The sequence below is a fragment of the Rhizobium sp. 01L410 genome (assembly GCF_056400165.1).
In genome coordinates, this window is the sequence record NZ_JBFTST010000001.1 from 574,288 (window position 1) to 1,009,465 (window position 435,178).

The 435,178-nt window shown below is 61.5% G+C and carries 396 protein-coding genes, 1 rRNA gene and 1 pseudogene (1 of these 398 cut by a window edge); 173 read left to right on the forward strand and 225 right to left on the reverse strand.

Features of this window, described 5'->3' with window-relative positions:
* Both AC1DV9_RS02550 and AC1DV9_RS02555 read left to right on the forward strand, forming a co-directional pair.
* A protein-coding gene (locus AC1DV9_RS02550) for a glycerate kinase type-2 family protein (protein ID WP_477945996.1) crosses the window boundary here: on the forward strand, positions 1-115 show its 3' portion. It extends 1,154 nt beyond the left edge of the window; only the last 115 of its 1,269 coding nucleotides appear in the window; its start codon lies off the left edge, out of view; its stop codon occupies positions 113-115.
* A 12-nt stretch (positions 116-127) separates the two neighbouring features.
* Entirely contained in the window at positions 128-1,216 is a 1,089-nt protein-coding gene (locus tag AC1DV9_RS02555) for a lactonase family protein (RefSeq protein ID WP_112514460.1), read from the forward strand.
* A 9-nt stretch (positions 1,217-1,225) separates the two neighbouring features.
* Here AC1DV9_RS02555 and AC1DV9_RS02560 read toward each other — a convergent pair whose 3' ends face one another.
* The 9 genes from AC1DV9_RS02560 to AC1DV9_RS02600 form a co-directional block, all read right to left on the reverse strand.
* Positions 1,226-1,969, reverse strand: a complete 744-nt coding sequence (locus AC1DV9_RS02560) for an amino acid ABC transporter ATP-binding protein (protein ID WP_112514459.1) — start codon at positions 1,967-1,969, stop codon at positions 1,226-1,228.
* The gene (locus tag AC1DV9_RS02565; RefSeq protein ID WP_442208463.1) at positions 1,966-2,940 is read right to left on the reverse strand and encodes an amino acid ABC transporter permease; all 975 of its coding nucleotides are present in this window, start codon (positions 2,938-2,940) and stop codon (positions 1,966-1,968) included. Before AC1DV9_RS02565 ends, AC1DV9_RS02560 begins: the two co-directional genes overlap by 4 nt.
* Before the next feature lie 61 nt (positions 2,941-3,001).
* Positions 3,002-3,835: a transporter substrate-binding domain-containing protein gene (locus AC1DV9_RS02570; protein ID WP_477945999.1), complete on the reverse strand. Its 834-nt coding sequence runs from the start codon at positions 3,833-3,835 to the stop codon at positions 3,002-3,004.
* A gap of 145 nt (positions 3,836-3,980) precedes the next feature.
* Positions 3,981-4,370, reverse strand: coding sequence for a carboxymuconolactone decarboxylase family protein (locus tag AC1DV9_RS02575; RefSeq protein ID WP_477946001.1), 390 nt, complete (start codon positions 4,368-4,370; stop codon positions 3,981-3,983).
* Positions 4,363-5,172, reverse strand: a complete 810-nt coding sequence (locus AC1DV9_RS02580; protein ID WP_477946003.1) for an alpha/beta fold hydrolase — start codon at positions 5,170-5,172, stop codon at positions 4,363-4,365. Before AC1DV9_RS02580 ends, AC1DV9_RS02575 begins: the two co-directional genes overlap by 8 nt.
* A 2-nt stretch (positions 5,173-5,174) precedes the next feature.
* Complete coding sequence (locus tag AC1DV9_RS02585) at positions 5,175-6,251, reverse strand: LLM class flavin-dependent oxidoreductase (protein ID WP_477946005.1); 1,077 nt, start codon at positions 6,249-6,251, stop codon at positions 5,175-5,177.
* Positions 6,252-6,291: 40 nt separating this feature from the next.
* Positions 6,292-7,806, reverse strand: coding sequence for an aldehyde dehydrogenase (locus AC1DV9_RS02590; protein WP_477946007.1), 1,515 nt, complete (start codon positions 7,804-7,806; stop codon positions 6,292-6,294).
* A gap of 1 nt (position 7,807) precedes the next feature.
* On the reverse strand, positions 7,808-8,800 hold the full coding sequence (locus AC1DV9_RS02595) for a flavin reductase (RefSeq protein WP_477946009.1): 993 nt from the start codon (positions 8,798-8,800) through the stop codon (positions 7,808-7,810).
* 165 nt (positions 8,801-8,965) lie between these two features.
* Positions 8,966-10,768, reverse strand: coding sequence for a helix-turn-helix domain-containing protein (locus tag AC1DV9_RS02600; protein ID WP_112515206.1), 1,803 nt, complete (start codon positions 10,766-10,768; stop codon positions 8,966-8,968).
* 168 nt (positions 10,769-10,936) lie between these two features.
* On the opposite strand from AC1DV9_RS02600, the gene AC1DV9_RS02605 reads away from it, so the two are divergent.
* Positions 10,937-11,530: an amino acid synthesis family protein gene (locus tag AC1DV9_RS02605; protein WP_112388756.1), complete on the forward strand. Its 594-nt coding sequence runs from the start codon at positions 10,937-10,939 to the stop codon at positions 11,528-11,530.
* A gap of 6 nt (positions 11,531-11,536) precedes the next feature.
* Here AC1DV9_RS02605 and AC1DV9_RS02610 read toward each other — a convergent pair whose 3' ends face one another.
* From AC1DV9_RS02610 to AC1DV9_RS02625, 4 genes and pseudogenes are all read right to left on the reverse strand, one after another.
* Positions 11,537-12,454, reverse strand: a complete 918-nt coding sequence (locus AC1DV9_RS02610) for a glycoside hydrolase family 25 protein (protein WP_477946012.1) — start codon at positions 12,452-12,454, stop codon at positions 11,537-11,539.
* A gap of 260 nt (positions 12,455-12,714) precedes the next feature.
* A complete protein-coding gene (locus AC1DV9_RS02615) occupies positions 12,715-13,557 on the reverse strand; it encodes an alpha/beta fold hydrolase (protein WP_477946363.1) in 843 nt (280 codons plus the stop codon).
* 86 nt (positions 13,558-13,643) lie between these two features.
* On the reverse strand, positions 13,644-15,374 hold the full coding sequence (locus tag AC1DV9_RS02620) for a methyl-accepting chemotaxis protein (protein ID WP_112388758.1): 1,731 nt from the start codon (positions 15,372-15,374) through the stop codon (positions 13,644-13,646).
* A 217-nt stretch (positions 15,375-15,591) separates the two neighbouring features.
* Positions 15,592-16,251: pseudogene (locus tag AC1DV9_RS02625) on the reverse strand (amino acid ABC transporter ATP-binding protein); the annotation flags it as partial.
* A 218-nt stretch (positions 16,252-16,469) separates the two neighbouring features.
* Here AC1DV9_RS02625 and AC1DV9_RS02630 point away from each other — a divergent pair.
* Both AC1DV9_RS02630 and AC1DV9_RS02635 read left to right on the forward strand, forming a co-directional pair.
* Entirely contained in the window at positions 16,470-17,465 is a 996-nt protein-coding gene (locus AC1DV9_RS02630) for a type I glyceraldehyde-3-phosphate dehydrogenase (protein WP_477946014.1), read from the forward strand.
* Between the two features lie 243 nt (positions 17,466-17,708).
* Positions 17,709-17,999 carry a hypothetical protein gene (locus AC1DV9_RS02635; RefSeq protein ID WP_477946016.1) on the forward strand — a complete coding sequence of 97 codons (291 nt, stop codon included), beginning with the start codon at positions 17,709-17,711 and terminating at the stop codon, positions 17,997-17,999.
* A gap of 67 nt (positions 18,000-18,066) precedes the next feature.
* Here the strand turns inward: AC1DV9_RS02635 and AC1DV9_RS02640 are convergent, their stop codons facing one another.
* The 3 genes from AC1DV9_RS02640 to AC1DV9_RS02650 are packed head-to-tail and all read right to left on the reverse strand — an operon-like array spanning position 18,067 to position 21,439.
* A complete protein-coding gene (locus AC1DV9_RS02640) occupies positions 18,067-19,215 on the reverse strand; it encodes a M20 aminoacylase family protein (protein WP_477946018.1) in 1,149 nt (382 codons plus the stop codon).
* Positions 19,216-19,264: 49 nt separating this feature from the next.
* Positions 19,265-20,365: a branched-chain amino acid ABC transporter substrate-binding protein gene (locus AC1DV9_RS02645; protein ID WP_112388761.1), complete on the reverse strand. Its 1,101-nt coding sequence runs from the start codon at positions 20,363-20,365 to the stop codon at positions 19,265-19,267.
* Between the two features lie 12 nt (positions 20,366-20,377).
* Positions 20,378-21,439: a pyridoxal-phosphate dependent enzyme gene (locus AC1DV9_RS02650; RefSeq protein ID WP_477946019.1), complete on the reverse strand. Its 1,062-nt coding sequence runs from the start codon at positions 21,437-21,439 to the stop codon at positions 20,378-20,380.
* Between the two features lie 84 nt (positions 21,440-21,523).
* On the opposite strand from AC1DV9_RS02650, the gene AC1DV9_RS02655 reads away from it, so the two are divergent.
* The 3 genes from AC1DV9_RS02655 to AC1DV9_RS02665 all read left to right on the forward strand — a co-directional run bounded on the left by AC1DV9_RS02655 (position 21,524) and on the right by AC1DV9_RS02665 (position 23,901).
* Positions 21,524-22,012 carry an Lrp/AsnC family transcriptional regulator gene (locus AC1DV9_RS02655; RefSeq protein WP_477946020.1) on the forward strand — a complete coding sequence of 163 codons (489 nt, stop codon included), beginning with the start codon at positions 21,524-21,526 and terminating at the stop codon, positions 22,010-22,012.
* A 124-nt stretch (positions 22,013-22,136) separates the two neighbouring features.
* Positions 22,137-22,562 carry a type 1 glutamine amidotransferase family protein gene (locus AC1DV9_RS02660; protein ID WP_477946022.1) on the forward strand — a complete coding sequence of 142 codons (426 nt, stop codon included), beginning with the start codon at positions 22,137-22,139 and terminating at the stop codon, positions 22,560-22,562.
* 136 nt (positions 22,563-22,698) lie between these two features.
* Positions 22,699-23,901: an ROK family transcriptional regulator gene (locus AC1DV9_RS02665; RefSeq protein ID WP_477946024.1), complete on the forward strand. Its 1,203-nt coding sequence runs from the start codon at positions 22,699-22,701 to the stop codon at positions 23,899-23,901.
* A gap of 5 nt (positions 23,902-23,906) precedes the next feature.
* Here AC1DV9_RS02665 and AC1DV9_RS02670 read toward each other — a convergent pair whose 3' ends face one another.
* Genes AC1DV9_RS02670 through AC1DV9_RS02700 form a run of 7 tightly spaced genes read right to left on the reverse strand, consistent with a single transcriptional unit; the run spans position 23,907 to position 31,766 of the window.
* Positions 23,907-25,928, reverse strand: a complete 2,022-nt coding sequence (locus AC1DV9_RS02670; protein WP_477946027.1) for a beta-N-acetylhexosaminidase — start codon at positions 25,926-25,928, stop codon at positions 23,907-23,909.
* A gap of 16 nt (positions 25,929-25,944) precedes the next feature.
* Positions 25,945-26,421, reverse strand: coding sequence for a GNAT family N-acetyltransferase (locus tag AC1DV9_RS02675; RefSeq protein WP_477946029.1), 477 nt, complete (start codon positions 26,419-26,421; stop codon positions 25,945-25,947).
* 12 nt (positions 26,422-26,433) lie between these two features.
* Positions 26,434-27,366 (reverse strand): ABC transporter ATP-binding protein, encoded by a 933-nt coding sequence (locus AC1DV9_RS02680; protein ID WP_112514444.1) that lies wholly within the window; start codon positions 27,364-27,366, stop codon positions 26,434-26,436.
* The gene (locus AC1DV9_RS02685; RefSeq protein WP_112514443.1) at positions 27,363-28,178 is read right to left on the reverse strand and encodes an ABC transporter ATP-binding protein; all 816 of its coding nucleotides are present in this window, start codon (positions 28,176-28,178) and stop codon (positions 27,363-27,365) included. Before AC1DV9_RS02685 ends, AC1DV9_RS02680 begins: the two co-directional genes overlap by 4 nt.
* Positions 28,175-29,077 carry an ABC transporter permease gene (locus AC1DV9_RS02690; RefSeq protein ID WP_112514442.1) on the reverse strand — a complete coding sequence of 301 codons (903 nt, stop codon included), beginning with the start codon at positions 29,075-29,077 and terminating at the stop codon, positions 28,175-28,177. The genes AC1DV9_RS02685 and AC1DV9_RS02690 overlap by 4 nt, the downstream gene beginning before the upstream one ends.
* Positions 29,077-30,057, reverse strand: coding sequence for an ABC transporter permease (locus AC1DV9_RS02695; protein WP_112388770.1), 981 nt, complete (start codon positions 30,055-30,057; stop codon positions 29,077-29,079). The genes AC1DV9_RS02690 and AC1DV9_RS02695 overlap by 1 nt, the downstream gene beginning before the upstream one ends.
* Before the next feature lie 20 nt (positions 30,058-30,077).
* A complete protein-coding gene (locus AC1DV9_RS02700) occupies positions 30,078-31,766 on the reverse strand; it encodes an ABC transporter substrate-binding protein (protein WP_477946032.1) in 1,689 nt (562 codons plus the stop codon).
* A gap of 370 nt (positions 31,767-32,136) precedes the next feature.
* Between AC1DV9_RS02700 and AC1DV9_RS02705 the strand changes: the two genes are divergently transcribed.
* Positions 32,137-32,967 carry an inositol monophosphatase family protein gene (locus AC1DV9_RS02705; RefSeq protein WP_477946034.1) on the forward strand — a complete coding sequence of 277 codons (831 nt, stop codon included), beginning with the start codon at positions 32,137-32,139 and terminating at the stop codon, positions 32,965-32,967.
* Here the strand turns inward: AC1DV9_RS02705 and AC1DV9_RS02710 are convergent.
* From AC1DV9_RS02710 to AC1DV9_RS02730, 5 genes are read right to left on the reverse strand one after another with little or no spacing between them, the layout of a single operon-like run.
* Positions 32,964-33,812 carry a glycerophosphodiester phosphodiesterase gene (locus tag AC1DV9_RS02710; RefSeq protein ID WP_477946036.1) on the reverse strand — a complete coding sequence of 283 codons (849 nt, stop codon included), beginning with the start codon at positions 33,810-33,812 and terminating at the stop codon, positions 32,964-32,966. The genes AC1DV9_RS02705 and AC1DV9_RS02710 overlap by 4 nt on opposite strands.
* The gene (locus tag AC1DV9_RS02715; RefSeq protein WP_477946038.1) at positions 33,805-34,881 is read right to left on the reverse strand and encodes an ABC transporter ATP-binding protein; all 1,077 of its coding nucleotides are present in this window, start codon (positions 34,879-34,881) and stop codon (positions 33,805-33,807) included. The genes AC1DV9_RS02710 and AC1DV9_RS02715 overlap by 8 nt, the downstream gene beginning before the upstream one ends.
* A 33-nt stretch (positions 34,882-34,914) precedes the next feature.
* Complete coding sequence (locus tag AC1DV9_RS02720; RefSeq protein ID WP_112514436.1) at positions 34,915-35,745, reverse strand: ABC transporter permease subunit; 831 nt, start codon at positions 35,743-35,745, stop codon at positions 34,915-34,917.
* The gene (locus AC1DV9_RS02725) at positions 35,742-36,632 is read right to left on the reverse strand and encodes an ABC transporter permease (protein WP_477946040.1); all 891 of its coding nucleotides are present in this window, start codon (positions 36,630-36,632) and stop codon (positions 35,742-35,744) included. The genes AC1DV9_RS02720 and AC1DV9_RS02725 overlap by 4 nt, the downstream gene beginning before the upstream one ends.
* Positions 36,632-37,777: an extracellular solute-binding protein gene (locus AC1DV9_RS02730; protein WP_477946041.1), complete on the reverse strand. Its 1,146-nt coding sequence runs from the start codon at positions 37,775-37,777 to the stop codon at positions 36,632-36,634. Before AC1DV9_RS02730 ends, AC1DV9_RS02725 begins: the two co-directional genes overlap by 1 nt.
* Positions 37,778-38,122: 345 nt before the next feature.
* On the opposite strand from AC1DV9_RS02730, the gene AC1DV9_RS02735 reads away from it, so the two are divergent.
* The 4 genes from AC1DV9_RS02735 (at position 38,123) to AC1DV9_RS02750 (ending at position 41,266) form a co-directional block, all read left to right on the forward strand.
* Positions 38,123-39,163, forward strand: a complete 1,041-nt coding sequence (locus AC1DV9_RS02735) for an aldo/keto reductase (protein WP_112388778.1) — start codon at positions 38,123-38,125, stop codon at positions 39,161-39,163.
* 1 nt (position 39,164) lies between these two features.
* A complete protein-coding gene (locus AC1DV9_RS02740) occupies positions 39,165-40,166 on the forward strand; it encodes a hypothetical protein (RefSeq protein ID WP_477946043.1) in 1,002 nt (333 codons plus the stop codon).
* Positions 40,167-40,333: 167 nt separating this feature from the next.
* Positions 40,334-40,795 (forward strand): helix-turn-helix domain-containing protein, encoded by a 462-nt coding sequence (locus AC1DV9_RS02745; protein ID WP_112388780.1) that lies wholly within the window; start codon positions 40,334-40,336, stop codon positions 40,793-40,795.
* A gap of 228 nt (positions 40,796-41,023) precedes the next feature.
* Positions 41,024-41,266, forward strand: a complete 243-nt coding sequence (locus AC1DV9_RS02750; protein WP_112514430.1) for a hypothetical protein — start codon at positions 41,024-41,026, stop codon at positions 41,264-41,266.
* Positions 41,267-41,467: 201 nt separating this feature from the next.
* Here AC1DV9_RS02750 and AC1DV9_RS02755 read toward each other — a convergent pair whose 3' ends face one another.
* Both AC1DV9_RS02755 and AC1DV9_RS02760 read right to left on the reverse strand, forming a co-directional pair.
* On the reverse strand, positions 41,468-42,421 hold the full coding sequence (locus AC1DV9_RS02755) for a sulfonate ABC transporter substrate-binding protein (protein WP_112514429.1): 954 nt from the start codon (positions 42,419-42,421) through the stop codon (positions 41,468-41,470).
* 209 nt (positions 42,422-42,630) lie between these two features.
* Positions 42,631-43,674, reverse strand: coding sequence for a LacI family DNA-binding transcriptional regulator (locus AC1DV9_RS02760; RefSeq protein ID WP_477946044.1), 1,044 nt, complete (start codon positions 43,672-43,674; stop codon positions 42,631-42,633).
* A 161-nt stretch (positions 43,675-43,835) separates the two neighbouring features.
* On the opposite strand from AC1DV9_RS02760, the gene AC1DV9_RS02765 reads away from it, so the two are divergent.
* Positions 43,836-45,104 carry an ABC transporter substrate-binding protein gene (locus AC1DV9_RS02765; RefSeq protein WP_477946045.1) on the forward strand — a complete coding sequence of 423 codons (1,269 nt, stop codon included), beginning with the start codon at positions 43,836-43,838 and terminating at the stop codon, positions 45,102-45,104.
* A gap of 19 nt (positions 45,105-45,123) precedes the next feature.
* The gene (locus tag AC1DV9_RS02770) at positions 45,124-46,776 is read left to right on the forward strand and encodes an acyltransferase (protein WP_477946365.1); all 1,653 of its coding nucleotides are present in this window, start codon (positions 45,124-45,126) and stop codon (positions 46,774-46,776) included.
* A 95-nt stretch (positions 46,777-46,871) separates the two neighbouring features.
* On the opposite strand, the gene AC1DV9_RS02775 is transcribed toward AC1DV9_RS02770, so the two are convergent.
* Entirely contained in the window at positions 46,872-49,214 is a 2,343-nt protein-coding gene (locus tag AC1DV9_RS02775; RefSeq protein ID WP_477946046.1) for a methyl-accepting chemotaxis protein, read from the reverse strand.
* A 326-nt stretch (positions 49,215-49,540) separates the two neighbouring features.
* Here AC1DV9_RS02775 and AC1DV9_RS02780 point away from each other — a divergent pair, with 326 nt between their 5' ends.
* Together AC1DV9_RS02780 and AC1DV9_RS02785 are read left to right on the forward strand one after the other, a co-directional pair.
* Positions 49,541-49,744, forward strand: coding sequence for a cold-shock protein (locus AC1DV9_RS02780; RefSeq protein WP_112388787.1), 204 nt, complete (start codon positions 49,541-49,543; stop codon positions 49,742-49,744).
* A gap of 140 nt (positions 49,745-49,884) precedes the next feature.
* Positions 49,885-50,319 carry a ProQ/FINO family protein gene (locus AC1DV9_RS02785; RefSeq protein WP_112388788.1) on the forward strand — a complete coding sequence of 145 codons (435 nt, stop codon included), beginning with the start codon at positions 49,885-49,887 and terminating at the stop codon, positions 50,317-50,319.
* 9 nt (positions 50,320-50,328) lie between these two features.
* Here AC1DV9_RS02785 and AC1DV9_RS02790 read toward each other — a convergent pair whose 3' ends face one another.
* Positions 50,329-50,958, reverse strand: coding sequence for a TetR/AcrR family transcriptional regulator (locus AC1DV9_RS02790; RefSeq protein ID WP_112388789.1), 630 nt, complete (start codon positions 50,956-50,958; stop codon positions 50,329-50,331).
* Between the two features lie 145 nt (positions 50,959-51,103).
* Between AC1DV9_RS02790 and AC1DV9_RS02795 the strand changes: the two genes are divergently transcribed.
* The 4 genes from AC1DV9_RS02795 (at position 51,104) to repC (ending at position 57,360) form a co-directional block, all read left to right on the forward strand.
* Positions 51,104-53,140, forward strand: coding sequence for an oxidoreductase (locus tag AC1DV9_RS02795; protein ID WP_477946047.1), 2,037 nt, complete (start codon positions 51,104-51,106; stop codon positions 53,138-53,140).
* 487 nt (positions 53,141-53,627) lie between these two features.
* On the forward strand, positions 53,628-54,842 hold the full coding sequence (gene repA / locus AC1DV9_RS02800) for a plasmid partitioning protein RepA (RefSeq protein WP_477946048.1): 1,215 nt from the start codon (positions 53,628-53,630) through the stop codon (positions 54,840-54,842).
* A 51-nt stretch (positions 54,843-54,893) separates the two neighbouring features.
* Positions 54,894-55,940 (forward strand): plasmid partitioning protein RepB, encoded by a 1,047-nt coding sequence (gene repB / locus AC1DV9_RS02805; RefSeq protein ID WP_112388792.1) that lies wholly within the window; start codon positions 54,894-54,896, stop codon positions 55,938-55,940.
* Between the two features lie 151 nt (positions 55,941-56,091).
* Positions 56,092-57,360: a plasmid replication protein RepC gene (gene repC / locus AC1DV9_RS02810; protein ID WP_477946367.1), complete on the forward strand. Its 1,269-nt coding sequence runs from the start codon at positions 56,092-56,094 to the stop codon at positions 57,358-57,360.
* Positions 57,361-57,489: 129 nt separating this feature from the next.
* On the opposite strand, the gene AC1DV9_RS02815 is transcribed toward repC, so the two are convergent.
* From AC1DV9_RS02815 to AC1DV9_RS02840, 6 genes are all read right to left on the reverse strand, one after another.
* Positions 57,490-58,686: an MFS transporter gene (locus AC1DV9_RS02815; RefSeq protein ID WP_477946050.1), complete on the reverse strand. Its 1,197-nt coding sequence runs from the start codon at positions 58,684-58,686 to the stop codon at positions 57,490-57,492.
* Between the two features lie 78 nt (positions 58,687-58,764).
* Positions 58,765-60,201 carry a M81 family metallopeptidase gene (locus AC1DV9_RS02820; RefSeq protein ID WP_477946052.1) on the reverse strand — a complete coding sequence of 479 codons (1,437 nt, stop codon included), beginning with the start codon at positions 60,199-60,201 and terminating at the stop codon, positions 58,765-58,767.
* Between the two features lie 10 nt (positions 60,202-60,211).
* The gene (locus tag AC1DV9_RS02825; RefSeq protein WP_477946053.1) at positions 60,212-62,128 is read right to left on the reverse strand and encodes a beta-N-acetylhexosaminidase; all 1,917 of its coding nucleotides are present in this window, start codon (positions 62,126-62,128) and stop codon (positions 60,212-60,214) included.
* A 31-nt stretch (positions 62,129-62,159) separates the two neighbouring features.
* Entirely contained in the window at positions 62,160-62,936 is a 777-nt protein-coding gene (locus AC1DV9_RS02830; protein WP_477946055.1) for an SDR family oxidoreductase, read from the reverse strand.
* A 22-nt stretch (positions 62,937-62,958) separates the two neighbouring features.
* Positions 62,959-63,825: a MurR/RpiR family transcriptional regulator gene (locus AC1DV9_RS02835; RefSeq protein ID WP_112514419.1), complete on the reverse strand. Its 867-nt coding sequence runs from the start codon at positions 63,823-63,825 to the stop codon at positions 62,959-62,961.
* Positions 63,826-63,850: 25 nt separating this feature from the next.
* Positions 63,851-64,237, reverse strand: a complete 387-nt coding sequence (locus tag AC1DV9_RS02840) for a RidA family protein (RefSeq protein WP_112388797.1) — start codon at positions 64,235-64,237, stop codon at positions 63,851-63,853.
* A gap of 111 nt (positions 64,238-64,348) precedes the next feature.
* Here AC1DV9_RS02840 and AC1DV9_RS02845 point away from each other — a divergent pair, with 111 nt between their 5' ends.
* The 4 genes from AC1DV9_RS02845 to AC1DV9_RS02860 all read left to right on the forward strand — a co-directional run bounded on the left by AC1DV9_RS02845 (position 64,349) and on the right by AC1DV9_RS02860 (position 67,725).
* Positions 64,349-64,834 (forward strand): hypothetical protein, encoded by a 486-nt coding sequence (locus AC1DV9_RS02845; protein WP_112514418.1) that lies wholly within the window; start codon positions 64,349-64,351, stop codon positions 64,832-64,834.
* 30 nt (positions 64,835-64,864) lie between these two features.
* Positions 64,865-66,340: a M81 family metallopeptidase gene (locus AC1DV9_RS02850; protein WP_477946057.1), complete on the forward strand. Its 1,476-nt coding sequence runs from the start codon at positions 64,865-64,867 to the stop codon at positions 66,338-66,340.
* A gap of 1 nt (position 66,341) precedes the next feature.
* The gene (locus AC1DV9_RS02855; RefSeq protein ID WP_477946059.1) at positions 66,342-67,442 is read left to right on the forward strand and encodes a D-TA family PLP-dependent enzyme; all 1,101 of its coding nucleotides are present in this window, start codon (positions 66,342-66,344) and stop codon (positions 67,440-67,442) included.
* A gap of 73 nt (positions 67,443-67,515) precedes the next feature.
* Positions 67,516-67,725 carry a hypothetical protein gene (locus tag AC1DV9_RS02860; RefSeq protein ID WP_112388800.1) on the forward strand — a complete coding sequence of 70 codons (210 nt, stop codon included), beginning with the start codon at positions 67,516-67,518 and terminating at the stop codon, positions 67,723-67,725.
* A gap of 37 nt (positions 67,726-67,762) precedes the next feature.
* On the opposite strand, the gene AC1DV9_RS02865 is transcribed toward AC1DV9_RS02860, so the two are convergent.
* The 10 genes from AC1DV9_RS02865 to AC1DV9_RS02910 form a co-directional block, all read right to left on the reverse strand.
* Positions 67,763-68,896 (reverse strand): ABC transporter ATP-binding protein, encoded by a 1,134-nt coding sequence (locus AC1DV9_RS02865; RefSeq protein ID WP_477946061.1) that lies wholly within the window; start codon positions 68,894-68,896, stop codon positions 67,763-67,765.
* An 85-nt stretch (positions 68,897-68,981) separates the two neighbouring features.
* Positions 68,982-70,184 (reverse strand): ABC transporter substrate-binding protein, encoded by a 1,203-nt coding sequence (locus tag AC1DV9_RS02870; RefSeq protein WP_477831183.1) that lies wholly within the window; start codon positions 70,182-70,184, stop codon positions 68,982-68,984.
* A 66-nt stretch (positions 70,185-70,250) separates the two neighbouring features.
* Positions 70,251-71,111 carry a carbohydrate ABC transporter permease gene (locus AC1DV9_RS02875; protein ID WP_112597407.1) on the reverse strand — a complete coding sequence of 287 codons (861 nt, stop codon included), beginning with the start codon at positions 71,109-71,111 and terminating at the stop codon, positions 70,251-70,253.
* Positions 71,108-71,992, reverse strand: coding sequence for a carbohydrate ABC transporter permease (locus AC1DV9_RS02880; protein WP_442208402.1), 885 nt, complete (start codon positions 71,990-71,992; stop codon positions 71,108-71,110). Before AC1DV9_RS02880 ends, AC1DV9_RS02875 begins: the two co-directional genes overlap by 4 nt.
* A 12-nt stretch (positions 71,993-72,004) precedes the next feature.
* Entirely contained in the window at positions 72,005-73,162 is a 1,158-nt protein-coding gene (locus AC1DV9_RS02885; protein WP_477946063.1) for a Gfo/Idh/MocA family protein, read from the reverse strand.
* 356 nt (positions 73,163-73,518) lie between these two features.
* Complete coding sequence (locus AC1DV9_RS02890) at positions 73,519-74,154, reverse strand: hypothetical protein (protein ID WP_477946065.1); 636 nt, start codon at positions 74,152-74,154, stop codon at positions 73,519-73,521.
* Positions 74,155-75,877: 1,723 nt separating this feature from the next.
* Positions 75,878-76,564, reverse strand: a complete 687-nt coding sequence (locus AC1DV9_RS02895; protein WP_477946067.1) for an ABC transporter permease subunit — start codon at positions 76,562-76,564, stop codon at positions 75,878-75,880.
* Positions 76,561-77,265, reverse strand: a complete 705-nt coding sequence (locus AC1DV9_RS02900) for an ABC transporter permease subunit (RefSeq protein WP_112538262.1) — start codon at positions 77,263-77,265, stop codon at positions 76,561-76,563. The genes AC1DV9_RS02895 and AC1DV9_RS02900 overlap by 4 nt, the downstream gene beginning before the upstream one ends.
* 36 nt (positions 77,266-77,301) lie before the next feature.
* Positions 77,302-78,075 (reverse strand): lysine/arginine/ornithine ABC transporter substrate-binding protein, encoded by a 774-nt coding sequence (locus tag AC1DV9_RS02905; protein ID WP_477946069.1) that lies wholly within the window; start codon positions 78,073-78,075, stop codon positions 77,302-77,304.
* Between the two features lie 80 nt (positions 78,076-78,155).
* Positions 78,156-78,818: a helix-turn-helix transcriptional regulator gene (locus AC1DV9_RS02910; protein WP_112388810.1), complete on the reverse strand. Its 663-nt coding sequence runs from the start codon at positions 78,816-78,818 to the stop codon at positions 78,156-78,158.
* A gap of 270 nt (positions 78,819-79,088) precedes the next feature.
* Here AC1DV9_RS02910 and AC1DV9_RS02915 point away from each other — a divergent pair, with 270 nt between their 5' ends.
* Genes AC1DV9_RS02915 through AC1DV9_RS02945 form a run of 7 tightly spaced genes read left to right on the forward strand, consistent with a single transcriptional unit; the run spans position 79,089 to position 86,212 of the window.
* A complete protein-coding gene (locus tag AC1DV9_RS02915; protein ID WP_112389049.1) occupies positions 79,089-80,039 on the forward strand; it encodes a threonine/serine dehydratase in 951 nt (316 codons plus the stop codon).
* Positions 80,036-80,989, forward strand: coding sequence for a Rossmann-fold NAD(P)-binding domain-containing protein (locus AC1DV9_RS02920; RefSeq protein ID WP_162702646.1), 954 nt, complete (start codon positions 80,036-80,038; stop codon positions 80,987-80,989). Before AC1DV9_RS02915 ends, AC1DV9_RS02920 begins: the two co-directional genes overlap by 4 nt.
* Before the next feature lie 46 nt (positions 80,990-81,035).
* Complete coding sequence (locus AC1DV9_RS02925) at positions 81,036-82,193, forward strand: M20 metallopeptidase family protein (RefSeq protein WP_477946071.1); 1,158 nt, start codon at positions 81,036-81,038, stop codon at positions 82,191-82,193.
* Positions 82,194-82,232: 39 nt separating this feature from the next.
* On the forward strand, positions 82,233-83,357 hold the full coding sequence (locus AC1DV9_RS02930; RefSeq protein WP_477946072.1) for a DUF2817 domain-containing protein: 1,125 nt from the start codon (positions 82,233-82,235) through the stop codon (positions 83,355-83,357).
* Complete coding sequence (locus tag AC1DV9_RS02935; protein WP_112597426.1) at positions 83,354-84,343, forward strand: ornithine cyclodeaminase family protein; 990 nt, start codon at positions 83,354-83,356, stop codon at positions 84,341-84,343. The genes AC1DV9_RS02930 and AC1DV9_RS02935 overlap by 4 nt, the downstream gene beginning before the upstream one ends.
* A gap of 20 nt (positions 84,344-84,363) precedes the next feature.
* Entirely contained in the window at positions 84,364-85,311 is a 948-nt protein-coding gene (locus AC1DV9_RS02940; protein WP_477944711.1) for a threonine ammonia-lyase, read from the forward strand.
* A 22-nt stretch (positions 85,312-85,333) separates the two neighbouring features.
* Entirely contained in the window at positions 85,334-86,212 is an 879-nt protein-coding gene (locus AC1DV9_RS02945; protein WP_112597430.1) for an alanyl-tRNA editing protein, read from the forward strand.
* 32 nt (positions 86,213-86,244) lie between these two features.
* Here the strand turns inward: AC1DV9_RS02945 and AC1DV9_RS02950 are convergent, their stop codons facing one another.
* Both AC1DV9_RS02950 and AC1DV9_RS02955 read right to left on the reverse strand, forming a co-directional pair.
* A complete protein-coding gene (locus AC1DV9_RS02950) occupies positions 86,245-87,402 on the reverse strand; it encodes a metallophosphoesterase (RefSeq protein WP_112597533.1) in 1,158 nt (385 codons plus the stop codon).
* A 157-nt stretch (positions 87,403-87,559) separates the two neighbouring features.
* The gene (locus AC1DV9_RS02955; protein WP_477946075.1) at positions 87,560-88,279 is read right to left on the reverse strand and encodes an SDR family oxidoreductase; all 720 of its coding nucleotides are present in this window, start codon (positions 88,277-88,279) and stop codon (positions 87,560-87,562) included.
* 148 nt (positions 88,280-88,427) lie between these two features.
* Between AC1DV9_RS02955 and AC1DV9_RS02960 the strand changes: the two genes are divergently transcribed.
* Positions 88,428-89,003, forward strand: a complete 576-nt coding sequence (locus tag AC1DV9_RS02960; protein ID WP_477946077.1) for a TetR/AcrR family transcriptional regulator — start codon at positions 88,428-88,430, stop codon at positions 89,001-89,003.
* 45 nt (positions 89,004-89,048) lie between these two features.
* On the opposite strand, the gene AC1DV9_RS02965 is transcribed toward AC1DV9_RS02960, so the two are convergent.
* The 7 genes from AC1DV9_RS02965 to ugpB all read right to left on the reverse strand — a co-directional run bounded on the left by AC1DV9_RS02965 (position 89,049) and on the right by ugpB (position 96,617).
* Entirely contained in the window at positions 89,049-90,626 is a 1,578-nt protein-coding gene (locus tag AC1DV9_RS02965; protein ID WP_477946079.1) for a DHA2 family efflux MFS transporter permease subunit, read from the reverse strand.
* A gap of 13 nt (positions 90,627-90,639) precedes the next feature.
* Complete coding sequence (locus tag AC1DV9_RS02970) at positions 90,640-91,728, reverse strand: HlyD family secretion protein (RefSeq protein WP_477946081.1); 1,089 nt, start codon at positions 91,726-91,728, stop codon at positions 90,640-90,642.
* 15 nt (positions 91,729-91,743) lie between these two features.
* Complete coding sequence (locus AC1DV9_RS02975; RefSeq protein WP_477946083.1) at positions 91,744-92,277, reverse strand: winged helix-turn-helix transcriptional regulator; 534 nt, start codon at positions 92,275-92,277, stop codon at positions 91,744-91,746.
* 179 nt (positions 92,278-92,456) lie between these two features.
* A complete protein-coding gene (locus AC1DV9_RS02980; RefSeq protein WP_477946084.1) occupies positions 92,457-93,503 on the reverse strand; it encodes a sn-glycerol-3-phosphate import ATP-binding protein UgpC in 1,047 nt (348 codons plus the stop codon).
* Positions 93,503-94,351, reverse strand: coding sequence for a sn-glycerol-3-phosphate ABC transporter permease UgpE (gene ugpE, locus AC1DV9_RS02985; protein WP_477946085.1), 849 nt, complete (start codon positions 94,349-94,351; stop codon positions 93,503-93,505). The genes AC1DV9_RS02980 and ugpE overlap by 1 nt, the downstream gene beginning before the upstream one ends.
* A gap of 9 nt (positions 94,352-94,360) precedes the next feature.
* Positions 94,361-95,242: a sn-glycerol-3-phosphate ABC transporter permease UgpA gene (gene ugpA / locus AC1DV9_RS02990; protein ID WP_112388824.1), complete on the reverse strand. Its 882-nt coding sequence runs from the start codon at positions 95,240-95,242 to the stop codon at positions 94,361-94,363.
* Between the two features lie 64 nt (positions 95,243-95,306).
* Positions 95,307-96,617, reverse strand: a complete 1,311-nt coding sequence (ugpB, locus tag AC1DV9_RS02995; protein WP_112388825.1) for a sn-glycerol-3-phosphate ABC transporter substrate-binding protein UgpB — start codon at positions 96,615-96,617, stop codon at positions 95,307-95,309.
* A 248-nt stretch (positions 96,618-96,865) separates the two neighbouring features.
* Here ugpB and AC1DV9_RS03000 point away from each other — a divergent pair, with 248 nt between their 5' ends.
* The 4 genes from AC1DV9_RS03000 to AC1DV9_RS03015 all read left to right on the forward strand — a co-directional run bounded on the left by AC1DV9_RS03000 (position 96,866) and on the right by AC1DV9_RS03015 (position 100,594).
* Entirely contained in the window at positions 96,866-98,116 is a 1,251-nt protein-coding gene (locus tag AC1DV9_RS03000) for an aconitase X (protein WP_477946087.1), read from the forward strand.
* Positions 98,113-98,541 (forward strand): aconitase X swivel domain-containing protein, encoded by a 429-nt coding sequence (locus AC1DV9_RS03005; protein ID WP_477946089.1) that lies wholly within the window; start codon positions 98,113-98,115, stop codon positions 98,539-98,541. Before AC1DV9_RS03000 ends, AC1DV9_RS03005 begins: the two co-directional genes overlap by 4 nt.
* Before the next feature lie 22 nt (positions 98,542-98,563).
* Positions 98,564-99,595 carry a hydroxyacid dehydrogenase gene (locus tag AC1DV9_RS03010; protein ID WP_477946368.1) on the forward strand — a complete coding sequence of 344 codons (1,032 nt, stop codon included), beginning with the start codon at positions 98,564-98,566 and terminating at the stop codon, positions 99,593-99,595.
* Positions 99,596-99,688: 93 nt separating this feature from the next.
* The gene (locus AC1DV9_RS03015; RefSeq protein WP_477946091.1) at positions 99,689-100,594 is read left to right on the forward strand and encodes a DMT family transporter; all 906 of its coding nucleotides are present in this window, start codon (positions 99,689-99,691) and stop codon (positions 100,592-100,594) included.
* Here AC1DV9_RS03015 and AC1DV9_RS03020 read toward each other — a convergent pair.
* Positions 100,591-101,955, reverse strand: coding sequence for a Xaa-Pro aminopeptidase (locus AC1DV9_RS03020; protein WP_477946093.1), 1,365 nt, complete (start codon positions 101,953-101,955; stop codon positions 100,591-100,593). The two genes, AC1DV9_RS03015 and AC1DV9_RS03020, sit on opposite strands and share 4 nt — an antisense overlap.
* A gap of 260 nt (positions 101,956-102,215) precedes the next feature.
* Between AC1DV9_RS03020 and AC1DV9_RS03025 the strand changes: the two genes are divergently transcribed.
* The 8 genes from AC1DV9_RS03025 to AC1DV9_RS03060 all read left to right on the forward strand — a co-directional run bounded on the left by AC1DV9_RS03025 (position 102,216) and on the right by AC1DV9_RS03060 (position 113,121).
* A complete protein-coding gene (locus AC1DV9_RS03025; RefSeq protein ID WP_477946095.1) occupies positions 102,216-105,686 on the forward strand; it encodes an indolepyruvate ferredoxin oxidoreductase family protein in 3,471 nt (1,156 codons plus the stop codon).
* Positions 105,687-105,769: 83 nt separating this feature from the next.
* The gene (locus tag AC1DV9_RS03030) at positions 105,770-106,933 is read left to right on the forward strand and encodes an isovaleryl-CoA dehydrogenase (protein ID WP_477946097.1); all 1,164 of its coding nucleotides are present in this window, start codon (positions 105,770-105,772) and stop codon (positions 106,931-106,933) included.
* A complete protein-coding gene (locus AC1DV9_RS03035) occupies positions 106,930-108,537 on the forward strand; it encodes a carboxyl transferase domain-containing protein (RefSeq protein WP_477946098.1) in 1,608 nt (535 codons plus the stop codon). The genes AC1DV9_RS03030 and AC1DV9_RS03035 overlap by 4 nt, the downstream gene beginning before the upstream one ends.
* Before the next feature lie 7 nt (positions 108,538-108,544).
* Entirely contained in the window at positions 108,545-110,524 is a 1,980-nt protein-coding gene (locus AC1DV9_RS03040; RefSeq protein ID WP_477946100.1) for an acetyl/propionyl/methylcrotonyl-CoA carboxylase subunit alpha, read from the forward strand.
* Positions 110,521-111,378, forward strand: coding sequence for a hydroxymethylglutaryl-CoA lyase (locus AC1DV9_RS03045; RefSeq protein ID WP_477946102.1), 858 nt, complete (start codon positions 110,521-110,523; stop codon positions 111,376-111,378). The genes AC1DV9_RS03040 and AC1DV9_RS03045 overlap by 4 nt, the downstream gene beginning before the upstream one ends.
* 2 nt (positions 111,379-111,380) lie before the next feature.
* Positions 111,381-112,160, forward strand: coding sequence for a crotonase/enoyl-CoA hydratase family protein (locus AC1DV9_RS03050; protein WP_477946370.1), 780 nt, complete (start codon positions 111,381-111,383; stop codon positions 112,158-112,160).
* A 78-nt stretch (positions 112,161-112,238) separates the two neighbouring features.
* Positions 112,239-112,610, forward strand: a complete 372-nt coding sequence (locus AC1DV9_RS03055) for an antitoxin Xre-like helix-turn-helix domain-containing protein (protein ID WP_477946372.1) — start codon at positions 112,239-112,241, stop codon at positions 112,608-112,610.
* On the forward strand, positions 112,603-113,121 hold the full coding sequence (locus tag AC1DV9_RS03060; RefSeq protein WP_477946374.1) for an RES family NAD+ phosphorylase: 519 nt from the start codon (positions 112,603-112,605) through the stop codon (positions 113,119-113,121). Before AC1DV9_RS03055 ends, AC1DV9_RS03060 begins: the two co-directional genes overlap by 8 nt.
* A gap of 140 nt (positions 113,122-113,261) precedes the next feature.
* Here AC1DV9_RS03060 and AC1DV9_RS03065 read toward each other — a convergent pair whose 3' ends face one another.
* The 29 genes from AC1DV9_RS03065 to AC1DV9_RS03205 form a co-directional block, all read right to left on the reverse strand.
* Complete coding sequence (locus AC1DV9_RS03065; RefSeq protein WP_477946103.1) at positions 113,262-114,455, reverse strand: glycosyltransferase family 4 protein; 1,194 nt, start codon at positions 114,453-114,455, stop codon at positions 113,262-113,264.
* Entirely contained in the window at positions 114,452-116,089 is a 1,638-nt protein-coding gene (locus AC1DV9_RS03070) for a heparinase II/III family protein (protein WP_477946104.1), read from the reverse strand. The genes AC1DV9_RS03065 and AC1DV9_RS03070 overlap by 4 nt, the downstream gene beginning before the upstream one ends.
* A gap of 65 nt (positions 116,090-116,154) precedes the next feature.
* Complete coding sequence (locus AC1DV9_RS03075) at positions 116,155-118,293, reverse strand: bi-domain-containing oxidoreductase (RefSeq protein ID WP_477946106.1); 2,139 nt, start codon at positions 118,291-118,293, stop codon at positions 116,155-116,157.
* A 15-nt stretch (positions 118,294-118,308) separates the two neighbouring features.
* Complete coding sequence (locus AC1DV9_RS03080; RefSeq protein WP_477946108.1) at positions 118,309-119,061, reverse strand: AglZ/HisF2 family acetamidino modification protein; 753 nt, start codon at positions 119,059-119,061, stop codon at positions 118,309-118,311.
* Between the two features lie 2 nt (positions 119,062-119,063).
* Positions 119,064-119,678, reverse strand: coding sequence for an imidazole glycerol phosphate synthase subunit HisH (hisH, locus tag AC1DV9_RS03085; protein WP_477946109.1), 615 nt, complete (start codon positions 119,676-119,678; stop codon positions 119,064-119,066).
* Positions 119,675-120,811 (reverse strand): N-acetyl sugar amidotransferase, encoded by a 1,137-nt coding sequence (locus AC1DV9_RS03090; RefSeq protein ID WP_477946111.1) that lies wholly within the window; start codon positions 120,809-120,811, stop codon positions 119,675-119,677. The genes hisH (AC1DV9_RS03085) and AC1DV9_RS03090 overlap by 4 nt, the downstream gene beginning before the upstream one ends.
* A gap of 40 nt (positions 120,812-120,851) precedes the next feature.
* Positions 120,852-122,069 carry a UDP-N-acetyl-D-mannosamine dehydrogenase gene (gene wecC / locus AC1DV9_RS03095; protein WP_477946113.1) on the reverse strand — a complete coding sequence of 406 codons (1,218 nt, stop codon included), beginning with the start codon at positions 122,067-122,069 and terminating at the stop codon, positions 120,852-120,854.
* Positions 122,066-123,208 carry a non-hydrolyzing UDP-N-acetylglucosamine 2-epimerase gene (gene wecB / locus AC1DV9_RS03100; RefSeq protein WP_477946114.1) on the reverse strand — a complete coding sequence of 381 codons (1,143 nt, stop codon included), beginning with the start codon at positions 123,206-123,208 and terminating at the stop codon, positions 122,066-122,068. The genes wecC and wecB overlap by 4 nt, the downstream gene beginning before the upstream one ends.
* Positions 123,209-123,214: 6 nt before the next feature.
* A complete protein-coding gene (locus AC1DV9_RS03105; protein ID WP_477946116.1) occupies positions 123,215-124,360 on the reverse strand; it encodes a glycosyltransferase family 4 protein in 1,146 nt (381 codons plus the stop codon).
* Complete coding sequence (locus AC1DV9_RS03110; protein ID WP_477946118.1) at positions 124,357-124,971, reverse strand: CatB-related O-acetyltransferase; 615 nt, start codon at positions 124,969-124,971, stop codon at positions 124,357-124,359. Before AC1DV9_RS03110 ends, AC1DV9_RS03105 begins: the two co-directional genes overlap by 4 nt.
* Positions 124,972-124,984: 13 nt before the next feature.
* Positions 124,985-126,352, reverse strand: a complete 1,368-nt coding sequence (locus AC1DV9_RS03115; protein ID WP_477946120.1) for a lipopolysaccharide biosynthesis protein — start codon at positions 126,350-126,352, stop codon at positions 124,985-124,987.
* Positions 126,349-127,704 carry a hypothetical protein gene (locus tag AC1DV9_RS03120; protein ID WP_477946122.1) on the reverse strand — a complete coding sequence of 452 codons (1,356 nt, stop codon included), beginning with the start codon at positions 127,702-127,704 and terminating at the stop codon, positions 126,349-126,351. Before AC1DV9_RS03120 ends, AC1DV9_RS03115 begins: the two co-directional genes overlap by 4 nt.
* 155 nt (positions 127,705-127,859) lie before the next feature.
* Positions 127,860-128,711, reverse strand: coding sequence for a hypothetical protein (locus AC1DV9_RS03125; RefSeq protein ID WP_477946124.1), 852 nt, complete (start codon positions 128,709-128,711; stop codon positions 127,860-127,862).
* A gap of 45 nt (positions 128,712-128,756) precedes the next feature.
* Positions 128,757-130,604, reverse strand: coding sequence for an asparagine synthase (glutamine-hydrolyzing) (gene asnB / locus AC1DV9_RS03130; protein ID WP_477946125.1), 1,848 nt, complete (start codon positions 130,602-130,604; stop codon positions 128,757-128,759).
* Between the two features lies 1 nt (position 130,605).
* Positions 130,606-131,367: an AglZ/HisF2 family acetamidino modification protein gene (locus tag AC1DV9_RS03135; RefSeq protein WP_477946127.1), complete on the reverse strand. Its 762-nt coding sequence runs from the start codon at positions 131,365-131,367 to the stop codon at positions 130,606-130,608.
* Complete coding sequence (hisH, locus tag AC1DV9_RS03140) at positions 131,360-131,977, reverse strand: imidazole glycerol phosphate synthase subunit HisH (RefSeq protein ID WP_477946128.1); 618 nt, start codon at positions 131,975-131,977, stop codon at positions 131,360-131,362. The genes AC1DV9_RS03135 and hisH (AC1DV9_RS03140) overlap by 8 nt, the downstream gene beginning before the upstream one ends.
* 30 nt (positions 131,978-132,007) lie before the next feature.
* On the reverse strand, positions 132,008-133,144 hold the full coding sequence (locus AC1DV9_RS03145; RefSeq protein ID WP_477946130.1) for an N-acetyl sugar amidotransferase: 1,137 nt from the start codon (positions 133,142-133,144) through the stop codon (positions 132,008-132,010).
* A gap of 30 nt (positions 133,145-133,174) precedes the next feature.
* Positions 133,175-134,296 carry a hypothetical protein gene (locus AC1DV9_RS03150; protein ID WP_477946132.1) on the reverse strand — a complete coding sequence of 374 codons (1,122 nt, stop codon included), beginning with the start codon at positions 134,294-134,296 and terminating at the stop codon, positions 133,175-133,177.
* Positions 134,274-135,551: a lipopolysaccharide biosynthesis protein gene (locus tag AC1DV9_RS03155; RefSeq protein WP_477946133.1), complete on the reverse strand. Its 1,278-nt coding sequence runs from the start codon at positions 135,549-135,551 to the stop codon at positions 134,274-134,276. The genes AC1DV9_RS03150 and AC1DV9_RS03155 overlap by 23 nt, the downstream gene beginning before the upstream one ends.
* A gap of 16 nt (positions 135,552-135,567) precedes the next feature.
* Positions 135,568-136,398, reverse strand: coding sequence for a hypothetical protein (locus tag AC1DV9_RS03160; RefSeq protein ID WP_477946134.1), 831 nt, complete (start codon positions 136,396-136,398; stop codon positions 135,568-135,570).
* Complete coding sequence (locus AC1DV9_RS03165; RefSeq protein ID WP_477946135.1) at positions 136,395-136,883, reverse strand: hypothetical protein; 489 nt, start codon at positions 136,881-136,883, stop codon at positions 136,395-136,397. Before AC1DV9_RS03165 ends, AC1DV9_RS03160 begins: the two co-directional genes overlap by 4 nt.
* A gap of 42 nt (positions 136,884-136,925) precedes the next feature.
* Positions 136,926-137,714: a phosphocholine cytidylyltransferase family protein gene (locus AC1DV9_RS03170; protein ID WP_477946136.1), complete on the reverse strand. Its 789-nt coding sequence runs from the start codon at positions 137,712-137,714 to the stop codon at positions 136,926-136,928.
* Positions 137,711-138,598 carry a class I SAM-dependent methyltransferase gene (locus AC1DV9_RS03175; protein WP_477946138.1) on the reverse strand — a complete coding sequence of 296 codons (888 nt, stop codon included), beginning with the start codon at positions 138,596-138,598 and terminating at the stop codon, positions 137,711-137,713. The genes AC1DV9_RS03170 and AC1DV9_RS03175 overlap by 4 nt, the downstream gene beginning before the upstream one ends.
* The gene (locus AC1DV9_RS03180) at positions 138,595-139,263 is read right to left on the reverse strand and encodes a gamma-glutamyl-gamma-aminobutyrate hydrolase family protein (RefSeq protein ID WP_477946140.1); all 669 of its coding nucleotides are present in this window, start codon (positions 139,261-139,263) and stop codon (positions 138,595-138,597) included. Before AC1DV9_RS03180 ends, AC1DV9_RS03175 begins: the two co-directional genes overlap by 4 nt.
* A 3-nt stretch (positions 139,264-139,266) precedes the next feature.
* Complete coding sequence (locus tag AC1DV9_RS03185; RefSeq protein WP_477946142.1) at positions 139,267-142,200, reverse strand: PEP/pyruvate-binding domain-containing protein; 2,934 nt, start codon at positions 142,198-142,200, stop codon at positions 139,267-139,269.
* 174 nt (positions 142,201-142,374) lie between these two features.
* A complete protein-coding gene (locus tag AC1DV9_RS03190) occupies positions 142,375-143,457 on the reverse strand; it encodes a DegT/DnrJ/EryC1/StrS family aminotransferase (protein WP_310290473.1) in 1,083 nt (360 codons plus the stop codon).
* A 21-nt stretch (positions 143,458-143,478) separates the two neighbouring features.
* The gene (locus AC1DV9_RS03195) at positions 143,479-144,057 is read right to left on the reverse strand and encodes an acyltransferase (protein WP_310290471.1); all 579 of its coding nucleotides are present in this window, start codon (positions 144,055-144,057) and stop codon (positions 143,479-143,481) included.
* Position 144,058: 1 nt separating this feature from the next.
* A complete protein-coding gene (locus tag AC1DV9_RS03200; RefSeq protein WP_310290468.1) occupies positions 144,059-145,114 on the reverse strand; it encodes a Gfo/Idh/MocA family protein in 1,056 nt (351 codons plus the stop codon).
* 24 nt (positions 145,115-145,138) lie between these two features.
* Positions 145,139-146,428: a nucleotide sugar dehydrogenase gene (locus tag AC1DV9_RS03205; protein WP_477946144.1), complete on the reverse strand. Its 1,290-nt coding sequence runs from the start codon at positions 146,426-146,428 to the stop codon at positions 145,139-145,141.
* A gap of 728 nt (positions 146,429-147,156) precedes the next feature.
* On the opposite strand from AC1DV9_RS03205, the gene AC1DV9_RS03210 reads away from it, so the two are divergent.
* From AC1DV9_RS03210 to AC1DV9_RS03225, 4 genes are all read left to right on the forward strand, one after another.
* Positions 147,157-149,070, forward strand: a complete 1,914-nt coding sequence (locus AC1DV9_RS03210) for a polysaccharide biosynthesis protein (protein ID WP_477946146.1) — start codon at positions 147,157-147,159, stop codon at positions 149,068-149,070.
* 46 nt (positions 149,071-149,116) lie between these two features.
* A complete protein-coding gene (locus AC1DV9_RS03215; protein WP_477946148.1) occupies positions 149,117-150,052 on the forward strand; it encodes an NAD-dependent epimerase/dehydratase family protein in 936 nt (311 codons plus the stop codon).
* 1 nt (position 150,053) lies between these two features.
* Positions 150,054-150,632 (forward strand): sugar transferase, encoded by a 579-nt coding sequence (locus AC1DV9_RS03220; protein WP_477946150.1) that lies wholly within the window; start codon positions 150,054-150,056, stop codon positions 150,630-150,632.
* A gap of 273 nt (positions 150,633-150,905) precedes the next feature.
* Positions 150,906-151,907 (forward strand): LacI family DNA-binding transcriptional regulator, encoded by a 1,002-nt coding sequence (locus AC1DV9_RS03225; RefSeq protein ID WP_112389053.1) that lies wholly within the window; start codon positions 150,906-150,908, stop codon positions 151,905-151,907.
* A gap of 34 nt (positions 151,908-151,941) precedes the next feature.
* Here the strand turns inward: AC1DV9_RS03225 and AC1DV9_RS03230 are convergent, their stop codons facing one another.
* From AC1DV9_RS03230 to AC1DV9_RS03310, 17 genes are all read right to left on the reverse strand, one after another.
* Complete coding sequence (locus tag AC1DV9_RS03230) at positions 151,942-152,733, reverse strand: transporter substrate-binding domain-containing protein (RefSeq protein ID WP_112516428.1); 792 nt, start codon at positions 152,731-152,733, stop codon at positions 151,942-151,944.
* A gap of 22 nt (positions 152,734-152,755) precedes the next feature.
* A complete protein-coding gene (locus AC1DV9_RS03235) occupies positions 152,756-153,673 on the reverse strand; it encodes a glycosylasparaginase (protein ID WP_477946152.1) in 918 nt (305 codons plus the stop codon).
* A 9-nt stretch (positions 153,674-153,682) separates the two neighbouring features.
* Entirely contained in the window at positions 153,683-154,417 is a 735-nt protein-coding gene (locus tag AC1DV9_RS03240; RefSeq protein ID WP_477946154.1) for an amino acid ABC transporter ATP-binding protein, read from the reverse strand.
* Position 154,418: 1 nt separating this feature from the next.
* The gene (locus AC1DV9_RS03245) at positions 154,419-155,090 is read right to left on the reverse strand and encodes an amino acid ABC transporter permease (RefSeq protein ID WP_477946156.1); all 672 of its coding nucleotides are present in this window, start codon (positions 155,088-155,090) and stop codon (positions 154,419-154,421) included.
* Positions 155,090-155,761 (reverse strand): amino acid ABC transporter permease, encoded by a 672-nt coding sequence (locus AC1DV9_RS03250; protein ID WP_477946158.1) that lies wholly within the window; start codon positions 155,759-155,761, stop codon positions 155,090-155,092. Before AC1DV9_RS03250 ends, AC1DV9_RS03245 begins: the two co-directional genes overlap by 1 nt.
* A 149-nt stretch (positions 155,762-155,910) precedes the next feature.
* Complete coding sequence (locus tag AC1DV9_RS03255; RefSeq protein ID WP_477946160.1) at positions 155,911-157,407, reverse strand: DegQ family serine endoprotease; 1,497 nt, start codon at positions 157,405-157,407, stop codon at positions 155,911-155,913.
* A 276-nt stretch (positions 157,408-157,683) separates the two neighbouring features.
* Positions 157,684-159,504: an ABC transporter ATP-binding protein gene (locus AC1DV9_RS03260; RefSeq protein ID WP_477946162.1), complete on the reverse strand. Its 1,821-nt coding sequence runs from the start codon at positions 159,502-159,504 to the stop codon at positions 157,684-157,686.
* A 27-nt stretch (positions 159,505-159,531) separates the two neighbouring features.
* Positions 159,532-160,287 carry a DUF1028 domain-containing protein gene (locus AC1DV9_RS03265; protein ID WP_477946164.1) on the reverse strand — a complete coding sequence of 252 codons (756 nt, stop codon included), beginning with the start codon at positions 160,285-160,287 and terminating at the stop codon, positions 159,532-159,534.
* Between the two features lie 3 nt (positions 160,288-160,290).
* Entirely contained in the window at positions 160,291-162,075 is a 1,785-nt protein-coding gene (locus AC1DV9_RS03270) for a gamma-glutamyltransferase family protein (RefSeq protein ID WP_477946166.1), read from the reverse strand.
* A gap of 21 nt (positions 162,076-162,096) precedes the next feature.
* Entirely contained in the window at positions 162,097-162,969 is an 873-nt protein-coding gene (locus tag AC1DV9_RS03275) for an ABC transporter permease (RefSeq protein WP_112538753.1), read from the reverse strand.
* The gene (locus tag AC1DV9_RS03280) at positions 162,966-163,913 is read right to left on the reverse strand and encodes an ABC transporter permease (protein ID WP_112388847.1); all 948 of its coding nucleotides are present in this window, start codon (positions 163,911-163,913) and stop codon (positions 162,966-162,968) included. The genes AC1DV9_RS03275 and AC1DV9_RS03280 overlap by 4 nt, the downstream gene beginning before the upstream one ends.
* Before the next feature lie 60 nt (positions 163,914-163,973).
* Positions 163,974-165,482, reverse strand: coding sequence for an ABC transporter substrate-binding protein (locus AC1DV9_RS03285; RefSeq protein ID WP_477946168.1), 1,509 nt, complete (start codon positions 165,480-165,482; stop codon positions 163,974-163,976).
* Positions 165,483-165,528: 46 nt separating this feature from the next.
* Entirely contained in the window at positions 165,529-166,254 is a 726-nt protein-coding gene (locus AC1DV9_RS03290) for a FadR/GntR family transcriptional regulator (RefSeq protein ID WP_477946170.1), read from the reverse strand.
* A gap of 178 nt (positions 166,255-166,432) precedes the next feature.
* A complete protein-coding gene (locus AC1DV9_RS03295; RefSeq protein WP_477946172.1) occupies positions 166,433-167,233 on the reverse strand; it encodes an inositol monophosphatase family protein in 801 nt (266 codons plus the stop codon).
* Positions 167,234-167,262: 29 nt separating this feature from the next.
* On the reverse strand, positions 167,263-168,324 hold the full coding sequence (locus AC1DV9_RS03300; protein ID WP_477946173.1) for an ABC transporter ATP-binding protein: 1,062 nt from the start codon (positions 168,322-168,324) through the stop codon (positions 167,263-167,265).
* A complete protein-coding gene (locus AC1DV9_RS03305; RefSeq protein ID WP_477946175.1) occupies positions 168,321-170,561 on the reverse strand; it encodes an ABC transporter permease in 2,241 nt (746 codons plus the stop codon). Before AC1DV9_RS03305 ends, AC1DV9_RS03300 begins: the two co-directional genes overlap by 4 nt.
* A 78-nt stretch (positions 170,562-170,639) precedes the next feature.
* Positions 170,640-171,668 carry an ABC transporter substrate-binding protein gene (locus tag AC1DV9_RS03310; RefSeq protein ID WP_477946176.1) on the reverse strand — a complete coding sequence of 343 codons (1,029 nt, stop codon included), beginning with the start codon at positions 171,666-171,668 and terminating at the stop codon, positions 170,640-170,642.
* Between the two features lie 180 nt (positions 171,669-171,848).
* Here AC1DV9_RS03310 and AC1DV9_RS03315 point away from each other — a divergent pair, with 180 nt between their 5' ends.
* From AC1DV9_RS03315 to AC1DV9_RS03355, 9 genes are all read left to right on the forward strand, one after another.
* Positions 171,849-172,862: a LacI family DNA-binding transcriptional regulator gene (locus tag AC1DV9_RS03315; protein ID WP_477946178.1), complete on the forward strand. Its 1,014-nt coding sequence runs from the start codon at positions 171,849-171,851 to the stop codon at positions 172,860-172,862.
* Positions 172,863-173,099: 237 nt separating this feature from the next.
* On the forward strand, positions 173,100-175,013 hold the full coding sequence (locus AC1DV9_RS03320; protein ID WP_477946180.1) for a DUF5054 domain-containing protein: 1,914 nt from the start codon (positions 173,100-173,102) through the stop codon (positions 175,011-175,013).
* Between the two features lie 196 nt (positions 175,014-175,209).
* Entirely contained in the window at positions 175,210-175,980 is a 771-nt protein-coding gene (locus AC1DV9_RS03325) for a GntR family transcriptional regulator (protein WP_112598023.1), read from the forward strand.
* Positions 175,977-176,813 (forward strand): 5-dehydro-4-deoxy-D-glucuronate isomerase, encoded by an 837-nt coding sequence (gene kduI / locus AC1DV9_RS03330; protein ID WP_477946183.1) that lies wholly within the window; start codon positions 175,977-175,979, stop codon positions 176,811-176,813. The genes AC1DV9_RS03325 and kduI overlap by 4 nt, the downstream gene beginning before the upstream one ends.
* Before the next feature lie 4 nt (positions 176,814-176,817).
* Positions 176,818-177,573, forward strand: a complete 756-nt coding sequence (kduD, locus tag AC1DV9_RS03335; RefSeq protein WP_477946185.1) for a 2-dehydro-3-deoxy-D-gluconate 5-dehydrogenase KduD — start codon at positions 176,818-176,820, stop codon at positions 177,571-177,573.
* 48 nt (positions 177,574-177,621) lie between these two features.
* Entirely contained in the window at positions 177,622-178,305 is a 684-nt protein-coding gene (locus tag AC1DV9_RS03340; protein WP_112516446.1) for an amino acid ABC transporter permease, read from the forward strand.
* A 7-nt stretch (positions 178,306-178,312) separates the two neighbouring features.
* Positions 178,313-178,966 carry an amino acid ABC transporter permease gene (locus tag AC1DV9_RS03345; RefSeq protein WP_112388859.1) on the forward strand — a complete coding sequence of 218 codons (654 nt, stop codon included), beginning with the start codon at positions 178,313-178,315 and terminating at the stop codon, positions 178,964-178,966.
* On the forward strand, positions 178,950-179,678 hold the full coding sequence (locus tag AC1DV9_RS03350) for an amino acid ABC transporter ATP-binding protein (RefSeq protein WP_112538745.1): 729 nt from the start codon (positions 178,950-178,952) through the stop codon (positions 179,676-179,678). The genes AC1DV9_RS03345 and AC1DV9_RS03350 overlap by 17 nt, the downstream gene beginning before the upstream one ends.
* 62 nt (positions 179,679-179,740) lie before the next feature.
* Complete coding sequence (locus AC1DV9_RS03355; RefSeq protein WP_310290404.1) at positions 179,741-180,538, forward strand: transporter substrate-binding domain-containing protein; 798 nt, start codon at positions 179,741-179,743, stop codon at positions 180,536-180,538.
* Positions 180,539-180,581: 43 nt separating this feature from the next.
* On the opposite strand, the gene AC1DV9_RS03360 is transcribed toward AC1DV9_RS03355, so the two are convergent.
* The 8 genes from AC1DV9_RS03360 to AC1DV9_RS03395 all read right to left on the reverse strand — a co-directional run bounded on the left by AC1DV9_RS03360 (position 180,582) and on the right by AC1DV9_RS03395 (position 189,175).
* Positions 180,582-182,270: an ABC transporter ATP-binding protein gene (locus AC1DV9_RS03360; RefSeq protein WP_477946187.1), complete on the reverse strand. Its 1,689-nt coding sequence runs from the start codon at positions 182,268-182,270 to the stop codon at positions 180,582-180,584.
* Positions 182,267-183,211: an acetamidase/formamidase family protein gene (locus tag AC1DV9_RS03365; protein ID WP_112388863.1), complete on the reverse strand. Its 945-nt coding sequence runs from the start codon at positions 183,209-183,211 to the stop codon at positions 182,267-182,269. Before AC1DV9_RS03365 ends, AC1DV9_RS03360 begins: the two co-directional genes overlap by 4 nt.
* A gap of 69 nt (positions 183,212-183,280) precedes the next feature.
* Positions 183,281-184,900: an ABC transporter substrate-binding protein gene (locus tag AC1DV9_RS03370; RefSeq protein ID WP_112388864.1), complete on the reverse strand. Its 1,620-nt coding sequence runs from the start codon at positions 184,898-184,900 to the stop codon at positions 183,281-183,283.
* Positions 184,901-184,925: 25 nt separating this feature from the next.
* Positions 184,926-185,846, reverse strand: a complete 921-nt coding sequence (locus tag AC1DV9_RS03375) for an ABC transporter permease (protein WP_477946376.1) — start codon at positions 185,844-185,846, stop codon at positions 184,926-184,928.
* Positions 185,843-186,691 carry an ABC transporter permease gene (locus AC1DV9_RS03380; RefSeq protein WP_112388866.1) on the reverse strand — a complete coding sequence of 283 codons (849 nt, stop codon included), beginning with the start codon at positions 186,689-186,691 and terminating at the stop codon, positions 185,843-185,845. Before AC1DV9_RS03380 ends, AC1DV9_RS03375 begins: the two co-directional genes overlap by 4 nt.
* Positions 186,691-187,272: an ANTAR domain-containing response regulator gene (locus AC1DV9_RS03385; RefSeq protein ID WP_477946188.1), complete on the reverse strand. Its 582-nt coding sequence runs from the start codon at positions 187,270-187,272 to the stop codon at positions 186,691-186,693. Before AC1DV9_RS03385 ends, AC1DV9_RS03380 begins: the two co-directional genes overlap by 1 nt.
* Complete coding sequence (locus tag AC1DV9_RS03390; protein WP_477946190.1) at positions 187,269-188,402, reverse strand: transporter substrate-binding protein; 1,134 nt, start codon at positions 188,400-188,402, stop codon at positions 187,269-187,271. The genes AC1DV9_RS03385 and AC1DV9_RS03390 overlap by 4 nt, the downstream gene beginning before the upstream one ends.
* 215 nt (positions 188,403-188,617) lie before the next feature.
* The gene (locus AC1DV9_RS03395) at positions 188,618-189,175 is read right to left on the reverse strand and encodes a winged helix DNA-binding protein (protein WP_405049554.1); all 558 of its coding nucleotides are present in this window, start codon (positions 189,173-189,175) and stop codon (positions 188,618-188,620) included.
* A 90-nt stretch (positions 189,176-189,265) separates the two neighbouring features.
* On the opposite strand from AC1DV9_RS03395, the gene AC1DV9_RS03400 reads away from it, so the two are divergent.
* Positions 189,266-192,886, forward strand: a complete 3,621-nt coding sequence (locus tag AC1DV9_RS03400) for a hydantoinase B/oxoprolinase family protein (RefSeq protein ID WP_477946192.1) — start codon at positions 189,266-189,268, stop codon at positions 192,884-192,886.
* A gap of 15 nt (positions 192,887-192,901) precedes the next feature.
* On the opposite strand, the gene AC1DV9_RS03405 is transcribed toward AC1DV9_RS03400, so the two are convergent.
* Positions 192,902-193,231 carry a hypothetical protein gene (locus AC1DV9_RS03405; RefSeq protein ID WP_310290391.1) on the reverse strand — a complete coding sequence of 110 codons (330 nt, stop codon included), beginning with the start codon at positions 193,229-193,231 and terminating at the stop codon, positions 192,902-192,904.
* 311 nt (positions 193,232-193,542) lie between these two features.
* On the opposite strand from AC1DV9_RS03405, the gene AC1DV9_RS03410 reads away from it, so the two are divergent.
* Together AC1DV9_RS03410 and AC1DV9_RS03415 are read left to right on the forward strand one after the other, a co-directional pair.
* Positions 193,543-194,277: an SDR family oxidoreductase gene (locus AC1DV9_RS03410; RefSeq protein WP_477946194.1), complete on the forward strand. Its 735-nt coding sequence runs from the start codon at positions 193,543-193,545 to the stop codon at positions 194,275-194,277.
* A 14-nt stretch (positions 194,278-194,291) separates the two neighbouring features.
* Positions 194,292-195,569 (forward strand): L-fuconate dehydratase, encoded by a 1,278-nt coding sequence (locus tag AC1DV9_RS03415; RefSeq protein ID WP_112516457.1) that lies wholly within the window; start codon positions 194,292-194,294, stop codon positions 195,567-195,569.
* 19 nt (positions 195,570-195,588) lie between these two features.
* On the opposite strand, the gene AC1DV9_RS03420 is transcribed toward AC1DV9_RS03415, so the two are convergent.
* Together AC1DV9_RS03420 and AC1DV9_RS03425 are read right to left on the reverse strand one after the other, a co-directional pair.
* Entirely contained in the window at positions 195,589-196,596 is a 1,008-nt protein-coding gene (locus AC1DV9_RS03420) for a Tim44 domain-containing protein (protein ID WP_477946197.1), read from the reverse strand.
* 81 nt (positions 196,597-196,677) lie between these two features.
* Positions 196,678-197,136, reverse strand: a complete 459-nt coding sequence (locus tag AC1DV9_RS03425) for a YbaK/EbsC family protein (RefSeq protein WP_477946199.1) — start codon at positions 197,134-197,136, stop codon at positions 196,678-196,680.
* A 151-nt stretch (positions 197,137-197,287) separates the two neighbouring features.
* Between AC1DV9_RS03425 and AC1DV9_RS03430 the strand changes: the two genes are divergently transcribed.
* The 6 genes from AC1DV9_RS03430 to AC1DV9_RS03455 all read left to right on the forward strand — a co-directional run bounded on the left by AC1DV9_RS03430 (position 197,288) and on the right by AC1DV9_RS03455 (position 205,272).
* Positions 197,288-198,172 (forward strand): helix-turn-helix domain-containing protein, encoded by an 885-nt coding sequence (locus AC1DV9_RS03430; RefSeq protein ID WP_477946201.1) that lies wholly within the window; start codon positions 197,288-197,290, stop codon positions 198,170-198,172.
* 171 nt (positions 198,173-198,343) lie between these two features.
* Positions 198,344-200,518, forward strand: coding sequence for a TonB-dependent siderophore receptor (locus AC1DV9_RS03435; protein ID WP_477946203.1), 2,175 nt, complete (start codon positions 198,344-198,346; stop codon positions 200,516-200,518).
* Positions 200,519-200,602: 84 nt separating this feature from the next.
* Positions 200,603-201,382, forward strand: a complete 780-nt coding sequence (locus AC1DV9_RS03440; protein ID WP_477946205.1) for an ABC transporter ATP-binding protein — start codon at positions 200,603-200,605, stop codon at positions 201,380-201,382.
* 5 nt (positions 201,383-201,387) lie between these two features.
* On the forward strand, positions 201,388-202,260 hold the full coding sequence (locus AC1DV9_RS03445; protein ID WP_477946207.1) for an ABC transporter substrate-binding protein: 873 nt from the start codon (positions 201,388-201,390) through the stop codon (positions 202,258-202,260).
* Positions 202,253-204,232, forward strand: a complete 1,980-nt coding sequence (fhuB, locus tag AC1DV9_RS03450; protein WP_477946378.1) for a Fe(3+)-hydroxamate ABC transporter permease FhuB — start codon at positions 202,253-202,255, stop codon at positions 204,230-204,232. The genes AC1DV9_RS03445 and fhuB overlap by 8 nt, the downstream gene beginning before the upstream one ends.
* Positions 204,229-205,272, forward strand: coding sequence for a DUF2218 domain-containing protein (locus AC1DV9_RS03455; RefSeq protein ID WP_477946209.1), 1,044 nt, complete (start codon positions 204,229-204,231; stop codon positions 205,270-205,272). Before fhuB ends, AC1DV9_RS03455 begins: the two co-directional genes overlap by 4 nt.
* 53 nt (positions 205,273-205,325) lie before the next feature.
* On the opposite strand, the gene AC1DV9_RS03460 is transcribed toward AC1DV9_RS03455, so the two are convergent.
* The 9 genes from AC1DV9_RS03460 to AC1DV9_RS03500 form a co-directional block, all read right to left on the reverse strand.
* Positions 205,326-205,943, reverse strand: coding sequence for a TerC family protein (locus AC1DV9_RS03460; RefSeq protein ID WP_112597985.1), 618 nt, complete (start codon positions 205,941-205,943; stop codon positions 205,326-205,328).
* 140 nt (positions 205,944-206,083) lie between these two features.
* On the reverse strand, positions 206,084-206,386 hold the full coding sequence (locus tag AC1DV9_RS03465; protein ID WP_112389057.1) for a hypothetical protein: 303 nt from the start codon (positions 206,384-206,386) through the stop codon (positions 206,084-206,086).
* A 119-nt stretch (positions 206,387-206,505) separates the two neighbouring features.
* Entirely contained in the window at positions 206,506-206,616 is a 111-nt protein-coding gene (cydX, locus tag AC1DV9_RS03470) for a cytochrome bd-I oxidase subunit CydX (RefSeq protein ID WP_112388881.1), read from the reverse strand.
* 12 nt (positions 206,617-206,628) lie between these two features.
* Positions 206,629-207,780, reverse strand: a complete 1,152-nt coding sequence (gene cydB / locus AC1DV9_RS03475) for a cytochrome d ubiquinol oxidase subunit II (protein ID WP_477946211.1) — start codon at positions 207,778-207,780, stop codon at positions 206,629-206,631.
* Between the two features lie 5 nt (positions 207,781-207,785).
* Positions 207,786-209,366, reverse strand: a complete 1,581-nt coding sequence (locus AC1DV9_RS03480) for a cytochrome ubiquinol oxidase subunit I (RefSeq protein WP_477946213.1) — start codon at positions 209,364-209,366, stop codon at positions 207,786-207,788.
* A 72-nt stretch (positions 209,367-209,438) separates the two neighbouring features.
* Positions 209,439-211,130 carry an amino acid ABC transporter ATP-binding/permease protein gene (locus AC1DV9_RS03485; RefSeq protein WP_477946215.1) on the reverse strand — a complete coding sequence of 564 codons (1,692 nt, stop codon included), beginning with the start codon at positions 211,128-211,130 and terminating at the stop codon, positions 209,439-209,441.
* Positions 211,127-212,830, reverse strand: a complete 1,704-nt coding sequence (gene cydD, locus AC1DV9_RS03490) for a thiol reductant ABC exporter subunit CydD (protein WP_477946217.1) — start codon at positions 212,828-212,830, stop codon at positions 211,127-211,129. Before cydD ends, AC1DV9_RS03485 begins: the two co-directional genes overlap by 4 nt.
* Before the next feature lie 4 nt (positions 212,831-212,834).
* Positions 212,835-213,407, reverse strand: coding sequence for a GbsR/MarR family transcriptional regulator (locus tag AC1DV9_RS03495; protein ID WP_112388886.1), 573 nt, complete (start codon positions 213,405-213,407; stop codon positions 212,835-212,837).
* 131 nt (positions 213,408-213,538) lie between these two features.
* Entirely contained in the window at positions 213,539-214,465 is a 927-nt protein-coding gene (locus tag AC1DV9_RS03500) for a dihydrodipicolinate synthase family protein (protein ID WP_477946219.1), read from the reverse strand.
* Positions 214,466-214,618: 153 nt separating this feature from the next.
* Between AC1DV9_RS03500 and AC1DV9_RS03505 the strand changes: the two genes are divergently transcribed.
* The 6 genes from AC1DV9_RS03505 to AC1DV9_RS03530 are packed head-to-tail and all read left to right on the forward strand — an operon-like array spanning position 214,619 to position 219,395.
* Complete coding sequence (locus tag AC1DV9_RS03505; RefSeq protein ID WP_477946221.1) at positions 214,619-215,098, forward strand: DUF2938 domain-containing protein; 480 nt, start codon at positions 214,619-214,621, stop codon at positions 215,096-215,098.
* A 14-nt stretch (positions 215,099-215,112) separates the two neighbouring features.
* Positions 215,113-215,871: a precorrin-6A synthase (deacetylating) gene (cobF, locus tag AC1DV9_RS03510; RefSeq protein WP_477946223.1), complete on the forward strand. Its 759-nt coding sequence runs from the start codon at positions 215,113-215,115 to the stop codon at positions 215,869-215,871.
* 56 nt (positions 215,872-215,927) lie between these two features.
* Positions 215,928-217,271 (forward strand): precorrin-3B synthase, encoded by a 1,344-nt coding sequence (cobG, locus tag AC1DV9_RS03515; protein WP_477946225.1) that lies wholly within the window; start codon positions 215,928-215,930, stop codon positions 217,269-217,271.
* 2 nt (positions 217,272-217,273) lie between these two features.
* Positions 217,274-217,906: a precorrin-8X methylmutase gene (locus tag AC1DV9_RS03520; protein WP_112388891.1), complete on the forward strand. Its 633-nt coding sequence runs from the start codon at positions 217,274-217,276 to the stop codon at positions 217,904-217,906.
* The gene (locus AC1DV9_RS03525; protein WP_477946227.1) at positions 217,903-218,634 is read left to right on the forward strand and encodes a precorrin-2 C(20)-methyltransferase; all 732 of its coding nucleotides are present in this window, start codon (positions 217,903-217,905) and stop codon (positions 218,632-218,634) included. Before AC1DV9_RS03520 ends, AC1DV9_RS03525 begins: the two co-directional genes overlap by 4 nt.
* Complete coding sequence (locus tag AC1DV9_RS03530; RefSeq protein WP_477946229.1) at positions 218,631-219,395, forward strand: precorrin-3B C(17)-methyltransferase; 765 nt, start codon at positions 218,631-218,633, stop codon at positions 219,393-219,395. The genes AC1DV9_RS03525 and AC1DV9_RS03530 overlap by 4 nt, the downstream gene beginning before the upstream one ends.
* Here the strand turns inward: AC1DV9_RS03530 and AC1DV9_RS03535 are convergent.
* Positions 219,359-220,129, reverse strand: a complete 771-nt coding sequence (locus AC1DV9_RS03535; RefSeq protein WP_477946231.1) for a cobalt-precorrin-6A reductase — start codon at positions 220,127-220,129, stop codon at positions 219,359-219,361. The two genes, AC1DV9_RS03530 and AC1DV9_RS03535, sit on opposite strands and share 37 nt — an antisense overlap.
* On the opposite strand from AC1DV9_RS03535, the gene cbiE reads away from it, so the two are divergent.
* Positions 220,128-221,366, forward strand: a complete 1,239-nt coding sequence (cbiE, locus tag AC1DV9_RS03540; RefSeq protein WP_477946233.1) for a precorrin-6y C5,15-methyltransferase (decarboxylating) subunit CbiE — start codon at positions 220,128-220,130, stop codon at positions 221,364-221,366. The genes AC1DV9_RS03535 and cbiE overlap by 2 nt on opposite strands.
* The gene (gene cobM, locus AC1DV9_RS03545; RefSeq protein ID WP_477946234.1) at positions 221,363-222,127 is read left to right on the forward strand and encodes a precorrin-4 C(11)-methyltransferase; all 765 of its coding nucleotides are present in this window, start codon (positions 221,363-221,365) and stop codon (positions 222,125-222,127) included. Before cbiE ends, cobM begins: the two co-directional genes overlap by 4 nt.
* On the opposite strand, the gene AC1DV9_RS03550 is transcribed toward cobM, so the two are convergent.
* Positions 222,124-222,936, reverse strand: coding sequence for a TIM barrel protein (locus AC1DV9_RS03550; protein WP_477946236.1), 813 nt, complete (start codon positions 222,934-222,936; stop codon positions 222,124-222,126). The two genes, cobM and AC1DV9_RS03550, sit on opposite strands and share 4 nt — an antisense overlap.
* A gap of 156 nt (positions 222,937-223,092) precedes the next feature.
* Positions 223,093-224,121 carry a LacI family DNA-binding transcriptional regulator gene (locus tag AC1DV9_RS03555; protein WP_477946238.1) on the reverse strand — a complete coding sequence of 343 codons (1,029 nt, stop codon included), beginning with the start codon at positions 224,119-224,121 and terminating at the stop codon, positions 223,093-223,095.
* 135 nt (positions 224,122-224,256) lie between these two features.
* Between AC1DV9_RS03555 and AC1DV9_RS03560 the strand changes: the two genes are divergently transcribed.
* The 4 genes from AC1DV9_RS03560 to AC1DV9_RS03575 are packed head-to-tail and all read left to right on the forward strand — an operon-like array spanning position 224,257 to position 227,739.
* The gene (locus AC1DV9_RS03560) at positions 224,257-225,342 is read left to right on the forward strand and encodes a fatty acid desaturase family protein (protein WP_477946240.1); all 1,086 of its coding nucleotides are present in this window, start codon (positions 224,257-224,259) and stop codon (positions 225,340-225,342) included.
* 24 nt (positions 225,343-225,366) lie between these two features.
* On the forward strand, positions 225,367-225,681 hold the full coding sequence (locus AC1DV9_RS03565; RefSeq protein ID WP_477946242.1) for a MocE family 2Fe-2S type ferredoxin: 315 nt from the start codon (positions 225,367-225,369) through the stop codon (positions 225,679-225,681).
* Between the two features lie 9 nt (positions 225,682-225,690).
* The gene (locus tag AC1DV9_RS03570) at positions 225,691-226,914 is read left to right on the forward strand and encodes an NAD(P)/FAD-dependent oxidoreductase (RefSeq protein WP_477946244.1); all 1,224 of its coding nucleotides are present in this window, start codon (positions 225,691-225,693) and stop codon (positions 226,912-226,914) included.
* Positions 226,915-226,926: 12 nt separating this feature from the next.
* A complete protein-coding gene (locus tag AC1DV9_RS03575) occupies positions 226,927-227,739 on the forward strand; it encodes a 3-methyl-2-oxobutanoate hydroxymethyltransferase (RefSeq protein WP_477946246.1) in 813 nt (270 codons plus the stop codon).
* 30 nt (positions 227,740-227,769) lie between these two features.
* Here the strand turns inward: AC1DV9_RS03575 and AC1DV9_RS03580 are convergent, their stop codons facing one another.
* Positions 227,770-228,354, reverse strand: a complete 585-nt coding sequence (locus AC1DV9_RS03580; protein WP_477946248.1) for a HutD/Ves family protein — start codon at positions 228,352-228,354, stop codon at positions 227,770-227,772.
* Positions 228,355-228,428: 74 nt separating this feature from the next.
* On the opposite strand from AC1DV9_RS03580, the gene AC1DV9_RS03585 reads away from it, so the two are divergent.
* Both AC1DV9_RS03585 and AC1DV9_RS03590 read left to right on the forward strand, forming a co-directional pair.
* Positions 228,429-228,692, forward strand: a complete 264-nt coding sequence (locus AC1DV9_RS03585) for a type II toxin-antitoxin system Phd/YefM family antitoxin (RefSeq protein ID WP_112516477.1) — start codon at positions 228,429-228,431, stop codon at positions 228,690-228,692.
* On the forward strand, positions 228,689-229,078 hold the full coding sequence (locus AC1DV9_RS03590; protein WP_477946251.1) for a type II toxin-antitoxin system VapC family toxin: 390 nt from the start codon (positions 228,689-228,691) through the stop codon (positions 229,076-229,078). Before AC1DV9_RS03585 ends, AC1DV9_RS03590 begins: the two co-directional genes overlap by 4 nt.
* A 2-nt stretch (positions 229,079-229,080) precedes the next feature.
* On the opposite strand, the gene hutU is transcribed toward AC1DV9_RS03590, so the two are convergent.
* Genes hutU through hutI form a run of 3 tightly spaced genes read right to left on the reverse strand, consistent with a single transcriptional unit; the run spans position 229,081 to position 233,550 of the window.
* Positions 229,081-230,766 carry a urocanate hydratase gene (gene hutU / locus AC1DV9_RS03595; protein WP_477946253.1) on the reverse strand — a complete coding sequence of 562 codons (1,686 nt, stop codon included), beginning with the start codon at positions 230,764-230,766 and terminating at the stop codon, positions 229,081-229,083.
* 1 nt (position 230,767) lies between these two features.
* The gene (hutH, locus tag AC1DV9_RS03600; RefSeq protein ID WP_477946255.1) at positions 230,768-232,303 is read right to left on the reverse strand and encodes a histidine ammonia-lyase; all 1,536 of its coding nucleotides are present in this window, start codon (positions 232,301-232,303) and stop codon (positions 230,768-230,770) included.
* A complete protein-coding gene (hutI, locus tag AC1DV9_RS03605; RefSeq protein ID WP_477946257.1) occupies positions 232,300-233,550 on the reverse strand; it encodes an imidazolonepropionase in 1,251 nt (416 codons plus the stop codon). The genes hutH and hutI overlap by 4 nt, the downstream gene beginning before the upstream one ends.
* 116 nt (positions 233,551-233,666) lie before the next feature.
* Between hutI and AC1DV9_RS03610 the strand changes: the two genes are divergently transcribed.
* The 3 genes from AC1DV9_RS03610 (at position 233,667) to AC1DV9_RS03620 (ending at position 236,983) form a co-directional block, all read left to right on the forward strand.
* Entirely contained in the window at positions 233,667-235,013 is a 1,347-nt protein-coding gene (locus AC1DV9_RS03610; RefSeq protein WP_477946259.1) for a formimidoylglutamate deiminase, read from the forward strand.
* A 58-nt stretch (positions 235,014-235,071) separates the two neighbouring features.
* The gene (gene hutC / locus AC1DV9_RS03615; protein ID WP_477946261.1) at positions 235,072-235,791 is read left to right on the forward strand and encodes a histidine utilization repressor; all 720 of its coding nucleotides are present in this window, start codon (positions 235,072-235,074) and stop codon (positions 235,789-235,791) included.
* Positions 235,792-235,867: 76 nt separating this feature from the next.
* Entirely contained in the window at positions 235,868-236,983 is a 1,116-nt protein-coding gene (locus tag AC1DV9_RS03620; protein ID WP_477946263.1) for an RHE_PE00001 family protein, read from the forward strand.
* A gap of 128 nt (positions 236,984-237,111) precedes the next feature.
* On the opposite strand, the gene AC1DV9_RS03625 is transcribed toward AC1DV9_RS03620, so the two are convergent.
* Genes AC1DV9_RS03625 through AC1DV9_RS03635 form a run of 3 tightly spaced genes read right to left on the reverse strand, consistent with a single transcriptional unit; the run spans position 237,112 to position 239,145 of the window.
* A complete protein-coding gene (locus AC1DV9_RS03625; protein ID WP_112388911.1) occupies positions 237,112-237,828 on the reverse strand; it encodes a Bax inhibitor-1/YccA family protein in 717 nt (238 codons plus the stop codon).
* 20 nt (positions 237,829-237,848) lie between these two features.
* Entirely contained in the window at positions 237,849-238,619 is a 771-nt protein-coding gene (locus AC1DV9_RS03630; protein WP_477946265.1) for an anti-sigma factor family protein, read from the reverse strand.
* Positions 238,606-239,145, reverse strand: coding sequence for a sigma-70 family RNA polymerase sigma factor (locus AC1DV9_RS03635; protein WP_112388913.1), 540 nt, complete (start codon positions 239,143-239,145; stop codon positions 238,606-238,608). Before AC1DV9_RS03635 ends, AC1DV9_RS03630 begins: the two co-directional genes overlap by 14 nt.
* Positions 239,146-239,265: 120 nt before the next feature.
* On the opposite strand from AC1DV9_RS03635, the gene relB reads away from it, so the two are divergent.
* Both relB and AC1DV9_RS03645 read left to right on the forward strand, forming a co-directional pair.
* A complete protein-coding gene (gene relB, locus AC1DV9_RS03640; protein ID WP_310290280.1) occupies positions 239,266-239,490 on the forward strand; it encodes a type II toxin-antitoxin system RelB family antitoxin in 225 nt (74 codons plus the stop codon).
* Positions 239,474-239,746 (forward strand): type II toxin-antitoxin system RelE family toxin, encoded by a 273-nt coding sequence (locus AC1DV9_RS03645; protein WP_112388915.1) that lies wholly within the window; start codon positions 239,474-239,476, stop codon positions 239,744-239,746. Before relB ends, AC1DV9_RS03645 begins: the two co-directional genes overlap by 17 nt.
* 2 nt (positions 239,747-239,748) lie before the next feature.
* On the opposite strand, the gene cueR is transcribed toward AC1DV9_RS03645, so the two are convergent.
* The 6 genes from cueR to AC1DV9_RS03675 all read right to left on the reverse strand — a co-directional run bounded on the left by cueR (position 239,749) and on the right by AC1DV9_RS03675 (position 253,535).
* Positions 239,749-240,144 (reverse strand): Cu(I)-responsive transcriptional regulator, encoded by a 396-nt coding sequence (cueR, locus tag AC1DV9_RS03650; protein ID WP_112388916.1) that lies wholly within the window; start codon positions 240,142-240,144, stop codon positions 239,749-239,751.
* Between the two features lie 9 nt (positions 240,145-240,153).
* The gene (locus tag AC1DV9_RS03655) at positions 240,154-242,673 is read right to left on the reverse strand and encodes a heavy metal translocating P-type ATPase (RefSeq protein ID WP_477946268.1); all 2,520 of its coding nucleotides are present in this window, start codon (positions 242,671-242,673) and stop codon (positions 240,154-240,156) included.
* Positions 242,674-242,768: 95 nt separating this feature from the next.
* Positions 242,769-245,207, reverse strand: coding sequence for a malto-oligosyltrehalose synthase (gene treY, locus AC1DV9_RS03660; protein ID WP_477946270.1), 2,439 nt, complete (start codon positions 245,205-245,207; stop codon positions 242,769-242,771).
* Between the two features lie 129 nt (positions 245,208-245,336).
* Complete coding sequence (locus AC1DV9_RS03665) at positions 245,337-245,900, reverse strand: dihydrofolate reductase family protein (RefSeq protein WP_112516488.1); 564 nt, start codon at positions 245,898-245,900, stop codon at positions 245,337-245,339.
* A 79-nt stretch (positions 245,901-245,979) separates the two neighbouring features.
* Positions 245,980-248,061 (reverse strand): penicillin-binding protein 1C, encoded by a 2,082-nt coding sequence (pbpC, locus tag AC1DV9_RS03670; protein ID WP_477946273.1) that lies wholly within the window; start codon positions 248,059-248,061, stop codon positions 245,980-245,982.
* A complete protein-coding gene (locus AC1DV9_RS03675) occupies positions 248,061-253,535 on the reverse strand; it encodes an MG2 domain-containing protein (RefSeq protein WP_477946275.1) in 5,475 nt (1,824 codons plus the stop codon). The genes pbpC and AC1DV9_RS03675 overlap by 1 nt, the downstream gene beginning before the upstream one ends.
* Positions 253,536-254,174: 639 nt before the next feature.
* Here AC1DV9_RS03675 and AC1DV9_RS03680 point away from each other — a divergent pair.
* Positions 254,175-254,615 (forward strand): response regulator, encoded by a 441-nt coding sequence (locus AC1DV9_RS03680; RefSeq protein ID WP_112388921.1) that lies wholly within the window; start codon positions 254,175-254,177, stop codon positions 254,613-254,615.
* Between the two features lie 2 nt (positions 254,616-254,617).
* Here the strand turns inward: AC1DV9_RS03680 and AC1DV9_RS03685 are convergent, their stop codons facing one another.
* Entirely contained in the window at positions 254,618-255,349 is a 732-nt protein-coding gene (locus AC1DV9_RS03685) for a TetR/AcrR family transcriptional regulator (protein WP_477942354.1), read from the reverse strand.
* A gap of 176 nt (positions 255,350-255,525) precedes the next feature.
* On the opposite strand from AC1DV9_RS03685, the gene AC1DV9_RS03690 reads away from it, so the two are divergent.
* Both AC1DV9_RS03690 and AC1DV9_RS03695 read left to right on the forward strand, forming a co-directional pair.
* Entirely contained in the window at positions 255,526-256,725 is a 1,200-nt protein-coding gene (locus tag AC1DV9_RS03690; protein WP_477942353.1) for a multidrug effflux MFS transporter, read from the forward strand.
* A 115-nt stretch (positions 256,726-256,840) separates the two neighbouring features.
* Entirely contained in the window at positions 256,841-258,139 is a 1,299-nt protein-coding gene (locus AC1DV9_RS03695) for an MFS transporter (RefSeq protein WP_477942350.1), read from the forward strand.
* Here the strand turns inward: AC1DV9_RS03695 and AC1DV9_RS03700 are convergent.
* From AC1DV9_RS03700 to AC1DV9_RS03735, 8 genes are all read right to left on the reverse strand, one after another.
* Positions 258,129-259,166, reverse strand: a complete 1,038-nt coding sequence (locus tag AC1DV9_RS03700; protein WP_112388925.1) for a substrate-binding domain-containing protein — start codon at positions 259,164-259,166, stop codon at positions 258,129-258,131. The genes AC1DV9_RS03695 and AC1DV9_RS03700 overlap by 11 nt on opposite strands.
* An 83-nt stretch (positions 259,167-259,249) precedes the next feature.
* Complete coding sequence (locus AC1DV9_RS03705) at positions 259,250-260,005, reverse strand: phosphodiesterase (protein ID WP_477942348.1); 756 nt, start codon at positions 260,003-260,005, stop codon at positions 259,250-259,252.
* A complete protein-coding gene (locus AC1DV9_RS03710) occupies positions 260,002-260,823 on the reverse strand; it encodes an inositol monophosphatase family protein (protein WP_477946277.1) in 822 nt (273 codons plus the stop codon). Before AC1DV9_RS03710 ends, AC1DV9_RS03705 begins: the two co-directional genes overlap by 4 nt.
* Before the next feature lie 15 nt (positions 260,824-260,838).
* Positions 260,839-261,882, reverse strand: a complete 1,044-nt coding sequence (locus tag AC1DV9_RS03715; protein WP_477942345.1) for a LacI family DNA-binding transcriptional regulator — start codon at positions 261,880-261,882, stop codon at positions 260,839-260,841.
* Between the two features lie 9 nt (positions 261,883-261,891).
* Complete coding sequence (locus AC1DV9_RS03720) at positions 261,892-262,740, reverse strand: ABC transporter permease (RefSeq protein WP_477942343.1); 849 nt, start codon at positions 262,738-262,740, stop codon at positions 261,892-261,894.
* Entirely contained in the window at positions 262,737-263,561 is an 825-nt protein-coding gene (locus tag AC1DV9_RS03725) for an ABC transporter permease (RefSeq protein WP_477946279.1), read from the reverse strand. Before AC1DV9_RS03725 ends, AC1DV9_RS03720 begins: the two co-directional genes overlap by 4 nt.
* A 178-nt stretch (positions 263,562-263,739) precedes the next feature.
* Entirely contained in the window at positions 263,740-264,873 is a 1,134-nt protein-coding gene (locus AC1DV9_RS03730; RefSeq protein ID WP_477946281.1) for an ABC transporter substrate-binding protein, read from the reverse strand.
* A 32-nt stretch (positions 264,874-264,905) separates the two neighbouring features.
* A complete protein-coding gene (locus AC1DV9_RS03735) occupies positions 264,906-266,036 on the reverse strand; it encodes an ABC transporter ATP-binding protein (protein ID WP_477942515.1) in 1,131 nt (376 codons plus the stop codon).
* A gap of 262 nt (positions 266,037-266,298) precedes the next feature.
* Between AC1DV9_RS03735 and AC1DV9_RS03740 the strand changes: the two genes are divergently transcribed.
* From AC1DV9_RS03740 to AC1DV9_RS03765, 6 genes are all read left to right on the forward strand, one after another.
* Positions 266,299-267,333 (forward strand): Gfo/Idh/MocA family protein, encoded by a 1,035-nt coding sequence (locus AC1DV9_RS03740; protein ID WP_477942339.1) that lies wholly within the window; start codon positions 266,299-266,301, stop codon positions 267,331-267,333.
* Positions 267,334-267,344: 11 nt separating this feature from the next.
* Entirely contained in the window at positions 267,345-268,247 is a 903-nt protein-coding gene (locus AC1DV9_RS03745) for a sugar phosphate isomerase/epimerase family protein (protein ID WP_477942338.1), read from the forward strand.
* 94 nt (positions 268,248-268,341) lie between these two features.
* Positions 268,342-269,601 carry an ABC transporter substrate-binding protein gene (locus tag AC1DV9_RS03750; protein WP_477942337.1) on the forward strand — a complete coding sequence of 420 codons (1,260 nt, stop codon included), beginning with the start codon at positions 268,342-268,344 and terminating at the stop codon, positions 269,599-269,601.
* Positions 269,602-269,665: 64 nt separating this feature from the next.
* Positions 269,666-270,574, forward strand: a complete 909-nt coding sequence (locus tag AC1DV9_RS03755; protein ID WP_477942336.1) for a carbohydrate ABC transporter permease — start codon at positions 269,666-269,668, stop codon at positions 270,572-270,574.
* Positions 270,571-271,458 (forward strand): carbohydrate ABC transporter permease, encoded by an 888-nt coding sequence (locus AC1DV9_RS03760; protein ID WP_477831177.1) that lies wholly within the window; start codon positions 270,571-270,573, stop codon positions 271,456-271,458. Before AC1DV9_RS03755 ends, AC1DV9_RS03760 begins: the two co-directional genes overlap by 4 nt.
* A gap of 46 nt (positions 271,459-271,504) precedes the next feature.
* Positions 271,505-272,581 carry an ABC transporter ATP-binding protein gene (locus AC1DV9_RS03765; RefSeq protein WP_477942335.1) on the forward strand — a complete coding sequence of 359 codons (1,077 nt, stop codon included), beginning with the start codon at positions 271,505-271,507 and terminating at the stop codon, positions 272,579-272,581.
* 15 nt (positions 272,582-272,596) lie between these two features.
* Here AC1DV9_RS03765 and AC1DV9_RS03770 read toward each other — a convergent pair whose 3' ends face one another.
* A complete protein-coding gene (locus AC1DV9_RS03770; protein ID WP_477942333.1) occupies positions 272,597-273,628 on the reverse strand; it encodes an aldo/keto reductase in 1,032 nt (343 codons plus the stop codon).
* Between the two features lie 96 nt (positions 273,629-273,724).
* Positions 273,725-274,870: an alpha-hydroxy acid oxidase gene (locus AC1DV9_RS03775; RefSeq protein WP_477946284.1), complete on the reverse strand. Its 1,146-nt coding sequence runs from the start codon at positions 274,868-274,870 to the stop codon at positions 273,725-273,727.
* Between AC1DV9_RS03775 and AC1DV9_RS03780 the strand changes: the two genes are divergently transcribed.
* From AC1DV9_RS03780 to AC1DV9_RS03795, 4 genes are all read left to right on the forward strand, one after another.
* Positions 274,850-275,098 carry a hypothetical protein gene (locus AC1DV9_RS03780; protein ID WP_477942330.1) on the forward strand — a complete coding sequence of 83 codons (249 nt, stop codon included), beginning with the start codon at positions 274,850-274,852 and terminating at the stop codon, positions 275,096-275,098. The two genes, AC1DV9_RS03775 and AC1DV9_RS03780, sit on opposite strands and share 21 nt — an antisense overlap.
* A gap of 151 nt (positions 275,099-275,249) precedes the next feature.
* Positions 275,250-275,750: a MaoC family dehydratase gene (locus tag AC1DV9_RS03785; protein WP_112598618.1), complete on the forward strand. Its 501-nt coding sequence runs from the start codon at positions 275,250-275,252 to the stop codon at positions 275,748-275,750.
* Between the two features lie 6 nt (positions 275,751-275,756).
* Positions 275,757-276,917, forward strand: coding sequence for a CaiB/BaiF CoA transferase family protein (locus AC1DV9_RS03790; protein WP_477942329.1), 1,161 nt, complete (start codon positions 275,757-275,759; stop codon positions 276,915-276,917).
* 20 nt (positions 276,918-276,937) lie between these two features.
* Positions 276,938-278,044, forward strand: a complete 1,107-nt coding sequence (locus AC1DV9_RS03795) for an extracellular solute-binding protein (protein ID WP_477942513.1) — start codon at positions 276,938-276,940, stop codon at positions 278,042-278,044.
* Positions 278,045-278,101: 57 nt separating this feature from the next.
* Here the strand turns inward: AC1DV9_RS03795 and AC1DV9_RS03800 are convergent, their stop codons facing one another.
* A complete protein-coding gene (locus AC1DV9_RS03800) occupies positions 278,102-278,938 on the reverse strand; it encodes an amidohydrolase family protein (protein WP_477942327.1) in 837 nt (278 codons plus the stop codon).
* A 35-nt stretch (positions 278,939-278,973) separates the two neighbouring features.
* The gene (locus AC1DV9_RS03805; RefSeq protein ID WP_477942325.1) at positions 278,974-279,759 is read right to left on the reverse strand and encodes an IclR family transcriptional regulator; all 786 of its coding nucleotides are present in this window, start codon (positions 279,757-279,759) and stop codon (positions 278,974-278,976) included.
* Between the two features lie 166 nt (positions 279,760-279,925).
* On the opposite strand from AC1DV9_RS03805, the gene AC1DV9_RS03810 reads away from it, so the two are divergent.
* The 10 genes from AC1DV9_RS03810 to AC1DV9_RS03855 all read left to right on the forward strand — a co-directional run bounded on the left by AC1DV9_RS03810 (position 279,926) and on the right by AC1DV9_RS03855 (position 288,840).
* Entirely contained in the window at positions 279,926-281,236 is a 1,311-nt protein-coding gene (locus AC1DV9_RS03810; RefSeq protein ID WP_477946286.1) for an extracellular solute-binding protein, read from the forward strand.
* Positions 281,237-281,358: 122 nt separating this feature from the next.
* A complete protein-coding gene (locus AC1DV9_RS03815) occupies positions 281,359-282,252 on the forward strand; it encodes a carbohydrate ABC transporter permease (protein WP_112516510.1) in 894 nt (297 codons plus the stop codon).
* 2 nt (positions 282,253-282,254) lie between these two features.
* Complete coding sequence (locus AC1DV9_RS03820) at positions 282,255-283,121, forward strand: carbohydrate ABC transporter permease (RefSeq protein ID WP_477946288.1); 867 nt, start codon at positions 282,255-282,257, stop codon at positions 283,119-283,121.
* 6 nt (positions 283,122-283,127) lie between these two features.
* A complete protein-coding gene (locus AC1DV9_RS03825; RefSeq protein ID WP_477942319.1) occupies positions 283,128-284,225 on the forward strand; it encodes an ABC transporter ATP-binding protein in 1,098 nt (365 codons plus the stop codon).
* A gap of 14 nt (positions 284,226-284,239) precedes the next feature.
* Complete coding sequence (locus tag AC1DV9_RS03830) at positions 284,240-285,352, forward strand: mandelate racemase/muconate lactonizing enzyme family protein (RefSeq protein WP_477942317.1); 1,113 nt, start codon at positions 284,240-284,242, stop codon at positions 285,350-285,352.
* A gap of 11 nt (positions 285,353-285,363) precedes the next feature.
* Positions 285,364-285,693, forward strand: a complete 330-nt coding sequence (locus AC1DV9_RS03835) for an L-rhamnose mutarotase (RefSeq protein WP_477942315.1) — start codon at positions 285,364-285,366, stop codon at positions 285,691-285,693.
* Positions 285,686-286,765 carry a Gfo/Idh/MocA family protein gene (locus tag AC1DV9_RS03840; protein WP_477942314.1) on the forward strand — a complete coding sequence of 360 codons (1,080 nt, stop codon included), beginning with the start codon at positions 285,686-285,688 and terminating at the stop codon, positions 286,763-286,765. Before AC1DV9_RS03835 ends, AC1DV9_RS03840 begins: the two co-directional genes overlap by 8 nt.
* Before the next feature lie 4 nt (positions 286,766-286,769).
* Positions 286,770-287,225, forward strand: coding sequence for a MaoC family dehydratase (locus AC1DV9_RS03845; RefSeq protein ID WP_442209148.1), 456 nt, complete (start codon positions 286,770-286,772; stop codon positions 287,223-287,225).
* A gap of 4 nt (positions 287,226-287,229) precedes the next feature.
* On the forward strand, positions 287,230-287,964 hold the full coding sequence (locus AC1DV9_RS03850; protein ID WP_477942313.1) for an SDR family oxidoreductase: 735 nt from the start codon (positions 287,230-287,232) through the stop codon (positions 287,962-287,964).
* Between the two features lie 30 nt (positions 287,965-287,994).
* Positions 287,995-288,840, forward strand: a complete 846-nt coding sequence (locus AC1DV9_RS03855) for a fumarylacetoacetate hydrolase family protein (protein ID WP_477942311.1) — start codon at positions 287,995-287,997, stop codon at positions 288,838-288,840.
* A gap of 53 nt (positions 288,841-288,893) precedes the next feature.
* Here AC1DV9_RS03855 and AC1DV9_RS03860 read toward each other — a convergent pair whose 3' ends face one another.
* On the reverse strand, positions 288,894-290,792 hold the full coding sequence (locus AC1DV9_RS03860) for an ABC transporter ATP-binding protein (protein WP_477942511.1): 1,899 nt from the start codon (positions 290,790-290,792) through the stop codon (positions 288,894-288,896).
* A gap of 239 nt (positions 290,793-291,031) precedes the next feature.
* Complete coding sequence (locus tag AC1DV9_RS03865; RefSeq protein ID WP_477946290.1) at positions 291,032-292,885, reverse strand: ABC transporter ATP-binding protein; 1,854 nt, start codon at positions 292,883-292,885, stop codon at positions 291,032-291,034.
* A gap of 231 nt (positions 292,886-293,116) precedes the next feature.
* On the opposite strand from AC1DV9_RS03865, the gene AC1DV9_RS03870 reads away from it, so the two are divergent.
* Positions 293,117-293,734: a flavodoxin family protein gene (locus AC1DV9_RS03870; RefSeq protein WP_477942307.1), complete on the forward strand. Its 618-nt coding sequence runs from the start codon at positions 293,117-293,119 to the stop codon at positions 293,732-293,734.
* Between the two features lie 264 nt (positions 293,735-293,998).
* Complete coding sequence (locus tag AC1DV9_RS03875) at positions 293,999-295,405, forward strand: FAD/NAD(P)-binding protein (protein ID WP_477946292.1); 1,407 nt, start codon at positions 293,999-294,001, stop codon at positions 295,403-295,405.
* A gap of 12 nt (positions 295,406-295,417) precedes the next feature.
* On the opposite strand, the gene AC1DV9_RS03880 is transcribed toward AC1DV9_RS03875, so the two are convergent.
* Genes AC1DV9_RS03880 through cyoA form a run of 5 tightly spaced genes read right to left on the reverse strand, consistent with a single transcriptional unit; the run spans position 295,418 to position 300,467 of the window.
* Complete coding sequence (locus AC1DV9_RS03880; RefSeq protein ID WP_477942304.1) at positions 295,418-296,158, reverse strand: SURF1 family protein; 741 nt, start codon at positions 296,156-296,158, stop codon at positions 295,418-295,420.
* Between the two features lie 42 nt (positions 296,159-296,200).
* Positions 296,201-296,608 carry a cytochrome o ubiquinol oxidase subunit IV gene (gene cyoD / locus AC1DV9_RS03885; protein ID WP_477942302.1) on the reverse strand — a complete coding sequence of 136 codons (408 nt, stop codon included), beginning with the start codon at positions 296,606-296,608 and terminating at the stop codon, positions 296,201-296,203.
* The gene (gene cyoC, locus AC1DV9_RS03890) at positions 296,605-297,225 is read right to left on the reverse strand and encodes a cytochrome o ubiquinol oxidase subunit III (RefSeq protein WP_112386745.1); all 621 of its coding nucleotides are present in this window, start codon (positions 297,223-297,225) and stop codon (positions 296,605-296,607) included. The genes cyoD and cyoC overlap by 4 nt, the downstream gene beginning before the upstream one ends.
* A gap of 5 nt (positions 297,226-297,230) precedes the next feature.
* On the reverse strand, positions 297,231-299,234 hold the full coding sequence (cyoB, locus tag AC1DV9_RS03895; RefSeq protein ID WP_477942300.1) for a cytochrome o ubiquinol oxidase subunit I: 2,004 nt from the start codon (positions 299,232-299,234) through the stop codon (positions 297,231-297,233).
* Between the two features lie 45 nt (positions 299,235-299,279).
* The gene (gene cyoA, locus AC1DV9_RS03900; protein ID WP_477942299.1) at positions 299,280-300,467 is read right to left on the reverse strand and encodes a ubiquinol oxidase subunit II; all 1,188 of its coding nucleotides are present in this window, start codon (positions 300,465-300,467) and stop codon (positions 299,280-299,282) included.
* Between the two features lie 377 nt (positions 300,468-300,844).
* Here cyoA and AC1DV9_RS03905 point away from each other — a divergent pair, with 377 nt between their 5' ends.
* From AC1DV9_RS03905 to AC1DV9_RS03915, 3 genes are all read left to right on the forward strand, one after another.
* Positions 300,845-302,173 carry an MFS transporter gene (locus AC1DV9_RS03905; RefSeq protein ID WP_477942298.1) on the forward strand — a complete coding sequence of 443 codons (1,329 nt, stop codon included), beginning with the start codon at positions 300,845-300,847 and terminating at the stop codon, positions 302,171-302,173.
* A gap of 114 nt (positions 302,174-302,287) precedes the next feature.
* A complete protein-coding gene (locus AC1DV9_RS03910) occupies positions 302,288-302,746 on the forward strand; it encodes a hypothetical protein (RefSeq protein ID WP_477942296.1) in 459 nt (152 codons plus the stop codon).
* Positions 302,743-303,030 carry a type II toxin-antitoxin system RelE/ParE family toxin gene (locus AC1DV9_RS03915; RefSeq protein ID WP_477942294.1) on the forward strand — a complete coding sequence of 96 codons (288 nt, stop codon included), beginning with the start codon at positions 302,743-302,745 and terminating at the stop codon, positions 303,028-303,030. Before AC1DV9_RS03910 ends, AC1DV9_RS03915 begins: the two co-directional genes overlap by 4 nt.
* Positions 303,031-303,036: 6 nt before the next feature.
* Here AC1DV9_RS03915 and AC1DV9_RS03920 read toward each other — a convergent pair whose 3' ends face one another.
* From AC1DV9_RS03920 to AC1DV9_RS03965, 10 genes are all read right to left on the reverse strand, one after another.
* Positions 303,037-303,504, reverse strand: a complete 468-nt coding sequence (locus tag AC1DV9_RS03920; RefSeq protein WP_112386639.1) for a cyclic nucleotide-binding domain-containing protein — start codon at positions 303,502-303,504, stop codon at positions 303,037-303,039.
* Between the two features lie 108 nt (positions 303,505-303,612).
* A complete protein-coding gene (locus tag AC1DV9_RS03925) occupies positions 303,613-306,327 on the reverse strand; it encodes an ABC transporter transmembrane domain-containing protein (RefSeq protein WP_477942292.1) in 2,715 nt (904 codons plus the stop codon).
* Positions 306,328-306,509: 182 nt separating this feature from the next.
* Positions 306,510-307,643: a glycosyltransferase family protein gene (locus AC1DV9_RS03930; protein WP_477946295.1), complete on the reverse strand. Its 1,134-nt coding sequence runs from the start codon at positions 307,641-307,643 to the stop codon at positions 306,510-306,512.
* Positions 307,640-308,887: a glycosyltransferase family 4 protein gene (locus tag AC1DV9_RS03935; RefSeq protein ID WP_477942288.1), complete on the reverse strand. Its 1,248-nt coding sequence runs from the start codon at positions 308,885-308,887 to the stop codon at positions 307,640-307,642. Before AC1DV9_RS03935 ends, AC1DV9_RS03930 begins: the two co-directional genes overlap by 4 nt.
* Positions 308,888-308,898: 11 nt before the next feature.
* Positions 308,899-310,107, reverse strand: a complete 1,209-nt coding sequence (locus AC1DV9_RS03940; RefSeq protein ID WP_477942287.1) for a glycosyltransferase family protein — start codon at positions 310,105-310,107, stop codon at positions 308,899-308,901.
* An 88-nt stretch (positions 310,108-310,195) separates the two neighbouring features.
* Positions 310,196-311,368 carry an ABC transporter permease gene (locus AC1DV9_RS03945; RefSeq protein ID WP_162708505.1) on the reverse strand — a complete coding sequence of 391 codons (1,173 nt, stop codon included), beginning with the start codon at positions 311,366-311,368 and terminating at the stop codon, positions 310,196-310,198.
* Positions 311,368-312,366 (reverse strand): ABC transporter permease, encoded by a 999-nt coding sequence (locus AC1DV9_RS03950; protein ID WP_477946297.1) that lies wholly within the window; start codon positions 312,364-312,366, stop codon positions 311,368-311,370. The genes AC1DV9_RS03945 and AC1DV9_RS03950 overlap by 1 nt, the downstream gene beginning before the upstream one ends.
* Before the next feature lies 1 nt (position 312,367).
* Entirely contained in the window at positions 312,368-314,281 is a 1,914-nt protein-coding gene (locus AC1DV9_RS03955) for an ABC transporter substrate-binding protein (RefSeq protein WP_477942283.1), read from the reverse strand.
* Positions 314,275-316,173: an ABC transporter ATP-binding protein gene (locus AC1DV9_RS03960; protein ID WP_477942282.1), complete on the reverse strand. Its 1,899-nt coding sequence runs from the start codon at positions 316,171-316,173 to the stop codon at positions 314,275-314,277. Before AC1DV9_RS03960 ends, AC1DV9_RS03955 begins: the two co-directional genes overlap by 7 nt.
* Positions 316,174-316,317: 144 nt before the next feature.
* The gene (locus AC1DV9_RS03965; protein ID WP_477946299.1) at positions 316,318-317,661 is read right to left on the reverse strand and encodes an adenylate/guanylate cyclase domain-containing protein; all 1,344 of its coding nucleotides are present in this window, start codon (positions 317,659-317,661) and stop codon (positions 316,318-316,320) included.
* Positions 317,662-318,076: 415 nt separating this feature from the next.
* On the opposite strand from AC1DV9_RS03965, the gene AC1DV9_RS03970 reads away from it, so the two are divergent.
* Together AC1DV9_RS03970 and AC1DV9_RS03975 are read left to right on the forward strand one after the other, a co-directional pair.
* Positions 318,077-319,447, forward strand: coding sequence for a nucleotide sugar dehydrogenase (locus AC1DV9_RS03970; protein WP_477942280.1), 1,371 nt, complete (start codon positions 318,077-318,079; stop codon positions 319,445-319,447).
* A 354-nt stretch (positions 319,448-319,801) separates the two neighbouring features.
* Complete coding sequence (locus AC1DV9_RS03975; RefSeq protein ID WP_112598448.1) at positions 319,802-320,632, forward strand: MBL fold metallo-hydrolase; 831 nt, start codon at positions 319,802-319,804, stop codon at positions 320,630-320,632.
* On the opposite strand, the gene AC1DV9_RS03980 is transcribed toward AC1DV9_RS03975, so the two are convergent.
* The gene (locus AC1DV9_RS03980; protein ID WP_477942279.1) at positions 320,629-321,381 is read right to left on the reverse strand and encodes a polysaccharide deacetylase family protein; all 753 of its coding nucleotides are present in this window, start codon (positions 321,379-321,381) and stop codon (positions 320,629-320,631) included. The two genes, AC1DV9_RS03975 and AC1DV9_RS03980, sit on opposite strands and share 4 nt — an antisense overlap.
* Positions 321,378-322,466: a glycosyltransferase family 4 protein gene (locus AC1DV9_RS03985; protein ID WP_477942509.1), complete on the reverse strand. Its 1,089-nt coding sequence runs from the start codon at positions 322,464-322,466 to the stop codon at positions 321,378-321,380. Before AC1DV9_RS03985 ends, AC1DV9_RS03980 begins: the two co-directional genes overlap by 4 nt.
* Before the next feature lie 193 nt (positions 322,467-322,659).
* On the opposite strand from AC1DV9_RS03985, the gene AC1DV9_RS03990 reads away from it, so the two are divergent.
* Both AC1DV9_RS03990 and AC1DV9_RS03995 read left to right on the forward strand, forming a co-directional pair.
* On the forward strand, positions 322,660-324,378 hold the full coding sequence (locus tag AC1DV9_RS03990; RefSeq protein ID WP_112386653.1) for an adenylate/guanylate cyclase domain-containing protein: 1,719 nt from the start codon (positions 322,660-322,662) through the stop codon (positions 324,376-324,378).
* Positions 324,378-325,256: an FkbM family methyltransferase gene (locus AC1DV9_RS03995; RefSeq protein WP_477942278.1), complete on the forward strand. Its 879-nt coding sequence runs from the start codon at positions 324,378-324,380 to the stop codon at positions 325,254-325,256. The genes AC1DV9_RS03990 and AC1DV9_RS03995 overlap by 1 nt, the downstream gene beginning before the upstream one ends.
* Here the strand turns inward: AC1DV9_RS03995 and AC1DV9_RS04000 are convergent.
* A complete protein-coding gene (locus tag AC1DV9_RS04000; RefSeq protein WP_477942276.1) occupies positions 325,253-326,158 on the reverse strand; it encodes an NAD(P)/FAD-dependent oxidoreductase in 906 nt (301 codons plus the stop codon). The genes AC1DV9_RS03995 and AC1DV9_RS04000 overlap by 4 nt on opposite strands.
* 127 nt (positions 326,159-326,285) lie before the next feature.
* On the opposite strand from AC1DV9_RS04000, the gene AC1DV9_RS04005 reads away from it, so the two are divergent.
* Complete coding sequence (locus AC1DV9_RS04005) at positions 326,286-326,750, forward strand: Rrf2 family transcriptional regulator (RefSeq protein ID WP_477942275.1); 465 nt, start codon at positions 326,286-326,288, stop codon at positions 326,748-326,750.
* Between the two features lie 3 nt (positions 326,751-326,753).
* Here the strand turns inward: AC1DV9_RS04005 and AC1DV9_RS04010 are convergent, their stop codons facing one another.
* The gene (locus tag AC1DV9_RS04010) at positions 326,754-327,233 is read right to left on the reverse strand and encodes a class I SAM-dependent methyltransferase (protein WP_477942273.1); all 480 of its coding nucleotides are present in this window, start codon (positions 327,231-327,233) and stop codon (positions 326,754-326,756) included.
* 125 nt (positions 327,234-327,358) lie between these two features.
* On the opposite strand from AC1DV9_RS04010, the gene AC1DV9_RS04015 reads away from it, so the two are divergent.
* The 4 genes from AC1DV9_RS04015 (at position 327,359) to AC1DV9_RS04030 (ending at position 332,415) form a co-directional block, all read left to right on the forward strand.
* A complete protein-coding gene (locus AC1DV9_RS04015; RefSeq protein ID WP_477946301.1) occupies positions 327,359-328,537 on the forward strand; it encodes a DUF3095 domain-containing protein in 1,179 nt (392 codons plus the stop codon).
* A gap of 125 nt (positions 328,538-328,662) precedes the next feature.
* Positions 328,663-329,772 (forward strand): ABC transporter ATP-binding protein, encoded by a 1,110-nt coding sequence (locus AC1DV9_RS04020; protein ID WP_477946303.1) that lies wholly within the window; start codon positions 328,663-328,665, stop codon positions 329,770-329,772.
* The gene (locus AC1DV9_RS04025; protein WP_477942270.1) at positions 329,765-330,724 is read left to right on the forward strand and encodes an ABC transporter substrate-binding protein; all 960 of its coding nucleotides are present in this window, start codon (positions 329,765-329,767) and stop codon (positions 330,722-330,724) included. Before AC1DV9_RS04020 ends, AC1DV9_RS04025 begins: the two co-directional genes overlap by 8 nt.
* Before the next feature lie 11 nt (positions 330,725-330,735).
* Positions 330,736-332,415: an ABC transporter permease gene (locus AC1DV9_RS04030; RefSeq protein WP_477946304.1), complete on the forward strand. Its 1,680-nt coding sequence runs from the start codon at positions 330,736-330,738 to the stop codon at positions 332,413-332,415.
* Here AC1DV9_RS04030 and AC1DV9_RS04035 read toward each other — a convergent pair.
* Entirely contained in the window at positions 332,412-333,179 is a 768-nt protein-coding gene (locus AC1DV9_RS04035; RefSeq protein WP_477946306.1) for an SDR family oxidoreductase, read from the reverse strand. The genes AC1DV9_RS04030 and AC1DV9_RS04035 overlap by 4 nt on opposite strands.
* A 116-nt stretch (positions 333,180-333,295) precedes the next feature.
* Between AC1DV9_RS04035 and AC1DV9_RS04040 the strand changes: the two genes are divergently transcribed.
* Entirely contained in the window at positions 333,296-333,793 is a 498-nt protein-coding gene (locus AC1DV9_RS04040) for a GNAT family N-acetyltransferase (protein WP_477942265.1), read from the forward strand.
* 3 nt (positions 333,794-333,796) lie between these two features.
* On the opposite strand, the gene AC1DV9_RS04045 is transcribed toward AC1DV9_RS04040, so the two are convergent.
* The 11 genes from AC1DV9_RS04045 to pcaD all read right to left on the reverse strand — a co-directional run bounded on the left by AC1DV9_RS04045 (position 333,797) and on the right by pcaD (position 343,736).
* Positions 333,797-334,513, reverse strand: coding sequence for an ABC transporter ATP-binding protein (locus AC1DV9_RS04045; RefSeq protein WP_477942263.1), 717 nt, complete (start codon positions 334,511-334,513; stop codon positions 333,797-333,799).
* The gene (locus AC1DV9_RS04050; protein WP_477942261.1) at positions 334,494-335,258 is read right to left on the reverse strand and encodes an ABC transporter ATP-binding protein; all 765 of its coding nucleotides are present in this window, start codon (positions 335,256-335,258) and stop codon (positions 334,494-334,496) included. The genes AC1DV9_RS04045 and AC1DV9_RS04050 overlap by 20 nt, the downstream gene beginning before the upstream one ends.
* Positions 335,255-336,256, reverse strand: coding sequence for a branched-chain amino acid ABC transporter permease (locus tag AC1DV9_RS04055; protein ID WP_477942259.1), 1,002 nt, complete (start codon positions 336,254-336,256; stop codon positions 335,255-335,257). Before AC1DV9_RS04055 ends, AC1DV9_RS04050 begins: the two co-directional genes overlap by 4 nt.
* A 1-nt stretch (position 336,257) precedes the next feature.
* Entirely contained in the window at positions 336,258-337,121 is an 864-nt protein-coding gene (locus tag AC1DV9_RS04060) for a branched-chain amino acid ABC transporter permease (protein WP_477942257.1), read from the reverse strand.
* Between the two features lie 231 nt (positions 337,122-337,352).
* Positions 337,353-338,525, reverse strand: a complete 1,173-nt coding sequence (locus AC1DV9_RS04065; protein WP_477942256.1) for an ABC transporter substrate-binding protein — start codon at positions 338,523-338,525, stop codon at positions 337,353-337,355.
* A 128-nt stretch (positions 338,526-338,653) separates the two neighbouring features.
* On the reverse strand, positions 338,654-339,703 hold the full coding sequence (locus AC1DV9_RS04070) for a 3-carboxy-cis,cis-muconate cycloisomerase (protein ID WP_477942254.1): 1,050 nt from the start codon (positions 339,701-339,703) through the stop codon (positions 338,654-338,656).
* Positions 339,704-339,795: 92 nt separating this feature from the next.
* Complete coding sequence (locus tag AC1DV9_RS04075) at positions 339,796-340,965, reverse strand: acyltransferase family protein (RefSeq protein WP_477942253.1); 1,170 nt, start codon at positions 340,963-340,965, stop codon at positions 339,796-339,798.
* A 187-nt stretch (positions 340,966-341,152) separates the two neighbouring features.
* Positions 341,153-341,767 carry a protocatechuate 3,4-dioxygenase subunit alpha gene (pcaG, locus tag AC1DV9_RS04080; RefSeq protein WP_477946308.1) on the reverse strand — a complete coding sequence of 205 codons (615 nt, stop codon included), beginning with the start codon at positions 341,765-341,767 and terminating at the stop codon, positions 341,153-341,155.
* Complete coding sequence (gene pcaH / locus AC1DV9_RS04085) at positions 341,767-342,516, reverse strand: protocatechuate 3,4-dioxygenase subunit beta (RefSeq protein WP_477942250.1); 750 nt, start codon at positions 342,514-342,516, stop codon at positions 341,767-341,769. Before pcaH ends, pcaG begins: the two co-directional genes overlap by 1 nt.
* Before the next feature lie 9 nt (positions 342,517-342,525).
* Positions 342,526-342,930, reverse strand: coding sequence for a 4-carboxymuconolactone decarboxylase (gene pcaC / locus AC1DV9_RS04090; RefSeq protein ID WP_112386671.1), 405 nt, complete (start codon positions 342,928-342,930; stop codon positions 342,526-342,528).
* Positions 342,927-343,736 (reverse strand): 3-oxoadipate enol-lactonase, encoded by an 810-nt coding sequence (pcaD, locus tag AC1DV9_RS04095; protein WP_477942248.1) that lies wholly within the window; start codon positions 343,734-343,736, stop codon positions 342,927-342,929. Before pcaD ends, pcaC begins: the two co-directional genes overlap by 4 nt.
* A gap of 93 nt (positions 343,737-343,829) precedes the next feature.
* On the opposite strand from pcaD, the gene pcaQ reads away from it, so the two are divergent.
* Positions 343,830-344,756: a pca operon transcription factor PcaQ gene (gene pcaQ / locus AC1DV9_RS04100; protein ID WP_477942246.1), complete on the forward strand. Its 927-nt coding sequence runs from the start codon at positions 343,830-343,832 to the stop codon at positions 344,754-344,756.
* A gap of 3 nt (positions 344,757-344,759) precedes the next feature.
* Here pcaQ and AC1DV9_RS04105 read toward each other — a convergent pair whose 3' ends face one another.
* Both AC1DV9_RS04105 and AC1DV9_RS04110 read right to left on the reverse strand, forming a co-directional pair.
* A complete protein-coding gene (locus AC1DV9_RS04105; RefSeq protein WP_112386674.1) occupies positions 344,760-345,407 on the reverse strand; it encodes an NrsF family protein in 648 nt (215 codons plus the stop codon).
* A complete protein-coding gene (locus tag AC1DV9_RS04110; RefSeq protein WP_477942242.1) occupies positions 345,404-345,985 on the reverse strand; it encodes a sigma-70 family RNA polymerase sigma factor in 582 nt (193 codons plus the stop codon). The genes AC1DV9_RS04105 and AC1DV9_RS04110 overlap by 4 nt, the downstream gene beginning before the upstream one ends.
* Before the next feature lie 156 nt (positions 345,986-346,141).
* On the opposite strand from AC1DV9_RS04110, the gene AC1DV9_RS04115 reads away from it, so the two are divergent.
* From AC1DV9_RS04115 to AC1DV9_RS04125, 3 genes are all read left to right on the forward strand, one after another.
* Positions 346,142-346,924, forward strand: a complete 783-nt coding sequence (locus tag AC1DV9_RS04115) for an alpha/beta fold hydrolase (protein ID WP_112386676.1) — start codon at positions 346,142-346,144, stop codon at positions 346,922-346,924.
* 239 nt (positions 346,925-347,163) lie between these two features.
* On the forward strand, positions 347,164-349,092 hold the full coding sequence (locus AC1DV9_RS04120) for a hypothetical protein (RefSeq protein ID WP_477942239.1): 1,929 nt from the start codon (positions 347,164-347,166) through the stop codon (positions 349,090-349,092).
* A 28-nt stretch (positions 349,093-349,120) separates the two neighbouring features.
* The gene (locus tag AC1DV9_RS04125) at positions 349,121-349,339 is read left to right on the forward strand and encodes a hypothetical protein (protein WP_112386678.1); all 219 of its coding nucleotides are present in this window, start codon (positions 349,121-349,123) and stop codon (positions 349,337-349,339) included.
* A 136-nt stretch (positions 349,340-349,475) separates the two neighbouring features.
* Here AC1DV9_RS04125 and AC1DV9_RS04130 read toward each other — a convergent pair whose 3' ends face one another.
* Entirely contained in the window at positions 349,476-349,922 is a 447-nt protein-coding gene (locus tag AC1DV9_RS04130) for a GNAT family N-acetyltransferase (RefSeq protein ID WP_442209072.1), read from the reverse strand.
* A gap of 225 nt (positions 349,923-350,147) precedes the next feature.
* Here AC1DV9_RS04130 and AC1DV9_RS04135 point away from each other — a divergent pair, with 225 nt between their 5' ends.
* Entirely contained in the window at positions 350,148-351,023 is an 876-nt protein-coding gene (locus AC1DV9_RS04135; protein ID WP_477942238.1) for an NAD(P)-dependent oxidoreductase, read from the forward strand.
* Here AC1DV9_RS04135 and AC1DV9_RS04140 read toward each other — a convergent pair.
* Together AC1DV9_RS04140 and pobA are read right to left on the reverse strand one after the other, a co-directional pair.
* Positions 351,020-352,543, reverse strand: coding sequence for an adenylate/guanylate cyclase domain-containing protein (locus AC1DV9_RS04140; RefSeq protein WP_477946380.1), 1,524 nt, complete (start codon positions 352,541-352,543; stop codon positions 351,020-351,022). The two genes, AC1DV9_RS04135 and AC1DV9_RS04140, sit on opposite strands and share 4 nt — an antisense overlap.
* A gap of 192 nt (positions 352,544-352,735) precedes the next feature.
* Positions 352,736-353,908 (reverse strand): 4-hydroxybenzoate 3-monooxygenase, encoded by a 1,173-nt coding sequence (pobA, locus tag AC1DV9_RS04145; RefSeq protein ID WP_477946309.1) that lies wholly within the window; start codon positions 353,906-353,908, stop codon positions 352,736-352,738.
* 110 nt (positions 353,909-354,018) lie between these two features.
* On the opposite strand from pobA, the gene AC1DV9_RS04150 reads away from it, so the two are divergent.
* Positions 354,019-354,900, forward strand: a complete 882-nt coding sequence (locus AC1DV9_RS04150) for a helix-turn-helix domain-containing protein (protein ID WP_112386682.1) — start codon at positions 354,019-354,021, stop codon at positions 354,898-354,900.
* On the opposite strand, the gene AC1DV9_RS04155 is transcribed toward AC1DV9_RS04150, so the two are convergent.
* Positions 354,901-355,656: an IclR family transcriptional regulator gene (locus AC1DV9_RS04155; protein WP_112386683.1), complete on the reverse strand. Its 756-nt coding sequence runs from the start codon at positions 355,654-355,656 to the stop codon at positions 354,901-354,903. It lies immediately after the preceding gene.
* A gap of 89 nt (positions 355,657-355,745) precedes the next feature.
* Positions 355,746-356,996: a sensor domain-containing diguanylate cyclase gene (locus tag AC1DV9_RS04160; RefSeq protein WP_112444353.1), complete on the reverse strand. Its 1,251-nt coding sequence runs from the start codon at positions 356,994-356,996 to the stop codon at positions 355,746-355,748.
* A 207-nt stretch (positions 356,997-357,203) separates the two neighbouring features.
* Between AC1DV9_RS04160 and AC1DV9_RS04165 the strand changes: the two genes are divergently transcribed.
* The 10 genes from AC1DV9_RS04165 to ligD all read left to right on the forward strand — a co-directional run bounded on the left by AC1DV9_RS04165 (position 357,204) and on the right by ligD (position 368,389).
* Positions 357,204-357,911, forward strand: a complete 708-nt coding sequence (locus tag AC1DV9_RS04165) for a 3-oxoacid CoA-transferase subunit A (protein ID WP_477942234.1) — start codon at positions 357,204-357,206, stop codon at positions 357,909-357,911.
* Entirely contained in the window at positions 357,908-358,612 is a 705-nt protein-coding gene (locus AC1DV9_RS04170; RefSeq protein WP_112386686.1) for a CoA transferase subunit B, read from the forward strand. Before AC1DV9_RS04165 ends, AC1DV9_RS04170 begins: the two co-directional genes overlap by 4 nt.
* Positions 358,613-358,622: 10 nt before the next feature.
* Positions 358,623-359,828, forward strand: coding sequence for a 3-oxoadipyl-CoA thiolase (gene pcaF / locus AC1DV9_RS04175; protein WP_477946311.1), 1,206 nt, complete (start codon positions 358,623-358,625; stop codon positions 359,826-359,828).
* Between the two features lie 114 nt (positions 359,829-359,942).
* The gene (locus tag AC1DV9_RS04180; RefSeq protein WP_112386688.1) at positions 359,943-360,737 is read left to right on the forward strand and encodes an SDR family NAD(P)-dependent oxidoreductase; all 795 of its coding nucleotides are present in this window, start codon (positions 359,943-359,945) and stop codon (positions 360,735-360,737) included.
* Between the two features lie 272 nt (positions 360,738-361,009).
* The gene (gene glgX, locus AC1DV9_RS04185; protein ID WP_112386752.1) at positions 361,010-363,163 is read left to right on the forward strand and encodes a glycogen debranching protein GlgX; all 2,154 of its coding nucleotides are present in this window, start codon (positions 361,010-361,012) and stop codon (positions 363,161-363,163) included.
* Between the two features lie 18 nt (positions 363,164-363,181).
* Positions 363,182-364,213: a DNA topoisomerase IB gene (locus AC1DV9_RS04190; protein ID WP_112386689.1), complete on the forward strand. Its 1,032-nt coding sequence runs from the start codon at positions 363,182-363,184 to the stop codon at positions 364,211-364,213.
* A gap of 288 nt (positions 364,214-364,501) precedes the next feature.
* Positions 364,502-364,771 (forward strand): hypothetical protein, encoded by a 270-nt coding sequence (locus tag AC1DV9_RS04195; protein ID WP_112386690.1) that lies wholly within the window; start codon positions 364,502-364,504, stop codon positions 364,769-364,771.
* Positions 364,772-364,788: 17 nt separating this feature from the next.
* Positions 364,789-365,019 (forward strand): DUF2188 domain-containing protein, encoded by a 231-nt coding sequence (locus AC1DV9_RS04200; RefSeq protein WP_112386691.1) that lies wholly within the window; start codon positions 364,789-364,791, stop codon positions 365,017-365,019.
* Positions 365,020-365,042: 23 nt separating this feature from the next.
* Positions 365,043-365,879 (forward strand): non-homologous end joining protein Ku, encoded by an 837-nt coding sequence (gene ku, locus AC1DV9_RS04205; RefSeq protein ID WP_112386692.1) that lies wholly within the window; start codon positions 365,043-365,045, stop codon positions 365,877-365,879.
* Positions 365,880-365,881: 2 nt separating this feature from the next.
* On the forward strand, positions 365,882-368,389 hold the full coding sequence (gene ligD / locus AC1DV9_RS04210) for a DNA ligase D (RefSeq protein WP_477946313.1): 2,508 nt from the start codon (positions 365,882-365,884) through the stop codon (positions 368,387-368,389).
* A 24-nt stretch (positions 368,390-368,413) separates the two neighbouring features.
* On the opposite strand, the gene AC1DV9_RS04215 is transcribed toward ligD, so the two are convergent.
* The 5 genes from AC1DV9_RS04215 to AC1DV9_RS04235 all read right to left on the reverse strand — a co-directional run bounded on the left by AC1DV9_RS04215 (position 368,414) and on the right by AC1DV9_RS04235 (position 373,166).
* The gene (locus AC1DV9_RS04215) at positions 368,414-369,646 is read right to left on the reverse strand and encodes an MFS transporter (RefSeq protein WP_477946314.1); all 1,233 of its coding nucleotides are present in this window, start codon (positions 369,644-369,646) and stop codon (positions 368,414-368,416) included.
* A 258-nt stretch (positions 369,647-369,904) separates the two neighbouring features.
* Entirely contained in the window at positions 369,905-371,095 is a 1,191-nt protein-coding gene (gene fdhA / locus AC1DV9_RS04220; protein ID WP_112386696.1) for a formaldehyde dehydrogenase, glutathione-independent, read from the reverse strand.
* A gap of 129 nt (positions 371,096-371,224) precedes the next feature.
* Positions 371,225-372,031, reverse strand: coding sequence for a non-homologous end joining protein Ku (ku, locus tag AC1DV9_RS04225; RefSeq protein WP_112386697.1), 807 nt, complete (start codon positions 372,029-372,031; stop codon positions 371,225-371,227).
* A gap of 11 nt (positions 372,032-372,042) precedes the next feature.
* Positions 372,043-372,768, reverse strand: a complete 726-nt coding sequence (locus AC1DV9_RS04230) for a glutathione S-transferase (RefSeq protein WP_112386698.1) — start codon at positions 372,766-372,768, stop codon at positions 372,043-372,045.
* 83 nt (positions 372,769-372,851) lie between these two features.
* Positions 372,852-373,166 carry a plasmid stabilization protein gene (locus tag AC1DV9_RS04235; protein WP_112386753.1) on the reverse strand — a complete coding sequence of 105 codons (315 nt, stop codon included), beginning with the start codon at positions 373,164-373,166 and terminating at the stop codon, positions 372,852-372,854.
* A 167-nt stretch (positions 373,167-373,333) separates the two neighbouring features.
* Between AC1DV9_RS04235 and AC1DV9_RS04240 the strand changes: the two genes are divergently transcribed.
* Positions 373,334-373,690 carry a hypothetical protein gene (locus AC1DV9_RS04240; RefSeq protein WP_112386699.1) on the forward strand — a complete coding sequence of 119 codons (357 nt, stop codon included), beginning with the start codon at positions 373,334-373,336 and terminating at the stop codon, positions 373,688-373,690.
* Here the strand turns inward: AC1DV9_RS04240 and AC1DV9_RS04245 are convergent.
* The 3 genes from AC1DV9_RS04245 to AC1DV9_RS04255 all read right to left on the reverse strand — a co-directional run bounded on the left by AC1DV9_RS04245 (position 373,687) and on the right by AC1DV9_RS04255 (position 377,324).
* On the reverse strand, positions 373,687-376,410 hold the full coding sequence (locus AC1DV9_RS04245; RefSeq protein WP_112386700.1) for a hybrid sensor histidine kinase/response regulator: 2,724 nt from the start codon (positions 376,408-376,410) through the stop codon (positions 373,687-373,689). The two genes, AC1DV9_RS04240 and AC1DV9_RS04245, sit on opposite strands and share 4 nt — an antisense overlap.
* Positions 376,411-376,567: 157 nt before the next feature.
* Complete coding sequence (locus AC1DV9_RS04250) at positions 376,568-376,738, reverse strand: hypothetical protein (protein WP_162698734.1); 171 nt, start codon at positions 376,736-376,738, stop codon at positions 376,568-376,570.
* A gap of 325 nt (positions 376,739-377,063) precedes the next feature.
* Entirely contained in the window at positions 377,064-377,324 is a 261-nt protein-coding gene (locus AC1DV9_RS04255; protein ID WP_112386702.1) for a DUF2934 domain-containing protein, read from the reverse strand.
* Between the two features lie 283 nt (positions 377,325-377,607).
* Between AC1DV9_RS04255 and treZ the strand changes: the two genes are divergently transcribed.
* The 3 genes from treZ (at position 377,608) to AC1DV9_RS04270 (ending at position 381,850) form a co-directional block, all read left to right on the forward strand.
* Positions 377,608-379,380, forward strand: coding sequence for a malto-oligosyltrehalose trehalohydrolase (gene treZ / locus AC1DV9_RS04260; RefSeq protein ID WP_477942227.1), 1,773 nt, complete (start codon positions 377,608-377,610; stop codon positions 379,378-379,380).
* A gap of 88 nt (positions 379,381-379,468) precedes the next feature.
* On the forward strand, positions 379,469-380,932 hold the full coding sequence (locus AC1DV9_RS04265; RefSeq protein ID WP_112386704.1) for a phospholipase D-like domain-containing protein: 1,464 nt from the start codon (positions 379,469-379,471) through the stop codon (positions 380,930-380,932).
* Between the two features lie 90 nt (positions 380,933-381,022).
* A complete protein-coding gene (locus AC1DV9_RS04270; RefSeq protein WP_112386705.1) occupies positions 381,023-381,850 on the forward strand; it encodes an endonuclease/exonuclease/phosphatase family protein in 828 nt (275 codons plus the stop codon).
* Between the two features lie 22 nt (positions 381,851-381,872).
* Here the strand turns inward: AC1DV9_RS04270 and AC1DV9_RS04275 are convergent, their stop codons facing one another.
* Both AC1DV9_RS04275 and AC1DV9_RS04280 read right to left on the reverse strand, forming a co-directional pair.
* A complete protein-coding gene (locus tag AC1DV9_RS04275; protein WP_477946316.1) occupies positions 381,873-382,505 on the reverse strand; it encodes a Rossmann-fold NAD(P)-binding domain-containing protein in 633 nt (210 codons plus the stop codon).
* 99 nt (positions 382,506-382,604) lie between these two features.
* Positions 382,605-383,489, reverse strand: a complete 885-nt coding sequence (locus tag AC1DV9_RS04280) for an SDR family NAD(P)-dependent oxidoreductase (RefSeq protein ID WP_477942505.1) — start codon at positions 383,487-383,489, stop codon at positions 382,605-382,607.
* Positions 383,490-383,536: 47 nt separating this feature from the next.
* On the opposite strand from AC1DV9_RS04280, the gene AC1DV9_RS04285 reads away from it, so the two are divergent.
* Positions 383,537-384,142, forward strand: coding sequence for a TetR/AcrR family transcriptional regulator (locus tag AC1DV9_RS04285; protein ID WP_112386707.1), 606 nt, complete (start codon positions 383,537-383,539; stop codon positions 384,140-384,142).
* A 73-nt stretch (positions 384,143-384,215) separates the two neighbouring features.
* On the opposite strand, the gene AC1DV9_RS04290 is transcribed toward AC1DV9_RS04285, so the two are convergent.
* Positions 384,216-385,541 (reverse strand): dicarboxylate/amino acid:cation symporter, encoded by a 1,326-nt coding sequence (locus AC1DV9_RS04290; RefSeq protein WP_405049552.1) that lies wholly within the window; start codon positions 385,539-385,541, stop codon positions 384,216-384,218.
* 222 nt (positions 385,542-385,763) lie between these two features.
* Here AC1DV9_RS04290 and AC1DV9_RS04295 point away from each other — a divergent pair, with 222 nt between their 5' ends.
* A complete protein-coding gene (locus tag AC1DV9_RS04295) occupies positions 385,764-387,617 on the forward strand; it encodes a sensor histidine kinase (RefSeq protein ID WP_310290109.1) in 1,854 nt (617 codons plus the stop codon).
* Positions 387,614-388,969, forward strand: a complete 1,356-nt coding sequence (locus AC1DV9_RS04300; protein WP_112386709.1) for a sigma-54-dependent transcriptional regulator — start codon at positions 387,614-387,616, stop codon at positions 388,967-388,969. The genes AC1DV9_RS04295 and AC1DV9_RS04300 overlap by 4 nt, the downstream gene beginning before the upstream one ends.
* A 32-nt stretch (positions 388,970-389,001) precedes the next feature.
* Here the strand turns inward: AC1DV9_RS04300 and hutC (AC1DV9_RS04305) are convergent, their stop codons facing one another.
* Entirely contained in the window at positions 389,002-389,754 is a 753-nt protein-coding gene (hutC, locus tag AC1DV9_RS04305) for a histidine utilization repressor (protein ID WP_112386710.1), read from the reverse strand.
* 179 nt (positions 389,755-389,933) lie between these two features.
* Between hutC (AC1DV9_RS04305) and AC1DV9_RS04310 the strand changes: the two genes are divergently transcribed.
* From AC1DV9_RS04310 to AC1DV9_RS04340, 7 genes are all read left to right on the forward strand, one after another.
* On the forward strand, positions 389,934-390,773 hold the full coding sequence (locus tag AC1DV9_RS04310) for a transporter substrate-binding domain-containing protein (RefSeq protein WP_112386756.1): 840 nt from the start codon (positions 389,934-389,936) through the stop codon (positions 390,771-390,773).
* A 99-nt stretch (positions 390,774-390,872) separates the two neighbouring features.
* Positions 390,873-391,598, forward strand: coding sequence for an ABC transporter permease (locus AC1DV9_RS04315; protein WP_112386711.1), 726 nt, complete (start codon positions 390,873-390,875; stop codon positions 391,596-391,598).
* Positions 391,598-392,302, forward strand: a complete 705-nt coding sequence (locus AC1DV9_RS04320; protein ID WP_112386712.1) for an ABC transporter permease — start codon at positions 391,598-391,600, stop codon at positions 392,300-392,302. The genes AC1DV9_RS04315 and AC1DV9_RS04320 overlap by 1 nt, the downstream gene beginning before the upstream one ends.
* A gap of 12 nt (positions 392,303-392,314) precedes the next feature.
* The gene (locus tag AC1DV9_RS04325) at positions 392,315-393,091 is read left to right on the forward strand and encodes an ABC transporter ATP-binding protein (protein ID WP_112386713.1); all 777 of its coding nucleotides are present in this window, start codon (positions 392,315-392,317) and stop codon (positions 393,089-393,091) included.
* Positions 393,088-394,575, forward strand: a complete 1,488-nt coding sequence (locus tag AC1DV9_RS04330) for an HAL/PAL/TAL family ammonia-lyase (RefSeq protein ID WP_477942224.1) — start codon at positions 393,088-393,090, stop codon at positions 394,573-394,575. Before AC1DV9_RS04325 ends, AC1DV9_RS04330 begins: the two co-directional genes overlap by 4 nt.
* A gap of 10 nt (positions 394,576-394,585) precedes the next feature.
* On the forward strand, positions 394,586-395,728 hold the full coding sequence (gene solA / locus AC1DV9_RS04335; RefSeq protein WP_112386715.1) for an N-methyl-L-tryptophan oxidase: 1,143 nt from the start codon (positions 394,586-394,588) through the stop codon (positions 395,726-395,728).
* An 8-nt stretch (positions 395,729-395,736) separates the two neighbouring features.
* Complete coding sequence (locus tag AC1DV9_RS04340) at positions 395,737-396,555, forward strand: phosphate/phosphite/phosphonate ABC transporter substrate-binding protein (protein ID WP_477946318.1); 819 nt, start codon at positions 395,737-395,739, stop codon at positions 396,553-396,555.
* Between the two features lie 27 nt (positions 396,556-396,582).
* Here AC1DV9_RS04340 and AC1DV9_RS04345 read toward each other — a convergent pair whose 3' ends face one another.
* The 6 genes from AC1DV9_RS04345 to AC1DV9_RS04370 all read right to left on the reverse strand — a co-directional run bounded on the left by AC1DV9_RS04345 (position 396,583) and on the right by AC1DV9_RS04370 (position 403,884).
* Entirely contained in the window at positions 396,583-397,641 is a 1,059-nt protein-coding gene (locus AC1DV9_RS04345; RefSeq protein WP_112386717.1) for an ABC transporter ATP-binding protein, read from the reverse strand.
* A 10-nt stretch (positions 397,642-397,651) separates the two neighbouring features.
* Positions 397,652-399,742 (reverse strand): ADP-ribosylglycohydrolase family protein, encoded by a 2,091-nt coding sequence (locus tag AC1DV9_RS04350; RefSeq protein ID WP_477946320.1) that lies wholly within the window; start codon positions 399,740-399,742, stop codon positions 397,652-397,654.
* A 13-nt stretch (positions 399,743-399,755) separates the two neighbouring features.
* Positions 399,756-400,589, reverse strand: coding sequence for a carbohydrate ABC transporter permease (locus AC1DV9_RS04355; protein ID WP_112386719.1), 834 nt, complete (start codon positions 400,587-400,589; stop codon positions 399,756-399,758).
* Positions 400,586-401,431, reverse strand: coding sequence for a carbohydrate ABC transporter permease (locus tag AC1DV9_RS04360; protein WP_477946322.1), 846 nt, complete (start codon positions 401,429-401,431; stop codon positions 400,586-400,588). Before AC1DV9_RS04360 ends, AC1DV9_RS04355 begins: the two co-directional genes overlap by 4 nt.
* 93 nt (positions 401,432-401,524) lie before the next feature.
* Positions 401,525-402,829, reverse strand: a complete 1,305-nt coding sequence (locus tag AC1DV9_RS04365) for an ABC transporter substrate-binding protein (protein ID WP_477946324.1) — start codon at positions 402,827-402,829, stop codon at positions 401,525-401,527.
* Entirely contained in the window at positions 402,826-403,884 is a 1,059-nt protein-coding gene (locus AC1DV9_RS04370; protein WP_112386722.1) for a LacI family DNA-binding transcriptional regulator, read from the reverse strand. Before AC1DV9_RS04370 ends, AC1DV9_RS04365 begins: the two co-directional genes overlap by 4 nt.
* A 262-nt stretch (positions 403,885-404,146) precedes the next feature.
* On the opposite strand from AC1DV9_RS04370, the gene AC1DV9_RS04375 reads away from it, so the two are divergent.
* Complete coding sequence (locus AC1DV9_RS04375) at positions 404,147-404,872, forward strand: SDR family oxidoreductase (RefSeq protein WP_112386723.1); 726 nt, start codon at positions 404,147-404,149, stop codon at positions 404,870-404,872.
* On the opposite strand, the gene AC1DV9_RS04380 is transcribed toward AC1DV9_RS04375, so the two are convergent.
* The 4 genes from AC1DV9_RS04380 to AC1DV9_RS04395 form a co-directional block, all read right to left on the reverse strand.
* Positions 404,869-405,852 carry an ABC transporter permease gene (locus AC1DV9_RS04380; RefSeq protein ID WP_112386724.1) on the reverse strand — a complete coding sequence of 328 codons (984 nt, stop codon included), beginning with the start codon at positions 405,850-405,852 and terminating at the stop codon, positions 404,869-404,871. The two genes, AC1DV9_RS04375 and AC1DV9_RS04380, sit on opposite strands and share 4 nt — an antisense overlap.
* Positions 405,853-405,862: 10 nt before the next feature.
* Positions 405,863-406,828 (reverse strand): ABC transporter permease, encoded by a 966-nt coding sequence (locus tag AC1DV9_RS04385; protein ID WP_405049562.1) that lies wholly within the window; start codon positions 406,826-406,828, stop codon positions 405,863-405,865.
* Positions 406,829-406,865: 37 nt separating this feature from the next.
* Positions 406,866-408,359: a sugar ABC transporter ATP-binding protein gene (locus tag AC1DV9_RS04390; protein WP_477942220.1), complete on the reverse strand. Its 1,494-nt coding sequence runs from the start codon at positions 408,357-408,359 to the stop codon at positions 406,866-406,868.
* Positions 408,360-408,441: 82 nt separating this feature from the next.
* On the reverse strand, positions 408,442-409,425 hold the full coding sequence (locus AC1DV9_RS04395) for an ABC transporter substrate-binding protein (protein ID WP_112386726.1): 984 nt from the start codon (positions 409,423-409,425) through the stop codon (positions 408,442-408,444).
* A 169-nt stretch (positions 409,426-409,594) separates the two neighbouring features.
* On the opposite strand from AC1DV9_RS04395, the gene AC1DV9_RS04400 reads away from it, so the two are divergent.
* Entirely contained in the window at positions 409,595-410,674 is a 1,080-nt protein-coding gene (locus AC1DV9_RS04400; protein ID WP_477946326.1) for a LacI family DNA-binding transcriptional regulator, read from the forward strand.
* On the opposite strand, the gene AC1DV9_RS04405 is transcribed toward AC1DV9_RS04400, so the two are convergent.
* Complete coding sequence (locus AC1DV9_RS04405) at positions 410,675-411,235, reverse strand: LysE family transporter (protein ID WP_112386727.1); 561 nt, start codon at positions 411,233-411,235, stop codon at positions 410,675-410,677. It lies immediately after the preceding gene.
* Positions 411,236-411,321: 86 nt separating this feature from the next.
* Positions 411,322-411,672 carry a hypothetical protein gene (locus tag AC1DV9_RS04410; protein ID WP_112386728.1) on the reverse strand — a complete coding sequence of 117 codons (351 nt, stop codon included), beginning with the start codon at positions 411,670-411,672 and terminating at the stop codon, positions 411,322-411,324.
* A gap of 169 nt (positions 411,673-411,841) precedes the next feature.
* Between AC1DV9_RS04410 and hemN the strand changes: the two genes are divergently transcribed.
* The 4 genes from hemN to AC1DV9_RS04430 all read left to right on the forward strand — a co-directional run bounded on the left by hemN (position 411,842) and on the right by AC1DV9_RS04430 (position 414,882).
* Positions 411,842-413,194, forward strand: coding sequence for an oxygen-independent coproporphyrinogen III oxidase (hemN, locus tag AC1DV9_RS04415; RefSeq protein WP_477942218.1), 1,353 nt, complete (start codon positions 411,842-411,844; stop codon positions 413,192-413,194).
* Between the two features lie 233 nt (positions 413,195-413,427).
* Complete coding sequence (locus AC1DV9_RS04420) at positions 413,428-413,937, forward strand: NUDIX hydrolase (protein WP_112386761.1); 510 nt, start codon at positions 413,428-413,430, stop codon at positions 413,935-413,937.
* A gap of 127 nt (positions 413,938-414,064) precedes the next feature.
* Positions 414,065-414,553, forward strand: a complete 489-nt coding sequence (locus tag AC1DV9_RS04425; RefSeq protein ID WP_112386729.1) for a hypothetical protein — start codon at positions 414,065-414,067, stop codon at positions 414,551-414,553.
* A gap of 65 nt (positions 414,554-414,618) precedes the next feature.
* Positions 414,619-414,882, forward strand: coding sequence for a BON domain-containing protein (locus AC1DV9_RS04430; RefSeq protein ID WP_112386730.1), 264 nt, complete (start codon positions 414,619-414,621; stop codon positions 414,880-414,882).
* 17 nt (positions 414,883-414,899) lie between these two features.
* On the opposite strand, the gene AC1DV9_RS04435 is transcribed toward AC1DV9_RS04430, so the two are convergent.
* Positions 414,900-415,829: a LysR family transcriptional regulator gene (locus tag AC1DV9_RS04435; RefSeq protein WP_477942216.1), complete on the reverse strand. Its 930-nt coding sequence runs from the start codon at positions 415,827-415,829 to the stop codon at positions 414,900-414,902.
* A gap of 103 nt (positions 415,830-415,932) precedes the next feature.
* Here AC1DV9_RS04435 and AC1DV9_RS04440 point away from each other — a divergent pair, with 103 nt between their 5' ends.
* The gene (locus tag AC1DV9_RS04440) at positions 415,933-417,732 is read left to right on the forward strand and encodes an IlvD/Edd family dehydratase (protein ID WP_112386731.1); all 1,800 of its coding nucleotides are present in this window, start codon (positions 415,933-415,935) and stop codon (positions 417,730-417,732) included.
* Positions 417,733-418,136: 404 nt separating this feature from the next.
* Here AC1DV9_RS04440 and AC1DV9_RS04445 read toward each other — a convergent pair whose 3' ends face one another.
* The 7 genes from AC1DV9_RS04445 to AC1DV9_RS04475 form a co-directional block, all read right to left on the reverse strand.
* Complete coding sequence (locus AC1DV9_RS04445) at positions 418,137-418,490, reverse strand: hypothetical protein (RefSeq protein WP_112386732.1); 354 nt, start codon at positions 418,488-418,490, stop codon at positions 418,137-418,139.
* Between the two features lie 10 nt (positions 418,491-418,500).
* The gene (locus tag AC1DV9_RS04450) at positions 418,501-419,334 is read right to left on the reverse strand and encodes a hypothetical protein (protein ID WP_112386733.1); all 834 of its coding nucleotides are present in this window, start codon (positions 419,332-419,334) and stop codon (positions 418,501-418,503) included.
* 3 nt (positions 419,335-419,337) lie between these two features.
* The gene (locus tag AC1DV9_RS04455; protein ID WP_112386734.1) at positions 419,338-420,441 is read right to left on the reverse strand and encodes a fused MFS/spermidine synthase; all 1,104 of its coding nucleotides are present in this window, start codon (positions 420,439-420,441) and stop codon (positions 419,338-419,340) included.
* Complete coding sequence (gene speD / locus AC1DV9_RS04460; protein ID WP_310289838.1) at positions 420,441-420,878, reverse strand: adenosylmethionine decarboxylase; 438 nt, start codon at positions 420,876-420,878, stop codon at positions 420,441-420,443. The genes AC1DV9_RS04455 and speD overlap by 1 nt, the downstream gene beginning before the upstream one ends.
* Before the next feature lie 158 nt (positions 420,879-421,036).
* Positions 421,037-421,483 (reverse strand): pseudoazurin, encoded by a 447-nt coding sequence (locus AC1DV9_RS04465; protein WP_112386735.1) that lies wholly within the window; start codon positions 421,481-421,483, stop codon positions 421,037-421,039.
* Positions 421,484-421,597: 114 nt separating this feature from the next.
* Complete coding sequence (locus AC1DV9_RS04470) at positions 421,598-423,520, reverse strand: PAS domain S-box protein (RefSeq protein WP_112386737.1); 1,923 nt, start codon at positions 423,518-423,520, stop codon at positions 421,598-421,600.
* A gap of 18 nt (positions 423,521-423,538) precedes the next feature.
* Positions 423,539-424,270 (reverse strand): Crp/Fnr family transcriptional regulator, encoded by a 732-nt coding sequence (locus AC1DV9_RS04475; RefSeq protein ID WP_112386738.1) that lies wholly within the window; start codon positions 424,268-424,270, stop codon positions 423,539-423,541.
* Between the two features lie 240 nt (positions 424,271-424,510).
* Here AC1DV9_RS04475 and ccoN point away from each other — a divergent pair, with 240 nt between their 5' ends.
* The 12 genes from ccoN to AC1DV9_RS04535 all read left to right on the forward strand — a co-directional run.
* Positions 424,511-426,133, forward strand: a complete 1,623-nt coding sequence (ccoN, locus tag AC1DV9_RS04480; protein ID WP_477946329.1) for a cytochrome-c oxidase, cbb3-type subunit I — start codon at positions 424,511-424,513, stop codon at positions 426,131-426,133.
* An 8-nt stretch (positions 426,134-426,141) separates the two neighbouring features.
* Positions 426,142-426,876 (forward strand): cytochrome-c oxidase, cbb3-type subunit II, encoded by a 735-nt coding sequence (gene ccoO / locus AC1DV9_RS04485; RefSeq protein WP_477946331.1) that lies wholly within the window; start codon positions 426,142-426,144, stop codon positions 426,874-426,876.
* A 9-nt stretch (positions 426,877-426,885) separates the two neighbouring features.
* Positions 426,886-427,038, forward strand: a complete 153-nt coding sequence (locus AC1DV9_RS04490) for a cbb3-type cytochrome c oxidase subunit 3 (RefSeq protein WP_112389764.1) — start codon at positions 426,886-426,888, stop codon at positions 427,036-427,038.
* A 1-nt stretch (position 427,039) separates the two neighbouring features.
* Positions 427,040-427,903: a cytochrome-c oxidase, cbb3-type subunit III gene (gene ccoP / locus AC1DV9_RS04495; RefSeq protein ID WP_112389763.1), complete on the forward strand. Its 864-nt coding sequence runs from the start codon at positions 427,040-427,042 to the stop codon at positions 427,901-427,903.
* Positions 427,904-427,914: 11 nt separating this feature from the next.
* Positions 427,915-428,100 (forward strand): hypothetical protein, encoded by a 186-nt coding sequence (locus AC1DV9_RS04500; RefSeq protein ID WP_112444340.1) that lies wholly within the window; start codon positions 427,915-427,917, stop codon positions 428,098-428,100.
* A gap of 181 nt (positions 428,101-428,281) precedes the next feature.
* The gene (ccoG, locus tag AC1DV9_RS04505; RefSeq protein WP_112389762.1) at positions 428,282-429,850 is read left to right on the forward strand and encodes a cytochrome c oxidase accessory protein CcoG; all 1,569 of its coding nucleotides are present in this window, start codon (positions 428,282-428,284) and stop codon (positions 429,848-429,850) included.
* Positions 429,847-430,332: a FixH family protein gene (locus AC1DV9_RS04510; RefSeq protein WP_477946333.1), complete on the forward strand. Its 486-nt coding sequence runs from the start codon at positions 429,847-429,849 to the stop codon at positions 430,330-430,332. Before ccoG ends, AC1DV9_RS04510 begins: the two co-directional genes overlap by 4 nt.
* Positions 430,329-432,617 carry a cation-translocating P-type ATPase gene (locus AC1DV9_RS04515; RefSeq protein WP_477946335.1) on the forward strand — a complete coding sequence of 763 codons (2,289 nt, stop codon included), beginning with the start codon at positions 430,329-430,331 and terminating at the stop codon, positions 432,615-432,617. The genes AC1DV9_RS04510 and AC1DV9_RS04515 overlap by 4 nt, the downstream gene beginning before the upstream one ends.
* Positions 432,614-432,772, forward strand: coding sequence for a cbb3-type cytochrome oxidase assembly protein CcoS (gene ccoS / locus AC1DV9_RS04520; protein ID WP_112389759.1), 159 nt, complete (start codon positions 432,614-432,616; stop codon positions 432,770-432,772). Before AC1DV9_RS04515 ends, ccoS begins: the two co-directional genes overlap by 4 nt.
* A gap of 124 nt (positions 432,773-432,896) precedes the next feature.
* On the forward strand, positions 432,897-433,613 hold the full coding sequence (locus AC1DV9_RS04525; protein WP_112389758.1) for a response regulator: 717 nt from the start codon (positions 432,897-432,899) through the stop codon (positions 433,611-433,613).
* A 114-nt stretch (positions 433,614-433,727) separates the two neighbouring features.
* On the forward strand, positions 433,728-434,417 hold the full coding sequence (locus AC1DV9_RS04530) for a CBS domain-containing protein (protein WP_112389757.1): 690 nt from the start codon (positions 433,728-433,730) through the stop codon (positions 434,415-434,417).
* A gap of 682 nt (positions 434,418-435,099) precedes the next feature.
* A 16S ribosomal RNA gene (locus AC1DV9_RS04535) occupies positions 435,100-435,178 on the forward strand; the annotation flags it as partial.

Below are 435,178 nucleotides of genomic sequence, written 5' to 3' on the forward strand. Positions count from 1 at the left end.
CCGCGTTCTCGATGCCAATGACAGCTATACCGGCTTCAAGGCGATCGGCGACCTCTTCGAAACAGGCCCCACCGGCACCAATGTCAACGATTTCAGGGCAATCCTGATCCTCTAGCCGGAACCGATCATGCAACACCTGCTCTTCATCGGCACGCTCAACCAGCCGACCTCCTATTTTGAAGGTGCCAATGGCGATGGACTTTCGGTTCATCTCTTCGACGACGAGACGCTGAGTGCCGAGCGGTTGGCAACGGCGCCGCAGATCGTCAATCCGACCTTCCTCACGCCATCAGCAGACGGCAGCCTCGTCTATGCGAATTCGGAGATCGAAGGCTGGTACGAGGGCCTCGTCACCGCCCTTTCGTTCGACAGGCAGGCCGGGCGCCTCCGCCATCTGAACATGCAGCCGTCGCTGGGGGCGACGACCGCGCATAACGCCATCTCGCATGACGGCAGGCACCTCTTCGCCGTCAACTATGCGATGGGAGAAGGTGGCCCGGATCAGGCGCTTGTCGCCTTCGAGCGCCGGACCGACGGCTCGCTGGCGCCGGGCAAGATCAGCGTGGCGCAATCCGGAACCGGCCCGAACCCCGCCCGCCAGGAACGTAGCCATCCGCACAGCGTCACCGAGATAGCCCCGAACCTGATCTTGGTTACCGATCTCGGCACCGATCGGTTGACGATCTACGCTCTCGAAGAGCACCGGTTCGAGAAGGTGAGCGAGACACCGGCAAGGCCTGGTGCAGGACCGCGCCACGGTGCGCTCCACCCCTCCGGCCGCTTCGTCTTCGTCATCAACGAGCTTGATTCCACGGTGGCGAGCTATCGCTTCGATGCGGCCCGCCGGACGCTGCATGAGATCGAGGCCCACTCGACACTCCCGCCGCAGACGACCGGCACGAATTACGCATCGGACCTGCAGATATCTCCCGACGGGCGGTTTCTCTACGGCGCTAATCGCGGCCACGACAGCGTCGCGGTCTTCGAGGTCGACGCAGAGACCGGCAGGCTTTCACCGAAGGGTCAGATGCCCTGCGGCGGCCGCACGCCGCGCAACCTGGCAATCGCCCCGCAGGGCGGTCACCTTCTTTGCGCCAATCAGGACAGCGACGTCGTGACCATTTTCACCCGTAACCGGGAGACCGGAACGCTCCGCGACAGCGGCAAGACGATCCGCATCGGCACGCCGATGTGCCTGCGCTTCGCCAAGGCCTGATGCCAGCGCTCAGTGCTTGAGGATCTGGCTAAGGAACAGCTTGGTCCGCTCATGCTGCGGGTTGGTGAAGAAGTCGTGAGGCTTGCCCTCCTCGACGATCTGGCCCGAATTCATGAAGATCACCCGGTCGGCAACGGCCCGGGCGAAGCCCATTTCATGGGTGACGCAGACCATCGTCATGCCGTCCTTGGCAAGACCCGTCATCGTTTCCAGGACTTCCGAGACCATCTCCGGATCGAGCGCCGAAGTCGGCTCGTCGAAGAGCATCACGGCTGGCTCCATGCAGAGCGAGCGGGCAATCGCGACGCGCTGCTGCTGGCCGCCGGAGAGCTGGATCGGGTATTTGTTGGCCTGTTCCGGAATGCGTACGCGCTCGAGAAAACGCAGCGCCGTCTTCTTCGCTTCCGCCGCCGGCACGCCCTTGATCCACATCGGCCCAACCATGCAGTTCATCAGCACCGTCATGTGCGGGAAAAGATTGAAGTGCTGGAACACCATGCCGACATTCTTGCGGACGTCGCCGACGTTTCGCATCTTGTTGTGCAGAGTGATGCCGTTGACCGTAATATCCCCTTCCTGATGCGCTTCTAGCCGGTTGAAGCAGCGGATCAGCGTCGATTTTCCCGATCCCGAAGGACCGCAGACGACGATGCGCTCGCCCTTGGTGACCGTCAGGTTGATATCCTTCAGCACCTGGAAGGCGCCGTACCACTTGGACACATTCTTCGCTTCGATGATCTTGTCGCCGTTCATCGGACTTTGCTCCTGGCGTAGTGACGCTCGATGCGGGATTGGATGAGCTCCAGGCAGATCGACATGATCCAGTAGAGCATGGCGGCGGAGATCAGCATCTCCATGTGCTGGAAGGTCTTCTGCCCCAGCGTGCGGGCAAGAAACATCAGTTCCCAGACGCCGATCACCGAGACCAGCGAGCTATCCTTCAGCATCGAGATGAACTGGTTTCCGGTCGGCGGAATGATCACAGGCAGGGCCTGCGGCAGGATGATCTTGCGCATCGTGACGCCGAAACCGAAGCCGATCGAGCGCGAGGCTTCCCATTGGCCGCGATCGATGCTCTGGATGCCCGACCGGAAGATTTCCGTCATATAGGCGCCGTAGCAGAGCGACAGCGCGAGGATACCGGCCGGCACCGCATCGATGACGAAGCCGAGCTGCGGCAGGCCAAGATAGATCAGATAGACCTGCATCAAGAGCGGCAGGCCGCGGAAGAACGAGGTGTAGAAGCTGGCGATCGCATAGGCAAAGCCGTTGGTCGACAGCTTGGCGACGGCACCCAGAATGGCGATTGCCGACGCGATGATGATCGAGATCGCCGACACATAGATCGTCGTCACAAGGCCCTGCGTGATCATGAAGGGCAGTTTCTCGGCAATGAATGGCAGGCTGAGATGAAAGGTGGCAAAGAAGGCCAGGAACAGACCGAGGAGTTCCAGCCAGACGATGGCGATCTGCACCCTCAGCGGCGCAAAACCGATGAGCACGACATTGAGCACGAACATGACGGCGATAACGAAGGCGATCGCAAAACGTCCGTAGATGCCGCTGGATGCGGGATCGCCGATGACTGGGCGCATCAATTCGCCCATCGCCGTGCCGCTCATGTTGAACATCAGGAAGAACGCCAACACGGCGGCAAACAGTGTCGCCACGAACCACGGCTTATGGACGAGTACTTCAGACTCGACTGTATCGGGATAAAGCATCTCTTGTCCCTTGCGGCAAATCGACGGTCCGGAGGTCCGGACCGTCTGGTTCTGGCGGCGGTTACTTTACGACCGTATAATCCACGCCGTACCACTTTACCGAAAGCTTGCTCAGCGTACCGTCGGCCTGCATGCCCTTCACGGCTTCAGCGATCTTGTCATTGAATTCCTTGTCGCCATGCTCGATGGCAATGGCGAGCGGCTCGTAGAATACCGGGTCGCCGATCTGCTTGATCGGATAGCCGGCCTTGACCGCGTCGAGAATGCTTGGCAGCGAGGAAACGACGGCATCGAGACGCGTGCCATCACCAAGACGCAGGTCGTCGAAAGCGGTGGTCGAGTTGGCGTAGGACTTCACGTCCTTCGGCTTGAACTCGTATTTGAACGGAGGCGCGCCGGCGGCGTCGAGCGTCAGGTCGCCCTTGGCATAGGCCTCAAAAGTCGAGGTCGCCGTAGTGCCGACCACCTTGCCGTCGAGATCGGCAAGCTTGGTCGCCTTGCTGTCCTTGTGAACGGCAACGGCGGCAGGGGTGTAATAATAGACTGCCGGGAAATCGAAGATTTCGGCGCGCTTCTTGGTCGGCGTCATGGAGCCCACATGCATGTCCCAGCGGCCCGCCCAGTTGCCCGCGGTGATGATATCCCAGCCCGGCGTGACGAATTCGACCTTCACGCCAAGACGCTTGCCGATATCCTTGGCAACGTCGATGTCGAAGCCATCGAGTTCGTTCTTCTCGTTCATGAAGGATTGCGGCGCCCAGTTGGCGTCGGTCGCAACCTTCAGGTCCTTGGCCGCCAGCACCCGGTCGAGCACGGCACCGGCATTGGCCGGCACGGCAGCCAGCGCGACGGCGAGCGACGCGGCAGCGGCGGTCATCTTGGTCAGTCTGTTCATGCGATGGTTCCCTTTATTGTCATTCTTGGTTTTTGGCCCGGGCTCATTCCCGTACCGTCATACGATCTTGAAGTCGAAGAGACCTTTTCGTCTTCCGGCGATCTGAAGCAGCCGCAGGCCGGTCGCTTCCTTGAATCGATGGAAGTCAGAGCTCTCCTTTCTGGCGCATCTCGTCGCGGATGGAACGTGCGACCCGGAAGGCTTCGACGCCGGCCGGAATGCCGCAATAAACCGCGATCTGCGTGAGTGCCGCCCTGAGCTCGTCATCGGTCAGCCCATTGCGGATGGCGCCGCGGAAATGGATGCCGAATTCATGCATGCGATTGAGCGCCGCCAGCATGCCGAGGTTCAAAAGGCTGCGCTGCTTGAGATCGAGACCGTCATCGGTCCAGGCCGTGCCCCAGCAATATTCGTTGAGCACATCCTGGAACGGGGCCGAGAAGCTGTCGGCGCTGTTGATGGCGCGATCGACGTATTCGTCGCCCAGCACCTTGCGTCTGACGGCCTCGCCACTTTTTCTGAGGGCTTCATCCATGGTCCGTCTCCTTGCCGGTCAGAAAGCCACGCATCAGGTCGGCAACCGTCTGCGGCGCCTCGATCAGAATCGAATGACGGAGGCCCGGCAGGATCGCGAGCTTCGAGCCCGGAATGCGCTCGTGCATGTAACGAGCCATGCGCGGGTTCGACCCGGCATCGTCCTCGCCGGTCGCAATCAGCGTCGGGCAGCGGATCTGATCGAGAAAGCCGCCAAAGTCGGTTTCCGCCAGCACGCGGTAGGCCGCCGCATAACATTCCGGATCGTTCTCGGCATCGCGCTGTTTGAGCGTCGCGATCACCTCCGGATTGTTCTCCTGGAATGCTTCGGTCAGCCACCGGGACAGCGATGCATTGTGATGGTCGGCAGGCGTGCCGGCGCGCAGCGCCGACAGCCGTTCGAGAACCCGCGTCCGCTCCTCCGGCGTGCGGCCGGCAACGGTCGACAGCAGCACCAGCTTGCGCAAGCGGTCGAGATGGGTCAGCGCCAGGCGTTGTGCAATCAATCCGCCGAGCGAGAAGCCAGCGAGATGGAAGGTCGAGAAGCCTGCCTTGTCGGCCAGCGCCAGCGCTTCATTGACGAAATCGTCGATCTCATAGCGCCCCTTGACCCGGCTCGATTGGCCGTGTCCGCGCAAATCGAATGTCAGGATCGTGAACCTGTCCTTCAGACGCTCGACCACGCCCGACCATGCCTCCAGATAGGAGCCGACGCCGTGGATGCAGACCAGCGGATCGCCGCTGCCGTCGATCCGGTAGTTGAGCGTCACGTCTCCGACGGTATGGCGCTGTGCCTCTGCCATGATCAGCCCGCCGCAGCCTTGCGCTGCTGTTCCTTTTCGCGTGCCGCGAAGAAGGGCATGATTTCCTTGACGAACAGCTCGATCGTGCGCTTCTGCAGCTCGAAGGGCAGGTTGAAGGTGAGCCCGAGACAATACTGATCGACACCGCCTGCCTCATAGACCAGCAGCTTTTCGATCGCCTCATCCGGCGTGCCGAACATCAGGTTCTTGCGGATGTTGTCGGGGTTATAGTTGTCCTTGCCCTTGACCGCCTCATAGGGAACCGCTTCCGGAAACCCTTCGCGCACATTGCCGATATTCTGCATCAGGTTCTCGAAGGCGCGGCCGTAATCCATACTGTGCTGGACCGCGTTTTCCCAGCCGTCCGGCTTGTCGTAGACGCAGGTGCGGCGCTGCATCATGAAGCGCGGGCGCGGGACTTCCGGATGGTCGGCAACGGCCTTGTTGAACTTGTCGGCCAGAACCTGGATTTCGGCGGCAGGCTGGGAGAGCGGTGTGGAGAGGATACTGGCGCCGTTGGCGATCGCCCAGTCGAACGAGCCCGGATCGCGGGCCGCGACCCAGATCGGCGGATGCGGCTGTTGCAGCGGCTTTGGCACCGAAGTCGCCGTCGGGAACTTCCAGTAGTGGCCGTCATGGGCATAATCGCCGGCCCACAGCTTCTTCACCGCCGGGACGATCTCCTTCATGTAGGCGACGCCTTCCTGCTGGGGCATGCCACCCGCCATCCGGTCGAACTCGTACTGATAGGAGCCGCGGGCGATGCCGAATTCCAGGCGGCCGTTCGTCAGGTGGTCGCAGAGCGCGGATTCGCCGGCAAGACGGATCGGGCTCCAGTAGGGAGCGACGAGTGTCGAGGTGCCCAGGCGGATCTGCTGCGTATGCTGCGCCAGCCAGACGAGTGTCTGGAACGGATTGGGAGAGATCGTGCATTCGATCGTGTGATGTTCGGCCGTCCACAGCGCCTCGAAGCCACCTTCGTCGGCCATGCGGGCCAGATGAAGAAGGTTGTTCCTGGCCGTCGACATCGAAACATCGGGCGAGAAGCGCTCCATGGTCAGCGATACTGCGAATTTCATCTGCTAGCCTCCCTCTCGGGCTGTATTGTCTTCTGTGCCGTCACTTCAGACGGATGACGAAGGGGTCCTGCATCGCCCCTGAGTAATCGATGATGACGTTCTTCAACCGCGAGAATTCGTGCATCACCTCAAAGCCGCCGCGGCGGCCGTAGCCGCTTTCCTTGAAGCCGCCATTGGCGGACATGAAGGAGGCGGAACGGTAGGTATTGACCCAGACCGTTCCAGCCTCGATCTGATTGGCGAAGCGAAGTGCCCGGTCGATATCCTTGGTCCAGATGCCGGAGGCGAGGCCGTAATGGCTGTCATTGGCGAGCGCGATCATCTCCGCCTCGTCGCGGAACGGCATGACGCCGACGACCGGGCCGAAGATCTCGTCGCGCATGAAGCCCATGTCGTTCTGAGCATCGACCATGACCGTCGGCTCGAAATACCAGCCGCCGCTCGATAGGCCGTCCTTCTGGGGACGGCGGCCACCGGCTGCAATCTTCGCGCCTTCCTTGACGCCGGATGCCACATAGCCCTCGACCTTGGTGAGCTGATCGGCGAGCGCCAGCGGACCGATATCCGTATCCTCGACCGTCGGCAGGCCGACGCGGATGCGGGCGGTGCGGGCAACCAGCGCATCGATGAACTTGTCGTAGATGCTGGCCTCGACGAAGCAGCGCGAACCGGCAACGCAGGTCTGGCCCGCCGCGGCAAAGACGCCGGAGACGACACCATTGACGGCATGCTCGATCTCGACATCGCCGAACACGACATGCGGAGACTTGCCGCCGAGCTCCATCGAGCAGGGCACGAGGTTCTGCGCCGCATTGCCGGCGATGCGGCGGCCGGTCGCGGTGCTGCCGGTGAAGACATACTTCGAGACACCCGGATGGCGTGTCAGCGCCTCGCCCGCACTCTTACCGGTACCAGTGACGACATTGACGACGCCTGCGGGAAAGCCCGCTTCATGGATCAGCTCGGCCAGCGCCAGCGTCGAGGCACTTGCATGTTCGGAGGGCTTGATGACGACGGTGTTGCCGATCGCCAGGCACGGCGCCAGCGTGCCGGTGAGCAGCATAAGCGGCGAATTCCAGGGCGTGATCATGCCGACGACGCCGAGCGGTTCGCGCAGATTGAGGTTCAGCGTATCGACCCGGTTGATCGGGATGGTGTCGCCCTGCAGCTTGTCCGCCATGCCGGCGAAATAGTGATAGCTATCCGGCATCGAGCGCATCTGCGCCCGGGTTTCCTTGAGCAGCTTGCCATTGTCGCGCGTCTCGATTTCAGCAAGCGTGTCGGCATTGGCCCGGACAAGCTCGGCAAGCCGGCGCACCAGCGCGCCGCGATCGGTCTGCGTCATGCGGCGCCAGGCGGGATTGCGGAAGGCAGCATTTGCTGCGTCAACGGCAGCCGCGACATCGTCGGCATCGGCCTCCGCCAGATCGTACCAGCGCTCGCCGGTCGTCGGATCATAGCTTGCGATATAGTTGCCGTTCTTCGGCGCCACGAATTCGCCGTTGATGAACAGGCCCTGACGCGAACCTTCGATGGAGCTGACTGTCGTCTTCATGTCACTGTCCTTGGTCTTGGGAGGCTTGGATCCAGGCACGGGCTTCGCCGTCGATCATCGCGACGCGGCCGCCATCGTCGGAATCCATGTAGATGCCGAACCGGCCTGCCTGCCGCTCGCGCACATAGCGGCGCAGCATCGAACGCAGTTCGTGGGTGGCGATCGTCTCGTAGGGAAGATCGTCGATCGCAAAGAAACGGAGATCGGCGGGCAGATTGACGCCCTCCCCCTCGCCCGCCAGCCGCGCACGATAGACGAGATAGCCTGGATCGCTGTCGGCAACATCGAAGACCGAGTAGAGGAAGGTCTCGTCAGGCATCAGCCGCAGCGCATCGCCGCCTTCGACGACGAGCTGGCTGTCTGCCTTGCGGCGGCGCGCCGAAGGAAGCACCCAGCTGCCCTTTCCGTCCGCGCGCAGCAGCAACCCATCCCCGGCTTCGATCAGGTAGCCGATGATCATACCATGCGAGGCGAGCCAGCCAGCGGGCAACGGATCCTTGACGCTGGCATAGTGGCCGCGGCAGAAGCCGAGCGGCGCGGTCGGGCTGGTGCCGAAAGCCCTGACCTGGCCGATCAGAACCGTATGATCGCCGGCATCAACGGAACTGAAGGTCGTGCAGTCGAACCAGGTAAGGCTATCCGTCAGGACAGGCGCACCGGTATGGATGCGATCATGGGTGACGGACTGGAACTTGTCCGGCGACTTCGAGGCGAAGGTACCGGATACATCGACCTGGCCCTCATGGAGAATATTGACCGCAAAGCAACCGGCATAGGTGAAAGCCTGATAGCTCGAAGCGGACTTGGCGATGCAGACCAGAAGCAGCGGCGGATCGAGCGAGACCGAGGTGAAGGAATTCGCGGTCATGCCGCGTGGCGTGCCGTCTTCATCGCGGGTGGTGATGACGGTAACGCCCGTCACGAAGGTTCCGAAGGCCCGGCGCAGTGCGATCGGATCGATCGGCGCATCCGCCCTTGCCGCTATCTCCGCCATGCTTTCGTGCCTCCTCCGTTTGTTAAAGAGGAGGCTATCGCTGCCCGTCCGGTGGTTCTTCCGCGCCTTCAAAGGAAAGGCCGGAAAACTTCTGCTGCGATCCATAGGAGAGGGAAAGTGGCCGCGCGAAAGCACTGCAAGCGAGGATAACGAGGCTGTGGGAGATTACTTTCCGGCCGTTGCGCGGTTGTCGATGACGCCATGCAGGCGGATCGCCAGCTCGACCGCAAAGCGCTTCTCAGGTGTCTCGACATCAACGCCGAAGAGCTCCTGGATACGCGACAGACGATAGCGCAGCGTCGTCACATGCAGGCCCATCGTATCGGCGCAGGCCTGGCTGCGGCAGCCCTCTTGGAGATAGGTGGAGAGCGTCTCCAGATACGGCGTGCCGTTCTCTCGGTCGTGCTCGGCAATGGCGCCGACGCTTTCCTGCACGAAGCTGCGCACGTCGCCCGCTTCGGACGCCGCAACCAGCATCGGCAGCGGCCCGAAATCCTGGGCGGAAACGGCGCCTGTCAGCCCGAAGGAGCGGCCGATGCGGATCATCCGGCTGCAGCGTTCCCAGGCGGCGGGATAATCGGAAAGCGCGGCACAGCGGTTACCCGCGACGACCACGGGCGGCTCGTCGAAATAGCGGCCGAGCTCCTCGGCAATCCGCCGTGTCAGCTTGGCCGTGCGTTCCTGCCGCTTGCTCGGATCATGCGGAACCAGGCACACGACGCCGCCATCAATCGCGATCAGGCTCGCCTGCAGCGATGCCTGCTGCATGATGCGGGCAAGCGTGTGCTCTACATCGACGGAAGCCCCGCCAAACGCCTTCGTCTTGTCCGGGAAATCGATGACGATCATCTGCTGCGGCGTCGCGAAATTGAGCCCCAGCCTTTGGGCGCGCTGGGCGACATCCCCGGCATTGCGCCATCTGGCCTCGACGATCTCGAAGAACAGCTCGGTCTGTGTGCGGGTCTCAAACCGGAAGCGGATGAAACTGCGCATCATCTGGACGCTGAGCGCGAACTTGGCGCTGTCGAGCATCAGGAGATCGAGATCGCTGAACTCGCGCGAGGTGGGGAAAATGATCAAGGCCCCCACCAGCTGATTGTCGACCATCAGCGCCTCGATGCGGGCCGAGATCTTGAAGCGCTGCGTGCCATCATCGAGAAACAGGCTCGCGGCATCGGTCGTGCCGCGATCGATCGCTTCGCGCGCCGCCTTCATCAGCGGCCGCGCAAAGACGGTGGACGCGGCTTCCTGCCAGGAGGCCTCGTCATAAAGCGCATTTGGCGGCCGCCCTGCGATGACCTGATTGGCGGTAAAATCCACCACCACAGTCGGGTTCGGCAGCATCATCCCGACCATCGCCGAGAGCGGCGCAACCGCGCCGTCGCTCAAGACATGTTCGAGCAGCGAGGTATGCGCCTGCAACGCCCGCTCCAGCCGCTGCGCCGCGCGCTTCTCGGCCTCCAGCCGGTGCTCGCGCTCAACGGCGATGGCGCCCATGTGAATGATGGTGCCGAGAAAGGCGAGGTCGTCTTCGGTGACATCGGTGATCTGCCGGGAGATGACGCTCAGCACCATCGGCCGGCCCTCGGCATCCCGGCAGTTCATCGGCATCACGACGACCGTGCGGTAGTCGCGCTCGAAGGCTTCCTTGCGATAACCCGGAAACTCGGCCGTCTCGCGCGCGTCGCGGATATAGACGGGCTCGTTGCGCTGCAGGGCAATCAGCGACGGGCTTGTCGCCAGTTCCCATCGGTCCGGCAGCTGGCGTTCGATCAGCGTCGGATCGTAGCGGACGATGACATAGGCATAGCCGTGCGCCGCATCGATGCCCATGATCGAACCAAGCGACCAATGGGCGTGACGGCAGGCGGCCGCGATCAGGTGCTGCAGCACGGTCTGAAGGTCGCCGCCGCTGTTGATCTGGCTCGCCACGTCGCGGAGCGCCAATATCTGAGACTTCTGATCCAACCTGCCTCGCTCCCCCCGGCTGGCGCGTATCATGCGCGCGGCCTCAATAGAAATCTACTCCGTTTCGATGGAAGCTGAAGCCATCCGCTTCCGCCGATCAAAGGAAGACGTTCGCCGTTTAGCCGCTAGGCTTCTAGCCAGTTTCAACATTTCGTATCGGCGCAAGGCATGACACTCGGCATCAGAAAGATTTCCACCTTCCTCGAAGAAACGCATGTCGAAGGCGGCAAGGCAGCGCCTCGGCCGGTGACCATGGTCGTGGTGGCAGCAGTGATCCAGAACCCCTGGGCCGGGCGCGGCTTCGTCGAGAACCTGCGGCCGGAGATCATCCGAATTGCCGGCGAACTCAGCCACGAGATGACCAGCCGCCTGTTGCGGCAGATGGATGCCGAGAAGATCGAGGCCTGCGGCAAGGCGGCAGCGGTCGGCATCAACGGCGAGATCGAACATGCCTCGGCGATGATCCATACGCTGCGCTTTGGCAACCCGTTCCGCGAGGCGATCGGCGGCACCAACTATCTGGAATTCGCCAATACCCGCAACGGCCCCGGCGCCCTGCTATCGCTGCCGATGATGCACAAGAGCGAGAGCGGCAAGCGCTCACACTTCCTGACCGCCAACTTCATGATTGCCGATGCCCCGGGCGCTGATGAAATCATCGTCGCGATCGGCGCGGCCGACGGCGGCCGGCCGCATGCGCGCATCGCCGACCGGTTCCAAGATATTGCCGAGATGGAAGCCGAAAAGGCAGCCAAGGGCTGACGCGGGTTACCGGCCCCCGTCGCCGGGAATTGCCGCGGTGATGATCGTGTCGGCCGCAATCGAGCGGTCGAACACGCCGGGGAGTTCGATCTTTGCCAGGATCAGCGGCGGATCGGGATCTTCGGGCGGCAGCAGGCGGCCCTGCGGCCAGATGGCTTTCAGCTGCTCTCTATTTACGGAGGCCAGGTTGACGTCGATATCCGTCAGCGTTCCCGGCACGCGGTAGGGGCAGCGTCTCTTCGAGCAGTTCGACGCCGAAGAGAATTGCCAGAGGAAATATTGCTGCCAGTTCCCCATCGGAAACGTGCCGCCGACATCGGGCTTGTAGCGCGCATACCAGATCGGCAGCCGTGCCAGCACCGGATAGATCTGCCGGTAGGCGGCGATATAGCGGGCGGTCGCGTGGTTGACGTAGAGGATCGGATAACGGCCGGTGCGGGTGCGGATATGCCCGGCAAAGATCTGCGCATCAGACAGCGACATGAACTGATCGGTGTCGAGCCCCTCGAGATCGAGGACCATCAGGTCGTCGGGGCCGGGCTCTGCGTAGTCCAGAAAGTGGTTGGCCTGATCAACCGGGTTGCCGGGTCTGGCGACATGATAGGCGCCCCATAGCAGCCCGCTCTGCTTGGCAATGAATTTCCGGGTCTGATAGAGCTCGCGGCTGACCGCATATTTGCGCCACATCGTCTTGCAATGCGCGACGGTATCGCCGCGATGCTCGCCGCTGCAATCAAACACTTCCGGAAGCCCGTCCGAGGCCTTGGAAATCATCCCGGCGATCCGCTTGTCGGTGAGCAAAGCATCCCAGTCGATCGCGTTCATCTCATAGGCATCGACGATAAGCGCCGCATCCTGGCGGTTCCAGGGGGCCGCGTCGCGCGCGCCAGCGGAAGGACCGGCCAGTGAGAGACTGGCCGCCATGAGGTATGCAAACACCCATCTAAGGGATCGCCGCATCGACCGCCCTCTGTTCGTGCCGGGCAATTATATTAGATCATGCTTGCGCGAAACTGCGCCGGAGCGGCAGGGGGTAAACGGTGCTACGCCTTTCGGACGAATTGCCGAAGCGGCAGCCGTCTCCCATATCCATTTGGCTATGGTGAAAAGGACAGATGACCGACACCAATGCGGGGCCCGCTGAACCGGAATTCGGCGGGCCTCCTTTTCTTCAGGCAGAATCCCTACTTCCCGGCAATCGCATTGCGGATCATCGCGTCGTAGCCTTCCGGATCCTGCAGCATCGCAAAATGGCTGGCATCCTTGAGGATCACCAGTTTGGCGCCCGGAATTTCCTTTGCCATCATCTCAGTATGATCAAGTTTGACGGCCTCGTCGTGGTCGCCGATCGCCAGCGTCACCGGCACGGCGATCTTGGCGAGATTCGCAGCAGTCCAGGCCGGCTGGCTCGCCCACATCGCCGAGATCTGGTTGACGAACGCGTCATATTCGTTCGGCGTCGGCGACAGCTTGTTGTAGGATTCGCCCGCGGCATTGATATAGTCGCTGAAGGTCTTGTTGGTCATCACGTCGGCCTTGACGCCATCGGTCGTGACATTCGCCGCCTGGGCAATGACCCGCGTCAGCTTCTCCGGATGCGTCATCGCCATGTCGATGCCAATAATGCCGCCGTCGGACCAGCCGACGAGCGTGACCTTGTCCAGCTTCAGATAGTCGAGCAGTGCCACGTAGTCGGACGTCATCAGGTCGTAGCCGAAGGGCTGGGCGCTGCGCGTCGAGCGGCCGTGGCCGCGGCTGTCGGCAACGATCACCCGATGATCGCGGGCAAAATCCGCGACCTGATTGCCCCAGACATCGGCGCTGCCGAGGCCGCCGTGAATGAAGAGGATAGGGGCGCCCTCCCCATACTCAGCGTAGTACATCTTGATATCGTTGACCGGTGCCATGCCGCTGGCCTTGGCGGGCGGCATCGGTGGAAAACTGGGTAGCGTTTCCCAGCGCTCGGCGGCTTTTGCCGCCGTGGTCAGGGCGAGTGCGGTCAATAGGGCAATGGCAGCAGCTTTGATTGCAGACACAGCTGATCTCCGAGCGAAACACGCCGCGGAGATTAGGCCTATCCAGCCAGCTGGCAAGTCATCCAATCGAAGGCGGGTCAGGCGGCCGAACGGCTGGTCTGCGGGTTCCGGGGCCCCTGATAGTTCGATTTGACCGAAGAGCCGTCGTCGCGCATCACCGCACGGCGGTTCAGCTTGAAGAGGCTGACCAGCTGCGACAGCGCATCGGCGCCGAGCGCCAAGGTGCTGCTGATCGCCGTCGTGCGCGCACTCATCGCCGCATTTTCGCGCGTCATCTGGTCGAGCCGCTCGACTGCCTTGCTGATATCGCCAAGCCCCGCCGTCTGCTCGTCGGCCGCATGGGCAATTCTGTCGACATTGCCGTCGATCCGTTTGACGAGCACGTCGATCTGCTTCAGTGCCTCGCCGGTCTCACCGACCAGCCGGACGCCTTCGAGCACCTCGGTGCCGGAATTGTTGATCAGTGCCTTGATTTCCTTCGCCGCATTCGCCGAGCGCTGGGCAAGCTCGCGCACTTCTTGAGCAACGACGGCAAAGCCCTTGCCGGCCTCGCCGGCGCGCGCCGCTTCTACACCGGCGTTCAGCGCCAGAAGGTTCGTCTGGAAGGCGATCTCGTCAATCACGCCGATGATCTGGCTGATCTCACGGGAGGCCGCCTCGATGCGCTGCATCGCGTTGACGGTCTGCTCCACAACTTTGGTCGAGGCTGCGGTCGAAGCCCGTGCACTTTGAACAAGCTGCCGGGTCTCCTTGGTGTTTTCCGATGACGAGCGGACGGTGGCAGTGATCTCGCCGAGTGCCGCCGTCGTCTCCTCAAGGGCTGCTGCCTGCTCACGGGAGCGTTCGGCAAGATGCTCGGAAGCCTCGCGCACCTCCTGGCTGCTCTTGCTGAGATCACCGGTCTGGCCGAGAACATTGACCAGCGTCTTCTGGAACTCGCCGATCGACTTGTTGAAGTCGCGGCGCAGCCGTTCGAATTCACCAACGAAGGGCTTGTCGAGCGTAACGCGGATATTGCACTGCGACAGCCGTTCGAGCGCCGCGCCAAGCTCTTCCACCGCATCCATCCGGTCAGTCACGTCGATCGCAAACTTGACGACCTTGAAGACCTCGCCCTTGTGGTCGATGATCGGATTGTAGGACGCCTGAATGAAGACGCGCTTGCCATCCTTGCCAAGCCGCATGAACTGCCCGGTGGAGAATTTACCCGAGCGCAGTTCGGCCCAGAAATCCCGGTATTCCTGCGATTGGGCGTAGCCCGCCTCACAGAACATCGCATGATGCTTGCCGATGATCTCGGACGCCTCGTAGCCAAGCGCGCCGAGGAAATTCTCGTTGGCCTTCAGGATCGTGCCATCGGGTGTGAACTCGATGACGGCCTGCGCACGCGACAGCGCCGCCAGCTTTCCTTCGTCTTCGGCGCTCTTGCGCTTGATCGCGGTGATATCGGTGGCGATCTTCACCACCTTGTAGGGCTTGCCGCGGCGGAAGACCGGATTGTAGGAGGCTTCGATCCAGATTTCCTGGCCATTCTTCGCCAGACGCCGGTACTGGCCCTGATCATACTCTCCGCGCGCCAGCTTTGCCCAGAACGCCTTGTATTCCGTCGATGCTGCCTCATCGCGCAGCACGAACATGCTGTGATGGCGGCCGACGATCTCGGAGCGCGGGTAACCGACAGCTTTGCAAAAATTCTCGTTGGCAGTCAGGATGTTGCCAGAAAGATCGAACTCGATGATGGCTTGCGAGCGGCTCAGCGCCTCAAGCACGGACGACGCATCAAAACCGAGTTTCGGAAAGCTGGACATGTTTCAGTGACCCCACGATTACCGGCATCGGGACGATCCTGAACCGCCCGCCTTGCGCCCTCGCGAAACACTATCCGGACACCGTTAATTAGATATTAAGCATATCTGAAGTGGTGATTTTTACGGGCGGCTATCCCGCGCCGGGCGCCGATCCGCGTCAGGGTTGCGGAGCCGGTGTGCCCGATGACCTCATACGTGACCTGCGCCGCACACTCGTCTAATGCAGGATCTGGCTGAGGAACAGCTTGGTACGCTCGTGTTGCGGATTGTCGAAGAACTCAGCCGGCGAATTCTGTTCGACGATCTGGCCCTGGTCCATGAAGATGACGCGGTTGGCGACCTGGCGGGCGAAGCCCATTTCGTGGGTTACGCAGAGCATGGTCATGCCTTCTTCGGCCTGACTGACCATCGTAGCCAACACTTCCTTGACCATCTCAGGATCGAGCGCCGAGGTCGGCTCGCCGAACAGCATGATCTTCGGATTCATGCAGAGCGAACGGGCGATCGCCACGCGCTGCTGCTGGCCGCCGGAGAGCTGGCCCGGATATTTGTTGGCCTGTTCCGGAATCTTGACGCGCTTCAGGAAGTGCATGGCGACTTCTTCCGCCTGCTTCTTCGGCATCTTGCGCACCCAGATCGGCGCCAGCGTGCAGTTTTCCAGGATCGTCAGATGCGGGAAGAGGTTAAAGTGCTGGAACACCATGCCGACTTCGCGGCGCACTTCGTCGATCTTCTTCAGGTCGTTGGTAAGCTCGGTGCCATCGACGACGATCTGACCCTTCTGGTGCTCTTCCAGACGGTTGATGCAACGGATCATCGTCGACTTGCCGGAGCCAGACGGGCCGGCGATGACGATGCGCTCGCCACGCATAACCCTGTATAGCAAGTGTTTTTTGTCGATAAAAAACCAGAAACATCTTAAGCTTATGCGATCGTTACGAAAAATAGGATCTGCCTGTGATCGGTCAGGCGGCGGCTCCTCAGCAGTCCAAGCGATCGCCGCGGCGCTTGGAAGCAGTAGCAGCGACCGCCTTGATATTGCGCATCGCTCACGGTTGTCATAGGCCTCATCACATAATCGCAGGAGCCCAGCGCGTGACGAAACAGAAGCCGAAAATTGCTATCAATGGCTTTGGCCGCATCGGCCGCTCTGTTCTTCGCATCCTGCTGAAAGAGCGCCGCGATATCGAGGTCGTCCTCGTCAACGACATCGCTCCGCTGGAAAGCTGCGCCTACCTGTTCCAGTATGACAGCGTCTTCGGCCCATGGCCGGAGGACGTGGTGGCCGAGGCTCGCGCGTTGCGGATCGGCGAGCGTTCGATACCTTTCCACAACGAGCGGGATATTCGCGCCCTCGATCTATCGCACGTCGATATTTTCCTCGAATGCACCGGCCAGCCTTATACCCGCGATTACGTCTCCCGGGCGCTAGAGGCCGGCGCAAAGCGTGTCCTGATTTCGGGTCCGGCGGAATCTGCCGACGCGACGGTGGTGCTTGGCGCCAACGAAGAGATGATTGCCGGCCACAAGATCATATCCAATGCATCATGCACCACGAACGCGCTGGCACCCCTGCTGAAGACTGTCGATGACCTCTTCGGCATCACTGGCGGGCAGATGACGACGGTTCATTGCTATACCGGAAGCCAGCCGACCGTCGACCAGCCGCGGGACGATTTTGCACGCAGCCGCGCGGCAGCCCTCTCTATGGTGCCGACGAGCACCAGCGCCCACAAGCTGGTTGGCAAAGTCCTGCCATCCCTCGCCGGAAAGATCGAAGCCCGGGCCATCCGCGTTCCGACCGCAAGCGTCTCGGCGATCGACCTGACGGTGTCGCTGGAGAAGGCGCCGAGCCTAGCCGAAGCCCGCGAACGCTTCAAGGGCGCAATCGCCACGTCGCCCGTCATCGGCTGGATCGAAAAGCCGCTCGTATCCGTCGATCTGCGCGCCCGGCCGGAATCGCTGGTCGTCTCAGGACCGGAACTCTCGGTTTCCGCTGGCGGCCTTCTGCGGGTTTTCGGCTGGTACGACAATGAATGGGGCTTTGCCAACCGGATGCTCGACGTTGCGGCCCTAATGGCACGGTCGTAGCGCGGCGAAATGGGAGAGACGATAGCAATGCCGTATCCGAGGTCATTCAGGGCCATATCCGCAGTGGCCGCGACCCTGTCCCTGTTGTGGGCACCAGCGCTGTTGGCGCAGGAGGCATCGTCCGGTTCGAACTGGTCCAAGGACCCGACCAGCCGCTGCGAATTCATTTCCCCCATCTCTCTGACTGCAGGTCCCACCTACTGGACAGGACTATGCACCGCGAACAAGGCATCCGGACTTGGCATGCTGCGACGGCGCGACGGCGATCGCGCCGGTCCTGCCTTCTATGGCGAAATGAAAGCAGGCGTGCCTGTCATCGGTGTGATCGATCATGATGGTTATCGCGTTGGCCGCTTCAACGATGGCGATATCGGTGGCGATGCCAATCTCGAACCGCAGGTTCGGATCGATGCGTTCCGGGCGGCGGCAAAGGCAGCGCGAGCGGTCGGCTCGCAATATGCCAAGCAGGGCAACGCCGCCTCATCCCGCCACTATGAAAACATTGCCCAGCAACTCGATATGCAGGTGGAATGACCATTCGTTTCGGCGCCGGCATCGACCCTGTCGATGAGAACGCGATTTGCGGCAAGAATTGTGAGCGTTATCGCAGCCGTTGTCTCGCGACGGCAACGAAATATTCAGCCCCTTGCCCAAGCACATTGTCGTTGAAGTCATAGCTGGGATTATGCAGGGGAGCTGACGTCTCTCCATTGCCGATGAAGGCGAAGTTACCGGGAACTTTCTCCAGGAGCCTGGCGAAATCTTCGGAGGCGGCGATAGGCGCAATATCGTCTTCCACCGCCCCAGGTCCGAAAACGGAGGCGGCAGCCTCCAGTGCGACGCGCGTTTGCTCAGGTGTGTTGACGAGTGGAACGAACTCGCGGCGGTAGTCGATCGATGCCGAACAACCATAGGCCGAAGCTGTCCCATCAACGATCTGGCGCATGCGGCGCTCAATCTCCGCGCTGACCTCAGGCCGCATGCTACGCGCGTCGCCGAGTATGGTTGCGGTACCCGGGAGAGCGTTACGTGTACCGTCGGCAATAAGTTCAGTGACCGATACAACCGCCATATCTGCGGGGTCGAGCCGTCGAGAAACGATCGTCTGCAGGTTCACAACGAGCGCACAGGCTGCAACCAGCACTTCATTGGTATGGTGCGGTCGCGCCGCGTGGCCGCCTGTTCCGTCCAGCCTTATCTCGAATATGTCCTCGGCGGCCATGATTGAGCCAATTCGCGTCGCGAACCGGCCCACCGGCATACCCGGCATGTTGTGGATGCCGTAGACTTCGGAAAAAGGGAACCGGGCCATGAGGCCGTCGTCCAGCATTGAAAGAGCGCCCCTGCCCCATTCCTCAGCCGGCTGAAAGACGAAGCGAACCGTGCCGTCGAAGCCACCCTCTTCTGCCAGGATACGGGCAGCACCAAGTAGCATTGCGACATGTCCGTCATGGCCACAGGCGTGCATCGTGCCTAAGGCTTGCGACCGGTAGGGAAGGTCGCTCCTCTCGCTGATCCGAAGCGCATCCATGTCGGCACGAAGCGCGATGGCGCGCTTTCCGGTTCCCAGCGTCAAACTGCCGACAACGCCGGTTTTTCCAACGCCTTCTATGACCTGGATGCCCCATGAACGAAGTTTCTCGGCGACGAACGCTGCCGTGTTGATTTCTTCAAAGCCGAATTCGGGATTGCGGTGCAGGTGATGCCGCCATTCGATCATCTCCCTCTCGATTGTCTCGAACCTGTTCATAATCCACTCCCGAGCAAGAGGGCGCCGCTGGAGCGGCGCCCGGACAAGATCATTCGGCATTCTTTTGCTCGAACTTGCCACCCTTCAGTTCGTAGAAGACGAAGTCCAGCCGCGTGATATCGCCCTTCTCGTTGTAGGAGAGAGGGCCTATGACGGTATCGACTTTCAGCCCGCCGTGCAGCTTGTCTGCGACAATCTGTGGATCGGCGCTTCCGGCTTCCTTGATGCCGGCTGCAATGACCTGCATCGCCACGTAGCCATAGAGCGTGAAGCCTTCCGGATCGATCTTCTTCCCGGCAAAGCGCTTCACAACCTCCGCAGCCGCGGGGTTTTGACGTGCATCGGGGCCGAAGGTAATCAATGTGCCGTCGGCTTCCGGCCCGGCGATAGCCGCGAATTCACCCGAGAACATCGCGTCTCCGCCGATCATCGGGGTCTTGACCCCTTGATCACGCAATTGACGAAGAATGAGACCTCCCTCGGTGTAGACGCCGCCGAAATAGACGACATCAGCCTTGGTCTCTTTGATCTTGGCGATCAGGGCCGAGAAATCCTTGTCGCCGACAGTGATACCCTCGTAGCCAGTCTCGGTCAGGCCGCCGGCATTGATCGATTTCTTTACCTCTTCGGCAAGACCCTGACCGTAGGGCGTCTTGTCGTGAACGATGAAGACATTCTTGCCGGTGAAATTCTTGATCAGATAGTTCCCTGCGACGGTCCCTTGCTGGTCGTCACGCCCACAGGTGCGAAAGGTGTTCCAGAGCCCGCGTTCCGTGAGCTTGGGATTTGTGGATGCCGGAGTGATCTGGAACATGCCGTTCTCGGCATAGACATCCGAGGCAGGGATTGAGGCACCGGAATTCTGATGCCCGATGACGAATTTTATGCCGGATGCCGCAAGCCGATTGGCGACCGAGACGGCCTGCTTGGGATCGCCACCGTCATCTTCCGTCTGCAGCAAGATCTTTTCGCCGAGAATTCCACCCGCGGCATTGATATCCTCGATCGCCTGCTTGACGCCATTGAGGTTCTGTTCGCCAACAGCGGCGCTGCCGCCTGTGACCGGGCCGGCCCAGCCGATCGTCATATCCGCCAAAGCCGGCGTGGCCAGCACGCCCGCAATCGTCGCGGCAATTATTATGCTTTTCATGTCATTCCCCTTTTAGGTTTCTTCGTTGAGAGGTCCTTCGGTCACGAACAACAGCACGCGGCTCGAAGCGTCGAGTTCAAGGCGGACTGCCATTTCGGGATTTGCAATGGCTCGGCGAAGCCCGGCGAGACCGGCTGCGCCCGACGGCGTGGTCGCGGGACCGCCAGCGCCTTCCAGCAAGAGTGGTTCGCTCAGAAGACGATCCTCCTCGACGGTTACGACGTCCACAAGCCCGGCCATCAGTTTCAACGCCGGCCGGCTTGCCTCGCCGCAGGCAAGCATCGTTGCGGACGTTGTCAGATCGCCAGGCACCCGCTCGACCTTGACTGTGCGGATTGCCACATCGACACATGCCGCTGTCGCGGGTTCTACGACGACAATCCTTGCCGGTTGCGCGAGCCAGTCCTTGAGGCCTGTCGCCATTGCCGCCGCGAGACCGCCGACACCGGCCTGGATAAAAAGATGCGTCGGACGCGGCCCTTCCCCGATCTGCTCTTTGATTTCCTGCGGGATCACGCCGTAGCCTGCGATCACGTCGCTCACGATCGGGTCATCGGGATCGGCGGAGGTGTCGGCCACCAGAATGCCGGCACCGTCTTTGGCCGCCTTCTTTGCCGCGTCGACAGCGTCGTCATAGGTTCCATCGATGTCGACGATCTCCGCACCCATCTCAACGATGCGATCACGGCGGGCGCGAGAGACGTCGGGGTAGAGGAAGATGCGGGCGCGGCTGCCAGCAAAACGAGCGGCGGCGGCAACGGCCAGGCCATGGTTTCCAGCACTCGCAGTCAACAGCTGAGGCAGGCGGCCGGCCGGCACTTTGCCCGAAGCAATCGCGGCGAAATCCTCACCGGTAGCCCGCGACAGCGCCCGCAATGCCGCATAGGTTCCTCCAAGTGATTTGAAGCTGCCGAGTGTTCTAGCTCCCTCGTCCTTGAGGAAGACCGCACCCAGCCCATGGGCAGCTGCGAGCTCCGGCGAGGCAATCAGCGGTGTCGCGGCATATCCCGGCGCAAGGGCATGCAGGCGGGTCTGGATAATGTGAGCGTCTTCGATCGGCAGGTTCTTTGTCATGCGGAAATACTACTGCGTTATGCGCGCTGAGTTTCGCCGAAATTCCTTGCACCTTACCGGTTTCAGGCGATATTCTCCCCATTCATGACGGAAACCGCTACCCTCGATTCATTCGGTCTCTCTTTGCTGAAGCTGGTGCAGGTCAACAACCTGATGCCGGCCCGCATGCTCGCCGAAAAAGTTGGCCTTTCCGAAAGCGCGGTGTTGCGCAGGCTTCGCCAGATGCGGGCGAATGGGACGATTGCCGCCGATGTCGCGATCGTACGGCCGGCGTCGATGGGATTTCCACTGACAATTCACGTTCTCGTTTCGCTGGAGCGCGAGGCCGGTAGCGAACTCGAGGCGTTCATCAGGAAGATCAAAAAGCGGCCGGAGGTTCGGCAGGCCAACTACGTGACCGGTGAGGCTGATTTCATTCTGATGCTGCAGCTTTCCGGCATGGAGCAATACGACGTCTTCACGCGTGAAGTGTTCCACGACGACGGCAACGTGAAATCGTTCACGACGCTGGTTACGATCCGCGATGTCGTCAACCCTATGGATGCGGTCCTTGCTCGAGGCATCGACCGATAAATCAAGGCGCCGCTCACACCGCGGTGCCCCCTCGAAGTATAACTCCGCGGACCACTGCCACTCACCTGCTCGCCAAAAGGCGGATCTAGAGGCGGTTTCGGCGGTGTAGTGATACGCGGCCAATATGCACGATAAGAACCTCGGCAAGATCCTGGTGAGCTTCGATGAGACCGGCCGCCCGACCGGCATCATCTGCCACGGCCCGATCGTTTTGCTTTCGGCACTCCCGAATCCAGACGCCTTCATCGCCTCGATGATCGCCGGTGACGGCAAGGCGAGCTCGCTCACCACCAGCTGGCCTTATGCCGGTTATCGCGCGACGATCTTCTCGACTGGCGAAGAGCAGGCGCTCGAAGGCCCGAACGGCCTCGGTGGCAACGTTCAGTTCTACCTGGTCAATGCCCTGGCCGAAGCCGGCGCACGCGTGGAACCGATCGCCAACTGGCATAGCAACGTCGTCGTCGATCGCGAACTGATCACCGGCCAGCAGCCGATGTCGGCGCCAGAATTCGGCGACGCTCTCGTCGCAAAGCTGAATGACAAGCAGTAGTCACGTCGAAAGCGGACCGCCGGGTCAATTCGGCGGTCCCAAACCCATACTTTAAGTCGCGTCCAAGCTCAAAAAAGCGCTTTCCCCGGGGCTTGTCTCATGGGAAAGGTAACGCTGCATTTGCGACGAAAGATCCATGAAAACAATATCGGGCACCAACCTTGAGCAAGCGAAATTCCATAACCGCCGGGTTGTGATCGAAGCGATCCGCAGCAGTGGACCGCTCTCCCGGGCGGCGATCGCGCGGATGACCGCGCTGACCACGCAAACGGTGTCCAATATTGTCGAGGAACTGGCGCGCTCTCACCTTTTGATTTCCGGCGAGCCGCAGAAGACAGCCCGCGGACAGCCGATCATTCCCTACTCAATCAATCCGCAGGGAGCCTATTCGATCGGCCTTGAGCTCGGAAGCCAGCGCGCCAGCGGCATTCTGACCGATCTCTCCGGCGCCATCTGCGCCCGCGTCGAGCACAATATCGATCACGCCGATCCGGAGAAGGCGATTCCTGTTCTTGAGGGCGTCGTCGCCGAGCTTCAGGGCGCATTCGCGTTTGACCGCCGCCGCCTTCTCGGGATCGGCATGGCACTTCCCGGGCGCTATGCCGACGGAGGGGTGACCACGCTCAGCCCCCAGAATTTGCCGGGATGGCAGCGCTTTCCTGTGGGACGCGAGCTCGAAGACCGCCTGGGCTTGCCGGTGCTCATCGAAAACGATGCGGCAGCGGCAGCGATCGGCGAGCGCCTTCACGGCGTTGCCCGTGGTTTCAACAGTTTCGTCTATCTTTATCTTGCCCGCGACGGCGGCATCGGTGCCGGCATGTTTCTCGACGGCCATCTCTACAAGGGCAGCCGCTACAATGCAGGCGAAATCGGCCACATCGTCGTCGAGCGCAACGGCAGGCCCTGTCCCTGCGGCAAACGTGGTTGCCTCGACCGCTATGTCTCGCCATCAGTCGCCTATGAATTCATGGGCATCGGCAATGCAGGCGAGCTTTCGACCGACGAACTCGACGAACGGGTGAGAGCCGGCGGCAAAGGTCTTGAGGACTGGCTGGCGCTGGCGGTCGAGCCCTTGCGGCAGACGATCGACTTCCTCGAGCTTGCCTTCGACCCGCAGACGATCGTTCTCGGCGGCAGCATATCGACGCTGATGATGCAGAGGCTGGCAGACTGCCTGGCACCGCTCCCCGTGCCGATCGACCCGGATGAGATCAGGACCGTGCCGCGCGTCACCATCGGCACGACCGGGAAGGATACGGCCATTCTCGGCGCCGCAGCCCTCCCGATCTTTTCCGAAACGAACCCCCGTTTCGACGTTCTGCAGAAGCCGGTGGGCTAGCGGCCTCAGGCCTGCTGGATGCCGTAGAGAAGCGGCATCAGTCCCACGAGCGCCCGGAACCGCTCCCAGGATTTCGCCTCCGGTCTCGTCCAGCCGTTTTCAGCGAGGGCCGAAAGCCTTGGAAAGACCAGGCGATCGAAGACCGCCCGGTCGGTCATCGGTTCGGACCAGATGCAGGCCTGAATTCCGCGAAGCATCTTCCTCTGCGCATCCGTCCACCCTTCGACCGGATCGAACTGGTACAGCTTTTCAGCATCGGATGTCCCCGCCCAGTTGGCGCCCGGCTCGTCCCAATCCGGCCTCAGTGCCATATCGAGATAGTAGACCTGGCCGGGGCAAACCACGATTTCGTAGCCTTGCGCGGCGAGTTCGGCCGCCACTTCGACATTTCTCCAGCTGCAGAGATAGCTGCGCGATTTGTCGATGACGTCTCCATGAGCTGCTTCCTCCCAGCCGCCGGTCGTGCATCCGTTTGCGGCCAGGAAGCGCTGCACGCGCTGCAGGAATTCGGCCTGCAGCACCGCGGTACCCGACCCGGAAATATCGTCGGCGCCATGGTCGTTGGTAATGACGTTTAGCCGTTCTGCATGCCTGTCGGCGATCGCGTCACCGGCGAGTGAACGCAATCTTGCCAGTGCCTGCGGAGAACCGGACCAGGCGCCGAGCGGGACTTCGTCGGCACCGATGTGGATGATCTTCGAAGGGAACAGGTCGATGAGTTCGGAGAGAATGGTCTCGACGATCTCGTAGGTCTCTTCCCTTGCCGGATTGAGGCAATTGTCCGGAAAGCCCTGGACGGAATAGTAGCTGCCCATCTCGTCCGGATCGCGCAGTTCCGGAATGGCAAGCTGCATCGCATAGCAATGGCCCGGCATGTCGATTTCCGGAACGACGGTTATGCCGAACGAAGAGGCGAGCGAAACGATCTCTCGTACCGCCGCCTTTGTATAGAACCCGCCCGTTCGAGCCGGGCTGGAGCCGAGGAGCGGCGGAATTGCCAGCCCGTGGCCGCGCCAGGCGCCAATCTTCGTCAGAGCCGGATAGGCGTCGATCTCGACGCGCCATGCCTCATCATCCGACAAATGCCAGTGGAAATGGTTGAGCTTGTTCCACGCCAGCACCGCGAGCAGCTTTTTGATTTCTGCAGCGCCGTAGAATTGTCTCGCAACATCGAGATGCAGGCCGCGCCAGGCCATTTGCGGCTCGTCGGCGATTTCCCCGGAGCCCGGAAATTGGAAGACCTGCGGATGCAGCCTTGCTCCCCGCCAGATCTGACCAAGCGTGATGAGGCCGTAGAGAAAACCGGTCCGGCCGGCTGCCTCGACCTCGACGCTGCTGCCCCGAAAGCGGATACGGTAGCTTTCCGGCCCCGGGAGGTCTGCTGCGGTCAGTAACACAGGCATGCCGCCCTCGGCAGCTGGCCGCACCATCCCCTCGACGGCAAACAGCCGCTCCACCAGCGCCGTGAAATTTTCTGCTGCGGCTTCTGCTTCGGCATTGGAAGCCTGCAGGGCAAAGCCTGCAGGCAACGGCATGCGGGCGCCAACCGAGACTTTGCTGGGCCACGGAATAATGGAAACGGGAACGGGGACCTGAGCTGGCACCGGAAAGATCTCTGCGCCACGCTTGAGCGGCGCGTTGCTGGCCGACGACCGTGTCGGTTCGCATTCAAGCGTGATGATGCGCCCGTCATCAAGAGCCAGATAGGCATTGGTGGCGCCATCCGTCCAGTGCTGGAATTGCCAGCTCAACGCAAAGACCGAGATCGACCATGTGTCTCCCTGGGCAAGCACGAAGCCTTCAGGCGGACGGAACTCTGTAAAATTCGACAGGCGTTTGGAAACAACCGCACCTTCGACCCGGCCAGCCGGATCGACACGTCCCGGCCCGCTGACACAGAGGGCGAAATTGGTCAGCGGCTCGCCTCCCATGTGCTTCAGGCGAAGTGCATAGGAGAACTCTGCGTTGCCGGATGGTGGATTCCATATGGTCTCCAGCCGCAGGGCGGAGCGTTGAGGTGCGGACATGGCTATTCCTTTGGGTTCAGTGGTCAGTTTTGAGCATGCCGGCATAAATGCCGGGCTCGGAATTCGGGATCGGCGTTGCCGCAACGGCCTTCTCGTAAAACGCGGACGGCCCGACGTCGCCGATGATCGCATAGGCATATCCCAGCGACTTAAGGTCGTTCAGGCTGGCAAACAGGAGAGCACGGCCGATGCCGAGGCCGCGCGCATTTTCATCAACGCCGGTTGGGCCGAAGAAGCCGCGCGCCGTGGCTTCGTGGCAAGAAAAGCCGATCAGCGCGCCGTCGCGCGTCGCAATAAAGCAGGTGGGCGGCTGGCGAGTCATGGCAACCGCTGCTTCGCTCGCCCAGCCCGCTCCAAAATTGTCCTCGATCCAGCCTGTGATCAGCTTGAGCTCAGGCGGCAGGGCGCGCCTGATTGTCACCCGCGCCTCCGTCATAGCGGTTTGTGACGTGTTGTCGGCAGGCAAGGCCGACAGGTTGACGAGATAATCCATTCTAGTTTGGCCTTATTGAGCTGTGTTGCCGGGCATTCGGACGAAGTGGTTCGCGCCCACCTGATCGATCGCCGCCGACGCCGGGCGGCTGAGGCTGCGGACCTTTTCCGCCTGTTCAAGGAAGCGGGCACTTCCGCCGGTCACGAACGGCCTGCCGCCGTCGGGCACGGCAGAAAGCAGCAGCCGGGTATAGGGGTGATGCGGCTGGCCCAGCACGGCAGACGTATCGCCCCATTCGACCATCTGTCCGGCAAACATCACGACGATTACCTCGGCAACGCTGGCCGCGGTGGCGATATCGTGGGTGATGTAAAGCAGGGCCAGATCATTTTGCTTTTTGACGCGCGCCAGGAGGTCGAGAATGTCCTTGCGAATGGAGACGTCGAGCATCGACGTCGGTTCATCGGCAACGAGCACGCTCGGCTGAACCGCAAGCGCCCGGGCAATGTTGACCCGCTGGCGCTGACCGCCCGAGAGCTCGTGCGGAAACTTCCGGCGCGAGACTGCCGGGTCGAGCCCGACGCTTTCAAGCAGCGCCCCGATACGCTCATCCAGCACCTGCTTTGAAAGACCGTGCTGGTGAAGTTCGAGCGGCCGCGACAGATGATGGTTCACGCCGAAGGCGGGATTCAGGGAGGAAAACGGATCCTGAAACACCATCTGGACATCCTTACGGTAGCGCCGCTCCTCCTTCGGAGTGCCGCGAAGCGTCAGATCCTGCCCCCGGAAGAGCAGCTTGCCGCCAGAGGGTCTGTCCAGGCGGGCGATGATCCGCGCACAGGTCGTCTTGCCGCATCCGGATTCGCCGACAAGCGCCAGAGCCCGTCCCGGATAGAGCGAGAAACTGATGTCCCTCAAAGCCTGGACCGGGCCGAAATGCCTGTTGATGCTTTCAAGCCGGATATGCGGCAAAGCTGCGGTGGATATGCTCGGCTCGGCTCTCATGCTGTAACTCCGGAAGACAGGTCATGGACGGGAAGCTGCGGGATCGCGTTCCATAGCTTGCGCGTGTATTCGTGCTTCGGCGCCGTGCTGACCTGATGGACATCGCCAACCTCGACCAGCTCGCCTTTCAGCATCACTCCGATGCGCTGACACAGCTGCGCCATCAAATGCAGGTCGTGGGTGATGAACAGCACCGAGAAACCATGCGTTCTCTGCAGATCGACGACCTGCTCGAGGATCTCGCGCTGGACGACGACGTCGAGTGCTGTCGTCGGCTCGTCCATGATGATCAGTTCGGGCTGGAGGGCCAGACATATGGCGATGACGATACGCTGACGCATGCCGCCTGAAAACTGATGCGGATAGTCGGCAATGCGATGGGGCGGTATGCCCACCAGCCGGAACATCTCCTCGCCGCGTGCCCTCGACTGGTCGCGCGAACATCCGGTATGCCTGAAGAGCGCGTCATGAAACTGCGCTTCGACCCGCATCAGAGGGTTGAGCGAGTTCATCGCACTCTGGAACACCATGCCGACGCGCTTCCAGCGGATCTTCTGGAGCTCGCGCTCGGTCAGGCGCAGCAGATCTTCTCCGCCCAATTTGATGCTGCCGCTTGCGATCCAGGCCGGCGCCTTGGAGAGCCGGGTGATCGCATAGGCAATCGTGCTCTTGCCGCATCCAGACTCGCCAGCAAGCCCAAAGATCTCTCCCTTGCCGATGTTGAAGGAGACGTCGTTGACGGCGCGGAACTCGCCTTTGTCGACGAGATAGTCGATGTTGAGATGCTCGATTTCCAGCAGATTGTCGCTCATCGGCGTCCCTCCAGCTCGCGATTGCGGGCACGATTGAGGCGGAACCAGCGAGCAAGGGCGGGGCCTGAGCGCAGTTGCGGATTTGCGATCTCATCGAATGTGAAGTTGAGAAGCGCCAGTCCGAGACCGGTCAGCGCAATCCCGGCCGCCGGAACGCCGACGTCCCACCACGCGCCCACCATGATCGCCGAGGCGTTCTGTGCGTTGTAGAGCATCGTGCCCCAGGAGACCTTCAGCGGATCGCCGAAACCCAGATATTCCAGCGTCGTCTGTGCGACGACAGCATAGATGATGCTCCCGACCAGATTGATACCGATGAGGGGCGCCAGATTGGGCAGGATCTCGACGAAGATGATCCGCCATGCCGGCTCGCCGATCATTTTCGACGCCGTCACGAAATCACGGTTTCTGATCGACATGGTCTGCGACCGCGTCATTCTTGCACCCCATGGCCACGATGTCAGAGCGATGATCATCATGATCGTCATCGGACCGACCGTTCCCGCGAATGAGGCAAGCAGGATCAGCAACGGCATGTTCGGGACGACGAGAACGGCATTGGTTGCAAGATCGAGGGCGGCGTCGGTTTTTCCGCCGGCATATCCGGCAACAAGACCGATACCGGTGCCGATGACGGTGATCGCGATGCCGGTGGCAAACCCGACCGAAAGCGAGCTTCGCGCACCCCAGACAAACTGGCGATAGACATCGCGCCCCATCTTCGTGGTGCCAAGAACGTGTTCCATCGACGGGGGCTGATGGGAGCGGCCGACACGCGCGCCGGGTTCGCCCGGCGCAATAAGCGGAGCAAGCAGCGCGATCGCCCAGATGGCCGCGACGATAATCAATCCGGCAACGGCCTTGCGCTGGCGAAGGATGGCCCCAAGGGTGAAGCTCATTAGTTTGCCTCCCGCAGTCGTGGGTCGATCGATCCATAGAGAATGTCGACGAGAAAATTGGCGCCGAGAGTGGCAAGCGTCATCAGGAGCAGCTGGCCCTGAATGACCGGATAGTCACGCGCGATACTCGCGGTGTAGAGGGTCAATCCGAGCCCCGGGTAGTTGAAGACGATCTCAGTGACGATCGATCCACCGAAGACCGCGCCGATCATCAGTGCCAGATTGGTAAGAACGGGAAGCATCGCGTTGCGGGCGCCGTATCCGAACATCACGGCACGGTGGCTGAGGCCCTTGGCACGCCCCATCGTGACGTAGTCTTCGCCAAGCACCGAGATCATCGCCGAACGCATCGTCGTCTGAAATTCACCGATGAGAAACGGCGACAGCGTCAGTACCGGCAAAATTGCGTGAACGAGCACGCTGCCGGCAAAGGTGAAGTCGAAACCCGGGTCCAGGTTCGGATCATAGGCATAGCCAACCGGAAACCAGCGAAGGGAAACACCAAAGATGAAAAGCGTGGTCAATGCGATGATGACGGGAGGGACGGATATCATCACGACCGACAGCGGCGACACGATCGTGTCAAACCGGCCGCCGCGCCGCCATGCGGCGACAGCGCCGAGAACCACCCCCACACACAGGGAAAAGAGGATGGCGGTGACGACCAGAAAGATTGTCCAGATGGTAGCTCTGCCCAAAACCTGAACAACCGTTTGCGGATAGTATTTGACCGACACGCCAAGATCCAGCGTGGCCAACCCCTTCAGATAGTCGGCGAACTGGCTCATCATCGGGGCATCGACCGCGCCAAAGCGAGCCTTGATCGCTGCCACGGCTGCCGGCGTGGCGCGTGGCCCTAGCTGGGCCACCATGGCATCGACGGGGCTCCCCGGCATAAGCCGGGGAAGGATGAAGTTCATCAACACAGCGAACGCCAGAGCGACCGCATAGACGCCGAGGCGCCGGCTCGAAATGCGCATATCCTCTATCCCTGGCCGGCTTATTGAACCGGCTTGAGGCGCAGGAGATGCATCAGACGCATCCGGTTGTTGTCATGATCTTCCGGGTTCATGACCGGATCCTTGTCCGTCACCCAGCCGGTAAAGCGCTTGCTGGAGAACTGATACCATGTTGGCCCGTTGAACACGGGCACGACCGGGAAGTCATCGGCGACCAGGAGCTGGATGTCGTTGAAAATCTTCTTGTGGTCATCATCGGTCGTGGCCTTCAGATACTGACTGAAGAGCGCGTCCAGTTTCGGATTCGAATAGCGGGAAGGCGCACCGGTGATGCGCCCGGCATAGGCTGTCGAGAGGCTTTGATAATAGCCGCGGAACGGCGTCGCCCCGTCGGCACGCGAGTTCATGACCACCTCGAAACTTCCGTCAAGGATCTGCTTGCGCCACTGCTCGTATTCGGGCGTGGCGACGGACGCATTGATGCCGATGGCGCGAAGCCCCTCGACGGCAATCTGGACCGCGTCGATCCAATCGGTCCAGCCGTTTGGAACGATGACCGGAAACGCGATCGGCTTGCCTGTTGGCGTCGTCCGGAAGCCATCGGCGCCCTTCTTGAAGCCCGCGTCATCGAGAACCTTATTGGCCTTCTCCGTGTCGAAGCCCATGAAGGCGTCCTTGTCGCCTTCCGCGGTCTTGTTGCGCCAGCTTTCGAAGCGCGGCGGCAGGCCGCTGGCATGAAGGTTTACCACCGGGTAGCCGAACCCGGCGATATCCACCATCGACGGCCGATCCATGGCGAGGCTAAATGCGTGACGGAAATTGATGTCCTTGTAGGCCTCGAGATTGCCCTCGTTGGCGCTCTTGAAGTTCATCTGGAAGGCGACCGTCTCGGCCGGCGGCTGCCAATAGCCGTTATGATCCGGATCGAGTGCTACGAAGGTTTTCTTGATTTCCGGAATGAACGATCCAATCCAGTCCATATTGCCTTCCGGCAGGATCGCCAGCATCTGATCGTTGCCGGAGATCTGCGGTAGCCGGATGCAATCCACATGAAGGGACGCCGCATCCCAGTAATTCGGATTGCGGCATTGCTCGTAAACCTGCGGCGTGAACCGGCGCAGCTCGGTGAGAGGCCCGGATCCGATTGGCTTTTCATTCTTGAATGCGACCGGGTCGGAAACATCCTTCCAGACATGCTCAGGAACGACGGCCAGATCTGCCAGCGACTCAGGGAAATCGGAGTTGACGTCCTTCAGATTGATGCGGACTTCGGTCGGTGATGGCGCCTCAACGGATGCGACAGTCTCGCCGACACCGACCGTATCGAGAGCCGCGTTCTTCAGCATCAGATCGATCGTATACTTGACATCAGACGAGGTCAGCGGCTGACCGTCCGACCATTTCAGCCCAGGACGCAGTTCATAGGTGATAGACTTGAGGTCATCTGAGAATTTGAAGCTCGTCGCCAGCCGCCATACCGGCTTGCCACCGTCCTCGGCGTTGAAAATGACAAGTGGCTCATAGATGAAATCCATCGTGCTCTGCCGGCGCCCGGCGAGGTCGAACGGATTGAAATTCTGCACCCAGCTCGTCTGCTCTTCAATGTGCATTGTCAGGACCGCCTCGGCGCTGAATGCACTCGAGGCGCCGAACAAGGCGATATAGGCAGCCGTCGTCGCCCAGCCCGCCTTCGCGATAAAATTGCGATACCCAATTCCAGTGATGTTCATGAAGGTTCCCTCTTTTTTATTTGCACTCAATCAAATTGATTTAATAATGGATATCGATCTTGGCGATGCCGGTCAATCGGTGAAAATCAGAAATTTGGGTTTGAAAATGCACCTGCCGGAAAGCCTTCATTTCTTTCACGAAACGGCATAAAGGCGGAGGTGTTGGGCTCCCCCAACGCCGGTATCGTCTACAGACGGAATGTGGATCGCGAAGGCAATCTCCGCGTCATTGCCGATCGTCCATCTGAACCGAACAGTTCAAGGTCGCCACGTTTCTTCATGGGCGACATGGCAGGCGTTTCGTCATAAAAGCGTAATGTGCCTTTGCGATGCCTCAGGTCACCAAATGTGAATCATTCTCCAGGTTTCCATGACAATTCCCGACGTTGCCGACCGACTCCATCCCGCGGCATCGAGCCGTCTCAGGCTTCTGGCGGAAGCCGTTCTCAAGGCCGGCACGCTCGCCCGTTCCTCCCTGAAACGCCGCCGTGTCAACGAGATGCTGGCGAAGGCTCCCAGAGACTATCAGACGGAGATCGACGTCGCGGTTGAGCGGATCATTGTCGACGAGATGGTCAGGGCATTTCCGGATTACGCCATCCAGGGCGAAGAAGCCGTCGGCAATCGCGATGCCGGCCCGGATACGCCAGTGATCTACATCGATCCGATCGATGGCACGACGAACTATGCGTGGGGAATACCGCATTTCGGCATGACGATTTCAATCGTCGAGCATGGCAGGATCACCCTGGGCGTCGTCTATGACGCAATGCTTGACGAGCTGTTCAGCGCCGAGGCCGGGCGCGGTGCCTATCTCAACGGCGAGAAGATCAGCTGCATAGACAATGGCGACATCGAGAATGTCCTGATCGGCGCCGGCCTTCCGGTTCCTGGTCAGGTGAAAGCAGTCAGGAAAGAAACCTATCTCTCGGCATTGCAGCGGCTGATGGATGAGACGGCCGGCGTGCGGCGGCTCGGCTCGGCGGCACTCTCGATCGCCTATGTGGCCTGCGGCCGCCTCGATGGCTTTTTCGAGGATGGCCTATCGCTGCACGACTATGGCGCCTCGGCATTGCTGGTCGAAGAGGCAGGCGGCAATGTCTCCGCCTTCTCCGGCGGCCCGGTAACGGCGAATGGCGATATCCTTGCGGCCAACACCGCCGTCCATTCGTGGCTGATTGAAGGCTTTCGCGAAGGCTAGTGGCCGGAGGCGATCAGCGTCTCAAGGCCAACCGGGTCATCGGTGGTGATCTGGTCGGCCTTCAGCGCCAACAGGCGGCGAACATCGGGCAAGACATCGGGGATGGCGCGATTGATCGTATAGGCGTCGATCGTCCGGCCCGCCTGATGAAAGGCGCCGATCATGTCGAAACCCGCCGCATCGGCAAACAGCACCAGCTTGTGATGCAGATAGATCATCGTGGCCTTCGGCGAGGCTTCAAGCGCGCCAGCGACGAAGCCCGCAAAATCGCGGTTTTCCATCAGCCGCTCGATTGCGCCGTCATGGCATGGGTCGTAGCCGACAGGCATATCGGGGACCGCGCGCGACAGGCGCTCCACGGCCACGGCGTCGCCGCCTGAGAGAATGACGGATTTCGCCACCGGCGCGATCGCCTTTGCGAAGACGGCGACATCGGCTTCACTGATGCGGACGGAATATTCCTTCAGATCCAGCTGCAGGACCGCATCCGGATGGCAATCGATCTCCTGCAACAGACGGCCGAGATCATCGATCAGCATGACCGGATTACCGGTCGGCTGGCCCTCGTGGTCGCGGAGATAGAGGCTGCGGAGATAGTCGGCCGAGGCATCGGCGACAGCGCCCTCGCCCGTCGTTGCCGGATGCAGCACGTCGTCGTGCAGGACAGCAAAGCCATCACCCGCGAAACAGACGAGATCGATCTCGACGCTTGCACCGAGCGCCATGCCCTCGGCAATCCGCTGGCGCGTGAAGGAAATGTCGCCGGCATATCGGTGGCCGCGATGCCATTTCAGCCAGGTGAGATGGTCATCAGCCTTGATTGCTACGCCCGTTGTATCAGACATGACCGAATACCTGCCTCTGTCCCTGATGGCCGGCTTGCGGCGATTGATAGACGAGGCCGTTATCGCGGAATGCGAAGTAGGCTGCAACCTTGGGCTCGACCAGACTGCCCTTCGCCCAGTTGGCATCCGGCGCGGTCATCGATTTCAGCCGGCTACCGTCGATGAGATCGATATCGACAAGCTTATGCGTCCCGAAATCGATGGTGCGGTGAACCGACGCTGCTTTCTTCTCTGAGAGAGAAAGCGAAAGCGCCTCGGGCCGGAAGGCGATCTCCACCTCGCCATCGCCGACCGGTACGGCGAGCGGAAAGGCCGGGTGCTCGCTGACGCCGTTCTTGACAGTCGTGCGGACGAAATTCATCGAGCCGATGAAACCGGCGACGAAGGCCGTCTGCGGCTCGCGATAGATGACGTCTGGCGGTGCGATCTGCTCGGTGCCGCCGTCTCGCATGACGACGATGCGGTCGGCAAGCGCTAGCGCCTCGTCCTGACCGTGGGTGACGAACAGCGTGGTGATGCCGAGACGCTGCTGGATGTCCTTGACCTCTTCACGCAGACGCTCGCGCAGATGCTGGTCGAGGCTGGCGAAGGGTTCGTCGAGCAGCAGGATCTTCGGCTCCAGCACCAGCGAACGGGCCAGCGCGACACGCTGCTGCTGGCCGCCGGAAAGCTGCGTGGTCTGGCGCTTGCCGTAGTTGGACAGGCCGACAAGCTGAAGGGCGCCTTCGACGCGGTCGCGGATCTCCGCCTTCTGCAGATGCCGCAGCTTCAGGCCGAAAGCGATGTTGTTGAAGACATCCATATGCGTCCACAAGGCGTGGCTCTGAAACACCATGCCGGTCGGCCGCTTCTCCGGCGGCAGGCCGGTCACGTCCTTGGCGTCGATCAGGATCGAACCGCCCGTCGGGCGCTCGAAGCCGCCGATCATGCGAAGCAGCGTCGACTTGCCGGAGCCGGAGGGGCCGAGAAGGCAGACCAGCTCGCCATCTTCGACATCGAGCGAGAAATCGCGTACGGCGAAGGACGTGCCGAAGCTCTTCGAAACGCCGTTGATCGTCAAACGAGCCATTGAAAGCCTCTCTTCGGGCGGAACCCGATCATATTATGCACCGAAGCCCCGGGCGAATGCACCCGTGCCGATGACGCGGCGGGCAAACATCAAGGCAATGAAGGACGGCACCCACAGCATCACCGAAAGCACAGCGCCGTACTGAACGACGATCTGGTTGTTGATGAAGGTGATCATCAGCACCGGCATGGTGCGGATTTCAGGCGCACCGATCAGCCAGGCGCCTTCGGTTTCGTAGAAGGTGCCGACGAAGGTCAAAAGCAGGGCGGCGGCGATCGTCGGCCCGGCCTGCGGCAGGGTGATCGACCAGAAGACGCGCAGTGGTGCCGCACCTGCGTCCCGCGCCGCCTCTTCCATGCGGCGATCGACATTCTGAAAGGCCGCGACCGGAATCCAGATCATCAGCATCAGTGTGCCGACGAGCTGGATCAGCACGACACCCCAGAAGGTGCTGATTAGCCCCAACTGCAGGAAGATGCCGGCGATCGCCACCAGCAGGCCAAATTTCGGAAAGGCATGCGATGCGAGGAAGGACAGGAAGAGGATGTTGCGGCCCGGAAATTTCATCCGCGCAAAGGCATAGGCCGCCGGAAGGCAGATGATCGCCGAAAGGATGGTGACGGTTGCTGTCAGCCGCAGGCTCAGCGTCAGCGCATCCCAGACATCCGCACGCGACAGCGTCTGATGCCAGAAGCGCAGGCCGAACTGCTGCGGAATGACGGAGGGATAGCGCCAGACCTCGGTAAAGGCCCAGGTGCCGACAACGACCAGCGGCAATGCGATGAACAGCGTCAGAAGGACTGCGAAGCAGATCCCGGTCCAATCGATCCTGGCGCGTGAAGCGGTGTTTTCAACCGGCGTCATCGGCGGCCCTCCCGGTTTCTGGCGATCGAGCGCACGTAGAAAATGCCGAAGACCAGGCAGAAGGCGAAGGAGATAACCGCCTGCGTCAACGCGTTCAGCGGATCGTTCATGTCGGAGAAGGTGCGCTGCATGAACGGCCCCATCATCTCGGGCGAAGCGGGACCGAGAACATAGGGCAGCGTGAAGGACGAGAAGATGCCGAGAACGGCGAAAGATGCGGTCACCAGCAGGGAGTTGCCCATGCGCGGCATGATGATCGAGATGAAGACGCGCAAGGGCTTGGCGCCGACATCACGCGCGGCCTCGATCGAGCTTTTCGAGATGCTGCTGAGCCCGGCCGTCAACATCAGCACGGTCAGCGGCAGGTTGTCCCAGACGAGGCCGATCACCGGCCCCCAGGGTGTCAGATAGGGCGATGGCAGCTTCGGCAGACCGACGGCGTTGAGCAGGATATCGACGGTACCATTCGGGCCGATGGTGCGGATCAGCGCGTAGGAGAGAATGATCGACGGCACGAACATCGGGAAGATCGCAAGACCCTGCACATAGCCGGCAAGGCGGCCCTGGGAGAAGCGAAGATAAAGCGCAATCGGCAATCCGATGACGACAAGCAGCACGCCGCAGACGAAGGTCGTCCAGAGCGTTACCCAGAGATTGGCAAGGCTGTAGCTGTCGGTGAAGAAGAACTGGTAGGAAGCCAGCGAAAACTGCGAACTTCCATCCGCCTGGCGCACGAAGATCGTGCCCATGACGGCCGAGATGATCGGATAGACGATGAGCCAGCCGAGCAGAAGAATCGGTAGGGCGACCAGAAGCAGCCCCGCCGAGGCACTCTTGGCCGGCGCGCGCTCACGCGCTGGCGAATTTACCGGTATCCGTCTGCGCATCAGGTACGGCTGATGTTCGGCGCTACGTTACGGTACCAGCCGTCATTGATGTTGGTTTCCCAATCACCGCTGGGGAAAGTCGGGATGGTCGTAGGGATGACGTCGGCGTATTTTTTGCGGAGGTCATCGGAGATGTGGTCCCAGGATACGCCCGGGAAGCCGCCGATCTCGGTGATGATGGATTCCTGGATTTCCTTGCTGAGCAGGAACGAGGCGAGCTTGAGAGCGGCATCCTTGTGGGCGCCGTTCGAGAAGACCGTCATGCGCGAGAAACCACCGCAGAGCGCGAGATCGCTTAGCTGGACGAGGCCGGTCGTCTCGGGCAGCACGCCCTGCGAGATTGCCTGCAGAATCTGATCCGACCAGACAGGCGTCATGGTGACGACGCCCTGTGCGAGCAGCTGGATCGACTGCGTGTTGCCGGCGGTGTAGGCGCCCTTTTCGTAGAGCGAGGGAGCGAGATCAGTGAGAAGCTTCCAGGCCGGAGTCAGCGTCTGGTTGGCGTAGTCGGCGGTGAAGTTGTCGACGGTGAACTTGCTGGGGTCGCGGCCATTGGCTTCATGAATGGCGCGGCGGACGAAGTTACCGCCAGAACCGCCCTTGTCGGGACGGTTGTAGATGAACTGGCCGGGGTTGGCCTTGATCCAGGCCGTCAGCTGTTCCCAGGTCTTCGGCGCGTTCTTCGGGTCGAGCTTGGTGGTGTCATAGGCCAGCAGAACCTGCGAGCCGCGATAGGGAAGCGAGTATTCGCTATCGACGCTCAGCGGGTTGACGTGGTCGAAGCCTTCGATGTTCTCGGCCGAGAACTTCACCCAGAGACCGGCGTCGATGCCGCCTGCCGGAAGGCGTGGGTCGAAATGTTCGAAAATGTCTGCCTGCGGATCGGTCTTGGTCTTCAGCGCGGCGAGACCGCGATCGGCGATAGCGCGCAGACCGGTGTTGTCGCCGGCGTCGGTGACCTTGATGGCCAGCTCCGGATGGGCCTTCGAAAACGCCGGAACGACGATGTTGCTCCAGAAATCGAGAATGTTGGCGTCAGAGCCACTGTAGAGATCAATCGTCTCTCCAGCTGCAAACGCAAAGCGCGGCATCGCCAGAAGGCCCACCACCGCCGACGAAGTGACTAGAAATTCGCGTCTGTTCATGACCTTCTCCTCTTCCTGGGCCTCATTCCAAGAGGCCTTCGAAAGCCTAGCTATCCGTGGTGGATGACACCCCAATGACAAAAACCCAATTTTTGCACGCCTGTGCATCAATTGGCTTGAGGGATTTGGATTGCGGCTCAGTCACCGATAATATCGCGACATCACCATCATGACCGGCAAACCAGGCGTCGCCGCGCTATCCCAATTCACCCGCAAGATTTCATTCGTCCGGTTACATTGTTGTACGACAAATTATATGCCAGTATGTGATGGCGAGGTAACGCAGGAAGGCGCGAAGCCCCGCATCACATCAGACGATCGAGCGAAGAAGTGTCAGGAAAATAAATGCCAAAACTGGAGAAGAGAAGCGTCAACGCGAATGGGCCTGAGGTTACCGTCATGGGCCTGGGCGGAACCGGCCTAGGCAACATGTACCGCGCGACTGACCCGAAAGTGGCGCATGACACCGTTCACGCTGCTTTCGAGAAGGGCTTGCGCTATTTCGATACGGCGCCGGTCTATGGCTTTGGCCTGGCGGAGACCCGGCTTGGCGAAGCGATCCGCACGCTGCTGCGGAGCGAAATCGTCATCTCGTCCAAAGTCGGCTACGATCTGGTGCCGATCCCCGACAGCGAGGTCAAACCTGTTCTCTGGGACGAGGCGCCGCCTTTTCGCGCCGATTTCGACTATTCACGCGATGCCGTCTTCCGGTCGATCGAGGGCTCACTGAAGCGCCTCGGCACTGATTATATCGACATGCTGGCGATCCACGATCCGGACGAGGCGATCCACTTCGCCAAGGGTGAGGATCCGCGCGCCCGCAGCCGCTTCAGGGAAGCGATGGACGGCGCCTATCCGGCACTCGACGAGCTCAGATCGCAGGGTGTCATCAAGGCGATCGGCGTCGGCATCAACCAGTGGCAGATGCTGTCCGATTTCGTCGAGGCGGGTCAGTTCGACTACTTCCTGCTGGCCGGCCGCTACACGCTTCTGGAACAGGAGCCGCTTGCCACACTGTTTCCCGCCTGCGAGCGCAAGGGCACGAAGCTCGTCATCGGCGGCCCCTACAATTCGGGAATTCTGGCAACCGGCGCCGTCAACGGCGCGACCTTCAATACGCGCAATGCGCCGCAGGAGGTGCTGGATCGCGTTGCCCGGCTGAGCTCCGTCTGCGAAAGCCACAAAGTGCCGCTGGCCGCTGCCGCTCTCCAGTTTCCGCTGGCCCACAAGCTTGTCGTCAGCGTCATACCCGGCGCCCGTTCGGTCGCAGAACTCGAACAGAATCTCGACTATCTCGCGTGGCCGATCCCGGCGGGCCTATGGTCGGATTTGCGCGATCAGGGGCTGATCGATCCGGCAGCGCCGCTACCCGGCGACACGCAGTGACATGATGCCTCCGCGGCCGGCGATTGCACCCATCGGCGAATTGGAGACGATCCTGACGGCGGCTGCTGGCTTTCCCGAATTAGAGATATCCGGCCGCCGGATCAGGCTGTTCTTCGTGCGCGAGGCGCAGGCGGCGATCACCGACTGGCCGGCGCTCAAGGCGAAAGCGCGGCGCGTTGCCACCGCGCTTGCGCGGGTGGATGCGACGCCCGTTCTGGTCACCACGCTTGCCGCATCTCCGCTTGCCGCGGTATTACAGGATGCGGGATGGGCCATCCTGCGTGAAGGCAGCAACGAGATTGTACCGGGCGGCCCTCCAGCGGACATGGCAGACCGGAAAATTCAGGGTTTCGGAAGCCGGAAGCTCACCCTTCTCTGCGCCCTTTGGCATCTGCGAAACGAAAGCTTCGAAGCGTCGCAACTCGGCGCTGCCGCCGGCGTTTCGGCGACCGCGGCGCGCAGCGCCATTTCCGATGCCGTGCAGCTGGGCTGGCTCGTTCCGCAGGCCCGTGGCCGCAGCCACCGCTACGCCGTCGATAATTCGCAGGCGATCATCGATACGGTGAAAACAACGGCGGCGGCGGCAAGCCCGCGCTGGCAGCACTACGCCGTTCCCGCCGATGCCCTCACATCTCTGCCGCAGCGGCTCGATGGATTCTGCCGGACGCATGATATCGGCTATGCGATTACCGGGCGCTACGCTGCGAGCTACTATCTCGGCAGGCGCGGCGATGTGCCGGAGTTGCAGATCAGGCTTTCGCCCTCGGTCGACATCGCCGACCTGCTCGCCCATCTCAGGGCCGCGCCGGTCAAAGCGCCCGGCAATCTCGCGATCGTGATTTCGGCGGATGCCGCCAGCTGGCTCCACGCCAGGCGCGCCCACGGGCTCGATCTTGCCAATCCACTGATCGTCCTCTGTGATCTCTTGAGCCTTGGAAGCCCTGCTGCCGAAGCGATCGAGGCCTGGCTCAGAGGCAGCGAATGCGCTTCAGACGGGGGCTAGTGCCACCCATTGGTACTATATACACAAGCGCGTAGCGGCGAATGGTCCATCCCCAGAAGTAGCGATTGAATTTTTCACTCTGCTCATACACTATCTATTCGCGCCCCCCTATTGATCGGTCCTCCGCAAGGACGCCAATCGACCCTCGCGGTAAACGGAAAAAAGAAATGAACGCCAAGGCCCCGAATGCAATCGACGTCTATGTCGGCTCCCGAGTAAGAATGCGCCGGCTCCTTCTCGGCCTTAGCCAGGAAAGGTTGGCCGATCAGATCGGCGTGACGTTCCAGCAGGTCCAGAAGTATGAAAAAGGCATGAACCGCATCGGCGCCAGCCGCCTGCAGAAGATCGCCGAAGTGCTGTCTGCACAGCCGAGCTATTTCTTCCAGCAGGACGACAACCAGCCGCTGACGCTCGAGGGCCTGGAGATGCCGCAGAAGGCTGATCCGGTTTCAGAATTCCTCCGCTCCAAAGAGGGCCTCGCTCTCAACCGCGCCTTTCTGAAGATCAACGATCCGCAGATCCGCGAAAAGATCGTTTCACTCGTCAAGGCGATGGCACAGGCCGAAGGCCACCGCGAGGTTGCCGCCGACACGGTCGCTTCGGATTCCAGCGTCCCGCTGAACGGCTGACCGCTGATCCAGCAAAACGATGACATCGAGGCGCGGCCATCCGGACCGCGCCTTTTGATTTCCGCAGCCTATGACCCGCATGGTTGCATCCGGATTCCCGGTTGAATTCCGAAGCGCATTCCGACGCCTAGACGTGTGTCACGCTTGTGTCACGCGCGTCCTGCGGGAAGTTCAACTAGCCTCGTCATGTGGCCGTTTGCAGCGGCAACGATCTCATGGGGTGTATCAATGGAAGATGCGGTCATCGACATCAGGAACGCGAAGAGCGAAGAGCAGCTGAAGGAGCTGGCCTCCCTTGCGAGACTGATTGCCTTCGCGCGTGAGAATGCCAGGGAGCTCAATGCAGAATTCCCGGCCCATTGCCTGGATATGGCGCTGAATGCCCTGCTTCAGGATCTGCAGGGCAGCGCAGCGCCCGCGATCGCCGAGGAAGGGCAGCGGCTCGAAGCGGCTTTCGCGGTTCGCCACTGACTGAGCCATTTTCTTGCTCCGGAAAAGCCGGGGCAAGATGATAGCTCGCATGCTTGCTTCAACTGCTTAAACGTTACAGCAAACTGCGCGCAGCCTGCCGGTAGCCATGTTCGCGGTGATAATCGCGATAGTCCGATCTGCCTTCAGCCGATGATGCTGGAGAACTCCACCGGCTGAGGCCACACATGCTTTCATGAGCCGTCAGGCTTTGCCGCCGCGCACCGCGTCGGCGATCGTGACCTTCTTCGGAATGAGCTTGAGCTCGTAGAAGGTGTCGGCGATCGCCTGCTGCTGAGCGACGACAGAAGCATCCAGGCTCTTCACGCCATAGGACTGACGTTCCAGCGCGCGGACGAGGACCGGTTCCGGAATACCCACGGACGGCGACAGTTCGGCAGCTGCTGCCGCAACGCCGGATTTGGTCCAGTCGTCGATTTCGGAAATCGCTTCGATGACCACATCGATCGCCGCGCTGTGGCCATCGACCAGAGTTTTGGTCCCGAGATAGAACTGATGGTTCGGGACGATACCCTCGCCGTTTCTGAGCTCTCGCGCTTCGATCGCGATCTCTGCCGCCGCCTGGAAGGGATCCCAGATAACCCAGGCATCGACGGCGCCCTTTTCGAAAGCGGCGCGGCCATCGGCCGGAGCGAGGAAGGACGGCTCGACGTCGGCATAGGTCAGGCCCGCTTCTTCGAGCGCCTTAACGAGCAGATAGTGAACATTCGAGCCCTTGTTGAAGGCGACCTTCTTGCCCTTCAGATCGGCAACCGACTTGATCGGGCTATCCTTGGGAACGAGGATCGCTTCGCCGCGCGGGGCCGGCGGCTCGTGTGCGATATAGACGAGCGGCGCATTGGCCGCCTGTGCGAAGATCGGCGGCGTCTCGCCGGTCGAGCCGAAATCGACGGCTCCGGCGTTCAGCGCCTCGAGAAGCTGCGGGCCACCTGGGAATTCAGTCCATTCGACCGAATAGCCGATCGTCTCGAACTTCTTCTCCAGGATACCCTTGCCCTTGAGCAGCACCAGGGTGCCGTATTTCTGGTAGCCGATGCGAACGACCTTGTCGGCTGCAATAGCGGTCCGAACCCCGACCAGGGGAGCGGCGATTGCGCCGGCCATGGCCACGGTAAATGCGCGTCTCGAGATTTTCATAGTGAGCCCCTCCGTTGAATTGGTTGGGCCAAAATTAAATTATGTCTACAGCTTTACTAGACTAATCGTGCTGTTTTCGGAGCAGTCCAAGGATTCCATTTTTGATTTTTGCGTCATTCGCAAAATGGGTGCTCGAAAGAGCGTTCAACCGCCTGGTATCCAAGTGATACGGGCGCATTTTCATCGCCAGACGGCGACCCGCGCAGCGTCTATTGCGCACGAAGATAGTGGCGCGGCGGGCCAACGGTTCCCCGTTCGATCAGCCGGACCGACATGCCGACGCGGCGCACCCGCGCCTCGGCATTCAGCGCTCTCTCCTTCAGCATATCCCAGCCGACGCGGCCGAGCTCTTCGCGCTCGATGCGAAGCGTCGTCAGTGCCGGGGTGCTGTGCTGCGCGATCGAGATATCGTCCATGCCCATCACCGAATAATCACGCGGGAGGATGTTGCCGCGGGCGCGCAAGGCATCGATGACGCCGAGCGCCATGATGTCGTTGCTGCAGACGAATGCCGTCGCCTTGGCGAACCGGCCCTTCTGCATCGCGTCTATCAGGGCATTCGAGAGATCAGGCTCGAGGATCCCCGCAGCCGTCAGGTCAAACAGGTGCCTGTCGGGGTCAATGGCAATTCCGGCCTCCTGCATGGCATCGCGAAAGCCATCGAAGCGTTCCTTGAGCGACGTCCGGAACAGCCGGCTTACATGCACGATTTCAGTATGGCCTTCCGACAGCAGCCTTGTGGTCGCCAGCCAGCCGGCGGATCTGTTGTCGGGCAGCACGCAGGAAAGCCGCATCGTCCGGTCGATGCCGTTGACGATCACCGCCGGCGCATGACTTCTGGCCACCTGCTCGATCAGGACAGGATGGTCGAGACCGACGAGAAGCAGACAGGCGCCGTCTGCACCGAGCAGATTTTCGACGTTGACGCTGCCGGTTTCGATATCCGGCGTGAGCAGATGGACCTTGGCATCGACGCCGCCCTCCCTTGCGGCATCGAGCGCACCCTGAATGACGCCCTCATAGAATTTCGAATTCAGATAAAGTGCCGCTGTGGTCACAACCGCCAGACCGGATGGAAAGGCTTCCGTTAACTCCGTCGTCTTGTGGCGATAATCGAGACGCGCAGCCGCCTCCAGGATCCGCTCCCGGCTCTCGATCCCGACCCCTGACCGGTTGTTCAGCGCCTTCGACACCGAGGCAATTGAAACGCCTGCGGCTTCGGCAATATCAGAGATACGTGATCTGCGTGTCATCCAGGGATTCTCCTCGGACCTTGATTAGCACGGCCGGTTGAACCTCGCCACTGTTCGAGAAATTTTCTCCATCAACGAAATTTTTCTTTCCCGATCTATTTTTTCGTTTATCGTTGCACAGTCGCCGCATCAAGCGGGCGGCATTGACCTGGGAGGGGAAGATGCTGAGACGTCGAGAATTCATCGCAAGTGCAATTGCCGCCGCCATGATCGACATTCCCGCGGCACTCGCCGCGGACGAATCGCTGAGAGTGTTCTGGTGGGGCAACCCGGACCGGGCAAAACGGACTGGCGAGGTCATCAAGCAGTTCGAAGCCGCCGCGCCTGGCGCAAAATTTACCGGGCAGGTCGCCACATCCGACTATTGGGTGAAACTGAGCACCATGGTCGCGGGCCGCAATGTGCCCGATGTCTTCGCACTCGAGCCAGTCACCTTTGCCGACTATTCCCGCCGCGGCGCGACGCTGGATCTCACGCCGTTTCGCGACAGCATCATCAAATCGACGGATTTCGCCTCCGGCGCACTGGATCTCGGCACGGTCGATGGAAAATTGACCGGCATTCCGACATCGCTCAACGCCGCGGCCCTGATCGTCGACAAGGCAGCGCTGGAGAAAGCCGGAGTTCCGGTGCCGGCGGCGTCCACGACCTGGGAGCAGTTCAAGACGATCTGCACCGACTTCAAGAAGGCCGCTGGTTCCGCAAGCCTCTTTGCCGTCGGCAACGGCGCGAGATACAGCTTCGTCTTCGAAGTCTGGCTGCGCCAGCGCGGCAAGACACTGTTCACGCAGGACGGACAGCTGGGCTTCCAGGAAGCCGACGCGATCGAGTGGTTCGATTACTGGGATCAGCTGGCGAAGGCTGGCGGTTGCGTGACCGCCGATATTCAGGCCCTCGACAAGGGCAATATCGAAACCAACCCGATCGCCAGCGGCAATGCCGTGATGGCATTTGCCTATTCCAATCAGCTTGCCGGTTACGGTGCATTGGCAAAATCGGAAATGTCGATCGGCTCGCTGCCGGTGCAGGAGGCGTCCGGTCCCTCGGGGTTGTTTTACCGGCCCTCGACGCTATGGTCGATATCGCCCTGGTCGAAGTCGCCGGAGACGGCTGCGAAGTTCATCAACTTCTTCGTCAACGACACCAATGCCGGGCATGCTCTTGGAACCGAACGCGGCGTTCCCGTGAATGCGAAGATCCAGGGCGACGTCGCTGCCACCGGCGACAAGGTTTCGAAGCAGACGATCGATTACATCGTCTCGTTGAAGGATAGGGTCGGCCCCTATCCGCCTGCAATCCCGATCGGCGCTGCCGAGTTCTCGCAGCAGGTTTTGACTGCGACTGCCGACAGCGTCGCCTTCGAGCAGATAACGCCATCCGACGCTGGCAAGCAACTCATGTCGGAAGGCAAGCGCATATTCGGCGGATGAGCAGCACCGGGGAAGCATGATGGATCAGCGCAATAGTCCGCAGCAGCCGTTGGACGAGCACAAGGAAGCGCGCAGACTGCAGTTCCTGCCGTGGGAGCGTGCCGCTGCCGACCTCGACCATCTTGACCATATCGAACGAAAGACTGCGCTGCAGGAGTCCTGCGGCGCGGAATTCGCCGATACGTCCTACATCGCCGAGCACGCGGCGGTCTTCACTGAAAGCCTGAAGATGGGCGAGCGGTCATGGATCGCGGGGCATGCGCTGGTCCGCGGTGCAGTCGTGCTTGGCGATGACTGCACCATCAACCCCTTCGCCTGCGTCTCCGGAAAGGTGACCTGCGGCAATGGCGTGCGGATCGCATCGCATGCGTCGATCGTCGGCTTTAATCACGGTTTCGACGATCCCGGCGTGCCGATCCACCGGCAGAAGGTGACCACGACTGGCATCACCATCGGAGACGACGTCTGGATCGGCGCCAATGCCGTCGTGCTTGACGGCGCCGTCATCGGCAGCGGGGCGGTCATTGCGGCGGGTGCTGTCGTTTCCGGCGAAATTCCGCCGATGGCGATCGCCGGCGGCGTACCGGCGCGAGTCATCCGCATGAGAGGCCAGCCGCCCCGGTCATGCCGGCCCGGTAGCATCGAGGGCAATCTTCAGGCGCTTGGACAGAAGGCGCGGGATCAGTGGCCGGAGATCCTTCAGCGCTGGAAAACTGCCGATGCCTATCTGTCACTTGAAGCTGATGGCGTCGCCCGCCCGGCTGCCCGCCACCTCTGCGATGCGATCGAGATTGCTGCAGGCTTCGGCGAACTGCCGCCCGGACTGAATGTGGCGGAGACCATCGAGCGGCTCCGGAGCCTTCAGGACCGTGAGACCGGTCTTTTCCCGGAAGCTGGAACACACTTCACCGGCACCGCACTGCGGCGGGATCCGAAAGCGCTCTATAATGTGCTCTCCGCAGGCTACGCACTCGAAGTCCTGGGCTCCCATCCGCAGCAGGCAATCCAGGCCGTGCAGATCGATCTCGCCGAACTAGATCGCTGGCTCCTGGGATTGCCCTGGACAACCGCAGCCTGGAGCGCGGGCAGCGTCATCGATGCGATCGGCACCGCCATGTATTTCAACGCGAGATATTTCAACGTGGACCAGCCACGCCAGGCGCTGTTCGAATGGCTGACGCGGCATGTCAACGTGGCGACAGGTGTATGGGGCGAACCGACGGCGGCGGAAGGCTGGCTGCAGCCTGTCAACGGCTTCTACCGCCTGACGCGTGGAACCTATGCACAATTCGGCGTGCCCCTACCGAAGCCGCATGAAGCGTTTGAAACGGTGCTGCTGAACTACCGCAACCATCAGGGCTTCACCGGCTCCAAATACACCGCGTGCAATCTTCTCGATACGATCCACCCTCTCCTGCTCATCGCGCGCCAGAGTGACTACCGGCGTGGCGACGCCGAAGACATCGCCAGGAAGATCATCGCCAGAGCGGTGGACCGCTGGCAGGACGGCGAAGGTTTCGCCTTTGCCGATGGCAGCCCGGCCAGCCTGCAGGGAACCGAAATGTGGCTTTCGGTCGTTCATCTGGCAGCCCAGTATCTTGGCCTGGCGAACGCATTCTCCTTTTTGCCAAAGGGCGTGCATCGCACGGCCGCCGTCGGTCTCGGTTTATAGCGAGAACTCCGACCGCGCCCGCAGAACGGAAAAGGCCGCAACGAAATCCATCGCTGCGGCCCTTCCGTCACTCTCGCTGCCGCCGCAGCCGAGCGTTAGAACTCTTTCCAGTCGTTGCTGGCCGAATGCGTCGTCCCGCCCGATCCGCCGAAGGCAACGGCGAGCTTTGTCGAGAGCGTGCGTGCCGGCGAGGCGACCGCGTGAAGCCTGCTGCCGTTTGCCGTTCTATGGGTATTGCCCGAGACGTCGTAAGGCCGGTTTCCGTTAGCGCCGTCGTCCAGCTTGAACTGCGCAAGACGTTCCGCCAGCGCCGCGACTTCGGTCGCCAGTGTGTGGCAGGCGGCATTGGATTCTTCGACCATGGCGGCATTCTTTTGCGTTGCCTGGTCCATCTGGTTCACCGCGGTATTGATCTCCTGAAGGCCCGTCGACTGCTCCCTCGCGGACTTGACGATCGCGTCGACATTCTGGTCGATCTGCTGCACCTGACCGACGATGGCCGATAGCGCGTTGCCGGTCTCGGTGACCAAATCAACGCCAGTCTTGACCTGCGATCCCGAGGAGACGATCAGCGTCTTGATTTCTTTGGCGGCACCAGCCGAGCGCTGGGCAAGCTCGCGAACCTCCTGCGCGACGACCGCGAAGCCCTTGCCGGCCTCCCCTGCCCTCGCCGCTTCGACGCCGGCGTTGAGAGCCAGCAGATTGGTCTGGAAGGCGATGTCGTCGATGACGCCGATGATATTGGAGATCGACCGCGACGATTGCTCGATCGCATGCATGGCATCGACAGCGCGCCGGACGATCTCGCCCGAGCGCTCGGCATCGCCCTTGGTGCGAGCGACCATCGATCCGGCCTCCTCGGCACGGACGGTCGAATCCTTGACGGAAGTGGTGATCTGTTCGAGCGCTGCTGCGGTTTCCTCGACGGACGCTGCCTGCTGCTCCGTGCGCCGCGCCAGATCATCGGCGGCGGAGCGAACCTCGCCGGCGCCGCTCTGGATCACATTGGCATTCTGCGAGAAGGAGACCATCGCCGAGCGAAGCTTGACGATCGAGTCGTTGAAATTGACGCGGGTCTCATCGAGAGCAGCCGTGAAGGGCTGCTCGAGCACCGTCGTCATGTCGCCTTCCGCAAGCCTGGAAAGTCCGCGCGCCAGCTCGCCGACAGCGAATTTGACGTCGGCTTCCTGCGCCGTGCTCAGCCGTGCGCGCTCTGCCCGCTCCTTCTCCTGCTGCGCATGCGTGGCAGCGGCCTGATTTTCAAGATCGGACTTCTGTCGATTGCTCTCCAGCAGCCGGCTCAGCGAGCGGGAGAGATCGCCGATCTCATCCTTCGAACCGGCGTCCTTGATCTGCACGTCGAGCTTGCCGGCGGCGATCTCGGCCGTCTCGGAAATCACATTGGAGATCCGGCCGATAAAACGGCGTGCGATCAGCCAGCCGGCGAGGCCGAGCATCAAGGCGGCAACGCCGGTCGAGATCAGCGCATCGCGGATCATTGCATTCAGCTCGGCAAAAAGCGTTGCCTTCGGTACGGATATCACCGCATACCAGTCCGGCCCCTCGCCGAGCTTGACGGGAACGGCGACCGCCAGAGAAGCAGTGCCATCGCTCGCCATCAGCTGCTGCTCGGCACCGGGTTTGGCAATCAGGCCGTCCCATCCCGCCGTCTCATCGCCTGCCTGGCTGAGGCTCTTTCCGATCAATGCAATATTCGGATGGCTGACAATCTTACCGCCGCCGCTGACGAGCCCGATAAAGCCTGTCCCCATTGGCTGGATCTGTGACAGCGCCTTGCTGGTATCCTGAAGCGAAAGATCGAGCCCTGCGACGCCCGCCGGCTTTCCGTCGATGATGATCGGTTTGGTGACCGAGGTCATCAGCACTTCCTTGCCATCGATCGTGTAGGGATAGGGCTCGACGACGGTCGTCTTGCGCGTCGTGAATGGAACCTGATAATAATCGCCCGGACCCGGCGTCGCATAGTCGGTCAATGCGGTATGGGTGATCTGCGTGCCGCTGCGAACCCAGTACGGCACATAGCGGCCGGTCTGGTCATAACCTTCCTTGTTGGCGAAATCCTTGTCCTTGCCGTCGAAGGCATCCGGCTCCCAGCCGGTCCAGGTCGCCAGGATTGCCGGATTGGCCTGCAGCATGTTCAAGAGAATCTTGTCGGCCTTGGTGCGATCGGCATCGCCGGTCTGCTTCAAAGTCTGCAAAACGGCATCCAGGCTATCGACGATATGGACGGTACCGCCAATATCGCGCTCGACAGCAATCGCCTCGGACCGGGCGATCTGGCGCATCTGATCCATGCTTTCTGTGCGTATTTCCGTGTAGGATCTGAAGAAAAGGACGCCGGATGCGGCAATAACGGCAACGACGCCGCAAGCGCCAATCGAGAATAGATTACGACCTGTCGTTGTTTTGAAGAGCATATTAATAACTCGTTCCCGTCATGATTGTTTTACGTTGAACCCGCCGCCGATATTCTTGGCTTTAGACTTACAATTTTAGCTATTCATGATTAAGGAATGTTTGATTGACAGATATCTTGGAAAGCAATCAGACGGGCGTCACGAGGCGCCTTTGGCGTCAAAATTGCTTTTGCGATGCCGATCGCAAAACGATTGCTGGACCAAACGCCGTTCTTCTGCGAAAGAACTACACCCTGTAAAAAGGCGTAAACCGTTGATAAGCCGGCGCGCGAGCGATAGGCTCCGGCGGCGATTGAAAACGGCTAAGAGAAGTAAAAGGAACTCTGATGGCTACTGGTACTGTAAAATTCTTCAACGATGACAAGGGCTTTGGCTTCATTACCCCGGAAAGCGGTGGCGCTGACGTATTCGTGCACGTGTCTGCTCTGCAGCGCGGCGGCTCGCTTCGCGAAGGCGACAAGGTGAGCTTCGAAGTCGGACAGGACCGCAAGACCGGCAAGTCCAAGGCCGAAAACGTCGCAGTTCTCTAATATTTTGCAAGGCCCAGCCGCACGCCTGTGCCGGCTGGGCCTTCATTCGATGCTGATGATCAGGTCTCCGTCACGGGAACATCAGCGGATGTCGCGGTTTTTTCACAATGGCAACGTATGGAAGCCATGTGGAGTAAATCATGCGCAAAGCCTGGACTGTCAGCCGCGGACCGATTGCGGCAACCGAAGCGGATGTCGAGAAAGCCCGGGCGATCAACGCCATGCTGACCCGTTCGATCGGAATTCTGCCCGAAAATCCCGGTGACCCCATCCTGCCCTTCGCGGTCGGCCTCTTCAACGAGATCAAGGCGCTGCTGAAGCCGGAGCATGGCGTGAGCAGCCTGCGCCGGGCGACGGCGTTCCACATTTTCTCCAAGCGCTATTATTTCGCCAGCGCCCAGCCCGATTCGATGCGCCACGACATCGACGGCAGACCGGTCGAACCGCTCAGCGCTGCAGACCGCCTTGCGGCGCAGAAAAGCTTTCTCGACGTGAAGCGGCAACTGATGCGCACGAGCATCGAAAGACAGCAGGCCAACAAGGCACACATCGATGAAGCGCGCGCCGGACACTAGCGGGCCCTTTCAGCCCGGCACGTAGCCGTGGCGTGAATAGAATCTGTCGAGTTCGCGGTTTTCCGGCGACCGGCCAGTGAAGATTTCCACGTATTCCGGGATGCGCTTCATGCGTACCGCAAGATCTTCCTGCGACTGCATGGAGATATAACCGATCTGCACCAGATAAACGGTGCGGGCCCGGACATCGGCCCTGGCTTCGTCTTCACCGAAGCGGTGCAGCATTTTCGTCAGGGCGGAAATCCGAAGCTGATCGGCTTCCTGCACTTCCGCAAGCGTTTCCGCCGATTGCAGCGCCCAGCTTCGGATGGCGAACTCGAATTTGGCGTCGAACAGTGCAGGATCGATCCAGCAGTCGAAAACGTTCAGCATCGCCTCGGCCACCGTTTCCGCATAGGCTTCCGAACGCCTGACCAGATTTCCGGTATTCTTGTCCCGCCATCTGGCGACCAGCGCGCCGAGCAACTCCTCGCGATCCTTGAAGAACCAGTAGAAGCTGGTGCGCGACAGCGTGAGCTTCTTCGCGAGCGGCAGGATACGCACGCTATCGACGCCCGATTCCAGCAGCGAGGCATAGGCCGCCTCAAGCCACACATCCGGCGAGCCCCGCCAGCCGCTATCATTCTGTAATCGCTCCATGGCGCAGAGGTACCAAACTCCCATCGCGGCAACAACGGGTTTGTGCATCGCTGTCTGTCAGCAAAACAGCAATGCCTTCTAAATTGACATAGGTGTACATTTCTGGATAACCTTCGATCCCAGTCATGAACACTGGAGCACCGCGATGTCGAACGATCCCCTCCTGCAACCCTGCAAGCTCAAGCACCTGACGCTTCGCAACCGGATCATCGTCACCTCCCACGAGCCTGCCTATCCCGACGACGGCATGCCGAAGGAGCGGTACCGCGCCTACACAGTCGAGCGGGCCAAAGGTGGTGTGGCAATGACGATGACCGCGGGCTCGGCCGCAGTCTCACGCGACAGTCCTCCCGTCTTCAACAACCTGCTTGCCTACAAGGACGAGATCGTCCCGTGGATCCGCGACATGACCGATGCCGTCCACGAACAGGGTGCCGCGATCATGATCCAGCTGACCCATCTTGGACGGCGCACCCGCTGGGACAAGGGCGACTGGCTGCCGGTTCTTGCACCCTCGCACCAGCGCGAGGCCGCGCACCGGGCTTTTCCGAAGAAACTTGAAGACTGGGATATCGAGCGCATCATCAAGGATTTCGCGGATGCCGCGGAGCGGATGAAGGCGGGCGGCATGGATGGCGTCGAGCTGGAAGCCTATGGCCACCTGATCGATCAGTTCGCCTCACCGCTGACCAATGAACTCGACGGCCCCTATGGCGGTTCGCTGGAAAACCGCATGCGCTTCTGTTTCGACGTGTTCAGGGCGATGCGAGAAAGAGTGGGCGACGATTTCATCCTCGGCGTCCGCTATACCGCCGACGAGTGTCTTCCCGGCGGTACCGATCGCAATGACGGCATCGAGATTTCGAAACGGCTGCGCGACAGCGGGCTGATCGACTATCTCAACGTCATCCGCGGGCATATCGACACCGATCCGGGCCTGACCGACGTCATCCCCATTCAGGGCATGGCGAACTCGCCGCATCTGGATTTCGCCGGCGAAATCCGCGCCGCGACCAATTTTCCGACCTTCCATGCCGCGAAGATCCCCGACGTCGCAACCGCCCGCCACGCCATCGCCTCCGGCAAGGTCGATATGGTCGGCATGACTCGGGCGCACATGACCGATCCACACATCGTTCGAAAGATCATCGAGAAGCGGGAGGAGGATATCCGCCCCTGCGTCGGCGCCAATTACTGTCTCGACCGGATCTACCAGGGCGGCATGGCCTTCTGCATTCACAACGCCGCCACCGGCCGCGAAGAGACGATGCCGCATGTGGTGGAAAAGGCGGATGCCCGCCGGAAGATCGTCATTGTCGGTGCCGGCCCGGCCGGGCTCGAGGCGGCGCGCGTCGCCGCCGAGCGCGGCCACGAGGTCGTCGTCTTCGAGGCCGCCAACAATCCCGGCGGGCAGATCCGCCTGACGGCACAAAGCGAACGCCGCAAGGAAATGATCAGCGTCATCGACTGGCGCATGAGCCAGTGCGAGAAACGGGGTGTGACCTTCCATTTCAACAGCTGGGCCGAGGCTGACACTATCGCCGCCGAAAACCCTGATGTTGTGATCATCGCCACCGGTGGCCTACCGCATACCGATGTCCTGTCGAAGGGCAACGAGCTCGTTGTCTCCGCCTGGGATATCATCTCGGGCGACGTGAAGCCCGGCACCAATGTGCTGATCTATGACGATGCCGGCGACCATGCCGGTCTGCAGGCGGCGGAGATTATCGCCAGGACAGGCGCGAAGGTCGAGATCATGACGCCGGATCGGTCCTTTGCGCCCGAGGTCATGGCGATGAACCTCGTTCCCTATATGCGCACGCTGCAAAAGCTCGACGTCATCTTCACCGTCACCTTCCGTCTGGACCAGGCAGAGAGAACAGGCAATCAACTGCTGGCGCATGTTGGCAGCGATTACGGCGGCGTTTCCAAGCAGCGAATCGTCGACCAGATCGTCGTCAATCACGGCACAATCCCGTTTGATGACCTCTATTTCGAACTGAAGCCGCTCTCCAGCAATCTCGGAGAGCTATCGCACGATCAGCTGCTGGCCGGGGAGCCGCAGACCGTCACCCGCAATGCCGATGGCAAATTCCAGCTGTTCCGGATCGGAGATGCAGTGGCGGCGCGAAACACCCATGCCGCCATCTATGACGGCTTGCGGATCGCAAGCCGCCTTTGATCCCGGCGCGGGAATGCAGCCGCGTCGTCCCCGAGTCGCAGCAGGGACAGGCGGCACCCGGCCTGAGGCAAGGCCGGGCGTTTGTCGCAACCAGCGCTTTTGCGGCTCATATCGGTCGGATTGTTCACAGCAGATCGGTCCGTAAACCGTTGATCGGCGAGCCGAAATGGGCTCAAGATAGGCAGTGGCAAACGAATTGCGATTCGATTCGCGGCCTCCGAGACCCAAAACCGACAGTGGCTAATGCCGTGATATGGTTAATGTTCTCCCCTGAACGGAAGTAGAAACGCTGTTCGCTTCCGCTGCCTATACATAGGCTTATCCGGCGCGGAAAACCGCTCTTTTCAGCCGCCAATCTGTTCAAGGCTTCTCGAAGAAATCCGGTTAACTCCCTGTTAATCCTAATTGCCTTGCAAGAAAAGGAGAATCGGAGCTAAATGCGCTTTCAAGGCCCGCAGGGTGTTTAAATCGCATTTTCGAGATTTCCATGAATATGGCACCGACAATTGATAAGGCAATTTCTGACGTCGATCAGTTGATCATCGCTCAGGCACAGGAACTGTCCGAGAAGCTGAAGCAGCACCGGCTGGAAATGTTTCCGCCGCGGGCCATGAAAGATCTGCGCGAGTTCCAGCTGGCGGAGGCTGCGCACTTTCTCGGCGTCACCAGCGGCTATCTCAGGAACCTGTCGCTGGAGGGCAAAGGCCCCCTCCCCCAGGTCACCTCGTCCGGGCGCCGTTCCTACACCGCCGTTCAGATGAACGAGATGCGCCAGTTTCTCGACCAGAACGCCCGTGGCGGCACGCGCTACGTTCCGCATCGCAAAGGCAACGAGCATCTTCAAGTCGTCGCCGTCGTCAACTTCAAGGGCGGCAGCGGCAAGACCACGAGCGCAGCCCATCTTGCCCAGCACCTGGCCCTCACCGGCCACCGGGTCCTGGCTGTCGATCTCGACCCTCAGGCCTCACTGTCCGCCATCCATGGCTTCCAGCCGGAATTCGACGTCGATGAAAACGAGACGCTTTACGCGGCGATCCGCTACGACGACGAGCGCCGGCCGCTGAAGGAAATCATCCGCAAGACCAATTTCCCCAACCTCGACCTCGTCCCCGGCAATCTCGAGCTCATGGAATTCGAGCACGACACGCCGCGCATTCTCGCTCAGGGCAAGACCAGCGATTACGGCCGGATCTTCTTTGCCCGTCTCGACGAGGCGCTGTCTTCGGTATCAGATGATTACGACGTCGTCGTCATCGACTGCCCTCCCCAGCTCGGCTTCCTGACGATGAGCGCGATCTGCAGCGCGACCGCGGTGCTGATCACCGTTCATCCGCAGATGCTCGACGTCATGTCGATGTGCCAGTTCCTGCAGATGCTCGGCGAGGTGCTGAACACCCTGAAGGGCGCCGGCGGCAACATGAACCTCGACTGGCTGCGCTATCTGGTGACCCGCTACGACCCGCAGGACGGGCCGCAGACGCAGATGGTCGCCTTCATGCGCTCGATGTTCCGCAATCACGTTCTGACAAATCCGATGCTGCGAAGCGTCGCTATATCGGATGCGGCCATGACCAACCAGACGCTTTACGAGGTCGAGCGCAGCGCCTTTACGCGCGCCACCTATGACCGCGCAATGGAAGCGATGGATTCAGTCAACGGCGAGATCGCCGATCTCATCCACAAAGCCTGGGGCCGCAAATGATAACTCACGGCTTCGCCACGGGAAACCGATCGACCGTCCGGAGGGAGACATATGGCACGTAAGAATATCCTCTCCGGCCTGATGGACGATTCCAAGAAGTTTACCGCGGTAAATATCGAAGGCGATTCCGGTGCCGAAAAGCAGCAGATTGCCTTCAAGGGAATCGGGGCGCTTGGCGCCGTCACCCGCAGCATCGACGCGCTGGCGGCGAGGGCGGATGCGGCGCGCGATATCGAAGAAAAGCTCGCTCATGGCGAAACGGTTATCGATCTCGATACCGCTCTCATCGAGGAGTCCTTCGTCAGCGATCGTCTGGTTCAAACCGACGAGCAGTTTCAGGAATTGCTGGAAGCGATCCGCTCGCGCGGTCAGGACTCCCCTATTCTGGTGCGTCCGCATCCGCAAAAGGATGGCAAGTATCAAATCGCCTTCGGTCATCGCCGTGCGCGCGTTGCTAAGGAGCTCGGCCGTCCGGTTCGCGCCGTGGTCAAGAAGCTCGACGACCGTGACCACGTCATCGCCCAGGGTCAGGAAAACTCGGCGCGTGCCGACCTCTCCTTCATCGAGCGCACGATGTTTGCCGACAAGCTCGATACGCTCGGTTTCGACCGCGAGACCATCATGTCGGCGCTGAGTGCCGATAAGACGACGGTCTCCAAGATGCTGTCGGTCACCCGCCGCATCCCGGCCGAGGTTCTCTCGGCAATCGGCGCTGCGCGCGCCACCGGCCGCGACCGCTGGCACGATCTTTCAGTCAAGTTCGAAGAAGAAAATTCCGCCGAGCGGGCAACTCTCTTCGTTGAGACGCCCGATTTCGTTGCTGCCGAACCGGACGTGCGTTTCGATATGCTTGTGCAGTTTCTGAACGGCAAACCGGTTTCCACCGCTCAAAACCAGGCGCAGCCGGCATCCATCAGCCAATGGCAGCGACGCGACGGTTCGGTCAAGGCGAAGATCAAGGATAACGGCAAACAGTTCACGATCGCGCTGAAGGCAGCCAAGGGATCGGCCTTCGGCGCCTATATCGCAGACAATCTGGATCGTCTCTACGAGGCGTTCGAGAAGGACATGATTTCATCGAAGAATGGAGATCAATAAGCAAAAGAAAAGGCCCCCAAAACGTTGCCGTAGTGGAAGCCCTCTCTGATCTAGACACCCAGAGAATCACATTTCCACTCCACATAGTCAAGAGTCCCCGGCACCTATTTTTGGTGAGCTGACATCTTTTGCCTTGAAGAAGGCGAAGAAAATGGATGGTGGAAGTGTGACGACGCCCTTTGGGCGGCGGCCGATGACGCTTGGCATGCTTGCAAGCCAGGTCAGGGCCCAAAAGATCGAGAGCAGTGCCTCGGTCGACAAGTGGAAAATTTATCGCGCGCTCTGCGAAGCCAAACCTCTGCTCGATATTTCCGACCGGGCGCTCGCGGTGCTGAATGCGCTTCTGAGCTTCTATCCACATGGCGAACTCTCTGCCGAGCGCAGCCTTGTCGTGTTCCCATCTAACAACCAGCTTTCAATCCGATGCCACGGCATGGCCGAGCAGACGGTGCGGCGGCATATGGCATCTCTCATCGCCTCCGGCCTGGTGCTCCGCAAGGACAGTCCGAATGGTAAGCGTTATGCGCGCAAGGACCGTCAGGGCGAAATCCGGGATGCCTATGGTTTCTCGTTAGCGCCGCTGCTTGCCCGCGCAGACGAAATCGAACGCCTCGCAGCCAAGGTCGCTGCCGAGAAATTGCATCTGCAGACCATCAAGGAACAGCTCACCCTTTGCAGGCGCGATATCTCGAAGCTGATCACAGCTGCGATCGCCGAGTCGGCCGATGGCGACTGGCGGGCGATTGATGATGCGTTTCATTCCATCCTCAACAAGCTGCCACGCGTTGCAACCCCGCATCTGATCGCTTCCGTTCTGGCCGAGCTCGAGGAATTTCGCGCCGAAATCGTCAAGCAACTGGAAACACAGATTAAAACCGAAAATCCGAGCGCCAATGCCTTACAGAATGAGCGGCACATACAGATATCAGAATCTGAATCTATTTCTGAATCTGAACATCCGGTTGCGAATGCCGGGGATGGGTTGACCGCAGTAAACTCCGCTGATCTCGGCGACAACGCTTTAGAACGACAGAAGCTGCTACCCGGGAAGGCGTCGATTACCTACCCGATCACCACAGTGACCGAAACCTGCCCCGATATCGCTCTTTACGGACCGGGAGGAAGTGTTCGAACGTGGAGCGATCTGATCAGCGCCAGCACCATCGTCAGCACTATGCTGCAAATCGATCCATCCGCCTATCATCAGGCCGTCAACAGGATGGGCGTGCAGAATACGGCTGTCGCGATCGCCTGCATATTCCAGAAGGGTAGTACGATTGCGTCTCCAGGCGGCTATTTGCGGACATTATCGCGCCGCGCCGGGGAGGGGCGGTTCAACACATGGCCAATGCTTGCCGCTTTGCGACGAGCGAACATATCGGAGCCTGCGGCAGGCCCTCCAACGCCTGTTACCCAATGATGGAAGCAAACTATTCATTGAGTTCCGTTGCGCCAAGAAAACATCGGATAAACAACGATTGGAACGCGGAGAAATCAGGCCATGAGAGCGCCATATGGACTGAAATCCAAGCGAATCCAGTCGTTTAGCCTAACGTCGGCGTCCATCGAGAAACAGCAGCAGACCGAGCCCGGCCACCCCCGAGATCGCACCGACGAATGCCGTGCCGGAATAGGTTGTCAGGGCCGTCCCAGCGGCAAAGAGCAAGGCGCTCAATCCGGCGCTGAGGAATATGTTGACCGAGATCAACGCGCTGCCGAGGCCCGGACGCTCGGCAATCAGATCCTGTAGATAGGTGATCGGAACGCTGATCAGGGCGGCTGCGCCAATCCCGCTGATAAGGGTGAGGGCGTAGACCTGCCAGGGCGCGGAGGCGAGGGCGAGCAGCACGAGATAGACGGCGTAGATGATCGTTCCCGCGGCCAGAGCCGTCAGCTGGCTGATCACCCGCAGCAGCCGCGACCAGAGAATGATGAAGATGACCTCGAGGAAGGCAACGATGCCGACGAGGACACCGACATCGGCAACGGTCCCATGCGCAGCACCGGTGACCACCAGCGGCAGGATGGCGCCATTGACGTGAAGCGTGCTGCTGATCAAGGCTATAGCCATCACCCGGCTCAGGATCTTCGGTGAGACGACTTGCCCCAGCGCAGCGAGATAGGACAGATGATGGGTGGCCGCATGGTCGGTACCGCTCTGCCGTGGCAGAAACAGCCCGATCAACGCCAGACAGACGACACAGGAAATACAGGCAAAGAGATAGGCGGGCAGCATGGTCGGCGAACCGGAGAGCAGAATGCCGGTCAGACCCGGGACGAGAACCCAGGAGAGGGAGATCATCGCGCGCACACCCGAATTGACAGTCGCGACATCACTTCTGTTCATGTCTCCGGTCGCCGCTCTGACATTGGCGAACAACAGCGAGCTCAGCGAACTATAGACGGGCAGGATGAGAAGAGCGCTCAACACGAAGACCTGTTCGGTCGGAATGAGATAGATGGCGCCGTAACCGGCAACGCCGAAGATCGCGGCGATCAGCATCATCGTCCGGTATTCGCCCAGCCGGTCGGCAAGATTGCCCAGCAGGATGCTGACGACGACATTGACGGTTGCGGCTGCGAAGATCAGTGCGGAATAAAGCGCGTTCGAAAGACCCAGCTCTCGAATGCCGACGACGGACTGGTAGGGCGAGGTCGTCGCGCCGGCAAAGCCGAAGGTGAAAATCGCAAGCATGCTCACCCGGATGACCGGGTTGCGGAAGACGTCGGGGATAAGGCGTTTCATGTTCTTCATCGAAGACTGGCGAATACAGGCCGGGCGGAGATGAAGCCACCCGATATGGACAGTCGCCGTATGTTGTTGTCAAACTTTCCAGGAAGCGGAAAGACGCGCTCCCAGCCTATAGGCGAAATCGCGATCGAATGGAAAGGCTGGACGCTGCCGGCGCAGGCTGACGAGGTTTTCGATATCCTGCCCAACCACGCCATCCGTCAAAGCCATCAGGTTCGGATTAGCGATCGGCGCCAGCTCCGGCGAGAGATAGCCGGATTTGACGACGAGAAGTCGTACGGATTTGGGATCAAGGCCGAGGCGGGTGAAATCCGAGATATTGTGGTAGGGGCGCCGGCGCGCGGCAAGAACGACAGTCACGCCGCCGATCCTCACAACAACCTGCCGGTCGGCATGAATGCCGGGGTCGTCAAGGGTCAGGATTTCCGCTTCCACATCGACCGATTGGCTCGACGGATCGAGACTGCCGCCGATCGATAGCGTTACCCTTGCAGAGTTTACTGCAGTAAAACATGCGTCAACGGCCGGGCGATCCGTGATACCGGCGAAGAGAACGCCGGTCAGATTGCGGCTCAGAACGGCTCGCAGCACATCCGCACGGTCGCCGACGCCGCCACCGGTCGGATTGTCCGCAGAATCGGCAAGGATAACCGGACGTGACGATGAATTCTGAGCGATATCAAGGACTTCGCCCAATGGACCGGTGACCGGGCCGAAACGAAACTCGGCGCGTGCATCCCAATAGGAGAGAGCAATCTCCTCTGCCGCCTTTATAACCGCAGCCTTGTCTTTGCCTGTCACAACGGCGCAGGCCGTCGCGCGTGGCTCGTCGGCCCAGACATAGCCGACCATCATGTTGGCATCGAGAATTCCGTCGCGGGCGTCGAATCCGGGCAGCCTGGCATAGAGACTTTTCGCCGGTTCGTCCTCAGTCGAGGTGCGCTCGCCGGGCCAGAGAACCGGGACAGGCGCCCAGGCGACACCCGGCCGCTCGCCGGTCTTCAACGCATCAACGAGCATTGTCCAGGCACGGACCATCGTCTGGCGTACATCGATATGCGGCGCTGTGCGGTAGGCGGCAAAGATATCCAGCTGGTCGACGATCGTCTGGCTGACATTGCCATGCAGGTCGTAGCTCGCCGCGACGATGCAGGCATCGCCGGCGACGGCGCGTGCTGCCGAAATCCAGTCGCCCTCGGCATCGTCCATGCCCTCGACATTCACCGCGCCGTGCATGGCGAGGTAGAGGCCGTCGAGCGGCAGCGCCGCTTTCAGCCTCTCGATAAACTCGGACTTGAAGGCTTCGTAAGCGACGCGCGACACCGGGCCTCCGGGCACGGCGCGGGCGTGAAGCAGCGCCAGCAGGTCAACACCGCTCTCGTGAACGAAGTCGAAATAGGCCGCGCCGAGGAGCTCTTCCCCCCGCAGCACCTTAAAATCATCCACGGTCATCAGCACCGGCGAGTAGGTGCTGCATTCTGTGTGAATTCCACCGATCGCAATCCGCATCGCTGTCATCCTAGAGCATCGGGCTCAGCGGAACGATGGCAGCGAAGCGATGCCAGTCCTTCGCCGCCTTCGGCGTCCATGCCGCCTCCGCGATAGCAGGCAGGCGCGGGAAGACGAGACGGTTGAAATAGCCGCGCGACAGAAAATGCTCAGACCAGATACAGGCCTGAACACCTTTCAGCCGGTCCTTCAGCTCTTCCGGGAATTCGCCTGCCGCTTCATAGGCGTAGGTATGGGCCGGTGGCACCGTTCCGGCCCAGCTGGCGCCCGGTTCCTGAAAAGCCGTCGCCTGAACCATGTCGAGATAATAGGCCTGGCCCGGCGTCATCACGACGTCGTAACCTTCCCTGGCGAGCTCGATGCCGACCTGCGGATTTTCCCAGGCCATCAGCAGGCTGTCCTTTGCCGCAACGCCGCCGCCATGGGCCACCTCGTTCCAGCCGGCGAGCTTGCGGCCACGCTTGTCGAGCATCGCCTTCACCTGCTTCAGGAAATAGGACTGCAGCCCGAACGTGCCTGAGATGCCTTCCTTCTCCATCAGCTTCTTGGCAAGCGGCGAGGCAAGCCACGAGCCGTTTGCCACTTCGTCACCGCCGATATGGATGTAGGAGGAGGGGAAAAGCTCGACCATCTCGTCGAAAACTTTCTCCAGGAATTCATAGGTCATCGGTATGGCGGGGTTCAGCGCATTGTTGGGATAGCCCTGAACGGAATGATAGCTGTCGGGCGCCTCTTGGCCGTCGGTGAGTTCGGGCAATGCAACGAGCGTTGCCGCATTGTGACCGGGAATGTCGATCTCGGGAATAACCTCGACACTCAGCGAACTGGCATGGGCGACGATCTCGCGGATGTCGTCCTGCGAATAAAAGCCGCCGGTGGGCTCGGCACCATTGCCGAGTTGTGGAAGCAGCGGTTCGTCGGGCCCGCGCAGAACGCCCGCCGCCGTCAGCTGCGGGTAGGCCTTGATCTCCAGACGCCAGGCCTCGTCATCGGTCAGGTGCCAATGGAAGATGTTGAGCTTGAACCAAGCGAGAATATCGATCAGCCGCTTGACGTCGGCAACCGGATAGAACTGGCGCGAGACGTCGAGATGGCAGCCGCGCCAGCCGTACCGCGGTTTGTCCGATATCGTCCCTGAAATGGGGAAGCGGAATTTGTCTTTGGTGACGCGAGCGCCGTTCAGCAATTGGGCGAGCGAAGTCAGGCCATATTGGCGTCCGGCAGCACCGGAATAGCTGAGCGTCACGCTGCCGGATGCGAAATCCAAGCGATAGGCTTCTGCCTCAAGGGCGGCATCCGTCTTGAAGATCAGCGGGCGGCCCTGCGGCGAGGCGGCAAGATTGAAGACCGAGTGATCGCTTTCGAACAGGCGCCGCGTCAGCGAGATCACCGTCGAGATGGCAGCGAGTTCCTCGACGCTTGCGTCCTGCGGAAAGAGCACGACCGGGAAGCCGTCGCCCGGTGTGGCAGTGATCTCGGCCGGCCATGGCTGAAGCGCAAAGGGGAGATCGAGGCGGCCTTCCGGCAGAAGCTCCGGCGGCGGCTCGCTGGTGCGGCCTTCCAGCAAGAGGTCCGACACGGCGACCGGCGCATGCTTGCCCGAGGAGAGAGTCAGGTAGGCGGACTTGGCGCCGTCGGTGCAGTGCTGCGCCTTGCGGTGCAGGCCGGCGACGTTGAAACTCCAGCTTTCGCCGGGTGCGAGCGTGAGACCGGCGGGCGGACCGAACTCATGGAAATTGGCGTTGCGGCGCAGGAAGGTGGCGTTGCCGCAAGCTGCCGCATCGATGACGCGGGTGAGCGAGGTATAGACGAGCTTGAAACCGGAAAGCGGCTCGCCGGACAGATTGAAGAGCGTGAAGGTGAATGCACCGTTCGGGCCGCCATCCGGGTTCCAGCTGTTTTCCAGGCGGTAGTAAACCGGTTTCATTTCTGTTCCTCTCGTTTTCTCTTATGATTTTTCAATAGTGCTCGGATTGGGAGAAGGTGCGGGCGAGCTCTGCCTGACCGGCCGTCAGGCCGCAATCGACAGGCAGGCAGACGCCGGTGATCGCCGCCGCCAGCGGTCCGGCGAGAAAGCCGACGGCATTGGCGACATCCTTCGGATCGACGACACGCTGCAGCGGATACCAGCGGCGGGCATCCTCGAAGACATTGGGATTGGCCGCGGCGCGGACTTCCCAGGCCTGGGTCTTGACCGTACCCGGAGCCACCGCATTCGAGCGGATACCGAACTTGCCGTATTCGACGGCCACCAGCCGGGTGAAATGCAGAAGCCCCGCCTTGGCGGCACTGTAGGCCGGATGCCCGAAAACATTCATGCCGTTGACCGAAGCGATGTTGACGACCGAGCCTTTGCTCGCCTTCAGCTGATCCTCGACGGCGCGGAAGGTCAGGAAGGCCGCTTCGAGATTGAGCGCATTGTCCGCCCGCCAGATCTCCGGCGTCGTGTCATGCAGGCTGACGGCGCGGGCGGCGCCTGCATTGTTGACCAGCGTGCGGACCGTTCCGATCTCCGCTGCGCGCCTGGCGAGCGCTGCAACGCTGCTCTCGCTGGTGACGTCGCATTCGACCGGGATGAAACGATCGGCGCTGCCGAGTTTCGCCGCGGTTGCTGCCGCAGCTTTCGGATCGATATCGGCCAGCAGAACAATGTCGTGATCGTCGGCCAGTCTCGCGGCGATCGCCGCGCCGATGTCGCCTGCTGCTCCCGTCACGATGGCCGCCGATTGCGTCATTGCTGCTGTCCTCTCATGTCAATCAGTCTCCAAGCAGCTGCCGGTCGTCGGTGCCGTCACGGTGGGCGACGAGTTGCTGCTTGATGCGGCGGAGCGTCGTCGTTGCCTTCGGCTGGATGGCATAGGCCACGAGGCTCGCAAGAATATCGACCGTCGCGATATAGGCGATGCGGGTCGATGTCGGCCGGTAGATATTGGTGCCTTCGGGCAGGTCGATCGGAACGACGATCTCGGCGGCTTTGGCGACGGGGCTGCCGGTCTGCGTCAGCGCGATGGTCTTCACCTTGGCCTCGCGTGCCAGAGCAAAGGAGCGGACCAGCTCGGCATTGCGGCCGGAGAAGGAGGAGCCGATGATCACGTCGCCGGATTTGGCCGCTGCCGCCATCATCATCTGCATGCTGTGGTCGGAGCTGGCGGTAATCCGCAGGCCAAGACGGAAGAGACGGTTCTGCAGCTCGTCGGCGATCATCGAGGAATTGCCGCCGGAGCCGAAGGCGTAGATCATTTCAGCCTTGGAGATCAGCCCGACGGCCGCCTCGATCGCCGTCAGATCCAGCGAGCGGTGCAGCAGGAACAGCGCGTTCTGCGCCTTGGTAATGATATCCTGCGCCACGTCGGCCGGATCGCTGCTTTTCGATTCCGGCTTGAGATAGCGCACGCCGATATGGGCGGTGCGGGCAAGCTGCACCTTGAAGTCGGAGAAGCTTTCGCAGCCAAGCCGCCGGCAGAAACGGGTGACGGTCGGCGGGGAAACCTGGGCCCGCTCGGCGAGCTCGATGATCGACGCGTTCACTGCAAACTCGAAATCATTGACGATGATCTCGGCGATGCGACCCTCGGAGGCTGAGAGCCGGCTCTTGTCTTCCTGCAATGTGGAAAAGATATCCAAGCCGGTCCCCCCGTAATCGCCGCTCTCAGTCTTTTTTCTTATAAGCGACGCAATCGATCTCGACCTTGCAATCCACCATCATGGACGATTGGACGCAGGCGCGGGCCGGAGGGTGCTCGCCGAAATATTCCTGATAGATCTTGTTGAAGGTCCAGAAATCGCGCGGGTCATCAAGCCAGACGCCGACGCGAACGATGTCCTCGACGCCGTAATCGGCTTCCTTGAGAATGGCGAGCACATTGGCGATCGTCTTGTGGGTCTGGGCAATGATATTGCCGTCGATGATCTCGCCATTTTCCATCGCCACCTGGCCGGAAACATAGAGCCAGCCGTCGGCTTCCACAGCGCGTGCGAACGGCAGCGCCTTACCACCGGCGCCGGTTTGAACAGTGCCATAGCGTTTGATGGACATGCCCGGTTCCTTGCAAATTATTTTCTTGATAAGTTGACAAGTGACCATAGAAAGCAGAATTTGACCAGCGAAAAACGCCATTTATGAAAACTATTTAAATCGAGGGCGGCCATGCGTGATCCTTTCCAGAATCCTTTCCCGTCCTCGGATACCGCCAGGCACAGCATCTGGGAGATGCTTGTTCCCCGCGATATCGACGCTTTTCTGGCCGCCGACTGGTCCGCGGTCGAGCATGATTTCGTCGAGGAAGGCTTCATCGGCATCGATGGCCGCAAGGAAGTCAGCCCTGATAAATGGCGCCTCGCTTTTCCGACGCTGAAAGCCTATCGCGACGAGTGGCTGAAGCAGGCGAAAGACTTCGCCACGCAAAGCTTTGCCGAGGATACCCGCACCGCAATCTTCACCACCACGACGCTCGAACACATCGAGATCGAGGGCGACATGGCGCTTGTCCGCAAGAAGTTCGACGGCGGCCTGACGAAGAGCGATGGCAGCCGCGACATCATGCAGTGGCAGACACTCTATTATTGCAGGCTCCACGAAGGACGGTGGAAGATCTGCGGTTTCACCGGCTACCTGCCGAACCCGATGGGTTGACGCAGGGCCGACATTAAAAGGCCTAATCACTTGCGCATTTTCACGGCAGCACTGGCGACCGAGACCAATACCTTTTCACCGATCTGCGTGGACCGCCGCGCTTTCGAGGCTTCGCTTTATGCGCCGCCCGGCCAGCATCCCGAAACGCCGACGCTCTGCACCGCCCCGATCACGGTCGGCCGCCGTGTCGCCGCCGAAAAAGGCTGGGAGCTGATCGAGGGCACCGCCACCTGGGCAGACCCGGCCGGTCTCGTCAATCGCAACACCTATGAGGAACTGCGCGACGAAATCCTCGGCCAGCTGAAGGCAGCGCTGCCGGTCGATGCCATCGTCATGGGCTTGCACGGTGCGATGGTCGCTGCCGGCTACGAAGATACCGAAGGCGATCTGCTTTCCCGCATGCGTGAAATGGTCGGGCCTGACGTGCTGATCTGTGCCGAGCTCGATCCGCACAGCCACCTCACCAGGAAGCGCATCGAAGCCCTGAATTTCGCCGTCTATTTCAAGGAATTCCCGCATACCGATTTCGTCGATCGCGCCGAAGACCTGTGGCGGATCGCCGTCGATGCGCTGGAGGGACGGGTGAAGCCCGTCAATTCGGTGTTCGATTGCCGGATGATCGACGTCTTCCCGACCTCGCGCGATCCGATGCGTTCCTTCGTCGACAAGATCATGAAGATCGAAAAGGACGACCCGGATGTCTTGTCGATCTCAGTCGTCCATGGTTTCATGGTCGGCGACGTGCCCGAGATGGGCACCAAGCTTCTGGTCGTGACCGACAACAAGCCGGAAAAGGGCGCCGCCTTGGCGCGCGAACTCGGCATGGAGCTGTTTTCCAAGCGCGGCACCTTCATGGTTCCGCAGATCGACGAGAAGGAAGCGGTGTCCCGCGCGCTGGCCTCAACCGCCTGGCCCGTCGTCATCGCCGATGTCTGGGATAATCCGGGCGGCGGTACGGCTGGAGATGCGACGGTCATTCTCGAAGAGTTGATCGCCCGTGGCGTCAAGAGTGCTGCCATCGGCACGATCTGGGATCCGGTCGCCGTGCAGATCTGTTTTGCGGCAGGCGAGGGGGCCGAGATCCCGCTCCGGTTCGGCGCCAAATCCGCACCCGGCACCGGCAATCCTGTCGATGGCACCGTCAAGATCGTCAAGCTGGTGAAGAATGCCGAGATGCAGTTCGGCGAGAGCCTGGCGCCCTTCGGCGATTCCGCTCATATCGTGCTCGATGGCATCGATATCATCCTGAATTCGACGCGGGCGCAGAGCTTCGACCCCAGCCTGTTCTCGGTGATGGGCATTGATCCCGCGAAGCAGAAGATCCTGGTGATCAAATCCACCAACCACTTCTTCGCGTCCTTCTCGAAGATCGCGGCCGAGATCCTTTACTGCTCCGCGGGAACGCCCTATCCCAATAATCCGGCAACGACGGCCTATCGCCGGGCGCCGAAGAACATCTGGCCGGTCGTGGCCGATCCACATGGAACCGAACGCGGAGCCGCCTGAGATGCGTGACAACCAGTTTGCCGTCGTCGCCAAGGCTGGTGACAGGATCGCGGATCTCTCGACCCCCCGCCCTGTTATCGACGAAGACAAGCTGGCCGCCAACATCCACCGTGTCCAATCCTATATGGATCAGCACGGGCTGAACTTTCGCCCGCATATCAAAACCCACAAGATCCCGGCACTCGCCGTCGCCCAGGTCGCGGCCGGCGCCAAGGGCATCAATTGCCAGAAAGTCACCGAGGCAGAGGTCTTTGCCGCGGCCGGCTTCGAGGACATCCTGATCACCTTCAATGTCCTCGGGTCGCAGAAGCTCGAGCGGCTGAGTGCTCTCAACGAGCGGATCTCCGGCCTGAAGGTGGTTGCCGATAGCGAAGTGACGATCGACGGGTTGGCAGCCCATTTCTCCGGCCACCGGCCGCTCACCGTGCTGGTCGAGTGCGATACGGGCGCGGGCCGCTGCGGTGTCCAGACGCCGGAGGAGGCGGCATCGCTTGCCAAGCGGATAGCTGCGGCCGATGGACTGACCTTCGGCGGCATTCTCACTTATCCGAAACCGCAATCGGCCGATGCCGTCGAGGCTTTCATCCAGTCGACCCTTTCGCTCCTCTCGGCGCAAGGCATCGCCTGCCCGATCGTCAGCAATGGCGGTACGCCGAGCCTGTTCGACGCACATTTGGTAAAGTCGGCGACGGAGCATCGCGCCGGAACCTATATCTATAACGACCGGCAGATGATCCGCATGGGTCATTGCAGCGAAGACGATTGCGCCATGTATATCGTCGCGACCGTGGTCTCGCGTCCGAATGCCGATCGCGCCGTCATCGATGCCGGTTCCAAGGCGCTGACCTCAGATCTCCAGGGTTTCAGCGACTTCGGCCTTGTCGTCGGCTATCCGGAAGCCAGGATTACAAGCCTCTCCGAAGAGCATGGCGTCATCGACCTCTCGGCTTGCACGGGGCCGCGGCCGCAGATCGGCGAGAAGATCTTCATCATCCCCAATCACACCTGTGTGGTCTCGAACCTCTTCGACACGATGGTCTTCCACCGCAATGGCGTCGTCACCCGTGTCGAGGAAGTCGCTGCGCGCGGCCTCGTCTGGTAACTGATCGGTCAATTGCTGCTTGCGCACGCTGCCGCATTCGCTAGATGAGGTTCATCGAGCGAAGGAGAGTGGCGTGGAAGAGCAAGTCCAGATTGGAAATCGCGGTGATTTCGGCCAGTGGGCAATTGAGGTCGCCAAACTAATCGTCAGCGACCAGGGTTTCGAGCTCGCCAAGGCTGCCCGTGAAGGCAGCGAGGATGATGTCCGGGCGGCCGGTGCTGCACTCGGGCAGGCGATCACCGACGCCTTGATGGAAGTCTATGACGGCCTGATCGAGGAATAGACGAGATCGGACGGCTGTTGCGGTCCGATTGCGATCCTCAGACTGTCGCCGGAGACAGCAGGTTCATATCGATTTCGGTGAGTTCCACCCGGCGTTCGAAGGCGATACCGTCTTCGTCGAACAGATGGCAGTCCACGGCATTGATGCCGACAGTCACCGGGATATCGGCGCGGATGCCGACGCTGCCGGGCAGCATGGCGCAGAAATTTTCCGTTTCGCTGCCGAGCGCGGCATAGGCAACCGTATTGGCGCCCAGCCGCTCGATGACGCTCGGCGTCACCGTCAGCGAGATGTCGCCATTGGCAAGCTGCACATGCTCCGGGCGGATGCCGAGCGTCAGCGTTTTCCCTGCCATCCCGTCGCGCGGGGCGACCGGCAATGTCGCCGTCTGGCCCCGGTAATCGACCGTTACGCCGGCATCGCCGACGGATGTGCAGGTCACCTGCAGGAAATTCATTTTCGGATTGCCGATAAAGCCAGCCACAAACTGGTTTGCCGGCTTGTGATAGAGCTCCAGCGGCGCGCCCGTCTGCGAGATATTGCCGGAATCGAGCACGACGATGCGGTCGGCCATGGTCATGGCCTCCACCTGGTCGTGGGTAACATAGATCATCGTCGCCTTCAGCTGCCGGTGCAGCTTGGCAAGCTCGATGCGCATGTCGGCGCGCAATGCGGCGTCGAGGTTGGATAGCGGCTCGTCGAACAGGAAGATCTTCGGTTCGCGAACGATCGCACGGCCGATGGCGACGCGCTGGCGCTGGCCGCCCGAGAGCATGCCGGGCTTCTGCTGCAGGCGGGTTTCGAGGTGGAGGATGCGGGCAGCGTTTTCGACGCGCGCCTTGAGCTTTTCCTCCTCCATCTTCTCGACACGCAGCGGAAAGGCGATGTTTTCAAACACCGTCATATGCGGATAGAGCGCGTAGGACTGGAACACCATGGCGATGCCGCGCTTGACGGGCGGCAGCTCGTTGACACGGACGCCATCGATGACGATGTCGCCCTTGGTGGTCGCATCGAGACCGGCAATCATCCGCAATAGCGTAGACTTGCCGCAGCCTGACGGTCCGACAAAGACAACGAACTCGCCGTTCTTCACGTCGAGTTCGACGCCTTTCAGAACTTCGTAATCGCCATAGAATTTTTGAACTTTATTGAGCTGAAGCTGTCCCAAAAATCTGTCTCCGGTCCCGGCCTGAACGCGCATGAGGTTGGTCGGTGGGGATCGCGGCCGAGTGACCGCGATCCCCTGATACGGCTTACTTGAAGGCTTCGATTTCGCCGGCAGCCTTCTTCAGAGCGGCTTCCGGTTCGGCCTTGCCCGTCACGACGGACTGAACCATCTCGATGATCGAGTTCTGGAAGCCCTTGTAGTCGGTGAAGAGCGGCTCAGGACCACCGAAGGCGATACCGTCGATGAACGGCTTCCACGACGGATCGGCCTTGACGAATTCGTCAACCTTTGCCGACGGACGCAGCGGGGTGAGGCCTGCGCCGCCCTGCAGCTCGTATTCGCCCTGCGGGCCCGGCGAGGTGATGTATTTGGCGAATTCGGCGGCCTTTTCTTCGACGCCCGTGCCCTTGAAAACGGCCAGGCTGTCGGTGATCAGCAGCGTGCCTTCACCCTTGGCCGAAGGGCCGAGCGGCAGCGGAGCGACGCCCCAGTTGATCTTGGTGTCCTTCAGGCGGGCGGCAGCACCCGAACCTGCCTGGATCATGCCGACCTTGCCATCGAGGAAGATGGCGCGGATTTCGTTCTGTTCGTAGGCGGTTGCGCCTTCGACGGAATAGGGCGTGATGTCCTTGTAGGCCTGAAGAGCTGCGAGAACTTCCGGGCTGTCGATGACGATCTTGTCGCCGTCGATGACCTTGCCGTTGTTGGTGTAAACCCAATGCATGAACTGGTGCATCGTGTTGTCGAAGGTCTTGGCAGGCAGACCGTAGCCGGCAATGCCGGTCTTTTCCTTGATGGCCTTGGCGTCGGCGATTTCCTCAGCCCAGGTCTTCGGCGGGGTTTCCGGGTCGAGACCGGCCTGCTTGAAGAGGTCCTTGTTCCAGTAGAGAGCCTTGGTCGAGAAAGCGACCGGCACGCCCCACTGGTTGCCGTCGAAGGTGACGGTGTCAACGATGTTCGGGTAGTAGCTCTTCTTCTCTTCGTCGGTCATCGGAACCGGAACGATGAGATCGTTCTGCGCGAATTCCTTCAGCGTGCGGGAGCCGACATAAGCCATGCCGACCGGCGTGCCGGCCGCAGCCAACGTCGTTGCCTTGTCCTGGCACTGTTCCCAGCCGACGACTTCAGGCTTGACGGTCCAGCCGGGGTTCTTGCCTTCCCATTCCTTGATGTATTTTTCATGGATGGGGTCGATCTTGTCGCCGCAATAGATCCAGCTGATTTCCTGGTCAGCTGCATGGGCGGTCATGGTACCAAGCGCGGTGGAGCCGAGCAGGGCAAGGGCCATGAGGCCGGTCTTGAATTGAATCGTCACTTTTTAGCTCCCATTTTTCTCTGGTGGTTTAGTTTTGTCTTACTGTTTCACCGCGCCCGCGGTCAGACCGCTGACGAGATACCGTTGAAGGAAGAAAATCACGATCATCGCCGGCGCGATGCCGACGAAACTTGCCGCCATCAACTCGTTCCAGACGACTTCCTGGCGGCCGAAATAGGCAAACAGGCCGACCGGCAGAGGGGCGTATTCCGTCTTGGAGTTGAAGGTCAGGGCGTAGATGAATTGCTGGGCGTAGGAGCCGATGAAGGTGGTGATGGCAACGACGGTGATGCCCGGCATGGCGATCGGCAGGATGACCCGGCGCAGCGTATAGAAGTGGCTGGCGCCATCGACGAAGGCCGCTTCATCGAGCTCTCGCGGGATGCGCATCATATAGGTGCGTAGCAGCCAGATCGCCGATGGGATCAGGAAGGCGATGCCGGGAACCATGATGGCGAAATAGGTGTTCAGCAGCCCGAACGAGCGCATCAGCCGGAAGAGCGGGATGAGAAGAACGGCGCCCGAAAACATGTTGACCGCCAGGAACGCGCCGAGCAGCAGCCCGGCGCCGCGGAATTCGAAGCGCGCGAAGGCATAGGAGGCCGGGACGACGAGGATCAGCACCACCGTCGTGACGATCGTCGAGATGAAGAAGGAGTTGAAGATGTAGCGCGCAAAGCCCGGTACGCTCACCCACATGGTCCGATAGGCTTCGAACGAGCCGTTTTCGGGAATGAACCGATAGGGGGACGAAAACAGCTGGCTGAGCGGCTTCAGCGAGACGAGGAAACCCTCGACGAAGGGAGCGAGAACGAAGGTGAGGAACACCAGGATACCGGCATAGATGCCGACGATCTCGTACCATTTGTAGCGGTTGATCAGCAGATGCGGCGTTCTCATCGCTTGTCTCCGGAAGAAAGACGGCTGGTGATGCGGAAGTAGCAGACGCAGAAGATCGACAGGAAGATGCAGATCAGCACGGCGCGGGCAGCGCCCTCGCCATATTTGTTGGAGCCGATCGCCGTCTTGTAGGTGTCGATGATCATCGTCGTGGTCTCGCCGCTCGGGCCACCGCGCGTCAGGATCCAGATGATGTCGAAGGAATTGAAGGTCGAGATCAGCGACAGCATCGACATGGTGATCATCGACGGCACGATCAGCGGCAGGGTGATGCGGCGGAAGCGATAGAAACGTCCGGCGCCGTCGGTCCAGGCCGCTTCGTAAAGATCCTGCGGGATCGCCTGCATGGCCGCCAGCATGTAGAGCGTCACCATCGGCACGCCGATCCAGACGTCGGTGATGATGGTCGCCCAGAAGGCCGTCGATCCCTCGGCAAGGAAGGCGACGGGACCCGACGCCAGGCCGAAGCGCTGCAGCATGCCGGAGATCATGCCGAACTGGCCGTTATACATCCAGCCCCACATGAAGATGCCGATCGCCATCGGAACGATCCAAGGCGGCATGGTCAGCACGCGAAACAGCGCCCGGCCGGGCACGGCGGAATTCAACATCGTGGCGCCGAAGACGCCGATGATCATCTTGATCGACACGGAGAAGAACGTCCAGATGAAGGTCCGGATGATGACCTCGGCAAAGGTCGAGTTGAAAATTTTGCCGTAATTGACCCAGCCCACCCAGTTGGTGGTCTTCTTCAGCGACGCGTCGGTGAATGACAGGATGAACGTGTCAAGCAGCGGATAGGCGACAATGACTGTCACATAAAGGACGGCCGGAAAGAGAAGGAGCCAGGCGAAGATGATTGTGCTGCGTTGAACACCCATCTCCAGCCCTCCTCAAGCCGCTCTTGCGTGAAGGGCTTCGTCGAAGCGGTCCCAGATGGGACGCAAGTCGACGATCGTCTTTTTCATTCGCGCCTCATCCATGGCAAGCGCCAGAATGCCGGCTTCCAATGCATTCAATGTCGAGACAGGCAACTCGAGGCCAGTGCGGACGCTCTCAAGGATATCGGCGGCCATCTGTTCGTCAGCGCCGTAATGCTGCGAGAGTTCGGTTTCTGCATATTTGGTCTCGAAGACCTTCTTGCCGGTCAGCTGCTCGTGGACATCGAGATAGCCGCGCACGAAATCGCCTTCCGCCATACCGCGCGATCCCATGATCGCGAAACGGCGGAACTGGTCGGGAACGTTCAGGTTGGTGTGGAAATTCATGCCGACGCCATTGGCATATTCGACGATCGCCACCTGGTAATCGATGATATCGCCGTCGCTGTCGAACACCTTGTCGGATCCCATCCAGCCGCTCGGCTTGCGATGGAAGAGTTCGAGGTCGTTGATGCCCTCGCGGGCCGGATCGTTGGCGGGCGTGAAGCTCTTGCGGCCGCCGAAGCTGGCAACGCGCTCCGGCCGGGCGCCGACGACACCATTATAGAGGTCGAGATCGTGGCAGCATTTTTCCAGCATGAAGCTGCCGGAATAGCGTTCGTAACGGCGCCAGTCGCGCATGAAGAAGGCGCCGTGATAGGGCTCGATATGCTCGGAGGCCTCGATGGAAACGATGTGACCGAGCTTGCCTTCCGCCTGAACAGCGCGCAGGTCCTTGTAGAGCGGCGAGTATCGCAGAACGAGACCGACCATCAGCCGCTCATGACCAAACTTGGCCATCAGGTGAGCGAGCTCGATGCTCTCGGCGATCGTCGTGACGATCGGCTTTTCGCAGAAAACCTTGAGGCCGGATTCAAGGCCGAGGCGGATGTGATCGAGATGCATGTGATTGGGAGAGCCGATCATCAAGAGATCGAGCTTTTCGGAAGTAAGCAGTTCCTGCGGCGTGCCATAGGCCTTGCCGACGGAGATGCCCTTTTCCTGCAACCCCGGAAGGCCCGCGGGCTCCGGATCGACATAGCCGACGATTTCGAAGCTGCTGTCGATTGCCGTGAAGACATGGCCGAGGTAGCCGAGCCGGAATCCCAGCCCTATGATTCCCACTTTCATCCCGATGACGTTCCCAATTTAGTAATTTATTTTCTTCAAGTTGGGACAAAAATCAGAGGCCGTCAACCGAAAACGGGCCTGAAAGCGCATTGATGAAATTTATTTTCATCATATACGATCTAGGCGCAGTTTTCGCGGTTCAAACGCAAACGCGACTTGCGGCCGGTGGGGCGGCCGCTGCGCGATAAGTGAAACTGGTTTCTATTTCCGGCACCAGTTGCGCCCGAAAACAGTTTTCAGGGAAATGCCCGTTCAGTTCAGACTACGCCCGGGGTTGGCGTTCGGCAAGTCATGCCAGATCGCGGCGCCTCGGAAACGCTGCGATGGCGTGCTGCAGGGCTCAGAGGTGGCTGCGATCACTCTCCGGCCGAACGTCCGGTCGCGAGTTCCAGCTTGCGCAGGCAGTCGTCATTGCCGGCGAAACGGAAGATGCCATAGACGGCAAGACCGAGATCCTCGCTACCCGATATCGTCAGGCTGGCAGATTCCGCGTTGCCGAAACGCAGAGACAGATCGTTCCACTGGTCGAAGATCTGTCTGTCTTCGTTGATGATCGCGGCCTCGAACTGACTGTTGTCGCGCAGCTCGCCGTCTTCGGCATGGTCGACGGTCTCGTCGGGTTTTCCGAGCTGGCGGCTCATCAACTGGTAGGCCTTGGCGAACAAGGCGCGCGTCTTGCGGCCATCTTCGTCGCCGGCGATATAAGGCGAGACCGCCGAAATGTTGCAGATCCCGGTGCCCTTCACATAGGCGAGAATATACTCGTTGAAGAGACTGCTGGCTTCCGGGGCCCCCCTGCAGACATATTGCCCGGTCGCATCCGCGCTGCTGCTGCCGCCATCGATCGCCTCGCAGCCAAGCGCCGAAGGACGCATATCCTGGGCGATACCGAAGGGCAGCATCGGTGGAGACGTGTCCTGCGGCGCGGCCGATGGGGTGACGATTGCCGCCGCAAGCGCAATCGGAAGCATGCCGAAATCGAAAGCCATCATGTCCTCGTCAGCGATTCCGTTTCAGTCAATCGCATGACAAGCGCGCGATTGCCACCGTCAGCCAAACGCAGCTGTGGACAAGCACGTTCCTTCACGATCTTGCAACGGCATGTAACGCGGGGTGGTTCGCCTTGCTGGGACCAGATTGAAGGAGGGCCCTTACTGCCCGATCCGGCCTAAATCCGGCGATAAATCTACACACCAAAAAGCACCACGTAGCCTTTTCCAAGATGTGGAACGTGGAGTTTAGCGCGGTGTGGGTCAAAAGGCTTCGGCCAGATCGATCTTGTCGATCGACCGAAAAAGGCTCGCCGTGCAAATCGATCCGGCGAGCCTTCCGCAATTGCCGAGTCAAGCGACGGCACAGAAGTCCGACAATAACAGCCGGACCTCGATAGCACCTACGAAAGCAGGGGTGAGAAAGTTTCGCGAGGTCAATTGCCCATCGAACGGGTTGATCTGAGTGCCCGGCATTGATCAGGGGGAGGGGGCCATATGTCTCGTTGTGCCAATGAAGCTCGGTAAAATTGTAGGCACTGTTGATACCGCAATTTAGCGTGCCAAAGCTATGTTGGTAAAAACTCGGGAGGCGAGCCATGCTGTCAGAGGTCGAGGTCACATATTTCCGTAGCCGTATTGACGACGTCCTTGGAGAAAGACGGATGTCTGATGGCAGCGTGACTTCCTCCAGGACATGCGGCGGAAGATCGAACGCAATGGCACAAAGACGCGCTTCAGCGAGAAGCAGCTGGCGACTTTAAAGCGATTGACAATGATCAAAGGTGACGCCGACTTGCGTTTGGTGACGAGCAATTTCGCACCTCGTAAGCCGCATTGGAACATACTCTGGGGCCTCAGCTACCGCGAGCAGAGGCTACTCTTCATCGCCGCAATATTGGTCGTCATCATGCTAGCGGCGTTAGGCCGTCAGGTTGCCGATAACTTTAGCGCCCAAGTGCTCACAGGCATCACCTCATCATCGCTATCGCGGAGCTTTTCCGTCACCGACGGCGACACCATCAAGATGGATGACGGCACTCGGGTCAGACTTGTCGGGTTCAATACGCCTGAAAAATTCGAACCGAGATGTGAGAATGAGCGTGTGCTTGGCATCAGAGCAAGCAAACGCCTGGTTGAGATTGTCTCTTCAGGAAAGCCGGCCGTCACGAAAGTTGCCTGCTCATGCAAGCCGGGGACCGAAGGGACAGACAGGTGTAACTACGGCCGGAGCTGTGGAATTCTGGAGGTTGATGGCCGAGATGTGGGCCAAACATTGATTGCGGAAGGTCTGGCTGTCCCATTTACATGTGTGCCGTCCGGCTGCCCTCCTACTCCAAGACCATGGTGCGGTTGATCAGCCGTCTGCATAGCCCCTCGCCAAGGCTTGAACCCCTCACCAGGACTTCAAGAAGTCAAGGAACGGCTCCAACCCGGTCAGTTCCGTGCGTGGGCCCAGCCAACCTGCCCAATAGTTTCCCTAGAGAAAACTCGATTGCTGTTCGTGCGCTGTACGGAGACGGATTTTTCGCACGCGGTCCCAGCCAGCGTGAGGGCGAGCCCAACTATCTCATAGTTGTCGTCAAAGTGGACCACCGCCAAGACATCGAAGCCATCGAGATCGGAGATTGCAGAGATCTAGCGAGATAAATTTCTTCCATAGACGTTTCCCGTCATGATTTGAGCACTGTCTCGGGATGGCTGCAATCGGGATGGCTGGGAGCGTTCAGCGAGCGCCCTTAAGGCGGAAGCGGGCTTCGAGGTGGTTCCAGCTGCGTCTCAGAATCTCGACGATGATGATGTAAACGATCGCCGCGGCGATATAGAGGTGGAAGTCGTAGGTGCGCTGAAAGGCGAAACGCGTGGCCCCGAGTAGGTCGTAGACGGTGACGACGCTCGCCACTGCGCTGCCTTTGAGGACGAGTACGACTTCGTTGCCGAAACCGCGCAAGCCATGACGCGCCGCCTGCGGCGCGACGATCATCAGCATCGCCAGCCACGGTTTCAGGGCAAGAGCCTTGGCGGCTTCCATCTGTCCCCGCGGAACGGCAAGCACCGCACCGCGGAAGATCTCGGATTGATAGGCCGCGGTGTTGAGACTGAAGGTCAGAAGCACGCAGAATTGCGGCTCGCGGAACAGTGGCCAAAGGCCGAGCGCCTGCAGTTCCGGCCGGAATTGTCCGGAGCCGTAATAGACCAGGAAGACCTGGGCGAGCAGCGGCGTGCCGCGCACGGCATAGGAATAGGCATATGCTGCAGCCCTCACCACCTTGGGACCAGACAAGCGCGCCCAGGTGAGGAGTGCGGCGAGGATCGCCCCGAGCGCAATGGAGATGACAGTCAGCTCGATGGTGATGAGCAGGCCCGAGAACAGCCGCCCGCCATATTGCTGGAAAACATCGAGATCGATCATCGGGCGTCTCCCCAACCGCGATTGGCGTAGCGCTCGAGTGCCGAGAGCACGGTGCTGGAAATCATCGTCAGCAGCAGGTAGATGCCGCAGGCGGCGGCGTAAAACAGAAAAGGCTGCTTGGTCTGGCCGGATGCCAGGTAGGCTTGGCGCAGGATGTCGTCGAGGGCGATGACCGAAACCAGCGATGTTTCCTTGAGAAGCGCCAGCCAGCAATTGCCGAGCCCGGGCAGGGCAGGGCGCAGAAGCTGCGGAAAGATCACCTTCAGGAACAGCGGAAAGGGCTTGAGACCCAGGCTCAGCCCGGCTTCGATCTGGCCGCGGTCGATGCCGCGCAACGCGCCGAGCAGGATTTCGCTGGAATAGGCGGCGAAAACGGCGCCGAGCGCAATGACGCCGGCGATGAACGGGCTGAGTTCAAGATTGACGCTGTAGCCCATCCATTCGCCGATCGTCCGGATGGCGATGGAGGAGCCGTAATAGATCAGGAGAAGCGTCAGCAATTCCGGCAGGCCGCGGAAAGCGGTGGTGAATGCTTCGCCAAATGCCCGCAGCGCTTTGCTGCGGGCATTCTTCATCAAGGCGAGTGCGAGCCCCAGCGCGAAGCCGAAGGGCAGGGTCGTCAGCGCCAGCTCTACCGTCAGCAGAGTACCGGCGAGTAGCTGACCGCCCCAGCCATTCGCGCCAAATCCGAGAGTTTCCATATGCCTCTTCGTCTCCAGGGTCTCGGCAGAGCGGGCTTAGTAGATCGAGAAGGGGAAATACTTCGCGTTGATCGTCTTGTAGGTGCCGTCGGCGACGATCGCGGCCAGAGCCTTGTTCAGCTTTTCCTGCAGCGCCGGTTCGGCCTGGCGGATGCCGATGCCGACGCCGTCACCCAGGTAGTGCGAGTCCTTGATGTCGTTGCCGGTCAGCTGGCAGCAATCGTTGCCCGACTTCTTGAACCACTCGGTCAGCGTGATCTTGTCGGCCATGACGGCATCGACGCGGCCGGCGACGAGATCGAGAAGAGCTTCGTCAACGGTGCCATACTGGCGGACTTCGGCGTCCTTGTACTTGTCTTCGATCAGCGTCGAGAAGGTCGAGGAGGACTGAACACCGAGCGTCTTGCCCTTCAGGTCGTCAGGCGTGTTGCCCGGCAGCGGCGCCGACTTCAGAACCGCCATCGCACCAGCCGTGTGGTAGTAGGGGTTGGTGAAAGCGATCTTCTTCTTGCGCTCGTCGGTGATCGACATCGAAGCGACGATCGCATCGTAGTGGTGGGCGAGAAGGCCAGGAATGATGCCGTCCCAATCCTGCGCCACGATCTTGCAGTCGGCCTTCATGTTGTCGCAGAGCGCCTTGGCGATATCGACGTCGAAACCGGCCAGCGTGCCGTCTGCCTGCTTGAAGTTGAAGGGAGGATAGGCGCCTTCGGTGGCGATGGTCAGCGTGTCCTGGGCACTGGCGGTGGTCGCCGAAAGCCCGAGAAGGCCGAATGCCGTCAGTGCTGCAGCTGCAATAGTCCTGTTCATCTCAGTTCCCTTTATCATTATGGTGGTTGCTTGCCGGAAGCCGCCCTTGGAATGCTGATGCCGTTCCGCGCCGGGCGGCCTTAAATTTCCTCCAAGGATCCGTAGTTCTCGGAAGAATTGCTGCCGCTCTTTTTCTGCCTCAGGTCTTTCAGGTGCTTGTAGAGCGTCGCGCGCGACATCTTCAGCACCTCGGCGATGTAAGGCGTCGCGTTGCGGATCGAGAAAATGCCCTGGCGATCGAGAATGCCGACCAGTTCGCTCAAATCGTCCTTGCTGAGACCTGCCTCGGTCAGCCGCTTCTCGCGCAGATAGGCGTCGATCGTGGCGCTGACCACCTCTTTCCAGTCACTCTTGAAGAGCGCTGCCGGCGGGTCGGACGGCGGCGAGAACTGAATGAGGTTGCGGATGAATTCGACGGCACCTTCGAAGGCGGAGATATCGAGGTTGACGCAGAGAAGTCCGACCGGCCGCTCGGCGTGATCGCGCAGCACCGCGGTAACGGAGCGAAGCTGGCGCCGATCCCAGTTGGTCTTGCGGTACGGCCCGATCACCGAGGAGTCGATCGAGATCGCCACATCGAGATCGGTCATCGACGAGTCGCCCGGCCGGCGCTTCGAAAAGGCGTTGGCGATATAGGCGATGTTGCCGGTTGCGAGGTCATGCAGAACCACTTCGGCATGCGGCTGCAGAAGCGTTGCGATCGCCTGGCAAACGGGGACGTAGGGCTTCAGAACTTCCTTCATGAGCAACAGTTACGGCTGATGAGACATTTTGTCAATTCAGACATATTGTCTCAAACGAGATCCGGGTATAGGAGATTGGAAGGGAGGAAATGGAGTGCGTGACAGAGGCATGGACCAGCATTTCAGCGCTGGTTTTATCGCTTCTCGTTCGCCGCCGAATTTCTCAAGCCGAGGTTGTGGATGCAGACGCAGTGTCTCCCGATGGATTTTCTGTCTAATTTTCTATCCGCCGAGACGATCCTGCGCCGGCCTTCAAGAATGGAGTTTTACATGAGCATTTCCGAGACCATCGAAGCGGCAGAGCGCCGTATCCGGCCATACGCACGGGAAACCCTGCTGGAGCCGTCGCCGGTGTTTTCAAGCCGGGTGGGCCAGGAGGTTCTCCTCAAGCTTGAAAACCTGCAGCATACCGGATCCTTCAAGCTGCGCGGCGCGCTGAACAAGATCCTGGCGATGGGCGGCGAGGCGACGAAGACCAAGGTGGTCACCGCTTCATCCGGAAATCACGGCGCTGCCGTTGCCTATGCTTTGCGCGTCATCGGCGGCAAGGGTCTGGTTTTCGTCCCCGAGGGTGCATCGCCCTCGAAGGTCGCCAATATCCGGAACCTCGGCGCCGAGGTTGAATTCTTCGGTGACGACAGCATCGATACCGAAATCCACGCACGCGCCTATGCTGCAGAGCATGGCTGCCTCTATGTTCCGCCTTACAACGACTATGAGGTCATGCGCGGCCAGGGCACCATCGGCGTCGAGCTGATGCGTCAGAGCCAGCCGATCGACAACCTCTTCATCTCCGTCGGCGGCGGCGGCCTGATCGGCGGTATTGCTGCTTATATCAAGGCCGTCTCGCCGAACACCCGTATCATCGGCTGCTCGCCTGCGGCATCCTGCGTGATGGCGCGCTCGGTCGAGGCCGGTTCGGTTCTCGATCTTCCGTCTGACGATACGCTTTCCGATGGCACGGCCGGCGGCCTCGAATCCGATACGATTACCTTCCCCTTCTGCCGCGATCTCGTCGATCACTGGATCGACGTTTCAGAAGAAGAGATCGCCGAGGCGATGCGTACCTTCATCGACGGCCACCACATGCTGCTCGAAGGTGCGGCCGGTGTCGCACTCGCGGGCCTTTGCAAGGCCGGTGCCGAATGGACCCGCGGCCGCTCGGTCGCCGTCATCTGTGGCGCGAATATCAGCCGCGATGTTCTGAGGAGCGTGATTTGAGCGCGCCACGGCTGTTTTCTCCGGAGGAAATCAGAAAGCGCCTCGAGACGGTGGATCCCGTCCTTTGCGTGGAAGAGGCATTTCGCTCCTTCTCGCGCGGCGAAGCCATCGTCCCGCCGCCGGGCGAATTGATCTTCGACAACCCGCCGGGTGACGTGCATATCAAGTATGGCTATATCGGCGGCGGCGCGTTCTATGTCGTCAAGATCGCCTCCGGCTTCTACGAGAACCCGCGCCATGGTCTGCCGAGCAGCAACGGCGTGATGCTGGCCTTCGATCGCCAGACGGGCGCGCTTGCGGCCATTCTCGACGATCGCGGCCATCTGACGGATATCCGCACCGCTGCGGCAGGCGCCGTCGCGGCCAAGTACCTGGCCCCCGAAAACGTCGAGACGATCGGTGTCATCGGGACTGGTCTGCAGGCCGAGCTCCAGGTGAAATTCCTGCAATTCGTCAGGCCCTGCAAGAACATCCTCGTCTGGGGCCGCCGGGCGGAAGCTGCCGAAAGCTATGCCGAGCGGATGCGCAAGGACGGTTACACGGTCGCAGTCGCATCGAGCGTCGAGGATGTGGCGGAACGCTGCCGGATCATCGTCACCACCACTGCAAGCCACGAGCCGCATCTCCATGGCGCCATGATCCGCCCGGGAACGCATGTGACCGCGATGGGCGCGGATACGCCCGACAAGCGCGAACTGCATGCCGATATTTTCGCCGCTGCCGATCTGGTTGCCGTCGATAGCCGCGTCCAGGGCGCGCTGCGCGGTGACCTGAAGGGTGCGCTGGATGCCCGGACTGTCGAACTCGAGCGCGTCAGCGAACTGGGTCAGATCATCGCCGGCACGGCGAAGGGGCGGTCCAGCGCCGGTCAGGTGACCGTTGCAGCACTCACCGGTCTGGCCGTGCAGGACGTGGCGATCGCATCGGCGGTTATCGCCGGAGATATCTGATGCCTGCCGCGCCGCGTGCGGTGTCCGTGTTCAACGAGGTGAGGTCATGTTTCAGACGATAGTGGATGCCTTCCCCCAGCTGCGGGACATGCGCCGCACCATGCATGCGCATCCGGAGCTGTCGCTCGAGGAGGCGTGGACCGCAGCCTATGTCGCCGAGCGTCTGCGCGAGCTCGGGATCGAGGTTCATACCGGGATCGGTGGCCACGGTGTTGTCGGCGTCATTCACGGATCGGCCCCTGGGCCAGCCATTGCCCTGCGCGCCGATATGGATGCGCTGGCGATCGAGGAACAGAGCGGCCGTCCCTACGCGTCGGAGATCCCGGGCAAGATGCATGCCTGCGGCCATGACGGACATGTGGCGATCCTGATCGGCGCGGCGACGCACCTTGCCCGCACGCGGCGTTTCCGCGGAACGGTCTATCTGTTCTTCCAGCCGGCCGAGGAGCGCTATGGCGGCGCCCAGCACATGATCGATGATGGGCTTCTCGCCCGTTTCCCAGCAGAGCGGGTGTTCGGCCTGCACAACTGGCCGGGCCTCCGGGCCGGCGCCATCGTCGTCCACGATGGTCCCGTCATGGCCGGAACCGGCGAATTCGAGGTCACGTTCACGGCCGCCGGCGCGCATGCGGCCATGCCGCATCTGACCGGTGATCCGATCCTGGCCGGGTCGCATTTCGTCACCGGTGTCCAGCAGATTGCCGCGCGCGCCATCGATCCGCTCAGCGCCTCGGTCGTCACCATCGGTTCGTTTCAGGGTGGACATGCGCAGAATATCATTTCCAAGAAGTCGGTCCTCACGGGGACCTTCCGCGCCTTCGGCCTCGACGTGCTGCAGCTGATCCAGCGCCGCCTCGAAGAGATCGTCCGCTCTGCCGCGGCAATTGCCGGAACGGAGGGTGCGATCCGTTTCGACGATGGTCTGTGTCCGCCAGTGGTCAATACGCGGGCGGAAGCCAGGCTGATGCGCGATGCGGCCACCGAGCTTTTCGGCGAAAGCGAGGTCGAAACCCTGCCGCCGACGATGGCGGGCGACGATTTCGGCGTGTTCCTGCAGCATCTGCCCGGCGCCTATATCTGGATCGGCAACGGCACCGCCGATGAAAGTGCCGGGCTGCATCTGCCGAACTACGACTTCAACGACGACATTCTCGTGCGTGGCGCAAGCCTGCTTGCCGCGACGGCGGAACGGGCGCTGGCGTGATGTCCGCTATGTCTGTGACGATATCAGGGAAATGCAGCCATGTATGATCGCAGCTTTCTGGAGGATTTTTCGGCGACCTTTCCCGCGGCGCGCCAGAAATTTCTTGATGCGTGCCGGGACGCGGCAATTCTCGAAACCTTTCCGCATCCGCTCAAAGGTCCAGACGGCGAAGAGCTTGCAACCGATACCGCCTATTTCGGCCGCATCGATGCGCCATACCTGATCGTCTCGGTCTCAGGCACCCATGGTGTCGAGGGCTGGGCGGGTTCTGCCTGCCAGACGGGCTGGGCGCGCCGCGACCTGGCGCTGCCCGATGATGTCGCGATGCTGCATATCCATGCCATCAATCCCTGGGGCATGGCCTGGGACCGGCGTCAGCAGGAAGACAATGTTGACCTCAACCGTCACTATGTCGACTTCGCCTGCGTTCCGGCCAATCCCGATTATGCGAAACTCTACGAGCACGTGATGTGCCCTGAGGACGATACCAACCGGCGCAACGCGGCCGATGCGGCGCTCGCCGCCTATCGCGAGAAGCATGGCCGTCTGACCTCCGGCATGACCCTGCAGGGCGGCCAGTATTCTTTCCCGGATGCGCCATCCTATGGCGGGTCGGCACCAGTCTGGAGCCGCCGGATTGTCGATGAGATCTTCGACCGCTATTGCGGCAAGGCCAAGCGCATCGCCGTCGTCGATATCCACACGGGCTACGGCCCCTATGGCTACGGCATTCCACTCTGGCACATGCCCGGCGGACCGCAGCTTGAGAAGGCGCGTACCCTTTTCGGCCCGACCATCGAGGCGCCGCTGGCCGGCGATCGTGCCCATGAGGAATTCATCCAGCACGGCCATTTCTACGGCTATTGCGAACGCCAAATCGCCAAGGCCGATGTCATCGCCATGTGCCTGGAATTCGGCGGCGAATGGCTGGCGGACGGACAGAGGGCGCGGCTGGAACGCAACGATGCGCTGCTGTGGCGTGATGGCGACCGTCTCTCGGCCGAAGCGCGCGCCGCGCGCCGCCGCTGGCGCGATCTGCATTGCCCCGACAGCGACGACTGGCGCGAGATGGTCTGGTTCCGCGGCCGCCAGGTCTTCCGTGAAATGGTCGAGCGCATCCGGCTCGATGACGAAACCTCTATGCCCGAAATGAACCAAGCATGACATTACGCATTATCGATCAACCCGTTGTTCGCCAGCTCCTCACCATGCCCGTCTGCATCGATCTGATGGCGCAAGCGATGCAGCAGACCGCCCAGGGTGAAACGCTGCAGCCGCCGCGCTGGATCATGGGTCTGCCGGGAGACCGCGGCCGGGGCTTCGGGCTGATGCCGGGGGCGATGAAGGAACCGGCGGGCTTCGGCGCCAAGCTGACGGCCGTCTATCCCGAGAACGGCGCCAAGGGCCTGCAGTCGCATCGCGGTATCATCGCGCTTTTCGACACGGAGACCGGTGCGCCGGTGGCAATCGTCCATGGCGGCGAGGTCACCGCCATCAGAACGGCAGCCGCCAGCGCGCTCGCAACGCGCCTGTTGGCACGCCCCGACGCCAGTGATCTGGCGATCCTCGGCTATGGCGAACAGGCGCTTCAGCATCTGAAGGCGATGGCGGCTGTCCGCACGCTCAACCGTGTCCGTGTCTGGGGCCGTTCGCAGGAACGCGCCGAACATTTTGCCCGCGAGGGCCGGGCGCTCGTCGATTGCACCATCGAAGTTTCCCCATCGGTGGAAGCAGCCGTTGCCGGTGCAAGCCTGATCTGCACGGTGACGGGTGCGGCCGAACCTATTCTTGCCGGCCGGATGATCAGCCCGGGTGCGCATCTCAACGTGGTCGGCTCAAGCGTTGCCGCGGCCCGCGAGATCGACGTCGATGCCGTCGCGCGCTCGCGCTTCTTCGTCGATTACAAACCCTCGACGCTGCTGCAGGGCGGAGAGTTTCTGGCCGCGAAACGCGAGGGCCGCGTGAGCGACGATCACATCGTCGGCGAGATCGGCGAGATCCTGATCGGCCGCAAGACCGGGCGCCAGACGGCCGATGAGATTACCATCTACAAGTCGCTTGGGATTCCCGCCGAGGATCTCGTCTGCGCGCATTTTCTCTACACGGCTGCCACCGAGTACGGGCTCGGCGCCAGCGTCGATTTTTCATGAAACGGACGGAGATGGATCATATGAGCCTGCTTGACGACATCGAACGCGCCCGGGCCGCCGTCCAGCCGCATATCCATCGCACGCCGCTTTGGCACTCTTCGACGCTTTCCAAGCTTGTCGGGGAAGACGTTTATCTGAAGGCGGAGCTCTTCCAGAAAACCGGCTCCTACAAGCCGCGCGGCATGATCTGGGCGCTGATGTCGCTCTCCGATGCTGAGCGGGCGGCCGGCGCCATCACCTTTTCGGCCGGCAACGCGGCGCAGGGGCTTGCCTACGCGGGAACGGCGCTCGGCGTGAAGACCGTCGTCGTCATGGCCGCGACCGCCAACCCGACCAAGGTGCAGGCGACCAAGGATTACGGCGCAGAGGTGATCCTGCACGGCACGCCGCAGGAAGCGGCCCAGTTCTGCCTCGATACAGCGCGGGAACGTGGCCTCACCTATATCTCCTCCTATGACGACGATGCGCTGATGACCGGCCATGCCTCGCTCGGCTGCGAGATCTTCGAGGATCTTCCTGACGTCGCGACGATCTTCCTCGGCATGGGCGGCGGCGGCATGGCAGGTGGGCTTGCCAAGGCGGCGATCGCCCATAGCCATTCCGTCTCGCTGTTCGGCATCGAGCCCGAAGGGGCGCCGGCGATGTATGAGAGCCTGAAGACGGGAAGCGCTGTGCGACTGCCTGTCGTCAAGACGATCGCCGATGGTCTGGCCGCGCCAAGTGCCGGCGTCAAGTGCTTCGAGCTTGTCCGCCAGCGGTTCGAGGACGTGTTGCTTGTTGACGACGAAGCGATCGTCGGCGCAATGAAGCTTCTGATGCAGCGTTGCAAGCTCACCCCCGAGCCCGCAGGTGCCGCCGCGCTGGCGGGTCTCCTTGCCAATCGCGAGCGGGTGCGCGGCAAGGGACCGGTCGTCTGCGTCGTTTCCGGCGGCAATATCGATCTCGCGCTGCTCAAGCAGTGGCTTTGACCAATTTACCAAGGATAGCATTATGCGTTTTCAAACAGATGTCAGGGACAGCACACGGATCGGCTTTGCCAGCGGCGATGTGAGCGGCAGCGGCAAGGTGCTGTTTGCGGCTGCAGGGCCCGACGGCAACGCGCTTGTCATATGCGACGAGACGCCGGTTCATCCGGTGAGCTTCCGCTGGCCGGACCAGCCCGCCGATGGCGGCGTCATGATCACGGCCGGCGGACAGCGTCTGGAGATCACCGATGCCTGGACCGGCATGGCCAATGCCGAAACCGGCGAGCTCGTTTTCGGCGAAGACGCCCGGGCGCTCGGCCGCACCGGCGACGAATGGAAGAGCGTCGTCATCCATGTGATCACAGGTGATGCGCCTGCTGCCGGCGAGACCGTCACCATCGAGGTCGATGCCGATCGCCGGCGCAAGCTCAGCCTGGCTCACACGGCAGCTCACCTCTCGGCCTTTGCGCTCAACCGCGCCGCCAAGAGCTATTGGACCAAGGAGGGCGCCGCGCTCGATACGCTCGGAAATCCCGATTTCGACAAGGAAGCGATCGTCAGCGCGCTGCTGTCGGAGCAGGCGTCGGTCGATACCTATCGCGTTGGCAAGACGCTGCGAAAAAAGGGCTTCGAACTCGACCGCTTGGTCGCCGACCTGCCGGCCGTCATCGAGGCGATCAACGAGACGCTGCGCGGCTGGCTTTCTCAGCCCACAGCCATCTCGCTGACGCCAGTTCCCTCGACGCTCGATACGCGGCGCCTCTGGGAATGCGTTCTCGATGGCAAGCAGGCGCAGATGTATTGCGCCGGAACCCACGTGGCGAGCCTCCAGGACATCGCCGCGATCACCGTGTCGATCGAGCCGGTCGATGGTGGCGTCGTCATGCACACGGCAGCACGCTGAGCGGATCTTAAAAAACCTGCAAGGCGGCGGCCTCAACCGCCTTGCACAAGGCGCAGCCGCGTGATCTCGGAAGGCGCAAAGAGTCTGATGGGCGGTCCCCAATAGCCGGTTCCCCGGCTGGTATAGACCCAGAGATCGCCAAGCTTCGCCAGCCCGTGAACGAATGGCTGCTGCATTCGCACGAAGAACATCCACGGCAGAAACTGGCCGCCATGTGTGTGGCCGGAGAGCTGCAACGTGAAACCCGCTTTCGACGCCTCGGGGGCGCTGCGCGGCTGATGGGCCAAAAGCAGCCGGAAGGACGCATCGCCGGGTGCGCCCTTGGCGGCCTTGGCCGGATCGCTCTGATGCCGCGGGTCGAAATGACCGCCGCCATAATCGGTGACGCCGGCAATGACGGCCTGCGCGCCGCGGTGATCGATGACCACATGCTCGTTCATCAGCACCGTCAGCCCTAGCCGGCGAAACTCGCTGATCCACGGATCGGCACCCGAATAATATTCATGATTGCCGGTGACGAAAAACGTGCCATGGGGAGCCGCCAGGTCCGCCAGCGGCTGCGTGTGCTTCTGCAGCTGCGGCACCGAGCCATCGACGGCGTCGCCCGTCACGGCGATGAGGTCAGGCTTCAGCGCGTTGACCGTCGCGACGATCTTTTCGACATAGCCGCGCTTGATCGTCGGGCCGATGTGAATGTCGCTGACCTGGACGATGGTGAAGCCGTCAAGCGCCGCATCAAGTCCGGCGACCGGAACATCAACCGTTTTCACCGGCGCGCGGCGGCGTGCGAAATAGAGGCCGAGAAGGCTGAGAAGCAGCGCAAGCGCGGGGACGCCGAGTGCGGTGAATTCCGCAAAGGACCGGACGGGCGTACCCGCCCCCGATACCCATCCGGCGATGGCGAGCGCGGTCAGCGCGATGTCGCGCAGGACTGTGAGAACGAGCAGCGACGAGAAGAAGCCCATGGCGGAAAGACCGGCCCATGCCAGCAGATCGGACAGTGGCTGGCGGCTGATCATCCGGGCTGCCATTCCAAGCGGTATCAGGGTCACGGAAGCGGCAAGGGCGATGACCGCCAGCCACTTCAGCGCACCATCGACGGGTGCTGCGGGTATCAGCCGGATGCCGACATAGAGATGCATCAGAAGGCCGATGGCCATGACGCGGACGAAGAAGGCGGAAGGGCGCATGAGAAATCCGTCAATGGAAGCCGGCCGCATGATGCGAGAGCGGCGTGCCAGAGCAAATAGGAACTGCGGCACGCCAGTAAAAGAGGCCATGCTGCTCGGCCATCTCGGCGGCGCGCCTCTTGCGGAAGCGGCACGCCGTCGAACCCGCGGGCGACGATCAGCCGGCGGCGGCCATCGCGGCTTCCAGGCTGCGGCCGTCATTCGCCCACAGATGCTCGATCTGCAGGGCAGTCGGATCCGGGAAGATGTAGGCGTCACCGTTTTCGATGCCGCGGACGATATTGACCGCGACATGCTCCGCCGTCGCCTTTTCGAGCGGGATATGCCTGGCGAGATCGGTATCGACGGGGCCGGGATAGATGCCGATGACATCGATGCCGGAAGCCTTCAACGTGGCGCGCAGCGTCTGCGTCAGCGATTGCAGCGCAGCCTTCGAAGCCGAATATCCGCCGAGCGGCGGGGCGGAAACCAGGCCGACGATGCTGACGACGTTGACGATCGTGCCGGAGCCGCGGGCGATGAAACCGGGCGCGAAGGCGCGGATGACACGCAGCGTCCCGTAATAATTGGTCTCCATGTCGCCGTTCAGTTCTTCATGCGTGCTGCTGATGAAGTCGTTGAACGCAAGGCTCCCGGCATTGTTGAGCAGCACATCGACATCGGGCGCGGCGGCAAGCGCCTGCTTGACCGAGGCATCGTCGGTCACATCAAGCTGCAGGGGCACGACGCGGGCATCGGCGAAATCGGGAAGCGACGCGACATTGCGGGCTGTGGCGTAGATCTTCTTGACGCCAGCGCCGAGCAATTCCTTGACGGTGGCTGCGCCGATGCCGCGGTTGGCGCCCGAAACCAGGACGGTCTTATCTCTCAGTGACATTTGCTTTCCTTCCAGGCCATCGCTGCGGCCATAGGTTCGAAAATTTAGTAAACAGATCTGTTTACATCATGAATGGATAAACAGATCTGTTTACCGTGTCAACGCAGTTTGCTAAAGCTGTCGTCAGACGACCGTGAGGAAATGAGACATGCCCGACGCCGCGCCGATCCCGGCCAAGAAACTCGAAATCCTGAAACTGGCCTTCGACCGCTTTTACGATGGCGGCTTTCATGCCACCGGCATCGACACCGTCATGGCCGAGAGCGGCATCTCCAAGCGCACGCTCTACAAGTATTTCGCCTCGAAAGAGGACCTGATCGAAGCGGTGCTCGATTATTATGGCGAGGGCATCGCGGACGCTTATTTTGCCCCTGCAACGGCCACAGATGGCGATCCGCGCCAGCAGATCCTCGCCTGTTTCGACAGCCGGCGCATGCAGCTGGAGGCAGACCGCCGGGGCTGCCTGGGGATCAAGGCTTCGCAGGAATATGCCGGCAAGCACGAAGGCATCGCGGCGCGCGGTGAACGTCTCGGCCTCCATGTCGAGCAGCGGTTCATTGGCATGTGCGGGCGTCTCGGCGTGGCCGATCCCGAAGGCCTCGGAAAACAGATCGCCATTCTCTTCCAGGGCGCATTGCTGATGTCACAGGTGTGCCGCAATCCCGCACCCTTTGCTTCCGCCAAGGCGGCGGTCGAGACACTACTTCAAAGCGCAAAGCGTTGAGCTGATCGCTTGGGGCACGTGCCGCCGTCGCACTACGCTTCCCTCTCAGTGACCACCGCCGCCGGGTTGCGGGCTCTTCGGTGGCGTGACATTGCGCAATAGCGGCACCAGCGCAGTGGCGACGACGAAGGCGGCCATGATCACCCGGAAGGCATCGGCATAGGCCATGGTAGAGGCCTCGCGGTAGGCGAGCCTGAAAAGTTGCTTCAAGGCGGCCGTCTGCCCGTCGTTGATGCTTCCGGCGATCTCTGAATAGCGCCGCGCAACGCCGCCCGTCAGCCGCTCCATCGCACCATTCGCAGGCGTCAGGTTGGAGGCGATGGCGTTGAAATGCATGTTGGTCCGGTTGTTGAGGATTGCCGCGCTGACGGCAATGCCGACGGCGCCGCCGAGATTGCGCATCATGTTGAACAGACCGCTGGCATATTTCAGCCGTTCGGGCGGCAGACTGCCGAGGCCGAGCGTCACAGCGGGCGCGACGGCAAAGACCTGCGGAAAGCCGCGGAACACCTGTGGCCAGAAAAGCTGGTCGCCGCCCCAGTCATGGGTGATGGCGCTGAAGCCCCACATCGAGATGCCGAAGGAGGCAAGCCCGAACATCATCAGCCAGCGGATATCGTAGCGCTTGGCGAGCATGATGTAGAAGGGAACGCCGAGCATCGATGCAGCGCCGGTGGAAAAGACGGCAAGTCCGGTCTCCCAGGCATTGAAGCCGCGGACATAGCCGAGAAACAGCGGCGTCAGGTAGATGGTTGAAAATATGCCGATGCCTGTCACGAAGGAAAGCAGGCAGCCGATGGCGAAGTTGCGGTTTCCGAAGGCGCGCAGATCGACGACCGGTTTCGAATAGGTCAGGCTGCGGATGAAGAACAGCAGGCTGGAGATGCCCGCGATCGTTGCGGTGGTGCGGATCGTCTGGTCGTCGAACCAGTTGGCGCGCGTGCCTTCTTCCAGCGTATATTCCAGCGTTCCGAGTGCCACCGCCATCAGCAGGATGCCGGGATAGTCTGCTTCCTTGAGAAGCTTGATATCGGGCTCGTCGATCTTCACCAGGATGGCGACGAGCACGGCGATCAGGGCGCCGGGCACAACGTTGATGTAAAACAGCCAGTGCCAGTTCCAGGTATCGGTAATCCAGCCGCCGATAACCGGGCCGAGCGTCGGCGCGACCGAGGCGATGGTGCCGACGACCGCTGCCGCATAGACGCGCCGCGGTCCCTGGAAATAGTGGAAGGACGAGGTAAAGACCGTCGGGATCATCGAGGCGCCGAGCAGACCCTGCAGGGCGCGAAAGACGATCATGCTGTCGATGTTCCAGGCAAGGCCGCACAGCATGCTGGTCAGTGTGAAACCGGCGGCCGACGCGGTGAACAGCCAGCGCGTCGAGAACACGCGGGTCAGCCATCCCGACAGCGGGATGACGATGATTTCGGCGATCAGGTAGGCGGTCTGTACCCAGCTGATCTCATCCTGCGAGGCCGACAGGCCGCCGCCGATATCCTGGAGCGATGAGGCGACGATCTGGATGTCGAGCAGCGCGATGAACATGCCGAAGCACATCACCACGAAAGGCAGCAGACTGCGAACCCAGCTTGGCTGGGCAGGCGTGACGGGGGCTGTCATGGTCTATTCCTGATCAGGGGCGGGTGTCGACGGTCACCGTTGTCGAGAGGCCGGGCCGCAGCGCCTGATCCCTGACGGCGGTGTCATCGAGCGCCACGCGGACGGGCACGCGCTGGACGATCTTGGTGAAATTGCCGGTGGCGTTTTCAGGCGGAATGACGCTGAAGGTGGCGCCGGTGGCCGGTGCGATGCTGCTGATCCTACCGGTCAGATCGTGGCCGGGATAGATATCGGCGACCACAGTCACCTTCTGCCCGGGCTTGATGACCGCGAGCTGGTCTTCCTTGAAATTGGCGTCGATCCACAGTCCCTTTTCAGGGATCACGCTCAGGAGATAGCTGCCATCGGAAACGAAAGCGCCGACCTGGGCTGCCCGGTTGCCGACGTAGCCATCAACGGGCGAGCGGACCTCCGTGTAGCTGAGATTGAGCAGCGCCGTCTCTGCATCGAGCCTGGCGCCATCAAGCGCCGATTGCGCCTGGGCGATCTGGGTGTCCAGAACCTGTATCTGCTGCCGCGCGGCCGTCAGTCCGGCGTCGGAAGCGGCGACTGCGGCCTTCGCCTGCGTGTCAGCGAGCACAGCCTTCTGGGCGTTCTGCTCTGTTCCTGTGCTCTGGGTCGCCAGATTGCGATAACGCACCGCGTCGATCTCGGTGAAATCGGATGCCGCCTTCTTGGCAGCAAGGTCGGCTTCCGCCTGCTTCACCAGCGAGGCCTGAAGCGCCGACTGGGCGTGAAGATTGTCGAGGCTCGCCTGCTGTTCGCGCACTGCCGCCTCGGCGCGATCGACGGCCGTCTTGAATGCGCGGCTGTCAAGGCGCACCAGCAACTGACCTGCCGTCACCCGCTGATTGTCATCAACCAGAACAGCCTCGACATGGCCGGAAACCCGCGGCGAGAGCGCCGTGGTATTGCCGCCGATATAGGCGTCGTCGGTGGTCTCGAGATAGCGGCCGGTCTGCGACCAGTAATAGCCGTACCATCCGGCGCCGCCGGCGATGGCAATGAGTGCAAGAATGCCGAGCGGCCGCTTGAGGCTTCTCTTCGGCTTCAGGGGAACGGCGCCCTGCGTGAGTTCGGATTCAGTCACGACCTTATTCATGGCCATGCTCCAGTCTTATTGTTCTTGGTTGGGGGCGGGGCGCTCGATCAGCGCCATACCGGACGCTTCGGAGCGCAAGGGATAGCGCAATCGCAACGTCTCGCTAGCGGCAGGCCCGGCGGCGACGTCATATTGCGGCTTGGCGAGCGGGTTTCCGGTCTCGCGGTCGACAAGCACCGGATCGGCCCAGGCGCCGCTTTGCTTGTCGACGATGACAAGGCTCGGCCCTTCAGGTGCGAAATGCCGGTTGCTCCAGGCGATCATCGACCAGATGACCGGGCGGAAGTCCTCGCCGCAGGCCGTCAGCACATATTCGAAACGTTGCGGCCGCTCCTGATACGCCCGCCGTTCCACCAGCCCCGCCTTGACCAGATTGTCGAGGCGGCGCGTCAGCGTCGCGGTGGCAATGCCGAGGTTCTTCTGAAAATCGTCGAACCGCGTCACGCCGCGCAGCGCATCGCGCAGGATCAGAATGCTCCACCATTCGCCGACGCGGTCGAGACTGCGGGCGACAGGGCACTGCATGGATTTGAAGCTCTTATTCTGCATCGTGTCACCAAGTAACTTTCATCATGAAAGTTACATTACGCCGACCGATTGCACTTTGCAAGCCGTTTGCTTGTGTTGCGAAATACAGAGCTCCGGCGCGCCGGCATGGCCGAAACGCGAAGGGCCAGCCGTGGTGTCGGCTGGCCCTTCGCGGATCGCAGAAAAATCAGATGGAAGGATCAACCGATCCTTTTGCCTGCAGCGTCGAAGAAATGCAGCGCTGATTGCGCCGCGCCGATCGTCACGCGGGCGTCGATGGCGATCTGCGACCGGCCTGGGACGCGGAAGACGATGTCCTGGGTGTTCGGCAGGGTGCCGTGGACATAGCTTTCGGCGCCGACGAGCTCCACCGCGCCGACGCGGACATCTGCCGTGAAGGCGTCGGGCTTGCCGGGTTCGGCGAGGTGCAGGTCTTCAGGGCGGATACCGAGCGTTGCGGTGCCCGGCGGCAAAGGCGTGGCGCCGTTGCCGAGAGCAAAGCCGGCGCCGCTGGTCTCCAGCAGGTTCATCGACGGCGAGCCGATGAATGTGGCGACGAAGGTGGTCGCCGGCTTCTCGTAGAGCTCGATCGGTGTGCCGACCTGTTCGATATGGCCGCCGTTCAGGACGACGAGCCGGTCGGCGAGCGTCATCGCCTCCATCTGGTCGTGGGTGACATAAACGCTGGTGGTCGCCAATGCCCGCTGCAGCCGCTTGATCTCAACGCGCATCTGCACGCGCAGTTTCGCATCGAGATTGGAGAGCGGCTCGTCGAACAGGAAGGCTGCGGGTTCGCGCACGATGGCGCGGCCCATGGCGACGCGCTGGCGCTGGCCGCCCGAGAGCTGGCGCGGCTTGCGCTCCAGGAAGGGCTCGATCTCCAGCGACTTTGCCGCCTTGACGATCCGCCGCTCGATTTCGTCCTTCGGCGTGTTGCGGTTCTTCAGGCCGTAGGCGAGGTTCTGGCGCACCGTCATATGCGGATAGAGCGCATAGTTCTGGAAGACCATGGCGATATCGCGCTCGGAGGGTTCGAGATCGTTGACCACGCGGTCGCCGATGCTGATCTCCCCGGAACTGATGCCTTCCAGGCCGGCGATCATTCTGAGCAGCGTGGACTTGCCGCAACCGGAGGGGCCGACGAGCACCAGGAGTTCGCCGTCGGCGATCTCGAGCGAGACGCCCTTGATGACTTCGACGCCGCCGCCATAGGTCTTGCGGACGTCGTTGAGGGTGATCCTGGCCATTACTTCTCCGTCTCCACAAGACCTTTGACAAACCAGCGCTGCATCAGCACCACGACGAGGATGGGCGGAATGATCGCAAGGATCGCCGTCACCATCACGAAATTCCAGGGCGTTGCCGCGTCCGTGAAATCCACCATCTTCCTGAGGCCGATGATGATCGTGTTCATCTGCGCGTCATTGGTAACGAGCAGCGGCCAGAGATACTGCGTCCAGCCGTAGATGAACAGGATGACGAAGAGCGCCGCGATATTGGTGCGCGACAGCGGTAGCAGGATATCGCGCATGAAGCGGAATGGTCCCGCATTGTCGATGCGCGCCGCCTCCAGCAATTCGCCTGGGATCGTCAGGAAGAACTGGCGGAACAGGAAGGTTGCGGTCGCCGAGGCCATCAGCGGTAGGGTCAGCCCTGCATAGGTATCGATCAGGCCGAGATCGACGATGACTTTGTAAGTCGGCAGGATGCGCACCTCGACTGGCAGCATCAGCGTGACGAAGATCATCCAGAAGAACACCATGCGCAGCGGGAAGCGGAAGAACACCACCGCGAAGGCCGACAGGAAGGAGATCAGGATCTTGCCGACGGCAATCAGGATCGCCACCACGAAGGTGTTGAAGAGCAGCCGTTCGAGACTGACGCCGACGGCGCGCTCGACGCCGCCGAACAGCGCCTCGGTGTAATTTTCGGTGAAGTGGCTACCCGGCAGCAACGAGATCGGCGGCTTGATGATCTCCGCCGACGTCATCGTCGAGGCGACGAACGTATAATAGATCGGGAAGGCGACGATGATGATGCCGATGATCAGCATCAGGTGGCCGATGAGGCTGGCGATGGGGCGTTTTTCGATCATTTCAGACCCTCACGCATAATGTACCCGCTTCTCGACGAAGCGGAACTGGAAGGCCGTCAGCGCGATGACGATGATCATCAGGATCACCGATTGTGCCGCGGACGAGCCGAGATTGAGGTTCACGAAGCCGTCGTTATAGACCTTGTAGACCAGCGTTTCCGTCGCCTTGGCCGGGCCGCCGCCAGTCACCGAATGGATGATGCCGAAGGTGTCGAAGAAGGCATAGACGGTGTTGACGACGAGCAGGAAAAATGTGGTCGGCGCCAGCAGCGGGAAGACGATGGTCCAGAAGCGGCGGCTGCCGCGGGCGCCGTCGATAGCGGCCGCCTCGATCAGCGATTTCGGGATAGCCTGCAGCCCGGCGACGAAGAACAGGAAATTGTAGCTGATCTGCTTCCAGGCGGCCGCGACGATAACCAGCGTCATCGCCTGGTTGCCGTTCAGAAGCGGATCCCACATGAAGCCGTTGCGCCGCAGGATATAGGCGAAGGTGCCCATCGCCGGATTGAACATGAACAGCCAGAGCATGCCGGCGACGGCAGGCGCCACGGCATAGGGCCAGATCAGCAGCGTCCGGTAGAAGGTCTGCCCGCGCACCACCTTGTCGGCTGCCGTCGCCAACGCCAGCGCCACGACCATCGAGAGAAGCGCCGTCAGCACACTGAAGACGACGGTGACATAGAGCGAGTTCAGATAATTCGGGTCGGCGAAGACGTCGCGGAAGTTTGCGAGGCCGACGAAGCCGCTCTTCAGGCCGAATGGATCTTCGCGCTGCATCGATTGATAGAGCGCCTGGCTGGCGGGCCAGAAGAAGAAAACCACTGTGAGGATGATCTGTGGGGCGACCAGGAAATAGGGAAGGATCTTGTTCGGAAAGACGACGCGCTGCACGGCGATCTCCTTGACATGAAGGGGCCGCCCGCAGCCTCCAGGGATGCGGGCGGGAACGCCGTATTTACTGGCCGATTGCCTGCTGGATCGCGGCATTGCCGCGTTCGACGGCCTTGTCGAGCGCTGCCTTGGCATCCTGCTTGCCGGCCAGCATCGCTTCGAACTCTTCGTTCATGATGTCGCGCACCTGCGGCAGGTTGACGAGACGCACGCCCTTGGAGTTTTCGGTCGGCGCCTTGCCCATCATCTGCAGGATCGGCGTTTCGCGGCCCGGGTTCTTTTCGTAGAAGCCGGACTTCTTGGTGTCTTCATAAGCGGCCATGGTCACCGGCATGTAGCCGGACACCTGGTGCAGGCGGGCCTGGATCTTGGTCTGCGACAGGAAGTGGAAGAACTGGGCGATGCCCTTGTATTCCTCGTCGCTCTTGCCGGCGAAGACCCAGAGGCTGGCGCCGCCGGGGATAGTGTTCTGCGGGCGTCCTTCGCCTTCATAGTAGGGCAGCTGGCCGATGCCGTAGTTCATGCCCGTCTTGATGATGTCGCCGAGACCGCCGGACGATTCCGTCATGATGCCGCATTCACCGGAGGTGAAGAGCTGCTTGGCTTCCGAGGTGCGGCCGCCGTAGCGGAACGTGCCGTCCTTGGCGAGATCGGCGATCGCCTGGAAATGCTGGACGAAGAGCGGCGAGTTGAATGCGAGCTTCACATCGGTGCCGGCAAGGCCGTTCTCGTTCGAGCCGTAGGACACGTTGTTCCATGCGGCCAGGTTCTCGGTCTGGATCCAGGTGAGCCAGGTCGAGGTCAGGCCGCAGGCAGACGCGCCGCTCGACTTGATCTTCTTGGCCGCTTCGAACACTTCGGGCCAGGTCTTCGGCGGGCTTTCAGGGTCGAGGCCGGCCTTCTTGAAGGTGTCCTTGTTGTAATAGAGGATCGGCGAGGATGAGTTGTAGGGGAAGGACAGCATCGTGCCGTCGGGCTTCGAATAATAGGCGGCGATGCCGGGCAGGTATTCCGACTTGTCGAACTTGAAGCCGCCCTTTTCGAGAACCTGGGCTGCCGGCATGATCGCGCCCTCGGCGCCCATCATCACGCCGCTGCCGGCGTCGAAGACCTGCAGGATCGCGGGCGGCTGCTTGGCGCGGAAGGCGGCGATGCCGGCATTCAGCGCTTCCGGATAGGTGCCCTTGAAAACCGGGACGATCTTGTAGTCTTTCTGGCTTTCGTTGAATTCCTTGGAGAGCTGGTTGACCACTTCGTTGTTGGCGCCCGCCATAGCGTGCCACCACTGCAGTTCGGTCACCGCAAAGGCACTCGAAGCGAACGAGAGCGACAAGGTGATGGTTGCCGCGGATGCGGCCATGAAACGAATGGACATGGTTCCTCCCTATGTGTCCTGCCGTGCCGTTTTGAACGGAGCACGGCCTGCCGGCGCAGATCCTCCTCGATCCCACCGGCCGGTTTCGTTACGAAACTTTCCGCATACAAAACGAAAAGAAACGAACTGGCAAATGAAATTGTGAAGGTTTTGTGACATAGTGTTTGTGACAGTTTTGTCGAGGGCGCCTTTGGTCGAATTCGCAAGCCATCTTCTCTCCCGCAAGACGACCTGATAGCGTCGGCGCCATGCATTCCTCTCTTCAGCTTTCCCCTGATGACAAAGCCCTGCTCGACGGCCGCCATGGTGAGGCGGCGGCTTTTGCCATGCGGCTTCTGGTGCGTTTCGCCGAGGCTGTCGGCGCCACAAAACTGGTGGATATCGAAGCGGCGCATATCGACGGCTGTCTCTATCTCGGCGAGGTCAGCCTCGATTTCGTCGAGCGCATGGTGTCCTGGGGCGGCCGTGTCCGCGTGCCGACGACGCTGAATGTCGGTTCGGTCGATCTCATCCATCCCGAACTTTTCCGCGGCGACGAGGCGCTCGGCCGCAACGGTGCGCGGCTGATGAGGGCGCATGAGGAGCTCGGCTGCGTCCCGACCTTCACCTGCGCGCCCTACCAGACGATCTTCCGCCCGCGCTTCGGGGCGCAGATCGCCTGGGCGGAATCGAATGCCATCGTCTTTGCCAATTCGGTGCTCGGCGCCCGCACCAATCGCTACGGCGATTTCATCGATCTCTGCTGCGCGCTGACTGGCCGGGCGCCCTGTTATGGGCTGCACGTCACCGAAAACCGGCGCGCGACCGTGCTCGTCGATATCGAGGAATTTGCTGGGGGTGAGCGGGATGCCGGGTCGATCTGTGTCGCTGCCGGTCACGCCATCGGCCGCCGCTGCGGCGATCGCATCCCCGTCATCCGCGGGCTGCCAGAGGAGAGTTCAGAGGATGATCTCAAGGCGCTCGGTGCCGTTGCCGCCTCGGCTGGCGCCGTCGCGCTGTTCCACGCCGTCGGGCTGACGCCGGAGGCGCCGACGCTGGAGGAAGCCTGTGGCGGGGTCGAGCCGCAGGAGACAATCCGGCTCAGCCGCACTGATATCCGCGACACCATCCGCAATCTCTCGACGGTGGCGGAAGGGACGCCGCTTGCGGCCGTCAGCATGGGAACGCCGCATTTTTCCATCGGCGAGTTCGAGCGGCTGATGCCGCTGCTCGCAGGCGGGAAAGCGGCGATCGATATCTACATCAACACCAATCGCGAGGTTCTGGCGGAGCTTGAAAATCGCGGCTGGCGCGTGGCGCTGGAAGCGGCGGGTGTGACGCTCGTCATCGATACCTGCACCTATGTCACTGCGATCATCCGCGACATGTCGGGTGCGGTGATGACCAACTCGGGCAAGTGGGCCTATTACGCACCCGGCAATATCGGAGTCGATGTCGCCTTTGGTTCGCTCGCCGAATGCATGGCCTCGGCGCGCTCGGGCAAGGTGGTGCGGCTGTGACGGTATTTTCCGCGACGACCCTCATGGAAGGCAAGGCTGCGGCTGCGGCCTTCGTGCTTGCCGAGCCGCTCAGCTTCTGGGGCGGCGTCGATTCGGCGACCGGCGAGATCATTGACCAGTGGCATCCGCAAAGCGGCCAGTCGATCACCGGCGCGATCCTTGTCATGGAGGCAGGCAGGGGATCGAGTTCGGGAAGCTCGGTGCTGGCCGAAGCCATCCGGCTGAAGACCGCCCCTGCTGGGATCATTCTGTTGAAGCGCGATGCGATCGTCGTCACCGGCGCAATGGTTGCGGAGGCGCTCTACGGGATCGGCTGTCCGGTGGCGCTGGCTAGGCCGGATGATTGGCCGCTGATTTCGGCGGCCGCTCATCTGTCGATCGATGCCGGTGAGCGTGGCGCTGAGATAAGGATTGTGCAGCGTTAGGTGGCTGCGGGAGGAGGAGATGATGACGAAGACCGAAAAGCCCCTGGCGATCAGCGCGCCCGAGCCGCGCACGCTCGACCTGATCTTCACCGACGAAGCGCGCCGGGTGCTTCACGACACATACGAGATCGTCGAGGCCGATCCCGACAATATCGCCGGTCTCGGCGACGAGGTTCTCGGTAAGGCGCGCTACATCATCGGCCAGCCGCCGCTGTCTGAGGAAACGCTGGCGCGGATGACGTCGCTGCGCTGTGTGCTCAATGTCGAGAGCAATCTCATCAACAACATGCCCTATGACGTGCTCTTCCAGCGCGGCATCCATGTGGTGACGACGGGTCAGGTCTTTGCCGAGCCGGTGGCCGAAATCGGTCTCGGCTTCGCCCTGTCGCTCGCCCGCGGCATCGTCGATGCGGATGTCGCCTTTCGCGAAGGCAACGAGCTCTGGGGCGGCGAGGGCAATGCCAGCGCCCGGCTGATCGCCGGATCGGAGATCGGCATCGTCGGTTTCGGCGATCTCGGCAAGGCGCTGCGCCGCGTGCTGTCAGGCTTCCGCGCCAAGGTGCGGGTCTTCGATCCCTGGCAGCCGAAATCGATCCTCGAGGAAAACAACGTCGAGGCGGCAAGCCTGGAGGATGTGCTGACGAAGAGCGACTTCGTCTTCGTCGTTGCCGCCGTCACCAGCGAGAACAAGGGCTTTCTCGGAGCCGAGGCCTTCGCCAGCATGCGCAAGGGCGCGGCCCTCATCCTGCTCAGCCGCGCCGATGTCGTCGATTTCGATGCGCTGATGGCCGCTGTTGCCTCAGGCCATATCGTGGCGGCAAGCGATGTCTATCCGGAAGAGCCGCTGCCATCCGATCATCCGGTGCGCAAACTCAAGGGTTTTATCCGCTCGGCCCACCGCGCCGGAGCGCTCGACAGCGCCTTCAAGAAGATGGGCGACATGGTGCTCGAGGACATGGACCTGATGGACCGCGGCCTGCCGCCGATGCGCTGCAAGCGGGCCGAACGGGAAACGGTTTCACGCATGCGGTCGAAGGGCGTGAAGATCAACTGATCAAATCTTCGCGGAGGGCTATTCCTTGCATTGTCAACGGTGCCCGGTCTTGCTAGGCCGTGGCACCCCAACGCATTCCCATCGCAGGCTTCCATGTTCTCCAGATCGACCGATGAGGCGCCTTCCCCGCTGGTGGGAATTGCCCTTGCCTGCATCGGCTATTCGCTGTTTGCCATCCAGGACGCCGTCGTCAAATGGCTGGTCGCCGACTATGCCGTGCCGCAGATCCTGTTCATCCGCAGCGTGATGATCGTCGGCTTCTCGGCTTTCTTCATCCACCGCAACCGTCATCCGTCGATCCTGAAAAGTTCGCACCGGAGTTCGGTTCTGCTGCGCGCCGTGCTGATGCTCGGCGCCTGGCTTGCCTATTATTCCGCAGCCCGCCATCTCGGGCTCGCCGAAATCACCACGATGTATTTCTCGGCACCCGTCATCACCGTCGTGCTGTCGATCTTCATCCTGCGCGAAAATGTCGGGCCGATCCGTTGGCTGGCCTGCATCGGCGGCTTCATCGGCGTCGTTCTGGCCGCCAATCCTGCCGAAGCGCCGAGCCTTATTCCGGCCGGCATGGTGTTTTTCGCCGGCTTCTGCTGGGCCTGGAGCACCATCCTCGTGCGCCTCGTTAGCCGCACAGAAAGCACCGTCAACCAGATGCTGGCAACAGGAGTGCTGTTCGTCATCGTCTGCGGCGCCGCACTGCCCTTCGTCTGGAAAACCCCCGATGCTTTCGGATGGGTGCTGATGATCGGTCTCGGCTGCATCAGTGCGGCCGGACAGTACATCCTCTACGAAGGTTTCCGCTATGCGCCGGCCTCGACGCTGGCGCCGATCGAATATAGCGGACTGATCTGGGCTTTCCTCTATGGTTACCTGATCTGGGCCGAGATCCCGACGCTGAACGTGGTCGCCGGAGCCCTGCTGATCGTCGGCTCCAGCCTGGTGCTGATCTGGTGGGAGCGGCGCCTCGTGATCATCTCCCGGCGCCGCCTGACGGCTTAATCGCGAACCAGCACATGCCCCGACTTCAGCCAGAACGGCGGGAGATAGAGCGGCGTCGAGGACAGCGGAAGGATGCTGTCCTTGACCGCGACACCCAGTTTGTCCGCCATGAAGCTGCGACGCGCGGCGATACGCGCATGCATGGCCGGATAGCGATGCCTGATCTCCTCCCTCAGTGCTTCGTCGGCAAAGGCAACGGCATCCTCGCTGTTCAGCGCCCAGCCTGCAGGCATCGGCACCGGAATGACATCCACCTGGAACGGCATGCCGGAGCGGAGACGATCCGTCGATCCCGGCTGCACCGGCGAGTGCAGCCATTCCTCATGGCTGCCGAGATGGCCGGGGTTGAGCGCAGAGTTGAGCCCCGCCGACTTCAGCTTGCCGGTCACCGCCTCGAAGAGCGCGCCGCCGGTGACACCGATATCCGATGTTTCGTACCAGGTGATCAGCGCCTCGAAATAGGCTTTCGACGGCTTCAGAAAATCGTGGTCGTGATCAGCAAGCAATCCGGCGCGCGATGACAGTGCACCCCAGTAGCCGAGCGCCGTGGTGACGCCGTCGCCGCGCTTCAGCTTTCGCGCCGTCGGGCTGCGCAGGCCGATGATGTGTTCGCCCTTGCTGACCGAGGCAAACATCGTGTGGACGTTGAGCGGATCGCCTTCATAGCCGAGCCGTCCGAGCGCCTCGAATTCCGTATCGCCTTCGCGCACGCCCGAAACGACCCGCCAGAGCGCCGTCGAGCAGCGCGCCGCCGCCCATTCGAAAGCCGCGAGCTGATCGACATCGACAACGGAGCGCAGGCCGTTCTGGGGGTGCATCAACACTTCGGTTCGATCGACGAGCTTGCCGCCGCTGCCGATGGTGCGGCTGAGGATCTTCACGATAAAGTCTGGCACGAAGAAGCTTTGTGCATAGTCGTCATCTTCTTCGGCAGATAGATATTTCCAGCCAACGAGACCGATGTTGTCGCCTGCCTTGATCCCGGCATCCTTGAGACGGTCGGCGAGGCGCGGGTCTTGCGAGCGGTCCTGGCCCATCAGGCTGAATGTTTGGGCGCGGAGCACCTCGATGCCGGGCAGCCGGGCGAGCGCCGTATAGCTTTCGGATTCATTGCCGGTGATGATCACTCGCTTGCCGCCTTTGCCGAGCAGCAGCAGCGCCTCCTCGAAACGCGGCTCGAATCCGGCGAGGAACATGATGTTTCCGAAATGCTCCCGGTCGGCATAGACGACGAGCCAGTCTGTCCCGGCATTCTTCAGCGCTGCGTCGGCGCGCGCTGCATAGGTGGCGGCGGGAATCTTCGGCTGTTCGCCGAGCGGACCGAAATCCGGCAGGGCGACGGGTGCGAGCGAAATGGTCATGTTTTCCTCCGATGCGCCCGCTCCAAACCGGGCTCGACGGATATGGCGAGATGGCGGCCGCAAGGTCAATCGGCAAAGGCCACCCATTGCAAAAATGTCGTGATGGCACATTCTAATTTTCGAATGATGCGCAACCGCGCCATTCTTGGCCCGGAAATTCCGCAACCGCAGTGCTACTATCGCGTTACATGCCAAGGGAGTGGAAGAGGAGCCCTCCCTAGGCGTCATGGTTCACCACTGCGATCTCGGGAGGAGAGCAGATGCTGGCGACGAGTGTATCGCTCGACGATAAATATACGGCCGAAGAGGGCCGGGTCTTCATGTCCGGACTGCAGGCGCTGGTTCGCCTGCCGATGACCCAGATGCGGCGCGACCATGCCGCCGGGTTGAACACGGCTGCCTTCATATCAGGCTATCGCGGGTCGCCGCTCGGCGGCTACGATCAGCAGCTGATGAAGGCGCAGCGCTATCTCGACCAGCACCAGGTTACCTTTCAGCCCGGGATCAACGAGGATCTTGCCGCTACCGCCGTCTGGGGCAGCCAGCAGGCAGGTCTTTCGCCGGGAGCCAACAAGGACGGCGTTCTCGGTATCTGGTACGGCAAGGGTCCGGGCGTCGATCGTTCCGGCGACGTGTTGAAACATGCCAATGCCGCGGGCACTTCCAAGCACGGCGGCGTGCTCTGTTTTGCCGGTGACGACCACGCGGCCAAGTCCTCCACCGTGCCCCACCAGACCGACCATGATTTCATGTCGGCGGTCATTCCGGTTCTCTACCCCTCCTCGATCCACGAATTCATCGAATACGGCCTGCTCGGCATTGCCATGTCGCGCTATTCCGGCTGCTGGGTCGGCATGAAATTCATCGCCGATACCGTCGAAACGACGGCGGCCGTGGATCTCTCGGGCGAAAAGCGCCAATTCGTGATCCCGACCGATTTCGAGCTGCCGCCGGGCGGGCTCAACATCCGCTGGCCGGACCCGCCGCTGATCCAGGACGACCGGCTGCAGACCTACAAGGCCTATGCAGCGATCGCCTTTGCCCGTGCCAACCGGGTCGATGAAATCACCCATGATGCGCCGCATGCCCGCTTCGGCATCATTTCCTCGGGCAAGGCCTATGAGGACGTGCTGCAGGCGCTGCGCGAACTGGAGCTCGGCCGCGCCGAGATGGAAGCGATCGGCATCCGCATCCTGAAGATCCGCATGCCCTGGCCGCTGGAGCCTGAGGCCGTCCGGCATTTCTCCGAGGGTCTGGACGAGGTGCTCGTCATCGAGGAACGCCGCGAGATCATCGAGAACCAGATCAAGCAGCAGCTCTTCAACTGGCGTTCCGATGTCCGCCCGCGCATCGTCGGCAAGTTCGACGAGCATGACAAACCCTATCTCAGCCTCTCGGCGGCGCTGACGGTCGGCGCCGTTGCCCGTGCCATTGCCGGACGCATCCTGAAACTCGATATGGACCCGGCGCTGCACCAGCGGATTTCCGACAAGCTTGCCTATCTCTCCGAGCGCGGCCAGATCAGCCGCAGCCATGTGCCGCCGTTGCAGCGCACGCCGTTCTTCTGCTCCGGCTGTCCGCACAATACCTCGACACGGGTGCCCGAAGGCAGCCGTGCCACCGCCGGTATCGGCTGCCACTACATGGTCACCTGGATGGACCGGAATACCGAGACCTTCACGCAGATGGGCGGCGAAGGCGTGCCGTGGACGGCGATCTCGCGCTACACCGACGAGAAGCACATGTTCGTCAATCTCGGTGACGGCACCTATTTCCACTCCGGTATTCTGGCAGTGCGCCAGTCGGTCGCCGCCAAGGTCAACGTCACCTACAAGCTGCTCTATAACGATGCCGTCGCCATGACCGGCGGCCAGCAGATCGACGGCTATATGACGCCGCAGCTGATGACCAAGCAGCTCTACAATGAAGGCGTCTCGCCGATCTATCTGCTCTCGGACAATCCGGATGCCTATGTGGCGCCTGAGCTTGCGCCCGGCGTCACCGTCCTGCACCGCGATCATCTCGATCCCGTCATGCTGAAGCTGCGCGAAACGCCGGGTTGCTCGGCGATCGTCTATGTACAGACCTGTGCTGCCGAAAAGCGCCGTCGCCGTAGCCGCGGCCTGATGGAGGATCCGGCCAAGCGCGTCTTCATCAACGAAGCGGTCTGCGAAGGCTGCGGCGATTGCTCGGTGCAATCCAACTGCATCTCGGTCGAGCCGCTGGAAACCGAGTTCGGCCGCAAGCGGCAGATCAACCAGTCGACCTGCAACAAGGATTTCTCCTGCGTGAAGGGCTTCTGCCCATCCTTCGTTACCGTGAAGGGCGGCGAGCGCAAGAGGCGCAAGGCGGTCGAACCCGTCGATGCCGACATCCCGATGCCTGTCATCCCGGAGATCGGCGACCGTCCCTGGAATATCGCCATCGCCGGCGTCGGCGGCACCGGCATCCTGACGATCGGCGCCGTCCTCGGCATGGCCGCCCATCTCGATGGCAAGGTGCCGATGATCCTCGACATGGCCGGTCTCGCCCAGAAGGGCGGCGCGGTGATGAGCTATCTGCGCATCGGCCGCGCGCAAAAGGACGTGACCTCGCCGCGCATCGTCAATGGCGGTGCCGATCTGCTGCTCGCAGCCGATGATGTCGTCGGCGCCTCGAAGGATGCGATCACGCTCTGCAAGAGCGAGCGCACGACGGCGATCGTTAATACCGGACTGATGCCGGTTGCCGATTTCGTCCGCAACCGCGACTTCGATTTCAAGACCGGCTCGGTGATGCACACGATCGCCAAGACCGTCAGCGACCGCTCGGTCTTCCTCGACTTCAGCCATGCGGCGACTGCGCTGACCGGCAATGGCATCAACACCAATATCCTGCTCACCGGCTTTGCCTGGCAATCGGGCCTTGTGCCGCTGTCGCTTGAATCGATCGAAAAGGCGATCGAACTCAATGGTGTCGCCGTCAAGGCAAGCCGGGCGTCGTTCAACTGGGGGCGCCTTCTCGCTCACGATCCGGACGCCGTGCGCGCTGCGATGGGCGAGAAGGAGGAGCGCAAGACGCTGGCTGATATGTCCTTTGCTGAGGTCGTCGCCCATCGCAAGGCATATCTCGCCGCCTACCAAGACGAGCGCCTTGCCACCCGCTTCGCCGCCCTCGTCGATCGCGCCAAGGCTGCTGCCGCAAAGGCCGGTCTCTCGGACAAGATACCGTTTGCAACGGCCGTCACCTATGCCCGCGTGCTCGCCTACAAGGATGAGTATGAGGTGGCGCGGCTGCTCACCGATCCAGCCTTCGAGGCGAAGATGCGCGAGGAAATGGAGGGCGACTTCCGCTTGGTCTTCAATCTCGCGCCACCGGTTCTTTCGGGCAAGGACCCGAACGGCCGCCCGAAGAAGCGGGAGTTCGGCGCCTGGATCCTGCCGCTGCTACGCGGTCTCGCACGCTTCAAGACATTGCGTGGCACAGCACTCGATCCCTTCGGCTACCTGCGTGAGCGCAAGCACGAGCGCCGGCTGATTTCGGACTACGAGGCGGTGGCGACCCGCGTCTTTGCAAGGCTCGACGCCGGCAATGAAGCGGAAGCGCTTGCCATTCTGACGTTGTTCGATGAGATTCGTGGCTACGGGCCGGTTAAGGAGGCGGCCGCCCGGACGATCATGGAGCAGATCGACAAGCGCTTGAAGGCTTACGAGACGACGGGCGAGCCGGCACGCATGCCGGACGCCGCATAGTTGGTGGCGACTAGCAATTCCAGCAAAGGTGCCAAGCGGTTTTGCGTCCGGAATTGCGGAATGGGTCCAAGGGAGAAGGCCGGATGTATTCAGGTGGCTTGAGCTTTGCGCTCGGCAAGGAAATCGAAGCGCTGCGCGACGCCGTGAGACGCTTCGCCAGTGAACGGATCGCCCCGCTCGCCGACGAGACCGACCGCAACAATGCCTTTCCGATGCCGCTCTGGCGCGAGCTCGGCGACATGGGCCTTCTCGGCATCACGGCCGCTGAAGAGTATGGCGGCGCCGGTCTCGGCTATCTCGCCCATTGCGTGGCCATGGAGGAGATCAGCCGCGCCTCGGCCTCGGTGGCGCTGAGCTACGGCGCTCATTCCAATCTCTGCGTCAACCAGATCAACCGAAACGGCAATGCCGAGCAGAAGCAGCGCTATCTGCCGAAGCTGATCTCGGGAGAGCATGTCGGCGCGCTCGCGATGTCCGAGCCCGGTGCCGGTTCCGACGTCGTCTCGATGAAGCTCAAGGCCGAGAAGCGCGGCGACCGCTACGTGCTGAACGGCAGCAAGATGTGGATCACCAACGGTCCGGATGCCGATGTCCTCGTTGTCTATGCCAAGACCGATCCGGAAGCCGGGCCGCGCGGCATCACCGCCTTCCTGATCGAGAACGGCTTCAAGGGCTTTTCGACCGGCCAGAAGCTCGACAAGCTCGGCATGCGCGGCTCCAACACCTCGGAGCTGATCTTTTCCGATTGCGAAGTGCCCGAGGAAAACGTGCTCGGCACGGTCGGCGGCGGCGTGAAGGTGCTGATGTCGGGCCTGGATTACGAGCGCGTCGTGCTCTCGGCCGGTCCCCTTGGCATCATGGCCGCCTGCATGGATATCGTCGTCCCCTACATGCACGAGCGCAAACAGTTCGGCCAGGCGATCGGCGAGTTCCAGCTGATGCAGGGCAAGCTTGCCGACATGTATGTGACGATGAACACCGCCCGCGCCTATGTCTATGCCGTCGCATCCGCCTGCGATCGAGGCGAGACCACCCGCAAGGACGCCGCCGGATGCATCCTCTACGCCGCCGAAAAGGCAACCGCCATGGCGCTGGAAGCGATCCAGGCGCTCGGCGGCAACGGCTATACCAACGACTACGCCGCCGGCCGCCTGCTCAGGGACGCCAAGCTCTACGAGATCGGTGCCGGCACCTCCGAAATCCGCCGCATGCTGATCGGCCGCGAACTGTTTGCGGAGACGGCATGACCGTACTCAAATCCGAAATCTCCACCAATTCCGAAGCCTTCAAGGCGAACCGCACGGCGATGCAGGAGGCGAGCAAACTCGTCGACGAAGCCGTTCGTGTTGCGGCCAATGGCGGCGGGCAGGTAGCGCGGGAGCGGCATGTCGGGCGCGGCAAGATGTTGCCGCGCGATCGCGTCATGGGGCTGATCGATCCGGCGACGCCGTTCCTCGAGGTCGCGGCCACGGCGGCGCATGGGATGTATGACGGCGATGCGCCGTCGGCGGGGCTGATCACCGGCATCGGCCGGGTGATGGGCCGTGAATGCATGATCGTCTGCAACGACGCGACGGTCAAAGGCGGCACCTATTATCCGATGACGGTGAAGAAGCACCTGCGGGCGCAGGAGATCGCCGCCGAGAATAATCTGCCCTGCATCTATCTCGTCGATTCCGGCGGCGCCAACCTGCCGAACCAGGACGAGGTGTTTCCGGATCGCGATCATTTCGGCCGTATCTTCTTCAATCAGGCAAACATGTCGGCCGCCGGCATTCCACAGATCGCCGTCGTCATGGGCTCCTGTACCGCGGGCGGCGCCTACGTGCCCGCCATGTCCGACGAGACCGTGATCGTCGAGGGGCAGGGGACGATCTTTCTGGCTGGTCCGCCGCTGGTGAAGGCTGCGACTGGCGAGATCGTCACGGCCGAGGATCTCGGCGGCGGCGATGTCCATACGCGGCTGTCGGGCGTTGCCGATCATCTGGCGCGCGACGATGCCCATGCGCTGGCGCTTGCCCGCCGCAGCGTTGCGGCGCTCAACCGTCCCAAGCGGACGGCGATCGAGCTACAGACCCCGGAGCCGCCGCTCTACGATCCCTCGGAGATCGCCGGGATCGTGCCGGCCGACCTGCGCACGCCCTACGATGTCAGAGAGGTTATTGCCCGCATCGTCGATGGCTCGCGTTTCGACGAGTTCAAGGCGCGCTATGGTGCGACTCTGGTCTGCGGCTTCGCGCATATCCACGGCATGCCGGTCGGCATCATCGCCAATAACGGCGTGCTGTTTTCGGAATCGGCGCTGAAAGGCGCGCATTTCGTCGAGCTCTGCTCACAGCGGAAGATCCCGCTGGTCTTCCTGCAGAATATCACCGGCTTCATGGTCGGCCGGAAATATGAGACGGAAGGCATCGCCAAGCACGGCGCCAAGCTGGTGACGGCGGTGGCGACCACAAATGTGCCGAAAATCACCATGCTGATCGGCGGCTCATTCGGTGCCGGAAATTACGGCATGGCGGGCCGCGCCTTCTCGCCGCGCTTTCTCTGGACCTGGCCGAACAGCCGCATCTCCGTCATGGGCGGCGAGCAGGCGGCGGGCGTGCTGGCGACCGTGCGCGGCGAGGCGCTGACGCGCGCTGGCAAGCCATGGAGCGCAGAAGAGGAAACGGCCTTCAAGCAGCCGGTGCTCGACCGTTTTGAAAGCCAGAGCCACCCGCTCTATGCCTCGGCGCGGCTTTGGGATGATGGGGTGATCGACCCGATGAAGAGCCGCGATGTGCTCGGCCTGTCGCTATCGGCTGCGCTGAATGCCCCGATCGAAGACACGCGCTTCGGCCTGTTCAGGATGTGAGGCTGCCATGTTCGACAAGATACTGATCGCAAACCGGGGTGAGATCGCCTGCCGCATCATCCGCACCGCGAGGCGCATGGGCATTCGCACGGTCGCGGTCTATTCCGACGCCGATACCGGCGCGCTTCACGCGGAAATGGCCGACGAGGCCTATCGCATCGGCGGCGCAGCAGCGCATGAGAGCTATCTGTCGATCGAGCGCGTCATTGCGGCTGCAACCCGCTCCGGGGCTCAGGCCATCCATCCGGGATATGGGTTTCTCTCGGAGAATGCGGAATTCGCGGAGGCTGTCGAGGCTGCCGGAATGGTGTTCATCGGCCCGCAGCCTTCCGCCATCCGTGCCATGGGCCTCAAGGATGCGGCCAAACGGCTGATGGAACAGTCCGGCGTTCCTGTTGTGCCCGGTTATCACGGTGACAATCAGGATCCCGATTTCCTGGCGGCAAGGGCGGCCGAAATCGGCTTTCCAGTGCTGATCAAGGCGCGGGCGGGCGGTGGCGGCAAGGGCATGCGCCGCGTCGATCAGGCACAGGATTTTTCCGCCTCGCTGGAAGCGGCGCGGCGCGAGGCGGCGGCTGCATTCGGCGACGATGCCGTGCTGATCGAGAAATATCTCCTGCGGCCGCGCCATATCGAAATGCAGGTCTTCGGCGACCGCCATGGCAATGTTGTGCATCTCTTCGAGCGCGACTGCTCGCTGCAGCGCCGCCACCAGAAGGTCATCGAGGAAGCGCCAGCCCCCGGGATGACGGCGGAGATGCGCCGGGCGATGGGCGAGGCAGCGGTCCGCGCCGCCAGGGCGATCGATTACCGCGGCGCCGGAACGGTGGAGTTCATCGCCGACGTTTCCGACGGTCTCTGGCCGGATCGCTTCTTCTTCATGGAAATGAACACCCGTCTGCAGGTGGAGCATCCGGTCACCGAGGCGATCTCGGGCGTCGATCTTGTTGAGTGGCAGCTGAGGGTGGCGGCGGGTGAGCCGCTGCCGAAGAAGCAGGCCGAGCTTGGTATCAACGGCTGGGCCTTCGAGGCCCGCATCTATGCGGAGGACGCGGCGAAAGGCTTCCTGCCCGCGACCGGCAAGATCGAGCGCCTTCAATTTCCCGAAAGCGGTGCGAGGGTCGACGCAGGCATCAGGGCCGGAGACCGGATTTCGGCGCATTACGATCCGCTGATCGCAAAGCTGATCGTCCATGGAGACAATCGCCAGGCGGCGCTGTCGGGTCTGCGGAACGCGCTCGAGGCATCGCGGATCGAGGGAACCGTCAGCAATCTGGCGTTTCTCGCCAATCTGACGCGCCAGGAGGATTTTGTCAGCGGTCATCCCGATACCGGCCTGATCGAAAGGAACCTCGACAGCCTGACGGAGGTTCCGGCGCCAAGCGGATCGGCCATCGCGCTTGCGGCGGTCCTGTCGCTCGACATGCCGCGCGGCGGCAGCGATCCCTGGGAGACGCTTGGCCACTGGCAGCTGTGGAGCGAGATGCAGCGCATCGTCACCCTGCAACATGCGGGCGAAACGCTGAGCCTTCGGGTTATCGCCCGCGGCTTCGACATGTTCGCGGCCCATAACGGCCAGCGTGTCGTCCCGGTCAGGATCGTCAGCCGCGACAATGGGCGCATTCATGCCGAAGCCGATGGACGCCAGGTCCTCGTCGAAGCCCGGCGATATGGGCGGCAGCTTTCGCTCCGGCTTGATGGCGCGACCCACGTTTTCGAACTGCCCGATCCGCTTGAGACCGCAGCCTCCGAGATCGCCGGCGGCGACCGGCTGGTGGCGCCGATGCCCGGGTTCATCAAGCTGGTCCGTATTGCCGAAGGCGCGTCCGTTGCCAAGGGACAGCCGCTGATCGTCATGGAGGCGATGAAGATGGAGCTGACGCTGACTGCCGCCCGCGATGGCGTGGTGGAAAGCGTTGCGGTCAGTGAGGGGCATCAGGTTTCCGAGGGTGCGGTGCTGGTCAGCCTCAAGGCGATCGAGGAATGAGGCCGCGCCGCGTCTCGATCGTCGAAATGTCGCCGCGCGACGGTCTGCAGAACGAGACTCGCTTCGTCGAGACCAGCGGTAAGGTCGCGCTCGTCGATCTGCTCTCCGGCTGCGGTTTCGAGCGCATCGAGGTGACGAGTTTCGTCAGTCCGAAATGGGTGCCGCAGCTTGCCGACGCGTCAGACGTGATGGCTCGCATCACCCGCCACCCCGGCATCCGCTACGCGGCGCTAACACCGAATATGAAGGGCTTCGAAGCGGCGCTGGCGGCAAAAGCCGATGAGGTCGCGATCTTCGCATCGGCCTCCGAGAGCTTTTCGCAGCGAAATATCAACTGTTCGATTGCCGAAAGCATAGCGCGTTTTAGGCCCGTCGCGGAAGCGAGCCGGGAGCATGGCATTCCCATGCGCGGCTATGTCAGCTGCGTTGTCGAATGCCCGTATGAAGGGACGATTGAGCCTGTGGCGGCGGCCGATGTGGCGCGCCAGCTTCGCGACCTTGGCTGCTTCGAGATCAGCCTCGGTGACACGATCGGCCGGGGGCGGCCTGAGGCGGTCGACCGCATGCTGGCGGAGGTGCTGGAGGAGGTCCCGGCGGATCGTCTGGCTGGGCATTTCCACGATACGGCGGGCCGCGCGCTGGACAATATCGATGTGGCGCTGGAACGGGGGATCGCGGTGTTCGATGCATCGGCCGGCGGTCTCGGCGGCTGCCCCTATGCGCCGGGCGCCAAGGGCAACGTCGATACGCTTGATGTCGCCCGCCATCTCCAAGCGAAGGGAATAGAGACGGGACTGCTTCTGGATCGGCTTGCGGAGGCTGCGAGCCTTGCCAGAAGCCTGAGGAGTGAATGACGATGCCTGAAACGCTGAAAGTCGCCATCGAGAATGGCATCGCGCGCCTGACGCTGGCGCGGGGCGAAAAGCACAATGCGCTGTCGTCCGCCATGATGGACGAATTGATCGCGGCTTCGAGGAAGATCGGAGCCGATCCGGCGGTGCGGGTCGTCGTGCTTGCCGCGGAGGGCAAGAGCTTTTGCGCCGGTGGCGATCTTGGCTGGATGCAGCAACAGTTTGCCGCTTCGCGGGCTCAGCGGATGGAGGAAGCCCGCCGTCTGGCGACGATGTATCGCACGCTGAGCGACCTGCCGAAGCCGGTTATCGCCCGGGTTCATGGCAACAGCTTCGGCGGCGGGGTGGGGCTGCTGGCTGTCTGCGATCTTGCCGTCGCTGCCGATACCGCGCGTTTCGGCCTGCCCGAAGTGCGGCTCGGCATCATTCCGGCAACCATCAGTCCGTTCGTCGTTGCGCGCATCGGCGCGGCCGCGGCACGTCCGCTGTTTCTCTCCGGTAAACCGATCGATGCCGGGGAAGCACGGGCTATCGGCCTCGTCGATCGCATCGTTCCGGTCGAGGAGCTGGACCGCACCATCGAGGTGGAGGTCAGCCATTTCCTGCAGGCCTCGCCCGAAGCGGCGGCGCGCGCCAAGGCGCTGGCAAAGTCGCTAGCACCGCCGATCACCGATGCTTTGCTCGAAAGCGTGATCGGCCAGCTTGCCGATGCCTGGGAGACGGCCGAAGCCCGCGAAGGCATTGCCGCCTTCTTCGAAAAGCGCAATCCGCCCTGGCGGGCATGATATGCTTTGCGCTTGAATTGGTCGAAAGCTGAGCCTATTTTGATAAGCGATTGATCAATTTACGCCAAGGTGACGATGATGGCAGCTCTGAGCTTCGATGTTGCAGCCGCCCGTTACGGCGACGGCCAGTCTGCATTTCTTTCCGCGCGCCGCGTTGCCGATCAGCTCGGCGTGACGCTTGCCGAACTTGCCCGGCTGATCGGTGTTGCCCGCAACACGCTGACGGCGAAATCGAGTGCCCGGAAGGTCGATGGCGCGCTCAGCAATGTCGTGCGCATCCTCTCCATGGCGAGCGAGATGGCGGGTGACGACAATCGCGCCGTGATCTGGTTCAAGCACCAGCCGATCCCGGGCTGGGCCGGCAAGACCGCCTTCGATATCGTCGGTGAAGGCAAGCCGGACAAGGTGCTTGCCTATCTGGAAGCCGTCCGGTCTGGTGTCTATGCCTGAAGGCCTTGAGGCCGGCACGCTTGAGTTCTGGCGGGCCTTCGTGCCGCGCTGGGCCTTTGCGCCACTCTCGGGCGAAGGCGCAGCACGCTTCGGCGGCCGCTGGAACCCGGTGGGTGCGGCAACCATCTATGCGGCCTGCGAACTTTCAACGGCCTGGGCCGAGTATAATCAGGGCTTCGTCCAGCATCCGGCCATCATCGCCAAGCTTGAATTGACGGGTGCGCGTCTTGCTGACACGACGAGTGCCGCGTTTCTCGAAGCACATGCGGAAACGATCGCAATACACCGCTGCGAGTGGCGGCTGGAACTCGATGCCGGGCGCGTTCCCGCGACGCACCAGTTGCGGGAACGGCTGATCGCGGCAGGCTTCGATGGCGTGCTCTATCCCTCCTTCATGTCGCCGGGCGGCCGCTGCGTGGCGCTCTGGCGTTGGAATGCACCCGGTGCGCCGAAGCTTAGCGCCGTCGATCCCGAAGGACGCCTGCCGAAAACGGCTGCGTCCTGGCTCTAGCATCGATATGGACACACGCTCGTCAGCGATCTTGCGAACTATCCGTACTTTATTATTCAAGCGTATTGGCAAGGTGCGGAAATCAAACTGCGAGAGATATCGCAGTAGCAAGGCGAGAGCGACAGCGGAAAGTCCGAGCGCTAACTCCGTCCCCTCTCCGATACCTCCAGCAGCCGCTTGGCCATCCGAGACATGATTGCCCTACGGTCATATTTCTCGAGAAAGGCCTGACGATTTGTTGTGCCTGGCTGAAGCTGCTCTAATGCCTTCAGTGCGCCTTCCACATCGCACGGATTGAACAGGGCAGCGTTGCTAACTTCTTCCGCGATAAATTTTGCACTGAAGCCGCTAACGCCAGCGAGGATCGGCTTCCCAGTTGCTGCATATTCAAACAGCTTTGACGGGATCACTCGCTCGAACGCTGCAATGTCATTTAGATGTAGGAAAAGGATATCGGCTTCACGGTAGATATCGATGACCTCAGCCCGCGCCACAGGCGGCAAGAGAATCACGTTGCTGACGCCCTTGGCCTGCAATGCGCTTTTCAGCGCGTCGATCCGGCCACCATCGCCCACGACGCGGAAGCGGGCTTTGCCGACCGTTCGCATAGCAAGCTCCGGAATTATCAAATCCAGACCTTGGCCATCACCAATATTGCCCGCGTAGACGATGTCGAGGACCGGATCTGTCTTCGCCTTAAGCGGAGTGAAGTCGGCTAGAAACGACTCGTCGACGCCGTTGGTGAAGACATCCAGGTGGAGACCTTGGCCGTACCTCTCCTGAAAATAAGGGACGAAGCCACCTGAAACGACGTTCACTCCGTCTGCACTCCTTACGGCCCAGCGCTCCAAGAGGCCAAATGCGCGCAGAAGCTGACCAGATATCTTGCCCTTTGACAGAGTCAGCATCGTCTCGACGAAAATATCGCGAATATCAAGATAGAGCGGCGACCTGGACTTGAGTGCAATATAGGTGCCCAAAACCGCAGTCATGAGTCGGCTCGAGGTGGCAAATACGAGATCGTACTTCTGCGCTTTTGCCAAACGGGCCGCAGCGCGGGCAAATCCCATAAAGCGCTTGACTTGGCTCAGACGGCCGGAGCCCGGCGGCGGCAGCGCAATGCGCGTAATCGTCGTTTGACCGATCACCTCGCGCTGAGCGGCTCGCTCCGATGCAACGGAATTATAGCGATTAGGCATGGTGGTGATGACTTCAATCTCGAGATCACCACCGCTTTCCTCAAGCAGCGCCTTAACCAGCGAGGTCGCGCGGAATGATCCGGCGGAGAGATCTGGCGGGAAGTAATAGGTAAGAAGCAGAATACGGCGTGTCATTGGGAAATCAGCTCGAAGTTTGTTACGGTCGGCTGCAGTGGCGAGGTCATCTCCCACACCAGAACATTGCGTGGTGAGCGAATCCCGAATTCGGATGCGAACTGTCCATCGACGGTCAAGCACTTGGCCGAACCCTCGACATGAACCTCGATCAAGCGGTTGCTGGCTGTTTGTAGCAGCCAACCGTTGTCGCGGGTCTTCACAACCCTGACGGAGGGATGCAATGGGAAGCGTGCGGTCACGTGGTGCCCAGAAGAGCTATGTACCGTATCGGTAATTTGCAGCACGTTGCCGGCGAGCGATATCGCGCGCTGGTGAATGGGCTTACCGGTCAGGAAGCGATAGCCATCATGAGACGCGCGCGCTTCTTTGCCATTTGCGGACAAGGAGACGTCGCTCGGTCGTGCTCGGCGTCCGACGCGGAAGCTCGACCAGACTTCCGATGAATTTTGACCGTCGATCTCCACCGTCGCATGAGACGCCGTGCTCCGCTCGACGCCTCGCAGGGCATCGTTCTGATAGGTGGAGGTTCCTCCGTTGGTCACCAGCCGCTCAGACCCAACAGAAATCTCTACAGAGAGCGTGTCGGCATGGCCGTGGCCAGGAATATAGGTGGGACCAACAGGCGCAGCGTCAAAGATGACGGTCCATGGGGCATCCACAAGCCGAATGTACCCGCTGTCCTTAAGCCAGGCAGATTCCGCCGTTGCGGCCTCTGGAGCAAGGCCCAATCCTCTTGCGTAGTGGACAAGAGCGGCGTGGTTTCGCGCCTCATGGAACGCCGCATCATTGAAAAGCGCGATCTCACCGTCAGGATGACTCATGGCCCCCAGCCATTTGAGCATGGCAAGAGCAGCGCTGCTCCAAGTCCCGGCCCATGAGGCTGTAATGTCCGGATAAATTCGGCCAAGCTGAACAAGATCCAGCATGTCTTCGGTCAGCAACGCGTGGTACATCGGACTGCGCTCGAAATGTGCGCCGTCGGCAAGGACCTGTTCGGCAAGCTCCTTCCCCATAAGGTCAAAGCCACAGGCTCTAAACTCATCCGCTTCTTCGCCGTCGAGGAAGCAGCCGAGAAAAATCAACGCTTTGGCATTGATGAAAAGATGGTTGCCACGCAAGTGATGCTCAAGCTGCCTTCTCAAGGCACGCGCCTGTACGGTCAAGCTCTTCTCGAAACCATCCGGAAGCAGCGCTCCCATCAAGGCAGCTGCAATCCAGTTTACTGTCCGGCGCGATAGAGGATATGGTTCCCAACCCGCGCCTTGAGCCGGCGGGTTTTCCCTGATCCAGCGGGCCATGGCGCTTTGATGCCAGCGCGCGCGTTCTTCGTCGGTTGAGCTAAGAAGATCGTCGAAATAGTGAAGGTTATAGGTCCACAGGCGAGGCAATGCTGGATTGTTCCAGCCCGCGCCAGCGTCAAGTTCAAACGATTCTGCAAGGAACTTGAAACGCGTTGGCGACAGCATGCTCGCGGGATGCGGCGTGAAGTTCGTCCACAACGCTTTCGGCTCACGCCGGGAGAGCTCGGGACCTTCCAGTTGACTCGGCGTCGGCGCGCGTCGAACAATCCTATTGATGATCTGTCCCGGTTGGAGATGGACGACGGTTCTTGCCAATCGAGCCAGATTCATTGTGGGTCCTTCTTGGCGATCCCGAGACGATTTTTCACCGAGTTGAGCGTTAGCTTCGTGCAGCCTTACTGCGCGCGAAGCAATTCGGCCGCTTCGATTGTGACACGAGCAACCTCGAAGATCTCGTTGACTGGAATTGCGCTCTTTCCGTCGCCGATAGCGTCCAGGAAGGCGGCGGCGCATGCGCGTTGCCCTTTGTCCTGTTTCCAGAGGTTCATCTTCTTGAATTGGGGCCAACCGAAACCGCGAAGCTTGCGGAAGTTGTCGAGTTGCAGCACGCGGCCTGCTGCAAAAACTTCGACCCGCTCCTTCGGGAAACTGTGCGAGCCATTTGCCAGATACATGATGGTTCCGAACGAACCGTCTGCGAAGCCGAGCGTGATCGATGCCTTGTCCTCGGTAATGTCGACACCAGGCGCGTCGCCCATACGACGCGCCTGTACGGACACGACCGGGCTGTCGGCCAGAAAGCGCATGAGGTCAATCATGTGACATGCCTCACCTATGATTCGACCGCCGCCCATGGCGCGGTCTTGCGTCCAGTGGTTGGCCGGAATTGCGCCTGCATTCATCATCATCAGGAACGATTTGGGCTGCGAGATCGGCGCTAGAAGTGATTTCATCTTCTGTAGTTGAGGAGCGAAGCGCCGGTTGAAGCCAACCATAAGCTGGGGTCCCGTTCCACTCTCGTGAGCCGTCTGATGGGCACCCTGAACCTCCGCCAGCTCGTCGAGGGATAGTGCTAACGGCTTCTCCACGAAGACATGCTTTCCTGCAGCCAACGCCTCCCTGATCAAGCGTGCATGACTGTCGTGCCGCGTCACGATGACGGCTGTGTTGACATCGCTGTTTGCGTAGATAGCGCTCGCTTCCGTTGAAGCCTCAGCGAAACCTGCGCGACGGCCGTGGATGACACCGTTGACGCCGCCGGAGGTCACGATTGTGTGGAGCTGCGCACCAGCCGCCTTGAACGCGGGTATCAGCATCCGCGATGCGTAGTTGCCTGCACCGATAACGCCCAGAACAGGGCGCGAGCGATTGAAGCTCTCAGGATGGGAGCCCAGCGTCAAATTCCGCACATCGCGATTTTTCGCGTCGCGCTCGTAATCCAGCATGATGCCAAGCGCCTGTTTATCGTCGCTAAGCAGCATGTAGGCGGAGGGCGCATCGTTAAATGCGAAGCGATGGGTGATAAGCGGCTTCACGTCAAGCTGGCCCGAGGCCATCATGCTGAGTACTGCCTCGAAATTTCGCTGTTCAGTCCACCGCACGAAGCCGAGCGGATAGTCGACTCCGTCCTCTTCGTAGGTCGGGTCATAGCGACCGGGACCATAGGAGCAGGATACCTGGAAGCTCAGTTCCTTGGTGTAGAAATCAGCCCGGTTTAGCTCGAGACCCGTCACTCCGACGAGTACGATCCGGCCACGCTGGCGGCTCATCTGGGCGGCCTGCCGTACGGGTTCGTTTGACTTGGTGGAGGCCGTAATAATCACGGCGTCGACACCTTCGCCTCCGCTGAAGGCCATGCCGGCGGCAACCGGATCTTCTCCGCTCAAAGGATTGCAGGTCGTTGCGCCGAAACGCCGCGCCAGCGCCAGCTTGGTGTCATCAAAATCGATCGCGAGAACGCGGCATCCCTGGGCGCGCAGCAATTGCACGGTCAAGAGACCGATCAGACCAACGCCGGTTACGACAACGCACTCGCCAAGGGTCGGCTGCGCTAGACGAATTCCCTGCAAGCCAATGCTGGCAATAACCACGAAGGCCGCAGAATCGTCGTCCACGGCGTCTGGAATGCGAGCGCAGAGATTCTTTCCGACCCGGACGACATCTGCATGAGGCCCGTTGGAAACCACTCGGTCACCCGGCTTGAAGCCTTCGACATTCTTGCCTGCCTCGTGAACGACACCGACATTGCAGTAACCGAGAGGTAGCGGCTGGGCTAGCTTAGACTGGACCGCTTCGATCGTTGACATCAAACCGTCGTTGCGCACCTTGTCGAGCAGCATACGGACTCGCTCAGGCTGCTGTCGCGCCTTTTGAAGATAGGATGCCCGGCCGAAATCTACCAGCATTCGCTCTGTACCAGCCGAAATCAGGCTAACCGTACTGTGAATCAATACCGTATTGGCGCTGGCATGCGGCGTCGGCGCGTCGGCAACATAGGTCTCGCCATTTGCCATGTCCTGTAAGATCTGTCTCATGCATAAGCCTCGATGTCAGGCAAGCCTTGCCGGCCTGGCGTAATTGATCAGAACTGCGCGAAAGGTGCCTTTGAAGACGAAGAGGCTTCCGGCTGCCGCACCGACAATACCAACCGTATCGATCAACTTCTGCATGTCATCAACGCTGCTTGCTCCCCCGAGAATTGACATCGGTGTGGAAATTGCAGCCCTGACCTGTCTAGCGAGGTCGAGGTCGTAGCCGTTCATCATGCCGTCACGGTCAATCGAGTTGATGACGATTTCGCCCGCGCCCAACTCAGCTGCCTGTTGGCAGAACTCCAGAAGGCTGGTCTTGTGTTTCTCGCGCCCGTTGTTGGTGTAGATGGTGTAGCCGCCAAGCAGCCTGTTTTTGCGGACATCAAGCGTCACCGCCACGCTCTGGCCACCGACGGTCTCCGCCATCTCCCTGATCAAAGCAGGGCGGGCAAGCGCTGCAGAACTGATGGAGACTTTCTCAAATCCCATAGCGATGATCTGCGCGGCTTGCTCGGCGGTCTTGATGCCTCCACCATAGGCAAGCGGCATCCTGCTTTCCACTGCGAGACTTCGAAGCAACATCAAATTCGGCGCCTTTTGCAGCACGCTTGCATCGATGTCGAGGAACATCAGCTCATCGACCGCCTTCTCGTTGAAGATCTTAACCGCGTTCAGGGGATCCCCGACATACTTGGGGTCCTTAAACTGCTGCGTCTTCACCAAGCCGCCGTCGTGCATCAGAAGGCAGGGAATAATCCGGGATCGCAACATGGTCACAGCTCCGCAAAATTTCGGAAAATTGCGACACCGTTCGTATGGCTCTTTTCCGGATGAAATTGCATGCCGAATATGTTGCCATGCGCAACCGCACAGGTGATCTTCTCACCATATTCAGCTGTTGCCGCAATGTCGTCTTGTTCTGAGGGATCGAAATAATAGCTGTGAAGGAAGTAAAATCCCTTCACGGTATCGACACCTTCGAACAGACGCGCGCCTGGCCGCGTCGTCACGGTATTCCAGCCCATATGCGGAAGATGTGGCACCGACGAAAGCTTTGAAGCATCGATCTTCCGCACCCGGCCCTTAATCCAGCCCAGGCCGGAAAGTTCGCCCTCGTCGCTCGATTCGGCAAGGATTTGCATGCCGACGCAGATGCCGAGCACTTTCTTCGCGCGACCGAGAACCTGATCGTTTAGAAGATCGACCATGCCAGACTGCTTGAAATATTTCATCGTCGTGTCAAACGCACCGACGCCAGGCAGGATATAACGGTCGGCTTTTTCAAGCTCTGCGAAGTCGCCAGTGATAATGTGCGGCACCTTCAGCTGTTTGTAGATATTTGCGATCGCGCCGACGTTCCCGGAGCCATAGTCAATTATCGCGATCATCTCTTCACCGATCTTTCAACACCTATCCACCTCAGCACCTTCGCGCCGATCTCAAACATCCATTCCTGGTTCTTATAGTCGCGGTAGGTCTTTTTCGGCATTGAGTGGTAGTGGCGCAATTCCTCGACGGAGATGCCGAGTTTTGTAGCGATGTATTCAAACTCCTCGTCGATCGTTTCCGGATCAGCCGCAGGCTTCTTAAGCCTTTCGAGGGCCTCGTCGCGGGTCATCTGTTCTGTGAGGATCAGGCTCGAATACTGCACCCTGCGCGTGTCATAGCCGAAGCGCGTTGGTAGCCAATAGCCCTCGAAGAATTTGGTAAAACGCGACTCGAAATGCTTCTGCGGGTACGGACGCCATCCGTAGTGTTCCGACAAAGTCTTGATCGCAATTTCCTTGGTATAATGCAGCCAATTAAGCGGCTTCACTACACGCACGCCACGCACGTAGGGCAGATAGAGCTTATGGAACAAAATGCTGCTGAATGGATACGTCCTAAGCGTTCGCGTGCCGAAACGCTTTTGGATGTCGCGAATCTGCGCCATATCCGTGCCATGATAGAGCCATTCCAGCGGGTTGCGAACGCACTCGGTGGCGAAATTGCCGCCGTTCAAGATGTACTTGATATTGTGCTTGTTAGCGAAATGATAAAGCGTTGCAATAAAGGCGTGGTCCTGAGGAATGTCGAGGTGCGGCACGCCTGACTTGAAGAAGGCGAGCTGGAAGTCTCGCATCTCTTCCCAGTTTATCACCTCCGTGTAGAGGTCCAGCCCCAGCTTGTCGACGAGCACCTGGATATTGTTGACTGCAATGTCAGTGTTCCAACCGCCGTCCACATGGAATACCAGCGGCCGCAGTCCGAACTCCGAGACAGCGAGATGCAGCAGGTACGAACTATCGAGACCACCGCTCATCCCTATGATGCAGTCGAATGGCTTACCCTTACCGTCCTGCCGGATCTTCTCCACCATCTCGCGGAAGAGTTGCTTTCCGCGCTCGTCGGGATGCCAGTTGGGCTTCACATCACGTTGAAACCCGCGGCAGTGATCGCATACACCTTGTGCATCGAAAGCAATCTGCGCGTCGCTGGTATCCATAACGCAGCACGTGCATATTCTGTAGGGGCGGCTCATCTGAATATACTCTTTGGTTCTATCGCGTGTGTTCTCTAGGTCAGTTCGAGGCGCCGCAAAAATCCATTGCGTTTTTGGCCTTGAGAGCAGCAGCCATCTCCACTCGCAGGAACTGGCGGTGCTTTACCAGAAGAACGAACAACGCGTCTTGCTTGATCGCATCTTCGATTGCCACAAGATCCAATGTGTCGTGGCTTTCGATATTGGGTTCGACGGCCAAGACGTCGTAGCCCTGTGACTTCAGATCCAGAGCGATCTCTAGCGCCGGTGACTCGCGGAGGTCATCAAGGTCAGGCTTGAACGCCAGGCCGAGACATATGATGCGCGGCTCTGCGCCGCGCGCGGCGCGCCAACCTTGTGCCGACGCCTTGATCTTTTCAATGACCCACCGGCTCTTGTGATTGTTGACTTCGCGCGCAGTGCGGATCAGGCGGGAATTTTCCGGGTCGGATGCGACGATAAACCATGGGTCAACGGCGATGCAATGACCTCCAACGCCCGCGCCGGGCTGCAGGATATTCACACGCGGATGCCGGTTGGCAAATGCTATGACCTTCCAGACATCGATACCCTTCTTGTCGCAGATCATCGACAATTCATTAGCAAATGCTATGTTCACGTCGCGGAAGCTGTTTTCAGTGAGCTTGCACATTTCAGCGCATGCCGCTTCCGTCTCCAGAACATCTCCCCGTACAAAGCCGCGATAGAACTCCGCTACGATCCGTGAAGATTCCGGCGTCAGGCCACCGACCACGCGATCATTTTCGACAAGCTCGGTCATGATCTTCCCGGGCAACACGCGTTCAGGGCAATAGGCGATGTGCAATCCGTCAGGATCGACGCCATGAGCGCGAAGTTCGTCGGCGACCTGCTGCGTCGTGCCTACAGGCGACGTCGATTCCAGGATTACAAGGTTACCAGGTCTGACGTGGGGCGCTATGCTACGCGTCGCGGCCATAACTATATCGACGTTCGGTTGAGGGATGGGACCACCCTCATGAAATGGCGTTGGAACGGCAATGATGAAGACATCGGCGGGGTGCGGCGTCATGTCAGCTCGCAGATTTCCCTGCGATACCGCTGAATGCACGAATGCGTCGAGGTCTGGTTCAACGATGTGGATAAGGCCCGAATTGATGGTATCGACAGCCCTGCGATTTACATCCACGCCAATGACCTGATGCCCCTTGCTTGCAAGCAGGGCAGCTGTAGGGAGGCCGATATAGCCGAGACCGACCACACAGACTTTTTGCTTCAAACCAAAATCTCCCTCAAATGTGTCACGATGCGCTCACATGCATTGCCATCGCCATAAGGATTATGCGCATGCGCCATCGCCTGATAGTGCTCTGCGTCGTCTAGTAGCGCGGACAGTTCCGCGACGATACGAGCCTGGTCGGCGCCCACCAGGCGCACGGTGCCAGCATCGACTGCTTCCGGCCGCTCCGTCACGTCGCGCATCACCAGAACAGGCTTGCCCAAACTCGGTGCTTCTTCCTGTATTCCACCGCTGTCCGTCAAGACGATATGGCAGTGTTGTAGCAAAAGAGCAAACGGCTCGTATTCCTGCGGAGATATGAGATGAATGTTTTTGATGCCAGAGAGGGCAGCATGCACATGAGAAGCAACGTTCGGATTCAGATGCACAGGATAAACAAAGTGGACGCCCGGATAGCGGGCTGCCAACTCTGCCAGTGCCGCCGTGATCTGTTCGAAGCCCTGGCCGAAATTTTCCCTTCGATGGCCGGTAACGAGCACATACCGCTCCGACACCAGAGGGAAATGAACGAGCTCGGCCAGCTTCAAAAGGATGGCATCTGCCCGCGCCGGTTCGCTGGCCAACCGTTTCAGTATCCACTGCAGAGCGTCGATCACCGTGTTGCCGGTCTTGAATATCTTTTGCGCGGGAACGGCTTCGGCCGCCAAGTTGGCAACGCTCTTATCGGTCGGGGCGAAATGGACGCTTGCCAGGCGGCCGACGAATTGCCTGTTCATCTCCTCAGGGAAGGGAGCATGCAAGTCATGCGTACGTAGCCCGGCCTCCACATGGCCGACGGCAACGCCGGAATAAAAGGCTGCAAGGGCGGACGCAAAGGCCGTCGTCGTGTCGCCATGAACCAATACGATATCGGGTTTCTCGCTCTCAATCACAGCCTTCATTTCGACCAGTATCCGCGCTGTGATGTCGAAAAGGGTCTGACCCGGGCGCATGATATCCAGATCGATATCGGGTACGATGTTGAAGACGCCCAACACCTGATCAAGCATATCCCGATGCTGGCCAGTGACGCAGATGCGGAGATCGAATTCGTCGTGCTTCGCCCTAAGCGCATGGCATAGGGGCGCCATCTTGATCGCTTCAGGCCGGGTCCCAAAAACAACGAGTATTTTCTTCATGGTAGCTTACTTCAATATGCGCGCAGCGAGGGCTCGGTAATCCAAGAGACGCGATGCGATTTTTAGGGACTGGGCGGACATCGATGCCAAGACATCTGGATCTCGGGCAATGGCTCGAAAGGCGGAAGGCAGGTCGTCGGGCTCCCTCAGCAGCCAGCCATTGCCATTTACGAAGGGTGCATGACTCGGCACATCGTCCAATACAACCGGGCAACGGGCGCAGAGTGACATCTGCATTGTTGCAGACTGTGTTCCCGGTTGGACATAGACATCTGTTGCGCAGAGCAGGTCGCCTAGTTCGTCAGCGCCCTTCCAGCCTAGAAAGCTAATTCGCGTATCCGTTGCGATCAGAGCCTCGGCCTCTTCGCGTATTTTCTCATCGAACGCGCCAGCGACAACGAAGCGAAGGTGATCACCTTCGGTCTTGATGAACGCACGAAGACTTTCCAGTATCTTCTTGCGTGGGCCCATTTTGCCGGACTGCATCAGCATGACTTGCCCATCCGCCATGCCGACATTGAGGCGACCACGCTCCCTACGAGCAGCATATTCCGCTTCATCGAAGACCCGGCCGCCCAGTGGATAGAACTCCAGGTCAGCCCGAGGAATCCCATAGCTCGTTTCAACGAAATCCATCGTTTCTATCGAAACGCAGAGAACCTTCTCGAAATGCCGGCGGCATAACTTGATGATGGACGCGTAATAAAGGCGATGCAGGAAATATTTCGAAACAAAGTTGCGGCCACTGTTATTCTGGTCTTCGTGGCTGTCAACGTAAAGCTTCACCCGCGGATAGCTGCGTTTGTATTTCGCTGCGGCAAAAAGCTCCCAGCCGCAAAGCCCGTGAAAGAGGATAACGTCCGGGCCGATTTCCTCAAGCAGCCGAAATACACCGGGATGCGGACGCAACTTCCGCATGATCTTTTGTGGCAGGAATTTTCGGTAGGGCAATCGGATTACTTTGGCGCCATCCTTGCCCATATATACTGACGGCTCGACATAGGTCAGCCGTCGATCCGCACCGAAATTCTCGGTGGACGCGACGACGACTACATCGTGACCATCGATCACGTGCTGGCGGACCAGCTCATTCTCCTGGTAGCCGAAGCCATCCACATAGAAGCAGGAAAGGCAGAGATGTACAATCTTCACAGAAAGCCCTCTTGCCTCAGCAATTGCTCCGGGTCGGGGAACAGGGGGGCAATCCGCCTCAGTTCATGATCGGGCATATCCCACCATTTCATTTTCAGGAGCCCCTCGATAATTTCGGGGCTGAACCGCATTCGAATGAGGCGAGCCGGATTGCCGGCAACAATTGCATAGGGCTCGACATCTTTGGTTACGACGCTGCCCATTCCGATCACTGCGCCGTGACCGATTGTCACTCCACCCTTGATTAGAACCTTGTCTCCGATCCACACGTCATGCCCAATGGTCGTTCTGGCGCGCCATTGGTAGGGATGCTTGGAGAACTTGGCTTTCACGCTGTCGCGGTGAGACAAGAAGACCGGGCTGGTGGAGACGTATTCCATCGGGTGACGAGATCCTCCGATGACGGCGCCCCCGGCGATCGAACAAAATCCACCCACGTCGCAATCTATGATCGTGCAATCGTAGCCACAGAATGAATGTCGATCGAAGCGTGAACGAATGATTGTGCTGCCGGCCTCCAGCTTGGATGTCGGATGAACAAGACTATCGGCGATCGCGTTGCCGCGCGCCTTCTTTAGCAGTCTTGAAAAAATGTAACCGAAGGAAACCATACCAACTCGACTATTATCGCAAATCCTTGAGACCATCGGCCGAGTAGGCGACATCACCCGACTGGCTCTTAGGCCCTGAAGTCCGGCAGGCCTGCCAGGTCAGAACAGCGTGGATCAATAGACTAAAGGACCAAACGGCTGCAAGTACAACCATGAACTGCCCAAACCGCAGCGAAAGCCAATAGGTCAGCGCCGTCGCTATGAGCAATGTAATCAATCGCGCCGCATCCCAGATCAACTGCACATGTGTGCGCCCGAGATAGCTTAGTGTCATCGAGACTGGCGTCGTCACGAAATCGGAAAAGAGCATCAATGACAGAAGCGTTGATACGATGCCGATGTTATCCCAGCGCGCGCCGAAGATGGTTGTGCCCCAGGCATTCATCACGATGACAAGGAAGCCTACGGCAAATACGCCCACGATAGAAAGCCGAAACAGCATCATCAGATATTCGCGGGCGAGTGCACCCTCGGGCTTGTTACGAAAGGTTCGGAACTCGGATGCGTAGACTTGGGCCACAGCCTGCCCGAGCATACCAAGTGGGCCGCCGCAGGCACGCATAATGAGCGCGAAAAGCCCGGCCTCATAAAGACCGTACATGTAGCTCAAAGCCAGAACCGGTACCTGCTGGGCAGCGAGATTGAAGAGCGCGGCTGGCGCCAGCGTCAAGGGAAATCGCTTGTAATCAAGGAAAGTCGCCTTGAGTTGCGGACCCCTTCGCCAGAGCACCATGCCGCCGCGAAGGCTTAGCCGCCGCAGGCCACTCATGGCGCCCACCATGTAGCCAATGGCCTGTGCCCAGATCATGCCGGCGGCGCTATGATGCGCCAGCCCAAAGGCCAACTGCCCGCATCCCGAAACGATACCCTGCAGAATCTTATTCTTGCCGACGCTCCTTATGGCGCGTTGGCGTAGCAGGAGGGCGTTGATCAACTGCGAAAATGCAAAGCTGATTGCGATTACAGGCACAGCAAGAAAAGGCAAGTCCTTCCACGAACCACTGCCCGGCAACATCGACATTGGCAGGACGTTGATGCCAACGAGGACGATCAACGACGTGGCAGTTACGAGAACACCACCAAGGAATGCGATGCGGATCGCCTCAATCGGCCCATGTGCGATAGGGATCGCATGTTCGAGACGACCCGTTCCAACTGACCCGACAAGCGCGCCAAAGCCGAGGATAACCGCAAATGCACCCACTTCCTGCGGCCCATAGAGGCGCGTAATCACAGGCGAAATCAGCAGAAGAAAGCCTTGTGCAATGGCGGAGCTGATCGTCAGGAACATATAGCTTGATATCTTGGACTTCATACCAAAGCCGACAGACTCAAGTCCCCTGCCAAGGTAACGCTTCAGGCACGTCAGAACTCGCATCATTCCTGTTCCCGATTTCCAGCCGGAACTATTTGCTTCGATACTCCCGGAGCGACAAAACGCGTGCGGTACAACCAGAGCAAGATAACGGCCATTCCAAGGCCGTGACTCAATAATGTTGTGAACAGATCGCTGTCGGCAAGGGCGGTTCGCAACGGTCCGATAGTCATCGCTGACACGAACCAGAGCGGGGCACCTGAACGGACAATGGTGTTCAAGACGCTGAGCACGAGGCCGAGAATTACCGAATAAAGCAAGACGCCCCAAATACCTGCCTGAGCGTAGCCAGCAGGAACGAGGCCCATATTCGAAGCGCTGTCTGCTCCCGGAACGAAGTATCCGCCAAGCAATCGCGGAATGTTGACCCCGACATATTCACCACTGGAGAACGACGCTAGTACCTTGTCAGCCCAGTAGACATGCGGGTGGAAGGTGAAGAAGTCGAACCACTGAAAGGTCATGCCCGAGGGCACAAAAAAGGCGCGCCGGATGGCAATTTCGGCAACGCTTTCGATGTCGCGAACCTCAAAAAGAAGGAGTGCTACAAGAATCCCGACTGCCGCCGCGTAGGGCATCGGTGTCAAATGCTCAAAGCGTTCAAGATAGAACCAGACAGCTATGGCCAGGAAGGGTAGGAAGAGAACGATTCGATGGCTTGTCAGCCCGAAGAAGAAGAACTGTGCAGTGAGCAGGAGACCGAGCCAGACGAATTTCCGGTTTAGCAGGCAAACGCAGATCAGGAAGATCGTGAAGACTTTGTAGACCCAGAGATTTAGGTAGGACAGCGCGCCCACGTCCAGCAACGCGGCAACGTTATCCCGGAAGGTATAAATCTTGCGGACGTCAAGATTGAAATAGGCGAGAGCACCCGAAAAATAGGCCCAGGCAAAGAGGTAGAGTACAGCCGCTGCCGAAATCGCGACAGCGAGCAGCGGCCCCTTCGGAACGGGAATCCGCGAAATGAAATCAGGAATTGGCATCCTCGAAACGAGGTCCACAAGCAAAAGCGCGCTCATTGTATATATGACCGGTTCGATCGGTCGTGCAGCATTCAGTCCGAACTCGCTTGTCAGGGGGCCGATGAGGAAGAACGTCGCCATGACGAGAAAGACATTGCTGACATCCCGTGGCCGTGAGCTTAAGACCGTGGTGAACAACACGAACATAAGCAGCGAGCAAAGGTAGCGCGTCAGATCAACATCGTAGAGGAAGTTGATGGGCGTGTCGAAATAGTAAATGACATAAAGAAATTTCTCGTAGGAAATGTCCAGGAAGAGCCGAAACACAAGGAAACCAAGAATCAGAAAAAGATCTCCCTTTTTCGATAGAATCCAAGTCTGTAAAATACTGTGCACTACCTTGGTCTCCAGTCGATGCATCCGGTGACAGCTGATCGATATTTGCTGCCATGCTCAGGGCATGCTCTTCTAAAATTCGTAACTACAAAGTCCAGAACGTTCAGGAGGCCAAGAATGCCCTTTGTCTTCCTGGATATGACTGGCGGAAATACTCAAAAATATGCCTTATTATCGAGTATCGACTTCATCCTGCTGTAGGCTTGCGTGAGCATTTCTGTTTCCGGAATTGATGGTTGAACCTCGTCGATAACGGCGAAGGCATCGCTGCGCTCATCTACGGTCGCTCGGCTGTAATCGGCATAAATATCGATTTTGACATCGGCGAGATCCGAGCCAATGGGATCCGGAAGACGAACTTGATAGTTCCCATTCCTCATCGGCATGAAAAGACAGTCAAATTCGAATTTACCGCGCTTGGGTTCAAAATCGTCGCCGTATTCAAGTGCGCAGGGCAGGAAGCTGAGCTTCGTGCCCTCCGGCAGCTTGATCTTGTAGCTTACCAGCATGAAGGCGCCCCATGGTGCCGGCTCACGCTCTATATTGGTAATGACGGGCCAATAGTCGGTCAGAGTGCTAAGCTTGCGCTTTCGTTCCTCGCTATCGGCCTTGGACTTGGCCACGCTGGCTTTGACCACAGCCGGATCCATCGTAGCAAGCTTGGCGGACGCGGAATTTGCAATTGCCAATTGTGCGTCGGCGGCGCGCATGATTTCACCGAGTACAACGTTCCGGATAACCGGACGATCGCCGTACCTCTGCCGCAATTCGTCTCCAGGCAACTGCCTCAAAGCCCATTTCAAATTTACAAGCTGTGGTTCGGATATTTCGCCGTAGCGAAACTGCCGGGACGCCTCGAAGGCGGCGCTTTTGGTGCCTTCACTGGCATCGAGCCGCGCGTGGACGCCTGACCCCGGGAGAAGTTTGGACGCAACGCCAATGATTAGCAGGACCGCCAGAGTAAAAAGCTTCCAGCAAAAGCTCAAACGGTCTTTTTCTTGCTCCATCGGCCTCTCCACTCGTTGAAACGTCGCCTTCAGGCATCTGATCTGTCAGTCGAACGACAGCCCACCGACGCCGAAAGTCTCCGCCCATTTCGCCAGGGAGTATAGCCGCCAGCGCAATCCTTGATTGATTTTCGCGAGCCCCTCTCTCTTGAGAGCATCGCGGGCGCAGAGGTATCTTATCAAGTCCGAAGACGCAATAGTGCTGTCTATCGCAGAGGCGTGACTGCGCATCCAGCGACTTTCCGGCGATTCAAATCCGAACTTATGCTTGCGCCAGACAATCTCGGCGGGCAGCCGCGTTTCCATAGCCTTGCGAAGAAGGTGTTTTCCCCAGCCATCAGTCAACTTCAACTCGGTTGCAAGCGAGGTTGAAAATTCCACCAACCGGTAATCGAGGAACGGAAGCCGGGTCTCGATAGCGTGGGCCATCGAGTTTTTATCTTCGTATCGGAGCAGAACTGGCAGGTTCGTTTTCCTGATCTCTCTTTTCTGCAGAGCGAAAAGATCAGTGCCATCAGCGCCCGTCCGGTCCACGCTCTGTGCAGCCAAGGCCTGCTCAGAAAAGAGGCTGCTTGGGATACTGATGCCCGCGCGTCTGAGCCCCGGCGCGTGAAAATAAGCAAGGTTCCACAAAAGTGCCTTGAGAGCGCCTGGCCGCCCGTTGCGGCCAAGGCCGCCTAGAACGCCTATCGCATTACCGAACCGTGCCGAAAGCAGCGACCCTGCGAAGTGGTCGGCGAAGTAACGCTCATAGCCCAGCAGTATCTCATCCCCGCCCTGCCCATCCAGCAGCACCGTGATGCCGGCCCTGCGCGCCTCTTGCATGACGAAATACTGCATGAAGATCGATGTACTGGCGAAGGGCTCTTCCTGGGTGCGCACGACAGCGTCGATCGCACTATCGAAGTCGTTGTAATCGGGACGAACGGTGATCCAGTTCAGGCCAGCGCGGTCTACGACCTGCTTGGCAAAGCCAGACTCGTCGGTCAGCGGATCCTCGCTGATTGCAGTGATGGCGGAGAACGCCTGCCCGTCGCTGTCTGTCCGATACATCTCGCCGGCAATTGCCGCGATGCTGGAGCTGTCCATGCCTCCGCTGAGGCATGTGCCAACCTTCACATCGGACCTTAGCCGCAGCCTGATGGCATCCTTAAAAAGCGAGTCGAAGCCTTCAAGCGCCTGCCGCCCATCAAGGCGCTGGACGTCGGCATTGGAGGTAAGCTCATAAAAACGCTCAATGGTATAGGAGCGGCTATCGATGCGATAGATCAGGTTATGCCCGCCGGGCAGCTTGTTGACGCCTGCGAAGAAAGAACCTTCGATGTCTTCCGCCACACGCGACACGAGGAAGTTCATGGCGACACGCGCGTTCGCCTTGATTTCGCGAAACAACGGCAGCAACTGGCGTATTTCTGATCCAAAGCCGAAACCTGCAGCCGTATCGGCATAATAAAACGGTTTGACGCCAAAACGGTCGCGCGAACAGAAGACAATGTTGCGCCTTGGATCGAAAATAGCGAACGCCCACATTCCGTTGAACTTGCGAACGCAATCTGGCCCCCATTGTTCATAAGCGCTCAACAGGACTTCAGTGTCGGAGCCGGAGCGGAAGTGCCGGCCGAGCGCAATGAGTTCGTTGCGCAATTCGATATAGTTGTAGATTTCGCCGTTGTAGGTGACGACACAGCCGGTCTGCTCGTCCGCCATCGGCTGCTTACCGAGCTCGGAAAGATCGATAATTGACAGGCGTCGATGTCCGAGGGCCACGCTGCCCTGCGACCAAATCCCTTGGCCGTCAGGTCCGCGATGGGCCACGGCATCTGTCATCTGCTGGATAAGGTCCGGAAACGGCTGAGTTCCCGCGTTTGCAATAAGGCCTGCGATTCCACACATATCAGGGCAACCTGCTGCTCAATTGAGCCCTTTCGGGATAGTTAATCAGGACGGCCCGATGCCGGCCATAAAATACAAACATGCTTCCTGCGGCGACTGCGGAAGCGGATCCAACCGAAACGGCTTCGACAAAATCGTCAATATTTCTGGCACCACCGCAGGCAATGACCGGTATGGAGACCGCGTCGCTGACCGCGCGAATAAGTTTGAGGTCATAGCCGGACATCGTCCCATCGCGATCCACAGCATTCACAAGAATTTCGCCGGCTCCGGCTTTCTCAACGGCGCCAAGGTGGTCGCGCAGACTGACCGGTTCCCGCTTCCTTGCTGACCGCGAGACAAGCTCATAACTCCCGATCCACGTCTTGCGGACATCAATACTGCATACAACCGCCTGCGAACCGTAAATTGAGGCTGCTTGGCGGATCAGTTCGAGATTTCCATAGACGCCGCTATTGATAATCACCTTTTCAAAGCCGAGCCCGATGACGCGGCGGATTTGTTCGATATTTGTCAGGCCGCCGCCATAGGCCATCGGCATGAAGGCTTCGCTGGCAATGTCCCGCAACAGATCGAAGGGCGGCTCTCGGTTTTCTGGCGTCGCTGCAATGTCGAGGAAAACGAGCTCATCGACCTCCTTCTCATTGAAGATACGCACCGCGTTGATGGGATCGCCGACATATTTCGGGGCCTTGAATTTCACCGTCTTGACGAGACCTTGGCCGCGCAACAACAGAACTGGAATGACGCGGGTTCTAGTCATTGCATTTGTACTCATTGAAAGCCCGCATCAGGGCAAGGCCATGCCGTAGTGATTTTTCCGGATGGAACTGCACGCCGAAAATATTGTCGCGCTGGACCGAACACGTGAATTCGATACCATAATTGCAGGTTGCAAGGACATTGTGCGGGTCGTTGCAAGCCATGTAGTAACCGTGGACAAAGTAGTAGCGCGCGTCGGCCAGGGCGTTGTCGAAGAGCATTGACGAATGTTTGGGTTGGATCTCGGCCCATCCCATATGCGGCACCCTGAAGCCCTCAGCATTGGGAAAGCGCCGGCATTCCATGTCTATCCAGCCGAGGCCGGGTTGGTCGCCTTCGGCGCTTTTTTTACCAAGCATCTGCGCGCCAAGGCAGATACCGAGGACAGGCTTGCGCAGCTCTAGGGCAAACTCGTCGAGTGCGCCGCGCAAACCGGACCCCTGCAACATCTTCATCCCATGGTCGAAGTGTCCGACCCCCGGCAGGATGAGTTTGTCCGCCATGAGAATTTCATTTTTGTCTCGTGAAATGACCGCATCGGCCCCGGCCTTGCGCAACATGTTGCAAACGGATGCCAGATTTCCGACATCGTAGTCGACGATCACGATCATATCATTCCGCCCAGAAAGAGACCTGAAGCATCAGGAGTTCGGGTGCACTATCATTCCCTTGGACCGCAACCATTCCCGAAGCGCTGTCTTGAAATTGAAGAGCATGTAGTTTGAAGGATAATCACGGAAAGTCCGCGGAGGCGAGTCCATGATCTGCTTGAATTCCTCTTTGCTGATCGACAGCTTTTTCAAGATAAAATCCGTCTCCTCCTCAGCTTGGCGCTCGTTCTCGACATCGTCGGCCAAAGCCTGTTTCGCTTCGTCGCGCTGCATTTGGCCAGATAGGATCATGCTGGAAAGGTAAGAGCGCCGCTCGTCATAGCCGAATTTCCGGGGGCGGTAATAAAGCTGCTGCCATTTCGTAAATCGTGATTCAAAATGCTTGCCGCCGTAGTAACGGAAGCCGAGCTCGCGTTCCAAAAGTGCGATCGCATCGTTCTTTACATAGGGCATGTAGTTCAGCGGGCGTATGACGCGCATCCGCTTCACATATCTATTCCAGAAGTAGTAACGCAAGAAGCTAACACGCGGAAACGTGCTGAGCTTGATCGAGCCAAAGCGGCGATGCACCGCCTCGAGATGCCTCAAATCCATCGCGTTGTAAGCCCACTCTTCGGGCATGATTGACTCTGTGGCGATGTTGCCGCCGCTGAGAACATATCTCAGCCCGTAGGCCTGCGCATTGCTATAAAGCGAAGCGAAAAAGGCATGGTCTTGGGGGACATCCTGATTGGCAAGACCCGCACGCAGGAAGGAGCGCTGCAAGTCACGCATCTCCTCCCAATCCACGACGTAGGTATGAAGGTCGATATCAAGCTTGCGGACGATATTCTCGATATTCTTGGTCGCCAGTTCCGAGTTCCAGCCGCCATCGACATGGACGGCAAGAAGACGCAGGCCCAATTCCTTCCGGGCGACATAGGCGAGATAGGAGCTGTCGACGCCGCCGCTCAAACCGATAGCGCAATCGTAGGCCTTGCCTTCACCCTGGCGCTTGATCGTAGCAACAATCTCGTCGAGTTTCTGCCGGCCGTTGACGTCCGGATGCCAGTTAAGCCGGATATTGTTGTCGAACCCTCGACAATGGTTGCACACACCTTCCGCATCAAAGGATATGTCGGGATCGCTCGTATCCATAATGCATCGAGTACAAATCTGATATTGCATGGTGTACAGAATCCGAGGTTATTTAAGTGTTTAAGCCGATTTGGCGAGCATTCTCGAAAGTTCGGCGGCGCAGGTATCCCCGAAATGGCCGAAATTCGCCCAGGCTGCCTCGCGCTCGTCGCGGATTCTGCCGGGCCATTCCGTATCGTGTTGAGAGAGATTTCTCAATCCATCAATGACCAAATCTACCTGAGCGCCAACGACGATCCCGATGCGGTCACGAATGGCGAGTTCGATTGGAACGGTCCCGACGGCTTTCCAGTCAGAATTCAGGACCTTTGACGCAACATCGATGTAAAGCACCGGACGCTCCCGAATGAAGGCGAACTCCATGGCGAAGCCGGAATAATCCGCAATCATCATGTCCGCCGTCCAAATTGCCCGGCTTTCCTCAACGGAGTTCTCCAGGGTAAAGGCCTCATGCCCTTGCCATCGCTCGACCAACGGGCCGAGCAGCGCATCCCCGGCGATGAAAAACGAGGGATGCGGGCGTAGCGTCACTCGATAGCCTTCCGCAATAAGCCGCGCGATCAGCGGCTCGCCCATGGTCTCGATGATATTTCCCTTGCCCCATGAAGGTCCGATGAGGACATGTTTTCTGCCGTCGTTGGAAACGTCGTGAACAGGGCGGGTTTCTAGCAGTCGTTCTGCCTTCCCATATCCGATTAGGATGGGGCGTCGGTCTCTTCTGCCGGCAAGTTGGTTCATCGCCTCAACTTCCGCGACGTGATGCGTGCCACAGCAGAAAATATCCGTGTAGGGATCGAACGTACCGGCCGGGTAGACCATATGCAGGCTCACCAGCGAATGCGGTATCGCGATACGGTGAGTGGCCTGCCTCGGCATATGCTCCGCCTTTAGTCCGCTTGTTGCGGTCACGATGGCGCGTGTCCGCAGGAACCTGAATAGGCGTGCAGGGACGTTGATATATTCACCCGCTTGAGGCGTGACGAGGTCCGGGCCAGCGAGGGCACAGGTGAGGCCGCGAGCCCGCGCCGCTGCATAGGCCGGCATCACCCACTGAAGGTCAACTTGGCTACCGGCGGCAAAGACAACGTCGTATGTCCGACCCAAACGATGACGGATCAGCGCGGCGGCTTGGCGAAGTCCTTGTCCGCCCAACGCGTATCTAAGGAGCTTTCCGATTGCCATCGGCTATCACCTCGCTCTCGATCAGAATTGCATTGATGTCCTTGAGTAGCAGCGCATAGCGCAGGCAGCCCAGCCATGAAAATAGCATGAAGCCGATCCACGAATTGTGCAATGCAATAGCGATGCCGAACGATAATGCCGATATGACAAAATAATGTAGCTGTGTTTTCAGGTCGATATGCTGGCGATTGAACGTGTTAAGCGCTACGGAAAGTGGCGTGAGATAGATCATCGCTCCGAAAAAGGGTGCGAAGATCAACGAGATCCAGCCAGCTGTCATCCATTGCGGTCCCAGAAGCAGCCGGAAGCCGATCGGATAGCTGAGTGCTATGCCCAGTGTCGCTGAGACGGCTGCGAAGAAGATCATCCGGCGTGCGCGGGCGAACTGATTGAACAACGCTTCATTCTGGCTACGGACGGCTTCCGTCAGCAAGCCATAAAAGACTTGGTATAGTGTTCCGCCAATCAGGCTGACTGGCCCAAAGCCGAAACGAAGAACATAGGCATATTGTGCGGCAAGATCGGCGCCGAACCATTTGCCGATGACGACAACCGGTACGTTGTAGGCGATCAAGTTGAGGAAGTTCGACGGCAGCAGGAAAAGTGGCGCGTTTGCCGCATTTCGCAATGTTTTGGCCATGGCGGCCCAACTGCAGCTTTCGGCAAGTTCGCTCAATGGCAGGCTGAAGGCCGCATATGAGACGCCAAGCACGAATACAAGGCTCGCCTGCACGGCGATCATCTCATCAATGTCTCTCCGCTGGCTCAGAATGAAGCCTGCCAGTACACCGCTCATCAGGAGCGCCTGAAACAACCGTGCAGAGGCAACATGGCGAAATCGGTTGCGTCGCACGTTATACATCTCGCCGAGGCGCTGGATGGCCGCTCCACTGATCCATGATGCAATTGCCGCCCAGTGACCGTATCCCGCCAGGAACGCTGCCGCAGCGGCGAGAATCGCCATTGGCAGTGGAAGCAATGCTACTGCCTTCAGATAGGGCCGAATTTCGTTGTCGGGAACAGCCGGAATCAGCATCTCGTAACCCAGCATTGCGGCAGGCGTAAGCGTGCTGGCAATGGCGAAAAACACGCTGTAGGTACCAACATCCGAAAGCGGATAGAACTTGGCGAGGATCACCAAGTTGAGAAGCTGGATGGCCTGGGCAATGACGGTACCCGTCATTAGCGCGCCTATCCGCTGCAAGAGCGTGGACTTCCTGAAACGCGCGATCCACCCGCTGATAGTCTTGGTCATAGCAGCCTTCCGGACGTCAGCGGCACAACCGGGACAGCGCGCGGTCGCGCAGCAGCCTGTGCATGGTGTAGTAATGTCCGTCGCCATGCACCTGTGCGCTTGCCGGGAGATTGGCCAAGTCGCCGTCGCCGTTTCGGCCAGGTCCCTTCAGGACATCGACAAGGAGCGAGGCTCTGAGATGTGGATCGTAGCAATGGATCAGAGCCTCATAGAGCACGTCTGGTGCTGCATTCAGGCCAGGCCAACGAGGCATCGCATACTCGGCCGTCGCAATCAGATTGCCGGTATCGATGCCTGCATCCATATAGAAACAGCTTGCGCCCGGTTTCTCGCGCGCCAGCATCGACCAGAGCAGGCCATCCGATCCCTTCACATGAGGGACAACTCCGGGATGGATGTGCAGGATGCGGAAACCCTCTTCAAAAACCGCTGCAGGCACCCGGCCGCCTGAGCAGTAGAGGAAGGTGCCTGCGCCGCAAGTGCGCATTGCCTCCCGCAAACGTGGATCGGCATAATCCTTGATGGTCAGATAATCGACACGATCGGCAAAATTCTCAAACCGGGGTTCGCGCCCTGGCTTCAGCTTGACAGGATAGTGCCGTTGAAGCCGTTCCTTCAATTCGCTCGAAATGCGCACCGATCTGTTTCGCCAGTGCCTCAAAAGCATGGCTGAGAGGCGTGTTCCGAGACGGCGCTGAAGTTTGGCCGCTCTCGCGCCTTCACCAACATAGTCAATTGCCAAAATGACGGACGGGCGGAACCCATGATTCTTCAAGGTCGCAAGATAGGCTTCCGTGACCGGGCAGCCGCCGCGAAACGCTAGGATGCCGAGTGGTATCGTCTTCATGACTGGTGTCGTTCCAGGGGGACCAAGGCGTCCAGTGTCGCCTCGGCGATCAAGACCAGTTCCGATGATACCTGTACGCCGGCAGGCGCAATGAGGCCATCGATCAGTTTAAGCGCCGAGTTGAGGAACCTCGCATCGTGATGACGCAAGGCTGCGAGCAGCATAATAGCGCAAAGTCGGTTGATGCCCGCGGCGGAGAGAGGCTCCGTTGTCGCAGGCCGCGAAAGATCGCTTTCGTAACGCGCGTAGAGTTTCCGTGCGACCTCTATCTTCCGTCGAAGCCTATCGAGCTGTGCGTTTGAAAGCTGTTCCAAAGCAAACTCTATCTGCTGAGCCAGCAAAGCCTCCAGATCGAACAGTGCAGAAGATCGCGGGTGGGTAACGCTGTCGGCCTCGCGCCACATAGGCTGACCACCGGCAATGATTCGGTCAATCAATGCCTGGACGCGATTCCTCCCTTCGATTTCAACCGGAAAACTCATCATGCCTTTACGTAGACCATAGCGATGCGGATGGCCGGAGATTTGTCATGCCTGAGTTTCCTGAATGTCGTAGAATGACTTGAGCGTCCCATTTGCCGCCATGTGATGATAAAGTTCCAGATCGGTCACACTGTCCACTTCCAGCCAACCGTTGTCCGCCGGCGAGACCTTCACGTCCCACCCCTGGTCGATCTGATACTGGATGAAGCTGGTCATGTACATGTTGTCGAAATCTTTGCCGTCGTAGGTCGCCGACCGATCCATCGTTTTGTAGAGTTGCTTCAGGGCCCGTACCTGATCCGCGCGGATCTTGATCAGGCCGATATACTGACCTTCAATGTCCGCATAGCTTTTCGGTTTTTTGCCCAGCTCAAGCAGCTGCCCTTCAGGGCCTAGCTTTAGGGTCTCTGCGTCGCTCAACGGATCATCGAGCCGAAGCTCCCAATACCGTCGCCATTGGCTATCGATGGCAACCGTGACCGCTGCATTCACCTTCATCAGTGCAGCGAGAACGCGGGTTTCGTAGACGATATCGCCATAGCAAATCAGTAGGTCCTGATTCTCGTCCATCAGGTGTTCCGCGCAAAAGAGCGTTGAAACCATGTTCGTGGATGCGAAGCGCGGATTCAGGCAAGTGGCAAAGCCGGCTGCGGCGATTTGGTCTGCGCGGTAACCGGCAACCACGGCTATATCGCTGATGCCGAGGCGGCGTAGCGTCGTGGCCTGCCGCTTCAGCAGCGGTATGCCGGCGAGCTCGACCATGCATTTTGGCCGGTCATCCGTCAAAGGGCGCAACCGCGTACCTTGACCTGCCGCGAGAACGAGAGCTTTCAATGGCCGTCTCCTATCACTCCGGAAATTGCAGCGTCTACAATCTGGCCTTCAAGCGGCGGTCGCGGGAGTTGCCGCATCAAGTACAGTTCGCGTGTTCCTCGTGCCATGGAGCGGCAGCTATCCCACGAGAAATGCCCGCGCATTTCTTCTAGCGCCGAATAGAACTCAGGATTGCCGACATCGGCCGAGTGAGTCTCGAAGACCAAAAGGCCTCCGCTCTCCATCATCGCGTGGATTCGCAGCAGATGGTCCTGCAGCTGCACGCGATAATTCTTGTCGTCGGTCCAATGGGTCGCAAACGACAGGACAACCGAATAGAGCCGTTCCGGTCTGTAATCGAGGAATGACTGGGCAATGAGTTTTACGCGGTCGTTCAGCTGCAGGTATTCGTTACAATGTTGCCCGATACGGATCATATAGGGATTGATGTCGATTCCGTCTGCGCTGCATCCCGTCCTGAAAGCGGAATAAAGTGTCATAAAGCCGCAATTGCAACCGATGTCGAGGACGTGGTCACTCGTCTTGATCAAGGCCGCGAGCTCGTAGGCATCGAATCGTTCCTCGGTTCCCCGTTCGCCGAAAATCTGAAGGATGCCTAGCGACTGGTAGGGATAACCGTGGAAATACGAATAGCTGTTATATTCGCGCCGTTGCAGGTCCAACTCGTGCCGAACCTTCTTGTGCAGTGCCGGCAGGTCAATGATGAACCGGTCCGAGGTCTGGTCGATCGTGTGCCTTTCAGTGAGACGGACGAGCTTCCGCGCCGAAACGATCAGGAAAATGCCAGACCGGTGCAGAAGCGACGCTGCCACAATCATCGAATGCCGAACGAACTTTTTGATCTTCGAAAGAGTGGGCGTTGCACCCGAAACCTGCTGGGTCATTCCGGTCTTTCCGCGTTGAACTGATTATCGTCGAGGCCGAGTGCCCGCGCCAGGAAGGCCAAGGCTTCGCTCGACAAAGCATCCTCGCGCTCGGGATGCCAGATGATGCCGGTTACGGCGGCGTCTGTGCTGTAGAATGCCTCGACCGAACGGTCGCTCGCCCAAGCCGCTGCGGTCAAGCGAGGGGCAAGCCCGTCCGCAGGGATCGCCCAGCCATGGTAGCTGTTAACGGCAGGGGGGCAGTGCCACGAGGGCGGCAATACGTCGCTCCAGATAATGGCATGGCGCTGTGCCACATGATTTGGCATTCGCTCCATCCGTCCGCCGGAGAGCTGGTTGATCATCTGTGCGCCACGGCAGACCCCGAGAACCGGAATCCCCTTTTCCGTGCAATAAGCGTAGGCCGCAGCTTCGAACTTGTCGCGTTCAGAGGCGCCGTCCGTCGCATCGGCAAGGGTTGCGATGTCGTTGCCGCCCGTCATAACCAGTCCGTCGATGCCCAGCGCCTCAAGATACATCTCGGGATTCTGAACCGTGTTTGCCAGCGGTAACGGACACCCGCCCAAGCGCTCGATCAGCCCGGTCCAGCGTTGGTCGAGCATGTCGCGCCGCTCCGAGATGCCGGATATGGAATGCGCACGCTGCGTTAGGCCGATACGTTTCATGATTCAGGTATGAACCTCTAGTTTCCGCGCCGCGCAGTCGAGCAAAATCATGCGCGCGGTGGAAAGTTGCTCAAAGCAGGATTCTCCCACGCCGATTGCGGCGGGCAGGCCAAGTTCTGCCGATCGAATCGCCATGTGCGAATTCGCGCCCCCATATTGGGTGACAAGACCGCCGATACCGTGCGCAAATAGCCAATCATATCCAGGATCGGCGCGTGGTATGACCACAATCTTGCCGGCGAGCGGTACCGTCGTGCCGGCTTCACCATCGGCCATCACAACGATCTCGGCCAGGAGCTTGGTTTGCCCGACAAAGTTGGGCACACTCGAAGGCCTTTCGAATGCATCAAAATCGTCGCTGCTGGTGACGAGCGGTGGAAGTTCGATGGCACAACGCAGTTCATATTCGCCGGCGCCTTCCTCTGCCCGCGCCGAAAGCCATGCTGTGGCATTCGCAGGGTGCGCACCAACACGCAATTTGTTGAGGTCGCTCACATCGATGTGAGACAGTGCCTCGCGGTCGAGACCGCCCATCTGGCCGATGGCCGTTAGTGCTGCGCTCAGGTTGCGGCTAAAGAGGAATTTGGCATATTCGCGGCCGGCGATAGCCCGACGGATGAAGTGTTCGAAAGCGTCAACACTGGTGTCAAGCTCAAGTGCCTGGAGCTGTTCCCCGATCTGCGTGCGAACGGCTGGGGACCAGGAATAGCTGACGCTTTGCGTGCTGCGCGCCTTGACCATCGGCTTCAGGTAGCGCTCCGGGTCGTCCGCGTAGGCATCGGAGGTGATTTCGTAGGTACCCGGCCTTAGATGTCCGTACCGGGCGACGAAGGCCTCAAAGGACAGCTGGCCCGTGTGAACATTTCCGCCGTCCTTCTCAAACATGCCGGTGACGGTTTCCATTGACGCCAGGAAGAGGCTTGTGTCCTGAGATGTCGTGATTCCAATCCGCTCAAGCGAACGAAGCAGAGCCATCGCCACAAAGGCGCTTCTTGCTAAATGGGCGAAAGCGAGAGTACCGAAGCGGCGGCAGTCCTCCAGCAATTCGAAAGCACGGTCCAGCGGGGCCATCTCCCGCGCTACCAAGGCATCATAGCGATCTTGGAGAATATCGAGCGTCGCATAGTCACTCTCGACGCGTGTGATCCCCTCACTGGTTATGTCCAGCAGGGCGCGCTTCAAGGTGGCGATGTCGCTCGCTGAAAAGCCGTTGGGGCCAAGCCGTTCTGCCGCCATGGTCTCGAAGTCGAAAGTCAGGCAGGTGAACGCGATGTCGAACTCCACCTTGTCATGCAGTTCAGGGTGCTGTGTAAGCCGCTCCAGATAGTGATCGACCAGTCGTCCGGCCAGGGACTCGCTCAGCGTCGCCGGTATGAAAGAGTTGAAGCTTGCACGGATATCGACATAGGGGTGTCCCGCAAAGCTGACGATGAGAGGGCAGGGGCGAACATCCCTGTACCCATATTCGGCGCGTTGCCGCGCCCAGGTGTCGTCGGTGATCAATTGGCGATAGATGGACAGCGCGAGATTGCGCGGCTTCGTGCCGACAATTTCCGCGGGGTTCCAGTCCGTCATCACGCCGAAGATCGGCTTGGTGCCAACCAGTCTGCTACCGCGTGAGCTGGCGCTGTCGAACCAGCGCGCAGCCTCGTCTAGGGCAAGGTCGATCGCCTCATCGGCCGCATGGCTCGCCTTGTGGCGGACGGCCAACGGCCGGAGTTGCAGGATGTGAACAACGTGGTTTGAGTCCATCGCGAATTCGATGTCCAGCGACGTATGCCCAACGAGGTCTTCAAGCTCCGAGATGGCGCTAATGACCTTGGCAATGCGCGGATCGAGGCGCTCCGCCGAACCGAGCCGGCTTCGGCGGACGAAGAGGGTTCTGAGACCGTGAAGCCCGCCACCGGTTACGCTGTCAGTTCTGGAGCTGCTATCGTCATAGTTCAGCACGCAGTAGGGAGCCCGATGGGTGAGCGTGCGTGTGAAAGCCACGCCGCTCAGCACGACGTCGTGCAGCATTTCCTGCACCAGAACCTGGTCCGTCGACAACGACGTTCCATAACTTGCGATGACGCGCTCGACGGCTTCGGCAATCTTGTCGGCGTCGCCCGCGGGAACGTTCAGGATACTCTCGTAGCTCCCTGCATTCGACGTGACCCAGCCATCCTCGGAATGGGCGCTGCTGCGGACGATGACGGCCATACGGCCGAATTTTGCCCGCACGGCATCAAGAACAACCTGCCTGCCTACCTGCCAGTTTCCAGCCGTAAAGCAGACCTGCTCACCGATGATGCTTGTTCTGACCAGGGGGCGCAGCCGTTCAAGGGTCTCAGCCTTGGTACCGAGAACGAAATGCGCCAGATCCTGAGGCGCATTCAGTTCGGCCCAGCGTCCGCGATTTTCAACGACCTCGATGTCGAGCCCCGCCGCGACGAGCCGGTTTATCAAACTCGGCATGTCAAGCCGCGCGAACTGTTCCGGATCTTCCTTCGCAGCCAGCGCCTTGACCGCGGCGATCGCATCGCCTGAAAGCTTTAAGACCCCAATCAGTTCGCCGTCGGCATCCGCCGCATCGATTTCACGGCCGAGCGCGACCTGGCCACCTTGGAGGCGAACCTTTTCGGCACTGGTGATATCTTGGGGGGAACGGCCATCATACCTCTCGCGCCAGCGCCTATCGACGCAAAGCGTTATGCTGGCCGTGCTGTCGGCCAGGTCATTTACGATCTCGGGGGAGAAGACCGTGTCCGAGTAACAGATATAGGTGTCACGCCCGGTTCCCAGAGGCGCGGCTAACAGGGAGCCGGCCGCGGAATTGGTCTTCCAATCGGGGTTCACCGAGAAATAGATGTTGGGATACTTAGCTACGATGTCCTGCAGCCGATAGCCGCCGACGAAATGAAACTCTGAATCCCTGACCGCAGAGAAAGCCTCCATGACCCAGTCGAGAACCCGACGCGAGCTTCCTGGCGCCTGTACCAGAGCCGAAGGATACGCCCCCGAATACGGCTTCCCTGCTCCGAGTATGATGACTTGCGGCCTGTTCAACGAAATCTCCGAAATGTTGGTCCTTCGCCTGCAGCGAAGGGCCACGGGCGACGGTAGACTTGTTTAAACAGTCCTGAGGGCGGCAGCAACGCGTGCCTGTTCGTCTGCCGTTATATATGGACTCATTGGAATGCTAAGGACTTCGGTTGCCACAAGATCGCCGATCGGTAGGTAGGCATCGGGATTTGCTACGGCGGGCTGCTTGTTGAGCGGCGCCGGATAATGCACAGCGGTCGGAATTCCCGCAGCCTTCAGGACTTCTTGTGCACGCGCCCGGTCCGCGACGCGGATCGTGTACTGCGCCCAAGCACTGACGCTATGCGGCGCGATGTAGGGGATAGTCTTGACGTGCGCATCGGCGAGAAGCTCGCCATAGCGTGCTGCAACTTCCTGCCGTTTCTCCATCTCCTCTTCGAACACAGTAAGCTTCTGGAGAAGGATCGCGGCTTGAAGTGTGTCGAGGCGGCTGTTCACACCTACGCGTATGTGATGGTAGCGCCGGTCCTGCCCATGGCGGGAAATCTGGCGCATCACGGTTGCCAGTGCTTCATCATTGGTAAAAATGGCACCACCGTCGCCATAGCAGCCCAGAGGCTTGCTCGGGAAAAAGCTTGCGCAGCCAATAGTGGACAAATTGCAACTTTTTCGCTGCTTGTAGGTCGCTCCGAAGCTCTGCGCGGCATCCTCGATTACCGGAATGCCATGGCGTTCCGCGATAGCGTTGATTGCGTCGAAATCAGCGCATTGACCATACAGGCTGACCGGAATGATGGCGCGTGTTCTCGGTGTAATGGCCGCCTCGAGCAAAGCGGGATCTAGGTTGAAGTCGTTTTCCTTGACATCAACATAAATAGGCTTGGCGCCAAGAAGCGCGGCAGTCTCCGCAGTCGCTATATACGTGAAGCCCGGTGTGATGATCTCATCACCTGGTCCGACACCCAAGGCCATCAGGGCAATTTGCAAGGCATCGGTGCCATTCGCCACGCTGATGCAGTAGCGCGCGCCTGTGAAGGCACAAAGCTTCTCCTCAAGCTCACCGACCTCCGGCCCTAATATAAACTGCCCATGCTCCAATACCCGCTGGATTGCCAGATCCATCTGAGGCTTCAGGCGTTTATACTGGCTTCTGAGGTCGATAAATTCCATTGTTCACCTTCGAAGGACAACTCAATTGACAGCTACGCAGCGGCCATCACGTAGCTCGTACCTTTGGCCGGTATGTTCACAGACTGTTTGCGAATTACCGGTCAGCGGCAAGTCGAGGCGCTCGCCAAACTGGCTCATCCAGCCGATTTGCCTGGCCGGCACTCCCACCATCAGCGCGTAGTCTGGAACATCGCGATTTACCACTGCTCCAGCGCCCACAAACGCGAATTCGCCGACTGTTACACCGCAGACGATAGTGCAATTGGCACCGAGCGAGGCGCCAAGGCGGACCCGTGTTTCCCGATACTCGCTTTTGCGCTCGATGAGCGCGCGCGGATTAAAGACATTCGTGAAGACCATGCTTGGGCCGCAGAACACGCCTTCCTCTAGCGTGACATTGTCATAGACGGAGACATTGTTCTGGATCTTGCACTTGTCGCCAATGGTGACTTTATTTCCCACAAAAACATTCTGGCCCAAGGATACGCCCGCGCCAATCTTGGCACCACCGCAAACATGCGCCCAATGCCAAATACGGCTGCCCTCGCCGATTTCGGCCCCTTCATCAACAATCGCGGTCGGATGAATAGTGATAGACATTTCAGAGTTCCAACGGCAGCGAGACCGTCTTTCCGTCCCGGGCCGACCGGTATGCTGCAATGAGCAGTTCCAGCGACTTCAGACCCTCACGGCCGTCTGTGTCGGGTTCGTGGCCATGCTTCAACACATCCACGACATTCTTGTAGTAAAGCGGGTGACCGAAGCCGTACACCGATGTCGTCTGGTAGCTAGCGGTTTCGATATCCGTGTCGTAATCTTTGGGTTCGGCAAATTGCCACATCTCAATTTTGTTGACCGCGACGCCGCCGATCCGGACGGCCCCGTTCTCTCCGAGGATCGTGATGCTGCCTTCAATATTGTTGGGATAGGCGAGCATCGTCACGCTCATCGAGCCTAGCGCACCATTTCTCCAGCGGATGTTCATCACGCCGGTGTCTTCAACTTCGATGTCGCGATACGTGCTGGTCATGCACTGGACCTTCTCGACAGGTCCGATGAGCCAGTCGAGGAGATCGACGTAATGGCTTGCCTGGTTCATGAAGGCGCCACCGTCGAGCTCCCATGTGCCACGCCATTTCGCTTGGTCGTAGTACGATTGCGGGCGAGCCCAAAAAACGTTGATCTGCACCATGTGGATCTTGCCAAAACGCTTTTCTTCAACCGCCCGTTTAAGCAGTTGCAACGTCGAATTCCGGCGGTTTTGCTTGACGACAAAAAGATGAACCCCGGCTTCATCGGTGGCTCGGACCATTCGGACACCGTCTGACCACCGGGTCGCCATCGGCTTTTCGGTCATCACATGTGCGCCATGCCTGGCCGCCAGCACTGCCTGATCGGCATGTATGCCGCTTGGCGTGCAAAGCGCGACCACGTCGGGCGTTACCTCTTTCAGCATTTCACCCAGGTCACCATAGCCAGGCACTGCATATTGCTGAGCGTGGGCGGCAAGCACCTCCGGATCGATGTCGCAGACCGAAACGAGTTCTATCGCCTCAGAATGCTGTTCGATTGAGCCGAAATGGTTTTTGGCGATGCGACCGCATCCAACCACCGCTACCCTAATTTTCCGACCCGTTATCCGCTGTATTTTGTTCACCTAAGTTGCCTTTATAGAAAGAGACTAGAGCCTGAAGAGGGTAAAGCCCTCATCTGCGGCCTTGTGACGGTCGAATAGGGATTTGAGGTCGGCGAGTACCGGCTTATCGCCCCGGCACAATGCGCGCAGATCAGCCGCTGATTTCGCGCGATATTCGTGGTGACCCACTGCAACCACGATCGAATCCACCGGATTATCCGGCGATATCGCAGCGAGATTGATGCCGTATTCCCGTTCGACTTCTCCGGGATCGGCCCAGGGGTCTTCAACAACGACCTTCGCGCCCCATTCATTCAGTTCGCGGACAAGGTCAATAATCTTGCTGTTACGGATATCGGGGCAGTTTTCCTTGAATGTCACACCCATGACACCGATAGTACTCCGCGGAACATCGATGCCGTTCTTCAGCATAAGACGGATCACGTTTCGAGCCGAGTAACGCGCCATGTTATCGTTGATACGTCGTCCGGCCAGGATTACCTGCGGGTTATAGCCGACTTCCTCAGCCTTGTGCGTGAGGTAGTAGGGATCAACACCGATGCAGTGCCCGCCAACCATGCCTGGACGGAACGGCAGGAAGTTCCACTTGCTGCCCGCGGCCTCCAGGACTTCGAGCGTGTCAATGCCTAGTCGAGCGAAGATGATGGACAATTCGTTTACAAACGCGATGTTCAGGTCGCGCTGGCTGTTCTCGATTACTTTCGCAGCCTCGGCAACTTTCAGACTGGTCGCCTTCCAGGTCCCTGCAGTCACGATGGATCGATACAAAAGGTCAACCGCTGTGGCTACATCAGGAGTACTGCCGCTGGTGATCTTCTTGATAGTCGTAAGTGTATTGACCTTGTCCCCAGGGTTGATTCGTTCCGGGCTGTACCCGCAAAAGAAGTCCTTGTTGAATGTAAGGCCCGACGCTTTCTCAAGCGCTGGAACACAGATTTCCTCTGTGCAACCCGGATATACCGTCGACTCATAAATCACGATAGCGCCCGGTCGCATTACCGAGCCGACCATCATGCTTGCGCTGATCAGCGGGTTGAGGTTTGGACGGTTGGTCTTATCAACCGGCGTCGGTACGGTCACGATGAAGATATCGCAATCTTTCAGTGCATCCACGTCGCTAGCAAATATAAGCTGGGAGGCCTCCCGCAAACCTTCCTCGGTCACTTCCAGCGTGGAGTCCTTGCCGTCGCGTAATTCCTGGATTCTTGCTTCGTTTATGTCGAAGCCAATAACCTGTCGCTGTTTGCCGAATTCCACTGCCAGTGGCAGCCCGACATACCCCAAACCGATTACACAAATCTTGCTCTCTGCCATGTCACGTTTCTGTCAATGCGGCCCGATGGCTGCTGCTCTCAGCACAGCGCCTCCGGCACCTAGTAATTACGCGATGTCCCCCGGGACCTCGTATCAGAAGAAAGTTTCATCTCTCATGAAAGGGCAATTTTCCACACCATAACAATCATCTCTAGGATGTTTCGCGAACGGCGGGAGCGGATAGCCAAGCCATGATCTCAAGATCCGCGGCTATATACTCTTGAACCAAACAGCACTGCAAGGGTTCAGGCTAAAGCCATGTATTTTTCCTTGGCGTATTGCCGCATGGCGTGTGAGCTGATCGCCGATTCGCAGACAGGTGCCTAGCTACGTTAATTTGGATCGCGATTGTGCTCCGGACACGACGGAACTCATAAGATTTCAATACATTGCCGTTTGCGAAAGGCAGACTTTCTCCAGCCTCCGGCGCCGCGTTTCACTGAAGAGTGTCATTTTCGTCCAGGAGCGAGAAGCCGCTGCCCTCTGACTCAGAACAGTATGACTCCACCAATGATAGAATTAGCAATTGGTGCCATTTCATGCCGGCCAACGCATTTTTTCGTGTGTTTACGTTCGGGAATGCGCAAAGATGCGTTGACATAACGCGCAAGTCATCGTTTGAGGTGTTTGCGCGCTGCGCGCGAAGAGGGGTAGTCACGTGGTTTGCGATTATCCGTGTTATCCGCCTATCGCGCGGCTTCCCAAAGTGTTGAGCTTGAGCCTGTTCCATGTTTGACAAAATCCTTCAAGATATCCTTGCTTTACCGCGTCCGGCAAAGCGGGTCATTGCGCTCCTGTTCGATGCTTGCCTTTGCGTTATCACTGTGTGGCTCGCGTTCTGCTTCCGGTTCAACGACTGGTACGCCTTGTCGGGCATACAGTTCTGGACGATCCCGGTATCGCTGGTCATCGCGCTGCCGTTGTTCATAACCTTTGGGCTCTACCGAGCGATCTTCCGGTTCATGGGGTGGGCCGCCTTTGCCACTGTCATCAAGTGCGTCGTGATCTACGGCTTGGTCTACACACTGATCTTCAGCATAATTAGCGTGCCGTCGATCCCGCGAACCGTCGGAATTCTGCAGCCGATGTTGCTGCTGCTTGCCGTGGGTCTTTCACGTTTCGTGGCGCGGTACTTTCTATATGACGCATATAGCGAAATCCGCGGGATGGCGGCTCCCATCCGCACGCTTGTCTATGGAGCCGGATCACAGGGACGCCAGCTCGTCAGCGCGCTTGGTCATTCCGCCGAATTCAAGGTTGTTGGTTTTCTGGATGACGATACAGGCCTGAGGGGGATGTCGCTCAACGGCGTTAAGATTTATAGCCCGGAGAAAATCGAGCAGATCTGCGACGATCTTCAGATCCGCACGGTCCTCCTTGCCCTGCCGCAAATCGATCGCAACAGGCGCAACGAGATTCTTGAGAGACTGCGCTCGGCCAAAGTTGCGGTCCGCACCGTGCCGGATATTTCCGCATTGGCCACCGGCCAGGCGCAATTGACGGACCTGCGCGATCTTGATGTTGAGGATCTTCTCGGCCGGATCGCAGTACTTCCCAACACGGAACTTCTGGAGCGCAATGTCCGCGATCGCGTCGTGCTCGTTACTGGAGCGGCAGGATCCATCGGCGGCCAGCTCTGCCGGGAGATTGCAAAGCTTCGTCCGAAGGCGCTGCTGCTGCTTGATCAGAACGAGTTCGGCATCTACTCGCTTCAAAGCGAACTGGAAGGAGCAGACGGCGAGCAACTGTTTCCTGTTATTCCGCTTCTAGCCGATGTTTGCGACGAGCATCGCATTAGCAGTATTGTTGCGACGTGGCGGCCATCGACCGTCTACCATGCCGCGGCCTACAAGCATGTACCGCTGGTCGAGCAGAACCCCGCCGAGGGTGTGAAGACAAATGTCTTCGGCACGCTTTCCGTTGCCAAGGCAGCTCTTGCAGCCGGGGTCGATCGGATGATCCTGGTCAGCACCGACAAGGCGGTCCGGCCTACGAATGTCATGGGGGCAACCAAGCGGTTGGCTGAAACGATCCTTCAGGCGCTGTCCGAAGGCCAGGATCGCACGACCTTTTCGATGGTTCGCTTCGGAAACGTGCTGGGATCGTCCGGGTCTGTGGTGCCCCTGTTTCGTCAGCAGATTAGCCGCGGTGGCCCGATCACGTTGACGCACGAGGAAATTACCCGGTTCTTTATGACTGTGCCCGAGGCGGCTCAGCTGGTGATCCAGGCGGGCGCCATGGCCACAGGGGGAGACGTTTACGTCCTCGACATGGGCGAGCCAGTCAAGATCATCGATCTCGCCCGCCGCATGGTTGAACTCTCTGGCCTGACTGTTCAAGATGAACAGAATCCAGACGGTGATATCAGCATTGTCACAACCGGCCTGAGGCCCGGCGAGAAGCTCTACGAGGAGCTTCTTATAAGCGACAATCCCGAGATGACCGACCATCCAAAGATCAGGCGCGCACGCGAGCAATTCTTTCCATGGGTCGAACTTTCGACGAAGCTCGACAAGCTCGCCAACTATGCCCGCGAAGGTGATGCCCAGAGCATCAAGATCGCCTTGGCCGAGCTCGCGCCCGGATATAGCCCTTTGGAGCGGGTTGTCGATCTAGTATCGCTGCGCAAGAAAGTCGTTTAATGGCCGTTCGCAATGCGAATTCGCCAGTCGGTATACGAGGTTTTCAATGTTCCTTCTGACGGGAGCGACGGGATTTGTCGGCAAGGGAATGCAGGAGGCGCTGCGGCAGCGCGGGATTGCGTTCCGGGCGGCTGGCCGGCATGCATACCCAGGGCTGTTTCCAGTCGGCGAGATAAACGGCCATACGGACTGGTCGGCAGCCACTTCCGGCATCAATGTCGTCTTCCATCTGGCATCGGTCAATCAGAACGTAATCGAGGGCGACCCGGCGGCGCTTCAGACCTATCGCGCGGTGAATGTCGACGGAACGCTTAATCTTGCGCGACAGGCCGCTGCCGCAGGCGTGAAGAGGTTTGTGTTCGTCAGCACCATTAAAGCGAATGGTGAGTGGACCACAGACGGGCAGCCGTTCAAAGCTGGTGAGGCGCCGAATCCGCAGACGGACTATGCTGCGACGAAGCTAGAGGCCGAGCAGGGACTTCACGCTCTCTCCGGCCAGACGGGCATGGAGGTGGTCGTCATTCGTTCGCCACTGGTCTACGGCCGGCATATGCGCGGTAGTTTCAACGCGCTGGTAAGCTTGGTCCAGCGTGGGCTGCCGCTGCCTCTGAGATCCATTCGCAACAAGCGCTCGATGGTCTATCTCGGCAACCTGATCGATCTGATCATCCTCGCCGGCGGACATCCTGCAGCAGCCGGAGGCACTTTCCTCGCCGGGGACGGTGAAAGTCCATCGACGCCGGAGCTGTTGAGGCTGATCGGTTCAACGGTCGGTTCGCCCGTACGCTTATTACCGTGCCCCGGGTTTTTGCTCGAAGTTGCCGGGCGCGCGCTTGGCAAGCAGGAGCTTGTGTATCGGCTGACGCGATCGCTGGAAGTCGATATAGACGCAACCCGTAGCCGGTTGGGCTGGACGCCGCCTTTCGGTATGAGCGAGGGACTGGCACTCGCTCTGGACTCACGAGTGCCTTCACGGACATGAAATGACACAGACAATGAACCAACTGATCAAGCGGCTCTTTGATTTTTGCGCGTCTCTGGGCGGCCTTATTGTGCTTTCGCCAGTTTTGCTCGTGCTTGTTATCCTCGTGAGGCGGTCTTCTCCCGGCGGCGCGCTTTTCCTGCAGAAGCGTGTGGGCCGGTATGAGGTTCCGTTTACCTGCATCAAGTTCAGGACGATGGCAGCCGGTACACCCAGTGTCGGCTCTCACGATGCCGCCGAAGCGTGGATCACGCCGATCGGCAGGACGTTGCGTGCCTACAAGCTGGACGAGCTCCCGCAGCTCGTCAATGTGCTGCGCGGCGACATGAGTTTGGTAGGGCCGCGCCCCTGCCTGCTGACACAGCCAGATGTGATCTCGGCGCGCCGGGCCAAAGGCGTGTTCGCCGTCCGGCCGGGCATTACTGGGCTCGCCCAGATCGCTGGCATTGACATGTCGACACCGGAGAAGCTTGCGGCGGCCGATGCCGAGTACGTCAAAACCGTCAGCCTGTGGCGCGACATCGCGATGATCCTGGGCTCGATCCTCGGCAAGGGGAAGGGCGACGCTGCGCTCCGGTGAGATCACGGGCGCTGCCGTCTACGGGGGCGCCGCTCGCCCTGCACATACGACAATCCGCTTCGGACCTTTCGTCTATCTTATCACCGTAGTGATCTGGCTCCGGTGAACAGGCTTGATGCCGGCATTTCGCCGCCTAAGGAACTGACCCATTTGGGCCAGATTGCGAAGCGCGGCGCAATCTGGCAGTTTGGGCTGAAAATGGCTGGTATTTCGCTTGGCCAGAACGGCAAGCTTGCGGTATCAGGCCGGAAGAAGGTGGGGAAGCAACTGACGATGAAAGCACCGACTGGCCGTGATGCCGCTCCGACGATTGCCGATGTTGCGCGGCTGGCCGGCGTTTCCCGCGCAGTCGCAAGCCGGGCCCTTTCGACCGAGCCGCGGCCGGTGTCCGCCGACAAGCGCGAGCGCGTCATCGATGCGGCCAATGCCCTCGGCTACAAGCCGAACCTCTTGGCTCAGAGCCTGACCACCAAGACGGTCAATCTCGTCGCCGTCGTCGTCAACCACATTCACGATCTCTCCGACCTCGACCTGTTCGACCGGCTGATCGATCAGATCCAGGCGATCGGCAAACAGGTCATCCTGGTGCGCATCGGTTCGGTCGCGCGCGTCGAAGAGTTCCTCAGAAACGGCGTCGCCTACCATGTCGATGCCGGGCTGGTGTTCTCGGACTTCGCGGATGCGACCACCGTGCGGCGGATGTTCCGTTCCGATCTGGTGGTCATGCTGAACGGGCTGCATGACGAGCTCTCGCCTGTCGTGATGCCCGACGAGGCCGTCGGTATTTTCGAGGCGGTCGCGGATGCCGCCAGCAAGCGAGTGCGCACTGCGGGGCTGGTCACCGGCCGCGCCTCATCGCCGGTCGAGCATGCGCGTATCGGTCTTTATCGCAAGGCTTTCGAGCAGCACCGGATCGAATTGAAGCGCACGGTTCAGGGGGACTATTCCTATGCCAGTGGACATGCCGCTGCGGCTGTGCTCGCCGGTGATGATTGTCCCGATGCGATCTTCTGCACATCCGATGCCATGGCGATGGGCATTCTCGATGTCTGCCGTTCGGATTTTCCGGGCAACCGGCCGCCGCGTTTCCGGCTTTATGGCTTCGACAATCTGTCGCTGACCGATTTCGAGGCCTATCCGATCTCGTCAATCGGCTACGACAAGTCCGATTACGTCCGGCATATCGTCGATTTCATCGCCAATCCGGAGGCGTTCAAGCCGGGACAGCCGCCGATCATGGTGCCGACGCGCTTCGTGCTGCGCGCCACCTCGTAATGAAAAAGGCCGCCCGGAGGCGGCCTTTATTGTCTTACCACTGTGGGTTCAGAGCCGGCGGGTTGGCTTCAGCGCCCCACCACTTCTTGTAGTTTGCCTCATAGGCGCCCGACTGGATGTAATCGGACACGAACATGTCGAGCCAGCGGACGAATTCCGGATCGCCCTTGGCAACGGCCATGCCGATCGGGTCGTTGGAATAGAGACCGGCAAGCGTCACCAGCGTCGGGTTCTTGGTCGCGAGATAGTCGAGCAGCGAGGAGTCCTCGATCGCAGCATCAACGCGCTTCTGCTGCAGCTGCAGAACGCCGTCGGGCGCGAACTGGTCGACATAGACGAGTTCCGCATCCGGAACGGCGGTCTTCAGGAAGGTTTCGCCCGTCGTTCCGCGGCCGACGACGATCTTCTTGCCGGCGAGATCCTTCAAATCCTTGATGCCCGCATCCTTCTGCACGATGACGCGCAGACCGGCGCGGTTATAGGGGATCGAGAAATTGACGACCTTGGCGCGCTCGAGCGTGGCCGAGGTATTGGCGATCGCCACGTCAATCTGGCCGGAGACCAGCATGGAAATGCGGGCGTCGCCTGAAACGTCGGTGAATTCGACCGGCACACCGATCTTTTCAGCCAGGCGCTTGGCGACATCGACGTCGTAGCCGACAGGGTTGTTCTGGTCGTCGCGGAAACCGATCGGCTCGCCGCCGAGCGACACGCCGATGCGGATCGTGCCGCGCGAACGGATATCATCGAGCATGCCGGCAAAGGACGGCAGAGCCGAGCCTGCGACAACAGCGATCGCAGCAATTGCGGTGAGTAAGCGTTTCATTGTTCCATTCCCTCTTCGTTGATTATGCCTGTTTCGCAGTCCGCAATTCCGGTTCGGACATCGAATCCTCCCAGAGCCAGTAGCTGATCTCGCCCTCGCATCTGAAATTCACAACCTCATGATTTCCTTTTGCGTCAACCGCATGAATGACGACGCCGGCAAGGAAACCGGTATTGAGTTCGCTAAGCTCCTCGACGGCAAACTTGATCGCGTCGGAGAGCGAATAGCCGAGCTTCATGGCGAGCACGATGGTGCGCGAGGTCGAGCAGCGCATGGTCATTTCGCCGGTATGGGTGCAGGCGGCCGCGCCATAGCGGCTGTCGGCGTAGAAGCCGGCGCCGGGGATCGGCGAGTCGCCGAGACGGCCCGGATATTTCCAGGCCCAGCCCGACGTGGAGGTTGCAGCATGAATGCCGCGAGCGGAATCGGCCGAGAGGAACACGGTGGTGTCGCGCACGCGCTCCGGATCGGTGATCGCCTTGCTGAGCGGCGCCAGCGGAATGTTCGGGAATTTCGCCAGCTCTTCGGCCGACAGTTCCTTTTCCAGCCGCTCCCACCAAACGCGCTTGCTGTCTTCGAACAACACGTCGTCTTCGGGGAAACCGATTTCACTGGCAAAGCGGCGCGCGCCATTGCCGGTCAGCATCACATGCGGCAGGCGCTTCATGACTTCGTGGGCAAGTTTCGCGACCGGCAGCGTATTGGGTACGGCGCCGACAGCGCCGACGTCACGGGTGGTACCGTCCATCACGGCGGCATCCAGCTCCATGTCGCCGATCATGTTCGGCCAGCCGCCGAAACCGACGCTGCGGACCTTGACTTCGCTCTCGACCTTGCCGATGCCGGCAACCATGGCGTCGAGGCTGTTGGCGCCGCTGCGCAGCATATCGACCGTATGGGCAAAACCCGGCCAGGCTTCTTTGTTGGCGATGAGCAGCATGAAAAACCTCTAATCTTTACGCATTTTGGAAAGGAACTGGGCAACGCGGGGCTGCGCCATGCCGCCATCGGCGGCGAAAAACTGTTCGGTCGGCAGATCGACAAGCAGCTTGCCCTTGTCGAGAAAGACGATCCGGTCGGAAATCTGCCGGGCGAACTCGATCTCGTGGGTGACGAAGAGCATGGTCGTGCCCTCTTCGGCGAGCTTGGCGAGGATCGCCAGCACTTCGGCGGTCATTTCAGGGTCTAGCGCGCTCGTCACTTCGTCGAGCAGCAGATAGCGTGGCTGCATGGCAAGCGCCCGGCAGATGCCGACACGCTGGCGCTGGCCGCCGGAAAGCTGGGCCGGATAGGCATCGGCGCGATCGGCGAGGCCGACTGAGGCCAACAGCGCGCGGGCGGTCGCCTCGGCTTCAGCCCGCGGCTTCTTGAGCACTTCTATCGGCGCCAGCGTCACGTTGCCGAGCACGGTCATGTGCGGATAGAGATTGAACAGCTGGAAGACGGTGGCGGAGCGCTTGCGCGCCTCGGCCAGTTCCTTGGGCTTGCCGGTGTCGAATTCGTCGACGAGGATCCGGCCGCCATTCAGCTTTTCCAGGCCGTTGATGCAGCGGATCAGCGTCGATTTGCCGGAGCCTGACGATCCCAGGATCGAAACGACCTCACCGGGATTGATGGTCAGGTCGATGCCGTCGAGGACGATGGTCGAGCCGAACGCTTTCTTGACGTTTTCTACTTTGAGCATGTCAGAGCCCTCTCCAGGCGCTATGAGCCCTGAGGCGGTTTTCGAAACGGGTGCCGAGAAGCGCGACGAGCTTCGCGGTCGCATAATAGAGCAGGCCGACGGCGGTCCAGACGATGAACGGCTTCAGCGTCCTGAGGTTCAGGATGTTGCCGATCTTGGTGAGATCAACGACGCCGATCACCGAGATCAGCGACGTCACCTGCAGCTGGTTGACGAGCAGCGCGATCAGCGGGCCGATCGCAAAGGCCATCGCCTGTGGCGCCACGACATGGCGCAGCACCAGCCAGCGGGTCAGGCCGAAGACGCGGGCCGCTTCGATCTGGTCGCGGCCGATGGATTCGATCGCCGAAACGGCGATGACGTAGACGAAGGCGGCGGTATTGGCCGACAGCGTGATCGTCGCGGCCGTAACAGGCGTGATACGGATATGGAAAAGCGCCGGCAGGCCGAAGAAGACCAGGAAGAGCTGCACCAGGACAGGCGAGTTCTTCAGGAGCTCGGAGACGAAGGTAACGATCTGCAGCAGCACCGGCACGCGGTAGAAGCGCACGACTGCCCAGAGAATGCCGATCAGCAGACCGATCAGCGACGTGCCGAAAAACAATGCGACGCTGACGCCGAGGCCCTGGGCGAGCAGCACGAAATCGTAAGAGGTGAAATCGGTATAGCGCATCAGCCGACGGCCTCCATCATGTCACGGTTGAGGCGGCGGTGAAGCAGCGTGACGCCGAGCGACACGAGATAGGTCAGCACGGCATAGGCAACCAGCAGCACGACATAGACTTCGAAGGGCCGGTAGGTCTGCGAAACGACGATCTGCGCCGAACCGGTGAGCTCGTTCAGCGTGATGGTCGAGAGGATCGACGATGTGAGGATCAGGTTGATCAGCACCGAGCCGAGCGGCCGGATTGAAGTCCTGAGTGCGATCGGCAGCACGATCTTGGTAAAAGTCACCCGGCGCGACAGGCCGCTGACCTCAGCCGCTTCGATGATGCCGGGGTCGATCGCCAAGATCCCGGCTCGGATGACATCGGAAGCATAGGCGCCGCCGGCAATCGACAGCGCCACGACACCAGTCGTGAAGGCATCGATATAGATGCCGAGTTCCGGCAGGCCGTAATAGAAGAAGAATAGCTGGACGATGAACGGCACGTTGCGGAAGATGTCGACATAGACGAAGGCAACGCGCCGCAGCGTCTTCGAAGACGAGGTGCGGGCGATCGCCACGAAGGCGCCCATGATGACGCTGCCGAGCAGCGCCAGCGCACAGGCCTCTGCCGTCAGCAGGGCGCCTTTGGCGAGAAAGCCGATATGCGGCAAAAGGATCGAAAGGTCGAACCGCACGATCGCTCTCCCCAAGCACGATTGAAACCGGTTTCATATTGCTGAAGCCGGCGGATGCTGTCAAGCGCCGTGGCAGGGAAGTTGTGGAGATCTGACAAGAACGCCCCGCATCCGGAGATGCGAGGCGCTTCCATGACCGTTGAGGGGCCCTAAGCGGCGGAGAAGGGCACGGCCACGAAGGTTTTGTTGCCACCGCGTTCGACCAGCAGCAGCACCGACTTGCGGCCGGATTTGGCGGCTTCGGCGACGGCGGTCTTGGCATCGCTTGCGCCATGCACCGGCTTGTCGTTGACCGAGACGATCACGTCGCCGGTCTGGATGCCGGCAGCAGCGGCCGTCTTGTCGGGGTTTACGCTGGCAACGACAGCACCGGTGACGCCGCGCGGGAGGTTCAGTTCCTGACGGGTGTCCGGCGTCAGGTCGGCGAGACCGACGCCGATGCTCGGACCGGTCTGGACCTTGCCATCGCCTTCATCGGCAGCGGCCTGCTTCTGTCCGTCGTCATTGCCACCGATGGTGACGTTGAGCTCGGCGCTCTTGCCGTCGCGCCAGACGGTGAGCGTCTGCTTGGCGCCGGGCGACATGTCGGCAACGAGGCGCGACAGGTCCTTCGGAGTCTTGACGGCTTCGCCGCCGACTGCGGTAACGATATCGCCTGTCTTGATACCTGCATGGGCAGCCGGAGTATCATCCGATACGGCAGCGACGAGAGCGCCCTGGGCATCGGTCAGGCCAACTGCATCGGCGACATCCTTGGTGACGGCCTGGATCTGCACGCCGAGATAGCCGTGGTCGATCGAGCCGTTCTTCTGCAGCTTGGCGACGATGGTGCGGGCTTCAGCGGACGGGATGGCGAAGCCCACGCCGACGCTGCCGCCGTTCGGAGAGTAGATCGCGGTGTTGATGCCGACGACATGGCCGTCACGGTCGACAAGCGGGCCGCCGGAATTGCCGTGGTTGATCGGCGCGTCGATCTGGATGAAGTCGTCGTACGGGCCGCTATGCAGGTCGCGGCCGCGGGCCGAGACGATACCGGCGGTCACCGTGGTGCCGATGCCGAACGGGTTGCCGATGGCGAGAATCTGGTCGCCGAGTTTCAGCTTGTCGGAATCACCCCAGGCAACGGTTGCCAGCGGCTTCGGAGCCTGGATTTTCAGAACGGCAATATCCGACTTCGGATCAGTGCCGACGAGCTTGGCGGGCAGTTCGGTACCGTCATCCAGCGTTACCTTGATGTCGATGGCATTGTCGATGACGTGGTTGTTGGTGACGATCACGCCATCGGGGCTGATGATGAAACCGGAACCGAGCGCCATCGCATGCTGGCCGCTGTCATGTTGCGGAGCCTGGCGCGGCATGGGGATGCCCTGCTGCTCGAAGAACTGGCGGAACTGCTCGTCCATTGGCGAGGACTGCTGGTCGCTGGTGTCGGTAGCCTTGATCGTCGTCGTTACGGTAACGACGGCCGGCTTGTCGGCATCGACGATCGGCGCGAACGAGCCGCCGGGGGCAAACGTGCCGCTGACTTCGGCAGGCGCGGCAACCGCGGAGGCGGCATTGATGGTGAAAGGCAGCGCCGCAGTGCCGGCAATCAGGGCGGCGCCGAGAAGCGCTGCAGTGCGGTGCTTGAGAAGGATATTGGGCATGGCGAATGGTCCCTTGCAAATAGTTGCTAAGCGGCGTCGATGTTCCGGGGAACGCGGGCGTCGGGCGAAATGCACAAACTCTTCAAATTAAAAACCGCCGCTTTACTTAGCGATTACAGGTGTTCGTGAAGAATTAGCGCTTGATACTGATATGCGCCGCTCAGGGTTCATTTACAAATTAAATGTTCATTACCGTTTCATTGCAAAACGGTAAGAATTACAGGGAATTAATATTCGGATCGAGAGCGGCCCGCATCGCTGCCGGGAGTATATGTTTCAGGCCTCGACTTGGACCATATGGCCGTTGCCGAGGCTCTTGTAGCAGCGCTTTGGCGGCACGTAGCCGAGCGGACGCACCGGGCTTTTCAGCTCGTCCGTGGAGAGCCCGCGCTTGATGCTGCGGCGCGATGGATCGGGAACCGGAACGGCGGCAATCAGCTTCTTGGTATAGGGGTGCTGCGGATTGCCGAACACCGCTTCGCGCGGGCCGATTTCGACGATCTCGCCGAGATACATGACGGCGACGCGATGGCTGACGCGCTCGACGACGGCCATGTCGTGCGAGATGAACAGGAAAGCCAGCTTGAGGCTCTGCTGCAGGTCCATCAGGAGATTGCAGACCTGCGCCTTGATCGAGACGTCGAGGGCCGAGACGCTCTCGTCGGCGACGATCACCTTCGGATCGAGCGCCAGTGCGCGGGCGATGCAGATGCGCTGGCGCTGGCCGCCGGAAAATTCGTGCGGATAGCGCTCCATCATGTCGGGTTTCAACCCGACGCGCTCCAGCAGATCGGCGGCCTTGTCGCGCGCCTGCGCCCGGGTTCCGAGATCATGGGCGACGATCGGCTCGCTGACGGTGGCGCCGATGGTCATGCGCGGGTTCAGGCTGGCGAAGGGATCCTGGAAGATCATCTGGATGCTGCGGCGCATGTGCCGGAGGCGCGATGAATCCAGCCCCGTCACGTCGTAACCGTCGAGATTGACGGTGCCGGCATTCGGCTCGATCAGCCGGGTGATCGATCGGCCGGTCGTCGACTTTCCGCAGCCGGATTCGCCGACCAGCGACAGGGTCTCGCCCTGGAAAAGGTCGAAGGAGACATCCTCGACCGCGTGGATGGCGCCGGTGCGCGTGCCGAAAACGCCGCCACGGATTGCAAAGCGCGTCGTCAGGTTTTTGACCTCGAGGATCGGCGTCTTACCGCGATCGACGGTATCGGCGACAGCAACTGGCTCGGTGCGCTCGCCGGTGGTGGTATCGACGACAGGAAAGCGCAGCGGCCACTGGTGGCCGGTCATCGAGCCCAGCCGTGGAACGGCCGACAGCAGCGCGCGGGTATAGGGGTGTTTGCCGCGGTGGAAGATATCGTCGGTCGGCCCGGCCTCGACAGCTTCGCCGCGATACATGACGATGGTGCGGTCGGAGATTTCGGCGACCACGCCCATGTCGTGGGTGATGAAGAGAACGGACATGCCTTCCTCTTCCTGCAGCAGCTTGATCAGGTCGAGGATCTGGCCCTGGATCGTCACATCAAGCGCCGTCGTCGGCTCGTCCGCGATCAAGAGCTTCGGCCGGGAAGCAAGTGCCATCGCGATCATCACGCGCTGGCGCATGCCGCCGGAAAACTGATGCGGATATTCGTCGAAGCGGGAGGATGCGTTCGGAATGCGGACCTTTTCGAGGAGCCGGATCGTCTCGGCCCGGGCTTCCGATTTGGTCATCTCGCCATGGCAGGTCAGCGCTTCGGAAATCTGGCGGCCGATCGTGAAGATCGGGTTCAGCGAGGTCATCGGCTCCTGGAAGATCATCGCCGCGTCATTGCCGCGGACCTTGCGCATCTCCTTGTCGGAGAGCGCCAGAATGTCCTTGCCGTTCAGCAGGATGCTGCCCTCGACGCGGCTCTGCTTCTTGGCGAGCAGCCGCATGATCGATAGCGAGGTGACGCTCTTGCCCGAGCCGGATTCGCCGACGATCGCCACCGTCTCGCCGGGCATGACATCGAAGGAGACGTCGCGCACGACGGGCTTCCAGGCGCCATCGACCAGAAACGAGGTGGTCAGGTTCTTGACCGAAAGCACCGGATTTGCAGCTTCACCCATGTTTTTTTCCTGCTTCATGGTTCGGTCTCAGGTCTTGAGCGGCGTGGCAAAGGAGGCCGAGGGCCGCCCTTCGGCGATGCGGGCAGCCTCGACGGCGGCAATTTTCGCGTCGATCTCGCGCCGGTCGATCATGCCGCTCGGATTCTGGCGCGTCGCCATCGTCTCGGCGACATAGAGGTAGCGCTCGCTGGCGACAGCATAGAGCCGGCGCAGCTCCGCCAGCGGATCGGTATGATCGTCGGCGCGGATATTGAGCCAGGCGTAATCCTGGTCGCGGTAGATGACGAGGGCGGCCGATTGCTTGCCGCGCTTGTCGCCACCGGCGTCTTCACCGGCCTGCATGGCTTCCAGCAGCCGTTCGGCCAGCGGCTTGCCTGCGGTCTTCTGATAGGCCGCGAGCGTTGCCGCGATCACCTCGGCACCGGCGAGCATGTTGCCGGCGACGGAGACGTTGCCCGCCACCAGATGCCCGGCCCAGTCGATGCACTTTTCGCCGGTAAAGGCGGCATTGCGGCCGGTCGCGTCGATCATATGGAACTGCCGCTGATCACGGCCATCGTCGCGCGCAGCCAACTCGGCAACGATTGCCTCCGGCGCTTGCGCTGCGGCAAGCATGCCCAGGCCATCGACGCCGTTCAGCGGATTGACGAAAGCCTGCGTCGCCACCGCACCGATCCCGCCGCGGATATGCGGGACGATGCCGCCAACGGCGAAGAAGCGGCTGGCGACGGCGATGCCGAGATGGCCGGTGCTGGGGTCGCGGGCGACGATCGAATAGGTCACGGTCTATCTCCCCACCGCATAGGCCTGCATCAGGCGCGGGGTCGCCGCAGCCCGCAGCAACCCGTCGGCATCGCGGCGTGCTGCGGTCAGGCGGCCGACGGTCCACGGATCGGCAACCGTCAGCTTGTGACCCTTCTTGCGCAGGGCCTCGAGAACGCCCTCGCCGAAATTCGCTTCTGCCATCAAGCTGCCCGGCTCGCGGGTGCGGGGGTAGAAGGAGCCCGGGAAATGCGAGGTGTGGAACAGCGGCTGGTCGATTGCCGCCTGCAGGTTCATCTTGTGATGGACATAGCGCAGGAAGAAGGAGAGCTGCCATTGCTCCTGCTGGTCGCCCCCTGGCGTGCCGAAGGACAAGGTGGGGCGTCCTTCATGAAGCGCGATCGAGGGCGTCAGCGTCGTGCGCGGCCGCTTGCCTGGCGCAAGCGAGGTCGGCAGTCCGGGCTTCAGCCAGAACATTTGGGCGCGGGAATTGAGGCAGAAGCCAAGGCCCGGCACCGTCGGTGACGACTGCAGCCAGCCGCCCGAAGGGGTGATCGACACCATGTTGCCCTCGCGGTCGATCACGTCGATATGGACGGTGTCGCCGCGCTTTTCGGAGAGATGCGCCATGGTCGGCTCATAGACCGCGCCGGTCTTGGAGGTGACGCCGAGCATGTCCATCGTCAGCGCATACTGGTCCTCGAAGCCGGGAACAATGCCGGGCTGCAGCTCCAGCGATGCCTCCGGCTTGATGAGCTTGCGGCGCTCGTCGCTATAGGCGTCCGACAGCAGATGCTCGATCGGGATCGTCGAGAAATTGGGATCGCCGTAGTAGATTTCGCGGTCGGCGAAGGCGAGCTTCATCGCTTCGGTGACGGTATGGACGAAATCGACGCCAACCGGATCCATCGCGGCGATATCGATGCCCTTGAGCAGCGCCAGCGTCTGCAGGAAGACCGGTCCCTGTCCCCAAGGGCCGATCTTGGCGACCGTCCAGCCGTGGTAGTCGTAGGTCTGAGGCGCTTCGATCGTGGCCGACCAGTTCGCCATGTCATCGGCGGTGATGACGCCCTTATGCTTGATGCCACTCGCATCCATCACCTCGGTCGAACCGGCATAGCGCTCGATCGCCTCGGCAACGAAGCCGCGGTAGAAGGCATCGCGCGCAGCCTCGACCTGTTCCTCGCGGCCACGCTTGGCTTCTGCCTCAGCGATGATCCGCTTCCAGGTCCCGGCGAGAACCGGGTTCTTGAAGTTGGAGAGCGGCTCAGGTGCGGCGCCACCGGGCAGCCAGGTCTTGTGGGATGTCGGCCATTCCTTCTCGAAGAACGAGGCGAGGCCTGCAATCGTCGCCGAGACGCGCGGCAGCATCGGGTGACCGTTCTCCGCGTAATAGATCGCCGGCTCCAGCACGTCGCGAAGGCTCATCGTGCCATAGTCGCGCAGCATCAGCATCCAGCCGTCGAAGCTGCCGGGAATGACGGTCGAAAGCAGACCGTCGCCGGGGATCAGCTTCAGGCCTTCGGATGTGTAATGCTCGATAGTCGCGCCTGCAGGGGCCGGGCCCTGCGCACAGATGACCTCGACCTTGTCCTTCTTCTTCGAATAGAGGACCGCAGGCATATCGCCGCCCGGGCCGCAGAGATGCGGCTCGACGATCTGCAGCACGAAGCCTGTGGCGACAGCCGCATCGAAGGCGTTGCCGCCCTTTTCGAGAATGCTCATGCCGACCGCCGAGGCGATCCAGTGAGTGGAGGTGACGACGCCGAACGTGCCGAGGATTTCGGGACGGGTCGTGAATGCGGTCATTTCGAATGTCCTTTCAGGAAATCATGCTTCGCGCGGATCGAGCGCATCGCGCAGGCCGTCGCCGAGGAGATTGAAGCCGATGACGACGAGGAAGATCGCCGCCCCCGGCCACATCGCCATCCATGGGGCTTGGGAGAGGAAGTTCTTGGCAACGTTCAGCATCGATCCCCAGCTGGCGGCGGGCGGCTGCTGGCCGAGGCCGAGGAAGGAGAGGCTGGCCTCGGCGATGATCGCAGTTGCAATCGTCAGCGTCGCCTGCACGAGAATGGGTGCTGCGACATTCGGCAGGATGTAGCGGGTGATGATCCTGAAATGCCTGAGGCCGATGGAGCGGGCCCCCTCGACATATTCCTCCGTCTTGACGGCCAGCACCTGGCCGCGGGTGAGGCGGATGAAGATCGGCATGGCCGAAAGGCCGATGGCGATCATCGCGTTGGTGAGGCTGGGCCCAAGGAAGGCGGCAAGCGCGATCGCGGTGATCAGGAACGGCATTGCGAGGAAGGCTTCGGTGATGCGCGAGATGATCTGATCGACCCAGCCGCCGAAATAGCCGGCCATCAGGCCGAAGGGCACGCCGACGATGACAGCGATCGCCACCGAGAAGACGCCCGCCATCAGCGAGGCCTGGGCGCCCCAGATCATCCGCGAAAGGATGTCGCGGCCGAGATCGTCGGTGCCGAGCCAATGGGCCGCCGATGGCGCCTTGCGGATCGCAGACCAGCTCGTGCCGTTCGGATCGGGAATCGGCAGCAGAGGTGCCGCAATCGCCAGGATTGCGAAGAAGGCGATGATGCAGAGACCGGCAAGCGCGCCCTTGTTGGCCTTCAGCTTGCGCCAGGCGCGGCTTGGCACACGCTGTTCGGTGGTGACAGCGACCTGATCGATGGCGGTCATAGCGAGGCCCTCATGCGCGGATTGAGAAGGACATAGAGGATATCGGCGATGAGATTCATCAGGATGAAGCCGATCGCGGTGCAGAGCACGACGCCCTGGACGACCGCATAGTCGCGATTGAAGACAGCATCGACGATCAGTTTGCCGAAGCCCGGAATGGTGAAGATCTGCTCGGTCAGAACCGCGCCCGCCAGAAGCTCGCCGAAGAGCAGGGCGCTCAGCGTCACGATCGGCAGCACGGCGTTGCGGAAGCTGTGTTCCAGCACGACAGAGCGCTCAGAGAGGCCCTTGGCGCGGGCGGTGCGGATATAGTCGGCGCTGAGCACGCTCAGCATCGCCGAGCGCGTGTGCCGCATCAGCGTCGCGGCCAGCGCATTGCCGAGCACGAAGGAGGGCATCAGCATTGTCTGAATCGAGCGGATCGGGTCGTTGAAGAAGGGCTCGTATCCGGAAGCGGGCAGCCAGCCGAGTTTCACCGAGACCAGCAGGATCAGCATGATGCCGAGCCAGAAATTCGGGATCGAAAGCCCGGAAAGCGCGATCAGATTGGCGATATAGTCGAATGCGGTGTTCTTCTTCACCGCCGCCAGAATGCCCATGGGAACGCCGATCACGAAGGCGAAGATCATCGACATGATGGCGAGCTGAATGGTGACTGGGAGTTTCTCGGCCACCAGTTCCAGAACCGGCTGATTGGTTCTGAGCGAAATGCCGAGATCGCCCTGCAGCACCGAGCCCAGCCAGGAAACATACTGGTAGGGCACCGGATCGTTCAACCGGTATTTCTCGCGCAGATATTCGATCACCTGCGGATCCCGCTCTTCGCCGGCCATGGCGAGGATGGGGTCACCCGGCAGCAGCTTCTGCAGCGAGAAGACGAAGACCGATATGATCAGCAGCGTCGGAATGGCGACGAGAAGCCGCTTGGCGATGTAGGTGTACATGAACGATCCTGAGCGAGCGGGGAGAGGCGGCGGGCATTACCCGCCGCCGCGATGGCTGGTTCAGCCTTCCTTCTTGACACCCGTCAGACGGATCATGCCGTCAGGCGAGGCAACGAAGCCGGTGACGTTCTTGTGCATCGCCCAGATCCACGAGTTATGGCCGAGATAGATGATCGGCATGTCGTCGTTGAGGATCACGGCCGCGGCGTCATACTTCTGCTTGCGGACCGCATCGTCGGTGGACGCGCGGGCTTCGTTCAACAGCTTGTCGACTTCGGCGTTGCAATACTTGGTATCGTTGATGCCGCCCTTGCAGGTGATGAACTGGTGGATGTTGCCATCAGGATCGATACGGCCGGACCAGTCCGAGCGGCTGAGCTGGTAGTTGCCCGCCGTCTGCTCGGAAAGCAGCGTAGCGAATTCTGTCGAGCGGATGGTGACGTCGAAGCCGGCTTCAGCAACCATCGACTGGACGACCTGCATCATCTGCGAGGCGACCGGGTTGTTCTGCACCTGCAGCTCGATCGGCACGCGGTCGAAACCGGCTTCCTTGATCAACGCCTTGGCCTTGTCGAGATCGCGAGCGGGAACCGGGATATCCTTGTCGAACCATGGGCTGTTCGGCGGGAACGACTGGTTACCGGCAACCGAGGTGCCTTCATAGACGATCTGGTTCAGCGCATCGCGGTCGAGCGCCAGCGAGAAGGCTTGGCGCAGGCGCTTGTCCTTGCCGAACGGATTGTCGGCACGAGCGCCGTTGCCGACATTGGCGTAGAGCGCCATGTAGCCGGTGCCGATCGCGTCGGCATAGGTGAGGCTCGCATCTTCCTTCACCGAAGCGGCATCGGTCGGTGCCAGGCGCTCGATCATGTCGAGATCGCCCGAGCGCAGGTTGGCAAGGCGCACCGTAGTGTCCGGGATCGGCAGGTAGGTGACCTTGTCGACGAAGATATTGTCCTTGTTCCAGTAGTCCTGGAACTTCTCGAGCACGATGCGGTCCTGCTGGACGCGCTCGACGAACTTGAAGGGACCGGCGCAAACCGGGTGATTGCCGAAATTGGCACCCAGTTCCTTGGCAGCCTTCGGCGAAACGATCATGCCGGCGCGGTCAGAAAGCTGGGCAAGCAGCGTCACGTCAGGGCTCTTCAGCGTGAACTTCACCTCGTATTCGCCCGAGGCCTCGACCTTCTCAACCGAGGTCAGCTCGCTCTTGCGGCGCGATTCCGGCAGCGTCATGTTGCGTTCGATGGTGGCGACGACTGCCGCCGCATTCATCGGTGTTTCGTCGTGGAACTTGACGCCTTCGCGCAGCTTCATGGTCAGCGTCTTGCCGTCGTCGGACCATTTCCATTCGGTCGCGAGCTGCGGCACGATTTTCAGGTCGGGGGTCACGTCGACGAGCTTGTCGCACATCGCGGTATAGACGATGCGGCCGACGAAGGTGCGCGACTGCGCGGGATCGAGCACGTCGGCATCGTCCTGCAGGCCGATCTTGAGCTCAGCGGCAAAGGATGGGAGGGCAACAATTGCCCCGGCTAGAAGGGTCGTCACGAAACTGGCGGTCTTCATTTCACTCTCCTCTGGTTCTTTTTGTTTGCTTCATTGTCGTGGCTCTTCAGGTGAGCTCTTCTTTGGTCTCCGGTATCTGGTGGTCGAGCGAGGTCATTCGAACCAGGCTCTCCTGCAGCGTCAGCAGGTGCTGGCGCATCGCTTCGCCGGCTCTCGCGGGATCGCGGGCGGCAATGGCATCGACGATTGCGGTATGCTGTCCGTAGGTCACGGTGCGCGTCTTGCCGGCGGCGCGGGCCCGTTCGCGGATCGTCTGCCAGGCTTCGTCCTGGCGCACGCGGTTGATGACGTCGAAGATCGTCAGGAAGAACTGGTTGCCGGCAGATTGGGCGATATGGCGGTGCAGCGCCCCGTCCCACAGTTCGCGGCCGTCGGCATCGGTGCTTTCGTAGATCTTCTTGACCAGCTCATACATGCGCTCGACGTCGTGCTTCTTGGCGCGGATGGCGGCAAGCTGAGCGAGCTGCGGCTCGATGCGCAGGCGCACTTCCATGATTTCCATAAGGTCGGTGCCGGCGACGATCGAATCCACATGCTCGCTCCAGCCGTCGGGGCGCCTTCCGGCAAAAGTGCCGGATCCCTGGCGGCGCCAGATCAATCCCTCGGCTTCGAGAACTTCCAGTGCGCGGCGGATGGCACGGCGGCTGACGTCGAGCATCTCCGAAAGCGCTCGCTCGGTCGGCAGCTTGCCATCGGCATCGAGGCTGTCCGAGCGCAGCAGCGCACGCAGCTTGTCGAGTGCGTAATTGGAGTTCCCCGTGGTCTCATCCATAGTGAATGGTCCGAACCAATTTCTTATTGGTTCAATCCAAAACCATATTGGTCCACCTCGTCAAGCGGTTTTTTGTGCAATTTTTGCGGCGCACAAAAATTAGGCTGCGATCTTCGCCATGCACAAAAAATCCGGCGCCGATGACGCCGGATTGGGCAGGTCGAAGATGCGGAATCCCTTAAATACCGGCGATCTTGCGCAGGTCGTCGGTGGCGCCGGGCGCGGTGGCCAAAACCGGCGATCCCTTGGTCAGCCGCTCGCCTTCGGTCGGGAAGGGGTGATACCAGCCGCCGGCTTCCTTGACGAGGCAATAGCCAGCCATGCAATCCCAGGCATGCATGTAGGGCTCGTAATAGCCGACCAGGCGGCCGGCCGCGACGTAGGCGAGCATCAGCGCTCCCGAGCCGTTGCGGATGAAGTTGCCGCCGGCTTCGAGAAGGTTTTCCACCATCTTGCCGACGAAGGCCGGCGTGACGTGGTTATTGGCGCCGATGCCGGTGACGGCGTTACGGATGGTGCGCGACGGGTCGAGCGACAGCTTCTTGCCGTTCAGCGTCGCACCCATGCCGAGGGCTGCGGCATAGAGCTCGTCGTGGCAGGGTGCGGAGATGACGCCAACGACAGGCACGTCTTCATGCAGCAGGCCGATCGACACGCACCAGTTCGGCATGCCGTTGACAAAGGGGCTGGTGCCGTCGATCGGATCGACCACCCAGGTGAAGCCCGAAGTGCCGGTCTCCAGGCCGTATTCCTCGCCGAGAACGCCATCGGTGGGATAGGCTTCGTTGAAGCGCTTGCGGATCAGGTTTTCGACCTCGCGGTCGGCGATCGAGACCACGTCCTGCGGATCGCGCTTGGTTTCGATCACAAGTGTTTCGCGGCGCTTGAAATAGTCGAGCGCCACCGCTCCGGCTTCGCGGACAACGGCTTCAGCCAGCGCAAGGCGCGCTTCGAGCCCGGGTACGACATGCGACGTCATGAAAATCTTCCCTTGATGAAATGCGGCGCTCAGCCGCCGATGATAGCAATACCGCGATCCTTGAAGCCGATCTCCACCTCTGTCAAAGGCGCGAACGCCCTTTCCACTGCGGGATCGACGACGAAGAGCGTGCCGTTACTGGTTTTGACTTCGTACTCCACATGATCGCCGAGATAGGCGGCATGGGTGATCTGGCCGCTGAAGGCGCCGCCATTCCTCGGCGCCAGCGTGATGGCGTTCGGGCGGACCGCCAATTGCGCCGGGCCGGGTCGCATGTTGCGGCCCGTTATGCGATGGGTGAGGCCTTCGACATTGATCGTCGCGTGATCGCCGTCGATGCCGATGACATCGCAGGGCACCACATTGGCCTCACCCATGAAGTCGGCGATGAAGGCCGACACAGGCTGGTCGTAGAGATCGCGCGGCGCGCCCTTCTGCGCGACTTCGCCATCCTTCATGACGATGATCTGGTCGGAGACGGCAAGCGCCTCGTCCTGATCATGCGTGACATAGACGGCGGTGAAGCCAAGCCGCTGCTGCAACTCGCGGATTTCGGTGCGGACGCGGCGCCGAAGCCGGGCGTCGAGGTTCGAGAGCGGCTCGTCGAGCAGCAGCACCTGCGGCTCCAGCACCAATGCCCGGGCAACCGCGACACGCTGCTGCTGGCCGCCGGAGAGTTCGGCCGGAAGCCGCTGGCCCATGCCGCCAAGACCGACGAGCTTCAGGCCTTCCTCGGCGCGCTCGCGCGCTTCCTTGCGCTTGATGCCCGACGATTCCAGGCCGTAGGCAACGTTATCGAGCGAGGTCATGTGCGGGAAAAGCGCGTAAGACTGGAAGACCATCGAGACATCGCGCTCGTTGGCCGGCAGCATCGTCACGTCCTTGCCGCCGATCAGGATGCGGCCGGCGCTCGGATGTTCGAGACCGGCGAGCATGCGCAGCGTCGTCGTCTTGCCGCAGCCCGACGGGCCGAGCAACGTCACCAGCGTGCCGGGTTCGATGGTTAGAGACAGATCGGGGATCGCGGTGAAGGCGCCGAATGTCTTGCGCACGTTCTCGAAGACGACGGAACCGGGTTTGTTGCTGCTCATGCGGTTTTCTCCTGACCGAGAGGTGCGGATGCTATGGCCGCCGGTGCCGCCATGGCGACGCGGTTTTCGCGGCGCAGGCGGCGTTCGCCGACGAGGAACTGGAAGCCGGCGATCACCGTGACCATGACGACGATGAGGGCCGAGGAATAGGCGATGGCAACGCCGTATTCGCCATTCTCGACAAGGCCGACGATATAGGCGGTGGACATGTTGTATTCGGCGCTGACCAGGAAGATCACGGCGCTGATCGAGGTGATGGCACGCACGAAGGAATAGACGAGGGCTGCGGTGATCGCCGGGCGCAGCAGCGGCAGGATGACTTTGCGGATCGTCCGGAAGCTGTTGGCGCGCAGCGTCAGCGATGCCTCGTCGAGGCTCTTGTCGAGCTGGCTCATGGCCGCCACGCCGCCGCGCACGCCGACCGGCATGTTGCGGAAGACGAAGCAGGCAACGAGGATCAGCGCCGTCCCCGTCATTTCCAGCGGCGGCAGGTTGAAGGCCATGATGTAGCTGATGCCGATGACCGTACCGGGGATCGCGAAGCTCAGCATCAGCGCGAATTCGAAGACGTTACGGCCGACGAACTTCTGGCGGACGATGATATAGGCGGTCAGCAGGCCGACAGCAGCCGTGAGCGGGGCGGAGATCAGGGCGATCTCCATTGTCGTCCAGAACGAATTCCAGGCGACCCCCGTCCACGCCAGGCCGCCGTCATCACGGAACCCGATCGAGAAGGCGCGGATGTAGTGTTCGAATGTCAGCGTATTGTCGAGGCCCCAGGTGCGCACGAAACCGCCGAACAGGATCATCGCGTAGACGACGATGGTGAAGATCGCCCATGGGATGACGAGGGAATGAACGGCAATCGAGACGCCGCGCGGCAGGGCGATGTGCTGGCCGGAATCGCCCTTGCCGGTGACGGTCGCATAGCTCTTGCCCTGCAGCCAGAAACGCTGGGCGATGAAGGCCGACATGGTGAAAACGAGCAGTATCATGGCGAGCACGGCGGCGCGGGCCGGATCGTTCTGTGAGCCGACGACGGCAAAGAAGATTTCCGTCGACAGCACGCCATGGCTGCCGCCGAGCACCATCGGGTTGCCGAAATCGGCCATGCTTTCGATGAAGCCGATGAGGAAGGCATTGGCGAGGCCGGGCTTCATGAGTGGCAGCGAGACGCGCCAGAAGGTGCGCCAGCGGTCGGCGCGCAGCGTTTGCGATGCCTCTTCCATCGACGGACTGACGCCTTCGACGACGCCGATCAGCACCAGGAAGGAAATCGGTGTGAAGGATAGAACCTGGGCAATCCAGATGCCGGTCAGGCCATAGAGCCAGCGGCCGGGCTCGACGCCAAGCAGGGAAGATACAAGCTGTGTGGCGACACCGGAACGGCCGAAGAGCAGGGTGAGCGCCAGGCCGACGACGAAGGGCGGCGTGATGATCGGCAGGATGGTCAGCAGCCGCAGACCCTTCTTGTAGGGAAAGCGGGTGCGGGTGGCGACCAGCGCGAAGCAGAGGCCAAGCGTCGTCGAGCCAGCCGCCGTCATGATCGCCAGCCAGAGCGTGCGCCAGGCAACGCCGCAGCGCTCGCCGCCAACGACGCAGCCTAGGCTCCAGACCGAGGAATCCTGGATATTGGTGAGAAAGCCTGTGGGGTTGAAGGAGCCGTCGAAATCCTGAAAGGCGCCGACGAACATGCTGCCGACGGGGTAGAACACGAAGATGGCGACGAGGAACACCAGCATGGCTATGGCGCCGACCACGAAGGCGTCGCCTTTCATCACGCCGCGTTCGGCAAGGCCGAAGGCGAAGAGAAACACGAAGACAAGGCCGGTCACCACCGCGCCAGCGCCCATCGAGGGCTGGCCGTCAGGGAGCGCGCCGAAGAGGGTTTCTGCGAATGTCCAGCTCCAGCCGGAGAGATTGATCGCCAATCCCTCGATCGTCAGGAAAAGCACGCCCAGGCCGCCGGCCCAGGCCAGTAGCGTAGCGCGCTGCTTCGGATCGGGAAGGAAGCGCGCGATGCCGCCTAGCAATACGAGGAAGACGGCGATCGCGAGCCACCATCGGCCATAGGTGGTGATCTGCAGGATGCCGGGCGCCGTGGAGGGATCGCCCAGAAAATCAGACAGCCACCCAAGGCCGAAGAAGCCGCCTTCGATCCGATACCACGGGAGCAGTATCAGGGCGGCAATGGCGAAGACGAGAGCGATATCCAGTCTGCGATTGTGGTTCTTCATGGTTCGCTCCCGCTTGAGCACGGCATTATGCTTGGCGGCCGGCAGCCATCGGCAGCCGGCCATCGAGATCACTTGAAATCAGTTGGCCTTGGCGCCGATGTCCTTGTCCCAGCGGGACAGCAGCGCCTTGCGCACATCGGGATTGCCGTATTTGGCGAAGTCGTAGTCGATGAGCTTGATGTCCTCGAACTTCGGTGCTTCCTTCGGAATCTCGGCCGACTTGTTGGACGGCAGCTGGAAGGACTTGGCGTCCTTCATGTGCGATTGCGCATCGGCGCTGAGCGCCCAGTCATACCACTTCTTGGCGTTCTCGAGGTTCTTGGCGCCCTTGACGATCGACATCGAGCCGATTTCATAGCCGGTGCCCTCGCAAGGCGCGACCGCCTTGATCGGGAAGCCTTCGACGGTCTGCGCGACGGCGTCATGCATGAAGACGATCCCGATGGTCGACTCGCCGCGGGCGGCGGCCTTCACCGGTGCCGAACCCGACTTGGTGTATTGGGAGACGTTGGCATTCAGCTTCGTCAGGTAGTCGAAGGCCTTGTCCTCGCCCATGATCTGCACCAGCGTTGCCAGCGTGTTGTAGGACGTGCCCGAGGAGTTCGGGTTGGCGATCTGGATTTCACCCTTGTAGGACGGATCCAGCAGATCGGCCCAGCACTTCGGTTCCTTCAGGTCCTTCTGCTTCAGGATGTCGGTGTTGTAGCCCCAGCCGAGCGCACCGGCATAAACGCCGACCGTGCGGTACTTGGCGCTTTCGGCCTGCTTCTTGGCCCAATCCTGCAGCTGGTCGAACAGCGGCGATTTGTATTCCAGCGTCAGATTTTCGGCGGCGGCCTGAAGGTGCGGGTCGCCGGTGCCGGCCCACCAGATATCGGTCTTCGGGTTGCGGGCCTCGGCGCGGATCTTCGCATAGGTCTCGCCGGCCGAGAGGCGCACCATGTTGACCTTGATGTCGGACTGCTTCTCGAACAGCCCTTTCATGAGGTCGCAGACTTCCTGGTCTGCCGAGCAGATCACATTGAGATTGCCAGCGGCATGAGCCGAAAAGGCAGCAAAAGTCACACTCGCGGCAAGCGCTGCCGCGGCAAGTTTAGCTGAACGCATTCTTTCCTCCTGGATGTGGCGGCGCCTCCACGCCGATCGCCTTTGCAAGCGTGTGCAAATGCTGCATGACCCAAGAAAGCCTGTCAACAGTTTTTGTCACAAAACTGTTATAAATCCATTCGCAGGGATATTGCACGCAATTGCAATATCGTGCACAGTCGCGTGCAAGGGGAGATTCAGTTGGTCACGAAAGTCTTTGTCAGCGCGCAGGAAGTGGCGGAAAAAGCGGGGGTTTCCCGTTCGGCGGTGTCGCGCACGTTTACGCCAGGGGCCAGCGTAGCACCCGAGACACGCAGGCGGGTGATGGAGGCGGCCGAGGCGCTCGGATATCACGTCAATCATCTCGCTCGCGGGCTGATGCGCAACGAGAGCGGCATTGTCTGCCTGATCGTTTCGGAGATGGGGACGCCTTATCGCTCGTCGCTGATCAGGGCGGTCACCCAGCACCTGCAGAATTCCGGCAAGATCGCCATGCTGATCAATACCGACCGCTCCGACGGCAGTGTTGACCGGGCGTTGCGGCAGGCGATTCGCTACCGCGCCGATGCCTCGATCATCCTGTCCGGCCAGCCCGACAAGTCGATCACCCAGCTTTGCCTGAAGAACGGCCAGCGGCTGGTGCTGATCAACCGCGACGACGCGCAGCCGGGCCCGTTCAGGATCAATCTCGACGACAAGGAGGCTGCCAGCCGTATCCTCACCGCCTTCGTGCGCGCCGGCTGCCGGCGCTTGGCTTTCGCCAATTCGGAAGTCGGGACGCCCAGCCTGATGGCCCGCGAGTACGGCTTCGTTGCCGCCGCCGCAGCACTCGGCATGGAGGTCGCCGTCGAGCGCTTCGGCCCGACCGGCTACGAGGCGGGCAAGGTCGTCGCCCAGCGGCTGTTGACCCGCAAGGAAAGGCCCGACGCAATCTTCTGCGCCAACGACCTGCTCGCTTGCGGCGTGATGGACGCGGCCCGTCATCAGTTCATGATGTCCGTCCCCGATCAGCTCTGCGTCGCCGGCTTCGACGATATCGAGCAGACCTCCTGGTCATCCTACGATCTCACCACTTTCGCCCAGCCCGTCGAAGCCATCGCCCGCGAGGCAGTCGCCTTTCTGGCGGAACCCGGAAGCGCGGAGGACGACGGGCAGGGCCGGTCGATCAGGCTGCATGCGGAGCTCATCTGGCGAGGGTCGATCCGCGGCGGATGACGGTGTTGAGCCGATCTGTGCATACGATTACACAGATTTTCACAGGCTGTAAGTTTCCGACGCAAAGCTACTGTTGCCACATAAAGTCATGATTTCTCGTCTATAATGGGCAGAGGTGCAATCCATTGACCTCTCAGCTTTGTAACCTGCGGCAAAAGTCGCCTTGAACACGTTTACATTGTCTCGTAGATGTCGAGGCGGCCGGTGCGGTTGCCGAGGCCAGCGAGCGGAATGGACATGTCAGAAAAGCGCGTGCATCTGGTCTTCAAGACCCATCTGGATATCGGTTTCACGGATCACGCGGAGAAGGTTCGCCGCCAGTATCACGAGCGGTTCATTCCCCAGGCGATCGAAACCGGGGCGCATTTCCATGCAGAGAATCCCGATGAGCCGAAGTTCATCTGGACGACGGGCGCCTGGCTGATCTGGGATCATTTGAATTCGCGCTCGTCTGCGGAAGTCGCAGCCCTTGAGCAAGCGATCGACCGCGGGCTGATCCGCTGGCACGGCCTGCCGTTCACGACGCATACGGAGCTGATGTCGCCGGATCTTTTCCGCGCTGGCCTGTCCTATTCGCAGGAGCTCGACCGCCGCTTCGGCAAGACGACGATTGCGGCGAAGATGACGGATGTGCCCGGCCATACGCTCGGAATGGTGCCGCTGCTCGCCGAAGCCGGGATCCGCTTCCTGCATCTCGGCGTCAACACCGCCTCGCCGCCGCCGGAAGTACCGGATGTTTTTCGCTGGCGGGCACTTGATGGCGCGGAAGTCGTGGTCATGTATCAGCGCTCCTATGGCGAGACCTACTTCCCTGACGGCTTCTCGGATGGGCTGAGCTTTGCCCATACCAACGACAATATCGGCCCGCAAAGCGTGCCGCAGACGGCCGAGGCGCTGCGCGAGATCCGCAATCGCGAGCCGGATGCGGTGATCCGCGCGGCGACGCTGGAGGATTACGGCGCGCTGCTCTGGGAAGCGCGCGAGCGCTTTCCGGTTCTCGAGATCGAGCTCGGCGACAGCTGGATCCATGGCAGCGCCACCGACCCGCAGAAGACCGCCCGCTTCCTGGCGCTGCAGCGGCTCTATGACCGCTTCGCGGGCGAGGGGTTGAACTGCAGCCGTCTGGCTTTTGGCCGTGAGCTGGCGATGGTGGCCGAACATACCTGCGGCGTCGATATCAAGTCCTATCTCCGAGACGACAAGGCCTGGTCGCGGCCGGATTTCGAGGTGGCGCGCAAGGGGGATTACCGCTTCGCCTATGCCGAACGATCCTGGCAGGAGCAGCGCGATTATCTCGACAAGGCCGTCTCGATGCTCGATCCCGCGGACGCCGCACTGGCGGCGGATGCCGTTTCCGCGCTTTCGGCTCCGGCACTTCCGGTGCTTTCAGGGAAGGAGACCGTCCTGAAAGCCGGCGGCTGGACGATCGTTCTCGACGGTGCAAGCGGCGACATCACCTCGATCGCAACGCCGGCGGGGACGGTGATTCCGGGCCGGGGCGGCGCGCTTCTCGGCTATCGCTACGAGAGCTACGATGCCGCCGATGTCGGCAGGCATATGGACACCTATCTGACGCACCGTCAGGAATGGGCGGTTCTCGATCACGACAAGCCGGGGCTCGGCCAATCCGGCGTGGCGCTGTCTCAAGTGTTTTCACCGGTTCTCGAGGCGGCTGCAGGCAACATGATGTTGCTCTCGCTGCCCGAGCGCGCATCCTCGTCATATGGGGCGCCGAAGTATGTTTCGCTGCGGTTCCTGGATGAAGGCGATGCGCTTTCCATTCAGCTGACATTGCATGCCAAGCCTGCCAATCGTATGCCGGAGGCGAGCTTCTTCTTCGTCACTCCTGCCGGGGATGCGGCGTGGAGTTTCTGCAAGATGGGGCTTTGGCACACGTCGGGCGCGATCGCCGAAAGCGGCGGGGCGCAGCTGCAGTCCGTCAGCGCCGCACGCACCGGTGCGCTGCAGATCGAGCCGCTGGATACGCCGCTCGCAGCGCCTGCAAGCTGGGATTTCATGACCTTCTGCAAGGCGCGTCCGGATTTCTCCGGCGGTATCCGTTTCAATCTCCACAACAACAAGTGGGGCACGAATTTTCCGATGTGGTGCGAGGGCGATATCATCGCCCGCTTCAGGCTTTCAGAAATTTAAGTATCTGAAAAATAATAGCAAAAATAAGCCGCAGAGAGCGATCTCCGCGGCTTTTCCGTTGTGGAAAAGTCTTTGCCTTTGCCCGCTTGCGCTAAGTTGGATACTAATATACTACTTCTTGCCAAGCCAACGGGAGGTGGCGACGGGTGAGGACAACAGGTCAGCGCATCACGATTGAAACGGGGGCCGGGACGCGATGAGCGAGACCCGCAAGAAGCGCTCGCTCGCCGGCGTTACCCATCTCTCGCATCAGCGAGCCGCCGCGCCACGTGCCGCGACGCTGGTCTATAACGCGCTGCGCGACGACATCATCTCGCTCCGCCGCAAGCCGATGGATCTCCTGAACGAGAAGGAGCTGGAAGCGCAGTTCGGCGTCAGTCGCACGCCGATCCGCGAAGCGATGCTGCGTCTGTCGGACGATGGTCTGGTCGATGTCTTTCCGCAGTCCGGAACCTTCGTGTCCCGCATTCCGCGCCATGCGCTCTACGAGGCGATCCTTGTGCGCAAGGCGCTTGAGGACACCACTGTCTCGATCGCCGTCGAGAAGATGACCCCTGCCGGTCTGCGTCTGCTGGAGCGCAATCTTGCCGATCTCAGCGCCTGCGTGCGCGACGACGATGTCGCCGCTTTCCATGTGGTCGACAATGATTTTCACAAGCTGATCAGCGATATCGCCGGCTTTCCCGGCATCTGGGCGATCATCCAGCAGGTCAAGGTCCATTCCGACCGCTACCGCCTGCTGACCCTGCCGCAGGAAGGGCGTCTCGCCCGTGTCATCGAAGAGCACTCCACCGTCATCGACTGCATGAAGGCAGGCGACAAGGCGGGTGCTGCCTCGGCCATGGCCTTCCATCTCGGCAAGTTGCTCGGCGAAGTCGAGAAGGCTGAAATCTGGGATCCGAACTATTTCATCGAGGATGCGAAATCTCCCTTGGCATCCGCTGATCAGAAGGGAAAAATTCAATGAAGATCGACGTCCGTCACGCGTCCCATCCGGAAGCCGTCCGTGGCTACGACACCGAGACGCTGCGCCGCCACTTCCTGATCGAGACCGTCTTTGAAGGCGGAGACATCAGGCTGACCTATTCGCATTACGATCGCATGGTGATCGGTGGTGCCACGCCGCTTGCGGCTGCGCTGGTCCTTGGTGCGCCGAAGGAAATCGGCCAGGAGACGTTCCTTGCCGAACGTGAGCTCGGTGCCCTCAATGTCGGCGGCGCCGGCAGCGTCACCGTTGATGGCAAGCGTTATGATCTCGCCAAATATGATTGCCTCTATGTCGGCAAGAGTACCAAGGCCGTCAGCTTCGAAAGCGCCGATGCGGCAAACCCGGCCAAGTTCTACCTGGTCTCGACGCCGGCGCACCAGACTCATCCGACCGTTCTCCTGACCCGCGACAAGGCGCGCCACCTGACGCCGGGGGAAGCTGCGACCGCCAACAAGCGCTCGATCTACCAGTTCATCCATCCGGAGGTCTGCCAGTCCTGCCAGCTGACGATGGGCTTCACGATGATCGATGCGGGCAGCGTCTGGAACACCATGCCGTCCCACACCCACGACCGGCGCATGGAAGCCTATCTCTATTTTGATCTCGAAGCCGATCAGCGCGTCTTCCATTTCATGGGCGAGCCGCAGCAGACCCGCCACATGTTGGTTGCCAGCGAGCAGGCGATCATCTCGCCGCCCTGGTCGATCCATTCGGGCGCCGGCACCAAGAACTACAGCTTCATCTGGGCGATGGCCGGTGACAACAAGAGCTTCACCGATATGGACCATATCGCCATTGCGGATCTGAGGTAGGACGATGGCCAATCCCTTCGATCTCTCGGGCCGCACCGCCGTCGTCACCGGCGCCAATACCGGCATCGGCCAGGGCATTGCGCTGGCGCTCGCCGAAGCCGGTGCCGCAATCGTCGCTGTCGGCCGTTCGTCGATGGACGAGACCGAGGCGCTGGTCAGCAAGGCGGGTGTCCGCTTTCACGCCATCAAGGCCGATCTTGGCAGCATCGCGCCGGTCAAGGATATTGTCTCGGAGACGGTTTCGGTCTTCGGCGGCCTCGATATTCTGGTCAATAATGCCGGGATCATCCGCCGCGCCGATGCGGTGGATTTCACCGAGGAAGATTGGGACGCGGTCATCGACACCAATCTGAAGACCGCCTTCTTCCTGTCGCAGGCGGCCGGCCGTCACATGATCGAGAAGGGCCGCGGCAAGATCATCAACATTGCCTCGCTGCTCTCGTTCCAGGGCGGAATCCGCATCCCGTCCTATACGGCTTCGAAAAGCGGGCTTGCCGGCATCACCCGGCTGCTCGCCTGCGAATGGGCGGGCAAGGGCGTCAACGTCAACGCGATCGCGCCCGGCTATTTCGTCACCAACAACACCACGGCGCTGCGCGACGATCCGGACCGCAGTGCCGCGATCCTGGCACGCATCCCGGCTGGCCGTTGGGGCACGCCCGCCGAACTTGGCGGGGCTGCCGTGTTCCTGGCATCGGCCGCATCCGACTACGTCCACGGCACCGTGATCCCTGTCGATGGCGGCTGGCTGGCGCGCTGAACGAATGAGTGAATTCGCGCCCGCTCGCGGGCCGCGTCTGGAGGAGACATGCAGTACCAGTTCGATTTTGCGGCGCTGATGCCCTATTGGCAGGATTTCCTGTCGGGCGCGCTGACGACGATCGAGATTACCGTGTTTTCGGTGATCATCGGGCTTGCGATCGGCATCGCTTGCGCCATCGCGCGCCGGTCCGATGTGCCGCTGCTGCGCACCGTCGTCGGCATCTATATCGAAGCGGTGCGCAATACGCCGTTCATCGTGCAGATCTTCTTCATCTTCTTCGGGCTGTCGTCCATCGGATTCCGACTGCCGATCCTTGCCGCCTCCGTCTTCGCCATGGTGATCAATGTCGGCGCCTATACGGCAGAGATCGTTCGCGCCGGGATGGATTCCATCCATCCGAGCCAGATCGAGGCGGCCGAAGCGCTTGGCCTCTCGAAACTGCAAATCTATCGCGATATCATCCTCCTGCCGGCGATCGAGCGCGTCTATCCGGCGCTCTCCAGCCAGTTCATCCTGATGATGCTGTCGACCTCGATCTGCTCGCAGATTTCGGCCGAGGAGCTGACGGGTGTCGCCAACAATATCCAGTCGAACACGTTCCGGTCGCTCGAAACCTATTTCGTCGTCGCGCTTCTCTATATCGCCATCACCTATCTGATGCGTGCCGCCTTCTTCGGGCTCGGCCTCATTGCATTCCCGCGCCGCCGCCGGCTCGGGCTCGGCGTGTGAGGTGACGATGCTCGGAGCTTTCTCGACCAATCACCTGATCTATCTGCTGGATGGCCTGCTCTGGACGATCGTGCTGTCCGCGCTCGCCTTCATCCTCGGTGGCATTGCCGGCTTCTTCGTCATGCTGGCGCGCATCTCGCGCTTCCGCTGGCTGCGGCGCACCGCTCTCGTCTACATCCAGATCGTCCAGGGCACGCCGCTGTTGATCCAGATGTTTTTGCTCTATTTCGGTCTCGGCGTCTTCGGCATCTCGGTGCCGCCGCTTGCCGCCGCCGGTCTCGGCATGATGGTCTATTCGAGCTCCTATCTCGGCGAGATCTGGCGCGGCTCGGTGGAATCGATCGCCAAGACCCAGTTCGAAGCTGCCGAATGCCTGGGTCTGACCCGCTGGCAGGCGCTGCGCGACGTCATCCTGCCGCAGGCGCTGAAGATCGCCACGCCGCCGACGGTCGGCTTCCTCGTGCAGCTCGTCAAGAACACCTCGCTTGCGTCCGTCGTCGGCTTCCTGGAGCTGACGCGCGCCGCGCAGGTCATCAACAACTCCCTGTTCCAGCCGTTCCTGGTCTTCGGCGTCGCAGCGCTCTTCTACTTCTGCGTCTGCTATCCGCTGTCGGTCTGGAGCCGTTCGCTTGAGAGGAAACTCAATGTCGGCCGCCGTTAAACTCACCAATGTCGTCAAGCGCTTCGGCGCCCTGGAGGTGCTGAAGGGCGTCTCCTTCGAAATCAACGCCGGCGAAGTCGTGGCGCTGATCGGCCAGTCCGGTTCGGGCAAGAGCACGGCGCTGCGCTGCATCAACCGGCTGGAGACCATCCAGGACGGCACGATCGAGGTCTGCGGCCACCGGGTCGAGGATCCGAAGCTCGATCTGCGCTCGCTGCGCCGGGATATCGGCATGGTGTTCCAGAGCTACAATCTCTTCCCGCACATGACGGTGGCCGAAAACATCATGCTGGCGCTGCGCCGCGTGAAGTCGATGCGCAAGGATCAGGCCCGCGAGATCGCCACTGAGGTTCTCGCCAAGGTCGGCCTGTCGGAAAAGATCGACAATTATCCGGAACAGCTTTCCGGCGGACAGCAGCAGCGCGTGGCGATCGCCCGTTCGCTCGCCATGCAGCCGAAGGTGATGCTGTTCGACGAGGTGACCTCGGCGCTCGATCCGAAGCTGACGGGCGAAGTGCTGCGCGTCATGGAAGATCTCGCCCGCGGCGGCATGACGATGATCGTCGTCACCCACGAGATGGGCTTCGCCAAACGCGCCGCCAACCGCGTCATCTACATGCATACCGGCAAGGTCTGGGAGACGGGAGGAGCAGACATCCTTTCCAATCCCCAGACGCCGGAACTGAAGGAATTCATGGCCGAAGAGCTCTGAATTCAAGGAGGAGTACCTGCACGCATGCGCGCAGGGTCGGGTAAACGAGAGAGGAGACTCATATGCCGACGACAATGATTTCGAAACTGGCACTCATCGCGGGCGCCAGCCTGCTGGCCTTCGCATCGGCCGCCAATGCCGATGTGCTCGACAATATCAAGAAGGCCGGAAAAGTGCGTATCGCGGTTGCGATGGGCATTCCGGAATATTCCTTCGTCGACGAAAATCTGAAGCCGACAGGCTCGGACGTCGAAACCGCAAAGCTGATCGCCAAGGATCTTGGCGTCGAGCTGGAACTGGTGGAAATCACCAACGCCGCCCGCGTTCCCTCGGTGCAGACGGGCAAGGCTGACATGGTCGTCTCCTCGCTCGGCATCACCGAAGAACGCAAGAAGGCGATCGATTACTCGGTTCCCTACGCAACGCTGGCGCTCGTCGTAGCCGGTCCGGCCGACGCCGCGATCAAGGACTATGCCGATCTCGACGGCAAGCGCATCGGCGTCACGCGCGCCACCACCAACGACCAGGACATCACGGCCAAGGCCAAGGGTGCCGACATCGTTCGCTTCGAAGACGATGCGACGCTGATCACCTCCGTCGTCTCCGGCCAGGTCGATATTCTCTCCAGCCAGTCGGCCGTCATCAACGGCATCAACAAGAAGATGACCGCCAATCCGCTGCAGATAAAGTTCACCCAGAAGGAAACCAATCTCGGCATCGGTATACCCAAGGGCGAAACGGCGCTGAAGGGCTGGCTCGATGGTTGGGTGAAGACCAATTTCGACAACAAGGTGCTGCGCGATATCTATCGCAAGTTCCACAATGCCGAACTGCCTGACGATCTGACCTCGCGTCAGTAAACGTCAAAAAGAAACGCCGGGGCTTTGCGGCCCCGGCGGACTTTCAAGCGAGCGCCTGCGCCCGCTTCTGATAGACCTCGGGATCCGGGATCGGCACCGCGGCGATCAGCGCCTTGGTGTAGTCGTCCTTCGGATTTTCGAAGATTTCCCGCCGCGTTCCCGTCTCGACGATCTTGCCGCCGCGCATGACGGCGACGTGATGCGACATGCGCTCGATCACCGCCATGTCATGCGAGATGAAGAGATAGGCGAGCCCCATCGTCTCCTGCAGTTCCAGCATCAGATCCAGCACCTTGGCGCGGACGGAAACGTCGAGTGCTGCCACGCTCTCATCGGCGACGATCACCTTCGGGCCAACGGCAAGTGCGCGGGCGATGCAGATGCGCTGGCGCTGGCCGCCCGAGAATTCGTGCGGATAGCGGGTTGCCGCATCCGGCGTCAGGCCGACGCGACGCAGCAGTTCGGCGACACGATCCTGCCGCTCACTCTTGTTGCCGATGCCGTGGATGAGCATCGGTTCGGCGATGGCGGGGCCGACGGCCATGCGGCTGTCGAGCGAGGCATAGGGATCCTGGAAGATCATCTGCGCGGAGCGGCGAACCGGGCGCATTTGGCGCTGCGTCAGGCCGGCAATGTTCTGGCCGTCGATCAGCACGCTGCCGGTGAAGGGAATGAGGCCGAGCACGGCCTTGCCCGTCGTCGACTTGCCGGACCCGCTTTCACCGACGAGACCGAGGGTCTGGCCGGGCATCAGGTCGAAGGAGACGCCGCTGACGGCCTGTACCTGCGGCTTGCCCTTGAAGAACCGTCCGACCGGGCTGCCGTAGTGGACGTCGAGATCGCGAACGGCGATCACGGGTGCGGCGCCCGTCCGTTCAGGCTCGATCTTGCGCGGCGTCACGCGCGGCGGGCCATCGGTGCCGGCAAGTGCGCCGAGGCGCGGCACAGCGGCGAGAAGCTGTTTCGTGTAGTCTTCCTGGGGACGGTTGAAGATGGCGAGCGATGGGCCTTCCTCGACGATCCGGCCGTTCTGCATGATCAGCACGCGATCGGCCATTTCGGCGACCACGCCCATGTCATGGGTGATGAGCACGATCGAGGTGCCGAACTCGGCCTTCAGCTCGCGCATCAGCTTGAGGATCTGCGCCTGAACCGTGACATCGAGCGCCGTCGTCGGCTCGTCGGCGATCAGCACCTTCGGCTGGCAGGAGAGCGCCATGGCGATCATCACGCGCTGGCGCATGCCGCCTGACAGCTCATGCGGGTATTGCTTCAGCCGCCGCGCCGGATCGGTGATCTGCACCGCATCCAGCATCTTCAGCGCTGTCGCCTCGGCATTCTCGCTGCCCTGGTGCTCGCGGATCGCCTCGGTCAGCTGCGCGCCGATCGACATCACCGGGTTCAGCGAGGTCATCGGCTCCTGGAACACCATGGCGACATCGCCGCCGCGCACGCTGCGCATGGCGCGGTTCGACAGCGTCAGCAGGTCACGCTCGCCAAGCAGGATGTTGCCGGACGTGACGCGCAGCGACGCCTTCTGCAGCAGTCCCATGATGGCGAGCGAGGTCACCGATTTGCCCGAGCCGGATTCGCCGGCGATGCAGAGCGTTTCGCCGCTTGAGAGGCTGAAGCTGATATCCCTGAGGACAGGCTTCAGCCCTTCGGGCGTGCGTGCATCGACGCTGAGATTGCGGACGGAAAGGACCGGCGCTGGAGTGGCGGGCAATGTCACGAGAATACGATCCTCGGGAAGTAGAAGGACACCACCCAGTTTGGCATGTCGACGATTTCGCTGATGCGCAGATCGCCGCAGACCGAGCAGAGCATATAGGCATCGACAGGGTTGAGGCCGTGTTCGACCGTCAGAAGATCGATCATCCGCATGACGGCTTCGCGCGCGCCCGTCATTAGATCGGGGCCGATACCGGTCGTGACTTCATAGCCCATGCCGTCGAGGTGGCGGGTGACCGGCTCCGTCGTGGTGAAGCGCGGCGACTGCAGCCGAGCGTCCTTGACGAGCTCGATCGTCGCTTCGACATTCATCTGGCTTTCGATCGCCGTGCCGCAGACTTCGCCGTCGCCTTGGGCGGCGTGCGTATCGCCGATCGAGAACAGTGCGCCATCGACTTCTACCGGCAGGTAGAGGGTGACACCGGCCGTCAGGTCGCGGATGTCCATATTGCCGCCGACGCGGCGGGGCGGGACGACGGAATGGGTGCCGGGCTCTGCCGGAGCCACGCCGATCGTACCGGCAAAAGGCTTCAACGGCACACGGCCGCCGGGGCCGAAGAGCGCCGGAACCATGCTGTTGGCATCATAGGACCAGACATGCAGCGCCGGCTCCTTGAACTGGTCGGCGAGCAGGCCGAAGCCAGGAATATTGGCCGTCCAGCCGACGCCCGACGGAATGAATTTGCGCAGCGTTACCTTCAGCGCATCGCCGGGTTTCGCGCCCTCGACATAGACAGGGCCGGAAACCGGGTTGATCTTGCCGAAATCGAGATCGCGCAGCGTATCGAGGGTCGCATCGCGGCCGAGCTGGCCGCCCGAGGAATCCATACATTCGAAATGGATCGTCTCGCCCGGCTTGGCGACAACGGCCGGGGCAAAATCCTTGTTCCAGCCGAAATTGTGCTGGGCGCGGTGAATGGTGTGGGTGCAGGCAATGCACATCTTGTGTGTCTCCCTCGTTCTTATGGCGTCCTCCCGGCCGGAGCCGGGAGGGCGTTCACCCGTCAGGGCTTATTGGTTGACGTAGATCGCGTCGTAATTGATGACGCGCGTCGGATCGATATAGACGTTGTCGGCGCCGCCCATGCGGAGCGACTTGGCAACGACGCGGCGCTCGTTGATCACTGGAACCCACGGCGCATCGGCCATGATGTCGGTGAAGATTTTGCCCCAGGCAGCGGTGCGTTCAGCACCCTTTGCCGGGTCGGACATCGAGTCTGCCGCAACAGCGCGGGCATCGAGATCCTTGTTGCAATACCAGGACCAGTTCCAGCCACCGGCAACCGCACCGGAGCAACCCAAGATCGGGCCGTAGAAGTTGGACGGATCCGGGAAGTCGGCGATCCAGGCCATGCCGCCCGACCAGATCATCGGTGCTTCGCCTTCGGTGCCACCGGCCGATATGACGTTGGCCTGCGCCAGGGCACGAACCTCAGCCTTGATGCCGACAGCGGCCAGATCCTGCTGGATCGCCTGGGCGATACGCGGTTGCGGATCGGTGTTGGTGGAGTAGAGCGTCGTTTCGAAACCATCCGGGAAACCGGCTTCGGCGAGAAGCGCCTTGGCCTTGGCAACGTCGTAGGTATAGCCGGTGAAGGACTTGTCATAGCCCGGCATCAGCGGCGGCAGCGGCTGGTTGGCAGGCGTTGCGCGGCCGTTCAGGATGCGGGTGATGCGGTCCTTGTTGACGGCCATGTTGACGGCCTGGCGAACCTTGACGTTGTCGAACGGCTTTACCTTGGTGTTCAGCGTAATGTAGCCGGTGTGGAGCTGCGCACCATCGACGATCATCTTTGCGCCGTCGGCGGAGTTCTTGATCTCGAGGAACTTGGCTGGCGGAATGCCGTCGCCAGCGATATCGACTTCGCCCTTCTGCAGGCGCAGCAGTGCGACCAGCGGCTCCTGGCCGACTTCAACCGTGAAGCTGTCGACATGCGGGACGTCCTTGACGAAGTAGTCCTTGTTGCGCTCGAACACGAGCTTCTGGCCGATCGTCCAGTCCTTCAGGGTGAAGGTGCCGGAGCCGACGGGCTTCTTGCCGAAATCGCCGCCTGCTGCCTCGACTGCTTCCTTCGGAACGACGGAGGCGAAGTTGATGGCGAGAACGTGCAGGAAGGTGGCGTCCGGACGCGACAGCGTGAAGACGACGGTGCCTGCATCAGGCGTCTCGATGCCGGAAAGCGTCTCGGACTTGCCGCCCGTCACGTCCTCGAAGCCCTTGATGGCGCCGAAGAAGCCGGCGCCCGGGCCCTGCGTCTTCGGGTTGACGGCGCGTTCGATAGAATACTTGACGTCGGAGGCGACGACTTCGCGGCCGTTCGAGAATTTCACGCCCTTGCGGAGCTTGAACGTGTAGGTGAGGCCGTCATCCGAAACGGTGAAGCTTTCGGCCAGCGACGGAACGAGGTTCGGTGTACCCGGCTCATAGTCCATCAGGCGCGAATAGAGGCTCTTGATCATCGACCAGTTGACCCAGTCGTAACCGATGGCCGGGTCGAGGGTGGCGATATCGTCCTTGTAGGTGACGATAATGTCGCCGCCCTGCTTGGGTGCATCCTGTGCCATGACCGAGAGCGGCGCCAGCGCCACCACCGATGCCATGGTTGTCATTCGAAGCCAGCTTTTGAACATATTGGTTCCCCTTCTTTGGTTGCTGTCAACGTGTGCGGATACGCGGGTCGATGACCGGCGCAATGAGGTCGGCAAGCAGATTGCCGATGACGATGGCGAGCGCCGATGTCAGCGTCACGCCCATGATGATCGGAATATCCACCTGCTGGATCGCCTGCCAGGCGAGCTGGCCGATGCCGGGCCAGCCAAAGACGGCCTCGACCACGACCACGCCGCCCATGAACTGGCCGATGTCGATACCGATCATCGCGATGATCGGCAGGATGGCGTTGGGCAGCGCATGGCGGAAGATGATGCGGCGGGACGACAGACCCTTGGCGCGGGCGGTGCGGACATAATCCTGATTGAGCACGTCGATCATCGCCGAGCGCACCATGCGGGCATACCAGCCGGCGCCGAGAACGCCGAGCGTGGTGGCCGGCAGCACGACATGGGCAAGCGTGCCGTAGCCACTCATCGGAAACCAGCCGAGCGTGACGGCGAAGACGTAGAGAAGCAGCAGCGCTACGACGAATTGCGGGGCGGAGACGCCGACGAAAGAGGCCATCATCACCAGACGGTCGACGAAGCCGCCGCGGCGGATGGCGGCGATCGTTCCGAGCGTCAGGCCGAGGATGACTTCAACGAGGATACCGGCGAGCATCAGCGTCAGCGTGGCCGGCAGGCGGGCGACGATCAGCGTCCAGACATCGGTCTTCTGGGCATAGGAGCGGCCAAGATTGCCGGAGAGCAGGTTGGTCAGATAATGCCAGAACTGCACGAGCAGCGGCTGGTCGAGGCCGAGCTCGTGGCGGATGTTGGCAACCGTCTGCGCCGTGGCGCTGCGCCCGGCGATCATCCGCGCCGGATCGGCGGGAAGCGCATAGAGCAGCACGAAGGTGATGGCGGCAACGCCGAGCAGGATCAGAAACGCCTGGGCGAGGCGGCGAAGAACCAGCAACATCAGTTTCTCCCCCGCTGCGTCGGGTCGAGGATATCGCGCAGCGCGTCACCGACGAGATTGAAGGACAGCGCGGTCAGCAGGATGACGATGCCGGGGAAGAACACCAGCCAGGGAGCCGCCTGGAAGTAGCTCTGACTTTCGAAGATGATGTTGCCCCAGGAAGCCTGCGGCGGCTGGACGCCGATGCCGAGGAAGGAGAGCGTTGCTTCGAGCAGCACCGTCGTGGCGATGCCGAGTGTGCCCCAGACGATCGCCGTCGGCACCAGATGCGGCAGGATATGCATGAAGAGCACGCGCATATGACCGGCGCCGAGCGAGCGTTCGGCCATGATGAAGTCACGCTCGGAGAGGCCACGGGTCTCGGTATAGACGATACGGGCGACCTGCACCCAGTTCACGAGTGCAATGACCATCGCAACGATCCACAGGCTCGGGCGCAGCAGGGCGGCAAGCACGATGGCGAGCAGCAGCGCCGGGAAGGCCATCATCAGGTCGGTAAAGCGCATCAGCACATTGCTGGCGAAGCCTTTGACATAGCCGGCGATGATGCCGACGAAGAGGCCGATCGCCACCGCGATACCGTTTGCCACCAGGCCGATGACCAGCGAGGTGCGCGCGCCATAGAGCAGTCGCGAGAACAGGTCGCGGCCGAGCGTATCGGTGCCGAGCAGGAACTGGCCGCCGGGCGGGAGCGGTGCGCCTTCAAGCGAGAGGCCGTCGAACATCTGATTGTCAGGGTCGAAGGGCGCGATCCACGGCGCGGCGATCGCCATGACGACGACGAGCAAGACGACCACGAGGCCGAACAGCGCCGCAGGCTGGCGCAGCATTTCTTTCAGCACGCGCATCAACCGGCCTCCGGCAGGGGCTCGGCACCGCCGACGATAAAGGCGGCGATCTGCTCCATCGGCAGGCGGCGGCGCATGGCGCAATCGCGCAGGATCGCGTAGGCGCGCTCCTCATCGACCCGGTGTGCGGCCATCAGCTTTTCCACCGCGGCATGGACGAGGGGACGAAGGCGCACGCGCTCTTCGAGATATTGCAGCCGTTCGGCATTGTTCTTGCGTTCCTGATGAATAGAGACGGCCATGACGAGGGCCGGATAGACGGCGGACGTGGCGATCGGTTTGGCGATGATGGCACCGGCGCCCTGTTCCAGCGCCCAGGCAATGCGGCCCGGCGCTTCGGAGCCGAGAAGGGCGACGACGGGGCAGGCCGCTCCCGGATCCTTCCAGGGCAGCAGGTCATCCCAGCCCTGGTCGGCATCGACGATGACGAGATCGGGCAGGTCGGTCGCCGCAAGCGGCGCCCATTGCAGGCTGGTGCGGATGCCGAGCAGCCGGAGCTGACGGATCAGTCTCTCGGTGTTGCTGTCTTCGCGATGGATGATGGCAGCGTGCCAGCCGGTGAAATTCGGGGTTTCTCTCATGAGACCACCCGTAATTTCGGAGAGGTAGGCTTGTTACGGCCGGTCAGATAGGGATCGGCAGCAAGCGGCGGCCGCGATGCCACGACGTCGAAGCCATTTTCGGCATTGATCTGGCCGAGATGGAAGGGCAGCGGCGCATGATGGGTTTCGCGGTCGATGGCAATCGAGCCGAACAGGCTTGGGCGCTGCGTGTCGTAGAGTTCGCGGCGCACGGCGGCCGGTTCGTCGCTGCCTGCGGCGATGATCGCATCGGCGCAGAGCTTGACCGCCGTATAGGCGCTGGCGAAGACGCTCGAAATGCGCCGGTTCGCGCCATAGCGGGCCGCGACACGGATCTTGAAGGACAGGTTTTCGGGTGTCGAGAGATTGTCGAAATAGGAGGCGGCGCAAAGCTGGCCGATTGCCTTGCCGGGTTCGATATCGGCAAGTTCGCATTCCATCAGGTCGCAGCTGACGACGGGGCAATTTTCCGGACGGAAGGCCGGATCGCGCTCGGCAAGCTTGCCGATAGCGGCCAGGAAAGCGTAGCTCGACGGACCGATCAGATTGTTGAGGATGAAGCTCGGGCGGCGCTGCTCGATATCGGCGACGAGACGCTCGACCGCGGTTTCCTCCAGCGGCAGATAGCGTTCGCCAAGCACCTCGCCGCCGGCATTGGTGATCAGTTCGCGGGCCAGCCGGTTCATCTCCCAGCCCCAGACATAGTTGGCGCCGACGAGATAGGGGCGGGTGCCGAAGCGCGGGATCAGGTGTTCGAACAGCGGGATCAGATGCTGGTTCGGGCAGCCGCCGACATAGATGACGTTCTCGTTGGCTTCGAAACCCTCGTAGGGGCACATGTACCAGAGCAAGCCGTCATGCTTTTCGACCAGCGGAATGACTTCCTTGCGGGCGGCAGAGGTGATCGTGCCGACGATATGACGGCAGCCGGCGCGCAGCAACTGGCGCGCGCCTTCCAGATAGGCGGCAAGATCGGCATGCGGGTCGAAGAAGACCGGCTCGATCCTCACCTGGCGGGCGGCGGAAATTTCCGCCAGCGCGAATTCCGCGCCGTCGCGCGCATCCCGTCCCATCGAGCCGTAGGGCCCCGTGGTCGAGTAGAGAATGCCGATTTTCAGCGCGTCGGTCATGCGGAACCCAAAAAACCAAAAACCCCACGACGCGGGCCCATCATCGATGGGGCGTCATGGGGCGAAACTGCCCAGCGACTATCGGAGTCATGTGAATGCGGTATGGCTCGTCTGCCTAATCCGCAGGCTTGAATAAAATACAGGCATCGGATCTTTGTCAAGGCCACAAACGGCGTGTGGCGATCAACAATTTTCGGGCCGGCTCTCGCCGGTGCCTAGAGCGTCGCGGCTGCCCGCGCCGCTTGGTTGAAAGCGCCCGAAATGAAGCGCAGGATGGCGGCAGTTTCGGACAGCGTCTGCTCCGCGGGGCGGGCATTGGCGGTCGGATCGACAAGCAGATGTCGGCGGACGTCTGCATAGGTGTTGCAGGCTTCGGCGCCCTTGTCGGTGATCTTCACGGTCTTTTCTTTGCCGGTGCGGCCCGTCGTCAAGAGGCCTGCGGCCTGGAGCTTGCGGATCGCATAGGTGACCACATGCGTGTCCTCGATATCGAGCACCAGGCAGATATCGGCGAGCTTCTTTTCCCGGTCGCGATGGCGGATCGAGTGAAGGATGAGGATTTCCATCGGCGACAGGCCCGGAAATCCGGCCGCCGCCATGCAGCGGACGATCCAGCGGTCGAAGGCATGCGAGGCGAGGATGAGGCCGTACTCTATCTCCGACAAAGCGGGCGAGCCGCCTTCGGCGAGATGGGCGGAGGAGACGATCGGGCCGAACGAGGTGATGCCGGGAAAGGCGTCAGCACTCATATCCCTGTTTTTGCCGTCAGCCATTTTCGCTCTCCTGCCTTGACGAGAATATGTCGTCATTTTATCGATATTTTATCAACGTGCAATTCCGCAACCCATCTTGAGGACGGTTCAATGCAAGCGACGGATACCAAGCGCTGGGATTTCTGGATCGATCGCGGCGGTACCTTTACCGATATCGTCGCCCGCGACCCCGCGGGCGAATTGCACGCACGCAAGGTTCTCTCCGAAAATCCGGCCGCTTATCGTGACGCCGCGGTCCACGGCATTCGTCTTCATCTCGGGTTGACTGCAGGCGAGGCCATCCCGGCCGGGCTGATCGGCGAAGTGCGGATGGGCACGACGGTTGCGACCAATGCGCTGCTGGAGCGCAAGGGTGAGCGGCTGGCGCTGGTGACCACCAAGGGCTTTCGCGATGCGCTGCGCATCGGCTATCAGGAGCGAAAGAAGATCTTCGCGACCGAGATCATCAAGCCGGATGCGCTGTACGATACGGTTGCCGAGATCGGCGAACGCGTGCTGGCCGACGGAACGGTCGAGTCGGAGCTCGATGAGGCTGAGGCGCGCCATGCGCTGGAGGCCCTGCGCACCGAAGGCTACCGGGCGCTCGCCATTGTCTTCATGCATGCCTACAAATTCCCGGCCCACGAGGCAGCCGTCGCGCGCATCGCCCGCGAGCTCGGTTTCGAGCAGGTTTCGGTCAGTCACGAAGTCTCGCCGCTGATCAAGCTCGTCGGCCGTGGCGATACGACCGTCGTCGATGCCTATCTGTCACCGGTGCTCGGCCGCTATGTGGCGCAGGTTTCCGATGAGCTCGACATCAAGCGCACTGGCGCCCGCGTCATGTTCATGATGTCATCGGGCGGTCTGACCGCGGCCGATATGTTTCAGGGCAAGGATGCCATTCTTTCCGGTCCGGCTGGTGGTGTCGTCGGCCTCGCGAAGACCGGCGAGCAGGCGGGTTTCTCGCGTGTCATTGGCTTCGACATGGGCGGCACCTCCACCGACGTCGCGCATTTCGACGGCGAGTATGAGTGGGCCTTCGAGACCGAAGTCGCGGGCGTCCGCGTGCGCGCACCGATGATGCTGATCCATACGGTGGCCGCCGGCGGCGGGTCGATCCTGCATTTCGAGGACAACCGTTTTCGCGTCGGTCCGGATTCGGCTGGTGCTCATCCGGGCCCTGCCTGCTATCGCAACGGCGGGCCGCTCGCCGTCACCGACGCCAATGTCATGACCGGCAAGCTGCTGCCGGAATTCTTCCCGGCGATCTTCGGGCCGAACCAGGATCAGCCGCTCGATGTCGAGACTGTCCGCACGAAATTCGCCGAACTGGCAGCCCGGATCGGTGACGGCAGGAGCCCGGAAGAAGTGGCCGATGGCTTCATCCGTATCGCCGTCGCCAATATGGTCGAGGCGATCAAGAAGATCTCCGTCCAGCGCGGCTATGACGTTACCCGTTATGCGCTGAACTGCTTTGGCGGCGCCGGTGGGCAGCATGCCTGCCTTGTGGCCGATGCGCTCGGCATGAAGAGCATCCTGCTGCATCCGATGTCCGGTCTACTCTCGGCTTATGGAATGGGCCTCGCCGATATCCGGGCCACCCGCCAGAAGGCCCTCGGCGTTCCGCTCGATGCTGATGCGCCATCGGCGATCTCGGCGCTTTCAGCCGAGCTGCAGCGCGAATGCGCTCCGGAGCTAGAGGCACAGGGCGTTCCGGCTTCTGCCATCGAAACCATTGCGCGCGCCCATGTCCGCTATGCCGGCACGGATACGCTGATCTCGGTCGAAACGCTGTTTCCTGCCGCCGACGATGCTGTGCGACTGCGGGCAGAGTTCGAAAAGCTGCACAAGCGTCGCTTCGGCTTCGTTGCCGAAGACAAGCCGCTGGTGGTCGAGGCGATCGAGGTGGAGACGATTGGTGGTGCGGCGGCGCAGATCGATGTCAGCAACCAGGAGGGCACTGGCGGGGAAGCAGAATCCGCGCGGCGTACGCGCTTCCATTCGCAGGGCGAAGCGCATGACGCGGCTGTCGTTCTCCGCTCTTCGATGCAATCAGGGCAGACCGTGACAGGTCCTGCAATCGTCATCGAGCCGAACCAGACGATCGTTATCGAAGACGGTTGGCAGGCGAAGCTGACGGTTCATGACCATATCGTCTTGACCCGAATCAAGGCGCTGCCGGAGCGCACAGCGATCGGCACCAAGGCGGACCCGGTCATGCTGGAGATCTTCAACAATCTCTTCATGTCGATCGCCGAGCAGATGGGCGTGACGCTACAGAACACCGCCTACTCGGTGAATATCAAGGAACGCCTCGATTTCTCCTGCGCCGTCTTCGACGCCGAAGGCAATCTCGTCGCCAACGCGCCGCATATGCCGGTGCATCTGGGTTCGATGGATGCTTCGGTGGCGACTGCGATCCGCGAGAATCCGGTCATTTACCCGGGTGATGTGTTCCTGATCAACGCGCCCTACAATGGCGGCACGCATTTGCCCGACCTGACGGTCTGCACGCCGGTTTTCGACAACGAAGGAAGCCGCATTCGCTTCTGGGTGGCCAGCCGCGGCCATCACGCCGATATCGGCGGCATTGCTCCGGGATCGATGTCGCCGCTCGCGACCCATATCGAGGAGGAAGGCGTCTATATCGACAATTTCAAGCTCCTCGACCGAGGCCGTTTCCGCGAAGAAGAGCTCGCGGCGCTGCTCACCGGCGCCCGCTATCCGGTTCGCCAGCTGGCGCAGAACGTCAATGATCTCAAGGCGCAGGTGGCGGCCAACGAAAAGGGTGTCGCCGAGCTCGCAAAGATGATCGCGTTGTTCGGCGAGGATGTCGTCGATGCCTATATGGGCCATGTCCAGGACAATGCCGCCGAGAGCGTGCGCCGTGTGCTCGACCGTCTCAAGGACGGCGAATTCAGCTATGAGATGGACCAGGGCTGCAAGATCGTCGTCAAGGTGACCGTCGACAAGGAAAAGCGCGAGGCGACCGTCGATTTCACCGGCACCTCGCCGCAGCGCGCCGACAATTTCAACGCGCCGCAGCCGGTCACCCGTGCGGCCGTGCTCTATGTCTTCCGTGTCCTCGTCGAGGCCGATATCCCGATGAATGCCGGTTGCCTGCGGCCGATCCGCATCATCGTTCCCAAGGGCACGATGCTGACGCCGGAATATCCGGCGGCTGTGGTTGCCGGCAATGTCGAGGTCAGCCAGGCGGTCACCAACTGCCTCTTCGGTGCGGTCGGCGCCATGGCGGCGGCGCAGGGGACGATGAACAACCTGACCTTCGGCAACGCGACCTATCAGTATTACGAGACGATCTGCTCCGGTGCGCCCGCTGGCCCGGGCTTCAACGGCGCGGACGCCGTCCACACGCATATGACCAATTCACGGCTGACCGATCCTGAGATTCTGGAAACGCGCTTCCCTGTCGTTCTGGAGGATTTCCATATCCGCAAGGGTTCCGGCGGCCGCGGAAAATGGTCGGCGGGCGACGGCACGGAAAGGACGATCCGGGCACGTGAAAAGCTGGAATTCGCGATTCTCTCCGGCCACCGCCGCGTGGCGCCCTTTGGGCTTGAAGGCGGGGAGCCGGGCGAGCTTGGCCGCAATGCCGTGCGCCGGAATTCCGGCGCGCTCGATGTGTTGATCGGCAGTGCCCACACGCAGCTGGAAGCCGGCGAAGCCTTCATCGTCACCACGCCGACAGGTGGTGGCTACGGGAAGGCTTGAGGCCGGCGACGGAGATCAGGTACGGGCGCGCTTCAGCGGAACAGCTGAAGGCGTGGCCTGATCGAGCTTGTTATAGGCAGCCTGGATGATGTCGAGATCCGAGGCATGGCCGACGCCTGCCAGATTGTACATGAGATCGCCGACGGCGGTATCGATCCGCGGCGCGCGGACGGCATAGACCTTCTCGACGACGCCTTGCACGGCTTCCGGGTCGCCACCCAGAGCCTGGTAGAGCCCGATGGCCCTGAAGATGAAGGCGTTGCGGCGGTCGTTGATGTCCGCGGTGGATTGGTTGCCGATCAGCGTTTGCATGAGTTCGACGGCTCGGTTCTGATATTCGCTCATCGGGCGCTCAATTTGTCGTTCGTTTGGTCGTTCATCAGGAAAGCGAAAGTCTTTTAATGATGTCTAAATAATGGGTTACGGATATTTGTAGGCGCAATCATAAGGCGTCTAAATTAATAGAATATATAGCCGCAGGAAAAATCGCTTGCCGCTCCGGCCGGACGCGCCTCGCTGTCAAGGCCAGCAATTGCAAACTTCGGCATTGCTTTTTCCAGTTCTGTTTTTTATCGATAATATGACAATGCGAGCGAAGAAGCGGCGAAGACCGCCTTCGCTCCTTCCATGCGCGACATCAAGGGAGGCTTCGACAGATGACCATTTCACTTTCCGGCAAGACCGTTCTGATCACCGCCGCAGGACAGGGCATCGGCCGCGCTTCGGCGATCGCCTTCCAGCAGGCAGGTGCCACCGTACATGCCACAGACATCAACACCGATGCACTGGCGCAGCTGACGGCCGAAACCGGGATCGCGACCCACAAGCTGAACGTTCTCGACGAAGCGGCGGTCAATGCGCTGGTCTCAGAGATCGGCCAGATCGACGTGCTCTTCAATTGCGCCGGCTTCGTCCATGCCGGCTCGATCCTGGAGATGAAGGACGCCGATCTGGAGTTCGCCCTCGATCTCAACGTCAAGGCGATGATCCGCACCATCCGCGCCGTGCTGCCCGGCATGCTGGAGCGCAAGGATGGCTCGATCATCAACATGGCCTCCGTCGCATCCAGCATCAAGGGCGTGCCGAACCGCTTCGCCTATGGCGTCACCAAGGCTGCCGTCATCGGTCTCACCAAATCCGTTGCCGCCGACTACGTGGCGCAGGGTGTCCGCTGCAACGCCATCTGCCCTGGCACCGTCGAAAGCCCGTCGCTGCAGGACCGCATGAAGGCGCAGGGCGATTACGAGACGGCGCGCGCCGCCTTCATCTCGCGCCAGCCGATGGGCCGTCTGGGCTCGCCGGAAGAGATCGCCGAACTCGCCGTCTATCTCGCCGGCGCCACCTATACCTCAGGTCAGGCCTACGCCATCGATGGCGGCTGGACCATTTAATCCGGAAGAAAACCATGACCCGCATCACCGGCCTTCGTGTCTTCGATCTCCGTTTCCCGACCTCGCAGAGCCTCGACGGCTCGGATGCGATGAACCCCGATCCGGATTATTCCGCCGCCTACGTGATCCTCGATACCGATGAGCCGGGTCTTAATGGCCACGGCCTGACCTTCACCATCGGCCGCGGCAACGACATTTGCTGCATGGCGATCAAGGCGATGGACCATCTGGTCGTCGGCCAGGATCTCGAAGCTTTCCGCGCCGCGCCCGGCAAATTCTGGCGTCACCTGACGGGCGATAGCCAGCTACGCTGGATCGGCCCGGACAAGGGCGCCATGCATCTGGCGACCGGCGCCGTCGTTAACGCCTTCTGGGATCTGCTGGCGAAGAAGCAAGGCAAGCCCGTGTGGCAGCTGGTGTCCGAACTTCCGGCTGAGGAGATCGCCGATATCGTCGATTACCGCTATCTGACCGACGTGTTGACCCGCGACGAGGCCGTGGCGATCCTGAAGAAGGCTGAGGCCGGCAAGGCAGAGCGGATCGCGACGCTGAAGGCTGAGGGTTACGCCTGCTACACGACATCGGCCGGGTGGCTGGGTTATGATGACGAGAAGCTTCGCCGCCTCTGCCAGGAAGCAATCGATGCCGGTTTCAACCATGTGAAGATGAAGGTCGGGCGCGATCTTGAGGATGACATCCGTCGCTTGCGGATCGCCCGCGAGGTGATGGGGCCGGACCGCTATCTGATGATCGACGCCAACCAGGTATGGGAAGTGCCGCAGGCGATCGACTGGGTGAACAAGCTCGCCTTCGCCAAGCCTTTCTTCATCGAGGAGCCGACCAGCCCGGACGATGTTGCCGGTCACCGCAAGATCCGCCAGGCGATCGCGCCGGTGAAGGTCGCGACCGGTGAGATGTGCCAGAACCGTATCATGTTCAAGCAGTTCATCGCCGAAGGCGCGATCGATATCGTGCAGATCGATTCCTGCCGCATGGGGGGATTGAACGAGGTTCTGGCGGTGCTGTTGATCGCCGCGAAATTCGACCTGCCGGTCTGGCCGCATGCCGGTGGCGTCGGGCTCTGCGAATATGTGCAGCACCTGTCGATGATCGATTACATCGCGGTGTCGGGCACTAAGGACGGACGGGTGATCGAATATGTCGACCACCTGCACGAACATTTCCTCGAACCCTGCGATATCAGGAACGCGGCTTATATGCCGCCGTCGAAGCCAGGATTCTCGATCGAGATGAAGGCGCAGTCGATCGCCGACTACACCTTCAAGGGCTGAGGAAGAAAACGCGCGCCGCTCAGGCGGCGCGCTGCTCGGTGCCCTGGATGGCGGAAAGCTTCCAGTCGGCGCCGTTCTTGCGAACGAAGGTCCAGACTTCGGTGCTTTCGCTCGAGCGCTGGTCGTCGCCGGAGACGACGCGGCCGCTGTCGCGCTCGACCATCGCGTCGATCGACGAATAGCGCATGGCAAGCGTTGCATAGTCGAGGCCGTCTTCACGCCAGGCTTCTGCAATATCGCCCTGCAGCAGCTTCACGTCGGAGACCCGGTTGCGGACGCCATTGGTGGCGTTCTCGCCAAGCTCTTCGGCCAGATAGGACATCGCTTCCGGCGTCGTCAGCTTGCGCAGCGTGCCGTAGTCCTCGGCGCCATAGGCGGTCTGCACTTCGGTCAGCAGCTCCTCGAACTGATCGAGGTCTGCCTGTGCCAGACCGATCTCGTCGCTGGGGCGCTGGTTGTTGCGTTGCGGAGCCGCGGCGGCCGCACCCGAGCCGATCGTTGGAATGCGGAACGAGCTGTTATTGTTCGACGACATGTTGCTATAGGACGGCCCGCCTGCCGAGCCGTAGGACGGCTGGCGGCGATTGGCAAAGAAGCGCATGGCGAGCGTGATGGCGCCGAAGATCAGCGCGATCTGCAGCAGCAGGCCGAGGAAGCCGAAACCGCCGCCGAAACCATGGCCGAGCATCATGCCGAGCAGACCACCGGCGATCAGGCCGCCGACCATCGAGCGGCCGAAGCCGCCGAACATGCCGCCGGGGCGCTGCGCCGCCACGCCGGGCTGCGCCATCGAAGGCGCCGTCGTCTGCGGCTGGGGTGTCATGGAGCGTTCAACCGGTGCAGCAGGTGCCGGCGCCGTGCGTGTGACCGGAGGAGCCTGGAAGGTGCGTGTGCCACGGCTGCCGAAACTGCTGAACCCGCCGCCCGCACGCCGGGCTTCGGCCTCACCATAGGCAGCAAAAACAGTAGCGCTCGTCAGAACGGCAATCGCCGCAATCTTGGCAAAACGCGAAACGGCACCCGGCATTTCATCTCCTCTCATGCACAACTACGGCATGTTGCAGCCTAATATAGGGGCTCTTCCCGCGATTTGAAGCCAGCCAAAAGTCTATTGGCAGACATCGACCCATTTTGCAGCCGTCAGCTCCGCCAGTCGCCCAGTTTGAATGCGCACCGCCGAATTTGACGAACCGGCGGCGGGTATGACTTCGGCGAATTGTTTGAGCGACGCATCGCAATAAACCGGCAGCGGCGACGGCAGGCCGAAAGGGCAGACGCCGCCGACCGGATGGCTGGTGATTTCGAGCACTTCGTCGGCCCCGAGCATGCGGCCCTTGCCGCCGAACGTGTCCTTGAATTTACGGTTATCCAGCCGCGCCGTGCCGCTGGCGACCACCAGCATGGCCTCGTCGCCGACCCGCAGGCAGATCGTCTTGGCGATCTGCGCGGGCTCGACCCCATGGGCTTCGGCCGCAAGCGTCACGGTCGAAGAACTGGCTTCGGTTTCGATGATGTCGACATCGGGTGCATGGGCGCTGAAAAAGGCGCGGACGGATTCGAGGCTCATGGCGCAAATGCTAGAACAGCGGCGCGCGGAAATGAAGAGGCGGCGTTTCACGATCGCTTGTGCGCTGCAGCGAAAGCATGTTGCTAATCCGGCATATATTCGCTAGGAGAAAACTTGATTATAAAATGAAGGTTTATTTTCCGGCGTCCCCATGACCTTTCAACCGCGCATGCAGAACAGGATCGAAGGCTTCTCCGTGGTTGGCGGCATGAACCGGCGGAGCTGGAATGGCATCGTCGCCGATGTCTGGGATGTCGAGTGCGCGCCCTATGCCGGTGGCTATTATGTCGCCCACGATCCGCGGCTTTTCATTCTGCTCGACATGCGCGGCCCCGGCGATTCACGCGTCAAGCTGACACCGAAGAGCGCAGGAGCCGTCCAGGACACCGTGCGCCGGCCGATCTCCTATGTGCCCGCCGGGATGGAACTCTGGGCCGATCTCGTCGATGTCCAGTTCGTCCGCCATCTCGATATCCATTTCGATGCCGACATCGTCGGACGGCGGCTGATGGAAGATATCGACCCGTCACGGCTTGCCGATGCCCGACTGCTGTTTCACGACGAGCGGGTGATGGCGCTTGCCAATCTGATCGGTGCCGAATGCCTGAACCCGCAGCCGCTACACGATCTCTATGGCGATGGCCTGTGCCTGTCGCTGATCATCGACGTATTGAAGCTGACCAAGGCGCAGCCGCGCAAGCGCAGCAAGCTGGCCACCTGGCAGCTTCGCCGCACCACCGATTTCATTGAACAGAATTGCCTTCGCAACATCAGGCTCGAGGAGCTTGCCAACCTGACCGGGTTGTCGCAATCGCATTTCAGCCACGCCTTCAAGGCCTCGACCGGGATCGCGCCCCATCAGTGGCAGACCAATGCCCGTGTCGAAAAAGCCAAGCATCTGCTTCTGCAGGGCGATTTCAGTCTTCCGGCGATTGCCGCCGAGACCGGCTTTTCCGACCAGGCCCATTTCACCCGCGTCTTCCGCAAGACGACCGGCGCCACCCCGGCGCTCTGGAAGAAGGCTCACGTTGCCTGAAAACCACGCCTCACGAGCATTTGTTTAAAGTGCGGAAATTTGCCCAAGAACGTTCAAATTCCCCGGATCACGACAATCCAGCCCCTTAAATTTGAGTTAAACGCTCATCTTATCAACAAGCTGTTTAGCCGGGTGACTTTGAGGTTTGCGCGGCGCGAGTGGGGTAAGACAATGCGTGGGCAGACCAAGGCTCTCATCTTCAAGACCAACCTCCTGACCGGCGCCGCCGCCATCGGCCTCGTAGCCGCCATGCCGGCGCTGGCCCAGGACGCGACGGCGCTGGCGCCGATCACCATCCAGGGGCAGGCCGGAGCGGCAAATTCCGAGGCGACGGCGACCAGCCCGGTCAAGGGATATGTGGCAAAGCGGTCGGCAACCGGCTCGAAGAGCGATACGCCGATCAACGAGATTCCGCAGTCTGTGTCGGTGATCGGAACGCAGGAAATGGACGATCGCGGTGTCGTCAACAAGGTCGATGAGGCTCTGTCCTATACGCCTGGAGTCAACGCGCAGCCTTTCGGCAATGACGGTGATACGGACTGGTTCTATATCCGCGGATTTGACGCGACCCAGACCGGCGTGTTCATGGACGGCCTCAACCTGTTCAGCTACAGCTTCGGCGGCTTCCAGACCGATCCTTTTATGCTCGAACGCGTCGAAGTGCTGAAAGGGCCCGCTTCGGTTCTATACGGTGGTTCGAACCCTGGTGGTATCATTGATCTGGTCCGCAAGCGGCCAACCGATGAGCCGCTCTACTATACCGATATCGGTATCAATAGTAACGGCAACGCTTTCACCGGTGTTGACCTTTCCGACAAGGTCGGCTCAAGCGACACGATGATCTATCGCCTGACTGGCAAGGTTGCTGGTGGCGACAACTACTCCGACTTTTCGCACGACACGCGCGGTTTTATCATGCCGCAGCTGACGATCGCACCCGATGATGCCACTTCCATCAATATCTGGGGCTATGCGGGAGCGCTCGATCAGGTTCACACCGGCAACGGCTTCTTCCCCTATGTCGGCACTGTCGTCGATGCGCCCTTTGGCAGGATTCCGCGCGATTTCTTCCCGGGCGAACCGGATATCGATCAAGGCAATTACCAGCAACAGATGCTTGGCTACGAGATCAAGCATGAGTTCGACAGCGGCTGGACGGTGACGCAGAACGCCCGCTATGGGCATCTCAACAAGCATGAGGTTGCGCCCTACGCCTATGGTTATGCGAGCCCAACCGAGTTGAATCGCATCAACTTCGAGCATCAGACCGAAGTCAATTCATTCTCTGTCGACAATCGCGCCGAGACCGAATTCGATCTTGGTGAGACGAGCCACAAGCTGATGCTTGGGCTGGACTACAAGTATTTCCAGATCGATCAGGTGCAGGCTGCAAACAGCGCGACGCCGATCAGCGTAACCGACCCGATCTACGGGCTCCCGCAGCCCGCCAATCGCAGCTACATCAATCAGGTCACCACCCAGCAGCAGCTCGGCGCCTATATCCAGGATCAGATCCGCTTCGGTGGTGGCTGGCTCGCGACTTTGAACGGCCGCTACGACTACGTGGACACGAAGACCGACAACGGCCCGACCTTCTGGGCGCCGACGCAAAACAATAGCTACGGGTACGACAAGACGGCCGTCAGCGGACGCGCAGGTCTGGCATATGAATTCGACAACGGCATCACGCCTTACGTCAGTGTCGCCACGTTCTTCAATCCAATCATCGCGACAAGCCTGTCGAACACCATCAAGCCCGAGCAAGGTAGCCAGGTCGAAGCAGGCGTGAAATACGAGCCCACCTTCTTCGACGGGACCATCACCGCATCGCTCTTCCAGATCACCAAGCAGAACGTTGTTGTCACGGATCCCGGTACCACACTGTCCAGCCAGATCGGCGAGGTGCGTTCACGTGGTTTCGAATTCGAAAGCAAGGCGAATATCACAGACGATTGGAAGGCAATCGCTGGCTTCTCCTATACTGATCTCGAAATCACTGAGGACGCTAACACGTCGCTCATCGGCAACTCGCCTTATCTTCAGCCGAAGGTTCAGGCCAGCTTATGGTTGGACTACACGATCCCGCGCGGCGCGCTGGAAGGCGTCAGCGTCGGCGGTGGTGTTCGCTATCAGGGCTGGTCCTGGGCTGATTTTGCCAACACGAGCAAGGTTCCGGGTGCCGCTGTCTTCGACGCCGCTATTCGCTACGAGAACGAGGGTTGGGGAGCGTCCGTCAACGTGACCAATCTCTTTGACAAGGAATACGTGAAAGGTTGCGGCGGCTTGACCACCTGCGGCTATGGCGACGCCCGCACCATCACCTTCAAGCTCAGCAAAAAATGGTAAGTTGACAATCATAGTAAAGTTTTGCACCAAGCAAAACGGCGGGAGGGCTGTGCCCCTCCCGCAGCTGTTTCAGGAGCCCGTTTCATGTCCACGCCATTTCTGAAAATGTCGGATGTCCGCTTTTCTGCAGGTGAGCGCACCATCCTCTCGGGCATCGATCTGACACTTGAGAGCGGGCGGATCTATGGGCTGGTCGGGCCGAATGGGTCGGGCAAGAGCACGCTAATGAAGATCATCGCCCGGCAGCATCCGGCAACCGGCGGGGCACTGGAACTCGAAGGCAGGAACGCGGCCGCCTGGGGCGCGCGGGAATTTGCCCGCAAGATCGCCTATATGCCGCAGTTCACGCCCGCGACCGATGGAATGACGGTGCGCGAGCTGGTGGCGCTGGGGCGCTTTCCCTGGCACGGCACGCTTGGCCGCTTCGGCAAGGCCGATCACGATCTGGTCGATGACGCCATCGCCCGCACGAGTCTCGAAGAATTCGCCGGGCGCCCGGTTGCCAATATGTCCGGCGGCGAGCGTCAGCGGGCGTGGATCGCCATGATGCTGGCGCAGAATGCCAGCTGCCTGTTGCTGGACGAGCCGACCTCGGCGCTGGATCTGGCGCATCAGGCTTCCATGCTGTCGCTGGTGGAATCGCTCAGCCACGAGCGCGGGCTGACCGTCGTCATCGTTCTCCACGACATCAACCTGGCCGCCCGCCATTGCGACGAAATCATCGCCCTCAATCGCGGCCGGATCACTGCGCAGGGCAAGCCTGAAGAGATCATGCAAGCCGACCGGCTTCAGTCGATCTTCGGCGTCGGCATGGGCGTCTTCACCCACCCGGCACGCGGCGAGCCGGTCAGCTATCTGCTGTGATGCCGATGCAAGCTCTGACACGGCGCAATTTCCTGGCGATGTCGGCGGCTCTGGCCGCTCCTTCGGTGCTTAGGGCTGCCGCGCCGCCGCGTGTGGCCGCGCTCGATTGGGCCCTGCTGGAAACGCTGCTGGCGATCGGCGCCAATGTGGTGGCGGGAAGCGAGCTGCGCGGCTACCGGCAGATCACCGTCGAACCGGCGATGCCCGATGGCGTTGCTGACCTCGGGCTCCGGGGCACCCCGAATTTCGAAGTGCTGCGCTTCGCCAGGCCGGACCTGATCTTCAATTCTAATTTCTACAGCTGGGCCGACGGCCTGATGAGCCGGATCGCGCCGGTGAAGACACATGCGATCTATCGCATGGGCGATAGTCCCTTCCAACGTGCGCAGGATGTGACGCTGGCGATGGCAGGCGAGCTGGAGCTCGATAGCGGCAAGCGCTATGCGGACGATCTGATGGCCAAGCTCGATAGATACCGGACGCTGTTTGCAGCAGGCGACGGCCGCGCGATCCTGCCGATCAATCTCGGCGATGCGCGCCACTACCGCGTCTTCGGCAGCGACAGCATGTTCGGCGAAGTGTTGGCCCGTACCGGGCTGAAAAACGCCTGGCAGGGCAAGACGAGCTATACGGCGATGGCGCCGATCGGCATCGAGACGCTGGCATCGATGCCGGACACCTGGATCGTCTTCATCCCGCCGCATCCGCCGGATGCGATGGTGACGCTGCAGAGCGGTGCCTTCTGGCAGGCGCTTCCCGCCGTCCGGGAAGGCCGGGTGCTGACGCTTGGCTCCATCAATCCTTATGGCGCCTTGCCTGCGGCATCGCGCTTCGCCGATCTGGTTGCGAAGGGGCTTACCGATGCATGGAATGGTTAGCCGCCGTGTGGCCGGTGGCCGCCCGAACCGCACGCTGCTCGGCATAGCCGCCTCCTTCGCCGCCTGCGTCTTGGTCTTTGCCCTGCTCGTCGCCTTCCGGCCGCGTCTGCCGGAAGGGCAGGCGGCGCTCGATGCGGTGCTGCTATGGCAGAGCATGATGCCGCGCGCAGCACTTTCGCTGATCGCGGGCGCGGCCCTCGGCCTTTCCGGCTTCCTGCTGCAGCGGGTGCTGCGCAACCCCATCGCCGATGCCTCGACGCTCGGCATCGCGTCTGGCGCTCAGCTTGCAACGACGATCGGCATCAGCGTTTCGCCGCTGCTGCTCGGGTTTTCGCGCGAGTTGGTGGCGTTTGCGGGCGGGCTTGTGGCGGTGGCGATCGTGCTGGCACTTAGCTGGCGGCGCAGTCTCGATCCGGTAACCGTCGCCCTGTCGGGCATGATCGTGACCTTGATTGCCTCGGCGCTCAGCGTCACCCTCATTCTCGCCCGCGGCGAATATGCCATGTCGATCTTCATCTGGGGCGCGGGTTCGCTCAGCCAGCAGGATTGGCATGCGGTGATCTCTCTGGCGCCGCGGCTGCTCGTGGGCCTTGCTGCCGCCGTTCTTCTGCTGCGTCCGCTGCAGGTGCTGTCGCTCGACGATGCGGGTGCAAAAAGCCTCGGCGTCGCCTTGCACGCGACCCGCCTTGCCGTCTTGCTGCTGGCGGTCTGGCTCTCGGCTTCGGTCACCGCCAATGTCGGCATTATCGGCTTTCTCGGCCTTGCCGCCCCGGCGATCGCCCGTTTTGCCGGTGCCCGCACCACGACGCAGCTCGTCATCGCTGCACCGTTGACGGGAGCCGCGCTGCTGTTCTTCACCGATTGCCTGACGCAGCTGCTCGGTCCGGGCTTCACAGATATCGCTCCGGCAGGCGCGGCAACCGCGCTGCTCGGCGGCCCGCTGTTGCTTTATCTGCTGCCGCGCGTCCACTCCTTCGCATCGGTCACGGCGCAGACGACCGTGGCGATCAGGCGTCTTCAAAGCCCTGGCCGGGTGTTCCTCATGCTACTATTGGCGCTTGCCCTTGTCGTCGCCCTGGTGCTGACCACGGCACCGGCCGACGACGGCTGGCATATCGCCACCGGTACGCTGTTTACCGATCTGCTGCCGCTTCGCCTGCCGCGCACCATCGTTGCCGCCGGTGCGGGCGCGATGCTGGCGGCCGCCGGCTTCATCATGCAGCGGGTGACCGGCAATCCGATCGCCAGCCCGGAAGTGCTGGGCGTCAGCACCGGCGGCGGCGCGGGGCTGACGGTTGCGCTTTTCATCTTCGGCTTCCCGCCGCCCTTCGTCATGCTGGCATCGATGGCAATCGGCGCGCTCGTCGCCTTCCTGATCATGATCGCCATCGCCGCCCGCGCCCAGTTCGCGCCCGAGCGTCTGTTGCTTGCCGGTATCGCCATCGGCGCCTTTTCGATGGCGATCGTCTCGATGGTGCTGGCGCAGGGCGATATGCGTGGCTACGTGCTGCTGACCTGGCTCACCGGCTCGACCAACCGTGCCGGCAGCTTCGAGGCCTGGACGGCGGTGATCTCGCTCGCCGTTCTCGCTGCACCGCTTCCCTTCCTCAGCCGCTGGCTCACCATCCTGCCGCTAGGCGGTTCCTCAGCGCGCAGTCTCGGCCTGCCTGTCGGCGCCAGCCGTCTGCTGCTGGCGATGATCGCGGCGCTGATGACGGCAGTCGCCTCTTTTCTCGTCGGGCCACTCAGCCTGACGGGATTGATCGCCCCGCATCTGGCACGGCTGACGGGTTTCCACCGGCCGGGCCAGCAGCTTGCCGCCGCGATCCTGATTGGCGCAGGCGTTCTTGTCGCGGCCGACTGGCTCTCGCGCGTGGTGATCTATCCCTATCAGGTCCCGGTCGGCCTCTTCGCGGCGCTGATCGGCGGCCCCTATCTCATCTGGCTGCTGACGCGAAAGGAAGCGGCATGACGGCGCAATTCCGGCTTTCGGGCACAGCAATTCCAGCGGATGCCAGACTTATGCTGGAGGAGATCGCCGAGCATTTCGCCGAGCATGCATCGGTGACCCGCAACGGGGAAACGGTGCATCTCAAGCACGAGATCGGCGCAGCCGATATCCGGATCACCGGCGAAACGCTGGCAATCGAACTGGCTTCGAACAGCGAGGACGAGCTGACGATGATCCGCACCGTGCTGGCCGAGCATCTCTTCCATTTTGCCGGTGAGAAGAAATTCGAGCTGACCTGGTCGGAAAAGCCGAAGCCGGCGCTGCCGGGCAACATGCGGCTGGCGACGGTAGCGGGTGCCCGCAATGTCACGCCACATATGCGCCGGGTCACGTTCGCCTGCCCCAATGTTCACGACTTCCAGCAGGGCGGGCTGCACGTGCGCCTGCTGTTGCCGCAGAATGGCGAGGCGCCGGTCTGGCCCACTGTCGGCGACGATGGCCGCATTCAGTGGCCGGACGAGAAGATCACCGCAGTCCGCATCTACACGATCCGCGAGGTCGATCTGGAGCGCGGTGAGGTCGATATCGATTTCGTGCTGCACGATGGCGAAACCATGCCCGGCGCCACCTTCGGCGCGACGGCGGCGGCTGGTGATCTGATCGGCATCATGGGACCGGGCGGTGGCTGGATGCCTGAGGCGGCCGACCTTATCCTTGCCGGAGACGAAACGGCATTGCCTGCCATGCTGCGCATCGCCGAAGCGGCACCGGCCGGAACCAAGGTCCGCTTCTTCGGCGAAGTGGATAGCGCGTCCGAAGAGCAGCCGATTCCATCAGCGGCTGATATCCAGGCTGTCTGGCTGCATCGCAACGGTGCTGCGGCCGGCACGATGGGCGGTATTCAGCAGCTGATCCGCTCACTGGCGCCGCGATGCGCCGCGCCCACCTTCATTTGGGTTGGCTGCGAGAAGGCGGAAGCCGTGGCGATCCGCGAATATCTGAAGGACGAGCTGCAATATGACCGGCAGTGCATGCGCGTCGGCAGCTACTGGGAAAAGTAAAAGGCGGACCGGCTTTCGCCGATCCGCCTGATGTCTCTTTTCAGAAAAGCCTGTCAGCCGGCCAGATAGGGCCAGACCTCAAGTGCGCCGCGATACATCATGTCGAGCGCGACGTAGAGGATGATTGCGAGGCCGACATAGGCGATCCAGCGATGCTTGGTGAGCAGGCGCGCGATGAAGTTTGCGGCAATACCCATCATGGCGATCGACAGGGCGAGACCGGCGACCAGCACGGTCGGGTGTTCGCGGGCGGCACCGGCGACAGCCAGCACGTTGTCGAGCGACATCGAGACGTCAGCAATGACGATCTGGCTGGCGGCCTGCCAGAAGGTCTTCTTCGGCTTGCCTTCGGCGCCTTCGAGCGCGTCTTCGCCTTCCGCACCGTGCTGCGAACGCAGCTCGCGCCACATCTTCCAGCAGACCCAGAGCAGCAGCAGGCCACCGGCGAGCAGCAGGCCAACGATGGCGAGCAGCTGAACGGTGATCGAAGCGAAGATGATACGCAGTACGGTAGCGGCCAGAATACCGACCAGAATGGCCTTCTTGCGCTGATCGGCCGGAAGGCCGGCGGCGGCAAGGCCGATGACGACGGCGTTGTCGCCGGCAAGCACGAGATCGATCGCGATGACCTGCATAAGCGCAGTCAGCCCCGCGGCAGTAAAGATTTCCATGAAAAACGTCCCCCGATGTTCGGAAGCCGAACTAGAGCCCGCAAAACGTTACGTCAACCGGCAATCACCCGGGTCCACGCAAATGTCCCGGATGTGTGTCCTGCCAGTCCCACGCTGGAAACGCGCGGGGAGGCTCTCGCCTAATGTTTGAGCTTGATGATGATCTCGCGATATTCGTCGGCGATCGCAATGGCTGCCTTCGCAACGACCGGACTGATGGATTTATGATCAATTGCGATGCGGCAGGTTTCGAAGACGCCGCGCAGCTCGTGCTCGATATCCGACAGCTGCGGATATTTCTGCACGAGGAGGTGCGGCAGCAGGCGCGCCTTGTCCCTCATCGGTTTGGAATTGCTGGAGAAATTCAGGTTTTCAGCGATCACGTCCCGGATCGCATCCTCGAGACGCCACGTTGCACCGATCATATCCGTGACTGACACCATGCTACCCCTCTTCTTCAGGCGGGCATATTCCGCCCGAATAATATGAAGCAAGGCTTGTGCCAGGTTTGCGGGATGCCGGGCGCAATCATCGCGCCCGGCATCGTCTCAATTCGTGAAGCTCAGGATTTCTTCTTCTTGGCTTCATCGTCCATCAGCTCGTACCACATGGCGTTGAGGACGGCGAAGGCGGCTGCGAGCGGCAAGCCGAGGATCCATGCGAAATACCACATCGTCTTTCTCCTTTAATAGGCGTGGCCGCTTTTGTCGGTGATGGCTTTCTCGTCCACCTTGCCCCACAGCACCTTGTAGACCCAGGCGGTGTAGAGAAAGATGATCGGCAGAAAGATTGCCGTGACGACGAGCATGATGAACAGCGTCAGATGGCTCGACGACGCATCCCAAACCGTCAGGCTCGACCGCGGGTCGAGAGAGGACGGCAGAATGAACGGGAACATCGAAACGCCGACCGTCGAGATGATGCCGAAGATCGACAGCTTGCTGAAGAGCAGCGTGGTGACCTCCAGCCGAACCCGCATGCTGAGCAGCGCAAGGGCCGCTCCGGCAAAGCCGCAGGCCGGTGCAATCAGCAGCCACGGGTAGGCGCCGTAATTGGCAAACCAGGTGCCGGCATGCTCCGCCGTCTTGAAGAGCGGATTGGAGGGGCCGACCGGGCTGATGTCGCTGGTAATGCGGTAGCCATCGACGCCGGCTGCGAGGAAGATGCCGCCGAGCGCAAAGAGCAGGATGGCGGCGAAGGCGGCAAGGCTGCCATAGGTCCGGGCGCGTTCGGCGACCGGTCCGCTGGTCTTCAGAATCAGCCAGGCTGCGCCATGCATGACGAGCATGGCGACAGACAGCAATCCGCAGAGCAGCGCGTAGGGGTTCAGCAGCCCAAAGAACGAACCTTCGTAGAAGATCCGCATGTCGTCGGCGAAGCGGAACGGCACGCCCTGCAGCACGTTGCCGACGGCGACGCCGAAGATCAGCGCCGGAACGAAGCCGCCGATGAACAGCGCCCAGTCCCAGTTGCTGCGCCAACGCGCACTGTCGCGCTTCGAGCGGTACTTGAATCCGACCGGACGCAGGATGAGCGCGAAGAGGATCGCGAACATCGCCAGGTAGAAGCCCGAGAAGGAGACCGCGTAAAGCGGCGGCCAGGCGGCGAAGATGGCGCCGCCGCCGAGGATCAGCCAGACCTGGTTGCCTTCCCAGGTGGCGCCGATGCTGTTGATGGCGACCCGCCGTTCGGTATCGGTCTTCGCCACGAAGGGCAGCAGCGTTCCGACACCGAGGTCGAAGCCGCCCGTTGTGGCAAAGGCGATCAGGAGGATGCCGAGCAGCAGCCACCAGATGACGCGCAGGGTGTCGTAGTCGATGAGTTCGTGAAGGATCATGACAATCACTCCGCAGCAGGAACGAGGGTTTCGGAGATCAGCTCGGCTTCCGGCTCGTCATCGGGCTCGGGGCCTTTCTTGATCGCCTTGAGCATCAGGCCCATCTCGATGATGATCAGCGTCGTGTAGAGCGCTGCAAAGCCGATGATCGTCAGAAGCACGGTGCTGGCGCCCAGGCTGGAGACGGCAGCCGCTGTCGGCAGCACGCCTTCGATCACCCAGGGCTGGCGGCCGAATTCGGCAACGATCCAGCCGACTTCGATCGCCACCCACGGCAGCGGGATCGCGAAGACCGCGACCTTGAGCAGCAGCGGATACTTGTCGAGGTGACGCCGGGCCGAAAGCCAGAAGAAGGTTGCCGTCAGCACGATGAAGAACATCCCGAGACCGACCATGATGCGGAACGACCAGAAGAGCGTCGGCACATGCGGGATCGTATCGCGGGCGGCCTGGGCGATCTGCGCATCTGTCGCCTGACGCGGATCGTCGACATAGCGCTTCAGAAGCAATGCGTAGCCAAGGTCGTGGCCGAGATCTTCGAAGGAGTTGCGAACCTCCTGCGTCGGCTGGTCCGGCGCGCGCACGGCACGGATCTGCATCAGGGCGTCATAGGCCTTGATGCCGTAGCGGATGCGGGTTTCGGCTTCTTTCTCGAGCTTGTCGATACCGGGGATTTCGGTGGTCAGCGAGCGGGTGCCGATCAGGCCCATCGCCCAAGGAATATGAACGGCGAAATGCGTCTCGCGGGCTTCCTGATCCGGAAAGCCGAAGGCGGTGAAGGGGGCCGGAGCAGGCTCCGTCTTCCACATCGCCTCGATGGCGGCGAGCTTCATCTTCTGGTTTTCCGTAGCCAGATAGCCGCTTTCGTCACCGAGCACGACGACCGACAGTGATGAGGCGAGGCCGAACGAGGCGGCGACGGTCATCGACCGCTTGGCGATTTCGACATGGCGTCCCTTCAGCAGGTACCAGGCCGAGACGCCGAGCACGAAGATCGACGCACAGACGTAACCGGCCGAGACCGTGTGCACGAACTTTGCCTGGGCGACCGGATTGAACACTACGTCGAAGAAGCTGGTGACTTCCATGCGCATCGTCTGCGGATTGAGTGCCGAGCCGACCGGGTTCTGCATCCAGCCATTGGCGATCAGGATCCAGAGTGCCGAGAAGTTCGAGCCGAGCGCCACGGCCCAGGTGGCGACGAGATGCCCGACCTTGGAAAGCTTGTCCCAGCCGAAGAAGAACAGCCCGACGAAAGTCGCTTCCAGGAAGAAGGCCATCAGGCCTTCGATGGCGAGCGGCGCGCCGAAGATGTCGCCGACATAATAGCTGTAATAGCTCCAGTTCATGCCGAACTGGAATTCCATGACGATGCCGGTTGCGACACCGATGGCAAAATTGATGCCGAAAAGCGTGCCCCAGAATTTCGTCATCTGCCGCCAGATCTGGCGGCCGGTCATGACATAGGTGGTTTCCATGATGGCGAGCAGCACGGAAAGCCCAAGCGTCAGGGGTACGAATAGAAAATGATAGAGCGCGGTCAGCGCAAATTGAAAGCGCGATAGCGCGACTATGTCGAGTTCCATTATCTTTCTCCCACGGTCCCACGCGGTATCAAGAGTTCCACGGGCGCCGGCCGGCGTCCGCGGTCATGCCGCTCAGTCCGGCCGCAGCCGGTTCAGAGCCTTTTCGAACGCCGCCTCTCCACGGCGCGAAATTTCGACGATGCACCCATCCGCAATCACCGCGATGACATCGGCAATTGCCGCCTCCCGGCGGATATGGCTGGCGATGACCACGGCGTGGCCGGATGCCCTTTCGGCAAGGCGGCTCATCACGTCGCGGGCGGTTTCGCCATCCAGGCCCTCTGTCGGCTCGTCGAGCAGCCAGAGGGATGCGTTGCGGAGAAACAGCCGGGCCAGCGCCAGGCGGCGCGATTGCCCGCCGGACAGGCCGAGCCCGCCTTCTCCGAGTTTCGCGTCGAGCCCTTGCGGCAGGGCATCGATGGTGGTGAGCAATCCGGCAGCCTCGAGAGCATCGCGAAGCTGTGCCTCGCTGGCCGACGGATCGGCGATCAGGAGATTGCCGCGGATGCTGTCGGCGAAGAGTTCGGTGTGCTGTGTCAGCAGCGTCGAATCCGTGATGACCGCACTTCCACCTCGCGGCTGCAACTCGCCTGCGAGAAGAGCCAGAAACGACGACTTTCCGGCGCCGCTGGATCCGATAAGCGCCAGCGTCTCGCCGGTTTTCAACGTAATCGTTAGCTTACGAACGGCGAGCTTTTCCGCCCCATCGTGAGCGGTTGCAACATCTGTCAAGGCAAAGGCAATGCCCGTTTCCGGTGCGCCATGTCCGGTCGTCCGATCCGCTGCGGTCAGACCGGCGCCGACGCGGCGTGCAGCAATGAGGGTGCGCCCAAGCTCGATGGCGCCGCGGCGCAGGGCGGCAAAGGGCTCGATGGCGGCGAAGGCAACCAGCAGCCCGAGCGCGGCAACAGGTGCGCCGATGCTGCCTGTCCCCGCAAGGCCAGCGACCGCCAGCAGCGATCCGGCGAGCAGCAGCGAGGAGGTCAGGCCGAAGCCGAAGGTGACGGCGGTTTCGATCCGGTTCAGACGGTCGTCCGCCGCCGAGATATAGGCATCGGCCGTGACAACGGCCGCAGATTGAGCGTCCAGACGCCCGGCCATCAGCAGATCCGTCTGGCCCGCGACGAGATCGATGACGCCGCCGCGGACCGCTTCGACGCCATGCATGCGGCGGCGTGCGGATTTTGCGGCGGCACGGCCGGCGAGGTAGGGAATGCCGAGCCCGGCAAGCAGGAGGATCAGCCCGGTCGCGGCGCCAAACAGCGGATGGATTATGCCGAGCGCCACGCTAGCCGCGATCGCGGTGCAGATCGCAACGGCAGCGGGTACGAGGACGCGCAGATAGAGGCCGTCGAGTGCGTCGATATCGGCCGTCAGGCGGAACAGAAGCTTTGACGGTCGGGCTGCGAGATTGCGCGCCGCACCGTCCTTCGCCCAGCCGCGAAACAGGCGCTCCCGGAGGGCCGCCAGTACCGATAGCGTCGCATCATGGGTCGTCATCCGCTCGCCATAGCGCGAGAAGGTACGCCCGATCGCCAGCAGGCGGATACCAGCCGATGGCGCGAAAACGTCGAAGGTGACGGCCGTGGCAACGGATAGCCCGGCAATCGAGGCGGCGGTGATAAACCAGCCGGAAAGGCCGAGAAGAGCGATACCGGCCAGCACCGTCAGCGCGGACATCAGCGCGCCGATAAGCAGGCCGCGGCGCCGTTCGGCAATAAAAAGGTAGACGACGCGTTTGAGATCACCGAGGCGCGCGTTCATTCCGCTGCCTCCCGAAGCGTTTCCGCGCCGATCGCGATCACCCGCTGCATGCGGGCGGCAAGCCGCGGATCGTGGGTGGCGACGACAAGCGTCTTGCCCTTGGCGAGGTTGATGAGGCTTTCGGTGATATCCGCCGCTGTCGCAGCATCGAGATGTGCGGTCGGTTCGTCGGCAAGAATGATCCGGATGTCGGGATTGCAGGCGGCGCGGGCGATGGCAAGCCGCAGCGCCTCGCCGCCGGAAAGCCCGAGCCCGCCTTCGCCGAGCGGGCGCTTGCCGTAAGCCGCCGCGACTTGGTCGAGCTTGGCGGCACGGAGTGCCTCATCAGCCTTGGTGCCGGCGCGGCCGAGCGTGATGTTGCCCGCGAGCGAACCAGCAAAGATATGCGGCTTCTGGCCGATCCAGGCGATATGGCGGCGCCAGTCGCCCGCTTCGCCGAGCGGCAGGCCGCCGATGCGGATCGCACCATCCGAGACCGGAGCAAGGCCGGCAATCATCGCCAGCAAAGTCGATTTCCCGCTGCCGCTGGCGCCGAGCAGGGCGACATGCTCGCCCTGCATGATGCCACAGCTGAACGCTTCGATGGCCGGTGGCTTTTCGGCAGCATAGCGGAAGCCGGTATCGGCAAGTTCGATATCGAAACGCGTGGTTTGTTTGCCGGCGGCTTCCGGAACGATATCAAGGCCGCCGGTTGCAATTGCCTCCAGTGCCGATAGCGCGGCTTCGCCGCTCGCGCGGTCGTGCCACACCGACGAGAGATCGCGCAGGGGCTCGAAAAAAGCCGGAGCAAGCAGCAGCAGGAACAGGCCGGTGGTCAGGTCAAGCCCGCTGTTCCAGGCGCCGAAGGTGATTTCCCCGAGCAGGCTGAAGCCGACATAGACGGCGAGCAGCGCAACACCGAGCGCGGCAAAGAGTTCGAGCACCGCCGAGGAGAGAAAGGCGATCCGCAATACCGCCATCGTCCGGGTCTTCAGATCATCGGCATCGGCGCGCAGGCGGCTCGCCGTCTGATCGACGGCGCCGAGCGCGCGGATCGTCGTCAGGCCGCGCAGCCGGTCGAGAAGGAAGCCGTTCAGCCCGCCGGTGGCGGAAAGCTGCTTTTCGCTGGCAGCCTGGGCGCGCCAGCCGATCAGGGCCATGAAGAGCGGGATCAGCGGCATGGCGATCAGCAGGATGAGTGCTGCAATCCATGAAATCGGGAATATGCAGGCGAGTATCGCCAACGGCATAGCCGTCGCCTTGAAGCGCGCCGGTTGGAACCGGGCAATATAGGGCACGATCAGTTCGGCCTGTTCGCCGATGACGCTGGCCGCTTCGCCGGATGCTGGCCGCGCGGGATCGACAGGCGAGCGGCGCGCAAGCGCTGCCACGGCGGCGGCGCGGCGCTTGCTGAGCTCAGCGCGGGCGGCCTTGAATGCCAGGCGGCCACCAGCCGCTTCAAGACAGCTCTTGGCGATGCCGAGAATGACGATGAAGAGTGCCGGCCACAGCACGGCGGCGAGCCCGCCGCCACTGGCGATCCGGCCGACGGAAAGAGCGATGAGAGCGGCCTGGGGAATGAAGACGAGGGCGCCTGCTGTCTGCAACAGTGCGGCGGCCCTGGAACCGGGTCTGTTTTTGCCGACACGCTGTCTGCGACGGCCGCGCTTTTGCGCGCCCGGTTCTGGCTCGTCATTCGCGTCTAAGAAAGCACTCCCCATGGCGCTAACTCTTGTTCGCAGGACGGCGGCCGCGGCCGAGCGAAATCACCCGGTCCTTGGCTTCCAGAAGCTTCGTAACTTTTGCCCCCAGAGATAGTAATGTTGCGAGGCGCTCGGTTTCAAGTTGTTTTACGTCTTCGTACCAATGCGTCAGCTGCTCGATCAGCCCGTGCATCTCGCCCATGCGCTGCTGGGCATATCGCTCGTGGTCGCTCGCCGGCCGCTGCATGAGAATTTCGCGCAGCACGGAGAGGGTCGGATCGACCTCGCGCTTCTTGCGCTCTTCGGCAAGCGTGCGCAGGATCAGCCAGACGTCATCAGGGGTCGAGAAGAAATCGCGGCGGTCATCCGGCTTGTGCTTCATCAGCACAAGGTTCCACGCCTGCAGCTCGCGCAGGCTCATCGACACGTTCGAGCGCGAGATGCCGAGCGCATCGACGATGTCTTCGGCGCAGAGCGGCTCGGGCGAGACGTAAAGCAGCGCGTAGATCTGGCCGACGGTGCGGTTGATCCCCCAGCGCGAGCCCATCTCGCCGAAATGCAGAACGAAGGATTGAACGAGTGGCGGAAGGTTCATGACGGTGATTTCCGTAATGTCTGTGATTTCAGAAATTTCTGAAATCACTATATTCCACTTTTCGCTCCGCACAATCGGCGGCACCCGCCTGCGTCAATTTGTTCAGAGATGCGTGTAAGCGGTGTGACGGCCTAAAACGCGGCGCGCTTGTCGTATCTGGCGAGGCGCGAGAGGAGATAATCGACCTCGGCTCTTGCCTTGTCGCTGATGGCGCTCGCTGGCTTGCGCTGCGCGTCGCTGGCGATCGCGCCGCGCTTCTGCAGCACATATTTGCGCACGGCAAGGCCGACGCCCTGCTGCTGTTCGTAGCGCACCAGCGGCAGATGGGCGTCGAAAAGATCATGCGCCTCGTCGCGCCTGCCTTCCTGCTGCAGGCGGACGACATCGGCCAGCATGTCGGGGAAGGCATAGCCGGTCATCGCGCCATCGGCGCCGCGTTCCATCTCGAAATCGAGGAACAGCCCGCCATTGCCGCAGAGAATGGAGATATCCCGCATCTCGCCGGCCTTCTGTGCGGCTCGAAGCTTGGAAATCTTCTCCAGCCCCGGCCAGTCCTCATGCTTGAGCATGACGCAGGAGGCGTGATTGTTGACGATCTTCTGGATGACGCCAGGGGTCATCACCACGGTCAGCGTCAACGGATAGTCCTGGATGACGAAGGGAATGTCCTCGCCGATCGCTTCGACGGCCTGTGCATAGTAGCCGATGATCTGGTCGTCGGTACGCAAAGCCGGTGGAGGGGCGATCATCACGCCGGCGGCGCCGAGATCCATGACGCCGCGCGCAAGTGAACGCATCGCCGCAAAACCGGGCGCCGAGACGCCGACGATGATGGGTACGCCGGCGCGGCTGACCACCTGGCGGGTGATCGCCAGCGATTCCTCCGGTTCCAGCTTCGGCGCCTCGCCCATGATGCCGAGAATGGTCAGGCCGGTGACGCCGCATTCGAGATAGAAATCCGTCAGGCGATCGACCGAGACCGTATCGAGCCGTCCATCCGGATGAAATGGCGTGGCGGCAATGGCGTAAACGCCCTTGGCAGTATGGTCGAGCTTCATCTGGATCCTCCTCGTTTTGCGCGAGCTTAGGTAGGCTGGCCAAGGCGATCAACCGAAATAGCCGTTTTGCTCCATCAATGACGCCGGGCTCTGTTGCAGGCCGGGCCCGGCGCCGCTAAGACGGTAAGGGTTCTCACATCTGGATATTCTCACATGTTCGATATCATCTGGCGCGGCATCGTGATCGGCATCGGTGCGACCGTTCTCATGGACATCTGGGCGATCGTTCTGCACCGCTTCTTCGGGCAGAGCGCCGCCAACTGGGCGCCGGTCGGACGCTGGTTCTACCACCTCAAGAACGGCAAGGTGTTTCACGACAGCATCGGCAATGCGGCGCCCTACGAGCATGAACTGGCGCTCGGCTGGATTGGCCATTACCTCACCGGCATCGTCTACGGTCTGGCGCTCGCCATCATCATGGGCTCGGCCTGGCTTGCCGAACCGACCTTCATCCCGGCCTGGATTCTCGGTATCGTCACCGTTGGCGCCGGCTGGTTCCTGCTGCAGCCCGGTCTCGGCATCGGCTGGGCGGCGTCGAAGACGCCGAACCCGGCCAAGGCACGCGCCATGAACCTGATTGCCCACACGGTCTTTGCGATCGGGCTCTATGGAACGGCGCTGCTGATCCGCTAGCGGCCGGAGGCGTCATGAGGCCTATCTTCGTCATCGGCATCGGGACCGGCAATCCCGACCACGTCACCATTCAGGCGATCAATGCCATGAAGGGTGCCGATTGCGTCTTCATCCCCACCAAGGGGGCGAAGAAGGAGGAGCTTGCGAGCGTACGCCGCGAGATCTGCGAGCGCTATCTCGATGCGGGAAAGACGAAGACGATCGAGTTTGCCGTGCCGCAGCGGCAGACCGAGGGAAAGAGTTACGTCCAGAGTGTCGATGAATGGCATGCGGCCATCGCTGCGACTTATGCCTCGATGATCGGCGATCTCGGCGAAAACGAAGTCGCGGCCTTTCTGGTCTGGGGCGATCCCAGCCTCTATGACAGCACCCTGCGCATCCTCGAGCGGATCCGTGGCAGCATCGCCTTCGAGGTGACGGTCATTCCGGGGATTACCAGCATCCAGGCGCTTGCCGCCAGCCACAAGATCCCGGTCAATCTCGTCGGCAAGCCGGTCGAGATCACCACCGGGCGTCGGCTTGCCGACGAGGGACTGACTGCCGACAGCACCGTCGTGATGCTGGACGGGATCCAGGCGTTTTCGCAGATCGACGATCCGGATGCGGAGATCTTCTGGGGGGCATATCTTGGCACTGCCGACGAAATCATCCATTCCGGCCGCCTTGGCGACGTTTCGGACGAGATCGTCAGAATGCGTGTCGCGGCGCGCGAGCGGCATGGATGGATCATGGATATCTATCTGCTGCGCAAGGGGCGCGACTTCGAGGCGTGAGCGGCTTTGCCGAGATCGCCGTCATCCTGTAAGGACAGGTGATGGAAGGGTGTGCCATGGCTGCGGCCGGTAACAGACAATTGCAGGAAACGGCGGTTGCGGGGCTTCGCCGCGGCGCCTGCCCGACGCTTGCCGCGCCGATGCAGACCGGTGACGGTCTGCTCGTCCGTCTGCGCCCGGCCGGCGGTGCCCTGACCGTTGCACAGCTCAAGGCGCTGGCAAGTGCGGCGGCATCCTGTGGCAACGGTATCCTTGAAATCACCGCCCGCGGCAATCTGCAGGTCCGCGGCTTGCGACCCGATAGCGTTGGCACTCTCGCCTTGGCGATCGATGCCGCTGGTATCGTGGTTCCGCCCGGCCCTGCAATCGAGCTTTCGCCGCTGCATGGCATAGACAGCGCGGAACTTGGCGATGCGGCTGCGCTGGAAGCGCAGTTGCGCAGCACTCTTGCCGGCAAACTGCAATCAGTCGAGATCGCGCCCAAGCTTGCTATCCTGGTCGATGGCCGCGGCGGGTTCTGTCTTGACCATCTGAGCGCCGATATCCGCATCGTCGCGCTTGCGGATTACAACTGGTTAGTAACAGTCGGCGGCACCACGCGGATGGCGCGGCCTGTGTTTTCAGGTGGTGTCGACGGGGTCGTGGCTGCCGTCGGGTATATCCTCGACATCCTGATCGCGACCGGCCGTCATAGCCGTGCCCGCGATATCGATATCGAAACGTTGCGCACGGCCTTTCGCGATGCTCCGCAGACCATATCCCTTTCACCTTCGCGCGCACCGGTGCCGGGCATTCTCGCCTTGCCGGATGGAAGGGCCGTTCTCGGCCTGCGTCCGCGATTGGGCCAGATGCGGGCAGATGCGCTGACGGCCTTCCTGGCGGATCTTGCCGATGAACTCGAGATCCGGCTGGCGCCCGACCGGCAGCTTTTTCTCACCGGCCTTGTCGCGACAGACGCCGAGGCGCTCGCAGTTCGCGCAGGTAGTTACGGTTTCACCGCCGACCCGCTCGATCCATCTGCCAATATCGCAGCCTGCGCCGGCGCGGGCGCCTGCGCATCGGGTTTCTACGACACGCGAAAGCTTGCCGCCCGGATCATAGATACCGCCCCGGATTTGCTGGATGGATCTCTGACGGTGCATCTGTCGGGCTGCGCAAAGGGCTGCGCCTATCCGCAGGCGGCACTGACGTTCGCTGGACGCGGAAATGCCTATGCCTTTTCCCTGAACGGCAAGGCCGGTGACCCGCCGGATGCAACGATTGCTGGCGGCGGGATCGAATCCGCTATAGAGAGGCTCGCCCAGCTTGCCGGAACAGAACGGCGGGCCGGAGAAACGGTGGCTGCCTGCCTTCAGCGGCTTGGCGCCAGCACCATCGCGAAAGCGCTGCAACAGGACTAGGGATGCCAGACTACGATTACATCCGCGAAGGAGACGCGATCTACGAGCGCTCTTTCGCGATCATCCGCAACGAAGCCGATCTGTCGCGATTTGCGCCTGACGAGGCCGATGTGGCGGTCCGCATGATCCATGCCTGCGGGCTGGTGGAAGCGGCTGCACATTTCGACTTCGCCCCCGGTTTCGTCCAGGCGGCCCGCGCGGCTCTGCAGTCCGGCGCGCCGGTTTTCTGCGATGCGGAAATGGTCTCCCATGGCATTACCCGCGCCCGGCTTCCGGCGGGCAACGAGGTGATCTGCACGTTGCGCGATCCGCGCACGCCCGATCTAGCCAAAGCCAAGGGAAACACGCGCTCGGCAGCGGCGATCGAACTCTGGCGCGACCGGCTGGGGGGCAGCGTCGTCGCGATCGGCAATGCACCGACGGCCCTCTTTTATCTCCTGGAATTGCTTCGTGACGGCGGCCCGAAGCCTGCGGCCATCCTCGGCATGCCTGTCGGCTTTGTCGGCGCGGCGGAATCCAAGGATGCACTGGCCGAGAATTCCTATGGCGTGCCCTATGCGATCGTGCGCGGCCGGCTTGGTGGCAGTGCAATGACGGCGGCTGCGGTCAACGCGCTGGCGAGGCCCGGACTATGAGCGCTCCCGGCCGTCTGATCGGCGTCGGCACCGGACCGGGCGACCCGGAATTGCTGACCATCAAGGCCGCCAAGGCGATCGAGGCGGCTGATGTCATCGCCTATTTCGCCAAGCAGGGGCGCAGCGGAAACGGGCGTGCCATCGTGCAGCATCTGATTTCCGCAAGCGCGGAGCTTCTGCCGCTCTATTATCCTGTCACCACCGAAATCGATAAGGGCGAGACGGCCTATCAGAGCCAGATCACTGCCTTCTACGACGCGTCGGCCGCAGCCGTCGCCGCTCGTCTCGATGCCGGAAAGACCGTCGCCGTCCTCAGCGAGGGCGATCCGATGTTTTATGGTTCCTACATGCATCTGCATGTGCGGCTGGCGCATCGCTATCCGGCCGAGGTGATCCCCGGCATTACCGCCATGTCCGGCTGCTGGTCGGTCGCGGGCATGCCGATCGTCCAGGGCGACGACGTGCTGTCAGTTCTTCCGGGCACGATGGCGGAAGCGGAACTGACCCGCAGGCTGGCCGACACGCAAGCCGCCGTCATCATGAAGGTCGGCCGCAATTTGCCGAAGATCCGGCGGGCGCTGAAGGCAGCCGGCCGGTTGCGCGAAGCGGTCTATGTCGAGCGCGGCACGATGGCTAATGCGGCGATGATCAAGCTCGCCGAACGGCCGGATGGCGAAGCGCCGTATTTCTCGCTGGTGCTCGTGCCCGGCTGGGAGGCGAACCGATGAGCGGCAGGCTCTATGTGATCGGCACGGGTCCCGGCAATCCGGACCAGATGACCCCGGAAGCGGCACGCGCCGTTGCCGTTTCGACCGATTTCTTCGGCTATGGTCCCTATCTCGACCGCATATCCTATGAGCCGCACCAGACGCGCCACGCCTCCGACAATCGGGAAGAACTGGATCGTGCCGCGGCCGCGCTGACGATGGCCGCCGAAGGACGGACGGTCTGCGTCGTTTCCGGCGGCGATCCCGGTGTTTTTGCCATGGCTGCCGCTCTTTGCGAAGCGATCGACAAGGGCGATCCCGCATGGCGCGCCGTCGATCTCGTCGTTCTGCCCGGCATCACTGCCATGCTGGCAGTCGCTGCGCGCACAGGCGCGCCGCTGGGCCACGATTTCTGTGCCATCTCGCTGTCGGACAATCTGAAACCCTGGGAGATCATCGAAAAGCGGCTGGCGCTTGCGGCGCAGGCTGGCTTCGTGATCGCACTCTATAATCCGATCAGCAGGGCGCGGCCCTGGCAACTCGGACGGGCCTTCGAGCTGTTGCGCCGGGAGTTGCCCGGTACAACGCCTGTCATCTTCGGCCGCGCGGCCGGAAGGCCCGATGAGCGCATCGTGGTCCAGCCGCTCACGACCGCCGACGCCGCGGTTGCAGATATGGCAACCTGTGTGATTATCGGCTCGCCGGAGACCCGCATCATCGCCCGGGACGGCAAATCCGATCTTGTCTATACGCCACGCTTCATGGCCGGAGAAAGCCGGTGATCGATCGCCGCCAGCGCCTCCGCGAGAGTCTCGACCGTTTCGATTGCGGGCGCTGCGGCACGGCCGATCATGAAGACGTCGATCCCAAGAATGCGCGCCGCCTCGATCTTGGCGTAGGTGGCGTCACCACCACTGTTCTTGGCGACGATCGCATCGATCCGATATTCCCGAAGAAGCGCCAGTTCGGCATCGAGCACGAAGGGGCCGCGATCGAGGATGAAGGTAGCGTAGCCCAGCGCCAAAGACGGGGTCACCGGATCGACGCTTCTGACAAGATAGAAATGCTGCGCCGCCGCCTCGGCCGCATGCGCCTCCTGGCGTCCGGTAGCCAGAAAGACGCGGCGTGGTACTGTGCCGAGCGCCGCAATTGCGGCCGGGATGGTAGAGAGCTGGATCCAGCGGTCGCCGGGCTCTTCGCGCCACTGCGGACGGCGCAGCGCAATGGCCGGAACGCCGGATATCCGCGCAGCCTCGGCGGCATTTGCCGAGATGCGCGCGGCAAACGGATGGGTCGCGTCGACAAGCAGATCGAATTTTCCCTCGGCAAGGAATGCCGCGAGACCTTCGGCGCCGCCGAATCCGCCGATGCGGACAGAAACCGGCTGTTCGGACGGTTTTTCGGTTCTTCCGGCCAGCGACAGCAGGATATCGAGCCCGTCACGATCGCGAAGAGCGGTCGCCAGCGCGCGCGCCTCGCTCGTCCCGCCCAAAATCAGAACCCGGTATGCCGCCATGTCTGATCTGCCATCCCGATCCGAAAAGCCCTGGCTGACCATTATCGGTATCGGCGAGGATGGTCCAGATGGGCTGGGCGAAGAGGCAAAGCGTCTGATCACAGGCGCGCCGGTGGTTTACGGCGGGGCGCGGCATCACGCGCTGATGGACGGTTTGATCTCCGGTGAGCGGCGGGTCTGGCAGAGCCCGTTCGAGCGCTCGGTCGAAGACATTGTTGCGCATAGGGGCACGCCCGTCGTCGTTCTCGCATCGGGCGATCCCTTTCTCTACGGCGTCGGCGCAACGCTGTCCCGGCGCATCGGCGCTGGCGAGATGCGCGTGATCCCGGCGCCTTCGGCATTCAGTCTTGCCGCATCGCGGCTCGGCTGGCCGCTGCAGGACGCCGCGGCAATCTCGCTTCACGGCCGCCCGGTCGAGCTAATCCTGCCCCATCTGCACGACGGGCGCCGGATCATTGCGCTGACCTCCGACGAGAATGGCCCGGCAGCCATCGCGGCGCTGCTGACCGGTATCGGCTTCGGCCGCTCGCGCCTGACCGTTCTGGAAGCCCTCGGCGGCGAGCGCGAGCGTGTCCGCGCGGCGACCGCGGCCGAGTTTGCGCTTGAGGGTATCGATCCGTTGAATGTCTGCGCGATCGAGGTCGTGGCGGACAAGGCTGCCCGCATCATCTCCTTTGCAAGCGGCCTTGACGATGCGCTGTTCGAGCATGACGGCCAGATCACCAAGCGCGAGATCCGCGCGGTGACGCTGTCTGCGCTGGCGCCGCGCCATAGCGAATTGTTGTGGGATATCGGCGCCGGATCCGGCTCTGTCGGCATCGAGTGGATGCTCTGTGACCCGTCGCTGAAAGCGATCGCCATCGAGCAGTCGCCGGAACGCGCCGCGCGCGCGGCGCGCAATGCAACGGCGCTTGGCGTGCCGCATCTGGCCCTTATCGAAGGTGCGGCGCCGGCTGCCCTTGCCGGCCTGCCGGAACCGGATGCGATCTTCATCGGCGGCGGCGGAAGCGAGCCGGGTGTCCTGGAAGCGGCGATCGCGGCCCTGAAGCCCGGCGGCCGACTGGTTGCCAATGCCGTGACGCTGGAGATGGAAGCCTTGCTGCTATCCGAATATGCAAAACGCGGCGGCTCGCTCACCCGCCTCGATATTTCCCGCGCAGCGGCTGTCGGCACGATGAGCGGCTGGCGCCCGGCTATGCCGGTCACGCAATGGCGCTGGATAAAGGATCAGGAATGACCGTACATTTCATCGGTGCCGGGCCAGGTGCCGCCGACCTCATCACCGTTCGCGGCCGCGATCTGATCGCGAAATGCCCGGTCTGCCTCTATGCGGGATCGATCGTCTCGCCGGAACTGCTGCAATATTGCCCGCCCGGCGCCCGGATCGTCGATACCGCGCCGATGTCGCTCGACGAGATCGAGGCGGAATATCTTCGGGCTGCCGATGCGGGCGAAGATGTCGCCCGCCTGCATTCCGGCGATCTCTCCGTCTGGAGCGCTGTCGCCGAGCAGATCCGCCGCCTGGAAAAGCATAGTATCGGCTACACAATGACGCCGGGTGTTCCGGCCTTTGCCGCCGCCGCCTCTGCGCTCGGCCGTGAATTGACGATCCCGGCGGTTGCGCAGAGCCTTGTGCTGACGCGCGTCTCCGGCCGCGCATCGCCGATGCCGAATGGCGAAACGCTGGAGAAATTCGGGGCGACGGGCTCGACGCTCGCCATTCACCTGGCGATCCATGCCTTGCCGCAGGTCGTGGCCGAGCTGACGCCCCTTTATGGCGCCGATTGCCCGGTTGCGATCGTCGTCAAGGCATCTTGGCCGGATGAGCGGATCATTCGCGGCACGCTTGGCGATATCGAGGCGAAGGTTGCCGCTGAACCGATCGAACGGACGGCGATCATCTTCGCCGGTCCGTCCCTGTCAGCAAGCGATTTTCGTGAGAGCTCGCTCTACGATCCGGCCTACCAGCGCCGCTTCCGCGGCCGCGAAACGCTCTAGACCGCCGACGCGAGGTAATCCATGCTCTGGCGCAGCGCTGCAGCCGGGTCCTGCAAGCCGTGGACTTCCGGGGAGAAGGGCTCGAAGGAGCAAGGACCCGTGTATCCCGCCTGCAGCAGCGAACGTACCTGACCGGCATTGTCGAGCCGATCGGCTGACGTCACCAGAACCCGGTGCGGATCGCGCATGTCCGATACGGTCACCTTGGCGTCGTCGACGCCGGAAATGTGGATCAGCCCGGTGAGATCAGGGAAGATCGCGGCCTCGCCGGCGAGGTGATGATGGAACGTGTCATGCACCAGCTTGAAGCTGCCTTCGGCGCCGAGTTCACGGATCGCCTCGGCAGCCTCGGTCTTCGAGCTCAGCGAGCAGATCTCGAAGCCGAGCGGCTCGACGAGACCGGTGATCCCGGCTGCATCCAGCATCGGCTTCAGAGCGGTGAGCGACTGGCGCAGATTGGCCTGACGTGCGCCATCCTCGCGGCCGGTGCCGTCATTTTTCGGAACCAGCACCAGTGCCTTGGCGCCGCATGCTGTGGCGTAGTCGATGAGTTCCCGGGCTTCGGCGGCGCGGGTGTCGTTCCACTCGTTGAAGCGCTGCAGGGCGTTGATCGAGATGATCGTCACGCCATGGCGCGCAGCCGCCGCCTTGATCGCGGACGGCTGCGTTCCGTCGAGAATGGCGTTTCCATCGAGGTCGTTACGGATCTCAACCGCATCGATGCCGAGGCTCTTTGCCAGCGCGAAGAAATCGTCGATGCCAAGTTTCGGCGCGGCCATATGGTTCAGCGCGTAGCGAATGGATGTCATATGTGGGTCCTCCCGGGGCGCGCTTGCGGTACGCAAGTGCGGATCAATGGTCGATCGAATCTCTATCTGAAATTCGAAGCGCCGCTAGCGGCAGAAGGTCGTCCGTCTCCATCATCTTTGATAGAATTTCAACGGAAATGATGGAATTCCATCATTCTAGATATTCTCGGGGATGTAGATCTCGAGCGGCAGAAAAGTCTGGCCGGCGCTCCCCGCTTCCCCGGTTTCGATTGCCGTGGTCATCTGGGTGATCAGCTCGCGGCAAAGTGCCGGCAGCGGTGTGCTGATCGCCATGGTCACCGTGCCGTCCATCAGGCCCTCCTTGCTCTCGGGAACGAGTTCGTTGACGATCAGCGCCACTTCGCCGGTGCGCTTCTCCTCGCGGATGGCCGCAATCGCCCCCTCCATGCCGCCGCCGCAGACATAGAGGCCGGCAAGATCGGGATGTTTCTGCAGCAACGTCGACGTCGCCTCGTGGGTGATCTCGACCGTATCGAGATTGATCAATGTCTCGAGCAGATCGAATTCCGGCGCCTCCTCGCGGAAATAGGAGCGGAAGCCCATTTCGCGCAGTTCGTGGCCATGGAAGCGATGGCTGCCGACGAAGCAGGCGACCTTTCCGGGCTTCCGGGCCGTGCGGGCGATCGTCCAGGCTGCCGAGCGCCCGACCTTGCGGTTGTCGAGGCCGAGATAGCCGGCGCGCACGCCCTCCGCGAAGTCGGAAAGGACGGTGAAAACCGGAATACCCTTCTGCTTCAGCTCCTCGACGGCGGCCGTCACCGCCGGATAATCGGGCGCCACCATGGCCACCGCCTGATTACGGGCCGTCAGGCTCCTGAGCTTCTCGATGATGGCGGCAGGGGTCGAGGCGGGGGGGTAATCGATCTGAACCTGCAGCCGTGCCGTGGTGCAGGCCGCAGCCGCAAGCTCGATCTCGCGGGCAAAGGCCTGGTAGAAGGATTGCATCGGCTTCTGCAGCAGAAAGGCCAGCTGATAGCGCGGCAGGTCCTCGAACACCCGCTGCCGGATGAGGCCGACCGCGTGGTAACCGATCGACTGCGCCGCGTCATAGACCCGGCGCGCCGTCTCCTCGCGCACCTTATGCCTGCCGTTCAACACGCGATCGACGGTCGCGACACTGACGCCGGAGCTGCGGGCAAGATCGGAAATGGTTGGCCGGCGCATCGTTCTTCCTGATGGATTCCATCACGAATGAAAGTCAGTCGTGATGCGTTTTGATAGAATATATCAAGACTGCATTGAGCCCGGCGCAAAGTCAACTTAACCTTCATCGCAGCCAAGGAGCGGCGGGAGGCAAGAATGACCGAGACGATGAAACGCGATTATAGCCTGCTGGGCGAGAGCAGCCGCCGGGCGGTTGAGACTGGGCTTGCCGCGGCCGAATGGTATCACACCGAAGTGTCGCGCAAGGAGATGAAGGCGCTGATGCAGCGCTCCGATGCGGCAGCGATCCGCGACACGGTCATCTGGCTCGGCAGCATGGTGATCTTCGCCGGCCTCGGCATCTATTTCTGGGGCTCGTGGCTCTGCGTGCCCTTTTTCCTCGCCTACGGCGTGCTCTACGGTTCGGCGTCGGACAGCCGCTGGCACGAGTGTGGTCATGGCACGGCATTCAAGACGCGCTGGATGAACGACGCCGTCTATCAGATCGCCTGTTTCATGATCATGCGCAATCCGGTGACCTGGCGCTGGAGCCATACGCGCCATCACACCGATACCGTCATCGTCGGCCGCGACCCTGAAATCGCTGTGATGCGCCCGCCGGATCTCTTCCGGCTGATCCTCAATTTCTTCGGCATTCTCGACGCCGGTTATGCTGTCATCGATATGCTGCGCAACGCCTGCGGTGTCATCAGCGCGGCCGAGAAAACCTTTATTCCGGAGATGGAACAGCCGAAAACGATCCAGGTGGCGCGCATCTGGCTGGCGATCTATGTCGTGACCATCGCGCTCGCGGTCTATCTGGGCTCGTTCCTGCCTTTGATGCTGATTGGTCTGCCGCGTCTCTACGGTGCATGGCACCATGTGCTGACCGGTCTGCTGCAGCATGGCGGCCTTGCCGACAATGTCATCGATCACCGGCTGAACAGCCGCACCGTCTACATGAACCCGATCAGCCGCTTCATCTACTGGAACATGAACTATCACGTCGAGCATCACATGTTCCCGATGGTGCCCTATCATGCGCTGCCGCAGCTGCACGCGATGATCAAACACGATCTTCCTGCGCCGAACGCCTCGATGTGGTCGGGCTACAAGGAAATGATCCCGGCCTTCCTGCGCCAACTGCGCAACGAGGACTATTTCCTGAAGCGCGAACTGCCGCAGACGGCACGGCCCTATCGCGAGGAGTTCCACGGCGAGCTCGCCCCCGCAGCACAATGAACGATATATCTGGGAGGAAAGAACATGAGCGGAAACTGGATCGAAGTCTGCGCGGTCGATGATATCGATGAGGAGGATGTCATCCGCTTCGATCACGACGGCAAAACCTTCGCGGTCTATCGCAGCCCCGACGACGAGTTCTTTGCGACGGACGGGCTCTGCACGCACGAGCGCATTCACCTCGCGGATGGTCTGGTGATGGACGACATCATTGAATGTCCGAAACATAACGGCCGCTTCAGCTATAAGACAGGCGAGGCCAAAGGAGCTCCCGTCTGCGTCAACCTGAAGACCTATCCGGTCAAGGTCGAAGGCGGCGCCGTCTTCATCTCTCTCTAGGAGGCTCCCGTGTCTCATTTCGTCATTGTCGGGGCCGGAGAATGCGGCGCCCGCGCTGCCTTTGCGCTGCGCGAAAAGGGTTTCGACGGCAGCATCACGCTTGTCGGAACCGAAACCTTGCTGCCATACGAGCGGCCGCCGCTATCGAAGGCGAGCCTCGGCGAAACGATCGAGCCCAAATTGATCGCCGCTGCCGAACGCTATGAGGCGGCGAATATCCACCTGCTAACGGGCATTTCGGTGGAGAGTCTCGATCCGGAAGCTCGGAATATGGTGCTCTCCGATGGCGCGGTGATCTCCTACGACAAGCTGCTGCTGGCGACGGGTGCCAGCGCCAGGGAGTTTCCCGGTGCGCCTGCGATGAGCGCGCGGATCCGGGCGCTGCGCACGCACCAGGACGCGATCGCCCTGCGCGGTGTCATGCAGCCGGGCAGGCATATCGCCATTATCGGCGGCGGTTTCATCGGCCTCGAGGTGGCGGCAACGGCGATCAAGCTCGGCGCGCGCGTCACCCTCGTCGAGGGGCTTGAGCGGGTGTTGAAGCGTGGCGTGCCTGAGGAGATCGCCCATGCGCTCGCCGAGCGCCATCGGGACGAAGGCATCGATCTGCGCTGCGAAGCGGCGATCGAAGCGATCGGCGAAGCGGAGGGACATGCCTTCATCCGCATGGCGGGCGAGGTGCTGGAAGCCGACCTGATTCTTGTTGGGATCGGTGCCCGGCCGAATATCGAACTGGCGGAAAAAGCAGGCCTTGCTGTTGATAACGGTATCGCTGTCGATACCCATCTGCAGACCTCCAGGCCGGGCATTTATGCTGCCGGAGACTGCTGCTCTTTTCCCCTTGAAATTTACGGCGGTAAACGCGTGCGACTCGAATCGTGGCGCAATGCGCAGGAGCAGGGCACCCTCGCCGCCGCCAATATGATGGGCGGCAGCGAGACGGTTTCCGCCGTGCCGTGGTTCTGGTCGGATCAGTACGATCTTACGCTGCAGATTGCAGGCCTCTCCGATGGAGCAGTGACGCATCTGAGGCGCGATCTCGGCGACGGCGCCTTCATCCTCTTCCATCTCGATGTCGGCGGCCGTTTGCTGGCGGCAAGTGGCATTGGAACCGGAAACGCAGTGGCCCGCGACATCCGTCTTGCGGAGATGCTGATTGCGGCGCGCGCCCATCCCGATCCGGGGGCCCTGACCTCAACGAATGTCAAATTGAAGTCGCTGCTCGCGGCCTGAATGGAGAACAGAATGAAGAAGCATATCCGGCCTACCGTCGCCGATCTTTTGGCGGAAAAAGGTAAGTGCCAACTTACGATGTTGCGCGTTACCTCGCTGGAGGAAGCGGAGGCCGCGGAGAAGGCGAAGATCGATATCGTCTCGGTTCCACCGGCGCTGTTGGGGCCGGTCTTCCGCGAGGTGGCGCCGAGCCTATTTGCCATCCCTGGGCTTGAATATGGCGATCTGGTCTCGGCGGACGAATATATGCGCGAGGCGTTCAAGGCACTGAAAGCCGGCGGTGATGCCGTTTATTGCGCTGCCGGGCTCTCCACCATCCGGCGTATGCGCGAGGAGGGGATTCCCGTATGCGGTCACGTCGGCCTCATTCCATCCAAGGCGACCTGGACCGGCGGCTTCCGCGCCGTAGGCAAGACGGCTGCGAGCGCCTTCGAGATCTGGCGCCAGACCAAGGCGCTGGAGGAAGCGGGCGCCTTCGCGGCCGAGATAGAGGTCGTGCCCGGCGAGGTCGCGGCTGCGATCAGCCAGAACACTTCGATGCTGATGATCTCCATGGGTGCCGGAACCGGCTGCGATGCGCAATATCTCTTCGCCGACGATGTACTCGGCGCCAACCGGGACCACTATCCGCGCCACGCCAAGGTCTATCGCAACTTTGCAGCCGAGCATGACCGGTTGCAGCGCGAACGTATCGCGGCCTTCACCGAATTCGCCGAGGATGTCAAAACCGGCGCCTATCCGGAAAAGCGGCACCTCGTCGGCGTCGATGAAGAGCAGCTGAAACTCTTCCTGCACCGGCTGCGCAGCGAGCTGGATCGCGCCTGATTGCTCGGCGAGGCGGCAGGCGTGGTCGTGCTACGCCTGCCGGACGTGGATCAGATAGCAGGTTGCGCGGCCGCGAAGAACGAGTGGAGATGGGTGTTCCACTGCGGCCAGGACCGCGTCGTCATTCTCGAGTGCTGCATTTTCTCCACCGTATTCGCAGACGAGGCTGCCGTCGCGGCAAAGAAGCAGAACCGTGCCGGCATTCGCTGTCCCGGTCCAATCACCATCGATCGCAAGCCGCACGACGCTGTGCTTAAGTCCTTCGCGCCGCGTCATGACATTAAGATCGGTGATCGTGCCATCGGCGAGGGTGGCGGCAACCGGAACGTCGGCAGGGAAGGCAAGCGGCTCGCTCGATCTGGTCAGCAAAACGGGAGCCCGGCCGCCGATGGCGAGCGACATGCCGTTGCCGGTGAGGATCGACAATGTCCGGTCGACTCCTTCGAAAATCGAAAACGGTCCATCGCTGGCAACCGTCGCCATACTGACCCGCCAATCGAATGCGCCGAGCGCCGCGTTCTCGGGGAAGATAGCAATTTCCACCGTCTCCCCGCCGCCATTCTTCCACGGCATGCGGCGATGGTTGCTGGCCTTGAGATGGGTAATGCGCGGCATGGCGGGCTCCGGATTGAAAAATACGATCAAGTGGACTAAGTTCAGTGGACTAAGTTCAAAGAGGTGCATGCACCATGGAAATCGTCAATATCCATGAAGCCAAGACCAACTTGTCGCGCCTGATGGAGAAGGTCGCGAAAGGCGAGTCCTTCATCATCGCCAAGGCGGGCAAACCGATCGGCAAGGTCGTGCCGATCGATGAGGTCGAGAAGCCCAAGAAGCGGCGTATCGGTTTCATGGACGGTGAGTTTAAGGTCCCTGACGACTTCGACACGATGATGGCCGAAGAGATCGAAGAGATGTTCTATGGCAATCCCGATAAGTTCAAGGACCGATGAAGCTCCTTGTTGATACGCATATCCTACTGTGGATGAGCGGCATGTCTTGGAGGCTGCCGCAAAAAGCGCGTGGACTTCTCGAGAACATCGAGAACGAGGTATTTTTCTCCACGATCAGTATCTGGGAAATCGCTATCAAGTCATCGTTGCCGCGGTTTCCCGATTTCTCCGTCGATGCCGAGAAGTTGCGCCGAACGCTGATAGATCAGGGTTACCTCGAGCTTCCGCTGATGGGCGAACATGCCGTGGCCGTGGGCGGACTTCCTCATATTCACGGCGATCCGTTCGACCGCATCCTCATTGCGCAATCGCTCGTTGAGGGGCTATCCCTGATAACCGTGGATAAGACCGTCGCGCGATACGGCGGTCTTATCCAGCGGGTCTAAGATCAGTTCCCCAAAATCCCCGGCAGCCGCAGGCCCTTCTCCTTGGCGCAATCGATCGCGATGTCATAGCCTGCATCGGCGTGGCGCATGACGCCGGTCGCCGGGTCGTTCCAGAGGACGTTTCCGAGGCGCCGCGCCGCATCGTCAGTGCCGTCGGCGCAGATGACCATGCCGGAATGCTGCGAGAAGCCCATGCCGACGCCGCCGCCGTGGTGGAGCGACACCCAGGTGGCGCCCGATGCGGTGTTGAGAAGCGCGTTGAGCAGCGGCCAGTCGGAAACGGCATCCGAGCCGTCCTTCATCGCTTCGGTCTCGCGGTTCGGCGAGGCTACGGAGCCGGAGTCCAGGTGGTCGCGGCCGATGACGACGGGCGCCTTCAGCTCGCCGTTCCGGACCATCTCGTTGAAGGCGAGGCCGAGCTTGTGGCGGTCGCCGAGGCCGACCCAGCAGATGCGTGCCGGCAGACCCTGGAAGGCGATGCGTTCGCGCGCCATGTCGAGCCAGTTGTGCAGGTGCTTGTTGTCAGGCAGCAGCTCCTTCACCTTGGCGTCGGTCTTGTAGATATCCTCCGGGTCGCCCGACAGGGCTGCCCAGCGGAATGGACCGATGCCGCGGCAGAAGAGCGGGCGGATATAGGCCGGCACGAAGCCCGGGAAGGCGAAGGCGTTTTCGAGGCCCTCGTCCTTGGCGACCTGGCGGATGTTGTTGCCGTAATCGAGTGTCGGAACGCCGGCATCCCAGAACGCGACCATGGCTTCGACATGCTGGCGCATCGAGGCGCGGGCGGCATCTTCGACGGATTTCGGATCGGTTTCGCGCTTGGCCTTGGCTTCCTCGACCGTCCAGCCGACGGGAAGGTAGCCGTTGCGGGGATCGTGCGCCGAGGTCTGGTCGGTGACGATATCGGGGCGCGGGCCGCCGGCCTTCATCCGCTTCACCAGTTCCGGGAAGATTTCAGCGGCATTGCCGAGCAGGCCGACGGACTTGGCCTCTCCGGCCTTGGTCCACTTGTCGATAAGGGCAAGAGCCTCGTCGAGTGTCTTTGCCTTTTCATCGACATAGCGGGTGCGGATACGGAAATCGATGCGGGTTTCGTCGCATTCGACGGCCAGGCAGCAGGCGCCGGCCATGACGGCCGCCAGAGGCTGCGCGCCACCCATTCCGCCAAGCCCACCGGTAAGAATCCACTTACCTTTGAGGTTGCCGTCATAATGCTGGCGGCCGGCTTCGACGAAGGTTTCGTAGGTGCCCTGAACGATGCCCTGCGTGCCGATATAGATCCACGAACCGGCCGTCATCTGGCCGTACATCGCAAGGCCCTTCTTGTCGAGCTCGTTGAAATGATCCCACGTGGCCCAATGCGGCACGAGGTTGGAATTGGCAATCAGAACGCGCGGCGCATCCTTGTGGGTGCGGAACACGCCGACCGGCTTGCCGGACTGAACGAGCAGCGTCTCGTCCTCGTTGAGAGTCTTCAAGGTCGCTGCGATCCGGTCGAAATCCTCCCAGGTGCGGGCGGCGCGGCCGATGCCGCCGTAAACGACGAGCTCGTTGGGGTTCTCGGCCACATCGGGATCGAGATTGTTCATCAGCATGCGCAGCGGCGCTTCGGTCATCCAGCTCTTGGCATTCAATTCATTGCCGCGAGGTGCGCGGATTTCGCGGATATTGTGACGCGGATTGCTCATCTCAGATCTCCAGGGAAGGAAGGATGTTGGCGGAAACGGACGCGTTGAGCGCCCCGGTGGCGATCAGGCTGCTTGCAGCCTCGAGGTCGTTGGCCATGTAGCGGTCGATTTCGAGCGTCGGGACCACGGCGCGGATCGTGCCAATCGCCTTCAACAGTTCCGGGCTGGTGGCAAGCGGCGAGCGGAATTCGACGCCCTGTGCGGCGGTCAGCGCCTCGATGCCGATGATGCCGAAGAGGTTCTCGGTCATCTGCAGCAGACGGCGGGCGCCATGGCAGGCCATGGAAACATGGTCTTCCTGGTTCGCCGAGGTCGGCGTTGAGTCGACGGATGCCGGGTGCGACATCTGCTTGTTCTCGCTCATCAGCGCCGCCGAAGTCACCTCGGCGATCATCAGGCCGGAATTCAGGCCGGGCTTTTTGGCGAGGAAGGCCGGCAGGCCGTAGGACAGAGCCGGATCGACGAGAAGCGCGATGCGGCGCTGGGCGATCGCGCCGATTTCACAGACGGCGATGGCGATCTGATCTGCGGCAAAGGCGACCGGCTCGGCATGGAAATTGCCGCCCGAGACGACGGAGTTGTCGGAGAGAACCAGCGGGTTGTCGGTCACCGCGTTGGATTCGATCTCGAGCGTGCGGGCAACCGAACGGAGAAGATCGAGGCAGGCGCCATCGACCTGCGGCTGGCAGCGGATGCAATAGGGATCCTGCACGCGCTCGTCACCCTCGATATGGCTCTGGCGGATGATAGAGTTGTCGAGCAGGGCGCGCAGCGCCGCTGCCGTATCGATCTGGCCCTTGTGGCCGCGCAGCGTATGAATGTCGGGATGGAACGGCGCGGAGGAACCCATGGCGGCATCCGTCGACATTGCGCCGGTGATCAGCGCTGCCTGGGCAGCGCGATGGGCGCGGAAGAGGCCTGCCAGCGCCAGCGCGGTGGAGGTCTGTGTGCCGTTGATCAGCGCCAGGCCTTCCTTGGCGGCGAGCACCACAGGCGTCAGCCCGGCCTTTTGCAATGCCGCAGCGCCAGAGAGGCGTTCGCCTGCGAAGAAAGCTTCGGCTTCGCCCATCATCACGGCTGCCATATGGGCGAGCGGTGCAAGGTCGCCGGAGGCGCCGACGGAGCCCTTTTCCGGGATGACCGGGATTACGCCCTTTTCAAGCATGCCTTCGATCAACCGTACAAGTTCAAGCCGAACGCCAGATGCGCCGCGGCCGAGCGAAACGAGCTTCAGCGACATGATCAGCCGCACGACATTCTCGGGCAGTGGCGCGCCGATGCCGCAACAATGTGAGAGGATGAGGTTGCGCTGAAGCGTTGCAACATCTGCGGCATCGATCTTGATCGAGGCCAGCTTGCCGAAGCCGGTATTGATGCCGTAAACCGGGGCGTTGCCGGCGGCGATCTCTGCGATCCGCGCGGCAGCCTTGTTGATCCCGGCGTCGAAAGACGTATCGAGCCTGGCCGGTTCGCCGGTCCAGTAGATGGTTTCCAGCTGTTTCAGAGAAACGGAGCCTGGATGGAGGGTGATGGTCAACGGCCGATCCTTTCGCCCTTGTAGATGCGTGCATGAAGTGGGTTGAAGCCGATGCGGTAGACGAGCTCGGCGGGGCTCTCGATATCCCATATTGCCATATCGGCGGATTTTCCGGCTTCCAGCGTTCCGGTCTCGCCGAGAAGGCCAAGGGCGCGAGCACCCTCGCGGGTGGCGCCAGCGATGCATTCCTCGACGGTGAGGCCGAAAAGCGTTGCCGACATGTTCATCGTCAGCAGCAGAGACGTCAGCGGCGAGGTGCCGGGATTGCAGTCGGTCGCGATGGCGATCGGCACACCTGCGGTGCGCAGCGCCTTGACCGGCGGCTTCTGCTTTTCGTTGATGGCGTAGAAAGCGCCGGGCAGCAGCACGGCAACGGTTCCGGCGGCGGCCATAGCCGCAATGCCTTCGTCGTCGAGATATTCCAGATGATCGGCGGACAGTGCACCGTAACCGGCGGCGAGCTTGGCGCCGCCAAGGTTCGAAAGCTGCTCGGCATGCAGCTTGACCGGCAGGCCAAGCGCCTTGGCACGATCGAAGACGCGGGCGATCTCGTCGGTCGAGAAGGCGATGCCTTCACAAAAGCCATCGACGGCGTCGGCAAGACCGCGCTTGTGCGCTTCATCCAGCGTCGGCAGCACGACCTCGCTGATATAGTCGCCGTTGCGGCCCTTGTAATGCGCGGGTGTCGCGTGGGCGCCGAGATAGCTGGTCTTGACCCGAACAGGTCTGATATTGCCGAGCGCGCGGGCGGCTTCCAGTATCTTCAGCTCGCCATCGCTGGTCAGCCCGTAGCCGGACTTGATCTCGATAGTCGTGACGCCTTCGGAAAGCAGCGTATCCAGCCGCCGGATCGAGGCCTGAACGAGGCCGTCGACGGAAAGCGCATTGGTCGCCTTGACCGAGGAAACGATACCGCCGCCGGCGCGGGCGACTTCCTCGTAGGTCGCGCCTTCGAGGCGCATCTCGAACTCGCGGGCGCGGTTGCCGCCATAAACGATGTGCGTGTGGCAATCGACAAGACCGGGGGTAACCCAGCGTCCTTCGAGATCGATGATCTCGGCACGCTCGATCATTGAAACAGGCAATTCGCCTTCCGGGCCAACATAGGTGATCTGGCCGCCTTCGGTCACGACAGCACCTTTTTCGACGATGCCGAGACCGGACTGTGAAGGATCGAGCGTCGCCAGTCTGGCGTTGCGCCAGAGGCTTGGACGGTCCGTTCCGGTGAAAAGATTATCCCCTGTCATCAGCTTTACGCCTTTCCTTATGTTGAAACATGTATATACATAATAATCAGGTGACAAGTGGAATTTTGGGCGCTTCCATGGAAAAGAAAGATGGGACGCCCTGAAGGGAGAAGCCGATGACGACACTTCATGCAAAAAGCGCGCTGCTGCCGCAGGGGTGGCAGAGCGATGTGCGGTTGACGATCGAGGGCAGCCGTATTGCCAAGATCGAGACCGGTGTCGCGGCCGCCGCAGGCGATGAGCGGCATTCGGTGCTGGTCCCGGCGATGCCCAACCTTCACAGCCATGCGTTTCAGCGTGCCATGGCGGGCCTCGCCGAAGTCCGCGGCCCCACCGATGACAGCTTCTGGAGCTGGCGCACAGTGATGTACAAGTTTGCGCTGTCGATGACGCCGGACCATGTCGAAGCCGTTGCTGCGCAGCTCTATATGGAAATGTTGGAGGCGGGCTTCTCCCGCGTCGGCGAGTTCCACTACCTGCACCACGACAAGGATGGCCTCCCATACGGCGATATTGCAGAGCTTGCCGGGCGCATTGCCAGCGCCAGTACCGATACCGGCATCGGCCTGACGCTTCTGCCTGTCTTCTATGCGCACTCCGGTTTTGGCGGCGCAGCACCGATCGAGGGGCAGCGCCGCTTCATCAATTCGGTGGAAAGCTTCGGCAGCCTGATGGAGCGCTGCGCGGCGATAGCCGGCGGGATCGAGGGCGCCAAACTCGGTATCGCGCCGCATAGTCTCCGGGCTGCAACGCCGGACGAGCTGAATGCGGTTTTGCCGCTGGCAGGCAACGGCCCTGTTCACATCCACATCGCCGAGCAGGTCAAGGAGGTCGAGGACTGCATCGCCTGGTCCGGCGCGCGTCCGGTCGAGTGGCTGCTTGCCAACGCCCCGGTCGACGGCCGCTGGTGCCTGATCCATGCGACCCACATGACGAATGACGAGACGCGCGGCATGGCGAAAATCGGCGCGATTGCCGGCCTCTGCCCGATAACCGAGGCCAATCTCGGCGACGGCACGTTCGCCGCGCCGCTGTTTCTGGAAGAGGGCGGCCGCTATGGCGTCGGTTCGGATTCCAACGTGCTGATCTCGCTGTCCGGCGAACTGCGCCAGCTCGAATATTCCGAGCGGCTGCATCGGCGCGCCCGCAACGTCATTGCCGCGCCCGGCGGTTCGACGGCGCGCGCCCTGTTCGACAATGCCCTCAAGGGCGGCAATGCGGCACTGTCTGCTGCGGCCGGGCTTGGCGAAGGAAGCGATGCCGATGTCATCTCGCTCGATTGCACCGCCGTTCCCTATCTCTCCGGCGATCAGCTGCTCGATCACTGGATCTTTGCCGGTGGCGTCGGGATAGACAGTGTCTGGTCGCTCGGACGCAAGCAGGTCGAGGGTGGCCGCCATAAGAAGCGGGAGGCCATCAATCGCCGTTTCCTTGCCGCGATGCGCGAGCTGCTGGATGCATGAGCCTTCCCTTCCTTCCGTATAAGCTCTAGAGCGGGGAGGACGCCAACCGGAGCCAGAGATGAACGGCAGCAAGGATGCGACACTGCATCAAAGCATCTTGAGCGAGATCGAGGGCCGTATCGTCTCCGGCGAGTGGCCGCCGGGGCACCGCATTCCTTTCGAGGTCGATCTCGCCCAGCAGTATGGCTGTTCGCGTATGACCGTGAACAAGGTGATGACGCAGCTGGCCAAAGCCGGGCTGATCGAGCGGCGGAAGAAATCCGGCAGCTTCGTCACCCAGCCGCAGGCGCAATCGGCCGTTCTTGAGATCCACGACATAAAGGCCGAGGTTCAATCGCTGAACCTGCCCTACAGCTATCGCGTCGTCGCGAAGTCGAGCCGGAAGGCAAAGGCGGGAGACGGGCGGTTGCCGGATCTGGCAGCCGGTACGCCGCTTCTGGAGCTTGCCTGCGTTCACTTTGCCGGGCCGCGCCCCTTTTGCCTCGAAGAGCGTCTGATCAATCTCGAAACCGTGCCCGATGCCGCGACGGCGGATTTCGGCGATGTTGCGCCAGGGGCCTGGCTTCTGAAGCAGGTGCCGTGGACGACGGCTGAGCACAAGATCCATGCGCTGTCTGCGGGCAATGCCGCGGCCGATGCGCTGGATATTGCCCGCGGCGCGGCCTGCCTCGTCATCGAGCGCCGGACCTGGAGCAATGCCGGGCCGGTCACCCATGTGCGCTTCACCTATCCCGGCGACCGGCATGCGCTCGTCGCCCGTTTCAGCCCGGCTTCCTGAGAATCGACCGCCTGCTTATTGCGAATCATGCGCCAAATAGCGGAAGTAAACGCCAAGATGGCTTCCGGAAAATGATATGCGCTATGAGATTGACAACGCTCTGCTGAAAAGCCTGCTACCAGCGGTAGTGCAGGCCGAGGATATGCTGGCGCGCCTTGATGAGCGCGCGGCGCGCTCGCCTGTGGGCGAAGGCTTTACCGAGCGCGGCCACTTTTTCGATGCCGCAGGCGCGCTATGGGTTGCCGGAGAGCTCGTTCATATTGAGGATCTCGTTTTGCACGACGCCCATATGGACAGCCGCACCCCGAGCCACGAACTGACGATCGCGCATGCGGTTCTTCGCGCAAGGCGGCGAATCTGGACCGCGGACCCCACCTGGGCGCTGAGCGCCGCAGGATTGAACGCGCTTGCCGGAGCCGGGCTGGACGAGGGGACGGCGCCGGAGATCAAGAGCCTGCGCCCCGTCGAGGAGGAGGCAGACGATCCCGACGAGCTTCTGGCCGCCGAGCTTGCCGAGATCGATGCGGTTCTCGCCCGCTCTCAGAAATTGCTCGATGCCCATATGGGCAAGGAGGCCGAGCCGGAAGAACGGCCGAAGAAAAAGCGCAGCGACGATCCGCTCGGGCTTTTCGGCGACGACGAGTGGGACGAGGGGCTGCGGCTTGCGGATTGGCGTGCAGTCCTGCCGCTTGCCGGCGATCTGCCTCCGGTGCTCGCCGCCGCCGTTCTTTTCGAGGCTTGGGAAAGGATCGAGCCGCTCCGGCGGCAGAACTGGCTCGGCGGATTGCTGGTCTCCAGCCATCTGCGGGCGCGCGGCAAGGTCGCCTCGCATCTCTTCTCTTTCTACGGCGGGCTGAAGACGGTGCGCCACGAGCGCCGCCGCTCGCGCGACAGGCTGACCCGGCTTTTGGCCTTCCTAGAAGCGATGAGTGAAAGCGCGGCCACCGGCCTCAAGGAGATGGATCGCCTGACGCTGGCTCGCACCCAGATGGAGCTGCGCTTCCGTGACCGGCGCTCCAACAGCAGCCTGCCGCAGCTTGCCGATTTCGTGTTGTCACGGCCGATGGTCTCTTCGGCGATGGTTGCCAAGCAGCTGAAGGTCACGAGCCGCGGCGCGCTCAATCTGCTCAACGAAATCGGCATCCGCGAGATGACCGGCCGTGGCCGCTACCGTGCCTGGGGCATCCTCTAAGCGAGACGAAAAAAAGGCCGGAGCTTTCGCCCCGGCCTTCTCTCTAAGGGTGAACGTCCGGCCCGCCATCCTGTCACAGATTGCGGGCCGGACGCTCTAGCGCTTCCATTGCCCCCAGAAGCGCAGTCCTATTCCCGCTCGCCCGTGAAGTTGAGCAGCAGCTGGAAGATGTTGACGAAGTTCAGGTAGAGAGACAGAGCGCCGAAGACGGCAAGCTTCTGGTTCGATTCCTGATCGTGGTTCTCGGAAAATTGTTCCTTGATGTTCTGCGTATCCCAGGCGGTCAGGCCGACGAAGACGACGATACCGATGACCGAGATGGCGAACTGCAGCGCAGACGAGCCAAGGAAGATGTTGACGATGCTGGCGATGACGACGCCGATCAGGCCCATCATCAGGAACGAGCCGACCTTCGCCAGATCACGCTTGGTGACGTAGCCGTAGAGGCTGGTCGCGCCGAACATCGTTGCGGCGATGAAGAAGGTACGGGCGATGCTCGTGCCGGTGAACACCAGGAACACCGAGGCCAGCGACAGGCCCATGACGGCGCAGAACGCCCAGAACATCATCTGTGCGGCACTTGCCGACATCGTCTGGATCTTGAATGAGAAGAAGAAGACGAAAGCCAGCGGAGCGAGCATGACGACCCACTTCAGCGGCGACTGGAAGATCGGCACGTAGAGCGCCGGGGTCGAGCCAACGATGAAGGCGACGATGCCGGTAATGACGAGGCCGACACCCATGTAATTGTAGACGCGTAGCATATGCTGGCGCAGTCCCTCGTCGAAGAGCGCCTGCGAGCCGGCGGCAGAGCCGTAGCCGTAACGCGGATTGATCTGGTTCATTGCGATCTCCTCGGGTTGAACTAGTAGAGCGAGCGGGCTAGGCCTTCGGCCGCCCTGTCGAGATTGAGGCCACCATCACCGGCAACGAGGGCATAGGCCACTTCGCCGATTTGCCAGTAGGCAGCTTCGGTATTGTCGAGCGCGAGATGGCCAACCGGTTGCACGGCAAACGCCCCCGGCCTAACGGCAAACAACGAGAGCTGTTTGCCGTTCGCTTCCTGGATAGCCATCTCCACGCTCGGGCCGAATGCAGACGGGAAGATCTGAACATCAGAGACCTTCCAGCCCTTCGGCAGTTCGGGCATGGTAATTGCAGTCGCCGCACGGATCTCGTCGGCGTTGTAATGTGGTGCCGCAGCCTGTGACGGCACGGTCTGGCGCAGCTGCGCCGTCTGGTAGGCGCGAACCGCATCTTCGACATAGGCCGGAGCCGGTGTCGAGGCCGCCACTTCCGTGGCCGTGAAGGCGCCGAACGTGGTATGGGCGACCCAGCCGGCAGCAACCAGCACGGTGACGGCAGCGATCCGCTGAACGGTGTGCAGGATGCGGCCATAGGACAGGCCACGCTCCAGCCGCCGTGCGGCATCCCGGGTTTCGATCCGGCCGAAGGCATTCTCGCCGGCCAGCGCCAGACGCAATTCGCCCTTGATGCTGAGATCGGCCATCACCTTTGCAGCGATATCCGGATTCTCCGAAAGGTAGGATTCCACCTGGATGCGGCGCGCCACATCGAGCTCGCCATCCACATAGGCGTCGAGATCGGTGTCGATGATCGGATCAACTGCTTTCATTGCCGTTCCCTCCGATTAGGCGCAGGTGCGAAACGCGCGGTGTCTTCTCCTCGAATTCACGAAGCTGGGCGCGGGCTCGCGAAATGCGCGACATCAGCGTTCCCACAGGAATGCCGAGAGATGCCGCCGCTTCCTGATAGGAAAGGTCTTCGATGGCGACGAGATGCAGCGCCTCCCGCTGTTCTTCCGGCAGGTTGAAGAAAGCGTCGCGAACCTGTTGCAGGCGCACGGCATGTTCCTGTCCCGCCGGCAGCGACTGGTCCGCCTCGAGGGCCGCTTCGTCATGCCTGCGTGTGAGCGACCGGTTCTGGCGAACGCGATCGATGTGAGCGTTGTGGACGATGGAAAGCAGCCAGGTGCGAAGATTGCCGCCGCCGCGGAAGCTCTGACGCTTCTCGTAAGCCCGCAGCAGGGCATCCTGCACCAGATCTTCCGCGTCATCCGAGTTGCGCACCAGAGCACGCGCGTAGCGCCTGAGCGCTGCGAGCTGTCCGATAACATCGAATGGGCGTTCTTTCCGTTCCATGATTGAGTATACGGATGCTGGCCGGGATTTATTCCCGAAAATTTTCGGCACCGTCAGATTTTTCGTTCGATTGCCGCGCCACGCGGGATTTGCTATACATGTATAGCAAGGAGAACACCGATGCTCGCCCTCAGATTGCCGCCGGATGTTGAAGCCCGGCTTGATGAACTTGCCAGGCGCACCGGCAGAAGCAAGAGCTTCTACGCGCGAGAGGCCATTCTCGAATACCTGGACGATCTGGAAGATATCTATCTCGCCGAGAAGCGATTGGAAGATGTTCGCAGTGGGCGGAGCGACAGCGTCGCGCTCGAAGATCTGATGAAGGCCTATGGTCTGGAAGATTAGGCTTGAGCGCTCGGCAGAACGCGAGCTTTCCAAACTCGGCGCGGATGCCGCCAAGCGAATTCTTGTCTTTCTTCACGGCAGGCTGGCGAAGCTCGATGATCCGCGTTCGATCGGTGAAGCGCTGAAGGGATCCGAGCTCGGAAATTTCTGGAAATATCGTGTCGGCGATTACCGCATCATTGCGCATATCGAGGATGGGATCGTGGAGATCCTGATCGTCCGGATCGGCAATCGCCGAGAGGTCTACCGGCGCTGAGGCTAAACTGCCTTACCATCCGAAAGCCCATCCAAAATCGGGCAATCGGGCCGGTCATTACCGTGGCAGGCGTGGACGAGATGCTCGAGCGTGCGGCGCAGCTCCATCATCTCGCGGATTTTCTGGTCGATCTCGGTCAGCTTGGTCTGGGCGATGTCCTTGACGTCGGCGCTGGCGCGGCTCTTGTCTTCGTAGAGCGCCAGAAGCTGCCGGCATTCCTCGACCGAGAAACCGAGGCCGCGGGAACGCTGCAGAAAGCGCAGCTTGTGGACATCGGACAGGTCGTAGTCACGATAGCCGTTTCCGCCCCTTTCAGGGCGGACTAGGCCGATATCCTCGTAGTAGCGGATCGTCTTTGCCGGAAGACCGGACCGGTCCGATGCCTCGCCGATATTCATGGCAGCCTCCTAGAGTTTCTGCACGCGCAGCCTGAGCGCGTTGGCGATGACCGAGACAGATGACAGGCTCATCGCCGCCGCCGCGATCATCGGCGAGAGCAGCAGGCCGAGCACCGGGTAAAGGATGCCTGCGGCGACGGGAACGCCGAGCGCGTTGTAGCCGAAGGCAAAGCCAAGGTTCTGGCGGATGTTGCGCATCGTTGCCTCCGCCAGACGGCGGGCGCGGACAATTCCGGTAAGATCGCCCTTCACCAGCGTGATGCCCGCACTTTCCATCGCCACATCGGCGCCGGTGCCCATGGCGATGCCGACATCGGCTGCGGCGAGCGCCGGCGCATCATTGACGCCGTCGCCAGCCATGGCGACAACTGCGCCCTTGGCATGCAACTCGTCGATCAGCGCCTTCTTGCCCTTGGGCAACACATCGGCACGCACCTCGTCGATGCCGAGCTGTTTGGCAACGGCCTTTGCTGTCCGCTCGTTGTCCCCAGTCGCCATGATGATCCGCAGACCGCTGTCATGCAGCGCCCGGATGGCCGCCGCCGTTGTCGGCTTGATCCGGTCGGCCACTGCGACGAAGCCAGCGAGGCTGCCGTCGATGGTGACGAACATCACCGTCTTGCCGTCGTCGCGCAGCGCGCTGATCTGTTCGTCGAGCGCCGAGGTATCGATGCCTAGATCCCGCATCATCGCGGCATTGCCGAGCGCGATTTTAGCGCCATCGACAAGGCCGGTGACACCCTTGCCGGTGATTGCATCGAACGATGTGACCTCGGATAGCGCAATGCTGCGTTCCTCAGCACCGGCAACGATCGCTTCGGCGAGGGGATGCTCGGAGCCGCGTTCGAGGCTTGCCGCCACGGCAAGCAGCCGGCTTTCGTCGATGCCCTCAAGGGCAACCGTGTCGGTCAGGCGTGGCTTGCCTTCGGTCAAGGTTCCGGTTTTGTCGACGATCAGCGTATCGACTTTGGAGAAGCGCTCCAGCGCTTCGGCATCCTTGATCAATACGCCTTCCTGAGCGCCGCGGCCGGTGGCGATCATGATCGACATAGGCGTTGCCAGGCCGAGCGCGCAGGGGCAGGCGATGATCAGCACGGCGACGGCCGCGATCAGTGCATGGGCAAGCCGCGGCTCCGGACCGAAGATCATCCAGGCGCCGAAGGCGAGGATCGCCACGGCAACGACGGTGGGAACGAAGACGGCAGAGACGCGATCGACGGCACCCTGGATCGGCGCACGGGAACGCTGCGCCTTGGCGACCATGTCGACGATCTGCGATAGGGTGGTCTCGGCGCCCACCCGTTCGGCGGTCATGATGAAGCTGCCGTTGCGGTTCATCGTGCCGCCGGTGACGGCATCACCCTTGGTCTTTTCGACCGGCAGCGGTTCGCCCGATATCATCGATTCATCGACGATCGATTGTCCTTCGCTGACCCGTCCATCCACCGGCACGCGCTCGCCGGGGCGCACCCTTAGGCGGTCGCCCTTGGCGATGTCATCGACTTCGATATCGACCTCGCTGCCATCGGTGGTGATCCGCCGCGCGGTTTTCGGGGCAAGATCGAGCAAGGCACGGATTGCCGAACCGGTGCGTTCGCGTGCCTTGAGCTCCAGAAGCTGGCCGACGAAGACGAGGGTGACGATGACGGCGGCTGCCTCGAAATAGACAGGCACCGTCTCGCCGTGGCCGCGGATGCTCATCGGAAAGAGGCCCGGCGCGAATGTCGCGACGATGCTGTAGAGATAGGCGGTGCCGACGCCGAGGCCGATAAGCGTCCACATGTTCGGGCTGCGGTTGACAAGCGAGGCCCAGGCACGGCGGAAGAAGGGGATGGCGGCCCAGAGCACGACGGGTGTCGCCAGGGCGAGTTCGAGCCAGACGGCACGCGCCTCGCCGATCATCTCGCGCAGCGGCAGACCGATCATCGGTCCCATGGTCAGCGCTAGCAGCGGAACGGCCAGCGCAGCGCTTATCCAGAAGCGGCGGGTGAAGTCGACGAGCTCTGGGTTCGGACCCTCATCTGCCGGTGGAATGCCCATCGGCTCCAGCGCCATGCCGCATTTCGGGCAGTCGCCGGGGTGGTCGGCGACGATTTCCGGATGCATCGGGCAGGTATATTGCGTGCCCTTCGGCATCGGCTTTGCCTCTGGGCGATTGCCATCGAGATAATCGCCCGGGCTTGCCTCGAACTTCGCCTTGCAGCCTGCCGAGCAGAGGTAAAACTTTTCGCCCTCGTGCTTCAGAAAATGCTTCGCCGTCGAGCGATCCACGGACATGCCGCAGACCGGGTCCTTGGCGGTGAGATAATCCTGGGGCGCTGCTTCGAACTTCTTGCGGCAGCCATCGCAGCAGAAATGGTAGGTATGGCCTGCATGGACCAGGCTCGGCTTGCCGGCATCCGGATCGACGGTCATTCCGCAGACGGGATCGCGCGTGACGCGCGCTTCGGCCGATGTGCCGTGGCTATGGCCGGAGCAGCAGCCCTGCGCTCCGTGGCCGTGATGGTGGGAATGGTCGTGATTATCCATAAGATTCTCCTTTGCCCGCAAGGGCAGTGGATAGGCTTATGAACCTTCCAGCAACTGGAAGGTCAAGCGGGAAATTTCATCCCACCTGAAAATCGTCAATCCGGCTCGATCAGGGCGACTGGCTGGACGCCAAGAATACTGGCGAGCGGCAGCCGTGGTCCGGGATCGAGATGATGTCCGGTAAGAAGATCGCATTTGATGCCCTGCAGACTTGGCGGGATCTCGATTGCGGTATCGGCCCAGAACTCCGGCCCTGAAAACAACACACCGGGATCCAGCCAGCCGAGCATCAGGCGTGGTACGACCGTAATCGCATAGTCGCCGTCGAGCTGCCGGGCGTAGGCAACGGCGTGGTCTTTTCGGCTTCCCGTGATGCCGAGCGGCAGATACCGGCCAGCGGCAAACAGCTGTGGCTGGCGGCGGCGCAGGTGCAGGCCGATCTCGATAATCCGCTGTTTCAGCACCGGTGCCGTCAGCTCGTCGATTTCGCCATGCGCCGAAAGCGACTTGCGGAGTGCCTTGAAATTGACCGGGCGGCGGTTGTCGGGATCGACGAGGCTGAAATCGAAGCCTTCCGCGCCCTGATAAATATCGGGGATGCCGGGAGCGGTCAGCTTGATCAGCGTCTGCGACAGGCTGTTGAGATAGCCGGCGGAAAGGAGGGGCCGCAGCGTTTCGGCAAAGTCCTCATGGAAGGTGAGGTTCGATGAGGCTGTGAGCGCTGATGCGTAAGCATTCACCGCGGCTTCGTATCCCGCATGCGGCTCGTCCCAGCTGGTACCGAGCTTCGCCTCGCGGATCGCTTTCTCGGCATAGGCGGCAAATCGCTCCGTCAAAGCTTCCGCCCGGCCTTCGCTGAAATCTTCAGGCCAGATGCCGGCCAGCGCCTGATAGAGCATCCATTCGACATTGCCCTCTGGCGTCAGGCCGCCCGGTAGTTCGGTGAGGTGTTCGCGGTTCATTTCGCGCCAGCGCTCGACGCTGCGGCGCCAGAGGTCAGGCTCTTCACTGAGGGCATAGAGCCTGGCGCGGGCATCCTCGCCCCGCTTGGTGTCATGGGTGGACGTGGCCGAAAGCCCATGCGGCTGTTCTTCCGCGCGCTTTTGCATGAAGTGGTGAAAAGCCTCAACGCCTTCGGGAATCGCGTCCGGCTCGCCGCCGACTTCGTTTGCGGCGAGAAGCCGGTTGTGGCGGTAGAACAGCGTGTCCTCCATCGCCTTTGCCATGATGGGACCGCTCAACTGCTGGAAACGCCGCTGGAATTCTTCCGCGCGGCCGTTGGTCAGCAATGCGCAGACGCCGTCGAGCGCCCTGCAGTCTTTGACATGCCTGGCGGCCGATCCTTTTACCTCCTCCAGCACCGTGGCCTCGCGTGCGTCCATCGCACCGCCCTGGCCATAGGTTCGATAAACAGGAAAGGCGATCAGAAGCTCGCGAATGGCGTTCCTGATATCCGCTTCCGGCGTATCGGGGAGCGCGGCGCTTGCTAGTTTAGTCAGACGGCTCACCTCGCCCGCAAAATTCCGCTCCACCATCAGCGTCTTGGCGGCTCTCAGCCCGGCCTGAAAGTCTGCGTTGGCCGCCGCGATGGTCGCATACGCCTTCTGCAACTCGGCCGTTCCCTTGGGGTCGATGAAGAGATCGGCAAGAGCGGCGATGAACTCATAGCCCGTCGTCCCGGAGATCGGCCAATCGGCAGGCAGGCTCTCGCCATGGCCGAGGATCTTTTCGACGATGATATAGGTCTCCGGTCCGGTGGCCTTTCGCAGCCGGTCCAGATAGGCCTTGGGGTCGGCAAGGCCGTCGATGTGGTCGAGGCGCAAGCCCTGCACCTTGTCCGACCGGACAAGATCGAGGATGACGCGATGGCTGTCCTCGAAGACGGCCTCGTCCTCGACGCGCAGGCCGACGAGACCCGTGACCTCGAAAAAGCGGCGGTAGCTCAGATGAGATGCGGCCGTCTTCCAGTGCGTGAGCCGCCAATGCTGCGCCGCGTGGAGTCGGCCGATGTCGCCAGTTTCGGCACTATCCGGGTGCAACGGCAGATGCGTCTCGAAATAGGCAAGGGCCTGCTCGCCGGTTTCCGCGTCGTGAACGATCTTCAGCTCACCGTCGGCCAGCGCTTCCTCGAAGGGCTTGCCGAGGAGGGGGAGCGTCAGCGGTTCGGACCAGTCGATGTCGAAATAGCCGGCATAGCGGCTCTGTTTTCCATACCGCAGGACGTCCCGCCACCAGGCATTTTCGGTCGAGGCCGCCATGTGGTTCGGCACGATATCGAGGATCAGCCCGAGACCGGCCTGTTTGAGTTCGGCGCAGAGCCGCTCGAACCCCTGGCGCCCGCCGATCGCGGGGTCGATCTCGTTGGCATCGGTGACGTCATAGCCATGGGTCGAGCCCGAGACCGCCGTGAAGATCGGCGAGGCATAGAGATGGCTGATGCCGAGCGCCTTGAGATAGGGCACGAGTTCGGCCGCATGGTCGAAGGTCATGCCGTTGCGAAACTGGAGCCGGTAGGTGGATGTGGGAAGCGTCATGAGCCGCCTTTGTTCGGAAGGATAACGATCCGGAACGGCGGCGGCGGGCTTTTGTTCCCGCCATTTCACTCTTGCGGCAGGCGGCGGGGCAATCTCCTTCCGCCTATTGTCAGGCCCGCGCAGTCATGGTCATCCGCGGCGAAAGACTTGTGCCTGTGTCCCCTTTGGAAAGGTCTTTGAGCTGACCAGTTCAAGGCGGCGGAGCGGCGTGACGCCGGAGAAGATCGGCAGGCCGCTGCCGAGCGCCAACGGGTAGACCATCAGCCGGTATTGATCGACCAGATCGGCGGCGATGAGACTCCGTGCGAAGCTGGCCCCGCCATGAGCAACGATCGGCTTTCCGCCGGTGGCCTTGAGTTTGGCGATCTCCTCGCTGAGATCACCGCTCGCCACATAGGCGTCCGGCCAGTTGCCGGTCTCGGCAGCCTCCAGGACGGCCGCTCCCGACTTCGAAAAGACGGCCTTCGGTATCTCGTTCATCGGCGCGGCGAACGGCCCTGCCGCGTTCGGCCAGAATCCGGCCATGCTCTTGAAGCTGCGGCTGCCCATGATGTGCAGGCCGGCATTTGAGACCGTCTCCACCTTCCAGGCAATCGCCTCCTGGTCGCCGTTGAAGATCCAGTCGATCTCGCCTTCGGGACCGCAGACGAAGCCGTCGAGCGACATGGCCATGGTCAGGATCAGGTCTCGCATTGCTCTCTCCTAGCGTTGTTCTGATCCAAGGACGTAGCGAGGGCGCTGGTTCCGACAGCGCTGCCGAAAAATCGGGACGTCAGTCGATGAAGACGCCGACGCTGGCCGCACGGCCCATCGCGTCGATGACGGTCAGCTTCGAATAGCCGGCGCCATCCGGCAGCCACTGATTGGTGCGGCGGCGTGAGAGGTCCGGCAGCGGCTTGCCGTTTGCCAGCCATCGGAATGGTGCCCGGCCGCCCTGCAGTTTCAGCACGAGCGGCGAGAGATCGCCGTTCTTGGCGCCGAGATCCACATGCGCGCCCTCGGGTGGATAGACGATCTGTGGCGCGGATTCGCGTGAGGAGTTGACCAGAAGGCCGCTGGCATTCAGCGCAAAACGGCGCTGGCTGACCGGCAGGTCCTGCTTGGCGATGCGGATCGCGCCGGAGGGTGGACGAGGCAGGGGAGTCGTAGCGATGCCGGACTTGGCGAAACCCTCGAAAAGGATCGGGGCTGCGGTGCCATATCCCGTCAGGCCGGGGACCGCGCCGTTGTCAGGACGTCCCACCCAGACGCCGAGGACGTAGCGGCCGTCATAGCCGACGGACCAGGCGTCACGATAGCCGTAACTCGTGCCTGTCTTGTAGGCGATACCGCGCTGCGGCGCGCCGGCAGGCGGAATGACGCCGGAGAGGATATCGGCGATGTTCCAGACGGCGACCGGTTCCAGCAGCGGCTCACCGTCGATCTTGCCGGGGATGCCGGTCACGCCATCGCCGATCCTCACAGGCTGGCCGTTGTTGGCGAGCGCCGTATAGAGCTGCACCAGATCCTTCAGCGTGATGCCGACGCCGCCGAGGCCAATTGCCAGACCCGGCGTCTCGTTCGGCGGCAGGCTCGGCTGCACCTCGGCGCGGCGGAAGCGCACCATCAACCGCGTCGGGTTCACGGCATCGAGAAGCTTCACGGCCGGGACATTCAGCGACAGCTGCAGCGCCTCGCGGATCGTCACGTCGCCCTGATAGCTCATGTCGAAATTGCGCGGCCTATAGCCGAAGAAATCCGCCGGACGGTCCTCGATGATGGTTTCCTGGGCGACGAGGCCCTGCTCGAAGGCGAGACCATAGATGAAGGGTTTCAGCGTCGATCCCGGCGAGCGGCTGATGCGGGTCATGTCGATCCAGCCGGAGCGGCTGGCGTCGAAATAATCGGCCGAGCCGACCTCACCAACGATCTCGCCGGAGCGGGCATCGGCCATCACCATGGCAATCGACAGCCTCGGGCCGAGCCGCATGGCCGCGTTCCTGGCGGTCAGCTCCAGCCCTTCCTGAACCTGTTTCTTCAGCGTTGTTTTGTGCTCGCGCTCTTTGGGCGCCTTGCGCAGCGCCGCTTCGGCAACATGCGCCGCAAGCGCCGGCAACTGCATGCGCCGCGCCGGCACCAGCGTCGCCTCGGCGCGCCCGGCTTCGCCATCACCGACGGCGTCGGCGACTGCGACACGCTCCAGCACCCGCTTGCGCGCGGCTTCCGCGGCGGCGAGATTGCGATCAGGACGGCGTTTCTCGGGAAGCTGCGGCAATGCGACGAGCAGGGCGGCCTGTGCCACCGTCAGCCGCTTCGGCTCCTTGCCAAAATAGGCAAGGCTTGCGGCCCGCACACCTTCAAGATTGCCGCCATAGGGGGCATGGGTCAGGTAGAGATCGAGGATCTGCTCCTTCGACAGCCGCCGTTCGATCTGGATGGCGCGCACCACCTGCAGCAGCTTGGCCGACAGCGAGCGGCCGCTGCGCGGCTCGATCAGCCGCGCCACCTGCATCGACAGCGTCGAGGCGCCGGAGACGATGCGGCCGCTGGTGGCGAGCTGCACTGCTGCCCGGCCGATCGCCAGCGGATCGATGCCTCGGTGATCGTAGAAGCGCCGGTCCTCATAGGCGACCAGCATGCGCAGGAATTGCGGATCGACGTCGGAGACATCCGTCTTCAGCCGCCAGCGTCCCTCGGGCGTTGCGAAGGCGCGCAGCAGCTGGCCGTCGGCATCCAGCACTTCGGCTGAAACCTGACCGGCAGCATCGAGCGGCGGCGGATAGGCCTTGTCGAGCGCATCGAGGCCAAGCGCCAGTGCGCCGGCGAAGATCACGCCGGCGGCCGATGCGATGATGAGCCTGTGCCAGAGCCGCATTATTGTGCTGCGACAACCTCCATCTTGCCGGTCGCGGTGCGGGCCGAGAGCTGCGGACGGTACATATCCTCGACGACGGCAGCCGGATGATCGTAGGTGCCGGGGGTCACGGCGCGCGCGACATAGGCGACGTTGATCTCGCGGTTGTCGCCTTCCGAGCGGTTGAAGGCCGCGACGAAGCGGTCGTCGCGGAACTCGGTATGGGCGGCCGTCTGTTCGCCGATCCAGTCGAAATTCGTCAACTGGGCGCTATCGACCAGGCTCGGATTGTCGATCTGGAAGCCAGCCGGCAGCAGGTCGGTGACGACGATGCGTGACGGCCAGTCGTTGCTTTCCGTGACATGCAGCACGACGACATAGCGCTCGTTCTGCTTGGCTTCGCTGACATTCGCCTCCTCGCCATCGAGCGTGTAGTAGCTGCGCTCGATCGCAAAGCCGTCGCCGCCGGCGGGCAGCGGCGTCACCGGGGCGGCAACCGTCGTCACCACGGCGGAGACCGTGTCGCTGGTGGCGCTGGTCAGGGTCAGCGGATTGTTCAGGAGCGCATCACCGCTCATCGACGCCATGTAGGAGCCGGTATGTTCGGCACCGTTGACATCGACCTTCAGCGCATCGTCACCGCTCTGGATGGCGCGGGCGGCGAGCAGCATCCAGGCCTGTTCCTGGGTGCTCGTCCACTTGGAGCGGTTGAACTCCTTGGCAACGGCCTTGGCGAGCTCCGGAATGACCGGCGGCACCGGACGGCTTTCGGCCGCCAGCGCCAGGATCGCCGCGCCGTCGCGCAGGATCGAGCCGTAGTCGGTGCGCGAAAGATTGACGCGCTGGACCATCGACGTCTCGGTCATCTGCAGCGCATCGACGAAGATATTCTTCGAGCGTGTCGCATCGCCGTAGAGCGCCAGCGCCGCGGCGATATGGGCCTTGGCGAGCGGCGTCGGGAAGTCGTTGATCATCGTGTCGGCGTAGTAGCGAAGATCACTGATCGCTGCCTTCTTGTTGCGGGCGAGCACGTAGAGCGCGTAGGCGATGTTGTCGCCCTGCGTCTTGACGTCGACGTCGTAGCTCAGCGCGTTCTGCAGGTTCTCGAGTGCCTGCACCAGCGCCCGATCCGGCACGTCGTATTTTTCTTCGCGGGCGCGGGTGAGGAAGTCGGTGACGTAGGAATCGAGCCAGAGGTCGCCTGAATCAGGTCCCCAGAGGCCGAAACTGCCGGCCGATGCCTGATAGGAGAGCACGCGGTAGATCGCGTCCTGCACCCGTTTCTTCACATCGGCGTCGTCTTCAAGTCCGTTCTGCTTGGCGAGTTCGCCGAGATAGAGCAGCGGCATGGCGCGGCTCGTCGTCTGCTCGGCGCAGCCGAAAGGATAACGGTCGAGGGTCATCAGCAGCGCCGGGATATCGAAGGCGGCGGAGCGGGTGACGTTGACGCTGACGGAGGCGCCGGGCAGCACGCTGTCGGCCAGCAGCTCCTTGTCGATCTTCAACGAGGCCCCCGGCTTCAGCGCGATGACGCGGCGCTCGGTGACCGGCAGCGAAGCCGGGCGAACCGGCACATCGACGGTCTGGTCGAGCGACAGGCCCGAGGCATCGGAGAGGTTGATCGAGACGGAACCCTGGCCGGGCTGCTTGCCGATCACGGCAAGCGTCAGGTCGGATTTGGCGCCAGCATCGAGATGGATCGTCTTGGAAGCCGAGGCGGCATCGACGCCGACAGCGTCATTGCCTGATATCGCCACCTTGAAGTCACCAGCCGGCGCATCGGTATTGGCGATGTCGAGGCGCAGTTCGGCCTTGTCTCCCGGCGCCAGGAAGCGTGGAAGGCTGGCGGTGACGACGACGGGATCGCGGATGATGACATCCTTGACGCCATGGCCGACGCCATCCTTGGACCAGGCGACCGCCATGACGCGGGCCGTGCCGTTGAACTGCGGAATGTCGAAGCTGACATTCGCCTTGCCCTCGGCATCGAGCTTTACCGGGCCGGAGAAGAAGGCAACGAGCTTCTGCGTCGGCGGGCTGGCCGAGAGCGCCACGGCGCCGCCATCGCCGCCGGTGCGCAGCTTGCCGGTTGCGCCGAGCGAGCCGTCGATAAGGCGGCCGTAGAGATCGCGGATTTCGAGGCCGAGCTGGCGCTGGCCGAAATACCAGTCTTCGGGATTTGGCGCCTCATAGCGCGTCAGGTTGAGAATGCCGACATCGACGGCGGCAACCGTCACATAGGCATCCTCGTTGGCGCCGGCACCGGCAACTGCGAGACTGATGTTCAGCGGGCCGCGCGGCAGCATCTTCTCAGGTGCGTCGACCTTGACCTGCAGCGCGCGCTGCTCGGGATCGACCTTTAACCATTTGATTCCGATGGAGCGCATCGGCATGTGATTGTCCTGGCTGTCGCCGGGGCGGAATAGAGTGGCGGTGACATAGGCACCCGCACCCCAATCGGCGGTGACGGGAATATCGACTTCGCCGCCGGTCTCGCCCATCGTGGCGTTCTGCACAGCCACCAGGTTCTCGGTACCCGCGGTGACCATCAGCTCGCCGCCATAGCGCGAGGTGACCTTCAGCTTGGCCGTTTCGCCGACCTTGTAGCTGTCCTTGTCGAGAGCGATTTCGAGACCATCTGGCGTCTCCGTCGAGGTCGTCTCGACGAACCAGCCGGCGTCGAATTCGAAGCTCGATGTCGGGCCGTCGGCGTCCGGGCTTTCGACTTCGAGGCGATAGCGGCCCCAGCCGACAGGCACGGAAATCTTACCGCCATCGGTTCCGGCATCGATCACGCCGTCTGCGACCTGGCGGGCGTTGTAGGCAGGCTCGTATTTCCAGGCGGTGCCGTCGCGATACCACTGGTATTCGCGCTCGAGATTGTAGAACTTCCAGCGCAGGCCATTCACCTCTTGCTTCTGGCCCTCGGCGGTGATGCCGATGACGTTGAAGGAGGCGGTCGAGTTCTCGGCGACGTCACCGGAGAATTCAGGCTTGATGCCGATCATCGGACCCTGGTTCTTCACCGGGATCACCAGCGAGCGCTCCAGCGCCCGGCCACCCTGTTCCTGCATGCGGATATAGACGGCGGCGTTCAGCAGCTGGGTGGTGGCGGGCAGGTCGCCGACCGTCAGATCGGTCGATGCCTTGCCGTTCTCATCGAGCTCGGGCAGGCCTTCGATCGTCTGGCGGTTTTCTTCGGAGGCTTCTTCGTCGGCAAGGCCGAAGAAATAGCCGGGGAAGGCAGCGCTTTCACGGGTCGGCTTCAGCACGACATCGCCTTCTAGCGTCAGCCCGGCGGCCGGTGCGCCATAGAGATACTTGCCGTCGATCTCGATCGTCGCTGCCGTGTCCGGACCGATCTCCTTGGCCTCGGTCTTCAGCGTCATGTCGGTGCGATCAGGCACGAAGTCATCGACCAGGAAGCTCTTGGTACCGATCGCAGCACCCTTCGGATCCGTGTAGATGTTCATTGTCCAAGTGCCGCGCATGGCGTTCTGCTGCACCGGCAGATCGACGGTGTAGCCGCCGAGATCGCTTGTTTCCTTGACGATGCGGCGGTCCTCGACGCCATCGGGGCGCAGGAAGACGAAGGTCAGCGGCAGGTTCTCGATCGCCTTGCCGTCGGTGTCTCGGGCGAACGCTGACGCATGCACCGTCTCGCCGGCACGATAGATGCCGCGCTCGGTAAAGGTCATGATGTCGATGGCGCCCGGCGAAGCGCGGCCGGTGACGCCGCGGTCGGAGAGGTCGAAGCCGGCACGCGTCATGTCGAGGAAGACGTAGTCGGAATCGCCGTTCTTGGCGGTGATCACGGCAGGCGTCAGCGCCGCGGTGCCGCGCATCAGGCCGGCGGTGAAGGTGGCGCGGCCGCTATCGTCGGTCTTGGCGGTGCCGAGCACTTCATTGTTCTTGGCAAGCAGCGTCAGCTCGACGCCCGCGATCGGCTTGGCGGAAGCCAGCGAGCGGGTGAAGACGTTGAGGCCGTCGGTGCCGGCATAGGTGGTGATCCCGACATCCGAGACGACGAACCATTGCGTCGCCTTGCTATCCCATTCATTTGCGGGCGCGTTGGCAGGCGAGGCGATCAGCACGTAGACGCCGGGCTTGCGCTGCGGCAGCGCCTCATCGACGGGGAAGCTGGTGACGACGTCCTTGTTCAGGTCGTTGGCGATGTCGATCGAACCCTGCCAGACCAGCTCGCCGCTTTCGTCCTCGATGCGCTGGGCGCTGTAGCCGTCGAGCTGCGTCAGGAACTGTGAATTCGTCAGCAGCGGCGCGATGCCGCGATCGCCGATGCGGTAGAGCTTCAGCGCCGCCGACTGGATGTTGACAGACACCAGCGGAATGCCGCGGCGCGCCGTGGACGGCAGCACGAAACTGTCGCCGGTGAAGCGCACCGTCTGGCTGCGGTCCTTGACGTAGATGTCGAGGCTGACAGGCGCTTCCAGCACCTCATCGACAGAGGACGGCAGGCCGGAGCGGAAGACGATCTTGTAGTTCTCGCCATGAACGAGACCTTCGACGCAGATCTGCTTGTCCTTGGCTTCCAGCGCTTTCGGCGCCTGGCCATTCAGCGTCACGAAGGGTGTGTAATCCGTCGTCTTGACCAGCGATTCAGAGAAGGTGACGCAGGCGCGGGGATTGGCGCTGTCGGCATCGACATTATGCTCGGTGATCCGGAAGCCCTGCTCGGCCTTGAGCTTCAGATAGGCGTCGTTGACTTCCTTGGAGCTGACAAGCGCCAAGCTTGCCTTATAGGCGTTGAGCGCCGCGCGGTAATTCGAATTCTTCGCCAGCGAGGTCGCCAGCACGGCCAGCGTGTCGGCGCGCTTGGAGGCAGTGCGGGTTAGCTCATAGGCGTTCAACGCATCGAGCTGCGCCTGGCCGAAGACCTGGCTGTCGGTGCCGCCGAGCGAATTGGCGGCGCGCGCGGTTTCGAGCCAGAGGTCGCCATCGTTGGGGGTGAGCGCCAATGCGCCATGGAAGGATTCCAGCGCGGCGGCGAGATTGTTGGCCGTGAGATCGAGGCGGGCGGTCGCCGTGAGATTATCGACCGACTGGCCTTCCTGGGCCTCGGTCAGCTCGTTGTTGGTCTTGTAATCGCGGGCCTGCTGGATGACGTCGGCGGAGAGGAAGTTGAGCCGCGGCGCAGCGCCGAGATCCGGCTCCTGCGGAATGGCGGCAGCCGTCGTCTCGACGATCCGGCCGGCGATCGCGCCCGGGAAGGCGTTCATCGTCTTGAAGTCGGATTTCAGGAAGCACCACTGGACCTTTGGATTATAGGTAAAGGCCTTGCAGCTCTTGTCGCCGATGCAGGACTTCTTGCACTGGTCGAGCGAGACGTTCTGCTCCGTCCTCAGATCGAAGCCGAAGAAATCGGCATCCTTGATCGTCTGGATATCGCGCTTCGCATCTGCGGCGCTGGCTGGCAGGCTGATCGCAAGTGCAGAAAAGGCGATGGCGGCGAAGGCGAAGAAAGAGCGTACAGACATCAAGTCCCCCCGGGCGGCTGCGCTGATCGGGCCGCACTCTTGGCTGCCCCGATGGCGTTGTCAACACAACTTATGCGGTGTCGCGTTTTCGCACAGAAGCCGCCATCGCATTATCATGTCATCATGAGATAAGTCCTTTGGAATTGGGCCTTTTTGCTGCTTCTGGCAAGACGAAACGCGGCAAAGGGAATTGCTCTCCGATGGACCTGTTTTTGTCGGGAAGGCGCGTCGCGCTGGCCGCGATTTCACTGCTTTCCTGCTTCGTCGAAAGCGCTCCGCAATAAGCGGCTGTCATCCCGGCGACCGGCGATCACCGGATGCACTCGAACTCTCAAGGTCGAAAATCCGAAAAGCTTTCTCGCGAGGCGTACCGGGAAGATCCGTTCTCGCTCTGAGGGTCTGTCGAGTGTTATCCCGCCCTGTGGATAACCGCGCAGGCGGCACCCTGAGCCGCCTATCATTTCAAAGGCTTAGCTAATTTTAACATTTTATCAATGTTAACAACGGGTTAAACTCAAAAAAATACGTCCCGGCCCGGAACATATCCTTTCCAGCACCGTTATCTGCTCAAGTTCCAGAGGCTCACAACCTTCCGGAATGAAGTTCTTTCGCGTGCTTGGGTTAACGGAAGAGGGCGTCATGGCCATCAATGTTGTGCGTAAATGGCTGCGGGATAACGTTATGAACCAGAGAGTATTGATTGTAGAAGACGAGTTTCTGATCGCGCTCGACCTCGAGGCGACAGTCGAAAACTTGGGAATGGAAGTCGCGGGACTTGCGACCAACAAGGAGCAGGCGTTGCAGCTTGCTCATCTGGCGGACGTGGCTTTCGTCGATATCAACCTGTCCGATGGCGCGACAGGTCCGGAAATTGGCCGCCGCCTTGCCGAAGAGCATGGCATCACGGTCGTTTTCATGACCGGCAACCCGGAGGCTGTCGCGAACGGCGTCAAGGGTGCGCTAGGTGTCGTCAGCAAGCCCGTCATGCCTGCGGTGGTCGAACAGTCGCTGAAATATGCCGTCGCGCGCCGCGCAGGCATGTTGGCGTCGGTGCCGCCGCAGATGATGGTGTTTGCCTGAAATTAGCCGCTGACGGCCGCAAGTTGCGGCCGTTCGGCTAGCTTTTCCGTGCCGTAGGCACGAAGGAAAGTCCGCACGGCATTGCGTGCTGCGCTTTCGAGCTGTGATTCCGTCGGCAATTGTCCGAAGAGCAGCATCAATTGCAGATCGGCATTGCCGAGCGCCAGAAACTGGCGGGCTGCCACATCGAAATCATCGATCTTCAGAGCCCCTCCGGCACTCAGCCGCGCAAACAGCGCCCCGAGCGCCGAAATAATCCTGCCCGGTCCCTGCTGGCGCCAGGTCTCGAAGAGATGCGGATAGCGCTCGCCTTCGTTCTGGATCAGACGGCGCAGGAATTTTCCGTCCTGATTGCAGAAGCAGTTCTTGTTGATGCGAATTGAAAAGGCAACGAGATCGTCTTCCAGATTGTCGGCATTGACCGGGAAGGTCGAAAGCATCGAGAACAGCATCTGGTCCGCGCGGCTCATGACGTCCTCGACGACGGCGACGAACAGCGTTTCCTTCTCGCAGTAGTGATTATAGACAGTCTGTCGCGAGACATTGGCCTCGATGGCGATCTCGTCGACGCTCGCTCCGGCAAAACCCTCGCGGCAGAAAACCTCGGCCGCGGCCTCCAGGATCGATGCACGCTTCTTGAACTGGCCGCGCTGGGTCGGTCCTTCGGATCGCTTTTCGGGTGTCGCGGAATTTTTCATATCCGTAAATGTAATGCGTCTTGACGTTTTAGACAATGCTGTCTAATTTTACACTAGTGTCCAAAATAATTGACATACTGATGCGTATTCGTTGGCGCTTCTCCCAAGACGCCGATGGACCGCTCCGGACACGCAAATTCAACCCCTTCGAAAGCAAAGCGGTGGTGTGAATTTCCGCCTCGTCCGCTGCGTTTTTATGAAAGATCACCGCCATGAACGCTCCATTCTTTCGCACTGCGCTCATTCTCGGCCTGCTGTCGGCCATCGGCCCGTTTGCCATCGACATGTATCTACCGGCTCTGCCGTCCATCGGGGCGGACCTTCACTCCGATAACAGCGTGACACAGCTGAGCCTGCTTGCCTTCTTCATCTCATTTGCGCTGGCACAGCTTCTCTATGGGCCGCTGTCCGACATGTGGGGCAGAAAGCTGCCGCTCTATATCGGTATCAGCATCTTCGTCGTCGCCAGTGTCGGCTGCGCGCTGGCACAGAATATCGAAACGCTGATCGCCTTCCGCTTTATCCAGGGCATCGGTGGTGCTGCCGGCATGGTCATCCCGCGTGCAGTCGTCCGCGACATGCATACCGGCGTCCAGGCCGCGCGGCTGATGTCGCTGCTGATGCTGGTCTTCTCGATCTCGCCGATCCTTGCGCCGCTGACCGGCAGCGCCGTCATCGCCTTCTACGGCTGGCGGGGCGTGTTCTGGGCCGTCACCATTGCGGCTTTCATCGGTATCCTTCTGCTGGCAACGCAGCTCGACGAGACGCGGCCTGCCCACCAGCGCAAGGAAAGCAGCATCGCCGGCGCCATGCGCGCCTACGGCATGCTTCTGCGCGACCGCAACTTCATGACGCTGACTTTCATCGGCGGTCTGGGTATCTCGAGCTTCCTCGTCTATCTCGCCAATTCGCCCTTCGTGCTCATCGAGCATTACGGGCTGACGCCGACGCAATACAGCTTCGCCTTCTCGATCAATGCGGTGTCGTTCTTCGCCGTGTCACAGGCAACCGGCTGGCTTGGTGAGAAGTTCGGCCTTGTCCGCGTCATGCGCATCGCCGTCACCTCCTACGCGCTTGTGATGATCGCCATGGTCGCCGTGATGGCCGCCGGCCTCGACCAGCTTCCTGTCATGGCGGTGTTCCTGTTCGCCGGATACGGCTTCCTCGGCCTCGTCATTCCGACCAGCGCCGTCCTGGCGCTGGAGGATCACGGCGAGATCGCCGGCACCGCGTCGTCACTGATGGGCACGCTGCATTTCGTCATCTCAGCGGTCGCCATGGTCTTCTCAAGCCTCGTTGCCGATGGCACCGCCCTGCCGATGGCCAGCGGTATCGCCATCTGTGCTTTCCTGGCTTTTGCCGTGACGCAGGCAACCATCGGCCGCCGTGCCGCGGTCGCGGCCGCCGAATGAACCATTGCCGCGCCGCTCCGGCGGCGCGGCAGCACCGATATGTGCAACGTTCGATTGATAATCCCAGGCCGGGCCATAAGTACCTGCTGAGCAATATCATTTCGGAGAAGCAAGCATGGTCAGCGAACGGGAATTGATCTCCAAGATCACCTGGCGCCTGATGCCGTTCCTCGGCATCCTTTATCTCATCGCCTATATCGACCGGCAGAATGTCAGTTTCGCCAAGCTGCAGATGGTCGGTGATCTCGGCATGAGCGAATATGCCTATGGCCTCGGCGCCTCGCTGTTCTTCATCGGCTATTTCCTGTTCGAAGTTCCCAGTAACCTGTTTCTCAACAAGCTCGGCGCCCGCATCTGGTTCGCGCGTATTCTCGTTTCCTGGGGCATCGTCACCATCGCGCTCGCCTATACGCAGAACGCGACGATGTTCTACATCCTGCGCTTCCTGCTCGGCGTCTGCGAGGCAGGCTTTTTCCCGGGCGTGCTCTATCTGCTGACGCTCTGGTTCCCAGCGGATTATCGCGGCCGCATGGTCGGCCTGTTCATGATCTTCAGTGCGCTGGCAAACGCCGTCGGCGCGCCGCTCGGCGGCATGCTGCTCGATCTCGATGGCCTCTATGGCTACGCCGGCTGGGAATGGGTTTTCCTGGCGACGGGTGTTCCGGCCGTCATCGCGGGTATCGTCACCTTCTTCTACCTGCCGGGTAACCCGCAGACCGCGACGTTCCTGAGCAGCGACGAAAAGAGCTGGCTGCAGAACCGGCTCGACAGCGAAAATGCCGGCATGGACAAGAATGCCGAGAACGGCTTCAAGGCGCTGATCGATCCGCGCGTGCTGTTGATGTCGCTTTGCTACGTGGCGTTTCCGCTGGCCGCCTATGGTCTCAGCTACTGGCTGCCGACCATCGTCCACGGCTTTGGGGTCACCAACACGGTCAACGGTTTCATCAACGTCATCCCGTGGATTCTTGTTGCCGTCGCGCTCTATGCCGTGCCTGCGATGGCCGACAAGGCGCCGTCGAAAACGCCCTATATCGTCATCCCGGCCTTTATCGGTGCGGCCTGCCTGCTGCTCTCGGCGCTGATCCCCAACAACACGCTGCAATTCGCCTTCCTCTGCGTTGCCGCAGCCGGCATCTTTGCGCCGCAGCCGGTATTCTGGAGCCTGCCGTCCCGCTTCCTGAAAGGGGCGGGAGCCGCAGCCGGCCTCGCCGCGATTAACTCGGTCGGCAATCTCGGCGGCTTCGTGGCCCAGAACGTCGTGCCCTGGATCAAGGACAGCACGGGCAGCACGATCGCACCGATGATTTTCCTCGCGATCTGCCTGGCGGCAGGCGGTCTGCTCGTCTTCCTCGTGACGCAGCTGATCGCCCGCAAGGACCACGAGAATACGCAGGCTACAGTCAGGACGTGAGCGAGAACGCGTCACTTTCGCCGGGCACCAGCTCTAGTGGCCAGATCGTGTTGCGGGCTCCCTCCGGATAGGATTCCGCATAGGCCGGCATGGTCGCAAGCAGGGTCTCGGCGAGTTCGACGCCGAGATCGCGTAGCGACATGCGGAAGCAGGTCAGCGACGGCTGCAGGAACCGTCCGCGCGGCTCTTCGCGGAAGCCGATGATGGCGAGGTTGCGGCCGGGAATCACACCCGCTTCGACCAGCCGGCGATAGAGCCCGAATGCCATCAGCTCATAGATCAGGATGATGGCTGTCGGTTTGCTGTCGAGCAGCAAGAGCTCATGGCCCGCCTGATAGCCGCCCTGTTCGCTCGATTTCACCCGGATGACGAGATTGGGATCGTATTTGATGCCATGCCGCTCCAGCGCCCGCCGGTAGGAATCGACGAAGATGTAGCCAAGGTTGATGTCGTTCGACGGTGCGGCGATAGCGATCTTGCGGTGACCCTTGGCAACCAGCCGGTCGACGGCCGACGTCGCGACGCCCTCGAAATCAAGGTCGATCCACGGGTAGTTGCCGCCCGACGAGCTGCGGCCGAGGCTGACAAAGGGGATCTTGGCCTTGACCAGCAAATCGATGCGCTTGTCGATCCGCTGTGTTGCCGAGATGATCATGGCATCGACGACGCGGCGCGCCACCATGCGCTTCAGATATTCGTAGGGGTCTTCGTCATTGGGGCAGGGCAGCATGACGAGGTCGAGCTTGTGCCGTGCCAGGACGCTCTGCAGGCCGCCGGTGACGCCGAGGAAGAAGTCGTCGCTGTTTTCGACGGTCTCCTTGCTGGATTCGATCATCAGGCCGATGGCGTTGGTCGTTCCCTGACGCAGGCTGCGGCCGGATTGATTGGCGACATAGCCAAGCTCCTCGGCGGCGGCGAGAACGCGCTTGCGGGTTTCCTCGTTCACATCGGGCTTGCCGTTCAGCGCGCGCGAAACTGTTCCGATCGAAATGTCGAGATGCTTTGCAAGTTGTCGGATCCCTTTCATATCAGGCGATCTTCCTCCTCGATCAAAGCCCGTAGAACCCTCTTCTTGCCACAGGAAAACGTTTCCGGAAAGCGTTACCGCCGTCAATCGGCGAATTGGTGGATATGAATAATGAGCGAATCCGGGTCGGCGAGGATGATCGAATAGACCGGTGGCTCGAAGCAGTTCGTCGTCTTCGGTGAAACGAAGTCGAGCGCTGTCTGGTGGTTGGTACTGCGCACGATGGTGAAAGGGATGCCCTGCCAGTTGCCGGTGATCAACCGGTGCAGGTGGCCGGCGAAGATGTGGCGCACATTGCCATGGCTTTTCAGGAGGTCGAAGAGCGGCTCCGGTTCGGCAAGCCCGAAGAGGTCGAGGGCAGGCAGATGCACCTTGGCCGGCGGATGGTGCATGAAGAGATAGACCGGCCGGTCACGGGCTTCGTCGAGCTTGTCCTTGAGCCAGGCCAGTCTGGCGGCGCAGAGCCTGCCGGTCACCTTGCCGTCGTCGAGCGTATCGAGCGTGATCACCCGGCCCTCCGGCAGATCGATCGCTGCCTGGGCAAAGCCGTTTTCAGCCATCTGATCCGGGAGCGCTGCGGCAAAATTCTCGCGGATATCGTGATTGCCGAGCATCAGCCGGATGGTCAGCGGCGAGCGCTGAACGCGGGACTTCAGGATCTCGTAGGTGTCGGTGCCACCGGTCTCCGAAAGATCGCCCGATACGACGACGAGCGAAGCGTCCGGGTGAAACTGTTCGACGTCGGAAAGACACGCATCCATGCGGGCGGCGGGATCGAGGCCAAGCAGCGTTTCACCGGCGGACACCAGATGGAAATCGGAAATGTGGATGAGCTTCATGCGGCAGCCTCGGCATTTGCAAGCGAATGAGTGATAAGCGAAAGCAGTTCGTCGCGCATCTGCGGCGCTGCGGCGATGACCGGGCCGCCGGTCAGCAGCGTTCCGCCTTCACCCGGAAAGTCCGCGGTCCAGCCACCGGCTTCGCGGATCATCAACAGGCCGGCTGCGCAGTCCCAGGCGTTGATATGCGGCTCGTAATAGCCAGCCAGCCGTCCGCTGGCGACCTGCGCCAGCATGAGCGCGCCCGAACCATTGCGGATGAACATGCCGCCCGCTTCCAGAAGCAGTTCGATGAAGGCGGACACCTGCCGGAGCGGAATGCGGAAATTGGCGCCGACGCCGAGCAGGCCGGTCGAGATGCTGGCGGTACCGGTCACCTGCATCGGCCGCCCGTTGAGCTGCGCGCCTGCGCCTTGCTTGGCAACGAAGAGATCGCCTGTCGATGGCTGGCAGATCAGTCCGAGCACCGTCTCGGTGCCCTTCATGACGGCGATCGAGATGCACCACTGGTCCAGGCCGTTGACGAAGCAGCTGGTGCCGTCGATCGGATCGACCACCCAGAGATAGCCCGATGGGCCTTCTCTTAGGCCCTCTTCCTCGCCGAGCACGCCATCATCGGCAAAGGCGGCGGCGATGCGTGTGCGGATCAGCGCTTCGACGGCCTTGTCGGCCTCGCTGACGATATCCTGGCCGTTGAGCTTCTCGCTGCTTTCCAGCGAAGCCAGGTCGGCAAAATAGGCGAGCGCCTTTGCCGCGGCTTCAAGGATTACCTCCCGCGCCAGCACGAAGCGCGGATCATCAGGGAATTCGCAGGGCATGGGGATCTTTCTGGGTCAGGGAACGAAGCTGTCGCGGACGATCAGCTCCGGAATGACCCGCTCATAGGCGGGGGGGAGGTCGGGATTGGCCAGCCGCTTTTCCACGAGCTCGACAGCGCGCTGCGCCATGACGACAGGGTCTTGGCGGAAGGTCGTCAGCCGGTAGCTCAGCCAGGCCGCTTCGGGAACATCGTCGAAGCCGATGACGGCGACGTCTTCGGGGATGCGCAGGCCGAGCGTGGTGCGCACATAGTCCATCAGCCCGAAGGCGATCTGGTCGTTGGCGCAGTAGACGGCGTTGGGATGGTCGTCCGGACGTGCGAAAAGCTGCCTGGCGGCGGCGATGCCGCTGTCATAGTCGGAATCCTTACCGCGGCCGATGGTGACGGTTGCCCCCAGCGCTTCGGCGGCGGTTCTGAAGGCGTTCTCGCGTTCGGCGATGCTGGAGGTCGCCGAGAAGGATGCGGCGACGGCAAGCTTCCGCCGGCCCTTTTCGAAAAAGGCGTTGGCCGCTTTGCGCGAGGCTTCGGAGTTGCCGGCGCGCACGTGGTCGGCATCCGGCTCGGAGCGGCCGATCACCACCAGCGGCTGGCCATTACGATGCGCCAGCTCGACGAAATTGGCCGGCGGCGAGCCGGAGAGGATGATCGTTGCCTCGGCGCGGTGGCCGATCAGCATCTTCTGGGCGGCCAGCATTTCCTCTTCGGTCTGACCGGTGTTGATCAGGATCGGAATGCTGCCGCGCTGGATCAGCGCCTTCGACAAGGCCGCCGCGAGGTGGGCCCGGAAGCCGACTTCTGGCCGTGTCGCAACGATGCCGACAAGCCGGCTCTGGTTGGCAAGCACGCCGCGCGCCAGATCGTTGACCTGATAACCGAGCTCGTCGGCTGCCTTCAGCACCTTCTCGCGCGTCAGCGGTGCGACGCTGGCGCCTGGCGTGAAGGTGCGCGAAACCGCCGATCGCGAAACGCCGGCAAGCTGCGCCACCTGCTCGGCGCTGACGAAGCGCATCCGCTCCTTGCGCTGGTTCTTGGCGTCGTTGATCGGGCCGTCATTCATGACAATCTCTCAATGCCCCACGCGTGAAAGGACGTCTGCCTTCAGGAATCGCTCGACGATAAACATAAAGACCAAGGAAGGAATGAGCAGCAAGAGGGCAGTGATCGAGGCGATCTGATAATTACCGCCGGAACCTGCAGTATACAGCAGAAGCGGCAGCATGTTCACATCCGGTGCGCCGACGAAATAGCTTCCGGTAAATTCATCGAGACTTTCAAGGAAAACGAAGATGGCGCTCGCCATCAGGCCGGGTGCGGCCAGCGGCAAGGTGATATCCATGAAAGCCCTGATGGCACTGGCGCCCGCCGAGCGCGCCGCCTGCTCCAGCTCCTCGTCGATCGCCGAAAAGGCCGCCGTGGCAATCCAGACGGCGTAGACCAGACCATGCGACGCATGGACGAGAACGACGCCAAGGATCGTGCCGTTGAGGCGGATTTCGTAGAAGATGCGGGCGACGTTCACATAGACCGTCAGGTTGGGAAAGGCCTGAGGAATCAGGAAGGCCAGCAGGATCAGCGCCCGGAAAGGCAATTTCAGCCGCGCCAGCGCGTAACCGGCAGGGATCGCCAGCAGCAACGAGAAGACGACGGTCAGCACGGCGACGATCAGCGAATTGGTCAGCGATTCCAGCGCGCCGCCGCGCGGCGCGAACACCTTGGCCCAGCTGCTGAAGCCATATTGCAGCGGCAGGCTGTGCGGGAAGTACCATTTCTCGGCGACCGTCCAGAGCAGCAGGTTTGCCAGCGGCCCGAAGATGAAGAAGGCCATCAGGCCGAAGATGATGCCGCGCGGGATCCACCAGAGTGCCGAGAGCGGGCTCGCTTGCGATTGCGAAGGGGAAATCGTGGCGAGGGTCATGCGCGCTCCTTCAGGCTCTGGCGCAGGTAGATCCAGGCGACCGACGAGGCGAGCACCAGCGACACGAGGCCGAGGGCATTGGCGACGCCATAGTCACCATAGGCGTTGACGCGGAAGGCTATGTCGGCGGTCAGCATCGTCGGCGACTGCGCGTTGATCATCAGCGGTACCGAGAGAACGGACATCATGGTGACGAAAGACAGGATCAGGCCGACGGTCAGCGTTACCGACACCTGCGGCACCAGGATTTCGAAGAGCAGGCGCAGGCGCGATGCCCCGAGATTGCGGGCCGCCTCGATCGTGTCGCGATTGACCGAGGCCATGGCGCCGGCAACGAGCAGCGTCACGAACGGCGTCTGTTTCCAGACGAAGGCAATGACGATGCCGCGCCAGTCGAGATAGCTTTGGGCGTCGATCGGCGTCAGCAGCCCCAGGCTGATCAGCGTGCTGTTCATCAGGCCGCTTTTGGCGAGGAACGTGCGCAGGATCTGGCCGACGACGATGAAGGGAATGAACATCGGCCAGCGATAGAGCCAGCGCAGGATGGCAACGGCGACTGGATGCTCGCCGAGCGTGAGATAGCCGCCGATGGCGATCGAGGCGAGGCCGATCAGGATGGTCGAGATGGTGATGATCACCACCGAAAAGATGATGTCCTTGGTGTAGAGATCGAAGGTCTTGTAGAAATTGTCCCAGCCGAACCCGCCGCCTTCGATCCTGAAGGCGCCAACCGCCGACATGATCAGCGGCAGGATGAAGAGAAAGGCAATCACCGCAAGTGCCGGAAGCACGAGCAAGAGACCGAGCAGGCGTCTGGACATCGTTTGACCTCGCTTCTTGTTCCCTTCTCCCCTCGGGGAGAAGGTGGCCCGGAGGGCCGGATGAGGGGGCGATCTGGGTGGGGAGCGGCCTTGCTTGCGCCGGCCGTTCGCTCCTTTGTCGCTCACCCCCTCATCTGTCCTTCGGACATCTTCTCCCCGCTGGGGAGAAGACAGTGCGTTACTTCACAGACTGCTCGTAGGCTTCGAGGATCGCGGTGTTGTAAGGCGCGATCGGGAAGGGCTTGCCTTTGGTGGCAAGGTCTTCAGGCGTGATGTCGACGAACAGCTTGTTCCAGGTGGCGTCGTCGAGCTTCGGCTTGACGAACTGGGCGTCGATACCCGGATACCAGTTGAACTTCTTCACGATGCCGTCGGCCTGAACTTCAGGGCTGGTGGCGAGCGCGATGAACTTCTCGGCGAGGTTCTTATGCGATGCCTTGGCCGGAACGACATAGTGCATCGGCTGGCCCGGCATGCCCGGAGCCGGCAGAACCAGCTTCAGTTCCGGCGGCAGCTGGCCATTGGCCTGCCAGGAGTAGAACATGTCGACCCAGACTGGGCCCATGGCGATCTCACCGCGCGACAGCAGGTCGAGCGTGCCGGCGTTGCCAGGCGTCAGCGTTGCGTTCTTGGTGAAGTCGTCGAGGCTCTTGAAGGCATCGCCCCACTTGGTGGTCTCGTCCTGCTTGAACGGGCCGGTCATCAGGTTGGCAGCATCTCCGCCGCCGAAGGCGTAGATCCAGCCCATGACGAAGCTGACGCCCGAAGCGCCGCCCTTGATGCCGTTATAGCCGAACTGCTTCGGATGTTCCTTGGCCCAGGCTGCGAGCTCGGTGTAGCTCTTCGGAGGGTTCGGAACGAGAGCCGGGTTGTAGGCGATCGCCGTCTGGCTGTTGAACATCGGCATGACATAGCCGTCGACGTCGGAACCGAGGGCGTTCTTGGCGTTGTCGCGCGAGACCAGCTTGCCGGTGTCGATCGCGCCGCGATACTTTTCGAGATAGCCCTTCTGGACCATCGGGCCAGCGAACTTCTCGTGGACGACGGCAACGTCGATATCCCAGTTTGCCGTGTTGGCAGCCTGCTGGGCGTCGAAGCGCTCAAGGATCTTCTGCGAACCGGCGTCGCCGGGACCGGTGCCGACGGCGCGAACCGTGTTGCCCGGATAGGCCTTTTCAAAAAGCGGTCCGAGATACTGGTTGATGTAATCGACCATGTTCTGGTCGCCAGCGGTCGCAACGGTCAGTTCTTCGGCCTTCAGCGGGAAGGCGGCGAGAGCGACGGCGAAAGCTGCATAGGTCAGTCTCTTCATGAGTATGTCTCCATGGGTTCAAAAAGATAAAGTCATGCGTGAGCTTTCCCGGCCGCGGACCGGGAAATGGCAATGGCCGGGTTGGACTCCGGCGAATTGAAAAGAAACAGCGCGTCCGGTCCGATATGGACCTGCACGCGGTCACCGGGCTCGAAGGCGCGTGGCGCATCGGCCATGATGTCGCGCTCGCCGAGCCTGACGGAATGGCGCCAATGGCCGCCCGGATAGCTGACGGCGGTCACCTCGCCCTCGAAGGTCATGCCGGGTGCCGCGATCGGCGTGTCCATCGGCAGCAGCTGGGCGGCTTCCGGCCGGAACCGCGCCTCGATGGCGCCGGCCGCAAGCTTGCGGCCGAGCAGCGGCACGCTGCCTGCGGCATTGGCAGGACCTGCGGCGATGTGGAAACTGTCGCCCTGCGGCACGCCTTCCAGCGGCAGCACGTTCTCGGCGCCCATGAAGGCAGCTACGAAGGCGGATGCCGGGCGGTTGTAGACATCCTCGGGCGTTCCCTGCTGGGCGATCTCTCCGGCATTGAGGATGACGATGCGATCGGCCATCACCATGGCCTCCTCGCGATCGTGGGTGACGTGGACGGCGGTGATGCCGAGACGCTTCTGCAGCGCGCGAAGCTCGTGGCGGACCGTGAGGCGAATGCGGGCGTCGAGATTGGAAAGCGGCTCATCGAGCAGCAGGATCTCAGGGTCGATGGCCAATGCGCGGCCAAGGGCGACACGCTGGCGCTGGCCGCCCGACAGTGCGGCCGGCTTGCGCGCGCCAAGCCCGTCGAGGCCGAGCAGGCTCTGCATGGCGGCGACGCGCGTGGCGATTTCCGCCTTCGCAACGCCGCGCAGCTTCAGGCCGTAGCCGATATTCTGCGCCACCGTCATATGCGGCCAGAGAGCGTAGGATTGGAAGACCAGCGCCATGCCGCGCTTGTCCGGCGGCAGATGCGTGACATCGCGATGCCGGACGCTGACGGCGCCCGAGGAGGGAGAGATAAAGCCGGCCAGCACCCGCAGCAGCGTCGTCTTTCCACAGCCGGAAGAGCCGAGAAGGGCCACGAATTCGCCGCGCTGAATGCTGAGGTTGATATCGTTCAGAACCTTTGTGCTGCCATATCTGCAGGCAACAGAACTCAGTTCCAGAAACGCGTCCTGGTTCATCATGTCTCCTCCCATTGCACGGCTGTGCAATCCGATCCGGAGCTTAGTAGAATGTTTGTTTAACAGCCAGATGACACCGCAGATATTTCTGTGCTGCGCTGCGGCGCAAACCAGCCTAAGCGCTGGCTTTCACTGGTGTTTTCCGCAGCATTTTTTCTAATTTATCGGTGCCTTGACAGCGGGAAACCTTTCCGAATAGTATCGTAAACGTTTACGGGATGCGCTTTCGGAGGAGACTGAAAGCGCGCCGCGGGAGGAAATCGTGACATTGAATGCCGTTTTATGCGGGTGCGGAGCCATGTCGAAAGGCTGGCTGCGAGCGATCAAGGACACGCCGGCGCTGGCCGGTGCGATCGCCGTCAAGGGCCTAGTGGATTTGAACCCTGCTGTCGCCGAAGCGCTCGCTGCCGAGTTCGGCTTGAGCGATGCTGTCATCGGCACCGACCTTGGCGATGTGATCAAGCAGGCCAAGGCCGATATCGTCTTCGACGTCGTCATTCCCTCCGCCCGTTTCAATGTGGTCTCCACGGCCCTGAAGGCCGGTTGCCATGTGCTCAGCGAAAAGCCGATGGCGACCTCGCTTGCAGAAGGTGCAGCGCTGATCGATCTCGCTGCCGATACCGGCAAGATCCACGCCATCATCCAGAACCGCCGCTTCATCTCGGGCGTGCGCCGCATGCGCCGCTTCGTCGAGAGCGGAGCGATCGGCGACCTGACCGGCATCCATTGCGACTTCTTCATCGCCCCGCATTTCGGCGGTTTTCGCGAGGAGATGGACAATGTCCTTTTGCTCGACATGGCGATCCATACCTTCGACGCCGCCCGCTATGTGGCGGGCAAGAAGCCGCTGGCCGTCTATTGTGTCGAGAAGAATCCGAAGGGCTCGTGGTACCGTCATGGCGCCTCAGCCAATGCCACATTTGAATTCGCCGATGATGTGATCTTCACCTATCGCGGCTCGTGGTGCGCCGAAGGCGAGCGCACCAGCTGGGAAAGCGAGTGGCGGCTGGTCGGCTCGAAGGGCATGCTGACCTGGGATGGTGCGGAGAACTTCAGCGCAGCCGTTTCGGGCGTGGAGCCCGGCCTGTTGCATGGCTTCAGCGCCGTCGAGGTTCCACAGCCCGAGCATGATGACGAGACGCATGGCCATGCCAGCGTCATCGCCAGTTTCGTCGGGGCCATCCGCTCCGGCAAACGGCCCGAGACCGTCAGTTCCGACAATATCAGAAGTCTTGCCATGGTTTTCGGCGCCATCGAGAGCGCCAGAACCGGCAAGCGCATTGAAATTTCAGCATAGGACATGAGATCGTGAGCAACCCCGCAAAGTCCATCCGCATCGGCACCATGATCAGCGCTTCCAAGGGCGGCGCTGACAAGCGCATCGGCCAGATCGCCGATATGGGTTTCGAAAGTTTTGAGCCGTTCTTCTGGCAGACGACCAACGGCCAGGATCTCGCCGAGCTCGGCAAGCGCTCGCTGGATGCGATCGGCGACCGCGACATCACCATCTCGACTCTCGGCATGTTCGGCAACCCGCTCGAAGAGACCGATATCGACCTGCAGACGCTGCAGGGCTGGAAGGATTGCATCGACAATGCCCATCATTTCGGCGCCACCTGCGTTGCCGGCTTCACGGGCCGTCTCCGCGGCAAGGTGCTGACCGACAGCCTGCCGCGCTACAAGCAGGTCTTCGGTGATCTCGCAAAGCGGGCAGCCGACAAGGGCGTCAAGATCGCCTTCGAAAACTGCGCAATGGACGGCAACTGGGCGACCGGCGACTGGAACATCGCTCATAATCCGGATGCCTGGGAACTGATCTTCAACGAGACACCCGATGACAATATCGGCCTCGAATGGGAACCCTGCCATCAGATGGTTTATCTGATCGAGCCGCTGCCGCAGATCCGCAAATGGGCCTCGAAGATCTTCCACGTTCACGGCAAGGACGCGACGATCCGCTGGGATGTGATCAAGGAGCACGGCATTTTCGGCAAAGAGAAGTTCGTCTTTATGCGCACGCCGGGCTTCGGCGACAGCAACTGGACCGATATCATCTCCGAACTGCGCCTCGCCGGATGGTCCGGTTCGATCGATATCGAAGGCTGGCATGACCCTGTTTACCGCGACGCGCTGGAGATGACCGGTCAGGTCCATGCGCTGAACCACCTAAAGCATGCCCGGGGCGGCGATTTTGTTGCCGATCCGGTTTGACTGACCTATCGTGCGGCGTGCGCCGGCGGAGGAGGCCAGGCGTGCAACGCGATCATTTAAGCTTTCGCGGCATGGCCGCTTTTGGGAGGAAAGTATGAAAGCGATATCAAAACTGGCGTTGGCGCTCGGCGTTTCGATGCTGCTGTCCGGCACCGTTCATGCCGAGGACAAGACCTTCAAGATCTGGTGGTATGAAGACGCGGCAAGTGCCGCCGGTATCACCTGGAAGAAGGCACTTGAAACCTTCCAGGAGAAGCATCCCGACGTCAAAGTTCAGTTCGAGCTGAAGACCTTCGACCAGATCACCAAATCCGGCACCATGATCCTGAACTCGGCCGAAGCGCCGGATCTGATGGAATACAACAAGGGCAATGCCGTTGCCGGTCTCGCCGCCTCGCAGGGCCTGCTGACCGATCTCGGCGACGTTGCAAAGCAGCGCGGCTGGGACAAAGTTCTCTCCGATGCCAGCAACCAGCTGAGCCGCTACGACGAGAAGGGAATCTACGGCAACGGTCCGCTGATCGGCGTCGCCAATTACGGCGAATTCGTCTCGGTGTTCTACAACGAGAACATGTTCAAGGAAGCCGGCGTCGAGGTTCCCAAGACCCTCGAAGAGATGGAAAAGGTGATGGACGTCTTCGTCAAGAAGGGCGTCACGCCGATCGCAGAGGCTGCCAACGATTACCCGGCCCAGCATCTGATGTATCTCTTCGCGCTGTCGAAGGCCGATCCGAAGTGGGTCAACGACTTCCAGGCGATCCGCACGCCGCTCGATACCGCCCCCTTCGTCTATGCCGGCCAGAAGCTGCAGGAGTGGGTGAAGAAGGGCTATATCTCCAAGGATTCGACTGGCCTCAAGGCGCCTGACATGGCGAACCTGTTCGAAACCGGCAAGTCGCCGATGGTGGTGACCGGTACCTGGTACGGTGCCCAGTTCGGCGCCATCAAGAACTTCAAAGCCAGCCAGTTCCTGTTCCCGGGCAATGTCATTTCGCCCGCTTCGACCGGCAATATCTGGGTCGTGCCGAAGAATGCCAAGAACAAGGACCTCGCATACGACTTCATCGACATCACGCTGTCGAAGGATAACCAGGCGCTGTTCGGCAATTCCGGCGGCCTGCCCATCGCCGCCGATCCGGCCATGGTCACCGATCCGGTCGGCAAGATCGAGGTTGAGCTCTTCAACAAGCTCGTCGCCCAGAATGGCCTCGGCTTCTATCCGGACTGGCCGGTTCCCGGCTACTACGACGTCATGCTGAAGGCCACTCAGGCTGTCATCGGCGGCTCGGTCACGCCCGAGGAATTCGCCGAACGCCTGAAGGAACCCTACGACGAAGTGCAGGGCGACCAGTAAGTCATCCTGACCGGCAGGGCGCCACGGCGCCCTGCTTCCCCTCTCAAATGAAGCCGGAGGAAATATGTCGGGCGCATCCGCGGACGCACAGCCGGGCAGGGTCTATTGGTTTTACCTGATACCCGGAATGCTTGGTTTCGTGACCATCATTCTCATCCCGTTCGTCATGAACCTGGCAATCAGCTTCACGACGTGGAAGGGCATCGGCATTCCGAAATTCGCCGGTCTGCGCAACTACGAACGGCTGCTGACGGACGATACGTTCTGGCATTCGCTGGTCAACACCGCCGCCTTCGTCTTCGCCATGGCGATCATCCCGACCGCGATCGGCGTTCTTCTTGCCGCGCTTCTGTTCGACTACATCAGTTCGCGCTTTTCCAACGCGCTTGCCAGCTTCTTCCGGGCCGGCTTTTATCTGCCGCAGATCCTGCCGGTCTCGGCCGCCGGCATCCTCTGGGGCTGGATGCTGAACCCGTTCGGCATCATCAACGCCATCCTCGATGCAACCGGTATGGGCAGCCTCAAGCAGAACTGGCTCGGTGAGCCGCAGCTGGCGCTCTGGGCGATCATGGTCGTTATGGTATGGCTGCAGCTCGGCTATTGCCTCGTCGTCTTCATGTCCGGCCTTGCCCGCGTCGATCCCTCGCTGCAGGAGGCGGCAGAGCTCGATGGTGCCGCCTGGCTGCAACGCTTCTGGACGATCACCGTGCCTCTCCTGAAACCCGAGATCTTCGTCGTCGGCCTGACCACGACCATTGCTGCGCTCAAGGTCTTCGCGCCGATCTTCGTGCTGACTTCTGGCGGACCCGACAACGCAACAATGGTGCCGTCGCAGATGTCCTACCACGAATTCTTCGCCACCAACCGCGTTGGATATGGTGCGGCGATCACCACGGCGCAGATGCTGATGACCCTCGTCATCTGCTTCATTTTCATCCGCATCCAGTCGCGTCACACGGAGAACGATCGATGAGCGAAGCAGCGATCTCCCTCGACACGGCCAGCCGGCCGGCGCATGCGGCATCGACCGGCTCGATGTATGGATCATCGCGCTGGTGGGTGCTTGCCGCTATTTCCTTCGCGCTCATCCTCTTCCTGTGCCCCTTCGTGCTGGCGTTCACCAACGCGATCCGGACACCTGAGGACTACGGCACCTACGGGCCACTCGCTATTCCCCGAAGCTTCGACCTGACAGCGCTCAAGACGTTCTGGAACAATGTCGATTTCACGCAAAAGCTGATCAACAGCACGATCATCAGCGCATCGACAGCCGTTATCGCCGTGCTGCTCAGTCTGTTGAATGCCTATGCGTTCGGTATCGGCAAGGTCAAGGGCAGCAAATACATGCTGACGATCCTGCTCGTCGGCATCATGATCCCGCATGAATCGCTGATCTATCCAATCTACTATCTCTCCAAGGCCGTCGGACTGTTCGACACGATCTGGTCGGTGATCATCGTCTTCTCGGTCCTGCAGAGCGCCTTCGGCACCTATCTTCTCTCGTCGGTCATGACCGCATTCCCGCGCGAGATCATCGAGGCGGCCGAGATGGATGGCGCGACACCGTGGAAAATTCTCTGGACGATCGTCGTGCCGATGCTGATGCCGACGCTGGCGGTGCTGGCGACCTTCTTCTTCATCTGGACGTGGAATGAGTTCCTGCTGCCGTTGGTGCTGCTGGTCTCGAATGTCAACCAGACGGTTTCCGTATCGATGGGCGTGCTCAACGGCCAGTTTGTACAGACGCCGACGACGACGGCTGCCGCAGCTCTGCTCGGCATTGCGCCGACATTGATCTTCTTCCTGATCTTCCAGCGCACTCTGACGCGCGGCATTGCCGTGGGAGCCGTGAAATGATGCTCGTGAACAATCCGCTCTCCGTTCCAATCACAGGTCGCCTCGCATGAATCAGGACATCCAGATCGAACTCTCCGGAATCGAGAAGCACTACGGCGCCTACCACGCCCTCAAGAATATCAATTTGACGATCCCGAAGGGGCAGTTCGTGGCGCTGGTCGGGCCATCCGGCTGCGGAAAATCGACGCTCTTGCGATCGCTCGCGGGCCTCGAACGGATCACTGGCGGCACGATGAAGATCGCCGGCGACGTGATGAACGATGTGCCGCCGCGCATGCGCGACATTGCCATGGTTTTCCAATCCTATGCGCTCTACCCGCATATGACTGTCGAGCAGAATCTCACCTACTCGCTGCGCATGCGCAAGGTTCCGAAGCCGGAAGCAAAGCAGAAGGCTCAGGAGGTCGCGGCAATCGCGGGGCTGACCGGCCTGCTCGATCGCTATCCCCGGCAGCTATCCGGCGGCCAGCGCCAGCGCGTCGCCATGGGTCGCGCCATTATCCGCAATCCCAAGGCCTTCCTGTTCGATGAACCCTTGTCCAATCTCGATGCCGCGCTGCGTGTTTCGATGCGCAAGGAGATCCGCGCATTGCACGACCGGCTGCATGCGACGTCGGTCTATGTGACACACGACCAGATCGAAGCCATGACCATGGCCGACCATGTCGTCGTCATGCGTGACGGGATCATCGAACAGCAGGGCAAGCCGCTCGATCTCTACGATAAGCCGGCCAACAAGTTCGTTGGCGGTTTCATTGGCTCACCGGCGATGAACTTCATCCCGGCAATCGCCGGCGAAGATGGACGCAGCCTGGTTCTCGATTTCGGAACGGTGAAGCAAACCATCGCTTCCAACCATCAGCTGCAGCCGGGCGCCAGGGTGACGGCGGGGCTGCGGCCTGAACATCTCGGCATCACCGGGCAGGGGCAGGGGACCTTCGATGTGCCTGTCGCTTTTGTGGAATCGACGGGCTCATCGACCTTCGTCGCTACGGCAACCACGCCCGAAATGACGATCGTCCAGACCGGCCGCAGTGGCTCGCACGCGGGCGAGACGATCGGCGTGACCGTCGATCCCGCCCATCTTCATCTCTTCGACGAAACGAGCGGCGTCAGGATCTGACGCCGCCTTCGATTGTCAGCGTCCGCCTTCCAGCTTACGATGACGTTGGTTGGTGCCGTTGACGCCGTAGGGATATTGTCCGGGCGTCGGGGCGCTGATGTCGGTCAGCCGCTGCGTTTCTTCATCCGACAGCGTCAGCTCGGCGGCGCCGAGATTGTCGGCCAGCTGTTCGGTGGTGCGGGCGCCGAGAATGACCGAGGTAACTGCCGGGCGAGCCGCGACCCAGGCAAGTGCCACCTGCGCCATGCTGATGCCGCGTGCCCGGGCGATTTCCTCGACCGTGCTGATGATATTCCAGGTGCGTTCCTGCGCGTTGCGGGCCTCATAGGCCTCGCCGCCGCGCTTCGGATTCTCGCCGAGGCGCGTTGCACCCGTCGGCATCTGGTCACGTTTGTACTTGCCGGTCAGCCAGCCGCCGCCGAGCGGCGACCAGGGAAGCAGGCCCATGCCGGCGTCCTGGCAGGCCGCGACGATCTCGAGTTCTATATCGCGCATCAGCAGATTATATTGCGGCTGCAGCGTCACCGGGCGGGTATAGCCCTGTGCCTTGGCGATTTCCGAGGCTTTGGCGATATGCCAGCCGACATAGTTCGAAAAGCCATAATAGCCGATCTTGCCCGACGATACGGCGTCGTCGAGGAAGCGCAATGTCTCCTCGATTGGCGTCAGCGCGTCCCAGGCATGCATCTGATAGAGATCGATATAATCGACGCCGAGACGCTTCAGCGATGCGTTCAGCGCGTCGTGAAGGTGGCGCCGCGACAGACCGATATCGTTGGGCCCGTCGCCCATTGGGAAGCGGCCCTTGGTGGCGATCACGGCTTGGTTGGCCTCCGCCGGGCGGGCCTTCAGCCAGCGGCCGATGATCTCTTCGGAAACGCCGGCACTGTAAACATCTGCGGTATCGATAAAGTTGCCGCCCCAGGCGAAATAGTCGTCGAGCAGCTTGTGCGAGGTCGCCTCATCCGACTCTGCGCCAAATGTCATGGTCCCCAGGCAATAGGCGGTCACGATTGTGCCGCTCGGACCAAGCTTGCGATAATCCATTGAAAATCCTCCATTTCAAAAGACAACGCCAGATCTATCGCGCTGTGCCGTCACACACAACGCTCGCTCTCTCAATCGTGAACGGCAAGGCGCTGATTAGCGGAAACGGATATTCGCGCGGGTGAGCTGGTCGATCGACGAGCAACCCATCAGTTTCATGCCGCGTTCGAGTTCCGCATGCATCAGCGTCAGCGCGCGCTCGACGCCCGCCTGACCTGCTCCGGCCAGCGGGAAGAGGTAGTAGCGGCCGAGCCCGACGGCCTTGGCCCCGAGCGACAATGCCTTCAGAACATGGGTGCCGCGCTGAATACCGCCATCGATCATCACGTCGATCTTGTCGCCGACCGCATCGACGATCTCGGCCAGCTGATCGAAGCCGCCGCGCGAGCCATCCAGCTGGCGGCCGCCGTGGTTGGAAAGTACGATGCCGGTGCAGCCGATATCGATGGCGCGTTTGGCGTCTTCGACGGTCATGATGCCCTTGAGGCAGAACTGGCCGCCCCAGGTCTTCACCATATCGGCGACATCATCCCAGTTCATGGCGGGGTCGAGCATCTCGGTGAAATAGCGGCTGATCGACATGGTGCCGCTGCCCATATCGACGTGGCTATCGAGCTGGGGCAGCTTGAACTTCTCGTGGGTGAAGAAGTTGAGTGCCCAGCCCGGCTTGACCGCGAATTGTGCGATGCCGGCGAGGTTCAGACGGAAGGGGATGGAGAAGCCGGTCCGCTTGTCGCGCTCGCGGTTGCCGCCGGTGATGCTGTCGACGGTCAGCATCATCACCTGAACGCCCGCTTGCTTGGCGCGGGCCATCATCTCGCGGTTCAGGCCACGGTCCTTGTGGAAATAGAACTGATAGACCTGCGGCGCGCCGCTAATCCGCCGCGCTTCCTCAAGGCTGACGGTGCCGAGCGAGGAGACGCCAAACATCGTGTCGAACTTGCCGGCAGCCCGCGCAACCGCCCGTTCGCCGTCATGGTGGAACAGCCGCTGCAGCGCCGTCGGCGAGCAATAGACCGGCATTGCCAGGCGCTGCCCCATGACCGTCACGGACATGTCGACATCGGTAACCCCGCGCAACACGCTCGGCAGCAGATCGCAGCTTTCGAAGGAGGCCGTATTGCGCCGGTAGGTCACCTCGTCGTCAGCCGCGCCGTCGATGTAGTTGAAGATCGGGCCGGGCAGGCGGCGCTTCGCGAGATGGCGGAAGTCGTGGAAGTTATGGCAATCCGTAAGGCGCATTTTTGTGTCCAGAATCTCGTTGTCGCAGAGCGTCGCTTGCTAGGATTGATCGAGAAGCGCGAGCCACCGGCGGACGGCAAGCGCTACCCTGGTTGGAAATTGGTGGCGGCGCCGGCGGGGAGCCGCGCCGCTATCGTCTTTATACACATCGGCACGCCGCCGTCGATGAACCTGCCTGACATCATCAGCATTTCGCTGCCGATATTGCGCCGGCCGGTCCGGCGCTGATCTTCCATGGTGTCTTGGCACAATCGACAGCTCTTGCAAAGATAACCCATATGTGAAAATAATCTTCACATAAGAAAATTCATGGCCGGGAGGAGGCGTGATCGTGGCGCAGGCGCCGACAGTCGGGATTTCGTCCACCCATCCGTCCGACATGCCGCAAGCGCATGCCGATCTGCCGGTATGGAATGCCGAGAACTGGTTCTACGAGGATTGGCCCGAGGGCCAGAAGATCCGCTCGCTCCGCCGCACGATCGGGGAGAGCGACAGCCACCTTTTCAATGTGCTGGTGACCGACATCCATCCCTATGTGCAGGATCAGATGTTTGCGGAAAAGGAAGGTGTATTCGGGCGGCGTCTCGTCGCCGGCGCCTTCGTCTTCTCGGCAGGGCTTGGCCTTGTTGCCACCAACTGCGTCAACGCCTTTTCCTATGGCTATGACAAGCTGCGCTTCATCAAACCCGTTTTCATCGGCGATACGATCTACACGATCCGAACGAACCTCGACAAACGCCCGCGCTACAAGGAGCTCGGCCTCATCCGCGCGAGCTACGAGGTCTTCAAGGGCGAAGGCGAATTGGTGCTCTACTGCGAGCATCTGCAAACCGTGAAGTACAAGAACCCGGCCGACTTCGCCGGTAAGACAGAAAAGTAAGATGCAATGACGCAATCCAGCGATCTTCCCTTAAACGGCCTCGTCGTCGTCGACATGAGCCAGTTCCTCTCCGGCCCCTACTGTTCACTGCGCCTGATGGATCTCGGCGCGCGTGTCATCAAGGTCGAACGGCCCGACGGCGGCGACCTTTCGCGCCGGCTCTATCTCAGCGACACCGAAATAGGCGGCGACTCGACGATCTTCCACGCGATCAACCGCGCCAAGGAGAGCCTGGCGATCGACCTGAAGAACGAGAGCGACCTGAAGGCGCTGCGCGCCCTGCTCTTGAAGGCGGATGTGCTGATCCAGAATTTCCGCCCCGGCGTGATCGAACGGCTCGGCCTTCACTACGATGCGGTCAAGGAAATCAATCCGCGCCTCGTCTATGCATCGATCAGCGGATATGGCGATGAAGGCCCCTGGGTGAAGCGTCCCGGCCAGGATCTGCTCGCCCAGTCGCGTTCCGGCGTGATGTGGCTGAACGGCGACGAGGACCAGGGGCCTGTGCCGTTCGGACTGGCGATCGGCGACATGCTGGCGGGAGCGGCTGCCTGCCAGGGCATTCTCGCGGCCCTCGTGCGACGCGGCATCACTGGCAAGGGCGCGCTCGTCGAGACCAGCCTGCTGGAGGCACTTGTCGATTTCCAGTTCGAGGTGCTGACCACCCATCTGAACGACGGAAAGCGGCTGCCGAAGCGGTCAAACTTCCGCAGCGCCCATGCCTATCTCGCAGCTCCCTACGGTGTTTACGCCGCTTCTGATGGATATCTGGCGATCGCCATGACGCCGATCCCGAAGCTCGCCGATCTCCTCGGTATGCCCGAGCTAGACCCCTATCGCGACGATCCGTCCAGCTGGTTCCTGCAGCGCGATGGTATCAAGGAACTGATCGCCAAGCGGATCGCCACTAGGACAATCGACGAGTGGCTGGCAGTGCTCGAGCCGGCCGATATCTGGTGCGCAAAAGTGCTGAATTGGAACGAGCTTATGGACAGCGACGGTTTCAAGTCGCTCGACATGCTGCAGACGGTGACGCGCGAGGACGACGTCTCGATCCTGACGACCCGTTCGCCGCTGCGCGTCGATGGCGCCCGCCCGGTCTTCCAGCGCGCTGCTCCCCGGATCGGCGAGCATAGCGCTGCCATTCGCGAGGAGTTCGGCCTGTGAGCAAGGTGACCTTGAAAGGCATGACCTGGAGCCATCCGCGCGGTTACGATCCGATGGTGGCCTGTTCGCGGCTCTTCGAAGAGCAGACGGGTGTGGCGGTCCATTGGGAGAAGCGTTCGCTGCAGGATTTCGAGACCTATCCGGTCGAGGAGCTGGCGCGCGCCTATGACCTCATCGTCATCGATCACCCGCATGTCGGCCAGATCACCGACGAGAAATGTCTCTTGCCGCTCGACATTCCCGGACGTGAGGAAGAGCGCGTGGCCCTCGAAAAGGGCAGCGTCGGAGCCTCCTATCCGAGCTATCTCTGGCAGGGACATCAATGGGCCTTCCCGATCGATGCGGCGACGCAGGTCCAGGCCCTCCGGCCTGATCGGTTGCCGCAACCGGCCGCGACCTGGCAGGAGGTGATCGCACTGGCGAAGGACGGACGCGTGCTTCTGCCGCTTCGCCCGCCTCACACGCTGATGACCTTCTACACCCTGTCGGCCAACCGCGGGCATCCGTGTCGGACGCAGGCTGGGCAGTTGATCGACCCTCAAGCGGGGGCTGAAACCGTTGAGATGATGCGTGAAATCTCCGCGCTGATCGACCCCGCCTGTTTCGAGATGGATCCGATCGCGGTCTTCGAGCAGATGGCGGCTGCCGATAGCAGGATCGTCTGCGTGCCGCTGATCTACGGCTATGTCAGCTATTCGATGCCGGGTTTCCGCGACCGGCTGATCAAGTTTGCCGATATTCCCGTTGTAGGTCATCTTGGGCCCGTCGGCTCGGCGCTGGGCGGCACGGGCATCGCCGTCTCGGCCTTTTCAGGCAATCCCAAGGAGGCGGTCGATTTTGCCTATTGGGTTGCGTCCGCGGGGATCCAGCGTGGACTCTATGCCAGTGCCGGCGGCCAGCCGGGCCATGCGGCGGCATGGGAAGACGACGCGGTCAATCTGGCAACGGCCGACTTCTATCGCGGCACGCGCGCAACGCTGGAAGGCGCCTGGGTCCGTCCACGGCACGATGGCTACATGGCGTTCCAGCAGCGGGGATCTGACAGGTTGAATGCCGGATTGAAGGGTGGCGAAAGTGCCGCGGCAATCGTTGCCGATCTGAATAGGCTGTTTGCCGCCAGCTTCTAGGGAGCTGCCCTGGCGTTCCGATCCATCAAGGATGAGAGCGCCAGGGCGAACCTGTTATCAGAGATTCCAGAGCCGTTTCGCGTTGCCGGAGAAGACCTTTGTCCGCTCCGCTTCGCTGCTGCCTGCAAACAGCGCGTGCGTGGTCGCAACCCAGGTAGAGAGCCCACCGCCCAACGTGCAGACGGGCCAGTCGCTGCCCCAGACGAGGCGGTCCCAGCTGAAATTCGCGGTGACCTGCTCGATATAGGGCCGCAAGGTCTCGACATCCCAGGTCTCCGCATCGGCATAGGCCACGACGCCCGATACCTTGCAGACGACGTTCGGCCGCCTGGAGACCTCGCGAATGCCGTCCTTCCATGCGTCTGAGGCGCCGCTGCTGATCGCCGGCACGCCGCAATGATCGAGGACGAACTGAACCTCGGGTGCGAGGTCGATGAGCGCTAAAACCCGGCTCATCTGATGCGGCAGCGCGCAGATATCGAAGGTCAGCCGCGAGCCGGACATGCGCCTGATGTTCTCGCGAAACACTGCACCCTCTGAAAGTTCGTCGGGAACGACGTGCAGCACCCGGCGAAAGCCTTTGACGAAGGGATCGGCCGTCTGCCGCTCGAGATAGCCGGCAAAGCCCTCGTCCTCGGGACGGCAGGCAGCGATGGCGCCGCGGATCAGCTGGCCGCTGGTATCCGAGAGTTCCCTGACCACATCGGTTTCGCGCTGCATCTCGCCGGCATCGACATCCACCTCCATGTGAAGCGCCGCATCGATGCCGCAGCGGCGGGCTTCTGCCGCATAGGTATTATAGAGGAAATCCCTGTCCAGCGCCGGGACGCCGGAGAGCCAGGGATAGGTCAGTTTCGACCTGTCGATCAGGTGCAGATGGGTATCGATAAGCAAAGCGTCCTCCGCGTTTTGCAATGAATGGACCGCGCTCAGGGCGCGACGTTGACGTCCGATCCGACCAGCAGCGACAATTGTTCGGCGGTCTTCTGCAGATGGGTGATCGTCCGGGTGATATCCGGCGCGGACGGCGCATTGACCAGCGCGATATAGGGGCAGGTGAGGGCGGCAATACCCCGGCCATCGGGGCCCATGATCGGCGCGGAAAGGTTATAGACGCCGGCCGTCTGGGCGCTGGCCATCATCTCGTAGCCCCGCTCGCGGATCTGATCGAGCCGTTCGTAAAAGTCAGGCGTCAGGCGGGGATCGTCCTTGCTGCGGACGTGCTCCGAGATCATCAGTTCACGCTCTTCGGCATTACGGAAGGCCAGAAGCACATGGCCGGAGCCGGTGTCGAAAAGGTTCACATGCGAGCCGACGCGGATCGAGATGCCCCAGTAATCAGGCGCCTCCTGCTGGGCGATGACCACGGCATAGCCGCGGTCGAAAACGGCAAGATGATTGGCCTGGCGGGTCTTTTGCGCGAGATCGCGCATCAGCGGCGTTGCGAAGGATGCCAGGCGCCTTGTCGGCGCATGAAGCTGCGACAGGCCGAATAGCTTGAGCGTCAGCGCGAAGCGGTCGCCCTCCAGCTTGGTGACATAGCCGCGGCGCACCAGGCGGTCGAGCATACGGTAGAATTCGTTCGGGCTGCGATCGAGCCGCTTCGATATCTCGGCCTGCGTCAGGCCGTCCTCGACGCTGGCGAGCAGTTCCAGAATATCGAGACCCTTGTCGAGCGCGGGCGCGCGGTAACGGTCTGCGTCGTCCATGTCCATGTGCGATCTCCCATGAATGATAGTTGCATATACGCAGATGAACCATTCGAGAAGGGAAAGTTCCGCTTGACGCCGCAACTTTCTTGTCGTTTGTATATAAACATAAAACTCATATGTGAGGAGAGTCGGCGAACTCATCAAGATCGCCGTTGTGGAGGAGAGGAATATGAAAAGATTGCTAGCCAGCCTCGCGGCTGGAATTTCGCTGTTTGCATGCTCTACCAATGCTGCGGACCTGCCGGGCAAGTTCGAAGGCGTGACGATCGATGCCAAGCTGATTGGCGGACAGCAGTACGAGCCGCTCTATGGGCGCATCGCCGAGTGGGAAAAGGCGACCGGCGCCAAGGTCAACGTGCTCTCGAAGAAGAACTATTTCGAGCTCGACAAGGAAATGAAGTCGGATATCGCTTCCGGCGATATCAAGTGGTGCGTCGGGTCCAACCACTCGTCTTTCGCGCCGATCTACGAAGGCCTCTACACCGATCTGAAGCCGCTTCTGCCGGCTGAAGAAATCGCCAAGTTCGTCGATTCCACCATTTCAGCGTCGACGATCGACGACAAGCTGGTGATGCTGCCGCGCGCCCAGTTCGACGTTTCGGCGCTGTATTACCAGAAGAGCCTTTACACCGACGAAGCCAAGAAGAAGGCTTTCAAGGAAAAGTACGGCTACGATCTGACGCCGCCGGACACCTGGAAGCAGGTTTCGGATCAGGCGATCTTCTTCTCCAACCCGCCGAATTTCTTCGGCACGCAGTTCCCCGGCAAGGAAGAAGCGATCAACGGACGCTTCTTTGAAATGCTGGTCGCCGAAGGTGGCGAATATCTCGACAAGGACGGCAAGCCTGCGTTCAACTCCGAAGCCGGTATCCGAGCGCTCGACTGGTTCGTCAACATGTACAAGGCGAAGGCCGTTCCGGCCGGCACCACCAACTATCTCTGGGACGACCTCGGCGCGGGCTTTGCGTCCGGCACCGTCGCGCTCGATCTCGACTGGCCGGGCTGGGCCGCCTACTTCAACGACCCAAAGAACTCCAAGATTGCCGGCAATGTCGGTGTGATCGTCCAGCCTGCCGGCTCGTCCGGCAAGCGGACCGGTTGGTCCGGTCACCATGGCTTCTCGGTCACCGAAGCCTGCGAACATAAGGATGCGGCGGCCTCGCTCGTCTGGTTCCTGACCAACGAGGACTCGCAGAAGATCGAGGCGGCAAACGGCACGCTGCCGACCCGCAAGTCTGTCTGGGATTGGGATATCCAGCAGGCTGCCAGCGATCCTTACAAGAAGGAAGCCCTCGGCGCCTTCCAGGAAGCCATGAAGCATGCCTTCCCGGTTCCGCGCACGCCGGAATGGATCGAGATCTCCAACGCGGTCTATCCGGAGCTGCAGTCCGCCATCCTCGGCGACAAGACCTCCAAGGAAGCGCTCGACGCGGCTGCCGAAAAGGCAACCGGCATCCTCAAGGACGCCGGCGCCCTCTAATCCTGTCATAACAGGTCCCGCATCCGGCAACGGGTGCGGGGCCTCATTTTTGGAAGACCGGAGCGCTTCCCGCGCTCCCTCTTGCGGTCCCGGCGCCCTATCAGGTGTGGACAGGTCACTCGATGTTGAAAAAAATTCCGACGCCCATTCTTCTGCTTCTACCGGCGATCGTCGTGCTGGTCGCAGTGGTCCTGGTTCCCTTGCTGCTTTCGCTTTATTCCAGTTTCACGCCATTCCGCCTGACCCGGCCGCAGACGCTCTACGTCTTCGTCGGCCTGCGCAATTACGTGCGCATCTTGACCGATCCCGTTTTCCTCGCCGCCTTCGTCCGCACCGTCGTGCTTCTGACCATTGCGCTCAATCTGGAAATGCTGCTCGGCCTCGGCCTCGCGCTGCTCGTCAACAAGGCGACGATGGGCCAGCGAGTGCTGCGCACGCTGATGATGTTTCCGATGATGTTCTCGCCCGTGCTCGTCGGCTTCCAGTTCAAGTTCATGTTCAACGACAATGTCGGGCTGATCAATAATGCGCTTCAGGCGCTCGGACTGACAGACAATGCCATCCCGTGGCTGATCGACGGCAATCTGGCGCTGTTTTCGATCGTCGTCGCCGAGGTCTGGTCCTCGACGTCGGTCTTCGCGATCCTGATCCTCTCAGGGCTGCTCGCCATGCCGCAGGAGCCGGTCGAGGCTGCCCGCGTCGATGGCTGCACGCCGCTTCAGACCTTCCGCTATGTCATCTGGCCGTTCCTGATGCCCTTCGCCTTCATCGCCATGACGATCCGCTCGCTCGACGTCGCGCGCGCCTATGACATCGTCAAGATCATGACCGATGGCGGCCCGGCGCGGCGCACGGAACTGCTCTGGACACTGGTCGGCCGCACCGCCTATGCCGATGCGCAGATGGGCCTTGCCAACGCCATGGCCTATGTCTCGATCATCCTGTCGATCGGCTTCACCGTCTATTTCTTCCGGAAGCTGGCGCTCGCCCGCACCCAAATCGGCGCGGAGTGGTAATCATGGATCGCAACGCTCAACAACGTCTGCGCCGCCGTATCGGCCAGGTTTTCTATCTCATCGGCTTGTTCCTTGCGATGCTGATCATCTGCCTGCCGGGCTTCTGGATCGTTCTTAGCTCGCTGCGGCCGCCGGTCGAGATCATGGCCAAGCCGCCGGTCTGGATCCCCAACGAATTGTCGCTCGATGCCTACAGAGCGATGTTCTCCGGCATCGGCAAGGGCGGCATCCCGATCTGGGATTACTTCGGCAACTCACTGATCATCTCGATCACCTCGACCGTCATCGCGCTGGTGATCGGCATGTCCGGCGGCTATGCCTTCGCGCGCTTCCGGTTTGCCGGCAAGTCGGCAACCTTCCTCGGCCTGATGCTGACACGCTCCGTTCCCGGTATCGCGCTTTCGCTGCCGCTGTTCATCGTCTATTCGCGCATCGGCATCATCGATACGCATTTCGGCTTGATCCTGACCTATGTGGCGCTCAACGTACCGTTCACGATCTGGCTGATCGACGGCTTCTTCCGCCAGGTGCCGAAGGATCTGGCGGAAGCGGCGCAGATCGACGGCTGCACCCGCTGGCAGGCTTTCTGGAAGGTCGAGTTTCCGCTGGCCGGTCCCGGCATTGCGTCGGCAGGCATCTTCGCCTTCCTCACCTGCTGGAACGAATATGCACTGGCTTCTCAGCTGACGCGGTCCGTCAATTCGAAGACACTCCCGGTCGGGCTCCTCGACTATACGGCGGAATTCACCATCGACTGGCGCGGCATGTGTGCGCTTGCGGTCGTGATGATCGTTCCGGCGCTGGCGCTCACCTTCATCATTCAGAAGCATCTCGTGTCCGGCCTGACATTCGGCGCGGTCAAAGGTTGATTTCCCATGGCTCAGGTCTCTCTTAAAAAACTCGTCAAGCGCTACGGCGCCCTCGAAATCGTCCACGGCATCGATCTCGATATTGCCGATAAGGAATTCATCGCCCTCGTCGGCCCGTCCGGCTGCGGCAAGTCCACGACCTTGCGCATGGTCGCCGGTCTGGAGCCGATTTCCGGCGGCGACATCGAGATCGGCGGACGCGTCGTCAACGATCTGCCGCCGCGCGACCGCAACATCTCGATGGTCTTCCAGTCCTATGCGCTCTATCCGCATATGAGCGTGCGCGAGAACATGGGCTTCTCGCTGAAGATCGCCAAGGTTCCGCAGCCCAAGATCGACCAGCGCGTCAACGAGGCGGCCGCCATTCTCAGCCTTGAGGCGCTGATGGACCGGCGCCCGGCGCAGCTTTCCGGCGGCCAGCGCCAGCGGGTCGCCATGGGCCGCGCTATCGTGCGCAACCCCGAGGTCTTCCTGTTCGACGAGCCGCTGTCCAACCTCGACGCGAAGCTGCGCACGCAGATGCGCACCGAGATCAAGAAACTCCACGCCAAGGTCCAGGCGACGGTCATCTACGTCACCCACGACCAGGTCGAGGCAATGACGCTGGCCGACCGTATCGTCATCATGCGCGATGGCTATATCGAGCAGGTCGGGACGCCGGATGAAGTCTTCAAGCGCCCGGCGACCCGTTTCGTCGCAGGCTTCATCGGTTCGCCGCCGATGAATATCCTCGATGCCACCGTCGATGGCGACAGCATCGTCTTCGCCAATGGCGATCGCCTGCCGCTGCCGCCGAAATTCAAGAATGCCGTCGCTCATGGCCAGAAGGTCACCTTTGGTCTGCGCCCGGATGACCTGTTCCCGACCGGCCACGGCCTGGTCTCGGACAGCACATCTGCGGTTCATGAAATCAGCCTGCCCGTTGTCATCACCGAGCCGCTCGGCAACGAAACACTGGTTTTCGTCGAATTCGCCGGCCGCGAATGGGTGGCGCGCATGTTGAACCCAAGGGCGCTGGCAACCGGCGAGCAGATCAGGATGAGCTTCGATCTGTCACAGGCGCATCTGTTTGCTGCGGACACCGGCAAGACGCTGGCGATCTGAGAGGGGAGAGAGACATGGCCCGCATCGAGAAAATTGACATCCGGATGGTCGACCTTGCTCCCAAGGTCAAGCGCACCGACGCGATCCAGAGCTTTGTCAGCCAGGAGACGCCGATCGTCACGATCACCGATTCCGACGGCGCGACGGGGATCGGCTACAGCTACACGATCGGCACCGGCGGATCGTCGATCATGCGACTGCTGTCGGATCATCTCGTCCCGCTGCTGATCGGGGAGGATGCCGATTGCATCGAGGCGATCTGGCGCAAGATGGAGTTCGCGACCCACGCCACGACGATCGGCGCGATCACCGCGCTGGCGCTTGCCGCCGTCGATACCGCGCTTTGGGATCTCAGGGCGAAAAAGCAGGGCCTGCCGCTCTGGAAGCTGGTAGGCGGAGCGAAGGATAGCTGCCCGCTCTACACCACCGAAGGCGGCTGGCTGCATATTGAGAAGGAAGCGCTCGTCGAGGATGCGCTGCTCGCCAAGTCGAAGGGCTTTTCCGGCTCCAAGGTGAAGATCGGCAAGCCGCATGGCTCGGAGGATTATGCACGTCTGTCGGCTGTGCGTGCTGCGGTCGGCGATGGCTTCGAGATCATGACCGATTGCAATCAGGGCTTTATGGTCGATGAGGTGATCCGCCGTGCCGCCCGGTTGAAGGAACTCGATCTCGCCTGGATCGAGGAGCCGCTACCGGCTGATGATCTCGACGGTCATATCCGTCTGTCGCGCTCGACGGCGACGCCGATCGCCGTCGGCGAGTCGATCTATTCGATCCGCCATTTCCGTGAGTACATGCAGAAGGGCGCCTGCTCGATCGTCCAGGTCGATGTCGCCCGCATCGGCGGCATCACGCCCTGGCTGAAGGTGGCGCATGCGGCGGAGGCCTTCGATATCCCGGTCTGCCCGCATTTCCTGATGGAGCTGCATGTCAGCCTCGTCTGCGCCGTGCAGAACGGCAAATATGTCGAGTACATTCCGCAGCTCGATCAGCTGACCACAAAGGGCATGGAAATCCGCGACGGCCGGGCTATCGCTCCGTCCGAACCGGGTCTCGGCATCAGCTGGGATTGGGATGCGGTCGAGGAGCGGTCGATCAAGGAATTCACCCGAGAGTTTCGCGGCTGAGGAGACGGGCCATGCAGCGTATGGGAATGGTTGTCGGGCTGAAACCCGAGAAGATTGCCGAATACAAGCGTCTGCACGCCGCCGTCTGGCCGGAGATCCTGGCGCTGATCTCGGAATGCAACATCCGCAACTATTCGATCTATCTCAAGGAACCGGAGAATCTGCTCTTCGGCTATTGGGAATATACCGGCAGCGACTTTGCGGCCGATATGGCGAAGATGGCCGACCACCCGAAGAACAAGGAGTGGTGGGCCGTCTGCATGCCGCAGCAACAGCCGCTGGAAACCCGCAAGCCCGGCGAATGGTGGGCGATGATGGAGGAGGTCTTCCATCATGACTGAGACCTTCGATCCCAGCCGTCTGCAGCAATCCTGGCCGCGGCCCGCCAAGCCGCGCCCGATCCTCATCTTCGGCGCCGGCAGCATCGTCGGTGACGCGCATCTGCCGGCCTACAGGAAGGCCGGCTTCCCGGTCGCCGGGATCTTCGATCCCGATCGCGCCAAGGCCTGCGCGCTGGCGGAGCAATGGGGCACGACGGCCTTTGCCTCCGAGAGCGAGGCTCTGCAAACCGCAGGTGCGATCTTCGATCTTGCCACCCCGCCCGCGGCCCATGCCGCCATCCTGTCGAAGCTGCCGGAGGGCTCCTTTGCTCTGCTGCAAAAGCCGATGGGCAGCAATCTCGATGAGGCGACCGAGATCCTGAGGCTGTGCCGCGCCCGCGGCATCAAGGCGGCGGTCAATTTCCAGCTGCGCTTCGCGCCGATGATGCTGGCGCTCAAGGATGCGATCGCCAAGGGCCATCTCGGCGAGATCGTCGATTTTGACGCCTGGCTGGCGCTTGCAACGCCGTGGGGGCTCTGGCCTTTCCTGAAGGGCCTGCCGCGCATCGAGATCGCCATGCATTCGATCCACTATCTCGATGTCGTCAGGGATCTGCTCGGCAATCCGCTCGGCGTGCACGCCAAAACTATCGGCCATCCGAACCATGACGTGGCGCAGACGCGCACGGCTGCGATCCTCGATTACGGTGACCGTATCCGCTGCGCGCTATCGATCAACCACGACCACGATTTCGGCCGCCGCTTCCAGGCCTGCGAGTTCCGGATATCGGGGACGAAGGGAGCCGCCTACCTGAAGCTTGGAGTCAATCTCGACTATCCACGCGGCGAGCCGGACGAGCTCTGGATCGAGACGGAGGGCGCCAGCGACTGGGTCTCCGTGCCGCTCGAAGGCACATGGTTCCCCGATGCCTTCGCCAACCGCATGGCGAACCTACAGCGCTTCGCTTCGGGCGAAGACGACAGGCTCGTGGGCGCCGTCGAGGACGGCTGGCAGACCATGGCGCTGGTCGAAGCCGCCTATCAATCAAGTGCCAGCCCGGCGACCCCGCTCAGCCCGCTGCCGAAGGAATAGACCGATGTCGGAACAGATCATCCATTTTGAAGACTACGCACTGAACGCGTCGCGCACGACGACCGGCCGCACGATTACCGAGACGGATTTCGTCGTCCATGCCGGGCATACCGGCGATTTCTTTCCGCATCACATGGACGCCGAATTCGCCAAGACGCTGCCGGGCGGCCAGCGTATCGCCCATGGCACCATGGTCTTCTCGATCGGTATCGGCCTGACGGCGACGCTCATCAACCCCGTCGCCTTTTCCTACGGCTACGACCGGCTGCGCTTCGTCCGCCCGGTCCATATCGGCGACACGATCCGCACCCGGGTGACCATTTCGGCCAAGGAAGACGATCCGAAGCGGCCGGATATGGGCCGCGTCGTCGAGCGCTGCGAGGTTTTGAACCAGCGCAATGAAGTGGTGCTGGCCGCAGACCATATCCTGCTCGTCGAGCGCCAACAGAAACAGGGATAAGATCATGTCACAGGATTTGACCGGCAAGACCGTTCTGACCACCGCCGCAGGGCAGGGGATTGGCCGCGCTTCGGCGATCGCCTTTCAGCAGGCAGGTGCAACCGTACATGCCACAGACATCAACACCGATGCACTGGCGCAGCTGACGGCCGAAACCGGGATTGCGACCCACAAGTTGAACGTTCTCGACGAAGCGGCGGTCAATGCGCTGGTCTCAGAGATCGGCCAGATCGACGTGCTCTTCAATTGCGCCGGTTTCGTCCATGCAGGCTCGATCCTCGAGATGAAGGACGCCGATCTGGAATTCGCCCTCGATCTCAACGTCAAGGCGATGATCCGCACCATCCGCGCCGTGCTGCCCGGCATGCTCGAGCGCAAGGACGGTTCGATCATCAACATGGCCTCCGTTGCATCCAGCATCAAGGGTGTGCCGAACCGCTTCGCCTATGGCGTCACCAAGGCCGCCGTCATCGGTCTCACCAAATCCGTTGCCGCCGACTACGTGGCGCAGGGTGTCCGCTGCAACGCCATCTGCCCCGGCACCGTCGAGAGCCCGTCGCTGCAGGACCGCATGAAGGCGCAGGGTGATTACGAGACGGCGCGCGCCGCCTTCATCTCGCGGCAGCCGATGGGCCGTCTGGGCTCCCCCGAAGAGATCGCCGAACTCGCCGTCTATCTCGCCGGCGCCACTTACACCTCAGGTCAGGCCTACGCCATCGATGGCGGCTGGACCATCTGACCTTCGAACCGACACAGGAATGGAATCCGCATGAAATTTCTTCGTTACGGTGAAGCCGGCCAGGAAAAGCCTGGCCTTCTCGATGCCGGCGGCAAGATCCGCGATCTCTCCGGCCAGCTTGGCGATCTCGCCGGAGCGGCCCTGAACCCCGATCGTCTCGCCGAACTGTCGCGGCTCGACACCAGCACGCTGCCGGTTGTCGAGGGAACACCGCGGCTCGGCCCCTGCGTTGCCGGTACCGGCAAGTTCATCTGCATCGGCCTCAATTATTCCGACCACGCTGCCGAAACCCGCGCCACCGTGCCGCCGGAACCGATCATCTTCATGAAGGCAACCTCGGCGATCGTTGGCCCGAATGATGATCTCGTCATCCCGCGCGGCTCGGAGAAGACCGATTGGGAAGTCGAGCTCGGCATCGTCATCGGCAAGACGGCGAAATATGTCAGCGAAGCCGATGCGCTGGATTATGTTGCCGGCTACTGCACGATCCATGACGTCTCCGAACGTGCCTTCCAGATCGAGCGCTCTGGCCAGTGGACCAAGGGCAAGTCCTGCGACACATTTGGTCCAACCGGTCCCTGGCTCGTCACCAAGGACGAGGTGCCGGACCCGCAAGACCTGAAGATGTGGCTGAAGGTCAACGGCGAGACGATGCAGAACGGCTCCAGCAAGACCATGGTTTTCGGCGCCGCCTATCTGGTCTCCTATCTCAGCCAGTTCATGTCGCTGCATCCCGGCGACATCATCTCGACCGGCACACCGCCGGGCGTCGGCATGGGCATGAAGCCGCCGCGCTATCTGAAACCAGGCGATATCGTCGAGCTCGGCATCGAAAAGCTCGGCAACCAGCGGCAGGCCGTCAGGGCGGATATCTGATAGCTCCATGGTGCTGATGGGCACGAGGCCGGCGACGCCATGCCTCGTGCCTTCTATGTCGCCGAGCTGCCTGATGCCGTCTCTTCGAGCACGTCTTCGGGAATATCGTCGAAAGACGCGTAGTTGAGATTATAGAGCCGGGAATAGAGCTTCCCGTTCTTCATCAGCTCATTATGGTTGCCGCTCTCGATCAGCTCGCCGTTCTGCAGCACGATGATGCGGTCGGCTTCGCGGATCGTCGCGAGACGGTGGGCGATGACGAGGCCGGTGCGGTTCTCCAGCAGCTTCACCAGGGCCTTCTGGATCAGCATTTCCGTATAGCTGTCGATATTGGCCGTCGCCTCGTCGAGAACGAGGATCTTCGCATCGGCGACGAGCGCGCGGGCGAAGGACAGAAGCTGCCTTTGCCCGAGCGAGAGATTGCCGCCGCGCTCACCGAGAATGCTGTCATAGCCTTCTGCCAGCCGCATGATGAAATCATGCGCGCCGACGGCCTTTGCCGCCTCGACCACCTGTTCGCGGGTGGCATTTGTCTTGTGATAGCGAATGTTTTCAAAGACGCTGCCCGTGAAGAGGAAAGGCTCCTGCAGAACCATGGCGATCTGGTCGCCGAGTGAATCCTGCGTCAGATCCCGCACGTCATTGCCGCCGACAAGCACTTGCCCCTGCTGCACATCGTAGAAGCGATGGATCAACGACATGCAGCTCGATTTGCCGGAGCCTGTCGGTCCGACGAGCGCAACCGTTTCGCCCGGATTGACGCGGAAACTCACATGTTTCAGCACCGGATGCTTCGGGTTGTAGCCGAAGACCACGTCGCGGAATTCGACCGAGCCGTCCATATCCCGCGAAAGCACCTTGGCATCGGGGGCGTCCTGGATGTCGACGGGAACGTCCAGCACCTCTGTCAGCCGTTGGCCGGAGGCCATGGCGCGCTGCATCACCGAATATTGCAGCGTCAGCGAACGGATCGGGTCGAAGAAGCGCTGGATATAAAACAGGAAGGCGACGAGCACGCCGACGTCAAGCGCCTGGTTCAGGACACGCGCCCCGCCGACGACGATGACGAGGGCCATGGCGACGCCCGTCAGGCTGTCGACGATCGGCACCATCACCTGCGCATAGCGCGCTGCCGTCAGATGAGTGAGAAGGTTGGCATGGGCCTTGTCGTCATAGAGCGTGAAATTCACGCTCTGGCGATCCATGCTCTGGACTGCGCGCACGCCATGGATCGCCTCGGCCAACGCGCCGTTCGCCACCGAGTTCGTTTCATGCGCGGCCATGAACGACTTGCGCGCCAGCGGCAGCCAGAAGAGGCGGACGACGAAGAGCACCGGCAGGGCCGACAGCGTCAGCAATCCGAGCTTAAAATCGAGATACAGCATCACGAAGACGATACCGAAGAGCAGGAAGATATCGCCGACCGACAGCACCGACGTTTCGAGAAACTCCTGCATCGAGTTGACGTCGCCCTGTAGCCGCGACATCAGGCGGCCCACTTCGGTCTTGTCCATGAAGGAGAGCGAGACGCGCTGCAGATGCGAGAACATCGCCTTGCGCATGTCAAAGAGCACGTTTTCAGCCACCCCGCCGACCAACGTCTCCTGCGCATAGCTGGCAGCATAGTTGACGAGGATGGCACAGAGGAAGGCAAGGATCGACCAGGTGAGCGCGTTGGAACTGCCCCCCTGCCGCATGCCGTGGTCGATGGCGTAGCGGATGATCAGCGGGATCACCAGCTGCATGGCCGTGAAGGTCAACACCGCCACGACGGACCAGATGATCTTGTCCTTGTAGGGATCGACGAAGGTCCAGATGCGCTTGACGATGTTGCCGTCGAAGGCGGTACCGAACATCTCTTCTTCGATCCGGTGCGAACCGACCACCGCCCGCGGCGGCCGCCTGCCGTCTTCGCGCGGATCGGGGCGCTCGGTTTCCATTTCCTCGGCCATCATCCACTCCCTGGTCTTGAGGCTTCTTGTGGTCTGGACCCACTGCAGATGCCTCTATCTGCGGCTGGCATAATTCTCTTCCCTCATTCCTGTGCTCGTCACAGGAATCTAGCCACGCGAAGTCTTTCGCGTGAAAGAGTTCTTCCGCGCCGCAGACGCGGCGCTGCTGGATCCCTGTGACAAGCACAGGGATAAGGGAGCAAAACGCAAACACACAGTCTCACAAACGCCTGTTCGTGCTAAGCACTCAGCGCCTCATCTCCCGGCCGTACCTGCAGGTCGTAAAGCGCCTTGTAGCGCCCACCGAGAGCGAGCAATTCCGCATGCGTGCCGCGCTCGACGATGCGGCCGTCCTCGACGAAGAGGATCTGGTCGGCATGCATCAGCGAGCTCAGCCGGTGCGCGACGATGATCGTCACCCGGTCGGCGGCGTATTTGCGCATCGCCGAGCGGATACGCTGTTCGGTCGCCGCGTCGATTGCAGCTGTCGAGTCATCGAAGACCATCACGGCGGGGCGCAGCATCAGGGCGCGGGCGATCGACAGGCGCTGGCGCTGGCCGCCGGACAGCGACACGCCGCGCTCGCCGACGACCGTGCCATATCCAGTCGGCAGGCCGAGAACGTAGTTGTGCAGCTGCGCGCTTTCGCTGGCGCGCTCGATACGCGGCTCCTTCGCCCATGGGTCGCCATAGGCGATGTTGTTCTCGATCGTCGTCGTGAACAGGAAGGAATCCTGCTGCACGACGGCAACGGAGCGGCGCAGCGATTGCAGTGTCGCCTTGCGGATATCCTGACCGTCGATGGTGATGCGGCCACCGGTGGCGTCATAGAAGCGCGGGATCAGATGCGCGATCGTCGACTTGCCGCTACCCGGAGGGCCAACAATGCCGATCGTTTCGCCGCGCTTCGCCTCGAAGCTGACATCGTAGAGAACCTGGTGCATCTCCGAGCTCGGATAGGCGAAATCCACATACTCGAAGCGAAGCGTTCCCTCGGTTACCTTGAGCTCCGCCGCATCTGGTGCATCGCGCACGGCAATCTCGAGGTCGAGAAGATTGAAGAGGCGCGTGCCGCAGGTCGAGGCCCGGGCAAAGGCGTTGACCATCAGGCCGAGCTGGCGCACTGGCATCTGCAGGATGGTCATGAAGGTCAGGAACGAGGCAAGCGTGCCCACGGTGATTTCGCCGGCCATGACCTTGCCGCCGCCGACCCAGAGCACGAGACCCATCGACACGAAAAACGAGAAGGTCATGGCGCTCGTATTGGCAACACGGATGCCGACACGCTGATGCGCGAGTTCGATCGCACTTTCGGATGCCGCTTGGAATTTCGCCATCTCATGGTCCTGTGCCGCGAAGGCGCGGACGACGCGGATGCCGCCGAGGTTTTCTTCCATGATGCGGGTCAGCACCGAAAGACGCTCCTGGAGCTCCAGCCATGTGGCACGCAGGCGCAGCTGCGTGACCGATGAACGCCAGCCGACGAAGGGAACGAAGCTGAGGGCGAGGAGACCGAGCACCGGATCGGTGGTGATCAGCATATAGGCGCCGATGCCGATCAGCATCGACAGCAGGAAGACACGCACCAGCGCCGTCGAGAAATACATCCGCACGCCCTCGAGATCGAGCAGGCCGATGGTGATCAGGTCGCCCGAATGCACGGTGTCGTGGAAGCTGAAGGAAAGCCGCTGGATCTTTTCGTAACAGGCCAGCCGCAGCGAATAGCCCATATGGTGGCCGACGCTTTCGGAATAATAGTTCTGCACCATGGTGAAGAGGCCGCGCAGCACGCTGGCGCCAAGCAGCATCAGCGCCGTCGTTAGCAGCGCGTCCTGCGCCGCCTGGCCGACGGTGCCGCCGCTCAGGGCGACCTGGGTGTGGTCGACCGCCTGGCCGAGTAGCCGCGGGATCATCAGCTGAAAGGTGGAAGCCACAAGCGTCGCGCCGATCGCCAGACTTGCCTGCCAGGGATGCCTAAAGGCCATGACGGTGATGCGGACCAGTGTATAGAGCCCCTTGCCCCAGCCTGCCGCAGTTGCTTTCGCGAGCGAAGCCGAATGCTTCGTCGCGCTTAAGGACGCATCGCTGCTCACGGTAATGATTCCAAATAGATAAGTGCATCCGGACGCTGACCCGAAAACACGGCAATTCCATGATGGGATTGATAGTGCGCTTACTTTTGCCGATTCCACCTGGTCGTTCAAGTAAAGAATTCACCAACTGGTTATTTTCTCGTGAGCGCGATCACGCGCCGTTTCCGGGCGGAACAATCGATGCTTTGCCGTGTTCGTGTGACGGACCAATACGAGTCCATGGAGCACCGCATGTCTCTCAAAGCACTCGCCCTCAACGCCACCCTGAAAACCGCGGAAAGCCAGGAGCAGTCATCGACCGAACGAATGATCGCGCTGATCAATGACGAGTTCGCGAAATACGATGTCACGACCGAGGTTCTCCGGCTGGCGGATTTCAACATCAAGCCCGGTGTCACATCCGATGAAGGCGAGGGGGACGATTGGCCCGGCATCCGCGAAAAGATCCTCACCGCCGACATTCTGCTTGTCGGGACGCCGATATGGATGGGGCAGCCGTCGAGCGTATGCAAGCGGGCCCTGGAACGAATGGACGCGTTCCTATCGGAGACCGACGCGGAGGGGCGCATGGTATCGTATGGAAAGGTGGCGGCGGTCGCCGTGGTCGGAAATGAAGACGGCGCGCACCATGTCTCGGCCGAACTCTATCAGGCGCTGAACGATGTCGGTTTCACGGTGCCGGCTAATGCCGTTGCCTATTGGGTCGGCGAAGCGATGGGATCAACGAATTTCGCCGATCTGAAGCAGGTGCCGGAGAACGTCACCACGATGATAGAGATGCTGGCGCGAAACGTCACCCATCTAGCCGCACTGCTCAAGGCGAAGCAATATCCCGGCGAAGAGAGCTAAAAAACAGCACCCGCAATCAATGCCTTAACCCGCATTCTCGCCTCAGCGGAAATCAGAGGCTTGCGGCGAAGCCATTTTAGCGCTTTCATACACGACTAGTCTAATAGACTATGGACGGGAGACCTCACTCCCCTGAATTCCTTTCCGGCCAGTTCCGGACGACTGCTGGTATAGCGGTTCGAACCCCGGCCGACGCAGCCTGATTTTTCTGCGTCGATACCTTGATCGAGACACGGATGCGGTGATGACCGCAAGGGAGTTGAGATGACGGTTCAAGGACTTTTCTCTGCGAAGGCCGCTGCTGCGGCAAAGCCATCGGCTATTCCACGGATCGCCATTGTCGGGCGCGGCTTTTCCGGGATGATGACGGCAATTGCGCTGATGAAGACGGTGCGTACGCCCTTCCATCTGCAACTCTTCGATCCGAATTCCTCCGTCAGCGGCGGACAGGCGCTGTCGTCGGCAAAGAGTTCCGCCATCCTCAACACCCGCGTCCGCGACCTTTCGGTGTCGGCTGGAGATGCCGATGATTTCAACGACTGGCTCTGTAGCAACGCGGAATTCCGCGCTGCCGTGCCGGCGGCGATCCCGGGATTCCGCCAGATCTTCGTGCCCAAGGAAATTTTCAGCGACTATGTCTACCAGCGCTTTTCCGAAGCGCTATCGACCCGCAAGGACATCACCGTCCAGGTCTGCCACGAGCCCGTCGTGGCAATCCGCAGGAGCCACGGAAACCGCTTCCTGCTGGAACATGCCGGTCCCGCCAATCCGCTTTTCGACACCGTTTTCCTCGCCACCGGCTATGGCCTTGCGCCGTCCGCTGCCGTGACGGAGAACACTTCGCCGGTGCGCGCCCAGCGGCTGGTCGCCCGTCCGCATACGATTCTGCTCGGAAGCGGCATCCGCGTCGTCGACCAGTTGCTGCAGCTGCGGGATCAGGGCTATTCCGGCCAGATCTCCATCGTTTCGAAACATGGCTTCCTGCCGCAGAGCCATACGCCGAACTCCGCCGATCCGCTTTTCCCTGCCGAAGAGCTTCCCAAGGATCTCGCTGGCATTCTCCATTTCATCCGCAAGGCCTGCAGGGATGCCGAGGAGGGCGGCCGCAGCTGGCAATCCGTGATGAACGGCCTGCGCAAGCATGCGCGTTCGCTCTGGCGTTCGCTGCCTGCGCGCCAGAAGCAGCAATTCAACCGGCATCTGCGGGCAATCTACGACAGCCACCGGAACAGACTGCCGGAGGCGATGTATGCGCGGCTGAAGCGTGAGCTTGCAGGCGGCAACACCGTTCTGCGCCGCGGTCTGGCGGGCCGTCAGGGCTTGAGCGGGATCTTCTTCACGCCCTCAGGTACGCGAACGGAGGAAGTTATCCATGCCGACCGGGTGATCGATTGCCGTTGCAGAGCAGCCGACCTCGATGTGCCGCTGATGCAGAGCCTGTTTGCCTCAGGGCTTGCGATGCCGGACGAACTGTCGCTCGGCATTGCCGTCAACCAGCGCGGCGAGCCCTATCTTGCCGACGGATCGTCCGTCGAGGGGATTTTCGCCATCGGTCCGCTCGGGCTCGGCAGCCTTCCGGATATCGATCTGGTGCCGGAGATCGTCAGCCAGGCCTATGCCGCTGCCGAACAGGTCGCGGTCCGTGCATTTCCGCAATGCCGGGCCATGTAGCCGTCGCTTCGCTCAGCGGCGGCGGAGTTCGCTGCGAACGGCGGCGCCAAGCAGCCCCATGACCATCAGCGCCATCGCGAACCAGGTGATCGCATAGCTCAGGTGGCTGTTCGGGAAGACCACGCGCGTCAGCCCGCCGACCGGCGCGCCACCCGGATTCGGAGCTTCATCGGCGTCGATGAAGTAGGGTTCGATCTTGCCGATGTCCTTGTCCGCGGCGATCGCCGCCACGTCGCGCGAATACCACCATCCGGTCTTGGGATCGTTGGATTGCAGCAGTGAACCTTTCGGCTCTGTTGGCCGCAGCAGCCCTGTCACGCTGACCGGTCCCGAAAGCTGTCCTTCAGCGCGCATTTTCGGATCGCGCTTTTCCAGCGGTACGAAGCCGCGATTGATGAGGATGGCATTGCCGTCTTCCAGCCGGAGCGGCGTCATCACCCAGTATCCGGGGCCGAGCTCGGTGGAGGCGTAGACCAGCGTTTCCTTGCTGTTGTCGAATGTGCCGGTCGCGGAGACCCGGAGGTATTCATCGGCCGTGGCGTCGATGCCGGCGCCCTCGGGAGCGGGCACCGGTGCCGCATGAATGCGCTGATCGACGCGGGCGATCAGATCGCGCTTCCAGTAGAGCCGCTCCACCTGCCAGATACCAAGCGCCACGAAGGTAGCGATTGCCAGCAGCATCAGGCCGCCAAGCAGAATGAGCTTGGCGGTCGAGCGCGGTGCCGTGAGTTTGGAGCCTGATTGATCGGTCATGGTCAAATTCAGCGGGCGGCCCGGAGGCCGCCCGCATCTGTCTTACGGCATGTTCTTCATCATTTCGGGGCTCATCGGCATCATGTTGGTGTTCAGATGATGCATGACCCAGAAGGAGCCGGCCAGCGCGATGGCGACGATGACGATGGTGAAGATCAGCGCCATGATCGTCCAGCCGCCTTCCGAACGGGTGTTCATGTGCAGGAAGTAGATCATGTGGACGACGATCTGCACGGCGCCGAGCGCCATCACGGTGACTGCCGTTACCAGCGGGCTTTCGAAGACGCCTGCCATGACCAGCCAGAACGGGATCGCCGTGAGGATGACCGACAGCACGAAGCCGATCATGTAGCTCTTGAAGGAGCCGTGATCCGCATCGTGACCGCCGTGACCATGGCCGCCATGGCCGTGGTCGTGATGTGCGTCGTGGGCGTGAGTGTTCGAGCTCATCCGAGAACTCCCAGCAGATAGACCAAGGAAAAGACGCCGATCCAGACGACATCGAGGAAGTGCCAGAACATCGACAGGCACATCAGGCGGCGCTTGTTGGCTTCGATCAGGCCGTGCATCGAGACCTGAACCATCAGCGTGATCAGCCAGATGATGCCGAAGGTGACGTGCAGGCCGTGGGTGCCGACCAGCGTGAAGAAGGCCGAGAGGAACGCGCTGCGCGACGGTCCGGCGCCTTCATGGATCAGATGCGCGAACTCATAGAGTTCGAGCCCGATGAAGGCGGCGCCGAACAGGCCGGTGATCGCCAGCCAGAACAGCACGCCGGCCTTGTAGCCTCTCATCATCTGCAGCATGGCGAAGCCATAGGTGATCGACGAGAACAGAAGCATCGAGGTGTTGATCGCCACCAGCGGCAGATCGAACAGATCCTTCGGTGACGGGCCGGCCGCATAATTGCGGCCGAGCACGCCATAGGTGGCAAAGAGCACGGCGAAGATCAGGCAGTCGCTCATCAGATAGAGCCAGAACCCGAGATTGGTGCTGCTCTCCGGATGATGATCCTCGGTCAGATAGAAGACGGGCTTTTCGGCCGAGTCGATGGTGTGATCGGTCATGGTCGTCATGCCTGCATCGCAAGCTGCTTGGTGCGCTTGTCCTCTGTCGCGGTGACTTCCTCGACGGGAATGTAGAAGTCACGCTTGTAGTTGAACGTATGGGCGATCGACACGGCGACGATTGCGACGAAGGAGACGGCAGCCAGCCACCACATGTACCAGATCAGGCCGAAGGCGAGACCGATGCTGAGGGCCGAAAGGATCGCGCCGGTGCCGGTGTTCTTCGGCATGTGGATCGGACGGAAGCCTTCGTGCGGACGGACATAGCCGCGCTTTTTCATGTCGTACCAGCTGTCGTGATCGTGAACGACAGGCGTGAAGGCGAAGTTGTAGTCCGGCGGCGGCGAGGACGTCGCCCATTCCAGCGTGCGGCCTTCCCAGGGATCGCCCGTCTCGTCCTTCAGCGCCTCGCGCTTGCGGAAGCTGACGAAGATCTGCACGAGGAAGGAAACGATGCCGAGGGCGATCAGGCCGGCGCCGAAGGCGGCGATGATGAACCAGATTTGCAGCGACGGATCCTCGAACTGCGAGACGCGGCGGGTCACGCCCATCAGGCCGAGCACGTAGAGCGGCATGAAGGCGAAGAAGAAGCCGATCTGCCAGAACCAGAAGCTCATCTTGCCCCAGAACGGATCGAGCTTGAAGCCGAAGGCCTTCGGGAACCAGTAGTTGACGCCGGCAAACAGGCCGAACAGCACGCCGCCGATGATCACGTTATGGAAGTGGGCGATCAGGAACAGCGAGTTGTGGAGCACGAAGTCGGCAGGCGGGATGGCGAGCATGACACCGGTCATGCCGCCGATGACGAAGGTCACCATGAAGCCGACGGTCCACAGCATCGGCACTTCGTAGCGAATGCGGCCGCGATACATCGTGAACAGCCAGTTGAACATCTTCGCCCCTGTCGGGATGGAGATGATCATCGTGGTGATGCCGAAGAACGAGTTGACGCTGGCGCCCGAGCCCATCGTAAAGAAGTGGTGCAGCCACACGAGATAGGACAGGATCATGATGACGCAGGTGGCGTAAACCATCGAGGCGTAGCCGAACAGGCGCTTGCCGGAGAAGGTGGCGACGACTTCGGAGAAGATGCCGAAGGCGGGCAGAATCAGGATGTAAACTTCCGGGTGACCCCAGATCCAGATGAGGTTCACATACATCATCGGATTGCCGCCGAGATCGTTCGTGAAGAAGTTCGTGCCGGCATAGCGGTCGAGCGACAGCAGAACGAGCGTTGCGGTCAGGATCGGGAAGGAAGCGACGATCAGCACGTTGGTGCAGAGCGAGGTCCAGGTAAAGACTGGCATCTTCATGAAGGTCATGCCCGGCGCGCGCATCTTGACGATCGTCGCAATCAGGTTGATGCCCGATAGCGTCGTGCCGACACCGGCGACCTGGAGCCCCCATATATAATAGTCGACACCGACACCCGGACTATAATCAGCCCCCGAAAGCGGCGGATAGGCCAGCCAGCCGGTGCGGGCGAATTCGCCGACGAACAGCGACATCATGATGATGATCGCGCCTGCCGTCGTCATCCAGAACGAGAAATTGTTGAGGAACGGGAAGGAGACGTCGCGCGCGCCGATCTGCAGCGGCACGACGAAGTTCATCAGGCCGGTGACGAAGGGCATCGCCACGAAGAAGATCATGATGACGCCGTGCGCCGTGAAGATCTGGTCATAGTGATGCGGCGGCAGATAGCCTTCATTGCCGTTGAAGGCGATGGCCTGCTGGATACGCATCAGGATTGCGTCGGAGAAGCCGCGCAGCAGCATGATCACCGCGAGGATGATGTACATGATGCCGATCTTCTTGTGATCGACGCTGGTGATCCAGTCGCGCCAGAGCGGACCCCAGAACTTGAAATAGGTAATGAGACCCAGCACAGCGATGCCGCCGATCGCCACGCCGATGAAGGTGAAGACCAGGATCGGCTCGTGATAGGGGATCGAATCGAGGGTCAACCGGCCGAAGATAAACTTCAGGAGGTCAGGATTGGAAAACATGGAATAACCCGTTCATTGATGTCTTAGCGACGCAAAGCGCCAGGTTTAATTGTTGTTCAGCTGGGCCGGAGCCGGATCGCCATTGCCGTGGTCCATTCCGGGCATCGAATGGCCATCGTGGCCGCCGCCGTTCATGTCCATTCCAGGCATGTCGTTCTGCATCGGCTGCTGGCCATTTTCGCCGGTGCCGGCGGGCTTCTCGTCGCTGCGGGCAGGCGTGCCGGTTGCCGGGAAGGTAGCGGCATTGGTGCCTTCGCCCTTCTTCACATGGCGGTTGTCATATTGCAGCTTCTCGCGGTTCTCGGCACTTTCCTTGCCGCCGCCGCCCATCATGTCGATATGCATCATCTCGCTCATGCACATCTTACCGGGTGCGGCGCAGAGATTGAGGATCGCGTCGTAGAGATCCTTGTCGGCGCTGGCATAATAGCGAACCGGTTCGCGCTCGGAGGGCTTTTCGAGCTTCAGATAGGTGTCGCGATTCAGCGCCGTACCTTGGCTCTTCACCCGGGCGACCCAATCGTCGAAGCCCTGCTGGTTCAGGCCGTGGAACTTGAAGCGCATGTGCGAGAAGCCGTCGCCGCTGTAATTTGCGGAGAAGCCTTCGTATTCGCCTTCCTTGTTGATGACGGCGTGCAGCCTGGTCTGCATGCCCGGCATCGCATAGATCTGGCCGGCAAGGGCAGGGATGTAGAAGGAGTTCATGACCGACGATGCGGTGATCTTGAAATTGATCGGCACATCGACCGGCGCTGCCAGCTCGTTGACCGTAGCGATCCCGAGATCCGGATAGAAGAACAGCCATTTCCAATCGAGAGCCACGACCTCGACGGTCAGCGGCTTGGTGTCCGCGGGAATGCTGCGTTCCGCGTCGATCCGGTCGAGCGGGCGGTATGGGTCCAACTTGTGAGTCGAAATCCAGGTGATCGCGCCGAGCGCGATGATGATCGCCAGCGGCGCAGACCAGATAACCACTTCCAGCCGTGTCGAATGATGCCATTCCGGATCGTAGGTCGCTGCCGTGTTCGAACGCCGGTAACGCCAGGCGAAGAACAGCGTCAGGAACAGGACCGGCACGATGATCAGCAGCATCAGGAAGGTGGAGACCAGAATGAGATCTGCCTGCTGACTTGCGATATCGCCCGACGGCGACATCACGACCATATTGCATCCTGCCAGCATCATCAGCGGCAACACGGATAGAAGGCGGGAAAACTTCACGAGTTTTTGCACGTCTCTAAGCTCTTGTTGTTTCATCCAAACCGCGACTAAAGCACTGAACCTGATGGCAACATGAGGTGTTTGGTCGCACTGCAGCAAAGATGCCGCAGCGCGGCAAAAATTGTAAGACGCTACGGCTTTGAAATCCTGATAAATTACGAAGGATTTGGCCCGGGCGCATGCATGTTAGCGGCATAATATATCCGTGAAAATGAAAAGGGCCACCTGGCGGCGGCTCGATTCGCCGGATCACGCCCGATTTCTCCTCCACATCTAATTTTGAGAATGGATGATGAACTATTTACGTCCATCAGACTTGATAAGCTTGCGGGTTTGATCAAGATCGTCTTGAGGCGCTTTGCCGCGGCGTCTCAACGAGGGAGGCGTTAATGACTGCAGCAAATTATGGACCATCGTCCACGACACTCGAACGCGACGCAAGACAGATCCATGCTGGCGAAAAGGTTTCGCCCGGAAGTATAGCCCTTGGCGTCATCATCGGTCGAATGTCGGAATTCTTCGACTTCTTCGTCTATGGCCTGGCTTCGGTTCTGGTCTTCCCGCAACTGATCTTTCCCTTCGCACCGGATCGACTGACGGCGACGCTCTATTCCTTTGCGATCTTTTCGCTGGCCTTCCTGGCGCGTCCAGTCGGCTCGGTGGTCTTCATGACGATCGACCGTTTCTATGGCCGCGGCACGAAGCTGACGATTGCGCTTTTCCTGCTCGGCGGTTCTACGGCGTCGATCGCCTTCCTGCCCGGCTATAACGAGATCGGCTACTGGGCGATTGCGCTTCTGGCCCTGTTCCGGCTCGGCCAGGGCTTTGCGCTCGGCGGCGCCTGGGACGGCCTCGCATCGCTGCTGGCACTGAATGCGCCGCAGAACAAGCGCGGCTGGTACGCGATGATCCCGCAGCTCGGTGCGCCGATCGGCTTCGCGCTGGCGAGCATTATCTTCGGCTTCTTCATCGCCAATCTCTCCAACGAGGATTTTCTTTCCTGGGGCTGGCGCTATCCGTTCTTCGTCGCTTTCGCGATCAATGTCGTGGCGCTCTTTGCCCGCCTGCGCCTGGTCATGACCCAGGAGTTCGGCACGCTGCTGGAACAGCATGAGCTTGAGGCCGCGCCGATCGGCAAGGTTCTGAAGGTTCATGGCCGCGATATCCTGATCGGCGCCTTCGTGCCGCTGGCGAGCTTCGCGATGTTCCATCTGGTCACCATCTTCCCGCTCGGCTGGATGAGTCTATATGGAACGCAGCCGCTCGACACGTTCATGGTGGTGCAGATCATCGGCGCACTTGTCGGCATCGTCGCGATCATTGCCTCCGGCCTGATCGCCGACCGCATCGGCCGCCGCGCCCAGCTCGCCGTCTGTGCGGTGCTGATCGCGATCTTCTCCTTCGTCGGGCCGATGCTGATTGCATCCGGCGATGCCGGACAGGATGCCTTCGTCATCATCGGCTTCGGAGTGCTCGGCCTGTCCTTCGGTCAGGCCACCGGCTCGATCTCCTCGCGCTTCGGCCGCGGCTACCGCTATACCGGCGCCGCCTTTACCTCCGACCTCGCCTGGCTCGTCGGCGCCGGCTTTGCACCGCTGGTGGCGCTGAGCCTCTCCAGCAGCTTCGGCCTGACCTTCGTCGGCTACTACCTGCTCTCGGGCGCGATCTGCACGCTTGCAGCGCTGGCTTTCAGCAAGGCGCTGGAACAACGCGAGTAGCGCCTGATATCCTGATCGAACAAAAGAGCCCGGTTTCGTACCGGGTTTTTTATTAAATGGCGCATTGCAAATTATAATTGATTGCATATCCTTCCAGACCAAGGAGATGCTCTGATGACCCATTCGATGATCGACCATGCGACCCTCTCGCGGCTCGCTGAAGCAGGCGCCATCGACAAGACCCTTGTGGTCGGACAACTCGGCGGCTGGTCCATCGTCGTGCGATATGGAAAGAGCGAGCATTCGCTTGCCGCCCAGCGCAGCCGCCAGGTCAGGCTTTTCAAGCGCATGGAGACGCTTGTCTCCTATCTCAAGGATGTCGGCATCTCGCAATTCGAGGTGGATGCTGCGGACTACGCCGCAGAATCCAGCAAGCGTCCCGATCGAGCCGATGCGCTGAAGCGCGCGCATGAGGCGGCCGAACACGACCGCTGGTTCCGCGAGCAAGTTGAGATCGGCCTTCGCGAGGCGGATGATCCGAATACCGTCTGGATCAGTAACGAAGATGCCAACAAGGAAATGGATGCGTTTCTGGCTAGCCTGATGTCTCGCGTACAGGAAGACGGTAAGTGATCGTCAACTGGTTGCCTCGCGCGCTGAACGATCGCCGGCGCCAGATATCCTACGTTTTTAAGCAGAACCCGCAGGCCGCCATCCGGCTGGAGACGCTTGTACGAAGCCAGGCGGATATCCTTAGCGCACACCCGCGTGCAGGCCGCAGCGGACGCAAGGACGGAGCCCGGGAACTTGTGGTTCCCGGCAGTCCATATCTTATCATCTATCGCATCGATGAAAACGCGCAGGAAATACAGATCCTGCGCCTGCTTCACGGCGCCCAGCAATGGCCGCCGGATTAATGCTGATCAGTTAACCGGTTCCGGTGGCTGCTTGGCGCGCGCCGCGGTCAGTTCGGCAGTCGTGTGGTTCAGGCGGTCGGCCAGCACGCGCATGATTTCGACGGCCATTTCTGGGAAGTCGCTGAGCAGCTTCAGGAAGTGCTCTTTGCTGATGCGCAGGACTTCGAGCCCCGAGGTGGCGCGCACGGTTGCCGTTCGCGAGACGTCGCAGAGAATGGCGATCTCGCCGACGATCGAGTTGAGTTCGACATCGGCGACCTTGATATCGCCAGCAGGAGAATGGACGAGAATGTCGGCCGTTCCCGAGAGGATCACGTAGGCTGCATCGCCCGGATCGCCCTGATGGAAAAGGTTCTGACCGGCCTTGTAGGTCATCCGGTCGGAGGTGAATGCCAAAAGCTTGAGTTTTGCCGGCGCGATCCTGGAAAAGATCGGCACCCGCCGCAGCATTTCGACTTCATCTCTCAACAGCATGAGTGTTTTACCCCCTGGCGCCTCCTCTCGTATAAGGAGAAAGCGTTTTCTAAAACTCTACCAGGCATTCCCTCGCAAGAATGCCGTCTCAGCCGCCCCAGTAGATTATTACGATAACAGTTCCTTGAACATAGTGTTTTTCTCCGAAAGTTCCGGATAGCCACCGGCTTGTGCCAGGCCACCGCGTTCGAAAAGCAGGATCCTGTCGAAGACCTCAGCAAGGCGCGCGTTCGACAGAACCCAGATGATTGCCGGGCGTTTGCCTTCCTCGTGAAGGCCGGTCACCACGTTTCGGGTGATCTGGTCCTGGACGCGCTGGTCGAGGGCCAGAAGCGGCCGGTTGAGGATGAAGTAGTCGGAACGGCGCAGCAGCGCGCGCGCCAGGTTGATCTTCTGGCGCTGAACCATCGTCAGGCGCTTGCCGCCAGAGCCGACATCGAATTCCATACCGATCGACAGCACGTCGTCGAACAGATCGAGCTTGTCGAAGAGCTCGCCCATGATCGAGCGGATATGCTCCGATGCATCGGCCTGCTGATAGGCGATGCGGCCGAAAAGCACGTTGTCCATCAGGCTGGCGGACGCGGTGAAACGTTCAGGATCGTAGCGCTCGATGAGTGCCGAGAGATCACTGGGAATATGTTCGTGGAACTGTTTGCGCGCCGAGACGATCTTTTCCATCAGCTCGTCGGTCAGCAGACCGAAGCGGTGGCGGGGCTCGATATAGGCGAAGCTCAGGCGGATGATACTTGAGCGCTCCTCGGCCGTCGCATCCTCGAACTTCCGGCTCTGCAGCTTCTGCAGCAGCGCCTGGTAGGCGGGGATGTCGTCCGCGGTCATGAAGGTCAGTTGCTGGAAGAACGGGTGATCCGGCGGCAGGTCGTGGAACAGTTCCACGGCGTTTTCGGCGATCTCCAGGCCCATCGCGTAGAGATCGTTGCTGAGGCCGGTGTCGCGGAAAAGTTGCTGGAAATAGGGGTGGGCGGCGAGACGCCGGTTGGTCATGTGCGGCCGCTTCATCGTGCCGAAAAGCAGGTTCTCGCCAACCGTCGCCTGAGCGTTGTAGGCGTCGAAATCGAAGGGAACGACGATAGTGTCGAGCTTCTCTTCCTCCAGCCGCTCGCGCAAGGAGGCGCGCAGATCGACGATGCGCTCGGCAAGTGCCACGTGAACGCTGGTATCGACCGAAGACCGCAGTGCGAGATCGAGAATGTCCTGCGAAATCAGCACAGCGTCGAGCACCGGGCGGATCGCTTTCAGCAGATCGTCGGGGCCTGTCGCACCGGCGGCGTTATAATCCACCCAGTCGCTGTTGAGGTCGAAAATCGGGTTTCCGGCGCGCAGCGCCTCCGCGTTTCGCCATTTGAATTCGAGAGCGTCCTGACCCTGGTAGCCCGGATCCGTCAGCGGCGCGTGCTTGAGGCCGTAGAGGATGTTGTCTTTGAGCGTGCCGTGGAAAAAGTAGGTATCCGACGATACGTAGGAAATCCGTCTGCCGGTAATATATTCCGGCAGCGCAAGCAAATCCTGGCCGTCGATGCTGATGCGCCCGCCTTCCGGCCAGACGATGCGCCCGAGCGCTTCGGCAAAGGCTTCCGCGCCGCTTCCATTCGGGCCGACGATCGCCACCGTTTCGTTCGGCTTGATCTCCACCGAGACGTGATCGACCAGCCGCGCGCCACTGTCGTCATTGACGGCGAGGTTGGTGACGACGAGTGCTGCCGTCAACGGGCCGATCGCTTCGGCGGGCACGTCCTGGATCTTGCTGTCAATCAGCGGCTCGACGTTGAACTGCTCGTAGACCTGCTGATACTTGACCTGAACGTCCTGGCGCATCTGGTCCCAGTCGATCAGTTCCTTCAGCGGTCCCGGCAGATCCTTGTAGGCGGAGATGACGGCTACCAGCTGGCCGATGTCGAGGCGGCCCTGAAGCGCCAGATAACCGCCGATGGCGTAGAACAAGAACGGGGTGACCTGGGCCAGGAAGTTGTTCAGGAATTTCACCATGAACTTCCACTGGTAGAGGTCGTAGCGGATCGAGAAGATCAAGCCGAGGCGCGCTGCGATATCGGCGCGCTCGAGGTTTGAGGTATCGTTGCCATGGATGGTGCCGATGCCGTCGACGATTTCGCCGACGCGGCCCGACAGTTCGCGCGCGGTCAGCTGCCGCTGGCGGCCGAGTTCGAGCAGGCGCTTTCTCATGCGCGGGATGACGATCGCCTGCACGCCGACGATGCCGGCGGCGATCATGCCGAGCCAGAAATTCTGGATGATGATGAAGGCGAGCGCCGTCAGCGCCTGGCCGCCAAGCAGGGCGGGCGAGACGAAGGCATCGCCGGTGAAGCCGCCCATCGGCTCCACCTCGTCCTTGATCATCGTAGCGATTTCGGCGGATTTCACGCGCTTGAAATGCGCCGGCGGAAAGCGCAACACCCGGTCGATCAGCTGAAAGCGGATCCGGCGCAGCATGCGCTCGCCGAGGCGGCCCTTGTAGGTATTGATGTAGAATTTGAAGAGACCGTTCAGCACCACGAGCGCCAAGAAAACCAGGCTGAGCGCCATCAGCATCTGCAGACGGTTGAGCTGCAGACCCTGGAAGAACTCGACATGCCCAATCAGCGGCAGATCATATGCCAGATGCATGAAAGTCTGGGTGGCGTTGGCATTGTCGAAGCCGTCGCCCTGGATCGGTCCGTTGACGATCTGCTTCGGCAGATCGAAGGACAGGAAGTAGGGGATCATCGACGCCGCAACGACCGCCAGAATCCAGAGCTGCTGGAGGCGGGTGTTCGACCAGATGTAGCGGGCGAGGCTCTTTTCCATTGCTAACCGTCAACCTGAAGGGAGGGTCCGGAGACGTTTACGAAGGAGGATTCGGAAAACAGGTTCATGCCGCCGGACCGCCGGATATCGTAACGAAAACAAGGCGAAGCGGACTGCCATCGAACTGCCGATTCTGCCGGAAATCCGTTTATATCACAGGACTTTCATAAAGTGTGAGCAATTCAGCCGAGCATTGAGCGAATGATCGCCGCTGTGGTTTCAGCGCCCGCAAGGTCCAGCGCGGCGGCCTGCCGGGGCGCGCGCGCAAGGGCTTCGGAGACGGCACTTGCGAGATGCTCAGCTGTCAGCCCGGTCTCCGGAAGAATGCTGGCCAGACCCATCGCCTTCAGCCGTTCGGCGCGCACGGTCTGTTCCGTTTCGCCACCGGCAACGAAGGGGATCAGGATCGCCCGGCAATCGGTGCGCAGAAGATCGCCGACAGTATTGTAGCCGGCTTGCGAGATCGACACCTTGGCGCCCTTCAGCAGAGATGGGAAATCCTTGCGGAACCGCACCAGCGTCACGTTTGCCGGGGCTTCGTGCTGGAGCATTGCGAAATCCCGTTCGGGAAGAATCGGGCCCGAAATCAGAAGCCAGCGATAGGACACGGGGAGCGAGGATGCAGCATCGCGGGCCGCGCGGATCAAATCCAGGCCGACAGCGCCGCCGCCTGCTGACGCGATGATATCGAAGCGTTCTGTCGGATCGGAGGCGGGGGGTGGGGCGACAAGGCCGGTATAGCGCACCTTATCGGCAATATCAGCAGTCAGCGGAAAAGTGTCTTCCAGCCGCACGAAGTCAGGGTCGCCGTGAACGAGAACGGCATCGAAGTGATCCTTGACGAGCTTGACCGTTTCTTCGTCGCGGCCGGGTTTCCGGTTTTCCTGCAGGATGTCGCGCACCGAGCTGAAGAGCTTTGGCCGCGGATTGACCGAAGCGATCGCATCGAGCAGCGGCAGCAATTCAAAGCGCATTTGCCGGCGGCCGAAGGGAAAGGCTTCGATGATGACTGCATCCGGCGTGGTCTCGCGAAATGCCGAAAGCAGCATGTCGCGGCGAGAAGCCAAAAATGCTTCGGTGGCCGGATTGCCGTCTGCGTCGGCAAGACCGGAAAAACCGGCATTGCTGGCGACTACAGGCGGAAGTGCGATCGTCTTCAGTCCCTCGGCCGGAAACCCCGGAACCGGCAGGCCGCCAGTGACGACGGTGACGTCGAAGCCATCGTTGGCCATGGCATTGGCGATCCGGCTCGCGCGGGCGATATGGCCGATGCCAAGCAGGTGCTGAACGTAGAAGAAGGCTCGCTTGGCGCTCATGGGGTCTTCTGCCACTCGGCTTCAAAAAGCTGCGTCAGCTGCGCGATGCTGGAATGATAGTCGAAATGCGCCCGGACCCGCTGCTCGGCGGCATCCCCGAGACGGTGGCGTAGCGCCGGATCGCTGATCGCCCGCTCGAGCGCCACGGCCAGCGCTTTCGGGTTGTCAGGAGGCACGACAAGGCCGTTCTCGTCGTCCGCCAGCAGTTCCGGCACGCCCGAGATATTGGTGGAGAGGCAAGCGAGCCGTTGGCTCGATGCTTCGACGAGCACGTTCGGCAGCCCGTCACGATCGCCATTGGCGGCTATCCGGCAGGCGAGCACGAAGAGATCGGCCCGTCTGTAGTGATCGAGAACATCTTCCTGCGCGAGCGCGCCCTTCCAGACGATGCGCTCAGAAAGACCAAGAGCGCTGGCAAGTGCCTTGAGCTTCGCAAGCTCGTCGCCGCCGCCGATGTGCTCGAGGCGCCAGGCCAGATCTTTCGGCAGCAGGGCCAGCGCATTGAGCAGGATGTCGTAACCCTTCTTCTCGACGGCGCGACCGACGCTGAGCAGGAAGACCGGGTCGCTGGTGGCCGATCCGTCACGCTTCGACCGCTCGCCGGAAAAATGGCCGAAACGGGCAAGATCGAGCCCGTGATAGCTGAGATGCACCGCATCCGGACGGCTGGTCAGTGTCCGCATGTGTTCATAACCGGTTCGGGTGCAGGTCACCGCCCAGCGGGCGCTCGAAAGCTTCTCGTTCAGCTCCCAATCCGGCGAGGTCCAGATGTCCTTGGCATGGGCGGAAACCGTCCACGGGACGCCGGTCAGAATGCTGGCATATTCCGTTACCGAGGCCGGCGTATGGATGAAATGCGCATGCAGCCACTGGCCGTTATCAGGCCATTCACGCGCGAGAACCAGCGCCTGGCCAAGCCTGCGGAAGCGATTGCGGGAAATGTCGCGCGGCAGGTCGGTGAAAAAGCGCTTCATCAGCGCTCCGAACCCCTTCCTGCCAAAGCCGGCGAAAAAGCCCTTCAGGACGCGAAGCGGTTCCTCGTGCAGATATTCCGGCAGATAGACGACGCGCGCCTTGATCTCGTCATGAACAGGATGCCGCTTCTTGTCGGTCGGGCGGCGCATGGAAATCAATGTCAGGTCGAAGTCGGCCTTTTCGAGGCCAAGCAGCTCCTGGGCAATGAATGTTTCCGAAAGGCGTGGATAGCCTTTCAGGACGACGAGGATCTTCCGGCGCTCTGGCAAGGTCGGTGTCTTCACTCTGCGCCGACGAGGGAGAGATGACGGCCGCGATTGTCGAGCCAGCGGCCAACGGTCTGCGAGATGTGATCGAGCCCTTCAAGCCGCATGGTACAGCCGCTCTGCGACGGCGGCTGGCGGTATGGCAGCTGCTTCAGGGCTTCGGCCATAATGGCAGGATTGGCGGACTGATCCGGCAGCAGCATATCGACGAGGCCGAGTTCGCTGGCGCGCTGTGCCCGCAGCAACTGCTCCTCACGCGGCTTGACGCGCGGCACGATCAGCGCCGGCTTGTCGAAGGAGAGGATCTCGCAATAGGTATTGTAGCCGCCCATGGCGACCACGCCCGTTGCTCCCTCGATCAGTTCTTCCATGTGATTGTCGAATTCGATGACCTCGATGGACGGGATCTTTTCGCCCTTCTTTACGAGCTTCGTGCGCTCAGCGGCCGGCATATAGGGGCCGAGCACGACCAGCGCCTTCAATTGAAGGGTCGGATCCTGCTCGTAGGCGTTCATCACGTCATGGACGAGATCGGAGCCGTCGCCGCCGCCGCCCGTCGTGACGAGAATGTATTTTTCCTTCGGCGTGTTCACCGACTTCTTGCTCTTCGAAACGCTGCGCTGCAGGAAGCCGACGAAATCCATCTTGCGTCGGACATTGGCGGGAACATCGAGGCCGACCAGCGGATCGTAGAAGTCCGGCGGGCCATAGACCCAGACACTGTCGTAATACTGGTCGATCTTCTGCATGATGCCGTTACGCTTCCACTCGGCATCGAGCAGGTGCGGCGCATCCATGATCTCGCGCAGACCAAGTACCAGCGTCGTGCCGCGCGCTTTCAGATAGGCGAGCGTATCCTCGACTTCACCCTTCAGACCCATGGGCTCCTTGTCGACGATGAAGATGTCGGGCTGGAAGGTCTCGGCGGTATGGCGAATGCTGGATTCGCGCATCTTCAGCGTATCCTGCAGATCGATATGGCTCGCCATCGACGTATATTCGCCGTTGCGCAGTTTGATCACGCTCGGGATCTTCACGAAATCGACGCGAGCTCGGTAATCGAAGGCGCCGGCGATCGTGGCGCCCGAGATGATCAGGATGTTGAGGCCGCGATAGTCTTCGACCAGCGCATGGGCGATCGTTCTACAGCGGCGCAGATGGCCGAGACCGAACGTGTCGTGGCTGTACATGAGGATACGTGCATCTTCAACACGTCTGGCCATGGAGAGTACCTCTGGGGCGAATGACATAGTTCACCCCCGTTTGCCGGAGGCCAAGAGACAGCGGGCCGATGATCCGCTGGGCTTGTTGTTATTTGTAGGGATCTGCGGCATCGCGCAACCCGTCTCCCAGAAAGTTGAAGGCAAGAATGACAAGAACCACCGGAATTATCGGGAACAGAAGCCACGGGTAGAAAGCGATGACACTGACGCTTTTCGCTTCGGTGAGCAAGATCCCCCAGCTGGTGATCGGTGGCCGAAGGCCAAGGCCGAGGAAGGACAGCGCCGTTTCGCCAAGGATCATTCCGGGGATGGAAATCGTTGCAGAAGCAATGAGATGCGACATAAAACCGGGGACCAGATGGCGGCCGATGATGCGCGGCGTGCTGGCGCCCATCAACTGTGCGGCCTGCACATAATCTTCTTCGCGAAGCGCCAGAAGCTTGGATCTGACGGCACGTGCCAGCCCGGTCCAGTCGATGATACCGAGGATTACGGTGATGCCGAAATAGATAACGATCGGGCTCCAGGTCACCGGCATGATGGCGGCAAGCGCCATCCAGAGCGGCAAGCTCGGCAGCGATTGCAGCACCTCGATCATGCGCTGGACGAGCAGGTCGAAGACGCCGCCGCGATAGCCGGCGAGACCGCCGATGACGATGCCGAGCACGAAGCTGATGGTAATGCCGATGAGGCCGATGGTCAGCGAGATGCGTGCGCCGTAGAGGATACGCGACAGCACGTCGCGGCCGAGACGGTCGGTGCCGAGCAGATACATCTGGCCGCCTTCGGCCGGGCAGACGAGGTGCCGTCTGGATTCGAACAGACCCCAGAAACGATAGGCATCGCCGCTGCAGAAGAAGCGGATCGGCTGAATGTCATCGGGTTTCTCGGTGTAAATGCGTCGCAGCGTGTCGATATCGAGCCGCATCGAGCGGCCATAGACGAAGGGACCGATGAACTCGCCCTTGTCGAAGAAATGTACCCGCTGCGGCGGCGAATGGATGTAGTCGACATTGCGGCTATGCAGGCCGTAGGGCGCCAGGAATTCGACGATCAGGATCGCGAAATAGACTAGTGCGAGGAAGATGCCGGAAATCAGCGCCAGGCGGTGCTGCTTGAACTTCCACCACATCAGCTGCTTCTGCGACGCGAGATGAATGCGCGACTGCGCAGAGGTCATCGTCTCCTGCGCCTGCGGATCGAACGGCGTGGTCGAGACAAAGTGCTCCAGGGGGGCGCCTGGTGGCGGCAAGGGCGACATTATTTGGTGCTCCTGCCTTGCAAGCGGATGCGGGGATCGAGGAAGCCGAGAGCGATATCCGAGATCAGCACGCCGATAACGTTCAGGAAGGCGAGGAACATCAGGAACGAACCGGCCAGGTACATGTCCTGGCTCTGCAGCGCCTTGACCAGCATCGGCCCGGTCGTTTCGAGCGACAGCACGATAGCGACGATCTCGGCGCCCGAGATGATCGACGGCAGGATCGAGCCGATATCGGCAACGAAGAAGTTGAGTGCCATGCGCAGCGGGTATTTGATCAGCGCCCGGGTCGGGTGCAGGCCTTTGGCACGCGCCGTCGTTACATATTGCTTCTGCATCTCGTCGAGCAGATTGGCGCGCAGGCGGCGGATCATGCCCGCTGTTCCCGCGGTGCCGACGATGATCACCGGGATCCAGAGATGCGCCAGAATCGACTTTGCCTTCTCCCAGCTCATCGGCTCGTTCAGATATTGCTGGTCCATGAGATGGCCGATGGAGAGGCCGAACCAGACATTGGCGAAATACATCAGGATCAGCGCCAGCATGAAATTCGGGATGGCGATGCCGAGCAGACCGAAGAAGGTCAGTCCGTAGTCGCCCCAGCTATACTGATGGGTGGCCGAATAGATGCCGATCGGGAAGGCGATCAGCCAGGTGACGAGGATGGTGGTGAAGGAGACGAGGATCGTCAACCACAACCGGTCGCCGACGACATCAGAGACTGGTAGCTGATATTCGAACGAGTAGCCGAAATCGCCGTGCAGCATGCCGCCGACCCAGTAGAAATAGCGGACGACCTCTGGCTTGTCGAAACCGTACTGCTTCCGGAGTTCTTCGATCTCCTGAAGGTTGGCGGCTTCGCCCTGGGCGCGCAGCTCGGCGATCTGGCTTTCGAAGAAGTCGCCCGGCGGCAGCTCGATGATGGTGAAGACGAGAGCCGAGATCACGAACAGCGTCGGCACCATGGCGGCGATGCGCCAGAGGATATATCTCAGCATCTCACGCCTCCTTCAGCCAGAATGCGTCAGGCATGTAGATGCCGAGGAAGGAGGTCGGGTCGAAGCCGTAGAGCGCCCGTTCCGGAACGTTCTGCATCTTCTTCGAGATCAGGATCGGCTGCAGCGCACCGTTGATCAGGCCGATCGAGAAGACCTGCTGGGTATAGAGCGCCAGCATCTCGTGCCAGATCTCCTCCCGTTTCTTGAAGTCGGCGGTCGCTCCCCACTGGTTCAGCAGATCGACGAGCTGCACGACCTCGGGGATATCAGGCGCACTGCCTTCCTGGCCGGCCGAGAGGTAGTACATGCCCCAGATCGGCCATTGCAACTGATCGTCTACGGTCGGTGCAAGCTGTACCGGCGCCATGTCGGCGGTCGGCACGCCGTTCTCGATGCCGAACCAGATCGCCATCATGATCGAGCCGCTCATCGCGCGGCTTCTGAAGATGTCACGCTGCGAGGTACGGGTGTAGAGCGCGATGCCGATCGTGCGGAAGTGATCGCGCACGAGTTCCAGCACATCGGTGTCGAGCGTGCTTTCGCCGGGCGTCTCGACGGTGATCTCGGCACGCCGCCCGTCCGGCAGAAGGCGGATATCCTCTTCGTCGCGATTGGTCAGGCCGAGTTCGTCGAGCAGCTTGTTCGCCTGATCGACATTATGCTGGATGAAGGCGTCGGCATATTCCTGCTTGAAGAGCGGGCTGTCGGGCAAAACGGTATCGGCGCTCGGCGTGCCAAGCCCATAAAACGCCACCATATTGATCTCGTGGCGGTCGATCGCCAGCGACAGCGCCCGGCGGAAGCGAACGTCGCGGAACAGCTTGCGCCAGACCTCGTCGGCGCAGTTGAGGTTCGGCAGCAGCGCAACGCGCGAGCCGCGGGCCTGCTTCCAGAGATTGACCTTCACCGGGAAGCGCTGCTCGGCTTCCTTCAGGAAGGTATAGTCGTTGAAATCGATGCCGGTTGCCTGCAGGTCGGATTCGCCCGCGCCCGCCTTGGCGGCGATGATCGACGACGAGCTGACATTCAGGATGAAGCGGTCGATATAGGGCAGCTGCACGCCGTTCTCATCGACACGGTGGAAAAAGGCGTTGCGGTCGAAGATGAACTGATCGGCCGGCGGCTTGGTCATGACCTTCCAGGGATCGAGTGTCGGCAGATCAGGGTTCTCGGGACGCGAGGCGCGCGACATCTTGATGTGCAGGTCGGCCCACTTCTTGACCCGGTTTTCCTTCATCAGCGCCGATAGGCGGAAATCGTCCTGATACTTCTTGTGGAACTGTTTCAGGTAATGCGCCGGCCCGAAGATGACGAGCGGCAGCGGACCGGCGAGTGCCGGCAGGAAGCTTGGGTTCGGCTTTTCCCAGGTGTAGCGAACGATGAGGTCGTCGAGCACCTCGAACTTCGGCAGGTCGCCGTGCGGACGCAACTCCAGCGCACCGCCACCCGGGGTCGCTTCCTTGTTGAGGATGACATCCTCCCACCAGTAGCGGAAGTCATCGACCGTAAACGGCTTGCCATCCGACCACTTGTGATCTTCGCGAAGGTGGAAGGTGAAGATGCGATCGTCTTCTGTCGTGTAGCCGCCGAGAATGTCCGGCTGGAACTGCAGGTGCTTGTCGTAACCGATCAGCCTCGAATAGCCATAGACGGTCATGTAGCGCACGTCGCGCGGGCCGCCGATGATGGTCTTGACCTGGCCGCCATAGGTGCCAGGCGCCAGGCCCGCTTCCTTCATGTTGATGATGCGCGGATGCTTCGGCAGCCGCTGCGCCATGGGCGGAATGGCATCGGCGCGCAGCTGGTCGCGCAGGAATTCCGGCTCGATGTCGCGGTCATCGGATGCGGCGCGGACAAGGGTAGGCGCAACCGTTGCGCCGATCATGCCGCCGAGGAAGGTGCGACGCGTTACCATGCGCGCAGCTCCTTGACGTCGGCACCCTTTCGGGCGCGCACGAAATGGCCTTCGCCGAGATCGGCATAGGCAAGCTCGGAAGCGTCGTCATGCTCGGCGGTGAAGGTCAGGCCCCAGTTCTGCTTGTCGGCAGCACCATTTTTGCGCAACGCTTCGAAATCGAGCGGCCGGTCGAGATCGGGGAAGGGGACGGCGGCCAGCAGAGACTTGGTGTAGGGATGAACCGGATCGCGCAGGATGATTTCGCGCGGTGCGATCTCGACGATGCGCCCCTTGCACATGACGGCGATGCGGTCGGCCATATAGTCCACCACTGCGAGATTATGCGAGATGAACAGGTAGGTCAGCCCGAGTTCCTTCTGCAGGTCCTTCAAGAGGTTGAGAATCTGCGCCTGAACCGAGACGTCGAGCGCCGAAACCGGCTCGTCGAGAATGACGAGCTTGGGACCGAGCGCAAGCGCACGGGCGATACCGATGCGCTGGCGCTGGCCGCCGGAAAAACTGTGCGGATAGCGGCTCAGATAGCGGCGGTCGAGGCCGATGGCGCCCATCAGCGCTTCGACCTTACGCTTGCGCTCCTCGCTGTCGCCGCGGTCGTGAATCTCGAGCGGCTCGCTGAGAATATTGCGCACCGTCATGCGCGGTGAGAGTGATGAGACCGGATCCTGAAACACCATCTGGATCTTGGTGCGCAGCTCCTGCAGCTCGTCGCCCTTGACGGTCAGAACGTCGATGACTTCCTTGCCGTCGTTGAAGATCACCGAACCGCTATCCGGTGTGATCGCCCGCATCAGGATCTTGCTGACGGTGGTCTTGCCGCATCCGGATTCGCCGACGAGACCCAGGCACTCGCCGCGCCTGATGTCGAAGCTGACGTCATCGACGGCGCGCAGCACGGATTTTTCGCCCTGGCCGAAAAGGCCGCGCTTGCGGATCGCATAGGTTTTCGAGAGATTGTTGACCGACAGCAGCACCTTCGGCGCGTCGTGATCGACGGACGACTTCTTCTTGCCGATCAGCGATTCGAGATTGACCGGCACGTCGCGTAGCGCCTTCAGCCGTTCGCCGGGCTTCATGTCGAAATGCGGGACCGCGGCCATCAGGCCCTTGAGATAGGGATGCTGCGGGTTGCGGAAGATTTCCTTGACCGGCCCGGCTTCCATGATCTCGCCATGATAGATGACGACCACTTCGTCGGCCATGTTGGCGACGACGCCGAGATCGTGGGTGATCAAGAGCATCGCCATACCGAGCTTGTGCTGCAGGTCGCGCAGGAGTTCCAAGATCTGCGCCTGGATCGTCACGTCGAGCGCCGTCGTCGGTTCGTCGGCTATCAGCAGCGCCGGCCGGCAGATCAGCGCCATGGCGATCATCGCGCGCTGGCGCATGCCGCCAGAAAGCTCGAACGAGTACATGTCGTAGGTGCGTTTCGGATTGGCGAAGCCGACGAGGCCAAGCATCTCCTCGGTCTTCTCGCGCGCTTCCTTCTTGTCGGCGTCGGTGTGGATCAGCAGCGACTCGCTGATCTGGTTCCCAACCGTATGGAGCGGTGAAAGCGAGGTCATAGGCTCCTGAAAGATCGTCGCCATGCGCTTGCCGCGCAGATCGCGCATCTGCTCGCTGTCGCGGCCATATTGCAGAATATCGGTGGTCTTGCCGTCGAGGGGATCGGTGAACAGGATTTTGCCCGTCGCCTTGGCCGGCGTCGGTAGAATGCCCATGATCGATTGACTGATGACGGATTTTCCGGAGCCGGATTCACCGACAAGTGCGGTGACCTTACCCGGTAGGATACGTAGCCCGGCGTCTTTTACGACACGCAGCTTGTCCCCGAAAACCGAGAATGAGACGTCGAGATTCTCGATACGCAACAAGTCGGACGCGGACGCCATACCAATGATATTCCCCAGTCTTATTCTGTTCCCGTTAAGGCACACTAGCCTACCGTAAGCGGGGTGTCCAGTTTATGACAGCTTTGGAGAATTTGGCGCTTTAGCGCTGATATTCAAGCAAAAATCGGCCTCTTTGAGTGCCGCTTACTGAACGAACCTTTCAACCATCGGACGCTTCTCCTGCTTCTTCGCGTCACGATGCAGCAGGATCACCTGTTCGGCTTCGGACAGGCCATTCTGGGCGACGTCCTGGAAGGTTCCGCCATCGGCGAGCGGCGGGGGCGTGATGCGCGGCTGCAGCACGGTGACTTTCTGGCGGATGCCGCGCAGCTTTTCCTCGCCGAGCGTCGTCCATTCGCCGCCGCAATAGCCGGCGAAGACCTGGCTGGCGACGACCTCGCGATTATACTTCTTGGTCAGCGACTGCAGGCGCTGGACTTCGTTGACGGCCGAACCGAAGGCCGAGAACGTCAACCGGTCCTTGAGGCCGACATTGCCGAACATGACGTTGCCGATATGCAGCCCGATGCCGTAGCGCACCGGGCTCATGTTTTTTCCGGCGCGCTCATTGTTAAGCTCGGCAACACGCGACTGTGCCTGATGGACGGCCGATAGTGCTGCCTGTGCAGCAATTTTCGAGGGGTCCTTGTGGCGGCCGCACGGATAGACGGCGAGAAAGCCGTCGCCGAGGAAGCTCAGGATCTCGCCGCCATTGCGGTTGAAGGGTGCAGCGATCGCGTCGAAGAACTCGTTCAGCGTATCGATATAGGCCTGGCGGCCTTCCTTTTCGGCGAACATCGTCGATTGCCGCATGTCACCCATGACGAGGGCCGCACGGATCGTCTCGCCGTCGCCGCGGCGAATTTGGCCGTTCAGCACCCGCTTGCCGGCATCGCCGCCGAGATAGGTGGTCAGCATGTTGTTGGCGAGCTTGCCGAGCACCGCCATCTTGGCCGCGACCGCCAGATGATTCTGCATGCGCAGCAGCGCTTCGATCATGTCGTCGGAAAAGCCGGAATGCGCATCCGTCGACCACGAGCCCATCATGCCCTGGACCGAGCCATCGCCGAACGGCTGCACGAAAGCGAGATAGTCGGTGATCTTCTCCTTGCGGAGGTCGTCGAAGATCGGGAATTCTGCCGGTCCTTCCTGGCTCATCCGGCGGCGGATATGCTGCAGGTTGTTGTCGAGCAGGTAGTAATAGGGGCTCTGCAGGAAACGATCCGGCTTGGCGCCTGCCGAATGCCGGTAGCCCTCGATCGTGACGCCACTCGAGCGCCGCCAGGTGAAGCTCAGCGCATCATAAAGCGGATGCAGCATGGAAAAGGTCAGGTGAACGCGGGCGATCGGCAGACCGGCAGCGGCGATGCGCTCGCAGAAACCGCGAACGATATTCTCCAGATCATCCCCGGCCAGCGAAGAATTGGTCAGCCATTCGGCGACGCGGTCCAGAAGAATGGAGGACACGCTGGATTCGATCGTGCTCATTTTTGGTATTATCCTCATCAAGCACGTCCGTTCCTGAAAGCGACGAAAAACCTGCCTGCAGCGCGGTCACGCGCAGGGCGGGGGTCAAGATGGACGAGCGGTATTATTGTGTCAACGATCTGCCGAAGACCCGGCAAACCTACCTGTCAGAGCCCGAAAAGAGCGAGGACGGGTGTCCTTTCTGGTGGTTCATTATCTCATTTAAATAGGCATTTGGCGGGTTCGAAACAATGGTATCCGGATAATTTTCTGCCTCCGGTTTCGATGTCTGCGGCCAGCGAGTCTTTTCGGCCACAGTGCAAAAGAGGTGCGTTGCGATTACGGCTTGTATCGGGCGACGCCGATCACGACCGCTTCACCATCCTGTCAGGCAGAAGGCGGGTTTAAATCATTGCGATCTTGCATTATCTCACCCATGACTTTCCTCGTCAGAAGAGACCCCGTCTTGGCCACCTCACAGACATCAGCCGCCCTTTCCGCAAAGATCAGCGATCGCACCGCCCGCGCCGGCATCATCGGCCTCGGCTATGTCGGCCTGCCGCTCGCGATGGCGATCGCCCGCAGCGGCTTTCCGGTCACCGGTTTCGACATCGATCCGAAGAAGATCGTCGCGCTTGATGCGCGGAAATCCTACATCGATGCGGTGACCGATGTGGCTCTCGCCGCTGAGATCGAGGCACACCGCTTTTCGGCAACCACCGATTTTGCCGGGCTGAAAGCCTGCGATGTCATCGTCATCTGCGTGCCGACGCCCCTGACCAAGCACCGGGATCCGGATCTTTCCTATGTCGAGGCGACGTCGCGCGCCATTGCCGAACACCTGCGACCGGGCCAGCTGGTCGTGCTGGAATCGACCACCTATCCGGGGACAACCGACGACGTCGTCAAAGTAATCCTCGAAAAGACCGGTTTGAAGTCGGGCGCCGATTTCTTCATCGGCTTTTCTCCGGAGCGCGAAGACCCCGGCAACCAGCATTACAACACGGCGACCATTCCCAAAGTCGTCGCGGGTGACGGGCCGGATGCGCTGGAGCTGATGAAGAGCTTCTACGGGGCGGCCGTCTCGACAGTCGTCCCTGTCTCGTCGAATGCGACCGCTGAAGCCGTCAAGCTGACGGAGAACATCTTCCGCTCGGTCAATATCGCGCTCGTCAATGAACTGAAGACCGTTTACGCAGCCATGGGTATCGACGTCTGGGAAGTGATCGACGCCGCCAAGACCAAGCCGTTCGGCTATATGCCGTTCTATCCCGGTCCCGGTCTCGGCGGGCACTGCATTCCGATCGACCCCTTCTATCTGACCTGGAAATCCCGCGAATACGAGCTTCCGACCCGTTTCATCGAGTTGGCGGGCGAGATCAATTCCGCAATGCCGCGCTATGTGGTCGGAAAGCTTGCCGAGGCGCTCGATATCCGCGCCGGCAAGGCGCTGAGCCGCAGCAAGGTGCTGGTGATCGGTCTCGCCTACAAGAAGAACGTCGCCGATATTCGCGAGAGCCCGTCGCTCAGGCTGATCGAGATCATCGAGGAGCGCGGCGGCAAGGCCGACTACAGCGATCCTTTCGTGGCCGAAATCCCGCCGACGCGCGAATACCAGGCGCTGAAGGGCCGTAAGTCCGTTGAGATCAGCACCGAGACGCTTGCGGACTATGATGTGGTTCTTATCGCCACCGATCACGACGCGGTTGACTACGGCGTGCTGGCTGAGAGCGCGCCTCTGATCGTCGATACACGCAATGTATTCGCGCGCCTCGGCCTGGCTGGCGATCACATCATCAAGGCGTGATCGCAGGATGCTTGGCCCGGTGCCTATTCTTTCCGGCGCCGAGACCAGTCCGGTGTAGACGAAGCTCGCATTAGGCGCCAATTTGCAATTTGCGACATTAGAACCCATCTAATGTCAGGAAACACGGATCCGTTCTCCGCCATTTGCAGGCCCGGCCGCTTCCGTTTACCGAAAACAAACCATATCCAGTTGCAATCCAAGGCGAAAACCGCTTGCTTAGGAAAATCTACTTGTTCTGCCTGTAGCGGTAGGCGGATTGGTAAGGAAACGGCATGTCCGTAGCATGGTGCTCTTCGCAACCAGATCAGTTTGTGGTTACGATCGCATCCACGGGAACGTCCGATCGACGAAAGAATGAGCAAAGAACTATTTCAGGTTAAGTTTTGGGGCGTCCGGGGCAGCATCCCGGTTTCGGGACCCGAGTTCGATCACTATGGTGGCAACACCACGTGCATCGAAATCCGTTGCGGCGCCCACCGTATGATTTTCGACGCTGGCTCCGGCCTGCGCGAAGCCGGGCTCGCGATGCTCAACGAGAGCGTCAGCGACGTCGATCTATTTTTCAGCCACTGCCACTATGACCACATCATCGGTCTGCCCTTCTTCAAGGCCATCTATTACCCGTCGATCCACCTGAACATCTGGTCAGGACATCTGGACGGAAAGATGACCACCAAGGAGATGGTCAACCAGTTCATCAGTCCGCCCTGGTTCCCGGTGAAGACCGACATCTGCCAGGCAACGATGGATTTCCGCGATTTCCACGCCGGCGAAGTCCTGTCGCCGCGCGACGGCATCAAGATCAAGACCTACATGCTGAACCATCCGGGCGGCGCCATTGGCTACCGTATCGAATGGGGTGGCCGGTCCGTTGCGCTGATCTTCGATATCGAGCACATCCCGGGTTCTTACGATCCGGTGTCGCTGGAGATGATGAAGGACGCCGATCTGGCGATCTACGACTGCACCTACAACGAAGACGAGATGCAGCGCTTCAAGGGCTTCGGTCACTCGACCTGGCAGCACGGCGTCGAGTTGGCCAAGATGGCGGGCACGAAGCAATTCGCGCTTTTCCATCACGCCCCGTCGCGTACCGACCAGCAGCTCGGCCAGATGGAGCGTGAGGCGCAGGCCGCTTTCCCGGCATCCTTTGCCGCCCGCGACAATCAGGTTATCGATATCTAGGTCTTGAGCAAGCTGGCGGCGGGCGTCCAGGCGACCGCCTTGATCCCGGCTGTCTCCCTGAACAGCGCATCGCAGAAATTCCAGGCTGCGGCGTCATGGACGAGATGGTGCGTCAGAAGACCGATCGGCTCGTCGCTGCCCTCGAAGCGGCTTTGCAGCTCGGCGACCAGTTCTGCAATCAGCTCTTCTTCCGGCCGCCCGCCGCGGGTACCATGCCAATCCATGATATCGACATGGGTGTTCAGGATGCCGATCGGCTGATCCGGCGCGGCTTGTCCATAGGTGGAAAGGCTCTCGAAGCCGAGTGCGGAAAGCTTCGGGATCAGCGCATCGTCGATCCGGTTCCAGGGCGGCACCAGCATCGGCACGAAAGACGTCTCGTGAAGCTGCTTCAGATTGAGGAAGCCGTGATAGAGCTCGCCAAGCACCGCCTCGGCCAGGCGATGGCTGCCAAGCTCCTGCTTCTTCTCCTCCGCCGGGGCGTGATTTTGATGCGCCCAGCCATGAACTGCGACGGCTGCATTCTTCTCGTTGGCCAGACGCCGCGACAGCGCCGGTCCGGTCTTCGCCGGCACAACGGCAAGCGTCAGAGGGACGTCATAGCGATTGGCGAGGCCTAGCAGTCTGTCGAGCGCGTCGGTCGGTTCGATCGCATCGTCATCGCGCCACCAGAAGGCCGCGGTGCGACCCGCGGCAGTCCACCGCGCCAACTCGCCGCGAAGGGGTTCCCAGGCCATATTGCCGCTCATCGCTTCACTCCTGCATAGGTCTTCAAGATATCGTCGAGGGCCGCTGCCGCGGTGGCGATCGACCGCTCTTCGAGAACGAACCGGCGCGCTTCGGCCCCCATCTTACGCTGTTTCTCCGGGCGCTCCAGCAGCTCACGGATTGCGCCAGCATAGGCCGCCACGTCGCCTTCAGGTGTCAATACGCCGGTGGAGCCGTTGCCGATCACCGCCGGGACACCCGCGGTATCCTGGGCGACGGCGGGAAGCCCGGCGGCCTGCGCCTCCAGATAGGCCAGGCCATAGGCCTCACCGCAACCCGGCCAGACATATATCGCAGACTGCTTCAGCAGCGCGGCAATATCTTCCGGGCTGCGCTCACCGCACCATTCGACGCGTCCGGGTTCGAAACCGGCAAACAGCGCTTCGGCAGCATGCCTTTCAGGACCGTCACCGGCGATCGCCAGTGTCCAGGCCGTATCGCGGATCTGATGCAAGGCGGCAGCAAGCATCGCATAGCTTTGCATCTTGTCGCCCGGGCGCATCATCGCAACCGCGATCAACTGCGTTGGATCGGCAACCGTGCCGGGCTCTGCATAGAGCACCGGATCGATGAATGGCTGGATCGAGGCCATGCGTGCCTCGGGAATCGCCCGCTCGACACCGGCGCGGTCCCGCGCCGTCATCGCGATGTTAACCGCCGCCTGCCGGATAGCGCTGGCGACCAGCGCCTGGGACGGCTGCCAGGGGCCTTGATCACGCTTCGGCGAATAGGATGCCTCGACCGTCACATAGGGAATGTCGAGTTCACCGCAAAGGACGGGACCGAACGGATCCGGCGATTTGTAATAGGGGTGGTAGCAAAACCAGAGGTCCGGCTTAGCGCCGGCAGCAAACTCTGCCCGCAGCCACTGCAATTCGCTCTGGCGGCCCTCTTCCAGGAGCGCTGCGGCCTCCGGTGTTGCGGCGAAATTCCGGAAGCTGGAGACGAGTTCGACCTCATGGCCTGCCAGATCGAGCGCGCGCATCAGAAGCCTGCCCATCAGCCGGTCGCCGGAGGGGACCGGATGACCGGGAGACTTCAACGGCGCGTAAAAGGCAATCTTCATCACCGAGCGCTCGCCGAGACAGAGCGTTTCCAATTCCCGATCCAGCCCGCGGCGAAATTCTGCGCTATGGTCCGCTTCCTTAAGAGTTGCTGATAAACATATAGAATGTGATCGCAGTTGAAGAAGACGGCATTCCGCTTCTCTTCGAACATCTCTATTGCATAAGAGATTCGATCTTCAAGAACGGGAATGAATGGCCGCCGTCGCAGACACAAGCATTTTCACGGAGCGGAACATCCGGCGTGCCCGGCTGGGCGCCGGGCTGATCATGTTCCTGTTCGTGACGCTGCATCTGTCGAACCATGCGCTCGGGCTGATTTCGGTCGGAGCCGCCGAGGATGGCCGCCGGCTGTTCATGATGCTGTGGCGCAACCCGGTCGGGACGGTTGCTCTTTATGGCGCCATCCTCACCCACATGACGCTGGCGCTGCGCTCGCTTTATATCCGGCGCAGCCTCGTTATGCCGAAGGGTGAGCTGGCGCAGATCGCTCTCGGCCTGGCCATCCCGTTGATCATCATGGACCATGTGATCGGCACGCGCATCGTCCACGAGCTGTTTCACTACTCCGACAACTACGAAACGATCGTCAGTCTGTTGTGGATCAATTCGCCGAGTTCGGGTGTGCGCCAGGCGCTTGCGGTCGTCGTCGTCTGGACTCACGGATGCATCGGCCTGCATTTCTGGCTGCGCTATCGCCCGTGGTATCAGGCTTTTTCGCCGTTGCTTCTGGCTTTGGCAATCCTGCTTCCAGTGCTCGCCCTTCTCGGCTTCGCCGAAATGGGCCGGACGATCGCCGAGCCTGCCTATGAGGGTCTCGTCGATACCGGCCATTATCTGCAGAACCTGAACCGCCGCTACTATTCCGACCCGGAAGCGCAAAGGCAGATCGCCTTGATCCGCGCCGGTCTCTACAGCAGCTTTTCGCTGGCGCTGCTCTCGGTCGTCCTCGCCCGCAGCCTGCGCAAATGGAAGGAAGCCACCGATCAGATTGCTGTCCACTACCCGGCTGGCGAGACGATCCATGTGCCGCGCGGCTTCACCGTGCTGGAGGCGAGCCGTCTTGGCGGCTTGCCGCATTACTCTGTCTGCGGCGGCAAGGGGCAGTGTTCCACTTGCCGCGTCCAGATCCTCAGCGACTACGAGAGCCTGCCGCCACCCGACAAGATGGAACAGACGACGCTCCGGCGGATCAATGCCGCCCCGGATGTCCGGCTTGCCTGCCAGCTGCGGCCGAACCATGACCTGACCGTCGTGCCGCTGCTGATCCCGGCAACGGAGGCGACTCTACCTGCCAACACGCAGGAAACGAGCCCCGGCCGCGAGCGAGATATCGCGGTACTCTTCTGCGACATGCGCAATTTCACGGCGCTGACGGAGCCCCGTCTTCCCTTCGATATCGTCTTCCTGTTGAACCGCTATTTCGCGCTGGTCGGCAAGGCTGTCGAGCAGGCCGGCGGCCGTGTCGACAAGTTCATCGGCGACGGCGCCATGGCTCTGTTCGGCATCAACACCTCGCCGGAAGAGGGCTGCAGGCAGGCGCTGAAGGCGGCAGCGACCATCGCCGAAGAGATCGAGAAGCTTGGCCATGAGCTGGCCGAGGAGCTGTCGATCCCGCTGCAGATCGCTATCGGCATCCACACCGGTCCGGCGGTCGTCGGTACGATGGGATACGGCCGCGTCCGCAGCCTGACCGCCGTCGGCGATACCGTCAACGTCGCCAGCCGCCTGGAACATGCCGCCAAGGAATTCGACGCGGCGATCGTCATTTCCGAACCGGTTGCCGAGCGCGCCGGCGCCGACATGACGGGTATCGAGAGCCACGAGATCAACGTCCGCGGCCGGGCGCTGCCGCTGAAGGTCTTCGTGATTCCCAAGGACAAGGCGGCGCTGCCGCTGCAAGGAAAAGCCTGATGGCCGCCAATGCGCTGCTGACGCAGAAATACTGGATGAAGCGGCTCCGCAAGATGCGCAATGCCGCCGCTGCCCGCTTCTTCGATACCCGCTTCGGCCGCCGTCTTTTGATCGAAAGCATCGGACCGCGAGTGCTGACGATGACCGTCGATGCCGGAGACCACCGCATGACCTTTTCGCCATCCGACTATATCGGCCGCAAGGTCTTCCGGAAGGGGCATTTCGATCGTGATCATGTCGACCGGCTGCTGGCCGTGCTCCGGGAGCGCGGCCTATCGCGCAAGGACAGCGTGCTGCTGGAACTCGGCGGCAATATCGGCACGCAGACCGTCTATTTCGCGCTGAGCGGCGCCTATTCCCGCATCGTCAGCGTCGAGCCGGATCCGCGCAACTTTCCCCTGCTGCAGACGAATATCCGCCAGAACCGGCTGGACGGGATCGTCACACCGGTCAATTGCGCCGCAGGAGAGACGGCAGGTGAGATCGACTTCTTCATGAATGCCGCCAATCACGGCAAGAGCAGCGCGATCAGGCAGAGCCCGTCCGATACCAGGATCAGCGTTCCCGTCCGCCCGGTCGCGGCAATCCTTGGCGATCTCGGCCTCGAACAGAGCGCCGTCGGTCTGGTCTGGATGGATATCGAGGGATACGAGCCCGTCGCCTGCCGCTCGATGACCGAGCTGATGAAGCGGCGCGTGCCCCTCTACATGGAGTTCACGCCGCTTTTTTACGGCCCGGAACAGACCCGCGATTTCATCGCCACCCTGGCCTCCTTCTACGAGAACTGCCTCGTGTTTTTCGAGGAGGGCGAGCAGCAGATGAAAGTGCGCGAGATGCCCGGCGGGATCGATCAGTACGACGTGCTGTTTCTACCCTAATGCGCCATACCCAGCGCCAGCGACTGGTGGCAATGGACGCCGGCAAGCACGCCGGAGGCTGAGGCCAGTGTGGCGTTGTGCATCGGGTTCGTCGCGTCGCCTGCGGCATAGACGCCTTTCACTGTGGTTTCCTTGCGCTCATCGAGACGAATGACAGGGCCAAGCGGTGCATCATCGAATTCGCAGCCGAGCTGTTCGGCAAGCGGGGTGGCCATCGATACTTTGGGCGCGACGAAGATCGCTGAGAGCGGCAGGACACGGCCATCCTCAAGCCTGACAGCCTCGAGATCCGGCGCGGTGCCGAGGAATTCGACGATCGGGCTGCTTTCGACGCGAACCTGACGGGCCGCCAGTTGCGCCAGCTGCTCCTGATCAGGCTCGACGAGCCCCTGCGAGAAATAGGTGGCCGGACCCCAATCCGGGATCAGCAGCGCTGCGTGGATCGAGAAGGGGTGGCTGCCGAGCACGCCGAGCGCACGGTCGCGCACCTCGTATCCGTGGCAATAAGGGCAATGAAGCGCCGAGCGGCCCCAACGCTCTGCAAGGCCCGGAATATCCGGCAGCGTATCCTTGACGCCTGTCGCCAGCAGCAACCGGTCGGCGCTGAACTGCCGTCCATCCGCCAGCGCCACATTGAATCCGCCACCGGTCTTTTCGGCCGCGGTCGCTTCCCCATCGGCGAAGCTTACCGTCGGATAGGCGGAAAGCTGACGCTTGCCTTCCTGCATGATCGCAACCGGGGCCACGCCGTCCTGGCCGAGAAACCCGTGCGATGCCTCGGCGAAGCGATTGCGCGGACGCCCGGCATCGATCAGCAGGATGCGGCGGCGGGCACGGGCAAGCTGCATGGCGGCGGAGAGCCCTGAAAAATTGCCGCCGATGACGATTGCCTCGTAATGCATGATGTCGCTCCTTTTCGTATTTCACGCACCTACATAAGTTACGTGATATGGCCCGTCAAGCCTTACGTCACTTGTGTTGTTACGAATGGCATGGGATAGTGCGGAGCAGACGCTTACGAGGATCACGATGAGAAGTGACAGCCGCCTGTCCCGCATGCTGCATGTGCTGATCCACATGGACCGGCATCAGAAACCGGTGACATCCGAAATGATCGCCGGGATGCTGAGCACCAATCCTGTTGTCGTCCGCCGCACCATGGCGGGGCTCAGGGATCAGGGATATGTGCGCTCGGAAAAGGGCCATCACGGCGGCTGGACGCTGGTCAAGCCACTGGCCGAGATCGCCCTGCTCGATGTCTACCAGGCGATCGGCGAGCCAGAGCTGTTCGCCATCGGCCCGGCATCCGATCATCCGGAATGTCTGGTCGAGCAGGCGGTCAACAATGCCGTCGGCGATACCTTGCGGGAGGCCGAGGCGCTGATCCTCTCCCGGCTGAAAGCGGTGACGCTTGGCGATCTCGCCGGCGAATTCGAGCGCCGCTATGCGAAGCTCGGCGCGTCCGGCCCGATGCCGGAGATCTGCAGCGACTGAACGCTATGTACGGCGGTAGAGGAAATAACGCCCGGATTTGATGCCGTCAGGCAGCGGCAGGGGTTCAAGCTCCGGCCGGTCGAGCGGCAGGCCGGAGACGGCAATGCCGCCGGAGCGCAGAACGCCGGCCATCAGCTGCGGCAGCCAGGTCAGGGTCACGGCATCGATATCGTCGTGACCGGTGCCGATATCGGCATGCGCAAGCGCCGCGTTGACGCCGAGAAAACGCTGCCCCGTCTCGCGGATATCGCCGGTCACCATATCTTCGGCGGGCGGCGTCGAGGCGGAATAGGAGCGGACCTCGCGGTCGAAGGCGATGATGCGGCGGCCGGCGAAAATCTCGCGCAGATGGTCGTAAGTTCGCCCGTTGCCGAGACCGAATTCGATGACCGGACCCTCAAGCGGCCCGACCAGACCGACGATCGAATTCAAGATATCGCGCTGAGCCGTCAGGCGGCGGATGAAGCTGTCGAGGCGGCTCATCTATGTCCTTGTCCGTCATTCATTTTTATCTTGCGGTGCTATCACACGAAACTGTGCGAAGTCGATTGCCGTAACTCCTGAAATGGCGTTGCCGCCGCTACAACTGTCTGTGATAAGGTCGGATCATGAGCGCCGCTTCCAACGATAAGTTCTTTGCTTCCGTGCCGGTCTTTGCCGAGTTCAAGGGTGTGGCCGATACTGGCAATTACCGCCCCCTGCCCGAGGGATGGATCCTGGCGCTGGCCGACATCGTCGGCTCCACCAAGGCGATCGGTGACGGGCGCTACAAGGACGTCAACATGGCGGGCGCCTCGGTGATTTCCGCCGTGCTGAACGCTGTCGGAAAAGGTGATTTTCCCTTCGTCTTCGGCGGCGATGGCGCGATGATCGCCCTGCCTGCATCGCATGAGGATGCTGCCCGCGCGGCCCTTGCCGCAGTCCAGGTCTGGGTGAGGGAAGACCTCGGCCTCGACCTGCGGACCGCGATCGTTCCCGTTGCCGATATCCGCAAGGAAGGGCTGGATGTGCGCGTTGCCCGCTATTCGGCAAGCCCCTACGTGACCTACGCCATGTTTGCCGGCGGGGGCAACAGTTGGGCCGAAAAGCAGATGAAATCGGGACGCTACGGCGTTGCCGCAGCCCCCGCGGGCACCCGGCCGGATTTGGCCGGTCTCTCCTGCCGCTGGAACCCGATCGAGGCCGAGAACGGGGAAATCGTCTCGATCATCGCCGTTCCCGGTGAAGCGGGCTCCGGTCCGGAGTTCCAGTCGCTGGTCACCGCCATCGTCGCCATCTCGTCGGAACAAGGCCGCGGCGGCCATCCAGTGCCTGCAGACGGCCCGGACCTGTCTTTCTCGAGGAAGGGCATCGAGCGCGAGGCCAAGGCAACCGCGGCGGCTGGCAGGCAATGGCGCCAAAAACTGTTCATCATGCTGCAGCTGGCACTGACCGTGATTTTCTTCAAGCTGGGCATCCCCTTCGGCAGGTTCGACGCGCATCAATACAAGCGCGACGTCGCCGGAAATTCCGATTTCCGCAAATTCGACGACGGACTGAAAATGACGATCGATGTCGATAGCGCGCGGTTCGAGCGGATCGAAGCCCTGCTCAAGGAGGCGCAGAGCAAGGGGATCGCCCGTTACGGCCTGCACCGGCAGGATTCGGCGCTGATGACCTGTTTCGTGCCGACGCCGATGTCGCGCGACCACATCCATTTCATCGACGGCGCCAGCGGCGGCTATGCGGTCGCCGCCAGCAAGATATCGGGCAAGACATTGGGACCGATCGAATTGCTGGATCGCTGACCACCGGACCTCGCGTCCAAGAGCGCGTCAACCCATTGTCATGAAACTGAAATCGAACTGTCGCAAAGCTGTCATCCGGCCTGCCTAAATGTCGCCGTAATTTCTGAAGCGACATCCGGTTCCCCATGAACGCCCCCGCAATTCCGTCGAATACCGCCGTTTCCGCGGCCGGGCTCGAATTGAGCTATGGGCAGACGCGCATCCTCAAGGGGATCGACATCTCTCTTCGCAAGGGTGAGACACTGGCGCTGCTTGGCCCATCAGGCTGCGGCAAGACCACGCTGCTCAGGCTTGTCGCCGGCCTGCTGGCGCCGACGAGGGGCCATATCGCCATTACCGGGCAGCGCGTTGCAGGCGAGGGCACCTTCGTGCCTCCGGAGCGCCGCGGGCTGGGCATGGTCTTCCAAGATTATGCGCTCTGGCCACATCTGACGGTTGGCGGCAATGTCTCGTTTCCGCTTGAAATGCGCGGCGTCGGAAAGGCCGAGCGCCGGGAGCGGACGATGCGGGCGCTGGACAAGGTCGGGCTTGCAGCCTTTGCCGACCGCCGTCCGAGCGATCTTTCCGGCGGCCAGCAGCAGCGCGTGGCGATCGCCCGTGCCATCGTTGCCGAGCCGCAGCTGATCCTTTTCGATGAGCCGCTTTCGAACCTCGATCGCGAGCTGCGCGAAAACATGGTCGGTGAGCTTGCTGATCTGATTGCGACATTGGGGCTGACGGCGATCTACGTCACCCACGATCACAGCGAGGCGCTGACGCTTGCCGATCACGTTGCGGTGATGCGCGGCGGGCTGATCGAGCAGCTTGCTTCACCCGATATGCTGATCGAGCGCCCTGCGACGCCTGAGGTTGCCGACTTCCTGCGGCTCGGCTGTCTGGCCGATATCGAGCGCCGCGGTGCGATCTGGTTTTTCAAGGACAGCGATGTGGCGTTGATGCCGGCCGAAGAGGCGGCGGCGCGCAGCGCCCGCATCCTGATCCCGACCGCCGGGATTTCCGCATCTGGAGACGCCCCCGATCGTCTGAGCGCCGAAGTGCTGCGTTCGCAGTTTCGCGGCGACGGCCATCTGGCCACGGTTTCGCTCGCCGGGTTGCCTGGCGTCGAGCTGCAGGTGCTCAGCCGTCTCAAGCTGCGCCCCGGCGAACGCATAGGCCTTGCCGTCGATCCCACGCGGATCCGCTTTTTTGAACAGACTGCCGATAATTCAAAACAGGAGAGACTAGAAAATGTTTAAGTCTTTGAAGAGTGTCACTTTTGGCGTGGTTGCCGCCGCGCTTATGGCGGGCGTCGCCCATGCCGACGTCACCGTTTACACCGCTGGCCCGCAGAGCCTGATCGACAAGCTGTCGGCTGGCTTCACGGCCCAGACGGGCGTCAAGGTCAATGTTTTCCAGGCAACGACCGGCAAGGTCATGGCCCGCATCGAAGCCGAAGCTGCAAACCCGGTCGTCGACGTCGTCATCTCGGCGTCCTGGGATACGGCAAACGATTTTGCCAAACGCGGCTGGCTCGTCAACTATGCCAGCCCGAACGCTGCCAAGGTGCCTGATTTCTTGAAGTCGGAAGGCGCCGTGGCGCAGGGTATCTCGGCTCTCGGCATCGTCTGGAACTCGAAGAGCGGCACGCCAAAGCCGTCCGAATGGGCCGATCTCGCGAAGCCTGAATACAAGGACCTCGTCAACATTCCGGATCCGGCGCAGTCTGGCTCGTCCTTCGAGCTGACCGCTGCTCTCGGCGGCCAGGACGACTGGAAGCTCTTCAAGGATCTGAAGGCCAACGGCGCCATCATTGCCGGTGCCAATGCCGATGCCCTCAACCCGGTTCTGCAGGGTGCCAAGGCCGTTGTCTTCGGCGCAGTCGATTACATCGCGCTTGCCGCCCAGAAGAAGGGCGAGAATATCGAAGTCGTGTTCCCGGCCTCGGGCACCGTCATCGCGCCGCGCCCAGCCATGATCATGAACTGGTCCAAGAACCAGGACGACGCCAAGAAGTTCATCGACTACATGCTCTCGGACGAAGGCCAGAAGCTGGTTGCCGGTGAGATGCTGATGCCGTCGCGCACCGATATTCCGGCTGCCCGCCCGCTGATCGGCGATCTGAAGCTCCTGAAGTACGATACGGCCGCCGTCTACGGCAAGCGCAAGGAAACGCTGAAGTCCTTCGCCGAACTCTACGGCGCCAAGTAAGGTCTGACGAGATGAAAGCGAACGGCATCGGCGGCACGGCTCCGGCCGCCTGGCTGGCAACAGCGGGTCTCATCCTCGTCGTTGCCGTTCCCTTCATCGCCGTCGTCCTGCAAGGCATCTTTCCCGAACTCGGACGGGGCTCGTTTGCGAACCCCTTCTCCTCGCTCTACGCGACGCTTGCCGATAGCTCGCTGATCCGAATGGGCGGCAATACCATCCTGCTCGGCGCCTGCGTCGTCCTGGCTTCGGCGCTCGTTGCCGTGCCGCTCGGCGTCTTTCGCGCCCTCTACCGCATCCCCTTCGCGACGTTCTGGGATGTGGTGCTCCTCGTCCCCTTCATGATCCCGCCCTATATCGCCACACTCGGCTGGATCATGACGCTGCAGCCGCGCGGCTATCTCGAACAGCTCGCCGGTTTCAACCTGGCGCCCTATCTCTTTTCGCTGTTCGGCATGACCGTCGTCATGGCCTTTAACACTTTTCCGGTTGTCTATTTCGCGGTGTCGCGCACCGTCGAGGCTGTCGGCGCCCGTTATGCCGATGTCGGCCGTGTCTTCGGCGCCAGCCCGGCGCGCGCCTTCTGGCGCATCACCCTGCCGCTCTCCGCACCCGGCCTGACGGCCAGCCTGATGCTCGTCTTCGCCGCAGCGATCGAAGAATACGGCACGCCCGCGGCACTTGGCCGCCGGGCCGGTTTCCAAGTGCTGGTGACGGGCATCGACCTGCGCGTCACCGACTGGCCGATCGATCTGCCGGGCGCTGCGATCCTCTCGCTGGTGCTCGTCGCCATGTCGCTCGCCACTTTCCTGCTGCAGCGCTGGATTCTGGCACGCCGTTCCTACCAGACGGTCGGCGGCAAGCCGACCGCCAAGGACAAGCGGCCGCTCGGCGCGCTGAAAGTTCCGGTCATGATCGGCTTTGCCGTTATCGCTTTCCTGGCGACAGGCGTGCCGCTCCTGGCGATCCTGGCGACGGCGCTGGCGCGCACCATTTCCGGCGGTCTTGCGCTCGACAATGTCAACCTCGACAATTTCATCGCCGTCTTCAGCAACAGTGCCGGTGCCGTCACCGCGCTGATCAACAGTTTCTCGCTCGGCATCGGCACGGCTGTTATCACCGGCCTCGTCGGCGTCACTGCCGCCTATACCGTCGTGAAGACGAAGATGCGGGGCCGGATGGCGATCTATATCATGACCATTCTGCCGAACGCGCTGCCCGGCATCGTCGTCGCTGTCGGCCTGATCCTCGCCTGGAACATGCCGGGCCTGCCGTTCACGCCCTACAATACCGGCTTCATCCTGCTGCTCGCCTATTGCTGCATCCTGCTGCCGCAGCCTGTGCGCTACACCGCAGCCGCCTTCCAGCAGATCGGTGACAATCTGGAAGCCGCCGCCCGCGTCTGCGGCGCCAGCGGCGTCATGGCCTTCCGGCGCATTCTGCTGCCGCTGGTCTTCCCGAGCCTTGCCTCTTCGATGCTTCTGGTCTTCGCGCTGGCCTCGCGCGAGCTCGTCGCCTCGGTCGTCGTCGCGCCGGTCGGCATGCAGACGATCGCCACCTTCATCTGGCGGCAGTTCGAGCAGGGTTCGATCGGCCTTGGCATGGCCATGGCCTTCATCGCCATCTGCATCACCACGCTGCTGCCGCTCATCCTGATGCGGCTGATGCGGCGCGGAAATATCGCCGCCGACTAGAGACTGGTGGTGATCCCGCCATCGACCATCAGCATATGGCCGTTGACGAAGGACGAAGCCTCCGAGGACAGGAATACCGCAGCACCCACCAGCTCCTCGACATTACCCCAGCGCCCGGCAGGCGTGCGACCCTCCAGCCAGCTGGAAAATTTCGGATCATCGACTAGCGCCTGGTTCAGCGGCGTCTTGAAATATCCGGGCGCAATCGCGTTCACCTGCAGACCGTGCTTGGCCCAATCCGTCGCCATGCCGCGCGTCAGATTCTTTACCGCACCTTTGGTCGCGGTATAGGGCGCAATGCTCGGGCGGGCGAGCTCGGCCTGAACAGAGGTGATGTTGATGATCTTGCCGCGCCCGCGGCTAATCATCGCCTTGGCGACCGGCTGGCTGACATAGAAGACGCTGGAGACATTGGTCTTGAAGATCTCGTCCCACTTCTCGACCGGAAAATCCTCGAGCGGCGTGCGAAACTGCATGCCGGCATTGTTGATAAGGATATCGATCGGCCCGATTTCCTCTTCGATATAGGCGATGCCACCGCGCGCCGCCTGAGCATCCGTCACGTCGAAGGCGGCGCTCAGCGCATGATGACCCTTGCCCCGGATCACCTCCGCCGCTTCCGAAGCCTTGCTGGCATTGCGGCCGTTGATGACGACAGACGCCCCATGCTCGGCCAGCCCGAGTGCCAGCGCATAGCCGATGCCCTGGCTTGAGCCGGTGATCAGCGCACGTTTTCCGGTGAGGTCGAATAGGGGAAAGGACAAGCGGGATACTCCTCGTTGGCCTGCGATCAAAGAGGAGTCGGCTCGCCAATGCAAGCCGCGGCTTTGACGCAAGTGAGGCTATTTGCTACCCGATTTGCTGTCATTGGAGGACAGCGATGAAGCCTCGCGAAGAAACCGCAGCCGATATTCCGCTCATCCGGGCGCTGATAACCCGTGCCTTTGCGCCGATGGCATTTAGCAGCCAGACGGAGGCGGCGATTGTCGACGCCTTGCGCGACCGCGGTAAGCTCAGTGTCTCACTGATTGCCGAAGATGAAGGGAATGTTGTCGGCCATGTTGCATTCTCTCCAGTAGCGATCGATGGCGCCGATCTCGGCTGGTACGGGCTCGGCCCTATCGCCGTTGCACCGGAATGGCAGGGGCAGGGAATTGGGCGCGCGCTTATGGACGCGGGCCTGGCGGCAATCCGGGCGCTTGGCGCCAGGGGTTGCGTGCTGCTTGGTGATTCGGCTTTCTACAGCCGCTTCGGCTTCCAGGCAGATTCGAAACTAACGTTTCCGGGCGTCCCGGCTGAATATTTTCAGGCAATGACATTCAGCGGGGAGACGCCGTCGGGCGAGGTGACCTACGACGAGGGCTTTTCCGCGAGCTGAGCGTTAGTGCAGCCCACCCACGCCCAGCAGCCGTTCTACCACATCATGATCCGCCGACAGCGCTTCCGGCGTGCCGCTCCAGGCGAGCCTTCCGCGTTCCAGTATGATGACCTGGTCGGCGAAATCGAGCGCGCTCTGAATACGCTGTTCGACCAGAAGGATGGTCATATCTCCGGTCTTGGCGAGTTCGGCGAAGGCGGCCATCAGTTCCTCGCAAATGACGGGCGCGAGGCCCTCGAGCGGCTCGTCCAGCAGCAGCACCGAGGGACGGCCGAGGATCGAGCGGGCGGTGGAGAGCATCTGCTGCTCGCCGCCGGAAAGCTGGTTGCCGAGATTGCGGCGGCGTTCTTTCAGACGCGGAAACATCTGGTAGGCTTCTTCGAGCGCTGTTTTCGGCCGTCCCTTGAGGCCGACGAAGAGGTTTTCCTCGACTGTCAATGTTGGAAAGACGCAGCGCGCCTGGGGCACGAAGCCAAGCCCCTGATGCGCGCGTGCGGCGCTCGGCATCGCCGTCACGTCGGTCGAGCCCAGCCGGATGCGGCCGTCATAGCGTTTCGTCTGCCCGGCAAGGGTGGCGAGCAGCGTCGTCTTGCCCATGCCGTTGCGGCCGAGCACGGCGAGGCGGGCGCCTGCCGGGACCGAAAAGGACACGCCTTCGAGAACGCGGGTCGGGCCGTAGCCGGCCGACAGGTTTTCCACCTCAAGCGGCGTGGCTGGCATTGGCATAGCTCCCGAGATAGGCCTCGCGCACGCGGGCATCCTTGGTGACGTCGGCGGGCGAGCCGTCGAAGATGATGGCGCCGGCGGCAAGCACGATGACGCGCCTGGCGAAGCGGAAGACGAGGTCCATGTCGTGCTCGATCATCAGCACCGCGAGATCGGCAGGCAGATCGGCCAGCGCCTGCTCGATGCGGCTGGTATCGCTCTGCGGCACGCCGGCGGCGGGCTCGTCGAGCAGCAGCACCTTCGGCTTCAAGGCCATGGCGACGGCGATCTCCAGCAGGCGCTGCTGGCCATAAGCGATCTCGCTGACCTTGCGATGCATGAGGGCAGTCAGCCCCAGCGTCTGCAGCATGCCGCTCACCTCGTTCATGACGCCGGGCATCGACAGGAAGTTTCCGAACATCCGGCCGGTCTTCCCGTCGCGCTGCAGGATGGCAAGTGCGACATGTTCGGCTGGCGTCATCTCCTGGAAAAGGCGGGTCACCTGGAAGGAACGGACCAGACCGCGTTTCACGCGCCCGGCCGCATCGACCTTCGTCACCGTCTCGCCGCCGAGGCGGACTTCGCCGGAATCGGGGGCCAGATTGCCGGTGACCAGATTGACGAAGGTGGTCTTGCCGGCACCGTTCGGCCCGATCAGCGCCACCCGGTCGCCCGGATGCATTGCAATCGACACGTCGTTGGTGACGGCAAGGCCGCCGAAAGATTTCTTCAGGTTGGCGACTTCGAACACGGCGCTCATTCGCCTGCCTCCTTGCGACGAGAGAGAAAGGCAGCAGCCGTGCCGTAGAGCCCCTTTGGTGCGAAGAGCACGACGGTGATCAAGAGTGCACCGACCATCGTCAGCCAGTGGAACGGGTTGGCGGCCGAGACATAGTCCTCGAACAGCATGAAGATGACGGTGCCGGAGAGTGCGCCAAACAGCGAGCCGGTGCCGCCGAGAACGAGCATGACCAGGCTTTCGGCCGAGAGCGTGAAGGACAGGCTGTCGAGGCCGACCACCTGCGTCGAGATCGCCGTCAGCGCGCCGCCGATGCCGGCCACCGCACCCGAGATGACATACATCTTCATCAGCGCAGCCTTCGGCGATGCGCCCATGGCGCGGATGCGCAGCGAATCTTCCTTGATGCCGCGGCAAAGCATGCCGAAAGGCGAGCGCACCAGGAGGCGAAGCAGGATGAAGACCGCGAGTAGCAGGACAAAGCCGAAGATATAGGCCGTATGCCCGTAGAGATCGAATTCGAAATAGCCGAGCACCGGATCGGCCGAAATGCCGGAGAGGCCGTCGCTGCCGCCGGTCCAGGAGGACGCCTTGTTGGCGAATTCATGGAACAGGTTGATCAGCGCGATCGATAGCACCAGCTGCGGCAATCCGTGGGCGCGCAGGATGATGGCGCCGCAGATCAGACCGGCAATCGCGCCGCCGGCGATACCGGCAAGCGTCATCAGCAGCGGATCGGTGATCCCGTAATGGGCCGAGACGATACCGGCGGCATAAGCGCCGGAACCGAAGAGGGCCGCATGGCCGAGGGTCGCGACGCCGCAATAGCCGGTCACGAGATCGAGCGACAGGACGAGCAGCGCGATGGCGATGATGCGGGTCAGCAGGGCCAGATTGTCAGGAAAGAGCAGGTAGCCGGTGGCAGCAAGGACGATGATCGCCGCAACGCCGGCGAAATCTCTGCCCGCAGAGCGGTGACGGCGTGCGGCGGCCGTGTCGGTGTTCATGGCGAACGTCATCCTATTTCGCCCTCCCGGCAAAACCGCGCGGGAAGATGCAGATGATGGCGATAACGGCGAGATAGAAGAAGAATTCGCCGAACTCAGGCATCAGGTAGCGGCCTGTCGTATCGATGCCGCCCAGCACGAGACAGGCAATCAGCGCACCGGGGATCGATCCCGCGCCGCCCACTGAGACGACGACGAGGAAGGTCACCATGTAGCGCAGCGCATAGTAGGGCTCGACCGGCAGCAGCTCGGCTCCGACGACGCCGCCGAACGCGGCAAGGCCAACGGCAACCGCGAAACTCAGCGCGTAGATGATCTCGGTGCGCACGCCGAGGGCCGCCGCCATCGATGCGTTGTCGACGGAGGCGCGCAGTTTCACCCCGAAACTCGTCCGTTCGATCGTGAACCACAGCGCGATGGCAACGCCCAGTCCGCAGACGATCGCGAAGAGGCGATGAACCGGGATGGTGCGGAAGCCGAGATCGGCCGAACCTTGCAGCCCCTGCGGCAGCGGAATGGTCTTCAGCGTCGGCCCCATGACGTAGTTGGCGATGCCGATGATGCAGAACGTGATGCCGATCGTCATCAGCACCTGCGTCAACTCGGGCGCGCCGTAAATCCGGCGGTAGAGGAAGCGTTCGATCGGGATGGCAATGATGATCGTGCCGATGACGGCGGCGATGACGCCGATGCCGTAGCCAAGCCCGAGATCGCGCACCGCGTAGGAGGCGATATAGCCGCCGATCATGGCGAAGGCGCCGTGGGCGAGATTGACGACCCGCATCAGGCCCATGGTGATAGAAAGGCCGATCGAGATCACGAACAGCACCATGCCATAGGCCAGCGCATCGACGGCTATGCTGAAGACGGTTTGCATGGGTTTGGTGTGGTCCTTGTTCTATACGAGCGGCGACTAGCAGCCCTTGCGCCGCGTGGCCCCCTCATCCGCCCTTCGGGCCACCCCGGGGTCGAGCCGCTCGTCTCGACCCGTCCTTCGGACCCCCGATGGGAGAAGGGAAATTGGAGCGCTACGGTCGCTTCCCCTCTCCCCCAGCGGGGAGAGGGTAGGGTGAGGGGGCTCACGGCACAACGTCTAAGCCGAAAATCCTTACTTCACAGCAGCAAGGCCCGGATCGCCCTGCTTTTCGAAGGTCTGGATTTCCTTGTTGATGTATTTGCCGTCGGCATCCTTGGCGACTTCGCGCAGGTAGATGTTCTGCGTGATGTGGCGGCTTTCCGGATCAATCGAGACCGGGCCGCGCGGGCTCACCCAGGCGAAACCCTTCACCGCTTCAACAGCCTTTGCCGCGTCCTGCTTGCCGCCGGTTGCCTCGATCATCTTGTAGATGACATGCATGCCGTCATAGGCGCCGACAGCCGGGAAGGTCAGTTCGGCCGGGTTGCCGATCGCCTTACCGGCGGCTTCGACGAAGGCCTTGTTCTCGGGCGAGTCGTGGGAAACCGCGTAGTGGAAGGTGGTCAGCATGCCGAGCGCGGCATCGCCGAGCGCCGGAAGATCGGATTCCTGCGTCAGATCGCCGGGGGCGAAGAGCTGGATGCCGCCGGTCTTCAGACCGTTTTCGTTGTAAGCCTTGACGAAGCCGAGCGTCGTCGGGCCGGATGGCAGGAAGGCGAAGACGCCGGTCGCGCCGGAGTCCTTGATGCGCTGCATGATCGCGCTGAAGTCGTTGGTGGCGAGCGGCATGCGGATCGCTTCCACGACCTCGCCGCCAGCCTTTTCGAAACCGGCCTTGAAGGCATTTTCCGCGTCAACGCCCGGGCCGTAGTCGCTGACAACGGAGATCACCTTCTTGACGCCCTTGTCGAAGGCGACCTGCGCCATCGGCGTCGAGGTCTGCCACGTCGTGAAGGAGGTACGCACCACGAGCGGGCTCTTGGTGACGATCGCCGAGGTCGCAGCGTTCATGATAACCAGCGGTGTGTTGGCCTGCTTCAGGATCGGGGTGACGGCCATGGCGTCAGGCGTGAAATAGAAGCCGGCCAGGTACTGGACCTTTTCCTTGACGACCAGTTCCTGGGCAAGCGCCTTCGACTGCGCCGGATCGGCGGCGGGGAGGTCGCGATAGATGACCTCGACGGTGTTGTCGCCGACCTTGCTGCCGTTGGTCGCCATATAGGCGTCGATGCCTGCCTTGAAGTTCTTGCCCTGCAGGGCGAACGGACCGGAAAACGGTCCGACGACGCCGACCTTGATCGTATCCGCATAGGCGCCCGAGCCCATGAGCATGGCCGCAACGGCGGCCAGAAGCAGCTTCTTCATTCTTTCTCTCTCCCTTTTTCGGCGTACTCCAGCGCCGTATTAGCTCGCAGCTAAAACTTTTCGCGCTAGTTTGTCATGCGAAACGGTAATGTAAAATGAAATAAATGCCAGAAGTCATGATCGAACGGTTATGAATTCGCGGCGCCAAGGCTCTGGATGTTATCCGCAAGCTCGCGTGCAAGACGAAGGGCAGCCCCGGTCGCCACAACCATCTGCGGCAGGACGAGCCATTCCAATGTCCAGGCCGCGCCGGAGCGTTCCTGCTCATGGACCATCGACTGGTGGATCGCCGAGATTTGAGTGGCGTTAAAGCGCGCCAGCGCCACCAGCGTCTCGGCGGCAACAGGGTTCTGCTTGTGCGCCATGGCCGACGAGCCACCGCCGCCGCTCAGCGCAATCTCGTCCCCCGCTTGCGCCATCAGCGCGATGTCCTGGCCGAACTTGCCGAGGCTGCCAGTCACAAGCGACAGCAGTCCGGCGAATTCGGCGATGAAGGCGCGCTGGCTCTGCCATTGCGGCAGATCGGCGAGGCCGAGTTCCTGGGCGAGCGAACCGCGCACGGCGGCCGCCTTGCCGCCAAGTTTTTCCAGCGTGCCGGCAGCACCACCGAATTGCAGCGGGAAGCGCAGCTCCGTCAGCTTCTCGCGATAGGTGTCGAACGGTGTTCGCCAGGCATGCAGCCGGTCGGCAACGGTGATCGGGATTGCCGCCTGCATGCGGGTGCGGCCCATCAGAGGCTTCGCACCGAGGCTGGTTTCCAAAGCGGCAAGCCTGACTTCGATGGCGGTGAGCCGTGCCGCAAAGATGAAGGCCACGGGTTTCAGCCGCAGCATCAGGCTGGTGTCGATTACATCCTGGCTGGTAGCCCCAGTATGGACGTGAGGGCTGGTCTCGCTTGCAGCGGCGCGCAACTGGCGTACCAGCTCGGGGATGACGACGCCATCGCGGGCGGTGGCAGTGCGCAGGGCCTGGATATCGGCGGCAAAGCTTGTGCATGCGGCGGAAATGGCTTCGGCAGCGGGCGGGGGTATGACATCATGAGCCGCCTCAGCGCGCGCCAGCGCCGCCTCGAACTGCAGCATGGCGCGGATATCGGCCTCGGCGGTGAAATAGGCGGATATCTCCTCGTCACCGAGTAGGCCGGAGAGGAAGGGATGGTCGAAGGCCGTTGCGCTCACTGTCGTCTCTTCTTTCATGGCCGGCCACTGCCGCCGTATGGCGGCAGAAAGCCTTGAGCCCGTCGAGACGTCAATAGCGTTCACGCGTCAGCCTATGCCTTGGCTGGCTTCTCGACGGGCAGGATCTTCGTTTCGCTGGTCTCATCCACGCCGCGCGCCTTGGCGACGAAGGAGAACTTCTTGCGCATGCCGAGAATGGGTTTCTCGATCATGTGCCAGGAAATCACCGCCACCGCCATCGCCGCGCAGATGCCGATCGCATAAAGCGCCAGCGCTCCGGTTTTCGGAACCAGGAAGACACCCGGCGCCAAGCCGATCAGGATCTGCAGGAAGGGGTCGTGATAGAGGTAGACGCCGTAGGAATAATCGCCCTTGTGGAAGACGGAGGGCAACGGAACCGGTGTCAGCCCGATGAAGATGGTGATGTAGACCAGCGCCGGGATGACGATGATGCGGTTCGGCACCGTCTCGATCGACGAGCTGTTGAGCACGAAGACCGCGGCAATCGCAATCGCGGCGCAGACGGCAAGCAATATGCGGCTGTGCGGGATCACGTCGCGCAGCTGATAGGCAAGAATGCCGAGCAGGAAGGCAAAGACCAGCTGGGCGCCGCGGCTGACGAAGACCGTACCGAGCACCAGATTGACGCGGTAGGGCAGGTGCGGTCCCAGGGCCTGGATCAAAAGACCGGCGGCGATGAAGCCTGCAGTCAGCAGCGCCGTCTTTCGCCAGGACGAGATGATCGAGGTCATCATCAGGCCGGACATGATGATGTAGCAGAAGATCTCCCAGGGGACCGTCCACAATGCGCCGTTGACGCGATGCGTCGGGTTGTTATCGAAGACGCCCGGCAGGCTGTAGTGGATCCAGCCTATGATGTTCAGGAAATATTTGAAGAAATCGGCGCTTGAGAAATAGACGCTGAGCGCGACAGGCGTCAGCAGCGGGCCGATGATCAGGGCGCAGACGACGATATCGACGGCAAGCGCCGGCACGATACGCAGCCCGCGGTTCAGGAGGAAGTTCTTGAGACTCAGCCGCTGGGCGCTGCCTGCAATCAGGAAGCCGCTCAACGCAAAGAACATCGGCACCAGCGCATATTCCGCAAACCACAGTGGCGTGGAGCGGAAGAATTCGTCATTGCCGGTCAGTAGGAAGGAGTGCGCGAGGACAATTGAAAAAGCGAGCGCGATTCGCAAGAAATCAAAACCTGGACCGAGGCCCCTATGCGCCGCCAGGACGTGTCCGAAAGTTTTCTGCATGTTTCCACCATCAACGTTTCAGCCCGCCCGTTTCATACCGCGGCGCAGCATGAATGCCAACCCGCTTTACGCGGATGCAGCATGGAAAATACATTCCCGGTTGTATCTTGAATTGCGCGTGCTTAACGAAAGCCAGCTGTTGCCGGATTTCCGAGATCAGGCGAAAATCCAGCAGCAGTAATGCTTGTCAGATATCGAGAAAGACTGTCTCGTTTTCTCCCTGCAGGCGGATGTCAAACGCATAGGTTGCGCCATCGCGTGCGGCAATAAGTGTCGCCACGCGGTCGCGGTGCTCGATCCGCTGCAGCAGCGGGTCGGCGGCGTTGGCTTCCGATTCTTCCGGGAAATACATGCGGGTGTGCAGGCCGAGATTGATGCCGCGTGCGACAATCCAGAAGGTGATGTGCGGCGCTTGTTTGCGCCCGTCCTTGAACGGCACCTTGCCGGGCTTGATGGTCTCGAAGCTGTAGACGCCGTCCTCCGCCCGGGTCGGGCAACGGCCCCAGCCGGTGAAATTCGGATCGGCGGCGCCGCGCATTTCCGAGGGGCTGTTATAGAGCCCGGCGCTGTCGGCCTGCCAGATCTCGATCACCGCATCGCGCACCAAAGCGCCGGCACCGTCGAAGATCCGGCCCGTCACGGTGATCCGCTCGCCCGTCGTCTTGTCGTTGACCATCGCGGTGCCGAGGTCGCCGTCATAGACACCTGATATGTCGCAGAAATTCGGCGTGAGACCGATATGGACATAGGGTCCCGCGGTCTGCGATGGCGTTTCCTTGAGGTAACGGATTTCCCGGGCCATCAGTTGCCCTCCAGCTTGTTCTCGAACATCGTCGAGCGGCGGCCGCGCAGCACGATGTCGAATTTGTAGGCGCGGCTATCCATCGGAATGGTGTTGCCCCAATCCATGGGGGCGATCAGCTGTTCGATCGCCGCCTTGTCGGGGATCGTGCTGACGATCGGACACTTCCAGATCATCGGATCGCCTTCGAAATACATCTGGGTGATCAGGCGCTGCGAGAAGCCGTGGCCGAAGACCGAGAAATGGATATGTGCCGGGCGCCAGTCGTTGACGCCGTTCGGCCAAGGATAGGCGCCGGGCCGCACGGTGCGGAAATAGTATCGGCCTTCCTCGTCGGTGATCGCCCGGCCGCAGCCGCCGAAATTCGGGTCGATCGCTGCCAGATAGCTTTCCTTCTTGTGGCGGTAGCGCCCGCCGGCATTGGCCTGCCAGAACTCGACCAGCACGCCGGCCTGCGGCCGCCCGCGCTCATCCAGCACCTGGCCGTGAACGATGATGCGCTCGCCGATCGCGCTCTCGCCGGGCTTGGCATAATTGTGGAGCAGGTCGTTATCGAGTTCGCCAATCATGCCGTGGCCGAAGACGGGGCCGGTGATCTCGGAGATCGTGCCGTCGAGAGACAGCAGGGCGCGCTGCGGCGAACGCAGGATCGAGGTCTTGTATCCCGGCGCAAAGGCAGGCGGATGCCAGGCGTGGTCGCGGGCGAAAAAGGCGCCTGTTTCGGGCTTGCGGTTCGGTATGTCGGACATGGCTTCCTCTTATGCCGCCTTATCAGCGTCCATCTGTTCGAAGACCTGCTTGGCAATCTTGATCGCGTGATTGGCCGCCGGAACACCGGCATAGATCGCCACATGCAGCAGCGCCTCGCAGACATCGTCGCGGCTGGCGCCTGTATTGACTGTGGCGCGCACATGCATCGCCACTTCATCGTCCTGGCCGAGAGCGGCGAGCAGCGCGATGGTGACGATCGAGCGCTCGCGCTTGGAAAGCGTTGGGCGCGACCAGACATGACCCCAGGCGGCTTCGGTGATCAGGTCCTGAAACGGTTTGTCGAAATCCGTCGATCCGGCCTCGGCACGGTCGACATGGCTGTCGCCGAGCACGGCGCGGCGCGTCGCCATGCCCTGCTTGTAGCGCTCGGAGGCGCGCGAACTGTCACTCATGGGCTCTTTTCTCCATGCAATGCGAAATCGATGAATGCGCGAATGACTGACGTCAGCGCTTCGGGCTGCTCGATGCAGGGGATGTGGCCGGCATCGAGAATGATTTCGAAGCGCGCGCCGGGGATCAGTTGCGCCAGCGACTTGACGAGGTCTGGCGGTGTCGATCCGTCCTGAGCGCCGACGATGCAGATCGTTGGTACGGCGATGGTCTTTGCCGCTTCGGTAAAGTCGGCGTCGCGCACGGCAGCGCAGGTCGCGGCGTAGCCGGCCACCGGCTGGCGGACCAGCATGTTGCAATAGCCGTCATAGGCGGTGTTCTCAGGGCGGCGGAAGGCCGGCGTGAACCAGCGCTCCATGATCGCGTCGCACATGCTGGCTATGCCATTCTGCTCGACGGCCGCAATGCGGTTGTTCCAGCTCTCGGCCGTGCCGATCTTGTGCGCGGTGTCGCAGAGGATCAGCGCGCTGACGAGATCGGGACGCTGCTGGTAGAGCGACTGCGCGATCAGTCCGCCGACGGACAGGCCGCAGATGATGGCCTTCTTGATATCCAGCGTTTCGAGCAGGCCGATGAGATCGGACGCGTGGTCCTCGATCGAATAGGGCGTCTGGCCGACATCGGAAAGGCCATGGCCGCGCTTGTCATAGAGCAGGATGGCGAAATCGCCTGCCAGGCGGACGACGACATCACGCCAGATCCGGAAGTCGGTGCCCAGCGAATTGGCAAAGACCAGGACCGGCTTGTCGGCGGGGCCGCCGATAACCTGATAGTGAATGGCGATGTCGTTGACGCGGGCAAACTGCACTGGAAACTCCTCCGGACAGGAAATTGAATGTTTAATCTGGTTAGGTAAAATGATATTTCGTGGCTTTCCGATAACTCCGGAGTTATGTGATCGATGATCGACAGCCGCATAAAGTTCCGCCATCTGCAAACCTTTGTCGAGGTCGCCAGGCAGAAAAGCGTGATGAAGGCGGCCGAGCTGCTGCATGTCAGCCAGCCCGCGGTGACCAAGACGATCCGTGAGCTGGAGGAGGTTCTCGGCGTCGAGGTCTTCGAGCGCGACGGCCGCGGCATCAAGATCACCCGTTACGGCGAAGTATTTCTGAAGCATGCCGGTGCTGCTCTGACAGCGCTGCGGCAGGGGCTCGATTCCGTCACCCAGGAGCGTGTCGGCGACGCACCGCCGATCCGGGTCGGGGCCTTGCCCACCGTGTCGACGCGCATCATGCCGCGGGCCATGGAGCTGTTTCTCAAGGAGAATACCTGGAGCCGGCTGAAGATCGTCACCGGCGAAAACGCCGTGCTTCTGGAGCAGTTGCGCGTCGGCGATCTCGATCTTGTCGTCGGCCGTCTTGCCGGGCCGGAGAAGATGACCGGCTTCTCCTTCGAGCATCTCTATTCGGAGCAGGTGGTCTTTGCCGTGCGCGCCGGCCATCCGCTGCTGAAGACCCGGCAATCGCATTTTGCAGCGCTCGCCGATTACACGGTGCTGATGCCGACGCGGGCTTCGATCATCCGGCCCTTCGTCGAGAGTTTCCTGATCGCCAACGGTGTGCCGAGCCTGCCGAACCAGATCGAGACCGTTTCAGACAGCTTCGGCCGCGCTTTCGTGCGTGCGAGCGATGCGGTCTGGATCATCTCGACCGGCGTCGTCGCCAAGGATATCGAGGATGGGGTTCTGGCGGTGCTGCCGATCGATACCAGCGAGACGAAGGGCCCGGTCGGCCTGACGATGCGCACCGATGCGATCCCGTCTCTGCCGCTGTCGATCCTGATGCAGACGATCCGCGAGGCGGCAGACGAGGTTTCGGCGAAGACCTGACTTTTACCAGGCGAGCGCTTTGCGGCCGATCAGTGCTCCAAGCGTTGCGACGATGACAATCGCCAATCCGTACCAGACGGCAACGAAGAGTGCGCCGTCGTTCTTGCAGACGAAGGCATAGGCCGCCCCGCCGATCGTTCCGGCAAGGAATCCTGCCGACAAACCGGCGCGCAGGGGCTGCGTCGGCACGCCGCGCTTCAGCACGCCGAGAGCGGCAGCAAGCGCCGGAAGCGATAGAAGCACGATAGCGCCGACGCAGCTTGGCACAGCACCGCCATGCCGGCCCAAAAGCGGAAAGCTGGAACCATCGAGTGCCAGCCCCATGGCGAGCACCAGGAAGCCTGGAATGAGCATCATCCAGGCAGCGCCGCCGCTGTCAGGCTCGCCCGCCCGGCGAACCAGCGCCAAGCCGCCAGCGGCCAGAAGCAGCATCGTCGCGAACTTGAAGAGAAACGGCGCGCCAATCAGAACGGCAGGCAGATTGGGGCGGATGCCGAACAGGCCGAGCGCCAGCGCGATCGACAGCAGCAGTGAGAAACCGCCCGCCAGCATCAGCAGACGATCGAAGCGCAGGCCCTGCGACGGTTCCTCCTCGGCGGCTTCGCGCGCCAGGCTGCGGATCAAGGCGGATGTGTCTTGGGCGGATTTCATGATTTGCCTTTTCTTGCGTAGCCAGGCCCCGGATCGGCAAAGGCCGTCAGGCGCTGAAGCGCGCGATGCAGGGTGACGCGGACCGCGCCCTCGCTGGTCTTCAATCTCGCAGCCGTCTCGCGAACCGACTGCCCCTCGATCGCCAATGATGAGACGACGTCGCGCTGGCCGGAAGAAAGGCTCGCAAGCGCCCGGTCCATATCAGGCATGTGGCGGTCGCCCTGATCGGGTGCGGCGATGACATCCGAAAGCTCGTCGAGCGTCACGTCGCAGCGGTGGCGCGCCTCGCGGCTGCGCTTGCGCATGGCGTCGCCGATCTTGTAGCGGACGATTGCGTGCAGCCAGGGTAGGAAGGGCCGGCTATCGTCCCAGCGGTCGCGCATCATGTGCAGGCCGAGCAGGGCTTCCTGAACGATATCTTCTGTCTGGTCGGTCCCCATGCTGAGCCTTGTCAGCTTGCGGCCGACGAGCACGCGCAGCGTTCGCCCGATATCTTCGAGCAGCGCTTCGTAGGCTCCGGCATCGCCGCGGCGAGCAGCGCGCATGGCATCCGCCCAATTGTCTTCGCGAGGGGTCATGATCGTCTTTTCGCTGTTGTCAGCGTTTCGTTACATGGACTGGTGAAAAAATTGAGGCCGTCACAAAAGCGTGATAGTGTTGCGGACCTGAAATGCCGGTCGAATAGGGCTTTTGAAGCGACGTGCTTCATCACGAAACGATACGGACGTCAGATCATGAACATTTTCCAGAAGGCCGCTTTTGCTGCGGCAACATTTATTGCTGCGGTCTCTTTTGCCGGTGCCTCCTCGGCAGCCGGTGAGGCGCCGGTCAAGGCGCGCAACGTCGTGCTCGTCCACGGCGCCTATGCCGACGGCTCCAGCTGGTCGAAAGTCATCCCGCTGCTGCAGAAGGCCGGGCTGCATGTGACCGCGGTGCAGAACCCGCTCACCTCATTTGCCGACGACGTTGCCGCCACCAAGCGTGCTCTTGCCCTTCAGGACGGCCCGACCGTGCTCGTCGGCCATTCCTATGCCGGCATGGTGATCAGCGAGACGGGCGTCGATCCCAAGGTCTCGGCCTTGGTCTATGTCGCCGCCCGTGCACCTGATGCCGGTGAAGACTATCCGGCGCTTGCCGCAAAGTTCCCGGCTCCTCCCGCAAGCAAGGGCCTGGTGCATAGCGGCGGCTTCGCGCAGCTGAGCGAGGATGCTTTCGTCCATGATTTCGCGGGTGATTTGAGCAAGAAGGACGCGCTCGCGCTCTACGCCGTCCAGGGCCCGATCTCCGATACGCTGTTTTCGACCAAGACGACGCAGGCTGCGTGGAAGACAAAGCCGAGCTGGTACGCCGTTTCGAAGAACGACCGGACGACCAATCCGGATCTCGAGCGCTTCCTTGCCAAGCGCATGAACGCCACCAGGGTCGAGCTCAATTCCAGCCACGTATCGCTGATTTCTCATCCGCGCGAGATCGCCAATCTGATCCTCGCGGCCGCCGGATATCCGGTTAAAAAATGAAGGCAGCGGGGCCGGACGCAGCCCGCGTCCGGCCCCGAATAGCCGGCTCACCAACTCCCGGCTGAGCTGCGGTGGCGCGTGCGGTGCACAACAGTTGAATTTGCCCGCACATTAAGCCAAACTCATATTTCCAGGGCACTCGGCAAAAGCTTGCTTTGCCGAGCATTATTCGTATTTTTGGTTGCATTAATATCTCGCACGAAGGATGCGAATCAGGGCGGCGCAACTCAAAGGTTGAAATGGCTTTTCTCGTAGAAACGTTTGGACGTCTGCGGCTTGCCGACGCGGAAGGCAACGATATTGCTTTCCCCGAGAAAGGCCTGTTGCTCGTCGCCTATCTGCTGACGCTCGAAAAGCATGCGGCGCACCGCACGATGGCTGCCGATTTTCTGTGGGGCAATGAGGATAAGGCGATCTCGCTGTCCAACCTGCGCAAGACCATCTCGCGCATCAAGGCCCGCCAGGAGCAGCTCGGCACCGAATTCCTGACATTCACCGAAAGCTCCGTCTCCCTCGATCCATCGTCGCTGAGCGCCGACTTCGTTGCGCTGCAGGCAACAGGCGAGCCGATGGCCCGGCTGGCGAAGCTAACGAAAGCAATGGGCCAGCCTTTCCTGGGGCAGGTCAATTGCCAGAGCCACGTTTTCGATGGCTGGCTGAAGGATCAGAACTACCGCCATTCCGGCGTGCTTCAGGATACGCTGAAAGCGGTTTCTTTTCCCGTCGAAACGACCGAGGAATGGGAGGTTCTGAGGAAAGCCGGGCTTCTGGTGTTTCGCGACGAGCCGAAAGACCCGGACATGCTGCGCCTGCTGCTCGATATTTTCGATGCGCAGGAAGAGGTCGAATATATCCGCGACTATATCGAGAAGCGGAAAAATTCGATCGCGCGCGGCCTCGATGCCGTGTCGCCCGCCGTTGGCAATGGCAGCAGCAAGCTGGAAGCAAGACCGGTAGGTACCGCAGCAGGGGATGGGATCGAGGGTCTATCACTGGAAAGGGCAGGGCGCCCGGCCATTCCCCGCCTGGTGCTGCTCGCGCCGCGTAACCTCTCCAGCAATCCGCAATCGGTGATGATTGCCGCCTCGCTGATCGAGGATATCACCATCGGTTTCTGCGCCTTCAACAGTCTGCAGGTCATCGCGCCGCATTCGGCCGTACAGATCGGCCATCAGAGCGAGGATCAGGCCGCCTTCTTCGAACGGCACGCCGTCAATTATGTGCTGGAAACCCAGATCACCGGTTTCGACGAGGTCAAGCTCTTCGCGCAGCTGATCTTCTTCGACGACAACCAGATCGTCTGGGCCGAACGCTTCAGCCTCAATCAGGCCGATCTCTTGCGCGACAGGCGGGTGATCTCACGGCGCGTGGCGCTGTCTGTTTCCAGCGAGATCGAGCGGCATGAGGCGACGCGCTCCTATCTTGAGCTCAATCCGGCCGCCTACCATCAATATCTGGTTGGCAAGCAATACCTCGGGCGCCTGACGCTGCCCAACCTGCGCCGTGCGCGCAAGGAGATGCGCTCGGCGCTGAAAGCGACGCCCGATTTCGCCCCGGCGCTGAGCTCGACCGCCAGAACCTATTCGAAGGAATGGTTGCTGACGGCCCGCGGCGATATGGAACTTCTGAAGTCGGCAGAGGAATTTGCGACCAAATCCATTGAAGCCCGCAACGATCTGGCCGATGGCTACCGCGAGTTTGGTGTCGCCAAGTTGCTGCAGGGCGCTTTCGACGACAGCGCAGAGGCGATGGAAATCGCCGAAACCCTGTCGCCGCACTATGCCGACGTCATTGCCGACCATGCCGATACGCTGGTGCACTGCTCGCGCCCCGGCATGGCGTTGCAGAAGATCGAGCGCGCAATCGAGCTCAATCCGCTGAGCCCCGATCCCTATCTCTGGACTGCGGCCGGCGCCAACTACGCGCTCGGCGAGTTTTCCGCGTCGATCGACTATATCAGCCAGATGAGCGATCCCAGCCTGGCAGACAGACTTGCTGCCGCCAGCTGGGCGATGCTTGGCAACAAGGACAAGGCGCGCGTTCTGGTGCGCCGCGTCCGCGAGGCCAATCCGAACTTCGATGTCGATAAATGGTTGTCCGCCGTTCCGAGCAAGGAACAGTGGCACAAGGACCTTTATCGCGAAGGACTGAAGAAGGCAGGCTTTTAACGTCAACTCTGGAAGAGGGAATAAGAGCATGACCAAAGTTGTTGTAATCAGTGTTGAGGGTGAAAAGGGGCTCTGGGTGGCGGATCTCGGCCGTGGCACGGTCACGCCGCTGAGCGTGCCGAAGGCTGGCGCACTCGCCGAGGCTGCGGCGCTTGCCGCCAAGGGCAGCGTCATCACCAAGGGCGTCAATCTGGCCGTTGCCGTCAAGTCGGCGGATACTGTCGCGGCCGGCCACTACGACGGCTAGTCGCGCCTCAAGACAACCAGCATCAAAATCGCCGATGTGAGCAGCGAGCGGCGCTGCTCACACAGGGTGGTCGTGCGCTTTGGAGCGCTATTCCACCGGCCCGCATGGGACGCGCCGGGCGATGCCAAAAAAACCGCTACTTGAGCGGCTTCGAGTAAATCCGGTGATTGGGAGATTGCCGGTAGCTGGCTGACCGGTAGTAGTCCGCGGCGACACCCTCATTTTGCGACAGCAGCCAGGTGCTCGAAAAACCGGCTGCCAGAGCTTCTTCTTCCAGCAGCTTCAGCAGCGCTGTGCCGATGCCCTTGCCTTGATGGGCAGGCATGACGGCGATCTCCGGAATATAGAGCATGCAACCGGTTGCCGCGGTGTGCGGATAGCCTATGGCAAAACCGTGAAGATCCTCGCCATCAAGCGCGCCGACCCCGAGCCAGCCCGGTGTCGTCGACAGTTCCACCATCCGGGCGTTGGCCCGTTCGATCGTCCAGTGTTCGTGCCATGGCGCGGCACTATAGGCTTCGACGATGATGGCGGCGCCCTGAAGCGCCTGGTTTTTATTGATCCGCTTGAAAACGACTGTCATGGCCACTGTCTAACGAAGCACCAAGGGCGATGCTGATGAATATTATGAGCGCCGGTCCTAAACAACTGGTTGCTGTATTTTTTACCGCTCAATTGTGGTCTAAAGTTGTGAATGGTGCCGTTCTACACGTCTTTTCCCGGTGCCGCGACAATTTGACGGAGCACTAATCTTCAAGACGAAGCGATCGCCGCCTGCCATTGTCGCCTATCGGCGATTGGAGGGCACATGCGCATAGGCTTCATCGGTCTCGGGATCATGGGGACGCCCATGGCCCTCAATCTGGTGCGATCGGGGCGCGACGTCATCGTCTGGAACCGCTCTGCGGAAAAGGCAGCCGTTGTCGAAGCTGAAGGCGTCGAAGTGGCGGCAAGCGTCGCGGCCCTTTTCGCCAGCGCTGATGTGATCATCCTGATGCTGGCGACGGATGTGGCAATCGATGCGGTTCTGCAGCGCGGAACCCCTGCCTTTGCCAGCCTCGTTGCCGGGCGCACCCTCGTTCACATGGGCACCACGGCGCCTGATTATTCAAAGACACTGGAAGCGGACGTGCTTTCAGCAGGAGGTGCCTATGTCGAGGCGCCGGTCTCAGGATCGCGTGTTCCGGCCGAGGCTGGCGAGCTTGTGGCCATGCTGGCCGGAGCGCCCGAAGCAGTGGAAATCGTGCAGCCCTTGCTTCAGCCGCTCTGCCGCGATGCGATTGTCTGCGGCGTGGTTCCCAATGCTTTGTTGATGAAATTGGCGGTCAACATCTTCCTGATCTCGACTGTGACAGGTCTTGCCGAAGCCGCGAATTTCGCCGCCAGCCACGGCCTCGACATGCAGCTCTTCAAGCGGATTGCCGACGGCGGCCAGATGGCGAGCGGCATCTCCAGGCTCAAGAGCGCCAAGCTTGCCGAAGGCGATTTCTCGCCGCAGGCCGCGATCTCCGACGTGCTGAAGAACAATCAGCTGGTTGTCGAGGCCGCACGGCGCTTGGGGATAGCTTCACCACTGCTCGATGTCTGCCGCGCGCTTTATGCCGAAACAGAAGACATGGGTCTCGGAGGGCTCGACATGGCTGCCGTTATCAAGGCGATCGTCGCCCGCGCGGCGAAATCCTAGGCCGGTTTCTCCGTGGGTTTTTCCACGGCCGCCAGCGCTTCCATCAGCGCCGCCTTGACCTTGCTCCTCTCGCCGGGCTCCAGCTGCGACATGTTGAGGTGGAGATCCAGACCGGCAAAATGCTCGCTCATCACCCTTGAATGACCGTCGTTGCCGACAAGCAGGCCCTGCACCTCGTACGGCACGATATCGCGCTGGATACCTTTCATCGTAATCGGCGCCAGCGGTACGGCGTCGACGATATCCTCCACCAGCGCATAGGTTTCATAGCTCATGACGATCTTGCCGCCCTCGGCGATCGATTGCAGTCGCGCCGCCAGATTGGCCTCGGCGCCGATGATCGTGTAGTCCATGCGATCGGTGCTGCCGAAATTGCCGACATTGCAATAGCCGCTGTTGATGCCCATGCGCACGATGAAGGGCTCGGCCGTACCGTCGCGTCGCCATTTCGCCTTCAGTTCGCCGAGGCGTTGCTGCATATCAACGGCCATGCGCAGACAGGCTTTTGCATCTTCTGCCGCCCCCTTGGTTTCGGGGTCGCCGAAGAAAACCAGGATCGCGTCGCCGATGAACTTGTCGACGGTGCCGCCATGTTTCAGCGCGATCTTCGACATCTCCGTCAGATATTCGTTCAGCATCTCCGTCAGCGCTTCCGGCTGCAGCCGCTCGGTGGTTGCGGTGAAATCCTTGATATCGGAAAAGAAGATCGTCAGCCGCTTGCGCTCGGTCTGGATGACGACGTCGCGCTGGCCGCTGAAGATGCTCTTGTAGATCTGCGGCGAGAGATAGCGCGAGATCTTCAGCGAGATGCTGGCCAGGAACTCGTTGGTGGATTCGAGATCGCGGTTGAAGGCGTGCAGCACCGAAGCCTGGCGGCGCTGCATGACGATGAAGGACGCGCCAAGTACCGCGACGCAGATGAAATAGGCGAGCAGATATTTGAAGGCAAAGACATTGGCCGCAAAGGGCTGACGGATGATCACTTCCTGAATGCCTCTGACATCGCCTACCTTCCAGTCGGTCTTCGGGCTCTCCGGATGGGTGTTGTGGCAGGCGACGCAGGCAGGCCCCATCAGCACGGGCGTGACGAGACGGAAGATATTGGTGAAGCCCGAACGCTTGTTCTCCGTCATCGTCTGCTTCGGATTGGTGCGAAGCGCGGTGAGCGCATCGCTCTCGAATTTGTCCAGATCGTGCGATGCCCGGTTTTTGAAGGGAAGATCGGAGACGAAGCGGTAGGTGATATTCGCCTGCTGCTCCTTGATGACGTCGCCGAGTTCCAGCGATAGCGTCGCCGGTATCGGAATGGCGCCGGGAATATTGGCGTAGTTGTGGGAGAGGACCGTCCCGTTTTCCTGGCCGGCCGCGTGGGTTGCGAGAATCCGGCCGACGACGTTGGTCGAGTAATAGGAGCGGATACTCGTGATCAGCGAGCTCATGTCCTGCGCCTGCCGGTGCACGGCATCGCGCGACAGTGTGCTGACATCAAGCCAGGCCGCAAGCGGCAGGCCGGCGAGCATGATCAGCGTCACCAATCCGATCAGATGCGCGTTCTTGCGCGCTGTCGATATTTCCTTTTCCCGCGTCGCCACGATCTGCCCCACCCGCTGATCGATATCAAAACCCAAGGGTGACAGGATCGGCCATCGTATTTCAGTTGTCGAGCATATTCATCGGTGGGCCGCCTTCCGTGGATGGCGGAAGGCGTGTCGTCAGTAGGGCAACCCGACATAGTTTTCGGCAAGCGCGGTCGAGGCGGCGGTCGAATGGGTCAGATAATCGAGTTCGGCTTCCTGGATCCTCTGGCCGAAATCGCCGGTATCCGGGAAGCGGTGTAGCATCGTCGTCATCCACCAGGAGAAGCGAACGGCTTTCCAGACGCGCGACAGGGCGCGCTGCGAATAGACATCGATCCCGGCGCTTGAATGCTCGGCGTAATATTCGGCGATGCCGGAGAACAGGTAATGGACGTCGCTCGCGGCGAGATTCAGCCCCTTGGCTCCGGTCGGCGGCACGATATGGGCCGCGTCACCGGCAAGGAACAGCCGCCCGAAGCGCATCGGCTCGGCGACGAAGGAGCGCAGCGGCGCGATCGATTTCTCGAAGGACGGTGCCGTCTGCATCGCCTCGGCGTGATGGGCAGGCAGGCGGCGGCGCAGCTCGTCCCAGAAACGCTCGTCGCTCCAATCCTCGATCTTCTCGTCGAGCGGACACTGGATGTAATAGCGGCTGCGGCTTTCCGATCGCATCGAACAGAGCGCAAAGCCGCGCGGATGATTGGCATAGACGAGCTCGTGGCTGACAGGCGCGACATCGGCCAGGATGCCGAGCCAGCCGAACGGATAGATCTTCTCGAAGGTGCGGATCGCCTTCTCCGGCACCGCCTTGCGGCTGGCGCCGTGAAAGCCGTCGCAGCCGGCGATGAAATCGCAGTCGATGCGGTGCGTCACGCCGTCTTTGTCATAGGTAACGTAGGGCGCGGCACCGTCGAAATCGTGAGGCGTCACATTGGCCGCTTCGTAGATCGCCAGCGCGCCGCTCGCCTCGCGATGTTCCATCAGATCACGGGTCAACTCCGTCTGGCCATAGACCATGACGCGCTTGCCGCCGGTCAGTCCATGGAGATTGATCCGGTGATCCCTACCATCGAAGGCGAGCGAAAAACCGTCATGCGGCAAGCCATCGGCATGCATGCGCGCGCCGGATTTCGCCCGGTCCATCAGCCCGACGGTACCCTCCTCGAGCACGCCAGCGCGAACCCGGCCGAGGATATAATCCTTGGCGGCGCGGTCGAGGAGGACGTTGTCGATCCCGGCATCAGTCAGCAGCTGGCCGAGCAGCAGACCGGCGGGGCCTGAGCCGATAATGGCGACTTTGGTGCGCATGGTTCCTCCTTGCATCCTCTTGCCCGGATTTTGCGGAACGCGGTGGCCCGCAGCAATGGACATTTCGCGCCAGAAATTGCACTTATCGAACGTGGCAGGAGGATGCGGCCATGACGAAATTCGTCCCGACCTATGAGCTCTATGGCGAGAACACCGGCAGAAATCCCGATTTCTGGCTGCATTGCGAGACGATACCATCGCGCAGCAGCTTGCATCATTGGGAGATCAAGCTGCATCGTCATGAGAGCTTCTTTCAGATCTTGTACATCAGCGCCGGATCCGGCGATGCGATCTTTGGCGCAGAGCGGCATGAGATCACGCCCAACACGGTGATCACCGTGCCGCCGGGGCTGAACCATGGCTTCCGGTTCTCGAAGGATATCGACGGCTTCGTCATCACCGTGCTTGCGTCGCATCTGAAGGCGCTGCCGGGTGGCCGCAGCCCGCTTGGCGAATGGCTTGCCCGCCCGCATCTGACGAGCCTGCACCGGGACGATCCGGACGCAGTCTATGCCGGGCAGACGCTCTCACGCCTTGGTGCCGAGTTCGCGGGACGTGGCAGTGGCCGCGCCGATCTGCTGGAAGCCTATGTGACGATCGCGCTGCAGCTGACGATGCGGCTCTCCGGCAGTGATGCCGGGCAGGCTGGCGACGAAAACGGGCGGCGGATGGAATTGCTGAACGGCCTGATCCAGCAGCATCTGAGATCCCACCGGCCGGCCGCCTTCTATGCCGGTGAGCTCGGCGTCTCCGCAACGCATCTGAACCGCATCGTCAAGGCAGCGACCGGGCAGGGCACGCATGAGATGATTGCGCATCGCCTGACCGATGAGGCCAAACGCGAGCTGGTCTTCACCTTCGGCAGTGTCCAGGAAATCAGTTACCGGCTCGGCTTCGCCGATCCCGCCTATTTTTCCCGCTTTTTCCTGAAGCAGACGGGCGAGACGCCGCGGGCCTGGCGGATTGCCGAGCGGGCGAAGCTCGGCATGTGATCAGCGCAGGACCAGGCGAAGGGCGGCCTGTGTTTCCTTCAGCAGCGGCAGATAGCGCGCTGCCATCTCCGACGCTGCAACATGAGCGGCGGGGGCGCCGATGTTCAGCGCGCAGATCAGCTGGCCGCGATCGTTTTCCACCGGTACGGCGATCGAGCACAGGCCGAGCTCCAGTTCCTGATCGATAACCGCATAGCCCTGAGCGCGGACGCGCTGGAACTCGGCGATCAGCCTTTCGGGATCGGTGATCGTGCGCGGCGTACTGGCCTTGAGATCGCTGCGGGCGAGAACGGCGCGCGCCTCGGGCTCGGGCAAGGCGGCCAGCAGCACGCGGCCCATCGAGGCGCAATAGGCGGGCAGGCGGCTCCCCGGCGTCAGGTTGATCGACATCACCCGCTTCTGCGAGGCCCGTGCGATATAGAGGATCTCGGTGCCGTCGAGCACCGAGGCCGAGGCACTCTGCCCGGCCTTATCCGACAGCTGATCGAGATGCGGCTGCAGGATGGCGGGCAGCGGCGTCGCCGAGAGATAGGCGTGGCCGAGGCGCAAAACCTTCGGCGTCAACGTGAAGAACTTGCCGTCGTAATCGGCATAGCCGAGTTCGGAGAGCGTCAGCAGCGAGCGCCGCACCGTTGCGCGGTCGAGGCCGGTCAGCTTCGCGGCATCGGTAATCGATAGCCGCTGATGCATCTCTCCGAAGGCTTCGATGACCTTCAGGCCTCTCGCAAAGCCGCTGACGAAGTCCGTTTCGCGCATTCGATCCGGTCCAGAATCTCTGTTGCTGGCTCGATCGAGCCTAGCGGTTTGCTAGCACGGCATTGCTCTCCGGCAAAGCTGGGCGCCCGCTATCGGAAGTGGACTTCAAGATGCTGGCGATCTTGCGCGACGACCCGGCAGGCGGTTTCGAAGCGATCGCCGGGAATGCCTAGGGTGAATTCCGGCGGGATGCCCGTTGCGTTCGAGACGGCAAGGCTGGCGCCATCAGGTCCGAGAGAGCGGATCGTGCAATCGAATGTCGAGCGCCTGTCATTGAAGATGATCACGCCCGCTTTGAGCACCCGGCGCCGCTCGCCGGCTTCTGATGACGAGGCCGGGGCGGAGGAAGCGCAGCGATTCCGGCCCGCCTGCTTGGCCCGGTACATGGCGGCGTCCGCCTGCGCCAGAAGCGTATCGATGTCCTTGGCGATGATCGACATGCCAGTTATTCCGAAGCTCGCCGTAACGCGGATCGCGTTGTCGGCAACGGGAACCGGACTGGCCTCCAACGCGCCGCGCAGCTTTTCGGCCACGGCGAGAGCCGCGTCCCGATCGGCATGCGGCAGCAGCACCGCGAATTCTTCGCCGCCGAGCCGCCCGAGGATATCGCCGGCACGAATTTGTTCCCGGCAGGTCGCGGCAACCGCCTTCAAAACCGCATCGCCAGCCGAATGGCCATAGGTGTCGTTGACCTTCTTGAAATGGTCGACATCGAGCACGATGCAGGCCGCATCATGCTGATGCCGGGTGGCAAGCGAGAGAAGGCGGCGTGCTTCCTCATTGAAGGCCCGGCGGCTGAGGACGCCCGTCAAGCTGTCGGTCGCGGCAGAGCGTAGCAGCTCGACGCGATCCATCGCGATACCGGCGATTTCTTCCAGGATGCCGAGGTCCTTGCTGCCGAAAGAACGCGGTCTGCGGTCGATGGCGCAGACCGTTCCGACCGTATGGCCGTCGCGGGTCTTCAAGGGAACGCCGGCATAGAAGCGGATATGAGCCTCGCCTGTGACCGCAGGATTGGCCGCAAAGCGCGGATCGCGCGTGGCATCCTGGACGACGATCGGCTGTTCGTCATCGACGACATAGCGGCAGAAGGTGTCTTCCCGCGGCATCTCGTCGTTGGTCAGGCCTGAGCAGGCCTTGTACCATTGACGGTGCGCATCGATGAACGAGACGATGCCGATATCGACGGAGAAGACCTGCTTGAGGAGACGGACGAGCCGTTCGAAGCCCTCGTCTCTCGGCGTATCGAGCATATCAAGCTCGTCAAGCGCATTGAGGCGCTCCAGCTCGCGCTGCGCCGCCTCGACCGATGATCTGCCAAATGCCCTAGCAACCGCCATTTGCCACCTCTTTTGCGAGCAAATATGCGGGCTAATTGTAAATAACGGGTAATGTTTCCAAACCACATCATATAATCATCGGTGCGATATACGAACAAATATCAAATATCGCACAATTAACTTGCCTGACCCAAGGTCCCGGATTTATCCGTAGCAGTCAGATCGAGGCCGGTGAGCCTCGCGATGCCAGGCGAGGAGATATCCGGCATGGACAAGACAATCCGGAGCGCGGCGGATGCCGTTTCCGAAATCGGCGATGGCGCCGTCGTCATGATAGGCGGTTTCGGCGGTTCGGGCGCACCGATCGAGCTCATTCACGCGCTGATCGACAAGGGGCCGAAGAACCTGACCGTGATCAACAACAACGCGGGCAATGGCCGGATCGGTATTGCGGCGATGATCGATGCCGGGATGGTCAGGAAGATGATCTGCTCCTTCCCGCGCTCGTCCGACCCGCGCGCCTTCACCGACAAGTATCTGGCGGGCGAGATCGAGCTTGAGCTGGTGCCGCAGGGCACGCTTGCCGAGCGCATCCGTGCCGGCGGCGCCGGGATCCCGGCATTCTATACGCCGACGACCTATGGCACCGAGCTTGCCGAGGGTAAGCCGATTGCCGAGTTCGACGGCCGGAAATATGTGCAGGAACGCTGGCTGAAAGCCGACTTTGCGATCGTCAAGGCGCATCTCGGCGATACGCATGGCAATCTGACCTACAACAAGGCGGGCCGCAACTTTAACCCGCTGATGTGCATGGCGGCGGCCAAGACCGTTGCCCAGGTGTCGAGATTGGTGCCGGCCGGCGGCATCGATCCGGAACAGGTGGTGACACCCGGCATCTTCGTCGATGGCGTCGTCGAGATCGCCAATCCGCAACAGGAAGAAGAGCTCATTCGAGCCGGAGTGGCTTACGTATGACCCCTGAACCAAGCAAGATCGACACACGCGAAGACATCAAGCTTTCGAACGCCCAGATCGCCTGGCGCGCCGCTCAGGACATCACCGACGGTGCCTATGTCAACCTCGGCATCGGTTTTCCTGAGATGGTGGCCCGCTATCAGCCCGAGGGCCGCGAGGCGATCTTCCATACCGAAAACGGCATCCTGAATTTTGGCGAGGCGCCGGCTGCGGGCGAGGAAGACTGGGATCTGATCAATGCCGGCAAGAAGGCGGTGACGCTGAAGCCGGGCGCTGCCTTCTTCCACCATGCCGACAGCTTCGCCATGGTGCGTGGCGGTCATCTCGATATCGCGATCCTCGGCGCCTATCAGGTGTCTGAAAACGGCGATCTCGCCAACTGGCGCGCCGGCTCGAAGGGCGTGCCCGCCGTCGGCGGCGCGATGGATCTGGTGCATGGCGCCAAGCAGGTCTGCGTCATCACCGAGCATGTCACCAAGAACGGCGAGCCGAAACTCGTCGAAACATGCACCTTCCCGTTGACTGGAGTCGGCTGCATCACGCGTATCTACACGAGCCATGCAGTGATCGATATCGTCAAGGGCCGCTTCGTGCTGCGCGAAAAGCTTGCCGCCATGACTGTCGAGGAACTGCAGGCAATGACCGGCGCCAAGCTGCATGTCGAAGGCCCGGTCGCCGATCTCATCGTGCCCGAACTCTGAGGACTGACCGATGGCTGACGCTTTCATCTGCGATTACATCCGCACCCCGATCGGCCGCTTCGGCGGCTCGCTCTCCTCCGTCCGCGCTGACGATCTCGGTGCCGTGCCGCTGAAGGCGCTGATGGAGCGCAACGCTTCCGTCGATTGGGAGGCCGTCGATGACGTCGTCTTCGGCTGCGCCAACCAGGCGGGCGAGGACAACCGCAATGTGGCGCGCATGTCGCTGCTGCTGGCAGGCCTGCCGCTCGGCGTATCCGGCACGACGATCAACCGGCTCTGCGGATCGGGCATGGATGCAGTCATCACGGCAGCCCGGGCGATCCGTTCCGGCGAGGCAGAGCTGATGATTGCGGGTGGCGTCGAAAGCATGTCGCGGGCGCCGTTCGTCATGCCGAAAGCCGATACGGCTTTCTCGCGCAATGCCGAGATCTACGATACGACGATCGGCTGGCGCTTCGTTAATCCGTTGATGAAGAAGCAGTATGGTGTCGATTCCATGCCGGAGACCGGCGAGAACGTTGCCGAGGATTACAAGGTCAGCCGCGCGGATCAGGACGCCTTTGCCGTCCGCTCGCAGGCGAAGGCCGCGGCATCGCAGGAAAGCGGCCGGCTGGCCAAGGAAATCAGCGCCGTCACCATTCCACAGCGCAAGGGCGATGCCGTTGTCGTCGACCGGGACGAGCATCCGCGTGCCACCTCGATCGAAACGCTCGTCAAGCTCGGCACACCCTTCAAGAAGGAAGGCGGGACGGTTACCGCGGGCAATGCCTCCGGCGTCAATGACGGCGCGGCTGCGCTGATCGTCGCCTCCGAAGCGGCGGCGAAGAAATACGGCCTCAGGCCGATCGCCCGCATTCTCGGCGGTGCCGCCGCCGGCGTGCCGCCGCGGATCATGGGCATCGGCCCGGTCCCGGCTTCGCGCAAGCTTTTGGCGCGGCTTGGCCTCAAACAGGAGCAGTTCGATGTCATCGAACTCAACGAAGCTTTTGCCTCGCAGGGTCTGGCAGTTTTGCGCGAACTCGGGATTGCCGATGACGATGCCCGCGTCAATCGTAACGGCGGGGCGATCGCGCTCGGTCATCCGCTCGGCATGTCGGGCGCCCGCATCACCGGCACGGCGGCGCTGGAACTTGCCGAAACCGGCGGCCGCTATTCGCTCTCGACCATGTGCATTGGCGTCGGGCAGGGGATCGCCGTAGCGCTGGAGCGGGTCTAGGGACAGCCGGTCATCGTACAAATTCGCGTGTTCGGCATTGCCGATCAGCGACGCCTGCTGCTAAGACTCCCAGCCATAATCACACTTCATTGGTTTTAGGGAGGCTTTGCAGCCATGGCTGATCTTGCTCAATCACTCGCGTCCATCAAGTTGCCGGATCTGGTCGGCAAGGCGGTGCTCATCACCGGCGCCTCGACCGGTATCGGTGCCGCACTTGCCCGCGCCTTCGCGGCACAGGGGATGAAGGTCGGCATTCATTACAATGCCAGCCGCGAACCGGCCGAAAAACTCGCCGAGGAAATCCGCGCCACCGGCGCCACCGTGCATCTCGTGCATGGTGACGTATCGAAAGAGGGCGAGACCGAGCGCGTCGTCGAAGAAACGGCAAAGACCTTCGGCCATCTCGACGGCCTGATCAACAATGCCGGCGGCATGCTCGGCCGCAAGCCGACCGCCGAATATACCGACGAGCACTACGACAACGTCATGAACCTCAATGCACGCTCGGTTCTCGCTGCCGTGCGCGCCGCTCATCCCTGGCTGAAGAAGCAGGGTGGATTCATCATCAACACCACCTCGATCGCCGCCCGCAATGGCGGCGGTAACGGCGCGATCCTCTATGCGGCATCCAAGGGCTTCGTCTCGACGATTACCCGCGGCCATGCCAAGGAGTTTGTCGGCGATCGTATCCGCGTCAATGCAGTGGCGCCCGGCGTTATCGCCACGCCGTTCCATGAGCGCTATACCAATGACGAGCAGATGGAGATGCAGCGCAAGTCGATCCCGATGGGCTTTGTCGGCACTTCGGAAGATTGCGTCGGCGCCTATCTCTTCCTCGCTTCGCCGACCCTGTCTGGCTACATCACCGGCCAGATCATCGAAGTGAATGGCGGCCAGCTGATGCCGTAATCCGGCATTTTCTCTCCCCGATATTTTGCACTGCACAAGGGAACCTTCGGGTTCCCTTGACGTTTCGGAGACGGGGGAAGGCGATCGCCGTTCCTTGTTATCTGAGACGGATGATCATGTTCAAGCCAAGCCACTCCAATCGCTGTGCCGGGCAACGCTGCCGGACGCAGTGCTTTGCTGTGTCTGCTGGCTGAATTGCCCATCCGCCTCGTCAGCTGCCGCGGCAGCGAAAACCGTATAATGAAGCGACATAAAGGATGGGCGACACAAAGATGAGCTATTCGTTCTCGGAACTCGATTTCCTCAAGCCGGAGCTTGGTGCGGAATATACCGGATCCGGGACGCATTTCGCCGTCTACTCTGCCCATGCCGAACAGATGGAACTCTGCCTGTTTTCGGCCGACGGCAAGAAGGAAGAGGCGAGGCTGGCGCTGCCCAAGCGCGAGGGCGACATCTGGTCGGGCTATATCGCCGGCGTCGGGCCGGGAACGGTCTATGGCTATCGCGCCCACGGCCCTTACGATCCGAAGAACGGCCACCGTTTCAATCCCAACAAGCTGCTGCTCGACCCCTATGCCAAGCAGGTGAAGGGCGATCTGAAATGGGATGATGCTCTCTACGGATATGCGATCGGAAAGGACGATCTGTCCTTCGACGAGCGCGATAGTGCGCCCTTCATGGTCAAGGGTGTCGTCCAGGATCCGGATTTCGATTGGGATGGCGACCAGGCGATCCGCAGGCCATGGACGGAAACCATCGTCTATGAGGCGCATGTGCGCGGCATGACGATGACCCATCCCAAGGTGCCCGATCATCTGCGCGGTACGTTCCTGGGCATGGCGAGCGATCCGATCATCGATCATCTGACGAAGCTCGGCATTTCCGCCATCGAACTTCTGCCGATCCAGTTCTTCCCGAACGACCGGTATCTCGAAGAAAAGAACTTGACCAATTACTGGGGCTACCAGACGCTCGGCTTCTTCGCGCCGCAGTCGCGCTACATGTCGAGCGACAAGATCACCGAGATCAAGACGATGGTCCGCAAGTTCCATGCGGCCGGCATCGAAGTGATCATGGACGTCGTTTATAATCACACCGCTGAAGGCAGCGAGCGCGGCCCGACACTCTCCTTCCGCGGCCTCGACAATGCGAGCTACTACATTCTCTCGCCAGACGATGCGCGCCATACGTTCGATACGACGGGCACCGGCAACACGCTGAACATTGCCAACCCGATGGTGATGCGCATGGTGCTCGACAGCCTGCGCTATTGGGTCGGCGTCATGCATATCGACGGCTTCCGCTTCGATCTCGCCAGCACGCTAGGCCGCCAGGATCTCGAATTCGACCGTGCCGGCATTTTCTTCAGCGCCATCCGTCAGGATCCGATGCTGGCGGGCGTCAAGCTGATCGCCGAGCCGTGGGATGTCGGCGAGGGCGGATACCAGGTCGGCGGTTTCCCGCATCCCTTCCGCGAGTGGAACGACAAGTTCCGCGACGATGTCCGGCGCTTCTGGAAGGGCGACGGCGGTCTGGTTTCCAGCCTGTCGCAGCGCATCACCGGCTCCTCGGTGCAGTTCAATCATTCCGACCGCGGCGCAACGTCTTCAGTCAACCTGCTGGCTGCCCATGACGGCTTCACGCTGATGGATACGGTGTCCTTCAACGACAAGCACAACGAAGCGAATGGCGAGGACAACAATGACGGCCATTCCGACAATCATTCGGACAATATGGGCGCCGAAGGCGCGACCGACGATCAGGGCATCAACGACAATCGCGCGCGGCGCCGCCGCAACATGATGGCGACGCTGATGCTGTCTCAGGGCGTGCCGATGATCGTCGCCGGCGATGAGGTCGGCAACAGCCAGCATGGCAACAACAACGCCTATTGCCAGGACAACGAGATCGGCTGGATCGACTGGAGCGGTCTCGACGATCCGTTCCTGGCCTTCTGCCAGAAGATGATTGGCTTCCGCAAAGCCCATCCCGAGCTGCGCCAGGAGCGCTTCCTGACCGGCGAAACCAGCGAGGATGGCCGGATCGAGATCGCGTGGTTCAAGGCCGACGGCAGCTTCATGGATGACGGCGCCTGGAACGATGGCGAGCTGCGCGTGCTTGGGGTCTATCTGTCGCGCAGCGTCAGCGCACCCGAGAACGAGGACATGCAGGGTCTCTACATGCTCTTCAATGCCGGTGGCGATTGCGAGATCAATTTGCCGGAGGTGAACGGTGTCAGGGAATGGCAACGCCTCGTCGAGACCGGGGCGGACGATGCCTTCGAGGTCATCCACGCAGAGAACCCGTTCACGCTCTATCGCGAAAGTATCGCGGTGTTTGCGCCAAAAGGCGCCACCGAGCCGCCCAAGGATGCCGATACCGCCGAGCGCCGCCGCTGGTTCAGTTTCGGCCGCAAGAAGAAGTGACAGGCCCAGAACAAAGCGATGAATGCGGACGCGATAACTGAGCTCGGACTGACCTATGTGAACGATACCGAACCGGGTATCCGCCGCAGCCGGAAGGGCAAGGGCTTTTCCTACCGTCTGCCGGATGGTTCGCTGGTATCCGATCCGGATCAAAAGAAGCGCATCGCATCGCTCGGTCTGCCGCCCGCCTATGAGGGTGTCTGGATCTGCCTGCAGGAAAACGGCCACCTGCAGGCAACCGGCTACGACGCGCGCGGGCGCAAGCAGTACCGTTATCACAAGGACTGGAACAGCTTCCGCAGCGTCGAGAAATTCCATCAGCTGATCGAATTCGGCCAGGCGCTGCCGAAGATTCGCCGGCAGGCTCTCAGAGATCTCGACACCGGCGCCGACGATGTCAGGGGCGTCCTTGCGGCGCTGACGACGCTGCTCGATGAAGCACATCTGCGCGTCGGTAATCAGGCCTATGTCAGGGAAAACGGCACCTATGGCGCAACGACGCTACTCAAGCGCCACATCAAGCTGAACGACGGCAGAATCGAGCTCAAATTTCGGGCGAAGGGCGGCAAGCGCGTGCAGCGCAGCCTCAAGCATCCGCGGTTGCAGAAAATCCTGGAAGAAATCGCCGATCTCCCCGGCCGCCAGCTTTTTGTCTGGAAGGACGAGACGGGATCGCTGAAGCCGGTCGAGTCCGGCAGGCTCAACGCCTATCTGGCCGAAATTTCCGGCATCGCGATTTCCGCCAAGACCTTTCGTACCTGGGCGGGCTCGCTTGCCGGGTTCGGCGCGGCACGCGGCGCAATCCTCGATGGCCGCCACCCAACTGTGAAAGAGATGGCGGAGGCCTCGGCCGAAGTATTGCACAACACGCCGGCCATCTCGCGCTCCAGCTATATCCACCCGCGCATCATCGCTCTTTCGGACCGCGGCAGCGCGTTGGCGGAAGAACTGCCGGAGCCGGCGGAGCCGCTGCGCGGTCTTCGCGCCGAGGAAAACCGCCTGCTCGATTTCCTGATGCGCGAAGCGGGCATCACGCCCTCTTCAAGATGATGAAAAAAGCCCGCGCTCGGGAGCGCGGGCTTCTCAAGATAACAGGAGGTCTTATCAAGCAGCCGCTTCTGAAAGACGGCCTTCCTCGATCTACTCGCCGCGCCGATGTCGCAGTAAATGCGCGCTCCAATCAGTGCGGTCGCAGAAGTAGAACCACTCAAGCGCCAGATCGTTCCTGAAATGCGACGCGCGATCTGCAAACTTGGCTTTAAAGCGGTGGCCGCGGAACAAATTCTCTTACATCTCGTTGAAAAGCTTGATCGGAAGTCATTCTGAAAGGGCGCTCCCATGCCGAATGTCCGCAAGGCGGCTGACAAGGACCGAAAGTTCGATCCCCGCGACCGGTTGATCGTCGCTCTCTACGCGCAGCTGAAAGCCGAGCGGGAGACGCGCGAGACGCTCGAATGGGTCATCCGCAATGGCGGATTGTCGGACGCGGTGCTGGAAGCGATCGCCTCCGATCCCGTCAGGCCGGTGACCAGCGACGAGATCGCATCGGTCGAAAAGATCATAGCTTTGGATGAGCGCCGCAAAGGTGCGCCACGCGACTACGACTGAAGAAAGAGGAGCTGAAGATGGTGGATATTACATATCAGATCGTGCCGCATGACGAAGGCTGGGCCTACAAGCTCGGCGAAACCATTTCCGAGACCTATGCCACGGCCGAGGAAGCCGCAGACCGGGCGCGAAGTGCTGCGTCGCGGCAGAAGATCGGGGCCGGCGATGCCACGCTCGCCTATCCCTCGCCGGATGGCGGCTGGCAGTTTCAACCCCTGGAAACGGACAAGAGCGGAAGCAGGCTCTGACGGGACAAGCGTAGGAGAGTGACATGGCGGCGCGGGCAAGCTGGAAAGGCCATCTGAAGATCGGCGACCTTGTCTGCGCCGTCGGTCTCTACACGGCCATTTCATCGTCGGACCGCCTGTCCTTCAATATCATCAACCGGAAGACCGGCCATCGCGTCGAGCGGCAGTTTGTCGATAGCGAAACCGGAAAGCCCGTGGACCGCGAAGACCAGGTGAAGGGCTACAGGATGGACAATGGCGAATACATCGTCATCGAAGGTGACGAGATCGCCAGCGTCATGCCGGAGAGCGACAAGGTGATGGGCGTCCAGAGCTTCATCCCGCTGGAAGAGATCGACAAGCTCTATTTCGATCGTCCGTACTATCTGGCGCCAGTCGAGGATCACGATGCCGAAGCGCTTAGCCTGATCATGCGCAGCATGCGCGACAACAAGGTCGCAGCGCTCGCCCAGGCCGTATTGTTCCGCCGCAACCGGACGCTATTGATCCGCGCGCAGGGCGATCACGTCATCGCCACCATGCTCAATTTCGACTACGAAGTCCGCTCCGCCGAGACAGTCTTCAAGGACATTCCCGATATCAAATTTGACAAGGAAATGCTGGAGCTTGCCGGCCACATCATCGGCACCAAGAAGGGCAGCTTCAATCCGGCCGAATACGAGGACCGCTACGAGGCGGCACTGACCGAACTCGTGAAAGCCAAGATCGAGGGCCGGGAGCCGCCGAAGCGCAAGCCGAAGCCGGAGGGCAAGGTCGTCGATCTCATGGAGGCGCTGCGCCAAAGCGCCAAGATCGGCGGCAAATCCGGATCTGGTAAGCCTGCCGCCAGCGCATCCAGCCGCCGCAAGAAGGCGAGCTGACGATGGCGCTCGAAACCTATCAGCAGAAGCGCGACTTCAAGGCCACTCCCGAACCGCGCGGCGCAAAAGGCAAGAGCAAGGGCAACAGCTTCGTCATCCAGAAGCACGACGCGACGCGGCTGCACTACGATTTCCGGCTGGAGATGGACGGCGTGCTGAAAAGCTGGGCGGTGACGCGCGGCCCCAGCCTGAACCCCGATGACAAGCGGCTGGCCGTCCATGTCGAGGATCATCCTCTCTCCTATGGCGATTTCGAAGGCGTCATTCCGAAGGGGCAATATGGCGGCGGCACCGTCATCGTCTGGGATCAGGGAACCTGGACGCCGCTTTACGATGCGAAGAAAGCCTATCGAAAGGGCCATATCGAATTCGAGCTCGACGGCGACAAGCTGAAAGGCCGCTGGCATCTCGTCCGCATGCACGGCAAGCCGGGCGAAAAGCACGAGAACTGGCTGCTGATCAAGGGCGAGGACGCCGAAGCCCGCCATGGCCGCGAGGACATCCTCAAGAAGCGTCCGGAATCGGCCAAGAGCGGCCGGACGATCGAACAGGTCGCCAAGAACCCAGATGATACCTGGAATTCGAAGCCGAATGGCCGGAAGGCGGCAGCCAGGCTTGCAACCAAGGCCAAGGCGAAGCCGCAGGCTCACCAATGGCCGAAGGGTGTGCGCAAGGCGGCGATGCCCGATTTCGTCGAGCCGGTGCTTGCCAAGCTGAAGCCGCGTCCTCCGGCCGGCGACGGCTGGATCCACGAGATCAAGTTCGACGGCTACCGCCTGCAGATCCGCATCCGCGACGGGAAGGTGGCGATGCTGACGCGCACCGGCCTGGACTGGACGGAGAAATTCGGGGAAGAGATCGCTGCCGCCTTCGGCGAACTGCCTGTCGAGACCGCGCTGATCGACGGCGAACTGGTCGTCGAACGCGAGAACGGTGCATCGGACTTCTCGGCACTCCAGCACGATCTGAGCGAGGGGCGTAGCGACCGCTTCTCCTTCTATGCCTTCGACCTGATCTATCTCGACGGCCATGATCTGCAGAATGCAGCGCTGATCGATCGCAAGGCGCTGCTGGAAAAGCTGCTGCCGGCGGGCAGTAGCAAGTTGCGCTACAGCGATCATTTCGACGAGAATGGCGGCCTGGTTCTCGACCACGCCTGCCAGCTCAGCCTGGAAGGCGTCATCTCTAAGGGCCGCGACAGCAAATATGTGTCAGGCCGCACCGGCGACTGGATCAAATCGAAATGCGTCAAGCGCCAGGAATTCGTCATTGGCGGCTATGTGCCCTCGACCTCGATGAAGAGCGCCATCGGCTCGCTCGCCATGGGCTATTATGACAAGGGCAAGCTGAAACATGTCGGGCGCGTCGGTACCGGATATGCCGCGAAGCTCTCGCACAATCTCTACACTCAGCTCTCCAAGATCGAGCAATCCGCCAGTCCTTTCGACGGCAAGCTGACGGCCGAGGAGCGCCGCGGGTTGGTGTTCGTCAAGCCTGATATGGTTGCCGAGGTTGAGTTTGGCGCCTGGTCAGCCGATGGTAATCTCCGCCATGCGGCTTTCCGCGGTTTGCGCGAAGACAAGGCGGCAAAGGATGTGGGGCGCGAAATGGGTGGAACTGCTGCAAAAGAACTGCCGGTATCGAGCGTGACGTTGACGCATCCCGATCGCATCTACTGGCCCGACGAGGGCATTACCAAGGCCGGGCTGGCCGATTACTACGCCCATGTCTGGGAACTGATGAAGCCGTTCGTCGTCAACCGGCCGCTCTCGCTGCTGCGCCTTCCCGATGGCATTGCCGGCAAGCAGCGTTTCTTCCAGAAACACGCCTGGAAGGGAATGAACGAATATATCGAAGAGATCGCCGACCCCAAGGATCGCAGCGGCGAGAAGCTGCTGCGGATCAGGGATTTCGACGGGCTCGTCGCGCTGGTGCAGTCGGCCGTCCTGGAGATCCACCCCTGGGGCGCGACGACCGCCAAATGGGAAAAGCCCGATATGGTGACCATGGATCTCGATCCGGCCGATGATGTGCCATGGGACGCGGTGATATCGGCGGCGCATGAGATCAAGGCGCTCATGGAAGGCGAGGGGCTGGCTGCCTTCGTCAAGACCTCGGGCGGCAAGGGGCTGCATGTCGTGGCGCCGCTGGCGCCGAAGGCGGGCTGGACCGAAGTGAAAGCCTTCGCCAAATGGATCGCCGACACGATGGAAGCCTCCGACCCATCCCGCTACATCGCCAAGGCGACAAAGGCCGAACGAACGGGCAGGATCTTCATCGACTATCTGCGCAACGGGCGCGGCAATACTGCCGTCGCGCCCTATTCGGCCCGCGCCCGCAAAGGTGCGCCGGTCTCGATGCCCATCGATTGGAGCGAGCTGACAGGCGAGATCGGCCCCGCTTATTTCACCGTCGACAACGCGCCGGCGAGGGTCAACGCGCTGTCAAGCGACCCCTGGGCCGATTTCTTCGATGCAGCGAGGCCTCTAGAAAAGAAGAAGCGGTCCTGACGCATCGGGATCGCTCTCGTCTGATCATGCCGCGATCGGCTTCCGCCGGTCGAGCAGGCAAGCAAGACCGGCGCTGACAAGAGCCAATGCCGCTGGGATGAGGATCACGTAGAGCAGATCCCGGCCGCTCGAAGCGTCATTGAGGAGAAGTCCGGCGATCGAGGCGATGACGGCGCCGCCGCCAACGCTGACGGCCGCCGCTAGCCCCGCAGCCGTGCCCGCGAGATCGGGCTGGACGGCCAGTATCCCCGAATTGGCGGCAGGCATGGTCAGCCCGTTGCCGATGCCGATGAAGATGCAGGCCGCGAAGAAGGCGGGAGGCGCGGTCAATCCGCCGACGGCAAGAGCCAGGCCGCCGAGCAATCCGGTGCACGTGACTGCGCGTCCCGCAACCAATACGGCGGCGATTGGAATGCGGCCAGCATACCGTCCTGCGAGATAGCTGCCGAGGATGAAGCCCGCGGGCACCAGTCCCATGTAGAGGCCAAGCCTGGCGCTTGATCCGCCGAGCGCTTGGTTCATGACCAGCGGCGCGCCGGCGAGGAAGACGTAAAGCGTTCCCATCGAGCAGGCCATGCAGGCGGCATAGGCGAGGAAACGCGGCGAGCCGAGCAGCAGCCGGTATGCCGCGAGATAGCCATGTGAGTGAGTTTTCCGCTTCCCGGTCTCATCACGGATCTCACGGGCGGCGAGCGCCAGCATGATTGCCCCGAGCACCGCGAACATCACGAAATTTGCCCGCCAGCCGAAAAGCTCGCTGATCGATCCGCCGATCGTCGGCCCGATCATTGGTGCTACCGCCCAGCCCATGGCGAGATAGCCGAACTTGCTGGCCGCTTTCTGCCCGCCCCAGCTTTCCTTGACGATGACGAGCGCGATCGAGAAGCAGGCCGCAATGGCCGCCTGCAAGGTACGGAAGAGCAGGAAGACATGAATGTTATCCGCAAGCGCACAACCAGCTGAGGCCAGGATGAAGACAGACAGCGAGGAAAGCACGACCGGCCTGCGGCCAAAGCGATCGGACAGGGCGCCGCCGATGATCTCGGCAAAGGCGGTCAGCGCAGCATAAGCGGCGACGGAGAGCGCCACCAGTGCCGGATCGGCGCGCAGATCGGCGGCAATCTCCGGCAGGGACGGCAGGATCAGGTTGACGGGTAGGACGGAGAGGGCGGTCAGCAGGATCAGGGTGATCAGCCGCGGCGGCACGGATTGAAGTTGCCCTGCGGGCGCGGGTTCGGATGCGGATTGTCCGGTCATCGGTCGGTCTCTCGGGTGATGGGAAGAGGGATGTCCGGCAGGCCGCTGCCCGGAATCCAGGCAATAAAAAAGGCCCCGCCGGGAGCCTGCTTACCGCGCATGGGTGCTTTCGCCGGATGGCTACGCCATCCTGCCCATGCGCCCTATCACCACTACGAGAACCGTTGCGATCATCATTGCCTAGAGCTAGCGGCAAACCTTGGGCTGGTCAATCGCGAGCACATATGAAAAGGGCGGCTTGCGCCGCCCCTTCCGAAATCAGGCTGCCTTCGACACCACGCCATGCGGATCGAGGACGAATTTCGTCGCCGCGCCCTGGTCGAAGCTCTCGTAGCCCTGTGCGGCATCTTCGAGCGAGATGACCTTGGCGTTGACGATGTCGGCGATCGGCAGACGGTCGTGCAGGATCGCCTGCATGAGCTGGCGATTGTACTTGATGACAGGGGTCTGGCCGGTGTGGAAGGACTGCGCCTTCGCCCAGCCGAGACCGAAGCGCAGCGACAGGCTGCCCTGCTTGGCGGCGGCATCAACGGCGCCCGGATCCTCGGTGACGTAGAGACCGGGAATACCGATCGAGCCTGCGGCGCGGGTAATCTCCATCATCTGGTTCAGGACGATTGCCGGCTGTTCGCCACCGGCATGGCCGCGGGCTTCGAAGCCGACGGCATCGATGGCGCTATCGACTTCGTTGGTGCCGACGACCTGGGCGATCATGTCGCCGAGACGGTCGCTTTTCGACAGGTCGATCGGTTCGAAACCGACCTTGGCGGCGTGCGCCAGACGATCCTTGTTGAAGTCGCCGATCATGACAACGGCAGCGCCGAGGATGCGGGCCGAGGCGGCGGCAGCAAGGCCGACAGGACCCGCACCGGCGACATACACCGTCGAGCCGACGCCCACCCCGGCGCGGACCGCGCCATGGAAGCCGGTCGGCAGAATGTCGGACAGCATGGTCAGGTCGCGAATCTTGGCCATCGCCTTGTCGCGATCCGGAATCTTCAGGAGGTTGAAGTCGGCATAGGGGATGGTGACGTAGCGGGCCTGACCGCCGATCCAGCCGCCCATGTCTACATAGCCATAGGCGCCGCCTGCGCGCGACGGATTGACCGTCAGGCAGACGCCGGTGTCCTGCGACTTGCAGCAGCGGCAACGGCCGCAGGCAACATTGAACGGAACGGAGACAATGTCGCCGATTTCGAGCATCTCGACATCGATGCCCTTCTCGATGACTTCGCCGGTGATTTCGTGGCCGAGAACCAGGCCGGGCATGGCTGTCGTGCGGCCGCGGACCATGTGCTGGTCGGAGCCGCAGATGTTGGTGGAAATGACTTTCAGGATGACGCCATGTTCGATGCGGCGGCCATCGGGGGCCTCCAGCTTCGGATCGTCGATGTCGCGGACTTCGACCTTGCCGGGCCGCAGATAGACTACGCCTCTATTCTTGCTCATTCTCGTCTCCTCCGTTGAAAATGCCGCCATCCCGCAGGGCTCCTCCCGCTGCGGGCTGTGCTCACAGATTAGAGCATATGCAAACAGGCACCGTTCCGAATGCGACGGTTTGGGTCCGGAATTGGCCTGTTAGTGCCGCTTCGGCTGGCCGCTTTCTTTCGCCAGGCTCTTCTTCAGGGCATCCATGATATTGACGACATTGCCTGTCGATTTGACAGCAGGTGCCTTCTTGGCCGGTGCCGCCTTTTTCATGGTTTTCAGCTTGGCGCGGATAATGCTCTGCAGCCGCTTCTGCACCGGATCCTGCATCAGGGCGGGGCTCCAGTCCTGCGTCTGGTCCTTCACCAGCTTCTTCATCATCGCCAGCACCTTGGCATCGGGCTTGGCGTCGATAGCGACCGTTCCCACAGCCTCGCGAACCTCGTCGCCGTAATGCAGCGTCCAGAGCACGATCCCCTTGCCCTGCGGCTCCAGAAGCACCGCGCGTTCGCGGCGATAGAGCACCAGCCGGGCGATGCCGACCACGTCATTGGCAGCCATCGCCTCGCGGATGACGCAGAAAGCCTCGGTCCCGACCTTGTCTTCGGGTGCCAGGAAATGCGGCTTGTCGTACCAGATCCAGTCGATCGAGCCGCGCGGCACGAACGTGTCGATATCGATCGTCCGCGTGCTTTCCAGGCCGACCTCGTCGAGTTCGGCATCTTCGAGCAGCACATAATCGTCCTCGCCGCGCGGATAGCCCTTCACCTGCTCCCTGGCCGCAACCGCCCGGTGGGTAACGCTGTCCACATAGCGGCTTTCGACGCGGTTCTTGGTGTTGCGGTTCAAAACGTTGAACCGCACCTTGTTGCTGTCCGTCGTCGCCGGCGTCAGCGACACCTGCGCCGTCACCAACGAGAGCTTCAGATAGCCTTTCCAGAATGTCTGCCGGGGCATCTCGGTTCTCCTCAGGCCGCCTTGTCCAGTTCCGGATAGTGGCGGAAAATGCCGTTTACGTTGAAGGCGAGGCGGCGAGCGGATTTCAGGTAGGCAGCGATATTCGGCCGCTGCTCGACCCTATCGTGCAGCGCCTGCAACAACGGATATGTCTCCGCCGAGCCCTTCATCGCCTTGGGAAAGGCATAGCGCAGTCCTTTGAGCACCTGAAACAGCGACAGGTCCACATAGGTTAGCTTGTCGCCCGAGATATGCGCCGGCCCCTTCGGGTTGTTGGCGATGACGCGCTCGAAATAGCCGAAAAATTTGGGGATGCGCTCCTTGATGAACTCGCCCGAGCGCGCCTTTGCCTCTTCCTTCTGGTCTTCATAGTAGAGTGACGTTGCGATCGGGTGATGCGTGTCGTGCACCTCTGCGACGAAATCGGTGATCGTCAGCTGCAGGCCGTTGAGGACATAGCGCGCCGTATCATGCTTCGGTGCCAGGTCAAGCTTCGCTCCGAGATAGAACAGAATGTTGGCGACATGGGAAATGATCAGGTCGCCGTCCTTCAGGAATGGCGGCGCGAAGGGGATGTCACTACCCGAGCCGCTCTTCATGATTTCCATCATTTCGCCCGTGCCTCTGCCGGGCTCCCGCGTCACGTCGATGTAGCTGGCGCCAGCTTCCTCAAGCGCAAGGCGGACGAATTCGCCGCGACCCTGTATGCCGTCCCAATAATAGAGCTCGTATGCCATTCAACTCCCCGGCCAGATACGCCATGTTTCATCCATTGAAGTGTAGCGGCTGGCGCATCCGTCAACAGGCGCGGCTTTTACCATCAGTGATGAGCGTGTTGCGCATTGCGCTTGCGAGTTGCCGCTGCCTTGCTGGCGGAAGCGGAGCGCTCGGCGGGCGTGCGTGAGGCAGAGGCTTTGCCGCCGGTCCGGCCGCCCTTTCCCGCGGAGACGTGGGTGTCCGTCTTGCCGCGGCCGGATCCGGATTTGTTGCCGCCGCCGTCTTCCTTGTTGACGGTCGCCCAGGCCCGGCGCTCGGCCTCCTCGTGGGAGAGCCCGCGATCCTCGTAGCTCTCTTCGATATGCTCCGCCTTGCGCTTCTGCTTGCCGATATAGGCCGATTTTTCGCCTCTGGGCATCATCGCCTCCTGTTGCTCCAAACAAGTTTCAACCGCCCGGAACTTGAAAAGTTCCGTCCATTCCGCGGCGCGGTACGATTCTTACGTAAACGGAACAAAAATCGCGTTGACCCCGTTTTTGGCGGCGAGTCCTGAAACCTCATGACCAATAAGGAAGGAGCACAGACATGGACAACCACATCAGCGAAGCCGATGGAAACGGCAAGATCGATCTGAATGGCCAGCTATCGCCTGTGGCCTACAGCCTCAAGGTAAGGAAGGGCACAGGCCAATCCTTTGAGATCAACGTTCGCCTGATGGCGTCGCGCGACTGGCTGCTGCAACGCGGCTTCGCCAGCGATGCCGTGCTGATCAGCGCCAGTGGCGCGCGTATTCCCGTCTATCACCCTGGCGGCGCGCTCAATATCGGCGACAGTCTGGCGGTCGAACTGATTGCGCGCGACGACAGCTGCGTCAGCACCGATGACATCGTCCGCAAATATCCCGAGTTCAACAGCGGCAGCCACAAGCTCGATGGGTTCTAGGCGATCGGGCGCTGCTGGGCCGCGGTCTTGATGGCTGTGTCGAGAGCCGTGCTGCTGAAGGGTTTTGTCAGCAACACGGAGCCGGCAAAGCGGGCCGCTTCCGGAAGGCTGCTATTGCCGGTGGCAAAGACCAATCCGACGGACGGGAATGCCGCACGCGCCTTGGCGGCAAAGGCGGGGCCGGACATACCCGGCAACCCGACATCGGCGACGATGATATCGACCGAGGCAGCAGCGAGGATTTCGACGCCGCGTTCGCCGCTCTCGGCTTCGATCACGTCATAGCCGAGATCCTGCAGGATCTCGGCTGTATCCATGCGGATGAAAGCGTCGTCTTCGACCAGCAGCAGCTTGAGCTTTTCCTGGACGATTTCGCGCGGCGGCGTTCCGGGCGCGCTGATTGCCGCTGCGGCGCTCTGGCGGCGCTGGGCCTGATTGGCAAGCACATGGCGGATCTTCCGGGCCAGCGCTTCGCGGGTATAAGGCTTCGAAAGCAGCTCCAGCCCCGGATCCAGACGGCCGCCATGGACGATGGAGTTTTCGGTATAGCCGGATGTGTAGAGGACGCCGACATGCGGAAGCCGTTCGCGCGCCATGCGGGCCAGTTCCGGGCTCTTCAGCGTGCCGGGCATGACGACATCTGTGAACAGAAGGTCGATATGGACGCCGCTCTCGATGACCGTCAGCGCGCTCTGCGCATCGCGGGCCTTAAGCACGTAATAACCGAGATCGGTCAGCATCTCGACGACGGTGGCGCGCACGCCTTCGTCGTCCTCGGCGACCAGAATGGTCTCGGTGCCGCCTACGGCAGGCACGGTCTCGATGCTGGCGATACGATCCTCGCTCTGGAAGGAGCGCGGCAGATACAGCTTCAGCGTCGTGCCTTCGCCGATCTCACTATAGATCTTCACATGCCCGCCGGATTGCTTGACGAAGCCATAGACCATTGACAGGCCGAGCCCGGTGCCCTTGCCTTCCGGCTTGGTGGAGAAGAACGGTTCGAAAGCCTGCTCGATGACATCAGCCGTCATGCCCGAACCGGTGTCGCTGACGGCGAGCACGACATATTGGCCGGCAACGACCTCGGGATGGGTGCGGCTGTAGGAATCGTCGAGAAACGCGTTGCCGACCTCGATCGTCAGCCTTCCCGAGCCATCCATTGCATCGCGAGCGTTGATCGCCAGATTGAGCAGGGCATTCTCGATCTGGATCGGATCGGCAAAGGTGTTCCAGAGCCCGCCGGAGACGATGGTCTCAACCTCGATTTCCTCACCCAGCGCGCGGCGCAGCATGTCGTCCATGCCCGAGACGAAGCGGCCGATATTGATCACCTTCGGTTCCAGCGGCTGGCGGCGGCCGAAGGCCAGAAGCTGGCTGGCAAGCCGTGAACCGCGATCGACGGCGGTGAGGGCGTTGGAGATACGCTCCTTGGCGCGGGTATTGCTGGAGACATCCTTGCCAAGCAGCTGGAGATTGCCCGAAATCACCTGCAGCAGGTTGTTGAAGTCATGCGCCACGCCACCGGTCAGCTTGCCGATCGATTCCATCTTCTGCGCCTGCTGGAGGGCAGCTTCCGCATGCTGGCGATCGGCGATCTCTGCGGCAACACGAACCTCGAGCGTCTCGTTCAGCCGCCGGAGCTGTTCCTCGACATTGCGGCGCTGATTGAGTTCCATCTCCTGGGCGCGAACGAGGCGCGCATTGTCGATCGCCACGGCGGCCTGGCCGGCGAGGCTAACAAGGCTCGATTCCGCGGCATCATTGAAGCGGCCGGGTTGCGCATGGCCAAAGAACAGGCCGCCGATCACCGAGCCGTCGCGCGACTTGACCGGCACGGCGAGATAGCTGCGCACGGGCAGGTGGCCCTTCGGCATTCCCGCATGCGGCGCGTTCTTGCCATAGCGTGGGTCGAGCAGGATGTCGTCGGAGCGTACGACGCCTTCACCATTGAAGGTCGGCGCGAAGACCTTGGTGTTGCGCGGCATCGGAAAGCGCTCGAAGTTCTTCCGGTCAACGCCCGACAGGGCATAGAGCATATAGCTGCCGCCTTCTCCGTCATCGACATTGTAGAAGAAGGCGCCGAACTCGGCGCCGGTCAGTGCTACGCCGGCATCGACTGCGGTTTGCGTCAGACGCTCGACATTCAGCTCGGCGGTGATCGCCGATCCCGCCGCATTGACGATCGATAGCGCATCCGACTTGATCCGGAGTTCATCGAGCGCCCGCCGCTCGCCACGTTTCGCGGTGACCTGGCCGGAGACCTCCATCGTCGCACAGAGAATGCCGACGATCGAGCCGGTCTCGTCGCGTAGCGGCGTATAGGAGAAGGTGAACCAGGCATCCGCAAGCTTGCCGCCGCGGCGCATCGGAACCAGCAGCTCTTCGAAAAGCTGCGCCTGGCCGTCAAGCGTTGCCTTTACGATCGGCTCGAACTGCGGCCAGATATCGCTCCAGACTTCCTTGAAGGGACGACCGAGAGCATGTGGATGGCGCTCCGAAAAGATCGGCACATAGGCGTCGTTGTAGATGAAGGCGAGGTCCGGACCCCAGGCGATGAACTTGGCATGGCGGGAATCGAGGGCGGCGTCGACGATGAAGCGGAGCGAGGCGGGCCATTGATCGACAGGTCCCAGACCTGAGGCGCGGAACTCCGGATCCCGAAGCATTTTGCCGATCCCGCCGCCACCCTTCGGCCAATCGCCTTCAGTCTGCCCCGTCATTCAAATTCACTTCCGTGCGATGCCGCTGCTTTCGCAGCGCGATTCTGCCCAATTGCAGGCTAAAATAGAGGGTCGCACGTATTGGGAAAGGCCTGACGGAAAATAAGCTTAACACGCGTGTATTCTTGCGCGCGAAGGACTGCCGGAGATGGGGGAACTACTTGCGGCCGAAGCGCTGGGCAACCGCGATCGCCTTGGTCAGATCGAAGAAGCGGCCGGATGCCGGACGGCGCTCCGGAAAGACGAAGCCGACCATATTGTCGATGACAATCACCAGCCCGATAGCGAGCAGAAAATAGGCCAGCGCGGCGATCGTCAGGACAAGCATTGTTCCCTCACACCGGCGCTATGAACATGTAGCAGCTGGCTACGATCAGGGACACGAGGATGACGTCGAAATAGCCTTTGTTCATGGCGGTTCTCCCATTCCCGCCAATAACATTCCAGGCGGGCTTTGGTTCCGCCATTCGTGGCCATTTCGCGGCAATATTTTGAAGATGCCAGATTGTGGTCTTCATTTGGCCTGATCGATCCCCCGGGGAGCTGTCTGCTCCATGAATCACACCATAAAACGCAAGTAATTCAGATATATGACACGAATAGGCAGACGCGGGTTTCCGCGCGTCTGCGAAGATCGGATAAATGATGTCAGGCTAAGCCGATTTGCGGCTTGCCGTCTTCTTGGGTGCGGCCACGGCCTTCACGGCGCCATTGGTCTTGGCACCGGCCGTTGTGGTCCGCTTTGCCCTGGTCTTGACTTCGGTGCCGTCCTTGGATGCGGCAGAGGTCTCGAGCGTTTCGCGCTCTTTCCTTGCCTGTTCCCAATGAACTGAATCGCGCCCCGTCGGGTGGCCCTCTTCTTCCCAGAGGGAATATGCACGCTTCTTGATCCACTCGTCGCGAGTTTCTGCCATCGCTGATCTCCCGTCACAACATGCCGCAGTCAAACGCTAGACTAGATGGGATGGTTCCAGAGGAATCATGCAGTTTCAAGAAGAATTTTGACACACTGCAAAATATTGTTTGCGGTGCAATATAAATGGGCAGTTTTGCTCGCTGGCAGCCTGCAATTTTGAGAGGTACTGCACAAAACTTGTGCTTTTCTCACTGCTAATGTTCGTGGGTCTGTACCGATGGAACAACCGGCGCGATCACGGATTTCGGAACATGTTCGGATATCAGCGACAAGGGGACGGCATGACCGGCAATGCGAAGCACGCCTGGGGGCCAATCAGGGACGGCGATGAGACCAAGTTCCGGCTTTGGGCACCGGGAGAAGCGGCGGTTGTTCTGCAGCTGGCTGGCGCCGGCCATGCAATGCAAGATACCGGTGATGGCTGGTTCGAGACGCGCGTGCCCGGACCGCTCGAAGGACAGGATTACGTCTTCGTTCTCGGAGATGGACGCGCCGTGCCCGACCCTGCTTCGCGCCAGCAGCGCGGCGATGTGCATGGCCCGTCGCTGGTGCCTGCCAGCGTCTATCGCTGGCGGACCGACTGGAAGGGAAGGGACTGGGAAGAGGCCGTCATCAGCGAGATCCACGTCGGCACCTTCACCGGCGAGGGCACGTTCTCAAGCGCGATCTCCAAGCTCGATCATCTGGCAGGGGCGGGCATCACGGCAATCGAAATGATGCCGGTGGCGCAGTTTTCCGGCGAGCGCGGATGGGGCTACGACGGGGTGCTGCATTACGCGCCGCATTCGGCCTACGGGACACCGGATGACTTTCGCGCCTTCATCGATGCAGCGCATGCCCGCGGCATCATGGTGCTGCTCGATGTCGTCTACAATCACTTCGGCCCTGAAGGAAACTACCTGCACGGCTATGCCCCGGATTTCTTCCGCGCCGACCGCCAGACACCGTGGGGAGCGGCAATCGATTTCGCTCAGCCCGCGGTGCGCCGCTATTTCATCGACAACGCACTCTATTGGATCGGCGAATTTCAGCTCGATGGCCTGAGGCTCGATGCCGTCGAACAGATCCATGACCTGTCGGAGCGCCATGTCCTCGAAGAATTGTCGAAAGAAGTGCGTAGCGCTTTTCCGGGCCGAAAGGTTCACCTGATCGTCGAGGATCAGCGCAATCTCGTCAGTCTGCTGGAGCGGGATGAAAAAGGCGAGGTCAAGACCTACACGGCCGAATGGAACGACGATTTCCACCATGTCGCGCATATCATCGCAACCGGCGAGGACAACGGTCACTACAAGCCCTTTGCCGGCGACCTCTGGGAAAAGACGAAGCTCGCCCTGCAGCATGGCTTCGTCTATCCCGACCGTGCCGATCCGCCGGTGCTGCCGCGCGACGAACGTGTCTATCTGCCGCCCGAAGCCTTTGTGAATTTTCTGCAGAACCACGACCAGATCGGCAATCGTGCCTTCGGCGAGCGTTTGCTGAGCCTGTCCCGGCCGCCGATGGTGGAGACGCTGACAGCGATCATGATGCTGGCGCCGCAGATCCCGTTCCTGTTCATGGGCGAGGAATATGGGGAGACGCAGCCCTTCTATTTCTTCTGCGACTACGCCGGCGAACTCGGCGATATGATCCGCAAAGGCCGCATGAGGGAAGCTGAAGGCTTCGGTGGTCTGAAGGAAGGCCAATCGAAGGAGACGCTGCCGGACCCGAATGCGCGCGCGACCTTCGATGGCTCAGCCCTGCAATGGCAGCGCGCCGAGACTTCGGATGGCAGGCGCCGGAAAGCGTTCGTCGCGGAGCTTGCGCGGATCCGGCAACAGCATGTCGTACCGCTGCTGAAGCGGACACCGCGGATGCAGGCCGAGGCACTGGAAACCGCCGATGGCGCCCTGGCGATCGATTGGGCGATGGACGGCGCGCGGCTGCAGCTGCGTGCCAACCTCACGTCGCAATCGATAACGCTGCCCGCGGTCAATGGTCAGACGATCTTCGAGCTGGTCCGCGAGGTACATGGGGAGGGATTGCCGCCGGAATCGGTGGTTTTCGCCATTGCCTGACCGCATTTCACAGCCGCATGAAAGATTCACGCCTGACGCGAAGAGTGGCGAATTGAACGCTGCCATTTCGCGGCTATATTCCTGACCGATGTTTTATCTCATCTCGACCTACTGGCCGCATATTCTTTTCATCATCTCGATCGCCATGGGAGCCGCGGCGGCGATTCACGCCGCCATGACCAAGGAGGAAGTGCGCGCCGCGATCGGCTGGGTCGGCGTCATCATCCTGTCGCCGATCGTCGGTGCCGTGCTTTATGCCATTGCCGGCGTCAATCGCATCCGCCGCAAGTCGCTGAGTATCCGGCGCGATGAACTGCTGCCCGATGAAGCGCTGGACGAGCTCGAGACCTTCGATGCCGATGCGGAGATGGTGATCAGCGGCTATGGCTACCGCTTTGCCGCCATGCAGACGCTCGGCGACCGCGTTGCGCGCAATCCGCTGACAACGGGCAACACGATCGACATGCTGGAAACGGGTGACGATGCCTATCGTGCAATGAAGGCGGCGATCGATGGTGCCGAGCGCAGCGTTCTGCTGGAGACCTATATCTTCGACCGCGACAGGATCGGCCTCAGGATCGCCGATGCGCTGATAGCGGCCGTCAAGCGCGGCGTGGAAGTGCGGGTCCTGATCGATGCCGTCGGCGCCCGCTATTCCGTGCCGAGCATCCTCGGCTATCTCGCCGAGGGCGGCGTGACCGTCTCGGTCTTTAACGGCAACGTCATCATAGGCCTCAGGCTGCCCTATGCGAATCTCAGGACCCACCGCAAGATCGTCATTGTCGATGGGCGGCTGGCGCTGACCGGCGGGATGAATATCCGCGAAGGGTTCAGCGAGGAGATGTCGGGCGAGAGCTATGCCCGCGACACGCATTTTTCTGTCACCGGTCCGGCCGTCGCCGATCTGTTCGATGTCGCCGCCGAAGACTGGCGGTTTGCGACGGGAGAGCTTTTGAACAGCGCGGCCTGGCAGACCGCCACGCCGGAGCGCGAGCCGGGTGATCCGGTGTTCATGCGCGTCGTTGCATCGGGGCCGGACCGCAGCGTCGAAACCAATCACAAGATGCTGATGGGTGCCTTCTCTGTCGCGCGAAAATCGATCCGCATCATGTCTCCCTATTTCCTGCCGGATCGTGAACTGATCAGCGCGCTGGTGACGGCGGCGCGGCGCGGCGTCGAGGTGGATATCATCGTTCCCGCCGTCAACAATCTGATGCTGGTCGACCGGGCAATGACGGCGCAGTTTGACCAGATCCTCAAGAATTACTGCCGAATCTGGCGGGCGACCGGCAGCTTCAGCCATTCCAAGCTTATGACGGTCGATGGCGCCTGGGCCTATGTCGGTTCCTCCAACATCGACCCGCGGTCGCTGCGTCTGAATTTCGAGATCGATCTCGAAGTGTTCAATGAAGGATTTGCAGCCGAGATCGACGAGCACGCCGAAGAGGTGCTGCGCACGGCAACGCCGGTGACGCTGGAGGGCTTGCGCGCCCGGCCCTTCCTGGTTCGTCTCGTCGAGAAGGTTCTCTGGCTCGGCTCGCCCTATCTCTGATTTTCTGCGCTTCCCCTATGGCAGCTTCTGTTGTGCCGCCTATAATCCCGGGAGAGCTATTTTCGATCAACGGAGCCTTTGCCCACTCCGATGCATGCCAGAAAAGACAGTATCCCCGCCAGCATCCTGGCCTCGATCCGCAACAGGAAGAAGCGGCTTGACGCCGCCCTTGCCGAAGCGCGGCCGCGTGCCGAAGGCACATTGATCGCCTCCTACAACGTGCACAAATGCGTCGGCGCTGACCGGCGGTTCGACCCTGAGCGGACCAGCCGCGTCATCCACGAGATTGATGCCGACCTGATCGCGCTTCAGGAGGCCGACACGCGTTTCGGCGAGCGCACCGGCATTCTCGATCTTGCCCGTCTGGAGCGCGAGACCGGCCTTATCCCGGTGCCGATCACCGGCATGGCGAAGGCGCATGGCTGGCACGGCAATGTCGTGCTTTTCAAGAAAGGCCTGGTGCGCGACGTCCACCAGATCAAGCTCCCCGGCCTTGAGCCGCGCGGCGCGTTGGTGGCCGAAATCGAGCTGGAGCGTGGCGGGGCACTGCGCATCATCGCCGCGCATTTCGGCCTGCTGCGCCATTCGCGCGCCCGTCAGGCGCAGATGCTGGTCGAACTGATGGCCGACCGGCACGAGATGCCGACGATCCTGCTTGGCGATCTCAACGAATGGCGGCTCGGCGACCGCTCGTCGCTGAACAGCTTTCAATCGGCTTTCGGGCCGCAGCCGCCGGCTGTTCCAAGCTTCCCGGCGCGACTGCCGATCCTGGCGCTCGATCGCATCATCGCCAACCGCAAGGGCGTTCTGACGACGATTGAAGCGCATGATACGCCGCTGTCGCGCGTTGCCTCTGATCATCTGCCGATCAAGGCGGTGATCAATCTGCAGACGATAGAGAAACTGGCGAAGGCATAGATTCTGTCGCTATCGAATGATGTCAGCGCATCTGTTCAGCATAGATGAAATGACATCCCGGCTTTGCGGCGATGACCGCGTCGAGCGCGGCTGCGGCAATCCTTTCCGCCGGATTGAGATGAAACTTCTTCGGCAGGACCGGCGCCAGAAGCCGAACCACGGCGAGTGCCGCTCTCTCCGCCCGCCGCGTCTCGCTACGCTCTCCGCCGATCAGGCTCGGCCTGCAGATCGTCAGGGATCGAAAACCGATATTCCGGATGTCCCGCTCGACCTCGCCTTTCGTCCGCGAATAGAAATTCATGGACTTTTCCGATGCGCCAACGGCGCTGACGATGGCATAGGTTTTGACGCCGGCGTCAAACGCCGCTTGGCCGAACGCGACCGGTAATTCGTGGTCGACGTAGCGAAATTCTTCCTTCGAACCAGCCTTAGCTTGTGTTGTTCCGAGCGCGCACAGGATTGCGTCCGGCTGGTACGATATGGAGGTTTGAACAAGCGCCTCCAGACGCGGGGCAACGGGGTTCAACAACCGGTCGCGGGCAGGCAGCGGCGTTCTTGTCGGCGCGACGACTTCGGAGATCGCGGCGTTGGCAAGTGCCAACTCCAATGCCTTGTTGCCGACCAGTCCCGTTGCGCCAAGCAATAGCAGCTTCATCTTCAGCTCTTTCATAGGGTGAGATCACGCCGGCCTTGTCAGGCATAGAGAATGCCCTGGCCCCGGAAGCCGTCAAGCAATTCCCGGGGCTTATATGGCTTAGGCGTCCGGGCGGCCTTGAGCGGCGTACGTCACGGCTTCCCATTCACCCCAATTTTTCAGCCGCGCCTCGTAGACCGATTTGAATTTCACGATCGTTCCCGTGCCGAGCGCCAAGCGGAGCGGTGGCTGATCTGCGTCCACGGCCTGAAACAGTGCCGCACTTGTTGCTTCCGGATCGCCGAAGTCTTCCGGCTTGAACGAGGCGCGAATGGCCTGGCGTATCGGGTTGTAGATGTCGATCGCCGGTGCAGACCGGGCCGATGAGCCGAAGCCGGTGGTGAAGTGGCCCGGCTCAAGGATCGTGACCTTGATGCCGAATGCTGCGACTTCACCGGCCAATCCCTCTGAAATGGCTTCGACCGCAAATTTGGTTGCCGTATATGTCCCGCCGGTCGGAAAGCCGATGACGCCGCCGATGCTCGACACCGTTATGATGTGACCGCTGGCCTGCGCCCGCAGGATCGGCAAGGTGGCCTGCATCAGCCACAGCGTGCCGAACACGTTCGTTTCAAAATTGGCCTTGGCCTGCTCGGGCTCGATCTCCTCGATGGCCCCGAAATAGCCATAGCCGGCATTGCTCACAACGACGTCCAGACGCCCGAAGTGCCTGTGCGCGTTGCCGACCGCCTCGAATACCGCGCCGCGATCCGCAACATCGAGAGGCAGTACCAGAATTGCATTACCATGAGCTGCTGCGAGCTCTTCGAGCGATGTGATGTCTCGTGCGGTGGCAGCGACCTTGTCGCCGCGCCGCAGGGCGGCTTCAGCCCAGACACGCCCAAATCCTCGCGCCGCTCCGGTGATGAACCAAACTTTGGCCGATGTCATATTGCGCTTCTCCGTTGATATAATTGCACTGAGTGCAGAAAATAAATATCGCACTGAGTGCAAGTTTGGCAAGCGCCTTTTTTGCGGTAAGAGTTGTGGTCATGGAAACCGCTGACACCGCCCCCATCGGCTTGCGCGAAAGCAAACGCAGATCGACGCTCGACCGCATCGCAAAAGCAGGCCTGAAACTGTTCATGGAGAATGGCTACGAGGCCACCACGCTTGACGCGATCGCGGCGGCGTCGGGAATATCGCGCCGGACGTTCTTTTCTTATTTGAAGTCGAAGGAGGATGTTCTCCTGGCGCACGAGAGCGGCGGCATTCCCGACATGCTGCGCCCCACCTTTCTTGCGCAGTCACCGGACCAGCCGCCGCTGGAGGCTGCTCGCAAGACATTCCTGATTCTTGCTTCAAGATATGAAAGCAAGGAATCCATTCTCGCCGACCGGATCCTGCGCTCGACGGAAACGCTTCGGCTGCGCAAGGATGCGCTTCACATTCAGTTGGAGGACGTGCTGGCGGAGGCGATGTACGAATTATGGCCGGGTGAGGCAGGGCGGTCGGCACTGCGGCTGGCGGCGATCACCGCAATGGGAACACTTCGCTTCGCCAAGGAGAACTGGCGGCAGGCAAATGGCGCACATCCGCTCACGTACTATATCGATGAGGGTTTTGATCTTCTTCAGCGCCCACTCGATCTCGCATAAAGCGAGCCGCAAACGGAAAAGCCCGCCGCAAGCGGCGGGCCTTCCGGAGACCGGGTCTCTTCCCTGGGAGGAATTATTCGGCGGCCTGAAGAACCGGGACCGGCTCTTCGGTTGCCTGACCGGAAAGCGCGCGGGCCAGCATGCCTTCGTCCAGTTCGTTTTCCCAGCGGGCGACGACGACAGTTGCGACCGCGTTGCCGACGAAGTTGGTGAGGGCGCGGCATTCCGACATGAAGCGGTCGATGCCGAGGATCAGCGCCATGCCGGCCACTGGGACGGACGGGACGACAGAGAGTGTTGCCGCAAGCGTGATGAAGCCGGCGCCGGTGATGCCTGCGGCACCCTTGGAGCTCAGCATCGCGACGAGCAGCAGCAGGATCTGGTCGCCGAAGGTGAGCGGCGTGTCGGTTGCCTGGGCGATGAACAGGGCTGCCAGCGTCATGTAGATGTTGGTGCCGTCGAGGTTGAACGAATAGCCGGTCGGGATGACCAGACCGACGACGGATCGCTTGCAGCCGGCCCGTTCCATCTTCTGCATTAGGCCGGGAAGGGCGGCTTCCGACGACGAGGTGCCGAGAACCAGCAGAAGCTCTTCCTTGATGTAGCGGATCAGCGCGAAGATCGAGAAGCCGTTGTACTTGGCAACAGCGCCGAGCACGACGATCACGAAGAGCAGTGACGTCAGGTAGAACGTGCCGATCAGGAAGGCGAGGTTGGCGATCGAGCCGATGCCGTATTTGCCGATGGTGAAGGCCATGGCGCCGAACGCGCCGATCGGTGCTGCCTTCATCAGGATGGCGACAAGGCGGAAGATCGGTGCAGTCAACGCGTTCAGGAAGTCGAGAACTGGCTTGCCGCGATCGCCGACCATGCCGAGCGCGATACCGAAGAGCACCGAGAAGAACAGCACCTGCAGGATGTCGCCCTGGGCGAAGGCGCCGACGATCGTGTCCGGAATGATGTTCATCAGGAAGCCGGTGATGGTCGCGTCATGCGCCTTGCTGGCATAGCTGGAGACGGCATTCGCATCGAGCGAGGCGGCGGAAATATGCATTCCGGCGCCCGGCTGCAGAACGTTGGCGATCAGCATGCCGACGGCGAGCGCCAGCGTCGAGAAGACGAGGAAGTAGATCATCGCCTTGCCGGCAACGCGTCCGACCTTTTTCAGATCGGACATTCCGGCAATGCCGGTCGCGACCGTCAGGAAAATAACCGGGGCGATGATCATCTTCACGAGCTTGATGAAGGCATCGCCGAGCGGCTTCAGCGCCGTACCGGTATCCGGATAGAAGTGGCCGAGCAGGATGCCGGCGACAATGGCGGCGATCACCTGTACGTAAAGATGCCGGTAGAACGGCAGAGGCGCACGCGGCTGCGTGTCTTGGTGTGCAATGTCCATGATATCCTCCATGAAGCCCCAACCAAGGATTTGGCTCTCCCGGGGCGAATTGCGTTTCGTCGCAGAACGATCAGCAATCGGCGTGCCAGACTCGGAAATTCTGACTAAGGCATTGATTTATTTTGAGACTATACATTGGTCTGCAAGTCGTCTGATGCGGAATGTGCGTAAATCCGCACGGATTATATTGAATGAAGTGCGGTTTTGTGCTCAATATTGGCGATGGCCATAGCCGTTCCATCCGCGGAAGACGCGCGCCTTCGCCTCGGCATTCGCCGGACGTGGGTCGTCTTTGCGCTGATATCGGCGCTGATCGCGGCTGCCGCACTGACCACTGCGGCGATCTATGGGCGCTCTGCAGCACTTTCGGCGCTGCAACAGCAGGGCCGCACCGATGCCAATCTGAAGGTTGCCCTGCTTCAGGCCGTTCTGGAACGGCCGCGTGCGCTGCCCCTTCTGCTGTCGCGTGACCGCGATGTGGAGGACGCGCTGACCCAGTCCGGTCAGGAAAAGAAGGATGCGTTGAGCGGCAAGCTGGAAGATCTGGTCAAGGGCACCAATGCCGCCGTCATCTACGTGGTCAACGCGGATGGTATCGCGGTTTCGGCCAGCAACTGGCACGAAGCGACGAGTTTCGTCGGAAACGACTATACGTTCCGCAGCTATTTCACCCGCGGCATGCGGGAGGGGATGGCCGAGCATTTTGCGCTCGGCTCCGTCAGCAAGCGCCCCGGGCTCTATATCTCGCACCGTATCGGGCCTGCATCGGCTCCGCTTGGCGTCGTTGTCGTCAAGATGGAGTTCGATCAGCTGGAGAGCGATTGGAGCGACACGCAGCGTCCGGCCTTCGTGGTCGATCAGAACAACGTGGTGCTGATCACCAGCGTGCCCTCCTGGCGGTTCATGACGTCGGAAGCGCTTGCTGCCGATAGCCTGCTTTCGATCCGCGAGAGCCTGCAGTTCGGCGATGCGCCGCTTTTGCCTCTGCCTTTCCGGCCGGTGAAGGCGCTGGGAGCCGACGCGCTGCTGATCCGCGCCATCCTTCCGGGTGGCCGGGCCGCGACCTATCTCAAGATCATAGCGCCTGTGCCTTCGACGAACTGGACGTTTCAGTATCTGTTGCCGGTCGAATTGCCGGTGGCTGCGGCCGTGCGCGAGGCCCTGCTGGTGACGGCGCTGGCGCTTTTGACCGTGATTGCCATTGCCGCCATCTGGCTGCGCCGCAGGGATGTGGCGCTGATGACCATCGTGCGCGAGCAGCTGGCGCGCGAAGAGCTGGAGCAGCGTGTTGCCGAGCGGACGCGTGATCTCAGCCGGACGCGCGATAGCCTCGAGGCCGAGATCACCCGTCACCGGGCGACCGATGCGCGGCTGCAGAGCGTGCAGCAGGATCTGGTCAATGCCAACCGGCTGGCGATCCTCGGCCAGATCGCGGCCGGTGTCGCCCATGAGATCAATCAGCCGGTCGCGACGATCCGCGCCTATGCCGACAATTCCGCGGTCTATCTCAAGCGCCAGCAGACCGAACCGGTTGCGGAGAACCTTGCGCTGATTGCCGGACTGACGGAGCGGATCGGGACCATCACCGAGGATCTGAAGGCACTCGCCCGGCGCGGACGAACGGCGCCCGAAGCGGTTGGCGTCGAGGAGATGATAGACGGCGCGCTGATGTTGCTGCGCAGCCGTTTCACCGGCCGGCTTGAGATGCTGACCGTCGAGCCTGTCCCTGAAGGCCTGCAGGTCATGGGCACCCGGCTGCGGCTGGAGCAGGTGTTCATCAACCTGTTTCAGAATGCGCTGGAAGCCGTGGAGGCGCGCGATGGCGGCCGGGTGACGGTTTCGGCAGGTGTTTCCGGCGACGGCGTTGCCATTTCGGTCGCCGATAACGGTCCGGGCATTGCCCCCGATATTCTCGAAGCCCTGTTCGAACCCTTTAATTCCTCCAAGGAAAAAGGCCTCGGCCTCGGCCTGGTGATCTCCAAGGACATTGTCTCCGACTATGGCGGCAGCATCGATGTCGAGAGCGGGGCCGACGGCACCCGCTTCATCGTCCATCTGAAGGAGGTTTCCGCATGAGCAAGGCAGCCCCGGTCATTCTCGTTGACGACGACAAGGATCTGTTGCGCGCCACCGGGCAGACGCTCGATCTCGCCGGCTTCGACGTCACGCTTTGCACGTCGGCGATGGAAGCGCTCGGCAAGCTCGACCGCACATTTCCGGGCGTGCTGGTGTCGGACATCCGCATGCCTGGCCTCGATGGATTGCAGATGTTCGAGCGCATCCGCCAGCTCGACGCCGAGCTACCCGTTATCCTGATGACCGGCCACGGAGATATCCAGATGGCCGTCAAGGCGATCCAGGACGGTGCCTATGATTTCATTGCAAAGCCGTTTGCCACCGAGCGGCTGATTCAATGCGTACGGCGTGCGGCCGAAAAGCGGGCGCTGGTGATCGAAAACCGCAATCTCCGCGAAGCCGCGCAGCAGGCCGACCCGGGCATGCCTCTGATTGGGCAGACCCCTGTGATGGAGCGCCTGCGCCATATGCTGCGCCAGATCGCCGATACCGATGTCGATGTGCTTGTCACCGGCGAAACCGGCAGTGGCAAGGAGGTTGTGGCGAGCCTGCTGCATGGTTGGAGCCGCCGTTCGAAAGGCAATTTCGTGGCGCTGAACTGCGGCGCGCTTCCCGAACAGATCATCGAGAGCGAGCTTTTCGGCCACGAGCCCGGCGCGTTTACCGGCGCGCAGAAGAAACGCGTCGGGCGGATCGAGCATTCGAGCGGCGGTACGCTGTTTCTCGATGAGATCGAGAGCATGCCGCTGTCGACGCAGGTGCAGATGCTGCGTGTTCTGGAGATGCGCCAGGTGACGCCGCTCGGAACGAACGAGGTGCGCCCCGTCGATCTGCGCATCGTTGCGGCGGCGAAGGTCGATCTCGGCGATCCCGGACAACGCCAGAGTTTTCGGGAAGATCTCTATTACCGTCTGAACGTGGTGACGCTGGCGATCCCGCCGCTTCGCGAGCGGCGCGACGATATTCCGCTGCTTTTCAGCTATTTTGCCGAGCGGGCGGCCCGCCGCTTCCATCGCGATGTGCCGCAGATCACCGCAACCGTCAGCCGCCATCTGCGGGATCATGACTGGCCGGGCAATGTCCGCGAACTCTCGCATTTCGCCGAGCGCACCGTCCTGGGCATGCAGCCCGCCGAGCCCGAACCGCCGAAGGCCGATCCCGGCGCTTCCAACGGCGTGCCGCTGCCCGAGCGGCTGGATCACTACGAAGCCGGGATCATTCGCGATACACTGATCTCGTTCGGTGGCAACGTGCAGCAGACGATCGCCGCCTTGGGCATCCCGAGAAAGACGTTTTATGACAAGATGCAGCGTCACGGGATCGTTCGCAGCGACTACGCCGACAAGCGGTGAACGGTTAAATCACCGTTAACTCCCATATACAACTACTTGGCTTCTACGCCGTTGCGGCTTTCCAGCCGGTAGCGGTGGCCAGGATAGATGAGGCGCGCGACGGACACGACGCCGCGTGAAGACCATGTCCGCCGGCGGATTGTCAGGCAGGGTTCGGACTTCAGGATCGTCAGCAGCTTGCATTCCCAAGGCTGCGGCATGACCGCCTCGACAATGTGTTCCGAGCCCGTCAGCGGTGCGACTTCCGAGAGGTAAGCGTTCGGCGTCTTGCTGCGGAAATCCTGAGTAAGGTAATCAGGGGCGGCATCCGGGTGGACGTGGCGGTCCTCGATCTGCACCGGGACGCCGTTTTCGCTGTGGACGACGAGTGAATGGAACACCGCCGAGCCGATCTCCAGACCCAATGCATCCGCCATTTCAGGCGATGCAGTCTCCTGCGCCAGCACGATAACCGCCGCTTCATGGGCGTGGCCGCGCTCGGCGATCTCCTCGGCGATGTTGCGCACTTCGAAGAGGGCGGAGACGCCCTTGCGTTCGGCAACGAACGAACCGACGCCTTGAATACGCACCAGTTCGCCCTCGCTGGCAAGCTCGCGAAGCGCCCGGTTGGCGGTCATCTTGCTGACGCCGAGTTCGACAACTAGCTCGTTTTCCGACGGTACGCGGTATTTGGGCGGCCACTCGCCGCTGTGAATCCTGTCGAGAATGATCTGCTTGACGCCCGCATAAAGCGGGGTCGCGTCATTCTCGGCCAATTCCCGCTTCATTTCACCGGCACGTTTCATTGCCTAATCCCTTGGCATCGACAGCAATTGCCGCAAAACTCAACTTTCCATCTTGCATATCACAAAATTATTCATATGGTACCCTATACAACCTTCGGAGAGATATGATCTTCGCAAAAGGCAAGCCGGCGGAGATCGGCAGGAAAGACGGTCAATCGAATTTCAGAGGAGTTTGGAACATGAAATTGCATAGCATCATCGTGTCTGGAGCGGTGGCAATCTCCGCTCTCGCAACGCCGGTTCTCGGCAAGGACTGGAAGACTGCGACGATTACCCTCGAGGGTGCCTACGCACCCTGGAACATGACGAATGCCGACGGCACGCTAGGCGGCTTCGAGCCGGAACTGGCCAAGGTGCTCTGCGAGCGCGCCAAGATCGAATGCAAGCTTGTCGCGTCCGACTGGGACGGCATGATCCCGGCGCTGAATGCCGGCAAATTCGATGTGATCATGGATGCGCTGTCGATCACCGAAGAGCGCAAGAAGATCATCGACTTCACCGTTCCCTATGCCGCGACGCCTGCCGCTTTCGCGACCGCCAAGGATAGCCCGCTGGCAAATGCCGCCGGTACCGGCGTGACGATCAAGATGACGCCCGGCCAGACCGGCGTGAAGGAAATCGATGCGCTGAAGGAAGCCTTCAAGGGCAAGACGATCGGCATCCAGGCCGCGACCGTCTATGCGAAGTTCGTCTATGACAACTTCGGCTCGATCGCCGAAATCCGCGAATACAAGACCGGCGCCGACCGCGATCTCGATCTGCAGAACGGCCGTATCGATCTAGGCTTCGACGACGCGGTCTATTTCAACAACGCATTCGCGTCGGCAAACGATACGCTTGCCTTCACCGGCCCGGAAATCGCCGGCTCGATCTGGGGCGAGGGCGAAGGTCTCGGCATCCGGAAGGAAGACACCGACCTGCGCGACAAGTTCAGCGAAGCCATCAAGTCCGCGCTGGCCGACGGTACCGTCAAGACCCTCTCGATGAAGTGGTTCAAGGTCGACGTCAGCCCGCAATAAGCAACCTTCGGGCTATCACCGATACGGTCTCCGGCACCTTGCCGGAGACGCCTGTGATAATCTCGACGCCTGAAGCTGCTATCGACGGGAACGGACGCAATGGGAACCTTGGGACTCTTGGGCTTCGGCTCGAACGGATGGGGCGCATTGTTGCTTGTTGCAACCTTGATGACGCTCGCCGTGACCGCGACTGCGCTGGCGATCGGCGCCGTACTCGGCACCATCATCGCCTCGACCAAACTCTCCGGCAATATGCTGCTGGTGACGCTCGGCAATATCTATACGACCGTGTTTCGCGGCGTGCCTGAATTGCTGATCATCTATTTGATCTATTTCGGCGGCTCGGCGGCGGTGACATCCGTCGGTCAATGGCTAGGCTACGAGGGCTTCCTCGGCCTGCCCTCCTTTGCCGCCGGCGCCCTTGCCGTCGGCATCATCTCCGGCGCCTATCAGGCGGAAGTCTATCGCGGCGCCTTTCTGGCGATCTCCAAGGGAGAGCTGGAAGCGGCCTCGGCGATCGGCATGCCGCGCGCGCTGCGCCTGCGGCGCGTCATCATTCCGCAGGTCCTGCGCTTCGCGATCCCCGGTCTCGGCAATGTCTGGCAGCTAAGCCTCAAGGATTCGGCGCTGATCTCCGTCACCGGTCTCGCCGAGCTGATGCGCACCAGCCAGGTGGCCGCAGGCTCGACGCGTCAGTATTTCCTGTTTTTCATCGCCGGCGGCCTTCTCTATCTGTTGCTCACCAGTCTCTCGGACCGGATCTTCAACACCGCCGAACGGCGCGCAAACCGCAGTATGCCTGCGTCGGCGATGGGGCAAGCGTGATGGATTTCGAATTTCTGTTCTCCACCATGGTGACGCTGCTGAAAGCAGTGCCGACGACGCTGATCCTGTTTTCGCTGTCGATCTTTTTCGGCGGCCTGCTGGCGCTCGTCATCGTCTCGCTTCGCGTCAGCGGCAATCCGTTGCTGGCCGGTTTCGCCAAGGGCTACATCTTCATCTTCCGCGGCTCCCCGCTGCTGATCCAGATGTTCCTGGTCTTTTACGGGCTTGGTCAGTTCGGCGTCATCCGCTACTCCTTCCTCTGGCCCTTCCTGCGCGAGCCAATGGTCTGCGCCGTGCTTTCGCTGGCGCTCTGCACGGCAGGCTACTCTGCGGAAATCTTCCGCAGCGGCATCCGCGCCGTCTCGCCAAAGGAAATCGAGGCGGCCCGCGCCATCGGCATGCCGCGCATGCTGATGATCCGGCGGATCATCGCGCCCATCGCCTTCCGTCATGCGCTGCCTGCCTATTCCACCGAGATCGTGCTGATGATGAAATCGACAGCGCTCGCAAGCCTCGTCACCGTCTGGGAAGTCACCGGCGTCGCGCAGCGGCTGATTTCGCAGACCTATCGCACCATGGAAGTCTTCCTGTGCGCCGCCATCATCTACCTGGTGCTGAACTTCATCATCCTGCAGGCCATGGCGCTGCTCGAATATTCACTCTCCAAACACCGCCGCGCCATCCCGCCGGCACTCAAGGCCTAAGGAGCAACCGCGATGCCCGGTGTGACACGCCTTTCCGTTCGCAACATCCGCAAGAGCTTCGGCACCCATGAGGTCCTGCGCGGCATTTCCCTTGAGGCCCAGGACGGCGATGTTATTTCGCTGCTCGGCGCTTCCGGCTCGGGAAAGTCGACCTTCCTGCGCTGTATCAATCTCCTGGAAACCGCGAGCGATGGCGAGATCTGGGTCGATGGCGAGCAAATCCGCATGGTGCACAAGAACGGCAGCAGCCGTCCTGCCAGCCAGAAGCAGGTCGACCACATCCGTTCCGAACTCGGCATGGTGTTCCAGAGCTTCAACCTCTGGTCTCACATGACCATCCTGCAGAATGTCATCGAGGGGCCGGTCCACGTTTTGAAGCGCCCGAAGGCCGAGTGTATTGCCGAGGCCGAGGCGCTTCTGGAAAAGGTCGGCATCGCCGACAAGCGCCATGCCTATCCGGCGCATCTTTCCGGCGGCCAGCAGCAGCGTGCCGCGATCGCTCGCGCCCTTGCCATGAAGCCAAAGGTCATGCTGTTCGATGAGCCGACATCGGCGCTCGATCCGGAATTGGTCGGCGAAGTGCTGCGCGTCATGCGCGCGCTGGCCGAGGAAGGCATGACGATGCTCGTCGTCACCCACGAGATGAGCTTTGCCCGCAACGTTTCCAACCGCGTCGTCTTCATGCGCGAAGGCCTGATCGAAAGCAGCGGCGCGCCCGACGATATGTTCGGCAGTGCGGCCACGCCGGCCTTCCGCCAGTTCATCGGCCATTTCGGAACCGGGCAATGACCATCGTCCTGCATGAACGTCTGTCGTGGCGCGATGTCGCCCGCGTTGGCGAGGGTGAAGCTCTGGCCTTGTCGGCCGCAGCACGCGACCGTGTCGCCCGCGCCAGACAGATCGTGGAGAGCATCGTCGAAAGCGGCGTCAGGGCTTATGGCATTAATACCGGGGTCGGCGCGTTGTCCGACACGGTCGTTGACCGCACCTCGCAGAGCCGCCTGTCGCGCAATATCATTCTGAGCCATGCCTGCGGTGTCGGTCCTCTGCTGGCGCCGCGCGAAGTGCGCGCGATCATCGCTGCGCAGATCGCCAATTTCGGCCACGGCCACTCCGGCGTGCGCCCTGAAATCCTCGAACATCTCACGGCATTCCTCGCGAAGGACTGCATTCCCGATGTGCCGTCCAGGGGATCGGCCGGATATCTCACCCACAACGCCCATTCGGCTCTAGTGCTGATCGGAGAGGGCCATGCAACCGTCGGCGGGCGGCGCATGACGGGGCGCGAGGCACTTCTCGCGATCGGGCTCGCGCCGCTTGTGCTTCAAGCCAAGGAAGGCCTGAGCCTCGTCAACGGAACGGCCTGCGCAACGGGCTTGTCTTCCGTTGCCCTGTCCCGCGCCGAACGGCTGCTCGATTGGGCCGACGCCGCCGCAGCGCTGACGCTCGAAGCTGTCGGCTGCCAGATAGCCGCTTTTGAGAAATCAGTGCTGTCGCTCCGTCCTTCCAAAGGTATTGCGAAGGTAGGCGGGCGCTTACGCTCCCGGTTAAAGGGCAGCGCGCTGGTCGACGCCGCCAAGGGCAAACGGACGCAGGACGCGCTCAGCCTCCGCTCGGTGCCCCACGCCCACGGCGCTGCGTGGGACGTGTTCGAGGAGACGGCCCGGATCGTCGATCAGGAGCTGGCTTCCGTGACCGACAACCCCGCGATCTCCGGGACGCCGGATCGTCCCGTGGTGTCCTCCGAAGCGCATGCCGTGGCGCCCGCCCTGGCGCAGGCCGCCGATGCTCTCGCAATCGCGATCGCGCAGATCGGCGCAATGAGCGAGCGGCGCGCGGACAGGCTGGTCAATCCGCTTGTCAGCGGGTTGCCGCCGTTTCTCGCCAGCGATGCCGGCAGCCATTCGGGCTTCATGATCGCGCAATATACCGCTGCGGCACTTGCCAACGAAAATCGCCGTCTCGCGGCACCCGCCTCGCTCGACGGCGGCATCACCTCCGGTTTGCAGGAGGACTTCCTGGCCCATCCGACGGCGGCGGCAAACAAGCTGCTCGCCATCATCGATAACGCCGAATATATCTTGGCCGTCGAACTGATGGCGGCAGCGCAGGCGCATGATTTCGTGGCCGTCAACGGTGCACGCGCCACCGGAACCGGCGCCATTCACGCGATGGTGCGCGGCGTTGCAGGCCATTACCATGACGACCGGCCGTTGCATGGCGATATCGAGGCGCTCCGAACCCTGATATCAACCCATCAGCCGGCCGAGTGAGAGAATGGACATGTCTGCAGAATTCGATGTCGCCGTCATCGGTCTTGGTGCCATGGGGAGTTCGGCCGCCGCCTTCGCGGCATCGCGCGGTGCCAAAGTCATCGGGCTCGAAGCCTATTTCCCGGCCCATGCGCTCAGCTCGTCGCATGGTGACAGCCGTCTCATCCGGCTCGGCTATTTCGAAGACCCGTCCTATGTGCCGCTGCTGCAGCGTGCCTATGAAAACTGGCGGGCGCTGGAAGCACAGCTGCGAACCGATATCCTGACCGTCACAGGCGTGCTGCAGATCGGCGCACCGGACAGCAAGATCGTCAGCGGAACGAAGGCATCCTGTGAGATGCATGGCCTGGCGCATCAGATCCTCGACAAGCAGGAGATGGCGCGGCGGTTTCCGGCCTTTGCTCTCGATGACGGCGAGATCGGGCTGCTCGATCCGCAGGGCGGTTATGTCAAGCCTGAAGCCGCGATCATGGGCTACCTGAAGCTGGCCGCCGAACACGGTGCTGCGCTGCATTTCGGCGAACCGGTGCTTTCGATCGACCAGAGCGGCAATGGCGTGACGATCGTCTCGGGCACCGCGACCTACCGCGCACGCAAGGTCATCGTTGCGACCGGCGCCTGGATCGCCGAGCTCGTGCCGCAACTGCGGTCGCGTGCCGTGCCGATCCGCCAGGTGGTGGCCTGGTATCAGCCATCCGATGGCTTCGTTGCCGAGCCGCAGCGCATGCCCTGCTTCCTGCGGGATGACGGCGAGGGCGGATCCTATTTCGGTTTTCCGAATATCGGCATCGACGGCGTCAAGGTCGGCCGTCACGCGCATTTCCGCGAGCCGATCGATCCGCGTGCTCCCAATCCGCCCGTCAACGAGGCCGATACCGCGCTTCTTGACAGCTTCGTCCTCAAGCGTCTGCCGCATGCGGCTTCGATGCGGGTGCGGGCGACGACCTGCCGCTACACGATGCTGCCGAGCGAGGACTTCCTGATCGATCATGTGCCGGGTGCGCCTGATGTCGTCGTCTCCTCCGCCTGCTCCGGCCACGGCTTCAAATTCACCAGCGTCATCGGCGAACTTCTGGCGGATCTCGCGCTGGAGGGCGGCAGCGCGCTGCCGCACGGCCTGTTCTCGTTTGCGCGGCACTTCCCGAACGGCTGAGGCACAAGATGCATCTTGTCTGCCTGGCAATGTATGTTACCCCGCCGCCGCTTGCCGCGGCGACCGCTGAACTCTGGGAGTTCCTGCGCGCATATCTCGCGCGCCCGGGTGTCTCAGGATTGCCGGATCGTCTGGATACCGATCTGGCCTATGACGAAGCCTGGCTTCGTCCCGACCTCCTGCTCTCGCAGACCTGCGGCTATCCCTATGTGACACAGCTACGGGGCAGGGTCCGCCTCGTCGCAACGCCAGTCTACAGCCATCCGGGCTGCGACGGGCCGCTGATGCGCAGCGTCATCGTCGTCAGACGCGACTCGGTTTTTGCTACGATCGAAGATCTGCGTGGCGCAGTCGCGGCGATCAATAGCCCGACCAGCAATTCCGGCGCCAATCTCCTGCGCGCCGCCGTTACTCCTCTTGCCCGGGAGGGGCGCTTCTTTGCTGCCTTTATCGAGACGGGAAGCCATGGCGCCAGCATCGATGCGGTTGCCCAGGGCCGCGCCGATTGTGCGGCCATCGATTGCGTTACACTTGCAAATATCCAACGCTTCGACCGTGAGCGCGTGACTGAAATCCGGCAGCTTGCGCTCACGCCTGCCAGTCCCGGGTTGCCCTTCATCACGTCTGGCGGTGCAACCGACGAACAGGTTGAGCTGCTTCGTGAAGCGCTCATGGCCTCGATCCGCGCGCCATTTCTTGCAGTGGCGCGCGATACGATGGGGCTGGTCGATTTCGACATCCTGCCGGACGCCCGTTACGAAGTGCTGCTGACGCTTGCCAAGCAGGCCGAGGAATTCGGCTACCGCGATTTCGACAGGCTGAAATGAGCGCCGCCTTCCCGGCGGCGCGCTTCCTCAGCCGATCCTGTTGCCCGACGCCGCGTCGAAGATGTGAACGGCGCCTTTGGTGAGGGTCAGTGTCTGTTTGCTGCCGACATCGAACCATGGCCGTTCGCGAAGCACCACCGAGACGAGTTGATCGCCGAGCTTGAGCTCGATGAAGGCTTCGGAGCCGGTCGGCTCGATATTCTCGACGGTTGCGTGCAGGTCGCCTTCTGCCCCAAGGCCGATTTCTTCCGGCCGCTTGCCGATCAGCAGCTTCTGGCCTTCCTGAACAGCTGATGGCGCTGCAAGTCCCGACGGTTGGCCATTCTGCAGGATCAGTTTGCCGCCGGTGACGGTTGCCGGGAACAGGTTCATCGCCGGCGAGCCGATGAACTGGGCGACGAAGGCATTGGCCGGGCGGTCGTAGAGTTCCAGTGGCGTGCCGATCTGCTCGATGCGGCCCGCCTGCATGACGACGATCCGGTCGGCCATGGTCATTGCCTCCACCTGGTCGTGGGTGACGTAGACCATGGTGGTGCCGAGGCGGCGGTGCAGGCTCTTGATTTCGCCGCGCATCTGCACGCGCAGCTTGGCGTCGAGGTTCGACAGCGGTTCGTCGAAGAGGAAGACCTGCGGATTGCGGACGATGGAACGGCCCATCGCGACGCGCTGGCGCTGGCCGCCGGACAGTGCCTTCGGCTTGCGCTGCAGCAGGCTTTCCAGGCCGAGAATCTCGGCCGCTTCGCGGACCTTCTTTTCCTTCTCAGCCTTGCCGGCGCCCGCCAGCGTCAGCGAGAAGGCCATGTTTTCCTCGACGGTCATATGCGGGTAGAGCGCATAGTTCTGGAACACCATCGAGATGTCGCGGCTCTTCGGGGGTAGGGTGTTGACCACCTTGCCGCCGATCGAGATCGTTCCGCCCGAAATGTCCTCAAGACCGGCGATCATCCGCAGCAGCGTGGACTTGCCGCAACCCGACGGGCCGACCAGGACGACGAATTCGCCGTCACCGATCGCCGCATCGATCCCGTGAATGACCTCGGCGCTGCCGTAGCGCTTGACGACCTTGTCGATCGTGACACTTGCCATGGGGATCTCCTTACGCCGCGCCGATGTGGATGCGGGTGGCCGAGAGGGCTCCCTCGTGAATGATCAGTCCGGCCGATCCGCCGGCAAAGGTCTGGTCATTGGCTTCGACCGTGGTGCCGCCGACCGTAGCGGAAAGCTTGTCGCCCCTGGCCGAGAGCTTCATCGTAAAGCGCGTCTCGAATTCGACCTGGAGTGCGGTCGAGGCGAGCACCGTCTGCTTCTCATCCTTGCGGCAGACGATCTGCAGCTTGCCGTCGCGGGTAACCAGAGCCGCATAGTAGCGGCGCTGTCCCTCGGCGCGGATCGCCAGGCCGCCGTGATCGCCGAGATGCAGCATCAGGTCGGCCTCGATAGCATAATCGGTCCAGTCGCGCGTGCCCTGCAGGATCAATCCTTCACCGCGGTTCTGGCTGATGCGGAAGTCCTGCGGGAAGTTCTTCGAGAAGAAATGCACATTGCTGACCCAGGCGCGGCGCCAGAAGTCGCTGGCGCCTTCCGGACGCTTGAAGGTCACATCAGGGCAACCATCCCAGGTGAGCGCATCGACCAGGACCCGCCCGTTTGCTCGTCCCTGCGGCGCCGTCAACACCAGGCCGATTTCGGCGATCGGCTGGTGGCCGGTTGCGGGGACGGTCCATTCGAGCGCTGCCGAATTGCCGGGGTTGAGAAGCTTGCCGGAGGGCATGTCGATATCGACGAGGGCATCGCTGCCATCATAGTGGCGGATGCGGAGCTTCGCCTCGACGGAGCCGCTGTTTGCCGCTTCGGCGCGGATGGTTGCGCGCAGCGTCTGTCCGGCATGGATGCGCGGGCTGGCGACCAGATCGTAGGTGCGCATCTTGGTGACTTCGAGCGGCGTGAAGACCGGCGTGGTGGCCGCAGCCTCACGACCTTGGGCAAGCGCCTGGTAATCGATCGCCAGCGCCGATCCGGTTCCTGTCACCTTCAGCCCGTCAAGAGCGGTCTGGCCCGCCTGCGGACGGAAGCCCTGGACCGAGCCCGGCAGCGAGAAGTGGAATTTCGCGCCATTCTTCGGCGCCGGTTCGGCTGTCTGTCCGGCAAGCTTGCGACCGAGATTGGCCAGCCACAACGAGACGTCGGCGGCGTCGGCAATCGAGCGGCCGCCATCGACGGTCGACATGTAGAGACGGTCGGCGACCGGGCCGCGCCAGTCGGGACCGGCATCGAGACCGTCGAGGCCGAGCATGATGCCGTGCAGGCAGCCGAGGTTGCCGGCGTTGCAATCGGTATCCCAACCGGAGGTGTTGACGATCATCTGGCCGCGCTGGAAGTCGTGCGGCGCATGCAACAGCGCCATGATCATCAGCGCGTGGTTGGGCACGACATGGCAATTGCCCGGATATTTGTCGTAACCGTAATTGTCCTCGATCTTCTGACGCGTCGCTTCCCAATCCTCGTTGCCCGATGTCCAGCCGCGGATATCGGCGATCAGCCTGGCGATCAGGCTGTCCTTCGGGATATGCGCAAGGCCGGTATCGAGCAGATGGTTCACATCCTTGCTGACGAAGGCCTCCGCCTCCATCGCAGCCCAGAGGACGGCGGCATTCACCGCTTCTCCGTCGTGACTGACGGAGCCTGCGGCGCGTGCCAGCTTGGCGGCCTGCGCCGGGTTGCCGGGGGAGACCAGCGCCCAGCCGTCGATGAAAATCTGCGCGCCGATCTGCTCGGCAACGGTGGCGCCGTTGACGGCGATCGAACCGGAGGCCGGCGCCGGAATGCCGCGCTGTAGGTTGAGCCAGGCGGTGTGTTCCGTCGAATTGCCGGCACCACCCCACCAGAGGATCGAACGTTCCTCGATGATGTAGTTCAGCCAGGCCTTGCCGATGTCTTCGGCCGACAGATCCGGCGAGATGCCGTAGTCGTCAAGCGCTCGCGGGAAGGTGAAGGTCCCGGCCACGTCGTCATCGGTGACGATCAGCGGATCGCCGAGGCGGTCATGGACGTAATAGGTGATCGGGCCGAGCTTTTCGAGAATGTCCTTGTAGCGCCAGTTCTCGAACGGGCGGCCGAGATAGACGCCGATCAGCTTGCCGAGAACGCCTGCATAGACGCGGTTGTTGTAGTCTGCGGGAATGGACATGCGAACTCCTTGATCAGCCCTTCACCGAACCGCCGGCCATTCCTTCGATGAAGTGGCGCTGCAGCAGGACGAAGAGGATTACGATGGGAAGAATGATGATGAGGGCGGCGGCCATGATCTCACCCCAGTCGGACGAGTATTGGCCGGAAAGCAGGAAGAACGAGACGACGGCCGTCAGCCTGTCCTGGCCCTGCAGGAACGTCGTGGCGATCAGGAACTCGTTCCAGGAATAGAGGCCGATGATCAGCGCCACCGTCAGGATCCCGGGCGAGACGATCGGCAGGAAGACGCGGCGGAACACCTGCCAATGCGTCGCCCCGTCGATCAGCGCTGCTTCCTCCAGCTCCTTGGGAACCGCAAGGAAGTAAGTCCGCAGCAGCATGATCGCGAAGGGCGAATAGACCGCCGTATAGATGAAGGCGACGGCGACAGGGTTGTTGATCAGCCCGAAGCGGGCAAAGCCGAAATAGAGCGGGAAGAGGAAGAGCTGGATCGGCGCGGTGGTGCTGGCCAAGAGATAGAAGGTCAGGATTTTCCAGCGCTTGATCTTCTGGCGGGCCAGAACATAGGCGGTCAGCGATCCGGTCGAGCAGACGAGGATGATCGTCAGGCCCGTCAGCACGGCGGAGTTCAGCAGCGTCTGGCCGAAATTCGCGTCCGTCCAGGCGCGGGTGAAATTGTCCCAGCGGATGACGGAGGGGAGCGCCAGCGGATTCTGGACGATCTCTGCCGATGGCTTCAATGCGTTGAGCACGGTCAGCGCGATGGGAAACAGGGTGACGATCAGCAGCACCGACAGGGTGATGTAGACGATCGCGAAGGTGAGGCGGCTTTCGGTGATGTTCATTGTTCGAACTCCGTCGCTTGGGCGCGGATGTAGAAGACGGTTGCGGCCAGGCCGAAGAGGCTGATCACCACCGAGATCGCTGCCGCCTTGCCGACAGCAAGGTCGTAGAAGGCCGAGCGATAGGCGAAGGTCGATAGCACTTCGGAGGAATAGGCCGGGCCGCCCTGGGTCAGGATGTAGACGAAGTCGAAGACCAGGAACGACCAGATGACGGTCATGATCATCATCAGCGTGATGGTCGGCATGATGCCTGGCAGGAGGACATAGCGGATGGTCTGGAAGAAGGTTGCACCCTCGATGCGCGACGCTTCGATCTGTTCGTTCGGCACCTGACGCAGGGCCGCGAAGAAGATGACGCAGAGGAAGCCCCACCAATGCCAGAGGTCGACGACCGCGATACCATAGAGCGCGCTGGACGTCTCGGTCAGAGGATTGGCGATATCGAGACCCATGCGCTGCAGAAGGCCGGTGATGCCGGTGACCGGCGAATAGATCATGCCCTGCCAGACACGGCCGGTGATCGCCGTGGCGATGATAACAGGCAGGAAATAGACGACCTGGAAGAAGTTCGAGCCGCGGCGCACGACCAGCATCATGGTGGCTGCCAGCAGGCCCATGGCGATCGGTACCGTCAGGAAGATAAGCGTCCAGATGATGTTGTTGGTCAACGCCGTCCAGAACACGCTGTCGTCCCAAAGGGCCTGGAAATTGTCGAGGCCGACGAACACGGGCGTGCTGATGCCGTCCCATTCGAAGAAGGCGAGAGCCACCGTGAGCAGCGCCGGTATGGCGATGATGACGACATTGATGATCAATGTCGACAGGACGTAAAGTCGGTGCATTGCAGACCTTTCAAGGCAAACAGGCCACTCCCGCGCCGACGCGGCGCAGGCGAAGGTGAGGGCGCCGAAGCTGCGCCCTCACGGCCATTTTGATCAGCGGGCCGGGACCGCAGGCGCCTTTCCGGCCTTCATTTCCTTCTGGAAGGAAGCGTCCATCTTGGCGAGGAAGTCGGCGGTCGTTGTCTTCTTCAGCCAGACTTCCTCGATGCCGTTGATGACATAGCTGTCTGTCGCCGGCGGCAGGAAGGTCCAGGTCGTGTAGCCGTATTTGCCGTCGTTTACCGATGAGGAGAGGTTCTTCATCGTCTCGGTAAAGAGCGGCGTCACTTCGCTCGCCATCTTGACGTTGGAGATATCCTTCAGTGGAATGTTCCATTCGCCCTGCCAGGCCGAATTCATCGTCTCGTAGACTTCAGGCGAGAAGACATAGTTGATCGCCGCTGCCGCGCCATCCGGGTTCTTGGCCTTGGTGGCGATCGAGAAGGTGGAGCCGATGCCGAGCGGGAAGACCGGGTCGCCCGAAGCACTCGGGAAGCCGACGAAGCCCGCCTCGCTGCCTGCCTTCTTGCCGTAGGTATCGACATTCTGGAACTGCCAGGTGCCGGTCGGCATCATCCCGGCCTTGCCGGATGCCATGGCGTCTGCTGCCTGTTCGCTGCTCGTCACCGAGAAGTAATTCTTGCCGAAATAACCCTTCTGCCACCAGGAATTCAGCCGGTCGATCGATTTGACGAAGGGCTCGGCGGTCCAGGGCATTTCGCCGCGCAGCGCCTTGTTCAGGTTTTCGGGGCCGGCAACCGAGTTGAGCGCCAGTGTCACGAACCACTCGTTTGCGCCGCGCCAATCGGCATTGCCTGCCGCAAACGGAGTGATGCCGTCCTTCAGCATGGCGTCGGCGACGGTCTCGAGTTCGTCCAGCGTCTTCGGTGCCTGCCAGTTCTTCTGGGCAAACAGCGTCTTGTTGTAGAACAGGCCGACCGTTTCGTAGGTCTTTGGCAGGGCGTAGATCTTGCCGTTATACTCGCCCATCTTCAGGAAGACCGGCAGGATACGGTCCTGCCACTTGTACTTGGCGGCATAGTCATCCAGCGGCATCAGCTGGCCGGACTGGGCCATCGGCGCGACATAGCTCGGGCCTGCCGTATAGACGACATCAGGACCGTTGCCGGAGAGCATGGCAACGCGCAGCTGCTTGTCGAGTTCGTTGCCGCGATAGTCGATGACAAGGCTGTAATCGGGATTGGCCTTGGCGAAGGGCTCGACGATATCTTTCTGGATCAGCTTCTGTTGGTCCGGGGTCGCCTGTTCGTACCACCAAGAGACCTTCTCCTGCGCGACGGCGATATGCGACGTGCTGGCAATCAATGCGGTGGCGGCGAAAAGCTTCAGCCTGGTCATAATGTTTCCTCCCTGGTTTGATGCATGTGCTCCGGCTGTCCCTTGAAGGGGGCAACCGAGGCGCGGATGATGAGTTCGTATGGCATTTCTTCTGCCTGGCCGGGTTCGGAGGCCCCGTCTGCCAGCCGTTCGATCAGTTTCTCGGCGGCGCGGGCGCCGATCCGATCCTGAAACTGTGCGACTGTCGTCAGTGCCGGTGTCACCAGCGCTGCCGCCAGAATGTCGTCGAAACCGGCAACCGAAACGTCGCCGGGAACGGACAGGCCGTGGGCGGCGAGGCTCTGCATGGTGCCGATCGCCATCAGGTCGTTGGCCGCGATGATGGCGCTGACCGGACGGCCGCTTTCCAGCAGGCGGTCGGCGATCTCGCGCCCGCCCTCCAGCGTGAAATGCGCGGCTTCCAGCACGATCGGCGCGGCACCCATGGTCGCCATCGCCTCGAGATAGCCCTGCAGGCGGACCTGCTGCGGACCGCCGGGCGCTGCGATCATGGCGATCGACCGGTGGCCGAGGTTCAGAAGGTGCTTGGTCAGCGTCCGGGCGGCGGCGACGTTGTCGATGAACAGGTTGTCGATCGGCAGCGGGCCGCCGACCTTCCTGGAGACTTCGATACGGACGACGGGAACGCCCGTCTTGCCGAGCGGCGCGAGATCCCTGGCGCTGGTCTTGAAGAATACGCCGACCACGCCGTCGAAGCGGCCCTGCTGCGCGGCTAGGATCACCTGCCGCTCATTGTTCAGCTCGCCCTCGGTATCGATCGTCACCACTTCGTAGCCGGCGGCGCGCGCGACCTTCTGCACGGCAACGACGAGCGAGGGATAAAAGGGGTTCGCGAGATCCGGAACCACGCAGGCGATCACATAGGTCCGCTTGGTCCGCAGCGCCTGCGCAAACCGGTTCGGCTGATAGCCGAGTTCCAGGATTGCCGCCTCGATGCGTTCGGCGGTCTCAGGCGTAACCTTCTCACGGCCACCATTGAGGATCAGCGAGACGGTGGCTTGCGCAACGCCCGCTCTTTCGGCCACCTCCTTCTGCGTAATCCGCCGTCCCGTCACCTGAGATATCCATAATTGATACGTAGCAACAACTTATTGCTACGTATCAATTAGTCAATGGCGATATTTAAGTTCGCTGGAGCCCCCGTCCGCTTTAGCCTATCGCGGCGTCTTTAGCGGATGCGGATGCAAGCGCTATTTCAGAGGGTTGGAGGGGGCGCGGTCCCGGCAGAATTTCCGGCACGGGCGTCACGATAGATGTGGATTTCGCTTCGCTCGCCATTCATGATCCGGCCCAATGAAGGAGCAGGAGGACGACAGAATGGATTGGAATGGGCGCCGCGTGCTGGTGACGGGAGCTGGCAAGGGCATCGGCCGGGCGACGGCGGTGATGCTGGCAAAGCGCGGGGCAAAGGTCGTCGCTCTCAGCCGCAGTGCCGATGATCTGGCGAGCCTTGCCGCGGAGATCGCCTGCGAGACGATCTGCGCCGACCTTGCCGGGATCGGTGCGATTGAAGCGGCGGTCCGCCTGGCGCTTCCGGTCGATCTGCTCGTCAACTGCGCCGGAACGACCGTGCTGCAGAGCTTCGTGACCAGTGATCTCGCGGAATTCAACCGGGTGATGAACGTCAACACGGTCGCGCCGATGGTGCTGTCGCAGATCGTGGTGCGGGATTGGCTGGCCCGCGGCATCAAGGGCGCGATCGTCAACGTTTCCAGCGATGCGGCGCGGCGCGGTGTCGCCAATCACACCGCCTATTGCGCCTCGAAGGCAGCGCTCGATGCGATGACGCGGGTGATGGCAGCCGAGCTCGGCCCGTCAGGCATCAGGGTTAACAGCGTCAACCCGACGGTGACGCTGACGCCGATGGGCGAGCTTGCCTGGAGCGATCCGGCCAAGGCCGATCCGGTCAAGGCCCGCATTCCGCTTGGCCGGTTCCTCGATCCGGACGAGGTCGCCGAGGCGATCCTGTTTCTGCTCAGCGACGGTGCATCGATGGTCAACGGTGTGTCGCTGCCTGTCGATGGCGGTCTCGCGGTTTCCTAGGTGGCCGATTTGGCCGTCAGCCGTGCCTGCAGGATGACGACGACGAGCAGGAAAGCGCCGCGAATCACCGATTGCCAATAGGCAGACAGCGAGATCCAGCCGAGACCGTTCTCGAAATTCAACACGTTGAAGACCATGCCTAGCAGCAGCGCGCCTGCCAGCGTTGCCCCGACCGACCCGGATCCGCCGGTCAGGAGCGTGCCGCCGACGACGACCGAGGCGATGGCGAAAAGCTCCCAGCCGACGCCTTCGGTCGGCTGTCCCGCGCCGAACTGGGCAGCGAGGATCACGCCTGCAAGTCCGGCAAGCGCGCCCGAGAGAGCATAGATCGCAAACAGCGTGCGATTGACCTTCAGGCCCATCAGCGCGGCCGTGTGCTCGCCATCGCCGATCGCCAGAATATGGCGGCCGGAGGGGCGGCGTTCGAGGAAAATCCATCCGGCGATGTAAGCAGCGAGCGCGATCCAGGCTGGGATCGGAAAGCCGAGGAAATCGTCCTGGCCGATCGATACGAAAGCGGTGTCGTAGTCGACGGAGACCGATTGATTGTCAGCTAGCAGCAAGGCGGTGCCATAGGCGGCGAGCATAGCGGCCAGTGTGGCGATGAACGGCTGAATCCGCATCTTGGAGATGACGAAGCCGTTGAGCATGCCGACGAGCAGACCGGCGCCGACGCCCGCCACCAGCCCCGCCGCCCAGCCATAGGGCGAGGCGAGTGCGGAAACGACGCTTGCCAGCGCCGCAACCCCGCCGACGGAGAGATCGATGCCGCCGGTCATGATCACGAAGGCCATGCCGAGCGCGATCAGCGCGAACATCGAATTGTAGCGCAGGAAGCTCAGGATATTGAAGGGCGACAGGAAATTCTCGTAGCGCAGGGCGCCGAAGAGAATGAGCGCGGCCAGCGCGATCAGTACGCCGAGGCGGGCAAGGTCACCGGCGGATTTCGGGGCGAAGGGTTTGAAGAGGGCGGAAAGCATCTCGGTGTCCTCAGGTCTTGTCGGCGCGCTGCTGGATGAAGACGGCAATGACGATCAGTCCCGCCTTGACGATCAGCGCGGCGGCATCGGGCACGCCATTGGCAAGCAGCGTGTAGCGCACCAGCTGAATGACGAAGGCGCCAAGCAGCGTGCCGAAGATATTGGCCCGCCCGCCCGTCAGCAGCGATCCACCGACGGCGACGGCGGCAATCGCGTCAAGCTCCATGCCCATGCCGACCAGATTGGCGTCGCTGGCGGAGTTTCTGGCCACGACGATCAGCCCCGCGATACCGGCAAGCGCACCGCTGATCACATAAACCAGCGTCTTCACCCGCTTGACCGGAATGCCCGTCAGCCGCGCCGCCTTTTCGTTGCCGCCGACGGCGATGATCTGGCGGCCGATGACAGTGAAGCGGATCAGCGCATAGGCGAGGGCGGCAATGACGATCATCAGAGCCACCTGCGCCGGGATGCCGGCGAAATGGCCCATGGCAATCCATTGGAATGCCGGGTTCTTGAAGACCTGCAGATTGCCATTGGTCATCACCTGCGCGATGCCGCGCCCGGCGATGAACAGCACCAGGGTGGCGACGATCGGCTGGATCGAGAAATGCGTGACGAGAAAGCCGTTGAACCAACCAAACAGCATGGCGACGATGACCGGCACCACGAAAGCAAGGCCAACGGCAAGCGCGACATTGTCGATCGGGAACAGGGTTCCCAGGAAGATCATCGGCGCGATGGCGCCCGATATTGCCATCAGCGAGCCGACCGAAAGATCGATGCCGCCGGTGGCGATCACCAGCGTCATGCCGGTTGCGACGATGACGATCGTGGCGACCTGGGTCAGATTGACGTTCAGCGTCTGCCACGAGAAGAAGTTCGGGGTGATCGCAATGTTGACGGCGATCAAGAGCAGGAATGCAGCTAAGGTGCCGTAGCGGCTGGCGATGCGAAGCGCTGACGCCTTCGACATGGTTGACGGCTTGATGGCGGTATCCGATATCGTCATGTCAATTCACCTGATGCGCCATGGCGGCAAGGAGGCTTTGCTCCGAGAGTTCACGTCTCGGCAGAACCGCGACCGACATGCCGTCGCTGAGCACGGTGACGCGATCGGCGGCGGCCAGCAGCTCTTCCAGTTCCGACGAGATCATCAGCACGCTGAGGCCATCATCTGCGAGGTTTCGCAGCAGCCGCAGGATCTCGGACTTGGCGCCGATATCGATGCCGCGTGTCGGCTCGTCGACGATCAGCACTCGCGGATCGGTGCAGAGCCAGCGGGCCAGCAGCACCTTCTGCTGGTTGCCGCCCGACAGTTCCTTGATCGGCTGGTCCGGAGAGGCACATTTGACGCCGAGCGATTTGATGAAGCGGGCGACGATCTCGTCCTGGCGGGCGCGGTCGACGATGCCTGCTTTCTTCAGTTTTGGCAGCAGCGCCAGCGTCATGTTCTCGCGGATACTCATATCCGGAATGATCCCGTCGATCTTGCGGTCTTCGGAAACGAGCCCGATGCCATCGGCGATCGCCGCGGCCGGTTCGGCATAGCTGCGCGAGGTGCCGTTGAAGCTCAGGCTGCCGCGCTCCAGCTTGTCGACGCCGAAGATGATGCGGGCGGTCTCCGTGCGGCCGGAGCCGAGAAGGCCGGCCAGTCCGGAAATCTCGCCCTCGCGGATCAGCAGATCGACGTCGCGGACGCGCAGGCCCGAACCGGCGCCCTGCAGCTCAAGGCGCACCGGCCGTTCGATCGCATTGTCGGCATCGCGGCTGAGCGCTTCGAAAGCCGCCAGTTCGCGGCCGAGCATGTGGCGCACCAGCTCCATTTTGGGGATATCCTTCATGGCGCTGACGGCAACCGTCTGGCCGTCACGCATGATGGTGACGCGGTCGCAAATCGCATAGAGCTCGTCGAGGCGGTGGCCGATGAAGATCACTGCGACGCCGCTTTTCTGCAGTGTGCGGATCGTCTCGAAAAGGACGGCGACCTCGCGCTCGTCCAGCGATGAGGTCGGCTCGTCCATGATCAGCAGCCGGGCGTTCTGGGTCACGGCGCGGGCGATCGACACCATCTGGCGGGTGGCGGCGCTGAAGCGCGCAACCGGCAGATCGACGTCGATATCGAGATTGAAGGTGGCAAGCACCTTGCGGGCGCCATCGCGCATGGCGCGGCGGTCAAGGAAGCCGAATTTCTTCGGTTCCCGCGACAGATAGATGTTCTCGGCGACGGAGCGCTGCGGCGCCAGGTTGATCTCCTGATAGATCGTGGCGATCCCGGCGGCCTGGCTTTCTGCCGGCGTCGAGAAGGCGACGTCCTCGCCGTTGAAACAGATCGATCCTTCGTCGCGCTGATAGGCGCCGGTCAGGATCTTGATCAGCGTCGACTTGCCGGCGCCGTTCTGGCCGACAAGCGCCATAATCTCGCCCGCGGCAATATCGAGGGAAGCGGCGCGCAGCGCGGCGATCCCGGCAAAGGATTTGGAGATACCCTGCATCGACAGCAGCATGCCGGTCGACTCCGTATTCAATAAAGGAAAAGCCGGCCGGAACGGCGTCTGCCGAACCGGCCGGAGCGGTCACGCTGGGAGTTTAGTAGGCGCTGGAGAGCTCGGCCTTGGCGTTGGATGCATCGTAGAACTTGTCGTCGTTGATGACCCAAGGCTCGATCTTCTCGCCCTTTGCATAGCGCGCCATCGTTTCGAAAGCCTTCGGTCCGAAACGCGGGTTGCATTCGACGACTGCGCCGATCTTGCCTTCAGCCACGAGGCCGACAGCTTCCTTGCCGCCGTCGATCGACAGCACTAGGATGTCCTTGCCCGGCACCTTGCCGGCGGCTTCGATGGCGGAGATGGCGCCGATCGCCATTTCGTCATTGTGGGCGTAGACGATATCCGCATCCGGATGCGCCTGAAGCAGCGCTTCGGCAACCTGGCGGCCCTTGTCGCGGGCGAAATCGCCGGACTGCGATGCGACGATCTCGAAGCCGCCAGCGGCCTTGATGGCGTCGTCGAAGCCCTTCTTGCGGTCGTTGGCAGGCGAGGAGCCGGTCGTGCCTTCGAGCTCGATGATCTTCTTCTTGCCGTTGGCGTTCTTCGCCAGCCATTCGGCAACGCGCTGGCCTTCCTTGATGAAGTCGGAGCCGATGAAGGTCAGGTAGTCCTTGCCGGGCTTGGCGAGCTTCGGATCGACGCTACGGTCGAGCAGGATGACCGGGATTCCGGCCTTCTCGGCAGCCTTGACGGCCGGGATCAGCGGCTTTTCTTCGCGCGGCGAGAGGAAGATCAGGTCGACGCCCTGGGCGATCATCGAGTTGACGTCGGCAACCTGCTTGGCGGCCGAGCCGGCGGCATCGGTATAGACCAGCTGGTAGCCAAGCTTTTCAGCCTGCGCCTTCATGCTTTCGGTCTGGGCGATGCGCCACGGATTGTTTGATTCGGTCTGCGCGAAGCCGACCTTGTACTTTTCCTTCTGCTTCAGCGCAGGCACTTCTGCCATGGCAACTGTGCCGGCCACGGCGACGGCGCCGAGTGCGGTTGCAGCAAGCATGAATGTACGACGTGAGAATGCGGACATCTCAGTTTCTCCTCCCGAATTTTCCGGTATCTTCCCAACCGGCAGTGAGCAATAACTGCTTCACATGAGCTAATCTTGTAGCTAATAATATTAGCAGTCAAGCGTCATTTTATGAGCTATTGCACAAATTTTGGTTTGTGCTGCAGCAAGTCATCGGGAGGATATTGTGATGACGAAAAAGAATGGCCGCGGCGGGGAAAACGGGCGCCGCGGTGAGGCTGGACGGCCTACAATGACCGATGTTGCCCGTATTGCGGGCGTTTCGCAGTCCAGCGTGTCGCTTGTGCTCAATGAAATGTCGGGATCACGCATCTCGCCGGACACCCAGGCCAAGGTTTTGGAGGCTGCTCATAAAATTGGTTATAAATTACCTGGAGTTCGTCATGAAGCTCAGCCGGACACGCGAATCGAGAAAGACACGATCGCCTTCGTCGTCGACGAAATCTCCACCAGCCCGCATCCCGTTGTCAGCCTCGACGGCGTGCGCGATTTTGCTTTCGAGCAGGGTTTCCTGACCTCGGCGCATGCAACGCGTTCCAATCCGGATCTCGAAGACGCCGTGCTGCGCTCGATCCTGCGCGACCCGACGATCGTCGGCGTCATCTATGCGACGATCTTCACCCGCAAGGTGAAGGTGCCGGAACTGCTGAAGAACATCCCGACCGTATTGCTGAACTGCTATGCCGAGCCGCGTCAGCATATGGCGATCGTGCCCGGCGAAGTGGCGGGCGGCTTTGCCGCGACGGCGCATCTGACCTCGCTCGGCCACCGGCGCATCGGCTTCATCAACGGCGAACCCTGGATGGACGCGGCGGTCGATCGCCTCAAGGGCTACAAGCAGGCGCTCGCCACCGTCGATGTCGCCTTCGACGAGGCGCTGGTGCGCGACGGCGACTGGCTGCCCTTGCGCGGCTATGAGGCTGGTCTCGACCTGTTGTCGATGAGCAATCCGCCGACAGCGATCTTTTGCGGCAACGATCTGATGGCGATCGGCGTGATGAAAGCGGCGGCCGAGAAGGGCTTTCGCGTTCCCGAAGATCTCTCCGTCATGGGCTATGACGACCAGGAGCTGGCGCGCTACACCCATCCGCCGCTCTCGACGCTGGTCCTGCCGAACTACGAGATGGGGCAGAAGGCGGCGGAGACGCTCATCGATATGGCCATCCACGGCAAGACGCTGCGGCCGATGACCATCAAGGTCGATGGTCCGCTCGTCGTCAGAACCTCGACCGCAAAGACCAAACCCTGATCAGCCGACGGCGCTGATCACCAGGGTCACGGAAAAAAACATCAGCACGGCAGAGGCGCAGCGCTGCGCCAGCAGAGGCATGGCGGTGCCCCGCCCGATGATCAGCCGGCCAAGGACAATCCAGAGCGTCGACGTCACCGTGACCGATGCCACGAAGATCAGCACTGTCAGCAGGAGCGGCGCCTCGACGGCCGGCACCATGGTCAGGCCGATGATGATGGCTTTCGGGTTGAGCAGGGTGGTGAGGAAAAGTTCGCGGATGCCGACCGGCGCTGCCGCCCCTTCAGATTGCGACCGCCAGAGCTTCAATGCCAGAAACAGAACCCAGACCGCCGATATCAGCCGCACTGCCTGCGCAATGGCCGGATGCGCGTGAAGGAATGGACCGGCGATGCCGGATACCGGCAGGATGACCAGCAGATAGGCGGAGACAACAGCGAGCAGCAGGGACGTCAGGCGTTTCACCGTCAGGCCTGGTGACATCATGGCAAGGACGGCGTTCGTCGGCCCGGGCAGGATGAGCAGTGCCAGGATGCCCAGAGAGAAAGTCGGCAGGTTCATCTGATTGTGTGTCCTTGAAGCCTGCGGTTTCAGTAGGCAACGATAGTCCCTGCCCGTTGCCATTTCCAGCGGGTGCGTGCGCGGATTTATAAGGCTGGCCGGTTGGGGAAGGGGAGCCCGGCCGCGTTTGGCGTATGGATCGAAGCGCTGTCCGCCGGATCGTCCATCGCGCGCAGGCCACGCCAGTTTCGGACGTGGTTGGCATTGATGAAGATCATCCCGGTGGCGTCGGGTTCGATATTCTGTGTCCTGATGACATCGCAGAAGGCTTCGAGATGTTGCAGAAGCCGGCTTTCTGTTGCCCTTGGCGGGGAAGCGATGCTGAGCAGCGCGCGCCGGGTGATGATGACGGTGCGTGCCACTGCCCCATCGAGCATCTCGATACGGCCGCACTTTTCCCTCTCGTCCAGTCGCGCAGCAATGATCGCGTATCGCATCGAATGGTCCTCTCACGCCCGCAACGCGCCAAGTCTACGCGATGCATGGAGACGATACTTTGATTTCGATCAAGACCGCCTGAGGCGTGTCCGGTTCGTTGATCTAGGACAAGGAAGGGTGAGCGGCCGCGCGGCATAAGCCCGCGAGACGAAGATGAAGGAAATCACGATGTCCGATGCCCTGGTCGCCAAATATGGTGAAGCCCGCCTGCCGCGCTACACCAGTTATCCAACAGCACCGGCCTTTTCGGCTGCCGTCGGCCCGGAGGCCTATGCGGATGGGCTGGCGCGGCTCGGTGCGGCCGATCCGGTATCGCTTTATCTGCATATCCCGTTCTGCCGCTCGATGTGCTGGTATTGCGGCTGCCACACGTCGGTGACGCGCCAGGACGGACCGGTTGCCGATTATCTCGACGTGCTGAGCGAGGAGATCGAACTGGTGTCGCAGGCAGCCGGCAATGATCTGCCGGTTCGAAACATCCATTTCGGCGGCGGCACACCGACGATCATGACGCCTCAGGCCTTTGCCGCATTGATGGCGAAGCTGAGGAGCGCCTTCCGGTTCGAGGCGGATTGCAGCGTTGCCGTCGAGATCGATCCGCGAACCCTGTCCGCAGCAATGATTGGCGCGCTCGGCGACAACGGCGTCGATCGCGCCAGCCTCGGGGTCCAGAGTTTCGATCCGCGGGTGCAACATGCGATCAACAGGATACAGACCTTCGATCAGACGAAAGCAGCCGTCGAAGGCTTGAGGGAAAACGGCACCCGCAGCATCAATTTCGACCTGATCTACGGCCTGCCGCTGCAGACCGTGCGCTCCTGTCTTGAGACGGTCAGGATGGCTGTCGAGCTCCGGCCGGAACGGTTTTCGGTATTCGGTTACGCCCATATCCCGTCCTTCAAGAAGCATCAGCGGCTGATCGACGAGACGCAGCTGCCGGATGCCAGCCAGCGCAATGCCCAGGCCGAGGCGATCGCCGACGAACTCGTCGGCGCCGGTTATGTCCGCATCGGCCTCGATCACTTCGCGCTGCCGCATGACCCGCTGGCGCTGGCATCGCATGAGGGAACGCTGCGGCGGAATTTTCAGGGATATACCACCGACGACTGCGAAACGCTGATTGGTCTCGGCGCCTCTGCGATCGGCAAGCTTCCCGGAGGCTATGTCCAGAACGAGGTCGCCCCCGGCCGCTATGCGGAGCGCGTCACCTCCGGCATCCTGCCGACTGCGAAAGGCTATGTGCTGAGCGCTGAGGACAGGCTGCGGGCAAAGGTCATCGAAAGGCTGATGTGCAGCTTCGAGGCCGATCTTGCTGCGCTCAGCGGCGAAGCCGGATATGACCCTGCCTTCCTGACGCGCCGCAACGAGCGGCTGGCGCAACTGCTGGCCGACGGCGTGGTGACGCTGGCGGACGGGCGGCTGACCGTTTCGCAGCAAGCACGCTTCATGGTGCGCGCCGTGGCCGCTGCCTTCGATGCCTATCTCGGAGCGCCGGGGCGCACGCATAGCAAGGCTGCCTGAAACGGCTACAACTCTCTGACGAGGCGACCCCTCCATAGCCGGGGATTGCGATCAAAATCTCATAGTGGGCGCTGCCCGCGGGGTTGCCCTTTTGGCCGATGGCTGCAAATTGTCTGCTAATGCCCGACCGACGTGGCATGAAAAACGGATGGCCGTGCCTGTCCGTCGGAGCAGCAATGAATCTTTTCGTCACAGATCTCCACCACGATGGGTGGCGGAGCCAGCCCCTTCAGATGGTGCCGAAGAAGAAGGAGCGAAAGCTTGCGCCGGAAAAGCCGAAGACGCTTCTCCAGCAGCTCGCCGCCACGCCCGACAAGCTGTTCACCGGCGCCTTCCGCCAGCAATATGGGGCGCTCTGCTACCGCAAGGCGCCGGGCAGCTCCGGCATCGAAGTGCTGGTGATGACCTCGCGCGAAAGCCGGCGATGGGTGATCCCCAAGGGCTGGCCGATGAAGAAGAAGAAGCCCTATGAGGCGGCGGCGACCGAAGCCTGGGAAGAGGCTGGCGTGCGTGGCACCGTCGGCAAGAAGCCGGTCGGCCGCTACACGTACCTGAAATGGCTCGACAATGGCGACGTCGCCCCCTGCATCGTCGATGTCTATACGGTCGAGGTGCTGGAGCAGTCCGAGAACTTCAAGGAGCGAGGCCAGCGGGTGCTTGCCTGGGTCGAGCCGGAAGAGGCGGCGCGGCGCGTTCGCGAGATCGAGCTGAAATCCCTGCTGGTCGATTTCAAGGTCAAGTGACAGCCCATTGCCGCCCAAATCACGGTCTTGTTGATCGATCTCAAAGAAAATCCTGACTGTTCTCTATAGCCCGTCTTCGGACGAACACGCCGATGGCCTCGTGTTCGCCGGTTCAAGGGGGCTTGGAATGATAGATGAGACACGTGGCGGCCTCGATGCACTGGAAACGCACCTTAGCGAATTGTCGTCTTGGTGCGATCTGATCGAGGCGATTGCCGATTTTCTGCCCTGCCATGTCGATGAGGGATTGTGCAGGACACTGACGCGAGACCTCGTTCCGCTTTTGGTGAGGATACATCAGTTGGAAGAGACCAGCGTCGATCGGCATCCTGCCCTCGCTATCAGCGTCCCGGCACCGAGAGACGAAGAGCAGCGCCGGATTTCCGATCGGCTCGAGCAACGCGATATGGCAGAGCGCGCCGTCAAGGTGTTGTGCGACTTGAGCAGGGGGCGAAGCAGCCTCTCGGCGGACGCCATCGCCTATGCGCTCCGTTCATTCTGCTGCCCGGCGCGCCGGCATATCAAAGAAGAGCGGCAGCTGATCGGCGAGATCCGCCAGGCGATCGCGGTGCCTTCTCTCGTATCAGACGCGAAGCTGACGCCTGCCGGCGCTTGATCTACGTCAAGGCGTAGCGCTCCCGCCCGTTGTTCACTTCGCGCGGTGAGAGAAGGAGCTCCGTGATGTTTGTGAACGATATCGTGCCGATCGGCGATGACGCGTTATCGACTGCCGTGCGCAGCCGGCTGCAGATGGAACTCGGGCTGACACATGACGTGGTGAAGGCGACCGTGGCGAACGGCGTCGTCACCCTCAAGGGGCGGCTGGCAAGCACGGGAACGCGCGAGGCGGCAGGTGCTGCTGCCGGAAATGTGCGAGGCATCAAGCGTGTCGTCAACGACGACATCTCGACGGCGTATCATCTGGTGCGGCGTCTGGCGCCTTAGGCCAGGGATTGCTCGCCTCAATCCCACGTCTTGCGTTCGCGAGCTTTTTGCCGCAATGCCTCGAACACGCTTCGAGCCTGCGGCGAAAGCTCCTTGCCCTTCAATTGCACCAGGCCGAAGCCCGGAATGTCGATGCGGGCGTGGATCGGCAGCGCCGTCAGCAGCTGGTGCTGGTCGAGCATCTCGGCGACGGTCTTGGCGAAGATCCCGACCCGGCCGCTGCTCTTGACGAGCAGGATGGTCATGAGCACCGACGAAGTGGAAATGACACTGCGCGGCACGATGGCATGCGCCCGGTGATAATCATCCATCACATCCCGCAGATAGGAGCCTTCCGGCTGCAGCACCCAGTCGAGCCCCTCGAGATCTGCCTCCTCTACGGCCGGTTTTGCAGCCAGCGGATGCCCGCGCGCCACCACCATCCGGAAGGTTTCCTCGCCGAGCGGCTCGTAGTCGAACATTGTCCGGTTGAAATTCTCGGGCAGACGGCAGATCGCGAAATCGAGGCTCCCGGCGCTCAGCTGTGCGAGAAGCGCATCGCTGCTGCCGTGCGAGACGTTGATGTCGAGATCCTGATACCCGGCCTGCGCATCGTTGAGGGCGGGAACGACGATCTCGGAAGCGGGCGTCATCACCGTGCCGATGCTGACGCTGCCGCGCTTGCCCGAGGCAATGACCTTCATGTCGTATTCGGCGCGTGCCGCTTCCGCCAGCAAGGTCCGGGCGTAGCGCGCCAGAACCTTGCCCTCCGGCGTCAGCGCCGTTCCGCGGTTGTGCCGTTCGAACAGCCGATGCCCGGCCAGTGATTCGAGCTCGACCAGCGTTCGCGACAGCGAGGGCTGGGACAAGCCGAACATTCCGGCTACGCTGCCGACCTTGCCGTGCTCTTCCAGAGCGACGAGCATGCGCAGATGCTTGAGTTTGAAGGCGTCAAGCCTTGTCATCATCACTCCTGATATTCGGTTTTGCTAAGTCAGAATAGGAGAACGGTATTATACAATCCGCCTGCCTTAGGATATTTGCATGTCAATAAACAACGTGGATAGCGCAATGACCCAACACGACAGCAAGCCCCGCCTTCGTTCCCGCGCCTGGTTCGACAATCCTGATAATGCCGACATGACGGCGCTTTATCTCGAGCGCTACATGAATTTCGGCCTCAGCCAGGAAGAGCTGCAGTCGGACAAGCCGATCATCGGCATTGCCCAGACAGGCTCCGATCTGTCGCCTTGCAACCGGCATCATCTTGAGCTCGCCAATCGCCTGCGCGAAGGCATTCGCGAAGCCGGCGGCATCGCCATCGAGTTTCCGGTTCATCCGATCCAGGAAACCGGCAAGCGTCCGACCGCGGGCCTTGACCGCAACCTTGCCTATCTCGGCCTCGTCGAAGTGCTCTACGGCTATCCGCTCGATGGCGTGGTGCTGACCATCGGCTGCGACAAGACCACGCCGGCCTGTCTGATGGCGGCGGCCACCGTCAATATTCCGGCGATCGCGCTCTCCGTCGGGCCGATGCTGAACGGCTGGTTCCGCGGCGAGCGCACCGGCTCCGGCACCATCGTCTGGAAGGCCCGCGAGCTACTGGCAAAGGGCGAGATCGATTATGCGGGCTTTGTGAAGCTTGTTGCGTCGTCGGCCCCTTCGACCGGCTATTGCAACACCATGGGCACGGCGACGACGATGAATTCGCTGGCCGAAGCCCTCGGCATGCAGCTTCCGGGTTCGGCCGCCATTCCGGCGCCGTATCGCGACCGTCAGGAGATTTCCTATCGCACCGGCCTGCGCATCGTCGATATGGTCCGCGAAGACCTCAAGCCATCGGATATCCTGACGAAGGATGCCTTCATCAACGCCATCCGCGTCAATTCGGCGATCGGCGGATCGACCAATGCACCGATCCATCTCAACGCGCTGGCCCGCCATATCGGCGTCGAGCTGACGGTCGACGACTGGCAGACCTATGGCGAGGAAGTGCCGCTGCTCGTCAACCTGCAGCCGGCCGGTGAATATCTCGGCGAAGACTATTATCACGCTGGCGGCGTTCCCGCCGTGGTGAATGAGCTGATGGGCCAGGGCCTGATCAAGGAAGACGCGCTGACGGTCAACGGCAAGTCGATGGGCGACAACTGTCGCGGGCAGACGATCCAGGACGAAAAGGTCATCCGCCGCTACGAGACACCGCTGAAGCCACGTGCCGGTTTCCGCGTGCTGCGCGGCAATCTGTTCTCCTCGGCGATCATGAAGACCAGCGTCATCTCGCCGGAGTTCCGCGAACGCTACCTCTCCAATCCCAAGGATCCGGAAGCTTTCGAGGGCAGGGCGGTCGTCTTCGATGGTCCCGAAGATTATCACAAGCGGATCGACGATCCGTCGCTCGGGATCGATGCCTATACCATCCTCTTCATGCGCGGCGCCGGTCCGATCGGCTATCCGGGTGCCGCAGAGGTCGTCAACATGCGTGCGCCCGACTACCTCTTGAAGCAGGGCGTCTCGTCGCTGCCCTGCATCGGCGACGGACGCCAGTCTGGCACATCAGGCAGCCCGTCGATCCTCAACGCTTCGCCGGAAGCCGCCGCGGGCGGCGGGCTCGCGGTTCTGAAGACTGGCGACCGGGTGCGTATCGACGTTGGCCAGGGCCGCGCCGATATTCTGATCTCGGACGCCGAGCTTGCCGAGCGGCATGCGACTCTCAAGGCCGATGGTGGCTACCGCTATCCCGACCACCAGACGCCATGGCAGGAAATCCAGCGCTCGGTCGTCGGCCAGCTGGAAACCGGCGCGGTGCTCGAACCGGCGGTCAAGTATCAGCGCATTGCCCAGACCAAGGGCGTGCCGCGCGACAACCACTGAGCTGAAATCAGCTGCGATGAAACAAAAATGGCACGGGCTCGCCCGTGCCATTTTTGTTTTGGCGGCCAGGCGGCGGCCGCTCAGAAAGGCAGTGGCGAGCCGAGAAGTGCCAGGATCAGCGATGTCAGCGCCACGAGAAAAGCTATTCCGAATGAAATATGGATTTTGGTCAATTTAGGTCCCTCGAATTGAAAGACCCGCCTAAAAAGGCGGGTCTCCTGAACAGGACGCTTCGCTACTCGAACTCTGGCGAAGCCGTTTCATGAGCGGCCCCCCAGCCCCTCGAAAAAAAGCTAATCACAACCTCGGATCATCGTCGCGTGACATCGGCGTGACACGGCCCCGGCGGTGCAAAAGCTTGAGAGGAAAGGCGAAACCGTGCCCGTCTGAGCCGCCCAGCCGCTCTATCGCAAGGTCGCCCTCGAACGGGATCCGTCCTCGTCGATAAAGGTGACACTGGCTCCCTTCAGGATGACGCGCGAGCAATCCTCATCGTCGTCTTCGTCATCATCGTCGTAGTAGAAGCAGATCTCGTTGCCATCGACTTCCCATTCCCCGGTATAGCTCCCGTCAAGGCTGGAGCGCCCCTGAATCGAACCGTTGGCAAGAAGTTTCTCCTGATAGGCTGCGCCATCTTCCGTTCCAGAGACCGTCCTGCCGGCGAAGGCGGCCTTGATCTGCGCCCCGGACAGCGATGCCTCCTGGGCAAGCGCCGGCGTTGCTATGGCCATGGCGGCCAGGACTATGCGGAATCTCATCTACCCCTCCTCAAAGATCGTAGAGCATGATTGCGATTTCGATCAGGATACCGGCCAGGATGGCCGCTTCGATCACGCATGACACCAGGAACATGCGGTATTCGAAACTGCGTTCGGCAGCGGTTCCGTAGAGCGTCTCCCGCGCTTCGACCGCCTCGCCGATCAACTGAAGCCGGCGGCCGAAGTCCATCTGCTGGCAAAGTTCGAAGAAGCTGCGGCGGGAGGCGGCTGGAAGGCCGCGGTCGCCGCGCTCCAGAAGCAGCGTGGTCTTCAGAAACCACTGCCGAAGCCGTGCGGTTTCAGCCGCCTTGGCGGAGAGCTCACGGCTGATCTGGCGGCTGTAGGTACGGCGCTCAAGAAGCGCGGCATCGCGATATTGCCCATCCCAGGCGGTCTCGAATGCCCGCTCGGTATCCTCGATACCAAGCCAGAGCCAGCCGAATGCCCCGATGCCTATGAGCAGGTCTCTGAAAAGCTCCGGCGCGGACTGGATGACGACGCGGTGACCGCGGATGCTGATCTGCCCGTTGCGAAGTTTGAGATCGGCGGACAGGCTTTCGAATCGGTCTTGCGCGGCTGCGTTGCGCAGCCAGTCTGCTGCCGCTTCCTGTAGAGCAAAGGAGGTCTGGGAGCCGCTCGGCAGCAAGATGACTTCAAACTGCTGATCATTGGTATCGGGAAATGGCGCACCCGGAACGGTCTCGCTCTCGATCGGCGTGATCGATGCATGCAGCGAAACCGGACGTGGATATGAGAGGCTGCAAAGGAGGGGAGCGTCGGCGCGGCTGGCTTCACCCGGAGGAAGCAGGAACAGCCGGCAATGCTGAGCGCCGTTCGCAGCCATCGGCTACTCGTCCGCCAGCGCGGGCAGCTGCCGCATGCCGTCATCGACCGTATGGACATCGGGAGGCGGGATGAATGCCACGCCGTCTTCCAGCACCGGGCCGGCAAGGCCGAGCAGAAAGCCGGTCTCCTTGTCGAAGCAGAAGCGCGACATGATGAAGGCGCCAGTCGCGTGATCGAGCCAGTCATCGCCGAGCCTGGCATCGATCAGCTGGTCAAGGCGGACAGCATTCTCCTCTTCCGGGTCGAGCCAGTCTGACGCCAGAATGAAGCCCCACACGGCGAGAAACGACGGGATCGGCACCTGATAGCTGCTGACCTTGGTGAAGGCCGTCTGCAGCGTCCGGCGAAGTGCGGTGTGGCCCTTGTAGTTGCAGGACGAAAATTCGAGCGCCTGCACGACCAGAATGCCGCCGTCGCGCAGGCAGCCGCGCAGCGAGCGATAGAACTCCTTGGTGTAGAGGTGCTGGGCCGGGCCGTTATCCAGCATGTCCACGACGTCGATGATGATGATATCGAAGAGTTCGTCGGTCGTCTCCAAATAGTCCCGGCCGTCGCGATAATGCAATTCCGCCCGGGGATCGGTGAAAGCGCCGTAGTTCCAGGTGCCAAGATGTTCGCGGCAGCAATCGACCACATCCCGGTCGATATCGACCATCACGGCGCGCGTCACGTCGCGATAGGCAAGCACTTCGCGGAGCGTTGCGCCTTCACCGCCGCCGATGATCAGCACCTGACGCGGGTTGTCATGCATCAGCATGGCCGGATGCACGAGCAGTTCGTGATACAGCGCCTCGTCGTCCTCCGCGCTCTGGATGGCGCCGTCGAGGAACAGCGCACGGCCGAAGCTGTAGGTATCGGCGATCGTGACGTTCTGAAACGGCGTTCGAAACGAGCAGACGATGGACTGGGCGCGATAGTGATACTCGTCGAAGATATCGGCGTCCTCGAGAACGAAGACGCTGCCGCTCCGCGGCGGCACGTCGGTATCCAGCCCTTCGACAAAGACCCGGCCTGGCGGCAGCTCCGGCAGAGGGTAGGGCCGCGAAATCGCTGGCAGCGGCTCCAGTGCGGTTTCTTCCGGATCGTCCGAAATGACAATGACCATTACAGATCCGTTGCCTCTCTCCGAATGATCTGGCGCAGTTCCACCAGGGCAGGCGAGAGCGCCTCGACCAGTGCCGGCAGGGCATTCAGCGGATCGCAGGCGCCGCACATGAAGATATCGAGCGCTGCATACGCGTGCTCGGGCCATGTGTGGATGGACATGTGGCTTTCCGCCAGCGAGACGGTTCCTGTCACGCCGCCGCCGGGGTCGAAGACGTGAAAATTCATACCGAGAAGGGTGGCGCCCGCAGCTTTCACGGCTGCGCGGAACGCTGCCTCGATATGTGCGACGTCACCGAGTTGTGTGGCGCCGCTGAAATCGGCGATGAGATGCCGGCCGGGAAGTTCGCCATTGGTCCTGCCCGCATGAACCACGCTGCCAACGGGCATGGGTGGCATGTAGCAGGCTGCAGACTTGCGATGAACGGACACCGTCATGGCGTCCCCGGCCGCTCTTCCACCCATGGAACCCAACATCGAACGGAGTTTGTAATGAGCATGCCACAAAATATTAGCCAGACAACATATATTGCCGGGAGCCAGAGGCGGGCCGCATCCAGGGATTGCAACCCGCGCTCCGTCCGACGATCGGCGCCTTATTGCGCGGCGGCCCTCGCAAGTTCGCCATCCAGGCGCTTGCGTGCCAGGTTCGGAACCTTGGCCGTCTTGATGGCGTCGAGATTGGCGGGTTGGTCGCCCACCTGAATCAGCGCTACCATGCCCATGGCAAAATGCGGCGTGCACTTGACGACATATGCGCCGGGGATATCGAATTTCGTCTGGAACTGCTCGCTCGGCTTCGACTTGAATTCCGCAGCGCCATCCGGGATCAGACCCTTGAAGGTCTCGACATTGTGGCTCTTGTCGGTCGGCACGAAGGTCACGGTATCGCCGGGAGCGATCTTGATAAAGTCCGGCTCGAAGACCATGGCGCCATCAGTGCCTTTGTTGAGCATCTGGACCTGGTGATCGGCTGCCATCAGCGGTGCTGGCGAGGCGATCATGGCCGCCGTTGCGGCGATCAGGCCGTATTTCAAATTCATCGCAGGTCTCCTGTTTTGCAGGCCGTTCGCCCCGAGACGTTCTAAGTCATCCACCAGAGATGCTCTTTGATGCCGGTCAAACTTCAGGTGCGGAATCGGCGTTTCGCCCCAGGATCATCTGGCGTCGAGAAGGTCGCGGATCTTCGCGGCGAGCTCGCGGGCCGTATAGGGTTTTCGCAGCCATTGGGCGCCGGGGATCACCTCGTTAGCCGCCAGCGCCGGCTCCGAATAGCCGGAGGTGAAGAGCACGGCGATATCGGGCCGGATAGCGCGGGCGGCGCGTGCCACCTCATCGCCGGTCATTCCGCCGGGCATGACGATATCGCTGAAGAGCAGGGCAATCTCCGGATTGTCCTTGAGGATTTCAAGCGCCCGCCGGCCATTGTCGGCTTCGAGCACCGCGTATCCCATGCCGGAAAGCCTTGCGACGGCAACGCGTCTGACGCGAATGTCGTCCTCGGCCACCAGGATTTGCTCGTGACCGCGCGGCATCGGGCTTTCGACGGCCGATCCGTCCTCAGCGGATGCTTTCGGCGTCGGGCCGATTGCCGGGAGGTAGATGCGGATCGTCGTTCCCCGGCCGTCCTCGCTGTAGATCTGCAGATGGCCGCCGGATTGCTTGACGAAGCCATAGACCATGCTCAATCCGAGCCCAGTGCCGGAGCCGGTTTCCTTGGTGGTGAAGAACGGCTCGACGGCACGTTTCTTCACGTCTTCGGTCATCCCCGAACCGGTGTCGGTCATCGAGATCAGCACGAAGTTTCCACTGCGGACTTCGGGATACATCTTGGCGTAGTCGGCATCCAGATGCACGGACGAAATCTCGGTTGTCAGACTGCCGCCCTTCGGCATCGCGTCGCGGGCGTTGAGAGCGATGTTCAAAATGGCGTTCTGGAGCTGCGAGCTATCGACAAGCACATTGAATTCGGATCCGGAGAGAATGGTCGAGAGCTTGATATTTTCTCCGAGCGTCCGCCGCAGCAGATCCGAAAAGCCGGTGAGAAGCTGGCCAAGATCGGCATGCCGGGGATTGAGCGGCTGGCGCCTGCCGAAGGCAAGCAACTGTCCCGTCAGCTTCGCTCCGTCTGTCGCCGCACCCTGCGCTTCACGCAGCATATCGCGCAGTGGCCCCGGCGGCAGCTTGTCTTCGATCATCTCGAGATTGCCGCTGATCACAGTCAAAAGGTTGTTGAAATCGTGTGCGAGGCCACCGGTCAACTGGCCGACCGCTTCCATTTTCTGCGCCTGGCGCAGGTCTTCCTCTATCTTGAAGCGGCTGGTCAGGTCACGGACGAAACCGGTAAAAATCCGCTCGCCATTCGCGGTCGCTTCGCCGACATGCAGTTCCATAGGAAACTGCGAGCCATCGGCGCGCTGGCCGGTGACGACGCGGCCGTAGCCGATAATCCGCTTCTCGCCGGTTTCCAGGTAACGGCCGATATAGCCGTCATGGGCGCTGCGGTAGGGCGAGGGCATGAGATTGCTGACATTCCTGCCGCAGATCTGGTCCGAGGTCATCTCGAACAGCTTTTCCGCTGCTGTGCTGAAGGAGAGAACCTTGCCCTTCTGGTCGATGACGACCATCGCGTCGGGCACCGTCTCGAGAATCGAGCTCAGATGCGCCTCTCTTGCGCTGACGGCCTCTTCGGCTTTCCGGAGAGCGCTGACGTCGCTGTTCGCCTGAATGACAGCTGGTTCACCATCCGGAAGGTTGACGAGCACGCAGCGGGTGGCGACGTGAAGGTCGTAGCCGCTCTTGTGGCGGTGGACGATCTCGCCCTGCCAGAAACCGCGTGACCTCAGGTGTGCGTGGATATCTTCGACCGGCTCCGGAAACCGCGTGGCGAGCAGTACATCGACCTTTTCGCCGACCGCTTCCTCGCGCGCCCAGCCATACATGTTCTCGCAGCCGATCGACCAATGGGTGATCGTGCCTTCGAGGCGATGCACGATGATATCGGCGCCATCGAGAACATGCACAAGCGCGTCCAGTTCCTGGGGGGAGGCCGTGCGCGGCGAGATCAGGCGATGGGGCATGGCTGCTTCCTGCTGCGATCAGTGAACGCTGACCCTATGGCAGTTTTTCTCCGGAAAATCATCTGCGTTACCCGAGAGCTGGATCAACTTGCCCTTGCTGAGAATCCTCAAGTCATGACGGCCTTCGGGGACCACGACGTTGCGCTGCGAGAGCTTGGTGATCGTGCGTGAAACCGTCTCGATCGTCAGGCCGAGATAGTCGGCGATATCCTGCCGGTTCATCGGCACGCGCAGTAATCCCGGGCGCGGCTGGGCGCCGGGGCGGGCGGCGAGCGTGGCGATGAAGCTGCACAGCCGCTCCTCGGCATTCTTCTTCGACAGGAGCACCATCTGATCATGGGCCGCTGCCGTCTCGTGACAGAGGAGTGCGATATATTCGGGGCGTAGCGCATCCGAGCGCGCCACCTCGTCCTGGAAGGTCTTGCGCGAGACGCGGCGGATCTTGCAATCGGTGACAGCCTCGGCAGTGAACAGGAAGTCGCCCTGCAGGAAGGCGCCGACGATTTCTCCGGCAAAATGAAACCCGGTGATCACCCGGCGGCCCTCGCCGATGATGCGTTGCAGGCGGACAACGCCTTCGACCACCTGAAACAGATGCTTTGCCGCATCGCCTTCCCAGCAGAGCGCCTTGCCGGCGGCGACCGGTTCGAGTGCCGAGAGATGAAACACCGACGACAGCGAGCGCCCCGTCTTTGCCGCTTCACCGGCGGGCTTTCCATGTTCGAACGCCTGGTGGTTCTGCATCAGCATCGTCGTAGTCCCCTCGTTTGCACGCGAGGGAATAGACAGCCGCTGCGTCACACGAGGATGAGCGGACGGTGCCAAATGGTGAGACTGCGTAACAGTTTGTAACAGGCTGGGTATCACCGGCTAAGCCGTTCGGTTCGTTGATGTAAATCAAGGAGTGCCGGAGAGCTCCATGACAGTCCTTGCTGCAAAGTACGAGAAAGCGCGCCGTCACGCGGCCTGCTGCGCACTGGGGACGATACCATGAACTACACAACCGAGACCGTGATGGTCGCGGTCGCAGCGTTCCTAGCCTTGCTAGGAGCAGCCTTCGCCCACGATCAGCTCTTTGCCGCCCATATGGGGATCCTGTGTTTCTGCCTGTTTGCCGGAACGGTGATCTTAATACGCCGCGTCGATTTCTCGCCGGCGGGACGTCAGCCGAAGCCGGAGGCATCCGGTTATTTCGATGAGGTCATCCGCTACGGGCTGATCGCCACCGTCCTCTGGGGTGTCGTCGGCTTCCTCGTCGGCGTGATCATTGCCGCGCAGCTCGCATGTCCCGATCTCAATCTGGCACCCTACCTGAATTTCGGGCGGCTGCGGCCGGTTCACACATCGGCCGTTGTCTTCGCCTTCGGCGGCAATGCGCTGATCATGACCTCGTTCTATGTCGTACAGCGCACCTGTCATGCGCGGCTCTTCGGCGGCAGTCTCGCCTGGTTCGTCTTCTGGGGCTACCAGCTGTTCATCGTCATGGCGGCGACCGGCTACGTGCTCGGCATCACTCAGGCCCGCGAATATGCCGAGCCGGAATGGTATGTCGATATCTGGCTGACCATCGTCTGGGTCGCCTATCTCGTCGTCTATCTCGGCACGATCCTGAAGCGTCGCGAGCCGCATATCTATGTGGCGAACTGGTTCTATCTCGGCTTCATCGTCACCATCGCCATGCTGCACGTCGTCAACAATCTCGCCGTGCCCGTGTCGTTCCTGGGATCGAAGAGCTACTCGGTCTTCTCCGGCGTCCAGGATGCGCTGACGCAGTGGTGGTACGGCCATAACGCCGTCGGCTTCTTCCTGACCGCAGGCTTCCTGGGGATGATGTACTACTTCGTTCCGAAACAGGCCAACCGCCCGGTCTATTCCTACCGCCTGTCGATCATCCACTTCTGGGCGCTGATCTTCATGTATATCTGGGCTGGTCCGCACCACCTGCATTACACGGCTCTGCCCGATTGGGCCCAGACGCTCGGCATGGTGTTTTCGATCATGCTCTGGATGCCGTCGTGGGGCGGCATGATCAACGGGTTGATGACGCTTTCGGGCGCCTGGGACAAGATCCGCACCGATCCGATCATCCGCATGATGATCGTCGCCATCGCTTTCTACGGGATGTCGACCTTCGAAGGGCCGATGATGTCGGTGAAAACCGTCAATTCGCTGAGCCACTACACCGAATGGACCATCGGTCACGTGCATTCGGGCGCGCTCGGCTGGGTCGGTATGATCACCTTCGGGGCGATCTATTACCTGACGCCGAAGCTCTGGGGCCGCGAGCGGCTCTACAGCCTGCGGATGGTCAACTGGCATTTCTGGCTCGCCACGCTCGGCATCGTCGTCTACGCCGCCGTGCTCTGGGTCGCCGGCATCCAGCAGGGCCTGATGTGGCGCGAATACAATTCGCAGGGCTTCCTCGTCTATTCCTTCGCAGAAACCGTCTCGGCGATGTTCCCCTATTATGTGCTGCGCACGCTGGGCGGCACGCTCTATCTCGCCGGTGGCCTCGTCATGGCCTGGAACGTCTTCATGACCATCCGCGGACGCCTGCGCGACGAAGCCGCTATCCCGACCGCTTATGTGCCTCAGGCACAGCCTGCCGAGTGAGGTGAACCATGGCATCGATACTGGACAAACATAAGATCCTCGAAAAGAACGCGACGCTGCTGCTCGTCGGCTCGCTGCTGGTCGTCTCGATCGGCGGCATCGTAGAGATCGCGCCGCTCTTCTATCTGCAGAATACCATCGAGAAAGTGGAGGGGATGCGCCCCTACACACCACTCGAACTGGCAGGCCGCAACATCTACATCCGCGAAGGCTGCTACCTCTGCCACAGCCAGATGATCCGGCCGTTCCGCGATGAAGTCGAGCGCTACGGCCATTATTCGCTGGCGGCGGAATCCATGTACGACCACCCGTTCCAATGGGGCTCGAAGCGCACCGGGCCGGATCTCGCGCGCGTCGGCGGCCGCTATTCGAACGAGTGGCATGTTCAGCATCTGTCCGATCCGCGGGCGGTCGTGCCTGAATCGATCATGCCGAGATACGCGTTCCTGAAGACGCAGGAGGTCACCGTCAAGGACATCGGCATGGACCTGAAAGCCAACGAGGATGTCGGCGTGCCCTACACGGACGACATGCTCGCCAATGCGGAAGCCGACATGAAGGCGCAGGCCGATCCCAACGCCGACACCTCGGCGCTGCTGCAGCGCTACCCGAAGGCAAAGACCGGCGATTTCGACGGCGATCCGCAGCGTCTTTCCGAGATGGATGCGCTGGTCTCCTACCTGCAGATGCTCGGCACGCTGGTCGATTTCTCGACCTATGACGATGCCACCGGCTACCGGTGAGGTGATCTCATGGAAACATACACGGCAATGCGGCACTTCGCCGACAGCTGGGGGCTTCTGGCGATGGCGGCATTCTTCGTCTGCGCCGTCGCCTACACGCTCCGCCCCGGCAGCAAGCAGACGGCCAAGGAGGCCGCTGACATTCCCCTGAAGGACGATTGAGATGTCGGAAAAGCATATTGATGAAGTCAGCGGCGTCGAAACCACCGGGCATGAATGGGACGGCATTCGCGAACTGAACAATCCGATGCCGCGATGGTGGGTCTGGACCTTTTATGTGACGATCCTCTGGGCGATCGGCTACGTCGTCGTCTATCCCGCCATCCCTATGGTAACCTCGGCGACGAAGGGTTATTTCGGCTATTCCAGCCGCGCCGAGTTGCAGCAGGATCTCGATCACGCGAAGGCCGGCCAGGCGAAGTTCCACGAAATGATCGCGGCAAAGAGCGTCGAAGAGATCGACGCCGATCCGGCACTGCGCGAATTCGCTATTGCCGGTGGTGCCTCGGCCTTCAAGGTCAACTGCGCCACCTGTCACGGATCGGGCGCCAGCGGCGGACCGGGCTTTCCGAACCTGAATGACGACGACTGGCTCTGGGGCGGCGACCTGCAATCGATCCAGACGACGATCGCTCACGGTATCCGCTTCGACGAGGATGCGGATACGCATGTCTCGGAGATGCCTGCCTTCGGCGATATCCTCAGCAAGGATCAAACGAAGGAAGTGGCCGCCTATGTCTGGGGGCTGACCAACACGCCTTCCGATCCGGCTTTGGCCACTGCCGGCAAGCAGATCTTCCTCGACAATTGCGCCGCCTGCCACGGCGAGGACGCCAAGGGCAAGGCAGAGATGGGCGCGCCCGATCTCGCCGACGCGATCTGGCTGAAGGGCCGGGGCGAGGAGGCGATCATTCGCCAGGTCACGGCGCCCAAGCATGGCGTGATGCCGGCATGGTCGGCGCGCCTCGGCGATACGACGGTCAAGGAACTGACGGTCTTCGTCCATTCGCTCGGCGGCGGTCAGTAAGGAGAGGGACGGTGACGGCACACGGGAACAATCCGCTCCTCCGGATTTACGGCATGCCGCGCTCGATCGTGCGTTCCCGTGTCTCGGTCCGTGGCAAATCCCTGCCGCCCGGCTGCAAGGGCGACGCGCCGGAGAAGATCGGTAGCGCGATTGTCAGCTTGACCTCGCTCAGGGATGACGAGCCGTCGAGCCACTAGAAATTGGGAGAGGACACCCAGGTGGCGTTCTCTCCCACTGCTTTCCGGGGCCGCGCCTTCGTCTCGAAGCGCCGCCCGTCTTTTTACGGCAGGCGGCCGGTTAATCCTTGTTGATCTTTATCAAGGACGCTCGACGGCCCCCGGAGGAGAACAGGCGTATCGAACGCGAAAGACATTACTTATGAACCTTTTCACAGCCCCCGATCCCAAGAGCGTGGAGAGGCTCGATGTCGAGCCTGTGAACGCCCGCCGTAACCGTCAGCCGCTTTATGCGGCGCGAACGAAGATTTTTCCAAAGCGCGCCGAGGGGCAGTTCCGCCGTTTCAAATGGATCGTGATGCTTGTTACACTCGGCATCTACTATCTGGCCCCCTGGATCCGCTGGGATCGCGGACCCTACGCGCCGGACCAGGCAATCCTCGTCGATCTCGCCTCGCGCCGCTTCTACTTCTTCTTCATCGAGATCTGGCCGCAGGAATTCTACTACGTCGCTGGGCTGCTCCTCATGGCCGGGTTCGGGCTGTTCCTCGTGACCTCGGCGGTCGGCCGGGCCTGGTGCGGTTACGCCTGTCCGCAGACGGTCTGGGTCGATCTCTTTCTCGTCGTCGAACGCGCCATAGAAGGCGACCGCAACGCCCGGATCAAGCTCGATGCCGCGCCGTGGAGCTTGAGCAAGCTGCGGAAGCGCGCCCTGAAACATGCCATCTGGCTGGCGATAGCCGTTGCGACGGGTGGCGCCTGGATCTTCTATTTCGCCGACGCGCCGTCTCTGGCAGTGGCACTCGCAACCGGCGCGGCACCCGCCGTCGCCTATGCCACTGTCGCCATCCTGACCTCCACCACCTACGTCTTCGGCGGGCTGCTGCGCGAGCAGGTCTGTACCTACATGTGTCCCTGGCCGCGCATCCAGGGCGCCATGCTGGACGAGAATTCGCTTGTCGTCACCTATAACGACTGGCGCGGCGAGCAACGTTCGCGACACAGCAAGAAGGCGCAGGCGGATGGGCTTCCGGTCGGCGATTGCGTCGATTGCAATGCCTGCGTTGCCGTCTGTCCCATGGGCATCGATATCCGCGATGGCCAGCAGATGGAGTGCATCACCTGCGCCCTCTGCATCGACGCCTGCGATGGCGTGATGGACAAGATCGGCAAAACGCGCGGCCTGATCGCCTATGCGACGCTCAGCGAATATGCTGCCAATATGGCGATTGCCACCGATAGCGGGCGCACGGCGGTGCAGCCGGCCAAGGTGCGCGATGAGGGTGGCTCCTTCGTCGATGGCATCCGGCATTTCAACTGGCGCATCATTTTTCGCCCGCGCGTCGTATTCTACGCCGCCGTATGGGCGGTGATCGGCATCGGCATGCTCGTCCATCTGTCGATTCGCGGCCGTCTGGAACTGAACGTCGTCCACGACCGCAATCCGCAATTCGTCATGGAAAGCGACGGCTCGATCCGCAACGGCTACACGATCCGCATTCTCAACATGGTGCCGCGGCCGCGGCAGATCGCGCTGACGCTGTCGGGCCTCGATGGCGCCACTATGCGCATCCCCGAACTCAGCAAGGACGATGTCCGCAGCTTCACGCTGGACGCGGCACCGGATGCGGCAACCACGATCAAGGTCTTTGTCACCCGCAAGCCGTCCACGGCTGCTGTCGACGAATTCCTCTTCACCATCGAGGAGTCCGGCGGCAGCGACCGGGCGAGCTATCGCGCAGCATTCAACGCACCTGGAGATCCGCAATGACCACCCGCGTCCAAGGCTTCACCGGCCGCCACATGCTGCTCGTCATCACCTCCTTCTTTGCCGTGGTCATCACCGTCAACGTCACGATGGCCTGGTTCGCGTCTTCAAGCTGGAGCGGCCTCGTGGTCGAAAACACCTATGTCGCCAGCCAGGAGTTCAATCACCGCGCCGCCGAGATGAAGGCGATGACCGCATCGGGCATCGCGGGGCATATCTCGCTGAAGGATGACCGCTTCATCTACCGGATTGCCAATCCGGACGGATCGCCGGCCGCGGTCGATACCGTGACGGCCATTTTCAAGCGGCCGGTCGGCGACCACGAGGACTTTTCCGTTGCGCTGGACAATCGCGGTGAGGGGGCGTTTGAAACGGATCGCCATGTCCCGGGCGGCGACTGGATCGTCGAGTTCATCTCGAAGAAGGCCGGCAGGCTCGTCATGCACGAGGCGATCCGGTTCGACACTACGGAGTTCGTTCGATGACCTGCTGTGTGATCGATGCCGAGGGGGTGATGGCGATGAGCACCACGGCCCTCAGTGCCGAGGAGATTGCGCTTGCCAGCCATCCGCTCGGTGGCGGCTTGCATCAGCTTGATCTCAGTGTCCCCGATGTCCACTGCGGCGCCTGTATCTCGACGATCGAGAGGGCGCTGACAGCATTGCCCTTCGTCAGCAAGGCGCGCGTCAACCTGACCTCGCGGCGCGTCACCTGCATCTATGACGAAAAGATCGGCGCACAGGCGACGGATCCGGCCGAAATCATCGCCGCCGTCGCGGGCGCGGGATACCGCGCGCATCTCTACGCGCCGCTTGCCGCCGAGGGCGACAAGACCCGCAACCAGCTGCTGCTCGCCGTCGGCGTCGCCGGCTTTGCCGCGGCTAACATCATGCTGCTCTCGGTCTCCGTCTGGTCGGGCGCCGATGCCGCAACGCGCGACATGTTCCATTGGATATCGGCGATGATCGCTGCCCCGGCGCTGATCTACTCGGGCCGCTTCTTCTTTCAGTCGGCGTGGAATGCAGTGAAGCATGGCCGTACCAACATGGACGTGCCGATCTCGCTTGCCGTGACGCTCTCCTATGCCGTCTTGCTCTGGGAGACGATGCATCACGGCGAACATGCCTGGTTCGACGCCACCGTCTCGCTGCTGTTCTTCCTGTTGATCGGCCGGACGCTGGATCATGTCATGCGTGAAAAGGCGCGGGCTGCGATCAACGGTCTGGCGCGGATCGCGCCGCGCGGCGCGCTGCTCATCCAGCCCGATGGATCGCGGCGCTATGTGGCAGTCGAGGAAATTTCGGTCGGTGACGAGATTGCGGTCGCCGCCGGTGAGCGTATCCCTGTCGATGGCGTTGTCGTCAGCGGCGAGAGCGATCTCGACCTTTCGATCGTCACAGGCGAAAGCAGCACTGTTCCGCTTCACGCCGGCAGTCCGGTCAGCTCGGGTTCGATGAGCCTCACCGGCTCGCTTATCCTGCGCGCCAGCAAACGCGCAGGCGAGTCGCTACTTGCTGAAATCATCGCCCTGATGGAGGCCGCCGAAGGGGGCAGGGCGCGCTACCGCCGGATCGCCGACCGGGCGGCGGCCCTTTACTCGCCGGTCGTTCATCTTCTGGCGCTGGCGTCGTTTCTCGGCTGGGGTTTTATCGGCGGCGACTGGAAGCAGGCGATGCTCGTCGCGGTCGCCGTTCTCATCATAACCTGCCCCTGCGCGCTCGGCCTCGCCGTTCCCGTCGTCCAGGTCGTGGCGGCAGGCGAACTGTTCCGCAACGGCATCATGGTCAAGGATGGCTCGGCGCTCGAAAGGCTGGCGGAGATCGACACCGTCGCCTTCGACAAGACAGGAACCCTGACCATGGGCAGGCCCCGGTTGGTGAAAGCCGAGCCGCCGGAAGGCCGCCTTCTCTCGATCGCGGCCGGTCTCGCAGCCCACTCGCGCCACCCGCTCTCGCAGGCAATGATGCATAGCGCGTGTACAACCCCGGTGCCCTTTGATCGCGTCACCGAAATCCCCGGTGGTGGTCTCGAAGCCGTCAGCTGCGGAACGCTCTATCGCCTTGGCAGCGAATCCTTCGCCTGCCGTGGTCTGGCAACTCAGCCGGCCGAGGACTGTCCGTTCTCGGAAGTCGTCTTGTCGCAGGATGGCGTCGTTTCCGCGCGGTTCTTCTTCGACGACACGCTGCGGCCGGGAGCGCGCGAGGCCGTCGCTACGCTTCATGCTGCTGGATTCTGGACGGTGATGATATCGGGCGACCGCCAGCGCGTTGCCGGCAACACGGCGCGCGAACTCGGAATCCCCCGGGCGCTGGGCGCCCTGACACCGAAGCAGAAGGTCGATCAATGCCAGGCACTCAACAGTAGCAACCACCGGGTCTTCATGATCGGCGATGGCATCAACGACGCACCGGCGCTGGCCGCCGCCCATGTGTCGATGGCACCAGCGACTGCATCCGATATCGGCCGGCAGGCTGCAGACCTGGTGTTCTTCAACGAGCGCCTCGATGCCGTGCCGCTGGCGATCGCCGTCGCCCGCCGCTCGGCAGCGCTGATCCGCCAGAATTTCGCGCTGGCGATCGGCTACAACATTCTGGCGGTTCCGATCGCCATTTCCGGGCTGGCAACCCCGTTGATTGCCGCCGTCGCCATGTCGACCTCGTCGATCATCGTCGTCTCGAACGCGCTGAGGCTGAATGCCTTCGGCAAGTCGATCCTCGCCGGCGCGATCGCGCGTCCCGCCGGCAAAGCCAGCGAGGCGCGAACGGCATGAACATGCTGATCTATCTCATTCCGATCGCGCTTTTTATGGGTGGTATCGGACTGGCAGCGTTTCTCTGGTCGCTGAAGAGCGGCCAGTACGATGACCTGCAGGGTGCGGCATGGCGGGCGATCGCTGATGACGATCTGGATCCGCCAGGCTCCTGATCGGGCGGCCGCCGGTCGAAATCATCTCGATCGGAAGATTGTGGACGAAGGCCGCAATGGTAGCGCTGCCCACAAACCTGCGTTATCTCTAACGAAAACGAAGAAAGCAGGACGAACGGGTGACATGGAAGCAGATCGCATTCTGGTCGTCGATGACGACGCCCGGATCAGACAAATGCTTGTTCGCTATTTCGAGGACAATGGTTACAGGGTGAATGCCGTCGGAAACGGCGCCGCGATGCGCAGCGAGCTGGCCAAGGGCCACTACGCTGCCGTCTTCCTCGATCTCGTTCTGCCGAACGGCGAAAACGGTCTGGAACTGCTGCGCGAAATCCGCAACACATCCGACGTTCCGGTCCTGATGCTGACAGGCCAGGACGACGTCACCGACAAGGTGGTGGGTCTCGAGATCGGCGCCGACGACTATATCGCAAAACCCTTCCACCTGCGCGAACTGCTGGCCCGCCTCAGAACCATTCTGCGGCGGCGAACCGTGTCCGATCATCCATCCGCAGCCTCTGATGCCGATGAAACCCTGTTGTTCGACGGCTGGACACTGGACGTCTCCCGCAGGCGGCTCACTTCTCCCGATGGCGGCGACGTGACGATGACGACCGGCGAGTTCGATATGCTGGTGGTCTTCGTCCGCAATCGCGGCAGGGTTTTGTCGCGTGAGACGTTGATGGATCTCACCCGCAACCGTCACCTCGAAGCGTTCGACCGCGCGATCGACGCGCAGATCGTTCGCCTGCGCAAGAAGATCGAGGCTGATCCGCGCGAACCGGCGCTGATCCAGTCGGTGCGCGGTGTCGGCTATGTCTTTACCGGCAGGCAGCGGTAGCGCTGCCCGTTCGCCGCGTTGTGGTTGTCGATCTTTGACGGAGATCAATGCGTGTCTGCTTGACGACCGCTAACCTTCCCCGAACGTCGCTATCCGCACGAATGAGGCAGGCCGATGCAGGCAAAAGACATAATGACCACCGACGTGGTTTCGATCAGCCCGGCCGCCGGCATCCGCCACGCTGTTGCGGTGATGATGCAGGGCAAGATCAGCGGACTGCCGGTCGTCGATGACGAAGGCCGGATCTGCGGCATGCTGACGGAGGGCGATCTGCTGCTGCGCCGCGAGATCCGTCCGCAGCCGAACCAGGTTCGTGCCTCCGGCGTACTCTCCGAGCTCGAACTCGAACGCTACATCAGCAGCCATGGCTGGTCAGTCCGCGATGTCATGTCAACCGATGTGATCGTCGCGCGGCCGGATAGCGAAGTCTCCGACATTGCCGAAAGCCTGCAAGCCCATCGCATCAAGCGCCTGCCGATCGTCGAGGATGGCCGGCTGGTCGGCATCGTCAGCCGCCGGGATATTCTCGGCATGATCGTCGATGCGCCTGTGACGGCGCTGCCGCGCGAGGATGGCGCGATCCGGCTTGCGCTCCGGACGCGTCTGCGGTCCGATCTTGGTCTGACGCCGCAGACGGTGCAGGTATCGGTGACGAACGGCCAGATCACCCTGAACGGCCAGGTCGAGTCGGAGCTGAAGCGGAAGGCCGTGCGCGCACTGATCGAAGGCCTCGGTCTCGGTGCCTACCGGGATCAGCTGCGGGTCGTCATGCCGATATTGGAAACCGAGCGGCTGGCAATCTAGGAACGGGATCGATGATGTGCCGTCAGGGTCCAGGGCATGGGAGACTTGCCCGGCGCTATGCCCCTGGACCGGCCAAGTCTCTGCCAAGTTGCCCCACTTGACACGGGTACCGTTCGCCCGCGCGCCAAACCTAGCGATGACACCGGCCCCTTCATTGATCGAAATCAACGAGACAGCTTTCCCAGAAGGGGTGCCGGACAGCCTGACTTCGAGCTCCTGAACACCAATTTCGAATTATCGTACAATTACAATTACTTACGAGAAACATTGGAATTCTTTGCGGAGTGCTGTTGACTGTTTGCGGGGGTTAGCCGTATAAGCCGCGTCACTGAACGAGGGCGGCGGCGCTGCAGGCGACGAAGTCTTTCGCTCTAGGATTTCTTGAAGGTTGGCCTTTGAGGCTGATTTATTCCCAGGCTTTCGGGTTTGGGTGCGGGAAGTTTTGACTGGGTTATCTGGTCTGTTATTTGACAATTGAAGATGAGAAGAAAGAGAAACGTGGGCGGCGGAGTTCGCGGATTGAGCAGCGATGCTTGATCTTAGAAAGAGACTTTGGCGGTCACGTTTATCAAGAGAAGTTACACTGGTTTTTGACGGCTGACTTTCGGGTTTGCTGTTTAGAAAACAGGTGTGAAGTTCTCGTCGATTCAGAACGTGACGTAAATGCCAATGATTGAATTCTCAACATGAGAGTTTGATCCTGGCTCAGAACGAACGCTGGCGGCAGGCTTAACACATGCAAGTCGAGCGCCCCGCAAGGG

Coding starts and splice junctions, on each gene's coding strand:
- AC1DV9_RS02555 (WP_112514460.1), top strand. CDS start 128: ATGCAACACCTGCTCTTCATCGGCACGCTCAACCAGCCGACCTCCTAT.
- AC1DV9_RS02560 (WP_112514459.1), bottom strand. CDS start 1,969: ATGAACGGCGACAAGATCATCGAAGCGAAGAATGTGTCCAAGTGGTAC.
- AC1DV9_RS02565 (WP_442208463.1), bottom strand. CDS start 2,940: ATGCTTTATCCCGATACAGTCGAGTCTGAAGTACTCGTCCATAAGCCG.
- AC1DV9_RS02570 (WP_477945999.1), bottom strand. CDS start 3,835: ATGAACAGACTGACCAAGATGACCGCCGCTGCCGCGTCGCTCGCCGTC.
- AC1DV9_RS02575 (WP_477946001.1), bottom strand. CDS start 4,370: ATGGATGAAGCCCTCAGAAAAAGTGGCGAGGCCGTCAGACGCAAGGTG.
- AC1DV9_RS02580 (WP_477946003.1), bottom strand. CDS start 5,172: ATGGCAGAGGCACAGCGCCATACCGTCGGAGACGTGACGCTCAACTAC.
- AC1DV9_RS02585 (WP_477946005.1), bottom strand. CDS start 6,251: ATGAAATTCGCAGTATCGCTGACCATGGAGCGCTTCTCGCCCGATGTT.
- AC1DV9_RS02590 (WP_477946007.1), bottom strand. CDS start 7,806: ATGAAGACGACAGTCAGCTCCATCGAAGGTTCGCGTCAGGGCCTGTTC.
- AC1DV9_RS02595 (WP_477946009.1), bottom strand. CDS start 8,800: ATGGCGGAGATAGCGGCAAGGGCGGATGCGCCGATCGATCCGATCGCA.
- AC1DV9_RS02605 (WP_112388756.1), top strand. CDS start 10,937: ATGACACTCGGCATCAGAAAGATTTCCACCTTCCTCGAAGAAACGCAT.
- AC1DV9_RS02610 (WP_477946012.1), bottom strand. CDS start 12,454: ATGGCGGCCAGTCTCTCACTGGCCGGTCCTTCCGCTGGCGCGCGCGAC.
- AC1DV9_RS02620 (WP_112388758.1), bottom strand. CDS start 15,374: ATGTCCAGCTTTCCGAAACTCGGTTTTGATGCGTCGTCCGTGCTTGAG.
- AC1DV9_RS02635 (WP_477946016.1), top strand. CDS start 17,709: ATGCTGCGACGGCGCGACGGCGATCGCGCCGGTCCTGCCTTCTATGGC.
- AC1DV9_RS02640 (WP_477946018.1), bottom strand. CDS start 19,215: ATGAACAGGTTCGAGACAATCGAGAGGGAGATGATCGAATGGCGGCAT.
- AC1DV9_RS02645 (WP_112388761.1), bottom strand. CDS start 20,365: ATGAAAAGCATAATAATTGCCGCGACGATTGCGGGCGTGCTGGCCACG.
- AC1DV9_RS02650 (WP_477946019.1), bottom strand. CDS start 21,439: ATGACAAAGAACCTGCCGATCGAAGACGCTCACATTATCCAGACCCGC.
- AC1DV9_RS02655 (WP_477946020.1), top strand. CDS start 21,524: ATGACGGAAACCGCTACCCTCGATTCATTCGGTCTCTCTTTGCTGAAG.
- AC1DV9_RS02660 (WP_477946022.1), top strand. CDS start 22,137: ATGCACGATAAGAACCTCGGCAAGATCCTGGTGAGCTTCGATGAGACC.
- AC1DV9_RS02665 (WP_477946024.1), top strand. CDS start 22,699: ATGAAAACAATATCGGGCACCAACCTTGAGCAAGCGAAATTCCATAAC.
- AC1DV9_RS02670 (WP_477946027.1), bottom strand. CDS start 25,928: ATGTCCGCACCTCAACGCTCCGCCCTGCGGCTGGAGACCATATGGAAT.
- AC1DV9_RS02675 (WP_477946029.1), bottom strand. CDS start 26,421: ATGGATTATCTCGTCAACCTGTCGGCCTTGCCTGCCGACAACACGTCA.
- AC1DV9_RS02680 (WP_112514444.1), bottom strand. CDS start 27,366: ATGAGAGCCGAGCCGAGCATATCCACCGCAGCTTTGCCGCATATCCGG.
- AC1DV9_RS02685 (WP_112514443.1), bottom strand. CDS start 28,178: ATGAGCGACAATCTGCTGGAAATCGAGCATCTCAACATCGACTATCTC.
- AC1DV9_RS02690 (WP_112514442.1), bottom strand. CDS start 29,077: ATGAGCTTCACCCTTGGGGCCATCCTTCGCCAGCGCAAGGCCGTTGCC.
- AC1DV9_RS02695 (WP_112388770.1), bottom strand. CDS start 30,057: ATGCGCATTTCGAGCCGGCGCCTCGGCGTCTATGCGGTCGCTCTGGCG.
- AC1DV9_RS02700 (WP_477946032.1), bottom strand. CDS start 31,766: ATGAACATCACTGGAATTGGGTATCGCAATTTTATCGCGAAGGCGGGC.
- AC1DV9_RS02705 (WP_477946034.1), top strand. CDS start 32,137: ATGACAATTCCCGACGTTGCCGACCGACTCCATCCCGCGGCATCGAGC.
- AC1DV9_RS02710 (WP_477946036.1), bottom strand. CDS start 33,812: ATGTCTGATACAACGGGCGTAGCAATCAAGGCTGATGACCATCTCACC.
- AC1DV9_RS02715 (WP_477946038.1), bottom strand. CDS start 34,881: ATGGCTCGTTTGACGATCAACGGCGTTTCGAAGAGCTTCGGCACGTCC.
- AC1DV9_RS02720 (WP_112514436.1), bottom strand. CDS start 35,745: ATGACGCCGGTTGAAAACACCGCTTCACGCGCCAGGATCGATTGGACC.
- AC1DV9_RS02725 (WP_477946040.1), bottom strand. CDS start 36,632: ATGCGCAGACGGATACCGGTAAATTCGCCAGCGCGTGAGCGCGCGCCG.
- AC1DV9_RS02730 (WP_477946041.1), bottom strand. CDS start 37,777: ATGAACAGACGCGAATTTCTAGTCACTTCGTCGGCGGTGGTGGGCCTT.
- AC1DV9_RS02735 (WP_112388778.1), top strand. CDS start 38,123: ATGCCAAAACTGGAGAAGAGAAGCGTCAACGCGAATGGGCCTGAGGTT.
- AC1DV9_RS02740 (WP_477946043.1), top strand. CDS start 39,165: ATGATGCCTCCGCGGCCGGCGATTGCACCCATCGGCGAATTGGAGACG.
- AC1DV9_RS02745 (WP_112388780.1), top strand. CDS start 40,334: ATGAACGCCAAGGCCCCGAATGCAATCGACGTCTATGTCGGCTCCCGA.
- AC1DV9_RS02750 (WP_112514430.1), top strand. CDS start 41,024: ATGGAAGATGCGGTCATCGACATCAGGAACGCGAAGAGCGAAGAGCAG.
- AC1DV9_RS02755 (WP_112514429.1), bottom strand. CDS start 42,421: ATGAAAATCTCGAGACGCGCATTTACCGTGGCCATGGCCGGCGCAATC.
- AC1DV9_RS02760 (WP_477946044.1), bottom strand. CDS start 43,674: ATGACACGCAGATCACGTATCTCTGATATTGCCGAAGCCGCAGGCGTT.
- AC1DV9_RS02765 (WP_477946045.1), top strand. CDS start 43,836: ATGCTGAGACGTCGAGAATTCATCGCAAGTGCAATTGCCGCCGCCATG.
- AC1DV9_RS02770 (WP_477946365.1), top strand. CDS start 45,124: ATGGATCAGCGCAATAGTCCGCAGCAGCCGTTGGACGAGCACAAGGAA.
- AC1DV9_RS02775 (WP_477946046.1), bottom strand. CDS start 49,214: ATGCTCTTCAAAACAACGACAGGTCGTAATCTATTCTCGATTGGCGCT.
- AC1DV9_RS02780 (WP_112388787.1), top strand. CDS start 49,541: ATGGCTACTGGTACTGTAAAATTCTTCAACGATGACAAGGGCTTTGGC.
- AC1DV9_RS02785 (WP_112388788.1), top strand. CDS start 49,885: ATGCGCAAAGCCTGGACTGTCAGCCGCGGACCGATTGCGGCAACCGAA.
- AC1DV9_RS02790 (WP_112388789.1), bottom strand. CDS start 50,958: ATGGAGCGATTACAGAATGATAGCGGCTGGCGGGGCTCGCCGGATGTG.
- AC1DV9_RS02795 (WP_477946047.1), top strand. CDS start 51,104: ATGTCGAACGATCCCCTCCTGCAACCCTGCAAGCTCAAGCACCTGACG.
- repA (WP_477946048.1), top strand. CDS start 53,628: ATGAATATGGCACCGACAATTGATAAGGCAATTTCTGACGTCGATCAG.
- repB (WP_112388792.1), top strand. CDS start 54,894: ATGGCACGTAAGAATATCCTCTCCGGCCTGATGGACGATTCCAAGAAG.
- repC (WP_477946367.1), top strand. CDS start 56,092: ATGGATGGTGGAAGTGTGACGACGCCCTTTGGGCGGCGGCCGATGACG.
- AC1DV9_RS02815 (WP_477946050.1), bottom strand. CDS start 58,686: ATGAAACGCCTTATCCCCGACGTCTTCCGCAACCCGGTCATCCGGGTG.
- AC1DV9_RS02820 (WP_477946052.1), bottom strand. CDS start 60,201: ATGCGGATTGCGATCGGTGGAATTCACACAGAATGCAGCACCTACTCG.
- AC1DV9_RS02825 (WP_477946053.1), bottom strand. CDS start 62,128: ATGAAACCGGTTTACTACCGCCTGGAAAACAGCTGGAACCCGGATGGC.
- AC1DV9_RS02830 (WP_477946055.1), bottom strand. CDS start 62,936: ATGACGCAATCGGCGGCCATCGTGACGGGAGCAGCAGGCGACATCGGC.
- AC1DV9_RS02840 (WP_112388797.1), bottom strand. CDS start 64,237: ATGTCCATCAAACGCTATGGCACTGTTCAAACCGGCGCCGGTGGTAAG.
- AC1DV9_RS02845 (WP_112514418.1), top strand. CDS start 64,349: ATGCGTGATCCTTTCCAGAATCCTTTCCCGTCCTCGGATACCGCCAGG.
- AC1DV9_RS02855 (WP_477946059.1), top strand. CDS start 66,342: ATGCGTGACAACCAGTTTGCCGTCGTCGCCAAGGCTGGTGACAGGATC.
- AC1DV9_RS02870 (WP_477831183.1), bottom strand. CDS start 70,184: ATGGCCCTTGCCCTGCTCGGCTCCACCGCGCTTGGTACCATGACCGCC.
- AC1DV9_RS02875 (WP_112597407.1), bottom strand. CDS start 71,111: ATGAGAACGCCGCATCTGCTGATCAACCGCTACAAATGGTACGAGATC.
- AC1DV9_RS02880 (WP_442208402.1), bottom strand. CDS start 71,992: ATGGGTGTTCAACGCAGCACAATCATCTTCGCCTGGCTCCTTCTCTTT.
- AC1DV9_RS02885 (WP_477946063.1), bottom strand. CDS start 73,162: ATGAAAGTGGGAATCATAGGGCTGGGATTCCGGCTCGGCTACCTCGGC.
- AC1DV9_RS02890 (WP_477946065.1), bottom strand. CDS start 74,154: ATGATGGCTTTCGATTTCGGCATGCTTCCGATTGCGCTTGCGGCGGCA.
- AC1DV9_RS02895 (WP_477946067.1), bottom strand. CDS start 76,564: ATGATCGATCTCGATGTTTTCCAGCAATATGGCGGGCGGCTGTTCTCG.
- AC1DV9_RS02900 (WP_112538262.1), bottom strand. CDS start 77,265: ATGGAAACTCTCGGATTTGGCGCGAATGGCTGGGGCGGTCAGCTACTC.
- AC1DV9_RS02905 (WP_477946069.1), bottom strand. CDS start 78,075: ATGAACAGGACTATTGCAGCTGCAGCACTGACGGCATTCGGCCTTCTC.
- AC1DV9_RS02910 (WP_112388810.1), bottom strand. CDS start 78,818: ATGAAGGAAGTTCTGAAGCCCTACGTCCCCGTTTGCCAGGCGATCGCA.
- AC1DV9_RS02915 (WP_112389049.1), top strand. CDS start 79,089: ATGAGCATTTCCGAGACCATCGAAGCGGCAGAGCGCCGTATCCGGCCA.
- AC1DV9_RS02925 (WP_477946071.1), top strand. CDS start 81,036: ATGTTTCAGACGATAGTGGATGCCTTCCCCCAGCTGCGGGACATGCGC.
- AC1DV9_RS02930 (WP_477946072.1), top strand. CDS start 82,233: ATGTATGATCGCAGCTTTCTGGAGGATTTTTCGGCGACCTTTCCCGCG.
- AC1DV9_RS02935 (WP_112597426.1), top strand. CDS start 83,354: ATGACATTACGCATTATCGATCAACCCGTTGTTCGCCAGCTCCTCACC.
- AC1DV9_RS02940 (WP_477944711.1), top strand. CDS start 84,364: ATGAGCCTGCTTGACGACATCGAACGCGCCCGGGCCGCCGTCCAGCCG.
- AC1DV9_RS02945 (WP_112597430.1), top strand. CDS start 85,334: ATGCGTTTTCAAACAGATGTCAGGGACAGCACACGGATCGGCTTTGCC.
- AC1DV9_RS02950 (WP_112597533.1), bottom strand. CDS start 87,402: ATGCGCCCTTCCGCCTTCTTCGTCCGCGTCATGGCCATCGGCCTTCTG.
- AC1DV9_RS02955 (WP_477946075.1), bottom strand. CDS start 88,279: ATGTCACTGAGAGATAAGACCGTCCTGGTTTCGGGCGCCAACCGCGGC.
- AC1DV9_RS02960 (WP_477946077.1), top strand. CDS start 88,428: ATGCCCGACGCCGCGCCGATCCCGGCCAAGAAACTCGAAATCCTGAAA.
- AC1DV9_RS02965 (WP_477946079.1), bottom strand. CDS start 90,626: ATGACAGCCCCCGTCACGCCTGCCCAGCCAAGCTGGGTTCGCAGTCTG.
- AC1DV9_RS02970 (WP_477946081.1), bottom strand. CDS start 91,728: ATGAATAAGGTCGTGACTGAATCCGAACTCACGCAGGGCGCCGTTCCC.
- AC1DV9_RS02975 (WP_477946083.1), bottom strand. CDS start 92,277: ATGCAGAATAAGAGCTTCAAATCCATGCAGTGCCCTGTCGCCCGCAGT.
- AC1DV9_RS02980 (WP_477946084.1), bottom strand. CDS start 93,503: ATGGCCAGGATCACCCTCAACGACGTCCGCAAGACCTATGGCGGCGGC.
- ugpE (WP_477946085.1), bottom strand. CDS start 94,351: ATGATCGAAAAACGCCCCATCGCCAGCCTCATCGGCCACCTGATGCTG.
- ugpB (WP_112388825.1), bottom strand. CDS start 96,617: ATGTCCATTCGTTTCATGGCCGCATCCGCGGCAACCATCACCTTGTCG.
- AC1DV9_RS03000 (WP_477946087.1), top strand. CDS start 96,866: ATGCATTCCTCTCTTCAGCTTTCCCCTGATGACAAAGCCCTGCTCGAC.
- AC1DV9_RS03010 (WP_477946368.1), top strand. CDS start 98,564: ATGACGAAGACCGAAAAGCCCCTGGCGATCAGCGCGCCCGAGCCGCGC.
- AC1DV9_RS03015 (WP_477946091.1), top strand. CDS start 99,689: ATGTTCTCCAGATCGACCGATGAGGCGCCTTCCCCGCTGGTGGGAATT.
- AC1DV9_RS03020 (WP_477946093.1), bottom strand. CDS start 101,955: ATGACCATTTCGCTCGCACCCGTCGCCCTGCCGGATTTCGGTCCGCTC.
- AC1DV9_RS03025 (WP_477946095.1), top strand. CDS start 102,216: ATGCTGGCGACGAGTGTATCGCTCGACGATAAATATACGGCCGAAGAG.
- AC1DV9_RS03030 (WP_477946097.1), top strand. CDS start 105,770: ATGTATTCAGGTGGCTTGAGCTTTGCGCTCGGCAAGGAAATCGAAGCG.
- AC1DV9_RS03035 (WP_477946098.1), top strand. CDS start 106,930: ATGACCGTACTCAAATCCGAAATCTCCACCAATTCCGAAGCCTTCAAG.
- AC1DV9_RS03040 (WP_477946100.1), top strand. CDS start 108,545: ATGTTCGACAAGATACTGATCGCAAACCGGGGTGAGATCGCCTGCCGC.
- AC1DV9_RS03045 (WP_477946102.1), top strand. CDS start 110,521: ATGAGGCCGCGCCGCGTCTCGATCGTCGAAATGTCGCCGCGCGACGGT.
- AC1DV9_RS03050 (WP_477946370.1), top strand. CDS start 111,381: ATGCCTGAAACGCTGAAAGTCGCCATCGAGAATGGCATCGCGCGCCTG.
- AC1DV9_RS03055 (WP_477946372.1), top strand. CDS start 112,239: ATGGCAGCTCTGAGCTTCGATGTTGCAGCCGCCCGTTACGGCGACGGC.
- AC1DV9_RS03060 (WP_477946374.1), top strand. CDS start 112,603: ATGCCTGAAGGCCTTGAGGCCGGCACGCTTGAGTTCTGGCGGGCCTTC.
- AC1DV9_RS03065 (WP_477946103.1), bottom strand. CDS start 114,455: ATGACACGCCGTATTCTGCTTCTTACCTATTACTTCCCGCCAGATCTC.
- AC1DV9_RS03070 (WP_477946104.1), bottom strand. CDS start 116,089: ATGAATCTGGCTCGATTGGCAAGAACCGTCGTCCATCTCCAACCGGGA.
- AC1DV9_RS03075 (WP_477946106.1), bottom strand. CDS start 118,293: ATGAGACAGATCTTACAGGACATGGCAAATGGCGAGACCTATGTTGCC.
- AC1DV9_RS03080 (WP_477946108.1), bottom strand. CDS start 119,061: ATGTTGCGATCCCGGATTATTCCCTGCCTTCTGATGCACGACGGCGGC.
- hisH (WP_477946109.1), bottom strand. CDS start 119,678: ATGATCGCGATAATTGACTATGGCTCCGGGAACGTCGGCGCGATCGCA.
- AC1DV9_RS03090 (WP_477946111.1), bottom strand. CDS start 120,811: ATGAGCCGCCCCTACAGAATATGCACGTGCTGCGTTATGGATACCAGC.
- wecB (WP_477946114.1), bottom strand. CDS start 123,208: ATGAAGAAAATACTCGTTGTTTTTGGGACCCGGCCTGAAGCGATCAAG.
- AC1DV9_RS03110 (WP_477946118.1), bottom strand. CDS start 124,971: ATGGTTTCCTTCGGTTACATTTTTTCAAGACTGCTAAAGAAGGCGCGC.
- AC1DV9_RS03115 (WP_477946120.1), bottom strand. CDS start 126,352: ATGATGCGAGTTCTGACGTGCCTGAAGCGTTACCTTGGCAGGGGACTT.
- AC1DV9_RS03125 (WP_477946124.1), bottom strand. CDS start 128,711: ATGGAGCAAGAAAAAGACCGTTTGAGCTTTTGCTGGAAGCTTTTTACT.
- asnB (WP_477946125.1), bottom strand. CDS start 130,604: ATGTGTGGAATCGCAGGCCTTATTGCAAACGCGGGAACTCAGCCGTTT.
- AC1DV9_RS03135 (WP_477946127.1), bottom strand. CDS start 131,367: ATGACTAGAACCCGCGTCATTCCAGTTCTGTTGTTGCGCGGCCAAGGT.
- hisH (WP_477946128.1), bottom strand. CDS start 131,977: ATGATCGTGATCGTCGACTACGATGTCGGAAATCTGGCATCCGTTTGC.
- AC1DV9_RS03145 (WP_477946130.1), bottom strand. CDS start 133,144: ATGCAATATCAGATTTGTACTCGATGCATTATGGATACGAGCGATCCC.
- AC1DV9_RS03150 (WP_477946132.1), bottom strand. CDS start 134,296: ATGGCAATCGGAAAGCTCCTTAGATACGCGTTGGGCGGACAAGGACTT.
- AC1DV9_RS03155 (WP_477946133.1), bottom strand. CDS start 135,551: ATGACCAAGACTATCAGCGGGTGGATCGCGCGTTTCAGGAAGTCCACG.
- AC1DV9_RS03160 (WP_477946134.1), bottom strand. CDS start 136,398: ATGAAGACGATACCACTCGGCATCCTAGCGTTTCGCGGCGGCTGCCCG.
- AC1DV9_RS03165 (WP_477946135.1), bottom strand. CDS start 136,883: ATGATGAGTTTTCCGGTTGAAATCGAAGGGAGGAATCGCGTCCAGGCA.
- AC1DV9_RS03175 (WP_477946138.1), bottom strand. CDS start 138,598: ATGACCCAGCAGGTTTCGGGTGCAACGCCCACTCTTTCGAAGATCAAA.
- AC1DV9_RS03180 (WP_477946140.1), bottom strand. CDS start 139,263: ATGAAACGTATCGGCCTAACGCAGCGTGCGCATTCCATATCCGGCATC.
- AC1DV9_RS03185 (WP_477946142.1), bottom strand. CDS start 142,200: ATGGAGGCTTTCTCTGCGGTCAGGGATTCAGAGTTTCATTTCGTCGGC.
- AC1DV9_RS03190 (WP_310290473.1), bottom strand. CDS start 143,457: ATGGAATTTATCGACCTCAGAAGCCAGTATAAACGCCTGAAGCCTCAG.
- AC1DV9_RS03195 (WP_310290471.1), bottom strand. CDS start 144,057: ATGTCTATCACTATTCATCCGACCGCGATTGTTGATGAAGGGGCCGAA.
- AC1DV9_RS03205 (WP_477946144.1), bottom strand. CDS start 146,428: ATGGCAGAGAGCAAGATTTGTGTAATCGGTTTGGGGTATGTCGGGCTG.
- AC1DV9_RS03210 (WP_477946146.1), top strand. CDS start 147,157: ATGTTTGACAAAATCCTTCAAGATATCCTTGCTTTACCGCGTCCGGCA.
- AC1DV9_RS03215 (WP_477946148.1), top strand. CDS start 149,117: ATGTTCCTTCTGACGGGAGCGACGGGATTTGTCGGCAAGGGAATGCAG.
- AC1DV9_RS03220 (WP_477946150.1), top strand. CDS start 150,054: ATGACACAGACAATGAACCAACTGATCAAGCGGCTCTTTGATTTTTGC.
- AC1DV9_RS03225 (WP_112389053.1), top strand. CDS start 150,906: ATGAAAGCACCGACTGGCCGTGATGCCGCTCCGACGATTGCCGATGTT.
- AC1DV9_RS03230 (WP_112516428.1), bottom strand. CDS start 152,733: ATGAAACGCTTACTCACCGCAATTGCTGCGATCGCTGTTGTCGCAGGC.
- AC1DV9_RS03235 (WP_477946152.1), bottom strand. CDS start 153,673: ATGCTGCTCATCGCCAACAAAGAAGCCTGGCCGGGTTTTGCCCATACG.
- AC1DV9_RS03240 (WP_477946154.1), bottom strand. CDS start 154,417: ATGCTCAAAGTAGAAAACGTCAAGAAAGCGTTCGGCTCGACCATCGTC.
- AC1DV9_RS03245 (WP_477946156.1), bottom strand. CDS start 155,090: ATGCGCTATACCGATTTCACCTCTTACGATTTCGTGCTGCTCGCCCAG.
- AC1DV9_RS03255 (WP_477946160.1), bottom strand. CDS start 157,407: ATGCCCAATATCCTTCTCAAGCACCGCACTGCAGCGCTTCTCGGCGCC.
- AC1DV9_RS03260 (WP_477946162.1), bottom strand. CDS start 159,504: ATGGGTGAAGCTGCAAATCCGGTGCTTTCGGTCAAGAACCTGACCACC.
- AC1DV9_RS03270 (WP_477946166.1), bottom strand. CDS start 162,075: ATGACCGCATTCACGACCCGTCCCGAAATCCTCGGCACGTTCGGCGTC.
- AC1DV9_RS03275 (WP_112538753.1), bottom strand. CDS start 162,969: ATGACCGCCATCGATCAGGTCGCTGTCACCACCGAACAGCGTGTGCCA.
- AC1DV9_RS03280 (WP_112388847.1), bottom strand. CDS start 163,913: ATGTACACCTACATCGCCAAGCGGCTTCTCGTCGCCATTCCGACGCTG.
- AC1DV9_RS03285 (WP_477946168.1), bottom strand. CDS start 165,482: ATGAAGACCGCCAGTTTCGTGACGACCCTTCTAGCCGGGGCAATTGTT.
- AC1DV9_RS03290 (WP_477946170.1), bottom strand. CDS start 166,254: ATGGATGAGACCACGGGGAACTCCAATTACGCACTCGACAAGCTGCGT.
- AC1DV9_RS03295 (WP_477946172.1), bottom strand. CDS start 167,233: ATGACGTCGCATGTCGTACCCGGGCTCGAAGCGCGCCTTGCGCTGGCT.
- AC1DV9_RS03300 (WP_477946173.1), bottom strand. CDS start 168,324: ATGAGCAGCAACAAACCCGGTTCCGTCGTCTTCGAGAACGTGCGCAAG.
- AC1DV9_RS03305 (WP_477946175.1), bottom strand. CDS start 170,561: ATGAAGAACCACAATCGCAGACTGGATATCGCTCTCGTCTTCGCCATT.
- AC1DV9_RS03310 (WP_477946176.1), bottom strand. CDS start 171,668: ATGCGTTCAGCTAAACTTGCCGCGGCAGCGCTTGCCGCGAGTGTGACT.
- AC1DV9_RS03320 (WP_477946180.1), top strand. CDS start 173,100: ATGTCAGAAAAGCGCGTGCATCTGGTCTTCAAGACCCATCTGGATATC.
- AC1DV9_RS03325 (WP_112598023.1), top strand. CDS start 175,210: ATGAGCGAGACCCGCAAGAAGCGCTCGCTCGCCGGCGTTACCCATCTC.
- kduI (WP_477946183.1), top strand. CDS start 175,977: ATGAAGATCGACGTCCGTCACGCGTCCCATCCGGAAGCCGTCCGTGGC.
- kduD (WP_477946185.1), top strand. CDS start 176,818: ATGGCCAATCCCTTCGATCTCTCGGGCCGCACCGCCGTCGTCACCGGC.
- AC1DV9_RS03340 (WP_112516446.1), top strand. CDS start 177,622: ATGCAGTACCAGTTCGATTTTGCGGCGCTGATGCCCTATTGGCAGGAT.
- AC1DV9_RS03345 (WP_112388859.1), top strand. CDS start 178,313: ATGCTCGGAGCTTTCTCGACCAATCACCTGATCTATCTGCTGGATGGC.
- AC1DV9_RS03350 (WP_112538745.1), top strand. CDS start 178,950: ATGTCGGCCGCCGTTAAACTCACCAATGTCGTCAAGCGCTTCGGCGCC.
- AC1DV9_RS03355 (WP_310290404.1), top strand. CDS start 179,741: ATGCCGACGACAATGATTTCGAAACTGGCACTCATCGCGGGCGCCAGC.
- AC1DV9_RS03365 (WP_112388863.1), bottom strand. CDS start 183,211: ATGTGCATTGCCTGCACCCACACCATTCACCGCGCCCAGCACAATTTC.
- AC1DV9_RS03370 (WP_112388864.1), bottom strand. CDS start 184,900: ATGTTCAAAAGCTGGCTTCGAATGACAACCATGGCATCGGTGGTGGCG.
- AC1DV9_RS03380 (WP_112388866.1), bottom strand. CDS start 186,691: ATGCGCGTGCTGAAAGAAATGCTGCGCCAGCCTGCGGCGCTGTTCGGC.
- AC1DV9_RS03385 (WP_477946188.1), bottom strand. CDS start 187,272: ATGAGAGAAACCCCGAATTTCACCGGCTGGCACGCTGCCATCATCCAT.
- AC1DV9_RS03390 (WP_477946190.1), bottom strand. CDS start 188,402: ATGACCGACGCGCTGAAAATCGGCATTCTCTACTCGACCACGGGGCCC.
- AC1DV9_RS03395 (WP_405049554.1), bottom strand. CDS start 189,175: ATGGCTGACGGCAAAAACAGGGATATGAGTGCTGACGCCTTTCCCGGC.
- AC1DV9_RS03400 (WP_477946192.1), top strand. CDS start 189,266: ATGCAAGCGACGGATACCAAGCGCTGGGATTTCTGGATCGATCGCGGC.
- AC1DV9_RS03405 (WP_310290391.1), bottom strand. CDS start 193,231: ATGAGCGAATATCAGAACCGAGCCGTCGAACTCATGCAAACGCTGATC.
- AC1DV9_RS03410 (WP_477946194.1), top strand. CDS start 193,543: ATGACCATTTCACTTTCCGGCAAGACCGTTCTGATCACCGCCGCAGGA.
- AC1DV9_RS03415 (WP_112516457.1), top strand. CDS start 194,292: ATGACCCGCATCACCGGCCTTCGTGTCTTCGATCTCCGTTTCCCGACC.
- AC1DV9_RS03420 (WP_477946197.1), bottom strand. CDS start 196,596: ATGCCGGGTGCCGTTTCGCGTTTTGCCAAGATTGCGGCGATTGCCGTT.
- AC1DV9_RS03425 (WP_477946199.1), bottom strand. CDS start 197,136: ATGAGCCTCGAATCCGTCCGCGCCTTTTTCAGCGCCCATGCACCCGAT.
- AC1DV9_RS03430 (WP_477946201.1), top strand. CDS start 197,288: ATGACCTTTCAACCGCGCATGCAGAACAGGATCGAAGGCTTCTCCGTG.
- AC1DV9_RS03435 (WP_477946203.1), top strand. CDS start 198,344: ATGCGTGGGCAGACCAAGGCTCTCATCTTCAAGACCAACCTCCTGACC.
- AC1DV9_RS03440 (WP_477946205.1), top strand. CDS start 200,603: ATGTCCACGCCATTTCTGAAAATGTCGGATGTCCGCTTTTCTGCAGGT.
- AC1DV9_RS03445 (WP_477946207.1), top strand. CDS start 201,388: ATGCAAGCTCTGACACGGCGCAATTTCCTGGCGATGTCGGCGGCTCTG.
- fhuB (WP_477946378.1), top strand. CDS start 202,253: ATGGTTAGCCGCCGTGTGGCCGGTGGCCGCCCGAACCGCACGCTGCTC.
- AC1DV9_RS03455 (WP_477946209.1), top strand. CDS start 204,229: ATGACGGCGCAATTCCGGCTTTCGGGCACAGCAATTCCAGCGGATGCC.
- AC1DV9_RS03460 (WP_112597985.1), bottom strand. CDS start 205,943: ATGGAAATCTTTACTGCCGCGGGGCTGACTGCGCTTATGCAGGTCATC.
- AC1DV9_RS03465 (WP_112389057.1), bottom strand. CDS start 206,386: ATGGTGTCAGTCACGGATATGATCGGTGCAACGTGGCGTCTCGAGGAT.
- cydX (WP_112388881.1), bottom strand. CDS start 206,616: ATGTGGTATTTCGCATGGATCCTCGGCTTGCCGCTCGCAGCCGCCTTC.
- cydB (WP_477946211.1), bottom strand. CDS start 207,780: ATGATCCTTCACGAACTCATCGACTACGACACCCTGCGCGTCATCTGG.
- AC1DV9_RS03480 (WP_477946213.1), bottom strand. CDS start 209,366: ATGGAACTCGACATAGTCGCGCTATCGCGCTTTCAATTTGCGCTGACC.
- AC1DV9_RS03485 (WP_477946215.1), bottom strand. CDS start 211,130: ATGAACGCGCGCCTCGGTGATCTCAAACGCGTCGTCTACCTTTTTATT.
- cydD (WP_477946217.1), bottom strand. CDS start 212,830: ATGGGGAGTGCTTTCTTAGACGCGAATGACGAGCCAGAACCGGGCGCG.
- AC1DV9_RS03495 (WP_112388886.1), bottom strand. CDS start 213,407: ATGAACCTTCCGCCACTCGTTCAATCCTTCGTTCTGCATTTCGGCGAG.
- AC1DV9_RS03500 (WP_477946219.1), bottom strand. CDS start 214,465: ATGAAGCTCGACCATACTGCCAAGGGCGTTTACGCCATTGCCGCCACG.
- AC1DV9_RS03505 (WP_477946221.1), top strand. CDS start 214,619: ATGTTCGATATCATCTGGCGCGGCATCGTGATCGGCATCGGTGCGACC.
- cobF (WP_477946223.1), top strand. CDS start 215,113: ATGAGGCCTATCTTCGTCATCGGCATCGGGACCGGCAATCCCGACCAC.
- cobG (WP_477946225.1), top strand. CDS start 215,928: ATGGCTGCGGCCGGTAACAGACAATTGCAGGAAACGGCGGTTGCGGGG.
- AC1DV9_RS03520 (WP_112388891.1), top strand. CDS start 217,274: ATGCCAGACTACGATTACATCCGCGAAGGAGACGCGATCTACGAGCGC.
- AC1DV9_RS03525 (WP_477946227.1), top strand. CDS start 217,903: ATGAGCGCTCCCGGCCGTCTGATCGGCGTCGGCACCGGACCGGGCGAC.
- AC1DV9_RS03530 (WP_477946229.1), top strand. CDS start 218,631: ATGAGCGGCAGGCTCTATGTGATCGGCACGGGTCCCGGCAATCCGGAC.
- cbiE (WP_477946233.1), top strand. CDS start 220,128: ATGTCTGATCTGCCATCCCGATCCGAAAAGCCCTGGCTGACCATTATC.
- AC1DV9_RS03535 (WP_477946231.1), bottom strand. CDS start 220,129: ATGGCGGCATACCGGGTTCTGATTTTGGGCGGGACGAGCGAGGCGCGC.
- cobM (WP_477946234.1), top strand. CDS start 221,363: ATGACCGTACATTTCATCGGTGCCGGGCCAGGTGCCGCCGACCTCATC.
- AC1DV9_RS03550 (WP_477946236.1), bottom strand. CDS start 222,936: ATGACATCCATTCGCTACGCGCTGAACCATATGGCCGCGCCGAAACTT.
- AC1DV9_RS03555 (WP_477946238.1), bottom strand. CDS start 224,121: ATGCGCCGGCCAACCATTTCCGATCTTGCCCGCAGCTCCGGCGTCAGT.
- AC1DV9_RS03560 (WP_477946240.1), top strand. CDS start 224,257: ATGACCGAGACGATGAAACGCGATTATAGCCTGCTGGGCGAGAGCAGC.
- AC1DV9_RS03565 (WP_477946242.1), top strand. CDS start 225,367: ATGAGCGGAAACTGGATCGAAGTCTGCGCGGTCGATGATATCGATGAG.
- AC1DV9_RS03575 (WP_477946246.1), top strand. CDS start 226,927: ATGAAGAAGCATATCCGGCCTACCGTCGCCGATCTTTTGGCGGAAAAA.
- AC1DV9_RS03580 (WP_477946248.1), bottom strand. CDS start 228,354: ATGCCGCGCATTACCCATCTCAAGGCCAGCAACCATCGCCGCATGCCG.
- AC1DV9_RS03585 (WP_112516477.1), top strand. CDS start 228,429: ATGGAAATCGTCAATATCCATGAAGCCAAGACCAACTTGTCGCGCCTG.
- AC1DV9_RS03590 (WP_477946251.1), top strand. CDS start 228,689: ATGAAGCTCCTTGTTGATACGCATATCCTACTGTGGATGAGCGGCATG.
- hutU (WP_477946253.1), bottom strand. CDS start 230,766: ATGAGCAATCCGCGTCACAATATCCGCGAAATCCGCGCACCTCGCGGC.
- hutI (WP_477946257.1), bottom strand. CDS start 233,550: ATGACAGGGGATAATCTTTTCACCGGAACGGACCGTCCAAGCCTCTGG.
- AC1DV9_RS03610 (WP_477946259.1), top strand. CDS start 233,667: ATGACGACACTTCATGCAAAAAGCGCGCTGCTGCCGCAGGGGTGGCAG.
- hutC (WP_477946261.1), top strand. CDS start 235,072: ATGAACGGCAGCAAGGATGCGACACTGCATCAAAGCATCTTGAGCGAG.
- AC1DV9_RS03620 (WP_477946263.1), top strand. CDS start 235,868: ATGCGCTATGAGATTGACAACGCTCTGCTGAAAAGCCTGCTACCAGCG.
- AC1DV9_RS03625 (WP_112388911.1), bottom strand. CDS start 237,828: ATGAACCAGATCAATCCGCGTTACGGCTACGGCTCTGCCGCCGGCTCG.
- AC1DV9_RS03630 (WP_477946265.1), bottom strand. CDS start 238,619: ATGAAAGCAGTTGATCCGATCATCGACACCGATCTCGACGCCTATGTG.
- AC1DV9_RS03635 (WP_112388913.1), bottom strand. CDS start 239,145: ATGGAACGGAAAGAACGCCCATTCGATGTTATCGGACAGCTCGCAGCG.
- relB (WP_310290280.1), top strand. CDS start 239,266: ATGCTCGCCCTCAGATTGCCGCCGGATGTTGAAGCCCGGCTTGATGAA.
- AC1DV9_RS03645 (WP_112388915.1), top strand. CDS start 239,474: ATGGTCTGGAAGATTAGGCTTGAGCGCTCGGCAGAACGCGAGCTTTCC.
- cueR (WP_112388916.1), bottom strand. CDS start 240,144: ATGAATATCGGCGAGGCATCGGACCGGTCCGGTCTTCCGGCAAAGACG.
- AC1DV9_RS03655 (WP_477946268.1), bottom strand. CDS start 242,673: ATGGATAATCACGACCATTCCCACCATCACGGCCACGGAGCGCAGGGC.
- treY (WP_477946270.1), bottom strand. CDS start 245,207: ATGACGCTTCCCACATCCACCTACCGGCTCCAGTTTCGCAACGGCATG.
- AC1DV9_RS03665 (WP_112516488.1), bottom strand. CDS start 245,900: ATGCGAGACCTGATCCTGACCATGGCCATGTCGCTCGACGGCTTCGTC.
- pbpC (WP_477946273.1), bottom strand. CDS start 248,061: ATGCGGCTCTGGCACAGGCTCATCATCGCATCGGCCGCCGGCGTGATC.
- AC1DV9_RS03675 (WP_477946275.1), bottom strand. CDS start 253,535: ATGTCTGTACGCTCTTTCTTCGCCTTCGCCGCCATCGCCTTTTCTGCA.
- AC1DV9_RS03680 (WP_112388921.1), top strand. CDS start 254,175: ATGGCCATCAATGTTGTGCGTAAATGGCTGCGGGATAACGTTATGAAC.
- AC1DV9_RS03690 (WP_477942353.1), top strand. CDS start 255,526: ATGAACGCTCCATTCTTTCGCACTGCGCTCATTCTCGGCCTGCTGTCG.
- AC1DV9_RS03695 (WP_477942350.1), top strand. CDS start 256,841: ATGGTCAGCGAACGGGAATTGATCTCCAAGATCACCTGGCGCCTGATG.
- AC1DV9_RS03700 (WP_112388925.1), bottom strand. CDS start 259,166: ATGAAAGGGATCCGACAACTTGCAAAGCATCTCGACATTTCGATCGGA.
- AC1DV9_RS03705 (WP_477942348.1), bottom strand. CDS start 260,005: ATGAAGCTCATCCACATTTCCGATTTCCATCTGGTGTCCGCCGGTGAA.
- AC1DV9_RS03710 (WP_477946277.1), bottom strand. CDS start 260,823: ATGCCCTGCGAATTCCCTGATGATCCGCGCTTCGTGCTGGCGCGGGAG.
- AC1DV9_RS03715 (WP_477942345.1), bottom strand. CDS start 261,882: ATGAATGACGGCCCGATCAACGACGCCAAGAACCAGCGCAAGGAGCGG.
- AC1DV9_RS03720 (WP_477942343.1), bottom strand. CDS start 262,740: ATGACCCTCGCCACGATTTCCCCTTCGCAATCGCAAGCGAGCCCGCTC.
- AC1DV9_RS03725 (WP_477946279.1), bottom strand. CDS start 263,561: ATGTCCAGACGCCTGCTCGGTCTCTTGCTCGTGCTTCCGGCACTTGCG.
- AC1DV9_RS03730 (WP_477946281.1), bottom strand. CDS start 264,873: ATGAAGAGACTGACCTATGCAGCTTTCGCCGTCGCTCTCGCCGCCTTC.
- AC1DV9_RS03735 (WP_477942515.1), bottom strand. CDS start 266,036: ATGAACCAGGACGCGTTTCTGGAACTGAGTTCTGTTGCCTGCAGATAT.
- AC1DV9_RS03750 (WP_477942337.1), top strand. CDS start 268,342: ATGAAAGCGATATCAAAACTGGCGTTGGCGCTCGGCGTTTCGATGCTG.
- AC1DV9_RS03755 (WP_477942336.1), top strand. CDS start 269,666: ATGTCGGGCGCATCCGCGGACGCACAGCCGGGCAGGGTCTATTGGTTT.
- AC1DV9_RS03760 (WP_477831177.1), top strand. CDS start 270,571: ATGAGCGAAGCAGCGATCTCCCTCGACACGGCCAGCCGGCCGGCGCAT.
- AC1DV9_RS03765 (WP_477942335.1), top strand. CDS start 271,505: ATGAATCAGGACATCCAGATCGAACTCTCCGGAATCGAGAAGCACTAC.
- AC1DV9_RS03770 (WP_477942333.1), bottom strand. CDS start 273,628: ATGGATTATCGCAAGCTTGGTCCGAGCGGCACAATCGTGACCGCCTAT.
- AC1DV9_RS03780 (WP_477942330.1), top strand. CDS start 274,850: ATGGCAATCCGTAAGGCGCATTTTTGTGTCCAGAATCTCGTTGTCGCA.
- AC1DV9_RS03775 (WP_477946284.1), bottom strand. CDS start 274,870: ATGCGCCTTACGGATTGCCATAACTTCCACGACTTCCGCCATCTCGCG.
- AC1DV9_RS03785 (WP_112598618.1), top strand. CDS start 275,250: ATGCCGCAAGCGCATGCCGATCTGCCGGTATGGAATGCCGAGAACTGG.
- AC1DV9_RS03790 (WP_477942329.1), top strand. CDS start 275,757: ATGACGCAATCCAGCGATCTTCCCTTAAACGGCCTCGTCGTCGTCGAC.
- AC1DV9_RS03795 (WP_477942513.1), top strand. CDS start 276,938: ATGACCTGGAGCCATCCGCGCGGTTACGATCCGATGGTGGCCTGTTCG.
- AC1DV9_RS03805 (WP_477942325.1), bottom strand. CDS start 279,759: ATGGACATGGACGACGCAGACCGTTACCGCGCGCCCGCGCTCGACAAG.
- AC1DV9_RS03810 (WP_477946286.1), top strand. CDS start 279,926: ATGAAAAGATTGCTAGCCAGCCTCGCGGCTGGAATTTCGCTGTTTGCA.
- AC1DV9_RS03815 (WP_112516510.1), top strand. CDS start 281,359: ATGTTGAAAAAAATTCCGACGCCCATTCTTCTGCTTCTACCGGCGATC.
- AC1DV9_RS03820 (WP_477946288.1), top strand. CDS start 282,255: ATGGATCGCAACGCTCAACAACGTCTGCGCCGCCGTATCGGCCAGGTT.
- AC1DV9_RS03825 (WP_477942319.1), top strand. CDS start 283,128: ATGGCTCAGGTCTCTCTTAAAAAACTCGTCAAGCGCTACGGCGCCCTC.
- AC1DV9_RS03830 (WP_477942317.1), top strand. CDS start 284,240: ATGGCCCGCATCGAGAAAATTGACATCCGGATGGTCGACCTTGCTCCC.
- AC1DV9_RS03835 (WP_477942315.1), top strand. CDS start 285,364: ATGCAGCGTATGGGAATGGTTGTCGGGCTGAAACCCGAGAAGATTGCC.
- AC1DV9_RS03840 (WP_477942314.1), top strand. CDS start 285,686: ATGACTGAGACCTTCGATCCCAGCCGTCTGCAGCAATCCTGGCCGCGG.
- AC1DV9_RS03845 (WP_442209148.1), top strand. CDS start 286,770: ATGTCGGAACAGATCATCCATTTTGAAGACTACGCACTGAACGCGTCG.
- AC1DV9_RS03850 (WP_477942313.1), top strand. CDS start 287,230: ATGTCACAGGATTTGACCGGCAAGACCGTTCTGACCACCGCCGCAGGG.
- AC1DV9_RS03855 (WP_477942311.1), top strand. CDS start 287,995: ATGAAATTTCTTCGTTACGGTGAAGCCGGCCAGGAAAAGCCTGGCCTT.
- AC1DV9_RS03860 (WP_477942511.1), bottom strand. CDS start 290,792: ATGGCCGAGGAAATGGAAACCGAGCGCCCCGATCCGCGCGAAGACGGC.
- AC1DV9_RS03870 (WP_477942307.1), top strand. CDS start 293,117: ATGTCTCTCAAAGCACTCGCCCTCAACGCCACCCTGAAAACCGCGGAA.
- AC1DV9_RS03875 (WP_477946292.1), top strand. CDS start 293,999: ATGACGGTTCAAGGACTTTTCTCTGCGAAGGCCGCTGCTGCGGCAAAG.
- AC1DV9_RS03880 (WP_477942304.1), bottom strand. CDS start 296,158: ATGACCGATCAATCAGGCTCCAAACTCACGGCACCGCGCTCGACCGCC.
- cyoD (WP_477942302.1), bottom strand. CDS start 296,608: ATGAGCTCGAACACTCACGCCCACGACGCACATCACGACCACGGCCAT.
- cyoC (WP_112386745.1), bottom strand. CDS start 297,225: ATGACCGATCACACCATCGACTCGGCCGAAAAGCCCGTCTTCTATCTG.
- cyoB (WP_477942300.1), bottom strand. CDS start 299,234: ATGTTTTCCAATCCTGACCTCCTGAAGTTTATCTTCGGCCGGTTGACC.
- AC1DV9_RS03905 (WP_477942298.1), top strand. CDS start 300,845: ATGACTGCAGCAAATTATGGACCATCGTCCACGACACTCGAACGCGAC.
- AC1DV9_RS03910 (WP_477942296.1), top strand. CDS start 302,288: ATGACCCATTCGATGATCGACCATGCGACCCTCTCGCGGCTCGCTGAA.
- AC1DV9_RS03920 (WP_112386639.1), bottom strand. CDS start 303,504: ATGCTGTTGAGAGATGAAGTCGAAATGCTGCGGCGGGTGCCGATCTTT.
- AC1DV9_RS03925 (WP_477942292.1), bottom strand. CDS start 306,327: ATGGAAAAGAGCCTCGCCCGCTACATCTGGTCGAACACCCGCCTCCAG.
- AC1DV9_RS03930 (WP_477946295.1), bottom strand. CDS start 307,643: ATGAGCGCCAAGCGAGCCTTCTTCTACGTTCAGCACCTGCTTGGCATC.
- AC1DV9_RS03940 (WP_477942287.1), bottom strand. CDS start 310,107: ATGGCCAGACGTGTTGAAGATGCACGTATCCTCATGTACAGCCACGAC.
- AC1DV9_RS03945 (WP_162708505.1), bottom strand. CDS start 311,368: ATGTCGCCCTTGCCGCCACCAGGCGCCCCCCTGGAGCACTTTGTCTCG.
- AC1DV9_RS03950 (WP_477946297.1), bottom strand. CDS start 312,366: ATGCTGAGATATATCCTCTGGCGCATCGCCGCCATGGTGCCGACGCTG.
- AC1DV9_RS03955 (WP_477942283.1), bottom strand. CDS start 314,281: ATGGTAACGCGTCGCACCTTCCTCGGCGGCATGATCGGCGCAACGGTT.
- AC1DV9_RS03960 (WP_477942282.1), bottom strand. CDS start 316,173: ATGGCGTCCGCGTCCGACTTGTTGCGTATCGAGAATCTCGACGTCTCA.
- AC1DV9_RS03965 (WP_477946299.1), bottom strand. CDS start 317,661: ATGAGCACGATCGAATCCAGCGTGTCCTCCATTCTTCTGGACCGCGTC.
- AC1DV9_RS03970 (WP_477942280.1), top strand. CDS start 318,077: ATGACTTTCCTCGTCAGAAGAGACCCCGTCTTGGCCACCTCACAGACA.
- AC1DV9_RS03975 (WP_112598448.1), top strand. CDS start 319,802: ATGAGCAAAGAACTATTTCAGGTTAAGTTTTGGGGCGTCCGGGGCAGC.
- AC1DV9_RS03980 (WP_477942279.1), bottom strand. CDS start 321,381: ATGAGCGGCAATATGGCCTGGGAACCCCTTCGCGGCGAGTTGGCGCGG.
- AC1DV9_RS03985 (WP_477942509.1), bottom strand. CDS start 322,466: ATGAAGATTGCCTTTTACGCGCCGTTGAAGTCTCCCGGTCATCCGGTC.
- AC1DV9_RS03990 (WP_112386653.1), top strand. CDS start 322,660: ATGGCCGCCGTCGCAGACACAAGCATTTTCACGGAGCGGAACATCCGG.
- AC1DV9_RS03995 (WP_477942278.1), top strand. CDS start 324,378: ATGGCCGCCAATGCGCTGCTGACGCAGAAATACTGGATGAAGCGGCTC.
- AC1DV9_RS04000 (WP_477942276.1), bottom strand. CDS start 326,158: ATGCATTACGAGGCAATCGTCATCGGCGGCAATTTTTCAGGGCTCTCC.
- AC1DV9_RS04005 (WP_477942275.1), top strand. CDS start 326,286: ATGAGAAGTGACAGCCGCCTGTCCCGCATGCTGCATGTGCTGATCCAC.
- AC1DV9_RS04010 (WP_477942273.1), bottom strand. CDS start 327,233: ATGAGCCGCCTCGACAGCTTCATCCGCCGCCTGACGGCTCAGCGCGAT.
- AC1DV9_RS04015 (WP_477946301.1), top strand. CDS start 327,359: ATGAGCGCCGCTTCCAACGATAAGTTCTTTGCTTCCGTGCCGGTCTTT.
- AC1DV9_RS04020 (WP_477946303.1), top strand. CDS start 328,663: ATGAACGCCCCCGCAATTCCGTCGAATACCGCCGTTTCCGCGGCCGGG.
- AC1DV9_RS04025 (WP_477942270.1), top strand. CDS start 329,765: ATGTTTAAGTCTTTGAAGAGTGTCACTTTTGGCGTGGTTGCCGCCGCG.
- AC1DV9_RS04030 (WP_477946304.1), top strand. CDS start 330,736: ATGAAAGCGAACGGCATCGGCGGCACGGCTCCGGCCGCCTGGCTGGCA.
- AC1DV9_RS04040 (WP_477942265.1), top strand. CDS start 333,296: ATGAAGCCTCGCGAAGAAACCGCAGCCGATATTCCGCTCATCCGGGCG.
- AC1DV9_RS04045 (WP_477942263.1), bottom strand. CDS start 334,513: ATGCCAGCCACGCCGCTTGAGGTGGAAAACCTGTCGGCCGGCTACGGC.
- AC1DV9_RS04050 (WP_477942261.1), bottom strand. CDS start 335,258: ATGAGCGCCGTGTTCGAAGTCGCCAACCTGAAGAAATCTTTCGGCGGC.
- AC1DV9_RS04055 (WP_477942259.1), bottom strand. CDS start 336,256: ATGACGTTCGCCATGAACACCGACACGGCCGCCGCACGCCGTCACCGC.
- AC1DV9_RS04060 (WP_477942257.1), bottom strand. CDS start 337,121: ATGCAAACCGTCTTCAGCATAGCCGTCGATGCGCTGGCCTATGGCATG.
- AC1DV9_RS04065 (WP_477942256.1), bottom strand. CDS start 338,525: ATGAAGAAGCTGCTTCTGGCCGCCGTTGCGGCCATGCTCATGGGCTCG.
- AC1DV9_RS04075 (WP_477942253.1), bottom strand. CDS start 340,965: ATGCAGAAAACTTTCGGACACGTCCTGGCGGCGCATAGGGGCCTCGGT.
- pcaG (WP_477946308.1), bottom strand. CDS start 341,767: ATGGCCCGGGAAATCCGTTACCTCAAGGAAACGCCATCGCAGACCGCG.
- pcaH (WP_477942250.1), bottom strand. CDS start 342,516: ATGTCCGACATACCGAACCGCAAGCCCGAAACAGGCGCCTTTTTCGCC.
- pcaC (WP_112386671.1), bottom strand. CDS start 342,930: ATGAGTGACAGTTCGCGCGCCTCCGAGCGCTACAAGCAGGGCATGGCG.
- pcaQ (WP_477942246.1), top strand. CDS start 343,830: ATGATCGACAGCCGCATAAAGTTCCGCCATCTGCAAACCTTTGTCGAG.
- AC1DV9_RS04105 (WP_112386674.1), bottom strand. CDS start 345,407: ATGAAATCCGCCCAAGACACATCCGCCTTGATCCGCAGCCTGGCGCGC.
- AC1DV9_RS04110 (WP_477942242.1), bottom strand. CDS start 345,985: ATGACCCCTCGCGAAGACAATTGGGCGGATGCCATGCGCGCTGCTCGC.
- AC1DV9_RS04115 (WP_112386676.1), top strand. CDS start 346,142: ATGAACATTTTCCAGAAGGCCGCTTTTGCTGCGGCAACATTTATTGCT.
- AC1DV9_RS04120 (WP_477942239.1), top strand. CDS start 347,164: ATGGCTTTTCTCGTAGAAACGTTTGGACGTCTGCGGCTTGCCGACGCG.
- AC1DV9_RS04125 (WP_112386678.1), top strand. CDS start 349,121: ATGACCAAAGTTGTTGTAATCAGTGTTGAGGGTGAAAAGGGGCTCTGG.
- AC1DV9_RS04130 (WP_442209072.1), bottom strand. CDS start 349,922: ATGACAGTCGTTTTCAAGCGGATCAATAAAAACCAGGCGCTTCAGGGC.
- AC1DV9_RS04135 (WP_477942238.1), top strand. CDS start 350,148: ATGCGCATAGGCTTCATCGGTCTCGGGATCATGGGGACGCCCATGGCC.
- AC1DV9_RS04140 (WP_477946380.1), bottom strand. CDS start 352,543: ATGCTCGCCGGCCTGCCGCTTGCGGCCTGGCTTGATGTCAGCACACTG.
- pobA (WP_477946309.1), bottom strand. CDS start 353,908: ATGCGCACCAAAGTCGCCATTATCGGCTCAGGCCCCGCCGGTCTGCTG.
- AC1DV9_RS04150 (WP_112386682.1), top strand. CDS start 354,019: ATGACGAAATTCGTCCCGACCTATGAGCTCTATGGCGAGAACACCGGC.
- AC1DV9_RS04155 (WP_112386683.1), bottom strand. CDS start 355,656: ATGCGCGAAACGGACTTCGTCAGCGGCTTTGCGAGAGGCCTGAAGGTC.
- AC1DV9_RS04160 (WP_112444353.1), bottom strand. CDS start 356,996: ATGGCGGTTGCTAGGGCATTTGGCAGATCATCGGTCGAGGCGGCGCAG.
- AC1DV9_RS04165 (WP_477942234.1), top strand. CDS start 357,204: ATGGACAAGACAATCCGGAGCGCGGCGGATGCCGTTTCCGAAATCGGC.
- AC1DV9_RS04170 (WP_112386686.1), top strand. CDS start 357,908: ATGACCCCTGAACCAAGCAAGATCGACACACGCGAAGACATCAAGCTT.
- pcaF (WP_477946311.1), top strand. CDS start 358,623: ATGGCTGACGCTTTCATCTGCGATTACATCCGCACCCCGATCGGCCGC.
- AC1DV9_RS04180 (WP_112386688.1), top strand. CDS start 359,943: ATGGCTGATCTTGCTCAATCACTCGCGTCCATCAAGTTGCCGGATCTG.
- glgX (WP_112386752.1), top strand. CDS start 361,010: ATGAGCTATTCGTTCTCGGAACTCGATTTCCTCAAGCCGGAGCTTGGT.
- AC1DV9_RS04190 (WP_112386689.1), top strand. CDS start 363,182: ATGAATGCGGACGCGATAACTGAGCTCGGACTGACCTATGTGAACGAT.
- AC1DV9_RS04195 (WP_112386690.1), top strand. CDS start 364,502: ATGCCGAATGTCCGCAAGGCGGCTGACAAGGACCGAAAGTTCGATCCC.
- AC1DV9_RS04200 (WP_112386691.1), top strand. CDS start 364,789: ATGGTGGATATTACATATCAGATCGTGCCGCATGACGAAGGCTGGGCC.
- ku (WP_112386692.1), top strand. CDS start 365,043: ATGGCGGCGCGGGCAAGCTGGAAAGGCCATCTGAAGATCGGCGACCTT.
- ligD (WP_477946313.1), top strand. CDS start 365,882: ATGGCGCTCGAAACCTATCAGCAGAAGCGCGACTTCAAGGCCACTCCC.
- AC1DV9_RS04215 (WP_477946314.1), bottom strand. CDS start 369,646: ATGACCGGACAATCCGCATCCGAACCCGCGCCCGCAGGGCAACTTCAA.
- fdhA (WP_112386696.1), bottom strand. CDS start 371,095: ATGAGCAAGAATAGAGGCGTAGTCTATCTGCGGCCCGGCAAGGTCGAA.
- ku (WP_112386697.1), bottom strand. CDS start 372,031: ATGCCCCGGCAGACATTCTGGAAAGGCTATCTGAAGCTCTCGTTGGTG.
- AC1DV9_RS04230 (WP_112386698.1), bottom strand. CDS start 372,768: ATGGCATACGAGCTCTATTATTGGGACGGCATACAGGGTCGCGGCGAA.
- AC1DV9_RS04235 (WP_112386753.1), bottom strand. CDS start 373,166: ATGCCCAGAGGCGAAAAATCGGCCTATATCGGCAAGCAGAAGCGCAAG.
- AC1DV9_RS04240 (WP_112386699.1), top strand. CDS start 373,334: ATGGACAACCACATCAGCGAAGCCGATGGAAACGGCAAGATCGATCTG.
- AC1DV9_RS04245 (WP_112386700.1), bottom strand. CDS start 376,410: ATGACGGGGCAGACTGAAGGCGATTGGCCGAAGGGTGGCGGCGGGATC.
- AC1DV9_RS04250 (WP_162698734.1), bottom strand. CDS start 376,738: ATGCTTGTCCTGACGATCGCCGCGCTGGCCTATTTTCTGCTCGCTATC.
- AC1DV9_RS04255 (WP_112386702.1), bottom strand. CDS start 377,324: ATGGCAGAAACTCGCGACGAGTGGATCAAGAAGCGTGCATATTCCCTC.
- treZ (WP_477942227.1), top strand. CDS start 377,608: ATGACCGGCAATGCGAAGCACGCCTGGGGGCCAATCAGGGACGGCGAT.
- AC1DV9_RS04265 (WP_112386704.1), top strand. CDS start 379,469: ATGTTTTATCTCATCTCGACCTACTGGCCGCATATTCTTTTCATCATC.
- AC1DV9_RS04270 (WP_112386705.1), top strand. CDS start 381,023: ATGCATGCCAGAAAAGACAGTATCCCCGCCAGCATCCTGGCCTCGATC.
- AC1DV9_RS04275 (WP_477946316.1), bottom strand. CDS start 382,505: ATGAAGCTGCTATTGCTTGGCGCAACGGGACTGGTCGGCAACAAGGCA.
- AC1DV9_RS04285 (WP_112386707.1), top strand. CDS start 383,537: ATGGAAACCGCTGACACCGCCCCCATCGGCTTGCGCGAAAGCAAACGC.
- AC1DV9_RS04290 (WP_405049552.1), bottom strand. CDS start 385,541: ATGGACATTGCACACCAAGACACGCAGCCGCGTGCGCCTCTGCCGTTC.
- AC1DV9_RS04295 (WP_310290109.1), top strand. CDS start 385,764: ATGGCCATAGCCGTTCCATCCGCGGAAGACGCGCGCCTTCGCCTCGGC.
- AC1DV9_RS04300 (WP_112386709.1), top strand. CDS start 387,614: ATGAGCAAGGCAGCCCCGGTCATTCTCGTTGACGACGACAAGGATCTG.
- hutC (WP_112386710.1), bottom strand. CDS start 389,754: ATGAAACGTGCCGGTGAAATGAAGCGGGAATTGGCCGAGAATGACGCG.
- AC1DV9_RS04310 (WP_112386756.1), top strand. CDS start 389,934: ATGAAATTGCATAGCATCATCGTGTCTGGAGCGGTGGCAATCTCCGCT.
- AC1DV9_RS04315 (WP_112386711.1), top strand. CDS start 390,873: ATGGGAACCTTGGGACTCTTGGGCTTCGGCTCGAACGGATGGGGCGCA.
- AC1DV9_RS04320 (WP_112386712.1), top strand. CDS start 391,598: ATGGATTTCGAATTTCTGTTCTCCACCATGGTGACGCTGCTGAAAGCA.
- AC1DV9_RS04325 (WP_112386713.1), top strand. CDS start 392,315: ATGCCCGGTGTGACACGCCTTTCCGTTCGCAACATCCGCAAGAGCTTC.
- AC1DV9_RS04330 (WP_477942224.1), top strand. CDS start 393,088: ATGACCATCGTCCTGCATGAACGTCTGTCGTGGCGCGATGTCGCCCGC.
- solA (WP_112386715.1), top strand. CDS start 394,586: ATGTCTGCAGAATTCGATGTCGCCGTCATCGGTCTTGGTGCCATGGGG.
- AC1DV9_RS04340 (WP_477946318.1), top strand. CDS start 395,737: ATGCATCTTGTCTGCCTGGCAATGTATGTTACCCCGCCGCCGCTTGCC.
- AC1DV9_RS04345 (WP_112386717.1), bottom strand. CDS start 397,641: ATGGCAAGTGTCACGATCGACAAGGTCGTCAAGCGCTACGGCAGCGCC.
- AC1DV9_RS04350 (WP_477946320.1), bottom strand. CDS start 399,742: ATGTCCATTCCCGCAGACTACAACAACCGCGTCTATGCAGGCGTTCTC.
- AC1DV9_RS04355 (WP_112386719.1), bottom strand. CDS start 400,589: ATGAACATCACCGAAAGCCGCCTCACCTTCGCGATCGTCTACATCACC.
- AC1DV9_RS04360 (WP_477946322.1), bottom strand. CDS start 401,431: ATGCACCGACTTTACGTCCTGTCGACATTGATCATCAATGTCGTCATC.
- AC1DV9_RS04365 (WP_477946324.1), bottom strand. CDS start 402,829: ATGACCAGGCTGAAGCTTTTCGCCGCCACCGCATTGATTGCCAGCACG.
- AC1DV9_RS04375 (WP_112386723.1), top strand. CDS start 404,147: ATGGATTGGAATGGGCGCCGCGTGCTGGTGACGGGAGCTGGCAAGGGC.
- AC1DV9_RS04380 (WP_112386724.1), bottom strand. CDS start 405,852: ATGCTTTCCGCCCTCTTCAAACCCTTCGCCCCGAAATCCGCCGGTGAC.
- AC1DV9_RS04385 (WP_405049562.1), bottom strand. CDS start 406,828: ATGTCGAAGGCGTCAGCGCTTCGCATCGCCAGCCGCTACGGCACCTTA.
- AC1DV9_RS04390 (WP_477942220.1), bottom strand. CDS start 408,359: ATGCTGCTGTCGATGCAGGGTATCTCCAAATCCTTTGCCGGGATCGCC.
- AC1DV9_RS04395 (WP_112386726.1), bottom strand. CDS start 409,425: ATGTCCGCATTCTCACGTCGTACATTCATGCTTGCTGCAACCGCACTC.
- AC1DV9_RS04400 (WP_477946326.1), top strand. CDS start 409,595: ATGACGAAAAAGAATGGCCGCGGCGGGGAAAACGGGCGCCGCGGTGAG.
- AC1DV9_RS04405 (WP_112386727.1), bottom strand. CDS start 411,235: ATGAACCTGCCGACTTTCTCTCTGGGCATCCTGGCACTGCTCATCCTG.
- AC1DV9_RS04410 (WP_112386728.1), bottom strand. CDS start 411,672: ATGCGATACGCGATCATTGCTGCGCGACTGGACGAGAGGGAAAAGTGC.
- hemN (WP_477942218.1), top strand. CDS start 411,842: ATGTCCGATGCCCTGGTCGCCAAATATGGTGAAGCCCGCCTGCCGCGC.
- AC1DV9_RS04420 (WP_112386761.1), top strand. CDS start 413,428: ATGGTGCCGAAGAAGAAGGAGCGAAAGCTTGCGCCGGAAAAGCCGAAG.
- AC1DV9_RS04425 (WP_112386729.1), top strand. CDS start 414,065: ATGATAGATGAGACACGTGGCGGCCTCGATGCACTGGAAACGCACCTT.
- AC1DV9_RS04430 (WP_112386730.1), top strand. CDS start 414,619: ATGTTTGTGAACGATATCGTGCCGATCGGCGATGACGCGTTATCGACT.
- AC1DV9_RS04435 (WP_477942216.1), bottom strand. CDS start 415,829: ATGATGACAAGGCTTGACGCCTTCAAACTCAAGCATCTGCGCATGCTC.
- AC1DV9_RS04440 (WP_112386731.1), top strand. CDS start 415,933: ATGACCCAACACGACAGCAAGCCCCGCCTTCGTTCCCGCGCCTGGTTC.
- AC1DV9_RS04445 (WP_112386732.1), bottom strand. CDS start 418,490: ATGAGATTCCGCATAGTCCTGGCCGCCATGGCCATAGCAACGCCGGCG.
- AC1DV9_RS04450 (WP_112386733.1), bottom strand. CDS start 419,334: ATGGCTGCGAACGGCGCTCAGCATTGCCGGCTGTTCCTGCTTCCTCCG.
- AC1DV9_RS04455 (WP_112386734.1), bottom strand. CDS start 420,441: ATGGTCATTGTCATTTCGGACGATCCGGAAGAAACCGCACTGGAGCCG.
- speD (WP_310289838.1), bottom strand. CDS start 420,878: ATGACGGTGTCCGTTCATCGCAAGTCTGCAGCCTGCTACATGCCACCC.
- AC1DV9_RS04465 (WP_112386735.1), bottom strand. CDS start 421,483: ATGAATTTGAAATACGGCCTGATCGCCGCAACGGCGGCCATGATCGCC.
- AC1DV9_RS04470 (WP_112386737.1), bottom strand. CDS start 423,520: ATGCCCCATCGCCTGATCTCGCCGCGCACGGCCTCCCCCCAGGAACTG.
- AC1DV9_RS04475 (WP_112386738.1), bottom strand. CDS start 424,270: ATGCTGATGCAGAACCACCAGGCGTTCGAACATGGAAAGCCCGCCGGT.
- ccoN (WP_477946329.1), top strand. CDS start 424,511: ATGAACTACACAACCGAGACCGTGATGGTCGCGGTCGCAGCGTTCCTA.
- ccoO (WP_477946331.1), top strand. CDS start 426,142: ATGGCATCGATACTGGACAAACATAAGATCCTCGAAAAGAACGCGACG.
- AC1DV9_RS04490 (WP_112389764.1), top strand. CDS start 426,886: ATGGAAACATACACGGCAATGCGGCACTTCGCCGACAGCTGGGGGCTT.
- ccoP (WP_112389763.1), top strand. CDS start 427,040: ATGTCGGAAAAGCATATTGATGAAGTCAGCGGCGTCGAAACCACCGGG.
- ccoG (WP_112389762.1), top strand. CDS start 428,282: ATGAACCTTTTCACAGCCCCCGATCCCAAGAGCGTGGAGAGGCTCGAT.
- AC1DV9_RS04510 (WP_477946333.1), top strand. CDS start 429,847: ATGACCACCCGCGTCCAAGGCTTCACCGGCCGCCACATGCTGCTCGTC.
- AC1DV9_RS04515 (WP_477946335.1), top strand. CDS start 430,329: ATGACCTGCTGTGTGATCGATGCCGAGGGGGTGATGGCGATGAGCACC.
- ccoS (WP_112389759.1), top strand. CDS start 432,614: ATGAACATGCTGATCTATCTCATTCCGATCGCGCTTTTTATGGGTGGT.
- AC1DV9_RS04525 (WP_112389758.1), top strand. CDS start 432,897: ATGGAAGCAGATCGCATTCTGGTCGTCGATGACGACGCCCGGATCAGA.
- AC1DV9_RS04530 (WP_112389757.1), top strand. CDS start 433,728: ATGCAGGCAAAAGACATAATGACCACCGACGTGGTTTCGATCAGCCCG.